At 47.3% G+C, this 461,373-nt stretch carries 415 protein-coding genes, 30 tRNA genes, 6 rRNA genes, 2 other RNA genes, 2 pseudogenes and 4 other annotated features (1 of these 459 running past the window's edge); of the genes and pseudogenes, 79 read left to right on the forward strand and 376 right to left on the reverse strand.

The features are described from left to right. The first annotated feature begins 28 nt into the window (after window positions 1-28). Window positions 29-301: an acylphosphatase gene (locus AB3Y94_RS03390; RefSeq protein WP_367295110.1), complete on the forward strand. Its 273-nt coding sequence runs from the start codon at window positions 29-31 to the stop codon at window positions 299-301. Window positions 302-526: 225 nt separating this feature from the next. Then, entirely contained in the window at window positions 527-1,441 is a 915-nt protein-coding gene (yidC, locus tag AB3Y94_RS03395) for a membrane protein insertase YidC (RefSeq protein ID WP_125683316.1), read from the forward strand. A 459-nt stretch (window positions 1,442-1,900) separates the two neighbouring features. Here yidC and AB3Y94_RS03400 read toward each other — a convergent pair whose 3' ends face one another. Further along, a complete protein-coding gene (locus AB3Y94_RS03400) occupies window positions 1,901-2,305 on the reverse strand; it encodes a YxeA family protein (protein ID WP_125683314.1) in 405 nt (134 codons plus the stop codon). Window positions 2,306-2,507: 202 nt separating this feature from the next. Here AB3Y94_RS03400 and AB3Y94_RS03405 point away from each other — a divergent pair, with 202 nt between their 5' ends. Beyond that, window positions 2,508-2,744, forward strand: coding sequence for a hypothetical protein (locus AB3Y94_RS03405; protein ID WP_125683312.1), 237 nt, complete (start codon window positions 2,508-2,510; stop codon window positions 2,742-2,744). Between the two features lie 324 nt (window positions 2,745-3,068). Next, window positions 3,069-3,815, forward strand: a complete 747-nt coding sequence (locus tag AB3Y94_RS03410) for a hypothetical protein (protein WP_367295111.1) — start codon at window positions 3,069-3,071, stop codon at window positions 3,813-3,815. 112 nt (window positions 3,816-3,927) lie between these two features. Here the strand turns inward: AB3Y94_RS03410 and AB3Y94_RS03415 are convergent, their stop codons facing one another. Then, the gene (locus AB3Y94_RS03415) at window positions 3,928-5,535 is read right to left on the reverse strand and encodes an ATP-binding protein (RefSeq protein ID WP_367295112.1); all 1,608 of its coding nucleotides are present in this window, start codon (window positions 5,533-5,535) and stop codon (window positions 3,928-3,930) included. Between the two features lie 23 nt (window positions 5,536-5,558). Beyond that, a complete protein-coding gene (locus AB3Y94_RS03420; RefSeq protein WP_125683306.1) occupies window positions 5,559-6,245 on the reverse strand; it encodes a response regulator transcription factor in 687 nt (228 codons plus the stop codon). Between the two features lie 417 nt (window positions 6,246-6,662). Here AB3Y94_RS03420 and adhP point away from each other — a divergent pair, with 417 nt between their 5' ends. Then, a complete protein-coding gene (adhP, locus tag AB3Y94_RS03425) occupies window positions 6,663-7,679 on the forward strand; it encodes an alcohol dehydrogenase AdhP (RefSeq protein ID WP_125683304.1) in 1,017 nt (338 codons plus the stop codon). Between the two features lie 43 nt (window positions 7,680-7,722). On the opposite strand, the gene AB3Y94_RS03430 is transcribed toward adhP, so the two are convergent. Together AB3Y94_RS03430 and AB3Y94_RS03435 are read right to left on the reverse strand one after the other, a co-directional pair. Then, on the reverse strand, window positions 7,723-8,394 hold the full coding sequence (locus AB3Y94_RS03430; RefSeq protein ID WP_125683302.1) for a matrixin family metalloprotease: 672 nt from the start codon (window positions 8,392-8,394) through the stop codon (window positions 7,723-7,725). A gap of 192 nt (window positions 8,395-8,586) precedes the next feature. Continuing rightward, a complete protein-coding gene (locus AB3Y94_RS03435) occupies window positions 8,587-9,405 on the reverse strand; it encodes a Cof-type HAD-IIB family hydrolase (RefSeq protein ID WP_125683300.1) in 819 nt (272 codons plus the stop codon). A 206-nt stretch (window positions 9,406-9,611) separates the two neighbouring features. Between AB3Y94_RS03435 and AB3Y94_RS03440 the strand changes: the two genes are divergently transcribed. Beyond that, window positions 9,612-10,391 (forward strand): hypothetical protein, encoded by a 780-nt coding sequence (locus AB3Y94_RS03440; RefSeq protein ID WP_125683298.1) that lies wholly within the window; start codon window positions 9,612-9,614, stop codon window positions 10,389-10,391. Between the two features lie 343 nt (window positions 10,392-10,734). On the opposite strand, the gene rpmF is transcribed toward AB3Y94_RS03440, so the two are convergent. The 26 genes from rpmF to AB3Y94_RS03570 all read right to left on the reverse strand — a co-directional run bounded on the left by rpmF (window position 10,735) and on the right by AB3Y94_RS03570 (window position 36,111). After that, window positions 10,735-10,923: a 50S ribosomal protein L32 gene (gene rpmF, locus AB3Y94_RS03445; RefSeq protein WP_048731903.1), complete on the reverse strand. Its 189-nt coding sequence runs from the start codon at window positions 10,921-10,923 to the stop codon at window positions 10,735-10,737. A 66-nt stretch (window positions 10,924-10,989) separates the two neighbouring features. Continuing rightward, window positions 10,990-11,541 carry a DUF177 domain-containing protein gene (locus AB3Y94_RS03450; RefSeq protein WP_125683296.1) on the reverse strand — a complete coding sequence of 184 codons (552 nt, stop codon included), beginning with the start codon at window positions 11,539-11,541 and terminating at the stop codon, window positions 10,990-10,992. A gap of 52 nt (window positions 11,542-11,593) precedes the next feature. Further along, window positions 11,594-12,760: a nucleotidyltransferase gene (locus tag AB3Y94_RS03455; RefSeq protein WP_125683294.1), complete on the reverse strand. Its 1,167-nt coding sequence runs from the start codon at window positions 12,758-12,760 to the stop codon at window positions 11,594-11,596. 1 nt (window position 12,761) lies between these two features. Continuing rightward, window positions 12,762-13,505: a class I SAM-dependent methyltransferase gene (locus AB3Y94_RS03460; RefSeq protein ID WP_125683292.1), complete on the reverse strand. Its 744-nt coding sequence runs from the start codon at window positions 13,503-13,505 to the stop codon at window positions 12,762-12,764. Further along, complete coding sequence (rsfS, locus tag AB3Y94_RS03465; RefSeq protein ID WP_125683290.1) at window positions 13,502-13,858, reverse strand: ribosome silencing factor; 357 nt, start codon at window positions 13,856-13,858, stop codon at window positions 13,502-13,504. Before rsfS ends, AB3Y94_RS03460 begins: the two co-directional genes overlap by 4 nt. A 13-nt stretch (window positions 13,859-13,871) precedes the next feature. Further along, the gene (gene yqeK, locus AB3Y94_RS03470) at window positions 13,872-14,480 is read right to left on the reverse strand and encodes a bis(5'-nucleosyl)-tetraphosphatase (symmetrical) YqeK (RefSeq protein WP_125683288.1); all 609 of its coding nucleotides are present in this window, start codon (window positions 14,478-14,480) and stop codon (window positions 13,872-13,874) included. Continuing rightward, window positions 14,470-15,102: a nicotinate-nucleotide adenylyltransferase gene (locus tag AB3Y94_RS03475; protein ID WP_125683286.1), complete on the reverse strand. Its 633-nt coding sequence runs from the start codon at window positions 15,100-15,102 to the stop codon at window positions 14,470-14,472. The genes yqeK and AB3Y94_RS03475 overlap by 11 nt, the downstream gene beginning before the upstream one ends. 15 nt (window positions 15,103-15,117) lie before the next feature. Then, entirely contained in the window at window positions 15,118-15,441 is a 324-nt protein-coding gene (gene yhbY / locus AB3Y94_RS03480; RefSeq protein ID WP_125683284.1) for a ribosome assembly RNA-binding protein YhbY, read from the reverse strand. A gap of 2 nt (window positions 15,442-15,443) precedes the next feature. After that, on the reverse strand, window positions 15,444-16,586 hold the full coding sequence (gene yqeH, locus AB3Y94_RS03485; RefSeq protein ID WP_125683282.1) for a ribosome biogenesis GTPase YqeH: 1,143 nt from the start codon (window positions 16,584-16,586) through the stop codon (window positions 15,444-15,446). Continuing rightward, on the reverse strand, window positions 16,567-17,109 hold the full coding sequence (locus AB3Y94_RS03490) for a YqeG family HAD IIIA-type phosphatase (RefSeq protein ID WP_125683280.1): 543 nt from the start codon (window positions 17,107-17,109) through the stop codon (window positions 16,567-16,569). The genes yqeH and AB3Y94_RS03490 overlap by 20 nt, the downstream gene beginning before the upstream one ends. A 191-nt stretch (window positions 17,110-17,300) precedes the next feature. Continuing rightward, entirely contained in the window at window positions 17,301-17,660 is a 360-nt protein-coding gene (gene rplT, locus AB3Y94_RS03495; RefSeq protein ID WP_125575242.1) for a 50S ribosomal protein L20, read from the reverse strand. Window positions 17,661-17,729: 69 nt separating this feature from the next. After that, window positions 17,730-17,924: a 50S ribosomal protein L35 gene (gene rpmI, locus AB3Y94_RS03500; RefSeq protein WP_125683278.1), complete on the reverse strand. Its 195-nt coding sequence runs from the start codon at window positions 17,922-17,924 to the stop codon at window positions 17,730-17,732. Between the two features lie 50 nt (window positions 17,925-17,974). Further along, window positions 17,975-18,478 (reverse strand): translation initiation factor IF-3, encoded by a 504-nt coding sequence (gene infC, locus AB3Y94_RS03505; RefSeq protein WP_125683392.1) that lies wholly within the window; start codon window positions 18,476-18,478, stop codon window positions 17,975-17,977. Between the two features lie 58 nt (window positions 18,479-18,536). Next, window positions 18,537-18,678 (reverse strand) — a sequence feature (ribosomal protein L20 leader region). 440 nt (window positions 18,679-19,118) lie between these two features. Then, window positions 19,119-21,098, reverse strand: a complete 1,980-nt coding sequence (thrS, locus tag AB3Y94_RS03510; RefSeq protein WP_367295113.1) for a threonine--tRNA ligase — start codon at window positions 21,096-21,098, stop codon at window positions 19,119-19,121. A gap of 431 nt (window positions 21,099-21,529) precedes the next feature. Further along, the gene (gene dnaI, locus AB3Y94_RS03515; RefSeq protein WP_125683274.1) at window positions 21,530-22,456 is read right to left on the reverse strand and encodes a primosomal protein DnaI; all 927 of its coding nucleotides are present in this window, start codon (window positions 22,454-22,456) and stop codon (window positions 21,530-21,532) included. A gap of 3 nt (window positions 22,457-22,459) precedes the next feature. Beyond that, entirely contained in the window at window positions 22,460-23,839 is a 1,380-nt protein-coding gene (locus AB3Y94_RS03520) for a replication initiation and membrane attachment family protein (RefSeq protein WP_125683272.1), read from the reverse strand. 3 nt (window positions 23,840-23,842) lie between these two features. Continuing rightward, complete coding sequence (gene nrdR / locus AB3Y94_RS03525; RefSeq protein ID WP_125683270.1) at window positions 23,843-24,364, reverse strand: transcriptional regulator NrdR; 522 nt, start codon at window positions 24,362-24,364, stop codon at window positions 23,843-23,845. Beyond that, window positions 24,364-24,993, reverse strand: coding sequence for a dephospho-CoA kinase (gene coaE / locus AB3Y94_RS03530; RefSeq protein ID WP_125683268.1), 630 nt, complete (start codon window positions 24,991-24,993; stop codon window positions 24,364-24,366). Before coaE ends, nrdR begins: the two co-directional genes overlap by 1 nt. Then, the gene (gene mutM / locus AB3Y94_RS03535) at window positions 24,986-25,846 is read right to left on the reverse strand and encodes a bifunctional DNA-formamidopyrimidine glycosylase/DNA-(apurinic or apyrimidinic site) lyase (protein WP_125683266.1); all 861 of its coding nucleotides are present in this window, start codon (window positions 25,844-25,846) and stop codon (window positions 24,986-24,988) included. The genes coaE and mutM overlap by 8 nt, the downstream gene beginning before the upstream one ends. A 21-nt stretch (window positions 25,847-25,867) precedes the next feature. Next, on the reverse strand, window positions 25,868-28,534 hold the full coding sequence (polA, locus tag AB3Y94_RS03540; protein WP_125683263.1) for a DNA polymerase I: 2,667 nt from the start codon (window positions 28,532-28,534) through the stop codon (window positions 25,868-25,870). A gap of 360 nt (window positions 28,535-28,894) precedes the next feature. After that, the gene (locus AB3Y94_RS03545) at window positions 28,895-29,599 is read right to left on the reverse strand and encodes a Bax inhibitor-1/YccA family protein (RefSeq protein ID WP_125683261.1); all 705 of its coding nucleotides are present in this window, start codon (window positions 29,597-29,599) and stop codon (window positions 28,895-28,897) included. Between the two features lie 165 nt (window positions 29,600-29,764). Further along, on the reverse strand, window positions 29,765-30,490 hold the full coding sequence (gene pnuC, locus AB3Y94_RS03550; protein WP_125683259.1) for a nicotinamide riboside transporter PnuC: 726 nt from the start codon (window positions 30,488-30,490) through the stop codon (window positions 29,765-29,767). A 142-nt stretch (window positions 30,491-30,632) separates the two neighbouring features. Further along, window positions 30,633-31,964 (reverse strand): UDP-N-acetylmuramate--L-alanine ligase, encoded by a 1,332-nt coding sequence (gene murC, locus AB3Y94_RS03555; RefSeq protein ID WP_125683390.1) that lies wholly within the window; start codon window positions 31,962-31,964, stop codon window positions 30,633-30,635. A gap of 140 nt (window positions 31,965-32,104) precedes the next feature. After that, window positions 32,105-34,891, reverse strand: coding sequence for a DNA translocase FtsK (locus AB3Y94_RS03560; RefSeq protein WP_367295114.1), 2,787 nt, complete (start codon window positions 34,889-34,891; stop codon window positions 32,105-32,107). 225 nt (window positions 34,892-35,116) lie between these two features. Continuing rightward, window positions 35,117-35,755 carry a YtpR family tRNA-binding protein gene (gene ytpR / locus AB3Y94_RS03565; RefSeq protein ID WP_125683255.1) on the reverse strand — a complete coding sequence of 213 codons (639 nt, stop codon included), beginning with the start codon at window positions 35,753-35,755 and terminating at the stop codon, window positions 35,117-35,119. Between the two features lie 26 nt (window positions 35,756-35,781). Continuing rightward, window positions 35,782-36,111 (reverse strand): thioredoxin family protein, encoded by a 330-nt coding sequence (locus AB3Y94_RS03570; protein WP_125683253.1) that lies wholly within the window; start codon window positions 36,109-36,111, stop codon window positions 35,782-35,784. Between the two features lie 177 nt (window positions 36,112-36,288). Here AB3Y94_RS03570 and AB3Y94_RS03575 point away from each other — a divergent pair, with 177 nt between their 5' ends. Then, window positions 36,289-36,615, forward strand: a complete 327-nt coding sequence (locus AB3Y94_RS03575) for a hypothetical protein (RefSeq protein ID WP_125683251.1) — start codon at window positions 36,289-36,291, stop codon at window positions 36,613-36,615. A 737-nt stretch (window positions 36,616-37,352) separates the two neighbouring features. Here the strand turns inward: AB3Y94_RS03575 and AB3Y94_RS03580 are convergent. Both AB3Y94_RS03580 and pepV read right to left on the reverse strand, forming a co-directional pair. Then, on the reverse strand, window positions 37,353-37,859 hold the full coding sequence (locus AB3Y94_RS03580; RefSeq protein ID WP_125683249.1) for a universal stress protein: 507 nt from the start codon (window positions 37,857-37,859) through the stop codon (window positions 37,353-37,355). 33 nt (window positions 37,860-37,892) lie between these two features. Further along, window positions 37,893-39,293, reverse strand: a complete 1,401-nt coding sequence (gene pepV / locus AB3Y94_RS03585) for a dipeptidase PepV (RefSeq protein ID WP_367295115.1) — start codon at window positions 39,291-39,293, stop codon at window positions 37,893-37,895. Between the two features lie 140 nt (window positions 39,294-39,433). Between pepV and AB3Y94_RS03590 the strand changes: the two genes are divergently transcribed. Continuing rightward, the gene (locus tag AB3Y94_RS03590) at window positions 39,434-40,267 is read left to right on the forward strand and encodes an NAD(P)H-hydrate dehydratase (RefSeq protein ID WP_125683245.1); all 834 of its coding nucleotides are present in this window, start codon (window positions 39,434-39,436) and stop codon (window positions 40,265-40,267) included. Between the two features lie 78 nt (window positions 40,268-40,345). On the opposite strand, the gene AB3Y94_RS03595 is transcribed toward AB3Y94_RS03590, so the two are convergent. Next, window positions 40,346-41,026 carry a 16S rRNA pseudouridylate synthase gene (locus tag AB3Y94_RS03595; RefSeq protein ID WP_125683243.1) on the reverse strand — a complete coding sequence of 227 codons (681 nt, stop codon included), beginning with the start codon at window positions 41,024-41,026 and terminating at the stop codon, window positions 40,346-40,348. Between the two features lie 10 nt (window positions 41,027-41,036). Continuing rightward, window positions 41,037-42,677, reverse strand: coding sequence for a polysaccharide biosynthesis protein (locus AB3Y94_RS03600; RefSeq protein WP_125683241.1), 1,641 nt, complete (start codon window positions 42,675-42,677; stop codon window positions 41,037-41,039). 333 nt (window positions 42,678-43,010) lie between these two features. Between AB3Y94_RS03600 and AB3Y94_RS03605 the strand changes: the two genes are divergently transcribed. Together AB3Y94_RS03605 and AB3Y94_RS03610 are read left to right on the forward strand one after the other, a co-directional pair. After that, window positions 43,011-43,331 carry a hypothetical protein gene (locus AB3Y94_RS03605; RefSeq protein ID WP_125683239.1) on the forward strand — a complete coding sequence of 107 codons (321 nt, stop codon included), beginning with the start codon at window positions 43,011-43,013 and terminating at the stop codon, window positions 43,329-43,331. Between the two features lie 123 nt (window positions 43,332-43,454). Continuing rightward, entirely contained in the window at window positions 43,455-44,219 is a 765-nt protein-coding gene (locus AB3Y94_RS03610) for a flavodoxin family protein (RefSeq protein WP_125683388.1), read from the forward strand. Window positions 44,220-44,313: 94 nt separating this feature from the next. On the opposite strand, the gene AB3Y94_RS03615 is transcribed toward AB3Y94_RS03610, so the two are convergent. From AB3Y94_RS03615 to leuS, 3 genes are all read right to left on the reverse strand, one after another. Further along, a complete protein-coding gene (locus AB3Y94_RS03615) occupies window positions 44,314-44,985 on the reverse strand; it encodes an AAA family ATPase (protein WP_125683237.1) in 672 nt (223 codons plus the stop codon). A gap of 13 nt (window positions 44,986-44,998) precedes the next feature. Continuing rightward, the gene (locus AB3Y94_RS03620) at window positions 44,999-45,757 is read right to left on the reverse strand and encodes a hypothetical protein (protein ID WP_125683235.1); all 759 of its coding nucleotides are present in this window, start codon (window positions 45,755-45,757) and stop codon (window positions 44,999-45,001) included. Between the two features lie 493 nt (window positions 45,758-46,250). Continuing rightward, entirely contained in the window at window positions 46,251-48,680 is a 2,430-nt protein-coding gene (gene leuS, locus AB3Y94_RS03625) for a leucine--tRNA ligase (protein WP_367295116.1), read from the reverse strand. Between the two features lie 393 nt (window positions 48,681-49,073). On the opposite strand from leuS, the gene AB3Y94_RS03630 reads away from it, so the two are divergent. Genes AB3Y94_RS03630 through AB3Y94_RS03640 form a run of 3 tightly spaced genes read left to right on the forward strand, consistent with a single transcriptional unit; the run spans window position 49,074 to window position 50,646 of the window. Continuing rightward, the gene (locus AB3Y94_RS03630) at window positions 49,074-49,712 is read left to right on the forward strand and encodes a phosphatase PAP2 family protein (RefSeq protein ID WP_125683231.1); all 639 of its coding nucleotides are present in this window, start codon (window positions 49,074-49,076) and stop codon (window positions 49,710-49,712) included. Then, the gene (locus AB3Y94_RS03635) at window positions 49,713-50,279 is read left to right on the forward strand and encodes a class I SAM-dependent methyltransferase (RefSeq protein WP_125683229.1); all 567 of its coding nucleotides are present in this window, start codon (window positions 49,713-49,715) and stop codon (window positions 50,277-50,279) included. A 28-nt stretch (window positions 50,280-50,307) separates the two neighbouring features. Then, entirely contained in the window at window positions 50,308-50,646 is a 339-nt protein-coding gene (locus AB3Y94_RS03640; RefSeq protein ID WP_125683227.1) for a hypothetical protein, read from the forward strand. A 56-nt stretch (window positions 50,647-50,702) separates the two neighbouring features. Here AB3Y94_RS03640 and AB3Y94_RS03645 read toward each other — a convergent pair whose 3' ends face one another. From AB3Y94_RS03645 to AB3Y94_RS03655, 3 genes are all read right to left on the reverse strand, one after another. Further along, on the reverse strand, window positions 50,703-51,422 hold the full coding sequence (locus tag AB3Y94_RS03645) for an adaptor protein MecA (RefSeq protein ID WP_367295117.1): 720 nt from the start codon (window positions 51,420-51,422) through the stop codon (window positions 50,703-50,705). A 199-nt stretch (window positions 51,423-51,621) separates the two neighbouring features. Beyond that, window positions 51,622-52,029, reverse strand: coding sequence for a transcriptional regulator SpxA (gene spxA / locus AB3Y94_RS03650; protein WP_125683223.1), 408 nt, complete (start codon window positions 52,027-52,029; stop codon window positions 51,622-51,624). 207 nt (window positions 52,030-52,236) lie between these two features. After that, on the reverse strand, window positions 52,237-52,977 hold the full coding sequence (locus tag AB3Y94_RS03655) for an MBL fold metallo-hydrolase (protein WP_125683221.1): 741 nt from the start codon (window positions 52,975-52,977) through the stop codon (window positions 52,237-52,239). A gap of 126 nt (window positions 52,978-53,103) precedes the next feature. Here AB3Y94_RS03655 and AB3Y94_RS03660 point away from each other — a divergent pair, with 126 nt between their 5' ends. Both AB3Y94_RS03660 and AB3Y94_RS03665 read left to right on the forward strand, forming a co-directional pair. Continuing rightward, the gene (locus AB3Y94_RS03660) at window positions 53,104-53,616 is read left to right on the forward strand and encodes an antibiotic biosynthesis monooxygenase family protein (RefSeq protein WP_125683219.1); all 513 of its coding nucleotides are present in this window, start codon (window positions 53,104-53,106) and stop codon (window positions 53,614-53,616) included. 140 nt (window positions 53,617-53,756) lie between these two features. Then, window positions 53,757-54,974, forward strand: a complete 1,218-nt coding sequence (locus AB3Y94_RS03665) for a DUF2075 domain-containing protein (RefSeq protein WP_125683216.1) — start codon at window positions 53,757-53,759, stop codon at window positions 54,972-54,974. A 159-nt stretch (window positions 54,975-55,133) separates the two neighbouring features. Here AB3Y94_RS03665 and AB3Y94_RS03670 read toward each other — a convergent pair. The 23 genes from AB3Y94_RS03670 to AB3Y94_RS03780 form a co-directional block, all read right to left on the reverse strand. Then, window positions 55,134-55,207, reverse strand: a tRNA-Asp gene (locus tag AB3Y94_RS03670). A gap of 2 nt (window positions 55,208-55,209) precedes the next feature. Further along, a tRNA-Met gene (locus AB3Y94_RS03675) sits at window positions 55,210-55,283 on the reverse strand. Window positions 55,284-55,308: 25 nt separating this feature from the next. Then, window positions 55,309-55,381, reverse strand: a tRNA-Glu gene (locus AB3Y94_RS03680). A gap of 9 nt (window positions 55,382-55,390) precedes the next feature. Continuing rightward, a tRNA-Ser gene (locus AB3Y94_RS03685) sits at window positions 55,391-55,478 on the reverse strand. A gap of 4 nt (window positions 55,479-55,482) precedes the next feature. Beyond that, window positions 55,483-55,557: transfer RNA gene (locus AB3Y94_RS03690), tRNA-Ile, on the reverse strand. A 6-nt stretch (window positions 55,558-55,563) separates the two neighbouring features. After that, window positions 55,564-55,634: transfer RNA gene (locus AB3Y94_RS03695), tRNA-Gly, on the reverse strand. A gap of 19 nt (window positions 55,635-55,653) precedes the next feature. Beyond that, a tRNA-Phe gene (locus AB3Y94_RS03700) sits at window positions 55,654-55,726 on the reverse strand. 53 nt (window positions 55,727-55,779) lie between these two features. After that, window positions 55,780-55,853, reverse strand: a tRNA-Asp gene (locus tag AB3Y94_RS03705). A gap of 2 nt (window positions 55,854-55,855) precedes the next feature. Further along, window positions 55,856-55,929 (reverse strand) — tRNA-Met (locus AB3Y94_RS03710). Between the two features lie 9 nt (window positions 55,930-55,938). Next, window positions 55,939-56,028, reverse strand: a tRNA-Ser gene (locus AB3Y94_RS03715). A gap of 33 nt (window positions 56,029-56,061) precedes the next feature. Beyond that, window positions 56,062-56,135 (reverse strand) — tRNA-Ile (locus AB3Y94_RS03720). 14 nt (window positions 56,136-56,149) lie between these two features. Continuing rightward, window positions 56,150-56,223, reverse strand: a tRNA-Met gene (locus AB3Y94_RS03725). 27 nt (window positions 56,224-56,250) lie between these two features. After that, window positions 56,251-56,324 (reverse strand) — tRNA-Pro (locus AB3Y94_RS03730). Window positions 56,325-56,330: 6 nt separating this feature from the next. Then, window positions 56,331-56,404: transfer RNA gene (locus tag AB3Y94_RS03735), tRNA-Arg, on the reverse strand. Window positions 56,405-56,442: 38 nt separating this feature from the next. Next, window positions 56,443-56,514, reverse strand: a tRNA-Gly gene (locus tag AB3Y94_RS03740). A 4-nt stretch (window positions 56,515-56,518) separates the two neighbouring features. Then, window positions 56,519-56,591: transfer RNA gene (locus AB3Y94_RS03745), tRNA-Thr, on the reverse strand. A gap of 51 nt (window positions 56,592-56,642) precedes the next feature. Beyond that, window positions 56,643-56,715 (reverse strand) — tRNA-Lys (locus AB3Y94_RS03750). Window positions 56,716-56,718: 3 nt separating this feature from the next. Next, window positions 56,719-56,791: transfer RNA gene (locus tag AB3Y94_RS03755), tRNA-Val, on the reverse strand. A gap of 8 nt (window positions 56,792-56,799) precedes the next feature. After that, window positions 56,800-56,916: ribosomal RNA gene (rrf, locus tag AB3Y94_RS03760) — 5S ribosomal RNA — on the reverse strand. 69 nt (window positions 56,917-56,985) lie between these two features. Further along, window positions 56,986-59,904, reverse strand: a 23S ribosomal RNA gene (locus AB3Y94_RS03765). 224 nt (window positions 59,905-60,128) lie between these two features. Next, window positions 60,129-61,694, reverse strand: a 16S ribosomal RNA gene (locus AB3Y94_RS03770). The 16S, 23S and 5S rRNA genes sit together here with 18 tRNA genes alongside, the layout of an rRNA operon. Before the next feature lie 474 nt (window positions 61,695-62,168). Further along, the gene (locus AB3Y94_RS03775) at window positions 62,169-62,555 is read right to left on the reverse strand and encodes a CvfD/Ygs/GSP13 family RNA-binding post-transcriptional regulator (protein ID WP_125681708.1); all 387 of its coding nucleotides are present in this window, start codon (window positions 62,553-62,555) and stop codon (window positions 62,169-62,171) included. A gap of 23 nt (window positions 62,556-62,578) precedes the next feature. After that, on the reverse strand, window positions 62,579-63,166 hold the full coding sequence (locus AB3Y94_RS03780) for a peptidylprolyl isomerase (RefSeq protein WP_125681710.1): 588 nt from the start codon (window positions 63,164-63,166) through the stop codon (window positions 62,579-62,581). Between the two features lie 132 nt (window positions 63,167-63,298). Between AB3Y94_RS03780 and AB3Y94_RS03785 the strand changes: the two genes are divergently transcribed. Continuing rightward, window positions 63,299-63,808, forward strand: a complete 510-nt coding sequence (locus AB3Y94_RS03785) for a phosphatidylglycerophosphatase A (protein ID WP_125681712.1) — start codon at window positions 63,299-63,301, stop codon at window positions 63,806-63,808. Between the two features lie 107 nt (window positions 63,809-63,915). Further along, the gene (locus tag AB3Y94_RS03790; RefSeq protein WP_125681714.1) at window positions 63,916-64,590 is read left to right on the forward strand and encodes a VTT domain-containing protein; all 675 of its coding nucleotides are present in this window, start codon (window positions 63,916-63,918) and stop codon (window positions 64,588-64,590) included. Between the two features lie 64 nt (window positions 64,591-64,654). Here AB3Y94_RS03790 and AB3Y94_RS03795 read toward each other — a convergent pair whose 3' ends face one another. From AB3Y94_RS03795 to AB3Y94_RS03880, 18 genes are all read right to left on the reverse strand, one after another. Further along, complete coding sequence (locus AB3Y94_RS03795; protein ID WP_367295118.1) at window positions 64,655-65,284, reverse strand: TIGR01906 family membrane protein; 630 nt, start codon at window positions 65,282-65,284, stop codon at window positions 64,655-64,657. Beyond that, complete coding sequence (locus AB3Y94_RS03800) at window positions 65,277-66,071, reverse strand: TIGR01457 family HAD-type hydrolase (RefSeq protein ID WP_125681718.1); 795 nt, start codon at window positions 66,069-66,071, stop codon at window positions 65,277-65,279. The genes AB3Y94_RS03795 and AB3Y94_RS03800 overlap by 8 nt, the downstream gene beginning before the upstream one ends. Before the next feature lie 12 nt (window positions 66,072-66,083). Continuing rightward, window positions 66,084-66,797 (reverse strand): YutD family protein, encoded by a 714-nt coding sequence (locus tag AB3Y94_RS03805; RefSeq protein ID WP_125681720.1) that lies wholly within the window; start codon window positions 66,795-66,797, stop codon window positions 66,084-66,086. Next, window positions 66,794-68,185 (reverse strand): bifunctional UDP-sugar hydrolase/5'-nucleotidase, encoded by a 1,392-nt coding sequence (locus tag AB3Y94_RS03810; RefSeq protein ID WP_367295119.1) that lies wholly within the window; start codon window positions 68,183-68,185, stop codon window positions 66,794-66,796. Before AB3Y94_RS03810 ends, AB3Y94_RS03805 begins: the two co-directional genes overlap by 4 nt. 62 nt (window positions 68,186-68,247) lie before the next feature. Then, window positions 68,248-68,856, reverse strand: coding sequence for a metallophosphoesterase family protein (locus AB3Y94_RS03815; protein ID WP_125681724.1), 609 nt, complete (start codon window positions 68,854-68,856; stop codon window positions 68,248-68,250). An 11-nt stretch (window positions 68,857-68,867) separates the two neighbouring features. Further along, on the reverse strand, window positions 68,868-69,716 hold the full coding sequence (locus AB3Y94_RS03820; RefSeq protein ID WP_125681726.1) for an aldo/keto reductase: 849 nt from the start codon (window positions 69,714-69,716) through the stop codon (window positions 68,868-68,870). A 194-nt stretch (window positions 69,717-69,910) separates the two neighbouring features. Next, on the reverse strand, window positions 69,911-71,317 hold the full coding sequence (locus tag AB3Y94_RS03825) for an amino acid permease (protein ID WP_125681728.1): 1,407 nt from the start codon (window positions 71,315-71,317) through the stop codon (window positions 69,911-69,913). A 209-nt stretch (window positions 71,318-71,526) separates the two neighbouring features. Next, on the reverse strand, window positions 71,527-72,717 hold the full coding sequence (locus tag AB3Y94_RS03830; protein WP_125681730.1) for an acetate/propionate family kinase: 1,191 nt from the start codon (window positions 72,715-72,717) through the stop codon (window positions 71,527-71,529). 18 nt (window positions 72,718-72,735) lie between these two features. After that, on the reverse strand, window positions 72,736-73,758 hold the full coding sequence (locus AB3Y94_RS03835) for a class I SAM-dependent methyltransferase (protein ID WP_125681732.1): 1,023 nt from the start codon (window positions 73,756-73,758) through the stop codon (window positions 72,736-72,738). 96 nt (window positions 73,759-73,854) lie between these two features. Continuing rightward, window positions 73,855-74,094, reverse strand: coding sequence for a hypothetical protein (locus AB3Y94_RS03840; RefSeq protein WP_125681734.1), 240 nt, complete (start codon window positions 74,092-74,094; stop codon window positions 73,855-73,857). Continuing rightward, entirely contained in the window at window positions 74,049-74,489 is a 441-nt protein-coding gene (locus AB3Y94_RS03845) for a competence protein ComGF (protein WP_125681736.1), read from the reverse strand. The genes AB3Y94_RS03840 and AB3Y94_RS03845 overlap by 46 nt, the downstream gene beginning before the upstream one ends. Continuing rightward, window positions 74,486-74,689 (reverse strand): hypothetical protein, encoded by a 204-nt coding sequence (locus AB3Y94_RS03850; RefSeq protein WP_125681738.1) that lies wholly within the window; start codon window positions 74,687-74,689, stop codon window positions 74,486-74,488. The genes AB3Y94_RS03845 and AB3Y94_RS03850 overlap by 4 nt, the downstream gene beginning before the upstream one ends. Further along, entirely contained in the window at window positions 74,640-75,107 is a 468-nt protein-coding gene (locus tag AB3Y94_RS03855; protein WP_367295120.1) for a Tfp pilus assembly protein FimT/FimU, read from the reverse strand. The genes AB3Y94_RS03850 and AB3Y94_RS03855 overlap by 50 nt, the downstream gene beginning before the upstream one ends. Continuing rightward, window positions 75,100-75,384, reverse strand: a complete 285-nt coding sequence (locus tag AB3Y94_RS03860) for a prepilin-type N-terminal cleavage/methylation domain-containing protein (protein ID WP_191988556.1) — start codon at window positions 75,382-75,384, stop codon at window positions 75,100-75,102. Before AB3Y94_RS03860 ends, AB3Y94_RS03855 begins: the two co-directional genes overlap by 8 nt. Beyond that, window positions 75,384-76,433 carry a type II secretion system F family protein gene (locus tag AB3Y94_RS03865; protein ID WP_125681740.1) on the reverse strand — a complete coding sequence of 350 codons (1,050 nt, stop codon included), beginning with the start codon at window positions 76,431-76,433 and terminating at the stop codon, window positions 75,384-75,386. Before AB3Y94_RS03865 ends, AB3Y94_RS03860 begins: the two co-directional genes overlap by 1 nt. Continuing rightward, window positions 76,369-77,340, reverse strand: coding sequence for a competence type IV pilus ATPase ComGA (comGA, locus tag AB3Y94_RS03870; RefSeq protein ID WP_125681742.1), 972 nt, complete (start codon window positions 77,338-77,340; stop codon window positions 76,369-76,371). The genes AB3Y94_RS03865 and comGA overlap by 65 nt, the downstream gene beginning before the upstream one ends. Before the next feature lie 107 nt (window positions 77,341-77,447). Next, window positions 77,448-80,744: a YhgE/Pip family protein gene (locus AB3Y94_RS03875; protein WP_164506422.1), complete on the reverse strand. Its 3,297-nt coding sequence runs from the start codon at window positions 80,742-80,744 to the stop codon at window positions 77,448-77,450. 261 nt (window positions 80,745-81,005) lie between these two features. Next, complete coding sequence (locus tag AB3Y94_RS03880) at window positions 81,006-81,743, reverse strand: YebC/PmpR family DNA-binding transcriptional regulator (RefSeq protein WP_125681746.1); 738 nt, start codon at window positions 81,741-81,743, stop codon at window positions 81,006-81,008. Between the two features lie 276 nt (window positions 81,744-82,019). Here AB3Y94_RS03880 and AB3Y94_RS03885 point away from each other — a divergent pair, with 276 nt between their 5' ends. Together AB3Y94_RS03885 and AB3Y94_RS03890 are read left to right on the forward strand one after the other, a co-directional pair. Next, window positions 82,020-83,498, forward strand: coding sequence for an ABC transporter substrate-binding protein/permease (locus AB3Y94_RS03885; RefSeq protein ID WP_125681748.1), 1,479 nt, complete (start codon window positions 82,020-82,022; stop codon window positions 83,496-83,498). Continuing rightward, window positions 83,491-84,231 (forward strand): amino acid ABC transporter ATP-binding protein, encoded by a 741-nt coding sequence (locus tag AB3Y94_RS03890; protein WP_125681750.1) that lies wholly within the window; start codon window positions 83,491-83,493, stop codon window positions 84,229-84,231. Before AB3Y94_RS03885 ends, AB3Y94_RS03890 begins: the two co-directional genes overlap by 8 nt. Window positions 84,232-84,573: 342 nt before the next feature. On the opposite strand, the gene AB3Y94_RS03895 is transcribed toward AB3Y94_RS03890, so the two are convergent. The 5 genes from AB3Y94_RS03895 to ccpA all read right to left on the reverse strand — a co-directional run bounded on the left by AB3Y94_RS03895 (window position 84,574) and on the right by ccpA (window position 95,707). Then, entirely contained in the window at window positions 84,574-86,421 is a 1,848-nt protein-coding gene (locus tag AB3Y94_RS03895) for a DUF5776 domain-containing protein (protein ID WP_125681752.1), read from the reverse strand. 282 nt (window positions 86,422-86,703) lie between these two features. Then, window positions 86,704-88,557, reverse strand: a complete 1,854-nt coding sequence (locus AB3Y94_RS03900; protein ID WP_125681754.1) for a DUF5776 domain-containing protein — start codon at window positions 88,555-88,557, stop codon at window positions 86,704-86,706. A gap of 384 nt (window positions 88,558-88,941) precedes the next feature. Continuing rightward, entirely contained in the window at window positions 88,942-93,345 is a 4,404-nt protein-coding gene (locus AB3Y94_RS03905) for a leucine-rich repeat protein (RefSeq protein ID WP_367295121.1), read from the reverse strand. Between the two features lie 350 nt (window positions 93,346-93,695). Further along, the gene (locus AB3Y94_RS03910; protein ID WP_367295122.1) at window positions 93,696-94,559 is read right to left on the reverse strand and encodes a hypothetical protein; all 864 of its coding nucleotides are present in this window, start codon (window positions 94,557-94,559) and stop codon (window positions 93,696-93,698) included. A gap of 146 nt (window positions 94,560-94,705) precedes the next feature. Next, the gene (gene ccpA, locus AB3Y94_RS03915; RefSeq protein WP_125681759.1) at window positions 94,706-95,707 is read right to left on the reverse strand and encodes a catabolite control protein A; all 1,002 of its coding nucleotides are present in this window, start codon (window positions 95,705-95,707) and stop codon (window positions 94,706-94,708) included. A 194-nt stretch (window positions 95,708-95,901) separates the two neighbouring features. Here ccpA and AB3Y94_RS03920 point away from each other — a divergent pair, with 194 nt between their 5' ends. Further along, window positions 95,902-96,999: an aminopeptidase P family protein gene (locus AB3Y94_RS03920; RefSeq protein ID WP_125681762.1), complete on the forward strand. Its 1,098-nt coding sequence runs from the start codon at window positions 95,902-95,904 to the stop codon at window positions 96,997-96,999. A gap of 303 nt (window positions 97,000-97,302) precedes the next feature. Here AB3Y94_RS03920 and AB3Y94_RS03925 read toward each other — a convergent pair whose 3' ends face one another. The 4 genes from AB3Y94_RS03925 to AB3Y94_RS03940 form a co-directional block, all read right to left on the reverse strand. Continuing rightward, the gene (locus tag AB3Y94_RS03925) at window positions 97,303-98,598 is read right to left on the reverse strand and encodes an arsenic transporter (protein ID WP_125681763.1); all 1,296 of its coding nucleotides are present in this window, start codon (window positions 98,596-98,598) and stop codon (window positions 97,303-97,305) included. 78 nt (window positions 98,599-98,676) lie between these two features. Further along, on the reverse strand, window positions 98,677-98,997 hold the full coding sequence (locus AB3Y94_RS03930) for a helix-turn-helix transcriptional regulator (RefSeq protein WP_125681765.1): 321 nt from the start codon (window positions 98,995-98,997) through the stop codon (window positions 98,677-98,679). Between the two features lie 234 nt (window positions 98,998-99,231). Further along, a complete protein-coding gene (locus AB3Y94_RS03935; RefSeq protein ID WP_125681767.1) occupies window positions 99,232-99,630 on the reverse strand; it encodes a hypothetical protein in 399 nt (132 codons plus the stop codon). Window positions 99,631-99,652: 22 nt separating this feature from the next. Continuing rightward, window positions 99,653-100,057 (reverse strand): DUF948 domain-containing protein, encoded by a 405-nt coding sequence (locus AB3Y94_RS03940; RefSeq protein ID WP_125681769.1) that lies wholly within the window; start codon window positions 100,055-100,057, stop codon window positions 99,653-99,655. A gap of 164 nt (window positions 100,058-100,221) precedes the next feature. Here AB3Y94_RS03940 and AB3Y94_RS03945 point away from each other — a divergent pair, with 164 nt between their 5' ends. Next, window positions 100,222-101,091, forward strand: a complete 870-nt coding sequence (locus AB3Y94_RS03945) for a mechanosensitive ion channel family protein (RefSeq protein ID WP_367295123.1) — start codon at window positions 100,222-100,224, stop codon at window positions 101,089-101,091. Between the two features lie 174 nt (window positions 101,092-101,265). On the opposite strand, the gene cbpB is transcribed toward AB3Y94_RS03945, so the two are convergent. Genes cbpB through murI form a run of 4 tightly spaced genes read right to left on the reverse strand, consistent with a single transcriptional unit; the run spans window position 101,266 to window position 103,728 of the window. Beyond that, window positions 101,266-101,754, reverse strand: coding sequence for a cyclic-di-AMP-binding protein CbpB (gene cbpB, locus AB3Y94_RS03950; protein WP_125681773.1), 489 nt, complete (start codon window positions 101,752-101,754; stop codon window positions 101,266-101,268). A gap of 22 nt (window positions 101,755-101,776) precedes the next feature. Continuing rightward, window positions 101,777-102,295: a YfcE family phosphodiesterase gene (locus tag AB3Y94_RS03955; RefSeq protein ID WP_125681775.1), complete on the reverse strand. Its 519-nt coding sequence runs from the start codon at window positions 102,293-102,295 to the stop codon at window positions 101,777-101,779. Window positions 102,296-102,298: 3 nt separating this feature from the next. Beyond that, a complete protein-coding gene (locus tag AB3Y94_RS03960; protein ID WP_125681777.1) occupies window positions 102,299-102,898 on the reverse strand; it encodes an XTP/dITP diphosphatase in 600 nt (199 codons plus the stop codon). Window positions 102,899-102,900: 2 nt separating this feature from the next. After that, a complete protein-coding gene (gene murI / locus AB3Y94_RS03965; RefSeq protein ID WP_125681779.1) occupies window positions 102,901-103,728 on the reverse strand; it encodes a glutamate racemase in 828 nt (275 codons plus the stop codon). 188 nt (window positions 103,729-103,916) lie between these two features. Between murI and AB3Y94_RS03970 the strand changes: the two genes are divergently transcribed. Beyond that, window positions 103,917-104,426: a YslB family protein gene (locus tag AB3Y94_RS03970; RefSeq protein ID WP_191988557.1), complete on the forward strand. Its 510-nt coding sequence runs from the start codon at window positions 103,917-103,919 to the stop codon at window positions 104,424-104,426. Between the two features lie 158 nt (window positions 104,427-104,584). Here the strand turns inward: AB3Y94_RS03970 and trxA are convergent, their stop codons facing one another. From trxA to ezrA, 39 genes are all read right to left on the reverse strand, one after another. Beyond that, window positions 104,585-104,899, reverse strand: a complete 315-nt coding sequence (trxA, locus tag AB3Y94_RS03975) for a thioredoxin (RefSeq protein WP_125681784.1) — start codon at window positions 104,897-104,899, stop codon at window positions 104,585-104,587. A gap of 281 nt (window positions 104,900-105,180) precedes the next feature. Beyond that, window positions 105,181-107,544, reverse strand: a complete 2,364-nt coding sequence (locus AB3Y94_RS03980) for an endonuclease MutS2 (RefSeq protein ID WP_367295124.1) — start codon at window positions 107,542-107,544, stop codon at window positions 105,181-105,183. A 26-nt stretch (window positions 107,545-107,570) separates the two neighbouring features. Beyond that, window positions 107,571-108,107 (reverse strand): CvpA family protein, encoded by a 537-nt coding sequence (locus tag AB3Y94_RS03985; RefSeq protein WP_125681788.1) that lies wholly within the window; start codon window positions 108,105-108,107, stop codon window positions 107,571-107,573. A 1-nt stretch (window position 108,108) separates the two neighbouring features. Next, window positions 108,109-108,372 carry a cell division protein ZapA gene (locus AB3Y94_RS03990; protein WP_125681790.1) on the reverse strand — a complete coding sequence of 88 codons (264 nt, stop codon included), beginning with the start codon at window positions 108,370-108,372 and terminating at the stop codon, window positions 108,109-108,111. 138 nt (window positions 108,373-108,510) lie between these two features. Next, a complete protein-coding gene (locus AB3Y94_RS03995) occupies window positions 108,511-108,822 on the reverse strand; it encodes a DUF1292 domain-containing protein (protein WP_125681792.1) in 312 nt (103 codons plus the stop codon). 8 nt (window positions 108,823-108,830) lie between these two features. Next, entirely contained in the window at window positions 108,831-109,268 is a 438-nt protein-coding gene (gene ruvX / locus AB3Y94_RS04000; protein WP_125681794.1) for a Holliday junction resolvase RuvX, read from the reverse strand. Continuing rightward, window positions 109,265-109,537: an IreB family regulatory phosphoprotein gene (locus tag AB3Y94_RS04005; protein WP_125681796.1), complete on the reverse strand. Its 273-nt coding sequence runs from the start codon at window positions 109,535-109,537 to the stop codon at window positions 109,265-109,267. The genes ruvX and AB3Y94_RS04005 overlap by 4 nt, the downstream gene beginning before the upstream one ends. A 192-nt stretch (window positions 109,538-109,729) precedes the next feature. Next, window positions 109,730-112,372, reverse strand: coding sequence for an alanine--tRNA ligase (gene alaS / locus AB3Y94_RS04010; protein ID WP_367295125.1), 2,643 nt, complete (start codon window positions 112,370-112,372; stop codon window positions 109,730-109,732). Between the two features lie 302 nt (window positions 112,373-112,674). Continuing rightward, entirely contained in the window at window positions 112,675-114,033 is a 1,359-nt protein-coding gene (locus AB3Y94_RS04015; RefSeq protein ID WP_125681800.1) for a DEAD/DEAH box helicase, read from the reverse strand. Continuing rightward, window positions 114,030-114,995: a bifunctional oligoribonuclease/PAP phosphatase NrnA gene (locus tag AB3Y94_RS04020; protein WP_367295126.1), complete on the reverse strand. Its 966-nt coding sequence runs from the start codon at window positions 114,993-114,995 to the stop codon at window positions 114,030-114,032. The genes AB3Y94_RS04015 and AB3Y94_RS04020 overlap by 4 nt, the downstream gene beginning before the upstream one ends. Before the next feature lie 97 nt (window positions 114,996-115,092). After that, the gene (dinB, locus tag AB3Y94_RS04025; RefSeq protein WP_367295127.1) at window positions 115,093-116,205 is read right to left on the reverse strand and encodes a DNA polymerase IV; all 1,113 of its coding nucleotides are present in this window, start codon (window positions 116,203-116,205) and stop codon (window positions 115,093-115,095) included. Window positions 116,206-116,495: 290 nt separating this feature from the next. Next, window positions 116,496-116,927: a preprotein translocase subunit YajC gene (gene yajC / locus AB3Y94_RS04030; RefSeq protein ID WP_367295128.1), complete on the reverse strand. Its 432-nt coding sequence runs from the start codon at window positions 116,925-116,927 to the stop codon at window positions 116,496-116,498. Window positions 116,928-117,071: 144 nt separating this feature from the next. Further along, on the reverse strand, window positions 117,072-118,094 hold the full coding sequence (gene ruvB / locus AB3Y94_RS04035) for a Holliday junction branch migration DNA helicase RuvB (RefSeq protein WP_367295129.1): 1,023 nt from the start codon (window positions 118,092-118,094) through the stop codon (window positions 117,072-117,074). A 21-nt stretch (window positions 118,095-118,115) separates the two neighbouring features. Then, the gene (gene ruvA, locus AB3Y94_RS04040) at window positions 118,116-118,721 is read right to left on the reverse strand and encodes a Holliday junction branch migration protein RuvA (protein ID WP_367295130.1); all 606 of its coding nucleotides are present in this window, start codon (window positions 118,719-118,721) and stop codon (window positions 118,116-118,118) included. A gap of 79 nt (window positions 118,722-118,800) precedes the next feature. Then, complete coding sequence (gene mutL / locus AB3Y94_RS04045) at window positions 118,801-120,816, reverse strand: DNA mismatch repair endonuclease MutL (RefSeq protein ID WP_367295131.1); 2,016 nt, start codon at window positions 120,814-120,816, stop codon at window positions 118,801-118,803. A gap of 90 nt (window positions 120,817-120,906) precedes the next feature. Next, window positions 120,907-123,588, reverse strand: a complete 2,682-nt coding sequence (gene mutS, locus AB3Y94_RS04050; protein WP_367295132.1) for a DNA mismatch repair protein MutS — start codon at window positions 123,586-123,588, stop codon at window positions 120,907-120,909. Between the two features lie 28 nt (window positions 123,589-123,616). Next, entirely contained in the window at window positions 123,617-124,411 is a 795-nt protein-coding gene (locus AB3Y94_RS04055) for a TIGR00282 family metallophosphoesterase (protein ID WP_367295133.1), read from the reverse strand. Window positions 124,412-124,626: 215 nt separating this feature from the next. Further along, window positions 124,627-126,186 carry a ribonuclease Y gene (gene rny / locus AB3Y94_RS04060; RefSeq protein ID WP_367295134.1) on the reverse strand — a complete coding sequence of 520 codons (1,560 nt, stop codon included), beginning with the start codon at window positions 126,184-126,186 and terminating at the stop codon, window positions 124,627-124,629. Window positions 126,187-126,425: 239 nt separating this feature from the next. Further along, window positions 126,426-127,547 carry a recombinase RecA gene (gene recA / locus AB3Y94_RS04065; RefSeq protein ID WP_367295135.1) on the reverse strand — a complete coding sequence of 374 codons (1,122 nt, stop codon included), beginning with the start codon at window positions 127,545-127,547 and terminating at the stop codon, window positions 126,426-126,428. Window positions 127,548-127,638: 91 nt separating this feature from the next. Further along, complete coding sequence (locus tag AB3Y94_RS04070; protein ID WP_367295136.1) at window positions 127,639-128,889, reverse strand: competence/damage-inducible protein A; 1,251 nt, start codon at window positions 128,887-128,889, stop codon at window positions 127,639-127,641. A 71-nt stretch (window positions 128,890-128,960) separates the two neighbouring features. Further along, window positions 128,961-129,548, reverse strand: coding sequence for a CDP-diacylglycerol--glycerol-3-phosphate 3-phosphatidyltransferase (gene pgsA / locus AB3Y94_RS04075; RefSeq protein ID WP_367295137.1), 588 nt, complete (start codon window positions 129,546-129,548; stop codon window positions 128,961-128,963). Between the two features lie 72 nt (window positions 129,549-129,620). Next, window positions 129,621-130,565, reverse strand: coding sequence for a helix-turn-helix domain-containing protein (locus tag AB3Y94_RS04080; RefSeq protein ID WP_367295138.1), 945 nt, complete (start codon window positions 130,563-130,565; stop codon window positions 129,621-129,623). Window positions 130,566-130,680: 115 nt separating this feature from the next. Further along, complete coding sequence (locus AB3Y94_RS04085) at window positions 130,681-131,970, reverse strand: EF-P 5-aminopentanol modification-associated protein YfmH (RefSeq protein ID WP_367295139.1); 1,290 nt, start codon at window positions 131,968-131,970, stop codon at window positions 130,681-130,683. Continuing rightward, a complete protein-coding gene (locus tag AB3Y94_RS04090; protein ID WP_367295140.1) occupies window positions 131,960-133,237 on the reverse strand; it encodes an EF-P 5-aminopentanol modification-associated protein YfmF in 1,278 nt (425 codons plus the stop codon). The genes AB3Y94_RS04085 and AB3Y94_RS04090 overlap by 11 nt, the downstream gene beginning before the upstream one ends. Window positions 133,238-133,582: 345 nt before the next feature. Further along, window positions 133,583-134,431, reverse strand: coding sequence for an amino acid ABC transporter substrate-binding protein (locus AB3Y94_RS04095; RefSeq protein ID WP_367295141.1), 849 nt, complete (start codon window positions 134,429-134,431; stop codon window positions 133,583-133,585). A gap of 14 nt (window positions 134,432-134,445) precedes the next feature. After that, window positions 134,446-135,081 carry an amino acid ABC transporter ATP-binding protein gene (locus AB3Y94_RS04100; RefSeq protein ID WP_367295142.1) on the reverse strand — a complete coding sequence of 212 codons (636 nt, stop codon included), beginning with the start codon at window positions 135,079-135,081 and terminating at the stop codon, window positions 134,446-134,448. Between the two features lie 18 nt (window positions 135,082-135,099). Next, window positions 135,100-135,741, reverse strand: a complete 642-nt coding sequence (locus AB3Y94_RS04105; RefSeq protein ID WP_367295143.1) for an amino acid ABC transporter permease — start codon at window positions 135,739-135,741, stop codon at window positions 135,100-135,102. 175 nt (window positions 135,742-135,916) lie between these two features. Next, window positions 135,917-136,143: a binding site (T-box leader), on the reverse strand. A 52-nt stretch (window positions 136,144-136,195) separates the two neighbouring features. Next, window positions 136,196-137,002: a septum site-determining protein MinD gene (gene minD, locus AB3Y94_RS04110; RefSeq protein ID WP_125681836.1), complete on the reverse strand. Its 807-nt coding sequence runs from the start codon at window positions 137,000-137,002 to the stop codon at window positions 136,196-136,198. Between the two features lie 2 nt (window positions 137,003-137,004). Further along, entirely contained in the window at window positions 137,005-137,676 is a 672-nt protein-coding gene (locus AB3Y94_RS04115; RefSeq protein WP_367295144.1) for a septum site-determining protein MinC, read from the reverse strand. A gap of 20 nt (window positions 137,677-137,696) precedes the next feature. Continuing rightward, window positions 137,697-138,227, reverse strand: coding sequence for a rod shape-determining protein MreD (mreD, locus tag AB3Y94_RS04120; RefSeq protein WP_367295145.1), 531 nt, complete (start codon window positions 138,225-138,227; stop codon window positions 137,697-137,699). A gap of 13 nt (window positions 138,228-138,240) precedes the next feature. Beyond that, entirely contained in the window at window positions 138,241-139,092 is an 852-nt protein-coding gene (gene mreC / locus AB3Y94_RS04125; RefSeq protein ID WP_367295146.1) for a rod shape-determining protein MreC, read from the reverse strand. Between the two features lie 83 nt (window positions 139,093-139,175). Next, window positions 139,176-140,180, reverse strand: coding sequence for a rod shape-determining protein (locus tag AB3Y94_RS04130; protein ID WP_125681843.1), 1,005 nt, complete (start codon window positions 140,178-140,180; stop codon window positions 139,176-139,178). A gap of 153 nt (window positions 140,181-140,333) precedes the next feature. Continuing rightward, window positions 140,334-140,999 (reverse strand): JAB domain-containing protein, encoded by a 666-nt coding sequence (locus tag AB3Y94_RS04135; protein WP_367295147.1) that lies wholly within the window; start codon window positions 140,997-140,999, stop codon window positions 140,334-140,336. Between the two features lie 42 nt (window positions 141,000-141,041). Then, on the reverse strand, window positions 141,042-142,361 hold the full coding sequence (locus AB3Y94_RS04140; protein ID WP_367295148.1) for a folylpolyglutamate synthase/dihydrofolate synthase family protein: 1,320 nt from the start codon (window positions 142,359-142,361) through the stop codon (window positions 141,042-141,044). Between the two features lie 337 nt (window positions 142,362-142,698). Further along, window positions 142,699-145,344: a valine--tRNA ligase gene (locus tag AB3Y94_RS04145; protein WP_367296478.1), complete on the reverse strand. Its 2,646-nt coding sequence runs from the start codon at window positions 145,342-145,344 to the stop codon at window positions 142,699-142,701. 84 nt (window positions 145,345-145,428) lie between these two features. After that, window positions 145,429-145,641: a binding site (T-box leader), on the reverse strand. Window positions 145,642-145,664: 23 nt separating this feature from the next. Next, window positions 145,665-146,174 (reverse strand): peroxiredoxin, encoded by a 510-nt coding sequence (locus AB3Y94_RS04150; RefSeq protein WP_367295149.1) that lies wholly within the window; start codon window positions 146,172-146,174, stop codon window positions 145,665-145,667. Between the two features lie 275 nt (window positions 146,175-146,449). Further along, a complete protein-coding gene (gene thiI, locus AB3Y94_RS04155; protein WP_367295150.1) occupies window positions 146,450-147,667 on the reverse strand; it encodes a tRNA uracil 4-sulfurtransferase ThiI in 1,218 nt (405 codons plus the stop codon). A gap of 20 nt (window positions 147,668-147,687) precedes the next feature. Further along, window positions 147,688-148,833 (reverse strand): cysteine desulfurase family protein, encoded by a 1,146-nt coding sequence (locus AB3Y94_RS04160; protein WP_367295151.1) that lies wholly within the window; start codon window positions 148,831-148,833, stop codon window positions 147,688-147,690. Between the two features lie 148 nt (window positions 148,834-148,981). Beyond that, window positions 148,982-150,715 (reverse strand): septation ring formation regulator EzrA, encoded by a 1,734-nt coding sequence (gene ezrA, locus AB3Y94_RS04165; RefSeq protein WP_367295152.1) that lies wholly within the window; start codon window positions 150,713-150,715, stop codon window positions 148,982-148,984. Window positions 150,716-150,905: 190 nt separating this feature from the next. Between ezrA and AB3Y94_RS04170 the strand changes: the two genes are divergently transcribed. The 3 genes from AB3Y94_RS04170 (at window position 150,906) to AB3Y94_RS04180 (ending at window position 153,108) form a co-directional block, all read left to right on the forward strand. Then, entirely contained in the window at window positions 150,906-151,376 is a 471-nt protein-coding gene (locus AB3Y94_RS04170) for a GAF domain-containing protein (RefSeq protein ID WP_367295153.1), read from the forward strand. A 198-nt stretch (window positions 151,377-151,574) separates the two neighbouring features. Then, window positions 151,575-152,180: a 30S ribosomal protein S4 gene (gene rpsD / locus AB3Y94_RS04175; protein WP_367295154.1), complete on the forward strand. Its 606-nt coding sequence runs from the start codon at window positions 151,575-151,577 to the stop codon at window positions 152,178-152,180. Window positions 152,181-152,706: 526 nt separating this feature from the next. Next, window positions 152,707-153,108 (forward strand): Ltp family lipoprotein, encoded by a 402-nt coding sequence (locus AB3Y94_RS04180; RefSeq protein WP_367295155.1) that lies wholly within the window; start codon window positions 152,707-152,709, stop codon window positions 153,106-153,108. Window positions 153,109-153,173: 65 nt separating this feature from the next. On the opposite strand, the gene AB3Y94_RS04185 is transcribed toward AB3Y94_RS04180, so the two are convergent. Both AB3Y94_RS04185 and AB3Y94_RS04190 read right to left on the reverse strand, forming a co-directional pair. Further along, window positions 153,174-154,214, reverse strand: a complete 1,041-nt coding sequence (locus AB3Y94_RS04185) for an AI-2E family transporter (RefSeq protein ID WP_367295156.1) — start codon at window positions 154,212-154,214, stop codon at window positions 153,174-153,176. Window positions 154,215-154,280: 66 nt separating this feature from the next. Beyond that, window positions 154,281-154,880, reverse strand: coding sequence for a DUF1054 family protein (locus tag AB3Y94_RS04190; RefSeq protein ID WP_367295157.1), 600 nt, complete (start codon window positions 154,878-154,880; stop codon window positions 154,281-154,283). 75 nt (window positions 154,881-154,955) lie between these two features. Between AB3Y94_RS04190 and AB3Y94_RS04195 the strand changes: the two genes are divergently transcribed. The 4 genes from AB3Y94_RS04195 (at window position 154,956) to AB3Y94_RS04210 (ending at window position 158,059) form a co-directional block, all read left to right on the forward strand. After that, window positions 154,956-155,420 (forward strand): YueI family protein, encoded by a 465-nt coding sequence (locus AB3Y94_RS04195; protein ID WP_367295158.1) that lies wholly within the window; start codon window positions 154,956-154,958, stop codon window positions 155,418-155,420. Window positions 155,421-155,470: 50 nt separating this feature from the next. Next, entirely contained in the window at window positions 155,471-156,724 is a 1,254-nt protein-coding gene (locus tag AB3Y94_RS04200; RefSeq protein ID WP_367296479.1) for a replication-associated recombination protein A, read from the forward strand. Window positions 156,725-157,196: 472 nt separating this feature from the next. Continuing rightward, window positions 157,197-157,484: a hypothetical protein gene (locus AB3Y94_RS04205; protein WP_367295159.1), complete on the forward strand. Its 288-nt coding sequence runs from the start codon at window positions 157,197-157,199 to the stop codon at window positions 157,482-157,484. A gap of 95 nt (window positions 157,485-157,579) precedes the next feature. After that, the gene (locus tag AB3Y94_RS04210) at window positions 157,580-158,059 is read left to right on the forward strand and encodes a universal stress protein (protein WP_125681874.1); all 480 of its coding nucleotides are present in this window, start codon (window positions 157,580-157,582) and stop codon (window positions 158,057-158,059) included. Window positions 158,060-158,406: 347 nt separating this feature from the next. On the opposite strand, the gene AB3Y94_RS04215 is transcribed toward AB3Y94_RS04210, so the two are convergent. From AB3Y94_RS04215 to AB3Y94_RS04340, 26 genes are all read right to left on the reverse strand, one after another. Beyond that, window positions 158,407-159,264: a helix-turn-helix domain-containing protein gene (locus tag AB3Y94_RS04215; RefSeq protein WP_367295160.1), complete on the reverse strand. Its 858-nt coding sequence runs from the start codon at window positions 159,262-159,264 to the stop codon at window positions 158,407-158,409. A gap of 354 nt (window positions 159,265-159,618) precedes the next feature. Beyond that, complete coding sequence (locus tag AB3Y94_RS04220; RefSeq protein ID WP_367295161.1) at window positions 159,619-161,229, reverse strand: glycerophosphodiester phosphodiesterase; 1,611 nt, start codon at window positions 161,227-161,229, stop codon at window positions 159,619-159,621. Window positions 161,230-161,304: 75 nt separating this feature from the next. Then, window positions 161,305-162,447 (reverse strand): D-alanine--D-alanine ligase family protein, encoded by a 1,143-nt coding sequence (locus AB3Y94_RS04225; RefSeq protein WP_367295162.1) that lies wholly within the window; start codon window positions 162,445-162,447, stop codon window positions 161,305-161,307. Window positions 162,448-162,521: 74 nt separating this feature from the next. Beyond that, window positions 162,522-163,490, reverse strand: coding sequence for a DUF2785 domain-containing protein (locus AB3Y94_RS04230; protein WP_367295163.1), 969 nt, complete (start codon window positions 163,488-163,490; stop codon window positions 162,522-162,524). Between the two features lie 24 nt (window positions 163,491-163,514). Then, window positions 163,515-164,366 carry an SPFH domain-containing protein gene (locus tag AB3Y94_RS04235; protein ID WP_367295164.1) on the reverse strand — a complete coding sequence of 284 codons (852 nt, stop codon included), beginning with the start codon at window positions 164,364-164,366 and terminating at the stop codon, window positions 163,515-163,517. Window positions 164,367-164,707: 341 nt separating this feature from the next. After that, a complete protein-coding gene (locus tag AB3Y94_RS04240) occupies window positions 164,708-165,010 on the reverse strand; it encodes a glycine cleavage system protein H (protein ID WP_367295165.1) in 303 nt (100 codons plus the stop codon). Between the two features lie 17 nt (window positions 165,011-165,027). After that, window positions 165,028-166,233, reverse strand: coding sequence for an FtsW/RodA/SpoVE family cell cycle protein (locus tag AB3Y94_RS04245; RefSeq protein ID WP_367295166.1), 1,206 nt, complete (start codon window positions 166,231-166,233; stop codon window positions 165,028-165,030). A 95-nt stretch (window positions 166,234-166,328) separates the two neighbouring features. After that, on the reverse strand, window positions 166,329-166,553 hold the full coding sequence (locus AB3Y94_RS04250; RefSeq protein WP_367295167.1) for a DUF2969 domain-containing protein: 225 nt from the start codon (window positions 166,551-166,553) through the stop codon (window positions 166,329-166,331). Between the two features lie 13 nt (window positions 166,554-166,566). Beyond that, complete coding sequence (gene yidD, locus AB3Y94_RS04255; RefSeq protein ID WP_367295168.1) at window positions 166,567-166,857, reverse strand: membrane protein insertion efficiency factor YidD; 291 nt, start codon at window positions 166,855-166,857, stop codon at window positions 166,567-166,569. Between the two features lie 22 nt (window positions 166,858-166,879). Beyond that, complete coding sequence (locus AB3Y94_RS04260; protein ID WP_367295169.1) at window positions 166,880-167,884, reverse strand: rod shape-determining protein; 1,005 nt, start codon at window positions 167,882-167,884, stop codon at window positions 166,880-166,882. Window positions 167,885-168,325: 441 nt separating this feature from the next. Then, window positions 168,326-169,633, reverse strand: a complete 1,308-nt coding sequence (gene murA / locus AB3Y94_RS04265) for a UDP-N-acetylglucosamine 1-carboxyvinyltransferase (RefSeq protein WP_367295170.1) — start codon at window positions 169,631-169,633, stop codon at window positions 168,326-168,328. Window positions 169,634-169,660: 27 nt separating this feature from the next. Continuing rightward, the gene (locus tag AB3Y94_RS04270; RefSeq protein WP_125681897.1) at window positions 169,661-169,891 is read right to left on the reverse strand and encodes a DUF1146 family protein; all 231 of its coding nucleotides are present in this window, start codon (window positions 169,889-169,891) and stop codon (window positions 169,661-169,663) included. Between the two features lie 384 nt (window positions 169,892-170,275). After that, entirely contained in the window at window positions 170,276-170,695 is a 420-nt protein-coding gene (locus AB3Y94_RS04275; protein WP_367295171.1) for a F0F1 ATP synthase subunit epsilon, read from the reverse strand. Window positions 170,696-170,708: 13 nt separating this feature from the next. After that, window positions 170,709-172,124 carry a F0F1 ATP synthase subunit beta gene (gene atpD / locus AB3Y94_RS04280; protein WP_125681902.1) on the reverse strand — a complete coding sequence of 472 codons (1,416 nt, stop codon included), beginning with the start codon at window positions 172,122-172,124 and terminating at the stop codon, window positions 170,709-170,711. A 22-nt stretch (window positions 172,125-172,146) separates the two neighbouring features. Further along, window positions 172,147-173,046 (reverse strand): F0F1 ATP synthase subunit gamma, encoded by a 900-nt coding sequence (locus tag AB3Y94_RS04285; RefSeq protein WP_367295172.1) that lies wholly within the window; start codon window positions 173,044-173,046, stop codon window positions 172,147-172,149. 29 nt (window positions 173,047-173,075) lie between these two features. Next, window positions 173,076-174,617, reverse strand: coding sequence for a F0F1 ATP synthase subunit alpha (gene atpA, locus AB3Y94_RS04290; protein WP_367295173.1), 1,542 nt, complete (start codon window positions 174,615-174,617; stop codon window positions 173,076-173,078). 30 nt (window positions 174,618-174,647) lie between these two features. Next, window positions 174,648-175,190 (reverse strand): ATP synthase F1 subunit delta, encoded by a 543-nt coding sequence (atpH, locus tag AB3Y94_RS04295; protein ID WP_367295174.1) that lies wholly within the window; start codon window positions 175,188-175,190, stop codon window positions 174,648-174,650. Beyond that, window positions 175,180-175,695 carry a F0F1 ATP synthase subunit B gene (gene atpF / locus AB3Y94_RS04300; protein WP_367295175.1) on the reverse strand — a complete coding sequence of 172 codons (516 nt, stop codon included), beginning with the start codon at window positions 175,693-175,695 and terminating at the stop codon, window positions 175,180-175,182. The genes atpH and atpF overlap by 11 nt, the downstream gene beginning before the upstream one ends. A gap of 55 nt (window positions 175,696-175,750) precedes the next feature. After that, entirely contained in the window at window positions 175,751-175,963 is a 213-nt protein-coding gene (gene atpE / locus AB3Y94_RS04305) for a F0F1 ATP synthase subunit C (RefSeq protein ID WP_367295176.1), read from the reverse strand. A 37-nt stretch (window positions 175,964-176,000) separates the two neighbouring features. After that, a complete protein-coding gene (gene atpB / locus AB3Y94_RS04310) occupies window positions 176,001-176,720 on the reverse strand; it encodes a F0F1 ATP synthase subunit A (protein WP_367295177.1) in 720 nt (239 codons plus the stop codon). Window positions 176,721-177,060: 340 nt separating this feature from the next. After that, complete coding sequence (gene upp, locus AB3Y94_RS04315; protein ID WP_367295178.1) at window positions 177,061-177,696, reverse strand: uracil phosphoribosyltransferase; 636 nt, start codon at window positions 177,694-177,696, stop codon at window positions 177,061-177,063. A 94-nt stretch (window positions 177,697-177,790) separates the two neighbouring features. Then, window positions 177,791-179,032: a serine hydroxymethyltransferase gene (glyA, locus tag AB3Y94_RS04320; protein ID WP_367295179.1), complete on the reverse strand. Its 1,242-nt coding sequence runs from the start codon at window positions 179,030-179,032 to the stop codon at window positions 177,791-177,793. Window positions 179,033-179,109: 77 nt separating this feature from the next. Then, complete coding sequence (locus tag AB3Y94_RS04325) at window positions 179,110-180,129, reverse strand: L-threonylcarbamoyladenylate synthase (protein WP_367295180.1); 1,020 nt, start codon at window positions 180,127-180,129, stop codon at window positions 179,110-179,112. A gap of 29 nt (window positions 180,130-180,158) precedes the next feature. Beyond that, entirely contained in the window at window positions 180,159-180,995 is an 837-nt protein-coding gene (gene prmC / locus AB3Y94_RS04330) for a peptide chain release factor N(5)-glutamine methyltransferase (protein ID WP_367295181.1), read from the reverse strand. Continuing rightward, complete coding sequence (gene prfA / locus AB3Y94_RS04335; protein ID WP_367295182.1) at window positions 180,988-182,073, reverse strand: peptide chain release factor 1; 1,086 nt, start codon at window positions 182,071-182,073, stop codon at window positions 180,988-180,990. Before prfA ends, prmC begins: the two co-directional genes overlap by 8 nt. Window positions 182,074-182,219: 146 nt before the next feature. Then, entirely contained in the window at window positions 182,220-182,804 is a 585-nt protein-coding gene (locus AB3Y94_RS04340) for a thymidine kinase (protein ID WP_367295183.1), read from the reverse strand. Window positions 182,805-183,011: 207 nt separating this feature from the next. Between AB3Y94_RS04340 and AB3Y94_RS04345 the strand changes: the two genes are divergently transcribed. Both AB3Y94_RS04345 and AB3Y94_RS04350 read left to right on the forward strand, forming a co-directional pair. Continuing rightward, the gene (locus AB3Y94_RS04345; RefSeq protein ID WP_367295184.1) at window positions 183,012-184,361 is read left to right on the forward strand and encodes a MurT ligase domain-containing protein; all 1,350 of its coding nucleotides are present in this window, start codon (window positions 183,012-183,014) and stop codon (window positions 184,359-184,361) included. Further along, window positions 184,358-185,062 (forward strand): type 1 glutamine amidotransferase, encoded by a 705-nt coding sequence (locus AB3Y94_RS04350; protein WP_367295185.1) that lies wholly within the window; start codon window positions 184,358-184,360, stop codon window positions 185,060-185,062. The genes AB3Y94_RS04345 and AB3Y94_RS04350 overlap by 4 nt, the downstream gene beginning before the upstream one ends. 81 nt (window positions 185,063-185,143) lie before the next feature. Here AB3Y94_RS04350 and AB3Y94_RS04355 read toward each other — a convergent pair whose 3' ends face one another. The 4 genes from AB3Y94_RS04355 to AB3Y94_RS04370 all read right to left on the reverse strand — a co-directional run bounded on the left by AB3Y94_RS04355 (window position 185,144) and on the right by AB3Y94_RS04370 (window position 191,427). After that, window positions 185,144-186,283 carry a zinc-ribbon domain-containing protein gene (locus AB3Y94_RS04355; protein WP_367295186.1) on the reverse strand — a complete coding sequence of 380 codons (1,140 nt, stop codon included), beginning with the start codon at window positions 186,281-186,283 and terminating at the stop codon, window positions 185,144-185,146. Window positions 186,284-186,515: 232 nt separating this feature from the next. Beyond that, window positions 186,516-187,526 carry a serine hydrolase domain-containing protein gene (locus tag AB3Y94_RS04360; protein ID WP_367295187.1) on the reverse strand — a complete coding sequence of 337 codons (1,011 nt, stop codon included), beginning with the start codon at window positions 187,524-187,526 and terminating at the stop codon, window positions 186,516-186,518. Window positions 187,527-187,859: 333 nt separating this feature from the next. Further along, on the reverse strand, window positions 187,860-189,701 hold the full coding sequence (locus AB3Y94_RS04365; protein ID WP_367295188.1) for an ABC transporter ATP-binding protein: 1,842 nt from the start codon (window positions 189,699-189,701) through the stop codon (window positions 187,860-187,862). After that, the gene (locus AB3Y94_RS04370; protein ID WP_367295189.1) at window positions 189,694-191,427 is read right to left on the reverse strand and encodes an ABC transporter ATP-binding protein; all 1,734 of its coding nucleotides are present in this window, start codon (window positions 191,425-191,427) and stop codon (window positions 189,694-189,696) included. Before AB3Y94_RS04370 ends, AB3Y94_RS04365 begins: the two co-directional genes overlap by 8 nt. Window positions 191,428-191,599: 172 nt before the next feature. Here AB3Y94_RS04370 and AB3Y94_RS04375 point away from each other — a divergent pair, with 172 nt between their 5' ends. Next, window positions 191,600-191,929 carry a hypothetical protein gene (locus tag AB3Y94_RS04375; RefSeq protein WP_367295190.1) on the forward strand — a complete coding sequence of 110 codons (330 nt, stop codon included), beginning with the start codon at window positions 191,600-191,602 and terminating at the stop codon, window positions 191,927-191,929. A gap of 200 nt (window positions 191,930-192,129) precedes the next feature. Here AB3Y94_RS04375 and AB3Y94_RS04380 read toward each other — a convergent pair whose 3' ends face one another. Together AB3Y94_RS04380 and AB3Y94_RS04385 are read right to left on the reverse strand one after the other, a co-directional pair. Continuing rightward, the gene (locus AB3Y94_RS04380) at window positions 192,130-192,336 is read right to left on the reverse strand and encodes a hypothetical protein (protein ID WP_367295191.1); all 207 of its coding nucleotides are present in this window, start codon (window positions 192,334-192,336) and stop codon (window positions 192,130-192,132) included. Between the two features lie 101 nt (window positions 192,337-192,437). Further along, window positions 192,438-193,562, reverse strand: a complete 1,125-nt coding sequence (locus AB3Y94_RS04385) for a GGDEF domain-containing protein (RefSeq protein ID WP_367295192.1) — start codon at window positions 193,560-193,562, stop codon at window positions 192,438-192,440. A 278-nt stretch (window positions 193,563-193,840) separates the two neighbouring features. Here AB3Y94_RS04385 and AB3Y94_RS04390 point away from each other — a divergent pair. Both AB3Y94_RS04390 and AB3Y94_RS04395 read left to right on the forward strand, forming a co-directional pair. Continuing rightward, window positions 193,841-194,512, forward strand: a pseudogene (locus tag AB3Y94_RS04390) (EAL domain-containing protein); the annotation flags it as partial. A 409-nt stretch (window positions 194,513-194,921) separates the two neighbouring features. Beyond that, entirely contained in the window at window positions 194,922-196,688 is a 1,767-nt protein-coding gene (locus AB3Y94_RS04395; RefSeq protein ID WP_367295193.1) for a SpaA isopeptide-forming pilin-related protein, read from the forward strand. Between the two features lie 295 nt (window positions 196,689-196,983). Here AB3Y94_RS04395 and tnpA read toward each other — a convergent pair whose 3' ends face one another. Both tnpA and AB3Y94_RS04405 read right to left on the reverse strand, forming a co-directional pair. Continuing rightward, complete coding sequence (gene tnpA, locus AB3Y94_RS04400) at window positions 196,984-197,448, reverse strand: IS200/IS605 family transposase (protein WP_367295194.1); 465 nt, start codon at window positions 197,446-197,448, stop codon at window positions 196,984-196,986. Window positions 197,449-197,654: 206 nt separating this feature from the next. Further along, window positions 197,655-197,728: transfer RNA gene (locus AB3Y94_RS04405), tRNA-Glu, on the reverse strand. 283 nt (window positions 197,729-198,011) lie between these two features. Between AB3Y94_RS04405 and AB3Y94_RS04410 the strand changes: the two genes are divergently transcribed. Next, window positions 198,012-198,290, forward strand: coding sequence for a hypothetical protein (locus AB3Y94_RS04410; protein WP_367295195.1), 279 nt, complete (start codon window positions 198,012-198,014; stop codon window positions 198,288-198,290). 229 nt (window positions 198,291-198,519) lie between these two features. On the opposite strand, the gene AB3Y94_RS04415 is transcribed toward AB3Y94_RS04410, so the two are convergent. The 10 genes from AB3Y94_RS04415 to AB3Y94_RS04460 form a co-directional block, all read right to left on the reverse strand. Beyond that, entirely contained in the window at window positions 198,520-199,098 is a 579-nt protein-coding gene (locus AB3Y94_RS04415; RefSeq protein ID WP_367295196.1) for a hypothetical protein, read from the reverse strand. A 50-nt stretch (window positions 199,099-199,148) separates the two neighbouring features. Next, window positions 199,149-199,859: a hypothetical protein gene (locus AB3Y94_RS04420; RefSeq protein WP_367295197.1), complete on the reverse strand. Its 711-nt coding sequence runs from the start codon at window positions 199,857-199,859 to the stop codon at window positions 199,149-199,151. Window positions 199,860-199,905: 46 nt separating this feature from the next. After that, complete coding sequence (locus AB3Y94_RS04425) at window positions 199,906-200,439, reverse strand: hypothetical protein (RefSeq protein ID WP_367295198.1); 534 nt, start codon at window positions 200,437-200,439, stop codon at window positions 199,906-199,908. Between the two features lie 298 nt (window positions 200,440-200,737). Beyond that, window positions 200,738-200,810 (reverse strand) — tRNA-Gln (locus AB3Y94_RS04430). Window positions 200,811-201,008: 198 nt separating this feature from the next. After that, on the reverse strand, window positions 201,009-204,029 hold the full coding sequence (locus tag AB3Y94_RS04435; RefSeq protein ID WP_367295199.1) for a YfhO family protein: 3,021 nt from the start codon (window positions 204,027-204,029) through the stop codon (window positions 201,009-201,011). A 295-nt stretch (window positions 204,030-204,324) separates the two neighbouring features. Next, window positions 204,325-205,671 carry a glucose-6-phosphate isomerase gene (locus AB3Y94_RS04440; RefSeq protein WP_367295200.1) on the reverse strand — a complete coding sequence of 449 codons (1,347 nt, stop codon included), beginning with the start codon at window positions 205,669-205,671 and terminating at the stop codon, window positions 204,325-204,327. 238 nt (window positions 205,672-205,909) lie between these two features. Then, window positions 205,910-206,776 carry a GRP family sugar transporter gene (locus AB3Y94_RS04445; protein ID WP_367295201.1) on the reverse strand — a complete coding sequence of 289 codons (867 nt, stop codon included), beginning with the start codon at window positions 206,774-206,776 and terminating at the stop codon, window positions 205,910-205,912. A 185-nt stretch (window positions 206,777-206,961) separates the two neighbouring features. Beyond that, entirely contained in the window at window positions 206,962-208,110 is a 1,149-nt protein-coding gene (locus AB3Y94_RS04450; protein WP_367295202.1) for a class I SAM-dependent methyltransferase, read from the reverse strand. A 98-nt stretch (window positions 208,111-208,208) separates the two neighbouring features. Then, a complete protein-coding gene (locus tag AB3Y94_RS04455; protein ID WP_367295203.1) occupies window positions 208,209-209,681 on the reverse strand; it encodes an ATP-binding protein in 1,473 nt (490 codons plus the stop codon). Beyond that, window positions 209,678-210,412 (reverse strand): response regulator transcription factor, encoded by a 735-nt coding sequence (locus AB3Y94_RS04460; protein WP_367296480.1) that lies wholly within the window; start codon window positions 210,410-210,412, stop codon window positions 209,678-209,680. The genes AB3Y94_RS04455 and AB3Y94_RS04460 overlap by 4 nt, the downstream gene beginning before the upstream one ends. A gap of 275 nt (window positions 210,413-210,687) precedes the next feature. On the opposite strand from AB3Y94_RS04460, the gene ssrA reads away from it, so the two are divergent. Beyond that, window positions 210,688-211,058, forward strand: a transfer-messenger RNA (tmRNA) gene (ssrA, locus tag AB3Y94_RS04465). 230 nt (window positions 211,059-211,288) lie between these two features. Here the strand turns inward: ssrA and AB3Y94_RS04470 are convergent. From AB3Y94_RS04470 to AB3Y94_RS04490, 5 genes are all read right to left on the reverse strand, one after another. Beyond that, window positions 211,289-212,653, reverse strand: a complete 1,365-nt coding sequence (locus AB3Y94_RS04470; protein ID WP_367295204.1) for a M20/M25/M40 family metallo-hydrolase — start codon at window positions 212,651-212,653, stop codon at window positions 211,289-211,291. A 179-nt stretch (window positions 212,654-212,832) separates the two neighbouring features. After that, entirely contained in the window at window positions 212,833-213,765 is a 933-nt protein-coding gene (locus AB3Y94_RS04475) for a sigma factor regulator N-terminal domain-containing protein (protein WP_367295205.1), read from the reverse strand. Continuing rightward, complete coding sequence (locus tag AB3Y94_RS04480) at window positions 213,762-214,241, reverse strand: RNA polymerase sigma factor (RefSeq protein ID WP_367295206.1); 480 nt, start codon at window positions 214,239-214,241, stop codon at window positions 213,762-213,764. The genes AB3Y94_RS04475 and AB3Y94_RS04480 overlap by 4 nt, the downstream gene beginning before the upstream one ends. A gap of 638 nt (window positions 214,242-214,879) precedes the next feature. Next, on the reverse strand, window positions 214,880-216,268 hold the full coding sequence (locus AB3Y94_RS04485; protein WP_367295207.1) for a class II fumarate hydratase: 1,389 nt from the start codon (window positions 216,266-216,268) through the stop codon (window positions 214,880-214,882). Window positions 216,269-216,404: 136 nt separating this feature from the next. Then, a complete protein-coding gene (locus AB3Y94_RS04490) occupies window positions 216,405-216,899 on the reverse strand; it encodes an alcohol dehydrogenase (protein ID WP_125681973.1) in 495 nt (164 codons plus the stop codon). A 215-nt stretch (window positions 216,900-217,114) separates the two neighbouring features. Here AB3Y94_RS04490 and AB3Y94_RS04495 point away from each other — a divergent pair, with 215 nt between their 5' ends. Then, the gene (locus tag AB3Y94_RS04495) at window positions 217,115-217,486 is read left to right on the forward strand and encodes a DUF1304 domain-containing protein (RefSeq protein ID WP_367295208.1); all 372 of its coding nucleotides are present in this window, start codon (window positions 217,115-217,117) and stop codon (window positions 217,484-217,486) included. Window positions 217,487-217,976: 490 nt separating this feature from the next. Here AB3Y94_RS04495 and AB3Y94_RS04500 read toward each other — a convergent pair whose 3' ends face one another. Then, a complete protein-coding gene (locus tag AB3Y94_RS04500; protein WP_125691531.1) occupies window positions 217,977-218,156 on the reverse strand; it encodes a hypothetical protein in 180 nt (59 codons plus the stop codon). Between the two features lie 390 nt (window positions 218,157-218,546). On the opposite strand from AB3Y94_RS04500, the gene AB3Y94_RS04505 reads away from it, so the two are divergent. Then, on the forward strand, window positions 218,547-218,996 hold the full coding sequence (locus tag AB3Y94_RS04505) for an OsmC family protein (RefSeq protein WP_367295209.1): 450 nt from the start codon (window positions 218,547-218,549) through the stop codon (window positions 218,994-218,996). A 63-nt stretch (window positions 218,997-219,059) separates the two neighbouring features. On the opposite strand, the gene AB3Y94_RS04510 is transcribed toward AB3Y94_RS04505, so the two are convergent. Continuing rightward, the gene (locus AB3Y94_RS04510) at window positions 219,060-219,233 is read right to left on the reverse strand and encodes a hypothetical protein (RefSeq protein WP_367295210.1); all 174 of its coding nucleotides are present in this window, start codon (window positions 219,231-219,233) and stop codon (window positions 219,060-219,062) included. Between the two features lie 63 nt (window positions 219,234-219,296). Beyond that, window positions 219,297-219,740: a MarR family winged helix-turn-helix transcriptional regulator gene (locus AB3Y94_RS04515; RefSeq protein ID WP_125681981.1), complete on the reverse strand. Its 444-nt coding sequence runs from the start codon at window positions 219,738-219,740 to the stop codon at window positions 219,297-219,299. A gap of 142 nt (window positions 219,741-219,882) precedes the next feature. On the opposite strand from AB3Y94_RS04515, the gene AB3Y94_RS04520 reads away from it, so the two are divergent. The 5 genes from AB3Y94_RS04520 (at window position 219,883) to ppx (ending at window position 226,267) form a co-directional block, all read left to right on the forward strand. Then, window positions 219,883-220,473 carry a DUF5067 domain-containing protein gene (locus AB3Y94_RS04520; RefSeq protein ID WP_367295211.1) on the forward strand — a complete coding sequence of 197 codons (591 nt, stop codon included), beginning with the start codon at window positions 219,883-219,885 and terminating at the stop codon, window positions 220,471-220,473. A gap of 317 nt (window positions 220,474-220,790) precedes the next feature. Further along, window positions 220,791-221,612 carry a phosphorylcholine transferase LicD gene (locus AB3Y94_RS04525; RefSeq protein ID WP_367295212.1) on the forward strand — a complete coding sequence of 274 codons (822 nt, stop codon included), beginning with the start codon at window positions 220,791-220,793 and terminating at the stop codon, window positions 221,610-221,612. A 27-nt stretch (window positions 221,613-221,639) separates the two neighbouring features. Continuing rightward, a complete protein-coding gene (locus AB3Y94_RS04530) occupies window positions 221,640-223,169 on the forward strand; it encodes an exopolyphosphatase (RefSeq protein WP_367295213.1) in 1,530 nt (509 codons plus the stop codon). Window positions 223,170-223,171: 2 nt separating this feature from the next. Continuing rightward, window positions 223,172-225,331 carry an RNA degradosome polyphosphate kinase gene (locus AB3Y94_RS04535; RefSeq protein WP_367296481.1) on the forward strand — a complete coding sequence of 720 codons (2,160 nt, stop codon included), beginning with the start codon at window positions 223,172-223,174 and terminating at the stop codon, window positions 225,329-225,331. Beyond that, the gene (gene ppx / locus AB3Y94_RS04540) at window positions 225,332-226,267 is read left to right on the forward strand and encodes an exopolyphosphatase (RefSeq protein ID WP_367295214.1); all 936 of its coding nucleotides are present in this window, start codon (window positions 225,332-225,334) and stop codon (window positions 226,265-226,267) included. Window positions 226,268-226,661: 394 nt separating this feature from the next. Here ppx and AB3Y94_RS04545 read toward each other — a convergent pair whose 3' ends face one another. The 16 genes from AB3Y94_RS04545 to cdaA form a co-directional block, all read right to left on the reverse strand. Beyond that, window positions 226,662-227,420: an ABC transporter ATP-binding protein gene (locus AB3Y94_RS04545; RefSeq protein ID WP_367295215.1), complete on the reverse strand. Its 759-nt coding sequence runs from the start codon at window positions 227,418-227,420 to the stop codon at window positions 226,662-226,664. After that, a complete protein-coding gene (locus tag AB3Y94_RS04550) occupies window positions 227,401-228,369 on the reverse strand; it encodes an iron ABC transporter permease (RefSeq protein ID WP_367295216.1) in 969 nt (322 codons plus the stop codon). Before AB3Y94_RS04550 ends, AB3Y94_RS04545 begins: the two co-directional genes overlap by 20 nt. Then, the gene (isdE, locus tag AB3Y94_RS04555; protein WP_367295217.1) at window positions 228,366-229,259 is read right to left on the reverse strand and encodes a heme ABC transporter substrate-binding protein IsdE; all 894 of its coding nucleotides are present in this window, start codon (window positions 229,257-229,259) and stop codon (window positions 228,366-228,368) included. Before isdE ends, AB3Y94_RS04550 begins: the two co-directional genes overlap by 4 nt. A 14-nt stretch (window positions 229,260-229,273) precedes the next feature. Beyond that, window positions 229,274-230,026 (reverse strand): NEAT domain-containing protein, encoded by a 753-nt coding sequence (locus AB3Y94_RS04560; protein ID WP_367295218.1) that lies wholly within the window; start codon window positions 230,024-230,026, stop codon window positions 229,274-229,276. Next, window positions 230,019-231,194, reverse strand: a complete 1,176-nt coding sequence (locus AB3Y94_RS04565; RefSeq protein WP_367295219.1) for an NEAT domain-containing protein — start codon at window positions 231,192-231,194, stop codon at window positions 230,019-230,021. Before AB3Y94_RS04565 ends, AB3Y94_RS04560 begins: the two co-directional genes overlap by 8 nt. A gap of 68 nt (window positions 231,195-231,262) precedes the next feature. Next, window positions 231,263-231,979: an NEAT domain-containing protein gene (locus AB3Y94_RS04570; protein WP_367295220.1), complete on the reverse strand. Its 717-nt coding sequence runs from the start codon at window positions 231,977-231,979 to the stop codon at window positions 231,263-231,265. Window positions 231,980-232,194: 215 nt separating this feature from the next. Next, window positions 232,195-232,266, reverse strand: a tRNA-Asn gene (locus AB3Y94_RS04575). Window positions 232,267-232,342: 76 nt separating this feature from the next. Beyond that, a complete protein-coding gene (locus AB3Y94_RS04580) occupies window positions 232,343-232,651 on the reverse strand; it encodes a hypothetical protein (protein WP_367295221.1) in 309 nt (102 codons plus the stop codon). A gap of 460 nt (window positions 232,652-233,111) precedes the next feature. Next, on the reverse strand, window positions 233,112-234,197 hold the full coding sequence (locus AB3Y94_RS04585; RefSeq protein WP_367295222.1) for an ABC transporter ATP-binding protein: 1,086 nt from the start codon (window positions 234,195-234,197) through the stop codon (window positions 233,112-233,114). Window positions 234,198-234,519: 322 nt separating this feature from the next. After that, window positions 234,520-235,941 carry a glycoside hydrolase family 73 protein gene (locus AB3Y94_RS04590; protein WP_367295223.1) on the reverse strand — a complete coding sequence of 474 codons (1,422 nt, stop codon included), beginning with the start codon at window positions 235,939-235,941 and terminating at the stop codon, window positions 234,520-234,522. Window positions 235,942-236,044: 103 nt separating this feature from the next. After that, window positions 236,045-236,749: a glucosamine-6-phosphate deaminase gene (locus AB3Y94_RS04595; protein ID WP_367296482.1), complete on the reverse strand. Its 705-nt coding sequence runs from the start codon at window positions 236,747-236,749 to the stop codon at window positions 236,045-236,047. A gap of 244 nt (window positions 236,750-236,993) precedes the next feature. Continuing rightward, the gene (locus tag AB3Y94_RS04600) at window positions 236,994-237,116 is read right to left on the reverse strand and encodes a hypothetical protein (RefSeq protein ID WP_263853481.1); all 123 of its coding nucleotides are present in this window, start codon (window positions 237,114-237,116) and stop codon (window positions 236,994-236,996) included. A 181-nt stretch (window positions 237,117-237,297) separates the two neighbouring features. After that, a complete protein-coding gene (gene glmS, locus AB3Y94_RS04605) occupies window positions 237,298-239,115 on the reverse strand; it encodes a glutamine--fructose-6-phosphate transaminase (isomerizing) (protein ID WP_367295224.1) in 1,818 nt (605 codons plus the stop codon). A 245-nt stretch (window positions 239,116-239,360) separates the two neighbouring features. Next, window positions 239,361-240,716: a phosphoglucosamine mutase gene (glmM, locus tag AB3Y94_RS04610; RefSeq protein ID WP_367295225.1), complete on the reverse strand. Its 1,356-nt coding sequence runs from the start codon at window positions 240,714-240,716 to the stop codon at window positions 239,361-239,363. Between the two features lie 29 nt (window positions 240,717-240,745). Then, entirely contained in the window at window positions 240,746-241,714 is a 969-nt protein-coding gene (locus AB3Y94_RS04615) for a YbbR-like domain-containing protein (protein ID WP_367295226.1), read from the reverse strand. Continuing rightward, entirely contained in the window at window positions 241,714-242,562 is an 849-nt protein-coding gene (cdaA, locus tag AB3Y94_RS04620) for a diadenylate cyclase CdaA (RefSeq protein WP_125684801.1), read from the reverse strand. The genes AB3Y94_RS04615 and cdaA overlap by 1 nt, the downstream gene beginning before the upstream one ends. Window positions 242,563-242,807: 245 nt before the next feature. Here cdaA and AB3Y94_RS04625 point away from each other — a divergent pair, with 245 nt between their 5' ends. Beyond that, window positions 242,808-243,461 carry a DUF1361 domain-containing protein gene (locus AB3Y94_RS04625; RefSeq protein ID WP_367295227.1) on the forward strand — a complete coding sequence of 218 codons (654 nt, stop codon included), beginning with the start codon at window positions 242,808-242,810 and terminating at the stop codon, window positions 243,459-243,461. 68 nt (window positions 243,462-243,529) lie between these two features. Here AB3Y94_RS04625 and AB3Y94_RS04630 read toward each other — a convergent pair whose 3' ends face one another. The 3 genes from AB3Y94_RS04630 to AB3Y94_RS04640 are packed head-to-tail and all read right to left on the reverse strand — an operon-like array spanning window position 243,530 to window position 246,768. Next, window positions 243,530-245,659, reverse strand: a complete 2,130-nt coding sequence (locus tag AB3Y94_RS04630) for a cation:proton antiporter (protein WP_367295228.1) — start codon at window positions 245,657-245,659, stop codon at window positions 243,530-243,532. A gap of 18 nt (window positions 245,660-245,677) precedes the next feature. Next, window positions 245,678-246,589: a UDP-N-acetylmuramate dehydrogenase gene (murB, locus tag AB3Y94_RS04635; protein ID WP_367295229.1), complete on the reverse strand. Its 912-nt coding sequence runs from the start codon at window positions 246,587-246,589 to the stop codon at window positions 245,678-245,680. Then, a complete protein-coding gene (locus AB3Y94_RS04640) occupies window positions 246,589-246,768 on the reverse strand; it encodes a hypothetical protein (RefSeq protein WP_367295230.1) in 180 nt (59 codons plus the stop codon). The genes murB and AB3Y94_RS04640 overlap by 1 nt, the downstream gene beginning before the upstream one ends. Between AB3Y94_RS04640 and AB3Y94_RS04645 the strand changes: the two genes are divergently transcribed. Then, complete coding sequence (locus tag AB3Y94_RS04645; RefSeq protein ID WP_367295231.1) at window positions 246,767-247,537, forward strand: exodeoxyribonuclease III; 771 nt, start codon at window positions 246,767-246,769, stop codon at window positions 247,535-247,537. The genes AB3Y94_RS04640 and AB3Y94_RS04645 overlap by 2 nt on opposite strands. Window positions 247,538-247,559: 22 nt before the next feature. Beyond that, window positions 247,560-248,096 (forward strand): 3'-5' exonuclease, encoded by a 537-nt coding sequence (locus AB3Y94_RS04650; protein WP_367295232.1) that lies wholly within the window; start codon window positions 247,560-247,562, stop codon window positions 248,094-248,096. A 200-nt stretch (window positions 248,097-248,296) separates the two neighbouring features. Here the strand turns inward: AB3Y94_RS04650 and AB3Y94_RS04655 are convergent, their stop codons facing one another. The 5 genes from AB3Y94_RS04655 to AB3Y94_RS04675 form a co-directional block, all read right to left on the reverse strand. Continuing rightward, window positions 248,297-249,310, reverse strand: coding sequence for an aldo/keto reductase (locus AB3Y94_RS04655; protein WP_367295233.1), 1,014 nt, complete (start codon window positions 249,308-249,310; stop codon window positions 248,297-248,299). Between the two features lie 180 nt (window positions 249,311-249,490). Then, window positions 249,491-250,012: a GNAT family N-acetyltransferase gene (locus AB3Y94_RS04660; protein WP_367295234.1), complete on the reverse strand. Its 522-nt coding sequence runs from the start codon at window positions 250,010-250,012 to the stop codon at window positions 249,491-249,493. Continuing rightward, on the reverse strand, window positions 250,009-250,482 hold the full coding sequence (tsaE, locus tag AB3Y94_RS04665; RefSeq protein ID WP_125684787.1) for a tRNA (adenosine(37)-N6)-threonylcarbamoyltransferase complex ATPase subunit type 1 TsaE: 474 nt from the start codon (window positions 250,480-250,482) through the stop codon (window positions 250,009-250,011). The genes AB3Y94_RS04660 and tsaE overlap by 4 nt, the downstream gene beginning before the upstream one ends. A 187-nt stretch (window positions 250,483-250,669) precedes the next feature. Further along, window positions 250,670-251,647 carry a phosphate acetyltransferase gene (gene pta / locus AB3Y94_RS04670; RefSeq protein WP_125683536.1) on the reverse strand — a complete coding sequence of 326 codons (978 nt, stop codon included), beginning with the start codon at window positions 251,645-251,647 and terminating at the stop codon, window positions 250,670-250,672. Between the two features lie 45 nt (window positions 251,648-251,692). After that, window positions 251,693-252,412: a uracil-DNA glycosylase gene (locus AB3Y94_RS04675; protein WP_367295235.1), complete on the reverse strand. Its 720-nt coding sequence runs from the start codon at window positions 252,410-252,412 to the stop codon at window positions 251,693-251,695. 123 nt (window positions 252,413-252,535) lie between these two features. On the opposite strand from AB3Y94_RS04675, the gene AB3Y94_RS04680 reads away from it, so the two are divergent. After that, window positions 252,536-253,105, forward strand: coding sequence for an LURP-one-related/scramblase family protein (locus AB3Y94_RS04680; protein WP_367295236.1), 570 nt, complete (start codon window positions 252,536-252,538; stop codon window positions 253,103-253,105). Window positions 253,106-253,228: 123 nt separating this feature from the next. Here the strand turns inward: AB3Y94_RS04680 and AB3Y94_RS04685 are convergent, their stop codons facing one another. After that, the gene (locus tag AB3Y94_RS04685; RefSeq protein ID WP_367295237.1) at window positions 253,229-254,998 is read right to left on the reverse strand and encodes a DUF5776 domain-containing protein; all 1,770 of its coding nucleotides are present in this window, start codon (window positions 254,996-254,998) and stop codon (window positions 253,229-253,231) included. A 311-nt stretch (window positions 254,999-255,309) separates the two neighbouring features. On the opposite strand from AB3Y94_RS04685, the pseudogene AB3Y94_RS04690 reads away from it, so the two are divergent. Beyond that, window positions 255,310-256,326 (forward strand): annotated as a pseudogene (locus AB3Y94_RS04690) (ISL3 family transposase); the annotation flags it as partial. Between the two features lie 109 nt (window positions 256,327-256,435). Here AB3Y94_RS04690 and smpB read toward each other — a convergent pair. From smpB to AB3Y94_RS04750, 12 genes are all read right to left on the reverse strand, one after another. Next, a complete protein-coding gene (smpB, locus tag AB3Y94_RS04695; protein WP_367295238.1) occupies window positions 256,436-256,909 on the reverse strand; it encodes an SsrA-binding protein SmpB in 474 nt (157 codons plus the stop codon). Window positions 256,910-256,924: 15 nt separating this feature from the next. Then, window positions 256,925-259,339, reverse strand: coding sequence for a ribonuclease R (gene rnr / locus AB3Y94_RS04700; protein WP_367295239.1), 2,415 nt, complete (start codon window positions 259,337-259,339; stop codon window positions 256,925-256,927). An 18-nt stretch (window positions 259,340-259,357) separates the two neighbouring features. Further along, entirely contained in the window at window positions 259,358-260,101 is a 744-nt protein-coding gene (locus AB3Y94_RS04705) for an alpha/beta hydrolase (RefSeq protein ID WP_367295240.1), read from the reverse strand. Window positions 260,102-260,179: 78 nt separating this feature from the next. Continuing rightward, complete coding sequence (secG, locus tag AB3Y94_RS04710) at window positions 260,180-260,416, reverse strand: preprotein translocase subunit SecG (protein ID WP_367295241.1); 237 nt, start codon at window positions 260,414-260,416, stop codon at window positions 260,180-260,182. A gap of 95 nt (window positions 260,417-260,511) precedes the next feature. After that, entirely contained in the window at window positions 260,512-262,068 is a 1,557-nt protein-coding gene (locus AB3Y94_RS04715) for a chloride channel protein (RefSeq protein WP_367295242.1), read from the reverse strand. A 44-nt stretch (window positions 262,069-262,112) separates the two neighbouring features. Continuing rightward, window positions 262,113-263,162, reverse strand: coding sequence for a hypothetical protein (locus AB3Y94_RS04720; protein ID WP_367295243.1), 1,050 nt, complete (start codon window positions 263,160-263,162; stop codon window positions 262,113-262,115). Between the two features lie 111 nt (window positions 263,163-263,273). Then, a complete protein-coding gene (gene eno, locus AB3Y94_RS04725; RefSeq protein WP_125683521.1) occupies window positions 263,274-264,593 on the reverse strand; it encodes a phosphopyruvate hydratase in 1,320 nt (439 codons plus the stop codon). Between the two features lie 109 nt (window positions 264,594-264,702). Continuing rightward, a complete protein-coding gene (gene tpiA / locus AB3Y94_RS04730) occupies window positions 264,703-265,461 on the reverse strand; it encodes a triose-phosphate isomerase (RefSeq protein WP_125693139.1) in 759 nt (252 codons plus the stop codon). Window positions 265,462-265,604: 143 nt separating this feature from the next. Then, window positions 265,605-266,807: a phosphoglycerate kinase gene (gene pgk, locus AB3Y94_RS04735; RefSeq protein WP_125683517.1), complete on the reverse strand. Its 1,203-nt coding sequence runs from the start codon at window positions 266,805-266,807 to the stop codon at window positions 265,605-265,607. Between the two features lie 181 nt (window positions 266,808-266,988). Continuing rightward, window positions 266,989-267,999: a type I glyceraldehyde-3-phosphate dehydrogenase gene (gene gap, locus AB3Y94_RS04740; RefSeq protein WP_367295244.1), complete on the reverse strand. Its 1,011-nt coding sequence runs from the start codon at window positions 267,997-267,999 to the stop codon at window positions 266,989-266,991. 69 nt (window positions 268,000-268,068) lie between these two features. Further along, complete coding sequence (locus tag AB3Y94_RS04745) at window positions 268,069-269,097, reverse strand: sugar-binding transcriptional regulator (RefSeq protein ID WP_367295245.1); 1,029 nt, start codon at window positions 269,095-269,097, stop codon at window positions 268,069-268,071. A gap of 224 nt (window positions 269,098-269,321) precedes the next feature. Beyond that, a tRNA-Arg gene (locus tag AB3Y94_RS04750) sits at window positions 269,322-269,393 on the reverse strand. Window positions 269,394-269,521: 128 nt separating this feature from the next. On the opposite strand from AB3Y94_RS04750, the gene AB3Y94_RS04755 reads away from it, so the two are divergent. Beyond that, entirely contained in the window at window positions 269,522-270,121 is a 600-nt protein-coding gene (locus tag AB3Y94_RS04755; protein WP_367295246.1) for an ECF transporter S component, read from the forward strand. A 77-nt stretch (window positions 270,122-270,198) separates the two neighbouring features. Here AB3Y94_RS04755 and AB3Y94_RS04760 read toward each other — a convergent pair. From AB3Y94_RS04760 to AB3Y94_RS04770, 3 genes are all read right to left on the reverse strand, one after another. Then, a tRNA-Arg gene (locus AB3Y94_RS04760) sits at window positions 270,199-270,270 on the reverse strand. A gap of 88 nt (window positions 270,271-270,358) precedes the next feature. Further along, entirely contained in the window at window positions 270,359-271,081 is a 723-nt protein-coding gene (locus AB3Y94_RS04765) for a LiaF transmembrane domain-containing protein (protein ID WP_367295247.1), read from the reverse strand. 7 nt (window positions 271,082-271,088) lie between these two features. Further along, a complete protein-coding gene (locus AB3Y94_RS04770) occupies window positions 271,089-271,532 on the reverse strand; it encodes a LytTR family DNA-binding domain-containing protein (protein ID WP_367295248.1) in 444 nt (147 codons plus the stop codon). A 272-nt stretch (window positions 271,533-271,804) separates the two neighbouring features. Here AB3Y94_RS04770 and clpP point away from each other — a divergent pair, with 272 nt between their 5' ends. Further along, window positions 271,805-272,401, forward strand: a complete 597-nt coding sequence (gene clpP, locus AB3Y94_RS04775; RefSeq protein WP_048732353.1) for an ATP-dependent Clp endopeptidase proteolytic subunit ClpP — start codon at window positions 271,805-271,807, stop codon at window positions 272,399-272,401. Window positions 272,402-272,638: 237 nt separating this feature from the next. Here the strand turns inward: clpP and whiA are convergent, their stop codons facing one another. The 29 genes from whiA to AB3Y94_RS04920 form a co-directional block, all read right to left on the reverse strand. After that, window positions 272,639-273,577: a DNA-binding protein WhiA gene (gene whiA / locus AB3Y94_RS04780; RefSeq protein WP_367295249.1), complete on the reverse strand. Its 939-nt coding sequence runs from the start codon at window positions 273,575-273,577 to the stop codon at window positions 272,639-272,641. A gap of 2 nt (window positions 273,578-273,579) precedes the next feature. Then, window positions 273,580-274,593, reverse strand: coding sequence for a uridine diphosphate-N-acetylglucosamine-binding protein YvcK (gene yvcK / locus AB3Y94_RS04785; RefSeq protein ID WP_367295250.1), 1,014 nt, complete (start codon window positions 274,591-274,593; stop codon window positions 273,580-273,582). Beyond that, window positions 274,590-275,474: an RNase adapter RapZ gene (rapZ, locus tag AB3Y94_RS04790; RefSeq protein WP_125683501.1), complete on the reverse strand. Its 885-nt coding sequence runs from the start codon at window positions 275,472-275,474 to the stop codon at window positions 274,590-274,592. The genes yvcK and rapZ overlap by 4 nt, the downstream gene beginning before the upstream one ends. A gap of 183 nt (window positions 275,475-275,657) precedes the next feature. After that, window positions 275,658-276,656, reverse strand: a complete 999-nt coding sequence (locus tag AB3Y94_RS04795) for an IS30 family transposase (protein ID WP_367294841.1) — start codon at window positions 276,654-276,656, stop codon at window positions 275,658-275,660. 186 nt (window positions 276,657-276,842) lie between these two features. After that, window positions 276,843-277,388, reverse strand: coding sequence for an HdeD family acid-resistance protein (locus AB3Y94_RS04800; RefSeq protein WP_367295251.1), 546 nt, complete (start codon window positions 277,386-277,388; stop codon window positions 276,843-276,845). Between the two features lie 333 nt (window positions 277,389-277,721). Next, complete coding sequence (uvrA, locus tag AB3Y94_RS04805; RefSeq protein ID WP_367295252.1) at window positions 277,722-280,592, reverse strand: excinuclease ABC subunit UvrA; 2,871 nt, start codon at window positions 280,590-280,592, stop codon at window positions 277,722-277,724. Between the two features lie 20 nt (window positions 280,593-280,612). Further along, a complete protein-coding gene (gene uvrB / locus AB3Y94_RS04810; protein ID WP_367295253.1) occupies window positions 280,613-282,619 on the reverse strand; it encodes an excinuclease ABC subunit UvrB in 2,007 nt (668 codons plus the stop codon). Window positions 282,620-282,784: 165 nt separating this feature from the next. After that, window positions 282,785-283,312: an acetyltransferase gene (locus AB3Y94_RS04815; protein WP_367295254.1), complete on the reverse strand. Its 528-nt coding sequence runs from the start codon at window positions 283,310-283,312 to the stop codon at window positions 282,785-282,787. After that, a complete protein-coding gene (locus AB3Y94_RS04820) occupies window positions 283,313-283,951 on the reverse strand; it encodes an HD domain-containing protein (RefSeq protein WP_367295255.1) in 639 nt (212 codons plus the stop codon). It lies immediately after the preceding gene. Window positions 283,952-284,079: 128 nt separating this feature from the next. Continuing rightward, entirely contained in the window at window positions 284,080-285,021 is a 942-nt protein-coding gene (trxB, locus tag AB3Y94_RS04825) for a thioredoxin-disulfide reductase (protein WP_367295256.1), read from the reverse strand. 65 nt (window positions 285,022-285,086) lie between these two features. Further along, window positions 285,087-285,992 (reverse strand): UTP--glucose-1-phosphate uridylyltransferase GalU, encoded by a 906-nt coding sequence (galU, locus tag AB3Y94_RS04830; RefSeq protein WP_367295257.1) that lies wholly within the window; start codon window positions 285,990-285,992, stop codon window positions 285,087-285,089. 31 nt (window positions 285,993-286,023) lie between these two features. After that, entirely contained in the window at window positions 286,024-287,037 is a 1,014-nt protein-coding gene (locus AB3Y94_RS04835; protein ID WP_367295258.1) for an NAD(P)H-dependent glycerol-3-phosphate dehydrogenase, read from the reverse strand. 15 nt (window positions 287,038-287,052) lie between these two features. Beyond that, the gene (lgt, locus tag AB3Y94_RS04840; protein ID WP_367295259.1) at window positions 287,053-287,916 is read right to left on the reverse strand and encodes a prolipoprotein diacylglyceryl transferase; all 864 of its coding nucleotides are present in this window, start codon (window positions 287,914-287,916) and stop codon (window positions 287,053-287,055) included. A 5-nt stretch (window positions 287,917-287,921) separates the two neighbouring features. Then, on the reverse strand, window positions 287,922-288,857 hold the full coding sequence (gene hprK / locus AB3Y94_RS04845) for an HPr(Ser) kinase/phosphatase (RefSeq protein WP_125683480.1): 936 nt from the start codon (window positions 288,855-288,857) through the stop codon (window positions 287,922-287,924). A gap of 90 nt (window positions 288,858-288,947) precedes the next feature. Next, the gene (locus AB3Y94_RS04850; RefSeq protein WP_367295260.1) at window positions 288,948-289,319 is read right to left on the reverse strand and encodes a phage holin family protein; all 372 of its coding nucleotides are present in this window, start codon (window positions 289,317-289,319) and stop codon (window positions 288,948-288,950) included. Window position 289,320: 1 nt separating this feature from the next. Continuing rightward, the gene (locus AB3Y94_RS04855) at window positions 289,321-289,656 is read right to left on the reverse strand and encodes a PspC domain-containing protein (protein WP_367295261.1); all 336 of its coding nucleotides are present in this window, start codon (window positions 289,654-289,656) and stop codon (window positions 289,321-289,323) included. Between the two features lie 116 nt (window positions 289,657-289,772). Beyond that, window positions 289,773-290,450, reverse strand: a complete 678-nt coding sequence (gene phoU / locus AB3Y94_RS04860; protein WP_125693106.1) for a phosphate signaling complex protein PhoU — start codon at window positions 290,448-290,450, stop codon at window positions 289,773-289,775. 11 nt (window positions 290,451-290,461) lie between these two features. Then, entirely contained in the window at window positions 290,462-291,220 is a 759-nt protein-coding gene (gene pstB / locus AB3Y94_RS04865) for a phosphate ABC transporter ATP-binding protein PstB (protein WP_367295262.1), read from the reverse strand. A 15-nt stretch (window positions 291,221-291,235) separates the two neighbouring features. Continuing rightward, window positions 291,236-292,024 carry a phosphate ABC transporter ATP-binding protein PstB gene (gene pstB / locus AB3Y94_RS04870; protein ID WP_125693145.1) on the reverse strand — a complete coding sequence of 263 codons (789 nt, stop codon included), beginning with the start codon at window positions 292,022-292,024 and terminating at the stop codon, window positions 291,236-291,238. 49 nt (window positions 292,025-292,073) lie between these two features. Next, the gene (gene pstA / locus AB3Y94_RS04875; protein ID WP_367295263.1) at window positions 292,074-292,958 is read right to left on the reverse strand and encodes a phosphate ABC transporter permease PstA; all 885 of its coding nucleotides are present in this window, start codon (window positions 292,956-292,958) and stop codon (window positions 292,074-292,076) included. Beyond that, complete coding sequence (gene pstC / locus AB3Y94_RS04880; protein WP_367295264.1) at window positions 292,958-293,887, reverse strand: phosphate ABC transporter permease subunit PstC; 930 nt, start codon at window positions 293,885-293,887, stop codon at window positions 292,958-292,960. The genes pstA and pstC overlap by 1 nt, the downstream gene beginning before the upstream one ends. Continuing rightward, window positions 293,887-294,771 (reverse strand): phosphate ABC transporter substrate-binding protein, encoded by an 885-nt coding sequence (locus AB3Y94_RS04885; protein WP_367295265.1) that lies wholly within the window; start codon window positions 294,769-294,771, stop codon window positions 293,887-293,889. Before AB3Y94_RS04885 ends, pstC begins: the two co-directional genes overlap by 1 nt. Before the next feature lie 183 nt (window positions 294,772-294,954). Further along, the gene (locus AB3Y94_RS04890; protein ID WP_367295266.1) at window positions 294,955-296,298 is read right to left on the reverse strand and encodes a sensor histidine kinase; all 1,344 of its coding nucleotides are present in this window, start codon (window positions 296,296-296,298) and stop codon (window positions 294,955-294,957) included. Beyond that, on the reverse strand, window positions 296,295-297,002 hold the full coding sequence (locus AB3Y94_RS04895) for a response regulator (protein ID WP_367295267.1): 708 nt from the start codon (window positions 297,000-297,002) through the stop codon (window positions 296,295-296,297). The genes AB3Y94_RS04890 and AB3Y94_RS04895 overlap by 4 nt, the downstream gene beginning before the upstream one ends. Window positions 297,003-297,006: 4 nt before the next feature. Next, window positions 297,007-298,161 carry a PDZ domain-containing protein gene (locus AB3Y94_RS04900; protein ID WP_367295268.1) on the reverse strand — a complete coding sequence of 385 codons (1,155 nt, stop codon included), beginning with the start codon at window positions 298,159-298,161 and terminating at the stop codon, window positions 297,007-297,009. A gap of 121 nt (window positions 298,162-298,282) precedes the next feature. Further along, window positions 298,283-299,399, reverse strand: a protein-coding gene (prfB, locus tag AB3Y94_RS04905; RefSeq protein ID WP_367295269.1) for a peptide chain release factor 2 whose coding sequence is annotated in 2 segments (ribosomal slippage) — window positions 298,283-299,326 and window positions 299,328-299,399 — 1,116 coding nt in all. Because the reading frame shifts where the segments join, the coding sequence is not laid out codon by codon here. Between the two features lie 148 nt (window positions 299,400-299,547). Continuing rightward, a complete protein-coding gene (gene secA, locus AB3Y94_RS04910) occupies window positions 299,548-301,911 on the reverse strand; it encodes a preprotein translocase subunit SecA (protein WP_367295270.1) in 2,364 nt (787 codons plus the stop codon). A 199-nt stretch (window positions 301,912-302,110) separates the two neighbouring features. After that, window positions 302,111-302,665 (reverse strand): ribosome hibernation-promoting factor, HPF/YfiA family, encoded by a 555-nt coding sequence (raiA, locus tag AB3Y94_RS04915; RefSeq protein WP_367295271.1) that lies wholly within the window; start codon window positions 302,663-302,665, stop codon window positions 302,111-302,113. A 138-nt stretch (window positions 302,666-302,803) separates the two neighbouring features. After that, the gene (locus tag AB3Y94_RS04920; protein ID WP_367295272.1) at window positions 302,804-303,271 is read right to left on the reverse strand and encodes a ComF family protein; all 468 of its coding nucleotides are present in this window, start codon (window positions 303,269-303,271) and stop codon (window positions 302,804-302,806) included. 24 nt (window positions 303,272-303,295) lie between these two features. On the opposite strand from AB3Y94_RS04920, the gene AB3Y94_RS04925 reads away from it, so the two are divergent. Beyond that, on the forward strand, window positions 303,296-303,475 hold the full coding sequence (locus AB3Y94_RS04925) for a hypothetical protein (protein WP_367295273.1): 180 nt from the start codon (window positions 303,296-303,298) through the stop codon (window positions 303,473-303,475). A gap of 5 nt (window positions 303,476-303,480) precedes the next feature. On the opposite strand, the gene AB3Y94_RS04930 is transcribed toward AB3Y94_RS04925, so the two are convergent. Beyond that, window positions 303,481-304,794: a DEAD/DEAH box helicase gene (locus AB3Y94_RS04930; RefSeq protein WP_367295274.1), complete on the reverse strand. Its 1,314-nt coding sequence runs from the start codon at window positions 304,792-304,794 to the stop codon at window positions 303,481-303,483. A gap of 97 nt (window positions 304,795-304,891) precedes the next feature. On the opposite strand from AB3Y94_RS04930, the gene AB3Y94_RS04935 reads away from it, so the two are divergent. After that, entirely contained in the window at window positions 304,892-305,554 is a 663-nt protein-coding gene (locus tag AB3Y94_RS04935) for a YigZ family protein (protein ID WP_367295275.1), read from the forward strand. A gap of 227 nt (window positions 305,555-305,781) precedes the next feature. On the opposite strand, the gene AB3Y94_RS04940 is transcribed toward AB3Y94_RS04935, so the two are convergent. Beyond that, on the reverse strand, window positions 305,782-306,879 hold the full coding sequence (locus tag AB3Y94_RS04940; protein WP_125683448.1) for a glycosyltransferase family 4 protein: 1,098 nt from the start codon (window positions 306,877-306,879) through the stop codon (window positions 305,782-305,784). A gap of 342 nt (window positions 306,880-307,221) precedes the next feature. On the opposite strand from AB3Y94_RS04940, the gene AB3Y94_RS04945 reads away from it, so the two are divergent. Both AB3Y94_RS04945 and AB3Y94_RS04950 read left to right on the forward strand, forming a co-directional pair. Beyond that, window positions 307,222-307,662, forward strand: coding sequence for a CidA/LrgA family protein (locus tag AB3Y94_RS04945; protein WP_125683446.1), 441 nt, complete (start codon window positions 307,222-307,224; stop codon window positions 307,660-307,662). Between the two features lie 45 nt (window positions 307,663-307,707). Continuing rightward, on the forward strand, window positions 307,708-308,514 hold the full coding sequence (locus AB3Y94_RS04950; protein ID WP_367295276.1) for an LrgB family protein: 807 nt from the start codon (window positions 307,708-307,710) through the stop codon (window positions 308,512-308,514). 191 nt (window positions 308,515-308,705) lie between these two features. On the opposite strand, the gene AB3Y94_RS04955 is transcribed toward AB3Y94_RS04950, so the two are convergent. The 4 genes from AB3Y94_RS04955 to AB3Y94_RS04970 form a co-directional block, all read right to left on the reverse strand. Continuing rightward, window positions 308,706-310,541: an APC family permease gene (locus AB3Y94_RS04955; RefSeq protein ID WP_367295277.1), complete on the reverse strand. Its 1,836-nt coding sequence runs from the start codon at window positions 310,539-310,541 to the stop codon at window positions 308,706-308,708. A gap of 428 nt (window positions 310,542-310,969) precedes the next feature. Then, entirely contained in the window at window positions 310,970-312,595 is a 1,626-nt protein-coding gene (groL, locus tag AB3Y94_RS04960) for a chaperonin GroEL (protein WP_367295278.1), read from the reverse strand. Window positions 312,596-312,652: 57 nt separating this feature from the next. Beyond that, window positions 312,653-312,937 carry a co-chaperone GroES gene (groES, locus tag AB3Y94_RS04965; RefSeq protein WP_367295279.1) on the reverse strand — a complete coding sequence of 95 codons (285 nt, stop codon included), beginning with the start codon at window positions 312,935-312,937 and terminating at the stop codon, window positions 312,653-312,655. 490 nt (window positions 312,938-313,427) lie between these two features. Next, window positions 313,428-314,066, reverse strand: a complete 639-nt coding sequence (locus tag AB3Y94_RS04970) for a redox-sensing transcriptional repressor Rex (RefSeq protein ID WP_125683436.1) — start codon at window positions 314,064-314,066, stop codon at window positions 313,428-313,430. 470 nt (window positions 314,067-314,536) lie between these two features. Between AB3Y94_RS04970 and AB3Y94_RS04975 the strand changes: the two genes are divergently transcribed. Both AB3Y94_RS04975 and AB3Y94_RS04980 read left to right on the forward strand, forming a co-directional pair. After that, entirely contained in the window at window positions 314,537-316,489 is a 1,953-nt protein-coding gene (locus tag AB3Y94_RS04975; protein ID WP_367295280.1) for an ABC-F family ATP-binding cassette domain-containing protein, read from the forward strand. A 222-nt stretch (window positions 316,490-316,711) separates the two neighbouring features. Further along, a complete protein-coding gene (locus AB3Y94_RS04980) occupies window positions 316,712-317,542 on the forward strand; it encodes a hypothetical protein (protein WP_367295281.1) in 831 nt (276 codons plus the stop codon). A 399-nt stretch (window positions 317,543-317,941) separates the two neighbouring features. Here the strand turns inward: AB3Y94_RS04980 and tsaD are convergent, their stop codons facing one another. The 16 genes from tsaD to AB3Y94_RS05060 form a co-directional block, all read right to left on the reverse strand. Next, window positions 317,942-318,985 carry a tRNA (adenosine(37)-N6)-threonylcarbamoyltransferase complex transferase subunit TsaD gene (gene tsaD / locus AB3Y94_RS04985; protein ID WP_367295282.1) on the reverse strand — a complete coding sequence of 348 codons (1,044 nt, stop codon included), beginning with the start codon at window positions 318,983-318,985 and terminating at the stop codon, window positions 317,942-317,944. Between the two features lie 62 nt (window positions 318,986-319,047). Further along, the gene (gene rimI / locus AB3Y94_RS04990; protein ID WP_367295283.1) at window positions 319,048-319,632 is read right to left on the reverse strand and encodes a ribosomal protein S18-alanine N-acetyltransferase; all 585 of its coding nucleotides are present in this window, start codon (window positions 319,630-319,632) and stop codon (window positions 319,048-319,050) included. Beyond that, window positions 319,616-320,338: a tRNA (adenosine(37)-N6)-threonylcarbamoyltransferase complex dimerization subunit type 1 TsaB gene (gene tsaB / locus AB3Y94_RS04995; RefSeq protein WP_367295284.1), complete on the reverse strand. Its 723-nt coding sequence runs from the start codon at window positions 320,336-320,338 to the stop codon at window positions 319,616-319,618. The genes rimI and tsaB overlap by 17 nt, the downstream gene beginning before the upstream one ends. Before the next feature lie 174 nt (window positions 320,339-320,512). Continuing rightward, window positions 320,513-321,253, reverse strand: a complete 741-nt coding sequence (locus tag AB3Y94_RS05000; protein WP_367295285.1) for an acyl-[acyl-carrier-protein] thioesterase — start codon at window positions 321,251-321,253, stop codon at window positions 320,513-320,515. A 5-nt stretch (window positions 321,254-321,258) separates the two neighbouring features. After that, the gene (gene rsmI, locus AB3Y94_RS05005) at window positions 321,259-322,140 is read right to left on the reverse strand and encodes a 16S rRNA (cytidine(1402)-2'-O)-methyltransferase (RefSeq protein WP_367295286.1); all 882 of its coding nucleotides are present in this window, start codon (window positions 322,138-322,140) and stop codon (window positions 321,259-321,261) included. Window positions 322,141-322,149: 9 nt separating this feature from the next. Next, window positions 322,150-322,488, reverse strand: coding sequence for a DNA replication initiation control protein YabA (locus tag AB3Y94_RS05010; RefSeq protein ID WP_125683422.1), 339 nt, complete (start codon window positions 322,486-322,488; stop codon window positions 322,150-322,152). Between the two features lie 28 nt (window positions 322,489-322,516). Beyond that, window positions 322,517-323,530, reverse strand: a complete 1,014-nt coding sequence (gene holB, locus AB3Y94_RS05015) for a DNA polymerase III subunit delta' (protein WP_367295287.1) — start codon at window positions 323,528-323,530, stop codon at window positions 322,517-322,519. 9 nt (window positions 323,531-323,539) lie between these two features. Continuing rightward, window positions 323,540-323,869 carry a cyclic-di-AMP receptor gene (locus AB3Y94_RS05020; RefSeq protein WP_125683418.1) on the reverse strand — a complete coding sequence of 110 codons (330 nt, stop codon included), beginning with the start codon at window positions 323,867-323,869 and terminating at the stop codon, window positions 323,540-323,542. Between the two features lie 25 nt (window positions 323,870-323,894). Then, window positions 323,895-324,536 carry a dTMP kinase gene (gene tmk / locus AB3Y94_RS05025; RefSeq protein ID WP_367295288.1) on the reverse strand — a complete coding sequence of 214 codons (642 nt, stop codon included), beginning with the start codon at window positions 324,534-324,536 and terminating at the stop codon, window positions 323,895-323,897. A 356-nt stretch (window positions 324,537-324,892) separates the two neighbouring features. Continuing rightward, the gene (locus AB3Y94_RS05030) at window positions 324,893-325,144 is read right to left on the reverse strand and encodes a YaaL family protein (RefSeq protein ID WP_125683414.1); all 252 of its coding nucleotides are present in this window, start codon (window positions 325,142-325,144) and stop codon (window positions 324,893-324,895) included. Between the two features lie 11 nt (window positions 325,145-325,155). Beyond that, window positions 325,156-325,755, reverse strand: coding sequence for a recombination mediator RecR (gene recR, locus AB3Y94_RS05035; RefSeq protein ID WP_367295289.1), 600 nt, complete (start codon window positions 325,753-325,755; stop codon window positions 325,156-325,158). Between the two features lie 22 nt (window positions 325,756-325,777). Beyond that, window positions 325,778-326,095: a YbaB/EbfC family nucleoid-associated protein gene (locus tag AB3Y94_RS05040; RefSeq protein ID WP_367295290.1), complete on the reverse strand. Its 318-nt coding sequence runs from the start codon at window positions 326,093-326,095 to the stop codon at window positions 325,778-325,780. 20 nt (window positions 326,096-326,115) lie between these two features. Continuing rightward, on the reverse strand, window positions 326,116-327,885 hold the full coding sequence (gene dnaX, locus AB3Y94_RS05045) for a DNA polymerase III subunit gamma/tau (RefSeq protein ID WP_367295291.1): 1,770 nt from the start codon (window positions 327,883-327,885) through the stop codon (window positions 326,116-326,118). A 292-nt stretch (window positions 327,886-328,177) separates the two neighbouring features. Continuing rightward, window positions 328,178-328,264: signal recognition particle sRNA small type (ffs, locus tag AB3Y94_RS05050), an RNA gene on the reverse strand. 179 nt (window positions 328,265-328,443) lie between these two features. After that, window positions 328,444-328,935: a nucleoside deaminase gene (locus tag AB3Y94_RS05055; RefSeq protein ID WP_367296483.1), complete on the reverse strand. Its 492-nt coding sequence runs from the start codon at window positions 328,933-328,935 to the stop codon at window positions 328,444-328,446. Window positions 328,936-329,002: 67 nt separating this feature from the next. Then, a complete protein-coding gene (locus AB3Y94_RS05060) occupies window positions 329,003-329,605 on the reverse strand; it encodes a class I SAM-dependent methyltransferase (protein ID WP_367295292.1) in 603 nt (200 codons plus the stop codon). 199 nt (window positions 329,606-329,804) lie between these two features. Here AB3Y94_RS05060 and nrdH point away from each other — a divergent pair, with 199 nt between their 5' ends. The 3 genes from nrdH (at window position 329,805) to nrdF (ending at window position 333,344) form a co-directional block, all read left to right on the forward strand. After that, window positions 329,805-330,032 (forward strand): glutaredoxin-like protein NrdH, encoded by a 228-nt coding sequence (gene nrdH / locus AB3Y94_RS05065; protein WP_125583309.1) that lies wholly within the window; start codon window positions 329,805-329,807, stop codon window positions 330,030-330,032. A gap of 105 nt (window positions 330,033-330,137) precedes the next feature. Continuing rightward, window positions 330,138-332,303 (forward strand): class 1b ribonucleoside-diphosphate reductase subunit alpha, encoded by a 2,166-nt coding sequence (gene nrdE / locus AB3Y94_RS05070; RefSeq protein WP_367295293.1) that lies wholly within the window; start codon window positions 330,138-330,140, stop codon window positions 332,301-332,303. Between the two features lie 45 nt (window positions 332,304-332,348). Continuing rightward, window positions 332,349-333,344, forward strand: a complete 996-nt coding sequence (gene nrdF / locus AB3Y94_RS05075; protein ID WP_125683400.1) for a class 1b ribonucleoside-diphosphate reductase subunit beta — start codon at window positions 332,349-332,351, stop codon at window positions 333,342-333,344. Between the two features lie 216 nt (window positions 333,345-333,560). On the opposite strand, the gene AB3Y94_RS05080 is transcribed toward nrdF, so the two are convergent. The 4 genes from AB3Y94_RS05080 to AB3Y94_RS05095 form a co-directional block, all read right to left on the reverse strand. After that, window positions 333,561-334,442 carry an IS3 family transposase gene (locus AB3Y94_RS05080; protein WP_289670704.1) on the reverse strand — a complete coding sequence of 294 codons (882 nt, stop codon included), beginning with the start codon at window positions 334,440-334,442 and terminating at the stop codon, window positions 333,561-333,563. Continuing rightward, the gene (locus AB3Y94_RS05085; protein ID WP_260338565.1) at window positions 334,442-334,972 is read right to left on the reverse strand and encodes a helix-turn-helix domain-containing protein; all 531 of its coding nucleotides are present in this window, start codon (window positions 334,970-334,972) and stop codon (window positions 334,442-334,444) included. Before AB3Y94_RS05085 ends, AB3Y94_RS05080 begins: the two co-directional genes overlap by 1 nt. A gap of 52 nt (window positions 334,973-335,024) precedes the next feature. Continuing rightward, window positions 335,025-337,586: a MucBP domain-containing protein gene (locus AB3Y94_RS05090; RefSeq protein WP_367295294.1), complete on the reverse strand. Its 2,562-nt coding sequence runs from the start codon at window positions 337,584-337,586 to the stop codon at window positions 335,025-335,027. Window positions 337,587-338,317: 731 nt separating this feature from the next. Then, the gene (locus AB3Y94_RS05095; RefSeq protein ID WP_367295295.1) at window positions 338,318-339,214 is read right to left on the reverse strand and encodes a 3-hydroxyacyl-CoA dehydrogenase; all 897 of its coding nucleotides are present in this window, start codon (window positions 339,212-339,214) and stop codon (window positions 338,318-338,320) included. A gap of 193 nt (window positions 339,215-339,407) precedes the next feature. Between AB3Y94_RS05095 and AB3Y94_RS05100 the strand changes: the two genes are divergently transcribed. Next, window positions 339,408-339,986, forward strand: coding sequence for a TIGR00730 family Rossman fold protein (locus AB3Y94_RS05100; RefSeq protein ID WP_367295296.1), 579 nt, complete (start codon window positions 339,408-339,410; stop codon window positions 339,984-339,986). Window positions 339,987-340,110: 124 nt separating this feature from the next. Here AB3Y94_RS05100 and mprF read toward each other — a convergent pair whose 3' ends face one another. From mprF to AB3Y94_RS05200, 20 genes are all read right to left on the reverse strand, one after another. Next, window positions 340,111-342,720, reverse strand: coding sequence for a bifunctional lysylphosphatidylglycerol flippase/synthetase MprF (gene mprF / locus AB3Y94_RS05105; protein ID WP_367295297.1), 2,610 nt, complete (start codon window positions 342,718-342,720; stop codon window positions 340,111-340,113). 745 nt (window positions 342,721-343,465) lie between these two features. Next, the gene (locus AB3Y94_RS05110; RefSeq protein WP_367295298.1) at window positions 343,466-344,854 is read right to left on the reverse strand and encodes a sensor histidine kinase; all 1,389 of its coding nucleotides are present in this window, start codon (window positions 344,852-344,854) and stop codon (window positions 343,466-343,468) included. Window positions 344,855-344,860: 6 nt separating this feature from the next. Further along, window positions 344,861-345,556: a response regulator transcription factor gene (locus AB3Y94_RS05115; RefSeq protein WP_367295299.1), complete on the reverse strand. Its 696-nt coding sequence runs from the start codon at window positions 345,554-345,556 to the stop codon at window positions 344,861-344,863. A 175-nt stretch (window positions 345,557-345,731) separates the two neighbouring features. Next, on the reverse strand, window positions 345,732-346,322 hold the full coding sequence (locus AB3Y94_RS05120; protein ID WP_367295300.1) for an NADPH-dependent FMN reductase: 591 nt from the start codon (window positions 346,320-346,322) through the stop codon (window positions 345,732-345,734). 202 nt (window positions 346,323-346,524) lie between these two features. Beyond that, entirely contained in the window at window positions 346,525-346,890 is a 366-nt protein-coding gene (gene rplL, locus AB3Y94_RS05125) for a 50S ribosomal protein L7/L12 (protein ID WP_125765686.1), read from the reverse strand. A 58-nt stretch (window positions 346,891-346,948) separates the two neighbouring features. Then, window positions 346,949-347,455 (reverse strand): 50S ribosomal protein L10, encoded by a 507-nt coding sequence (gene rplJ, locus AB3Y94_RS05130; RefSeq protein ID WP_125683849.1) that lies wholly within the window; start codon window positions 347,453-347,455, stop codon window positions 346,949-346,951. Between the two features lie 24 nt (window positions 347,456-347,479). After that, window positions 347,480-347,604 (reverse strand) — a sequence feature (ribosomal protein L10 leader region). A 72-nt stretch (window positions 347,605-347,676) separates the two neighbouring features. Further along, on the reverse strand, window positions 347,677-348,375 hold the full coding sequence (gene rplA, locus AB3Y94_RS05135; protein ID WP_125683848.1) for a 50S ribosomal protein L1: 699 nt from the start codon (window positions 348,373-348,375) through the stop codon (window positions 347,677-347,679). A gap of 98 nt (window positions 348,376-348,473) precedes the next feature. Further along, window positions 348,474-348,899 carry a 50S ribosomal protein L11 gene (gene rplK / locus AB3Y94_RS05140; protein ID WP_125683847.1) on the reverse strand — a complete coding sequence of 142 codons (426 nt, stop codon included), beginning with the start codon at window positions 348,897-348,899 and terminating at the stop codon, window positions 348,474-348,476. A gap of 260 nt (window positions 348,900-349,159) precedes the next feature. Next, window positions 349,160-349,711 (reverse strand): transcription termination/antitermination protein NusG, encoded by a 552-nt coding sequence (gene nusG, locus AB3Y94_RS05145; RefSeq protein WP_057732911.1) that lies wholly within the window; start codon window positions 349,709-349,711, stop codon window positions 349,160-349,162. Between the two features lie 123 nt (window positions 349,712-349,834). Next, window positions 349,835-350,011 carry a preprotein translocase subunit SecE gene (secE, locus tag AB3Y94_RS05150; RefSeq protein ID WP_125693035.1) on the reverse strand — a complete coding sequence of 59 codons (177 nt, stop codon included), beginning with the start codon at window positions 350,009-350,011 and terminating at the stop codon, window positions 349,835-349,837. Window positions 350,012-350,058: 47 nt separating this feature from the next. Continuing rightward, window positions 350,059-350,208, reverse strand: coding sequence for a 50S ribosomal protein L33 (gene rpmG, locus AB3Y94_RS05155; RefSeq protein WP_082153174.1), 150 nt, complete (start codon window positions 350,206-350,208; stop codon window positions 350,059-350,061). 74 nt (window positions 350,209-350,282) lie between these two features. Further along, entirely contained in the window at window positions 350,283-350,852 is a 570-nt protein-coding gene (locus AB3Y94_RS05160) for a sigma factor (RefSeq protein ID WP_367295301.1), read from the reverse strand. A 72-nt stretch (window positions 350,853-350,924) separates the two neighbouring features. Next, window positions 350,925-351,470, reverse strand: a complete 546-nt coding sequence (locus AB3Y94_RS05165) for an NYN domain-containing protein (protein WP_367295302.1) — start codon at window positions 351,468-351,470, stop codon at window positions 350,925-350,927. 29 nt (window positions 351,471-351,499) lie between these two features. After that, window positions 351,500-352,279, reverse strand: a complete 780-nt coding sequence (gene rlmB, locus AB3Y94_RS05170) for a 23S rRNA (guanosine(2251)-2'-O)-methyltransferase RlmB (RefSeq protein ID WP_367295303.1) — start codon at window positions 352,277-352,279, stop codon at window positions 351,500-351,502. Further along, window positions 352,279-352,686 (reverse strand): Mini-ribonuclease 3, encoded by a 408-nt coding sequence (locus AB3Y94_RS05175; protein WP_367295304.1) that lies wholly within the window; start codon window positions 352,684-352,686, stop codon window positions 352,279-352,281. Before AB3Y94_RS05175 ends, rlmB begins: the two co-directional genes overlap by 1 nt. Before the next feature lie 3 nt (window positions 352,687-352,689). Continuing rightward, window positions 352,690-354,099, reverse strand: coding sequence for a cysteine--tRNA ligase (gene cysS / locus AB3Y94_RS05180; protein ID WP_367295305.1), 1,410 nt, complete (start codon window positions 354,097-354,099; stop codon window positions 352,690-352,692). 294 nt (window positions 354,100-354,393) lie between these two features. Then, window positions 354,394-355,884: a glutamate--tRNA ligase gene (gltX, locus tag AB3Y94_RS05185; protein WP_367295306.1), complete on the reverse strand. Its 1,491-nt coding sequence runs from the start codon at window positions 355,882-355,884 to the stop codon at window positions 354,394-354,396. A gap of 152 nt (window positions 355,885-356,036) precedes the next feature. Further along, a complete protein-coding gene (locus tag AB3Y94_RS05190) occupies window positions 356,037-357,218 on the reverse strand; it encodes a PIN/TRAM domain-containing protein (protein ID WP_367295307.1) in 1,182 nt (393 codons plus the stop codon). A 37-nt stretch (window positions 357,219-357,255) separates the two neighbouring features. After that, window positions 357,256-358,638, reverse strand: coding sequence for a DNA repair protein RadA (gene radA / locus AB3Y94_RS05195; protein ID WP_367295308.1), 1,383 nt, complete (start codon window positions 358,636-358,638; stop codon window positions 357,256-357,258). Window positions 358,639-358,728: 90 nt separating this feature from the next. Then, entirely contained in the window at window positions 358,729-359,268 is a 540-nt protein-coding gene (locus AB3Y94_RS05200) for a dUTP diphosphatase (protein ID WP_367295309.1), read from the reverse strand. A gap of 174 nt (window positions 359,269-359,442) precedes the next feature. Between AB3Y94_RS05200 and AB3Y94_RS05205 the strand changes: the two genes are divergently transcribed. The 4 genes from AB3Y94_RS05205 to AB3Y94_RS05220 all read left to right on the forward strand — a co-directional run bounded on the left by AB3Y94_RS05205 (window position 359,443) and on the right by AB3Y94_RS05220 (window position 363,280). Next, window positions 359,443-359,763 carry an N-acetyltransferase gene (locus AB3Y94_RS05205; protein ID WP_367295310.1) on the forward strand — a complete coding sequence of 107 codons (321 nt, stop codon included), beginning with the start codon at window positions 359,443-359,445 and terminating at the stop codon, window positions 359,761-359,763. Between the two features lie 25 nt (window positions 359,764-359,788). Next, the gene (gene rpiA / locus AB3Y94_RS05210; RefSeq protein ID WP_125693017.1) at window positions 359,789-360,475 is read left to right on the forward strand and encodes a ribose-5-phosphate isomerase RpiA; all 687 of its coding nucleotides are present in this window, start codon (window positions 359,789-359,791) and stop codon (window positions 360,473-360,475) included. 237 nt (window positions 360,476-360,712) lie between these two features. Then, window positions 360,713-361,519 carry an aldo/keto reductase gene (locus AB3Y94_RS05215; protein WP_367295311.1) on the forward strand — a complete coding sequence of 269 codons (807 nt, stop codon included), beginning with the start codon at window positions 360,713-360,715 and terminating at the stop codon, window positions 361,517-361,519. A gap of 426 nt (window positions 361,520-361,945) precedes the next feature. After that, window positions 361,946-363,280, forward strand: coding sequence for a C1 family peptidase (locus AB3Y94_RS05220; protein ID WP_367295312.1), 1,335 nt, complete (start codon window positions 361,946-361,948; stop codon window positions 363,278-363,280). Window positions 363,281-363,457: 177 nt separating this feature from the next. Here AB3Y94_RS05220 and AB3Y94_RS05225 read toward each other — a convergent pair whose 3' ends face one another. The 6 genes from AB3Y94_RS05225 to AB3Y94_RS05250 form a co-directional block, all read right to left on the reverse strand. Further along, window positions 363,458-364,588: a glycerate kinase gene (locus AB3Y94_RS05225; RefSeq protein ID WP_367295313.1), complete on the reverse strand. Its 1,131-nt coding sequence runs from the start codon at window positions 364,586-364,588 to the stop codon at window positions 363,458-363,460. A 24-nt stretch (window positions 364,589-364,612) separates the two neighbouring features. Beyond that, the gene (locus tag AB3Y94_RS05230; RefSeq protein WP_367295314.1) at window positions 364,613-365,917 is read right to left on the reverse strand and encodes a GntP family permease; all 1,305 of its coding nucleotides are present in this window, start codon (window positions 365,915-365,917) and stop codon (window positions 364,613-364,615) included. Window positions 365,918-366,281: 364 nt separating this feature from the next. Then, window positions 366,282-367,514 (reverse strand): serine hydrolase domain-containing protein, encoded by a 1,233-nt coding sequence (locus tag AB3Y94_RS05235; protein ID WP_367295315.1) that lies wholly within the window; start codon window positions 367,512-367,514, stop codon window positions 366,282-366,284. A gap of 124 nt (window positions 367,515-367,638) precedes the next feature. Beyond that, the gene (locus tag AB3Y94_RS05240; RefSeq protein ID WP_367295316.1) at window positions 367,639-368,310 is read right to left on the reverse strand and encodes a 2,3-diphosphoglycerate-dependent phosphoglycerate mutase; all 672 of its coding nucleotides are present in this window, start codon (window positions 368,308-368,310) and stop codon (window positions 367,639-367,641) included. Between the two features lie 189 nt (window positions 368,311-368,499). Further along, window positions 368,500-369,558, reverse strand: coding sequence for a DMT family transporter (locus tag AB3Y94_RS05245; protein ID WP_367295317.1), 1,059 nt, complete (start codon window positions 369,556-369,558; stop codon window positions 368,500-368,502). A 40-nt stretch (window positions 369,559-369,598) separates the two neighbouring features. Continuing rightward, a complete protein-coding gene (locus AB3Y94_RS05250) occupies window positions 369,599-370,546 on the reverse strand; it encodes an AEC family transporter (protein WP_367295318.1) in 948 nt (315 codons plus the stop codon). 367 nt (window positions 370,547-370,913) lie between these two features. Between AB3Y94_RS05250 and AB3Y94_RS05255 the strand changes: the two genes are divergently transcribed. From AB3Y94_RS05255 to AB3Y94_RS05275, 5 genes are all read left to right on the forward strand, one after another. Then, window positions 370,914-372,059 carry an LCP family protein gene (locus AB3Y94_RS05255; RefSeq protein ID WP_367295319.1) on the forward strand — a complete coding sequence of 382 codons (1,146 nt, stop codon included), beginning with the start codon at window positions 370,914-370,916 and terminating at the stop codon, window positions 372,057-372,059. Between the two features lie 142 nt (window positions 372,060-372,201). After that, on the forward strand, window positions 372,202-373,101 hold the full coding sequence (locus tag AB3Y94_RS05260; RefSeq protein ID WP_367295320.1) for a metal ABC transporter solute-binding protein: 900 nt from the start codon (window positions 372,202-372,204) through the stop codon (window positions 373,099-373,101). A gap of 321 nt (window positions 373,102-373,422) precedes the next feature. Next, window positions 373,423-374,070: an EAL domain-containing protein gene (locus AB3Y94_RS05265; RefSeq protein ID WP_125692993.1), complete on the forward strand. Its 648-nt coding sequence runs from the start codon at window positions 373,423-373,425 to the stop codon at window positions 374,068-374,070. Window positions 374,071-374,480: 410 nt separating this feature from the next. Next, complete coding sequence (locus AB3Y94_RS05270) at window positions 374,481-375,590, forward strand: GGDEF domain-containing protein (protein WP_367295321.1); 1,110 nt, start codon at window positions 374,481-374,483, stop codon at window positions 375,588-375,590. 159 nt (window positions 375,591-375,749) lie between these two features. Beyond that, window positions 375,750-376,991 (forward strand): RNA-guided endonuclease InsQ/TnpB family protein, encoded by a 1,242-nt coding sequence (locus AB3Y94_RS05275; RefSeq protein ID WP_367295322.1) that lies wholly within the window; start codon window positions 375,750-375,752, stop codon window positions 376,989-376,991. 160 nt (window positions 376,992-377,151) lie between these two features. On the opposite strand, the gene AB3Y94_RS05280 is transcribed toward AB3Y94_RS05275, so the two are convergent. From AB3Y94_RS05280 to AB3Y94_RS05290, 3 genes are all read right to left on the reverse strand, one after another. Continuing rightward, entirely contained in the window at window positions 377,152-377,574 is a 423-nt protein-coding gene (locus AB3Y94_RS05280; protein WP_367295323.1) for a PTS sugar transporter subunit IIA, read from the reverse strand. A gap of 35 nt (window positions 377,575-377,609) precedes the next feature. After that, window positions 377,610-378,221, reverse strand: a complete 612-nt coding sequence (locus AB3Y94_RS05285) for an HAD family hydrolase (RefSeq protein WP_367295324.1) — start codon at window positions 378,219-378,221, stop codon at window positions 377,610-377,612. Window positions 378,222-378,318: 97 nt separating this feature from the next. Next, the gene (locus AB3Y94_RS05290) at window positions 378,319-379,743 is read right to left on the reverse strand and encodes an MATE family efflux transporter (RefSeq protein ID WP_367295325.1); all 1,425 of its coding nucleotides are present in this window, start codon (window positions 379,741-379,743) and stop codon (window positions 378,319-378,321) included. A 468-nt stretch (window positions 379,744-380,211) separates the two neighbouring features. Here AB3Y94_RS05290 and AB3Y94_RS05295 point away from each other — a divergent pair, with 468 nt between their 5' ends. Next, window positions 380,212-381,150, forward strand: coding sequence for a hypothetical protein (locus AB3Y94_RS05295; protein ID WP_367295326.1), 939 nt, complete (start codon window positions 380,212-380,214; stop codon window positions 381,148-381,150). Window positions 381,151-381,339: 189 nt separating this feature from the next. Here the strand turns inward: AB3Y94_RS05295 and AB3Y94_RS05300 are convergent. From AB3Y94_RS05300 to AB3Y94_RS05330, 7 genes are all read right to left on the reverse strand, one after another. Then, window positions 381,340-381,424 (reverse strand) — tRNA-Leu (locus AB3Y94_RS05300). 79 nt (window positions 381,425-381,503) lie between these two features. Next, complete coding sequence (gene thrB / locus AB3Y94_RS05305; protein ID WP_367295327.1) at window positions 381,504-382,385, reverse strand: homoserine kinase; 882 nt, start codon at window positions 382,383-382,385, stop codon at window positions 381,504-381,506. Between the two features lie 19 nt (window positions 382,386-382,404). Further along, window positions 382,405-382,884 carry a SprT family protein gene (locus AB3Y94_RS05310; protein ID WP_367295328.1) on the reverse strand — a complete coding sequence of 160 codons (480 nt, stop codon included), beginning with the start codon at window positions 382,882-382,884 and terminating at the stop codon, window positions 382,405-382,407. Further along, on the reverse strand, window positions 382,877-385,069 hold the full coding sequence (locus AB3Y94_RS05315) for a Tex family protein (RefSeq protein ID WP_367295329.1): 2,193 nt from the start codon (window positions 385,067-385,069) through the stop codon (window positions 382,877-382,879). The genes AB3Y94_RS05310 and AB3Y94_RS05315 overlap by 8 nt, the downstream gene beginning before the upstream one ends. A 151-nt stretch (window positions 385,070-385,220) precedes the next feature. Beyond that, the gene (locus tag AB3Y94_RS05320; RefSeq protein WP_367295330.1) at window positions 385,221-385,655 is read right to left on the reverse strand and encodes a hypothetical protein; all 435 of its coding nucleotides are present in this window, start codon (window positions 385,653-385,655) and stop codon (window positions 385,221-385,223) included. A gap of 21 nt (window positions 385,656-385,676) precedes the next feature. Beyond that, a complete protein-coding gene (nadE, locus tag AB3Y94_RS05325) occupies window positions 385,677-386,507 on the reverse strand; it encodes an ammonia-dependent NAD(+) synthetase (protein WP_367295331.1) in 831 nt (276 codons plus the stop codon). A 29-nt stretch (window positions 386,508-386,536) separates the two neighbouring features. After that, a complete protein-coding gene (locus AB3Y94_RS05330) occupies window positions 386,537-388,003 on the reverse strand; it encodes a nicotinate phosphoribosyltransferase (RefSeq protein WP_367295332.1) in 1,467 nt (488 codons plus the stop codon). 160 nt (window positions 388,004-388,163) lie between these two features. Here AB3Y94_RS05330 and AB3Y94_RS05335 point away from each other — a divergent pair, with 160 nt between their 5' ends. Beyond that, the gene (locus tag AB3Y94_RS05335; RefSeq protein ID WP_367295333.1) at window positions 388,164-388,898 is read left to right on the forward strand and encodes a WecB/TagA/CpsF family glycosyltransferase; all 735 of its coding nucleotides are present in this window, start codon (window positions 388,164-388,166) and stop codon (window positions 388,896-388,898) included. Window positions 388,899-389,048: 150 nt separating this feature from the next. Here AB3Y94_RS05335 and AB3Y94_RS05340 read toward each other — a convergent pair whose 3' ends face one another. The 28 genes from AB3Y94_RS05340 to pth form a co-directional block, all read right to left on the reverse strand. Then, window positions 389,049-389,750, reverse strand: a complete 702-nt coding sequence (locus tag AB3Y94_RS05340) for a GntR family transcriptional regulator (protein WP_125683778.1) — start codon at window positions 389,748-389,750, stop codon at window positions 389,049-389,051. 35 nt (window positions 389,751-389,785) lie between these two features. Then, on the reverse strand, window positions 389,786-390,928 hold the full coding sequence (gene nagA, locus AB3Y94_RS05345; protein WP_367295334.1) for an N-acetylglucosamine-6-phosphate deacetylase: 1,143 nt from the start codon (window positions 390,926-390,928) through the stop codon (window positions 389,786-389,788). 116 nt (window positions 390,929-391,044) lie between these two features. Further along, window positions 391,045-391,848, reverse strand: coding sequence for a pyrroline-5-carboxylate reductase (gene proC / locus AB3Y94_RS05350; RefSeq protein ID WP_367295335.1), 804 nt, complete (start codon window positions 391,846-391,848; stop codon window positions 391,045-391,047). Between the two features lie 2 nt (window positions 391,849-391,850). Continuing rightward, window positions 391,851-393,812 carry an alpha/beta fold hydrolase gene (locus AB3Y94_RS05355; protein WP_367295336.1) on the reverse strand — a complete coding sequence of 654 codons (1,962 nt, stop codon included), beginning with the start codon at window positions 393,810-393,812 and terminating at the stop codon, window positions 391,851-391,853. A gap of 208 nt (window positions 393,813-394,020) precedes the next feature. Next, on the reverse strand, window positions 394,021-397,128 hold the full coding sequence (locus AB3Y94_RS05360; RefSeq protein ID WP_367295337.1) for a leucine-rich repeat domain-containing protein: 3,108 nt from the start codon (window positions 397,126-397,128) through the stop codon (window positions 394,021-394,023). Between the two features lie 310 nt (window positions 397,129-397,438). Next, a tRNA-Gln gene (locus tag AB3Y94_RS05365) sits at window positions 397,439-397,510 on the reverse strand. 10 nt (window positions 397,511-397,520) lie between these two features. Next, window positions 397,521-397,603, reverse strand: a tRNA-Tyr gene (locus AB3Y94_RS05370). A gap of 82 nt (window positions 397,604-397,685) precedes the next feature. Continuing rightward, on the reverse strand, window positions 397,686-398,486 hold the full coding sequence (locus AB3Y94_RS05375; RefSeq protein WP_367296484.1) for a metallophosphoesterase: 801 nt from the start codon (window positions 398,484-398,486) through the stop codon (window positions 397,686-397,688). 86 nt (window positions 398,487-398,572) lie between these two features. Next, a complete protein-coding gene (locus AB3Y94_RS05380; RefSeq protein ID WP_367295338.1) occupies window positions 398,573-400,054 on the reverse strand; it encodes a peptide MFS transporter in 1,482 nt (493 codons plus the stop codon). 342 nt (window positions 400,055-400,396) lie between these two features. Further along, window positions 400,397-400,714, reverse strand: a complete 318-nt coding sequence (locus AB3Y94_RS05385) for a cellobiose PTS IIC subunit (RefSeq protein ID WP_367295339.1) — start codon at window positions 400,712-400,714, stop codon at window positions 400,397-400,399. Between the two features lie 288 nt (window positions 400,715-401,002). Continuing rightward, window positions 401,003-401,075, reverse strand: a tRNA-Thr gene (locus AB3Y94_RS05390). 28 nt (window positions 401,076-401,103) lie between these two features. Beyond that, window positions 401,104-401,176 (reverse strand) — tRNA-Asn (locus tag AB3Y94_RS05395). Window positions 401,177-401,182: 6 nt separating this feature from the next. Continuing rightward, window positions 401,183-401,299 (reverse strand): 5S ribosomal RNA (gene rrf / locus AB3Y94_RS05400). A gap of 69 nt (window positions 401,300-401,368) precedes the next feature. After that, window positions 401,369-404,287, reverse strand: a 23S ribosomal RNA gene (locus tag AB3Y94_RS05405). 175 nt (window positions 404,288-404,462) lie between these two features. Continuing rightward, window positions 404,463-404,535 (reverse strand) — tRNA-Ala (locus AB3Y94_RS05410). Window positions 404,536-404,557: 22 nt separating this feature from the next. Beyond that, a tRNA-Ile gene (locus AB3Y94_RS05415) sits at window positions 404,558-404,632 on the reverse strand. 82 nt (window positions 404,633-404,714) lie between these two features. Beyond that, a 16S ribosomal RNA gene (locus AB3Y94_RS05420) occupies window positions 404,715-406,280 on the reverse strand. A 394-nt stretch (window positions 406,281-406,674) separates the two neighbouring features. Continuing rightward, window positions 406,675-407,691, reverse strand: coding sequence for a tRNA dihydrouridine synthase DusB (dusB, locus tag AB3Y94_RS05425; RefSeq protein ID WP_367295340.1), 1,017 nt, complete (start codon window positions 407,689-407,691; stop codon window positions 406,675-406,677). A 12-nt stretch (window positions 407,692-407,703) separates the two neighbouring features. Continuing rightward, window positions 407,704-408,591: an Hsp33 family molecular chaperone HslO gene (gene hslO / locus AB3Y94_RS05430; RefSeq protein WP_367295341.1), complete on the reverse strand. Its 888-nt coding sequence runs from the start codon at window positions 408,589-408,591 to the stop codon at window positions 407,704-407,706. A 129-nt stretch (window positions 408,592-408,720) separates the two neighbouring features. After that, the gene (gene ftsH, locus AB3Y94_RS05435; protein WP_367295342.1) at window positions 408,721-410,829 is read right to left on the reverse strand and encodes an ATP-dependent zinc metalloprotease FtsH; all 2,109 of its coding nucleotides are present in this window, start codon (window positions 410,827-410,829) and stop codon (window positions 408,721-408,723) included. A gap of 108 nt (window positions 410,830-410,937) precedes the next feature. Then, complete coding sequence (gene hpt, locus AB3Y94_RS05440; protein ID WP_125684161.1) at window positions 410,938-411,480, reverse strand: hypoxanthine phosphoribosyltransferase; 543 nt, start codon at window positions 411,478-411,480, stop codon at window positions 410,938-410,940. A 16-nt stretch (window positions 411,481-411,496) separates the two neighbouring features. Further along, window positions 411,497-412,858 carry a tRNA lysidine(34) synthetase TilS gene (gene tilS / locus AB3Y94_RS05445; RefSeq protein ID WP_367295343.1) on the reverse strand — a complete coding sequence of 454 codons (1,362 nt, stop codon included), beginning with the start codon at window positions 412,856-412,858 and terminating at the stop codon, window positions 411,497-411,499. A 66-nt stretch (window positions 412,859-412,924) separates the two neighbouring features. Then, window positions 412,925-413,488: a S1 domain-containing RNA-binding protein gene (locus tag AB3Y94_RS05450; RefSeq protein ID WP_367295344.1), complete on the reverse strand. Its 564-nt coding sequence runs from the start codon at window positions 413,486-413,488 to the stop codon at window positions 412,925-412,927. Window positions 413,489-413,834: 346 nt separating this feature from the next. After that, window positions 413,835-414,245, reverse strand: a complete 411-nt coding sequence (locus AB3Y94_RS05455; protein ID WP_367295345.1) for a septum formation initiator family protein — start codon at window positions 414,243-414,245, stop codon at window positions 413,835-413,837. Between the two features lie 112 nt (window positions 414,246-414,357). Continuing rightward, complete coding sequence (locus tag AB3Y94_RS05460; protein ID WP_367295346.1) at window positions 414,358-414,630, reverse strand: RNA-binding S4 domain-containing protein; 273 nt, start codon at window positions 414,628-414,630, stop codon at window positions 414,358-414,360. 1 nt (window position 414,631) lies between these two features. Then, entirely contained in the window at window positions 414,632-416,212 is a 1,581-nt protein-coding gene (locus tag AB3Y94_RS05465) for a polysaccharide biosynthesis protein (RefSeq protein WP_367295347.1), read from the reverse strand. A gap of 11 nt (window positions 416,213-416,223) precedes the next feature. Then, a complete protein-coding gene (gene mfd, locus AB3Y94_RS05470; protein WP_367296485.1) occupies window positions 416,224-419,754 on the reverse strand; it encodes a transcription-repair coupling factor in 3,531 nt (1,176 codons plus the stop codon). Window positions 419,755-419,788: 34 nt separating this feature from the next. Continuing rightward, window positions 419,789-420,346: an aminoacyl-tRNA hydrolase gene (pth, locus tag AB3Y94_RS05475; RefSeq protein ID WP_367295348.1), complete on the reverse strand. Its 558-nt coding sequence runs from the start codon at window positions 420,344-420,346 to the stop codon at window positions 419,789-419,791. A 298-nt stretch (window positions 420,347-420,644) separates the two neighbouring features. On the opposite strand from pth, the gene AB3Y94_RS05480 reads away from it, so the two are divergent. The 3 genes from AB3Y94_RS05480 (at window position 420,645) to cbpA (ending at window position 424,265) form a co-directional block, all read left to right on the forward strand. Continuing rightward, window positions 420,645-421,604 carry an L-lactate dehydrogenase gene (locus AB3Y94_RS05480; protein ID WP_367296486.1) on the forward strand — a complete coding sequence of 320 codons (960 nt, stop codon included), beginning with the start codon at window positions 420,645-420,647 and terminating at the stop codon, window positions 421,602-421,604. 322 nt (window positions 421,605-421,926) lie between these two features. After that, window positions 421,927-423,315, forward strand: a complete 1,389-nt coding sequence (locus AB3Y94_RS05485) for a L,D-transpeptidase family protein (RefSeq protein ID WP_367295349.1) — start codon at window positions 421,927-421,929, stop codon at window positions 423,313-423,315. Between the two features lie 308 nt (window positions 423,316-423,623). Then, window positions 423,624-424,265, forward strand: a complete 642-nt coding sequence (cbpA, locus tag AB3Y94_RS05490; RefSeq protein WP_011667295.1) for a cyclic di-AMP binding protein CbpA — start codon at window positions 423,624-423,626, stop codon at window positions 424,263-424,265. Between the two features lie 85 nt (window positions 424,266-424,350). On the opposite strand, the gene AB3Y94_RS05495 is transcribed toward cbpA, so the two are convergent. The 10 genes from AB3Y94_RS05495 to AB3Y94_RS05540 form a co-directional block, all read right to left on the reverse strand. Further along, on the reverse strand, window positions 424,351-424,734 hold the full coding sequence (locus AB3Y94_RS05495; protein ID WP_125684141.1) for a type II toxin-antitoxin system PemK/MazF family toxin: 384 nt from the start codon (window positions 424,732-424,734) through the stop codon (window positions 424,351-424,353). 30 nt (window positions 424,735-424,764) lie between these two features. After that, window positions 424,765-424,992 carry a hypothetical protein gene (locus tag AB3Y94_RS05500; protein ID WP_367295350.1) on the reverse strand — a complete coding sequence of 76 codons (228 nt, stop codon included), beginning with the start codon at window positions 424,990-424,992 and terminating at the stop codon, window positions 424,765-424,767. A gap of 81 nt (window positions 424,993-425,073) precedes the next feature. Then, complete coding sequence (gene alr, locus AB3Y94_RS05505; RefSeq protein ID WP_367295351.1) at window positions 425,074-426,201, reverse strand: alanine racemase; 1,128 nt, start codon at window positions 426,199-426,201, stop codon at window positions 425,074-425,076. 5 nt (window positions 426,202-426,206) lie between these two features. After that, on the reverse strand, window positions 426,207-426,563 hold the full coding sequence (gene acpS, locus AB3Y94_RS05510; protein ID WP_367295352.1) for a holo-ACP synthase: 357 nt from the start codon (window positions 426,561-426,563) through the stop codon (window positions 426,207-426,209). Between the two features lie 196 nt (window positions 426,564-426,759). After that, on the reverse strand, window positions 426,760-427,902 hold the full coding sequence (locus tag AB3Y94_RS05515) for a hypothetical protein (RefSeq protein ID WP_367295353.1): 1,143 nt from the start codon (window positions 427,900-427,902) through the stop codon (window positions 426,760-426,762). 253 nt (window positions 427,903-428,155) lie between these two features. Further along, window positions 428,156-429,751, reverse strand: a complete 1,596-nt coding sequence (locus tag AB3Y94_RS05520; protein ID WP_367295354.1) for a DEAD/DEAH box helicase — start codon at window positions 429,749-429,751, stop codon at window positions 428,156-428,158. Between the two features lie 191 nt (window positions 429,752-429,942). Further along, entirely contained in the window at window positions 429,943-431,328 is a 1,386-nt protein-coding gene (gene murF, locus AB3Y94_RS05525) for a UDP-N-acetylmuramoyl-tripeptide--D-alanyl-D-alanine ligase (protein ID WP_367295355.1), read from the reverse strand. Between the two features lie 195 nt (window positions 431,329-431,523). Beyond that, on the reverse strand, window positions 431,524-432,309 hold the full coding sequence (locus AB3Y94_RS05530; RefSeq protein ID WP_367295356.1) for a hypothetical protein: 786 nt from the start codon (window positions 432,307-432,309) through the stop codon (window positions 431,524-431,526). Window positions 432,310-432,384: 75 nt separating this feature from the next. Continuing rightward, a complete protein-coding gene (gene htpX, locus AB3Y94_RS05535) occupies window positions 432,385-433,275 on the reverse strand; it encodes a zinc metalloprotease HtpX (RefSeq protein ID WP_367295357.1) in 891 nt (296 codons plus the stop codon). 8 nt (window positions 433,276-433,283) lie between these two features. After that, the gene (locus AB3Y94_RS05540) at window positions 433,284-433,859 is read right to left on the reverse strand and encodes a LemA family protein (RefSeq protein ID WP_367295358.1); all 576 of its coding nucleotides are present in this window, start codon (window positions 433,857-433,859) and stop codon (window positions 433,284-433,286) included. A 106-nt stretch (window positions 433,860-433,965) separates the two neighbouring features. Here AB3Y94_RS05540 and AB3Y94_RS05545 point away from each other — a divergent pair, with 106 nt between their 5' ends. Continuing rightward, window positions 433,966-434,427, forward strand: a complete 462-nt coding sequence (locus AB3Y94_RS05545; RefSeq protein WP_367295359.1) for a low molecular weight protein-tyrosine-phosphatase — start codon at window positions 433,966-433,968, stop codon at window positions 434,425-434,427. Window positions 434,428-434,797: 370 nt separating this feature from the next. On the opposite strand, the gene AB3Y94_RS05550 is transcribed toward AB3Y94_RS05545, so the two are convergent. The 12 genes from AB3Y94_RS05550 to AB3Y94_RS05605 form a co-directional block, all read right to left on the reverse strand. Then, the gene (locus AB3Y94_RS05550; protein WP_367295360.1) at window positions 434,798-435,544 is read right to left on the reverse strand and encodes an HAD-IIB family hydrolase; all 747 of its coding nucleotides are present in this window, start codon (window positions 435,542-435,544) and stop codon (window positions 434,798-434,800) included. 372 nt (window positions 435,545-435,916) lie between these two features. Further along, a complete protein-coding gene (locus tag AB3Y94_RS05555) occupies window positions 435,917-438,130 on the reverse strand; it encodes a lectin-like domain-containing protein (protein WP_367295361.1) in 2,214 nt (737 codons plus the stop codon). 299 nt (window positions 438,131-438,429) lie between these two features. Then, the gene (locus tag AB3Y94_RS05560) at window positions 438,430-440,676 is read right to left on the reverse strand and encodes a lectin-like domain-containing protein (RefSeq protein ID WP_367295362.1); all 2,247 of its coding nucleotides are present in this window, start codon (window positions 440,674-440,676) and stop codon (window positions 438,430-438,432) included. 539 nt (window positions 440,677-441,215) lie between these two features. Further along, window positions 441,216-442,265 carry a DUF916 and DUF3324 domain-containing protein gene (locus AB3Y94_RS05565; protein ID WP_367295363.1) on the reverse strand — a complete coding sequence of 350 codons (1,050 nt, stop codon included), beginning with the start codon at window positions 442,263-442,265 and terminating at the stop codon, window positions 441,216-441,218. Window positions 442,266-442,361: 96 nt separating this feature from the next. Next, window positions 442,362-443,063 carry a WxL domain-containing protein gene (locus tag AB3Y94_RS05570; RefSeq protein ID WP_367295364.1) on the reverse strand — a complete coding sequence of 234 codons (702 nt, stop codon included), beginning with the start codon at window positions 443,061-443,063 and terminating at the stop codon, window positions 442,362-442,364. A 41-nt stretch (window positions 443,064-443,104) separates the two neighbouring features. Further along, window positions 443,105-443,893, reverse strand: a complete 789-nt coding sequence (locus tag AB3Y94_RS05575; protein WP_367295365.1) for a WxL domain-containing protein — start codon at window positions 443,891-443,893, stop codon at window positions 443,105-443,107. Between the two features lie 17 nt (window positions 443,894-443,910). Further along, complete coding sequence (locus AB3Y94_RS05580) at window positions 443,911-444,360, reverse strand: LPXTG cell wall anchor domain-containing protein (RefSeq protein ID WP_367295366.1); 450 nt, start codon at window positions 444,358-444,360, stop codon at window positions 443,911-443,913. Window positions 444,361-444,862: 502 nt separating this feature from the next. Next, window positions 444,863-445,585 carry a class A sortase gene (locus tag AB3Y94_RS05585; RefSeq protein WP_125684101.1) on the reverse strand — a complete coding sequence of 241 codons (723 nt, stop codon included), beginning with the start codon at window positions 445,583-445,585 and terminating at the stop codon, window positions 444,863-444,865. A gap of 201 nt (window positions 445,586-445,786) precedes the next feature. Beyond that, a complete protein-coding gene (locus AB3Y94_RS05590; RefSeq protein ID WP_367295367.1) occupies window positions 445,787-446,167 on the reverse strand; it encodes a hypothetical protein in 381 nt (126 codons plus the stop codon). A 116-nt stretch (window positions 446,168-446,283) separates the two neighbouring features. Next, entirely contained in the window at window positions 446,284-446,535 is a 252-nt protein-coding gene (locus AB3Y94_RS05595; RefSeq protein WP_125684097.1) for a type B 50S ribosomal protein L31, read from the reverse strand. Between the two features lie 100 nt (window positions 446,536-446,635). Then, a complete protein-coding gene (locus tag AB3Y94_RS05600) occupies window positions 446,636-447,922 on the reverse strand; it encodes a UDP-N-acetylglucosamine 1-carboxyvinyltransferase (RefSeq protein WP_367295368.1) in 1,287 nt (428 codons plus the stop codon). 126 nt (window positions 447,923-448,048) lie between these two features. Continuing rightward, the gene (locus AB3Y94_RS05605; RefSeq protein ID WP_367295369.1) at window positions 448,049-448,585 is read right to left on the reverse strand and encodes a TetR/AcrR family transcriptional regulator; all 537 of its coding nucleotides are present in this window, start codon (window positions 448,583-448,585) and stop codon (window positions 448,049-448,051) included. 288 nt (window positions 448,586-448,873) lie between these two features. Between AB3Y94_RS05605 and AB3Y94_RS05610 the strand changes: the two genes are divergently transcribed. Further along, window positions 448,874-451,207: an ATP-binding cassette domain-containing protein gene (locus AB3Y94_RS05610; RefSeq protein ID WP_367295370.1), complete on the forward strand. Its 2,334-nt coding sequence runs from the start codon at window positions 448,874-448,876 to the stop codon at window positions 451,205-451,207. A gap of 115 nt (window positions 451,208-451,322) precedes the next feature. On the opposite strand, the gene AB3Y94_RS05615 is transcribed toward AB3Y94_RS05610, so the two are convergent. The 4 genes from AB3Y94_RS05615 to AB3Y94_RS05630 form a co-directional block, all read right to left on the reverse strand. Next, a complete protein-coding gene (locus AB3Y94_RS05615) occupies window positions 451,323-452,579 on the reverse strand; it encodes a hypothetical protein (protein WP_367295371.1) in 1,257 nt (418 codons plus the stop codon). A gap of 248 nt (window positions 452,580-452,827) precedes the next feature. Further along, on the reverse strand, window positions 452,828-453,538 hold the full coding sequence (budA, locus tag AB3Y94_RS05620; protein ID WP_367295372.1) for an acetolactate decarboxylase: 711 nt from the start codon (window positions 453,536-453,538) through the stop codon (window positions 452,828-452,830). 13 nt (window positions 453,539-453,551) lie between these two features. After that, on the reverse strand, window positions 453,552-455,228 hold the full coding sequence (gene alsS, locus AB3Y94_RS05625; protein ID WP_367295373.1) for an acetolactate synthase AlsS: 1,677 nt from the start codon (window positions 455,226-455,228) through the stop codon (window positions 453,552-453,554). A gap of 56 nt (window positions 455,229-455,284) precedes the next feature. Then, window positions 455,285-456,060 (reverse strand): IS5-like element ISLpl3 family transposase gene (locus AB3Y94_RS05630; RefSeq protein ID WP_367295374.1). Its coding sequence is split into 2 segments (ribosomal slippage): window positions 455,285-455,736 and window positions 455,736-456,060, totalling 777 coding nucleotides; the frame shifts between segments, so codons are not numbered across the junction. A 162-nt stretch (window positions 456,061-456,222) separates the two neighbouring features. On the opposite strand from AB3Y94_RS05630, the gene AB3Y94_RS05635 reads away from it, so the two are divergent. Beyond that, complete coding sequence (locus AB3Y94_RS05635; RefSeq protein ID WP_125694056.1) at window positions 456,223-456,642, forward strand: MarR family winged helix-turn-helix transcriptional regulator; 420 nt, start codon at window positions 456,223-456,225, stop codon at window positions 456,640-456,642. A 436-nt stretch (window positions 456,643-457,078) separates the two neighbouring features. Here AB3Y94_RS05635 and AB3Y94_RS05640 read toward each other — a convergent pair whose 3' ends face one another. The 3 genes from AB3Y94_RS05640 to AB3Y94_RS05650 form a co-directional block, all read right to left on the reverse strand. Continuing rightward, window positions 457,079-458,686 carry a CTP synthase gene (locus AB3Y94_RS05640; protein WP_367295375.1) on the reverse strand — a complete coding sequence of 536 codons (1,608 nt, stop codon included), beginning with the start codon at window positions 458,684-458,686 and terminating at the stop codon, window positions 457,079-457,081. Window positions 458,687-458,857: 171 nt separating this feature from the next. Then, complete coding sequence (gene rpoE / locus AB3Y94_RS05645; protein WP_367295376.1) at window positions 458,858-459,520, reverse strand: DNA-directed RNA polymerase subunit delta; 663 nt, start codon at window positions 459,518-459,520, stop codon at window positions 458,858-458,860. A gap of 44 nt (window positions 459,521-459,564) precedes the next feature. After that, window positions 459,565-460,005 (reverse strand): DUF1934 domain-containing protein, encoded by a 441-nt coding sequence (locus AB3Y94_RS05650; protein WP_367295377.1) that lies wholly within the window; start codon window positions 460,003-460,005, stop codon window positions 459,565-459,567. 326 nt (window positions 460,006-460,331) lie between these two features. Between AB3Y94_RS05650 and AB3Y94_RS05655 the strand changes: the two genes are divergently transcribed. Together AB3Y94_RS05655 and AB3Y94_RS05660 are read left to right on the forward strand one after the other, a co-directional pair. Further along, window positions 460,332-461,162: a lipoate--protein ligase family protein gene (locus AB3Y94_RS05655; protein ID WP_367295378.1), complete on the forward strand. Its 831-nt coding sequence runs from the start codon at window positions 460,332-460,334 to the stop codon at window positions 461,160-461,162. Between the two features lie 20 nt (window positions 461,163-461,182). Beyond that, window positions 461,183-461,373 carry the beginning of an HD domain-containing protein gene (locus AB3Y94_RS05660; protein ID WP_367295379.1) on the forward strand. 1,174 nt of this gene lie beyond the right edge of the window, so 191 of the gene's 1,365 nt are visible here — the first part of the coding sequence; the start codon lies at window positions 461,183-461,185; its stop codon lies off the right edge, out of view.

Genomic DNA, 461,373 nt, shown 5'->3' on the forward strand with positions numbered 1-461,373 from the left:
TCACGCTTAGAAGGAGGCAATCAACACTGTGCAAACCCAAAAACTCATTATTAGTGGTCTGGTTCAGGGCGTCGGTTTTCGGTGGTCAACAGCCAAGGTAGCCCAGCAACTAGGTGTCACCGGCACCGTCAGAAATTGTAGCAACGGTCAGGTCGAAGTATTGGCCACCGGCGACTCACACCAACTCGTTGACTTTCAAACCCAGCTCAATCATGGCCTAGCTCCCTGGATTTCCGTTCAAGCCATCGACGTAACGGACCTCCCCCTACACCACTTTAACGGTTTTCAGATCATTGCTTAGCCGATGCTAAATAACGTTATCTGCACCAATGAGTCCAATTTCATGGACTGATTCAACTATATGCTTAAGAGCACTCACCACCGTGAATATTATTTTATGGATAACTTTTGGTTATTATTTGAAAAAGGCCTCTAAATCAAGTAAGATGTTTGATGTTGACGGCGTTTTCGTCGTCGGGAGCGTTCACGCTCTACACAGCAATTATAAAGGGGTTCAAAACATAAAATGAAAATATCCAAGAAAGTCACAGCGCTCGGTTCGCTGGCCGGACTCGCACTTCTGCTAAGCGGCTGTGTGCAGACCAAAAACGGTAAACCTTACGGGTTCGTGTACGATTATTTAGCCGTTCCTGGACAACACGTCATGAACTGGTTTGCCAACATCTTCGGCGGTAGTTATGGTTGGGCCATTATCGCCCTAACCGTTATCGTACGGATGGTGCTCTTGCCAATCATGGTCAAGCAAATGCGTGGCGCCACGGTTCAACAGGAAAAGATTTCCATGGTTCGACCGCAAATGACGGCCTTGCAAAAACAACAGAAGGCTGCAAAGACACCCGAAGAACAACAGGCTGCCAGTCAAGCCATGATGGCTCTCTACCGGAATAACGGTATCAGTATGACCGGTGGAATCGGCTGTTTGCCATTGTTGATTCAAATGCCGATCTTTGCTGCACTGTACGCCGCCATTCGGTACTCACCAGAGTTATCGAGTTCCGTCTTCATGAACATCCCCTTAGGGAAGTCAAGTTGGATTCTGGCAATTCTCTCCTTCGCCTCTTACCTGTTACAAGGGTACCTATCCATGTTGGGGATGCCTGACGATCAGAAAAAACAAATGCGTATGACCTTGTTGCTCTCACCCGTGATGATTCTGTTCTTCACGATGAGTTCACCGGCCGGGTTAGGCTTATACTTCTTCGTCGGTGGGTTATTTGCCTGCATCCAAACGTTGATCATCAACTTCTACCGACCACGGATTCGTAAAGAAATCCAAGCCAAGATGAAGGAAAATCCCGCACCAGTAGTTGAACCCGTTGTTGCTAAGCCAGCTGAGCCCGAAAAGAAGGCCCTCGCTGCCAAACAAACGAGTACCAAGAATCGCAATCGGAATGCTGGCAAACAACAGCATCACCATTAAGCAATTCTGACTAACGCAGCTTAAAACCGCCATTCCAGATTAGTCCTGGGATGGCGGTTTTTGTGTAACCTTTTTAAAAAGAAGCGTGATTGGCTGGCCAATTGGCAAACCGCATTACTTGGCTTATTGATTAATACAAGCATCAACTTAACAGCTAAGAATCGACGACCATCGACGACCGCAGTCTGCCGAACTACCGCCAAATTTGCCAAAATGGTTAGTCATCGTGAAATCAGGACAATATTCATTATGATTGCCTATTACAAGAGGCTTACTTTCACCCTTCAGCTATCCATCTAGACCTCTTCTGGAAATTCAGATAGTTGTCAATCAATTGCTACCCTAGCGTAATCGTCACAAGTCATGTCAACACTTGACCATATTACAAAACGCTCCGATGTTGTTAGATACAGAAAGTGTAAATTAGGTATTTAGTCACCCCATCTAAGGGGAACTTGCTTACGACATCATCAAATTCTGCCGAACTCCGCTGGGGACTGACTCTTTTTTCGCTTCAGACCAAGACTCCACATTTTGTCCCTTTGTTTCAATTTTCAAAAAGCGCTGTGGTTTCAACCGCCACTGAGAATCAAAGGTCAACGTCCGCGATTTTCCTTGCTGATTGTAAGTTACCAGCTGGTACGTATATTCCTTCTCACCACCCCCACCAATAAACTGGCGTACCGGCTTAGCAGATGTCGACGCATAAACCGTTTCATTCTTCACTAACGGGTTCACATTATCGATAGCCATTGCCAATTCCGAATGTCTATTTTTGGTCAAGGCTGGCAATAAAATTGCGCCTACCCCAGCAACGGCCGCGAGTCCAATGATAAATAAACCAAATTTCCCCCAAATTTTCATAATATCCTCCTGCATTGGTTAATTACTATAGTAATTAAGTAGTTACCACAGAATAGCGAAATTTATAGAGGCTGTCAACCCCGCTTTTGAAAAAATCCTACTGCAATTCAGGTTTAAATATGGGGGTCTTCGGAACCGTGGTTAGGAAATGAAGATAGCCGGAGTTAATCTTAGCATAGTTCCGTTTTAGGAAACGTTAGTTTTGGAACAACCTGATGTTATTGGTATTGATGTCTCAATGGGAAAAGCAGTTGGGCTATCTACCACCAAAAGAAGCATCTTTATAATTTCACCTTTGCCCATACGATTACCGGTTTTAAAGCCTTGCAATCTAACGACTAATCCAGTTGTTTATTTTGAATCTACTGTTATTTACCCAAGACCGTTTGAGACTTTCTTTAAAAATAATCGTTTAAACGACGTTGAAAGGAAAGTGTGAAATCAAGTTCCCTACCGAAAAAACAATCCACCTTAAAAGTGGTGAGAAGACCGCTATCTTGGATATGAATCCTAGAATTTTACCGCCTAATCCCTTGATATAGCCTATTTTACGGAACTGAACGGCCTGTCTTAGCCATCGAGCATTGTTTTAATCCATCTCCAATTCATGGTAGACTCAAGTAAGAGGAGTGAATGCTATGAAATTAAGAAATGGACTAGGTATTGTTTTGGCGTAACACTTGGCATTGCATTATGTCTCATATCTTCCCCATCGGCTCAAGCTGCAACAAAGTACACAGTAGTTTCAGAGAAGTGGTACAACGTGCCAGCAACTTCTTATCGGGCAAAGCACCCCAATAAACGGGTTGCTCTTTGGAATAAGAAGCACACTAAACGATACGGATATTTGACCGATCGTCCCAACACGACGTTCACACTTAATTCAATTGCGGTTCTTAAACATGGAAATACAAAAGCCGTCTATTATTATGTCGATGCTGGTGGCACCAAAAAGCATCCTAAAGGAACGCTTGGCTATGTTTGGCGTGGATATTTGACCAAAGGATTAGCAATGGATCGGCTCAAAAGCCGTTATGTTCGACTAGCAAAGTTTTCTAACAACGCAGACTATGCCAATTACATTAAATACTCTAAATCACAAAAAATTACTAAGGCTTTAGTCAAAGCATTACCAAATATGAAGTTAAACTTAGATTTAACTAATATTGCTGCTTATAAATTCGCGGAAACCATGTCCGATGAAGATTCGTCTCTTCCCGATGTTAAATTTAGCTCTCTAAAGACCAAAAACTATAAGCATATTACATATTTCCCTAAGGTTACTGCCTATTTAAAGCAGAGCAATAATGTCGCAACTGCTACCCGAGTTAAGAAAGTTAAGCGTATTCTAGCAAAAGACTACGGATTAACAACTGCAAAGCTAAAACGTTTGAAGAACTATCAAATTGGGCTAAATATTGCCGAAAATACAACTGGCAATAAGGCTAAAGATAATACTCCTCTTACCGTTAAGTTCTATGCTTTTGCTATTGCCCAGAGAGTGAAGTAATTACCCAATGGTTATAGCCAGAGAATAATTAATTCATCAAAAAATGGGAGATGGACCCGTATGGCCTATCTCCCATTTTTAATTATATTAATTTTCTAGCAACTAACGAAGGCTAAAGATCTGATTTAGATGAATCGTCTGACGGTTTAGGCGAATCCACCGGTGCATCCTCCAATAATTGTGACTGGATACCCGGAATATCATTGGCTGCTTGAATCTGCTCCTTCTTCGCATTTAAGACCTGGGCATCTGCATCCGACAAAATCGGTAGCGAGATCCGGAAAACGGAGCCGTGACCCAAGGCACTTTCGATGGTGATTCGGCCATGGTAAGCCTCAATCAACCGTTTGGCGATCGATAGTCCCAAGCCATTGCCCCCCTTGGTTCGAGAACGAGCCTTATCCACCCGGTAGAAACGGTTGAAGACTCGGTCGCGGTTCTCCTGAGAGATACCTTCCCCGAAGTCTTGAACGGCAATTTCGAGGTTTCGACGATCACTTTCGTACGTCAGATGAACCTCTTTACGTTTTTGAGAATACTTGACCGCATTATCTAACAAAATAATCAGAATCTGTTCCAAGTGATTCCGGTAGATCTGCGCCTGTAAGGTGTGACGGACATCGTCATCTAAGATGAAGACGTAGTCCGGATGGATCATCTTGAAGTTGTCAAAGACTTGTAGAACCACTTCACTGACATCAGTGACTTCGTTCGGGTAATTGACCTCAATCTGTTCCGCCCGCTGGAGATCCAACATTTCTTGAACCAGACTCTGCATCCGTTTCGTTTCCTGTAAGGAAGCTTTGATGGACTCATCCAGCACCTCTGGGTCGTCCTTGCCCCACCGATTAAGCATCTCCATGTGTCCTTGAATAATGGCCACTGGCGTTCTTAACTCATGGGAAACGTCCTCCACAAATTGCTGTTGCTGGTCCATATAGCGCTGGGTCGTGTCTAACATGTCGTTAAACAGTGCTCCCAGGTCGCTCAGCTCATCTTGATGGTGCATCTCGGGTACACGGACATCCGTCTGCGGATCCTCCCTAACGGCATGAATAGCATCCCTAATGGCCTCGACCGGTCGTAACAGGAAGGTTGCCAAGCTATAGCTCAGAACCGCCGCTGCTAACGCTGCCATCAACCCGAGCACAATTTCAACCTGCAACAGGGTCACTTGAGTGCTGTGATAATCCCGGAGATTATCAGTGACCTGCACGTAACCCAGCAGGAGATTTCCCTGCTTAGCCTTGATAGGCATGCGGCCCACCAAGTGTTTACGGTGGTTAATCGTCTGAGTCACAATTCGCTGACTGCGGGTTTGTTTGAAAGCTGTTTTACTTTGGCCCGTGGCAAACAGTTCCCTGCCCTGTGCATCGAAAACAGTTACCGTTTGACTATCACGCGCTAAACTCGTAATTACAGCATTATTATAAGAAGCACCCGGTTGTTTGGTCGTTCCGAGCACTGCTCGTGGCCGCAACTGGCGGTTCACCCCCGCACTAGTCAACGGTGTTTGCTGGCTATTCAACCGTTCAACCACTACGTTCATTGAATCCGCAACATGGGTCTTTTCCTGCCGCATCAATACCGTCATAAAGCTGTTAAAAATAAGAAAAACGATGACCCCAAAAATGACTAATACGCCAAAAACGGTGGACAGCGCCCATTCCCACTTCAGTGAAAAACGGAAGCCCTTAGATTTCTTTGGCTCATCATTCAAAGATTCATCGACTTGTGGCGATCTCACGAACGCATCACGTACCCTGTACCCCGGACAGTCTGGATATAACTCTTCTGACCGGCGACATCAATTTTGTTCCGAAGGTAACGCACGTATACGTCCACCACGTTAGTTTCAACTTCGGATTCGTAACCCCAAACCTTCGTCAGTAACACATCTCTGGCCAACACCACATTGATGTTTTCCATTAAGGCTAACAGTAACTCATATTCCCGCTTCGTCAGGTTAATCACTTCATCACCACGACGAACGATTCGGTTTTCTTTTTCAATCGTCAGGTCCTTGAACTTAACCGTCGTCTGCTTGGTGTTCTTCTGTTCACCTTCCAGATGAATCCGCCGAAGAAGTGCCCGCACCCGGGCCAATAATTCTTCAATAGCAAATGGCTTAACAATGTAGTCATCCGCACCATGATCCAAGCCGGAAACTCGGTCGATCACTGAATCACGGGCTGTCATCATAATGATTGGCGTGCTTTTTTCTTCACGAACCCGCCGGGCGACTTCAATCCCATTTAATTCTGGCAACATCAAATCAAGTAAAATAACGTCGAAATCCTGTGATAATGCTGCTTCTAGCCCCGTCCGGCCATTGAATTGCACGTTGGTTTCATACCCTTCGTGTTTGAGTTCCAATTCCACGAAACGGGCAAGGTTTTTTTCATCTTCAATAATTAAAATTCGACTCATTGCGCTTTAACTCCTCTAGGATAATTAACCGCGCTCGCCCTTCAAGTGTCCCAACGAATGAGCGAACGTCCGATATTCATTCAACATTTAATTTTATCATATTTTCTCATAATTGTATGCGAAAACCCCTGCGCCGTTCACAGAAAACTTGTGAATTTAATCATCTATAGACTTTTTTAACCTTTTCTGAAAACGTGCAACCGATTGTCCCGAAAATTTATTGTTGCCTATGAAAGCTCGCTAGTTTCACTATTCACATCCGTTTATTGAGCAAACTAATCAGGCCAAGTCAGTGCTACTGCGAATGGTTTAAATACTTTCACAAAAAAAGATGGTATATGTTAAAAAATTCACTTGAAACTATTTGGACTTGCTGTATACTGAGCATGTAGACAAAAAAGAAAAGGGGATTTTTTCATGAAAGCTGCTGTTATTCGCGATTCAGTCGACGGTTACGTTGATATTAAAGATGTTACTTTACGTCCCATTACCCATGGTGAAGCCTTAGTTAAGATGGAGTATTGTGGTCTTTGCCACACCGACTTGCACGTTGCCGCTGGTGACTTTGGCAAGCAACCAGGCCGGATCATTGGCCATGAAGGTGTTGGTAAAGTTATCCAAGTTGCCGACGATGTTGATAATTTGAAGATTGGTGACCGGGTTTCCGTTGCTTGGTTCTTCAAGGGCTGTGGCCACTGTGAATACTGCTTAACCGGTCGTGAAACTCTTTGCCGTAACGTTCAAAACTCCGGTTTTACCGTTGATGGTGCCATGGCTGAAGAATGCATCGTTGATGCTAACTACGCCGTTAAGGTCCCAGAAGGCTTGGACCCAGTAGAAGCAACTTCCCTGACTTGTGCCGGTGTTACGATGTACAAAGCTTTGAAGACTGGTGAAACGAAGCCAGGCCAATGGGTTGAAGTTGTTGGTGCCGGTGGTTTAGGTAACCTGGCTATCCAATACGCACACAATGTCTTCGGTGCTCACGTTGTTGCCGTTGATGGTAACCCTGACAAGTTAGCTGCTGCTAAGAAAGACGGTGCCGAAATCCTGATCAACCGTCATGATGACAACGTTGCTGAACAAATTCAGGAAAAAGTTGGTGGTGTTGATAACGCCCAAGTTACGGCCGTTACGAAAGACGCCTTCACCCAATCCGTTAACGCTTTGAAGCCAGATGGCAAGTTAGTTGCCGTTGCTTTACCACAAGGTGATATGGAATTGAACATTGCTAAGACCGTTCTGGATGGTATCTCAGTTCGTGGTTCCTTAGTTGGTACCCGTCAAGACTTAGCTGAAGCTTTCCAATTCGGTGCTGAAGGTAAGGTTCACCCTATCGTTAAGACACGTCGTTTGGACGAAGTTAACGACATCATTGACGAAATGAAGAGCAACTCAATCGTTGGTCGGATGGTCGTTGATTTCACGAAGTAATCTCCTCTAAAAACATCAAAAGTAGCGTTTCCCGTGAGGAACGCTACTTTTTTTGTCCTTTTTTCGGATACAGATACTGCAGAGCTAGGAGATCCCCCGTCGACAATCGTAGATGTCCCTGATCAATCGCATACATTACCGATCCTCGGTTCTGACTGTGATCTAGCCCCAGCACATGTCCAATCTCATGAATAGCCACGGACTCCTGGAGACCCCTGTCAGGATAGTGTGCATTCAATCCCGCGCGACCGCGATTAACCGTTAGCAGATTGATACCACTAATCGTTTGAATCTCTGGACCACCCTTTCCCAACTCCAAGTACCCCGGTTGGTTTGATAGATCCTTGTGATACGTATATAAGCTTATGCCATTTTGCCCGAGTCCCGGTCGGCCTGCTACCAAATTAACGATGCCCGTAGCGTTGTAGACGGCAATTGCCCGTTCAAATAGCGCCTGAGTCTTTGGGGGCGTCCGCGGTTCGAAATGATAATAATAGGTCGGCTTAAGCTGCCCGGGTTTAACAATTTTCTCAACGGGCGTCGCTCCGGCAGTCTCCTTGCGCCCAACCAATGGCAACTTAATGCCTAGCCGGCTTGCCGCTTTAGCGACCGTCACCTGGGAAGAACGCACGACCTGCGGCAAATCATGCCGCACATACAACACACTCAGACCACTCACGACCAGTAAGATTAGCACTAACCAACGTTTCCGCATTCAGATTCTCCTTATTCACTCGGTAACTGAACTAACTTAAGCCAGTGTACCCAGGAAACTAGCAGAAACCAAGTAAAATTCAAATTTCTTTCACTTAACGATGACCATCCATCGGAATTTGACAATTCGATGATTTCCTCCATTAAATTTATAATTATAACAATCGCCACCGGCTAGTATTCGCTCGGCGAGCTAAGCAAGCTTGGCAATCACCTGTTGAATAGTTTTCAAGACCCCATCCTCTTGATTCGACCATTCGGAAATCAGGTTACCAGTACGCTGAATTTCTACAGGCGCATTCTTCATGGCCACACCCTGACCAGCAAACTGTAACAATGGTACATCATTCGCACCATCACCAAACGCCATGATCTCTTCAGCCTGAATGTGCCAGTGCCGGGCCAACCACTGAACCGCTGGAAGCTTACCTACGTTAGTCGTCACCAGGTCAACGACCCCATAGCCGCTATCATGCGCGACCAATCGACCAGCTAATGCTGTATTTAGCGACTGGACCAATTGTGCCGCCTGCCCTGGTAGCACCGAGACACTAATTTTCTTGATCTTATCCGTCACGGCCTGCAAACTCGTGACCTGGTGGAGATTGTCGTAGAACTTTTCCGCAGCGTCAATCAGTTGCTGCGGCACCCCAATTTCCGTGTATGAACCCTTGGCCCCCGTCAGAATGATGTAGGCCCCTTTGAGACACGGTAAAAAACGATCAGTTTCAACAAACGTCTGCAACTGACTGGCCGTCAAGCTACCATCAAAGACCAACTGGTTGTCGTGGTAGATCGACGCTCCATTCTCAGCGATGATACCCAACTCTGGTGTGAGTACGTCAGCAAATAACTCCCGGAGATGGGCAAATTGGTTGCCAGAAGACAGAACCAATTTTACATTGTGCTTCGTTAATTCTGCTAAAGTTTCCGTGAACATCGCCTGGTTAAAGCTCTGGTCATCGTGCAACAGCGTTCCATTCAAGTCCGTTGCAATAAGTTTAATTGCCACAATCTCACTCCTCAATTTTCTTCGTGTGGTTCATTATACGCGAAATGTCAGGTCGGTCCCAAGTTCTTTTACGAAAAAATTCCCACAAATAAGTCGCAGACAGTCAAATTTCACCATCGCTGCAACCATTTTTGCTTCCAACTCCTGAGTTGCACCTCAATTTGCTACACTGGCAGTGCACGTCCAACTTCAAGGAGGAGAATATTGTGAAAAAGTTAGGCTGGTTCCTACTAGCGCTTACTGGGCCATTACTTGGACTGTCCGTCACCGCCCAGGCTAAACCCACCACTAAGCCCCAATACACCTGGGTCAGTTCTAAGAAGGTTCGCCCTTACCCGACCTATTTCAAGCTCGGGCAACCGAAACCCATGTGGAATCGGGCACATACCAAAAAAATTCATAATCTACAGAATTATCCCAGAACCACTTGGATCGTCCAACGCAAGGTTATCCTACAATCACCATCAAAGGGCCGCGATACCTACTATGAGGTCCGTAGCGCCAACAAAAGGGTTCACGGTTACGTGTGGCACGGCAATCTCAGTAAAGGGCTGAATCCCAACCGTGTCACCGCTGGTACATTGGCTGGTCCCCCCGGATATGCCGTGGACAAACGACTAATCGACGCGCACCTTAATCAACAGCTCACCAGCCTCTTTCCTGGCACCGTAGCCGATAAAAAACTCCAGGTATCAGCTAATCTGTTGATTCCGTCACTGACCATGAGTGACGGCGTGATGAACTGTTTGGTTTATTACTTTGGAGAGGCCTCTGAAGACATTTTATCATTTTCAGCCAACACTAAAATTGCCAAATCTACGAACTTTCTAACAGCGCAACGACGCCAATTAGGTCGTGCACTCAACCAAGCCGGTCTGACTTTCAATAGTTTTAACCGTTATCGAATCGGTGCCTACGCTTATCCGAAGAACCACGCTAAGTATGGTGAATCAGTCATCTATCTACTGGCACCAGCCGCCCGGTAACCTTGCCAGATCCATTCGATGATTATAACAACAATATTAGCAAGTAAATTAAGTGCCCTAGTGTTCCGTTGCCAAGTAAGCTATCCATAAAATATGTTACAGGTCATCCTTAAAAGGGCTGCGCAAACAACGCCTTTAGAAACAGACCTTCGTTCGTGGCTTCAAACCAAAGGTAAAGCCGCCTTTTGCTTGACACTTTGATCTCCGGTGTACATGATAGTAATATTGATACTTGCCAATGCTGGACGAAAGCAGCTGACTTACCCTTCATAGTTACGATTTGAATCCACAAAAAAACTCCCAGAAGCCGCGGACTTCATGGGAGTTTTTTAAACTAATAAAATTAGTTGTTTGCGTTCTTAACCGCAACGACCTGACGGCCATCGTAGAAACCACAACTTGGGCAAACCATGTGTGACTTACGTAATTCACCACAGTTAGGGCAAGCAGTTAAATTAGGCATAGTCAACTTGATGTGACCACGACGCATAGCCTTTTTCGTCTTAGACGTTTTCCGCTTAGGTACAGCCAAAGAAAACACCTCCTTCAAATAAAATTATATCCACTAGTGAAAAAATTTTAAGGCTTACAAAGAGGATTATTGATCATCCTGATCAGGGAAGAAATCCTTTAACTTTGCAAGACGTGGATCAACTGATTGATTTTCCTTCTCAACCTTTTCAAGGTCCTCTTCCGCGACAACTTCCCAGTCTTGACCAGTCGGCATCTCGGCACCTTGTTGTTCGGCCTTTGAAAGAATGTGCATCGGAATCTGTAAAAGAATGTTATCCCCGATAGCCTTATCAAAATCGATTTGGTCATCCTTAACTACCATCACAACGTCGGTTTTTTCAAACCGTTGGGTTGCGGCGGGGTCGGAAACATAAAATTCCGTCATCTTGAAATCTACAGGCAAGTCCACCGGCGTTAATGACCGGCTGGATGGAACCGTTAAGTCCGCCTGAACCTGCGCATCGACAACGACGTCACCATCCACGACAGAAGCAATACCCTTCACGTGGACGGGGCTTAAATCAAGCACATCGTCGCCATAGCGTTCCATTAAGTCCGCCTTTAAATCAAGTGTTTCTTCAAAAGAAAGCGGCTCGTTTCGGTAATTCTTGCGGAGCTCGGTCAACGACCATTTCATCGCAATCCCTCCAATGCAACGAGATAAATTATACCTGTCAAAAAATGTGATGTCAAGGTAATTTCCTTGATAGTCTGTCTGAATCCGCTATTTTTACGGGAATTCGGCCATAATCTTGTGGAATTCCCGTTAGCATGGTTCGTAGCGTGCCCAGCCGGTCATCAAATTCACCCGGTCCCTTTTGCCAATCACGGTCAGCTCGACTGATCAACGGCAAAGTGACCTGCTTCTTAATTTGATGTAGGTAGGACCGGCCTGCTGCCGAATACCCTAACACCCGCAAATACGTCGGTTCTGGATTCATTTCGGCCGGCCGTGCCTGAACTAATAGGTACGCCGCTTGCCGCTGCAAGCGCGTGTAAGTGTAGCGTTTGGTCTTCACTGTGTGCATGAATGCTTCGAAACTATCACTGGTCAACGCCGCCCGTTTCAAGCGGTACTCGACCCCCTCTGTAATCTGGTAATTGCGCCGCAAATCAGCCACGTGCCCGCTAAGCAGCAAGTAGCGTAAAGCTGGCCAATAGTGCTCCCAGGTCACCAACGGGCCCTGCTGAACCAATGCCAGTGTCCGGGGGGGCACCACAGATTGGACCTCTGCCCAATCCTGATGCAACACTGCTCGCCTAACTGCCGTAGCACTCGCATACGCGCCATCTGTGGCAATCTTGGTATCGGCATGCTGACTACCCTTTCGTGCCAGAGGAAGCAATTCTAGGGGGTCTCCTAGTCGCTGGTTCGCCAAGGCGTAGAAGAATCCTAGAATATCATTCCCTAGATTCAAAGTAATCCCCGTTTGTTCCCGGAGATACCCCTGAAACAGGGACGCATAGGTCTGGTCAAATTGCTTAAAGGTCGTCGGATCATCTGGTAAGTGGGCCATCAGCCGCCGGTAATCCATATTCGGATGTTCCGTCCCAAAGGCTAACCAGTGACACTGCATTGCCGTTAGCAAGGCGACGCCACCCTGTGCAAACAGGTGAGCAGGCTGTAACGCCGCGGCCCCCGGTAATTCAATCACCAGATCAACACCACCAGCCACCGCTGCTTCCGCTCGCTGCCACTTGTCCAGTAGGGCGGGTTCGCCCCGCTGGACCCAGTTACCGCTCATTGCCGCAACAACCACGTCAGCACCCGTCTGGCGTTTGGCCGTGGCTACCTGATAGGCGTGCCCATTATGAAATGGATTATATTCCGCAATGATTCCCACAGCCTGTAGCATTCTATGCCTCCCGTGTGACCTCGAAGAACCACCGGGTGGTATCTGCGGCCACTTCATGTTCACCAAAATCAGCACTGACTCGTTGTAACGTTAACCCTGCATCCGCTAAGGCCGTCTGATAATCCGCTAGCTCATAGGTCCGCTCATGGTGCAGTTCCGTCACCTTACGATACTGTCCAGTCTCTTGGTCCAGCGTAAAGAAAGCCAGTTCATGTTCGGCAGCGTGATCCTCGTCTTCAATCCCGTAACTGGTCCAGACAAAGGCCCGCGTGTCATCGACGTAGTTGTACATGTATCCTGGGTACACGTCGTCCGTTTGATGTGGCGTAATCACATCAAATAAAAACTTTCCACCAACGGCCAGGTGACCATGAACCTCGCGAAAGGCCTTAGTCACGGCTGGTAAGTCGGGCAAATAGCAAAATGAGTCCGCAAAACATGTAATCGTTTGATACGTCTCAATTTCACTCAAGTCTAACATGTTCCCCGCCATCAACGGCATGGTCACATTGGCCTCTTCCGCGTGTTCAGCAGCAAGGGCCAGCATTTCCTCTGAGAGGTCCAGGCCACTTACATCATAGCCTTGTTCAGCCAATAAGACGCCTAAGCGGCCACTTCCACACGCGAGATCTAATACACTCCCACTCTGCGGCTGCACACGCTTAGCGACAAAATCCAGCCACTGATCATACATGGCTGGATCGAAAAGTTCGTCGTAAAGCTCAGCAAAGGATTGATAAATCATGCTTCAACCCATTCGCCCAGATCCATGGTTGGCGCATCGGACCAAAGCTTTTCCAAGTTGTAATGGCTCCGTTGATCCTTCTGGAAGACGTGAACAACCACGTCACCCAAGTCAATCAGGATCCAGCTAGCGGCATCCTTACCTTCAACGTCACGAACCTCAACGTTGTTAGCAGCCATTTGGTCCGTAATTTCATCTGCAATGGCTTGGACTTGCCGCGTCGAATTTGCTTCCATGATTAAAAAGTAATCGGCTAACAAGCTAACTTTGGTCATATCTAAGGCAGTTAATTCCTCTGCCCGTTTGTTCTCTGCGGCTTTAACCGCAATTTCTAAAATTTGTTTACTTTCCATGCCTTTTCTCCTCTCAAACGTTTGGATATTGGGGTACCCACGCATTGTAGGTATCTAGAGATTTTGGATAAATTGGTTGATTATTGTCAATCAGGTAAGCCAGTGTATGTTTGGCCTGATAAGCCACACCCATGGCCAATTCTTTGTCCGTTAACCGTCGCGCATCATCAACACCGGGAAAATCCCGGGCCGGCTCAATAAAGTCCGCCATGTAGACGACTTGCTCCAGTGGCGACATGTACGCCGCACCAGTGGTATGGTGTCGAACGGCATTGAGAATGTCTTCGTCATAAATACCCAGCTCATGCTTAATCAGCTCAGCACCAACCACGCCATGCCAGATTGCGTTCCCGTAGTTCAATAATTCCGGCGCAAGCTGATAGTCTTTGATTGCCTGAATAAAGTCTTCAGCTGGTCGTTGCTTAGCGTAATCGTGCGTCAAACCTGCGATACTAGCTTTTTCCAGATCAACACCATTCGCTTTTGCCAATCGCAGCGCCGTTTGTTCCACACGTTGGACGTGCTTAAAACGCTTGGGTTTCAACTGTTTTTCAATTTTTGCTAATAGTTCATCCCGAGTCCCAGGAAAAATGTTTGCGTGATAGGTCAATTCAGTCACGATATAAGAGATGCTCCTTTATATAGAGATCAACCATGGTCGGCACTAAATAACGGACCGACTGGCCGCGCCGAACCTGATCCCGAACCATTGTGGAACTAATACCAATTTGTGGCACGTCCACCCATAGTACCGGATACGGTGATTGATGCGAAAATCCTTGGCGACAGACACCTACAAATTGAACTAATTTTAGGAGTTCATCAATGCGATACCACTTGGGCAAGTAAGCCACCATGTCGCCACCAATAATAAAGTAATATTGGTTCTCCGGATGAGCCCGCGTCAGCTGAAACATTGTGTCATAGGTATAACTACGTCCCCCCCGTTCAACTTCCGTTAACTCTAAATCAAACCGAGGATTGTCCGCAATTGCACCCCTAACCATGGCCACGCGGTCCTTCGCAGGAATCGTCAATTTGCGGTCAACGTGAGGCGGCTCAGCATCCGGCATGAAAAGGACCCGATCCAGCCCCAATTGGGTAGCAACCTGGTCAGCAATGACTAGATGTCCCAGATGCGGCGGATTAAACGTTCCTCCCAAAATTCCGATGCGCCGTTTCTTAGCGGTCGCTGTCATTTCAGTCACGACCTGCGTACTCGTTCGCTCTTGAATTTTTACCACGACTGCAAGACCTCCCTACATGTTTTCCACGATTGGTGAAATCTTTTGATTTTCTTGGTCCGTCGCAACCCGGTACAAGACTAGCACCCGGCCGATTGTTTGAACCACTTGAATGTCCGTATTATCTTCAATAAATGCTTTTGTCTCATCAACGGAGACTTCTGCACTCTGCTGTAAATTAACCTTGATCAGTTCCCGGTTTTCCAAGGCACCAGTCAATTGATCCAGCCAAGCACTCGTTAAACCATTTTTCCCAATAGAAAATAATGGTCGCATATTGTGGGCATGGGCCCGTAAGTAACGCTTCTGTTTCCCTCGTAACAAGTTGTCGTCCTCCATTTTTAAATCATTGCGCGACGTAGTAATACGCCAACACCGGCTGGTGCCCAGCCCGTCACATGTGCGTCGGCTGGAACGGTGATCCAACCCAATCCTTCAAAAACCAAATCACTCTTCATGGTGGTCTTGAATTCATGTGGCACTAACGGTGGGAAATCATCCATATTTTCGGCCCGTGGTGGTGTTAATAACTGTCCCAGTTGCCGTTCATAGAAATCATCCGCATTTTCCAATTTAGTCCGGTGAAGGTACAAATTATTTTCGAAGTACGCCGTAAATCCCGTCTTAGGACCCTTGGTGTAATCAAACCGCGCAACACCACCTAAGAACAAGGTTTGTTGTTCATTTAATTGGTAATTTTTAGGTTTGACAGGCTTCTGTGGCGTGACAATCTTCAGATCTTTACCATCAATGAAGTGCGCCATTTGTTGATTTTGAATAATCCCAGGAGTATCGACCAAGACGTGATCGTCATCCAAAGGTAATTCAATCTTGTCCAACGTGGTCCCGGGGAACCGGGAAGTCGTGATCAAATCCTTAACCCCAGTGTTTTGCCGGATAATTTGATTAATCAACGTTGACTTCCCAACATTAGTGACCCCAACCACGTACACATCACGGTCGCCCCGGTACTTATTGATCAACTGAAGCAGGCCATCAACGGACTGATTAGTCTTAGCACTCAACAGCGTCACATCAATTGGGCGTAACCCCTGTTCATTAGCCCGTTGACGCAGCCAATCCTGTAACTTACTGCGTTTTAAGGAGCGGGGTAGCAGGTCTTCCTTGTTCCCCACCAGTAAGATAGGATTGCTCCCAACGAACCGATGTAGACCAGGAATGACACTCCCATTGAAATCAAAGATGTCCACGACGTAAACAATCAGGGCGTTGGCGTCCTGAATCTGGGTCAATAGGTTCAAAAAGTCATCATCCGTTAAGCCAACGGGGACGATTTCGTTATAGTGACGCAACCGGAAGCACCGCTGACAATAGACCTCTTCCTTTTCCAATCCCTTATCTAATGCAGATTGCGGCGTGTAACCCGGTGCCGTCTTATCCGTCGTTTGAATCTCTGCACCACACCCAATACAGTGTAGTGGCTCACCGTCAATTAAGACGGGTTCAATGTCTTTGTCGTTCATCAAGATCCTCCTGCCAAGTTAATTCGGGATAGTCATGCCGTAAACGCCACATAACCACCTTTTCTAATAATCGATTACCTTTTGTGATCCACGCATCTGACTTTAAAATGGGCTTCACTAAAACGCTCCGGACACCACTATGGTGTGCTGCCCAGACGTCAGTCAACAGCTGATCACCCACCATGACCACCTCATCACGGCGTAGATGCCAACGATGAAGTGCGCGATTCAACCCCCATGGTAGTGGTTTTAACGCGCGATGAATGTAGGGCAACTCAAAAGGTGCCACGGCCCGATCGACCCGAGCACGACTGTTATTTGACACGACAATGACCTGAATATCAGCCATTTCGAGTAGTGTCAACCAGTGACGCAGTTCTGGTGTCCCATCCGGATTATTCCAGGCAATCAAGGTATTATCCAGGTCGGTCAACACCGCTCGGACCCCGTTTGCTTTTAGTTGCCCCGGTGTCAAATCGTATATGTTCGTAACCATCCACGTGGGTTTGAATCCAGAAACCATGCGGGTGACTGCCCCCCTTCGTCCTATTACCGTTACCGGCATGTCTAGCTTTTTATTATACGCAATCTAGGTCTATTTTACCACCAGGAACGGTTAGGTTTGCATGTCTAACTGAAATTGATCTTTGATTAAACCATTTCCTAGAATCTAAAAAAGACTCCGCATACGCGAAGTCTTTTCCAATCGACTGATTAAGCAGCCAAAGCTTCCTTAGCTTGGTCAGCTAAAGCCTTGAATGCAGCAGCATCGTTCACTGCTAAGTCGGCTAACATCTTACGGTTTACGTCGATGTTGGCTAACTTCAAACCGTGCATCAACTTGCTGTAGCTCAGACCGTTCATCCGGGCTGCGGCGTTGATCCGGGCAATCCAGAGCTTCCGGAAGTTACGCTTAGTGGCTTTACGGTCACGGAAGGCGTATTGACGACCCTTCATGACTTGGTCCTTAGCAACCTTGAATAAACGGTGCTTTGAACCACGGTAACCCTTAGCTAACTTTAAAACTTTCTTACGACGTGCGCGTGTAACAGTACCGCCTTTAACTCGTGGCATAATCTTTTCCTCCTAAATCAATTCAAACATTATGTCGACTCTTCGTCGACCCGAAAATTGGTGACCCGCTTACTTTTGTAACAGAGAACGGTAAGTCTTGATGGTCGTTTCGTTCATCATCCGGGTACCACGAAGGTTCCGGCGTTGCTTCTTGGTCTTACCGTGGAAACGGTGAGACGTGTAAGCGTTGGCACTCTTGATACCGCCCTTGGCAGTTACTCTGAAACGCTTAGCTGCGGCGCGGTTAGTCTTCATCTTTGGCATAATACGAAATATCCTCCTTAAATCGGTAGCCGAAGCTACCACAATCAACTCTACTTATTCTCAGCGATGGGCGAAAGCATCAAGAACATGCTCCGACCGTCCATCTTTGGTCGTTGTTCAACGGTAGCGACATCAGAAGTTTCCTGAGCCATTCGGTTGAGCACCTCACGACCAATGTCTTTATGAGTGATGGCCCGACCCTTAAACCGAATCGATACACGAACCTTTTCACCCTTAGCCAAGAACTTTTTAGCGTTCTTTAACTTGGTATTAAAGTCGTTGGTATCAATCGTAGGACTTAACCGTACTTCTTTGACACTGATCACTTTTTGCTTCTTACGAGCTTCGCGTTGCTTCTTTTGCAACTCAAAGCGGTATTTCCCGTAGTCCATAATCCGGGCTACTGGTGGCTTAGCTTTCGGTGCAACCAAAACTAAATCGAGGTTTGCTTCTTCAGCAATTTTTAAAGCTTCGCTTTTAGACTTGATCCCCAATTGTTCACCGTCGCCGGCAATCAATCGAACCTCACGTGCGCGAATCCCCTCGTTGACAATCGTGTCGTTTGCTATGGTAATCCACCTCCAAAAAATTCTCGAGAACTGCAGAAATCTCACTCACAAAAAAATGCGGGAACCTCTGATCAACAATCAAACGGCTCCCGCATGAAATCCAACTAAAATAGTCGAACTAACGTGCATATCCAGCCCAGCAGCGTTAGCCACAGGGCGAGAAGCGGAAGCCTCTGCTTAATTTCTCAACTTATTTATCATACCAGCTAACTGGTTACCTGTCAACGGGCATTTCCAAATACTTACAGAAAGACCCGTTAAATTTCACCAGGACCCTCTATCAGGTGTCCAACCAGGCTACTGCTCGGATTTAACACCAAGTATCTCATTACGGTGATCGAAGCGATTGATCACAATAACCAAGACCACGATCACAAATTCAATCGCATAACAGAGTAAAGCGTAACACAGATTGTTTAATCGCTCTAGTCCCCTTTAAAGACTAACAAACCGGGATTGCCATGGTCGACAACCCCGTTTGGAATATATCATCGATTTAACCTTGGAATCTACCTAAACAAAACCAGCCACCTCGAACGCAATCGAAGGTGGCTGGAAGAAATCTATTTACTTGTTTATATAATAGGAAGGAAGTAGTTTTTACATGTAGTTAGTTAGCAAGTAATTAGTTTTCCAATTTTTGTTCAACGGCGCTTTCTTCGGCGTCAGCATCACGACTGTAAGAAGCAATGTCAGCTAAGACTTGCTTAACGAAAGCATCGCTACTTTCGGAAACAGAGTCTTCTTCACCGTACTTACGTACAGAAACACTACCGTTATTCATTTCGTCGTCACCAACAACCAACGTGTATGGAATCTTGTGCGTTTGAGCATCCCGAATCAGGTAGCCCATCTTTTCACCACGCTTGTCGACGTTGACCCGAACATCAGCAGCCTTCAATTCAGCAGCCAGCTTGTCAGCGTATGCCCCGTTCTTTTGTTCAGAGACTGGGATAATCGTAACTTGCTTAGGAGCTAACCAGGTTGGGAAGGCACCCTTGTAGATTTCCGTCAGGTAGGCAACGAAACGTTCCATCGTTGAAACTAACCCACGGTGAATCATAACTGGACGGTGTTCTTCACCATCGGCACCAACATAGTGTAAGTCGAAGCGTTCTGGCATCATGAAGTCTAATTGGATAGTTGATAACGTTTCTTCGTTACCCAAGGCAGTCTTCGTTTGTACATCCAACTTAGGACCGTAGAATGCGGCTTCACCTTCAGCTTCAACATAGTCAAAGCCTAATTCGTCCATGGCACCCTTCAACATAGCTTGTGCCTTGTTCCACATTTCATCGTCATCGAAGTACTTTTCAGTGTTCTTAGGGTCACGGTAGCTCAGACGGAAAGTGTAGTCCTTGATGTCAAAGTCATCGTAAACCTTAACCATCAACCGTAAGATACTCTTGAATTCTTCTTGAATTTGATCAGGAGCAACGAACGTGTGACCATCGTTCAACGTCATTTCACGAACACGTTGCAAACCACTCAGAGCACCAGACTTTTCGTAACGGTGCATCATCCCTAATTCAGCGATCCGCATTGGTAATTCACGGTAAGAACGGATGTGGTGGTTGTAAATTTGAATATGGCTAGGGCAGTTCATTGGCCGTAATTCAAGTTCTTCGCCATCACCCATATCCATTGGTGGGAACATGTCTTCACGGTAGTGAGCCCAGTGACCTGATTGCTTGTAAAGATCAAGGTTAGCTAAGACTGGCGTGTAAACGTGTTGGTAACCGTTAGCAACTTCTTTGTCAATGATGTAACGTTCAATCACACGACGGATAGTTGCACCGTTTGGCATCCAGTATGGTAAGCCGGCACCAACTTTAGGATCAACGAAGAACAGATCCAATTGGTTCCCGATAACCCGGTGGTCACGTTCACGTGCTTCTTGGCGCTTCTTCAAATCTTCATCTAAATCAGCTTGGTTGTAGAAAGCAGTCCCGTAAATCCGTTGTAACATTGGGTTTGAAGACTTGCCTTGCCAATAGGCACCAGCAACTGAGAGGAACTTGAAGTGCTTAACGTCGCCAGTGTTTACTAATTGGGCACCGTCACTAAGTACTTGGTATTCACCGATTTGGAGGAAGGAAACTTCGTCGCCATCGATGGCTTTAATTAATTCTGAACTGTATTGGTCGCCCTTTACTGAAGCTAAGGCGTCATCCTTGCTTAAGGAGATCCGCTTGATGTCTAACTTGTCAGACACCAGCTTTTCAACGATAACGGCTAAGGAGTCTAATTCATCAACACTAACTTGTTGTTCGTCCTTGTCGGTATCAACGTAGAACCCATCTTCGTCGGCACTAACTTCACCTAAACGAATAGCTGGGAATGCTTTCTTTAACGCGATCCGTAATAAGGCAGCGGTTGTGTTCCGTAAAACAGCTAAGCCTTCAGCATCCTTCTTGGTGACGATTTCGATGCTCCCATCATCAGAAAGTGGTGCTAAGTAATCAACCAGCTTGCCGTTAAATTTAGCGGCAACAGCTTCTTTTGCTAAACTGATGGAAATTGACTTTGCGACATCTGCTGCGGATGAGCCAGCTGGGAATGCCTTTACTTTACCATCAGGGAACTTAATAGAAATATCTGCCATAATACATGATCTCCTTCTTGTTATGATTTTGGGGGAAAGAACGAAAAAGTCCCCAGTATCATCATAGATACTGGGGACGTCGTAACGTGGTTCCACCCGATTTTTCCACAGAACTAAGTTCCATGGACTCAACTCGTTAATAACGGAACGACCCGACCGGAAATTTCCTCCCGATAGCTAGAGAATGGTAATAATCATCAGCACACGAGCCGGCTTCCAAGCAAGACCAACTCTTCCTGTGAGTGCTAAGTGGTTATTGTGTTTCTCATCACCGCTTCAATACATACAGTAAACACCATTCTAGAATTATTGTCAAGGACAATATTAAAATAAATTGTGAAAATTTTTAATTAACCATTCGTTCACAATGGCAAACCATTACGGCACCATGGTTTTAGCACAAGGTAAGTTCATCCCCGATATAACGGAATTTATTGTGGTCGGCGGTTAACTCCCACCATTGTGATTTCTCGTGCTAAGAACCGAATTCGCTGCATCAAACGCTGCGCTTTCAAGGGTTCATCGTCCCCTCGCGTCGAAATTCTTAGATGCTCTTTCTCTAACTGAGCCATCGAAAAATTCGAGCTGAAAAAGGTTGGCAGCTCCTCCTGCATCCGATATTCCAGGATAACGCCTAAGACATCATCGCGAACCCAGGCCGACATAGCGTCCGCCCCAATATCATCAACCATCAAGATAGGGGCCCGCTTCAAAGCATCTAGCTTGTCTGCTACCCCATTCTGGGCGATGGCATTCTTCATCTCCACCGCAAAGCTAGGGAAATGAACTAACGTGGTGGAAAATCCATCAGCCGCTAATTGATTGGCAACGGCGGCCAGCAAATACGTCTTTCCAACGCCAAAACTACCAGCTAAATAAAGTGCCTGGTGTCGCCGTTTCGGACTGGCTTCATAGGCATCCACAAAATCTAATGCGGCCATTAAAGCCTCCGCGCGATCAGAATCCTGGTCAAAATTATCTAGACTTGCCTCACGAATACTCTTAGGCATGGCAATCGACTTCACTCGCTGACGAAGCTGTTGCTGGGCTTGCTTTTCTTGTGTCGCCGCCGTTGGAACATAGGCCACATCGATCAAATGATTGGAGACAATTAACTGCGGTTCATAACCAGTTGCAAAAGTGGTCCCACCCTTAGCCAATTTTTCACGTTCCGAAACGAATTCATAGAGTTTAGCAGCGGACCGGGTCAGAACGTCCTCAGTTAATTCTTCCTTGTGGGCCTGATAAAAGGCTGTCACCTTAGGGTCGTCGTAGACCTTAGCCATCAATTGCCGATAGTTGTCGTTCAAATGACGAGAATTCATCAATTGTTGCATGGTTTTACTGAGATCCTCCATCGCTTATTCCTCCTTCCCTTGTGCGTTACGATCTTTGAGTTTTGCGATTCGTGCCTGTAATTGGGTTTGCTGTTCCGGCGTCAGCTTCGCCGTTGCCGTCTCTTCATTTGCGGCGGGTTTCTTAGCCCAATCCGGCAAAGTCTCCTTAACGGTTGACTGCCGGGGCCGGGATTGGCGTGGCTTACGTGCGGCCTGCTGTCGTTCACGAATCTTCTGAATCGCCAACTGCGGCGTCGTAATCTTAGACCGACTCCAATCATTCGCAATCGTATCCAGTAGATTCTTGTTCAGGGTTGGCCGGTCCTCGTCTACCAAGACGTGGTAAATCATTAAATTCAAGACGGCTTCTGGGAACAACTGTCGGCTGACTAAATCACGAACGATCCGTTGTTCCCCATCCGTGACATACCCCCCGTTCTTTTGCTTGATGGCCTGCAAAAAGACTGCGGGTGCTGTCTTGCTAGCAACCTGGAGTAAAGCCTGTTCGGCAGAGTTTGCCCGGGATACCTGACTCGCTGGCTGAGCTGCCGGCGTGGCCTGAGTGCCCATAGCAGCTGCCGTCACCCCTCGATGCTGCTGCCCAAAGTGCTGAGCAATAATCCGTTTAAACTGTTCGGCATTAAATTGATTGGTAGCCAGATCCGTTGCCTCTCCGACGTAACGGGCCATTGTAACCTCGTCCAGGCCATAGGTGGCATGCTCAGTCAAAAGTAACTGACGTTGTCCGCGCAATGCCTGGGTTTCGATGAATGAATGTTCTAGAATTTCACCTAAGAGTTTGAAATCAAAATCCTCATCCTGCGTGGGTAAAATTGCCGGAGCCGCACTGCTCGTCGGTAGTGTTTCTCGAGTAGCCGTAATTGCAGCCGGCAAGCGACTGAGTTCCTGTCCGTCGACATGAAAAACATCCAAAAAGTTTTTGGTGATGTCTTGCTCATCATTAGCTGGCAGCGGTTTAGACGTCGTATTGGTAACGAGCGTGCGATACAACTCTTCACCCACAACCCCTAAAAGCTGCACACTGAGAAGATCATCCTTGAAAAAGTCCACTGGTAACAAGGGCGCGTGCAACTCGTAGGTAAAACTCGTCAGTTCATCACGCGTCTTGTAAGTTGTCACCAAGAGTCCGGTCGCTTCCAACCGCAATCGTGCCTGATAAAAATTTGCCAGGTCCATCCCGAGTAAGCCTAAAATCGTGGCATGTCGCTTATAATTAGACCGTTCAGGGAGCCAAAAAAGGGCCGAGTAGAGCCCCGCGGCACTCGGTCCAATAATCGGCTGGTAAAGCTGCGTCAAAGTTTGCCAACTTTGATCGGTCAACCGGTCTGCCAACCGAACCAAAAAGCCGGTCTTTGGTTGCAACTGGTGCCAGGAATCCTCCATGCCTTATTTCGCCTCACTTTGGTGGTTCGTTCGTTTTTTACTTGAATCCTTTTCTTTAGTCGCTTTAATCTTATCCTTGTCTAGCATGTCCTTTAATTCATTAAAGAAGACACCAGTATCCTTGAATTGCCGATAGACACTAGCAAATCGGATATAGGCAATCTCATCGACATCCACTAACCGGTTCATCACATATTCCCCGATTAACTGACTTGAAATTTCGTTGACGCCCAGCGCCCGAATCTTGTTTTCAACCTCATCGACAACGTTCGTCATAACGTCCATGCCGACTGGTCGCTTTTCTGCTGAACGAATAATCCCTCGCAAAATCTTTTCGCGGTTGAACTCTTCACGAGTCCCATTCTTCTTGATCACCAACAACGGCGTCACTTCGACCCGTTCAAACGTCGTGAAACGAAAGCCGCAGCTCTCACACTCCCGGCGCCGGCGAATAACTCGTCCGTCGTCTGTGGGCCGGCTATCGACGACCCGCGATCCATTATGATGACAGTGCGGACACTGCATTATTGGTCACCTCGTTTAATTTGTTGACTTTTTCCAAAATTGTTCGTGTCAAGCCATTTTACCACTTGTTGTAACGTTTGGGCAATCGTTCCCCCGTTATCAATAACAACGGTAGCGCGGGCAATCTTTTCCTCAATGGGCCATTGTCGCGCCATACGGGCCTGAGCATCCACTGCAGAGAGGTGATTCCTAGCCATTAACCGTTGCTGTTGTGTGACTGAGTCCGTAGCTACCACTAGAATATGGTCGACGAGGTCTACCAAGTAACCCACCTCAAAAAGGGTCGGGGCATCAATCACGACAACAGGCGCCTTAGCCGCACGATAGACAGCCAATTGGCGTTGAATCTCAGCTTGAATCCGTGGCGTCGTGATGCTTTCTAGTTGGTGCAGTTGTTCGGGATCATGAAAGACAAGTTGGCCCAATTTCTGCCGGTCCAACGCACCATCGTGAATAAATTCAGCACCAAAAGCCTGTTCAATTCGACTAAGTCCTGGCGTCCCAGGTGCCACCACTTGGCGGGCAATCACATCCGCATCAATAATCGGCAGTCCTGCCTCACGTAACCAGGTACTGACCGTCGATTTACCCGTCGCAATGCCACCGGTCAGCCCCCAGATTTCACTCATCGGTTACCGCCTCTAAAGCTTCAGGTGGCAGTGGCTGGCAATGTGGACAGTAGTGCGTACCACGTTGAGCCACCTTGATTTTAACCAGTTCAGTTCCACAACGTTCGCAGGCTTCGCCCTCTCGGCCATAAACATGAAGCTGATTTTGAAACTGACCGGCCTCACCAAAAGCGGTCGAAAATGAATGCACGGTTGTTCCGTGTCCCTGAATTGCCATGGCCAATTCTTGAATGATGTTTTCCCGTAAGGTTTCCAATTGTGCATTCGTCAATTCATCGACTGGCGTCAATGGATTAATTTTGGATAACCAGAGGACTTCATCCGCATAAATATTGCCCAAACCAGCAATTTTCGTTTGATCCAGCAAAAATGGTTTCACAATTTTGTGAGACTTACCAAAAATCGTCTGCATGTAAGCCAGCGTTAACGAGTCCTCAGTCGGTTCTGGCCCTAACTTGCCTAACGATGGCAGAGCCGTTTCCTCAGTACCAGTCGGCACTAGGCGCATCCGACCAAACTTCCGGGTATCGGTATAGCGAAGCTCACGATTGTCCGTCAAATGAAAAACCACGTGGGTGTGCTTCAAAACCGGGCTACCCTCCGGCTGGACATCATACTTTCCTTCCATCCGCAGGTGTGAAACCAGTGTTAGGTCACCACTAAATCGAAAGAGGAGATACTTTCCCCGTCGATCAATTCGCTCAATCTTTCTGCCAATTAACTCCACGGTAAACACCTCGGCTTCAGGTGTCACCATCTTACGATAAAAAACCTCAACGTGATCAATCGTGGCCCCCTCAACTAGGCGGGTCAACCCCCGTCGAACTGTTTCAACTTCAGGTAATTCTGGCATACTGACCTCTCCTTTTACCGACTATTTAGCGTCATACCAGGTTGGTCCGTAATGACTTTCCACCTTCAACGGAATTTCTAAGTCAATGGCAGAGTCCATCACACTGGGCACCAATTTGGCCAGCGTTTCAATTTCTTCAGCTGGTGCTTCAAAAATCAACTCATCATGAACCTGTAGCAACATGGTAGCTTGTAGCTTCTTTTCCTTTAAGGCCGCTTCCATCCGGATCATAGCAATCTTAATAATATCAGCTGCACTCCCCTGAATTGGCGTGTTCATCGCCGTCCGTTCAGCAAAAGAACGCTGATTAAAGTTGCGGGAATTGATGTCCGGTAAATACCGCCGCCGGTGCGCAATCGTTTCTACATACCCAAGTTCGTGGGCTTGTTGGACCATTCGCTCCGTGTACGCCTTAACCCCAGGGTACTCCTCAAAGTAGGTGTCAATAAAGTTCTTGGCCTGTTTACGTGAAATACCAATATTTTGTGACAATCCAAAGTCGCTGATACCATAGACAATTCCAAAATTCACGGCCTTGGCCTGCCGCCGAATATTCGGTGTAACTTCTTCGTCCGGCCCCATCTTGAAGATTCGACGCGCAGTAGCGGCATGAATATCTTGACCCTCGCGGAAGGCCTCCTGCATATTGGCGTCGTGACTCATATGAGCTAGCACCCGCAATTCAATTTGCGAGTAGTCAGAAGAAAAGATTTCCCAATCAGGGTGCCGGGGGACAAACGCCTTACGAATGGCTCGCCCCTCTTCATTGCGCACTGGAATGTTTTGCAGATTAGGATCAACGGATGATAGCCGCCCCGTCTGCGTCAACGTTTGAAGGTACCGCGTGTGAACCTTATGGTCATCCGGATGAATCACCTTCAACAATCCTTCAACGTAGGTGGACTGAATCTTCGCAATCTTCCGGTAGCGTAAAATATTTTCAGCGATAGGTGCCTCAGCTGCTAGTTTTTCCAGAACACCAACGGCCGTAGAATAACCTGTCTTGGTCTTCTTGATAACGGGTAACCCCATCTTCTCGAACAAGATGTGCCCCAGTTGCTTAGGTGAGCCAATATTAAACTCTTCGCCCGCTTCGTTGTAAATGGTCTGTTCAATTTCAGCCAACTGTTCCGTGAATTTGCTACCCATGGCCTCCAGTTCTGAGGCTTGAACCGTAATGCCGGCAACTTCCATTCGTGCCAAGACAAAGGCCATTGGCAATTCAATCTCACGGTAAAGTTTCGTCTGTTCATTTTCCTCTAGCCCTTTAAATAATTGCGGCCGCAACTGCTCAATGGCTCGGGTCTTCCGTGCTAGGTGCTTGAAGAAGACATCATCGTCATCGGGAATAGCCTCCTTAGCACCCTTCCCATAGACATCTTCGTCCGTAGCAACTTGGTGATAGCCATGTTCCATCGCAACTCGGCCCAAATCATTGCTATTGTCATAGGTGTTCAAAAGGTATGAACTCAGGAGTAGGTCAAAATCAACCCCTGCTAGAGTAATGCCTAAGCGTTGTAAAGCCACGTATGTCCGCTTGGCGTCAAAGACTTGTTTAGCAACCTTAGACGACTCTAAAAGCGTCTTTAAGGGTGCCTGCTGTAAGAGGCTGACATCTCGACTGACCCACCAATGATCTTCATTACCGATCGCGAATCCAGCCAAGTCCGCTAAATGATAATTATCGGCTAACATTTCTAAATAAAATTCACAACCACTCTCAAATGCTGGCAATTTCTGTAAATTGTCCGCCGTTAAGACCGTGTAAGTAATTTCTTCCAAACCTGGCGTTGCCGTTGGTGCCTCACCGTCAATGCTCATTTTGCTTAAAAATTGATTGAAGTTCATCCGTTGATAGAAGGCCACCAAACTGTCCGTATCATCTCCGGTGTAAACCAAGTCCTCAACGCGCTTGGCTACGGGCGCATCCCGTTTAATTGTGGCTAATTGTTTGGCTAGAAGTGCCTGGTCGTGGTCCTCAAGCAGATGTTCCTTTAGCTTCTTAGCGGTAATCTCATCAATATGATCATAGATGTTCTCGATGCTACCGTATTTGCCAACCAAATCAACGGCACGCTTAGGGCCAACACCAGCGACCCCTGGATAATTGTCAGAGTTATCCCCCTGTAACCCCTTGATGTCAATGATTTGCTCTGGCGTCACACCCATCTTTTCTTTCACGTAAGCGGGCGTGTAGTGTTCAATCTCACTAACACCTTTTTTGGAAATTGAAACTGTTGTATGTTCGTCAGCCAATTGCGTCAAGTCCCGGTCACCGGTCACGATGGTCGTGGTAAACCCATCTTCCTCAGCTTGACGAGCCAAGGTCCCGATGATGTCATCAGCTTCAAAGTCGGGCAATTCGTAGGTTTGGATGCCTCGTGCAGCCAAGAGTTCCTTAACGTAAGGGAACTGTTCCGAGAGTTCTGGTGCCGTCTTGGCCCGGCCACCCTTATAGTTGTCGTACATTTTTGTCCGAAACGTTGTCTTCCCCGCATCAAAAGCTACTAATGCGTGTGTGGGCTTGACCACATCTAACATCGTTTCCAGCATCGTATTGAAGCCGTAAATGGCGTTGGTATGGAGGCCCTCACTGTTGGTGAACTTCCCCAGTGCCGTGTATAGCGCGAAAAAAGCCTTAAAAGTGACACTGTTACCATCAATCAATAATAAACGTTTTTCCGCCATGTTCCGCTCCTTTCGAGTCATGCTAACCATGCTCGAGTATTCTAAGTCTATTTTACCAAAAAACTGTCCAAACCCGAAACAATAACGGGTAATCCGTTGGAAATTATGGTAGTGGGATAGCGTTTTTCACTCCTCCATTACCAAAAACTGATCACCTGAGATGCCGAATAATGCCGTTACCATCTATTAGCCAATGCCGATATGTTACCTAGCGTAGCCTAAATCCAGTCGTCACACCTGCCATTTCAGACACATTTAATCGTCATTTTCCGCCCCCACCTAACCAGCAGTATTGAGGGCGGTGAGAAAAAGAAAAAAGGAGCCGAGACAAGTGTCTCGACCCCTTAAGTTACCGGACGGTTAATCGTTGTTGCCGCCGAATATACCAAAGATTTGTAAGAGTTGTAAGAACAGGTTGACGAAGTCCAAATACAGTTGCAAGGCCCCGTTAACAGCTAAACCAGTGACAGAAACCTGATCGCCATACTTGAGGTACATCTGTTGCATCCGTTGCGTATCAAACGCCGTCAGAACGGAGAAGATAATCACAGCGACGAATGAAAAAATCAACGTTAAGAAACTGTTCTGTAAGAACATGTTGATGACCATCGCCACGATTAGTCCGATTAAAGCCGCTGTGGCCTGAGTCCCAAATTTACTGAGATCACGCTTCGTGAAGAGACCGATACCGGCCATGGTCACAAAGATAGCTGCCGCTGAGACAAACGCACTGGTCATGGCTTCCTTCGTAAAAATCAAGGAATACGTGGACACGACAGCCCCCGTCACGGCCGCATAAACGAAAAGCCCTACTAAAGCCACGGTTGGCCGTTTCATGGACTGTCCACTAATTACGAACGGTAGGATAAACCAAACAATGATTGGAATCCACAGGCTGCCACCGTGTAAGCTCTGCAAGAGAGTTACCTGCGTGGACATGTAAAACGCCGTCACAGCGGAGACCAACACGGCCGCACCCATCCAACCAAACATCTTGGTTAAAAAGCTATTAAGGCCGACCTCGGTGTTGACCGTCGTACGGGGTTGCTGATCAAAGTTGTTCATTGAAACGCTCCTTCTTTCAATCAATTCCCGACTTGGTCGCCACTAAAATCACAACCAGTTTCGGGGTTATTAGAGTATATTTTAACAAAACTAACCGTAAACACAAGTAATCAGTCGTCCTATCGTTAACTTTACCCTAATACCTTAGATTAACAGAAGCTAACCCTACTTACCGGCACCACCTTCATTATCAGCTTCCCCACTAGCCCAGACTTTGTTCGCATAGACAGCGTTAAATAGCAGGGCCAGTTGTAAGGCTACCTGAGAAAGACTGGCCCCCAATGTGCCAACTTGAGCAGTTCCCATCAGGGCCTGAGTGGTCAGAGCCCCCCAGTAGATGACGTTGGCAATATTGACGACGATCCACAGCGACCAGTTTTCCTTGAACTTCAGAATGTACAATAATTGCGCAATCAAGCTAACCACAAAATTAATGGAATCAAAGTATGGTAATTGGCCATGCAATAACGATAGGACGACCCAACCCACTAGCCAAGCAGCAAAGGCACCGGCGAAGATCCAGCGTTTTGTGGTTGGTTTAAACGACCGGGTTGCTTCGTCTTGCCCCCACATAACCCACCCAATGGGTTGTGAAATTACGTAAATGATGTCCATAGCAAAGGACCCATATGCGTGACTGATCCAGGCGATGTAAGTCATAGCGAGGCACTGGACTAACCCGAAAATAAAGGAAATCTTGCGGCCCTTCATCCCGTACACCAGACACAATACCCCAGCAACGCCTGAAATCATTCCAATAATGCTATCCGGTGCAATGAAATACACCACAATCTGTAAGAGAATCAGAACAATTACATAACTAATCTCAAACTTCTTCCAATTCGTAAACAGTTGGTTTTTTAACCAACTACCTTCTGTCTTTGTTTCCAAACGTAAACGCCCCCAAATATGTAATAAGCCCAAGCATACAACTCCGCAAAAAAAAGGCAATTCTTATCATACTAATTGAATCAGGACGTTCAATACAAAAACGCCGAACAACTAATTCGACTAGTTGTCCGACGTTCTAAATTTAGTTATCTTTTAAAGATAAGTGACTCAGTAGTTCTTCATAGGACCGTTCGTACTTTTGTACGTCTCCGGCACCCATGAAAACTACGACAGCATCATGGAAGTCCAACAATGGTGACATATTATCCACCGTCAGAATCTCGCCACCCTTGGCGATCTTTTGCGCAAGGTTCTTGCTTGAAACAGCCCCTTGTGTTTCACGAGCTGAACTGAAGATGTTGGTCAAAAAGACCTTGTCCGCCAGATTCAGGCTCTTAGCAAAATCATCCATCAACGCAATCGTCCGACTGAAAGTATGTGGCTGGAAGACTGCAATGATCTCTTTATCCGGATACTTTTGCCGAGCAGCGTCCAATGTGGCTTTGATTTCTGAAGGATGGTGCGCATAGTCATCAATGATGGTCATGTCAGCCACTTTCCGTTCAGTAAACCGACGCTTGACCCCCTTGAAGTCCAGGAGTTCGCGCTTGATTTCATTCATGTCGACCTTTTCAAAATAGGCAACAGCGATAACAGCCAAACTGTTCAACACATTGTGTTCACCGTACAAATGAATTTCAAAGTTACCTAAGGATTCATCCCCGTGCATTACATCAAATGACGAGCCAGTCGTTGAACGCTTGATATTAACAGCTTGGAAGTCGTCTCGTTCGCTAGTCCCATAGTAATAAACGGGGACATCCGTCTTGATCTTTCGTAACTCAGGATCATCTCCCCAAGCGAAGATACCCTTTTTAACCTGCTTAGACCACGTTTCAAATGCGTTAAAGACATCATCGATTCCGGTGTAGTAATCGGGATGATCAAAGTCAATGTTAGTCATAATTGCGTAGTCCGGCTTGGTGGCTAAGAAGTGACGCCGGTATTCATCCGCTTCGTAGACGAAGAAGCGGGCGTTAGGGGTTCCCTTACCACTCCCATCCCCAATCAAATAAGAGGTCGGCGCAATTCCACCCAACACATGAGCTAATAAACCGGTAGTGCTGGTCTTTCCATGAGCACCAGCGACACCAATACTGGTATAGCCTTCGATCAAATGGCCTAAGAATTCATGATACCGGTAGACGGGTAGACCCATCTCCCGGGCCTTCTTAATTTCAGGATGATCATCCGTAAAGGAGTTCCCCGCAATGACGGTGAGCCCTTCGTGAATATTGGCTTCATCGAACGCCATTACGTCGATGCCGGCCTGTTCCAAGCCACGTTGTGTAAACGTGTACTGGGTGATATCGGAGCCTTGTACTTTAAAACCCTTATCATGCAAAATCAGAGCGAGCGCACTCATCCCTGATCCCTTAATTCCTACGAAGTGGTAAACCGTTGCGTTGTCCATTAAATGATCCTCTTTTCTACTCAAGTAAAACCGAGGCGCAGTTTCCTCAGCCAGTCGAGTGATTACAATTCTTATTTTAGCATATCCCCTATCCCCGGAAAAGGATTCCTCAAGGATTGAGCCCGTGGCTTAACAATGACTTAATGGGTGCCCCCCGCATGAGGTTCAGGCAAATCCTTATCCAAATCTTCAGGTGTTAAATAAACTTCTCGAGGTTTTGACCCGTGTTGTGGGGACACATAGTGGTGTTGCTCCAAATCATCAATCAGGTTAGCCGCTCGATTATAGCCAATGGAAAAGACCCGTTGTAATTTCGAAGTTGAAACGGATTTTTCTGCCGCAATATAGGTTAAGACCTTTGGCAATAACTCATCTTGATTCTCTTCCGCCGTCTCTCGTTGCAACAGCCCTTTAGGCTCAAACGCGTAATGGGGTTGACCCTGGGTTCTGACGTAGTCGGTAATGGCATCCACTTCGGACTCTACAAATGCTCCTTGTAGACGCATCGGTTGACTGGCGCCGTTACCCAGATACAGCATATCTCCACGACCCAGCAGGTTTTCAGCCCCAGCCGTGTCCAAGATAGTCCGTGAATCAATCTGGCTTGAAACCATGAAGGCAATTCGTGTAGGAATGTTGTTCTTAATCGTTCCAGTCACGATATCAACACTTGGCCGTTGCGTGGCTACCAGTAAATGAATACCAGCTGCCCGCGCTTTCTGTGTGATTCGCACGATGTAATCCTGAACCTCGCTGGCTGCCATCATCATCAAGTCAGCTAATTCATCGATAATGATTACAATGTATGGCATCTTCAGCGCCGGCTCATCATTGGCATCCGCCCGGTCATTGAACTGTTCAATATTCCGAACTCCCGCTGCAGCAAGCTTTTCGTAGCGTTGATCCATTTCAGTCACGACCCATTTCAAAGCTGCCGCAGCCGCCTTGGGATCAGAAATAACTGGTGACAGTAAGTGTGGCAAGCCATCGTATGGCGCCATTTCAACGGCCTTAGGATCGATCAAGAGTAACTTGACCTGCGCCGGCGTGGCTTTATACAGAATCGACAATAGCAGTGAATTGATAAAGACACTCTTCCCGGACCCAGTGGCCCCGGCAATCAACCCATGCGGCATCTTTCGTAGATCCGTGACCTGTGGTTTACCAAAGAGGTCGACTCCTAACGCTACGGTCAACGGTGACTCACTATTCTTGAAGGCTGTGGAATTCAAAATTTCAGACAACATGACTGGTCGCGACTTCAGGTTAGGAATTTCAATGCCGACCGTGGTCTTCCCAGGAATCGGTGCTTCAATTCGAATATCCTTCGCTGCCAGGGCCAGCTTCAAATCATCATTCAAATTGGTGATTTTATTGACTTTAACTCCCAGTGCCAAACTAATTTGGAACTGCGTTACGGTTGGTCCAACCGTCCAATCGGTCACGTGTGCGTCCACGTGGAAGGCACTTAACGTGGCGTCTAGGACCTCAGCTTGGTGTTCGATCCATTCGTCTAAAGCCGCTTCGTCAGGTACTACGGGCTTAGGCAGGAGGTCAACATCAGGGAAATGGTAGCCCCGCGTCGTATCCAGCGGTTCTTCTTCAGATGTGGCGGCAACTTCTGGGCGATCAAAGAGTGCCAAACTCCGTTGATCATTGCCTTCCTCTTGCATGATATCGCCTAGTGAGTGGCCCAGTCCGCGGGCAGGTTTAGCCTTAGCCGCCTTGGGTGCTGGCTTTACAGATTCAGGCCGCGTATCCGCAGGCAAATCAACTTGCTCGGACGCATCCTTCGAAGCCACAGAGTCAGACGTATCGGTTTGATCATCCATAGCGCGGTTCAGCAATTCTTTGACCTCTTCCGGTTGAGCCGATGCATCTTCAGCCGATTTGTGGTCGGCATTGGTGGCCCCTTCGACATCAACTTCAGCATTGTCCTCATCATGAACTACCGGTTCAGCGTCTACTAAGTCAGAACTCTGATCATCAGCTGGGGCTTCTGGGGCTTCTGAGTCACTCATTTCGGTCTCTGAATCCGTTTCAGAGCTCTCCCCTACCCTAGTTTGCTTGTCGTCCACTGACGTTCCCACAGGCAAATAAGCGGCCTGCCGAGGGTCAACCGTCTCGTTCTTAGTCGCTGTTGATTCAGCCTTCAATGGGTGCTCATCCTGAGCTGAATCTTCCTCAGATAGCACCTCTTCAACGTCTCCAATGGTGGGACCCTCTGGCACTGACGGCTGACTCACAGTATCTGACGTGACTGCTTGATCAGCAGTGGCCGATACGTCGTCACTTGCGTCATCTGCCTGAACGGGTTCCTTAGCTGCGTGTTGTGGATAGAACACGACAGTTGGGGCAACCGGTGTCGCAACCTGATTCTCTTCCGGCACAGTTTCCGGCTGGTCAGCTACCGTTGCTGGCGCTGACTGGGTATCCGTCACCGTCAAGGTTCCCGGCGTGGTCACGGCCATCTCTCCTGGCTGACCAATCAGAAAGAAACTGTCAGCGGGTTTTTGAAGCTGCGCCACTAAATGCTGGTAACGTTGACGGGTCTTCGAAACCGACCGCTGCCGGTGCAGTTGCTTAGGAATCGGGGTAATTTGAAATGGCCGGTAGCTGGCACTGCCAGCTACTGGTTCCTTTTGGGCTTCTACGGGTTCAGCTGGCTTGCTAACGGTCGTTCGACTGGGACGTTGGTCACGAACTTCTGATTGTCCCTTAGTGACTGATTGCTTAGGTGTCGCGACCGGCTGGGTTGCCGCTTGTCGCTTCAGTTCCCGTTCCTTTCTGATGCGCAAGCGTTCGTTGCGTTGCTCGCGTTGTTTGACCTGCCGTTCTGCACGCTGGTCCATTGTATCTTCTAACTGTTCCGGGGTCGGTTCTACCGGAAACTTCCGGAAAAAGGCCGGTCCGTCATAGTGCTCCATGTGTTTCTTCCTCCTTGACGAGCGTACTCGTCGATTTTCATGGTGTGGGAGGAGACGCCGCCGTTTGACGGCCACTTTACTCATTCCCCAAGTGTTTTTAAGCCTAGCCACAGGGGCTAGTTTATATTTTAAATTATTGGCTATTAATCCCTTGATAGTCAGTCTAGTCTATTGTACACAAAAAAGCGGGCTGACGACAAGGTCAGACCCGCTTTGTAATATTTCTTAACCATTAAAGATGGATTGACCACGTTCAAAGTCGAACGCGTCACCGACTTCATAATCATCGGGCAAAATCAAGGCACCTGGGCGTTGTGGTGCATTTGCTAGGCCTAATTCACGGCCTGAACAAATCATCCCATCACTCTTGACCCCGCGTAATTCACCGGGCCAAATAATGAGACCACTAGGCATCATTGCCCCAACTTTTGCAACAACGACCTTAATATCGGCCTGCATGTTAGGCGAACCACTAACGATTTGGACGGATTGATCATTATCAACCACCGTCTCCGTCACCAACAGATGGTCAGAGTCTGGATGTGGCGTTGCCGTCTTGACATACCCAACGACGAACCGAGAACGCGTTTCAGCTTCCAATTCACCGGCAAAACCGGCATCCTCGAGAGCGGTGTTTAAAGCCGCTACGTCGTCTTCCGTCAGGTGTACCTGACCGGCACCCGTAATATCCGGCAAAATGCTGGAGACGGCCAGGAAATTGTATCCTAACGTCTTCTCCGTGTCCGGGTCGTAAATTCGTGCGATATTGTCGCGAACGGTGTGCGCCTGCTTGGGGGTATCTTGGGCAACAATAATAATCAATGCATCCCCTAATTCTTGGGGATTGTAACTAGCAATTAACATGTCTGAATCCTTTCCAACGGGTTATATTAAGCGTTGGTCGCTAAAGAATTGATAAATCCTTCAACCTCTGCTTTGGTTTTACGATCTTTGTTTACTAACCGACCGATTTCTTGACCATCGGCGTAAGCAATGAAACTTGGAATGCCGAATACATTAAGTTCAGCGGCTAAATCGATGTTTTCGTCACGATCGACAGCAATAAACTTAAAGTCGGAGAAATCCGCTTCAATCTCAGGCATAGCTGGTTTGATGAACGTGCAATCTGGGCACCAGGTTGCGGAGAAGAAAAGCATCGTTTTGCCATCCTTCACGACATCTTTCAGTTCAGCGGCTGACATCTTGGGTAATTGTTCCATGGTTAGCACTCCTTTATTAAAGAATAAAATTTTGACAAAGTCCATTATAGCATGGATGAAAGAATTTACACGATTTTTGCCTTTTTACGGGAACTTCCCCCCAATCATTGGTATACTGGGGGCAGAAGTGATGGGGTTGATGCCCAACAGGACCAACTTGCTTAGGAGGCGGTAATTATGGCTGCAAAAAATGGACAATTGTATCAACTAAGTCTCACCGGCGTACTCGGTGGGTTAATGGGCATTTTCATCACGCGATTCTTCGGTAGTGCGTCTCGCCTAGATCCAGATATTATTCTGAATCAGGTCAAGCACCAATTCCGGCAAGAATCACCGATTGAGGGTGCCTGGATAGAAAAACGGGCGGTTCCCTTCCAGAAATATGCAGTCAAAGCGCGGGTCTACTACGGTGGTATCACGCGCTACGAAGACGACCAATTGGTTCAGTACCAGTTCATCGCCGACGCTGCCACTGGAAGTGTCCTGGATATTCACCGGCTTTAATCGTGCATTCGCAATCATATAAAATTAGGAACACCAGTTGTGGCTGGTGTTCCTTTTTGTGTCGTCAAGTTCAGCTTCGCAATCCAACACAAAGGTTGAAAGTTCGAAAACTGTTATCAAAGCAAAGCCTTACCCAGCCACCTGCGTCGGTCAGAGATTCCGCCTGCTGTGGGGAACGCCTACGGCCTGAAAAGCGGTCCTTCGGCTCGGTTTGAAGCCTGGACAAACCACTAGTCTTCAAACACGTCTCACGCTGTAAGCCGAAAATCGGCTAACACCGTCGACACGGCTGGCTCCACCTCTGACCGCCTCCAGTTAAATGCGTTCTCAGAAAATAAGTAGCTTAAATGCCTGAATAACGGTACTTACTCAATATTATTGACCCTCCACTAGGTAACCGAGAATGAGCCAAATTTGGACTCAGCCGTGGGATTTTCAAGTGATTTTCTTGAAAATGGCGACTTAAAAACATGCTTTGCGGCTTCAAGCGAGGGGTAAGACTGCCTTTGGGCTTGTCCCGTCCTTCCCACCGCGTTCCGGTCCAAATTTGGCGAACGGTAAGGCGGCAATTTCCCACTTTGTCTGACTAAGCCTCAACACACGATTCTCGTTACATCAGGCATAGTGGGTATTTCAGTGTTTTCAACCTTTAGATCCAACACAAAAAAAATGAAGCCAGGCTAACCACGTTAACCCAGCAACATCTTTTACAAGGCATTTATGACAGTTAAACCTAACTAGGCCGTCGGTAAATGCTTCAAGCTCGACGCATGGTTCTCTAAGTCAGTCCGAACAATCAGCACATCACAGACAGCGTTCGCAACGACGTAGCTCGCTGTGGATCCCATCAACATGCGCTCCACAACATTGACCCCAGTTGCCCCGATCATAATCAGATCCGCGTGATATTCCTTGGGCAAGGTCCGCGCCAAGTCGACCTTCGCGTGACCGTAGTACACGGAAGTCACCACCTGCTTGACGCCCGCCTTTTGGGCCCGTTGCCGGTATTCGTCGACGGTCTTTTCTTGAATTTGCCGCTCTTCATCCATCACCTGTTGATCGACATAGCCAAAGCCAACACGCGTATTGTTTCCGAGCCCCACGTAATCGCCACCACTCATGATGGTGATAATGATCAGTTCGGCATCATTTCTGACCGCCACTGCAATGGCTTTGTCCAATGCCCGTCGTGCCTGCTTAGAACCATCTACACCAACGAGAATGTGTTGATATCTTTCTGTCATCCCTACCACTCCTTTGACCAATTTTTAAGTGAACTACTTGGTCAATTCGTAGATGGCTTGACCGTAAATGGCCATGGCCTTCAACAAATCAGCTTCTGGTTGGAATTCATCAGCTTGATGCATCGTATCCTGAGTTCCGGGGAACAGTGCACCGAAGGCCACGCCCCGTTTCATCAACCGACCGTAAGTTCCGCCACCCACAACTTCTGGTTGGGCGGTCAAGTCGCCAGTCTGTTGCCGATAAACGTCCATCAAAGTTGCCACGATTGGATCTGCCGGATCAACGTAGTGCGGCACCATCTCCCGCCCTTGTTTCAACGTCACGGCCATCTCAACTTCGGCTTTTTCCAAACCAGCCTTAATATCAGCAGCACCAGTCCCAGTTGGGTACCGGAAGTTGGTGTTGATCAGACCACCTTCATCAGCCTTAAAGGTCATCACCCCGACGTTCATGGTGAGGTCGCCCATCACCTTGTCCGTGTACGCAATCCCCAGCTTAGTTGCTCGGGAGTCGTCATGGAGACTATTTGCTAACAGACTGAGAAAATCAGCCGCATTCCCACCAAAATCGTACTGGTTCAGGAACGTTGCTAAGAAAGTCCCGGCATTGATACCATTCTTGGGTTCCATGCCGTGCGCCGCTTTACCAATTACTTGTAAGTGAACGCCACCGGCTACCTGTTCAGCTTCACCGGTTACGGGAACCTTCGTCAGGAAGGTCGTAAAGTCAGCAATAACTTTTTTAGCATCACTCACTGCAACCGTTGCTTCAGCATCTCGCGGAACCATGTTCTCTCGTAGACCAGCCTCAAAGTCGCGTAAACTTACGGTGCCCCCATTACCACCGGCAAAGCGGGAAGTGAACGTGACGTTACCCTTTTCACCGTTGATCAGCGGAAATTCGGCGTCAGGTGAGAAGCCCAACGTTGGTGCGGGTTCTAGGTCGAGGTAATGGTTCATCCCCGTCCAGTCGCTCTCTTCGTCGGTACCAATGATGAACCGAATCTTCATTTGGGGGATAATTCCTTCGTCCTTCAACATCTTCAAGCCGTAGTAGGCTGCCAGGGCTGGCCCCTTGTCGTCAGACGTGCCACGACCGTATAGCTTGCCATCCTTCTTAGTCAACGTAAAGGGATCCGTGTGCCACCCCTTACCTCCGGGCATCGTGTCGGCATGGCCCAGAATAGCAAGCGTGTCATCACCTTCACCGTATTCTACGTACCCTACTAAATTATCTAAATTCGTCGTCTTAAAACCGTCACGCTTGGCCAAGTCTAAAAATGCGAGCAAGGCCTTGGCGGGACCAGGTCCCAATGGATAATCATCGGTAGCCTTGGAATCATCTCGTGAACTATCAATGCCGACCAACGTGGTTAGGTCTGCAACGTAGTCCTGGTGATACTTTTCTGCTAGCTTTTGCCAATCAATTGCCATGATTGGACCTCCTTCATTTTATTCGGACCAAACGTCCAGGTTAACTGTCTCCAATTTTAGCATACCCCCCGCCAAATGTAAGCCGATTTCATGCCGGAACATGCTATACTAGAAAAGATACATAAGAGGAGGCTAATCGCATGCAAGAAGCACAACCTTTAACTGAAAATATTCTAGCGGCAACGATCCAACAACGCGCCGCCGATAGCTACAAGGGAACCTACGGCCGGGTGACCTTGATTGGCGGTAATCGTAATTTTGGAGGCGCTATCATTATGGCTAGTGAAGCCGCCGTCTATTCTGGTGCCGGTCTAGTAACGACCATCACCGACGCCAGTAACCAAGACGCCCTTCACGCCCGGTTGCCAGAAGCGATGTTTGCCGACATCACTGACTTTGACCAATCCCGTGAACTCATCAAGGGATCTGACGTCGTGGTCGTAGGCCCCGGTCTCGGAACAGATGATGACGCCGCAGCCGTTTTGGCAGACGTCTTCAACGTCATTCAACCCAATCAAATTTTGATCATTGACGGTTCCGCAATCACCCTAGTTGCCGAACGTCACCTACCTTTACCAAAGACTCATCTCATCATGACGCCGCACCAAATGGAGTGGCAGCGGTTGAGTGGCATTGCCATTGACAAACAAACGGTAGACTGGAACTTAGCTATCATCGATCAACTGGACGCGACCATCGTCCTGAAGTCCCACCGCACACAAGTTTATACGAGTAACGGAGTCTACGAAAATACCATTGGCACCCCTGCTCAAGCGACTGGTGGTATGGGTGATACGTTGGCCGGCATGGTCGGTGGCTTCACCGCTCAGTTCAAGGATACGGACCAAGCGGTCTTAGCAGCGGTCTACAGCCATAGTGCCATTGCTGAGGAACTAGCAAAAACACAATACGTGGTCCTGCCCCACCAAATCGTGGCACAATTGCCACAATTTATGAAGGCACACGAAGGTTAAAGCCTACCAGTTAACGTGTGATGCAAAAGCTGTGCAAACCAACTTACGGTCTGCACAGCTTTTTATTAACGCTTAAATTTACTTTGCGGGAATGCCTTCACCCAACAAACTGTCAATCTCAATGGCAGTCAGTCCGCGATAGGTCCCAATAGCTAAGTCAACGGGACAACCCAATGGCCCCAGTGCCGTCCGTTCAACCGGACCGGTCACACCGGGCAGTTGACTCAAGGTCGCTACCGCAGCTGCTAAATCAGTTGTTTCCAGACTGACAGTCGTGGTTTGACTGGCCTGATCAACTTGGGTCGTTAGCTTTTGAAAAGCTGTATTGGCAGTTATTTCAGGAGCGACGACCCCCGTTAACTGTACCCGACAGGTACTGGACCAATTCTGGGCAACCACGTCCGTCAAAAACTGCACGTCATCACTAGCAATCACAGCGCCCACGGCTTCCCGCGGCAAATCGGCTAGCGATTCCAACTGCCACTGCTGATCAAAGCCATTTAGCAGGCTGCCCAAGCTCCGCGGTACCGTTGGGTCCATGCTTAGCTGAAAACCCATGGGCTTATTAAAGACGTAGTACTGCGGCTGGCGGCCAGCAACGGCCAGATTGTCAACGCGGACGTCATCCTGAGTCATCACCGGTCTACGAGGAGAATCAACCACGACATCATTGACCGTAACTCGGCCTTGTCGTAGCAGTCGGAAAATTTGGCCGGGTGTTCCCTGGCGGTGTTCCGTTAAGTAACGTTCAATGTTCATGTTTGACCTCCTAACGAATGTGTAGACGCCGGCGTAACCCAGCAACGCGCGAACCAAGAATTGCATCGGCCAACCGTGATTTCAACACGGAGTATACGTAGAAGTATCCCCCAATAACCGCGGCAACTGCCACAATCATAAAGTTGATGCTCCGACCCTGACTACCCAGCAAACCACCCAGCAGAGCAACACCACGGGCTAATACGAAAGTTCCTAAAGCTGACAGCAGAATACCGTTGGTCTTTTTGGCAATACTTGCGTAGTTAATGCCAAATTGGTTGTTTAGCCAATGGACAATCAAGTAACAAGCCACCAGGAAGCCACAACCAGTCGCGATCAATGGCCCAAAAGCACCAAAGAAGTAAACCAGTGGCCACTGAATGATAAATTTCACAATGGTTCCGACCAAAAAGTAACGAACGGCTCGTTTATTTTGAGAAATCCCTTGCATCAACGCTGCAACGACCGTATAGAGGCCCAACAGAATTGACAGGTAGGACGAGAAAGCCAGTAGCGAAGCAGCCAAAGCCTCGTGCGTTGTCCCATAGAACACCAGGTTCAGTGGACGGGCAATTGCAGCCATCCCCAGCGCACTGGGAATCATGATGAATTCAAACATCATGAACGCATTCGTCAATTGTGCCGAAATATCCTTTTTATTGCCCTGCGTGTAACTTTGAGAGAGTAGTGGTACAACGGTTACGGCCAGTGCTGAAGACAGGGAGATAGTAATCATGATTAACTTATTAGCATTAACTCCGAACAACGCGAATAAGTCATTCAGGTGCGCGGCCGTATAGGTACCAGCCATGTGCATAATTGGTGCAAAGGTGTACTGGTCAATCAGTTGAAAAATCGTGATCCCAGCACCCAGAACAATGAATGGCACAGCTTGCGCAATAATTTCTTGATACAGTTGTTTGGCCGGTACGACCATTTCATTATTACTATTAGCCACCAGCGAGCGGAATTCATGACGCCGACGCCAGTAGTAGACGCCGAGAATCATCAATCCCCCAAAGGCCCCAACTGCGGCTGCAAAAGTTGACTGTGAAACCGCAGTAATCCAGTTGCCCTTCAGGACCCGCATGATGATAAAAGCGGCGCCCAACATGTAAACGACCCGAACCAATTGCTCCACAAACTGTGAAATAGCAGACGGGGCCATTTGCTGAAAGCCCTGGAAGTAACCCCGAGTCAGACTCATGGTTGGGATGATCAAGATTGCCCACGCTAACGAGTGAAGGACGGGAACTAGGTTTGCGTCACCCCCGGTAAAGAGTGGCGCCCCAAAATACATCAACGAGGCAATGACAACACCTGTTAAAATAGCTATTTCTAAACCTCGCTTATAGAGGCGAACACTGATACCGTACTCGTTTAAAGCGTTATAGTGGGCCACCTGCTTAGCAATTGCTGAGGGAACCCCTGCAATCGCCGCAATCAGGAAAAAACTATAGATGTTGTACCCTTTTCCATATAACGCGTTTCCTTGCAAATAAAAGGCTCCAAACCAAATATTCCAAGGGATAATGTAAACCGCTCCGAGAATCCGCGAGAGAATACTTCCCGCCGTCATCCACGCTGAACCCGCAACCATCTGGTCCTGCGTACTGGCTTGGTTTCCAGAATTTTCTGAACTTGCCGCCATTTGACACCCTACTTTCAATTTGTAAAATTCAACGTAATCCGGGCTTGGATAATTCCAAGCTAATCAAACAAACATTATACCATAGCTTTTCTCTCGCAAAAGTCAGAATTCCGTTAAGATTTTTATATTGGCCGTAAGTTCTACAGTGGCCGCCAGAGAATTAAGACCGAGTCCATTTAGCGGGTCCTAACCACAAAGTTACTCATTTCGTCAAAATAACGAGATTCTTCTCTCAAATCAATCGAAATGCTAGCAGATTTCTTACCGAAGGTCTGGAACAGTGGTATGCTGGAAGTAGGCAAAGACACAATATATTCAAGGAGGAATGCCAATATGACGCAGGCAACAGCTGGTTCCACCGCAGCACCAAAGATGCAGATGTCACCAGAACGGGCAAAACAAGTCGTGAAGATGACCAAAAGCATCCGGGGAAATTTCCCAGAGTTAGCGGCGATTTCTGATGCGCAATTAATTTATTCGACCTGGCGCAGTTTCAAGCGGATCGACCAAACCAACGATAGTGATTACACCACGATGGCTGACGTCTTCTTCCACGAATTTGACCGACACGTTTTAAACTATCAATTCTCTAAGACGGGGCAAACGGAAACCATTCGTCACCGTTTTTTCGCCGTCTTAACTGAATTACTCTAACCTAAATCAACTGGACCCGTCGACTATCCGCGGGTCTTTTTGTTTGCCCGTCTTCTTTTTGTCCAACTAAATTAGATGCGGTATACTGAAGAGGTAATTAGTTTAGAGAGTGAGGCGATTCATTTGCGTTATTTAGCGTTACTTGGCAGTCATGAGCGTCACGGCATCACTGCTGGTTACATGGATGCTGTGACCGCGGCCCTTCCCAATTCAGCAAACGTGGAGACGGTTTTTCTACGCGACTACGATATTTATCCTGATACCAAAGAGAAGACCTGTCCGGCATTGGACGAAATTGAAGCAAAAATGGCCGCCAGTGATTTTTGGATTATCTGTGCCCCGACTTATTGGGGTGGCATGCCTGGCGTCATGAAACAATTCTTTGATTGTATGCGGTTTCGTCTGGTCCGAATGAACTCTGTGGCGGACACCCTACCTGGCAAATACAAAGATAAACACTACTTGAGCATGACGAGCTGCTTCATCAGCTCCACTGAAAATTTGGCGACTGGCATTACCGACCAAACCTTTGTAACCATCGACCGAGTGCTGACCGGCGCCGGTCTAATCAAAGTCGGTGAATTCGTGGGAACTGGTACCTGGGGAACGAAGGCACCACGACCCGAAAAGCTCGCTGAGTGCACGCGTTGGGGCAAAAAGATTGCCAACCGGCCACGAAAGGATGATAACACTTTGAAACGATATATCTTATTATTCATCATGATTGCCGTCATGGCTCTGATTACGATGGGGCTCCAGGCATGGTGGTTTGGCGTCTTTGCTGCTGGAAAATTCTGGCTGACCTACGCCACATTTGTCGTTATCTTCTACGTTTTACTCGCCAGCATTTTACATTTCTTCACTTTTGTCAGACATCGTCGTCGGTAATTCAGTCATTTTACATACCAGGGTTTGGAACAAACGTTCCAGGCTCTTTTTTGCGCCCTAAACGTATATAGCTAACTGTCTGCTGGCCCCTGCTTCACCCGTTCTCTTTGAGATAAGCAGCCTCTAAACTCTCGGTCTGGGTCTCCGCCATAAACGCGGCTGGTGTTCCTGCAAACGCAATGCACTGGCCAGCTAGGACCAATACCCGAGCAGTCCCCTCTGGCAAAGTACGCAACTGATGGGTCGTCATAATGACCGTTCGTCCGGACGAAGCCAAACAGCTAATCTGTGCCATGACCCGTTTAACCGCCCGGAGGTCCAGACCATTTTCTGGTTCATCGAACAAGTAAAGTTCACGCTGCAACTGGCAAACGCCAGTGAACAAGACTAATCGTCGTTGTCCACCAGAAAGATCCCGGAAACGGGTATGCGCTATTGGCTGTAACTCTACCGGCAGGTCCGCCTCTGCGAGAGTTGCCGAAGGGACATCTAGCACTCGCATCATTTGTAAGGCTTCCAGCACGGTGACATTTCCTGTAAAGGGTGCCCCTTGCATCTCATAGCCAATGTGGTCCATAGTGGGAAAACCCACCAGATGTGACCGATCACCAACGCTCACTCCGGCAATTAAATCGAGTAGGGTCGTCTTGCCCACACCGTTGGCACCTAATAAAATATTAACCTTACCCGGCACGAATTCCGCGGTAAGCCGATTAAAGAGTTGTCGCCCATCTGGCAACACCAGTGAGTAATCCTGAATTTGCATAACCCATCCCCCCTTAGTATCGACTAGTCAGTGACTGTAATCGCATGTGACGGACCGGATAGTAGCCCACCATAAGATAGAAGAGGCCCACTACCACTAACAACGTGCCGTTAAAACTAGTCGTTGCGTGTGCCAGATTGAGAAATGCCGCGTAAAACAACACAACGTAAGAACACGGATTAAGACTGGTTAATAAAATGTTCAGGGCCCATTCATTCGGGAGGCTGACGTTGATCAACAACATGCCCACCATAATATAACCCATCACAATCAGCGAAATAGCATTCCCCTTAATGGGCATCAACAAGAAAAAGTTGGTGAACCCAGCAATGATTGGAACTAACAAAAAGTTTAACAGTAGAGCGGCCGCCATGTCTGGTAGATACTGAACTGCTGTCGGATCAAGGGCAATGACCACGACGTCGAAGCATACCATTTCAACCTGAATAAATAACGTTTGAATTGCCAAGTTACTATAAAAAATCAGTCGCCGATCACCAGCAATCACCGTAAACATTTTCAGAAAATTGGTCTCTCGCAAGTTGATCAAGCCAAATTCAAAGCCGTTTAACACACCCACCAAAACGATGTAGGCCCAGTAACCGGTAAGCTGTATTAACGCGTTACCAGTCCCCAACGGATGACCATTTGTGTTCAACGCCGCCACCACAAAATAAATCGTAGGTGCAATGAGTGTAAAGAATAGGATGGACTTGTCTGCCCAGGTCATCTGCCACTCAAACTTACTTAACGTCCGCAGTTTTCGCCACATACGCGACCCCTCCCCCTTAATAAGTCTCATTATGATCACTGCCAGGCGAATTGCACGACTAAAACCTTCATTAGTTTAGCCACCAACGCTATTAGCGTGCAAATAAGTAGCCGAGTGTGATTTGGCGATCTCTCGGCTCACAGAGTATTCTGTTGCTAACTAATGTGTTATCAGTTAGTCATCATGAATACGCGTAACATCTTTTACTGTGATTTGGCTAAACAACAATCACCACGTCTGAATCCTCTGGCCTCTGACGTGCAACCAATTTATAGACACTGGGTAGTAACAATGCCTGCTAATACGGGAGGGAAGCAAATAATTTATTTTCAGCCTTCTGTTACCCAATTTTAAAACTATCAAAATATGGGACATGAGCCACAGTATCTTGCCTTTTGCACCCGTAAAACTGGCGCCAAAAAGGGTCCAAGACTTTTGTCTCGGACCCTTAAAATATATTTAAACTAAACTTTTCAGCAACAAAGGCTTGTGCTTAATTAGCCACAATGTTAACCAATTTACCTGGAATCACAATGACCTTGCGAATCGTCTTGCCATCGGTATGGGTCTTGACCACATCGTCAGCCAGAGCAGCCGTCTCGATATCATCCTTAGCTGCATCCTTTGCAACCTTGAGGTGCGCCCGGACCTTACCGTTCACTTGAACGACCATTTCGACCACGTCTTCAACCAATTGCTTTTCGTCATAAGTTGGCCACTTAGCGTAGGCAATCGTCTCATCATGGCCCATCAATGACCAGAGTTCTTCGGCGATATGTGGCACGATTGGTGAAATCAACTTGACGAAGCCTTCCATGTAGATCAATGGCAGACTGTCTGCCTTGTAAGCTTCATTAACGAAGACCATCAATTGCGAAATGGCCACGTTGAAACGCATGGCTTCAAGGTCTTCGCTCACCGTCTTAACCGTCTGGTTGTAGATCTTGTCCAACGCACCATCGTTGATCATCGTCACCCGATCACGCAAGTGGTTGTTGTCATCGATCAACAGACGCCAAACCCGATCAAGCCAGCGACGGGAACCGTTGATACCCTCGGTACTCCAAGGCTTTGAGGCTTCGATTGGGCCCATGAACATTTCGTAAAGACGCAGCGTATCGGCTCCATCCTTTTCGACAATTTCATCGGGATTGATAACGTTCCCCTTAGACTTGGACATCTTTTCGTGGTTGGTCCCCAGGATCATCCCCTGGTTAACCAACTTCTGGAAAGGTTCCTTGGTTGGTACTACCCCGAGATCGTACAGGAACTTGTGCCAGAAGCGAGCGTACAGCAAATGGAGAACGGCATGTTCAGCCCCACCAATGTAAAGGTCGACTGGCATCCAATACTTGAGTTTGTCTGGATCGGCAATGGCTTCGTTGTTTTTAGGATCAACGTAACGTAAGAAGTACCATGAACTCCCCGCCCATTGTGGCATGGTGTTCGTTTCACGTTTCCCTTTACGCCCATTCTCATCCACGACATTAACCCAGTCATCCAAGTTTGCCAGTGGACTCTCACCGGTTCCAGAAGGTTCCAGTTGCTTGGCAGCTGGTAACTTGAGTGGTAACTCGTCTTCCGGAACCAGCGTGGTTTCGCCATCTTCCCAATGGATAACGGGAATTGGTTCACCCCAGTAGCGTTGGCGGGAGAAAATCCAATCGCGTAACCGGAAGTTGACCTGTTTGTGACCAGCGTGGTTCTCCTCCAACCAATCAATGGCCTTAGAAATGGCCGTCTGCTTATCCAACCCATCCAAGAAGCCGGAGTTGACGTGCGCACCATCACCGGTGTAAGCGGCCGCTTGCACGTCGGTATCATCATTACCAGCAATCACTTGAACGATTGGTAAGTTGAATTTCGTAGCAAAATCGTGGTCCCGGTCATCATGAGCCGGCACGGCCATGATAGCCCCAGTTCCGTATGATGCCAACACGTAGTCCCCAATCCAGATTGGTACCTTGGCACCGCTCAATGGGTTAACGCCATAGGCACCGGTGAAGACCCCGGTCTTATCCTTGTTCAAGTCAGTCCGTTCCAGGTCTGACTTACTTTCAATGGCTTCTTTATAAGCCTTAACAGCTTCAGCCTGTTCCGGTGTCGTGATCTGATCAACCAGGGCATGTTCTGGTGCTAAGACCATGTAAGTAGCCCCAAATAGCGTATCAGGACGAGTCGTGTAGACCTCAACCTTGGTATCTTCTTGCCCAGCAACTGGGAAGAAGACACTGGCCCCTTCGGAACGACCAATCCAGTTCCGTTGCATTTCCTTGATACTCTCTGGCCAATCCAGATCATCCAAGTCATCCAACAACCGGTCAGCGTACGCCGTGATTTTTAAAACCCATTGACGCATTGGCACGCGGTAGACGGGGTAACCGCCCCGTTCCGTCTTGCCGTCAACGACTTCTTCGTTGGCCACAACGGTCCCACCCATAAAGTCAGGCGCCCAGTTGACCATGATTTTGTCTTCATAGGCTAAACCCTTCTTATACATTTGTTCGAAGATCCATTGCGTCCACTTGTAGTATGATTCGTCAGTGGTGTTAACTTCTCGACTCCAGTCGTAAGAAAAACCTAATGACCGAATTTGGCGTTTAAAGTTTTTGATGTTGTGAGCAGTGAAGTCTTTAGGATTGTGTCCCGTCTTCAAAGCATACTGTTCAGCGGGCAGACCAAAAGCATCCCAGCCCATTGGGTGCAGGACGTTGAACCCTTGCATCCGCTTTAAACGAGCCATGATATCGGTTGCCGTGTACCCTTCTGGATGACCCACGTGCAACCCTTGGCCTGAAGGGTAAGGGAACATGTCTAAGACGTAGTATTTCGGTTTATTCTGATTGTCAGCAGTCTTGAAAGTTTCATTGACGCGCCAGTAGTGTTGCCATTTGCGTTCGATAATTTGGTGTTTGTATGCCAAAAGTCTTCGCTCCCTTTATAAGTTACGTTGTGCCACAAAAAAAGCCCCCAGAAGCCCAAAATGGGCCTCTGCAGGGCGTTTTAGCGCGGTACCACCTACATTTCCCCAACCATCCGTTGGGGCTCATTCCGGCTGATAACGTCGCCAAACGCCCACCTTGCGGCAGAGAAAAACTCGGAGACAAGTTCGTCTGGCACGGTAACGGATTCACATCACCCATCCGCTTGCTGGATACCCCGCCTGACTACTACTTCTCGTCAACGTTTTGCATAATCAAATTGTTTTCATCTTAGCAAAAGCCTCCATGAAAAGCAAGGGGAACACGGGTAAAACCCATTTACGAACGGGGGTGTGCTATACTAAATTCATTAAAAAGCTTAAGGAGGTCCACCATTGACGACCATTTCTAAATTACGCTGGCGTTGCACCTGGGGCGCTGGCATTCTCTTTTTACTGGACCTTTTTGGCGTGGCCATGCAGCAAAACTGGATTAAGGTCATTGATCAGACAATTATTCACCTAGTTCGTCACCCATTGCCTCAATCATTGACCAAACTGATTATTGCCATTACCAATTCGGGCAATCCTCGTCCAGTGACCTGGGTCACCTTACTCTTGGTTGCTGTCCTGGCAATCTTGCGGCGCTACCGAGGGGCCCTATTCTTGACGGTCAACGTGCTGATTTGGGCAGGCATTGGCAATAGTTTGATTAAACACATGGTCCAGCGGCCTCGGCCCACCGTCGATCGACTGGTTGCTGCCAGCTCATATAGTTTTCCCAGCGGACATTCAATTACGGCGATGCTCCTGTGGGGTTCAGTTATTGTGTTACTGGGTTGGTCGCTCCAGCGGCATCGTAATTGGCGCTGGGGAGTCACCTTGCTATTGAGTTGCTGGATTGTTGTTATTGGCCTATCACGAATCTACGTCGGCGTACATTACCCAACGGACGTGATTGCGGGTTGGTCATTGGGCTTTGTCCTGCTGACTTTGAGCCAATGGTTCCTAACGCGCTATGGAGATGGATTATAAATGAATTTACCAAATGCTTTAACGTATAGTCACACGTTGCTGACCGAATGCGTGGGATCCGGTGCCACCGTAGTTGACGCTACAGTGGGTCAGGGCCACGACACCATTTTTCTGGCAAATCTAGTCGGACCAACCGGTCACGTCATTGGTTTTGATATTCAACAAGCTGCTCTGGATGCCACGCAACAGCAGTTGACGTTGACAGGACTGGGACAACAGGTCGACCTGCATACAACCGGCCACGAAAATGTGGCAACGTACCTGGCCCCCGAAGCCCAGGTCAGCGCTGCTATTTTTAACCTAGGATATTTACCGGGTGGCGATAAGTCCGTCATCACAAAACCCAATACCACTTTAACGGCAATCAAAGCTTTGCTGCCACATCTTCCCCGCGGTGGTCGCATTATCTTAGTCGTTTACTACGGTCATCCTGGCGGGCAAACGGAACGGGCCGCGGTGGTCGATTTTTGTGAGCAGCTACCACAAAAGACTTACCAGGTTCTGCAGTACGGATTTATTAACCAAATTCACCAGCCGCCCTTTTTATTGGCAATCGAACGCCGGTAACCTAATTTTAGATAGAGGATAACCAAACATGAAAAAGATTCTATTGCTATTACTTGCGGTAACCCCGATTGGGATTATCACTGCCCTACCTGCACCAGCACAAGCGGCCACCTGGCATTCAACTGCCATCCCGCACAAGCTCCGCGGCCACTGGGTTGCCCGTGACAACCACGGTCAGGGCGTTCACATTTACAAACATAAGATTCATTACACTGGCGAGAAAGCCGTCAAGGTTAAATGGCGATACGCCGGGAACCGCAAATATCATTTTAAATACGCCCATTCACAAGGATTTACAATCAACCTGCATTATTATGGCCGGCATAAGATAACTATGAACTCCTATTGGCACAACTACTACCGTTAATAAATCGAACCACAAAAAAATGCTGAAGCAAAATTTGCTTCAGCATTTTTTAATTACTAATCACTTAAAAAATGAAACCGAGTCAGTTCTAACGCACTGTTTTCCATGATTAATTGACCATGTTCAGCTAGGACGTCAGGCGCTACCTTGGTTTTATTCCCATATTCGTACGCAACGGCGAGTTCATCCTTGATGGATTCGCGGGAGGATTCATTCACAAAGAAGACCAGTTCTAAGTAAAAGTCATCGTTGTACCGGTATAAATTGGAGGCTGCGTTTTCTAAACGCAACACCCGGGCAAGGTTAATCATGTCTTCAAACGAGTGGAGTTTAACCACCTGTTTAGTGGTCGGTTGACCACTGTCACTTAAATAATCTTCAATATCGTTTGAGTCGCTAGTAGCTGATTTAAACGTGGAGAAGAGATCCTTTTGGCCATCTTTTTCCAATAAATGCTCCTTAATTTGATCCGATACTTGATCGGGGTGATCACTATCGACGCTGGCATCGGCATCTGCCTCTTCCGCAGCGTCTTCGTCCGCATTCTTACTGATAAACAATTCTAGACCATTACGGTTAGGCAGCACCTGGAAGGTAACTGCCTCATTATCTTGAAATTGATGATCGACGTCGACTTCTTCCAAAATACTATAGAAAAAGCCCTCAATTTGCTTGTGGTTACCCAACAAGTCTAAGACGGTGATACCGCGTTCGCTCAGGTCATCGTTACCGATAACCACCCGAATCGTATTCTCATTGATTCGTTCCATCTCCATGAATAACACCCCTTTCTCGTGGGTTTTGGGTATTGTCCTTGATACTCATTCTAGTCATTTAAACTTACTTGTAAAGTCATCATACCAAAAAAACCGGACTGCAAGTAATATTTTCTCACAAATCCGATTAGATGCAACTAATTAAGCTTACAGATGAGGTTTCCATAAGTTTTTTATTGAATTCCCCAATATTTGCCATTTATCTGGACCCATTAACCAGCCGCTGTGCCCGTTCCAATTCTAATGCGCGAACCTTACGGGGCAGGAAACGCCGAATCTCTTCTTCATTGAAACCAACCTGGAGTCGCTTATCATCTACCATAATCGGTCGACGCAAGATTCCTGGATTCTTTTGAATGAGATCATATAATTCTCGTAAAGGTAAGTCGTCTAGATCCACAGTTAATTCTTGATAAGCCTTAGACCGAGTTGAAACAATTTCTTCGGTTCCATCTTCAGTCAACCGTAAAATCGACTTAATTTGATCAATTGTCAAGGGTTCGGAGAAGATGTTTTGTTCACGATACGCGATACCGTGTTCTTCAAACCAAAGACGTGCCTTGCGGCAAGAGGTACAACTGGGTGATGTGTAAAGTGTGACTGTCATAATCTTTTCCTCCCTCTCGAGCTCTTTGTATAAATCATTTAATAGCTCTATTATACAGAGTTTTCTGAGAATTGGAAGGGCTTTTTAGAAATAAATTAATAAACAATATCACCCAATATGACTATTTCTACCCATCATCATTACATAATCATCATTTATTGTTAATCAGACGGTTTCGGCCAATTTACTTTTAACGAATGGGAACGATTAGATTTCGTACGTTTTTCCTGGCTGAACGACTGCGACTGGAATCTTTGTTCCCGCCGCTGCCTGGGCTTCCACCTGCAATTGATGTAAGCTACCGGTCTGTGGCAAATGTGTCAATAGCAAATGCTTAACCGCCGCATCACATGCTAACCGGCCCGCTTGTGTCGATGTAAGGTGCCAAGCCGTCCCCTGATGATCAGCGTAGAAATTGGTATCGGCAAGCAACACATCCACATTCTGAGCCCATGGGATCAGCCCCTCAAAGGCAGCCGTATCCGCCGTAAAGGCCATAGTTGCGCCCGTTTGGACCTCAGTAATTCGTGGTGCATAAGCTGGAACTGGGTGATGCGTCTCTAGAAAATCAATCTTGAATGGTCCTAAGTTCAACGTCTGCCTAGGATCATAAGCTTCGCCAACTGTAGCACCGGGCCAAGTCAGCGCGCCAAAGTTCAATGGGTCGGCTGTATGCCCATAGATTGGTAGGACCGGTTCAGCCTTTGTTCCTGCCGCCAATTGCCAAAGATACTGGAGCACGCCAACATCGGCCGTATGATCGTGGTGATAGTGAGTCAGTAAGACAGAGTTCAGCTGGAGCGGATTTAGAACTTTTTCCAGTGCTAGTAGGGCCCCACTACCACAGTCTAAGAGTAGATGGTAATCACCACTGGTTAAGAGATAACTACTCGTTCCTACCCCATTGTGGGGGTAACCACCGTAACAGCCTAAAATTGTGAGTTGCATAATGTCATCCTTTCTGGTTCTTCTAATTGTCACTAGTGTAGCGCGTCGGCTTCGGAGTGTAAACGTTTCGCTTTTCGTTGGAAGTCTCTTATACTATAGTTAACAAAGTTGTTAGGAGGGATGGGTATGCTTCATGAATTATCGTTTTCGTTTGGAAGTCCTGCTGTACTGAAAAAAATTGTCGCTGAGAATCCGGATCGTCAGTTTAAATTACTCGCCAATTCGGGTGGTAACGCAGAAGAATCCTTACAGCTATTAGACGTTTCTGGTCAGCCAAGTCAGTTTACTACCGAACTTGACTATAATGTCCAACTGCACGCGGGTGTATCAACTTGGGACGGCTTTTATAGCTATAATTACTTCACGTTCGATGCAGATGCCGCCAAAGTATTTGATGCCAAAGCAAACTTACTAGCAATCAACGACCTACCAATGGGACTACGTGCCATGTACGTTTTAACCAAGAAAAAGAATCCCGGAGACTACGTCCTGTTAACTCTTTGGGAAAGCAGTCAAGCCTTCTCACTTTGGCGAAATTCTGATGCATTTAAACCCTTCAATCTTTATGCAACTAGCGCAAATCACCACCATTCAGCCACTTACCAGCCTACCCGTTTTCCTAAAGAAGACGAAGAATAGTTTGCTATCATTTGTGAATATAATCATTTGGCAGCCGGCCAGACTCGGTTGCCTTTTTTATCGGATTTCTACCCAAATTTTTGATTTCAGCAAAGTTCGCGGTACAATGGGGCTATTCTGTTTAGAAAGATGGCGACAATTTGACCAGTCAGTTTTCCAACGCAGCGACAGACAAAATCTCACCGAATCTGCCCCTCACTGCTGAACAAGCGCGGCTTGTAAAACACATCATATCCTTTACCGAGCAGGAGATTGTTAACCCAGGACCGGCTATCTTCACCATTTACGGGGACGCCGGTACCGGTAAGAGCGTCGTTTTATCTCACCTCTTTGCTCAAATTCAGACCGCCGCCCGGACAGACGCAACGACACCATTGGCTGGCACTGAAAACTACTTCCTCGTTAATCATCCAGAAATTCTCAAGGTCTACAAGGAAATTGCGGGTCCTCAGCCACACTTGTTTAAGAAAGATTTTCAACGGCCAACATCTTTAATCAATCAAATTGCTCAGGGTAAGAAACAGGCCGACGTTCTGGTCATTGACGAAGCACACCTTCTATTATCACAAGCCGACCACTACAATAACTTTTACGGATCGAATCAATTGGTCTCCCTGTTGCAATCAGCCAAAGTGATTATCCTCGTCTTCGATGAGGCCCAGGTATTACGGATGAAAAGCTTTTGGACAGAGTCCCGGTTAGAGAAATTACTGGTACCTTATCGACACGAGACCTATCGTCTGACTCACCAATTCCGAATGCAAGCCAGTGATGAACTAGTTGCATGGATTAATGCGTTCAGTCATGGTCAGTTGCAACCACTCCCACACAGCGTTGGTCCAGCGTATGACCTCAGGGTCTTCACTGATGCAGAGAAAATGCGCCAAGCTATCGTCGCTCGTAACACAGCAGTTGGCCTATCACGCGTCGTTTCAACATCAGGATATCCATCAACCCTAGACGGCGGTAAACATTATATCCAAGAAGGACCCTTTCGAATGCCTTGGGATCAGTATAATTATACAAAGACTCCCTGGGCGGAACTCCCACAGACTATTGATGAGGTTGGGTCGATCTACACTTGTCAGGGGTTTGATCTCAACTATGTCGGTCTAATTTTAGGACCACCAATAAGTCTAAATGAACACAATCACCTTCAGGTTAACCTAGACCGTTATACAGATGTCGAAGCCTTTAAGCACCGAGCTGATTTGACTGACCCCGAAGAATTAATTACGATAAAAAAGCAATTAATCCTTAATTCAATCAATGTTCTAATGAAGCGTGGCGTTCACGGTCTCTACCTTTTTGCACATGATAAACGCTTAAGTCATTATCTAGCGCAATTGGAACATTAGTCCAAACGGCGTCACAACCAATTCTCCTACAAGAATGGTTGTGACGCCGTTTTTATTTTTTATTCCTAGTATGCCATCTGTCAGTCAACGCTTGAATTGTTCATCAAATACCAACCAAAGATACAAAAAAAGCCTTCCTCACAGGAAGACTTTCACTGACGGTCCGTACGAGACTCGAACTCGTGATCTCCTCCGTGACAGGGAGGCGTCCTAACCAACTAGACCAACGAACCAATTGCGGGAGCAGGGTTTGAACCTGCGACCTTCGGGTTATGAGCCCGACGAGCTACCAGACTGCTCCATCCCGCGATAATATTAAATTAAGCTATGACAATGACCCGTACGGGATTCGAACCCATGTTACCGCCGTGAAAGGGCGGTGTCTTAAACCACTTGACCAACGGGTCATAACTAAACGGAGAAGGAGAGATTCGAACTCTCGCGCCGCTTCCGCGACCTATACCCTTAGCAGGGGCACCTCTTCAGCCACTTGAGTACTTCTCCATAATGGGCCTAAATGGACTCGAACCATCGACCTCACGCTTATCAGGCGTGCGCTCTAAACCAGCTGAGCTATAGGCCCAAATAAAGCGGGTAACGAGAATCGAACTCGCGACAACAGCTTGGAAGGCTGTGGTTTTACCACTAAACTATACCCGCATCATTTGAGTAAATTTAATGGCGCGGGACGGAATCGAACCGCCGACACATGGAGCTTCAATCCATTGCTCTACCGACTGAGCTACCGAGCCATTTGCCATTTAGATATATATGGTTACAATACTTGGGCGAACAAGCACTGCAACGGTCCGTACGAGACTCGAACTCGTGATCTCCTCCGTGACAGGGAGGCGTCCTAACCAACTAGACCAACGAACCAATTGCGGGAGCAGGGTTTGAACCTGCGACCTTCGGGTTATGAGCCCGACGAGCTACCAGACTGCTCCATCCCGCGATAATATAAAGGAGGATGAGAGATTCGAACTCTCGCGTGATTTTACTCACCTGACGGTTTTCAAGACCGTTCCCTTCAGCCAGACTTGGGTAATCCTCCATAATAAAACAAATACAAGTGCCCTTCTGGTAATGGACCTTGTAGGACTCGAACCTACGACCGAACGGTTATGAGCCGTTTGCTCTAACCAACTGAGCTAAAGGTCCAGTCCAAGTCCAAATCGCGGCGGGGGGGATCGAACCCTCGACCTCTCGGGTATGAACCGAACGCTCTAGCCAGCTGAGCTACACCGCGAAGTGTTAAATAAAGTTATTTATTTAATCGGGAAGACAGGATTCGAACCTGCGACCCCCTGGTCCCAAACCAGGTGCTCTACCAAGCTGAGCTACTTCCCGTTAAAATGCACCCAGTAGGAGTCGAACCTACAACCTTCTGATTCGTAGTCAGACACTCTATCCAATTGCGCTATGGGTGCAAAATATGAAATTAATTGCTTAACACCTCTCGGTGCTAAGCGGAAGACGGGATTCGAACCCGCGACCCCCACCATGGCAAGGTGATGTTCTACCACTGAACTACTTCCGCAAAATGCCGACTAGAAGATTCGAACTTCCGACCCCCTGTTTACAAGACAGGTGCTCTGCCAACTGAGCTAAGTCGGCATAGCCAGTATTGACGTTCTTTATCTAAATGTCACTCACCTAAACGGTGAATGAGCCGTGACAGGCTCGAACTGTCGACCCTCTGATTAAAAGTCAGATGCTCTACCAACTGAGCTAACGGCTCATATGGAGGATACAGGGCTCGAACCTGTGACCCTCTGCTTGTAAGGCAGACGCTCTCCCAACTGAGCTAATCCTCCAAAAATTCGCGTAGCGACGTCCTATCCTCGCAGGGGGCGATCCCCCAACTACTATCAGCGTGCTGAAGCTTAACTTCCGTGTTCGGCATGGGAACGGGTGTATCCTTCAGGCTATCGCCACTACACTATGAAAGAACTTCTTCTCTCAAAACTAGATATTATTCAATTATTTCCTTTGAGAACACCAACTCTACTTGGTTAAGTCCTCGACCGATTAGTACTGGTCCGCTCCACGCCTCACGGCGCTGCTACTTCCAGCCTATCTACCTGATCATCTCTCAGGGGTCTTACTTCCATATAGGAATGGGAAATCTCATCTTGAGGCGAGTTTCACACTTAGATGCTTTCAGCGTTTATCTCATCCATACATAGCTACCCAGCGATGCGCCTGGCGGCACAACTGGTACACCAGAGGTATGTCCATCCCGGTCCTCTCGTACTAAGGACAGCTCCTCTCAAATTTCCTACGCCCGCGACGGATAGGGACCGAACTGTCTCACGACGTTCTGAACCCAGCTCGCGTACCGCTTTAATGGGCGAACAGCCCAACCCTTGGGACCGACTACAGCCCCAGGATGCGATGAGCCGACATCGAGGTGCCAAACCTCCCCGTCGATGTGGACTCTTGGGGGAGATAAGCCTGTTATCCCCAGGGTAGCTTTTATCCGTTGAGCGATGGCCCTTCCATACGGTACCACCGGATCACTAAGCCCGACTTTCGTCCCTGCTCGACCTGTCTGTCTCGCAGTCAAGCTCTCTTCTGCCTTTACACTCAGCGAATGATTTCCAACCATTCTGAGAGAACCTTTGGGCGCCTCCGTTACTTTTTAGGAGGCGACCGCCCCAGTCAAACTGCCTACCTGACACTGTCTCCCACCACGATTAGTGGTGCGGGTTAGAGTGTTCACACAGCGAGGGTCGTATCCCACCAGCGCCTCACTCGAAACTAGCGTTCCGAGTTCTACGGCTCCGACCTATCCTGTACAAGCTGTGTCAACACCCAATATCAAGCTACAGTAAAGCTCCATGGGGTCTTTCCGTCCTGTCGCGGGTAACCTGCATCTTCACAGGTAATATAATTTCACCGAGTCTCTCGTTGAGACAGTGCCCAGATCGTTACGCCTTTCGTGCGGGTCGGAACTTACCCGACAAGGAATTTCGCTACCTTAGGACCGTTATAGTTACGGCCGCCGTTTACTGGGGCTTCATTTCTGGGCTTCGCCGAAGCTAACTCATCCACTTAACCTTCCAGCACCGGGCAGGCGTCAGCCCCTATACGTCATCTTACGATTTTGCAGAAACCTGTGTTTTTGATAAACAGTCGCCTGGGCCTTTTCACTGCGGCTACACTTGCGTGTAGCACCCCTTCTCCCGAAGTTACGGGGTCATTTTGCCGAGTTCCTTAACGAGAGTTCACTCGCTCACCTTAGGATACTCTCCTCGACTACCTGTGTCGGTTTGCGGTACGGGTAATTAATCACTAACTAGAAGCTTTTCTCGGCAGTGTGACATCTGGTACTTCCCTACTAAAATTCGGTCCTCGTCACGCCTTGTCCTTAGCGATAAGCATTTAACTCATCGCCAGACTTGACGCTTGAACGCACATTTCCAATCGTGCGCATACCGTAGCCTACTGCGTCCCTCCATCGTTCAAACATGATTAACTAGTACAGGAATATCAACCTGTTATCCATCGCCTACGCTTCTCAGCCTCGGCTTAGGTCCCGACTAACCCTGGGAGGACGAGCCTTCCCCAGGAAACCTTAGTCATTCGGTGGATCAGATTCTCACTGATCTTTCGCTACTCATACCGGCATTCTCACTTCTAAGCGCTCCACTAGTCCTTGCGGTCTAGCTTCGTTGCCCTTAGAACGCTCTCCTATCACGCGACCTATTGGTCGCATCCATAATTTCGGTAACATGCTTAGCCCCGGTAAATTTTCGGCGCAGGATCACTCGGCTAGTGAGCTATTACGCACTCTTTAAATGGTGGCTGCTTCTGAGCCAACATCCTAGCTGTCTGTGCAACTCCACATCCTTTTCCACTCAGCATGTATTTAGGGACCTTAATTGATGGTCTGGGCTGTTCCCCTTTCGACGGTGGATCTTATCACTCATCGTCTGACTCCCGGATATAAATCAGTGGCATTCGGAGTTTATCTGAATTCAGTAACCCATGACGGGCCCCTAGTCCAAACAGTGGCTCTACCTCCACGATTCTTAACTCCGAGGCTAACCCTAAAGCTATTTCGGAGAGAACCAGCTATCTCCAAGTTCGTTTGGAATTTCACCGCTATCCACACCTCATCCCAGCATTTTTCAACATACACGGGTTCGGTCCTCCAGTGCGCTTTACCGCACCTTCAACCTGGACATGGATAGGTCACCTGGTTTCGGGTCTACGTCAACTTACTGCAACGCCCATTTCAGACTCGCTTTCGCTACGGCTCCGATCTTTACATCTTAACCTTGCAAATTAACGTAACTCGCCGGTTCATTCTACAAAAGGCACGCTATCACCCATTAACGGGCTCTAACTAATTGTAGGCACATGGTTTCAGGAACTATTTCACTCCGCTTCCGCGGTGCTTTTCACCTTTCCCTCACGGTACTGGTTCACTATCGGTCACTAGGGAGTATTTAGCCTTGGGAGATGGTCCTCCCGGATTCCGACCACGTTTCACGTGTGTGGCCGTACTCAGGATCCTGAACTGAGAGTCAACGATTTCATCTACGGGGGTATCACCCTCTATGCCGTGCCTTCCCAGACACTTCGATTATCATTGACTTTGGTAACTCAAATGTTCAGTCCTACAACCCCAACGAGCAAGCTCGTTGGTTTGGGCTGTTCCCCGTTCGCTCGCCGCTACTTAGGGAATCGATTTTTCTTTCTCTTCCTGTGGGTACTTAGATGTTTCAGTTCCCCACGTCTGCCTCAACTTAAGTATGTATTCCCTAAGTTGTAATAGTTGGTTAAAACTACTGGGTTTCCCCATTCGGAAATCTCCGGATCAAAGCTTACGTACAGCTCCCCGAAGCATATCGGTGTTAGTCCCGTCCTTCATCGGCTCCTAGTACCAAGGCATCCACCATGCGCCCTTCATAACTTAACCTAACGCTTACTTCGTAATCGCTGATTAATTGAGTATTAGCGATATAAACTAATTAAAAGAACTCAAAATTACGCGGTGTTCTCGGTTTAATTATCTTTAATAAAAATAATTAATAAGAAAATAATTGATAATATCTAGTTTTCAAAGAACAAGTTAAAGAGGTAAGCCCCTCAAAACTGAACATTGTTTCGCCAAAGTATGTGTAGCCTCCGTATATTCCTTAGAAAGGAGGTGATCCAGCCGCAGGTTCTCCTACGGCTACCTTGTTACGACTTCACCCTAATCATCTGTCCCACCTTAGACGGCTGACTCCCGAAGGTTATCTCACCGGCTTTGGGTGTTACAAACTCTCATGGTGTGACGGGCGGTGTGTACAAGGCCCGGGAACGTATTCACCGCGGCATGCTGATCCGCGATTACTAGCGATTCCAACTTCATGTAGGCGAGTTGCAGCCTACAATCCGAACTGAGAACGGCTTTAAGAGATTAGCTTAGCCTCACGACTTCGCAACTCGTTGTACCGTCCATTGTAGCACGTGTGTAGCCCAGGTCATAAGGGGCATGATGATTTGACGTCATCCCCACCTTCCTCCGGTTTGTCACCGGCAGTCTCACCAGAGTGCCCAACTTAATGCTGGCAACTGATAATAAGGGTTGCGCTCGTTGCGGGACTTAACCCAACATCTCACGACACGAGCTGACGACAACCATGCACCACCTGTATCCATGTCCCCGAAGGGAACGTCTTATCTCTAAGATTTGCATAGTATGTCAAGACCTGGTAAGGTTCTTCGCGTAGCTTCGAATTAAACCACATGCTCCACCGCTTGTGCGGGCCCCCGTCAATTCCTTTGAGTTTCAACCTTGCGGTCGTACTCCCCAGGCGGAGTGCTTAATGCGTTAGCTGCGGCACTGAAGGGCGGAAACCCTCCAACACCTAGCACTCATCGTTTACGGCATGGACTACCAGGGTATCTAATCCTGTTCGCTACCCATGCTTTCGAGCCTCAGCGTCAGTTACAGACTAGACAGCCGCCTTCGCCACTGGTGTTCTTCCATATATCTACGCATTCCACCGCTACACATGGAGTTCCACTGTCCTCTTCTGCACTCAAGTCTCCCAGTTTCCGATGCACTTCTCCGGTTAAGCCGAAGGCTTTCACATCAGACTTAAAAGACCGCCTGCGCTCGCTTTACGCCCAATAAATCCGGACAACGCTTGCCACCTACGTATTACCGCGGCTGCTGGCACGTAGTTAGCCGTGGCTTTCTGGTTAAATACCGTCAACTTCTGAACAGTTACTCTCAGAAGTGTTCTTCTTTAACAACAGAGTTTTACGAGCCGAAACCCTTCTTCACTCACGCGGCATTGCTCCATCAGACTTTCGTCCATTGTGGAAGATTCCCTACTGCTGCCTCCCGTAGGAGTTTGGGCCGTGTCTCAGTCCCAATGTGGCCGATTACCCTCTCAGGTCGGCTACGTATCATTGTCTTGGTGGGCCTTTACCTCACCAACTAACTAATACGCCGCGGGATCATCCAGAAGTGATAGCCGAAACCATCTTTCAAACAAAAACCATGCGGTTTTTGTTGTTATACGGTATTAGCACCTGTTTCCAAGTGTTATCCCCTGCTTCTGGGCAGATTTCCCACGTGTTACTCACCAGTTCGCCACTCGCTTCAATGTTGAAATCAGTGCAAGCACGTCAATCAACGGAAGCTCGTTCGACTTGCATGTATTAGGCATGCCGCCAGCGTTCGTCCTGAGCCAGGATCAAACTCTCATCTTATAGATGATGTGCTTGAATAGCTCATCGATTGTTGTTACATTTTTAAAAGCGAATTGACTTCGCAAATATTGTTTGGGTTTGATACCAAGTATCAAACCGCCCTACACATATTTGGTTTGTCGAAACAATGTTCAGTTTTCAAAGGTCTACCAGTTATTAACGAAACGATTAACGCTCCGTGACAACTTTTAAAGTATATCATGTTGTCAAAATCATGTCAACATCTTTTTGAAATTAATGAATATATATTCAAGATTTCAAATCGCCATGAAAACGATATGTTTTGCCTTTTGACAACATAAATCATTCTAGCAGTTGCTGTTTAACTCGTCAAGCACAAATTTTAATTTGTATGGCTATTCATCAATTTAATTTTTATGCAATTAACTGCGAATAACAGCAACAGGTAATATCTTATCAATCATCCCCCTTCAGGTCAAGACTAAATTCAAAAAAAACAGGAAACATCCCAAATTAGGACGTTTCCTGTTCATCGAGGTGCTTTAATGCTTCCTTTTTCCACCCTACCAAGCGGTCACCAATCGGCTTGAAGCCAATATTAATCCGATGATTCGTCCAATAATGACGGTGTTGGTGATCTAAAACCTCTGCACTGGTATCAAGGTGCTCTAGACAACGCAACGATAAGCTAATCTTACCCGTAAACTCATCGATGTCTAAAATAACGACCTCAACTTCTTCATTAACCTTCAAATAATCATGAATGTCCTTTACATAGCCGCAATGACATTCGGAAATATGAATCAGACCTTGCCGATGGCCTCCCAAGCTGACGAATGCGCCATATGGTTGTATCCCGGTAATCTGACCCGTGACGCGTTGGCCAATTTTAAATGCCATGCTTGTCACCTCTTCCATAACGCTTACTCGCTGACCGTAACCTTATCCATCGTCACTGGTGTTGCTGGCTGGTCACTGGAGTCTGTCTTAACTTGGGCAATGGCGTCAACCACGTCCATCCCTTCAATCACCTGACCAAAGACCGTGTGTCGGAAGTCCAACCAAGGCGTTCCCCCATTTTTATAAGCATCAACGATTTCTTCAGGGAAGCCAGCATCATGCATCTGGTTCTGCATCTGATCAGTCATATCCTTATCTTGAACGATGAAAAATTGACTACCGTTAGTGTTAGGACCAGCATTGGCCATTGAGAGCGCCCCACGCAAGTTATATAACTCCTTAGAGAATTCATCTTCAAATGGTTGGCCCCAGATACTTTCGCCACCCATTCCCGTACCAGTAGGATCCCCACCTTGGATCATAAAATTAGGAATCACCCGGTGGAACGTCAAGCCGTCGTAGTAACCAGCTTTGGCGTGGGTTACAAAGTTTTCAACTGTCTTTGGTGCTTGTTCGGGGAAGAGCTGCAGCTGAATGTTTCCCATCGATGTTTCAATAGTTACTTGCGGACCCCTGGCGTTAGCCAAATCAATTTGTGGAAACTTTGTCATAATTATCCTCCATATCGTTTAAACACTTTCTATTTATCTATTATATTATCACCGCCTACCACGAAAAATGCAACTCAGGGGTTCGGTGCTATACTAGAAGCACGACATTTTTCTCAAAAAGGAGACTTTTTCATGGCTAAACCAGCAACTGCATTAAAGAAACGAACAATTGATTTACTAAATGAACGCGGTGTTGAGCTGACAGACATTGCCCAACTTGTCCTCTTCCTGCAAAAGGATTATATCAAGGACCTGACTACGGAAACCGCCCTCCATAGCGTAACCACCGTCCTTAGCAAACGGGAAGTTCAGAATGCCATCATTACCGGTATCCAACTTGACATTGCCGCCGAACACCACGACCTCTTAGAACCTCTGCAAACAATTGTCGAACGCGACGAGGGACTCTATGGGGTTGATGAAACCATGGCTCTTTCAATCGTCGACATCTACGGCTCCATCGGTTTCACGAACTACGGTTACATTGACCGCACTAAGCCAGGCATCTTAGCCAAGCTCAACGCGCACGAACCAGGTATCATTCACACTTTTTTAGATGATCTAGTAGGCGCGATTGCCGCAGCGGCAGCGGCACGATTAGCTCATGACGACGTTAATGAAGAGGACACCCCCTTTCAATAGAAATATCATAATTTGTTTAAGCTTCGCTGATTCTGCTGACTGCTGGGTCAAAAGCCACTACAATGTGAATGAAAACAAATTAATGCATAAGGAGCAACTATATTAAAATGGGATACTTAATCGATTTTGTGCTTCACATCGACAGCCATTTGGCCAACATCGTCACCACGTTTGGCGGCTCAACCTATCTGATACTCTTTGCCATCGTCTTCGTTGAAACTGGTGCCGTGATTCTCCCATTTCTACCTGGTGATTCGCTTCTGTTTGCAGCAGCAGCATTAGCGGCTAATCCAGCCTATGGCTTAAACATCTGGCTCTTCGTTGCCATCTTCCTAGTGGCAGCGATTGGCGGCGACTCTCTAAATTTCTTTCTCGGTGGTAAAGCCGGGGCAGCCTTGTCCAACCACTCCTGGTTTGGTCGTTTGATCAATAAAGACAAGCTAGCGCAATCCGAGAAATTCTTCCGCAAACATGGTCCATTGGCCATCTTCTTGGGCCGGTTTATGCCCATCATTCGGACCTTCGTCCCCTTCACGGCTGCCGGCTCACGTTTTCCCTACCAACGCTTCTTAAAATACAACGTTAGTGCCGCAATTACCTGGGTCCTGATTTGCTGCGGTGGCGGTTACTTCTTCGGTAACATTCCGTTCGTTAAAGCTCACTTTTCAGCCGTTGTGTTGGGTATCATCGTGATTTCTTTGATTCCAGCCGTTGTTGGTTGGTTAAAGGGTCGTCACACAGCCAGTAACGCCGCACCGAGTAACCTCCCAGAAGAAGAATAAATATTGATCCAACGATAAAAAGCCTGACTGACGTCAGGCTTTTTTGTTTACACTAAATCTTTAATTAAGCACGCTTGATTGCCACGCGTCCCCGCCAATACAAGATGCCGAGCCCTAGTTCAAACAAAACAAAGGCCAAGGCAAAGCAGTGCAAGAAAAACGTGTCCGGCAGTGCCGTAATGATTGGGTCCAGGGAGGGATCGAACAACCAATCATTATTCCGGAAGAGCACCTTGTGAAAAGCAACGAAAAAAACATTAAAGTTGACTGCCATCAACGCACCTAAAAGCAACGGTACAACTGCTGCTACTTGAACCGGCCACAGTAATCGCCACTGTTCTGCATGCCGGTGCAATTGTCTTAAAAAGAATCCCGCCGGCACAATGGTCACCAACAACACAATGTTGTTTAATAGAAATAAATTTTTCACATCATGAAAGTGAATCATCCCCGTATAGGACGTCGGAAAGTCACTCATGTTGAGATCTGTGACCCAAGGCAGTTCCAGGTAACCCACCATCTGATAGTAATTATGCATGAGCTTATGTGGGGTCATCCCCACCGTCTGAGAAATCCCCAGCCAGTGAATATCCAACCGGTACAACCAAAAAGCATTGATGGTCAGAGCAATGACCAGACTGATCAATGCTAAAAATAGCACGGTCAGTCCCGCCCAGCGATTCAATCTACGCAATAGGTCCCACCTCGAGATCCCAATGGTCCAGTGAAGGTACAGTATAGGTCGGTTGAATGGCTTGTTGTGCCACCAGTTCCGGCGTGGAAACCCCCGTATAGGTTAAGAGTGTGTCCACCCCCGCATGAATACCAGCCAAAATATCCGTCAGATAGTTGTCTCCAACCATCAAAGCATCTTCCGGCGCGATTCCCATTTGTTGCAACGAATTATTTAAAATAATCGGTTCAGGTTTGCCCACAAAAATAGGATCAGTCTGGACTGCGTACCGGACCAGGTCAACTAGCGCCCCCGCACCAGGCATCAATCCTCTAGATTTAGGAATATTGGAATCGGAATTGGTTCCAATAAAGACTGAACCACTACGGATAGCCAAAACGGCCTTCGCAAATTTTTCGTAGGTCACGTCGCTATCTAGACCGACGACAACATACTTGGGGTGCTCTTCATCCACGGTGAAGCCCTTGGCAGTCAATGCTTGGCGCAAACCGATCTCACCAACGACGTAGACGGTTCGCTCACCAGTACTTCCTGCCAATTGATCCAGATAGTCAGCAGTTGCTAAACCCGCCGTGTAGACGTTGTCCGTCGTCACGTGAATATCATGATTGTCTGCTAAATTACGCACGACATCAACCGGCAACTTGGTGGTGTTGTTGGTAACAAATTTAAATGGCGTACCGGCCGCCTGCAATCGTTCCACAAATTGGCGAGCCTTAGGGTAACGCTTGGAACCCGCGTAAATGGTGCCATCCAAGTCAATTAAATAAGCTTGATACTTTTTCACCGCAAACTCTCCCTAATCTTCTTTTTTCTGTCTAATGGTAAAGTGGCGACGACCGTGACCGCCAGAGCCAACTGTGACTGTTTTGGCTTTGTCAGTAGTTGGTTGTTTAGTCGTTGTTCGACGTTCCTCAGTGTATGGGTGCGCCGTGTTCTTTCGCCGTGAGTGACGTGACCGCCGCCGATGGGCATTACCATTACCGTTGGTGGAATGATTCCCATTACTGGTTGTGGCTTTCTTTTCAGCATGGGGCTTGGCCGTCTCACGTGGCTTCACACTCTGCTGCAAAGTTTCCTTCGTCCCAGTCGCTGCTGGTTTGTTCCGGCGCCGCGAGCGACTCCGCCGGGGCTTAGGTGCCGACTTCACATCTAAGTTGTGTAAAATAAAGTAAGCACAGCCAAAGTTGCAGGACTCATAAAGGTAATCCTGGACTGCTTCAATCTGATTCTGTTTAGCACCGGCACGGTCCTCAGCGTAAAAGCCCTTCAACCGTAGTTGTTCAAAGCCCCAGTCACCCACGATATAATCAAACTTACTCAAAATCGTGCTGAACCGGCGGGCAAACTCGGTGAAATCAAATCCGTCACGAACATCCGTCACCAATTCGTATGGGTGACCATTGATCGTTAAATGCGTCTCATCCACCCGCGTTACTTCGGCGGCTGGCTCACGACTCTCTCGTTGTTCGGCGACTAACGCCTCTAAATCTTTTCGATCCACCGTCGTCATCCTCTCTCGTCAATGGGATAGTGCTTAGCCAAATACTTGGCAAACACTTCCCGCAATAAATCTTCGTATAAAATCTGGTTTTTCCCCACGATATGAATTGTTGGGAAAAATGGAATAAACAGGTAATGGTCTAGCACAGCAATCTTATACTGGCGGTGGGCAGATAAAGCCTCGCCCCGCCAGGTGACAGCATGGGATTGTGAGTCATACGCGATTCCCAGGTAATTAAGTTCCCCGAAAATCTTCCCACGAAAGCCCATCCCCTTCTGAGGGAATCGCCGTAAAAATAACCGCGCAATTTCAAATTCTTGAACTAGGCGCCACAAGTCATACCCATTCAAGGTGACCGTCATGACGTGCATATTATGTGGTAGCAACTGATGCAACTGATTTGCATTCACAATTCCGCTAGGCAGATCTTGTAAAAACAAACCAGCGTTTAAGATAGCGGCCTGGGTGCCTGCATACTCAGCAATGGCGTGCAAGCCTTCACGAACCAGGCGTGGTTGTCCCACCGGATCAGCCTCCATGGCAACTGGCAAATCAGCCACCCGTTGCTCGGAGAGAATTGACGCACCAAGGTTCTCCAGACCAGAAATTTCTGCCTGGTCGCCGGGTTCTACCGGCAAAGTAGATGTCTCCACGACACTGGCCGACGCAACTGTCACCGCGTGGTGGTCGTCTAGGGTCAGTTCAATTTTACCCACGTATCGCCCAAACTTGCCAGCCGCCGCAAGTAGACTCTGTTGATCATGCTCACCGTGCGGTAACAAATGATGCGTGTGACTACCAATGATGACGGTCACCTGAGGAAAGCGCTTGGCAATCTGACGGTCTACGTCCAATCCCAAATGAGAAAGAAGCACACAGACATCAAATTGATCGGCATAGGTTGCCAATAATTCCTGTAATGCCTTCATGGCTGCAATGGGTTTCCAGCCAGCCAACGGGTACGTCAATTGATAGGGCGCCGTCAGCCCCAAAACAAGGACTCGGGTCCCCGCTTCCGTCGTCAAGAGGCGATGGTCGACCGCCCAGCTGGGCCGTTCATGGGTGTCTGCCGTCAGCAGATTGCCCAAAATTACTGGAAAATTTGCATGATCGTAGAGATGGTCCAACTGAGACCGCATGAAACCTAGTCCCTCGTTATTGCCAATAGTGACCGCATCATAACCAATCTGATTCATCAGCTGAACGTTCTGTTGCCCATTCGTGGCCTCACTAACGGGATGAACCCGATCCACATGGTCACCCAAGTCAAAGGTGTACACCGTATGCCCAGCAGCAACGGCTTCTTGCCGTGCTGTAGCCAGGTAACGACGAATCCGGGGCCAATTCTCAAAATGAGAATGTAGGTCATTCGTGTGCAAAATGGTCAGTTGTTCCATGCTCTCAATCTCCTCTTAACACTGGTTTTAATCCTACGGCATCGCGAGGAAACGGTCAAGCGCTATTGCTTGTCGCGAAACTCTGCTGCCTTACCCGTCACCATCTGCTCAATTTCACTCGTGGAAAACGGGGTGCCAAACGGTAATTTTTGATCAAGGTACCGTTGTTCTGGCGTATCAACACCGACATTGATATTTTCCTTCACGGGAACTGCGTAGTGATGAATGTGCCCATGTAAGTTGATAATTTGCTTAACAATCCCCAACATCATTGGGTAATGCGTCATATAGTACTGCCGGTGATCATACTTGATCAGTGCGCCAACATCGTGAAAGGTAAATTTATCCTTGCCGTGATCAACATAATTATTTGCAGCCAAGTGCTTGAATAAAGCACGACTGTCATGGTTTCCCTTAATTAATTCCAAATTCCCGTTTAACTGGCTCAACACCTCAAACACCGCTTCATCCGACTTACTAGCCGGCCGCGTGAAATACAAGGCAATGTCTCCTAAGTGGTAGACCGTATCACCTGGTGCCACGCGTGCGTTCCAGTTATCAATAATGGTTTGATTCATTTCGTCAACGTTGGCAAATAGCCGCGGTGCAAAATCATTGTCTCCTAAAAGATCTTTATGAAAAAAATGCGTATCTGACGTAAAAAATTGCATGCTGTTCCTCCTTACAGAACATCTAATGATTCTTTATGCGTTGGACGGGGAAATTGCTCATCTAATGCCGTGAGCTCGGTTGCAGTCAGCGTTAAATCAGCCGCTGCCACGTTCTGTTCCATGTGCAGGACGGAGCTCGTTTGGGGAATGGCCAGAACTTGCGAATTCCGAATGACCCAGGCTAACAAGATTTGATAGACCCCAACACCGTGAGTTGCCGCAAGCTCTTTGACCACCGCGTTGGTGGTTAATTGGTGTCCCCAAGCATCCCCTTGGGCAATTGGTGAATACGCAATCAATGGCAGCTGATGTTCCCGTTGCCAAGGTAGTACTGCGAAATCCAACCCGCGGCTTCCCAAATGATAGAGATCCTCATTAGCTACGGCTCGATTCCCTTGTGGAAGTGCCCACAGTTCATCAAGGTCAGCCACATCAAAGTTAGAAACGCCCCAAGCATGAATTTTTCCCGTCGTTTGCAAACGCTGGAGCTCGGCCACCGTTTCAGCTAGAGGAACGTTCCCCCGCCAATGATACAGATAAAGATCCAGGTAATCCGTTCGAAGACGGCGTAGACTGGCATCTAGGCTAGTTTCCATCCGTTGCTTAGAGGCATTTTCAGGCAGCACCTTCGATATTAAGAAGAGGTCATCCCGCTTACTGCCAGCCAAAGCCTCACCGACGAGCGTCTCCGACCGGCCTGACCCATACATTTCCGCCGTATCGACGACCCGCGCACCCGCAGCGAGTCCCGCCTGAATTGCAGCAATTTCGTTTTCTCGTTGATCTGCCCGATCTCCCATGTGCCAAGTCCCGATTCCGATGGCCGGGACAGTCTTACCGGCAATTTTAACTGTTTCCATTAATGGACCCTCCGTTTTGAATAGATAGTCTTATCGTAGCACTTCCCTGTGAATTTCGCTGACATCGGTGGTTACTGTTTGTGAAAACTTTCGATCAAAAAAACCGAGGAATCACCTTCCCCGGCCAACTTTACTTACAATGTCTATTTGGTTAACTTGCCGGCAAATCACCGGCCCGCTGTCATTTTAAAAAACTACTCATGATTATCGTCCGATTCGGTTGCTGTAACCGCAGCTCGCCGATCCTTCACCGTTTTTACCAGCATCAGGATTCCTAACCAAACCACCGACCCAATCAAGGCAATCAACGTATCCGTCTTAAAGAACAGCACTACCGCCACCATCGCCAGAAAGGCCAGGATAAAGTAATCACTGTAGGGGAAGAATGGCAGATGGAACTTCGCCGCTTGAATTCCCTGTTCACGCTGCTGCTTCTTAAACTTCATATGGGCCAGAACAATCACACACCAGATGAAGAGAAAACAGGTCGTTGCCACACTGGTGACCAAGGCGAAAACATGTCCAGGCATAATGAAGTTGAGAAATACCGATACTGCAATCACCACCGTCGAAAAACGCAGGGCAGGTACAGGAACTTGCGATTTCGATAACGTGCTCATCTTCTTGGAAAATCGTCCCTCACCATCATACGTGAGCGAAAACAGCATCCGACCAGTCGTGAAGAGTGAGCTATTGCAAGCAGAAGCCGCTGCGGTCAACACCACAAAGTTAATGACGGCTGCCGCCGATTGAATCCCGACACTCTTAAAGACTTGTACAAACGGACTGCTGTCTGGCGAGATAGCGTGCCATGGATAAATACACATCAATGCCAGCAAGGAACCCACGTAGAATAGAATAATTCGCACGGGAATATCATTAATAGCCTTGGGAATAACCTTGGTTGGATTAGCCGTCTCAGAAGCAGTCATCCCCACCATTTCAATTCCCACAAAACTAAAGAGCACCATTTGAAATGATAGGAAGAATCCTTTGGCACCATGAGAAAAGAACCCACTAGAGACTAAGTTATTCACGCTTGCGTGGCCGGCTGGTGTGGGAAAACGTACGGCTACCATGTAGGCACCCGCTAAGATCAAACCAATAATGGCCACGATTTTAATGATGGCAAACCAAAACTCGGTTTCACCAAATGCGCCCACTGCCACGGAATTCAGCGTCAGTAGAATTCCCAACAAGACCAGTGCCGTCAACCATTGTGGTAGCCGGGGAAACCAAAATTGCATGTATTGGCCGGCGGCAGTAACTTCCGCCATGGCTAAAGCAATCCAGCAGACCCAGTAGGTCCAACCAGCCACAAAACTCATTTTATCACCCAAGTAGCGGTGAATAAAGTCAATATAAGAATGCACGTTTAAGTCGGAAAGCAATAGCTCGCCTAGGGCCCGCATGAGTAGAAAACACATCACACCCGTCGCTAAGTAAGCTAACAATATGGATGGTCCTGCCAAATGGATAGCTTGGCCAGAACCCAAGAAGAGTCCCGTCCCGATTGTCCCCCCAAGGGCAATCAGTTGGACGTGGCGACTCTGCAGGCCACGTGAAAACTCTTGATCCTGATTCTGTTGACTATCTTTCATCTTAATCGCCCCTTTGTTGAAATATATTATACACTGACGTATGAACAATGCTACCAGCAGTAACGGTTGGTTCGTTAAGCTAAGTAGCGAGCAATCCCGGTATAGAGTCATACATTTCAACTTAATTCATTTTAGATGAAATTCATTCATCTTTCAGTGAACAAAAAAGCCCCCCAGGGCAAACAGTCCTGGAAAGCCTCTGCTAAAGCTTATTTACGTAGACGCTCGATGTCTCGAACAATCATTAATTCTTCATCGGTTGGAATCAAGAGCGTCTTAATCTTTGAGCCTGCCTTACTAAGGTCACGTTCAACGCCCCGGATATCGTTCTTTTCAGGATCAACCCCGATACCGAAGTAAGCCAACTTGTCGGCTACTTCTTGGCGAATCATGATGTCGTTTTCACCAACACCGGCAGTGAAGACGATGGCATCAGCACCACCCAATTCTGCCAAGTATGAACCAACGTAACGAACGATCCGGTTGATGAACATATCACGAGCTAACTTAGCCCGTGGGTTCTTAGCTTGGACCTTTTCCAAATCACGCATGTCGGCTGAAACACCGGAAACCCCAACCAAGCCAGACTTCTTGTTCAAGATGTTAATCATATCGTTAGGCTTGTCAATGTTGAGCTTTTCCATCAGGTAGGCTACCAAGGAAGCATCAATGTCCCCTGACCGCGTTGCCATTTCAATCCCGGCCAGTGGCGTGAAGCCCATGGATGTGTCGAATGACTTACCATCTTTGATGGCAGTGATTGACCCACCAGCACCCAAGTGCATCGTAATCAATTTTAAGTCCTTCAATGGCTTACCCAACATAGCAGCGGCACGGTGAGCAACGTAACGGTGACTCGTTCCATGGGCCCCATACTTCCGAGCACCAAACTTTTCGTAGTATTCGTAAGGAATAGCGTACATGTAGTTTTCTTGTGGCATGGATGTGTGGAAAGATGTATCGAAGACAGCCACACTCAAAACGTTGGGCAGAATCTTCTTGAATGCCTTAATACCCATAGCAGCGGCTGGGTTGTGTAGTGGTGCATATTCAGACAAGTCTTCAATCTTTTGTAAGACGTCGTCGTCAATGATAGCAGAATCCTTGAATTCTTGACCACCAGCAACAACCCGGTGACCAACACCGGTGATCTCATTGAAGTCCGTGATGATCTTCAACTCAGTCAATTGGTCCAACATTAATTGAATGGCGGCGTTATGGTCGTTAACGTCTTCATGAGTTTCGTACTTTTGACCATCACCGTACTTAATTTCAACTAATGAGTTTCCTAAGCTGATTCGGTCAATCGCACCTTCGGCAATAACTTTTTCTTCAGGCATTTGGAACAGCTTGAACTTTAAGGTTGAGCTTCCGGCGTTAATAGCTAATGATTTTCCCATGTGGTGTTTTTCTCCTTTTTATGCACGATCCGTCAGTAGGTTCTGTTCTTCCCACTGAACAATCTCTGCGACAAACTTTTGAAATGCTGATTGATTCTTAAATGAGGGGAATTCACCCAACATTACTTGTTCAACTTGCTTGGCACCTGCGCCCGGCTTCTGGAGAATCAGAATCGCCTTCTGCGCGTTGGCATTGGCAAAGAGCTCGCTTGGTAGGTTCAATAAGCCCTGTAGGTAGGCGTGACCCGGCAACCACTTCAACATGCCGTGGGCCTCATCCGTCTGGAATAGCTGTGAAGGTACCAAGAAGACCCCGATACCCCCCTCAGTTAACTGATTTACCGCCTGTTCAAGCAACAGATGGTGAACAAATGAATGACCACTCGTCGCGCGTGTTTGGTAATTAGCTGCATTCTCATCAATTGGATAATAGCCAATTGGCAAGTCGGCAACAATCAAATCGCTAGCTGGAACCAACAACTGCTCCAACGCGTCCTGGTGGATCAATTCCACTGGTAAACGTTGAAGATCACTCGACGTCTGTGCAATGGCCAACATGGTATCATCGTTGTCCACCCCATAAGCATCGATCTTTCCAGCTACGACCGCCTTCAGTTGTGAAAACACTGCCGTTAACAGATTACCCGTACCCACCGTCAAATCAAGCAACGTTAAATGTTGTTTGTTCTTTTCCAGTCGGGTAACCAAGTATCCCATAATGTAAGCAATTGTATCAGGGGTCAATTGATGATTGGCTTGGATGTCATCGACGCGAATCGCCTTCAACATTGCCAATTGAACTGCCCGTCGAACCGTTTCGGCGTCATACGTCTGCCAATCGGCTTGTTGATACAAGTCGGTCAGCTGTTGAACGACCTTGGCCTCTGGCCGGCCGTCTTCAACTTGAACTTGTCCATTGAGGAGATTGTCTCCCGTTTCAATGAACGCATCTAAATAAGATGTGCTTAACGCAGATTGTAAAGTCATCGTTGATTCATCGAGGACCTTAAATAGCGTTTCGGTCTGTTCTTGTGACAGCACGCTTCGCCTCCTTGTGAAGTTTCCGTGACACGTTGTATCCGCTATCTATAGTACCGATTTTTGCGAACTTATTCAAGCAATCTTTGCGGCTAATCCTTATTTAGCGCGATTACGGGCGGACTTATCTGTGGTTTTTTTCACATGATAAGTATTCTGGCGCCGAATGGTTTCAGTCGCCTGATCGTAACGCGCAATCAAGGCATTAGTCGCTTGTCGTTGTGCAGCTGTGGCAACTATCACCACGGTCAATAGCAGGCTGACCCCGGTTAAAAGGAACAGAGCCCACAAGGTTAAGAATCCCTGCTGCCGCGTAAATCGAGGATGGTGCTGTGCCATGGTAATCCCTCCTGTTTGAGAGTCAACCGAACTAGCCCGCGCCGATCAACCTCAGTCCACTTAACCTCCGTCACCCGTTTCAACAGTGGATCATACCCCTGTTTCTGTTCATTAGTTAACCGTAAGATATTATGATTGTCTCGCCAGATTGAGATTGCTTTGTTGCTCGGCGTACTTTGGGTATCCCACAGCTGCAGTTCAGTGGGTAACACTCGCCGAATCCGGTACCGGTGTGGTTGTTCCAACACCGTAACTGCTTGAAACCAAGCCAATGAATCCTGTCGAACAGGCCTTAAAAGAATGCGATCAATTCCATTAGCCACGACGAACATTCCTGCAGCAATTGCCAAGGCCAAAATTGCTTCAAATAGGCTAAAACCTTGATGACACTTCATTCTTGCGCCCATTTTAGTAACGCCTGATCATGCCGAAGACGAGCTCGAAGCAAACGTTCTTCACGTGCGTGCGTTTGCCGCTGCACGACCAGAACGGTTTGTGTAACCAGTCCCACCGTCAAGGCGACGACGGCTAACGCGATTAAGGCGTCAGGCAGGAGAAAGCCCTGATGATCGTCGTTGCTGTGCTGATTCCACATGAATGAGGTTTCCTCCCAACTGTACTGTTTGATACCACCAGCAACGATACGTGGTGCTGTACCACTCCACCAATCGCGGTGCGGTGCCATGGTGCGGCAACAGTTGCCAACTAGACTCCCCGCCACGCCATTTCAACGTCGTCGGGGGCCGCAATCGGTTCAGCACTCTTCCAGAACGACTCTCTCGCAGCGTCGTAGTCCCAGTCTTCTGTTCAATTGACAAACGCAACGGCTGCTTTAGTTGAATAGCCTGTTGACGGCCAGCTTGCCAAATTCGTTGCCACGCTGGCCAAAAGGCTTGTTCAGCAGCCATGTTGGTTCGCCGATTACTCTGGAAACCCACTAGGGTAGTCAAACTGGTGACGACTGCCAATACCAGCAACATTTCATATAGCGTGAACCCCCGGCGCTCAACCACGTGGCGGAATCTTTTCTTGTTCCGCTTGTTTGACTTGAGCCGGCGTCAGGTAGTGGTCCCGTTCCAAATCAGCATAGCTCACGCTGACTGCCCCAGCATGGTCGTCTAGATAGGCCGTGACTTGTCCTTGAACCACCGTCTCCATCGCACTTTTATGAATTCGTTGCGCTCGATGTCGCTGACCACTTAGATTTGGCAGGATAATCAAAATCAGTAGCGAAATAATGAATAGCACAATTGTCATTTCAACCAAGGTAAATCCCCTTCTCCTCTGCACTACATAACCCCCTGCAAATTTGTATACATGGGAAGCAACAAGCTCAAATACGCCCCGACAATCATTAATGCAACCACCGTTAATAAGATTGGTTGCACGAGAGCCAACGTCTGCTCACTGGCTTGAACCAGCTCTCGATAACGTAAATCACTGTAGAGCTGAAGTTCCCTAGCCAACTGATCATTGGTGCTCCCCTTCTGGAGCAAAATAACGAGTTGGTTCGGCACGTAAGCCTGTTGCCGCAACCAACCAACTGGCGACTGACCGGCACCTAATTGACTAGACAAAGTCACAGCCAGCTGATGCAACAACGCTTGCTCTGGTAACTGAATGAGGACAGTAATCATTTGCTTAACGCTCAGGCCGCTGTTCACTAACTGACTCAAACTAGCCGCCAAATAATACGCATAGTACGCCCGACAAAGTCGTCCTATCAAGGGTAACCGCAGATACCAGCTAGCCAAAGTCAATCGGGATTGTTGACGCCACCAACGATAACTCGTCACTCCAAAGCACACGAAACCGATGACGCTCATCAATATCAGGTACTGACCCGCAGCAAAGGTTGTCGTCCGCTGTGGGGCAATCTCTTGCTGGAGCTGTGGTAGAATTCCCACCTGAAGCGTGACAAATAATCCCAACATCCCCAGCAGAAGTGCAAACGGGTAGAAAAGCAATTGGTGCAGGCGTTTCTTCTGAGTAGCCATCAACCTTAGGAGCGTAGCCGCCTGATTTAGTGCCGGACCAAGCTCACCATACGTCGCGGTTAACCGTAGCTGATAGAACACGTTAGGCTGTAAATACGGCGCTAAACTGGCCACAAAATTAGTCCCTTCCGCCAGTTCAGTGGCTACTTGAGCCACACTTTCAGGTAGGTCAGCCTTTACCTCTCGACTGAAAGCGATCGCCTGGCGCAGAGAAAACCCACTCGCCAATTGATCAGCTAGTAACTGGCAAAATTGCAGCTGACTAGCTAATGGCCACTTAACCGTAGCGGAGTTGCCGAGCCACTTCTTGTGAAACTTCGCCGTTAATCCGCGCCATCTCAAGAGCTTCCCACCACCTTTCAGAAAATTCTAACCGCTGCTTTTTTTGCAGTTCTCGTCCGGTGACAATGTCTAATAAGACTGCTGGCCCGCCAGTTATTCTGGGAACTAGCCGCTGATAGCTCGTCATCGTCAAGACTTGCTGTAACTGATTCAGTGACACACCAAGTTCTGCCAGCCGAGTCAGCACGCCACCAGCGCTGCGCGCGTGTACTGTACTAAGCACTAAGTGGCCACTCAACGCCGCGCGCACCGCTGTCTGAGCCGTCTCTGCATCTCGAATCTCACCAATAATAAACACGTCCGGTCGATGGCGTAATCCCACTTTTAAAAGTTCGGGGTAGGTCATCCCTGCAGCAACGTTAACCTGTAGCTGAACAAAACTAGTCTCCCGAATCTCCACCGGATCTTCAATGGTCAATATCATAGCAGTCTGCTCTAGTTCGCGGGCTGTCAAATACATCGTGGTCGTCTTACCGGAACCAGTTGGCCCAGCAAAAACCATCAATCCCCGTTGCTGTGCTAATTGGATCAACCTGGTTGGCTGACGGGCATCCAGAAAAGCCATGTTCCCAGAAAAATAGGGGTAGATTATCCGTATCACCAACGACTCACGGGCCGCATAGTCCCCCACCGTTGAAAATCTTAGTTCCAAGTCCCCACCTTTTCCCGTCCAATTCAGGGCACCCACCTGAGGTCGCCGTTGGTCACTAATTGCCATATTGGCCTGAAACTTGAGATAAGAAATAAGTTGTTCTCCAATCGTTCGACTAACCTCACGCCACAACTGAACCGTTTGTGCATAGCGCAATCGTATCAAATACCCTGTTGCTTGCGGTAACACATATATATCGGAGGCTCGCACCGCAACTGCCGCTGCTAGCATTTCATCAATCACCCGTTTTATCACACGCTCACTCTCCTGCCCCTTTTAAGTTAACTCCGTAAAAGCCAGCCATTTATTTTTAATTTCAGCAAAAAAGGTTCAGAAATTTCTGAACCTCTTCGTCACTACTACTAATTATCTAATGTTTCTGATTGCTGCTTATCAAACTGACGCACAAATCGTAGGCTAATTGCGCCCACACTCAGAACTAAGATCACACATGCTGCACTTAGCCCCATTGTTAAAACGGTCGTGCTGATTCCCATTCCACTCAGTGCTTGCGACAGGCCGAGGTTCGCGTAAGTTACTGGCAAGAATTTAGCCAGTGGTGCATATAATGTTCTCACCGTTTGACTAGGAAAGATGCCATTGGCCACACAAAGCTGCAGGAAGAAGAGTCCACCGACCACGAACACTGCTAACCGTCCGAGGTACACCCGCAACGCTAATTCAACACTCAACACCGTCACGGCAAAGAGCGTCGTCCAACCCATGAAAGCAAGCGGATGAACAGCATGAAGCATCACTCCGAGCAGACCACTGGTCAACAGACCTTGGAGGACGACCCAGCCAGTCAGGTTCAAGAGTTGTCTTGGCGTGCGTAACCGTTGGCAAATATCAAAGAATACTACTAACACGGTCAGTCCTAAGAACGTCATCATCGCTACCACAAAGGGCGCAATTGCATGACCAAAGTTCGGCACATAACTAAAACGCTGATGATCCAAGTCCGAAGGTGCTGCAAACATTTCTGCCATTCGACTTGTCAGTGGCTGAGCACTGATTTTATCGGCACCCCCTTGTAATGATTGGGCCAAAGTTCCATTGCCATCAGAGACTTTCTTCGCCCCGGCAACCAATTTATCTGAATTCTGATCCAGCTTTTGCGAACCAGTAGCCAGTCGACCAATCCCTTTGACCAGAGCAGGCGTCTGACCATTCAAGGTGGTCAGTCCATTACTAAGCTGATGACCACCTGCAGTTAATTGCGAGACACCAGCGACCAGCAGAGGAACTTGACCGTTTAACCGATCCAGGCCGCCTTGCAATTGACCCGCACCATTGACAACACTACCGGCTCCCGTAGTAAGTCGTTGCAACCCATTGGTCAGTGCTGGCAACTGGGCATTTAACGTGGTTAAGCCATCGGCCACTTGTAACGAACCATTCGCCAAGCTCGTTATGCCACCTTGGAGGACGGGCATTTGACCATTTACCTGCTGGAGGCCCGTTGTCAGCTGTTGTGAGCCATTTAGTAATTTCCCAACACCAGTCGTGAGGGTCGGCATCCCTTGAGCCATTTCAGCCGTTCCTGCCACCAATTTAGAAGTGCCCGCTGTCAATGCTAGACTTTTATCTTTCAGCTGACGACTCCCCTGCGCAAGTTGGCCAACACCAGCCGTTAGATCCGGCGTCTGTTGTTTAACCTGATCTAACCCAGCAGCCAATTTTTGGGAGCCACTAATTAAAGCCGCATATTGACTCGCCAGACTCTTATCAGATGTATTCACCTTCGTATTTAACCCACTCAGCGCGGCACTCTGTAACGCTAGCGCTTGTCCCAATTCGCTGAATCCACCCTGTATCGTTTGTACATCCGCCTTTAACTTCTTCAAAGCAATCGTAGCCGCTGAAGAATTGGCGGACGAGTCATCAAGCGCTACTAGCTGACTTTGAAGCTTAGCCATGGCTCGCTGAGTCATTACAGTTGGTGCAGTTGACCGTTGATCACTAGCAGCCACCAACTTTTGAGCAGCCACAGTCACTGCCTGTTTGGCCGACGAGTCAGTGCTACTTCGCGACGTACCAGCATTTGCCAGTGCTGACTTCATCGCCGCCTGCTGTTCTGCGGTCATTTTAGTCTTAGCCGCAACAGCCGTCACCTTAGCATCAATCTGGCTCTGCGACAGTCCAGCATCACTTGCATGCGAATCGTCCAAATTAGCCACTGCCTGCGTCAGGTTTGCCGCTGCCTGGGAGGTGGCATTGCCAGTTCCCGTTGAATCAGTACCACCCGCCTGACGTCGTAACTGAGCAACGTTGTTCTGGACGGCTTGTAAAGAATCGCTTGCAGTCGTGCTGTCAGAAGTAATTGCTTGTTCCAGGGCTGCCAGGTCCTGCGTCAATACGGACGTCGCGTTGGCAGTCACAGCAATAAACTTCTGCTGGCCAGTTGCTGAACCGCTAGCTAAAGCTTGAACACCCTTAGACAGATCTGTTATACCTTTTTGTCCGCCCTGAACGCTCTTATTCAAATCATCAGAACCCACAGCTAACCGCTCAATTGCTTGGGTTAAAGTTTGAGATTTGGTATTCAACGCCTGAAGACCAGTATTCAACTGGTAAACCCCATTCGTATACTTAACTGTACTCATGGCTAAGAGCTGACTACCATCTTGTAGCTGCACGACGCCGGACGCAAGAGCACCACTCTTGGCATTTAGTTGCTGCAATCCGGTTGTTACTTGTTGGGAACCGTTATCCAGTCGTGAAATACCTGGTGCCAAGGGACTTACCTTCGTTTCTAGTTGGTGCATCCCATTATTCACTCGGCGTGCTCCCACAGCTAGCTGCCGAACACCAGGTGCCAAACGCCCTGTCTTCGTGGTCAGTTGCTCTGCACCATCAGCAACCTTAGCAGCACCCGTTGTCAAACGCTTAGACCCGGTATCCAGTCGTAAAACACCAGTTGCTAACGGTTGCGTCTTCGCGTGGAGCTGGTCCAACCCAGTCGTCAATTTCCCAGCCCCAGTTGTGAGACGCTGTACACCAACCGGCAGCGTCTGAACTTTTGTTGACAGCTGAAGCACCCCTTTGTTCAAGTTGTGAACCCCAGTGGTATAAGCATTTAAGCCATCAGATAACGTCACGGTCCCATTCTTTAACTGCGTAGCCCCCGTTGCTGCCCGTTGAAAGCCCTGACCACTGTGCTTGATCTGCTGAAACATGCTCAATGCGTACGCCTTCGTCACAGCTTGGCGTACGGCCTGGTTCAATTGAGTAGCACCAGTTTGACTGATAATGCCACCAATATAGTTCAGCGAATCATTCGTCGCATACGACAGCTTCATGGGCTGGGGCTGTGCATCCGTCACCGTCTTGGCATGTTGGGAAAAGTTCTTAGGAATCGTTATGACCGTGTAGTATCGGTTCCGTTTCATTCCCGCCGCCGCTTCACTCGCAGATAGAAAACGCCAGCCCAGTTCATGATTTTGCTTTAACTGGCTCACGACATTGTCCCCCACAGCCAGTCGTTTTCCCTGATAATTAACTGGCTGATCCAAATTAACCACGGCCACTGGCAGCTTGGCAGTTTGCCCAAATGGGTCCCAGAAGGACCGAATGAGTAGACTCGCACAGATAACTGGCAGCACCAGGCTGGCGGCTAACACCCACCCAGCAACTCCGTTCTTCCTTAATTTTTTCAAATTCATAACACCCCTCAAAAGTATATGGCATGTTGTATTAGACTGCATGGCACCCAACGTTTTTCAGAAAATATAATAAATTAGTATATGGCATGTTGCTTTTAATCAAAAAAAACGCGGGGCCACAAAGCCCTACCATAGCTTTGCAGTTTACGCCTTCCATTTTTAGATTGCAAGGCTCATTTTCGCTGGAGATATAACAAAACCCGTTACCAGGTCAATCCTAGTAACGGGTTTGCTAACGAAAAGTTTTCGATAAACCTATTCCACACCGTCAGGTAAAACGGCAGCTTCGTAGACATCAGAAACGTCATCGTTGTCTTCCAATTCTTCAATTAAACCTTGGTATTGAGAAGCCTTGGCTTCTGGAACTTCAGTCGTGTTTTGTGGGAACATCCGAACTTCAGCGGTGTCCAGTGAATACCCTTTTTCTTGAAGGGCATCACGAACAGCGATTTCACTCGAAGGATCCGTGTAGATCTTGAACTCATCATCCGTGGTTTCCATGTCATCCGCCCCGGCGTCCAAAGCATCCATCAACATCGTATCTTCATCCGTATCCAAGCCGTCACGTAAGATAACAATGTAACCCTTACGGTCGAACATGTATGAAACGGAACCTGCTGCACCGAGTGCGCCACCGTGGTGCGTGAAGGCAGAACGAACAGCCGCAGCCGTCCGGTTCTTGTTATCCGTTAAGGCAGCAACCATGATTGCTGTCCCGGCTGGACCGTAGCCTTCGTAGGTGATTTCTTCGAACTTGGCGCCACCAACACCAGAAGCTTTGTCTAAAGCCCGCTTGATGTTTTCCTTAGGCATGTTAGCTGCCCGCGCCTTGTCCATTTCCAAACGAAGTTGAGGGTTACCGTCGGGATCAGGACCACCTGCTTTTGCAGCTTGGTACAAATCACGTGAGATTTTTTGGAAGATTTTTCCACGTTTTGCATCCTGAGCATTTTTCCGGCCCTGGATGTTATGCCATTTTGAATGTCCTGACATCGTAACTCCTCTTTTCTAAAATTTTTTAGATATCCGTATAAAACAGACACTGTTTATGTTAGCACTTACTTTCAATTCATTCAATTAAATAACTCGGCTTTTTGAAATTCACTTCAAAATGTATAAGTTTTATGACATTCGCTCTAGAATCAGGCATTTACCCATGTTTATTCGGATATCTTATGTATAAAAACTAATTATTTAAAATAAATCTTGCATAAATACACGAAAGCCACTATACTCAATACATCAACAAATGAAGAGGAGCAATTATATATGAAAAAGAAACTAATCTTATTGCTCGCCCTCGTCTTAACAATCGTGACTGGCTTCACCACGCTGTCTTCAACGACAGCCAATGCCGCCACGGATAACTCGCTGACGAAGGTCGAGAAAAAGGGGACGTTGGTCATGGGAACTTCCCCTGACTACCCACCGTATGAATTCCAAGCTACCGTTCACGGCAAGTCGAAAATCGTCGGCATGGACGTAGCCGTTGGGAAGAAAATTGCCAAGGATATGGGCGTGAAGCTCGTGGTTAAATCCATGTCCTTTGACTCCCTCCTGGTTGCCTTGCAAACCGGTAAGGTTGACATGGTCATCTCCGGAATGAACCCAACTCCCGCTCGGAAGAAGAATGTTGATTTTACCCACACCTACTACCAAGGTGGCTACAGCATTGTCATCAATAAATCCGACAAAGGTATCTATAAAGACAAGGATTCCTTCGTCGGTAAGACTATTGGTGCTCAAACCGGTTCGACTATGTATAATGAATCCAAGAAGCAAACGTCAGGTACGACTGTCAAAGGCATGACCTCCGTTTCCGACTTGATTCTGGCTTTGCAAAGCCACAAGATTCAAGGGGTAGCCATGGAAAAGCCTTCAGCTCAAGCCTACGTGGCTAACAACAAGGAACTGGCCGCTATTCCAAGTAAATTTGATTTAAGTGCTTCCGATACTAGTGCTTCCGTTGCCTTTGCTAAGGGATCTGACGCTCTGGTTGCCAAGGCTAACAAGTCCGTTGACCAGATTAAGAACCAGAACCTGGTTAACAAGAATTACCTCCCCGCTGCTGGGAAGTACTTGAAGACCAACACCGTCAACACCAGCATGCTCCACTACTGGAAGGCCTTCCTGACTGGGATTGAATACACCTTGATCATCACGGTCTGCTCCGTCTTCTTTGGATTTATCCTTGGGGTCATCTTAGCCCTAGCACGGATGGGTCAGGGCGGCGTTGTTCGGACGGGTCTCCGTTGGTTAGCAACAGCTTACGTTGAATTCATCCGGGGGACACCTATGATGGTTCAAGTCATGTTCGTCTACTTCGGCTTAGGCCTCATTGTAAACTTACCGGCCTTGACATCCGGGATCATTGCCATTTCACTAAACTCTGGTGCTTACGTGGCTGAATACATTCGTGGTGGGATCAACTCCGTAGATGATGGTCAAACAGAAGCCGCACGGAGCCTAGGGATGTCCAGTGGTGCTACTATGCGTTTCGTAGTCTTACCACAAGCCTTGAAGAACATCTGGCCTTCATTAGGAAACGAATTTATTACCTTGATCAAGGATAGTTCCATCGTTTCCATCATCGGGGTCTCCGAATTGATTTTCCAAAGCAACATTGTCCGGTCTGACACTTACCGGGGGGTTGCTCCAATCGCCGTCATCATGGTCCTCTACTTTGTTCTGACGTTCACGGCGTCCCGGATCTTAAACTACTTCGAAAGGAGAATGCAGCATGACTAAACCAATTATTGAGGTTAAGAACCTCGCCAAAAGCTTTGGCAAAAATGACGTGTTGAAAGACATTACGGAACAAGTAAATCCTGGCCAAGTCATCGTTGTCATTGGTCCTTCCGGTGGTGGGAAGTCAACCTTCCTTCGCTGCCTCAACCTGTTAGAAACGCCCAACAGTGGTGAAGTTGATTTCGATGGCCAGAATTTGACCACCCTCGATACCAAAAAAGTCAATGAATTACGGGAACAAATGGGAATGGTCTTCCAAGGATTCAACCTCTTCCCTAACATGACTGTCTTAGAAAACATCAAGCTGGCACCCATGAAAGTCAAAGGCATGGACGATGCAGCGGCCACCAAACGGGCCCACGAACTGCTCGACCAAGTTAACCTGGATGATCACGCCGACGCCTTCCCTAGCAGCTTATCTGGTGGGCAAGCACAACGGGTTGCCATTGCCCGGGCACTAGCAATGGACCCAAAGGTGATGCTGTTTGACGAACCCACTTCTGCCTTGGACCCTGAAATGGTCGGCGAAGTGTTGAACGTTATGCAAGAATTAGCCAACCAGGGCATGACGATGGTTGTGGTTACCCACGAAATGGGCTTTGCCAAATCCGTGGCCGACCGCGTCTGGTTCATGGCCGATGGCTACATTCAAGAAAACAACACTCCAGACGAATTCTTCAGCAATCCCCAAACGGATCGGGCTAAAGACTTCCTCTCTAAGATTCTGATGTAAACCTACACCGAAGCGCTACGCAACTGATTAGAATCAGTTGCGTAGCGCTTTTGGTGTCCAGCTAACGGTTAAACACCCACTATGCCTGACACAACAAGGATTGGCTATTTGGTGTTTAGTCAGACATAGTGGGAAATTGCCGTCTTACCATGCGCCAAATTTGGACCGGAACGCGGTGGGTAGGACCAATTTCAAGTCGATAACACCCTACTATTCTTGGCTTGACAACGATTTTCAAACTTTCCCCGTCATCCCCAGCCTATCAAAAAGGACCAGCCAATCACGTTCACTTTAGTATAGAACGTTTACTGACTTGGTCCCTATTTTCATGTCTTAAGTTACTCACCGAATGCTGCGAACGTAGGTGCCATTCGCCGTCACGTAACCGCCGCTAACCTGGTAACGAAGCGTATCGCCCTTGCTAAAGTTATTGGCATTGGAATACATCCAACCCTTAACCTTCAGAACCGTGCCACGTCGGTAGTGCCCATTTTTCTTAGTGAAATTAGCCGTTTGATACCGGTTGATTCCCCGCCGAACACGAACGCTCTTTGCTCGCTGTTGCTTCCCTGACTGAACCAATTGCTTGTTCGCAGTAATGTAGCGGCCATTGCTGAGGACAAATCGGTTTGTCAGGTTATGGGAAACAATCCGCTTGACCTTCAGCACCTGACCTTGCTTGTAGTGGGCCCGCTTACCTGTTAACGTCTTCTTACTGTAAGCGTTGATACCCTTGGGATTGATCACCGTAACTGTCTGGTGCTTGCTTGCGTAGTAGACGGGCACCGTGTAGGTCGCGTTAGCCGTCACGTAACCGGTCTTTCCAGCAGTCTTGCTGTGATGGTTGACATCCTTCACCCGGTATCGCTTAACCCCGTTTTTAGACTTCGCGTAACCCGTCACCACAAACATCGGCCGATTTGTCCGCGACTTTTGGTGATACCACTGCTTGCGCGCTTTATTGGTAAAAGTGGCTTGTTTGTAGAGACCAATCTTCTTAGTAGCGTAAATAACGGTCCCCTTTGGCACAGCAGTGGCCCCCGCCGAGCCCGTCTGAATCACAGCATCATAAGTATAAGTCACTGACTGAGCTGAACTGGTAAATTTACCAGTCGCATTTGCTGGTGCCTTGGTCAGCTTATAGCCCGAAATTGTTTGCGCCTCAGACTTGTATTCAGCTCCGAGCTCACCCGTCAAAATCTTATCAGCCGCAATTGACTTACCATCAGTGTCAACGTAATGGACGGTAACGGGCTGACTCTTAGCTGGTGTTGGTTTCTCAGTTGTCGGTGGCGTGACTACCTCTTCAAACCAGGAACTGTACGTAGCAAAGTTTGTGAAGAATCCCCCATCAAGTTGATACGTTCCATCCGCTTGCTTCTTTAAGAAATCCGTCATTGGTTGCTTTGCCCGAGCAAGCGTTTGCCGTTCGGTGGCGGCTGGATCGATTTTTAACACGTCTGCTTCAGGTACATCGTTCAAGTAAGCATTGGTCCGGCCACCTTGGTAAAAGGCCTTAAACATCGCATCAAATGCCGAATCCTGCGAGCTATCCAAAGCGAATATTCTGTCAAAGGTGACAATTTGTTCGTCACCACCCGGCAGCTTGGCTAAACGTGGTCTAAGATTGTCCTCATAACTTTGTTGTAGCTCCTCCCGCGTAATTTGTTTTGTCGTGTATTTGCCAGATTCACTGAGCAACCATGCAGTTACATAGGCAGCGTTTCCCATCGATTCAAGATAGCTTTCCTTGCTCATACCATCGGGAATATCACCAGATTCCTCCGCCTGTCTAAACTCAAAATCGATCAACGATTCCCCTGACAGTAGGTTGATATCTTGAAGAGCTTGTCGATAGCTATTAAGAACATCTTCAAGGCCAGGTGTATCTGGATACAGAGCGGCCAACTCGTGTAAATACGTTTGATTTTCAAGCTGGTCAGCATTCAAGGTCGTTGGTAGCTTGGGGAACCAATAAACTTTGACGTTCCCCGTCTTACTCCCCATCAACGTGTACGGCATCTCCATTGATCCCACCGAATACGTCTGCCCTGTGCGGATCGTCGTTCCCTGTGTAACTGGCAAGCCCGAGTTAGTCGTCTCGGCATTGGCAGTCACTGGGCTAACGAGCCCCCCTAATAACAACAACGTTAATCCTGAAACTGTTAGTCGTTTGGTTGTGCGGTTCATTTAGCTCACCCCGTTTACTTTTATCATCTTCATCTAGTAGCAGTATATCATATAATGAACAAAATTTGGTAATCGTTTTCATTATTAAATACTGGTATAGAGCGATTCTTGCACTATTATTCGTTTGGAAATCCGACTAACTATTACCACCACACGTCAGCAGTGTTGTCGTAATCAGGTGATAACCGGATTAGTCTTTGTCATGCATAACCTAACACCCATCGGTCTATTCAAAATTGGTTATAAAAAAAAGATTCAGCCACAGCTGAATCTTCTAAACGATTATTTAGTTGACCGAACAAAGCGCTGATTGGCCGTAATATATCCCCCACTAACTTGGTAGCGTAGACTATCGCCCTTGCTGAAGTTATTGGCGTTGGAATCCGTCCAGCCCTTAACCTTCAGGACCGTTCCAGCACTATAGTGATGATTGCGCTTGGTGAGGTTCGCCGTCTGATAGCGGTTGATGCCGCGCTTGACCGTAACTCGCTTAGGCATCGTCCGCTTACCAGCCTGAACCAGCTGTTTGTTAGCCGTAATGTAACGCCCATTGCTCAGGACAAAGCGGGTCGTCAGGTTATGCGACACAATCTTCTTGACCTTCAAAACCTGTCCTTGCCGGTAGTGTGTCTGCTTACCGGTCAACGTCTTCTTACTATAAGCATTGATGCCCTTAGGATTAATGACCGTGATCTGATTGTGCTTAGTTGCGTAGTAGACCGGTACCGTGTACTTGGCGTTAGCCGTGACATAACCCGTCTTGCCGACCGTCTTACTGTGGTGGTTAACGTCTCTGACCTTGTAACGCTTAACGCCGTTCTTAGACTTGGCGTAACCCGTCACAACAAACATTGGTCGGTTCATCCGTGATTTCCGCTGGTACCATTGCTGGCGGGCCTGCTTAGTAAACGTTGCTTGCTTGTACAAACCGATTTTCTTCGTCGCGTAGATTACCGTTCCCTTAGGGGCAATCGTTGCTCCCGCAGAACCGCTCTGAACAACGGCATCATAAGTGTACGTCACTGACTGAGCGGAACCGGTAAACTTGCCAGTTGCGTTCGCTGGCATCTTACTTAACTTATACCCGGAAACATCCTGGGCTTCGGCATGATAAGAATCGCCAAGCTTTCCAGTTAAGGTCTTGTCTGCCGCAATCTGATGACCATCAACATCAACGAAATGGACGGTAACGGGTTGACTCTTGGCTGGCGTTGGGTCGGTCGGTGTCGTAGTTTCCTGATCTACCCCTTCAACAAAAATTGCAATACCCGCTCCACCAATTTGTGTAACAGACTGACCTAAGACGTATGTCCCATCTGCCTGTTTCAAAAAAGCCGTACTCATCGGTGCATTATACGCCGCCAGCATAGCCTTGTAAGTCCCATCGGCATTAATTTTTGCAAGGCGGTCACGAGAAACCTGAGGCCCAAACAAGCTTTCGACTGCTATGTCAGTCGCCTGCGTCATTTTTGTGGCAAAATCATCGGCACTCTTCACATTAACCAGATCCTGATAATTTTCAAACTGTGCTTTTAAGCGATCATTCGAATCAATTTTTAGGCTGGCTTCAACCAAAGGTGTCACTTCTGCTTTAAAGCTTTTCTGAACATCGGACTGGGTAAGTTTTCCATCCTCAAACTTAGTTCCTGCACCAATAATCCAAGCCATCATTGCACTGTTCGCAGCCACTAATTCTGCATGAACCTTAGTACCACTAATTTCTGACATATAGTCGATGATACTTTGGCTTGAATTCTGTTTTCCCGCGAATCTTTCAGCAGCGGCATCTTCAATCTGGCCACCACTGTTAGCAATTCCAGCAAGGTCTTTGTCATTCGGGTATTGTGCGATAACCCACTCACGATAATCAGCCTGCTGCAGCTTCTGCACCGATAAAGTAGCTGGTAACTTGGGATACCGATAAACTCGTGTTTCTTTGCCATTACTAGCTCGCAGACTGACGTAAGGCATTTCAAAGCCACTCACTTTAAGATCCGCGCTGGTAGCATCCTTCGTGCTGGTGGTTGTAGGCGCCGAGCTAGTCGTATCGGCACTGGCAACACTGGGAGTCACGATACCACCTAGTAATAGTAACGTTAACCCAGAAACTGTCACTTGTTTCAAAATTCGATTCATTTAGCACACCCCGTTTACTTTTCTCTTATTTATTAACTGCTACTATAGCATATTCGCAGGTGAAATAACAGGACAAATCAAGCAATAGCAATATCCTGGGGACTTTAAATGAAAATTCAATGAATAAATAGCACCTCTTTAGCGGATTGCACACCTCGTACAAATTGGACCGGATTGAGAAGTTATTTGGGGTAATTTGTTTATCCTGAAAACGTTTTTTTGCTAATCTTTTCGCCTAAATCCTAATTTTCTTCGTTTTCATCGCCCTTACATTCTCAGCCATCATTTACCCAACTCAAAAAGGACTCGTCCATAACCAAAACATGGCTGAGTCCTTTCGTGACTTCTTAAGATTTTAATGAGCAATTGATTTTAACCATCAATTTAGTTGTGCCGACGTTTCCGCCAACCAGCAAGGCTCAAGCTCCCCAACGCTAATCCGAGAACGGACCACCAAGGCGTCCGTTCTTCATTCGTCTGCGGTAAGGTTGTCGTCGCCTGATTGTCAGCAGTTGGTTGGGACTGAGCCGTTGCGAACCCACCCGCTTTAACAGTAACGGTAGCACCTGCGCCGCCGGTCATGATACCACCGGTGGTACCAGTAGCAGGATTGGCGTTACTGGTACCTCGCGTAATCATAGCTGCTGAGCCACCATCGTGAACCTGCAAGTACTGGTCAATCGACTTTTGTACTTTTTGGGTTGGCTTAATCGCTGAACTAGGGTACCGCACGTCCTGATCACTAACGACGTGTTCTTTATCCTTGTCGTCCGGCTTAATTGGGTCCACTGGGTCAGTGGGATCTACGGGATCAGTGGGATCAACTGTCCCCGAACCATTGTCGCCGGAACCCCCATTACCATTCCCGTTACCACCGGTTGAAGCTGGCTTAACGGTCAGGTTTACGGTAATCGTTTGCCCCCCAAAGCTTAACTTGACGGGATAGGTCCCAGGAACGGTCAAATCTGCTCCCTGCAAGTCCACCGCAATCTGATTAGCTGATACGGCCAGCGCGTTCTCATCAGTAGCGGTCGCCCCAAAGACACTGGCCGTTGGTGTGGCATCGCCCACTGTGATCGTGCCGTCCTTCCCAGTCAAGGTCACTTCAGCTGGCGTAATTGTCAGACTAGCCGGCACGTAGGTGACGTTGTAATTAGCACTGGCAGGAACTGACAACGTGTAAGCATACGTCCCGACCTTTTCACCAGCCACCCGTGTATATGACACGGTCAACGGGAAGTCGGCCAATGGCGTTCCGGTCGCATCGCTGTCGTCGGTGATCGTAAAGGTTGGCACAGGGTCAGCAGTTCCGGCCACCTTGGTCGCTCCGTCATCATTCATAGTTACCGTAAAGTTGGCTGGAACAATACTCAGTGTTGCATTTGAATCTTTCTCCGTCCAATCAAAGAGGTCGGCCGCATCTGCTTCACTTTGAACCCGCGCAATGGCGTCTGGGTCGAGCACTACTTGATAGATGCCAACGTTAGGGACGCTACTCATTGCCGTTGCCCCTACGGAATCCAGAAGATTATTGGCATTCGTATCATTCGTTGGCACTAACTCTAAGTCGCCATCCTTCAAGGTGTAGACAAATCCGTCGGACATGGTAATTTGATAATTGCTAGCCTTCAACGTTGGTGTCTCACCATTGTAGATCACCTCTTGATTCCCAGTTAAGGTATACGTTCCCTTACGCTTGGAAACCGTCAATGTAATCGTCTGGGCATTCTTCGTGTCACCCTGATACATGTAGGTAACCTGGTAAACACCTGGTGCTTGCGTAACTAGGTCGGCATCAATAGGCTCACCAGCAGCGGTCTTGACCGTGACCGTTAAATCACTGTACTTCAAACTAGTACCATCTTGCAATTCTGCGCTCACAAAGTTTGATTCCGGTGTCCAGTTATCCTTGTACCAAGCCTGACCATCCACCACTTTAATTTTCGGATCGTTCAGAACGACTTGGTAGGCCCCGGCGTAAGTCACACCCAGATCATCCGTTAAGGACCAGTCGAACCGGAAATTAGCCGTTTGATCTGGAATATTAAATGTCCCGAGAGCGGGATTATACGTGACACCGTTAGTCAATGACGTCACCACCAAGTCCTTGTTCGTCAAACGACCCACCTGGGTGTCGAACAAGGTGTCGATCGTCACGCTACTCGAATTGCCGAAATAAGCGGCGTACTGGTTCATTGCCAGCGAACTATCACCCACACCCGTGTGCAATTGCGTGATTCGGTTGTAGCTGAAAGCATCCGTTCCAACCGTGGCGCCAGCGGGGACCGTTACGCCGTTGAGTTGGTTCCCATAGAAGGCCTTGGCGTCAACTGAGGTGACCGTACTTGGAAGGTCCAAGCTGCCACTCAATTCATTATAGGTAAAGGCTCCCTCGCCAATTGATGTTAAGCCCTTGTTTAACACAACGTTCTCTAGGTGGCTCCCGGCAAAGGCATAGTTGCCAATGGACGTAACACCATCAGGCAGAACAAAGAGCGGATTACCATCTGCGTCCGTTTGACCAGAGCTTTCGACCCCAGAATATTCAAACGCCCCGTTGCCAATCGTCGTCAGATTCGCGGCTTTGCTGGTATCAACCGTTGTGAGTGCATCATCGTAGGTGAAGGCATTGGCCCCAATGCTCTGAAGACTGGCCGGCAAGACAAAGCTTGTCAATGCCGAATTAGCTAAGAAGGCTTGGTTACCAATCGTTGTGACCGTATCCGGCAATGTAATGTCGTTTAGAACGGAATCATAAATAAAGGCATTGTTGCTCACAGTGGTCAACCGGCTGCCCTCAGCAAATGTCACAGTCGTCAGGCCACCAACCGTGTTCCCATCGGCATCCTTCAAGTTATCGGCAGTGAAGGCACCACTGCCGATAACCAGCAGATTCGCTGGCAAATTCAACGTAATGAGATGGCCGTCATAGGCAAAGGCATTTGCACCGATCGTCAAATCAGCGTCAGCCTCGCCCCCCGCAAAGATTACGTCGGCCAAGCTGAGGTTAGACTCAAAAGCCCCATCACCAATTGATGTCAGATTAGCTGGAAGCTGAACAGCCGTTAAGCCGGACGCATAAAATCCATTATTCCCGATTGTCGTCAAATGGCTATCACTAGGAATGGTCAGCGAAGCCAAAGCGGCCGCACCAGCAAAAGTACTATCGCCAATGGAAGTCACGTTACTCCCCAGTGTAACTGTCGTTAAGGCTGTGTCATTACCCACCACGTAGGAACCGTCGGGAGCAGTGTATCCGGAGAAGGCCGAGTCACCAATAGATTGGACACCATTTCCGAAGGTCACCGTCGTTAAGGCTTGATTCCCGGCGAACGCCCCAGCACCAATTACCGCAGCACTGGGCAACGTTAAGGTCGTCAAATTAGCACCAGCGAATGCCCCAACTCCAATCGTATCCAATTGCGTTGCCGCTGAGAAATCTACGGTCGTTAATTTTTCGTCCTTGGCGAAGGCACTCGCCCCAATTGAGGTGAGATTGGCAGGCAATTTAACGTTGGTTAGGTTGTTGTTATACTCAAACGCCTGATCCCCAATACTTGTCACGCTGTCGGGGAGCGTCAAGCCAGTCAGTTGACTGCTAAAGAAAGCCTGTTTACCAATGCTTTGAAGATTGGTTGCGGCACTTAAGTCTAATGTTGTCAACGGAACGTACATGAATGCACCTTCACCAATACTGGTTAAGCTGGCAGGCAATGTCAGACTAGCAATTTTAGTACCTAGAAATGCATTGCCACCAATACTTGTGACAGTGGCCGGCAATGTAAGTGCTGTTAGCCCCGTGTCAACAAAGGCTTGAAAGCCAATCGTTTCCAACGAATGATTTTCGCTTAAGTCCACCACTTGAAGATCCTGATTGTATGCAAAAGCGTTGTCACCAATGGTCTTAATGCCGTCACCAATCACGATTTTGGTGACGTTAGCCATTTTTCCACCGCCAGCCGCAAAGGCTCCACTACCAATTGCCGTTACAGCATAGTTGGTCGTCACGTTATTCTCAGTACGACTAACAGTCGTGGGAACCACCAATGTGGCTGAATCATTGACATTCACAAGGCTGGTCAGTGTGGCGGTACCATCATCATTGATGGTGAATTGAAAATTGTTGTCCGTATAGTCGGTCGGCATAATGGCCGCCTTGACGGCCATTACTTTCGTCAAAGCCGCCTCGCCAGGTACATCATTGATCTGTGCACCGTCTCCGGTTCGCTTATCATCAGTCCCCGCACCATTTCCTGTATCTACTCCGGTGATGCCATCATTAGCAGACGTTCCAGTGTGTCCGGTTGATGACTGGTCTAAAGCGGCATTATCCGACGTTTCAGCATCAGAACCGTTAGTTACACCGTTACCGGAACCTGTCCCATCAGTGAGCTGATTATCACCAGTTACTGACTCACCGTTAGCCCCAGTACCAACACTATTAGCCTGTTCCCCAGACGCCTCTGTCTTCGACTGATCATGGGTATCTGAACTAACCTGAGTCCCATTGTCGGTGCTAGTCTCACCGGTAACTTTAGAATCAGATTGATCCTGATCACTAGTTGCTGACTCGGACGCTATTGTGGTTTTTAATGTTTGTTGTTGACTATCATTTTCTGAAGACTCAGCTGTTGTTTGACCACTAGTTGCACCAGCCGATGTCGTGTCGGCATGAGCTAAGGCATCCTGCCCGGCAAGTGTCCCTAAGCCAATTGTTGCCACTGTGATAGCTGCAAAGACCCAGTGCTTGCCATCCTTGTACATTTTAAAGTGCCGTTTCTCTTGCATCGTTGATTTGCTCCTCTCAAAAGCGGGCTAGCCAGTCCCCTAAACATTTCCTAATTTCGGATCAACGGTTTATGTTCCTCAACTTGGCATTTTAATACCTTAATCCCCGAGTGCAACTAAATGTCATTTGTGCAACCAAGTTAGTCTCTAAACATTACCAAATAGCCGACTAAATCTATCAAATTTACGTTTACTCATTAAACCCTTGATTCATATAATATTACCAGCGAGCGCGAGGGTCAATCAATAAATACCAAAAATATTCGTAAACACAAAAAAATTCACCCCTTAACTAACTGCTCAAGGGGTGAACTTTTTAACGGTTATTTCCTATTATATGTGCAACCTAACTATTCACGTCGGAATGTGCGATGCCCCAGCATGACTAATAGGCCTAAAACGACCTCAGTAACGCCAATGAAAATGACCACGCTAAGACCACTACGAGCGACCGTCGTCATGAGGGTTGTAGCTAAGCCACTGGTCGAGGTAATCGCAAACGGAGCAAAGAAGAAGCCACCGATACTGACCACCCCTGCCAGAAAACCACCCAGGGTCAATCCAGGACCCAAACTCCCAAGAAAATGATGCATGCCAACTGCGTAGATCAACGTCACAACCGCCAGCAATGCGCTCGCTAACATTAACCAGTAGTTCACACGCCGAGCTAACTGGACTTTGGTCATCGCAGCCATCATCGCGCTAGCATTTAAGGTCGATTTGGTTTGCTTTTGGGCATCTTGACTGACCCGATTAATAAACTTATCGCTCGCCGTGACACCAGTCTGAGCAGCCTGCGTTTTAATGGCTGTCGCCAGGTCAGTGGTATCAATTGCGGTCACGGCTTGACCGTATAGGCGTTCAACCCCTTGAGCAATGAAGGGCTCTGCAACACTCGTCGTCACTGGACTGCCACTCACCCCGTAACTATCTAAATTATCGTTTAAGCGATTAATAATTTTCTCACCAACTGAAGACCGGGAAACAACTCCCGCCGTGTACGTAGCGTTAAAAGCGGTAAACCGTAGTCCCAATGTAATCGTTAGGATAGCAAATAATAGTGCCAGCCACCGAGCCAGCCCTGGCCTTCGCTGATAGCTTTCGGTGGGCGCTGATTGCTGAGGCGCCTCTGGTTCCTCATCGGAATGGTAACGAGACATTCGACTCTGTGTTTCCAAACTCAGCACCTCCCTCTTCATAAATTGATTATCCATTATTTTATCATACTCGCCCGCCATTAAGTTTAAGCACGCCTTAATCACATGAAAATTTATACTTTTTCAACTGACTTTCATGTCAAACTATTGGGTCATTTAAAAAAACGCTGTCGCTTTCACGACAACGTTTTTCATAAATTCAGCTACTTCGTTGAACTCCGCTTCATTAACCCATAAGGTAAAATAACGGTGTTTTCTTCAACCGCTTCACTGTTCATAAGTTTCGTTAACAGACGCATGGCTACGGCACCAATATCATACAATGGTTGCGTAATGGAACTCATCTTAGGCCGCACTAATTCCGTCAGCTTCGTGTCATTGCTTGTGATGACTTCAAATTCTTCTGGAACTTTTACCCCAGCGTCGGTTAACCCGTTCATCACACCCGCAGCTAATTCGTCGTCACCGACAAACGCTGCCGTAGCGCCAGCAGCGGATAAGGCTGGTTCCAAAGATTGGCCCGCCTTATACGTGTAATCAGTCTCAAAGACCAACTTGTCATCGTAGGCAATACCAGCATCCTTCAGCGCCTTCTTATACCCCTTCAACCGATAGTCGTGGTTGATGGCCTGATCCATAGAACCAGAAACAAAGGCCACTTTTTGATTCCCGTGGTCGATCAAGTTTTTAACAGCTTCAGCTACCGCAGCAACGTAATCGATGTTCACGCTAGGTTGTACCTTTTCCTCATCCACGGAACCAGCTAACACAACTGGGGCCTTTGAACGACGGAATTCTTCCCGCAATTCATCGGTCACTTGGTTCCCCATAAAGATGATACCATCCACCTGCTTGGCCATTAAGGTGTTCAAGACTTGAACCTCTTTACCCCCGTTTTCATCGGAGTTAGTCAAGATAATATTATATTTATACATCATGGCGATGTCATCAATTCCTCGTGCGAGTGAGGAGAAGTAAGCGTTTGTCACGTCGGGAATGATTACCCCAACCGTGGTCGTCTTCTTTGAAGCCAGCCCCCGTGCAACGGCGTTTGGTCGGTAGTCCAACCGATCAATAACTTCCAAAACTTTCTTCCGCGTCGCCGGCTTAACGTTGGGATTTCCATTGACAACTCGCGAAACCGTGGCCATTGAGACCGCTGCTTCACGCGCTACATCATAAATTGTTACAGTTTGTTTTTCCATAGCGATAGCCCTTTCTTCCTTGTTTTAATATGTTTTCATTCGTTTTCAAGCAACTTGACCAGTATACAGAAAGCTGGACTTTCACGCAACAACTGAAAACGCTTTCATATCAAAGAATACCTTAATTTCACGTAATTTTCAAGGCTGACCATCTCATATGCTATAATTAACTCATAATTTTAAGGGGTGATTGAATGACAAAACTCGAACAGATTCAGCAATGGACAGCAGAACACCACGCTAGCTTTACCTATCTCAGCAATCCCAAGACCATCCAGTACCTCACTGGATTTGGGAGTGACCCGATTGAACGGGTCCTGGCACTCGTCATCTTCCCGGATCAAGAACCATTTATCTTTGCACCAGCCCTAGAAGTTGAAGTCATTAAACAGACCGGTTGGGCCTTCCCCGTTATCGGTTACTTAGACCATGAAGATCCTTGGGCCATGATTGCGGACCAGATTAAGGCTCGCCACGTGAATCCCGACCACATCGCCCTCGAAAAGGGCCAACTGCAAGTTGCCCGGATGGAAGCCCTGGCCGCTCAATTCACGAACCCACAATTTGACCTCGATATCACCAGCTTCATTGACCACACGCGGTTAATCAAATCGGCCGATGAAATCAAGAAGTTGGAAATTGCCGGTAAATGGGACGACTTTGCTTTTGAACACGGTTTTGCAGCCGTTAAAGCTGGCAAGACGGAACAATCCGCCGTTGCTGAACTCCAATATGCTCTAATGAAGGAAGGCATCATGGAAATGTCCTTCGGGAGTTTGGTCCAAGCCGGTGCCCACGCCGCTGAACCCCACGGGGCAACCAACGATACGAAATTTGAGAACAACGAACTCATTTTGTTTGACTTGGGAACCGTCTACGATGGTTACATCTCCGATGCCTCCCGGACGGTAGCCCTAGGTACACCAACGGCCAAGGAAAAAGAAATCTACGCCGTTTGCTTGGAAGCCCAAGTCACCGCTCAAGCAGCGGTAAAACCCGGGATGACCGCCGCAGACGTTGACAAAATTGCCCGTGATATCATCACCAAAGCTGGTTACGGTGAATACTTCATTCATCGGACTGGTCACGGTATGGGAATGAGTGATCACGAATTCCCATCCATCATGGCTGGAAACGACTTGGTACTGGAACCCGGTATGTGCTTTTCAATTGAACCTGGTATCTACATTCCTGGTGTCGCCGGTGTCCGGATTGAAGATTGCATTCACGTAACAGCAGACGGTAGCTTGCCGTTCACCCACACATCTAAAGAATTAACTTACGTTGGCTAACCACTGACACCGTGACTTCCTCTACATCTTTCTGTAGAGGAAGTTTTTTTGAGTCCATCTCCGAATTGTTTCAGCAATATAAGTTCGAAGATGCTAAAAAGGGCCTGGCGTTTTATCCCAGACCCGATTTTTCTTTAGCTCAGTAACAGATCAAATATAACAGTTCGTGAGTTTTAAGACCCAGTGCCAGGTTCTCACTGTTCTAGCCCCTATTTGATGGCCAAATTCTTGCCCGCCTAATTCTTTACCAATATCGTTGCTATGTCAGGTTTGGCTAACCTTTGAGACTTTCAATCTTAAAATCTAGTGGAAAATAGACAATGAGAGATATAGGCCTAACAACGTAACCAGCAGAACCGGTAACGTCACCGTGATTCCAATCTTAAAATAAGTTCCCCATTTAATTTTTATTCCCTTCTGATCCAACACGTGTAGCCAAACTAACGTTGCCAACGACCCAATCGGTGTAATCTTGGGTCCTAAATCAGAGCCCACCACGTTAGCCAGAACTAAACTCTTATGCAAGAGACCGACTGTATTACTGTCTTGAATCGATAACGCATTAATCATAACTGTTGGCATATTATTCATTACGGACGAAAGGAAGGCCGCCAAGTATCCCATCCCTAACGTAGCGCCTAACCTTCCCCAGTGAGCCATCTGTTGGATAGCACTTGCTAAGATACTGGTTAACCCGGCGTTCTGAAGACCATATACCACGACGTACATTCCGATAGAAAATACCACAATATTCCAAGGGGCGCCCTTAACGGCAGCCTTGGCATCAATCTGAGGACTTCGTTGCGCCAAGACTAAGAAAATTGCAGCAATTGGTAACGCAATCAACGACACTGGCGTTTTCAGAAAACTACTTAGAAAGTAGCCAACTAGCAAGGTAGCCAACACAACCCATGACAAATGGAACAACCGTAAATCCTTAATCACGCTTTGTGGCTCTGGCAAGTGCCGCCCTTCAAACTCCTTTGGGATTGCCTTTCGGAAATACAAATATAAGATCAGAATACTTGCCCCTAAAGAAAAAAGATCAGGTAACCACATTCGCAGTGCATACTCAGAGAATGATAGTCCAAAAAAGTCTGCCGATACAATATTCACTAGGTTACTTACCACCAGCGGCAAAGATGTTGCATCCGCAATAAATCCACTCGCGATGATAAACGGGAAAATTTTTCGATCATCAAATTTCAAAGCCCGAACCATCGATAGAACAATTGGCGTTAAAATCAAAGCTGCACCGTCGTTAGCAAACAGTGCGGCCACCACAGCCCCCAAAACAGCAATCAGAATAAACATCGTTACCCCTTTGCCGTGCGCCAAACGCGCCATATGTAAAGCAGCCCACTCAAAGAAACCAATCTGATCTAAAATTAATGAAATCAAAATGATTGCAACGAAAGACAATGTGGCATTCCAGACAATCCCAGTAACCGTTCCAACGTCCTTGAATGAAACAACCCCAAACAATAGTGCTAAAACAGCACCACCCGTGGCAGACCACCCGATTGATAATCCCCGCGGTTGCCAAATAACCAATATTAGTGTCACAACAAAAATCAAGCTTGACCAAATAACTAGCACAAAACGCCACCTACAACCTTCAAATTATACTTTGAATCCATTCCATCAAAACTAGATAAATTAGGTAATCTAATTTGTCTAGTCAGGCCTAGAACAACTCGAATCACTGTGACACACACACTCATGACTGTCCCGCAACAACTGCTTGATAAACTCAGAAAACTCAGTTGTAAATTCCGGCAGCAGTGTATAGTACTGCCAACGCCCTTTCTTAACAGCGCTGACAATTCCGGCAGTCTGGAGAACTTTCATATGATGAGAAAGTGTTGGCTGCGTAAAGTCAAAATTTTTTAAAATCTCACAGGCACACATTGTCCCACAAGATAATAAATCAATAATTTTAAGTCGGTTTTCATCAGCCATTGCCTTAATGACTTGAGCATACGCTGCATAGTTCAACATTTCCCCTCCTCAATATATAGATACTTATCTATGTATCAAAGTATAGATAAGTATCTATATAAATTCAAGAGCAATTTGATAGCTGTTTAGCGATATTCTCTTTTGGTAAATTTACCACTGATTTAAATTGTCTAGTTTGGTGCTTACGCAGGAACGCTAGCTGCTGTGGGAAGAACGGTGATTAAACAACAAAAAGCCGCGATTCTCATCGCGGCAATTAACAACATTTACTTAAACAGGTTGGTCACTGGCTGAATCGTCGCTAGCAGCCGCTGGCTGGTCAGCTTCGCTACTAGCTGAATCGGCTGCCTCCTCATCTGGTAAGTCAGCAACTTCATTGCTACTTAAAACGATATCGTCATCGGCATCGTTACTCGTTTCATCCGCTGCAGCGCTTTGCCAAGCCGGTGCGTCGTCCTTGCCAGCCAAATGGTCATCAATGGTTTCCTTGAAATCATCGACAGCATCGGCGGCATAGAAGGCGTAATCTACGGCCCGATCCTTTAAGGTGTTGTACCGGTCACGAGCGGCATCCTTTAAGGCTTCACGTTGTTCCAAATCCATGGCGTGATATGCTGCATAAGCAACCCCACCCAATAATAATCCTGCTAAGAGCTTGTGTTTTGCCATTCTCATGACTCCCTTTCCGTGATTAATCTTTATTCTTATGATTCTTGTATAAATCAAACGCGGTCTTACCAACTCGCGCAGCCAAGGACGTTTTGGCCGTCGTCTTCGCAGTGTCACTCACGCGTTCAGTCAGGTTACGGGTTGCAGTGTTTAAGTCGGACACACTCTCGCCCAAATCGGCAGCAGCTTGGAAGACCGGATCAATGGTTGCAACCTTCTTGTTAACATCCTCCAACAACTCGTTGGCATTCGCCATAATGTCTTCGGCTTGATGACTAATTACGTCAACGTCCGATGTCATCGTTTTCATTGAGCGGTTAACCTCACTCAACGTTTTATTCATTTTTACTAAGAACATGCCAATGAAGAGAACCAAGATTAGAAACGCAATTGCTGCAATCAGGCCCGCTACTTGTCCACCGGTCATGACAACCCCTCCTTGTACTCGTTACTTACCAATAGAATAGCATTCTCACGGACGACACGCAATTAAAACCCTTAATTCACGTGTGTTTTCTCCCTGAGCTGTGGGCACTCCCGCTAAAATCTGCTAAACTGGGAACATAATCTTTTTCAAAGGAGGCTCGTCCCTTGACGGCCCTAGTTACTTCCACTGCCACCTCGTCTAAGTGGCTTCAAAACTACATCAATTCGTTTGACTGGGAAAAATTTCTGCACCTGATTACAAGTCGGTTTCTCTCACTGCTCTTTTTAACCCTGCTATTCCTAGTGATCAACATTGTGGGTAAATGGATTCTGAACCGCAGTTTCAAGCGCTACCTGGTCCCGAAATCCGGCCCCAGCAATCGCCTACAAACCATTAGTATGCTTTCGATGAACATCTTTCACTACACGGTTTTGTTCTTCTGGATCTACGCACTTCTTTCCACTTTGGGCGTACCTGTTGGCACGTTAATTGCCGGTGCCGGAATCTTCAGTTTAGCTTTAGGTCTCGGCGCTCAAGGCTTTGTGAGCGATCTAGTGACAGGAATTTCTATCTTATTTGAACAGCAACTCGACGTAGGTGATACTGTTCAGATTGGTACGATTGAAGGCACCGTTACCGCCATGGGCCTACGAACCACGCAGGTTACCAGCGCTGATGGCACTGTGAACTTCATTCCTAACCGCAACATTACCATCATCTCCAACCGCTCCCGTAATGACATGCGGGCGACCGTCAACATTCCCATTGCGTCTACCACTCCAGTCGAACAATTGCCTGGTATCATTCGTGACGTAAACGATCATCTCAAGCCTGACCACCCTAACATCATCGGCGATCCAGCCTTGATTGGCGTTGTTACCCTCCCTACTGGGGAACTGGTCTACCAAGTGATTGTCGTCGCTAAGAGTGGTAGCCAGTACGCTCTACAAGCCACCTTCCTGACCGCGTATCTAAAAGCGATTCGGACGGCTGGCATTCAATTGCCCACGCACACTGCCACTCCCAGCAAGTAATCTTTCAATCGGCAACCATAGATACCAAATAAAACACCTGAGACGTTGGTCGGAACCGGCCATTGCCTCAGGTGTTTTTGGTGATTAGTTGTTCAGAATTTCAGAATTTAACTTACTCGCTTTTCCTTCAGTAATCTAAGAATTTCAAAACCATAAAACTCTGACCTACCAACTTCACTTGTTTTCCTCCACCACTGTTTTTCGTGGTGTAACTTCATAATAGTTTGCTAAGTTATGTGCTAAGTAGTTAATCCGCTTTAAAATTTCACGCCGTGTGATGATTCCCTGGAAGACTTTATGCTCATCTACCAGTGGAATAAACGGTTCGTTAATCATATAGTTTAAGATAGTTTCGAGTTTGGTCGGATCATCAACCCAGTGCTCTACCGGCAGCATAACATCAGCGACTGTATAATTGCTCAACTGATCAACCGCGGCGCCCGGAACGTGCAAGAGCTTATCCGTAATCACCGCCAAGGAGATCATCCCCTGCAGGTGGTCGTCCGCATCCAACACGGGAATCCGGCTGTAGCCCACTTTCGACAGGACCATAAAGGCGTGTTCCAACGTATTTGTCGCAGTCACATTCGCAACAATGTCGGCGGAAATCACATAGCTCTTCGGATCATTACGTAGCATGCGCGCAACAGCAGGGTCAATCATGGGAGTCTCATCCTTTCTACAACTAAGCGTGGTTAAAAGTAAACGTTAAATCTGAAACGGGTTGAGCTTTGCGATTATAGTATTGAATCGTCCAAGTTGTAGCGGTTAACGTAATCAAAGCACACGTCCCACCGAGGCGTTCATACTCCCCACGTGGCTGACTAATACTACCAGGATTGACGAAAATGTGGCCACCCACCTGGTCAACGGCTAACTGATGCGTGTGGCCGTAAAATACAAAAGCCGCTTCCTCTTGATCCGCCCGTAATTTTAACTTGGTTAGGTCCCAATTCACGTCATCATGATGACCATGCGTCAGAAGTACCCGCCAACCATCAACTAACGGTGTTTCCACCATCGGTAACGTGCTACCAAAATCCATGTTTCCTTGAACCGCATAGACGTCCTTAAACCAAGAATCATCCGCCGCCATTTCAGAATCACCACAGTGAAAAATCGTATCTGGTTGTAACGCTGTTTTCAGACGCACCAGAACATCTCGATCACCATGATTATCACTGACCACTAACCATTTCGTCATCACTTAGGCCTCCCACCAGGCATCAAACTGAGGCAACATTGCTGCGGTCGCCTTAGCCCGGTGACTGTGTTGATTCTTCTTTGCCAAACTCATCTCAGCGAAGGTCTGTCCCTCAGCGGGGACGTAGAACAAGGGATCGTAACCAAAACCATCCGTGCCACGTGGAGCCGTGAGAATCTGACCGCGGACTTCCCCGGTGCTCACCAATTGCTGACCATTGGGCTTAACCAACACCAATGAGGTGTGAAAGGCCGCCGTCCGCTTTTCAGCAGGGACATCAGCTAGATTAGCTAATAGTTTCTCATTATTTTTCGTATCATCATGATCACCAGCGTATCTGGCCGAATAAATGCCGGGTTCGCCGTTTAGCGCATCCACCATTAAACCAGAATCATCAGCCAACACCGGTAACTGCGTCGCGTGAGCCACCGCCGTTGCCTTCAACCTTGCATTTTCAGTAAAAGTCGTTCCAGTCTCTTGAACCTGAACAAGATTCGGAAAGTCTGCCAATGTCTTGACCGTCAGACCCTTGGGCTCAAAAATGGCACGAAATTCTCGCGCTTTTCCAGCATTATTGGTGGCAATCACGATTGTATTTTCCATGGTTAGTTCTCCTCCGTTAAGCGCGCTAACTCTGCAACTGGTAAGTGTTGAGCGTGCACTGCCATACCCAACCAATCGGTAGCTAACTCGTCAAACTGCTGGGCATTGCCAGTGGTCCAGTAAGCCGCCGCTACGGCATCATGGTCCGTATTAGTCAGATGTTGCTCGGCCAAAATCTGTTGCGCTCGCTGGGCGGTCGCCATTCCGGGATCAACCAACGTCACGCCGGCCCCGATTGCTTGCTGAATCACCCCCGCTAATAATGGGTAATGCGTGCAACCCATCACCAGCGTATCCAACCGCTGGCCGCGTAACGAAGCTAAACTCTCACTGACCACTTTTAGTGCGTGCGACGAGGTTAAATCATTCTGTTCAGCTAGCGTTACCATTGCCGGGCAAGCAGCACTCTTCACGACTGCCTGCGCATCCGTGTTTAAAATATCTTGGCGATACTGATCACTCTTGACCGTCCCTTCAGTGGCAATCACGCCAATTCGATGGTTCTTAGTGGTCGTAACCGCCGCCTGTGCACCGGGAGCAATGACACCCACCACCGGAAAAGAAAATTCCTGTTGTATCTGCGGTAACGCCGCTGCGGTTGCAGTATTGCAGGCGATGATCAACATTTTAATATTTGCCCGTTGTTTTAAGTAGCTGGCAATTTGCCGGGTAAAGGTCGTGACTTCCGCCACCGGCCGTGGCCCATATGGCAATCGTGCTTGGTCCCCTAGAAATACCGTATTCTCGTTCGGCATGAGTCGCTGAACTTCCTTTAAAACCGTTAAGCCGCCGACTCCTGAATCCATCAGTCCAATTGGATCTTTTTGCATGAATCAACGCTCCTTCTCGAATTACTTGAAACTACATTATCGCCTTTTTAGGCATCGTTTTCAAGTTTCGAGTCAGCCAAAACACCTCTGACAACTAAAAAATAGTTAAATTTTCTGACAGTCCAACTTCCCTAAAAATATACGGTATAATATAATTAGAATCTATTCGGATGAAGGAGCCAACCATCGTGAAAAATTTATATCAAACCGTTATGGGTGAAACCAACGGCGCTGCCTATTTACCACAAATGCTACTGCGGGACACCCTCTTACCCGAATTGTTGGGTGACGCCCAGGGTGATATCAACTATTGGGCTGGTAAAGCCCTTGCCCGTCATTTTCCACTTAGCAACCCTAAAGACGCAGCACTTTTCTTCAACCAAGCAGGCTTTGGCGAACTAACTTTGGTCAAACAAACTGTGCAGATGACCCGCTGGCAACTGGCCGGAGAACCTGTCAAGCTTAGAAAACAAGTGGCTGGTGAAACCGACTTTACTTTGGAGGCTGGTTTTCTGGCCGAAATGATGGCGCAACAACTCGGCGTTGCGACGGAAGCCGAATTAGTCGATAGCCCCCGCAAACTTCAAGCAACGGCGGTCACCTTTGAAGTATACACTGATCCAGATGACGTCATTCCAGACTATGACGCTCCAGAACCCCTGAAGTTAGTTCGGCCAGCTGATTCTGAGAACGAATAGGTAACCCACTTGAGGCTTCATTAAAAATTCAAAATTGCTGACGACTGGTCCTTGACCAGTTTTTTTGTGGTTTAGAATTTACAAAATGGTTCAAAAAAGGAGCTGAGACACCATCTCAACTCCGTTTTCACGTCAACACGTGCGCCACAGGTTAGTGCTTAAGCTTCAACGTATTGGTTTAAAATCTTCTTCAATTGATCTTTTGAGTGATAACCCACGATGGAGTCAACCACTTGGCCATCTTTCTTAACGAGTAAGGTTGGGATACTCATAATGCCAAAAGATTGTGGCGTGTTAGGATTAGCATCAACATCCATCTTGTTAAAGGTCACGTTGTCCATATCTTCAGCTAATTGTTCAACAACGGGTGATTGCATCCGACAAGGACCACACCAAGTTGCCCAAAAGTCAGTCAGGGTAACACCAGTAGCGGTATCCTGTTCAAAGGTTTTATCAGTTGTCTCAGAAACCATTGTATTGCCTCCCTCTTAAAATTCATCATTACTATAGCTTCCAGTCTACCAGAATATTCTGAAATCACAACTAAGTTGCTTACAATTTATTAGTGCTGACTAACTTTCGTATCCTTGAAATGTGCTAGCCTCTGATAGACATCTCAACCTATCAGTTCAGAACCAGCCGAATGATCTGCGATTAGCCCCTGTAATTAAAGTTCCTAAATAAAAAAAGGCCGCAACAGCGGCCTTTTTTATCTCATCATTTTAAAACTAGTTCTAAACCATTAAATCTATCCTTACTTAAACCGCACAACGGTTGAACCGTCGCCCCCAGCATTAGCTGGTGAAAAGCCAAAACTTTTAATACGATTGTTCCGCTTCAAATAATTGGTGACCCCGGTTCGTAAAGCCCCAGTCCCCTTACCGTGAATAATTGTCACAGATGGGTACCCAGCCAGCAAGGCGGAATCAATGTACCGGTCGACTTCAGCCATGGCTTCCTCGTAACGGTGACCACGCAGGTCAAGGGTTGGCGACATACCGCTAGACCCACTCCGTTTGATACTTGCTCGTGGTTGCTTGGCCGACTTAGCTGGATCCTTGGCCTTTTCCAAGTCATTGTTGGCAATCTTCATCTTCAAGATACCCAATTGTACTTCCCAGTGGCCCTCATCAAGCTGCTCCATCAGCACCCCAATTTGACCGTACGACTTAACCAGAACACTGTCGCCCTTGTGGAAGTCCAGCTTGGCCTTTTCCCGACGCAAGACCTTATTCTTCTTGAGCTTAGTGTCCTGCTGGAGGGCGTTTAAGGCTCCCTGAGCCGCAATTAACTCATCTTCCTTAACAACACTCTTACCGGCAGCTAAGTGCTTCTTACGGAGGTCTGAGATGATTTGGTTGGCCCGCTTACGGGACTCATCAACCAGTCGGTTGGCATCACGCTTAGCATCCGTCATCAACTGATCCTTTTGATGTTGATAGGCGTCAAACTGCTTCCGCAAGTCATCGTGTAACTCTTCTGCTTCAGTCAGTTGGGTCTGAAGATTCTCAGCATCTGCGTCAACCCGCCGTTTCTGTTCCGTCAAATCTGAGATCATGGCGTTTAAATCTTGACTATCCTGATCCGTCAGCCCGCGGGCTGCATCGATCACCTGTGAAGGCATCCCCAGTCGCGCCGCAATGTCTAACGCGTTACTGCGCCCAGGAATCCCAATCAACAGGTGATAGGTCGGCCGTAGCGTTTCGCCGTTAAATTCCATGCTGGCGTTGATGGTATCTGGTCGGTTATATCCATACGCCTTCAATTCTGGATAGTGGGTCGACGCCATCACGTAGCTACCCAACGTCCCGATTTCATCCAAGATAGCGATGGCCAAGGCCGCCCCTTCTTGTGGATCGGTTCCGGCACCCAGTTCATCGACCACGATGAGACTGTGGTCGTCGGCTTGTTGAAGAATAGCGACGATGTTTTCCATGTGCCCCGAGAACGTACTCAGACTCTGTTCAATGGATTGTTCATCCCCAATATCCGCAAAGATATCATTGAACACACCGATAACACTGTTCTCGTTAGCCGGAATGAAGAGACCAGATTGCCCCATTAGCTGCACTAAAGCCAGCGTTTTCAAGGTAATAGTCTTCCCACCAGTGTTGGGTCCAGTCACAATGATTGCCTTGTAGTCTTTTCCAATCGCAATATCGTTAGCTACGACCTTCTTCTGGTCGATCAACGGGTGACGCGCCTGACGCAGACTCACTTGATTTTCCACTGACAACTTAGGTTCCGTGGCCTTTAACTGATGCGCATACTTGGCCTTAGCGTTAATGAAGTCAAAGTGACCTAACAACTCAGCGTTGCGGAGGATTTCTTCCTGGTAAGGGTCTAATAATGCCGTCAATTCGGCTAAAATCCGTTGCTCTTCGTGTCGCTCATCAATCTGATTCTGCCGTAATCGGTTGTTTAACCCAACCACTGCCTGCGGTTCTATAAACAACGTTTGTCCACTGGCACTTTGGTCATGGACGATGCCTCCGAACCGCTGCTTGTATTCAGAACGCACGGGAATGACGTACCGATCATCTCGAATCGTCACAATGGTTTCACTCAAATACTTGGCATCTTTGCCGCGTGTGTATTGATCCATCGTCCGTCGAATCTCAGCTTCCGTCGACGTAATGTGCTGCCGAATCTGCCGCAGGGCCGGTGACGCCTCATCGGTAACGTGACCGTCATCTTCCAGGGATGTCCGCAACCGGCGCGTCACATCTGGCAGGGTCACTAACTCTTTGACGACACGATTGAGCCGGCGTAAATCAACTTCCTTTTCAGCTAAGTCGTGGAAAAACTTCACCACGGATCCTGTCGTCCAAAGCACCCGGCTAATTTGTGCCAATTCTAGACCGTTTAATGCCGCTTCCATCTCTAAGCGATGAAGGTGCGGCCGAATATCATCGAGTTTAGGGAGTGGAATGCCACTCTCTAGTCGGTAAATATCCGCACCATCACGCGTTTCGTCTAACCAAATCTGTAGCTGCTTGGCATCGGCCGTTGGCGCTAATTGTGCCAGTTCATGCTGACCCGCAGCGGAGACTAGGTAGCCCCGTAACGCTTGTTTGATACGATCGTATTCCATAATTTTTAATGTTTTTTGATTCATCGGGCTCTCCTCTCTACCGATTGTTGTTAAGCCGCCTGCTCAGTTAACCACCAGCTATACACCTGTTTTGATAAAACCGGCGTTTGCTTCACGATAAACTGGGCCACTGGCGAGGCTTGATAACTTTTTTGTAATCCCGTACTTGGTAACAGGATAATTAAATTTAGAATTAAAAAAATCACGACGTAGCGGATGACTAAATTAATTAGACCGCCCGCTAACGAGTTTACTTGATGAATAACTGGTAGCCACGTCACCTTGTTCAACGTGTAGGCAACGCGATGGGTGATAAAGAAACCCACCGTTAGAATAGCAGAAAAGGCAATCCCATTTAGGAAAAAAGAACTACTCTGGCTGGCCGTCACCGCACTCACCGAACTGTTAAGCGACAGATTTCCCACAAATTGGCCAATTCCTGCCGCCAATGGCTTGGCCCCAAACCGGGCTGCTAGCCACACGATAATGTAACCAATGGTGTTCAGTATTTGGAGCACTAGTCCCCGCCGATAGCCCCGGCGAAAACCAAAGTAGAGAACTGCTAAAATAATTAAACTGAGTACCAAACTAGTCCCCCGTTTCCGCGTTATCCTTTTTGGGAGCTGATTGGTCACTGGCCGCCGCCATTTTCAACTGATCAGAAATAGCATTAAATGCCATCAGAATCGCAGCGTCTTCCTTACTGATTTTGGGTGACAACTCTTTTAGCTGTTTGTATTGATCATTGAGCAATTCCGTTACTGCCCGCATATGCTCGTCAGTTGCTTGGCCCACAATCGTGTAACTCTTGCCCGCAATGACAGCTTTGAAGCGGTGTGTTTCTTCGGTCATTTTAATTTCCCCCTGTTTTGCACAATGCCCTATTTTACCATTAATAGGGGGCTGGACGCACGTTTTGACGTCTTAATATTCCGTAAACTCACGCCAAACAAAAAAGGACGGAATACTCCGTCCTTTCCTCATCACTGACTAGTCTTTCTTGCCAGCGTTAGGGTCAATCGTTCCGTCTGCCAAGAAGGTGTTCAGAACTGATTCAACCATGTCCCATTCTTCATCGGACTCGATTAATTGCAAGTCACCACCGGATGGGTTAGCTGGGTCATCATCGGCTGGTAAAGCGTAGGCTTGGATATCTACTTCTTCGTCTTCGCTCTTGCCGGATGGGTAAATCAAAATGTATGACTTACCAAAATCATCAGATTCAAAGGTAAATAAAACATCGTATAATTCTTCATTACCGTTTTCATCAACTAATGTGATTTGTTCTTGGTCTTCGTTCATGGGAAACCTCACTTTTCTCGGGTTAATTTTCCTCGCCGATCTAAATAGTTCTGCAAGATCAACCCGGCTGCTAATTTATCAATAACTTTTTTACGCTTGCGGCGAGACGTATCCGCCTGTTCAACTAACATACGCTCCGCCTCAACCGTTGTCAACCGCTCGTCCTCAAAGTCAACGGGCATATGGAAACGTTCGGTCAACATCTCACCGTACCGCTTGGAAGCAGCGGCCCGTGGACCTAACGAATTATTCATGTTCTTAGGAAGACCTACCACGAAGCCTTGAACTTCGTGAGCTTTAACCAATTCGGCCACACGGTCGATCCCGAAAACTTCTTCCTCTTCGTTGATCCGGATGATTTCAACACCCTGTGCTGTCCAACCTAGCGCATCACTGATGGCAATTCCCACGGTACGGGAACCAACATCCAATCCCATTAACTTCATTTAGGCTTCACCGGTCCATTCTGATTCAAGTAAACCCGCACCAGTTCCTCGATGATTTCATCGCGTTCGTGCTTACGGATCAAGTTCCGCGCATCATTAATACGTGGAATATATGCAGGATCGCCCGATAGTAGGTAGCCGACAATCTGATTAATTGGGTTATAACCCTTTTCCTCTAGTGCCTGATAGACCGTTACCAGCGTATCGTGAACATCCTTTGGCTGGTTAGCCCCAAAGTCAAAATACATCGTTTTGTCTAATGAACTCACTATAAACACCCCCGCACTTCTCACTTAGCCTCAATTTTACTCGATTGCCGACAAAACTACAATGAACGATTCTCAATGTAACCTATTCGTAATACTGCCGGTAGCAAGAGCCCGGGAGAAATTTTCCCAGGCTCTGGCGTTTAACAATCTCATTCAGCAAACCGCGATCCAATGACCATCGTCTGCTCAAGTCTAGTCTTGTTCGCTCAGCCAATCAACTGCGGCTGTCATAGCATCTGGCAACCCAGCGGGATTCTTCCCACCGGCTTGCGCCAGGTTAGGACGACCACCACCACCACCGTTGATCTTAGGGGCAATGGCTTTGATTAGATCACCGGCCTTGACCTGTTTTTGTTTGTCCGCAGACACTGCAACAATCAGGTTAGCCTTCCCGTTTACCTCGGCTCCCAATACTAACACATCGGACAGGGCTTGGTCACGCCAAGTGTCTGCTAACGCCCGCAATTGGTCCATCTTGGACACTTGTACGGTCCCACTGATCAGTTGGTAATTCCCAGCAGTCGTAATCTTATCGAACACGGCACTGGCCTCTTGACTAGCCAACTTGCCTTCTAAGGCTGTTTGTTGCTGTTCTAAGCTCTTCACTTGTGCTTGTAGGGCGCTAACCTTCTGAGTCACTTCAGTAACCTGAGTGACCTTTAGAGCGTTCCCTACGGCATGTAAAATGTCATCATGATCGTGCAAGTACTTGTAAGCGGCAGCTGAAGTCACAGCTTCAATCCGCCGGACACCGGCACCAACCCCGGATTCTGAGGTAATCTTGAACAAGCCAATTTCATTGGTATTCTTAACGTGGTTCCCCCCACAAAATTCAGTTACAAAATCACCAGCACTGACGACCCGAACGGTCTTTCCGTACTTTTCACTAAACAGCGCAATGGCACCCATCTTCTTGGCGGATTCAATGTCGGTCACAACCGTCTTAACGGGCATTTCGGCAAAGATCTTTTCGTTAACGATGGCTTCAGCCTTGGCTAAGTCAGCAGGATCAACCGCACCAAAGTGAGTAAAGTCAAACCGCAAGTAGTCGCCTTCAACCAGTGACCCAGCTTGTTGCGTATGTTCACCGAACACTTCACGTAAAGCCTTGTCCAATAAGTGGGTTGCCGTATGGTTCTTTTCAACTTTGCTATGGAACTTCCGGTCAACCTTCAGTTCATAACGCGTGCCCTTCTTCATTGGCGCAACGAGGCGCAACGTGTGAAGATTTTGACCGTTAGGCGCGTGTTGCACGTCAGTCACGTGGGCAACGACAGTACCGTCACTGGCCAAGATATCCCCTTTGTCAGCAACTTGACCACCCATTTCTGCGTAAAACGGCGTGGTGTCAAACATTGCTTCAACAGTCGCACCAGCTGGCGCTTCATCGGCCAATTGATCATCAACCACTAACTCGGTCAACGTACTGGTCGTCTCGAGGTCCGTGTACCCGACGTACTCACTAGGCGTCTTAACGTTGATCAACAGGTCATGTTGCAACCCCATCGCTGTTTGCTTGCCCCGCGCGTTACGAGCACGGTCCTTTTGCTTTTGCATTTCAGCCTTAAAGCCATCTTGGTCGACCGTAATGCCCTGGTCATCCGCGTATTCTTCAGTCAATTCAACGGGGAAACCGTAGGTATCATACAACTTGAAAGCGTCGGCACCGTCAATCTGCGTACCGCCCTGTTCTTTCAAATCAGCAATCACACTATTCAACAGGTTCAGCCCATCGTTTAACGTTTCGCCAAACCGGTCTTCTTCAGAACGAACGATCTTAGCGATATAGTCCGCCTGCTTCAAGACATCTGGGTAGTAGGACTGCATGATTTCGCCAACCACTGGGACAAGTTGATCCAAGAAAGCCCCACTGATTCCCAGCTTCTGGCCGTTAACGATTGCCCGCCGAATCAGCCGCCGGATAACGTAACCCCGACCTTCATTGCTAGGCAAGGCCCCGTCACCAATGGCAAACGTAATAGCCCGGGCATGGTCAGCAATCACCTTGAAGGCCACGTCGTCTTCGTGATTGTCACCATACTTCTTGCCGTCACTTAATTCAGCCGTTTTATGAATAATTGGCAGGAACAAGTCGGTTTCAAAGTTCGTCCGAGCATTTTGGAAAATGGAAACGACCCGTTCTAAGCCCATCCCCGTATCAATGTTTTTACGAGGTAAGGGCTTGTAGCTACCATCCGGTTCATGGTTAAACTGGGAGAACACGATGTTCCAAACTTCCAAGTAGCGTTCATTTTCGCCACCAGGGTAATTCTCTGGATCGTCGGCAGCCAAGTTATTAAAGGCTTCGCCCCGGTCGTAGAAGACTTCGGAGTCAGGGCCCGAAGGACCTTCACCAATATCCCAAAAGTTATCTTCAACGGCAATAATGTGGTCAGGAGCAACGCCCACCGCTTCCCAAGCATCCTTGGCGTCCGTATCCTTAGGGTAAACCGTCATATACAGTTTATCAGCGTCCCAGCCAAACCAGTCTGGTGACGTCAACAGTTCCCAAGCAAATCCAATGGCTTCTTTCTTGAAGTAGTCACCCACAGAAAAATTCCCAAGCATTTCGAACAGCGTGTGGTGGCGCGCCGTCTTCCCAACGTTTTCAATATCGTTGGTCCGGATACTCTTTTGAGAACTCGTCATCCGGGGATTCTCTGGCACAACCTGGCCGGAGAAATACTTCTTCATCGTGGCCACCCCGGAGTTGATCCACAATAATGAGGGATCATCTTGGGGAACCAGTGACGAACTTGGTTCCACTGCGTGCCCCTTCGACTTAAAGAAGTCGAGGTACATCTGGCGAATTTCGCTACTTGATAACTCTTTCATCTCTTAAAAACCTCCAAAAAATGTCAAAAACACCGTTGCCCGTAAAGACGCCGAAGCGCGGTACCACTTTACTTGCAACGATGTTTTAATCGTTTACCTCTTGAACTCATAACGCTGAGTCGCGATGTTACTGAGGGAGCGCCACCCCGTTACCGACTCGTTTTTCACAGCATCCAAAACGTTTCTGAAAATCCGTAACCGGGGGTATGTCCTCGAGATATATTTAATTGTCCATTCAAAATTATAGGTGGCTGAGCTGACCTTGTCAATTCTGAAGTGCCGGCTCACCGACGAATCTCAGATTATTGGTAACGGTCTGATTCGCGCTTCCGCCGTTTCCGCTCATTACGCGCACTCTGACGTGCCGCAATCCGCTTCTCTTGGTCCTTCTTGGCGTGAATGATCTGCTTGATTTGGTGCTTATAGCCAGGCTTGATCTTCTTTTTCTTCTTCTTGACCATCCCAATCAGGGTTGGATCCAACTTAGCGGTACTCTTAGCCCGCTTAGTCCGGCGGTTCCGGTCATAGGAATCAACGATTTCACCATTGCTGATGCGCTTAGGTTGGAACTTGATCCCCAACGCTTCAATCTGGCTGATCTTAACTTCCTCATCTGGTGAGTACAGGGTGATGGCCGTTCCTGGCATCCCCTGACGGCCCGTCCGACCGACCCGGTGAATAAAGAAGTCCAAATCTTCAGGGATATCATCGTTGATCACGTGAGAAACCCCTTCAATATCAATTCCCCGGGCAGCCAAGTCGGTTGCCACCACAAACTGATACTGCAAGTTCTTAACTTCACGCATGACCCGCTTCCGTTCACGAGGCTTGATGCCCCCGTGAATCATGGCAACCTTGAGGCCTTGATTCTTCAAGAAGTCGTGAATTTGTTCAACTCGCGTCTTGGTATTCGCAAAGATTAAGACCAGGTAAGGTTCTCCCATCGTAATCAGGGAATAGATCAGTTGGTTTCTGTTCTGACCTTTGGTTGAAATCAACCAATTGTCGATGGTGTCTGAAATAATGGTATCAGTTGGAATCTCTTCAACAACTGGATGGTTCATGTACTTACGTAAGAATGGGTTCAACCGTTGGGGAATCGTCGCTGAAAAGACCATCATTTGCAGGTTCTTAGGCATCCGGCCAGCAATCTTATCAACTTGGTCTAAGAAACCTAAGTCCAAAGTCATGTCAGCTTCATCGACGACAAACTGCCGTGTGGTATGCACATCCAGTGCTTGTGAGTCAATTAAATCCTTGACCCGACCAGGCGTCCCAATAATCAATTGGGGTTGATAATGATGCAGCTTTTCAATCTGCCGCTTCTTATCAGTCCCCCCAACGTAATTACCAATCCGAATTTCAAAAGGTGCCTCAGCTGCTAGTTGTTCTGCCGCTGTGTGAATTTGGTAAGCGAGTTCCCGGCTAGGGGTCGTGATCACTGCCTGAACCTGGTTCTCTTCAGTCAGTTGATTAAAAATCGGTAACAGGAACGTATGGGTCTTCCCACTCCCGGTCTGTGATTGGCCGACAACGTCCTTGCCCGAAGCGATGATGGGAATTAATTTTTCCTGAACCGCTGTGGGCTTTACGAAGCCAATCTTGTGCAAGGCCGTCATCAAATACGGCTGCAGGTTAAATTCTTTAAAATCCTTGCTCATTCATTTTCTCCTTTATCGTTAGCCACTAACTCATCGAGCTCGTGGATAACTTGGTCAATCTCTGCTTGATCGTGGGCAGTGGCACCACTGGCCAGAGCGTGACCGCCCCCACCGTGATTCTTCGCTAATTCATTGATGGAAGGCCCCTTCGACCGCAACCGAATGCGGAACGTCTGGTCCTTAGATTCAACGAAAATGGCCCAAGCAACGACCGACGTAATCTTGCCGGGTAATGGCACCACAGCAGACGTTGAATCCTTGGCAGCTAGTCCAAAGGACTCAACGATTTCATCAGTCAACTTAAGGTACGCTGCCCCACTAGGCAGAATTTCGAGGTTCTGGTAAACGTACGCGGACAACTTGGCCATAGCCGGCGAAATTTCATCTTCCGCCTGGTTGACGGCGGTCATGGAAAAGTTGTAGGTCAGAAGCTTACTAGCTACCGCAAATGTGTTGGCAGAGGTAGCTGGGTACATGAACCGACCCGTATCACCAATGATGCCGGCATACAGTAGTCGTGCCGCATCGTCAGGCATAGTCAGCTCAGCAGAGTTCACATCGTACCAGTCATAAATGATTTCAGACGTACTAGACGCTTGGTCCAATACCCACTGAAGATCACCAAAGGCATCGTCGTTGGGATGGTGATCAATTTTAATGACCGCCTTCCCCGACTGCCACCGTTCGTCATCGACCCGTGGCTGGTTAGCCGTGTCGACCACGATGACTAAGGCATCCTGAAAGACCTCATCGGCCACGTCCTGGTCGGCCTGACCCATCCAGTCAAAGCCAGGATAATGTTTTCCAACGGCCAAGACTTTTTTATCAGGGAAACTAGCTTTTAAAATATCCCGTAAAGCCAATTGAGCCCCGATACAATCAGGATCTGGGCGTTGATGACGGTGAATAATAATCGTTTCATACTTTTTAATTTCTTCTAAAATGGCAGTTTCAATGGCCAATATAGTTCACCCGTTTTCTATCCGTTTTTTCGACCAAGACGCGTCGATACCGCGTTTCAGTATACAAGTTTTACGGGGTAATATCAAAGAAAGTCTGCTATTTCTCACGATTAGGACCAAATAACGGTAATTTTAAATTTTCAAACGTCTGGGCTGCCAAACCAGTGATCGTAATTCCTAGCAGGCGAACGGGGTCCTCATCTTTAGCCACACTGTGGTATAAGTCCAGCGCCAGTTCATAATACACCTGAGCGTCGTTATCGATGAAGTCATCCTGGGTAATCCGTTTCGTAATAGTGTTAAATTCACTGTCCCGGAACTTCAATACCAGGGTTTTACCGTGACGTTGCTTTTGTTTAACCGTTGCGGCGACCATTTCCGCTAAGCGCTGCAGCTGGTTCTCCACTTCACCCAACGAGGTCAGGGGTGGGCCGTACGTCCGTTCCTTGCCAATCGATTTACGTTCTCGTAGATACTCCACTGGTCGCTCATCAATCCCACGAACGCGTTGATACAGCACATAGCCAAACTTGCCAAAATCGTGAATCAACTCCAGCTGTGATCGTTGAAAAAGGTCCGCTCCGCTCATGATTCCCAGCTCGTGCATCTTAGGCACCGTCTTCTTGCCCACCCCCCGATACCGCTCAATTGGCAATGCCATGAGAAAATCGTGGGCGTCTTCCGGCAAAATCACACTGACTCCGACCGGCTTCCGAAAGTCAGAGGCTTCCTTGGCCAAGAACTTACTGTATGAGATTCCCGTTGAACACGTTAAGTGAGTCTTTTCAAAAATTTCTACCTGAATAGCGTGGGCAACCTGAACTGCCGAATGCATGTGGTGCTTATTTTCCGTCACATCAAGATAGGCTTCATCAAAAGCAACGGTTTCAATTTTGTCCGTATATTCATGAAAAATGGCGTGAATTTGATCCGAAATTTCTCGGTAATGGGGGAAATCCGGGTCCTTAAACGTGGCATTGGGTGAGAGTTTTAACGCCTCATTAGCATTCATAGCAGAATGAACCCCAGCCTGTCGTGCTACATAATTAGCGGTGGTCACAACACCACGACCACCCGTACGACGAGGGTCTCGAGCAATAATCAAAGGATGCCCCTTAAACTCTGGGTGGTCCCGCTCCTCAATCGACGCGTAGAACGCATCCATATCAACATGAATAATCTTTCGTTGCGTGTATTTTGCGGGTACCACCGTGGTCACCTCCCAGCTTAGCAAATTTCTATCCCCATTGTACCCAAACGTCCGTTTGCCTTCAACGGTTTTGATTAAAAAACTAATGGGCACGCAACCGTTTGTTGATAACACCCGCTCTGGTGGTCAGGGCAGGCGCCTGCTGTGGGGACGCTTCAGCCCGAGAGCGGGCTTCTCGCTCAATTTAAAGCCACGACTTTAAATGCGCCCATGACCACCCCCGCTAACGTTGTTTATCCCTAAAAATCAGCGAAAAAAAAACGGTCTCCGAGAGACCGAACTTTTTGACCTTATTTAGCTGATTCGTCGTCAGTTTTTTCAGCAGCTTCGTCACTGGCAGTATCGTCAGTGCTGTTTTCTGCTGACTTATCTTCGGTAGCAGCTTCACTAGTTGCTTCTTCAGCAGCTGGGGCAGTTACTGCTTGTGGTGCTTGGGAAGTTACTTGCGCAATGGCCCGGAGGTCAAAGACCAAGTAGATCCCGTCGCAATCCAAGGTAGCCGTCTGGTCGGCTTGGTTGATTTCATCAATCACACCGTGTAACCGGCCAATCGTAATGACGTGGTCGCCCTTTTTAAGCTCGCTCATCATGTCCTTGTGCTTCTTTTGTTGCTTTTGTTGTGGCCGTAACATTAAGAAGTACATCAAACCTAAGAAGACCACCAAAATGAGCAGCGTTGAGTAACCACCAGTTGCTGCGGCAACGTTAAAACTATCTAACACGTTCGTTCACCCCTTTATAATCTATCTATTGGACAACTTTACCAGAATACCGGGAATCCGTCCAATTATTTCTAGAAATTCTTAAGTAGTTCGAGTTAGTAACTAAAATCATCGAGACTGTTGATTGGCTATCACTCGTGCCGTTTACGAATTAGCTGTCGGCGGAAGCTCACGTCCTAGGTGGGCGTACCCAGCGGCGGTCACAACCCGCCCCCGAGCGGTTCGTTTCAGGTAGCCACGTTGCAACAGGTAAGGTTCATACATTGCAGCCACCGTTTCCGTCTCTTCCCCAACGTTGGCTGCCAGCGTGTTCAGACCGACTGGTCCCCCATTATAGTAATCGATCATCGTTTCTAACAATTTGATATCCGTGGAATCCAAGCCCGCTGAATCCACACGCAATAACTTTAAGGCGTGATTAACGATAGCCAGATCAATCGTTGAATGATCTGGTGAAACCTCCGCAAAATCACGAATTCGTTTCAACAAACGGTTGGCAATCCGCGGCGTTCCCCGTGAACGCAGCGCCACTTCATGGGCGCCTTCAGTTGCAATCGTCGTGTTAAAAATGTCCGCTGAGCGCGTCACGATTTCTTGCAGGTCAGCTGTCTCATAGTATGCCATGTGTTCAACGATTCCGAAGCGGTCCCGCAACGGCGAAGACAGTAGGCCGGCCCGTGTGGTGGCCCCAATCAAGGTAAACGGTGGAAGGGGAAAATGAACGGGATGCGCCGTTGGCCCCTGTCCAACCACAATGTCGATGTAAAAGTCTTCCATTGCTGAATACAACATTTCTTCAACGATTTTAGGTAAGCGATGAATTTCATCAATGAAGAGAATGTCGCCTGGTTGTAGTTCGTTTAGGAGTGCCACTAAGTCACCCGGCTTTTCAATGGCCGGACCACTGGTTGTCCGAATCTGCACACCCATCTCATTGGCAATCACCATGGCCAGGGTTGTTTTCCCCAGACCAGGTGGCCCGTATAGCAGTACGTGGTCGAGCGATTCCTCACGCTGTTTAGCCGCCTGAATATAAACCGACAGTTCATGCTTGATGGGTGCCTGCCCAATGTACTGCGCCAACGTTTGGGGACGCAAAGACTTTTCAATGGAATCTTCGTTCTGATTTTCAGGTTCTGGTGAAACGATTCGTTCGTCATCCGCCATAACTGCCCCTCCTTTCCCTCATTACTTGGTTAATAACCGCAAACCTTCGCTCAGATAATCGTTCGTGGACTCGCCAGCAAATTTCATGAGTTTTGGTTTAATTTTGTTAACTGCAGTCGCCCGGTAACCCAGTGCAGTCAACGCTGCAATGGCATCAGCCAACTGGGGATTCTCGCCATCGGTTGTTGCCACTTCTGGTGTGAACAGCGTGCCATCATCTGCTGGTGCCAGATCATCCAACTTGTTTTGCAAATCCAACACAATCTGACCAGCCGTTTTTTTACCGACACCAGGAAACTTCGTGAGGAAGCCAGTATCATTGGTCTTAATAGCCAGCATCAAGCCCTGATGGTCCGGATTTGCTAGAATAGCCAAGGCACTCTTGGGGCCAATACCATTCACGTTGATCAACTTCAAAAAGAGTTGCTTTTCCGCAAAATCTGCGAAGCCGTACAACGTTTGTGCACTGTCACTAACGGCTTGGTACACGTAAATCGTAGTGGCTTCACTGCCCACCTGATAGCGGTAGGGATTGGCCGTATTTACCAGATACCCCACGCCGTTAACATCAATAACAACGTGGTCTGGGTAAACGGCCGTAATGGTCCCGTGGAGGTATTCATACATGGTCCGTCTAATCTCCTTTAAGAAAACATATGTTTGCTCTACAAATTGTACCACACTGACTAACGAAACTGGAAAGATTCTATTCTCCCCAGTCGTCACCGCTGTGGTGCGGATCTTGAATCCGTTTGAAGAGTTTTTCCAAGTCTTGATCAGTAAAGTGAACCAGAACCGGGCGCCCATGGGGACAATTGAACGGATTTTCAGCCGTTGCTAATTTCTTTAACAATGCCCGAGCCTGTTGGTCGTCCAAGTGATGATTGGCTTTGATGGCCCGCTTACAGCTCATCATGATGGCCGCTTTTTCCCGAAAAGCGGCCACGGAAATTTTACCGTCTTTCAACACCCAATCCACCATTTCCTTAACCGTATCCGTTTCCTGACCGGCCTTAAACCAAGTGGGATGTTCATGAACGATAAAACTGTTGGGGCCAAAGGATTCCAGGTGAACGCCTACACTGCCCAACGTTTCCAAATGGTTGGTAAGCTCCAAGACATCCGTGGTTGGGTAGTCCAAGACAATCGGGACCAACAATTTCTGTTCATCATCGCTGACCTCACCAATCGCTTGGCGGTAAAATTCATAGTTGACCCGTTCCTGAGCAGCATGCTGGTCAACCAGGTAGAGACCATCATCCGCCTCTGCCAACAGATACGTCCCATGAACCTGGCCCAAATAACGGAGTTGCGGAAAACGCTGAATAGGCGGCTCTGCGGTCATATGGTTGGTCGTCTCCAGCTTGGTAGCAGCTGCCTTTTTAACCGGTGCTTGGGAGCTTCCCAGCGGCGCAGCCACCGTCTCGGTTTGATATTTCTCATCGAATTGCTTAATCGCTGGCTGAGCAAAGTCAGCCCGGTCGTGAACGACAACGGGCGCCACCGGTACCTCTTCGGGTGTCTGTAGTGGTTGCGGACCAGCTGCGGGCGCCACCGGTTCTTCAGCCGGATGCATCGGCTGAATGGGTTGGGCGACCTGAGGTTCGGGTGTTTGAAAGCGGGCCTGGGTCGGCATTTCATACTTGGCTGAGACATCGTTCAACGCCATGGTTAGCTGATCTGTATTGCGTTCCTCCCGTTTGGTGGGAGCCCCTTCACTGAGCGCATCCGGAATCAAATTCTCTTGCGATAACCGCTTAAAGACCGTGTCTTGAATCAGTTGCATCAGTTCTGGTTCCTCACTAATGCGAACCTCCTGCTTGGTTGGGTGAACGTTTACGTCAACTAGCAGCGGATCCATTGTGATGTCCAACACCGCCAACGGATAGCGTCCGACCATCAATTTGGAGCCATATCCAGCAATCAACGCTTTACTCAACTGAAAATTATGAATAAACCGACCGTTGAGTAAGAGGAAAATATACTGGCGACTGGCTCGGGTCAGTTCCGGCAGACTCACGTAACCGTGAATCTTGAAGTCCGGATTCTCACCCTGAATGGCGACCATTTTACGGGCACTCTGAACCCCATAAATACCAGCAATCACTTGTTGTAGGTCCCCCCGCCCCGTCGTCCGGGTTAGCTCACGGCCGTTGTGGACCAGAGAAAAAGCTATCTTGGGATAGCTCAGAGCTAGGCGATTGACAATGTCAGTGATTCGAGCCAACTCGGTCGCAGGTGACTTCAAATACTTCAAGCGTGCTGGCACGTTGCCGAAAAGATCCTTCACCGTCACCGTGGTCCCTTTACGAGCCGCGGCTGCAGTGTGCTCTTGAATAATACCGCCAACGTTGTGAATCAGCGTGCCAACACCACCCGTGGATGTGGATAACGTGACATCAGCCACAGACGCGATACTTGGCAACGCTTCACCCCGGAAGCCCAGTGACTTGATTCGAAACAAGTCGCGACGTTCCGTGATCTTACTGGTAGCATGTCGTTTAAAGGCCATTTCGGTATCTTCATCCGCAATGCCATCCCCATCATCAACGACGGTAATTCGCTTTAAACCAGCCTCTTCAACCGTAATGTCGATCTGCTGGCTGTGAGCATCCACCGCGTTTTCAACTAGTTCTTTAACCACTGAGGCGGGCCGCTCAACCACTTCACCCGCTGCGATTTGATCGGCCAGCACCGACGCTAACTCATGAATCTTGGCCATAACGACCCTTCCCTTCTTAAAATGATTTCATCATACTTTATTTTTTAATACTTCCGGTTGGGTGCATTGTGTTGTTCGAAGTACCTCACATTATTTCTTACTTAATTTCTGTTGCCATTGATAGACCTGATTCATGACGGCCATGGGGGTCATCCCCATTAGATTCAACTCAGACAGCTGTCCGAGCACCTTACTCTGCGCTGGACTCAACTCCGGTGCATCTGAGAACAGGGATAACTGTTGACCCTGATCAGAAGCTGCACTTTCCGGTTGGGCTGGCGCAACCGACGTCTGTCCAGCTGCCTGCTCTGGTTCAGCCAACACCGCAACCTGCGATTCAGGCGTCGCAACCGGCGTACTCGTCGACTCAACTGCCACAGCCGGCTGTTCAGCGGCCTCCTCTTCCAAGTGTTGCAAAATGACTTCAGCCCGTTGTAATAGGTTATCTGGCATCCCCGCCAGTTTTGCCACGTGAATCCCGTAAGACTTGTCGGCCGGACCTGGCTGCATTTGATGCAGGAAGACCAGGTCACCGTCCCGTTCAACCGCACCAACGTGCACGTTACGTAGCTGTTTGAGCGACTGGTCCAGTGACGTTAATTCATGGTAGTGCGTGGAGAACAACGTCTTAGCGTGCACCCGATTGTGCACAAACTCAATGATGGCTTGTGCTAACGCCATCCCATCATAGGTGGCCGTTCCCCGCCCAATTTCATCAAATAAGATCAAACTGTTGGCCGTTGCCTGACTCAAGGCGTGATTGGCTTCCTGCATTTCAACCATAAACGTACTCTGACCAGAAATCAGGTCGTCTGCTGCACCAATTCGCGTGAAAATTTGATCGAAGATCGGCATTTCAGCAGCCTCGGCGGGCACAAAACATCCCATCTGCGCCATGATCACAGTGAGTGCTAGTTGCCGCATGTAAGTACTCTTCCCAGACATATTGGGACCCGTGATCAGTAATATATTGGTATCTTGATCCATCGTCACATCATTTGGCACGTATGACTGCCGACCTAGAACTTTTTCAACCACCGGATGCCGGCCCTGCGTAATTTTCAGCGTGTGACCTGCCACTAGCGTCGGTTTAACAAAGTGGTAGTCCTCACTAACAACAGCAAAGCTTTGAAGAACGTCCAAGCTGGCAATCGTCGCTGCTAACTTTTGCAGGCGGGTAATGGCCTTCTTAACCTCTTCACGCAGATTGACAAACAGTTGGTATTCTAGAGACTTGGACTTCTCCTGAGCCTCCAAAATGAGCTGCTCCTTTTCCTTCAATTCTGGGGTTGAGAACCGTTCCGCATTTGCCAAGGTTTGTTTGCGTTCGTAACGATCAGCCGGTAGTTTATCGAGGTTAACCTTCGTCACCTCAATGTAATAGCCGAAGACGTGGTTGTAGCCAATTTTTAGGTTGTTGATACCCGTGACCTCACGCTCGTGAGCCTCCATCTCAGCCAACCAGGTCTTCCCGTTACGCATAGCATCGCGGTACTCATCCAATTGATCATTAAACCCGTCACGAATGACCCCACCATCAGCTACTGACAGTGGCGGTTCGGGTACGATGGTTTCTCGAATGGTATCCGCTACGTCCGCCACGGGATCCAGGTTATCGAGCATTGGATCAAAAATCGTTTCGCCTAATTCCTCGATGGTGTGTTGAATCTGTGGAACCTGTTCCAATGACGTTTGTAACTGAATCAAGTCCCGACCATTGACACTCCCAAAGGCCACCCGTCCAGCTAACCGTTCCAAGTCATAGACCTTGACCAATTCGGCCTGCAGGTTGTTTCGTTCAAAGTAGTGGTCTAGCAAAGCGCCGACCTTTGCCTGTCGGTCTTCAATCTGCTGACGATTAATCAAAGGCCGGTCAAGCCATTGCTTGAGGAGTCGTCCCCCCATGGCCGTCTTGGTTTCATCCAACAGCCACAGCAAAGTCCCAGACTTTTTCTTAGTCCGCAGATTTTGCGTAATCTCCAAGTTGGTCTGAGAGGAATGATCCATCTTCAAAAAAGCAGTCGGTTGATAAGCCACTGCCCGCTGTAGATGGGCCAAGCTACGCTTCTGGGTAACCGTGACGTAGGTCACTAACACACCCACCACGCTCCGCAACCGTTCTGTGGCCAGATCCTGTTCGACGTAACTCAATTCAGAACTAGTCTGGACATCCGTTTGCGTAGAAATCAAAATTCCTAATTGCTTGAGCCGGCCGCGCAACTCGGTTGTCACCGTGTCATCCACAACAACTTCCTTTGTTTGTAAGCTCATCAACTCGTTCATCACAGCATCGACACTGCTCAACTCAGCAGCTTTCAGCTCACCAGTTGACAAATCGGTGTAGGCTAAGCCAAAAGCATCCTTGGCTGGCATAACCAGCGCAGTCAGGTAGTTGTTGCGCTTCGCACCGGCTGCACCGGTATCGGTCTGAGTCCCAGGCGTCACCAATTGGATAACTTCCCGCTTAACCATCCCCTTAGCAAGCTTCGGGTCTTCCATCTGCTCACAAATAGCGACCTTGTAACCCTGATCGACCAGAATGTCGATATAGCTCTGCACAGCCTTGTGCGGTACTCCACACATGGGAATGGGATTCTTTGCGCTGTGACTTCGTGTCGTCAACGTTAATTCTAAGAGTTGAGAGCCTTTGACAGCATCTTCATTAAACATTTCATAGAAGTCCCCGAGCCGGTAAAATAAAAAGGCATCCGGATACTGGTCTTTAATTTTTTGGTACTGCACCATCATTGGCGTCGTGTTCGCTTTCGTCATGAAAAATGGTTCATCCTTCCGTTGTCGTTTAGCTCTGATATGGGTGTTGCGGACTAATCAAGATTGAATGAATCCGCGTTGCGTGCCCCGTTTTATCGTTAATATCAATGACACAGCCTGAGAGTAACCCCGGGCCTTTTTCCTGAACAGTGTAGCGAGTTGGCCGTTGATTTTCAAAACGTTCGATCACGCTATCGGCTTGCATACCCAGCACACTGTTAGCGGGACCAGTCATCCCAGCTTCGGTCAAGAAAGCTGTCCCGTGAGGTAATACTTGTGCGTCACTGGTTTGAACGTGCGTGTGGGTCCCCACAACTGCAGAAAGCTGACCGTCGTAACGCGTTGCAAAAGCCCGCTTCTCACTGGTCGTCTCCGCATGGAAATCTACGAAGACAAAGTCCGTGTCTAACTTAGGCAATAAGTCCTTCATCATCGCAAACGGATCATCCATGGGATTCATGAATACTCGCCCTTGCATATTGACTACGGCCAACACCTGCTGGTTGACCTTGACCTTAGTCCACCCTTGTCCTGGCGTATCACCAGGGAAATTCAAAGGCCGTACCAGCCGGTTCGCATCGCCGATAAAATCATACAATTCAGCGTTGTCCCAGGTATGGTTTCCCATGGTGACAACGTCCGCACCATCTTTCAAGAGTTGCTTGTAAATATTTTGGCTGATTCCACGACCAACCGGGGTCGAATTCTCCCCGTTAACTATGGTGACCTGTGGCTTCAAATCGCGTTTCAATTGTGGGAGGTACTCGTGAATCATTTCCATACCTAAATTTCCTACAACGTCACCGACAAACAGAATTCGCATCTTCGTTCCCCTATCTTAGACCTCACCAGGTCTAGCTGGTTTTCCAGTATTATTAAATAACCTCTATTTTACCATGGTTCCAAAGATTCTGCGTGAGTTAAATCCGTTGAACCACTCAACTGAGACTCTGCTTCCCCTTATGATTTCGACAATCACCGTCAGCTGAACGACACAACGTAAAAAAGCTAGAACCACAATGGCCTAGCTTCTCTGACTTATTTCGCATATTCAACTGACCGGACTTCCCGGATGACGGAAACTTTGACGTGACCTGGATAATCCAAGTCCCCTTCAATTTGTTTCTTGATGTCTCGTGCCAAGACAACGGCATCCGTATCAGAAATCTTCTCTGGCCGCACAATCACTCGAACTTCTCGGCCCGCCTGAATGGCAAAACTGTGGTCAACACCATCAAAAGCATTTGCAACAGTTTCTAACTTATCCAAACGATGAATGTAACTTTCCAAGGAATCTGAGCGTGCGCCTGGCCGCGTCGCTGAGATAATGTCAGCGGTCCCGACCAGTTCCGCAATCACGGATTGCGGCGCCGTTTGATCTGCCTGAGCAGCAATAGCGTTGACCACAACAGAACTCTCGCGGTACTTCTTAGCAAGTTCCGTTCCCGTTGTGATGTAAGAACTATCGTCTTCATGCTCAGCAGCACGGCCAATATCATGTAGTAATCCTGCACGTTTTGCTAACGCAACATCCTCACCTAATTCAGCAGCCAACACCCCAGTGATTTTGGCAACTTCAATTGAGTGGGCCAAGGCATTTTGCCCATGAGAAATACGGAAGTTCAAGCGACCAACCAGCTTGACCAATTCGGGATGCATAGAATGAATCCCCAGATCAAACGTTGCTTGCTCGCCAAGTTCCCGGACATGTTCGTCCAGTTCTTTTTTGGCTTTCGCAACCATTTCTTCAATCCGAGCTGGATGAATCCGCCCGTCTTGAATCAACTTCTCCAAAGCAATCTTGGCAACTTCTCGCCGTAATGGGTCAAAGCCACTCAACACAACAGCTTCCGGTGTATCGTCGATGATCAGGTCAATCCCGGTCAACGTCTCTAACGTCCGAATATTCCGCCCCTCACGGCCAATGATTCGGCCCTTCATGTCGTCATTAGGTAACGTGACTACGGTAATCGTCGTCTCGGTGACCATATCAGCGGCACTCCGTTGAATGGCAGACACAATCAAGTCCTTGGCGTTCGCCTGGGCTGTCTTGCGTGCTGTTTCTTCGCTTTCCTTAATCATTTTTGCGCGTTCCCCTGCCAGAGCCGTCTTGGCCTCCGAAATGATCAGGTCACGTGCATCGTCCTGGGATAACGCAGCGACTTCTTCAACCGCTGCTTGGCGTTTCTCAATCAGTGAGTCTGCTTGTTGCTGTTTCTTCGCTAAACTTTGCTCTTCCGCACTTAGCTTTTTGTCCCGACGATTCAACGAATTTTCGCGCTTTTCCAGAGAATTATCTTTCCGGTCTAACGTCTCTTCCCGTTGAATCAAGCGATCTTCTTGCTTCTGAACTTCGGCACGACGTTCTTTCAGCTCTTGTTCGACCTCCGCACGGTACTTATGACTGTCCTCTTTGGCTTCTAACAAAGCCTCTTTGGTTGCAGTCTCAGCTTGCTTCTTAGCCTCTACTAACACACCTTCTGCAGTGTACTTAGCAGCATCTAACTTCCGTTCGTGGACGGATTTACGTAAATAATACCCGGCCACAACACCAACAACGATAGCGATGATTGCGAGGATTATGCTTGGAACACTCATGATTCCACCTCCGCATCATCAAAAATGACTAATTTAAAAATCAGACTTTTCAAGATGTTGATTTCATAACTGACGCAACTTCAATTTTAATGGTTGCCACTAACCCTGTCAACTAAACTCCATCGATTCTCATTACCAAGTTTACCGACATCGTCATTCCGGCCAAAAAGTCAGCACTTAATTCATTTACCAAATAAAAAAGTCTTCCCACGTCTCTGCATGGAAAGGCTTTTAACGAGTTACTTGCCAGGTTTTCCCGGAGTCAACTCAATCTGTTCAGGTTTACCCTTGTCATCCTTGGATGACTTTGTGTTTTTACTCTTATCTTCAGTAGCAGACTTGCCATCCGCATCCTTGGCATCATCAGCTGTGTCACCAACACCGTATGCGGCACGCACACGCTGGTTAACTTCAGCCATCATGTCCGGATGGTCAGCCATGTACTGCTTGGCATTTTCACGACCTTGACCAATTCGGTCTTCACCGTAAGAGTACCAAGAACCACTCTTGTCGATGATATCCTTTTCGACGGCCATATCAATCAATTCACCAGTTTGTGAGATTCCGTGTCCATACATAATATCAACTTCAGCACGCTTAAATGGCGAAGCCACCTTGTTCTTAACAACTTTGATTCGTGTCCGGTTACCAATGACATTGGTACCGTCCTTGATTTGTTCAGCACGGCGGACTTCAAGTCGAACCGTTGCATAGAACTTCAAGGCCCGACCACCGGGGGTCGTTTCAGGGTTACCGAACATAACCCCAACTTTTTCACGAATTTGGTTAATAAATAAAGCAATCGTCTTCGTCTTGTTGATAGACCCAGACAATTTTCGCAAGGCTTGTGACATCAGGCGGGCTTGTAACCCAACGTGAGCGTCACCCATTTCGCCTTCAATTTCAGCTCGAGGAACCAGAGCGGCAACGGAATCGACAACCAAGATATCAACGGCACCACTGGAAATCAAAGCATCTGCAATTTGCAGACCTTGTTCACCAGTATCTGGTTGTGATAACAAGAGATCATCGATGTTAACCCCTAATGCAGTTGCATAGGCAGGATCCAAAGCGTTTTCGGCATCAATGTAAGCTGCCGTCCCGCCTTGCTTCTGTACCTCAGCAACGGCGTGAAGTGCAACCGTCGTCTTACCTGATGATTCTGGACCGTAGATTTCTACGATTCGACCGCGGGGGTATCCCCCAACGCCCAGAGCCACATCAAGGGCTAACGAGCCGGATGGCACGGTTTCAACCTCCATGTTCGCATTGTCACCTAGCCGCATGATGGAGCCCTTACCAAAGTCTTTTTCAATTTTTTTCAGCGCCTTATCCAACGCTGCTTGTCGTTCGTCAGCCATTCAAATCCTCCTCAAATGCATCAATATTCAAGTATCACTATACGGGTTTTGTTCGTAAAATGCAAGTAAAAACAGAACAATAGTTCCCCTTTTATTTCAAGTCACGCAAAACGCGGCGTAACCAATCGAAACCAGTCAAGACGGACCGCTCCCGAATTTTGGCGCGATTTCCAGTGAAATGAACCAGCTTGGCCATTGGGGCCTTACCTCGTTGCGCTAACCCCAGCCAAACCGTCCCTGCCGGCTGATTTTCTAACGAATCGGGACCCGCAACTCCGGTGAAACTGAGCGCAAAGTCGGTATCTAATTTTGTTCGGGACCGTTCAGCCATTTCCTTAGCAGTCGCTTCACTGACCACGCCTTGCGCATCGATGACCGCTTGGGGAATCTCCAAGAGGTCGCGTTTGGCGTCATTAGCATAAGTTACGAAGCCACCAGGGAAAACGGCTGAGACACCTGGCACATCCCCCAACGTACTCTGGAACTTACCAGCAGTGAGACTCTCAGCCGCTGTAATAGTCAGCTTACGGTCAATCAGCTCGTTGACGACAACTTGTGCCAAACTGTTGTCGTCACCAAAGCCATAAAAATAATCACCGACCCGCGTCATAATTGTTGCCGTCATGTCACGCAGGAGCTGCTCGCCAACCGCCCGTTCAGTTGCTCGTGCGGTAATTCGCAATGTAACTTCATTGACCTTAGCATACGGTGCGATGGTTGGATTTGTCTGGTGGTCAATTAGATCACTCAGTTCCGTAACCAGTTTACTTTCACCGATTCCAAAGAACCGCAGCACCTTTGAGACCAGGAACTCATGACGATGATAAGCCGCAATAATCTGCGGTAGAGCTTGATGTTCAAACATTGGTTCAGCTTCGCTCGGAGGACCTGGCAGCAGCATAATGTCAGCGGCATTGGGATCACGATAGAAAGCCCCCACAGCCATCCCCGTCTCATTCTTAAGTGGGAGACTCCCAGCTGGATAAAGGGCCTGCAGCCGGTTGTTAGGCGTCATTTCTCGGCCTGTAATCTCAAAGTGCCGGTGAATTTTATCCATCGCAGCAGTGTCTTCAACTAGTTTCACGCCTAAGAGATGAGCCACCGTTTGCTTTGTCAGGTCATCCTTCGTTGGACCTAAACCACCACTGATTACGACTAGATCACTGCGCGAACGGGCCTGATTGACCACTGTCGTCAGCCGGTCAGCGTTATCGCCCACTAAAGAATGGTAATAGACTTCAATGCCAGCGTCTGCTAGCCCCCGGGCAATAAATGCTGAGTTTGTATCCACGATTTGCCCGAGTAAGATTTCCGTTCCAACCGCAATAACTTCTGCTTGCATGCTACCCCTCCTGATATGACATAGATTAACTCCGTAAAAACCGGCGTTGTTTTTTTATTTTTTAAAACTTTCTATTCAGCTGAAGATTCTGCAAATACTTGCCGGTTTTGAACGAAGTAATCGATCCCAGAATAAATAGTGAAAAACAGACAAACGTAGAAGAAAATCAGTGCCATTGGAAGGTTGATCGCACCAAAACCAACGTTGTTCAGCAGAAGTAAAATGATCCCGACCATTTGTGTGGTCGTCTTGATCTTACCCGGCCAAGCGGCAGCCAAAACTTGACCACCCGTTTCAACTACAATCAGCCGTAATCCCGTCACAGCCAGTTCCCGACAAACAATGATGGCCACACCCCATGCTGGAACAGCCTTCATGGCAACCAGCAGAATAAAGGCCGTCATCACGATCATCTTATCCGCTAATGGATCAGCAAACTTGCCAAAGTTTGTGACTAGGTGTTGGCGTCGGGCAATCTGTCCGTCCAAAAAGTCAGTAATTGATGCGACTGCAAAGACAATTGCCCCCCAAATTTGGGTAACCGGAATAGCCGTTCCTAACCAGGTGACTTCCCCCCAGTTTAAAGGCAACACCAATAACAATAGAAAGACTGGAATCAAGATGATACGAACAATGGTTAAGCGATTTGGTAGATTCACGAAATTTTCCTCCTTAAACATATCTCAACGTAAAAAGGCGGGTCGGCCGCAACGGACCGACCCGCCTTGAGTCTACTTGAACTCTAAAGTCACGGTTTGTACCTGAGAAGTCGTACTACTACTGGTCGTGGTCGCGCCAGTCGTTGAATCAGATGTCGTGGCCGTACTGGAGCTAGAAGCGGCACTAGTGCTGGTAGCTGTCGTGAAGTCAAACTTCTTACCGTCCACCTTTACAGAAGTGGCCGGTGCGTTACCGAAGTTAAACGTCACACTAGTGGTCCCACTTGGTAGCGTCAAAGAGTGGTCCGTAGAGCTAGACAAAGTTCCTTGCCAAGTAGTCGTGCCACCAACCTTAACGGCCATCCAAGCACTGCCAGTGGCAGACAAGCTGATCTTAGGCTTTGAGGAAGCGTTCTTCATTTCCCAAGTTGAGCCAGACGTCGTGGAACTAATCTTCTTAAAGCTAGCCGTGGAAGTCTTCTTAGAAGACGATTTTTTCGATGAGCTCTTCTTAGAACTGCTCTTGGTACTTGAGCTGCTGCCAGAAACGCTAACCGAACTACTATCAACATTGTTGTTAGTTGAGGAACTACTATTACGAGAAGCGGCAATCCAGATACCAACTAAAACTGCTAAGACAACGATGACAATCCCCACAATGGGAACCGTGCGGCGTAGCTTAACGTAGCGTTCGTCGACCTGACGTTGTTGTGAACGGGTCTCCGGATTGTTTTCATTGACCTTATCCACGTACTCCTGCGTCTGCGTACTTGGCAACGTGCTGTCAAATTGCTTCAACAACTCAGCACCATCCAAGTCCACCATATCAGCGTATTGTTTAATAAATGCCCGTACATAAAAATCGCCAGGTAATTCATCGAAGTTTTGATCCTCGATGGCAATCAGATAACGTTTCTGAATCTTCGTCGTCTGTTGCAGATCATCCAGCGTGTACCCCTTCGCGATTCGTGCATCGCGGAGCGTTTTTCCCAATGTTATTTTGCTGTTATCACTCATTTTAAATTCTCCACCTGTTCAAAATTTCTCTACAATGCAGTATAGCATAGGCACCGCCACATTTTTAGCGACAGCACCCAGTTTTCGGGATTTAACGGTTTCTTAACTTCCCCATTTAGGGCAGAATCGTATAAACCGTTTGGCGACCCTGTCCCAAGAATGCCTCAGCCGCTGGCAAGATGTCAGCGAACGTCAGGTCTTCGAGCGTGGCCAGTTCGTCAAAAATTGTCGCTCCATTAAATAACGGCCCATCATACTGATTAGCAATGGCTTCGACGGAGTTAATGGCACCAACGATGCGACCAATGGCTTCGCGCTTCACGAGTTCAAATTGGTCCTGCGCAGCTTGCAATTGCGCCGGCGCATCATTCAGAATCGTCGTCAGTTCCTTAACAAACTGTTCTGGTTGGTCCGTGTCACCCGCAAGTTGGGCAAAGTGCGCCCCCCGCTGAACCTGGAAATCATAACCAAAACTATCATCAATAATATTTGCATCATACAAGCGTAAGTAATGATCACTGGTATCGTTAAATAACAGATCCATCGCAAGCGACACGGCTACACTATATTTTAACCCCGCCCGACCAGTTGGAACTTGATCAAATCCACGGAGACCGATACTAATTTTAGGCCGCGTAACGGTCAGGTGACGCGTCGTAGTCGGAATAATTTCCGCCGGTTCAGCCTGTGGTGAAGGTACCCGTCGAATCGGTTCGTTCGGCGCAAACGTCTTTTGATCCTGGTTGGCCATGATCCACGACAACGTTTCTTCGGGATTCAACTGTCCTACGACTACCAGGCTCATATTACCAGGATGGTAGAACGTCTGGTATGCTGCATACAAATCATCGGCGGTAATCTTATCAATTGAATCAACCGTACCAGCAATGTCAATGTGCAGCGGTTCCTTAGGATACAACCGGCCAATCATACCAAAGTAACTCTGCCAGCCTGGATCATCATCGTACATCTGAATTTCCTGTCCGATGATCCCCTTTTCTTTATTCACCGTCGCCGGCGTAAAGTACGGATCCTGCACAAAATCGAGTAAAATATCTAAATTTTCACGAAGTTTGCTAGTCGTCGCAAACAGGTAGCTTGTCTGGGTAAAGCTCGTAAAGGCATTAGCGCTAGCCCCATACTGACCAAACAGGTCAAAAGCATCATGGTCTTTTTTCTCAAATAATTTGTGTTCTAAAAAGTGGGCAATTCCGTCGGGGAACCGGACCGGCTGGCTGCCTCCCCGGGGCACGAATTCATTATCCATGGAACCATAATCGGTGGTCATAACCGCAAAAGTCTTATGAAAATCTGGTTTAGGAACCAAAATGACTGTCAGTCCATTGGCCAATGTCGTCTGGTAAACGGCTTCCCCTAATCTGGTATACGCTTGTTTATTCAGCATTTTGGTCACCTCCATGTAAGCAATACGTGGCTTGAAGCGTGACTTTTTGAGCAACTCGCTGAACGTCCGCCACCGTAATTGCGTCTAACTTAGCTTGCCAGCTCTTAAGCGGTTCCGTCATATGTGTGAGCTGCGTGTTCAGCAGGCCAGTCAATCGTCGTTGTGGGCTATCTAATCCCGCCAGACGGGCATTGAGCAAACTGGCCTTAACCTCATGCAAGAGTTCTGCAGAGAGCTTCCCAGCCTGTAAATCAGCGAGCTGTTCACCAATGATGGCAACGACCCGTTCCTGATTCTGTGCCTGAATGCCTGATTGCACACCCATAATTCCCGTGAATGGATTATAACTGCTGCTAGCATAGTAAGCCAGACTGGCCTTCTCTCTCACGTTAGTAAAGAGCAGCGATAAGGGGGTGCCCCCAAAGGCCGCATTAAAGACCACGGCAGCCAGAAAGTCCGGATCGTCACGATAAATGGGAAGATGGTAGACCAGATTCAATTTTGCTTGAACCACATCTGCTTGGTCATCCCCCTGAGTCACTGTCGGACGCGCATCCCAACGATAGTAAGGTGAAACGTCTACCACGGTACGGTCCGTCAGTGGCCAAGTAGCAAGGGCCGACTGAACCCGATTGGCATCCACATCCCCTACCACTGCCACGTGAACGGCATCATTGGCCAACATTTCATGATACGTTTGTAAGATATCGGTCGCCGTCAACTGACCTAGTTTTTTAGTATCCCCTAAGGCACTCATGGCCTGGGCGGGTTCGGTAAAGACTAATTCCTGTACTCGGCGGTTGGCCAAGTACTGTTTGTCATCATCCAAAGACTTGATGGCGGCCAACAGGTTTTGCCGTTGTTGCGTAAAAGTTGGTGCATCAAAATTCCCAGCTGGTAAGAGCGGTTCAAAGATGACCGCCTTCAGCAGGTCCATTGCTTGCTCAAATAAGGGTTGTGCTTCGGCAAATTGATCGAGATACTGTTCGTTAACCACTGAACAGGTCAACCGAATCACGTGCTTGGTCCCGAGTTTTAAGACACTGATCCCAAAGACCGCACCATACATTCGGGAAAGTTGCCGCGCTAAAGCGGTTTGAGTCGGGTAGGCGGCCGTACTTGTCTCTAAGACCTGAGCTAGTAACGCCCGCGCCGTAATGGCGTCGACACTTAAGGGCGCAACAAAGTCCACCTTAATCCCAATAGTTTTAAATTGTTTGGAGGGTAACATGTCTAAAGTTACCCCATCTCGAATGCGAAAATGCACGCGTTATTGCCTCCTCTGACAAAATACTAATCGATGTTTAATTCTAAGGGAACTGCCACCTAAATACAAGCGAGCCGACCAAATTCATCCAGATTGGTCAATCCATTATCAAGGGAAAAGTACCTGATAACACCTAAACAGTCTGTAGAGTTCCACCGACAACGGCTAACTGAGAACAGTCACCGAAAGGACACACTAGATTGCCAAATTTACACGCCACTATCATTAGCATAACTAGCTTAGCTGGCATTTAAAAACGTTCGTTCTTCAAACCAATGTAAAAGAGACCGCGACGTATTCCGTCCGGTCTCTTCACTTGTGTCACATGTCTAGACGACATGGACTTTATTTTTTCAAGAGTGGTGTATCAACATTGCTGCCGAACCACTTTTCATTAATCTTTTTTAATTGGCCGTTAGCGGCTAACCGCTTCAAGCCGGCATTGATTTTCCGACGCATCGTCACATCGCCCTTTCGCGTTCCCACGGCAAATTTTTCCTTAGGGAAGGACCCAACAGTCACCCGATAATCCTCGGGGTGTGCTTGGTGTTTGATGTAATAATTCGCATAGGTACTGTCAATCAACAGGCCCTTAATTCGTCCAACGTTCAGGTCAATAAACGCATTGGTAAAGGAATCATACGTCACCGCCTCATGATTCTTGATCCGATCCTTCAACAGTTGGGGATAAGTATCGATATCATTGGCTCCCGATGAACCAGTTTGTGCACCCAACACCTTATCCTGCATACCCGCATAGGATGTAATGTTGTCCTTCTTCAGGGTAACCAACACCTGGTCATTGTTCAAGTAGGTATCTGAGAAGGCAACTTGCTTTTCTCGTTGTGGTGTAATGGAAAAGCCATTCCAAATCAAATCAATCGTTCCATTGTGTAATTCAGTGACATTCATGTTCCAATCGATACTTTGGAAGTCAGCCTTCACCCCGTAAAGCTTAAAGACGGCGCGTGCTAAGTCGATATCGTATCCCACCAGCTTCCCACTCTTCTGCCGAAAACCCATGGGAACAAAACTATCATCCAACCCAATTATCACTTTTTTATTCTTTTTGATGGCCGACCAGGTATCCGCTGTATCTGCCCGTTGCGTGACTGTTGCACAACCGGCTAAGATACCCGCCAGTCCAACCACGAGTCCTAATAGGGCCCAAATTCGAATTGCTTTAAATTTCATTCAATTGGTCCCTCCTAGCTCTTGGGTTCGACCCGCAACATCTGATCAGCAATTGATTCGGCAAATGGCATGTCATGAGTGACCACGATTTGCGTCATTCCTTCTTGCTTCAGGTCTAAAATAATCTGTTCAACTTCCCGCCGAAGATCAGGATCTAACGCGGAAGTTGGTTCGTCATAGCACAATAATTTGGGATGCATTGCAAGTGCCCGAACAATGGCAACTCGTTGTTTTTGACCACCAGACAGTTCGTACGGGAATAAGTCCGCTTTCCCTTCCAAGTTCAACTGATTGAGCAACTGCCGGGCTTCCTTTTCTGCCTCAGCCGCGGACTTTTTCAGGACCATGGTTGGTGCTAACGTGACGTTCTGCAAAACCGTTAAATTCGGAAACAGCTGAAAATCTTGGAATACAACCCCAATAACGGCATCGTTGTTTCGATTAGTGGCTGGATCAAACGCTTCACCGTCTAAGAAAAACGTCCCAGCGTCCACCGTGGCTAGACCGCTGATACACCGGAGTAAGGTCGTTTTACCGGCCCCAGACGGTCCAACAATCGTCAAGATCTGACCATTTTCAACGGTTAGGTTCACGTCGTCAAGGATAGTCTTACCACCAAATTTTTTCGTAATTCCTTTAAGTTCTAACATGTTTGACCCATCCTTTCCTTAACGCCAATAACTATAGTGCTTTTCCAACCGCTTCAAGACTAACGTGCAAACCGCCGTCAGAAGCAAGTAGATAACCCCGACCAACAGCATTGGCAACAACGTTACGTCGCGCGCCATGGCCACGTTTCCGGCGCGTAATAAATCACCTAACCCGATTACGTACACCAAAGACGAATCCTTAACCAGGTTGATAACTTCATTCCCAATCGATGGCAACACAATTTTGACCACTTGTGGAATCACGATTCGCCGTAACGTTTGCCAGTTCGTTAGCCGCAAAACCCGAGCACTTTCGTACTGACCAACCGGAATAGCTTGTAACCCACCCCGGAAGATTTCGGCGAAATACGCCGTGTAGTTCAGAATGAAGGCGAAGAGTGCTGCATCGTAACGTTGAAAAACAATCCCCACGATGGGCAGACCATAAAAGACAAAAATTAATTGCAGTAGCAATGGCGTCCCCCGCATCAGCCAAACGTAAACGTTGATCAGCCAGGTTAAAGGTTTAAATTTGGTCGTCATTCCTAGACCTACCAGAATTCCTAATGGAATTGAGATAATAATCGTCCAGAAGAAGATCGACAACGTCATTCCGGTCCCGGAAATCAGTGATGGTAAAATTTGTTCAACATAGTGCATAACAATTCTCCTCCTTTTGCCACAAAAAAAGCCCCTTGAGAAGATTTCTCAAGAGGGCGTGTGTACGCTGTGCCACCTCATGTTCTCGACGAGACTCACGCCACGCCGACTCAACGAGTTGCCAGCACCGCTGAAGAAGAGAGGGATAAAAAAAGTCCCCTTAGGTCCAAAGACCTAAGAGGACGATAACATCGTGGTTCCACCTCTGTTTGTCGTTCTATCACTAAAACGACCTCAGCGAGTTGCAAGCAACTCCAGCGATAACGGGCTACCCCGAACCATCCTACTTGTTTCAGACGGTCAACTCACAGATGTGGTTCGACCAGCTAAGACCACCCGTTTCCATCTACCGGGCTTTCTGTCGTCTCTTAATCAGTCTACTCTTCCGTTCAAAGTTTTTTATTTCATTGCCAATATAGTACGAGTTTTTTTGCTCACCGTCAACCCCTAATTTCTAGCCGCGGTGAAACCAACTGCTGACCCGGTGCCAAAAACCAGTAGATTCCTGATCCTCAATCTTCATCAGAGGTACGGTTTGACCCTCCAACCGACGGGCCACGTTACGGTAGCCTTGGGAAGCTGGATTGTCAGTCTGCATCACGATTGGTTCACCCTTGTTAGACGTGGTGATCACCGCGTCATCATCAAAGATAATCCCCAACAACTCGATGCCCAAGTGATGGGTAATCTCATCAATATCCATCATCGATCCGTCCTGCATCATATTCCGGCGAATCCGATTGATCAGCAGGCGTGGAGCTTCAGTCAGGGGATGTTGTTCTAACAGACCCACAACTCGGTCGGCATCCCGCACAGCCGAAATTTCTGGCGTCGTCACAACAATGGCAGCGTCAGCACCCGCTACGGCGTTCATGAACCCCTGCTCGATTCCCGCTGGACAGTCAATTAAAACATAATCATATTCAGGTTTTAACTCGTCAACGATTTCTTTGACTTGTTCAGGATCTAGGGCAGTCTTGTCCGTATTTTGAGCAGCTGGCAACAAGTATAGCTTGTCGTCAAAACGCTTGTCTTTAACCAGTGCTTGTGGCAACTTTGCCCGACCTTCAGCAACGTCCACAATATCATAAATAATGCGGTTATCGAGGCCTAAGACCACGTCCAAGTTCCGGAGCCCGATATCCAAATCCATCAGGCAGACCCGCTTGCCCATTAAGGCTAAGGCTGTTCCGATGTTGGCACTCGTGGTTGTTTTCCCAACACCACCCTTACCAGAGGTGATAACAATTGCTTTTCCCATATTTAAATTCCTCCAATCTGGTTATATAACTTCGGATTAATCTTCTTAAGTTGGCCCAATTTACCATATGACAAGACGTGTAAGTCGTTGACATATGCAATAGTCTGACCAGAATCAGTCAACTGATCTGGTTCAATAATATCAAATTGTTCTGCGATTCGAACCTGTTGGGCCGATTGAAGATTCCCCATAATCAGCTTGGATTCGTCATCGGGGTACCCTGCTTGGAGAATACCCATAACGTCCCCCATTGAAAAGATGTTGCCCGTTGTAACCAGCTTGCCGCCCTCATGAATGGTCCCTAAGAACAGGATATCCCCCTTCATGTTGACCTCTTGCCCATTACGAATAATCTTACTCAATAAATGAACATTGTCCCGTTCCTTCAATTGCAATGCGTCGTCAACCGTCATAACATTCGCCGAAATCTTGTGGATCTCAAAGCGTGGATAGTTGGCCACGAGCTGCTCGATACGGGTTCGCTCATCGGCGGTCAGAATTCGATCCTCAGTCAGCACGTCCAAAGAGACTTTGGACGACGCCAACGCTTGTGGATCAACCTTCAGGTTTTCTAATAATACTTTTAAGTCAACCAGGATTTGGTCTAGACTCGCTGATTGCTTGAGCACCAAATCATAGCCGTTTTGTGTTCCACGTAATACGGCAGCTTGCATAGCTTTCGTTCCCTCCACACCTATTTTAGCCAATTATACACCCAACGGATTGGAAAATATAAAAGGACAAACATTGCTAAGTTAAAGGCCAACGTTGGCCCTAACGTGTTCACCAAAAAAGTACTTCCCGCCATATCATTCAGATGAATGGCACGACTGGCCACGTAACCTAGCGCTTCTACAACGGTAATATCAATAAAGTAAATCAATAAACCGCTTAAGAAATTAGGCCGAATGTAAGCCACCATCAACCGGGTCAGGTAAATGACTAAAGGAAAAATGAAGATATAGATTCCAAAGATTCCCGTATAATACAAATCAAAAATCACTCCGGCAACGGCCGCCCACCGAGCCAACGGCATCTCAAATGCCGATGAATCAGCCTCAAAAATAGCACCACACACTAGCCACAAAACCACCAAGTGGCTGACCATAGCTGTTGGCGCTCGAAACATGTGAACACTAAACACTTGGCTAATTGCCCCATCGATCAACAGTAAGAAAAATAAACCTACGGGAAAGCCAAAGCGCAACTTAGATAATCGATACACGATTGGTTCCCCCCTACTGCTTTGTGACGGCAACCGTCACAATGTTCAGGTCGCTCAGATCAGTAGCGGGCGTGATGTACAACTTAGTAGACAGACCATAGTCATCGCCACTAGCCTTCGCCACTTTACCAACATACAAACCCTTTGGCGTGACGCCACCGAGTCCGCTGGTAACGACCTTATCGCCCTTATTAATTTTGGCCTTTGTGGTGATATTGTTCATCGTAATCTGACCGGTTGTTGACTTATAGCCACTCAGCACACCGTTAACGGTGGAACCGGACTTAGTCGTAATCTGAACGGCAAATCGGTTGGCTGTATCATTATTGTCCGTAATCAATTCCACTTTAGAATTCGTCTTGTTGACTTCGGCAACTCGACCAATTAAACCAGATCCGGACATAACCGGCATATTCTTCACAATCCCTGCGGAAGACCCTTTATTGATCACCACTTGGTTTTGCCAAGAAGACGGCGTCCGGGTAATTACTGACGCTGTAACGGCTGAATAGTCCGTCAATGAACTATTCAATGAAATTTCTTTTTTGAGTTGTTTGTTTTCTTTAGCTAACGTCTGATCACGCACCTTGGTCTGGGCGAGCTCACTGACTTGTTTCTTCAATTGCTGGTTTTCTTGGTACGTATTCAGTAACTCTGACAGTGAACTGACAGAACCACTGAGACCGTTAGTTGGGATGGCGACAACGCGGTCCACAAAGCCAACAATATCGTTACCGAATTGTTGCACCAAAGGTGGCGTGGACTTCTTATTCCGAATAGTTACGGATATCGTCATCAAAGCAAAGCTAACAATCACGCAGACAATGATGATGACCAGTCGCCGATTGAAAGAAAATTTCTGCATGTTTGACCTCCATCTGATTCGGCATGTTGGTAATTAGCATACCGTCACAATAAAGAAGCGGGAAGCTGCCTTCCCGCTAGTCCCTATTTTTTCTTCATGACATCGATGCTCTTTAATGATTCACCAGTACCAGCCGCAACACAATCCAGTGGATCGGTAGCAATGGATACCGGAACCTTTGTGGCATCAGCAATTACTTCGGATAAGTTCTTCAGTAAAGCGCCCCCACCAGTTAAGACGATCCCATGATCGATGACGTCAGCAGCAATTTCTGGCGACGTTTCTTCCAAGGTTTCCTTGATAGCGGTAATGACATCCTGAACGGGTTCTTGGATGGCCTTAGCCACATCAACGGCAGATACTTCAACACCCTTAGGTAAGCCGGTAATCAAGTCACGACCTCGAATCGTCGTTCCTTCAATGTTTTCAGCATCTTCAACTGAGGCAGAACCAATGTCCATCTTCAGCTTTTCTGCGGTCCGTTCACCAATTAACAGATTGAAGTTGGCCCGAACGTACGTCGCGATGGCGTCGTCCAGTTTATCACCAGCAACTCGAATTGAACGACTGGAAACAATTCCGCCTAGGGAAATCGTTGCCACGTCGGTCGTTCCACCACCCATGTCGACAACCATGCTCCCGGTTGGGTCCATGACGGGCAAGCCGGCACCAATAGCTGCAGCAAATGGTTCTTCGATGACGTAAGCGTCACGAGCACCAGCAACACGGGTTGCGTCAATGACGGCCCGCTTTTCTACTTCCGTTACACCACTCGGTACGCAGACCATGACGTAAGGCTTACCACTGGATTTACCAACTGTCTTTTCGATGAAGTACTTCATCATGGCAACAGTCGTATCATAATCAGCAATAACCCCATCTTTCATGGGCCGAATGGCAACAATACTAGCCGGCGTACGGCCGATCATTGCGCGAGCGTCTTCACCAACGGACACAATTTCCCCAGACTTTGTGTTCTTGGCGACAACAGAAGGTTCGCGAAGAACGATTCCTTTACCGTCAACATACACAATTGTATTGGCGGTACCTAGATCGATCCCAATATTTTTCGTTCCTAATCCGAACACTGTGTTTCATCCCTTCATTGTCAACAAAATTATTAATGGATTTTTGTCTTATTCATTGATAGACGTATTATAACATACCTATCTACGTGAGAACACGTCGTCAAGGTTAAGAATACCGAACTTTTAACGAGAAAGAAATACCTAAAAGTGATTTTAATCAGTTTTTAAAGGTTCTGAGATACTTTGGTCCATTTCGATGGGTAATTGGCCGTTTTCGCGGAGGCTAAAATAGCTACTCAGGCCCACAACAAAGCCATCCAATAGTGGTACACCCATCAGTTGGCCGCACTTAGCCAACCGATTCATAAACAACAGGTCGTTTCTCGACGGCGTCGTGTCACCGCTAGGATGATTGTGTGCAACCACCACAGCAGCTGCACCAGTCACCAGGGCGACCCGAAAAATTTCGCGAGGATGCACGGGACAACTATCTAGTGTTCCTCGAAAAACCGTTTGCCGGTCAATGATTTGATGCTTGGCATCCAACGCCAGAACCTCCAGTTGTTCCTGTGGTAAGAACCGCAAATCATCCATCAGAGCCTGGCCGATCTGACTACTGGCTTGGACTACTCCCAGAATCTCACGGGGAGCCCGCTGTGACCAACGCCCCAGGGCCAATGCCTGTAAAAAGGCTTGACGCCGGGGCTGTCCCGCAACATACGCTCGACACTGTCGTTGACTGGCATAACGTAGGCGGGCGACTGTTTGAAAGTAGTGGAAAAATCGGTCACACTCCTGAACATCGGCCAAGCCTAAGGTGGCTAGTACCCGACTCACTAGTTGTCGTTCATTCTTAACTGTTACCTGACACCGTTGCATTCTCTCATCCCCTTACAGATTAGCTCCGTAAGAAAGGACGCTTTACACGTCGGTCCCCTTAAAATACTGCCGTACTTCTGAAATAAAATAGAGCGACCCGGTCAGTAAGAGTAAATCTTCTGCTGACATCGTATTCAGAGCCAATTTCAAGCCTGCCGCCCAGTCCGGAACAACCGTCACCCGGTCATGATCTGCAACCGCCCCTTCCAACTCGAGTGACGTGGCTGCTTGCCGTTTACCGGGGCCTTGGAACTGTGTCAAAATCAAGTGAACGTTTGGCACATCTAAGAGCGTCTGCACCATTTGTTGATACTGTTTGTCGGCTAACACGGCCAATACAATATACACGTCGTTAGCCGCAAAGTGTTGCCGTAAGAGCTGCGCCATTTCGATCATCGCTGGTTCGTTGTGTGCCCCATCGATGGCAATCAAGGGTTGTTCATTCAGTCGTTCGAAGCGGCCTGGCCAAGCCGTGTGTTGCAGTCCCTGACGAACCGTAGCAGTAGTGACCGGCAACTGCCGCAACGTGTGGTAGGTCAAGTAAGCGGTTAGTGCCGTCGCAGCGTTATCGATTTGATACTGCCCCAAGAGATCAACCTGTAAATGTTGCCAACGGGTCGTGCCAAACACATAAGCGAATCGCTCGCCCCACGCCGACTCCGGTTGATTCTGGATTGTAAAATCCCGTCCCAAAGCCGTCACCTGAGTTTTCTGACGTTGGGCGGTCTCATCCATAACAGCCAAAGCATCGGCCGTTAAGCGGCCACAAACCACTGGGACGTGTGCCTTGATGATTCCCGCTTTTTGAGCCGCAATCTTAGGGATAGTGTCCCCCAAAATTTTCATATGATCCAAGCCAATTGTGGTGATGACTGACACAACGGGCGTAATAATGTTCGTGGAATCATAGAGACCACCTAATCCCACTTCGACCACAACCAAATCGACTGGGTGCTGGGCAAAATAGCAAAACATCAACGCCGTATCAATTTCGAATTCCGTGGGCCCCTGGTCACCTAATTCTGCATCCAGCTTCGTAACCACCGGTTCAATCTGGTTGACCATCGCCAATAGATCTAAATCACTGATGGGTACGCCGTTCGTGCTGATTCGTTCATTGAACCGAGTAATGAATGGTGACGTAAACGTGCCTACCGTTTGCCCGTCTGCCATAAACAGGTCCCGTAAAAAGGCCACCGTGGACCCCTTGCCATTCGTTCCGGCGACGTGGATCATTTCTAACTTATCTTGTGGGTCACCCAGCAATCGCATGAACTCACGCATCCTTGTCAGCGTCGGCTTCTTTTTAAACCGATCACGACCATGAATAAACTGTAAAGCTTCGGTGTACGTCTTCACCAAATTTAAAACCTCCCGATTTGTCACTGCCCTCCAGTTTAGCAGATTCCATTTGAAAAAGAACGCTAGAATACTGTTAATCTTTGGCAAAAAATTATTGGACCCATAATTCCTACCAACGGTCCTTTGACAACCAGACATCGGTGATTATCAGATAATTAAGTCACCTCACTAATCAGCGGTTACTTACGAAATTTAGCTAAACTGGTTGACAAATTCTTCACTAATTTCGTTAGTTTAGGTAGACGGACCTGACTACACAAAAAACGATGCGGTTCCCCATCAGAGAAACCGCATCGTCATCAAGCCCACTCACCGATCAAAATCGATTCAAGGTATTTTAAAGTTGTGCTTTAATATCAGCCAAACGTTGTTGCGTTGCAGCTAATTTCTTTTCATTATCAGCTTGCTTTTCACGTTCGGCGTTCACGACATCTTCTGGTGCGTTGGCCACAAAGCGTTCGTTGCCTAACTTCTTAGTAGCCCGGTCAACTTCGGCCGTGAACTTGGCAACTTCTTTATCCAACCGAGCAGCTTCATCGTTTAAATCGACCAATTCGGCTAACGGTACGGAAACTTCAGCATCGGTAATCACGGAAGTCATTGACAACTTAGGAGCAACTAAGTCAGCACCAATCGCAAAGTCCTTAGGATGAACGAACCGATCAATGTAATCACGGTTATTCTCAAAGACGCTTTGCAGTTGCGCATTCTGCGTCTTAATTTGCAGGTCAATTGGTGTAGACATTGGCGCGTTGGCTTCAGCCCGAATATTCCGTACAGCCTTGATCAGATCAATTAAGCTGGTCATATCAGCTTCCGCCGTCGGATTGTCAAACTCTGGATGGTCGACTGGGTAAGCCGCCGTTACCAGTGAATGACCTGCGTGGGGCATTGCTTGCCAAATAGCTTCAGTCACAAATGGCATGATTGGCTGCAACAGACGCAAGGTCTGATCCAATACGTAAGCCAACAGGTCCTGCTTAGGGCCCTTAGCGGCTTCGTCATCGCCAGTCAAGACTTCCTTACTCATTTCGATATACCAGTCACAGAAATCGTTCCAGATGAAGTTATAGAGGGCCCGACCAGCTTCACCGAACTCGAACTTATCGAACATTTCAGTGACGTGCTTAACGGTGTCATTCAACCGACTCAGAATCCATTTGTCAGTTAAATCCCATTGGCTAGCATCCGGGACAACTGGCTGCGTGTTCTCACCTAAGTTCATGATAACGTAACGACTGGCATTCCAAATCTTGTTGATGAAGTTCCAAGAAGCATCCATCTTCTTGTAACTAAACCGAACATCTTGACCCGCAGTCGACCCAGTGGATAGGAACCACCGTAAGGCATCGGCCCCATACTTGTCGATGACGTCCATTGGATCAATTCCGTTACCCAAGGACTTACTCATCTTGCGACCTTCTTCATCCCGAATCAAGCCGTGTAACAAGACGTGTTTGAACGGCTTCTTACCCGTAAATTCAAGACTTTGGAAGATCATCCGGGAAACCCAGAAAAAGATGATATCGTAACCGGTAACCAACGTGTCCGTTGGGAAGTAGCGCTTAAAGTCTGCACTATTTTCATCTGGCCAACCCATCGTAGAAAATGGCCACAGGGCACTAGAGAACCAAGTATCCAAAACATCGGGATCTTGTTCCCAGTTTTCAGGATCCTTAGGCGCCTGTTCGTCGACGTAGACTTCACCAGTCTTCTTGTTGTACCAAGCTGGAATCCGGTGACCCCACCAGAGTTGCCGTGAGATAACCCAATCGTGGACGTTTTCCATCCATTGCGTAAAGGTATGTTCGAATCGTTCTGGTACAAAATCTACGGCGTTGTCGCCTTCTTGGTTCTTGATGGCAGCTTCAGCCAATGGCTTCATCTTCACGAACCACTGTGTAGAAAGCCGTGCTTCAACTTGAACACCAGTCCGTTCTGAGTGACCAACGGAATGGACGATTGGGTCAACTTTGATTAAGACTCCCTCTTCGTCCAAATCAGCGACCATGGCCTTCCGCGCTTCAAACCGGTCCATGCCTTCATACTTGCCGGCACGAGCGTTCATCGTTGCGTCTTCGTTCATGGTATTGATTCGTTCCAAGTTATGCCGGTTTCCAACTAAGAAGTCATTAGGGTCGTGGGCTGGCGTAATTTTAACCATCCCAGTTCCAAAGTCGATGTCAACGTATTGGTCGGCAATGATTGGAATATTCCGGTGAGCCAGTGGTAAGACAACTTCTTTACCAACCAATTCTTTGTACCGATCATCATCGGGGTTCACAGCAACAGCCGTATCACCCATCATTGTTTCAGGACGCGTCGTCGCAATTTCAATGTAGTGCTTGCCGTTAAAGGTAAAGTCAGGATCAGCAAATGGGTACTTCACGTGGTAGAACGCACCCTTGTCATCCTTGTGAATAACTTCAATGTCAGATAACGCGGTCCGTGCTTGGGGATCCCAGTTAATGATGTATTCCCCACGGTAGATCAAGCCTTTCTTGTAAAGGGTGACAAAGACCTTCTTAACGGCATCTGAAAGACCATCGTCCAGCGTAAACCGTTCACGAGAGTAGTCCATGGAGAGGCCCATCTTGGCCCATTGCTTGTGGATGGTAGCGGCGTATTCGTCCTTCCATTCCCAAACCTTGTCCACAAATTTTTCTCGACCCAAGTCGTACCGCGTAATGCCTTGTTCACGTAACCGAGCTTCCACCTTGGCTTGCGTGGCGATACCAGCATGGTCCATCCCTGGAATCCAGAGCGTATCAAAGCCCTGCATCCGCTTCTGTCGGATGATCATATCTTGTAACGTGGTGTCCCAAGCGTGCCCCAAATGGAGCTTCCCAGTCACGTTAGGTGGTGGGAGAACGATTGAGTAAGGTTTTGCCTTCTTGTCGCCGCTAGGCTTGAAGACGTCTTCGTCTAACCAAGACTGGTAACGACCAGCTTCAACGGCTGTTGGGTCGTACTTGGTTGGCATATCGATTTGCTTGTCTGCCAATGAAATCAATTCCTTTCTGATTTGACGTTAGTGGATGGACGCAAAAAAATCTCCGTCCTAAAAAATTAGGACGAAGATTCTTCGCGGTACCACCTAAATTGGGCGTTCATGCCCCACTTAACATCGTTGTTAACGGAGAGTGCTCCGGAACGAACCTACTTCATTTCAGTTCGTCAGCTCACAAGCTACGTTCACGTGAACCAAGCGACCGGTTTCCAGCACCCCCGGCTCTCTAGACAACTTCGTTCTCGCTACTGACTTGTTCTTAGCTATTCTTAGATAGTCTACTCAACTTTTCCCTAAACGTCAACTCGGGGAACTAATTTTTCGAGGGCATCGATAGCTTCCAGGTAGTCTGGTTCGTCACTTTGTTCAGTGACCACTTGCCGGTAAACGATCTTACCCGTGTCATCAATGATCCAGATGGACCGTGCTAAATTCCCCAGGTTAGGAACGTACAAACCCATTTCGTAACCGAATGATAACTCTTCATCGGATAACAGGTCGACGTTTTCTACACCTTGAGCAGCACACCAGCCGGTTTGCTCTGCGATTGAATTATTTGAAATCGTGCAGAACCGGGCCGCTGGATAATGGTCCGCCTGTTGGGTAAACTTCCGCGTTTGTAGCGTGCAAACTGGCGTGTCGAGGTCGGGAACAACACTGATCAAAGTAACTTTACCAATTAAGTTGGCCGTTTTTACTTTCTTGTTTTCCTGATCAAATACTTTAAATTTAGGTAACTGATCCCCCACCTCTGGTAACGTGCCAGAGAGAGAAAATGTATCGCCGAGTCGTGTAACTTCCACGCAGATCAACCCCTTCAAGTTGTTTATCGGCTCTATGCCGATTGATTGCTTCAATTATCACGCAACATAGGGGGTCCTGACAAGCGTTTTGATACAAAATCACGAAAAACTCAAGTTTGTTCACTTACGCGGACTGAATTAACGATTCCAAACCTACTGAAAGGATTAACTAAAGGCTAACAGACCGCCGTTTGTCGCATATTTCAACTGTCCACGTTCGGTGTACAAAAAAGGATTTGAGACTTTGTCCCAAACCCTTCTGTCACACGCTAATCTTAAAGTAATTCTGCAAAGACGTCTTCATTTTGATTCAGGTAATTGTCTCCTGGGCGAATCTCCGTAACGGTGATGCCATCCAGTGCTTCCTTCATCAAGCCTTCCACGTCAATGTATCCTTCGTACTTCCGAGACTTTTCCAAGTCGGGATGCGTCTTAGGTGCCGGTGGCGTGAAGATGGTACAGCAGTCTTCATATGGCAAGATAGATAAATCATAGGTGTCAATATCCTTGGCAACTTTGATAATTTCCGTCTTATCCATGGACAGTAGTGGCCGCAGAATTGGCATCGAAGTCACATCATTGATGGCTGCCATGCTTTCCAACGTTTGAGAGGCCACTTGCCCCAGAGACTCTCCATTGAAGATCCCCTTAGCGTGACGCTTTTCAGCAATTGCCGCTGTCAGCCGGAGCATTAAGCGCCGTTGAACCGTCATCAGGTAGCCTTCAGGAACTTGTTCTTTAATAGTTTCTTGAATCTTGGTGAACGGTACCTGGATAAATTGAATACCACCAGAATACCCCGCTAACCGTGCCGTCAATTCCTTGGCCTTAGCCAAAGCTTGTTCCGACGTGTAAGGCGGGCTAAAGAAGTGAACCATATCGATTTTGACCCCACGACGCAATGCGTAGTAGGAAGCCACTGGTGAGTCGATCCCACCAGACAACATCATCACCGCTTTGCCACCGGTACCCACTGGCAAGCCACCGGCACCTTGAATCGTTTGACCAGATAGGAAGACCCCGTTTAACCGAACTTCAACTCGGAGTTCCAGGTCAGGATGCTTCATCTTGACCGTCAGCCCAGGCACAGCCTCGAGCAACGTACTTCCCATAATCTCGTTCATTTGATAGGTGTCGTACTGAAATTCTTTGTCTTGACGGCGGGTGTTGATCTTAAAGGTCATCCCCGGCTTAAAGACTTCTTTGACCATGGCTACCGCAGCAGCCTTAATCGCATCGATATCCTTATCAACCTTCACGGAAGGCGAAAAGTTTTCAATCCCAAAGACCCCTTTTAAACGGTCCATAACGGCAGCAGAGTCTGCCCCGTTCAAGGTCACATGTAGTCGGTCGTGTTGTGCTCTGACTTCTAAGTCGTCAAACTTACTCAGAGCTTTGCGAACGTTTTGGCCAAGTTGTTTGATGAAGTCTTTTTTGTTCTTACCCTTCGTCGACAACTCGCCGTAACGAACCATAATCTCGCTGTATTCCATGGCGCGACCCCTTTCGTTAATTAGCGTAATTTTGCAAACTGCGTGTAAAGCTCATCAAAGACTTGATTGAACTCTTCGGCTTCAGCCATCGTGTTGTGTTCATCCAGAGAAATCCGGACAGCACTCGTGGCAATATCGTCGTCGATCTTCATGGCTTTCAGCGTGCTGGATTCCATGTGCTTCTTCGATGAACAAGCACTCGTCGTAGAAATATAGATTTCATGCTGTTCAAACTCATGCACGATGGTTTCTCCTCGAACCCCAGCAATAGCAAAGCACAGAATGTGCGGAGCAAATAGTGGTGAATCTTTCGAGAAAATCGTCACGTTCGAGAATTTTTCGACATGATGCAGAATGGCCAACCGAATTTCACGTTGACGCTTAACCTTCTCATTCTCATCATCCAGCAAGAGCCGTAAAGCCTTTGCCATGGCGACGATCGCCGGTAGATTTTCAGTTCCGGAACGCAAATCCCGTTCCTGACCCCCACCAGTCATGAGTGGTGCAATCTTGCGCCCCTGACGTTTGTACATAAAACCAATCCCACGTGGCGCATGGAATTTATGCCCAGAAAAGGTCACAAAATCAACCCGATCGTTGAAAATATGGTCCATAATGCCCTTACCGATCCCCTGAACAGCATCAATGTGCCAATGAATCCGGGGGAAATCACGCATCACAGCAGCAATTTCATCCAATGGTTGGATGGCCCCAATTTCATTGTTCACGGCCATTGTGGACACCAGAATCGTCGATGGTCGAATGGCGGCCCGCAAGTCATCAGCGGAGACACGACCATTCTCATCAACCGGCAAGTAAGTGACATCAAAGCCCAGCGTCTCCAACTGTGCCATAGTGTTGTAAACAGCTGGATGTTCAACCTCGGTCGTAATCAAGTGGTTACCAAATTCGCGTTTAGCGATGGCTGTCCCTTTGATGACCCAGTTGTCACCCTCGGTTCCTCCACTGGTGAATAGAATCTCACTCAGTTTGGCACCAACGAGGTCTGCAATCTGTTGTCGCGACTGTTCAAGCAGATTGAAGGCCTGTTCACCAACGTTGTGTAGGCTTGATGGGTTACCCCAGAAACGTTCACTGACCTTGGCATAAGTATCAACAACTTCAGGCGCGGCCTTAGTCGTTGCACTGTTATCAAAATAAATCATACTGAACCCTCTTATCTTTTTCTATTGGTTCGACTCCGATAGAAATTCTTTTTCATTATAAACACAAATACCACCAACCACAAGCCTTTCACGCTAGACAGCAAAATGAAAAGGCTTACCCATATTTCAGTTTGGGTAAGCCTCCTCGTTAATCTTCTTCAGTTCGGCGCTTAGGCTTAGCCGTCCCTTTACGGGCATAGTAGGCATCCTCTAAGCGTTTGTACGAACCCGGTTCCACTTCATCAAGCACAGTTGCAATCGTCTCCAGTGCTTGGGCGTACTGGAAGTCGTGTTCAAACAATTGCGCCGCCTTTTCACTCGCCTCCGCCACATTGTCATGACTGGTTTGATAACGGTTAGCGTACTGCAACAATTGTTCAGCTAATTGTGAGCTGTCGATTAAATCTTCCGTCTTTTCACGAAGGGTATCTAAATCGGTTTGAATGATCAACAGTTGTTTGGTGATCCGTTCCATATTGATTTGTGGTTGATCCATGTCAGTAGCTAATTGAGCCACTTCGTCCCGCACCACAAAGAAGTAGTCTAGGTACTCCTGAGGAATGCCCGGAAGGTTCAGGTTTTCGACCTGACGACGTAAGCTATGTAGATCAAAATCAAATTGTTGTAAAGTGTCTCTGGCTTGCCGTTCTTCATCAGCCAACCCAGCCACACTCTTTAAGATGTCAGCCTGTTGCTCTTCAATCTGTTGCAAGTCCTTCTCCTGTTGTTGCTGGTGTTCCAAAATTACGGAGTACGTCGCCGTTTGCCCCGTCAGGTCCTGTACATCTCGTTGATACGTGCCATCAATGTTACGTAACTGCTCGTTGAGTTCACGCGCCGTTTCCAACTCTTGGTGATCCAACGTATAATTCTGGCTCAACCGGTCTAGCTCATTCAATAAAGCATGGCTCTGATTCTGGGCGTGACCAATAAACTTGGCAACGTTATCCAGATTTTGTTCAACCGGCGTCTTAGCATCGATCTCTGTCTGCATTAAATCATAGATTTGATCGATTTGTTTGGCGATGCGATCATTTACGACCTTGGCGTCGTCCGGCCGCAAATCACCTAACGTTGCCAAGTTTTCAGTTACATGACTGTTAATATCTGTCACCATCTGTGGCACATCCTGTTCACCAAAGTGGAAGTGCTGAGTGGTCAGTTGATCGTAACCCGATTTTAATTCTTTCAGTTGATCTGGGTAAACGACCGTTAAATCCTTATACAATGGTGGAATGGCTTTAATCAAGTCTTCGAGTTCATCGGTATCATTATCTAGTTGACTCAAGACATCAGCCGCTCGCTCGTGGTCCCCTTCTTGCGTTAACCGCGTAAAGGTATCGAAGTTGTCCTCCAATTGACTGAGCCGTTCTTCCAAGCCATCAATGCTGGGCCCAAACGCAAAATTCTTAGCCAGCAAGGTCTTGCGCAGCCCTTGATACTTTTGTTCCAAATCGTGCACGGCTTGGCGATGTTGTTTGTCCACCTCTTGCAAGCTAGCCAGTTTAGCTTGAACCGATTGCACGAGTTCATCAGTTTGGCTAACTAACAGGGTCACCTTGTTCAAGTCCTGCCGGAGTTGTACTAAATTGATTCCCCGTGAATCAGCAGTCAACTTAGTGAGTGCTTCATCGATGCGCGTAAATCGGTTCTCGGTAATGTCGGTGAAGTCATCTTCAAGTTGTTGATACTGCTCTAGGGACTGGCCAGTAAGGCTTAATTGCCCAACCAGTTCCAGCTCATCCGTTAAGGGAATAGCCACCATGGTTTCTTTTTTTGCGGTTAACGTCGCGACCTGCCGCCGTACCCGTTGCTGGTAGGCTAGCACGCCCACGTAGGCAACGATGGCAAGTATGACGATTCCGATTAACACACCTATCATATTGACCCCATCCTTCATCCACATTTCAACGTTTCATTCATGGGTTGCAAAACAGCCCAGTTAACTTTACAATTTAATCTAATTTCGATTATAGCATAAGTAACACTTGGGCTTCACTAGGTTTTCGTGATTCTCTGGCTGTTTTTACGATAATCGAATAATTTATGTACTAAACTTTGGAGGCCTTTCTATGAGTGACCCAATTAATCCTATAATTACGGAACAACTCGATGCACTGCTATATGAAGAAAAGAACTTAGTGGCGAATCTGTCTAACGCCTCAGCTCTGTTAATGCAAACGCTAGATGACGTCAACTGGACTGGCTTCTACCTATACCAACCAGAAAATGACGATCTGATCTTAGGCCCTTTTCAAGGAAACGTTGCCTGTGTCCACATTGAAAATAATCGTGGCGTCTGCGGAACCGCACTAGCGACTCAAGAAACGCAGCGGGTCGCAGACGTTCATCAGTTTAAGGGCCATATTGCCTGTGACTCTGCTAGCAACGCTGAAGTCGTGGTACCGCTAACCTTAAAAGATGGTACTAAGCTTGGTGTCATGGACATCGACTCCCCCACCAAGGACCGGTTCAGCGCCGCAGATCAAGCTATCCTCGAAGAGTTTGCCCAGGTTCTGTTGAAACACGTTGACAAGGACTAGGGTTTCTGGTTATACTGGTCGTTGTGTAAAATAATGCAGCGATAAGTGGTAAGCTCGTCAACAGATTGTTGCCGTTCCATTGGTTCAAGAAGTAACCTGCGGCTGCATACGGTGAAACTTGCAAAGCAATCTGCACGAATACTAAACTTATAAACAGCTTATTTTACTCCAAATAATATTTTATTGGAGGAACTATCTATGTCTCGTTACACTGGCCCAAGCTGGCGTATTTCCCGTCGTTTAGGGGTATCCCTTTCCGGCACTGGTAAAGAATTAAACCGTCGTCCTTACGCACCTGGTGATCATGGTCAAGGTCGTCGTCAAAAGTTATCTGAATACGGTACGCAATTGCGTGAAAAGCAAAAGCTCCGGTTCACTTACGGTATGACTGAACGTCAATTCTACAACTTGTTCAAGCGTGCTGGCAAGATTTCTGAAGGTACCCATGGTACTAACTTCATGATCTTACTCGAACGTCGTCTGGACAACGTGGTTTACCGTTTAGGTTTGGCAACGACTCGTCGTCAAGCTCGTCAATTGGTTAACCATGGTCACATCACTGTTGATGGCAAGCGTGTTGACATCCCTTCATACGAAGTCGAAGTTGGCCAAGTCATCTCCGTACGTGAAAAGTCCAAGGACATGGCTATCATCAAGGGCGCTGTTGAAGCCGTTGTTGGTCGTCCACAATACGTTGAATTCGACGCTGACAAGTTGGAAGGTTCCCTTACCCGCTTCCCTCAACGTGAAGAACTCGATGCAGAACTCGACGATTCTCTTATCGTTGAATACTACAACCGTTAAGATTTCGATTTTAATTGGTTTGAAGAAATCCTCGCCATTTGGCGGGGATTTTTTTATGCTGGGACAAGCGATATTCTTGGCATTGATTAAAATGACCTAATCTCTGTGATTGCTGGCCTTATCTGATTTCTATCTTCAGCGTAAATATCGTTCTAAGGGTTTTAAAAGCTTTACTTCGTGTATAATGAATCATGTACATTGGAGGTAGGCCTAAGCTGCGTTCTAAAAAAAATTACAATCTTACTTTATCCTGTCATTGCATTAACAGTCTATCACTCCTAATCAGCCTCTTTAATCTAATTTCAAGCTTCAGGTAACCAAGCCACACAATAGATTTCCTATTCCACTGTGAAGTCATAATAATTAGAACACATACATGTATCAAATCTTACATCGAATGTATTTCTTTTGTCCAAACACTGAAGACGTTAAAAGCTGTGAATACATACCCCCAATGAGGAGGCACCATTTTGAAAAGAATTGTCACTATCTCCATCACATTACTGACCACCCTGTCACTTGCAGCATGCTCATCCAGCAGCGAACCGCTGACTCTTCTTCATCCGAAACGTCTGAAACTACAGAAACTGTATCTTCTACTTCTAAAAAGAAAAATTCAGTTCCTGCAGAGTATGAAGCCGCATTAAGCAAAGCTGAATCCTATGCTGACTCCATGGACATGTCTAAAGAAGGCATCTATGAGCAACTAACCTCGGACGCTGGTGAACAGTTCTCTGATAAAGCTGCAACGTATGCGATGAACCATCTGACCGATGTCGATTGGAATGCAAATGCCCTAGCTAAGGCCAAGTCCTATCAAAAGGACATGCATATGTCTTCTAGCGCCATTCGCGATCAACTGACTTCAAGTTCTGGTGAGCAATTCACGGATGCTCAGGCCGACTACGCGGTATCCCATCTGAACTAACAAGTGCTTCAACCGACTAAAAATCCCCGCCAGCTGGCAGGGATTTTTATTTGTTACTTTGAAAACTACGCACCTTTGGACTCTGCCGACACGTGTTTGGGTTTCAACTGGACATCGAACACGTCCAACAAGAAAGCCACCAGTGGTACACCAACTAGTAATCCCCAAGCACCAAAGATCTGTTCACTCACAATTAACGTAATAAACGTCACAAAAATTGGCAAATTGGTGGCATTGGCCATCAACCGTGGATGCAGGAAATAGGATTCAAACAAGTGAATCAGCACAATGAGAACTAGGACCGCAATGACCCGGATAAGCCCTCCCGTGACAAAAGCTACAATGGTTAACGGAATCAAAGAAATCAAAACACCGGCCACCGGAATCAATCCCAAGAAGAAGACCATGATCCCTAAGATCAAGAGACTGGGCATGCCAATGATCCACAGGCCTAGAACCATCAGAATCGTATTGATTGTACAAATCAGGAGTTGTGTTTCAATCACTGTACCAAAGATTTGAACAAACTTCATAATCAATTGGCCCATGGGCACAAACAATCCTGCAAAACGACTCTTGGTGAAGGCATGGGCAAATACCTGTAGTTGCCCCTTCGTTAAATTAAAGATAAAACCGAAGAAGAAGGCCAACAGAATCGTCTCAACTCCCGAACTAAACCGCGAGATTTGGCCCAGCCCACTGGTAAATAGAGTCTTACCATTACTGATGACTGACGCATTTTGGGAAAGATTTTTCACCATTTTCGTAAACATTGTTTGCAACTGCGGATACGTTACGATGATTTTATCGATGGTATGGGGTAAGTGGGCCGCCTCCGATACCAGTGGTGGAATAATCTGGGAAAAGGCTGCCACCAGAACTGCCAGAAATAACAGATAGACCAGTAGCGTCGCCCACAAATGGTGCAGATGTAAGGACCCCTCTATTCTAGTAATAGCGGCATTCCCCAGATAAATAAAAATGATTGTGAATAACGCCAACGACAGAAACGCCCGCGCTTCCCAAGCAATCAAAATTAATAACACTAATGCTATGTAGAACGCAGTCAATGGATTACGCCACAACCGCTTCATCAATTCAACCACACAAACTCCCCCTCAAATTTTCTAAGTCATGATTGCTGTCACAAACTTATACGTATCATCCGCAATTCACACTTGAATCAACTGATCATACACTGGCAACAACGCCAGCACAGTGGCTTGAATCACGTGAACCTGTTCCGCTGGCGAAACCGTGAAGAAGTCACTCCCTCGCAGGAAATTCCGACCAACCTGCCACTCAGCATGCCGATTGGTTTGGGTCGCCATCAACGCTTGATAGTTTTCCCGATTCAACGGCACCCCACTATTTTTATCCGTGTGATCACCGCCACACGCAAAACCTGCTGGTAACTGTAACACGAGTTCTTCTTTTAACCCACTCAGCAAAGCCTGCCGATTCTTAGCCTCCTGCAACACTGCTAGCCAAACAAAGAACCGGTCATCCCAGAACCCAATTTCAAGGTGTGGTAACATCTTATACCCCCGTTTAGAAGTGCTGAAGGCCACCCACGTATCAGTCGGTGGATTTTTGGTTCGCCGCCGATGCTGTGAAACGTGGTCATAGATGGGCACCGCCAACTGGGCGAAGGTTTCTTGTAAGTCCGCCACTGTGTCTAGAAACTTAGGATCAATCTGAGCTTGAATCTTTCCCAACCGTCCTGGTAACGTCGGGTCGTCAAAAATGTGAAAATCTTGATCCAGGTACATGCCAAAGCCTCCTCGCTGAACGTGACTCTAATTCCATGTTATACTGGTAAGACTAATTTGAAAAGAGGGAACTGTATGGCTGAGAAGAGTCAAATGGAACAACATTTACAAAATTCTGTCTACGGCACACCGAAAATCAACCCAGATGAGCAGCGACATTACCTTGGAACTTTCCGGGAACGCGTCTCGCTGGCGATGACCATTGCCGAGGTAACTGACCGCAAAAATTTAGACGCTTTCATCACTGAGATTTCCGCTCATCCAGACTTTCAGGTTATTTTAAACGGCCACATTAACCAGACTGATTTGGGTCCGTACATGAAACTGGCGAGCCAACACAACTTAAAATTCACCATCAAACAAGACGAAATTTATGGTGTCAACGACACTGATTTGGGATTAGTCGTTGCCAGTGACCATGCCATCAACGAGAATCCCATTTTGCTGCCTAAAAAATACCCTGTAAACCGGAGCCTGACCACTACCAAATCTAAAACACCTGCCAAGACCTCCTGGCTCGATAAATTATTACATCACTGAAAATTGAGAAAGGAGTCCCATTTGTGGCTCAACACCCATTAGCCTACCGCATGCGACCTCGAAAACTTGAAGAAGTCGTCGGCCAACAAGCATTGGTCGGTCCGGGTAAAATTATTGCTCGGATGGTTGCGGCCAAGTTACTATCATCCATGATTCTTTACGGACCACCTGGCACTGGTAAAACCAGTATCGCCAGTGCCATTGCTGGTTCAACTAAATATGCCTTTCGTAAGTTGAATGCTGCCACGGATACCAAAAAAGATCTCCAGGTCGTTGCAGAAGAAGCCAAGATGAGTGGCACCGTAATCCTCTTGTTAGATGAAATCCATCGACTGGACAAAACTAAGCAAGACTTTCTGCTCCCCCACCTGGAGAGTGGGCGGATTATTCTAATCGGGGCGACGACGGAGAATCCTTATATCAACATCAACCCCGCTATTCGGAGTCGAACCCAGATTTTTGAGGTTCACCCACTGGCACTAACCGACATTCAAACCGCTCTCCAGCGCGCCATCGACGACGAAGAACGGGGGCTGGGTAAATTACCTCTCGCAGTGGATAACGATGCACTGGCCTTCATGGCTGGCGCTACCAATGGTGACCTTCGTAGCGCCTTAAACGGTCTGGAACTTGCGGCCCAATCCACCCCACCCGATGAGAACACCGGTAAAATTCACGTGACCCTCGCGGTGGCTGAAGCCTGTTTCCAACGTAAGGCACTGATTGGTGATAAGAACGGAGACGCTCACTATGACGTTATTTCAGCGTTTCAGAAGTCCATCCGCGGGAGCGACACTGACGCCGCCCTACACTACTTGGCTCAATTGGTTGCGGCTGGAGACCTCCCCGCCATCTGTCGCCGACTAATGGTTATCGCTTATGAGGACATTGGCTTAGCCAATTTACCGGCCGCCGCTCGAACGGTCCAAGCAGTCCAAGCAGCGCAACAACTAGGGTTGCCCGAAGGTCGGATCCCCCTGTCCGACGCCGTTATCGAATTGTGCCTCTCGCCCAAGTCTAACTCGGGGATTGCTGCGGTCGATGCTGCTCTAGCTGACGTTCTAAACGGCCACAACGGCGCGGTTCCAGATCATCTAAAAGATGCCCATTATAGTGGGGCCAAACAACTGGGTCATGGTAACAACTATCAATTCCCGCATGACTTTCCAGGTGATTGGGTCAAGCAACAATACCTCCCTGACACCTTGAAGCATGCTGAGTACTACCACCCCAAAACCAATGGTCGGTTTGAGAGTCAATTAGCCGAGCAGTATCGCAAACTCCGAGCTGCTAATCAAAATTGATAAATTGATATTTAATCTTTTGTATGCTAGTATACAAGTAGTTCTAAGGTGTACGCGTTGTCTCACTACAAGTTGCCGAACAAGTAATTCTTAAACGGGATCGCAAGATGCTTGAGAACATGACATGCCTTTTCACTTGGAAGTCAGACGCTCTTGCTAGCTTTCCCCCCTGCATTGTCATCGCGGGTCAACATGACTGGACAATTAACGGCACCACTTAGATCAACCAAAGCTTTGCTTTGAGGGCCATTCCATTGAATGGTCCTTTTCTTTTGGAAAAATTTTACGGCGCTGTGCTGACTGTTCACGAATTCACACTTTGTCGCCCCAAACATCTAAAATTCATGTATACTTAAACCTACTTACGTGAGCGACTGGTCGGTATTTCACTAATTGCCATCAAATTTGCAACCGGTCTCCCCACGTTACCTCAACTTTACCTAACGCAAAATATTTAAGGAGGATCCATCTCTTGGCTATTACAATTTTAATGATTTGTTACACCCTCTTGGCCTTTGGTATCGGCTGGTACCTGTTCAGCCACCGTGCACGCCCCTTCCTGGTCTTCCACCCAGAAACGACTCCCGCCCTCAGCCGGGTCGTTACAGCTGGCGGGCTTATTCTGATGCTACTAGGGGTTGTGGCAGCCGCCGCCACCATCATCAATAACAGTATCTTCTTAGCCAGCACCTTACTGGTAGGTGTTGTCATTATTATCGTCCTACAACTAATCCTGCTACATTGGTTCCCCAAGGGGTAACCGTTTACAAATTTGTCACCTTTTTTGTCATTTCGCTGTTTTTTTCATGATAAATAACGTATGATAAGAGTATAAAGTAATGAGAGGTGAACAATATGTTACAACAATACAAGCACATTTTAGTTCCAGTTGACGGTTCTTACGAAGCAGAATTAGCCTTCAAGAAAGCAGTCGCTGTTGCTAAGCGTAACGATGCTGATTTACATCTCGTTCACGTTGTTGATACGCGGGCCTTCCAAAACATTTCTAGCTTCGATACCAGCATGGTTGAACAAGTCACGGAAACTGCTAAGAAGACGCTCGACAAGTACGTGGCTGATGCTAAGGCTGATGGCTTAAAGAGCATTGACTACGCTATCGAATATGGGGCTCCTAAGACTATTATCGCTCGCGATGTTCCGCGGGATAACGACACTGACCTGATTATGATCGGTGCTACTGGTTTGAATGCCGTTGAACGGCTCCTGATTGGTTCCGTGACCGAATACGTTACTCGGACCGCTGTCTGCGACGTTATCGTTGTTCGGACTGACTTGGACAACCAACCCGCTAAGGTTTCTCGTCCAGAAGCCTAAGTTAATTTTGATAAATCCAACACCGTTGCTCTGGCAGCGGTGTTTTTTTGTCGTTGTCACGCATCAAATTGCCGCCTGCGGGTACGTCCTCATACCGCGGAATTCATCAGTTCCCAAATCGGCCCCATGACGTAAACTGTCACACCTCAACAGCTAACGTCATTGACACTGCAGTCCGTTGCCCCAGCACCCAGCGGCCGGATTAATCCATGATAGTTTTATCTAATCAACTAAACCCGTCCATTTAGATTTTCCGCTTCAATAACTACCCGCAAATAGTTAACAACTACAAAAACAGCTCGCGGAACGCGATCCACGAGCTGAGTGATTTCAAATTAATTAAGGCGTTACTCCAACAGGGTTGAGCCCACTGCTGGAGCCAAACGTTCCTGTAAGGCCACATTGTGCGTCACTAAAGCCAAGGTCTTCGCAATCATCAAACTCCGCTTAGCGGCTGCTTTAGACATCAAAGCTTGTTCTGCCTGTCCTTTTACTTCATACAAGACATCGATCAGGTAAAGTGAAGCCTGATGCTTAACCGCGGACAAGGCTGCTTCCACACTTTCAATAACTAATTGTGGCAGTTGCAATTCCAAGTACATCTTAGCAATTTGATAACGAGCCCACACTAAGCGCTTAAAGGTGGCTTCATCATGCCACTCAAAATCATCCAGGTAGGTTACGGCTTCGTTCAAATAATAGCGGGCCTTATCCAATTCTTGTCGAGACAAGTAAGCACTCGCCATCCCTACGTTCCCCACAATGGCATACAGATCCCAAGGCATCTTGAATGTTTTGTGCAATAACAGGTTAAAGTGGAAAATCGCTTCATCTGGCCGATGATGGGCCCCCAGCTCAACGAACCCCCGGTAGTAGTGGTAACGTTCCCGGTCAAATGAGTTCTGAACGTTAGTCATTTCCAGCTTCCCCAAGAGGCTAGCAGCCACTAAGTAATCCTCCCGCCGGATTGCCACGGAAATGGCTTCGAACTGTTCATCCATCCCACTTCCGAGACCAGATAAAACGTCGCTTAATGAAATGTTCAAACGCCGACAAATCTGCAGGATAATTTTGATACTAGGAACCTTGTTTTTCTTTTCCATCAGGCTAACTGTGGCCTGTGTACAGATACCATCGGCTAGTTCCTGCTGGGATAAATTCTTTTGCTTACGATATTGTTTCACTTTACTTCCTAATAATCGCATGTGCTCCTCCTCGCGTATGGTAACGTTGGCAGTGGCTGTTTTTTCTGATAAAGCCGAACATTACTCAAATTACGAGCGGCAATTATTTTTAAGTATAAGACGTAATAATCGCTAAATCCCTACCCCGGAATATAAATGGCCTAGTCCGGTTGCCTTTATCATTAAGTCTAATAATAAGGGATTTCTAAGGGATTACAAGCAATATACTAGATTATGAAAGAACTCTAATCTGTCTAGGCCGTTTCTTCATTTCACTACAAATAAATTTATAATCAGTCACTATTAGTCCGAATTTATTCAAAATACTAATTGTCTAAGTTCGTATATTGCCCATTCAATTGATTATCCATCAATCTATGCATAGCTAAAAATGAAGTTTTGTAAAACTGCCCAATTAGCACGCCACGGTTCATCCGCCAAGACTCGCTGAAGTCGACTCACTTCATTGGTAATTTGACCGTCGGCCCCCAACGCCCAGCTCCGGGTCATCGCTGAAACCGAGTCCGGCGTCCATAAGTATGCCGATGCCCCCATACGATGGGCTGCCCGAATAAATTGATGACTAACCGAAATCTGCTGAAAAGAATAGAAATCGGCGGAGACCGAACGTGGTGCCACCCAGTTAAAAGGCGTAATATATCTTACCCGTAACTGAGGCACCCGTTGCCGTAATTGACGAACAACGCGATAATCCAGTGAATGGACAGCATCGTGATCCGAAATCAACCGGGAACCGTACTCGCGTGCAAAACGGGCCACCATCCCCGGTGAATCCTGCGGAGTCGTCTTAATTTCAATCAATAACCTTTGGTGAAGCCGCTCGGCTGTTTGCAAATAGGTGGACCAGCCCACCAAATGGTCCTGATAGCCATTCTCGTGCACTACTAGCCGTTCTAGCTGTGCTTGTGTCAATTGATGTGGTCTGACATTTCGCTTGGCTAAGACCTGTAAATTCTCATCATGGAGCACAATCCAATGATGGTCTCGCGTTTCATGAAGGTCCATTTCGACGTAATCCGGATGATTCCGCTGAACGTGGCGAAGCGCTCCCAACGAATTCTGGACACCAACCCCCTGGTCGACGCCACGGTGACTGATGGTCAGTGTCCGAGCAAACTGTGGTTGTTGCTGAACTGTTTGCCAAACCACACCACCGACAGCGACCCCCACCAGCAGAAGTAGGCCCGCCTGCGACCACGGTCTGGTCGTTGACTTCACCTGGGCGGAAACGGCCGGTTGACCACACCAGCACCATACCAGGGTCACCGTCAGTAAGCCGACTCCAACCAAATATCCCAGCAGGACCACAGCAAGGGACCCATTCAATAACCAATAAGCAATCTCCCGACTAACTGCTAAGGCTCGATTGATCACAACCAACCCTTCTGCTCCTATGAACCAGAAGCTGCTGAGGATCACACAGACGCTGAGACCCGCCGCCATCTGCTTAACCGTTCCTGGCTGAGAGCCAGGTGGCAGGGCACGCCAAAAATGTACCGGGCCCCGTAATAGAAAGTAGCCCGCCAAACCACAATAAATCAGCGCAACAATTGTCAAAACTGGGCGACGATTTAAGCCGACAAAGTTAATCCACTCGGCGGGTAAGGCAATTTCTACAAGGAACCGGCTACCCAAGCCCCACATGCCAAATGGTAACGCCAACACCGCCAGCGCGAGTAAGCCACTGACCCACCTTACCCAATACTTGGCAACCAAGCTGCCAGTTAGCCGCCAACTTGGTACTCGACTCGTCACCAATCCCAACGCAAGTCGAGTCAGCTGACCAGCCGCTAGTACCCCCGTCAAAATAACCATGACAATTGTCAACCAGCCGGCGTTAGGTAGCTGCCCCATCAATCGCAGACTTAACCCACCCAAGACTAAGCCTAGCCAACCTGATAGCAACCTCGGATTCACAAGACCAAACCGCCAGCTCCGGCACAATTCTTGCCACCATTCACGCACGTTTCACACCTCCCCTTTCAATCGTTCAAAAAAGCCGGCAGGAACGTCTCCGTTCGCTACCGACTAACTGGTGATCTAGTTCTTAGGCTTATAAGTAGAAGCCGCTGAGTTGTCGTCCAATGGAATGAAATCATAAGCCAATTCATCTTGATAATTGAATTCGTTCATGGCGTATGAGATCAACCGATCGATCAAGTCCTCGTAGCTAATACCCGTTGCTTGCCACAATTGTGGGTACAGACTGATGTTCGTGAACCCAGGTAAAGTATTGACCTCACCGACGTAAGGCACACCATCCTTGGAAACCAAGTAGTCGATTCGCGCCATTCCCTTAAGCCCTAAAGCAGCATAAGTTTGCAGACCCATTTGCGTAATTTCCTTAGTCAGGTTTTCAGGCAACGTTACGGGAACTTCGAAGGTCACACCACTGGCATCAACGAACTTGTTGTTGTAGTCGTAGAAAACGTCCGACTTGGGTACCCGAATTGCACCGAGCTTAGAAGCCAGAGGCTTTTCGTTCCCCAAAATGGAAATTTCAACTTCTTCAGGACCGTCAATGGTTTGTTCCACTAGGACCTTAAAGTCATACCGGAAAGCATCTTCGATACCGTCTTCAAATTCTTGTTCGTTACCAGCCTTATGGATTCCCACGGAAGAACCCTGGTTGGCTGGCTTGATGAATACGTTATCACCCAATTTAGCTTGGACGGTTTTGTAGTCAAAGTCCGCGCGATTCTCAGGGGTCAACACCAAGTATTTCGTGTTCCGGATACCGTGCGCCGTTAAAACTTGCTTGGTCATATCCTTATCAAAGGATACAGCTGATGCCAAGACGCCACTCCCGACAAAGGGCTTTTTCAACAGACGGAAAAGTCCTTGGATCGTGCCATCTTCACCCAAGTTACCATGAATGATTGGGAAAAAGACATCAATATTCTTTGCTTGGGATAAATTCCAAATGGGTGCCAATGGGTTTGCAGCGTCTACCTTCGTCTGTTCCTCAGCCGCAACTTCTAATTCATCCTCGCCATCAAATACGCGCCGGGATGCTTCGTCACTCAGAACGAACCCATCACGCGTCAACAAGAATAAACTAACGTCGTAGCGGTCCTTATCCATTGCATCATAGATGTTATGAGCCGAACGCTTCGAAACATCATGTTCAGAGGAATTTCCACCGAATAATAGACCTACGTGTAGCTTTGATTTTGTATCCATTTTGTCACTCATCCTATCTCGTATATTTCGGTTAGCCTTCAGTATACCATTTCTCAAAATAATTTAGAATGAAATTATCCTAAAAAATCAATGGATGAATTCAAATAATCGCGAATACTCTTGGGGAGGTCGCCATGAAGCCGTAGCGCGTCCAGGAGCCGTTTCCGGTTAAAGAACCGATTCCAGCCAGCAATGGTGTCTGGACGGCGGTGCATCGCCACTCGCTGCCGCCACTGCTTTAGGGACAAGAGAAATGCCTCCTCGTAAAGTGGATGACGGTTCACTAATTCAACAAAGTACGTCGCCATCCGGTCGTTTTCCCCATAGATCAATGGCGTATTCAGTCGCTTAACACGTTCCAATAAGGTCATCATCAGGAATAGCTTGTCAGCTCGCGGTAACGATTCATTGCCAGCTAGCACCGCCAGTAGGTCCGTCGCAGCGGAGAAGGCGTGCGCCCACCCCTGTTGGTTCACAAACCCTCGCGTATCTATCTCTAGACAAATGTAAGTGGCCGCTAGTAGAACTGTGTGACGGAGTTCCTGTTCCCCATAGCTATCAGCTGGCACAAAATGGAGAATTGCCGCCAGCATTGCCACCCGGGCGGCTCGACCAAAGACCCCCACATTAGCGGGCTCTAGGATGTGGCTAAACAGCCCATCTGGATTCTGCAGGCTCTCCAACAAAACATGCATCTGGTTGGAATCAAACGCATCCTGTTGTAACGCGTCGTAGACAGTGAAGTTGATGCCTTCATAACGCACCTTAGGATCGGTGGAAGATAGGTGTGCTAATAACAGATCCAGCTTTTCTCCCGTCAGGGTCACCGGAACATTTTCTTCCAGTTGATGCCGCATCCCTGTCAAAATGACAGCAACACCATCATCGTCATCCGGCAACGTGACCGCCGTTCGCCGGTGGCGGTGAACATCATCCATCAGTTTACCCAATCGTGTGCTGAGAGATTGGTAGACATCTCCAACTCTGACTTGATCATTGAGTGCGGTAAGTTCCTGCATTAACGTTCCTATCTGTTCATCCATCGAGCATCCTCCATTAATTTATGCTTACTCGGCAACCTTACCCGTATTGATCACCGGTTGTGAGCCACGTTCATTGATAATTGAAACCATCATGTTATTGATCAGTTGAATTTTTTGATTGTCCGTTAAGTTCAGGCTTGTTTCCGCCGAAAGCCGTTCAATGGCACCTTCCGTAATGGAAACGGCCCCTTCCACAATAATTTTTCTAGCAGATAAAATAGCTTGCGACTGTTGTCGTTGCAACATGGCGGACGCAATTTCAGTGGCATAAGCCAAGTGTGTCAACCGCGTTTCCATGATTTGAACACCTGCAACGTCTAACCGCTCTTGCAATTCTTCGGTCAAATGATTGGAAACTTCCGTTGGGTTGCTCCGCAACGTTAACGCTTCCCCATCCCCAAAGTTATCGTATGCGTATTCAGAAGCCACGTGCCGAATAGCTGATTCGCTTTGAATCTCAACGAATTGTTCGTAGTCCTCTACAGCAAACAGGGCCTTACTGGTATCCACCACCTTAAACACAATCACAGCGGCAATTTCAACGGGATTACCTTGGAGATCATTGACCTTCAAAATGGCACTGTTGAAGTTCCGGACCCGTAAAGACACCGTCACTTTGTTCGTCAACGGAACGGTTAAATAGAGTCCAGCCTCCCGAATCGTCCCAATATACCGACCGAAGAAGGTTAACACCTTCGACTGATTGGGGCTAATAATCGTCAGACTGCTAGCAGCTAAAATTGCGACAAAAATCAGAATGACTGCCAAGACAACCAGCTGGGCCGTTGCAAGCAGGTATCCTCCAACAACCAGCAACGCTAAAACTATAATGAGGCCTAAATACCCATTAATATGAAACACATTCTTTTCTGCCATATGATTCACCCCATTCACTTAATTTTGATTCTGCTAACTTACATGTCTCTAAGAACGTGGGACAAACGGCGGTTAGTCAATGCACATTAAACCCTGGCCTTGAATTGTTTGTTTATCGAGGTTAAACCGAGCTGACTGCCCGTTGTCGCACGTTTCGCCCATTTACGTTCGGAGCACACCGCGGGTTTGAGACTTTTATCCCAAACTCAACTGGCCACCTTCATTATACCCGACTCAGGTCGAATCCCCTAAGAAGGTTACATATTTTAGAAAATCCGCGGAACAAAAAAGGCCGGCCGGGCTCCCCAATGGGGGGCCGGCCGGCCTTTTAATCGATGACCCTAGTTTTCTTGAACGTCAACAAACCAAGCTGCATCGATATCGCTACCGTTTAAGGCATCGAAATCGCTTGCTAAGGCAGCATTAACGGCAGTTACTTTACCAGAAACTGGGCTAGGAATGTCAGAAACCGCTTTGTCAGCTTCAACGCTTAACAGGTTTTCACCCTTCTTCACGTCGTCCCCCACTTCGGGCAACTTCGCAAACTTAACCGTCCCTAATTCGTCTTGGCCTTCAGAGGTCAAACCAATTCTCGTACCATCGTTAACAGCCTTGGTCCAGAAATACTTTACCATTTCACTCATGTGTAAACATTCTCCTTCTACTTAAACGATTCATTACGACTAAACATGTAACTCTTATAATGATACCGCATTGACATGATTAAGCCAATCCCAATCAGGTTCCCAATCAACGCGGATCCCCCTTGACTGACGAATGGTAACGGAATACCAGTCAATGGTAGGAGCCCAATACTCATCCCAATGTTTTCAAACACGTGGAAGAGAATCATCATAATGACCCCAGTTGAAATGTAAGCATAGAATACATTCTTAGTATCAAACGTGACCCGAATCATTTGATAAATCAAGAGGAAGTACAGGAAAATCAAAGCACAGCCGCCGATAAAACCGAAATTTTCACCAATCACGGAAAAAATCATATCGGACTCACGAACTGGCACGTACACGTGTGAGACGTTGAATCCCGTTCCGAAGATTCCCCCGGAACCCACGGCCTTCATGCTCTGCCAGAGCTGGTAGCCTTCATTAGATGTATCTTGAGCAGGATGTAACCAGGTGTCGACTCGAGAGAATTGATAGGCCTGGAACCCAAATTTCTCCAGGATCTGACGCCCACCGTCCGTGGTGACTAAAGCTAACGCCCCACCACCGACTACGGCAATGGCACTAAACGCTGGTGCGATAATCTTCCAAGTGATGCCAGAAACCAAGATGACCCCACCAACGATGGCGAAGAACACTAACATGGTCCCAAAGTCATTTTGAAGTTTCAATAGCACCGCTACCGGTAACGTCCAGAGAATCAATTTCCCAATCAGTAACCAATCAGACCGCACTTCATGTGTTGGAAATTGATTATTATGTTCGGTAACCACTCGCGCCAGCATTAAGATAAAAGCTGGTTTCATGACTTCAGATGGCTGAAAGGTTAGTGAACCAATCGCAAACCAACTCCGCGCACCGGTATTCGCAAAATACGCACGACTGTAGAAGACCAGCACCGCAATGAGCAGAAAGATTCCTAGTCCATATAGAACTGGCGCCACCTTCCAAAGTTGCTCTGAATCAAATTGCATAATAATAATGATGGCGACGGTTCCAATCACGTACCAAGCTAACTGGGATACCACGGCGGAAGTAATACTGGTTGCACTACTGTCGTGGGTCGCCGCCACGTAGATGGAGGCTAACCCAATCAACGCCAACATCAGGATACAAAAGATAATCCCCCAGTCGATGCGTGACTCGCTGTCGCCCCGCTTTTCTGTCGCATTCTTTGCCACAATGATTGCTCCTTAATCAAAACTAAGATTTGTCTTAATTATAAAGGCCGAAGTGAAATTCAACGTTTCGCTCCGGCCAACTTTACTAAAATTTATTAACCGCGATGCAGGTGGTAGTCCCGCAACAGGAGCTCAACACCTTCGTCGACGGACTTGACCCGGTAGACGTCCCCATCGTTCAATTGGGCCTCAAACCGATCTTCATCCGGTGTAACGGTCCCAATGGTTTCGGTCCCGATTTTTAAGACGGACATACTGCCACCATCTGGTAGCTTCTGTTCATCGATTGTGACTTCGACTGATTTTTCTCGTTTACTCATGCCAACTCTCCTTTTATTTTACGGGGGGTTCATCCAACTTCATTGCCTCACGGTAAGCACGTTCGGCTGCAACGTTACGTTTCAAAGTGAAATGATCCGGTACTGGATCAATCCCACCTCGTACTAATGGCTGGCAACGTAAAATTCGCGCAATTCCCATTAAGCTTCCCTTAAATGCCCCGTGCTTCTCTAGCGCCTGCAACATATAGTTTGAACACGTCGGATAATACCGACAGGTCGGTGGAAACAGCGGTGAAATGAACCGTTGATAGCCCCGAACCAGAAAGCGTAATAGGTGACGCATTGCCAGCCCCCCTTTTCACAAATTAGTTATTTTCTTTAGCTGTCTTGGTATCCATGTGTTCCAAAAGGACTCCCGCACCTTTGGCCACGTTGTCCAATGGATCTTCGGAAATGATGACGGGAACCGTCAAACGTTCTGAGAACAACTTGTCGATGCCATCTAGCAAGGCACCCCCACCGGTTAACATAATTCCCCGATCAATGATGTCCGCAGCTAATTCAGGTGGTGTCGTTTCCAAGACCGCCTTGGCTGCCGCAACGATTTGTTCTACCGTATCGTGGATAGCAACTTCCACTTCGGCTGCCGTAATGGTGGTCTCGGTTGGCATCCCGCTCACGGAGTCGCGACCACGAACTTCCATCGTCTTCTTTTCATTCTCAGGTTCTGGATAGGCCGTCCCAATCTTAATTTTAACCGTTTCGGCCGTCCGTTCCCCAATAATCAAATTGTGGTTGTGCTTCATGTAGTTCACAATTTCAGAATTCATCCGATCACCGGCAATTCGAATTGAGCGGCTGGACACAATGTCCCCCAGAGAAAGAATGGCAATGTCACTCGTTCCCCCACCCATGTCGATCACCATGTTACCACTTGGCTTAAAGATGTCCATCCCGGCACCCAACGCAGCAACCTTAGGTTCTTCTTCCAAATAGACCTTGGCGCCACCGGATTTCTCGGCAGCCTGAACAATGGCCTTCCGTTCAATCTCAGTAATGTTCGTTGGTGCACAGATCATGATGTTGGGCTTAGATAAGAAACCTTTGACACTTAATTTATTGATAAAGTAGGAGAGCATAGCCTCGGTAATATCGAAATCAGAAATGACCCCATCCTTTAACGGACGAATTGCCCGAATGTTACCAGGAGTCCGGCCAACCATCCGGTAAGCCTCTGAACCCACTGCCAAAACCTTGTCAGTCTTCGTGTCAATTGCAACGACGGATGGTTCATTTAATACAATACCTTTGCCGACCACGAAGATTAAAACGTTCGCAGTACCCAGATCAATTCCAATATCTTTCGCCATACTTATGTGTCCTCCTGATTTTTCTGCCAATTTTCAACATTTCATTATACCATAAACGGCCCGAACTCTAAATGGTTTCTCACAGAGATACAGTCAATTTACGGAGGTATTATTGTTGGGAATCTTTTCCAAAATGGCGTTTGCGTGTAAATGCCAGTCCAACTGATTTTAACTTCAATTCTAGCGCAAAAGCGTGACACCCTACCGTTACCGGCCGCCAGTTATGGGCTTACACCGTAATCCTTTGCTAACTATCAGCAAAACTTCATCAGATTGTCGCGTTATACCACAATCAGAGCCAAAAGCGGTCAGAGCTGCAGCCAGCGTGCGACCAATTTCCATGAATTTAGTACTATCGGTGGATTGAAGCAAACCGCTCACCCTGCAACCTTTAGTCGCCAAAATAAAAAGGCGGCTGATTACGCCACCTCTAAATGATTGCTAGTTATTTACGTGGGAGTTCTTTAAAACTACCGCGTCGTTATCCGGTACGGAGACCCGCTTGATCTCAGCACCGAGGGCCGCTAACTTCTTGTGGAAGTCATAGTAACCACGGTCTAAGTACTTCAAATTGGTAACCTGAGTATACCCATCAGCGACTAATCCAGCCAAAACGAGAGCCGCAGCTGCTCGTAAATCAGTAGCCGCCACCTCAGCACCATTAAAGTCGGTTGGGCCGTGCATAACGACCGTCCGTCCATTAACTTGGTACTGGGCATTCATCCGCCGAAGTTCTTCCAAATGCATGAACCGGTTTTCAAACACCGTTTCCGTCATGGTACTGGTTCCACCAGCAGCTAATTGTAGAACGGTCATTTGCGGTTGCATATCAGTTGGGAAGCCGGGATAAGGCAACGTTTTGACGTCTGTTGCTTCTAAGTGTTCTGGGCCGATAACCCGAATTCCACCGGGTTCTTCGGTAACCTGAACACCCATCTCCTGCATTTTAGAAATTAAAGGCTTGTTATGTTCAACGATACCATCCTTGATCAACACGTTGCCGTGGGTCACGGCAGCACCGACCATAAAGGTCCCTGCTTCAATCCGATCCTGAACCACACTGTGTTCAGCGCCGTGCATCTTAGCAACCCCATCGATCCGCAGGGTTTCAGTCCCAGCACCGCGGACATTAGCACCCATTTTGTTCAGGATGTTAGCTAAATCAACAATTTCAGGTTCACGGGCAACGTTATCGATAACAGTCGTCCCCTCAGCGAGACAGGCAGCCATCATGATGTTTTGAGTCGCACCAACACTTGGGAAGTCCAAGTAGATGTGTGTCCCCTGCAGACGGTCAGCAAAAGCTTCAATATAGCCATCATGCTGTTCAATTCGAGCACCCAGGGCTTCTAAGCCCTTCAAGTGTAAATCAATTGGTCGCGTACCAATGGCACAGCCACCTGGCAACGCAACCCGGGCATGACCCAACCGAGCCAACAATGGCCCCATGACAACGATTGAAGCGCGCATCTTCGAGACATACTCGAATGGTGCTTCACTAGATACTTGCTTAGTAGCATCAATGGTGACTTCACGCTTACCTTCGTTAAAATCAACTTTTAAATTCAGGAAGCGTAAGACCTTGTTCATCGTATAAACATCTGACAAAACCGGAACATTTGCTAAGTGAGTGATGCCATCTGAGGCAAGAATAGACGCAGCTAAAATAGGCAAAACGGCATTCTTGGCCCCTTCAATATGGACCACACCAGTTAAGCGGTTCCCACCATGAACGATAATTTTTTCCATGGGATACCTCCAAAGATTATTAAGGGTCTACCGTAACAGGTAGCCCAGGTTACGAACATTATCGATGAAGTCCAAGAAGAACGAGCTACACCCAAATCCGATGGCAACCGCTAACATCACGATCAACACGCGAGATTGACGAGGGTAAAAAGTCATTAACCGCTCAATATGGAGTGCTGATATTGCCCAAAAAGCCAGAGCAATAAACGATAAATGACTGACAATTGTTAAGATACCCTGTAGCCCGATGAGTCTCATTACCTCAATCCTTCCTAAACATTCCCACTAACTATAGCATAAATTCTTACCCTTGTCCTTGAGATTCCCATAAAATCAGCGTTTGTAATATTACATTTAGCCTGGTTAAGCTTATTAATTAACATATCCCTTGGACTAACCTAAAAATGCCTTAAGATTTTGGGAAATTAAGTCGTTATCCACCGAGCCATGCTTCCATTCACATTGGCTCGGCCAAAATACGCGTTAAAGTCTACCAGACCAACGGACTCTGCTTACTTCACCAAATTGAATCTAAACGGACTTAGGCAGGAAGACCCTAACCTAGTGCAAACCAACAACTAAAAAAGCGGCCTCCCAACTGGGAAAACCGCTTGCTAACATTTTAAAAAAATATCAACTCTTTTAGTGCTTGGCAACGTTGATCCGGTTAACAGCTCGCCGCAACGCAACCTCTGCCCGTGCAAGGGTGTCGGTATCGTGAGCTTCCTGAGCCTTCTTGATCGTTGCTTCAGCCCGCTTCCGAGCATCTTCCGCCCGGTTAACGTCAATATCGTCTTGACGTTCTGCACTGTCTGCAACAATGGTCGCCACGTTATCAGAGAACTCGATAAAACCGCCGTTAACGGCAATTTCATCTTCACTATCTCCGTGCTTAACCCGTGCCTCATCGACAACGAGTGACGCAATCAAGGGAACGTGATTAGGTAAAATACCTAATTCACCAATGGTCGTCTTAACAACGAGCATATCACCGTTCTCTTCATACACCTGGCCATCAGGGGTAACGATACTAACAGATAACACTGATTGATTATCAGCCAATTAGAATCCCTCCCTAGTTGTTGGCAACGGCGTCATTCATCTGCTTAGCTTTAGCAATGGCGTCTTCAATGGCACCACAGTTCCGGAAAGCATCTTCTGGTAAGTCATCGTACTTACCATCAAGAATATCCTTGAAACTCCGAATCGTATCTTCCAACTTGACGTACTTCCCGTCCATACCCGTAAATTGAGAAGCCACGGAGAATGGTTGTGACAGGAAGAATTGAATCCGCCGAGCACGGTTAACGATTGTTTGTTCTTCATCGGATAATTCATCCATCCCTAAGATCGAGATGATATCTTGCAATTCATGGTACCGTTGCAAAACGTGTTGCACTTCGGTAGCAACTTCATAGTGTTCTTGACCGATGATTTCAGGGGCCAAGGCAGTAGAAGTAGAAGCCAATGGGTCAACGGCTGGGTAGATCCCTTGTTGCGTCAAAGAACGTTCCAAGTTAGTCGTTGCGTCCAAATGGGCGAAGGTCGTAGCAGGAGCTGGGTCGGTGTAGTCATCGGCAGGCACATAAACGGCCTGGATAGAAGTGATTGACCCCTTCTTGGTTGACGTAATCCGTTCCTGCAATTGACCCATTTCAGTAGCCAACGTTGGTTGGTAACCAACGGCTGAAGGAATCCGACCCAACAGGGCAGAAACTTCAGAGCCGGCTTGCGTGAACCGGAAAATGTTGTCGATGAACAACAGCACGTCTTGACCCTTAACATCACGGAAGTATTCCGCAATCGTTAAACCAGTCAAGGCAACCCGCATCCGAGCACCAGGAGGTTCGTTCATTTGACCATAAACCATGGCCGTTTGCTTCAAAACTCCAGAGCCTTTCATTTCCCAGTACATGTCGTTACCTTCACGAGTCCGTTCACCAACACCGGTGAAGACGGAAATCCCGTTATGGCCTTGGGCAATGTTATGAATTAATTCTTGAATTAAAACGGTCTTACCAACACCGGCACCACCGAACAACCCAATCTTCCCACCACGAACGTAAGGTTCGAGTAAGTCAATAACCTTGATCCCAGTTTCCAGGATTTCAGTTGTAGGGTTTAATTCGTCATACTTTGGTGCGTCACGGTGAATTGGCATCCGTTCTGCGTCTGGTCCAAATTCGGCACCGCCGTCAATTGGATCCCCGAGAACGTTGAACACCCGACCTAAAGTATCGTCACCAACAGGAACAGAAATAGAAGCACCAGTGTTTTCTACTTCCAATCCCCGGCGAAGACCATCAGTACCGTCCATGGCAATCGTCCGCATAACCCCGTCACCTAATTCCAAGGCAACTTCAGTTACAAGGATACTACCATCATCTTTTTTGATGTTTAGGGCGGTGTTGATGTCAGGTAATTCATCGTTCAACGGGAATTCAACGTCGACAACAGGTCCGATAACTTGAACAATTTTACCAGCACTCATTATTCGTTAATTCCTCCCGTCATTAGTTATTTAAGGCTTCCTGACCACCAGTAATTTCAGTGATTTCGGTCGTGATCTGTGCTTGACGTGCACGATTATAGTGCAGTTGCAGAGTTCCAATCAAATCATCAGCATTATCAGTGGCAGACTGCATCGCATTGGTACTTGATGCATGTTCAGCCGTCTTTGCGTCCAAGATAGCACCATAAACTAAGCTTTCAGCGTATTGTGGTAACACAACTTGAAGCACAGCTTCTTCAGAAGGCTCCGTATCGTATTCAGCAGTTAGTGGTGACACTTGCGTATCGTTTGCCGCATCAGTCGTCATAGTTTCCTTGTCGACTGGTAACATCTTTTCAGCCCGAAAACGGGATGAAATCCGGTTAACGAAATGGTTGTAACAAACAAAGAGTTCATCAAACACTTCGTTGTTGAACATCGTGGTAACGGTCTTAACAATCTCCCGAACTTCATTGAATTCAGGAACGTCACTGACTCCACGGTATTCATAGGCAACGTTGACCCCCCGGTGTTTGTAGAAATCTGCACCGGTTCCCCCAACAGCTAACACCATGTAGTCGCTTGGGTTGGGCGTCCGTTCTTTGATAAACACATTTGCGTCCCGAAGAACGCTACTGTTGTAGCTTCCCACCATTCCTCGATCGGAAGTGATGACCAAATATGCGGTTTTCTTTACTGGACGGTTCGACTGTAGGCTACTTGAGGAATTATCCAACAGATGAGACTGCGAAAGATGCATGACGACAGCCTTAACTTTAGAAACATAGTCTTGGTAGCCGACTGCTTGTTTCTGAATCTTGTTTAACTTCGCGGTCGAGACCATGTGCATCGCCGCCGTAATTTGACGGGTCGCTTTCGTGGAATTAATTCGACGTTGAACGTCATGAATTGATTCAGCCATTATTTCTCACCATCCTTCCTTCAAGTATCCTAATCAGCCGCATTAGCCGCCGTATCGTCGGCCTTGGCAGTTGCTTGGAAAGTCGTATCGAATTCGGCAATGGCCTTTTCCAGGGAGTCGCCTTCTGGCAGATTCCCGGTCTTAACGATACCGTCTTCGAGATCTTGATGGCTGGCGTCCATGTAATCAAACAGCTCGTTTTGGTAACGTAAAACGTCGCCAACTTCAAGCTTGTCCAAATGACCATGGGTCAAAGCAAACAAGATAATAACTTCCTTAGCAACGGGAACGGATTCATGCAAGCCTTGTTTCAAGACTTCCACAGTCCGCGCACCACGTGCCAAACGAGCTTGCGTGGCAGCATCCAAGTCAGAGCCAAATTGGGCGAAGGATTCCAGTTCACGGTAGGCAGATAAGTCCAACCGTAACGTCCCGGCAACCTTCTTCATGGCCTTGATTTGAGCGTCCCCACCAACTCGGGAAACAGAAGTCCCAGCATCCATGGCTGGCCGAACACCTGAATAGAAGGAATCACTGTTCAGGAAGATTTGACCATCGGTGATGGAAATAACGTTGGTTGGGATATAGGCTGAAACGTCACCGGCTTTGGTTTCAATGATTGGCAAAGCAGTCATTGACCCACCACCAAGTTTATCATTCAACTTAGCTGCCCGTTCAAGTAAACGAGAGTGGGTGTAGAAAATATCACCAGGATAAGCTTCACGACCTGGCGCACGCCGTAAAATCAGAGAAAGTTCACGATAAGCATCGGCTTGCTTGGTTAAATCATCATAGACGATCAACACGTGTTGGCCGTTGTGCATGAACTCTTCACCCATAGCTGCACCGGCATAAGGAGCCACGTACAGTAATGGCGCTGGTTCAGAAGGACTAGCAGTAACCACGATGGTGTAGTCCATAGCGCCGAATTTTTCCAACGTTTGAACTTGGGCACGCACCGTAGATGCCTTCTGGCCAATTGCAACGTAGATACAAATCATGTTTTGATCTTTTTGGTTAATAATCGTGTCAATCGCGATTGAAGACTTACCCGTCTTCCGGTCACCAATAATCAATTCACGTTGACCACGACCAATTGGAACTAGGGCATCAATAGCCTTGATCCCGGTTTGTAGAGGTTCACTAACCCCTTGCCGGTCCATAACCCCTGGTGCTTTATGTTCAATTGGACGCGTCTTGTCCGTGGAAATGTCCCCTTTACCGTCGATTGGTTGACCCAATGGGTTAACAACCCGGCCAATCAGTTGATCGCCAACGGGAACTTCCATGATTCGGCCAGTCCGTTTAACGGTATCGCCTTCAGTGATTCCAGTGAAATCACCCAAGATAACAATACCAACGTCACTGGCTTCGAGGTTTTGGACCATTCCATAAACCCCGTTATCAAATAACAGCAACTCACCTTGCAAAGCGTTGTTCAGACCGTGGGCCCGAGCGACACCATCACCAACGTAAGTAACCGTACCAGTTTCTTCAACTGAGATTTCATCTTTGTAGTTTTCTAATTGTTGTTTAATTAGAGCACTGATTTCCTCAGCTTTAATGCTCATGAAAGTTTCACCTCTTTATCACCGAATTCGTTATGCTAGCAGTTGCTGCCGTAAACGATTAATTTTAGTCCGTAAGCTACCATCAAGAACCGTATCAGCGGCCTTAACAATGACTCCGCCGATCACATCAGGATCGACTTTACTGTTCAAAACAACTTTTTGGGCACCTACCCGTGCAGCATAAGCGGCTTCAATCTTGGCCAATTGGTCATCAGAAAGCGCCACCGCAGTTGTCACTTCGGCATACACCGTATTGTGTGCCTCATCATACAGAGCTTGGAACTGGTCGATAATGTCGACCAGGTTTTCCATGCGACCGTAATCATAAGTCATTTGAATCAGATTTTTGATGTGGGGCGACGCCTGCTTCAACAAAGGTTCAAGCAGTGCGGCTCGTTCATCGGCCTTCAGGCTAGCATCTGAGAGAACTGTGCTCAACTGTGGGTTGTCCTGGAAGACACGCCGAAGTTCCTTTAATTCTGAAAAGCCTGACTCCAGTTCGTCTTGCTCGGACAACACATCAAATAATGCTCGTGAGTAGCGACTTGCTACCGTTGCCCTATTAAGACTCATGTTGCTTCCCCAACCCTTCAATATAAGAATCAATCAATGCCTTTTGATCGTCAGCCTTTAATTCCCGTTGAATGATCTTGGAAGCAATCTCAATAGATAAGTCTGCCACATCGTTGCGAGCATCTGACAAAGCATCTTGTCGTTCTTGTTCAATGTCCTTTTGGGCATTTTGCTTCAACGTTTGGACGTCTGCTTGTGCCTGCGTCACGATTTGTTCACGTTGTTGTTGACCATTGGTCTTCGCAGTGTTCACAATCGTTTGTGCTTCGGAACGTGAGTTAGCCAAAGCGGCTTCCCGCTTCTGAACTAAACCAGCAGCATCATTCCGTGACTTTTCGGCAGAATCAATATCGTTACTGATTTTGTCGGCACGTTCTTGCATCATTTTAGTAACAGGACCCCAAGCAAGGACCTTAATAATCCACATTAACAGAACAAATGAAATAACGTAGAAAACTGTATCTCCATAGTAAAGCGTCTGACCAATCACTAAATGTGAGAGCATCTATTGACACCTCCTTTTGCTATCAGATATTTACAACCAAACTGATTCATTGTTACTACTTGTTCATAACCATCAAAGCAACAACGAAGGAGATGATAGGCATGGCTTCAACCAGCCCAACCCCGATAAACATGTTCGTCCGTAATTGGCCTGATAATTCAGGTTGACGAACCATACCTTCAAGCATCTTTGCGATGACGATACCATCACCGATACCCCCACCAATGGCGGCACCAAACATAGCAATACCAGCTGCAATAGCTCCCATAATCTGTGTTTCCTCCTTAAATTAAATAAACCTTTTTCTATCCCTCAACTTCTAATTTCTGAGAAATATAAACTGATGACAACGTAACAAAAACGAAGGCTTGAATTGCTCCCAAGAATGCGGAGAACCCTTGCCAAGCCATTTCAATCGGTAACGCAACAATCATCGTCACGATACCGTGTGAAATTGCCAAATCCCAGATTACTCCCAACAGCATTTCGCCAGAGAAAATAACCCCGAAGATACGAAGACCCAACGTCAAAAAGTTCGTGAATTCCTCAAAGATACTAATCGGAAGCCAGAACACGAAGGGCTTCAAGTAGTTGGTAAAGTGAGCCTTGTACCCCAACTTCATCACACCAGCGAATTGAGCTAACATCATCGTCATTAACGAGAACGTTAACGTTACGATGGGATCAGAAGTAGGACTACGCATAATCGTCGCTCCACTTCGGGTCGCCACCTGAACAAATAACCCAATTTCGTTAGATAGGAAGAGAAAGAGGAACAAAGTAAAGCCCCACAGACCAAACTTACTAACATCGCCAGCGGGAATAGATCCCTTCAGGATGCCGTTGGTAAAATCGATCAGCCATTCCAAGAAGTTTTGCCCCTTGGTTGGCTTCATGGCCAATTTTCTAGAAGTGAAAAAAATGACTGCTACAACCAGTAGAAAAACGACCGAACCGGCAACAATGTTAGCAGTACTAAATGTCAGCCCCAAAAATTGGAAGGTTGAAACTGGTTCACCATTCACCGAATATCACCTCTTTTCCACACTATATGAACGCAACTCCCAAGTAGTTCCCGATAACTCTAGGCATTTCCTTAAGAGATGCGGAATAGTGAACGAAGCGAGCGCTCCATTCAAATACACTGGAAATCATACCACCAATTCTACAAAAAGACAAAACAATTTTTCACCCTATAAGCAATTTCGAAAGCTTGTATAAAGTCAGTGACCATACCGTCTGTCAAGCGGTTACAACAAATATTTGCGCGCGCACTTACGGGCAAATTTATTTGGTGGACTTTTTCAAATCCAAATTCATCAAATAAATAAGAGACTCGGCAAAATTGCCGAATCTCTTTAGAGTTTATTTCGTTCCAAACAGACGGTCACCGGCATCACCGAGACCAGGTACAATGTAGCCATCTTCGTTCAAGTGGTCGTCTAAAGCGGCCGTGAAGATATCCACGTCCGGATGAGCAGCCCGTAATGCTTTGACCCCTTCTGGTGCGGAAACTAAGCAAACGAACTTCATGTTCTTTTCACTAGCACCACGCTTCTTCAAGGCATCAATTGCCATGATGGCAGAACCACCAGTAGCCAGCATTGGGTCCACAATGAAAATTTGCCGTTGATCAATGTCAGATGGCATTTTTACGAAGTATTCATGGGGTTGGAGTGTTTTTTCGTCACGATACATCCCTATATGACCGACCTTAGCGGCAGGAATCAACTCTAAGATACCGTCGACCATCCCGATTCCAGCTCGTAGAATTGGAACAATGGCGACCTTCTTACCAGAGAGTTCCTTAGCAGTCATCTTAGACACTGGCGTCTCGATTACCTTATCTTGCAATGGCATATCACGTGAGACTTCGTATGCCATCAAAGTCGAGATTTCGTTGACAACCTCGCGGAAACTGCGGGTCCCACAGTTCTTACTACGAATGATTGTCAGCTTGTGTTGAATCAACGGGTGGTCGAGTACTTGAAACTTACCCATGAATAAACGCTCCTTTATGATTTCTTTCAATTGTACCATGTATCGTCAACGACAGAACAGACAATTTGAAATGAAACCGTTTTTTCTAAAAAAGTTATGGCAACGCGGTTAGTGGGTGAGCACTAGTCAAGGCTTGAACCCGTTCACGGACTTGGTTTAACACGGCCTCATCTTCAGAATTTTCAATGGTCTGCATAATTAAACGAGCGACCTCACGACATTCGTCAGCGTTAAACCCACGGGTCGTGATTGCTGGTGTCCCCAAACGAATTCCAGACGTCTTAAATGGACTCAGTGGTTCGTTCGGAATAGACTCTTTATTAGTCGTAATCATGACACTATCCAGTAATTCTTGGGCTTGTTTTCCATTCAATGGTGTCTTCGTTAAGTCAATCGTCATCAAATGGTTGTCCGTCCCACCAGAAATGACCCGCACGTCGTCCATCTTGTTGAATTCGTCGGCCATCGCATGTGCATTGTCAATAATCTGTTGTGAATATTGTGTAAACTCTGGTTGCAGGTCTTCGTGTAAGGCAACCGCCTTGGCTGCAATTACGTGTTCCAGTGGCCCACCCTGTGTTCCAGGAAATACGGCTGAATTGATTTTCTTAGCATTCTCAGCCTGAGAAAGAATCAAACCACCCCGTGGTCCCCGTAGAGTCTTGTGAGTCGTCGTTGTGACAACATCAGCAATTCCCACTGGACTAGGGTGCAAGCCTGAGGCTACTAACCCAGCAATATGCGCCATATCCACCATCAGATAGGCACCCACTTCATCGGCGATGTCACGGAATGCTTGCCAATCAATGATACGTGAATAAGCTGAAGCCCCCGCCACAATCATCTGTGGTTTGACCTTTTTAGCAATATCCCGAATCATATCGTAATCCAATAATTCCGTCTCAGGATTTAACCCGTAACCATAATCCTTATAAATCTTTCCAGAGAAGTTAACACTGGCTCCGTGCGTTAAATGCCCCCCAGCATCTAAGCTCATCCCTAGAATGATGTCTCCAGGCTTCAAGAATGCCGCGTAGGCTGCCTGGTTTGCCTGAGAACCGGAGTGAGGTTGCACATTGGCATATTCAGCGCCAAAGAGCTTCTTAGCACGGTCAATGGCCAGTTGCTCAACCACGTCAATGTACTGAGCACCACCGTAATACCGTTTACCAGGATACCCTTCAGCATATTTGTTGGTCAAAACGGAACCCTGTGCTTCACGGACCGCGTGACTCACAATATTTTCGGACGCAATCAGTTCAATTGTGTTTTCCTGACGGTCTTCTTCCTTCGCAATGGCATTCCACAGTTCTGGATCTTGGTCTTTAAAATTCATGTTAACCCCTCCTAAGCAGTGATTAGATTAATTCTACCAGAAAGATTCATTTCAGCTGCACGACTTGGCTTACAAATTTAATTATTAGTAAAGTGAGTCTGCCCAGCCGATTTATTCAAGCGATTCATGTAGGCGGCTCCCAGGCCGTGATCATCAAATCCTTGTGCCAAAATACTTTTGACTGGTGACTCCAAGTCAAAGTGACGAAGTCCAGCAAACAACTGGTGACTCGCCGTCTGCATATCAGCCCCCAGCGTGAAGAACTCCGCGTTAGCTGGTAATTGGTCATTAGCAATCGTAGCGTCTAACGCCATAACGCCTACCTGACCATCCTGTTGGCCGGCCCAAGTTAGAGCAACTGGCCAGTCTTCCTCATGGTCGACAATGTAGACCTGCGCGTTTGGCGCATAATGTTTGTACTTCATGCCTGGTGCCTTAGGAACTTCGCCTGCACCAACGTGATGATGGTTAGACCGAACCGTACCAATCACTTTTTCAAGCTGCTCCTCAGTCACCCCACCTGGACGCAAAATGGTGGGCACGTCCGTAGACATGTCTAAAACAGTTGATTCCACCCCAACTCTAGTGGGACCATCATCCAAAATACCGGCAATCTTGCCATTTAAGTCATGATAAACGTGTTCCGCCAGCGTTGGGCTAGGCTTCCCCGACGTATTCGCCGAAGGACCAACCAGTGGCACGCCAGATTCACGAATCAAATCCAGCGTAGGCTGGTTGTCCGGATTCCGGAAAGCAGCGGTAGTCAAGCCACCGGTTACGGACTTAGAAAGTGCCCCTGGTTGAAGTTCAAAAATTAATGTCAGGGGGCCGGGCCAGAAAGCCTTAATCAGCTTTTCAGCAGCGGCTGGGAGTGGTTGCGCATACTTTCTCACCTGGTCCACCCCAGTCACGTGGACAATCAATGGGTTATCGCTTGGCCGACCCTTAGCTTGATACACTTGCTTAACAGCGGCTTCATTGGTGGCATCGGCACCTAAACCATAAACAGTCTCCGTGGGAAAAGCGACCAACTCACCAGCCTTAATCGCTGCAGCTGCTTGATCAATCTGATTTGGTTTAAAAATTTTCGTTTCCATATGCATCCATACACTCCCATCTAACAAACTTAAAGTTGCACACACACCATCCGGTCGTGGCCATTAATATCCTGACGAATCGTGACCGTCGCTTGGGGGAAGGCATGTTCAAAGATTTCTTGAACGGCACTGCCCTGACGATAACCGATTTCAGCAAAGAACCGACCGTGCTGATTCAAAACGGTCGGTAGCTCAGCCGCAAAACGCCGATAAAAATCTAAACCGTGGTCATCTGCGAAGAGGGCCTGTTGGGGTTCATATTTTTTCACGGACTCATCCATGACAGCTAGTTCTTCTCGATCAATGTAAGGTGGGTTTGACACGACAACATCAAACCGCTCACCAGCCACTGGCGCAAATAAATCACCTGTCACAAAGGTCACGGGAGCTTTCAGAGCTTGTGCATTCATACGAGCGACCTGCACAGCAGCAGTTGAAATGTCACTAGCAGTTACTCGCCACCGTGGGCGTTCAGCCTTTAAGGTCACAGCAATGGCTCCACTCCCAGTACCCACGTCCAAAAGACTGAGCGTCGGTGTCGGGACGGTTAGGACCCAGGCCACCAACTCTTCAGTCTCTTGTCGAGGAATCAAAGTTGCAGGCGTTACGTGAAATTCCCGGCCATAAAATGGGGCGTGCCCCAGAACGTACTGTGCCGGTTCACCCGCACACACACGCTCTAACGCCTCCTGATACTGCTGCTGCATAGCGACTGGGACCATTTCTCTGTAATGCTGCACCAGTTCAGTATACCGCCAACCCTGGCTCTCAAGGAGCAAGTATTCGGCTGCGCTCTCGTCACAATCAGCCGACTGCAATTGTTCCTGTGCCTTTTTCAGCAACTGAAAATAAGTCACCCTATCCATTATTCTTCAGATCTTCAAGCTTAGCGGCTTGGTCAGACAAAATCAGTGCATCGATGATATCGTCCATTTCACCGTTCATGACCCGGTCAAGTTTATTCAATGTTAACCCAATCCGGTGATCAGTCACCCGGTTTTGTGGATAATTATAAGTCCGAATCCGTTCGGAACGGTCCCCAGTCCCCACAGCAGACTTTCGTTCCGCGTTGTAGGCGTCCTCTTCTTGTTGCTTGTAGTAATCATAGACCCGCGCTCGTAAAATAGTCATGGCCTTGGCCCGGTTTTGCTGTTGTGATCGTTCGTCTTGCATGGCCACCACGATACCAGTTGGCAAGTGAGTCATCCGTACAGCTGAAGAGGTCTTGTTAATATGTTGACCACCGGCACCGGATGAACGATAAACGTCAGTCCGAATATCCTTTGGATCGATATCGATATCAACGTCTTCTTCTTCAGGCATGACACCGACAGTGGCCGTACTGGTATGAACCCGACCGGCTGATTCGGTGGCTGGTACCCGTTGAACCCGGTGCGCACCGTTTTCATACTTCAGCTTGGAATAAACCTTGTCACCCGTAATCATCAAAACGATTTCCTTGAACCCACCAACTTCAGTGGCGTTCTCATCAACCACTTCAATCGACCAACCTTGGCGTTCGGCGTACTTGGAGTACATGCTAAAGAGATCAGCGGCAAATAAGCTAGCTTCATCCCCACCGGCAGCCCCATGAATTTCCATGATGATGTTCTTATCATCGTTAGGGTCTTTCGGCAAGAGTAAGACTTTGATATCGTCTTCCAGCTTTGCCTTTTGATCGTTTAAATCTTTCAGCTCTTCCTTGACCATGGCGTCCATATCATCGTCAAGTTTTTCGCGGAGCATTTCATCATCGTCGGCAATTTGTTGCGTGACGCTTTGGTATTGGTGATACTTGTCCACCGTTTCCCGCAACTCTCCTTCTTCTTTGGAGAGTTTCATAAATTTTTGCGTATCAGCAATCACTTCAGGATCACTGATTAATTCATTCAGCTCGTCATAGCGGTCGGCTACGGCTTGGAGCTTGTCAAACATTTCATCCATTCGATTTAACCTCTTTCGTATCTGGTAAGTGTCATCTAAATAGTCTCTGCAATGACGTTTTCTGCATTAAATAGTGAATCCATATTTCTAACGAATGTTCGCTAACACCGTCGTTACATAAGCCAATGAATACAATTCTTTTGGCGTTACTTGCCAAATTGATCCATCGGTGGGTTGAAATAGTGACGCCGGCAAACTGGATAATAGGTTTCATTGCCGCCAATTTGTACTTGTTCACCTTCATAAACGGGAGCATTGTCGTGGAAGCGTAGATTCATGATGGCTTTCTTCGTACAGAACCAGCAAATCGTCTTCATTTCTTCGAGTTTATCTGCGTACAGCATCAGGTACTTAGAACCTTCGAACAACTCATTACGGAAATCATTTTTCAAACCAAACGTCATCACAGGAATGTGCAACTCATCAACGACTTTGGCCAGCTGCAACACGTGCGCCTTGGTTAAGAACTGCGCCTCATCGATCAAAATACAATTAGCTTTCGCGTCAATTCGTTCAATTTCCTCGTACAGGTTCGTATCCTTAAAAATTGGATGGGCCGGTCGTTTTAAACCAATGCGACTGGTGATGTAACCCACCCCATCGCGCGTATCCAGCCCACTGGTCATAATAATGACTCGCTTGTCTTGTTCCTCATAGTTATGGGCGACCTTGAGAATTTCAATAGTCTTCCCACTATTCATTGCACCGTACCGAAAAAACAGCTGCGCCACGTTACTCCCACCTTTTTGACAGTTTCTATCTATTATAGCTGATTAGTCCTTAAAATTCGACCGTCGTTCCCGCAAACTTTCCTTGCGTTTTCGCAAAATTAAGGCAGGTTTCTCCCCTAAACGTTGAAAAAATGCTAGAATTAAGGCTTGGATATTCAATAGTACGATTTTAAAAAAATCTTGTCGTGATTAAGGAGCGAAATGTTCATGTCATTCAGAAGCGGCTTTGCCACCTTCGCCGGGAAATCCTCTTACTGGTTTCTCCACACATTTCTACACGGAGGGAGTTCCCTCCCTGGAAAAATTACGTTAAAGCTTGATCCCAACATTCTAAAAAGTTTGGGCGCCAAGTACGACGTTATTGTTATTACAGGAACTAACGGAAAAACGCTGACCACCGCACTGACGGTCTCCGTCCTCCACGAAAAGTATCCCACTATTCTGACGAACCCGACCGGTTCTAACATGGAGCAAGGAATCGTTACGACTTTCCTGAATGCTAAAAACCCCAAGACTGGGCGACCATTGGCCGTGTTAGAAGTTGACGAGGCTAACGTCATCAAAGTCACGCAATACATTGCGCCCAAGGCCTTTGTCTTCACAAATATTTTCCGGGATCAGATGGACCGTTATGGCGAAATCTACACCACCTACCAGAAGATTTTGGACGGGGTCGCTCTGGCACCCAACGCCACAATTATTGCCAATGGTGATTCTCCCATTTTTCATTCTAAGGAATTGCCTAATCCTATTCAGTATTATGGCTTCGACAACAATTCAGATGGTGACTTCAAAGCTAAACCCAACACGGATGGTGTACTCTGTCCCAACTGTGAACATATTTTGCACTACCATTCGCTAACTTACAGTAATCAGGGTAAATACTTTTGCCCTAATTGTGGTTTCTCCCGGCCAGAACTCACCTACCGACTGACCAAATTAGGTGAACAAACACCAACGTCTTCAGAATTTGACGTCGATAATCATCCCTTCAAAATTCAGGTCGGTGGAACTTATAACACCTACAACGCACTTGCAGCATACTCAGTGGGTCGCTTCATGGGGGTTGATCCCGACTTGATTGCCAAGGCGTTTGATACAAACGAACAAGTCTTCGGGCGGCAAGAAGTCATCGACGTTGATGGCAAGCACGTGACCATCATTCTGGTCAAAAACCCCGTTGGCTTAGACCAAGTCTTGCAGATGATTGGTACGGACACGCACCCCTTCTCACTGGTTGGCCTGCTCAATGCCAACTATGCGGACGGCATCGATACCAGCTGGATCTGGGATGGTGACTTTGAACAGCTGACCAGCCGTGAAATTCCAACTGTCATCACTGGTGGCGAACGCTATAAAGACATCACGTTCCGCTTGAAGGTTGCCGGGATTCCAGACGAGAATCATATCGTGGAACCCGACTTAGAAAAAGTGGTCGACCAGATCAAACAGGTTTCCACTGATCACGTATACGTTCTGGCCACTTACACGGCAATGCTCCAGCTACGAAAGATTTTGGCCTCAAAGGGCTACATCAAGGAGGGACTCGGCGTATGACCTACGAATTAAACGTCGCTCATCTCTATGGCGACCTCATGAATACTTACGGGGATGTTGGTAATATTTTGGCACTTAACTACTACGCCAAACAAATGGACGTCCAACTGAACGTTAACATTGTCAGCTTGGAAGAAGACTTCAAAGCTGCCGATTACGATCTCGCTTTCTTTGGCGGTGGTCAAGACTTTGAACAGACTATCGTGTCTCAAGACATTCAGACCAAAAAGGCTGAACTGACTAAGTTTATTGAGTCAGATGGTCCCCTATTGGCCATCTGTGGGGGCTTTCAGCTACTGGGGCACTACTATATCGGGGCTGACGGAGAAAAGCTGCCCGGTATCGGGGCCCTTGACCACTATACCGACAAACAAGACAATCACCGGTTCATTGGGGACATTGTCATCAAAAATCAAGAAACTGGCGAAACCTATCACGGCTTTGAAAACCACCAGGGAATCACCTTCCTGGGTAAAGGTGAACGTCCTCTCGGCAACGTGGTATCTGGTAAGGGGAACAACGGTGAAGATGGTACAGAAGGCGCCATTTACAAAAACGTCTACTGCTCCTACTTCCATGGCCCTATTCTGACCCGCAACGGTGATATTGCCAAGCACCTCTTGGTCGCCGCTCTCAAACGTAAGTATCCGGACGTCGATTTCTCTCAGCAAGAAGCTTTATCAATTCCAGCAACGTTTTAATTCAAAAACCACTTCAGCAGATTGTAAATAACTGCTGAAGTGGTTTTTTGGTTGCTATAACTTGTCTAAACGATAATTCGTTTACTGACGCTTCTTAAAGACTGAAATAAAAGCAAATACCGTGGTAACAATGCAGCCAATAATCGTGACCCAAGCGCTAATACCATAACCAGCACTAAAGAACGAATTGGAAACACCGCTACCCATCACACTGTATAGCGTTGCAAACATCACAATGTACACAATATCACTGATGATAGCCATCACAATGTTGATAATCCGAGCCGTCCGACTAGGCAAAATCCCCAGTACTAACGTCACAATCGGCAACACCGTCAAAACAACTAACAGAACCATGGCATTCTGACTAAAGTAATTTCCCAGTTGTAGGGTCTTCGCCAAGCTCACACCTGCCGAATTACCGAAGAAACTTTCAGACGCTTGGAAATAAGGACCGACATAGATGGAACCCAGGATGGCCAAGGAACCCAAGACGACCATGATCTCGGTCAGCCCCATGGACAGGCTACCCTGACTAGCCGGAGCTGCCATACCGGCCTGTCCGTTACCGGGCTGCGTCCCCGCACTAGTCGTTGCGCTAGCCGTTGTCTGTTTGAAAGTCGACGCCGTCTTCGCCTGAAGGTTCTGGTTGAATCGCGTCCGATACTCTGGATCTTGATAATAGCGATTAACCCTCTGTTCGAACCTAGTAGCCCCTGTGCCATAGATTCCAGCCACGAGGTATAAAATAACAATCAACAAGAGAATCAGCCACCATACGATGTGGGCTGCCGTAAATGTAAATAATAGAAATAATACCAAGACACCTAAACCGGCAGTCACCAGGTTGTTGTGAATCCACACACCTATGTGGCCTAAATTAGTCAAATTTAACATCAGTTCTTGGTTTCCGGCATGGGTCACTTGTTCACCCATGCCTTGCGTATTGCCAGTAGCCTGAGACGTTGACTCCCGAGTAGCTTGTGATTGTTCAGGCTGCTCGGTAGCTTGGGTCCTCGTAGGTTGAGGTTGCCCAGCAGTACTCTGGGCCGTCGTTACTTGCGGCTGCGATTGCTGGGGTTGCTCTGTTGATGCCTGTGGTTGCGGCGTCGATTGGTTCTCACGAACTAAGCTGTGTCCACACTGTGGACAAAACTTGCCGTGTTCGACGTTTTCCCGACCACACTGTGAACAGAACCGCAGCAAGGTTTGATTATCCATCTAATATCTGCCCCTTTTATACATTTTATTTTTTGAAGTACCTCCTAAGTATAAAACACCTGGACATCGTTTAGCTACAGTTTTATTCACATTCCTTAACCATTTCGACTGTAAGCGATTTCCGTTTCAAGTAAAATGGAAATCGGTATTAATGTTAACTGTCGCAAGAATCCCGGTCCAAGCTAGCCACAGAGAGGACGGACTACCCGTTGTCGCACGTTTCAACTATTTATTACTTTTCAGCTAAATAGGTCCCGATGACCGCATTCCGTTGATCAAGATAAAACTCATTCGGCGCATCCGGATGAATCCGATTCGATAGAAATACCATTGCCTGTTGCCGCTGGGGGTCCAATACCAAATAGGTGCCAGTAAAACCTGAATGCCAGATAACTCGATGGGGCCACGGCCACTGCGTCCCAGCCAACGCCCAACCAAGCGACCGGCCTGCGGTCCCCGTGGGCGTCCAGTCAGTGGTCAATCGATGAATCCAGTCTGGTGGTAAAACACTGGCAAATTGCTCAGGATTCAGATAGGCGTGGCAAAAGGCCGCCAGGTCCCCGGCCGTACTGAACAGTCCAGCCGACCCACATCGTCGCTGTAAGACGTAGCCCTTAGGGTCGTGCACAACACCCCGGACTAGCCCGCGGTCAGCCGTCAGCTCCGTCGGCACACACGCCAGCGGATCCGCGGGCGTGAACGTACTGTGCATCATTCCCAGTGGGGTCAGTACCCGCTTCTGCGCAGCCACCTGAACCGGCTCACCCAATATTTTCTCAACGATCCAGCCGAGAAAAATATAGTTAACGTCAGCGTAAACCATCTTCTGATTAAAATTGGGACCCACGTGGAGCTGTAGCAACCCCGCCGTTAGGTCCGCTGCCCCCAATTGATTACGATTAGGGATGTAGCCCACGATGCCAGACGTGTGGGTCAGCAAATGCCGCACCGTCACCCGTCGGTCCCGCCATTCTGGTAACCAATCCGACAATCGATCTGTGAGTTGTAACCGCCCTTGCGCTAATAACTGAAGAACCACTGTCAGCGTCCCCACGACTTTTGTTAACGATGCCACGTCAAAAATCATCCCCGCACGTAAAGGTTCCGAACGTGGAACCACAGCTGCCTGCCCCATCTCTCCGGTTTCAATATCGTCGTGGTCAATGAAAGCGTAACTGACCCCCGGAACCACCTGATCCGTGAGTAATCGTCGTAATGCCGCCTTTGTCTGTGGATAAGTCATACCCGCACCTCTTTCTCTTGCCCCATTGTACCCACTGCTCATTCACCCACGCAACCAAAGTTTTCCTCAGTATTGGCTATTTTCATGTGGCCTTCCGTCTTACCAATGGACTGGAGCGGTATAGACATAACCTGAGACCTCAAAATTGCCGATTTAGTAAGCTTGTTCGTTCTAGTTAGTCAGAACTGCAGAGTTGGCTGTCCTTTGTCACACGTTTCGTCTATTTATGCTCGGCGTACAAAAAAGGGGCTGAGACTTTTGTCTCAACCCCCTTCAATGTTGTCAATTCAGTCAGTAGCTTCAGCCATCAGGGTGGTCGGAGCTACCAGATCATTAAGCTAAATTATTACCAGCAAATTGACTGTTGTACAAGTCAGCGTAAAACCCATCAGCAGCTAACAGACTATCATGATTCCCCGTTTCAACGATGTGGCCGTGATTCATTACCACAATGTTTTCGGCACTTTGAATCGTTGATAATCGGTGTGCTACCACAAAACTCGTCCGTCCAGCCAACAGCCGTTTCATCGCATGTTGAATTAGCATTTCCGTCCGCGTATCCACAGAACTGGTTGCTTCATCTAAAATCAAAACATCTGGATCGGCCACGAAGGCACGAGCAATTGTCAGCAACTGTCGTTGGCCTTGAGAAATATTCGTGGCTGCTTCATTCAACACGGTATCATACCCGTCAGGGAGCTGGCGAATAAAGGTATCCGCGTGAGCGGCCTTAGCGGCAGCGTATACGTCGTCTTCTGTAGCATCCTCACGACCATACTTGATGTTATCGAAAATAGATCCGGTAAAGAGCCAAGTATCCTGGAGCACCATAGCAAAATGACGACGTAAGTCTTTACGGTCAACGTCCAGGGTATTTTGACCCCGATACTTAATCTGACCTGAGCCAACGTCATAAAACCGTTCCAACAGGTTAATGATGGTCGTCTTACCGGCCCCAGTTGGCCCAACAATCGCAACCATTTCACCTGGCTTGACCTTCAAATTAAAGTCAGCAATCAACGGATTACTTTCCACGTATTGGAAGGCCACGTCATCAAATTCAATAACGTTGTCGGCCGGTGCGGTATGTTCTGGCAACGTAGCCGTCGCCGCGTCAGTCATATCTTTTTCATCCAACACGTCAAAGATCCGCTCAGCAGATGCAATCGTCGCCTGAATCGTGTTCGTCAGGTTGGCCATCTGCGTAATTGGTTGTGAGAATTGATTGGTATATTGCAGGAAAGCTTGGACGTTCCCCAAAGTGACAGTTCCGTTTGCCACTTGAATACCCCCAATAACTGCAACAGCCAGGTAATCCAAGTTCTTCACGAAGTTCATCAATGGGAAGATCAGACTGGAAACAAATTGCGCTTTCCAAGCCGATTGATAGTACTTTTGGTTATGCTCTTCAAATTCTTCTTGAGAAGCCTGTTCCCGATTGAACGTCTTAACCACAGTATGGCCAGCGTACGTTTCTTCAACCGTGTTGTTCAGTAGTCCTAAATTCTTTTGTTGACTAGCAAAGAACCGTTGTGACTTAGGCGCAACCACCATCACGACTAATAAACTCAGTGGCACGGAGATCAACGCAACCAGCGTCAACCACCCACTAATGGTAAGCATCATATAAAGCACCCCAAAGAAGGTCAACACACTGGTTACCATTTGTGAGAGGGTCTGTTGTAACGTCCCACCAATGTTATCCATATCGTTAGCCATCCGGGACATCAGATCCCCGTTACTGTGGGTATCGTAGTAACTGATTGGCAGCCGTTGCATCTTTTCCTTGAGATCTCGCCGTAACCGATAAACAACTTTTTGGGAGATCCAACTCATAATCAGCTGTTGCACGACCCCGAAGATGGCCGCACCAGCATACATAATCCCAACAACTAACAGAATATGACCAATCTTACCGAAGTCTACGGGCAAACTGTGAATGCCAATGCCGGCTTTCAATTCAGCTTGACCCTTCATAACCCCTTTAAAGAGTTCTGTTGTGGCTTCCCCTAAAATTTTGGGCGTCTTGATTTGGAGGATCACTGAGGCGACAGCAAAGACTAAGACTACCAGAAGACTAGGAATCCAAGCCTTCATGTATTTAAAAAGTCGTACCGTCGTTCCCCAAAAATTTTGTGGCCGCTGTTTCGTTGCGGACCCGCGTCCATTACGCATCGACCTCATCCCCCTTTCGGAGTTGTGATTCTAGAATTTCTTGATAAGTCTTATTGGTAGCTTTTAATTCATCGTGAGTTCCTTGGCCAACAATCTGACCACCATCAATGACCAAAATCAAATCAGCATCAGCAACCGTCGAGACCCGTTGCGCCACGATAACGGTGACGGCGGCTTGGACTTGATCGTCCTTCCGCAAGTCTTGCCGTAGCAAGGAGTCCGTCTTGAAGTCTAACGCTGAGAACGAATCATCAAAAATATAGACACTCGCCCGCTTCAGAATCGTCCGGGCAATCACCAGCCGTTGCCGTTGTCCACCGGAGAAATTCGCACCATCCTGTTCAACGACACCGTCAAGGCCGCCTTCTTCCTTAATGAAACCACTGGCCTGAGCAACGTCTAGGGCATGCCAAATCTGTGAGTCGCTGGCATCCTTCATTCCGTAGACCATGTTGCTTCTGACGGTCCCAGAGAATAGTACGGCCTTTTGCTGCGTGATGGAAATCGCATCGTGCAGCGCTGCTTGACTGGCAGCGGTCAGTGCTACCCCGTTCAATTTAATCTGACCACTTTCGGGATCAAATAGTCGTGGAATCAGATTAACCAACGTGGATTTCCCAGAACCGGTTCCCCCAATAATCGCGACGGTCTGACCAGCTGTAGCTGAAAAGTTCACGTCAGCCAATGCTAGCTTCTCGGCACCTGTGTACCGGAAGTTGACGTGGTCAAAAGTTAAGCTTGCTGGACCAGCTGGTAAGTCAACGGGCTGGTCAGCATCGTTGATCTTAGACTTGAGGTCCATCACTTCGTTGATTCGTGCAGCGGAGGCTTGCGCCCGTGGCACGAAAACAAAAACCATTGATACCATCATGAAGCTGATCAGTAGCTGCGTGGCATAAGTCATGAACGCTACCAAATTTCCAACCTCCATGGCTTGCGAGCCAATCAATTGGCCCCCGTACCAAACAATACCAATGTTCGTCCCACTCACAATTAATGTAATAATTGGGAACATCAACGAAACAATCATGAAAACTTTAATCCCAGTATTCGTGTAATCTTGGTTAGCACCTTCAAATCGGTCTTGTTCAAACTGGTCTTGGTTAAAGGCCCGAATAACTCGAACGCCAGTTAAACCTTCACGAAAGACCAAGTTGATGCGATCAATCTTCTTTTGCAAGCTCTTGAAGAGCGGTACCGCAAAAAACATGATGGCAAAGGTAAATAGGGCTAAGACTGGCAGTGCCACCAAGAAGACCACTGTCAACCGGGGGCTCTTAATGTAAGCTAGAACGCCAGCACCCACCAACATAATTGGTGCCATCAACATCATCCGTAACATCTGAACCATCACGTTTTGAATTTGTACCACATCGTTGGTTGTCCGCGTAATTAATGAAGCATTACCAACCGTTTCAAACTCTTCAGTCGAAGAGAACGTGACCTTTTTAAAGATACCCGATCGAATACGTTGGCCCATCTTCTGCGACTGTGTTGACGCAAAATAAACGTTACCAGCGGCACCAAGGACCCCAATGAAACTTAAGAGGAGCATTTGACCACCAGTACGCCAGATATAACCAATGTCATTGTTCGCAATCCCTTTATCGATAATATTCGAGGTTAACGTTGGCAACGACAGGTCACAGGCAACTTGAATAATCATGAATCCTACAGCAAGGACTACTGCCCACCAGTCCAAGTGTTTTCGGGCAAGTCGCATCATTGCAATTTGGCCTTCTTTCTTTTTGGTATACTCTATAAATGTCTAAAACAGCATATGCGATAATTATACACGCCTGAAAGCTGTTTGCAATAACGATGTACCGGAGAAATGAAGCACTGGTAAACCCCCAGATATTTGTTACAATGTAGACACCGAAGGGAGAAAGAAAACTGTGGCGAGTAACTCAGATTCAATCTATAACGTTTTGACGTACATTCACCGCCACCAACACGATGTGTCCTTCATCCAGCAACGCAATAGTAACGTTGTTTCGATTGGTGTGCCTGACACTGTCAAGGTGGCCAACCCAGATATCTACTTTCCAACTGACCGACTACTAGTCAATCGGATGGATGAAGACTTCCTGGCTAAAAATGGCGACCTGTTAAATGATTTCTTTGACCGAACCAATAGTTCAAAACTGGACTACTCAGAGGTCTGGATCACAACAGGTTACATCCAAGCCGAGCACACCTACTTGGTGGAAATTTCATTTGAATAGTAACCTACACATTAAAAAAGGGTTTGGGACAGAAGTCCCAGACCCTTTTTGCGCTCCGAACATACCTGGTCGAAACGTGCGCCAAAAGGCAGTCAACTCCACTTACCCCTGATAGACAAACAATCCGATACCAGGATTGTTTGTCTATCAACGTTAATGTTCATTGACGAACCACCTTTTGGCTCGCTCTTTTTGGCTTTCTAATTGAATAATGCTCGTGAGGCCCAGAGGCCACCCCCAATGACTAACACAGCCACTAAGAAGAAGCGGAACAGCGCGGCAAAGACAACTAGCACAATGACACCAATAATCAACGTGCCCACTAGTCCCAGTAACCAACCGGCCATGCCGAAGACCAACCGCAAAATTGGAAATAATAAGAGTAATAGTAGAAGACTTAATATCACGATGATCGCTCCATTCTGTCCGGGAATCCCTGACTAGCCATTATTCTACACCAATCAGACCGGGCAAACACCTATCCTATATTTACAATTTTATAAAGAAACTAACCGACCGTAATCTGTCGTCGGCCATGTTGCTTCGAATGGTACAGATTGGCATCGACTCGTTTATAAAAGTCCAACGGATTATGATCCGCTGCGCTCAATCCAGAAGCTCCCACTGAAATAGTGACGTGCAAGAGCGCTTCATTGTACGGAATCTCCAAATCATCGACCACATCGAAAACAGTTTTGGCAACGGTGCGGGCCTGCTCTAAATCACAGCGGGGGAGAATAATGTTGAATTCTTCCCCACCGGTTCGGTACAACACCATCCCGGCATCGATAACCTTCAGTGCATCCGTCACAGACCGCGACACTGCTTTTAATACCTCATCCCCCGCCAAATGGCCGTAAGTATCGTTCACTTGCTTGAAGTGATCAATATCAAACATCACCATCGACAGATTTTCGTCACGCACAGAGCTACTTTGAAAGTGGTAATTGATAGCACGATCGTAGGCCGCAAAGTTTTGGACATGGGTCAGCGCATCCCAATTAGCTGATTGGAACAGCCGATCCTTGATCCGCCGGTCCTTATCTTGGATCTTGAAGTAACCGTACATCAGACTAGCAAGAACGGCGTAATCTGCAATTTCAATCCAGTAGGTTACCATCTCTAAGTGAAACCGTACGGCAACTAGCCCCCAGAGGACCAGGGCAAATGCTAATGCAATCGCCATGTAACGCGTAAACGGCCACCTCCAGAGATGCGTACTCTGTTGGTAGGAAACGACGTAGAATAACACGAAAATAATGGTGTAGACCCATGATAATGGTGCTGTTACGTTACCATTGATTAACATAAAGCCCACTCCAGAAATAAAGATTAGCCAGTGTGGAATTTTAAGTTGTAAAAAGTACGCCACAAATATCAGTAAGAGCAACTGAAAATTGGTGAATGTCCACGAAAGATGACTGTCGCGAACTAAGAACTGCAAGGCAAAAATAGAAACTACCGCGCAGGCCAAGCCAATAGCAATTTGAACTTTTTTGATGTCAATCGGCTTATTTTGCGATTCGACTTTTGCCGTTACCCAATTAAAAATGGACCAGTAAAGCGTGATAACACCTAACACAAAAAAAATACTGGTAATAATTGGGGGAACGAGCCACATCGTCCATGACATAGAACCATTCTCCTTGTAAATTAAATATTTTAACTAACGGTTTTTACGCTGGTGGTGGTGAACCCCATCACCCACCAATAATTACACTGCGTTAATCAAACGAATACATCTACTATAAACCTTTTCATATGACGACGCCATTTAAAGTTATCTAAACGCTAATATCAACACCAAGATTCTTAGCGTTCGCTCCACACTTACTGGCTTTCTCTGTCGTTCCCCCTATTTAAAACGCTAAAAATACAGTATGATAGTACCAGACACTTCAAAAGGAGGCACGCCACACGATGTACCGTTACTTTCTCCAGCCGCAACTAAACGTTCTCAACAATTCATTAATTGGCTATGAGATGCTCATTCGGCAACGAGTTGCTGACCACTGGGCCCTCCCCCGCGAATTTGAAACTATCCCCATTGACGTTCAAGCTGACTTGATTCGCCAGACCGCACAGAAATTGCTCCTCAAAGTTGGCTCAGTTTCTTACAACGTCAATCAAACTCAGTTTGTGGACCCCACCATCGCTAAAACCATTGTGGCTGCTCAACAGGCCATCTACCCCATTACCCTAGTGCTAGAGGTCACCGAAGAGCTCACCGACGCCACCATTACTGATGAGCAAGTCATCGACCAAGTCCATTACTTTGACGGGAAAGGTATTCAGCTTAGCCTCGACGACATCGGTACTGGCATCAATACATATGAACACATTGAACCGATTTTATCGTACGCTAGCGAAATCAAATTTGCCATGCAGAACTTTCGGGAAGCTGGCCGGGAAGATGAAATTCCCGATGCCCTCAAATTCTGGAAGAAGATTTCTCAGCAGTATCGACTACGATTAATCCTAGAAGGCGTGGAAAACGCCGAGGAGGATCAGCTCGCTAATCAGCTTGAGATTCCCCTTCGTCAGGGCTGGTACTACGGTAAACCTCGCTTAGTTGCCTTATAATGGTCGCTATTAGTGCGACCTAGGCTAACGAAATCGTCACATTCAAACTATCTACTCAGTTGAATAAAGCCGTCTACACTTTCTGGTAGGCGGCTTTTAATTCACCCTTAGCAACCTCTAATCCACCAATCAAAATAGCCATTAAATGGCTTTATACCAACGTTAGTGGCAAGACTTTTTCGCTAACTTCAATGGAATTGCAACATTAATTACCAGCTAAGTTGCCCTATTTTTCAACTCCCCCTTTTTTTTCTCACAGATTCCCTACTCCAACCAATTGTCATTATAGTAAATACAGAGCAGTGAATGAAACATCTTAGACAAAGTATTTCTGACACAAGCAGTTGTTCCGATTGATGATTGGTCAATCTGTAGGCTGCGAGCACTCAAAGATTGGAGGAGGATTACGATGCGAAGAAAGAAAGCCAATATTATTATTGGCATCTTAATAGCTGTTTTTGTTTTCTTGATCGGCGGTATCGGTATGACTTCAGTCACTGCTCAAGCCAAGAACATTCAGGTCGCTGGTTTAGGTGAAAATGATGCAGTAATTACGGACACTAATGGCAAAACCATTCCTAACGGCAGTGATCTCAGTAAATGGGACACCTATTTGGTTGACTACAAATGGGGCATTCCTGACGGTGTAACCATTCAAGCTGGCGACACAGCAACCGTCACTTTTCCTCAATCAGCTGTTGGTCGTCGGGATGTAACATTCCCACTGTACGATGACAGTGGCCGCGAAATTGGGACATTTTCCATCAAGGAGGGTGAAAATACCGGGGTCATCACCTTTAACGACACCCTATCCAGCACATCGACGAACCGTGCCGGAGACCTACATTTCTACGTCAAAGGAACCGAAGAGAATGCCAACATTGGACTTGATTGGGGTATCAACAAAATTGGTTGGGTAGCAGAGCGTAACCCAGACGGTTCACCCGCATTACTCACCTGGAACATTGCGTTCAACCCTAACAGCACCCACCTAGGTCAAGCCGTCATCACTGATAACCTCGGGCCCGGACAAAGTTATGTCCCAGGTAGTGTCCACGCCCAAACTGGAAAGTTCGATGACACCGGTAGCTTTGTTAGCGACGGCGGATCTGTGACCCCTAGCGTTGATGCAGGCAATAGTACCGTCATCTTTTCTTTCGAGAACATCAACACCGCGGTCAACATGACCTATCACACGAAACCAGACGTTTCTGGTACCGGTGGCGCTTGGAAAAATAGTGCGACACTGAATGGCCAAACCGTTAATTCTCAAATCGTCTGGGGCGGCGGCGGTACTGGTAATGGCGATAATGGTAATGGTAGTGAAGAAGGCGATTCCGGTCTAGTCAAACTGACGAAGACGGATAAAGCCTCCGGTAAAGCTTTAGCTGGTGCTGTCTACGAACTTCAAGATTCAACCGGCCAAGTCATTAAGGCCGATTTAACCACTGATACTGCCGGAATAATTACCTATGGTGGATTAGCCGCTGGCAAGTATCAATTCGTTGAAACCAAGGCACCTGAAGGCTACGAATTGGACAAGACGCCAATTCCATTTGAAATTGAAGCTGGTTCATCCGCTGAAGTCAGTGTGACTGCTGAAGATACGAAGGCACCTGACACCTCAGGACCCGAAAATCCTGGCACAACGACACCACCAACCAATCCGGAGAATCCGGGGACGACAACGCCACCAACGACGCCAACTAACCCGGAAGAACCTGGCACAACAACACCACCTACTACGACGCCAACCAATCCTGAAAATCCTGGCACAACAACGCCTTCCGTCAAGCCACCAAAGCCAACGAAACCGGTCAAGCCTACTAAGCCAGTTAGACCGGTGAAGCCTGTAAAGCCAAACAAACCTGCAAAGCCAAATAAGCCAGTCACCTCCCCAGGTAGTGGCCAAGCCAGTGGTAACGTGACAACCGGTGGGGCCGGTAGCAATATTTCCGGTGGGACTGGTTCTGGATCCGCTGGCTACGGAGCTGGTAGCGGTAATGCCACCTCAACTTCCGGTAGCGGATCGTCAACTGGTAGTGGCAGTTACGTTGGTTCTACCCTGCCACAAACGGGCGAGCACAAGACCAGTAGCTTCCTGCTGACAATTGCTGGATTTGCTCTGTTAATTACGACTAGTGGCCTCTGGATTCATCAGAAGCGGCATGAATAAAAATAGTAATTAACGGGATTCTCGTTGATCACTATTTAGGTTATAAAACTGCCTCAAGCTAATCTTGAGGCAGTTTTTATTGTGTCACCAGACCCAAAACTGGCCTAGTCCACAGAATATTCGCCCCTTTTGGCTGGCAGAATTTTGGCACAAAATAAAAACCACCCGTTGAACGGGTGGTTTTCTCGAGGGCTATAAGCCCTGGATACTGGCCAGCGTCTCAAGGCGCTGGCTTTTGTGTGTCAAAGCCAAATTGCGTTTGCCACTTTTGCTGCCGCTTTAAGCGGCGTTTGTATTACTTACCCTGACCCTTGAAAGGGTCTTCATACTCCCGAACGCTGAGTCTATCCACCGCCTGATCACTTTTTTCTTGATCACGAATATATTTTTTGATGGTGGCTTCGTTCAAGCCCACCGTGCTCACGTAGTATCCGATTGACCAGAAATGTCGATTTCCAAATTTATATTTCAAATTTGCATGCTGGTCAAACATCATCAACGCACTTTTTCCCTTTAAATATCCCATAAAGCTCGACACACTGAGCTTGGGTGGGATACTTACCAGGAGATGAACATGATCTGGCATCATATGACCTTCCAAAATCTTGACCCCTTTATACTGGCATAAAAGTCGAATATCCTCCTGTAAGTCACGTCGATATTGATTATAAATCATCTTTCTCCTATACTTTGGAGTGAATACGATATGGTACTTGCATAACCACTTTGTGTGCGCAAGACTGTTGAGTTTATTCGCCATTTAAAAAGTCCCCTTTCGATTTAGCAATGTTGGCTTCGACACCTACATTCTAATTCTTATGGAGGGCTTTTTGGTACAACCGATCTATTATCCGCCCGCATAGCGGGTGGGTTTTTGTTTCGCACGCTTTAGCGTGCTCAACTGGGCCTAAAGGCACTACGAAAAAGCCCACAAACATTGTTTTACCAACGTTTGTGGACTAATTATCACCCGCACGGGGCTCGAACCCGTAACTCCGCCTTGAGAGGGCGACGTCTTAAACCAGTTTGACCAGCGGGCAATGTCATTTACTAGCAATATCTAATTTACGCTATTCGCCAAAAAAAGTCAATCCTTCTCTGCATGAAATTACATTAAAATGAGACTTCATGCAGTTGTTTAAATTTTAGGCTTGACTTAGTTATCATTAATTTAGTCAGTATCACCCGGTCAGTCCAGATGCCACTGGTTCGTTCCCAGTATACCCAATTACTTCACTCTGCCAGCAGCACAAACGGCCAACGTTAGACGGTCCTTTTTAAGCCAAGACAACACACTTGCATTATCGAACATTTGTTCGTATAATGCTATTTGAGGTGATGATCATGGAGCAACGCGCATTCAACGGAAAATTATTAGCAGAGCCGAAAGTACTCAAACTCAGTCCCCTGCTCATCTTCGCTAAAATTGCCGATGAGACTGGCGATATACACAATTGTCTAATTCATCAGCACGGTCTAAACTTTCCCTACCAGGCAACTGCCGGGGCGCACGTCGCACTATATGGTCACATGAACCAACGCAAACAATTTATCGTGACCCACTTTACTGTGGTGGCCAGTTCGACTTCGGTGGCCTCCTAACTTTACTTATGCAACCAAAAACACGTCTGAAGACTTGCCCCAAATGGACGAAGCTTCAGACGCATTTTCTTTGGACGAAACCGAGCTTGCTAAATCAATAGCTATTAAGAACATCGATTGGTTTTACTCAATTCCAATCACATCCCCGTTAGCCATTAATTCATCGTTTCATCCTTAGCATTGTATTGCCTCTCCCTGACGGCAGAAGAGGCAATAGTTAGTGAGTATCTTATTTTTTGGGACCGTAAAGGGTCTCGTAGTTGTACCCCTTAGGATTGGTTATTTTAGCCAAGTGCTTACTGGTGTAATAGTAAGGAGTATCCACGGGCAGTGACCGCAGATTTTTAGCATGAAGTACTTTAACCTTTTTACCATTCACGTTAGCAGTAACAACCTTGTAGCTAGTTTGCATGAACCTATGTGTCATAGCCGACTTAGAGTCTCTCCAGTAGCCTACCTCGGTTGACTTACCAACCTTGTTGGCAAATATCCAGCTGTCTTTCCCCGTTTGGAGTTTCTTAGCTGGATCGTATTGATGTAAGACATATTTATAGGTGCTGGCTTTAGTGTTTCCCCAGCCATTCCAGGTATCCTTAATTTTTTTTGAAGAAATGGTCAACTTACTATATCTGAATTTACCTTTATCATTTTTTTCGTAGTGATACCAGGTACGCCGTAAGGACTTGGGAAGAGTCTTCAAAGACTTCTTAGATTTAGCATCTGCCGTAACTCCTGGCGTCGCTACTACCACTGCGGCTCCCGTGGTTGTGGCAACCATCACTGCACTCACAATTTTCAATAATTTCATAATTTTTCCTCTTAACTATAGATATTCTTAAACTCAAAAACTATCAAGTTTTAACTCAAATCCTCTACCGCTGTGCTTAAAGCCTTGGAAAAGGTATCCATACTTGAAATAATAGCGTCAACGTTATCAGTGTATGGTTCTTGCTGGTCTAGTTTCTTAGCCATTGCATCCAAACTCGACCGTTGGGCTCCAGAAAATCGGTTTTTAAAGACGCCATAAACATTCAGTAGCGCGTCCTTATCTTTTCTGACAACGTTAACATCGCCGTCCTCACCATAATTGCCATCCCAGGTATATATAATTGAACTAGCCATTTCACTATAACTGCGTTCATAAGGGGTAGATTTATCACCACCGTTAACTGGCATCAAAGTATTTAAGTAGGCCGTATATGTTTCCTTTAACCGCTTCTGCTTGTTGAATGGTGCCTTACCAGTACGCAAATACTTCTTGTAGATCCAGCCAGACTTATTTTCAGACTTGATGTAGGCCAGTGTCCCCTTCTTACCATGATTCTTAATCACAGCCTTCTTGGTGGCGGTCCAGGTCGTGTAACGATACTTACTCATCTTGTACTTGCGATGAGTTAACTTGGCACTACTATAAATATTTCCAGTACTTCCATGATAGGTCTTGCTAGCAACATTTTTGCTTGAAAGCACCTTGACCTTACTCTTGGCGCTCGCTGGTGTCGTCAAACTTGGTGCCACCAACACAATACTCAGGACTGCTAACAGTCCCGTCTTCATAAACTTGTTCATGCTACACACACTTTTTAGAGAAATTCGTTCTCACTTTAATTTAGGATTACTTGTAGGCTCTGACCTTAAATTGCTTATTAGCGGATAAAACCACAAATGACTTGTGGCCCTTAATCTTTTCAGTATAACCTGCCCGTAATTTAAGCTTCTTGGCCTTGGTCTTCACCACCTGACTAAAGGTTAACTTCTTCGTTAACTTAGCCAATTTGGTAGTCTTACCCATCCTAATTTGAACGTTCTTTGCGGGTGTGAAAACACTGGTCGTAATGTTGGTGACCTTTAGCTTCCCAGTAACCTTCACTGATTTACCAGACTTGGTACGCTTGGCCTTCACGTTTGTGACCTGGTAGGCCCAGCGATTTTCCTTGGCGTTAACAGTTTTGTCGACGATAAGTCCCAGCCTAACCGCCTGTTCTGCGGTATATTCTTTACCGTTATACGTCACGGTCTGCTTACCACCATCGTCTTTAATCGTAACATCCACAGACTTGGCTTGGGCCGTGGTAGATGCGGTAATCAGACCGCCGCCTAAGCTCAACATGACCAGCAAACTAGTGAGTCCGCTTTTCATCAATCCCATATGTAGTTCCTCCTTCAACTGGCAACTGGTCGCCCTGATTGCCTTTATCCCTGTCGTAGTGTTAACTAACTAGACACTCGTAATCATACATGATGGGTATGTCACATTATGTCGTTTAACCTAGTATGTCGAATAAAAGTATAAATTTTTCAACTTTAGCTGACTATTTCAAAGACATCGACTTGGTATACCGACCGCCACTGGCAAATTACCAGTGACTAGTTAAAATCCATTGGACAAAAAAGCCGCCAGATCAACCTCTGTGAGGTCAACCTGACGACTAATATGAACCATATGATTGGGTATACTGGACTCGAACCAGTAAATTACGGATTCAGAGTCCGCCGCCTTACCAATTTGGCTAATACCCAATAAGCCTGTTTCCAATGTCGAAACAACTATTTAATAGTAACCTGTTCAGCGTTTGGTGTCAATAAATTTTCAGATTTTTTCGGCCAGATTGTATGAATTCACAGAAAATGTAATTTTATACAGGGTAAAGACGGTCCCCTTTTTTACGCAAAAAAAGAAACCACCAAATTGGTAGTTTCCTCTAACATGTATTTAACTTATCTTCGCCGGCGCCAAACACTCGCGACACCCGTAGCGATAATCACTAACACACCCAGCAGAGTGGCCAGTTCTCCGGCTTTCAGGCCAGGTGTTTGATACGTCAACCGAATGCGATGCTTACCAGCTGGCAGTTGTGCACCAACAAAGCCTACATTGACCTTCTTAGTCGCTTGCTGCTTCCCATCGACCGTCAAGTGCCACCCCTTAGAGTAAGGAATGGACGTGGTCAGGACACTAGTCTGAGCTGACTGAGAGGTCCCCGTAACACTATTCTGCTTCACGGAGAGTCCTTGTAAGCCCTGTTTCCTTAAGTTCTGCATCCGTTGGTCATACTGCTTACCGAATGGCACAGCGACCAATTTAACGGACTTAAACTTCAAGCTCTTCACACCCTTGAAGGCCAGCTGAATATTCCGGCGATCCTTGTGTGAATAACCCAAGTTCAGCACGACCCGTTGCTTGTTCTGATAGTCGGATAAATTACTCCGACCGAGTTGGCTAAACGTGTTGATATTTTCTGGCGTTGTCGCAGTCGCCGTGTAGGCACCGTCACTCTGTTGCCAGATGGCACTTCGCAGCTTATTGATCCGCGAAATACCGGTATATGCGTTATTTTTAAAGATACTATTGTTCCGATCACCATTGTACTTGTCGTCGACACTAAAGTTCTCCGCCTTAATACCATCAATTTCCAAGTACAGCTCTGTATTCCGCGTTCTCAGGGGATCGTTGACCTTTAAATTGTAAGTAATCGGATCATTTTGGTTGTCTGATGTCATTTCCTTTAAGCCATGTGCGTTGACTTGCTGTGTCCGTTTGAACGTTCGAGCGTTTTGTTCGGTCAGCTTCGTCACTCGCTGCACGTCATTATCAATGTTTACAGAACGGTCGCGGTTGTTTTTCCGTAACGATGGCTGGAATGGCTTCATCTCCAACTCAGCTTCGGTCTTGTTCCCGGACTTCCGGTAGTCAACCACTTTGCTGAGACTGTCCAAGACTGACCGATCATCGGCCAATGCTTGGTAACTAATTTGACGAGTCCGACTGTGATACGTTTTCGTTTTAACACGCTTTGCGCCACCATCAACCACTGCCCCCGTTGTCAAGGCCTGTTCACGGTCTGGCCCACTGAGCTGATTAAACTGACGCTGACTAAGCTGTTGCGTTTGCAGATAAGCCAGTGGCAAAGCGTTCTTTGATTTAAGCACCGTTGTCGGATAATTATTCCCCAAGTCATGCACCAATTGATCCTGGTAAGTCACGGCCTGCCCGTTCTTACGTTTGGCTGGCGTGTATCCATACGGAAAGGCCTGCATACCCAACTGATTTGTCCGGGCAAAAACATACTTAACACCTAATAAGTTGTTCATTGTCGTCCGGCTATCAGCCTGATTAATGGGTTTATTCATCTTAAATTGCGCGTTATCCATGGACTGACTAAAGTCCCCCACGGAGCCGTTCTCAATCGAGAAGTAAGTCATAATATCGTGCGTACCTAGGTTAATGCCCATGTTTGTTTTAGCTTCATTGGCATAGTAATAAAACTTACTCGTGGCGGATCGGTGAAAGCCCTTCTGTTTGTTCGTGTATTTTTCAGCACCATCGTAATAGTTCTTTTGATACTTCGTCGCGATGCCTTGTGGAACCAACTGAGCACTAGCACCACCAGAGTTAGGACTGAAATAGCCGTAGCCATTAGCAATGATGTTCAAACTCAAGAGCCCCAACAAGGTCCAGATCGTTCGTGACTGAGACCATTGGAAGAAGTGACTACTCAAAATGGCGCCCAGTGTCAACAGCAGCAGGCCATACATTACAAAATCGTGTGGATGGTTACTGTAGATAAATCCGTTAGCGGCCCAAACAATGGCCAACAACCCCAATGTACTGACAATCATCACTGAGAAATCGTTGCGTGTCAGATTTTTCAGCTCGTCCATGAAGGTCATGACGGCAATACTAAATGCTAAACAGCCCAGTAATAACCACCGCTGTGAGGGAGTCGTCATCCCATTCATCACGGCCGCAATTGCCGGTACCAGTGAACCAACCACTAGCAATAAGAGACTAATATTGAGCCACAAATAACGTTTAAAATGCCGCAGCACAAAGACCAAACTTAAGAAGGTCAGACCGGCCAAGCCCAAGTTCACCCAGAAACGCATGGGATTCCCCGTCGTCACCAACATATTGGGTAAGCGTAAGTAATAGTTAAATGGGTATAGCAAATAACCGTTGGCAAAAGAAGACGTTGCCCGCGTTGAGCTGGTCACCCCTAGGAGCGATGGCAATAACAGTGTCCCAGATAGTAGGAACCCCGTTGCCCCAGCACCAACCAAACGACCAATTAATGGCCAAACTTTAAAATGAGTCGTTTCACGTAGCTTAAAGTAACGTAGCACTGCGTACACAAAACTACCGATGGCCAATATGTAGGCAAAATAAAAGTTACTGATTAACGCAAGTCCCGTGAAAAAGGCCAGCGGTAACCACGATTTCTGACGATAGACGTGATCAATTCCGTAAGCCAAAAGTGGGAACAGAATCATTGGTAGCAGGAAGAATGGGTGCCGAATACTAACGTACAAAGAATACCCCGTAAACGTATACGTTAACGTTCCCAGCAACCGACTACTAGGCTTGAATGACCGTTGGCGAGCAAACAACATAAATGCCAGCCCACTCACGTACAACCGCAATAAAATCAATAAGTTGTAGCCCAATTCAATACTGTGTTTGGGAAATAAACCGATTAAATAACTAAATGGGTCACCTAACACATAGTACGAAAAAGTGGTCAACTTGTCGGCCCCTAACCCTAAGTCCCAAGACCAGCCAGTCAGACTGCCTTGATGGAGCCACGTATAAAACTTTTCTAAAATTGGATAGTGTTGGGCAAGCCCATCACCTTCCCAAATAAAGGACTTTCCTGTCAGCAGAAAAATGCCGTACAGGAAAATCGCCAACACCACAAAAATAACGGTGTAGTCCAAATAGCTCCGCTTTGACGCCTTCACGTTAAAATCTCCCCTTATTTCAAATCTAAAGTTGGACAGGTCAGCCCCTACCCCGGAGCCTAACCTATTCAACTATAGTCTGTCTATCCATATGTCACAAGGATTCTGGCCAATTAGCACCAAAACTTTAATCCTCGTTACATCACTGTTACCAAAAAATAATATTAGAAATTTATTTTAACATAATTAACCCGTAACAGTTGAAACTTTTCAACCGGTTGTCCTCTAAATTTTAAGGATCAAAAAAGGGCCGAAACAAGTACGTTTTGAGCCCCCCTAAATATATCTATTCTAATTAAAGGCGTGCGTTTAATTCTTTACCTAACTTTTCAAAGCCTGGCTTACCCAGCAAAGCGAACATATTCGTCTTGTAAGCCTCTACACCTGGTTGGTTGAATGGGTTGATACCGTTCAAGTAACCAGAGATACCAACAGCCACTTCGAAGAAGTAAATCAGGTAACCCAATGTATATGGCGTTTGGTCTGGAATGTGAACGCCCATGTTTGGTACACCACCATCGGTATGTGCCAGGACGACCCCTTCGTAAGCCTTCTTGTTCACAAAGCTCATTGGCTTCCCTTGCAAGTACTTCAAACCATCCAAATCATCGTCGGCACTAGGCACATCGACATCATTCTGTGGTTGATCCACGGTAATCACCGTTTCCATCAAGTTCCGGCGACCTTCCTGGATGTATTGACCCAAGGAGTGTAAGTCGGTACTGAAGTTTGCGGATGATGGGTAGATACCCTTTTGATCTTTTCCTTCGGATTCACCCATCAATTGCTTCCACCATTCTGCGAAGTACTGCAGACGTGGTTCGTAGTTTTCAAGCAATTCAGTGGTGTACCCCTTCCGGTACAAGATATTCCGTAAGGCAGCGTATTGGTAGGCTTCATTCTTAGTCAAATCAGGGTTAGTGTATGCATCTTGGGCATCAGCAGCCCCCTTCATCAAATCATCAATGTTGGCACCAGAAGCAGCGATTGGCAACAAACCAACAGCGGTCAGGACGGAGTAACGACCACCAACGCCATCAGGAATAACAAAGGTTTCATAACCAGCAGCGTCGGCTTCAGTCTTCAAAGCCCCACGTTTCTTGTCAGTCGTAGCGTAGATACGAGACTTGGCCCCATCTTCGCCATACTTTTTAATTAATTTATCCTTGAAGATTCGGAACGCAATTGAAGGCTCCGTTGTCGTCCCAGACTTCGAGATCACGTTAACGGAAAAGTCGCGGTCACCAATCAGGTTAATCAAGTCGTGAACGTAGTCAGGACTGATGGAGTTCCCAGCGAAGAACACTTGTGGTCCTTGACGCTTCTCAGCAGGTAAGTAGTTAAAGAATGTGTCGTGTAAGAAATCGACAGCCATCTTGGCCCCTAAGTAGGACCCCCCAATACCAATAACTACTAGGACTTCAGAATCAGATTGAATTTTCTTTGCAGCCGCTTTAATACGGGCAAATTCCTCTTTATCGTATTCTTTTGGCAATGCCAACCAATCACGGAAATCACTCCCCGCACCGGTTCCCTGACGTAACTCAGCGTCAGCAGCGTTGACCAGCGCCTGCATTTCCCCCAGTTCATTGTCATGAATAAACGGATCAAGTTTGGAACGATCAAAGGCGATATGTGCCATATTCAGATAACCTCACTTTTATTGATTTGACTGCTTCATTATACCGCAAACTTAGTCGCTCGTAAATGGTCTAGTCCAAAATTGGCTGAAAGTTTTTTAGGCGCTTTCAATCCACTTATAACGCGATCGAGCTGTCGCCACCAGCAAACAATCGACTGTCTCAATTCACTTTTACTAAATTTTTACGGATAAAAAAAGAACCTGGACATTTACCCAGGTTCACCTTCAATTAATCAAATTAGTGTTTCATCAAACCCAGTGTCACCCCACCAACGACCACTAACAATGAGCCGATGGTGATGTAGACCATTTCGCGACCAGTCTTCTTTTCACCCAATAACCAAATGCTCCCAAATGTAGAGATAACGATCCCACATTGTGCTAAGGAGTAGCTAATGGCTAAGCCAACCGTTGGAATGGACATGAACATGAAGAAGTTCCCAATGCCCCAAACCAATCCAGTCATGATGTTCTTGGCAGTGGCCTTATGCCAAACCTTCTGTCGGGAAAACATCACAAAAATCAAGGCTCCCAGAATCATCCCTAAGGATTGTGGAAAGAGAATGGTCTTAGAATCCAGACCCGAAGCAGTCACGATAACCGTGTAAAGCACGTACCCAATTGTTGAAATCGCAATGGCAATGGTCCCCTTACCAGCTTCAACTGGTTGACTAGCACCAGCCGTGGCACGCTTATCACGCAGCGACGTCATCGCTGCCCCAACAATCAAGACAATCACGGCAATGGTTCCCATGGTGACCATCTTAGTGGTCTTCCATTCATGGAACAATAGAACCCCGGCCAATGCGGTCCCAACTAACTGGAGACCAGTTGAAATTGGCACGGTCCGTGAAATACCGATAAACTTCATAGACTGAAATTGTTCAAACTGACCAACTGACCAGCAGAGTCCTGACGCAACCCCTACCAGCATGGACATTCCCGTAATTGGACTGTGGAAATAAATCAATGAAAACAGTCCAAACAATACGGCCCCAGCGGTCATTCCCAATGTTTGTTGGTAGGAAGTCCCACCCAAACGTCCACTAATTAAACCAATACTCCCCCAACAAACTGTGGGGATTAAAGCTAATAATATACCCATTTTGCAAGCCTCAACTCTCTCGTTTCATTCTGTAGACTATTCTCTGTAAGCGCTTTTTGATTTGCAATAGCTAGTTTAATGGTTTCAGTTTTAAAAGTAAACAAATTTTATTTAAAAAAAGGCCGAACGACAAGTGGTCTATCTTACCATTCGGTCTTCGTGTTGATAGTTTTCATGAATTTTCATTAATCAACTAACAACAATAAACCCTTAATTGATTCGCTATGTCGGTCCGAAACGTTGGTCAAAAAGTCGTTTGGTGAAGTGAATTCTTTGGAAACACTTACATGACCGGTATAATTTTGAATTGCATCGTTAATCGTTAACTTCAGTCGTTTCATAGAATACGTTGGTGCGGTCGTCGTGACCAGGACGTTCGACCCACTCTGCGCAAGCTGCAACGCCTGTTCTACTAGCGGCTGAAGATCTTGTTCCAAAGTGAACGCCCGCTTCTTGCCCCGAATAAAGGCCGGTGGATTGATCACAATCGTATCGAAGGTCAACTCATGCTTAATCGCATAGTCGAGGTAATTTTCAACGTCCATCGTCCGCATTTCAACAGCTGCTTGGTCCAAGTTATTAGCTGCCAACTGTGCTTGGACGGTCGTCGTTGCCCGGTTAGTTGGATCAACGGTCACAGCCTCAACGGCGCCACCTAACATTGCGGCTGAAACGGCACCCGTTTCTGCACTAAAGAGGTTCAGAATTCGTTTCTGTTGGCTCGTTTGCTTAAGCCAGTCACGAATATCACGGAACTCCAGGGCCAGCTGTTGTCGCGTTGACTTCAAGTCAACTGGGAAGGACATGTCATTTTCCATCACATTCATTGGTTGATCAACTGGCTTACCACTGATAATCTGTGTCTTATCTTGGCCAGGCGCAGCAGCTAAAACCACGTGTTCCTTGCCCATTACACGTTCAAATCCGGCGTAGATCAGCCGTGATTGTTGTTTCAACGCATTGTTTTGCCAACGAAAGACATACTGTCCGTTGTAGACATCGATGACTAACCCACCTAGGTTGTCACCCGTACCGTTGAAAAAGCGGTACGCTGCGGTGTCCGCAAAAGCAGACCGCTTGGCAGCGGCCGCTCTAAACTTACTAGCAAAGAAGCGTTCGTCGATTGGTTCATTTTCCCGTAAGCTCAGGACGTACCCGATGCCACGGTGTTGTTTAGCAAAATAAGCCATCGCAACGAAATGTTCGTGGTTTTCCAATTGGACCCACGCACCATCCTCAAAGTCGCGACGATTTTCTAAGTCAGTAATAGATACGATAGGATAGCCGTCCTCAAACTTACGGACGGACTTCCCGGTAATTTGTACTCGTTTCAAAAGTTTCCTCCTTAATGGTCTCCTCATTGTAACATGGCTAGTCGTGAAACACAGCCGTTAGTTTTCAGCGACAAGTCGTGGGCCTCACCTGCGCAGCTTTAGCTTTCATCCGTTCGTACGCGTTCTGAGTTTGTCTGATGTTGATCGGGAAAGATTACTGTGAACGTGGTCCCAATATTTTCTTTACTCGTCACACTGATTTTTCCGTGATGCAGTTGAACCAGCTGGTGGACGATTGACAAGCCCAAACCAGACTCGCCATACTTGGTATTTTTTCGGGATGGATCTGCCTTATAGTAGCGTTCCCAGATATTCTGCAATTGTTCTTCAGACATCCCCATCCCATCATCGGCTACCTTCACAATGGTCTCTTCATATCCCCGCTGAGCAGAAATGGTAACGTGCCCATGCTGGGTAAATTGAATGGCATTTTGGGTGATGTTAAACATAATTTGCACAAACCGGTCATAATCGGCGTAAACTTCAATTTCCTTGGGTGCCTGTAACTCCAGGTAATCCCCGCTATCTTCAGCCTTTTGCTTCAGTTGTTCTACGATATTATGCAAAGCATCCACCGCATTGAACTCATGCAGATTTAACGTAATCTGGTTAGAACGAATTTTCTCGTAATCCAAGTTCTCATTGACGAGTCGAATCAGACGGCTAGTCTCGCTTCGCATCAATGCAATGCTTTCTTCCTTACTCTCTTCCGGAATCGCATCGTATGCCATTCCCTCAAGCAAACCATTGATGGTGGTCAACGGTGTCCGCATTTCATGAGAAGCGTTGGCCATGAACTCACGTCGGCGCTCTTCTTGTCGTTGGATTTCCTCTTGAGAATCCTTCAGCGAATGGGCCATCCCGTTAAAATCATTGATCAAGTCATCAATTTCATCTCGATTACGACTAGCCATTTGAACATCATAGTTCCCCTTGGCAACCTGATTGGTCGCTTTCCGCAACCGATTGATCCGGGAGGTGTAGTACCGTGCCAAAATGTAACTGGCCACGATGGCCACCAAACAAGAAACCAACAAGGAACGAATCAAATTTCGATTAATCTGATTCACGTTGGTATTGATGTCGGAGACGAACGCTCCCATGACTACTACGGCTACCAACTTGTGATTGTAGAAATAGGGCTTCATGACCTCCGTCATGGCCGGACTGACCCGCCCATTCTTATTGCGGACCTGGCGATCAACCACTTTGTGGATAATCTGATTATTTTTGAGTTTCTTCCAATCAGACTTATTGATGGGTTGTTGATAAACGTTGGCCGGAAAAACAATTTTGTTCGTGGCGCTGTAGATAGTCGTACTAATGGCCTGGTTTTGCAGGAGTTGCTCGCTATTTTCTAACGCTGTTGTATCAAAGTTGACCGTCCGAGGATCCTGTGAACTAATCCGCAACGACTGTTCAATCAAGCTGTTCGAATACTTTTCCAGTGAATTCCACGTGTTACTGTACACCATGTGCCGCGTCATCTGGGAATATGAAACCCCCATTAGGACTAGGATAATGGTGATGGCTGCAAAGAATCCTAACATTTGTTGGTACATTAACTTCATTGCTGATCTGCTCCACTATCATCAAATTTGTAACCGACACCCCAAACGGTTTGAATAACTTGGGGGCCAACCTTTTCAATCTTTTGTCGTAATTTCTTAATGTGGGCATCAACTGTCCGCTCGTCACCATAGTACTCGTAGTCCCAAACTAGCTGGAGCAACTGCTCTCGAGAAAAAACCTGACGCGGCTTTTGGGCCAACGTCTTGAGCAAATCAAACTCCTTGGGCGTCAGCTCCTGAATCTGACGGCCGTTCAGGTACGCTTCACGCGTCTTTGTATTGAGCTTAAAGTTCTCGGTGACGACATCAAAGGCTTCCGTATCGTTCAACGGTGCCCTGGCTGCTGTCTTTGTTGTAGGGCCCAACTCGGCACGCCGGTGAAGGGCCTTAATTCTGGCAATCAGGGTAATCGGGCTAAATGGCTTAGTGACATAGTCATCAGCCCCCATCTCCAACCCCAACACTTGATCACTTTCGGAATCCCGGGCAGTGAGCATGATGATTGGTACCGTCGGCGATAGCTTACGAATCTCTGTGCTGACCTGCATTCCGTCCATACCGGGCAAGTTCAGGTCCAGGGTGACCATGTCCCAATCATTAGGAGCGGCCGCGAACATTTCAACAGCTTCATTGCCATCATAGGCAAATTGCACGTCCCACTGCTCCTTCTTAAAAAACATCGACATCATTTGTGATACTGAGTGGTTGTCTTCAATCATTAATAACTTCATTGCATCCTCCAAAGATTCTCGTGTCATGTCATCGGAGCCGGCAAAAGTTCGTGAACATGGGTACTCTGAAACTAACAGGTTCATCAGAAGTCGCCATGATGGAACCATGAAGTTTCTGTAACTTTTGACCGGTTACTTGGTTTAATGGCTATGAGGCTTTCTCAACTACCTATTATACTATACTGCTCAAGGCATTAATGCCTTAATTTAAGCCCAAATAGGCGAAATTCTTTGCAGGTCGTCATAGGTATGGTAAACTTAGTTAGTATCGTCATGGGGCCGTTCTGGATTCGACTGGTATAGGTTGAACCTTGACTGCGCGTCGTAGCGGCATCTACGTTAAAAGGTCCAGTTTATTATAACTGCAAAAAATAATAACAATTCTTACGCTTTAGCTGCTTAATAGGCGCTTAACGTAGATCCTCCTAGGCTTGCCCGCGGTCTAGATCTGGGTCCTAAATTTAACGGGCTTACGCTAACGGCTCCCACCTGAAGTACGTTAGAAGAGATGAATCAGGTTAGCTGAGTATGTGGGCCCTGACAGGCGGCAAGTTATTCAGTGAAACGATAAGTAGTCTGCCTATGCGTGTAGACGTTAAGGTGGCAATATGCTAGGACGCGGGTTCGATCCCCGCCGGCTCCATCTAAACGCCAGAAATGACTTAACCTATGACGAGAAAAGCCACGTTCCCTCGGGAGCGTGGCTTTTTTGTGTTTTTTTGGTCGAACGAGCCCTGACTTAATGCGGTTTGTTCAGCCAAAAGTAGCTGATTAACATCTAAACTAAAAATCTTTTCTTCCATTAGACATGTGATTTGCTGAACGATGAATCGTTGTTAGTCATTAGTCCACGCCTTGATGGTCATTTACAACTCCCTAGCCTTCACCAAATGCCCGAATGAATCTGGCGGTGTATTCCCCCGCCTGTAAATAATCAGCCACTCGGATGTTTTCATTTGGCGCGTGGGCCCCAGAGCCGGACCAGGTAGATCCAAACGCCACGATTGGTGTTTTAATCACCTCATCAAATGGTGCTTGCGGTCCAGTTCCGGCAGAGTTTGGAACTAATTTCACAGAATTACCATAAACTTCATGAGCAGTTGCCACCGCCGTCTGAACCAGGTCATCCGTTAAGTCAGAGCGAAATGGTTTCTCACCCAATAAGTAGTTAACCTTGACATCGGAAAAACCGTTGGCCGTTAATTGCTGTTGAATCAATTCTGCTAGCTTATGTGGATCCTGATTTGGTACTAGTCGACAGTCTAGCTTGGCCTTCGCAAACTTAGGCAAAACGGTCTTTACCCCATCGCCCTCGTAGCCGCTGGTCAACCCATTAATGGTCATGGTCGTTGCATTGATCAGTGCCGTGGTTGGTTCATCGGTCACTAATGGTGCTGTCAGCCCGAACGTCTTCCGCGTTTGCTCTTCGTTAAAGTTCATCTCATCTACAGCAGTCTGCTCAACCGGTGTCAGTGACCGAACATCATCGTAGAAACCATCTACTAACACTTCATTCTTCGGACCACGTAAGGAAGCTAACGCTCGGGTCAGCCGCCAAGCAGCGTTGTCAGCGTAGGCCGCCAGTGAAGAATGTAAATCCACCGCAGCCGTCTGAACGGTAAGTTCAAAACTCATGATGCCCTTCACGCCACAGGTGATGGCAAAATTCTCGTCGGCATCCTTACCACCAGTTTCCCAGACGAGGCCATCAGCAGCCAAGTCAGTAGCGTGTTTGACGGTCATCTGGGGAATATGGCGACTACCGATCTCTTCTTCCCCCTCAACGACAAACTTGAGGTTGCATGGTAACCCACCGCTGCGTTGCAAAGCTTTCACGGCAGACAAGCGTAGCATGAGTTCGCCTTTATCATCTGAGACGCCGCGGGCAATGTATTTACCACCCACTTCGGTTAATTTAAACGGTTCAGTTTGCCACTCATCTAACGGTTCCGGCGGCTGAACGTCATAATGGTTATAGAAGAGTAACGTCTTATCAGCGTTCCCCTGTGGCCCTGCTGGTAGCGTAGCAAAAACAAACGGATTACTGCCAGGTACGTCCCGCCACACCGTGACTCCGGCACCCAACTCCTGAAACGCTGACTCTAGAAAGGCAACTGTCTCCTCAATACCTTTATTTTGTGCGGATACCGTTTCGATCTTTAGATAGTCCGCTAAACGTTGATGATCCTCTTCTAAAGCCGCTGTCACGGCCGCTTTCAATTTGTCCGTACTTTCTGACATACGCCACACTCCTTTTTACGTCAAAAGCACCCTCAGTCAAATTTTCCGACCGAAGGCGCCATTTAGGTTACCCACCGTTTATCCAGGAAATATCCTGACATAAACCTATTCTTGAAAACTAACTTGTCATTCACATTAATCTTTGATGAGTAAAAAGTCAAGAAATTCTCATTGAATACTCATTTTACTGGTTTACGGGTCTGATAGATGCCAACTGAACTGTTGGCGATCCAAGTCGCTTTTAGCAACGGCTTAAAAGCTTCGCTATTTCCCGTAACGATGAGGCCAGCAAACTTGGCCGTCCGTAATTTAGGATGTTGTTTAGCGTACTGACCAGCAAACTTGAAAATATTAACGTCATCATAGCTCAAACCCAGGTCATGCTGATGGGCATAAACTAAGCCTTGATGAAAACCCCGATAATCATCCTCATTCAGTGTCCCGGCTGCGTTTTGAACATTCAAGCCAAACAAATTATTATCCATAAAGGTTGGGTCGGCCTTCTTCTCCACCCCAATCCAATACCAGGCGGGGTGGACGCCTTTTGGCAGCCGTTGTTGAATGGCAGCGTAACTCAGTGGTTCCTTGAAGGTAACCCCCATTTCAACCACAGCATGTCGCTGATTCGCAATTTTTTGTAGGTCGTGAGCTGGCTTTTCCGCCGCTTTTTTTAAACGTGGATTGTAAAACACGGGTACTTTTTGCTGGGTCTCCTGATCATAGACGGCACCACTAGTGCCATTGGACTCAACAGCGTTGATATTCCCCGAGATATGTGAACCGTACAACCAGGAATACGTTGCCGTAAGCGATGACCAGGGAACGTGAACGCCTTCGACATCCTTGAATCGTCGGTTAAAAACCTGTCCCCCAAGCAGGGAAGTATCCTTCAACCGCAACTCACTAGTTTGGATATTAGGCGCCATAATTTGTGAAACCATTTCTAGGTAGTTCATCTGTTCATTAGACTCATTGGCTGCCTTCATTTGCGTTAATTTATAACTACCGAGGGCCACCAACATCAGCACAACTAGGACAATCATAACCGTACCGATCCATCGAAAGATTTTTACCCGTAGTGCCAATCGCCGAAACTTTTTTCCTTCGTTCAATCCCCGTCACTCCTCATTACTTTTTCTAGTTTGCGATGAACACGATGTAACCGCATCTTAACCGTCCCTGGTCGCACACCCAACCGCGCGGCCACTTCCGCTACGGATAAAGCCTCTTCATAGCGGAGCAACAATAAGGAAATCTCCCGCGAGGACAGTCGTGTCAAAGCTAATGCCAAACCAGTCTCAATCGGTATATTACCAACAGTTTCCAGCATTGGTCGTAAGTAATTTTGAACAATATCGGCGTAACGCTGGCGCCGACGATACCCGTCCAGATACGTTGACCAGGCCACCCGATACATATACGGTCGTAATTTATCGGGTGGTAAAATTAACTGCATTTCCAATAATTTAACAAATACATCCTGCACCACGTCAGCCGCAATCTCTCGATCAGCGCCCCGGTTGATCAGGTAACCCCGAATTTCAACTGCTAGTTCACCGACCAGCTGTTCATAAGCCTGTAAGCGCATGTCTGCCCCCTTTCACTAGTGATAACGAACGAGTTGGCAAAAGGTCACACCTATTTTCAAAAAAACAAGTAATCGCAGTATACCTGAAAATAACGGCAAAAAAATAGTGACCCGCAATCAGGTCACTATCCGTTGTAAATCCAATTAAATTTGACTCTCCTACTTAAAATTAGCCTCACCCAGCCACCTGCGGTACTCAGATATTCCGCCCGCTGTGGGGAACGCCTACGGCCTGAGAAGCGGTCCTTCGGCTCGGTTTGAAGCCTGGAAAACCACCAGTCTCCAAATACGTCCCACGCTGTAAGCCGAAAATCGGCTAACACCGTCGACACAGCAGGCTCCACCTCTGACCACCTTAGGTTAAACGGGTTCTTGAAAACTAAGCTAGCTTAAATGCCTGAATGACAGCACTTACGCAATATTATTGGCGCGCCACTGGGTAGCCGGGAGTGAACCAAATTTGGACTCAGCCGTGGGATTTTCAAGTGATTTTCTTGAAAATGGCGACTTGAAGACGTACTTTGCGGCTTCAAGCGAGGGACAAGACCGTCCTTTGGCTTGTCCCGTCCTTCCCACCACGTTCCAGTCCAAATTTGGCGAACGGTAAGGCACAAGAACCCACTAGATTGCCTAAACGATCAGCTTCTAGTTCGATCGTTATTCGTCATTGCTAAGGGATCGACCCATTCGTCAAACTGAGTCGCAGTCACTTTCCCAGACTGGATAGCAGCAGCTCGTAACGTGGACCCCTCTCGTTCGGCCTGCTGAGCAATTTCAGCGCTAGCGTGATACCCAATATGGGGGGACAGCGCTGTCACCGTCATCAAGGACTGATCAACCAGTTCCGTCATCCGATCCGCATTGACAGTGAGTCCATGAATCAATTTGGTGGTAAAGCTGGCAATTGTTCCATTCAACAGGTCCGTCGACTCCAAGAAAGTGGCAATAATTACCGGTTTATAAACGTTCAGTTCAAAGTTTCCTTGGGAAGCCGCCATGGAAATCGTTACATCGTTGCCCATCACCCGGGTCGCCGCCATGGTCAGTGCTTCTGCTTGAGTGGGATTGACCTTGCCAGGCATGATTGAAGATCCCGGCTCGTTGGCGGGAATGTTTAATTCATTGTAGCCAGCCCGCGGGCCACTGGCCAAGAACCGAATGTCGTTGGCAATTTTCAATAGGTCTCCGGCTAGCGTTCGAATAGCCCCGTGAACGACGGTTAAGCCGGAATGAGCGGCTAATCCAAAAAATTTATTGGTATCCGCAGTAAACGTCTGCTGATAGGCTTGGCTCAGCTCGGCGGCTACTGCGGCGGCAAATCCGGGAGCCGCATTTAATCCCGTCCCAACAGCCGTCCCACCGATTGGTAATTCCCCCAGCGTCGGTGCTAACGAGGTTAGGTAATCACGATCATGTTGCAAAGTGCTGACCCACCCACTGATTTCCTGACCAAAGGTTAACGGCGTGGCATCCTGCAAATGTGTCCGCCCAATCTTGACTACTTGCCAATATTCCTGTTGCTTCGTCTGTAATTCCGTTATCAACGTATCCAACTGTGTAACTAGTTTAGTAACGGCCACGGTTGACGTCACGGCCATCGCGGTTGGAAAAGTATCATTAGAGCTCTGACCGCGATTCACATCATCATTGGGTAAAACCCCACTCGTCGGATCATACGTCATGGTTTGATGGGCAATCACTTCATTGACGTTCATATTCGTCTGCGTGCCGGACCCCGTCTGATAGACCCGCAGTGGAAAGTCCTGCTGCAGTTGACTATCAGACAAATTTAACAGGTCCTCCGTGGCCCGAATAATCAGTTGGGCCTTGGCCGTTTGAATCTCTCCCAAGTCCCGGTTGGCAATAGCCGCTGCCCGCTTAAGCTGTAACAACGCCCGAATCAGGACCATTGGCATCAACGGTCCTGTCGTAAAGTTGTGACGACTACGCTCCGTCTGAGGACCCCACAGAGCCTTGGCTGGGACCTTAACTGTTCCCAAAGTATCCGCTTCTTCACGATAATCCATCTTTCCTCTTCCTCTCTAGAACCTGATTACGTTCAATATACCGGGTGGTCCCGGCAACGTCAATCAATCCACCAAAAAAGCCGACCCCGCAGGATCGACCACTTGGCTTCTATTGTTTGCTGGTTAATCTGCTGAATTAGCCTTCAGCGGAGGCTTTCATTTGAACATCGTCGTTCTTAGCCAGTTGTTGTTCCGCTTGTTTACGTGCCGCAACGGCATCGTAGAAATCGGTAAAGGTCTGGTTTAAGATGTAACGCCCGTGGTAAAATAAACGCGCGGCCCATTTACCAGAACGCTTATCAAAACTCACACCAATGACACCAGAAATATTTCGGGAACTAATCTTAGTCAAAGCAGCAACGTTGGAGCCATTCACCAATGGGAGGTTCATGGCATTGCCGATTTGCTTACGAGTCCGGGGATCCTTGGTTAACCGTTCCTTACTAATATCGCGACGATAACAACCGCAGCTAACGGTGATACCATGGCGTAAGCGGTAGCTGTCCACCGCCACTAAGTTACCGCAAGAACACTTACACAACCAGGTTGCGTTGCCGTTCTTAGCGGTACCGTCACGACGAATAACCGTTAGTCTGCCGAATTGTTCGCCTGTTAAGTCTAGGAGTCTCATGGGTAATTCCTCCATTCAAAATTTCAAAAAGTCTGTTGTTGTGCCGTTCTCCCCGTGAATGAACCGAGTTCCCCTGAGAAAAACATCCTCACTTAGTTATTCTACACGCCAAACTAAAAGTTAGCTTAAAGTTTTAAACATTTCGTCATTCAAAGAGTAATGACCCACACCGTTGAGTTATACTATAACTAATCGCTAGAAAGAAGGCAATAATTATGATTTTAATCAGTACAATCTTAATTAATTTAATCGGTCTCGAGCACATATTCATCATGTGCCTAGAGATTTGGGGAAAACCCGAAACTCAGGCCAAGGTATTTGGCATGCCCCTCAGCTTCGTTAAACAGGCCCCTGCAAAGGCCGCTTTAGGTAATATGGGAATTTACAACGGGATGCTGGGTTTCTTGATTTTAGCCAGTCAACGTGTCTTGACCACCGAACCCCGCTTGATCATTAGCTCACTTTTAATGATTTTTGTCGTCATCGTGGCCCTCTTTGGTGCCTTCACCGTTAAAAAGGAGATATTTTGGCTACAAGGAATGCCGGCATTACTGACGTTTCTCGTTTTACTAACTTTAATCTTTTAAAAGAATCTTGTGTTTTACGGTTTACAGGTCTTGCTCACCACGTTATAATGTAGGTACATATTCAGGTGAGAGCCTGCCATGGAACTTCAATCGTTGGAGGAGTTAATTGACATTTTGCCATTATTAACACCATTGAAGCCGTACACATACTTCTATTCTGCTGGTTGCGTCTATTCGTAACTAGCTTTTTTTTAAACCAAGAATCCCATCACCTGCCGCATGCCGGGTGATGGGATTGTTTAAGTTATTTATGCTTGGATTCCCCAAAAATGAGAATCACGTCTCTACATTTGACTGGCAACCAACCACAGATGAATCATGTGATAAATAACCAGCGCCATTGTTCCGACAAATAAACATCCGCCAAAATAATATAGATAGTACATCACTGGATGTTTCATCCTATTGCCCCCTCATCGACCTTGGTTGCCCCAAGCCTACCATGAGCGCGTTCTGTGACTGTACTCTGAACCTCAGTATCTGTACTGGACTAACTAACCGATGAAACTTCACGACGTTGAGCAGCAGCGATAATGGCCTCCTGTTCGGCAATTGTTGCCGTAAACCGGGTCATCATCTCACGTTCGACTACCTGGGCACCGTGTTGCTGTGCTCGCCAACTGATCATCTGAAACTTCTTACGTTCGTTTGACAACTCTTCCGTTAACATTTGGCTTCCCCCAAACTCTAATCGCCAGTGTTCTCTTACTTGTCCCCTATATTATAACAAAATATTTTAGCCGGTCTACCCTAAATGAATAAAAAATACAAAAAATTTACATAAACCCATTTACTTGCATCGCCTGCCACGACGCTATTATCAATAGCTTGTAAATCCATTTACGGGTGATTTGTTGACAGTTCATTATATAATTGGTATAGGTAACTAGTGCAACCGGTTGGTCCCTAGCCATTCCTTAACTTTGCGCAACAGTTTAATCAGTCAACAGTCAGTGGTTTAGCTCCATAGAAAGCCCTTACATTTATACAGCGAATTCGTTGTCTTTTGTTCAAAAGCAGCGTAATCTAAAGGTAAATACCAGAAAGGAAGTTGATCTATTTGGCCATTGACCGTAAAAAGTTTCCACCGCTATATCGAACCGTTGCTGTCAATGATGACGGCCTCGAAAGTCACTCCTTCATTCCAGGTGGACTGGACGTGCTGACCAGTACCCCGCTCAATGACCAACCAGGAGCAAATCCTGAACAATTCATTGGTTTGGCGCTTAGCACCTGCCTAAATGCCACGCTGGAAGCAATTGAAAAACGCCGCGACTTGCCCCACACTTCCCAAGTCCACACAATTGTTGAAATGGCTCGAGATCAGCGCGGTTTTCAATTTTACGTAACCGCTCAGATTCGCTTACCCGGTGTTGACCAGGAAACCGCTGAAGCAATGGTTGATTTGGCTGAGCGGCGATGTCCAGTTGCCAAACTCTTGGGGGGTAGCGAAAACGTTCACGTTGAACTCGTTAAGGAGTTCTCACCGGTTCCTGCAGTGACTGAATAATTAGTCCGAAAAAAATGGGCCACACTCCCTAACTCAGTTAGGATCGTGTGGTCCATTTTTTTGTTAGCGTCGGCTGAAACGTTCTCTTAGTCGTTCCCACCACGAGCGTTGTGTAGATTCTCCATACACAAAGGGCCGTGGACGCCGTGACGCCCGCTTGTCATCGTGGCCATCATCCATGAAGACAATCTTGCGCCAGCGCTTTGCTTCCTCATTACTCATGCGCTTTTTGCTCATTGACTCCAATCTCCTTCTTACCACCACGCTTAGCCCGTGGCACTTACTCTCTTAAACCGTTCACTACTTTTTCATCCGTGTCACTTGACTAAAGTCTTGAATAAACTGCAAGATTTGCCGAGCGCGGTCGTTGCCATACACGTCGACCCATCCCTGAAAGCGTTTATTAATTCGCTGCCGGATAACCCGTTCAGCCTTGGCTCCCTCGGGCGTCGTTAACAAATACAGCCGCCGCCGGTCATTTTCATCCGGTCGCTGCTGTAAATATCCCTGTTTTAACAATACCTTGATCTGCCGTGAGATGGCACTACGGGTCACCTGCCGTTTGCTGGCAATATCCATCAGTGTCACGTGCTCATTACGGGTAACATCCCGCAGAATCAGGTATTGCTCAAACGACAAGTGAAACTCTTTAGCCGGCTCTGAAACAAACTCGTCTAAATACTTGAGTGAATTCATGTAGACGTCGATAAAAGCGTCCAACAGAGGTTGTTCTTGCTCAACCATAATTACCCACCTACATTTCTCAAAATACGATTTTTATCTTAGCATTTACGCCCACTAAATACCAGCATTTTCGCGCTAGATAACCGGTGGTCTGGACCAACCTATGCTAAAATATAGGTAAGCTAACAGAGGGGGAAAATGCATGATGTCACATGTAAAATTTATCACAGTAATCGGTAGTCTATTGCTCCTAGCCGGTTGCGGTACGGTCAACAAATCTGGAGCAACTAAACCATCCAGTCAACAGGAACCCGCTACCAGCAAGCGTAGCGGCCAATCACATAAAGCTAATAATCACAGCAGTAGCGCAACCAGTTCGCACACGCAAGCCAAGACGGCAATCTTTGCCAATCAAACTTTCACGATTAAAGACGTGGCCTTCAAGCTGACTGCCAACAAGATTACTGCTAGCGCCACCGCCAACCGGAACCTGTTTGTTCTCTATTATACCGTAACCAACAACGGAACGCGCGATGTCGTACCTAGTGACCTATGGCAATCAGCGGTCAGTGCCACCCAGAATGGAAAAAAGTTGGGGACAGGGAACCTAGCATTTACGACTAGTCAAACTCAGGATAACAACAAACTCAATCGCACCGTCATGCCGGTAAAGCCCGGTCAGACGGTCACTGGCCTGGCTACCTTTGAGCCTAAAGGTAATCAGACAATTACGGTAATCTTCAGGGATACCCACAACCAGACCGTTCACCAAAGCACTTATCCTTTAAACTAACTTAACAATTCCGTGGGCTGGTAGTAGCTTCCAGTAGACGGAGTGGCAATCTGCTGCGAGGGACGGTGAGCTGTGTATGAACCACATGACTCCAAACTTGCCTCCGATGTAACCTGGCTCAAGAACCGCCAAATAATATCGTTGACACTGCTGACCACCACCCCGTCTACCTCCCATAACCATTACGACTACTCTATCAAGGCAACATCTTAAAATTTCATCAAAAATGACCCAATCGAAAATAATTTTATAAGTTTGATCCACATCACACCATCAAGAGCCCGTATCACTAATTTTGTACCCGAAAGGACACTTCTATGCCGCAATTGATTGATCGAATTCATCAAGTTGAGCTGGGTAACCTGGAACAGTTTATTCACCTCTGTGACGATCTGCACTTACCCTACTTTTTAATGGGCGGCTCGCTCCTAGGTGCGATTCGACACCAGGGGTTCATCCCCTGGGATGACGACGTTGACGTTGGTCTGCTTCGCGCTGACTACGACCAATTCCTAGCAGCCGCCCCCACTGCCTTGGCTGGTACGCACTATTTTCTCCAAACACCTGCAAGCGACGAAAATTACGCACTCAGCTACGCTAAATTGTTGGATCGTAACACTTACATTGAAGAAAAAAATAATGTCAACAACGCACGCAAAGGTATCTTCATCGACATTTTCCCTTTGGACCGCATTCCAGACGATCTCACCGCGCAACGTGAACAGCTCACTAAATTTCAGATTCTAAATACGCGTTTGCTCTTCCAGTTGCGCTATCATCTGGTCGATAACCCTTTACGAAAATTACAAAATCCACTGAACGTGGATCAATTAGCCGAGGCGCATTCTCTTAAAGCTGAACGCCAGGCAGTCATGACGCAGTATCAGTCACAGTCACAACTGACACAGGTTAAGAATTTGGCCTCACAGTACAGCTACACCAAAGAGGTACTGACCGTTGCGGAGGTCACCAACCTAACCACCGTTCCGTTTGAGCATCTGACGGTTCAAGTACCAGCGGACTATGCTAACATTTTGACACGTATGTACGGGAACTACCTGCAACTTCCTCCGGAAAACCAACGAACCGAAAAACATTTGGAACGGGTCATCATGGACAATCAGGTGTTCACCGATTAAAAACTAACTCAGAAAGTAGATGATTTTATGGCTGACGATTATTTTGGCGCAATGCTTGTAAATGTTTCCAGTCTCGAACTGTCGATTGTGAACTTAAAGACCGGCACCCAAACGGAACGGGTCAAGTCGACTGTCGCTATTGGGGAAAATATTTACAACCATGAAGAAATCAACTTTAAAAATGTGGCAGATGCCGCCGAAGCTTTACGAGGTTTCATGCAAGTCATTAAGGACTATGGCGTCACCCATTACGAATTATGGGGGTCACAAGCACTCTCTTCGGCACCTAATGCTGAGTTCATTCGTGATCAACTCTTCGTTCGGACCGGCCTCCACATCAAGTGGCTGTCACTCGGACAGGAATCCTTTGTTCGTAATGAAGCGATTGCCCTACACTTTGATCAATATCACGACCTGGTTAAAGACCACGCCGCCATTATTGGGATGAACTCTGGCAGTACCACACTATCCTTCTTTGCTCACGATGCACTGGTCGCTTCCCACAACATGAAGCTGGGGCCGGTCCGTATCAAAGAGGTGCTCCAAACTTTACGAGCCACTGCACCCAATCCTGTCGATGTCTTGGACGACTACATTAATAGCAAGGTCGATGACTTTTACCGTTTCTTGCCAGACAGCCTGCAAACGACGCCCAACGAGGTCATTTTAATTGGCGCCTCACCACTCAACACCTACTTTATCCCCCGTGGTCAAGTCAGTTACACCTTGACGCTCAAGGATTTTTCTAAATTTGCTCACGAGGTGGCCGGGGCCTCCAACCAATTTTTAATGGAACGCCTCCACCTTAGTGAAGAAAACGTCGAAATTATTCTCCCGGTGGTTCTACTGATTAAAAAACTTCTGACAGTGGTCCACGCTAAGGAGCTCCACCTAGTCAATCTTAATGTACTAGAGGGCCTAACCACTGACCGCGCAATTGCGGCCGGCTACCACAAATATCACTTTGAAAACCAAATTTTGGCAGCCGCTGACGATCTTGCCCGGCGTTATCGGGTCGAACCCCAACACATGGAACTTGTTCGCCGCTTTGCCCTACACCTCTTCGATCAACTGCGACCTCTGCACCACCTCACTAGTCGAGACCGACTTCTGCTTCAGGTCGCCAGCATCGTCCACGATATCGGCGGATTCATTGACACGCATGAGCACTATTTTCATTCAGACTACGTCCTTAAACAATCCGAAATGCTCGGACTCTCCGCTGAAGAAATTCAGATTATCGCAGCAGTGTCCCGGTACCACAGCACCCGCACGCCTGGTGAAGACCTTGCCCACTTCCGCTTATTGAGTCCCGAAAAACGACTGACCGTGGCCAAGCTTTCCGCCATGTTACGGTTGGCCGACGCGCTAGATGATGCGCACCAACAAACCATTCAGAAGATTTCAGTTTCCCTGCGAACCAACAAAGTGATCATCACCGTCTACAGCGATGACGAACTTTCCCTCATCCGATGGGCCTTTAATTTTAAGGCCGAATTCTTCACGGATGTCTTTGGCTTACAGCCCGTCTTAAAACAAAGGAGGTTACACAAATGACGTTGGATTTTACAAAGCCCAAGTACTATACCAATCGAGAACTCAGTTGGCTCGACTTTAACGATCGGGTTCTTGAAGAAGCTCGTGACAAAGCAAACCCACTACTCGAACGGGTCCGGTTTTTAGGAATTACGCAAAGTAACGTTGACGAATTTTTCATGGTCCGCGTCGCCTCACTGTCTAAACTGGCAGCTGTTAACTACCCTAAACCTGATGCGTCCGGGATGACTGCCGAGGATCAATTACTAGCAGTCAACGCGAAGGCCCATGACCAGGTGATCAAACAATACTCGACCCTCAATCGGATGTTGTTACCGGCGCTAGCGAACCTGAACGTCCACTTATTAACACCAGCTAATTTATCTGCCCAGCAGGCCCGGTTTATTGAGAAATACTTCAACGATGAAATTTCACCGGCACTGACTCCCATGGCAGTCGACAGCTCCCGGCCCTTCCCGTTCATTGGCAATAACACCCTAAACATTGCCATGCGGCTCTTCAAAAATGGTGATAAAAAAGACCGGCGCTTTGCCACAGTCCAAGTACCTGAAATCTTCCCTCGAACCGTCAGACTTCCTGGTGCTGACAACGATTTCATCCTGTTGGAAGATATTATCAAAACCTTCATCGGAAACCTCTTCATTGGCTATCAAGTCAAGGAAGCTGCCAATTATCGGGTCATCCGGGATATGGACTTGGATGTGGCCGAAGAAGATACGTCTGACCTGTTAAAAGAAGTGGAACACCAACTCAAAAAACGGGAACATGGAAGTGCCGTCCGTTTGGAAGTAGAATCTGGCATCAGCCAGTCCTTGCGGAAACGTTTGACGGCCGCTATCAAGATTGACGACTATGCCGTCTACGAAATCGGTGGCCCCATCGACTTGACCTTTCTCAGCAAGCTTACCAAGCAAATTAGCGGGCACGCCGAGGAAAGCTACCCCGCCTTTAAATCAGCCGAGGTTCCTGGCCTCCAGCACGATGACGACATTTTCAAGACCATTCGGCAACACGACGTACTAGTCCATCACCCATTTGATTCCTTCTCAGCAGTAACTGAACTGATCCGCCAAGCCGCCTGCGACGATGGTGTTCTGGCCATCAAGATGACTCTATACCGGGTCTCGGCTAATTCACCCATTATTAAATACCTCGGAAGCGCCGCTCAAAACGGTAAACAGGTCACCGTTCTGGTCGAAGTCAAAGCCCGTTTTGATGAAGAAAATAACGTCCACTGGGCCCAACAACTGGAAAAGATGGGCTGTCACGTTATTTACGGTCTAATCGGTTTGAAAACCCACTGTAAGCTAGCCTTAATCGTTCGGCGGGAACCCGATGGTATCCGGCGCTACATGCACATGGGCACTGGAAACTACAACGACGTCACCGCCCACTTCTACACTGACTTGGGCCTCATGACGACTAACACTGACATGGGAATCGATGCCTCAAACATCTTCAATATGTTATCCGGTTACTCAGAACCCCCATACTTTCATCAACTTCACATGTCTCCCGATGGAATTCGCGACTTCATCGTGTCCAAAATTGATCAGGAAATTGCGAACGCCAAGAGTGGTCAACCAGCCTGGATCGAGATGAAAATGAACTCCCTCTCGGATTCCGCCATGATTGCTAAGCTTTACGAAGCTTCCCATGCGGGCGTCCAAATCAAACTCATCGTCCGGGGCATCTGCTGTCTAAACGTCGGCATCCCCGAGTTAAGCGAACATATTGAGGTCCATTCCATCGTCGGTCGCTTTCTAGAACACAGTCGGGTTTACGGCTTCGCCAACGCTGGCGATCCACAAGTTTACTTGTCCAGTGCCGACCTCATGACACGAAACCTCAACCGGCGGGTGGAGCTGCTCTTCCCAATCTTGAAGGACGACCTCCGACAACGAGTTTTTGACATTTTCTCAACGCTCTGGCATGATAACGTCAAGACGCGTGTCCTAATGCCTGACCGGACGTTCACCCGAGTGGACCGGCGGGGGCTAGAACCACTGGATGCGCAGGAAGAATTCATGCAGCAAGCTGAGCAAAAAACCGCTGCGAATACAGCCCGACCGACCAAGGAAACAAATGCGCCGCGCCAATTCAAACCGATGCTCAGTCCCAAGAACCAACCCAAATCCCCCATTGATCGGAGTATTGAATAAATGGAAAATTTAGTCGTTATTGACTTAGGCTCCAACTCGGTTCGTATGACCATTAGTGAAATTGACGAGGCTGGCACCCCCAATACAGTCAACCAGGTCAAACGCTACGTTCGTCTCTCGGAAAATATGGGAGCCGAACAGGTCTTACAACCTGAAGCTATCGACCGCACGCTGGAAGCCCTGCGAGAATTCAAAAAAATCTACGCTGAATTAGACGCTCCGCGAATCAAGGCGGTGGCTACGGCTGCTGTTCGCCAGGCTAGCAACCAAAAACAATTTTTAAAGTTGGTCAAGGATGAACTTGGTCTTACTTTCGACGTCATCTCTGGAACTACCGAGGCCCGATACGACTACCTGGGGGTCGTGCACACGCTGCCGATCATCAACGGTTTGCTAGTCGACACTGGTGGCGCTTCTTCTGAACTCATTCTGGTTCAAAACAGACAAATGAAACACGTTGTCTCAATTCCGCTAGGTTCAGTGACCCTGTCACAGGCCTATTTGGAAAGTGATAAGGTTCAGGCCGACTCACTCTTCTCAGCGATGACTTTTGTGAACAACGTCTTCAACGACGTCTGGTGGTTAAACGAGGCTAAGAACCTCCCCGTCATCGGATTAGGCGGTGCCAACCGAACGTTAGCCAAGATCAACCGGCGGAACAAGAACTTCTTGAATTTTGAAGACGTCCATGGCTACAAGCTGGGGGCGGACGACGTGTACGCCACCCTTACCCAGTTGCTTGGTCTCAACTTGGCCGAACGAAAAAAGGTTCCTGGACTCTCCAAGGACCGGGCCGACATCATCATTGGTGGCTTGATTCCCGTGGCTCTACTAATGCGTTTGTTAGACTCACAACAAATCACCTTTTCTAACGCTGGTCTGCGTGACGGTATTTTATTTGAACGTATTGAACAGATAAAATCAGCGATTGATTAACTGTTCATTAAATGCAGGCAGTCTCCGCCTTACCGGCCGCTAGATATGGCTCACCCCCCAGTCAGGGACTGGATTTTATGCCACTTGGTTAACCGGTATTGATCACGGGACTTTTCAGAGGTTCAATTCACTTTCGAATTGGACCTCTTTTTTTATTCTAATTTTGCACGCAATTTGAATTCGACTACTGACGTTTAGCCAACTTCGATAGCCCTAAATCATGCGCTTTATTTATGTCGATTACCGCGCTCACGTTCGCCTTGATTTCTAATCAGTCCCGACAAATGCTTTTCTAGCAAAAAAAGATGATGAGCACAAATACTCACCACCCTCTAAATTATCATCTAAAATGGTTTGCTAAATAACTGCTATTTCAAGTTCATCAGCTCACCGGTCACTTTGGTAGCTGCACAATATAGGGGCCTAACTTCGGTACCTCAACAATCTCTACTGCTGTCTTAAACGTTTGCGCCAACAACGGCGCTGTCCTTAATTCAGCTGGCGTCCCGCTTTTAATCAACTTACCGTCCTGCAATAACCACAGCCAATCACTGATTCGAAAAGCCTGGTTAATGTCGTGAAGTACTTGAACCACCGTCATCCCCTGCGCTGCCAAATCCCGGAGTTGCCCCATTAATGTTTGTTGATAGTGCACATCCAAGTAAGTCGTCGGCTCATCCAAAAGAAGTACCCGCGGCTCCTGGGCTAACGCTGCAGCTAACCAAACCCGTTGCTGCTGGCCCCCCGATAGGTTTTGAATCAAATCATCCGCCAGGTCGTTGAGCCCATTAGCTTTGAGGTACGGAGCCACTTCCGCAGCGGGGACCTGGGATAGTAACCCGTGGTAAGGTAATCGGCCGGTCGCCACCACTTCACGGACCGTCAATTCATCAAATAACTCATGCTGCTGAGCCACTAGTGCCACTTGCTGAGCAAACTGGCGATCAGATAAGGTGTGGCTATCTTTGCCAGCCACCAACACTGTGCCCTGCTGTGGTTGCAACCGCCGACCCAAAATGTTGAGTAATGTCGATTTTCCTGCACCGTTGGGACCAATGATCGTTGTGACCTGACCTTTAGGAAAATGGCCAGATAGGTCCACTAAGCCCGTTGATTGCTGGGGGTATTGGTAACTAATGTGTTGACATTCCATGTAGAACTCGCCCCCGTTGTAAGAGAATTATAACGAACGGCCCACCAATGATAGCCATCATTGTCGCCGCTGAAATTTCACTGGGCACAATGACCGTCCGCCCCAGCGTATCTGCAGCCAACATCAACCAAGCACCTGCCAGCATTGAAAATGGCAGGAGTGTTTGGTAATCGTGCCCCACGATATGCCGCGCAATGTTAGGCACTACGATTCCGACAAAGGGAATAGCCCCCACAATGGCTGTAACACTTGTAGCTAAGTAGGTCGCTAAAAGCAACAAACTCCACCGAAGAACGCTAACGGGAATACCAACGTTTCTAAGAGCATCATCGGGTAGTTTAAGGTAATTAGCCCAGGGTGCTAGTATCAGTGCTACAAAGAGCCCTAAGCCCCCTAGAATGAGCAGAATCGTCGTATCTGTCCACGTCATGGCATTGAAGGTACTCTGGCTAACCTGAGTGGCCCCACTACTCAACAATCGTTGTAACCCGACAAACGTAGCATCTAACGCCACCCCGACAATGATCAGGCGATACGGATTGCTGAGGGCTTTACCGCTAGTTAAAATCACTAGCGCTACCAAGCCACCCAGAATGGCCATCACCCAGGAACGTCCAGGTAACCAAGGAATCAGCATCGCCCCACCTAATTTGAAGAAGTCAGCTGCCGAGCTGATACCTAAGATACTGGGGTCAGCAATGGGGTTGCGAAAGACTGCTTGAAAAAGAGCACCGGCAACTGCCAGACTCCCTCCACAAATCAAACTACTTAAAATCCGAGGAACCCGTAAGGAAAAGACCGTCGTAAAATCACGACTGGCCGGCGCCCCCGCAATTCTTCCCAGCTGGCTCAAACTAATCCAGGTGGTGCCCACCATTAAAGCCACCAAGATGGTGATGCACAACAGGGTCAGGACCCCACTATACCACCAGCCTGCGTACTTTTTCATGCGGTCGCCCCCTTCGGATACAACCACTGGCTAACCTGATTCAAGGCCGCCACCACGTTCATATTCGCTGTGGCATCAAAGGTCGGCTCATGCAAGTCATAGACGCGATGTTGCTTAACCGCCGCGGTCTTGGCCCACATACCATTTTGCTTGAACTCCTGCTTGAATTGTTGGGTAACCATTGTCGGCATGGCGTGTTCCAACCGTAAGATCACCTGTGGATTTGCCTTTTGAATAGCCTCTTCATTCGGTTGTAAGTATTCCTGCTTTGGCTGTGCAAACACATTTTTACCGCCAGCCAATTGCACCAAATCACCCACGTAAGAGTGATTTGTCGCTACCATATAATTGGCACCAGGCAACCCCATCAAAACGAGCACCCGTGGCGTTTGCCGGTTCTCAGCCCGCCGTTGGGCTCGTTGTTTAGCCCGCTTGATCAGCTGCACCTGCTTAGCAGCAGCTGATTGTCGATTATAGGTTTTTCCCAACTGAGTTAGCGTCTTTTCAAGACTAGCAACACTAGCTAGGTTGAGAAAATGTGGCGCCACATGTTGTTCCTTAAAGGCTTTCCCAAACTGATCATCCAGTGTCGTCACCGAGTACACCGCCGTTGGTTTTAACGACGTGATTTTTTCAACACTCGGATTCATGGGATTCCCCACTTTAGTTACGTGTTGGTACTGCTTCGGTAATTTATTTTGCGTCGTCGGTACCCCGACCAACGGTAAATTCAGTTTATCCGCAATCTGAACAATCGCGTAGGTGGTTGCAACGATTCGTGGCTGTGCTTGCTTTTGTCGTTGCTGCTGCCAAGCAACTCCGCCACCAACGATGCCCAAAACAATCAAAACAGCTAGCGTGATCAGTCCAATTTTTCGTGGATTTTGCATTTAAGACCGACCTCCTAATGACGTCCGAAGTACCACCAACTACCACCGCCAACCAGAACTACGATTGCTACAATTCCCCCAATCAAGCCACCCCAATGGGTCTTTTGCGCAGGAACCTTAGCGGCACTATCCGCCTCCTGAGACTTAGCTGTGGAAGAAGTGCTAGATTGGTGACTACCGTTCGAGATGGAACTAGTAGTGGGCTTAGAACTCGTCGCGGACGGCTTAGTGCTACTAGCCGAACTAGCTGACGTCTTTTCTGATGCAGATGCTGAACCCGCTTTATTGGTTACCGGAGCTGTCGTCGTTTTTTTAGCGGTCGACGTGTTAAGTTCCGGCAGACCCTTGGTTTGAAATTTAAACGAAATATTGTGCTTAGCCTTGTAAACTTTGGGCACATTTATCGACAACTTCGCATTGATTCGTGACTTCAAACTCGTGGTCGTAAATGAATAGTAAAGATGTGAGTTCCCAGCAGCGTCCTTTTTTTTATGAACATTCTGCGGAGATTGGCCGTTCACTGAAGTCACTGTAACCGGCCAACTGGTCAACTTTTTGGCCGTCTTAATGTCCATAGTTACCACGTACGCATGGTTTTTAACAACCACCTTAGCTGGGCGAACAAAATACCCGCTTGCCATTGACGTTTGATTGGTGCCGTACTTCAGCGCCGAATAGCTGACATCCTGGGCAAGCGCTGGCTTAGCCCAATAAACACCCACAGCAACCGTACAGAGGAGCAGGAGTAAGCTTAACATTTTACGCATGACGCTTACCTCCCCAGATAATTAGTGTCCCTAAAAGAACACTTCCCACTACAGTTGCCGCAAGATTGCGCTGGTGACCAGTCTCGGGCAGTTTAGCGGCGCTTGTTGCACGGCTAGCAGCCGGTGCCGCACCAGGCTTCGCAACCGTCTTCTTAGGTAACGCGCTCACGTTAGCCGCCGATGCTAGGTTGGCGGCACCACTCGCCGCAAATCGAAAGCGCACTGGAAATGTTTGACTAATATTTAGGGCAGGCACTGTCACGTGAATCTTACCAGGAATCAGGCGCTTGGTTAGATCTCGTAAGCTTGAAATCGTAAAAGTATAGGACATTGTATAATTACTCCCACTCTGGCCATAGCTGACGTTCTGCGGTGACTGGCCGTTGATGGCCTCTGGTACAACTGCCTTAGGGCCCAATTTTAACGACTTCGCATACTTCACGTTTAAGGTAACTTGATACCCAGTTTTGGTTGGAACTACCTTAGCAACATCCGTATAGTACTGATCAGCATCAGATTTCTTCATTTTGTTGCCTTGAATCACCTGATATTTCCAGTATTCTGCTGACTTAGTTGCCGGCTTAGAAATAGAAGAAGTAGCCGTCGTACTCTTGGTCGTTGTTGCTTTCGGCTCACTAACTGCCGAATGACTACTCGAGTTAACCGTGGTTTTCGCCAACTTTTCCGCCTGACTCAACAAGTTAGCCGCCGTGGCGTCCGATGAAACCGCCTTGGCCTGGTCCCAGGCAAGCGTCATTCGAGCTGATTCCTTCATTGCCCCCATTGGCGTTGTCAAATTGAAGGAAGTCGCCAACGGACTAACTGGCTTAGCCAAACTAAATTGATAAATTGCTTGACTATCGACCGTTTTCGCCAAGGTCAGAGTTGCCCCAGCGACTTTCATTGATTTGATATACTGCTCACCATTCGACGTAATCATCACAGTATACTGGCCATTCTTTGTTCGAACCACAGCTGTATCACCAAAAAATGCGTTGGCCGAAGAGGTGGACCCTGAGTCCGCCTTAATAATTTTCATGGGCACCCGATAGATGCCATCGTCTAGAGTCGTTGCGGCATGCACAGCTTGCGTTTGGTTGAAGCTCACCGCAACGATGCCCAGCATCAGCAATCCCACGACTTGTAAAAATCGTCTAAATTGTTGCATTATTGCTCCCCCATTTCTTTATTTGAATACGCAAAAAATCACCACCGACTTGGCAGTGATTTTTCCACTTACTTAACGGTAACGGTCTTCGTTACGGTCTTGTACCCAGCCTTAGAAGCGGTAACCTTTAACTTCCAGCTCTTCTTAACGGCCTTCTTCAATTTGACCGTATAAGCCTTCTTTTTACTTGTCACTTTACCTAAAGTCTTAGTCCCATGCTTAACGGTGACTTTAGCACCTTTAGTCGTGGTCCCAGCAACCTTCTTGGCCTTAGCCTTGATTTTCTTCGTACTCAACTTCACCTTAGATGTTGCAGCTAACGAACTCGTCTTAAATTTAAGCGTGGCGGATTCTTTCATGATTTGTGGCATATTGGGAATGTTCAAAGCAAAACTAATGGTCTGACTCTTTTTCAAGTTAACGTGACTAAACGTATAAACGTTCCCAGTAGTAGACTTGGTCACCTTCGCCTGCTTGCCACCCAAAGTAATTGATTGAATCATCTGGTTAGCTGCTGCAGTAGTTTTCAAAGCCACTGACGTCTTCTTGTTTTTGGCAACCACATTTGCCTTCAAACTAAAGTAAGCCGCCGCATCAGAAGGTGTACTGGTGCCTGTCTTGAGAATACTGTAAGCAATCCGGTACTTACCATTTGCGAGCTTAGCAGCATTCAGACTCGCGGCTTGGGCAGTCGGTGTTGGCGCAATTACCTGACTCAGAGGAATACCAGCACCCGCACCTGACAACATTAACAACGCACTTAAAACGGTTAAAGATTTTTTCATAAGTATAACTCCCTCCAAAAAAAGTTAAAATATGTAGACATGTGAATCCGTTTTCATAGTAGCACGATTATTAGTTGAGTACCACACTTTTGCGTCCCAATCATTAAAAAAAGTACGGGTTGAGATAACTTTTGACTTATCGACCGTTAAATGAATTTACCTGCCGATTGTACGAAAAAAGGTTCAGAACTATTCATTCTGAACCCTCTTGACGACTGCTCCGGCTGGGATCGAACCAGCGACCTCTTGATTAACAGTCAATTATTCTACCGCTGAACTACGGAGCAAGAATTGCTATGAGTTAGTTATAACATGCATTCAGGGGTAAAACAAGTGAATTATGAAATTTTTATGAGATTTTTTCTAACCAATATGATTTTCGTGCAGAATGGCTTGGACTTCCTCCTGAACTTCTGCCGGCTTATCCCACTCCTGAAAAGTTTTAAAATCCTCATCAGGCATGGTGTAATGCTCATTAACATAGTCTTCATAGGCTTGAACGTGAGGCGTGTGGGCAATGTTCAACTGTAGAATCCGAACTTGTTTAATCAATCCCCGTTCTACGGCTAACTCCGCCCGACCATTTTGAACCATATTGCTGACTTCCATATACTTACTACCATCTAATCGGGTAATTTCCTCAATTAGTGTAAATACTTCGTGACTTTTCATCACTACTCACCTCCGCACAATTTTCTATTATACCGTGATTTTAGACAAAACAAAACCACTACCAGGGAATGGCAGTGGTCGGCATAAGAGAGAAAGAGAATTGATTAGAAGGTAATTATTAATACCTTACGTATATAATATACCGACATTTGTAAGCGCTGTCAACCGCTTTCTGAAAATAATTATAGATTTTACCAATTTTTTTATTGAAAGGTGGGCTGTGCTAACATTTACGACGGTTGAAAAGAATTAAATTTTCTTAGCGGTTACCTAAAAATCTAAAATTGCACAAAAAAGGCCGGGCACACGATCCCGACCTTGCCATTTAGTTCTTCACCAAATGAGAGATAAACCTCTATTCGATTCATTGGGAAATCTAATAAAGGGGTAAATAAATGGTAACTTAAAGATAACACGATAAATGATAAAAATCTATCTGTTTTCTTATTATTTTCTAATTCTACTTAACGGCTGACGTCTTGTTGGCATCATGTAAAACCGTCTCTGGATGCACAATGCTGCCTGGGTTCTGCAAAACATCCCCCAGCGAATGACCTGAAACGTTGACCAAACACGTCAAAACGAACAGTACCCCCACAGCTAACGTCAGAATACGATTGCCCCAGCTCATCTTTTCACTGATAACGGATCCGTAGAAACTCTTCTTCACCTCGGCAGCAACGTTGCTGTCGTTAGGCTTCGCCTGTTGCCGTTCTTCGGTAACTTGTTGCTGATAAGCATCAATATCGAAGGTCTTCTGGTTGGCCTTCATTTGACGTTGGAAGTGCTTCTTCTCAGCTTTAGTCTGACCCTTGAACCACTTCGTAAACTCACGGTAGTGCTTCACAACATCTTTTGTGGCTCCAAGTTCCTTCAACGTTCCATAATGGATCCAGGCAACCCGGTCACATAAGATTTCAATCTGCTTCAAAGAGTGACTGACAAAGACAATAGTCTTCCCTTCATCCTTAAATTCAGCAATCTTATCCACACATTTTTGGTAGAAGGTATCGTCCCCTACGGACAAAGCTTCATCAATAATTAAAATGTCCGGATTAACGTGCACAGCAATGGAGAAACCTAGCCGCGACTTCATCCCTGAAGAATAGCTTTTAACGGGCTGATACAAGAAATCACCAATATCCGCAAACGAAACGATATCATCCATCAGGGCATCGATTTCCGGGTTTGTAAGTCCTTGCATCAAGGCCTTCAAACGAATATTTTCCAGTCCTGTTAAATTACCACGAAGTCCAGCACCAATAGCAATGATTGAGGTATCACCCCGAACTTCAACTCCCCCAGTTGTTTGGGGAATAATCCCAGAAATAATGTTCGAGAGCGTCGACTTACCGGAACCATTAACCCCGATTAAACCTAACGTTTCACCGGACTTCACTTCAAGTGAGATTCCCATCAGTGACCAGAAATGAGGCACTGTCGAATTCCGTAAGGAGAAAAACGCCCGTAACTTTTCGGCCTGACTCTTATAAAGGTCGTATTCCTTGGTGACGTTTTGAACTTTGATTTTGTAAGAATTATCCATGAATTAAACTTCCTAACTCAGTTTTTACGTTACCTGTGCCACCCGTCAATAGAACCGGGCTTAGTCTGTTGTATTATACCAAATATTTGAGATTCATGGGAACTTTCTATTCAGCCTTAGACTTTTCTTTAGACCAAAAAGGGAAGTGAGACGGCGGGCAATTAGCTAGTCAGCATTAACCTCCGACGTCGATAGATCCTGGTTTTGAACATTTGACCGCTTGAGATTAAGCAGCGTTAACTGCCTTCTAAGGCTCTTTCAACAGCGTAAAATTTTATAAGAAGAGGTCTGAGACTTTTGTCCCAGACCTCCTAAATCTAATTTATGCGAGGGCTCGTGAATCCACCCAGTAATTCGTTTTGTTGCCATTGAAGCGGACGCGGTACCAGGTCGTCTTATAGGCAGTTTTAACGCCCTTATAATTAACGGTGACCTTCGTTCCCTTCTTCACACCCTTAGGCCAATCAAAACTTTTTTGATTAAAATGGGTTTTCTTAACGTGATTGTACAAATGGTATTTGCTATATTTAGCACTTAGTTTTTTAGTTCCAGTAGCGCTGGCGTATATCACATAATCATACTGAGCACTGGCTGCTGTCTCCGTGGAGGCAATCCAATATTGCTTGCCAGCCACTTTAATCCGATACCAGGTCGTCTTCACGCCGTCTTGCGTCTTAACTGCTTGACTATCCGCCTTGTAAGATTTCCCTTTTAACTTGCTAAGAGAGCCCTTAGACTTCGCCAGGTAGGGAGAATTAAAAACGTGATCGTAGTAACTGCCGCTAACCCCATTGTTAATTTTTACAGTAGCGGAGCCGCTGGTGTACTTGATAGTCGGTAATGTCAGTGCACTGGTGTAAACCCAGTACTTCTTAGCTGAGGTGCTCTTGCTGTAACGAATCCGATACCACGTGGTCTTCTTCCTGGTAGTGGGATCCTTCTTAACTGCCCGCATATCCAAATAAACCAGTCGCCCTTTGTATGCGCCCACCTTACTCCAAGCTGTTTTGGTCACACCAGCCCGCGTATTCTTGACGTGGTTGTACATTCGATAACTACTATACTTACCACTCAAGCGGGCCGTCTGTGTCCCGCTAGCACCATTATAGGTGGCCGTTGCGTACTGTACCTTATCCGCTTCACTAGTTGTATTATTATTTGAGGAAGATGTGGTATTCCCATCTAAGAGCGTGTTTAAACTATATTGCTTAATAAGTTTAATCAGACTAGCGCCATAGGTCGGCGCCGTGGCATAGGTCCCCGTCAGCGCATTAGCAGCAGACGTATAGGAACTGGCATTTTCACGCCAAGTACCACTGTAAATATTCGGATTATAACTCGTCCCATTACGTAACAACGTAGCATTATCCGTCATGGAAGCCTTAGCGCTGGGATACTTCTTAAAAGCTGCATTCGTGTAGTACAGCTGGCCATTAGAGTCATATTCAGAAGTTTGCATGGTCACAGAGGCCCCGTTGTAACTCCCTTTAATACCAAAGTAATTATTGGCGGTCGTAGTCAGCGCACTGGTCCCCCAGCCGCTCTCTAATGCTGCTTGTGCCATCATAACAGAAGGATACAGTTTATATTGATTAGCCACCGACTTCACGGGGCTCTTAAGACTCGAAATAAACGAGTCCGGAGTCGAAGTCGCCGCATGACCTGCCCCTTGGTTTAAATTAAAGCCACCAACTCCAGCACCAACAATCAGTGCTGCAAGTAGCCATCGTTTTGTTCGCTTCATTTTACCGGTTTCCCCCTTAAAATCGCTTTCAGGTCAAGAATACCATAACTTGGCTTCTTGCTGAAAGAAAATTTTATAGAGAACCACTGGTTGCCCAAAATGATTAATCTAACTGACTAGCTGCAGCTTCATCCAAAATTACCGTTACATTCGGATGAGTCTGCAAATAACTGGCTGGAACATCTGGTGTAATTGGGCCTTGAATCATGGCTGAAACAGCCGCAGCCTTAGCCTCACCATACGCTGCAATCAGGATTTGTTTAGACTTCAGAATCGATCCAATCCCCATTGAGTAGGCATAACGGGGAACGTCATTAGCGTTATCAAAGAATCGTGCATTAGCGGCAATAGTTGATTCGGTCAATGCCACTTTATGGGTGGTTGATTCCGGGTCAGTACCAGGTTCGTTGAAACCGATGTGGCCGTTTTGACCCAAACCCAAAAGTTGCAAGTCAATTGGGTGAGCAGCAATAATTTGATCATAGTCGTGCGTAGCGGACTCAGCATCCAAGTTAGACCCGTCTGGAACAAATGATTGTGCGAATGGTTTTTGGTTAAATAAGTGTTGTTGCATGAAATAGTGGTAACTTTGTGGGTGATTAGCATCTAACCCCACGTACTCGTCCAGGTTAACCGATGTTAATTGACTGAAATCCAAGTCACTAGCACCTAATTCATCGTAAATACTAATTGGCGTACTTCCCGTAGCGAGTCCTAAAACCTGGGCCCCGTTATCCAAAGCGCGTTTAAAAATCTCAAATCCAACGTACCCGCCGGTCTTCTTATCATTTACAATTTGTAGATCCATGTTCGTTACTTGTTTCATATCATTCAGTCTCCCTCTCTTAATGGTATAGTCCGATTATAAGTGCTCTAGACCAATTTTGCAAGGATTTTGCTCATTTTTCTCATGATTTTGGGCAAAGAACCGTTAGTTTTCAGAAAAATTGTACCATTCACTAATCAAATTTCCACTTAAGTAGATAACTCGACAATTAATTCAGATACTAGCGAATAAAAAAAGGACGACCTACTGTTGTCCAGTAATCATCCTACTTACGCCGAATTCCCCGACGATTAGCACTTAACTCATTTTGCTGTTTCCGAAATTTTTCGAATGTGGCGTCCTTTTGTTTCTGGTTTTTATGGGCGTCAACGCGCTTTGTATACTTCATCGTTTTCACCACCGTTTTCATTCATATTTAAAGATACTATACAATGAAATGGCATTTTCCGCAAGTGAAAAGCTTGTCGAAACCAGCGTCGAAAGCGCCATCATTCCTAATCTGAAGAGCTTTTCACAAAATAAAAATGCGAACGCCCCTTCACAAGGAAAGGTGTTCGCATCTACATTACTTATTCAACAGTTACACTCTTAGCTAAGTTCCGTGGCTTATCAACATCCAGCCCTTTATTCAAACTGGTGTAGTAGGCTAACAACTGAGCAGGAACCACACTCAACAACGGCATCAACATTTCATCAACGTCAGGCAAGACTAAGTCATCACCTTTAATGGCTAAGCTTTCCCGAACAATCGTAAAGGTCTTAGCACCTCGCGCCATCGTTTCTTGCAAGTTGCTCCGAGTCAAGCCGGCCGTCTTCGCTTGGGTAATAAATCCAATCACTGGCGTCCCCTCTTCAATCAAGGCGATAGTTCCGTGTTTCAATTCACCGGAAGCAAAACCTTCACATTGAATGTACGAAATTTCCTTCAGCTTCAACGCTGCTTCCAAAGAAACGGCGTGATCGAGGCCTCGGCCGATGTAGAAGGCTCGGTTGGTCTGCAACAGGTAGTCACTAGAAATCTTCTCCAACTTGTCCTTTTCATCAACAATGGCTTGCATTCCCGTAGCAACCAAACCAAGTTGCTGGCGAATGTTAAAGTTTTGGGCAATGATCTGACCCGTCATCTGACCTAAAGCTTTAGCCAGGATAGCCTCCAATGCAATTTGGGCGGTGTAGGCTTTCGTAGAAGCAACGGCAATTTCTGGACCAGCATGGAGTAGCAACGTGTAAGTGGCTTCACGGGATAACGTGGAGTTTTGGACGTTGGTAATTGTCAAGCTTGGGTAGCCAGCATCATTGACGTTAACCAAGACCTCACGACTATCAGCCGTTTCACCGGACTGTGTCAGGAAGATAAAGAATGGCTTTTCAGACAACATCGGTTGCTCGTAGGCAAACTCGGAAGAGACGTGCACTTCCGTTGGAATGTGGGCCAAATTTTCAAAGAGCCGCTTTCCAACTAACCCGGCGTGGTAACTGGTACCAGCACCAACGATGTATAACCGATCAGCATCCTTCATAGCTTTCAACAACGTATTATCAATTTGGGGTTCGCCATGTTCTGACAAGTAAGTCTGAGCCAACTTGCGCATCACGTTAGGTTGTTCATCGACTTCTTTTAACATGTAGAATGGGTAAGTTCCCTTATCAGCTTCGTCAGCGTTCATATCAACATGGAATGGCTTCCGTTCTACGGCATTACCTTCAGCATCTTGAATAGCCACCTTGTCAGGCGTGATGGTCACAACTTCACCATCCATTAATTCTAAGAAGTCATGGGTTTCTCGTAACATTGCCAAAGCATCAGAACAAACGACGTTAAAGCCTTCGCCCACACCAATCAACAGTGGACTCTTATTCTTTGCAACAAATAATGTGTCAGGTTGTTCCCGATCCATCATTAAGAAGGCATATGAAGACCCCTTTAACAAGCTCAACGTCTTTAAGAAGGCTTGCTTAGCATCTAACTTATCTTCAACAGCAAATTTGTCGATCAATTGAACAACCACTTCAGTATCCGTTTGGCTCCGGAAAGGAACGTCACTCAAGTACTTCGCTTTTAATTCTTGGAAGTTGTCGATGACACCGTTGTGGACCAGGTAGAACCGGTCATCGTTAGAGAAATGAGGATGCGCATTATCAACGCTAACTACCCCATGGGTTGCCCAACGTGTATGACCAATCCCGGTTGATCCGTGAACATCTGGCGTAATTTTTTCACGTAAATCAGCGATTCGCCCCTTGGTCTTGACCAAGTAGTCTTCGCCCTTTTGATCATTTACGTAAATACCAGCTGAATCATAGCCCCGGTATTCCAACTTCTGGAGGCCCTCAACTAAAATCTTGACTGCGTTGTCGTTCCCCGTAACACCAACAATTCCACACATAATTTTTCTTCCTTTGCTTGACGCCATACCCGGTTCGACCGGACGGGTCAGTTTTTTATGAATTTAAGAAATGTATCCCTTTTCTAATTAATTGGTATAGACTGAAACACTTTGAAAAACATTCCTGAATGACTATACTTTACAGCCTTCTTAGGGGGTTGTCAATTAGAAAGTTCAAAAATGGTCTATCATTGTATTTTCAAAAAAAGGATGCCCACTCTCACAAGTAGTCACCCTCTAATTGCTTATTCCACGCCAACCTCAGCACGAACAACTGCGACGATTCGATCAACGTAAGCCGAAACCGTCTCTTTGGTTGGTGCTTCCGCCATGACCCGTAAAAGGGGTTCTGTTCCAGAAGGACGCACTAACACACGACCGTCACCGTTCATTTCCTTTTCAACCGTCGCAATCATTGCCTTGACCTTAGGATTTTCTTGCGCAGCCTGCTTATCAGCAACCTTCACGTTAACCAATTTCTGTGGGTAAGTCGTGACGTCAGCAGCCAGTTCAGAAAGCTTCTTCCCGGTTGCCTTTAAAATGTGCAGTAATTGCAGACTCGTTAGTAAGCCATCTCCGGTAGTGTTGAAGTCCAAGAAGACAATATGTCCGGACTGTTCGCCACCCAAGTTGTAGCCAGACTTCAACATTTCTTCAACCACATATCGGTCCCCAACTTTGGTCTTCACTGACTTCAAGTCGTGAGCTTCCATGGCTTTATACATCCCTAGGTTACTCATCACAGTGGTCACAATGGTATCTTTCTTCAGACGCCCATGTTCAGCCATGTACTTACCGCAAATGTACATAATCTTGTCACCATCTACGATATTCCCGTTTTCATCGACCGCAATACACCGATCACCGTCACCATCAAAGGCCAACCCAATCGCTGCGCCTTTTTCAACCACGAACTTCTGTAGTTGTTCAGGATGCGTAGAACCCACTTGGTCGTTAATGTTCAACCCATTAGGCGTCGTCGCAATGGTATCGAAGTCCAAATCAAAGTCCGCATACAGTCGCGAAACTAAGCCGCTCGTTGACCCATTAGCGGCATCAACCGCGATGTGCAAGCCATCCAAGTCATCCGCAATCGTTTGTTCCAGGAACTGAATGTACTTTTGACTACCTTCGGAATAATCTTCAACCGTCCCGAGACCATCGGTCGTTGGCCGTGGTAATTCGTCGTTTTCTCCGTCTAATAGGGCTTCAATTTCTTCTTCCATTTCATCAGACAGCTTATAACCGTCGTTCCCGAAATACTTGATGCCGTTATATTCAGCAGGATTGTGGGAAGCCGTGATCATGACCCCAGCGGCAGCTCCCTGCGTCCGCACTAAGTAAGCAACGGCAGGCGTCGTGATAACCCCCAACCGCAGAACTTCAATCCCTACGGATAAGAGACCAGCCACCAAGGCGTTTTCCAACAATTGTCCAGAAATTCGGGTATCCCGGGCTACTAAGACTTGTGGATGAGCATTTTCACTATCCGCATGTTGGGTCAGTACGTAACCGCCAAACCGACCAACCTTGAACGCTAACTCGGGAGTCAGCTCTTGGTTAGCGACCCCCCGGACACCATCAGTTCCAAAATACTTCATGTTAAATTTCCTCATTTCTCCAACTAGTGTTATTTTGTCGTTGCTTTAACCGTGACCTTGATCGTCGTAGGATCAAATGCCGTCACGTTATTATCGCTCGTATCCAGCGTAACCGTCTTGGTCGACTGGTCCTTGACGTCACTAACATCTACATCAACGTCAACGTTAGACAATTTCTTTAATTGCGACGAGCTCCCATACGCAGTAACTTTTGACACGTTACTGGTTAGTTTATACGTCGTTCCGGACGACCCGTTCTTAGCATTTAAATTGATTCCAACTTTCTTTCCTTGACCATCAGACGTAATCGGCAAATTAACTGTCGTCGTCGATGGTGTGAGAATTACGTTGACCGTCTTGCCACTGCTGTCGAGAGCTTCAATAACAGCCTGACTATTGAGGGTCTTCTTGGAATTCTGAGGTACCGTCAGTTGGGCAATAACTTCCTTGATTCGGGAAATTTCGTTTGCTGCACCGGTTGCCTTGACCGTCGTCGTATCGGAAGTGGCCTTCCCGGCTGAATACCCCGCGGCAATATTTTGACTATTGTACTTCACCTTAACTGGAAACGAAACGGTTCGTCGTGGCTCGATATCCACGGTGATCTTCGCCGGAGCGATAGTTGATTGAATCTCATGATTCAACCCTTCTTGATGCAAAGTAACCTTATGTTTACCGGTTCCTAAATCACTTAAGGCCGCATAAACTTTAAAGTTTTGCGTATTCGCTGTTGTGGTTACTAGAGCTAATGGACCCTTTAAAGTCACCTTGACCTTCGACGGATACCCGGTCACAAAATACTTATTACTGTTCACGTTAAGTTGTAAAGGGACCGACACGGTCATCGTTTTAGTGGCCGTCAGAGACGTATTATTATCCGAGTTAGTTGATTGGTTGTTACTGGACGACTTCGTACTGTTCACGTAGAAGAATAGTAGAATAGCGAGGATCAACGCCAGAATGCGATACAACCACGTTGTGTAACGCTCATTTTTCATTAGCGCCGCCCCCCTCTGAACCGTTGATCGAACCAGTCAAACAGTTTCACAAAGAAGTTCCCATCATCAGTTGCCTCTTCGTTTACCAGTTCGTTACGCAGGAACTTTAGATAATCAGATTGAGTCAGGCCACGAAGTAACTCGTTATTTTTCGTAATGGAGACTTCACCTGTTTCTTCAGAGATGACGATGGTCAACGCATCCGTCACTTCTGAGATACCTACGGCTGCCCGGTGACGCGTTCCCAATTCCTTAGGAATCAGATTGCTTTCGGACAGTGGTAAGTAGGCCGCTGCCACGGCAATCCGGTTATCACGAATGATAACCGCACCATCGTGGAGTGGCGTGTTCGGAATAAAGATATTGATCAATAACTCACCAGTCAACTCGGCATCCAAGTCGATTCCCGTTTCGATATAGTCTTCCAGACCCGTATCTCGCTGAATCGTCATCAAGGCACCGATCCGACGCTTGGACATGTACTGAATGGCCTTATCCAACCCTTCAATCATGTGATTAGCGGCTTCATTTTCGTGACGAACCCGTACAAATAGCGAGCCTCGTCCAAGGTGCTCCAACCCCCGTCTAATTTCAGGTTGAAAGACGATAATAATCGCAATAACACCCCAATTAATAACTTGATCAACCAACCACGACACGGTATTTAGGCCTAGGTAGGCGCTGACGAATCGTACGATCAGAATCAAGATGACCCCACGGAACAACTGAATGGCTTTCGTTCCCCGTAACATCACGATCAATTCATAAATGACGAACCACACTACCAGAATGTCGAGGAGGTTGACTAAATTTCCTATAGTAAGGAGATTTCCCCAATCCAGGTTCATGACTTTCCCTCCAAATTGAATTCAGATTTTATTATAGCACGGCACCGCACACATTTCGCCCTGAAAGGGAACAATGACCGTCTGGACGTCGAAATTTATCGGAAAACTTACGGATTCTTTAAACTCAAATATTCCGGTTATTTTAATGAAAATAATCTGTTAACATAGAAGTCATATTGTGCCAATTCCCGGCCTTCTCGCTGTAGAATAGGGGTACAGACTTACGAAAGGATCGGTGACGGCTTATGAATCGGCGTGCTCGGTGGGAAATTCGCGTCTTCTTTATGGCGTGGCTTATTTTCTTGTTTTTCCGTGCTAAGGACCCCTTCTCATTCCTGGTACTCAACACCTTCTTGGGAGCCATCCCCATTGAACTAAGCTTTCATATTGGTCGTCAACACCCTAAGAGCGGTTGGCTTTTTTGGCCCTTGGTACTCCTGTGGCTGCTCTTCTATCCTAACGCCCCTTATCTCTTAACGGACCTATTCCATTTATCCTTGCTCCAGCCATACGCCCTGAGTGGCCTGCTAAGAGTCACACCACATCTCTGGATATACTTTACCTATATGATTGTCAGTGCCATTAGCTGTACATTTTTGGGCTTCTGGAGCCTTAACCACGTCAGTGATGCGATTACACAACGATTAGCCAAAGGCAACCGGTGGGCGCGACTACTCATCGTCTGTGTGCTGACCTTTCTAACGGCGGTGGGGCTCTATATCGGCCGCTTCCTGCGGATTCACACGGTCTACCTCTTTTTAAATCCGGAACAATTTATTCGACCATTACTCGACATGTGGAATCCTAACATGTGGATCTTTGTTATCCTGATGACCTTCATTCAGTTGTTCTGTTACTGGATTCTCTACTTGATCATGAGCGCTCAACACGAAGACTAATTCATTATACATAAAGAGACCTGGAAGCAATTTCCAGGTCTCTTTTGATCATTCTAATCTTTTTAAGCCTACTCATCGTTATTCAACGACATAACTAACACATTTTCTGAGTAGTTCACGTACTGCCGAAGGTGTGAAGCCATGTTCCAGGTAATGTTCCCGGCCTCAAGCAACGTTTGAATACCAGAACGCTCTGCTCCCAACGCCCTGACCCGCATCGTGTTGATCTGATGTTGGTACTCTTCCTCATGAGTCGGGGCAGATTCAGCTTTAGCGCGCTCAATCCGGTTACGGTACTGTACCAACAAATGGTACACAGCTTGATTATCAAACTGGGTTTCATCGACGTCGGAACTTGCCAGATACTGTGACAGAGACTTGATAGCGGCCTTGGCCGTCTCACGCTCAATCAAATTATTCTCAGCATGTAGCCGGTCCGTATCTTCGGAATGCAACCAATAGGCAGCGTTACGAATCATGTGCTTAAAGAAAACCCGCCAGTAACGCAGAACACTTGGCATAGTGTGCCCAGCCACCTGTGTTAACCGATTTTCTAGGTTTTCAATTCGGCGTAGTGCCCCCACGTAACTCGTTTGGGTAATTTTTTCGCCCTTTCGCAATTCTTTAAGGGAGGCTCGTTCACCGGCCAAAGTGACTTCTCGAAGTTTGATTTCATCCTCCAAAACCTTCTGCATAGCGGTGTCCGCGCGATAATTCATTTCTAATCGACGAATGACAAATTGATAATCTAAAATTAGGTCATACGCCGCTCGCTGGTTGTTGGGGCGACGCAATTCTTCAATTTTTGAAATTGCCAGCCGCATGATATACGCCCGAGCTTCATCCTCACTAATCTTTCGGACGGGATCAGCTGGGATTTCTTCACCATCGGCATCCAAGTCAATGTCGTTGGCCCCTTCATCACTGGCGCTAGCCCGCGTTTGTAACGGTTGGCCTGACGTTGAGATCAGCGGTAACGTAATCGTCGCGGCCACCAGACTGATGATAATCACGCCGGACGCCACAAACAGCATCAACGAACGCGTTGGAAAACCAGCACCAGAAGCAATGGTCATTGGAACTGACAAGACACCGGCCATGGTCACAGCTCCCCGCACGCCAGACAATCCTGAAAGAATTGACATCCGCAAACCTGGCCGATTTTGGGGTGCCTTATGCGTTATTCGTTCATAAAGCACATATCCGTACGTCCAAACCGTTCGGATCACTACGATGATAACCCAGGTCACAAACGCAAAGAACAAGGCTTCCCAGGTATTAAACTGGCCACCCTTGATAACTTGCGACGTTGCCACGGGTAGCTCGATTCCCAAAATCACAAACACGATTCCGTTTAGCGAGTAGATAATGATATCCCAAACCTTTTCAGTAACCAGTTTTAATTCTGGCGAATCCTCCACGATTCGGTTTTCCCGGGCGTGATACAGCACCCCAGCAGTCACCACTGCGATAACTCCAGAGGCGTGCGTAATTTCTTCCGTCACCAAGTATACGACAAAGGGCGTCGCAATCTGCAAAACAGTGTTAAAAATCACGTCATCGATTCCTTGCCGACGCAAGATATCCATCAATAATTGAATAGCTGTCATAAAAATTAAACCGGATAGGAACCCGACGATACTGATGTAAAAGAAATCACCCACGGCTGTCCCCATTGAGAAAGCGCCAGTCACCGTAGCAGCAATTGCGTATTTAAACGCAATCAGGCCACTTGCGTCATTAATTAAACTTTCACCACTCACCAAATGCATCAAACTGTCTGGGAGCTTAGCTTGTTTTGAAATGGACTGCACGGCCACTGGGTCGGTTGGTGATAAAATCGCGGCCAACGCGAAAGCCACCGTCAGTGGCATCTTAGGAATCAATTCATAAATCAAGAACCCACCCAAAATCGTGGTCAGAAAGACCAACCAGATGGCGTTTGCAAAAATTGGTCCCCGCAGCCGCCAAAGTTCCCGTCGGGGAAAACGCCGGCCATCGTTATACAGTAACGGGGCAATAAATAGTAGCAAAAACCAGTCAGTTTCAAGTGGTACTTCAAATTTCCAAATTAAAGCCACCAAAAGCCCTAGGGCAATTTGAATCAAACTAACTGGAATAAACGTGAGGTAGTGACTGATAATATTAGAAAACAGGACTAACACAATCAACAGGATCACTGCTTCAACAATTGGCACATAAGGTCCCCCCTCTTTTTATTTTGTATGTGGTTCATCACCAATGATGCGGACTTCAGTTTCCAAGTGCACATCGTCTTCTTTTAAAATGACCGCCTGAATGTGATGAATTAAGTCCAAGTAGTCCGTTGCCGTAGCATGATCAATGTTCACAATAAAGCCGGCATGCTTCATGGAAACCTGCGCGCCACCCATCTGATAGCCTTGTAGACCGGCTGCTTGAATCAGTTGGCCAGTGTAATGACCCTCTGGCCGCTTGAAAACACTCCCACAAGAAGGTAGTTCCAGTGGCTGTTTTGCAGCCCGACGAGCATTTAAATCATCCATTTTAGCCTGAATTTCCGCCTTATCGCCGACTTGGAGAGCAAACGTCGCCGTCAACACGATATCGTTATAATCCTGAATCGAACTGTGCCGGTATCCAAAGTCAAGCTCAGTCTGGGTCAAGGTCCGAATCTCTCCCGCAGGAGTCAAAACCTCAGCAGCAACTGCGACTTCTTTGATTTCACCGCCGTAAGCTCCAGCATTCATAAAAATGGCCCCACCGACGCTACCAGGAATTCCAGCAGCAAACTCTAACCCGGTCAGTCCATGCGCCTGTGCCACCTGCGTGGTCTTGATCAGAGCGGCTCCAGCCTCTGCCGTCACCGTCTGACCATCCGTTGTAATAGCGTTCATCTTCGTTAAAATCATGACCAGGCCACGAATACCGCCGTCTCGAACAATCAAGTTGCTAGCGTTACCCACTACCGTAATGGGAAGGCCAATTTGGTTCGCATAAGCCAGCAATGATTTTGTTTCCTGAATATTCGTTGGAAATGCTAAATAGTCAGCAGGTCCACCGGTCTTCGTATGCGTATAGTGAGCCAGAGGCTCGTTACGTAAAATTTCAATCGTTGGAAATGCCGTCGCTATGTCTTCCATCATCATTATTTTCCCTTCGTTCCGCAAATGTTTGGCCCTGTTTTGCCGTTCATCGGCCAAACAAGATTGACAGTCAATAAATCTATTTTACCATGAAAACAAGCATCATCGGGAGCGAACGCATCAATCAAAGCAAAATCTAACATTTCTGGTATACTAAACACAGTTAGTGGAGGTGCAGTCATGAAATTTATTTCTTGGAATGTAAACGGCCTGCGGGCAATTGTAAAAAAAGGGTTTGTGGACACCTTTCAGGACCTAGATGCCGATTTCTTTGGTGTCCAGGAAACGAAGCTTCAAGCTGGTCAGATTGACTTAGACCTACCTGGATACTATCAATACTGGAATTATGCTGAACGTAAAGGTTACTCAGGAACGGCCCTATTTACGAAACACAAACCGTTGAATGTCATCTATGGTATCGATGCCCCTGACTTTGACCACGAGGGCCGGACCATTACCCTAGAATATCCAGATTTCTACGTACTGACCTGTTACACTCCTAACTCAGGTAGCGGACTCAAACGGTTGGACTTCCGCATGGGCTGGGAGAAGGCCTTCCTGAAATTTGTGAACCAACTAAACGCTAAGAAACCCATCATTTTCTGTGGCGACCTCAACGTTGCGCACACCGAAATTGATTTAAAGAATCCCAAAACGAATCATAAGAATGCTGGCTTTACCGATGATGAACGTGAAAAGTTCACCGACTTACTGGGAGCCGGTTACACAGATACCTTCCGTTACTTCAATCCCGATGCAACTGAACGTTACTCATGGTGGAGCTATCGGTTCCACGCTCGTGACAACAATGCTGGCTGGCGCATCGACTACTTCATTACTAGCAACCGGTTACAGCCACAATTAACTAGTGTGCAGATTTTAGACCAAGTCATGGGTTCTGACCACTGCCCAGTTGAACTCAACGTCGACGGTCTCACTGTCGAAGCATAAAACTGAAAGGAAGGATTCATTCGTGAACTTCGTTGCCATGGATTTTGAAACGGCCAACGGCCAACGTTACAGTGCCTGCTCATTAGCACTGACCATTGTACGTAATAGCCAGGTCGTTGACGAATTTTACTCATTGATCAAACCCGATACCGATTTTTTCTGGCGAAACGTTCAAATCCACGGGATCCACGAAAAAGACGTCGCCAATGCTCCCACTTTCCCTGAAGTTTGGGACCACGTGGCCCCCTTCTTTCAACGTGATCGTCTTGTCATTGCGCATAACGCCCCCTTTGACAACGGCGTCCTGCGGAGTAGTCTGGAACATTACAACTTACCGACGGCCCGTTACCTAACGCTAGACACGGTCAAGACTAGTCGGAAGTTCTTCCCAGAATTTCCCAATCACAAATTGAATACGGTCTGTGACGAACTAAACATCGACCTGCACCATCACCACAATGCGTTGGATGACAGTTTGGCCTGTGCCAATATTTTATTGTACGAAGCCAACCACTTTGGAACCCAACCGTTGAAGCCATTTGTAACGATCAACGCGTAAAATTAAACGTGAATTTCAATTCTTAAATATACTAAAAGCAGGACTGTAAAACCAAATCGATTTTGCAGTCCTGCTTTTAGTATATTTTGCCTTTCACAACTCAGTCTGCCGAAACGTGCGTCAGGAAGCAGTGAACACTTACCTCTGAGCGCAAATGTTCATTAGCTAGATATCTTGCCTGACCACGCCATTATTTCCGTTTAGGCTTTCCAGGTAATTGGGGCTTGCTGTGCCAAAATCTGATCGATTCGTTCTAGCTCGGCAGCAGTAAATGTTAAATGATCTAACGCCTGAACATTGGCGACAACCTGTTCAGGCCGACTAGCACCAATCAAGACGCTCGCAATGGCTGGTTGCCGTAAATTCCAGGCCAGTGCCATTTGCGCCAAGCTTTGATGGCGACTCGCTGCAACTTCATTCAACCGTTTGACAGTCGTAAGTGTCTGTTCGACTTGGGCTGGCTCCAAGAAAGGAATCGTCCCCTTGTTAGCTCGCGAGTTGGCTGGAATACCATGTAAGTATTTGTCCGTTAATAGTCCCTGACACAACGAACTGAAACTAACTGCGGCCTTATTTTCAGCTGTTAAAATCGGTAAGACATCGTCTTCAACCTGACGATTCAACATGTTATAGCGGGGTTGATGAATAATAAACGGTGTCTTGAGGTCCCGGAAAATATCGACCATGACCTTCGTCTGTGCACCATTATAATTGGAAATACCAACGTAGAGGGTCTTCCCGTCGCGCACCAACTGGTCCAGCGTTAAAGCCGTCTCCTCAGGGTCAGTAGCAGGATCTGGCCGATGACTGTAGAAAATATCAAAATAATCTAGACCGGTCCGCTTCAAGCTCTGATTAGCACTCGCAATGATACTTTTGCGGGACCCCCAATTACCGTAAGGTCCAGGCCACATCACGTAGCCTGCCTTGCTGGCAATCACCATTTCATCCCGATATGGTTTCATATCGCTGGCCATGATCCGACCAAAATTTTCCTCGGCGCTCCCAGGAACTGGTCCATAATTATTAGCTAAATCAAAGTACGTAATCCCCAAATCAAACGCTTGATGAACAATTGCGCGCTGCGTGTCAAAGGGGTCAACACTCCCAAAATTATTCCATAGTCCCAGCCCAATTGCTGATAGTTTGAGACCACTAATTCCTAATCGATTATAAACCATATTATCGTAACGTTGTTCATTCGCCTGATACATCCAAACACCCTCCTCAAGTTCCATACACTTTAAGGATACCGCTTTCATCCCCATTTGGGGAGTGACTTATCAGTGGTTTCAGTCTAATCCTCCAACTAAATTAAATGAGCAACAACTGTCTAGGATCTTGGTCCTGGACACCGGTTGCCCTTTTTACCTGGCTTAAATGTGCATTAGAGATCAGTCGGGATCCACCGGCAACCGATAGACCATTTCAATGGCTGAAACTTGTTCACCATCGGCCGTGGTCACGGTCTCAATTGGCATCTCTGTGCGGGTAAAGCCTAATTTTTCGTAGAGTTTTACAGCAGCAACGTTTCGTGTCTGAACGGTCAGACCAATGGCCACCAACGAACTAGCCGCTTCAGCCCAGTAGAGGGCTTCGTCAACCAGCGCTGTACCAATTCCCTGGTGCCAGTACGACTTTTCCACAGCAATTCCTAATTCACCGACGTTTCCCTGTGGCGTGGGAACGATTGAACAAACGCCTAGAAGTTCATCCCCCAAGCTGGCAACAAGAACCAGGTGCCGTGAGCTCTGTTGGATTTGATCCAATTGATCTGCTTCTTGTGCGGCACTAATCGTTTCATCGGCGTTGGCTAAACAAAACGTATCGCTCTCCGTTTGTAAACGTGCCAACAACGCTAGCAAGTTCGCAGCATCTGCTGGCTCTGGTAGGCGGATTGCAACTTCTTCACTCATTTTTGGGTGGCCTCCAGTTGCTGAACAAGTTGGGTAAACCGGTCGCCGACAGGTTCAAACCGCAAAGTCCGCTGGCTTTCACCTGCATCGTCGTCACGTTTGAACACGATTCGCAGATAATTTTCAGGCAGCTCATCCTCAATAAACTTGGACCATTCAACCACGTTCACGCCATCTCCGTTAAAGTATTCATCGAGGCCCAACTCGTCCCCGCTACCATCTTCCAGACGATAAACGTCCATATGATACAGGGGTAACCGGCCGCCCTGGTACTCACGAATGATGGTAAAGGTGGGACTTTTCACGTTGCGCTTGATGCCTAATCCAGCCGCCAATCCCTTGGTGAACGTCGTCTTCCCAGCACCTAAGTCACCGTCCAACAAAATCACATCTTGTGCAGCTAATCCAGGTGCCAACTGCTGCCCCAAAGCCATCGTTTCTTCCGGACTAGTAACCGTTATTTCAAACATTCTTGGTAACCCCTTTTTAAACAGATTATTATTTTTAGATTAACATTATCAACGCGGAAGTGAAAGCCATGTCCCCCCATTGCTGACAGCCACTTCTAGCACTCCCACTCTAGTAATCCTAACAAATAGTACCCGAACCGCTAACGAATAGCAATTCGGGTACTAGATCAATTCAAGATAAATTCAATTAGTTTAAAGACTGGGCCGCCGTGATAATGGCAACCTTGTAAACATCTTCTTCATTGCAACCACGAGACAAGTCAGAAACTGGTTTGTTCAAGCCTTGCAAGATTGGTCCAATCGCTTCGAATCCACCGAAGCGTTGTGCAATCTTGTAACCAATGTTCCCGGATTGTAGTTCTGGGAAGACAAAGACGTTGGCATGACCAGCAACTTTAGAGTCTGGCGCCTTTTGAGCGGCAACACTTGGGACAAAGGAAGCATCAAATTGTAATTCCCCATCAACGGCCAAATCTGGTGCCGTTTCATGAGCAATCTTGGTAGCTTCTTGAACCTTAGTGACCATTTCACCCTTAGCAGAACCCTTCGTGGAGAAGCTAAGCAAAGCAACCTTAGGGTCAATATCGAAGACTTTAGCCGTATGAGCACTTTCAACGGCAACTTCAGCCATCCCAGCAGCATCTAATTCAATGTTGATGGCACAATCAGCGAAGACGTAACGTTCATCACCTTTTTGCATGATGAAGGCCCCACTGATTCGCTTGACGCCTTCCTTAGTCTTGATAATTTGTAAGGCAGGACGAACAGTATCACCAGTTGGATGAATGGCACCGGAGACCATCCCATCAGCTTGGTCCATGTAAACCATCATGGTCCCAATATAGTTAGGGTCTTCCAGCATCTTTTCAGCCTGTTCAACAGTGTTCTTACCATGACGCCGTTCAACTAAAGCATCCAGCATCGCTTGGTGCTTGTCAGCTGGCATCGTAGCAGGGTCCAAAATCTCTAATGGACTTAGGTCGATGGCGTTATCAGTGGCTGTCTTTTCGATTTCGCTTTGCTTGCCCAAGACGATGGCCTTGATCAGCCCGTCGGCGGCTAAACGGCTAGCGGCGCCTAATACTCGTACATCTTCCCCTTCAGGAAATACAATGGTTTTGTTTTGTCCGTTGATCTTTTGTTTAAGACTATCAAAAAGTTCCATAAATGGTGACCTCCATAAAATATCCCACGAATCAATTCTCTTATGCTATGCCTGGTTGGATGCCGTGTTTGGCCCCTCGTCGACGTTGGCATGCTCTGGGAGCTGCCAATCGATGGGACTTTCACCTAATGATGTCAACGCGATGTTGGTTTTGGAAAAAGGCTTGGAACCAAAGAATCCTCGGTTAGCGGATAACGGACTCGGGTGCGCTGACTGAAGAACGATGTTAGTCTGCGTATCGATCAACTTGATCTTTGAGCGCGCTGCATTACCCCACAGGATAAAAACAACGGGTTCCGGCCTTGCCGATAGCTTAGCAATCGCCGCATCGGTCAGTCGTTCCCAGCCATGCCCCTTATGTGAAAAGGCTTTGCCGTAACGAACCGTTAACACAGAGTTGAGAAGCAACACGCCTTGCTTGGCCCACTTTTCAAGGTAACCATGCGAGACCGGTTGAATTCCCAAATCACTCTCTAATTCCTTGTAAATATTCACTAACGACGGTGGAATTTTTGTGCCGGGTAACACCGAAAAACTACACCCGTGAGCCTGTCCCGGATTATGGTACGGGTCCTGTCCCAGAATGACGACCTTTACCTGGCTAAATGGCGTCCATTCGAACGCGGTAAAGATGTGATACATGTCTGGATAAATTTGATAATGCTGATACTCCTCGACTAAGAACTCACGTAATTGTTGATAGTAAGCTTGTTCAAACTCGGGTTCAAGTACCGGCCACCAATCATTATGAATAAACGGTTTCATTCCCAACACCTCGCCTTTTATTCTATCATAAAGCGACCGCAAATGATATTATCCACCGACATCAGGTCAAACATGATAGAATGTAGGTGACGTAAATCTAAATAAGCTGCAAAGGAGGTCCCCATGCGTAAACTTTATCTAAATGAAGCCGCCCTTTCCGCCAAAGCGACGACCGTGATTCACGACGAGCAGAACCAATCTTGCTACTTATTAGTCGGAAAATGGGGGCTCCGAGCTGACGTTCTTTCCGTTTACACCATTGCGGGAGAATTGGAAGCCGAAGTTAAACAGGACTCATTAGGTCTCTTACCGAAGTTTCGGTTAGTCTATCACCGCCAGGTCGTGGGCCGCGTCAGTAAAACTTTCGGTGTGATTCGTGAGGTGCTCTTTGTTCGTGGCTTGAACTGGGTCATCATGGGGAGTTTAGCCAGCGGACGGTTCCGGATTTATCATGGCCGCGACCAGGTCGCTACGATTGCAGTTATCGATCACTCTGGTGGCGGCACCGTTGAACTAACCGTTGATCAACCAGATCATGAAGCATTAATCGTTTGCCTAGCTGCTATCCTTAACCGCTGGGCTCGCCATCAGCAAAAGTTACCCGAGTTACTGCACAACCACGCTTGGGTCCCGCATCCAGCACAATCTGGGAGTGTGGCTCCGACCATTGACCATCGCAAAGATTCTGACTGAAATTTTTAACCATTAATTTATCAACCGTTGAATCGACCCTACTTGCACTGAAAAAGCTACGACGCAATCGTCTTTGCGTCGTAGCCTTTTTGATGACTATTTTAAATTTCACTATTTCTCGACTTATGGCTTCACCATGACTAACTTCTTATTTGCAGTCACATACTTGCCATTTGTTAGCTGGAAACGCGTCGTCTTGTTATAAGTGACAATCTTCTTGACCTTTAAAATTTGCCCCTTACGATAGTGGCCATGCTTGGTCGTTAACGACTTTTGCTGATAACGGTTAACACCTTTGGCATTAATTACACGAACCTGCTTTTGCTTTGTCTGATAGTAGACGGAGCTGACGAAGGACTTTTTAGCTGTAATATAGCCGGTTTTTCCCGCTGTCTTCGAATGATGATTGACGTCTTTAACCTCGTAACGCAGATTACCGTTCTTGGACGTAGCCATTCCCTTCACCACGAACATTGGCCGGTTAACCCGCTCTTGCTTCCCATACCAATGCTTAAGTGTCTTTTTAGAAAAATTTTTACTCCTGTATAAGCCAATTTTCTTCGTGGCGTATACAACGCTCGAAATTGGTGCCACTGACGCTCCGTCCCCACCCGTTGCAAGGTCAGGCACGTAGTGGAAGGTTACCGTTTGAGCTTGAGTGGTGTAAGCACCAGTTGCTGGTCCAGTTACTTTAGCCAGTTTATACCCGTTAAAGACCAACTGGTTGGCTGAATAGCTAGCACCTAGCTCACCCGTCAACACCTGATTGTCAGAGAGTTTACGTTGATTCTGGTCCAAATACTGAACGGTAACTGGTTGAGCCTGCTCTATTGGTGGAACGATTGGTGGCGTCGTTGGTTCAATGACCCGATTGACTGGCTCCCAGACATACGTTTCTAAACTGGTTGGCCGGTCAGCAGTCGTATACTGAGCTATGATTGCTTTACCCGTATCGAAATGGTCGCCTAGCGGGTTCTTGACGGTCCCTGAACCAACCGCCTGCCACTTACCAGTGTAGTCATCAGAATCGATTGGTGCGTCATCCAAGCCCGTGTTGGCCTTGTCAATAAAAGCTGTCTGTGGCCCAAAGGTAATTTGCTGGATGGTTGACGCACCATAGAACATGTAGTAACCAGAAAAATTAGCCGGAGGCGCAAACTTTGGCAGACTAACCTTTTCCACACCCGAGCTGGTCAGCATATAACTAGAACTCGTGAGTTTCGTAAAAGTCCCATTCGCAAAGTTTAATTCCTTGATGTTATTGGTTCCCCAGAACGCAGATGTCGCCGTTACCAAAGAACTTGTATCAAAGTTCCGAACATCCAGGGCTGTGACCCGCCCCTGCCCTTGAAACATGAAATTCATGTCCGTGACCTTACTAGTATCAAAGTGAGAGACATCAATCGTCGTCGTAACAGATTTCAAAGTCGTATCACAGAACATCCGACTCATGATCGTCGTATCAGACGTATTCAGTTTATCCAGGTTAACGTAGTCCGTGACATTTCGCAGCTGACCAAATAACCCGGTCGCATCTTTAGGTGCCTTGATGGGGCCATCGAAAACAACTTTCGTGACCTGATCAGCCACCGTCTGTGCTTGATTAGTTGTCGGGGCCGAATTGCCTTCAGCTGCAGCAATTACTCGCGCAAACTGGCCAACTGCAACATTCGTTAAATCTGCTTCTGGTAACGATCCTGCTCCCAAGTGAAGCTCACCACTCGGCGTTAAATACCAAGTAACATCCCCATAGGTGCCTGTGAGATTATCTGCCTTAACTGCAGCCGCCTGCGCAGTCACTGCAGTTGGTTGATGACCCATAACTAAACCACTTATTGGCTGTGCTACTCCCAGCGTTAAGCTGAGCAGAAGCAAAGTTGCTTTTCGGTTCATGATAATCCCTCCTCGTAAGTCGCCCCGATTTAATTTCTTGAAGCAATTTATACGCTCAAAATTCAGTCATTGTATTCACTAGTTATATATTAACATGTATTCACTTTGTTGAAAGATAATTTGACTTGCAATCTTTATCACATGATAAGGACTAAGTATCACCTGTCATCATAGGCTTTTTACTTAGTTTCCTCCGAAACCAGCTACGCTAGTTATACACTTTATGCGTAATTCTGTCCTTCATACCGGACAGCTTTATTTGGTTCTATGATATTTGGTGTTGATAGAGAAATCTATCAACACCAATTTTTTGTAAGTCATGTGGACACACTCAGATTGCCCAAACACCAATCGTTGCGAAACAACATCAGATTTCTCAAAACGTTCAACACGGCATCATTCAACAGTTAACTTCTGACCGAACGATGGCCAGCATCGCCGTTCAATACAATGTTTCAACTAACACAGTCAGTCGACAGCTAGTCTCGCTAGGACAACAAACTAAGCCAGCATATGATGGTTTGCCAGGCTCATTGTGCATCGACGAATTCCGTTCCACAAGTAATCAAATGAGTTTTATCGCAATTGACGCCGAGAAACATGACCTGGTTACCATCTTGCCGGGACGAAGAAATAAAGACATCAAAGAATTCTTTTTAAACCATTATTCCTTAACCAACCGCAGCAACGTCACTCGTGTCGTAATGGACTTTAATTCTCAGTATCAGTTAATTATTCACCAAATTTTTCCCAACGCCATTATTGTCGCCGATAATTTTCATTTAGTCCAGATGGTTCTTCGTTCTCTAAATCAAACTCGAGTCCAATTAATGAGGCGGTTCCCCAAGGAATCCCGAGAGTATCGCGTTCTTAAGCACTATTGGCGGCTCTATTTGGAGAGTTATAAAGACCTGGAGAAGAATAAACCACAGTGGTATTCACACCTCAAAGATCATCTCACACAAGAGCAACTCGTTCTCGAGGGCTTGGACCTCAGCGAAGAATTTACGAACACCTATTACTCAGCACATTCCTTAGTAGAATCCATTCGAAAGCGTGACTTTTCAGCATTCATTGAAGCTTTAGGTGAAGTTGAGAACGTAAGTCCTCAACTTCTAACGACCATCAAAACGTTCATCCAGAAAAAGCAGTTCATTCAAAACATGACGAACTGTTCAATTTCCAACGGTCCAATAGAAGGCGTCAATCGTAAGATCAAGCAAATAAAGCGCACCGCTTACGGTTATCGAAATTGGATAAACTTCAGTTACCGAATCCAAATCGAATTCAAAATCAGAATACAAAAAAGAGGTCCAATTCGAAAGTGAATTGAACCTCTGAAAATCCCTTCATCAACACCGGTTGACAAAGAGCCCTTTATTTAATGGAGCCATGAAAAAAGGGATCGAACGGTGTGCCGTTCAATCCCTTTTCTGATTAATAACGTTTCATGACCCGCGCAATTTGCCGGTCCTGTTCACGTCGTTTAATTGTTTCACGTTTATCGTATTCACGCTTACCAGTTGCCACGCCAATCAGAACCTTCGCAAATCCGTGTTTAAGGTACATCTTCAAGGGAACCAGGGTTACCCCCTTATCCATCGTTGCCTGTCCCAACCGCCGAATCTCCTTCTTATGCAGAAGTAGCTTACGGTTACGTAACGGATCATGATTGAACCGATTGCCTTGAATGTATTCACTGATATGAACATTCATCAACCAGGCCTCGTTGTTGCGAACTTGAGCAAACCCATCCTGTAAGTTGACCCGCCGTTCACGTAGCGATTTGATTTCAGTCCCAGTCAGAACCAAACCAGCCTCGACCGTTTCAGAGACCGAATAATCGTGACGAGCTTTACGGTTCTGTGCTAAGACATTATCTGGCGTTTTCTTGGACTTTCTCTTTGCCAAGTTCTGTCACCTCGCTTAGTGTCGACCACCTTGTGAGTTGTTACTGCGGTTTTGACCACCACTATGATTGTTGTTTCGGTGTTGGCCACCATTGCCGCCACGTTGGTTCGATGGTCGTTGATTACCATTACGATGGTTGCCATTACCATTACTACCAGAATGGTTGCCACCGCTGTGGTTGTTGCCGTTGCTGTGATTATTCCGACCGTGGAAGCCACCGCCACGAGAGCGATGTTCCCGATGTGGCAGTAAGTCACTCGTTGGTGCCTTTTCAGGGTCAAGTAGTTCAAAGTCGATTTCACTTTGTTCCTTGTCAACGTGAATAACCTTCACCCGAATTGGTTGGCCAATCCGGTACGTCCGCCGAGTATTCCGACCAACTAAGGCCAAGTACTTTTCGACGTATTCGTAATAGTCATCCTGCATCCGGCTGATATGAATCAGGCCTTCAATGGTGTTTGGCAATTCGACAAACATCCCAAACTTCATGACGGAACTAACCACGGCGTCAAATTCTTCACCAACGTGGTCAGCCATGTATTCAGCCATCTTCATGTCATTCGTATCCCGTTCAGCATCGATTGAGCGACGTTCCATTTCGGAAGTGTGGACCCCAATCTCTTCCAGAATCGGTGCAAATTTTTCTTTAGAAGCAGTACCAGTACCGTGGTCTTCGTAATAGTGAATCATGCGGTGCACCATGGTGTCAGGGTAACGCCGAATTGGTGACGTAAAGTGGGTGTAGAACTCTGCGCCCAACCCAAAGTGACCCAAGGATTGGTCAGCGTAACGAGCTTGCTTTAAGCTCCGCAACATCATGACAGACACCATGGCCTCTTCAGGCTTGCCAGCAACTTGCTTCAGAACCCCTTGCAACATCTTTGGCCGTAAGTGGTTAGGATCACCCTTAACGTTGATACCAAAGGCTGTCAAGAATTCAAAGAAGCTCCGGACACGATCACCATCTGGCGTTTCGTGGACCCGGTAGAGGAACGGAACCTTAGCACGGAAGTAATGTTCCGCAACGGTTTCATTGGCTGCTAACATGAAGGATTCAATCATCCGTTCTGAAATACCACGCGTCCGTAACTTAACGTCAATGGCGTGTCCCTTGTCATCCACAATAATTTCAGCTTCGCGGTCATCAAAATCAATAGCCCCACGTTGCTTCCGTTGCTTTAACAAGATTCGGTGCAGTTCGCCCATTTCTTCAAACATTGGAACTAATTCCTTGTAACGATCCATCGTCACGGGATCGTGGGCTTCCAAAATTTGGTTAACGGCGGTATAGGTCATCCGTGCTTTTGAACGCATAACAGACGGATGAATCCGGTGCTTAACCACGTGACCTTCGGGATTGATTTCCATGTCACAACTCATGCATAAACGCAATTCGCCCTCATTCAGAGAACAAATCCCATTAGACAAACGCCGTGGTAACATTGGGATAACCCGATCAGTCAGGTAGGTACTGGTCCCACGTTTGTAAGCTTCCTTATCTAAAATGGAATCTTCCTTAACGTAGTGAGAAACGTCCGCAATGTGGACCCCTAAATGATAGTTGCCATTTGGTAATTTCCAAACAGTTACGGCATCATCTAAGTCTTTTGAAGATTCCCCATCAATCGTCACCAGATCCTGATTCGTGATATCCTCACGACCAGTCATTTCTTCTGGCAGCACGTGATCGGGAATCTCATCAGCAGCCTGCATCACTTCTTCTGGAAATTCAGAAGGAATATTGTGTTGGTACACGATTTGTAAAATATCGATTCCTGGATCATCAACACTCCCGATGACCTGCTTCGCAATCCCAACCATAGCGTCAGGATGATCAGCGTTAGGGTACTCAGTAATTTCAGCCGTGACCACTTCACCCGGCGTTGGGTTCAAACCAACGTTGGTGACGTAAAACTTGTACTTCATGATCTTCTTATCGGTTAGCCGAACTTGACCAACGTAACCAGCATCGTCATCGGTCTTGAAGAACTCACCAACGACTTGTTCGTAGTGGTGTTCAACAATTTCCGTAACTTTACCTTCGGGACCTTTACCGCTCCGTGGATCGCCAGCCCGGACAATTTCAATTTTGACCGTATCACCGTTTAAAGCACGTAACGTATTGTTAGGAGCAATATAGGCGTCCGGTTCAACCTTGTTTTCATCATAGGCGACAAAGCCGAAGCCCTTATCATTCCCGTGAAAAATCCCGGTCAGTGTTCGTTGACTTGGGTCCAACTGAAAATGGCCATGGTCCGTCACTTGGACAAGACCATCGCGTTCTAATTGCGCTAACTCTTGCACGATCAGTTTGAAAGCAGCTGAGCCGTGGTAATGTAGCGCATCTGAAATGTCTTCTACTGTGTAACTTTGATCCGCATGTGCGCGGAAGAAAGCTGTTAAGTCAGTTTTTAATGTATTATCTTGCACTATCGATTCCTCGTTATTTTAAAAGATTGTGTGTAAAAAAGCCAAAATATCTGTTTCCAATTCATGATGCGCTGAGTTGACCGTTAAGACGTGGCCAGCACCGGCATATTCATGATAATCAATTTGATTCGATGGGTAAGCATCCGCGAGCCACTTGCCAGAACGAGGATCGATCATCTGATCTTCCTCCCCCTGTGCAATAAACACAGGCTGCTTAATCCAATCTAAGTGGGTCGCGGTCGTGTCGGCAAATGCCTGAATTGCTGTTAGTTGTGTCTGTAAATGTGCTTGCAACCACGCAACGCGCTTTACTTGGTCCTCACCAGTAATGTTCTCTTGCCGATAAGTTGCCTTAGCCATTTCAATAAATGATCCAGGCACGTTCGTTTGTCCGCGAAAAATCACGGGCGAAGCAATCGTTCCACCACCGGCCAGTGCGTGATCCGTCTGTAGAGCGCGTGTCGCAAATAAGCCACCCAGTGATAGACCAAAGATAGCAATTTGCTGATAGCCTCGCTGTCGCAGGAAAGCAATTGCATCTTGCGTATCTTGCCACCACGCTTTAGGCGAACCTTGTCGCAAAATATCCGCAGGGTCCCCGGTCGCGTGGCCCGTAAAAATGGGAGCAAGTACCGTATAATTCTCAGACTCCAAACGACGCCCAAGAATCCGCATGTCGTTAGAGCTACCGGAATAGGCGTGGAGCAGAATAACTGCTTTTGGCCCCTGCTCGAAGAAGAGCGGGGTTGGTTTTTGAATCATGTAAAACCACCACTTTCCGCTGAAGTTATTGGTAAAAAAGCCTCCTGTAACGAATAAACAGGAGGCCTCATTTCTACTCTAGTGTGATGATAAATAAACTAAAGCCAGTGCCAGCCCAAAGAAAAGTGCTCCCAAGATAACGGTCACCTTTTGCATGAAAGCTTCGAAACCACGAGGCTTGGACTTTGCAAACAGGTCATCCGCGCCACCAGATAAAGCGGACAATGCGTCATTGGTCTTAGCGGGTTGCATCATTACTGCAATGATAATCAAAACAGAAACGATTAAGATACAGGTCATTAAAAAGTTATACACGAATTTGCCTCCTACCTATCGAATAGGTCTAATAGGTCTAACTATACTTATCTAATCTATCATAGTCAGCCACTTTTTACCAGCCCCAGGCTCGCTTAATCAGTCAAATGAGGGTGAGAATCGTTTAAGTGGGCTAGTTGTTGTCGGACGAAAGCACGATTGGCTCGATACGTGAATACGACCAACGTATCACCCGCTCGGAGAATGGTGTCGCCTTTAGGAATCACCGCCCGTTCTCCACGTTTAACACTGACCAGCAGTGCCCCTTTCGGCCACGGAATATCCCGGACCTGACGACCCACCAGTTCTGAGCCCTCACCAACAGCTACCTCGACTCGATCAGTTGGACCACTAGCTTCAGCCGTAGCAGGAGTCACCATATTTTCTAACATGGCTTCATATATTGGTTCACCGCCCAACACGTCAACCGTGATGTAAGCCACGATGGCTACGACCGCCAGTGGCATCAAGTGCTGGAGTGACCCTACCATTTCAGTAATCAACAATATAGCTGTAAAGGGTGCCTTAGAAATCCCAGCAAAGTAACCCGCCATAGCATAAATCACAAAGTTAGCAATAAACACGGCTGGCAACCAGCCCAAAGCTACAAAGCCACGAGCACCGATGGCCCCCAATAATGCACCTAACGTCAGAATCGGTAGGAAAATCCCACCTGGCAGTCCAGAACTATAGCTAATTGTTGAGAAAACGAAACGCAAAATAAAGTAACCGATGAGTGGGATTAATAAAGGCGTTTGACGAGCAAACTGAACGATCATTTGGTTCCCGCCACCCAACGTAATTGGCCACAATAACCCAATGGGAATGACCAAGAGAAATGGCACAATGCTGTTTAAATGTTCTGGCAACCAGGTCAATCGGGCATACCAACTAGCACCACGCAACGTGACCCACTGATACAGGTAACCCAATAGTCCCAGGCCCACACCAACGATTAATAGGAGCCAATAGTACTTTAAGGGTAGAGCTTGTTCATACTGAATATGTAAGACCGGTGTCAGACCAAAGACCACGTTCGAGACAAAATTAGCAACTACGGCACTAGTTAATGCAGTCAACCAGACCAAAGTTGAGAAATTATGATATACCTCTTCAAGAATAAATAAAGTTGAGGCAATCGGCGCGTTAAACGCCGCCGACAAACCAGCAGCAGCTCCACCAGCAATTAATAGACGACGCTTACTCCCCGTTAAGTGAACGCTTTCCGCAAAACCTTGCGCAATGGTCCCACCCAACTGAATGGAAGGCCCTTCACGCCCCAAAAACAAGCCAGCACCAATTCCAAGAATTCCGCCTAAAAACTTTTTCCAAAGAACGGGCCACCATTTATAATCCATTTCACCGGCCAGCTGACCTTCAACCTGAGGAATCCCCGACCCTTTAATCATTGGTGTCTGTTTCCCCCAATGACCAATTAGAATGGCCGCTAGAACCAATAAAACAGCCCAAGGAATCAACCAAAGTGGATGTTGGCCTAACCACCCATAGATTCCTTGAACCGTCGTAAGGAGGTGTTCAATCGCTAATCGGAAAGTACTAACGACTACTCCAGCCAGAAGACCCACAATACTCCCGAAGAAAATTGCGTTGAGTCGGGTCAAGTCATGTTTGATTGGGTACTTTCTGGTCATTTGCGATTCCTCCACTGTCATTTAAAAGTCTATTTACTAGTCTATCACAGTTTCTTTGACTTTAAACGGAAAATTCGGTGGTAACGATACCCACCTAATAGACCAATCAGGAGGCCCCAGCCTAACACGTACCACCCACTCCGAGTCTCTCCCGTGTGAGGTAAGTGATCAGTTGATGATTTAGACGTCCGCTTCATTCTTGATTGTTGCTTTTTCTGGGACTTTTTTACCGCCGCACTACTATCATAATAATGCCGTTTCGTATCTGACAAGCTCGCCATCCCCGCCTCTTCATCTTCAAGATTATCTCCGTTATTCGTCTCAGCAATCGACGTCGGGGTACTTTCAGTTTTACGATGCGGATCTATTTCTAAGCCTTCCTGATTATCATCTCCCTCCGCTGATGAATTCATATCGGTTAACGGCAGCGAAACCTTGTCTGGTAGGCTTGGCTTAGGAAGTGGTGTTGGTGTTGGTGTTGGTGTTGGTGTTGGTGTTGGTGTTGGTGTTGGCTCTGGCTTTGGCGCCGGCTCTGGCTTTGGCGCCGGCTCTGGCTTTGGCGCCGGCTCTGGTTTAACCGGTTGTACTAACACACGAACGACCTCTGACGGGGTCAAAACCACATGACTGGTTTTCTGGTCAGCCCGTAGCTGATACCCGGTGGGCGCAACTAAGAAGACCCGTCCTCCCAATCTTAATCCGACATGAGACGCCCGGGACCCAACCACGCGGCCAACTGCATCCACATAAGTGATTGTCGCTCCCACCTTATTTCCTGCCAAATAAGTAACAATCGTTGGTTGATGATAATCTTTTAATGGGACTGGCTTGGGCAATTTCACTTTTAAAAGGCTCCCAATCTCTGGAAGTAGTGCTACATTGCTACCACGGGTGGTCACATCCGATACCTGTGAGGTCTCTCGATAGAGGGTCGTTCGGGAAATGCCGTCCTCATCACCACCCTCAATCTGAAACCGAACAACGTAACTAAATGCCGGTGTTGATTCTGCTCCACTAGCAGTCACACCATTAAAACCAGCTGCTAGCACAACGACACTTAAACCCACTAAACCCATCATCTTTCGAAATCTCATATAAATTCCCCCTCGTTACTAGTTAACTCCGCAGAAATTCATCGAGTTTTTTTAATTTCAAAAAAAAAAGCAAGTCCATCTCTGGACTTGCTTTCATCATTCACGATTTAATTACTTGTTAACGATGGCCATCCGTGCGTCTTCGCTCAAGTTGTAGAAGGAGTGAATTCCCTTGTAGTTGGAAGTCTTACCTAATTGGTCTTCAATCCGCATTAATTGGTTGTACTTAGCGATCCGTTCGCCACGGCTCATTGAACCAGTCTTGATTTGGCCGGCGTTCAACGCAACAACCAAGTCAGAGATAGTCGTGTCTTCAGTTTCACCAGAACGGTGAGAGATAACGGCCGTGTAACCAGCTTGCTTAGCCATTTCAACGGCTTCAACAGTTTCAGTCAAAGTCCCGATTTGGTTTAACTTGATTAAGATAGAGTTGGCAACGCCCATCTTGATACCCTTAGCCAAGTAGTCCGTGTTCGTAACGAATAAGTCGTCACCAACGATTTGAACTTTCTTGCCCAAACGTTCAGTAGCCATTTGCCAGTCTTCCCATTCGTTTTCATCCAAAGGATCTTCGATGGAAACAACTGGGTACTTGTCAACGATGCTTTCCAGCAAGCTAACAAATTCTTCAGCAGTGTATTCCTTGCCGTCACCCTTAAGTTCGTACTTCTTGGTGTCAGCGTTGTAGAATTCTGATGAGGCACAGTCAAAGGCAATAGCAACGTCCTTACCAGGTACGTAGCCGGCGTTCTTGATTGCTTCAACTAAGATTTCGAAAGGTTCTTCGTTGTTCTTCAAGTCAGGAGCAAACCCACCTTCATCACCAACGGCCGTTGAGTAACCCTTTTCGTTCAAAAGGTTCTTCAAGTTATGGAAAGTTTCGGAACCCATCCGAATAGCTTCCTTAACAGTCTTGGCACCAACCGGCATGATCATGAATTCTTGGAAATCAACCTTGTTGTTGGCGTGCTTCCCACCGTTGATAACGTTCATCATAGGTGTAGGAAGGACGTGACCATTGAACCCGCCTAAGTAGTTGTACAGAGGTTGGCCTAATTCGTCAGCAGCAGCACGGGCAGCAGCTAAGGAAACACCTAAGATAGCATTAGCACCTAACTTACCTTTGTTCGGCGTACCGTCAAGGTCGATCATAGCTTGGTCGATGGCCCGTTGGTCGGTAACATCGTAGCCCACGATCTCCTTGGCAATCAGGTTGTTGACGTTGTCGACAGCCTTAGTAACACCCTTACCCATGAAACGACTCTTGTCGCCATCACGAAGTTCAACGGCTTCGTGTTCACCGGTTGAGGCACCTGAAGGAACGATTCCCCGGCCCATTGCACCGGCTTCAGTGTAAAGTTCAACTTCAACAGTTGGGTTACCACGAGAATCTAAGACTTCGCGTGCGTAAATATCAGAAATAATAGACATTTTTTGTATTCTCTCCTTAACGAATGTTTGGCTTCACGGGAACAAGACAACAATCCCATGCTTTATTCTATAAGTTTAACTTTGAACTTTCAATCACATTTTGATTGTTTTACAAATTTTGGTAGTTTGCAAGCTGAACAAATGACTCTTCGTTCAGGCTGGAACCGCCGGCTAGCACACCATCCACGTTATCTTTGGCCATTAAGCCAGCAATGTTATCTGGCTTAACACTCCCACCATAAAGAACCCGAATGCCGTTAGCTAATTCATCTGAATAAATGTCAGCCAGCGTTTGGCGAATCAAGTAGCATCCTTCTTCGGCCTGATCAGTCGAAGCTGAAGTACCACTTCCAATCGCCCAGCTAGGTTCGTAAGCAACGACGATTTTAGCAGCGTCTTCCGCGCTAACACCCTTCAGTGCCGCGGAAACCTGGTTGACGACCCAATGGATTTTCTCACCAGACTCGCGCCGCCCCATGGTTTCATCACAACAAACGATTGGCGTCATGCCATTTCGAAAGACCGCTTGGACCTTTCGATTGATGACATCATCCGTCTCGTTGAAGTAACGCCGCCGTTCGGAATGACCCACGATGGTATATGGAATCCCCATTTCGTGGAGCGCCTTTGGGCTAGTTTCACCAGTATAGGCACCTTCGTCTTCGTAGTAACAAGCCTCTGCAGCAATCCGCAGGACATCTTCAGAATTGGCATCTAACATGGTCTGTAAATCTAAAGCTGGTGCTGCAATCGCCGTTTCCACGACGTCTGAAGCAGGCAACTTTCCTTGCACAGCCTCAATAAAAGTCCGTGCTTCGGTGACCGTTTTGTTCATTTTCCAGTTACCGGCAATGAGTGGTATCCGCAACCTAATCCACCCTTTCTAAAAATAAATTGACTACGATTCTCATCTTACCGAATTCCCACTGGATTAGCCAGCGAAGACCCTTCACGATGAGCAACCATCACAACAAAAAGCCGTGATGACAACCACCACAGCTTTTTATTAATCTACTTGTCAGAAATTGCGGCAATTCCTGGTAAGGTCTTACCTTCAAGGTATTCGAGGGAAGCACCACCACCAGTAGAAATGTGGGAGAGCTTGTCAGCAACACCAAGTTGTTGAACGGCAGCAGTAGAGTCCCCACCACCGACGATCGTCTTAGCTTCGGACAAAGTTCCAAGGAACTTACCAATTTCCAAAGTACCTTCAGCGTAGTTACTCATTTCGAAGACACCCATTGGTCCATTCCAAACAACTGTCTTAGCGTCCTTCAAAACGTCTTCAAATTCTGCAACGGACTTAGGTCCAATATCTAAGGCCATGTAGCCATCAGGAATTTCACCATCAACCGTCTTGTGAGCGGCATCGTTATCAAACTTTTCAGCAACAATGGAATCAACTGGCAGGACTAACTTGTCGCCAGCCTTGTCCAAGATTTCCTTGGCAAGGTCGATCTTGTCAGTTTCAACCAATGAGTTTCCAATCTTCATACCCTTAGCAGCGTAGAAAGTGTAAGTCATCCCACCACCGATAAGAATCTTGTCAGCCTTAGCCAACAAATTGTCGATAACACCGATCTTGTCGGAAACCTTAGCACCACCCAAGATAGCAACGAATGGATGTTCTGGGTTGTCAACAGCACCACCGATGAACTTGATTTCTTTTTCCATCAAGAAGCCGGCAGCAGTCTGGCCCATGTTGGCAGCAATCCCTGCGTTAGAAGCATGTGAACGGTGAGCCGTCCCAAATGCATCGTTAACAAAGACGTCACCCAATGAAGCCCAGTACTTGCCCAATTCAGGGTCGTTACCGGATTCACGCTTAACGTTTTCGCCGTTCTTAACGTCTTCGTAACGGGTGTTTTCCATAACCAAAACATCCCCGTCGTTCAAACCGTCAATGGCGTCTTCAAGCTGCTTACCTTCAGTCGTTGGGACAAAGGTAACTGGCTTGTTCAATAAGTTAGACAGACGTTCAGCAACTGGCCGCATGGACAGGCCTGGCTTGTCTTCTTCCTTCTTAATCCGACCTAAGTGGGACAATAGGATTGCCTTACCACCGTTTTCGATAACGTACTTGATGGTTGGCAAAGCTGCTACGATCCGGTTATCGTTACCAATGACACCATCTTTGATTGGGACGTTGAAGTCGACACGCATGAGGACCTTTTTGCCCTTAACATCTAAATCAGAAACTGTTAATTTAGCCAATTTAGAAAAACCTCCTTGAATGGATATTATCTTTTAAGATTACTTTCACAATATACAGCACTTATTCTCGAAATTCAAAGAACTTGTGTGGAACTCACCCAACAAAAAACGCGACGGAGAAATCCCTCCCCCCGCCGCGTCTTATCGAGCCTATTTTACGACTTACGCCGCAACATTGGGATTAGAGCGTTGCAAAGTGCAATAACGTCCGTACCATGTTGCAAGTGAAGCCCCATTCGTTGTCGTACCAAGCAACAGTCTTAACTAATTGGGTGTCACCGGCAGTCGTAACTTCCGTTTGGGTTGGGTCAAAGACAGAACCGTGGTCATCATCGATGATGTCAGTTGACACAATTTCGTCACCGTTGTAGCCAAAGGCATCGTTGCCCTCAGTGTGCTTCTTGATTGCATCATTGATTTCGTCAGCAGTAACCTTTTTGTCAAGGACAGCTACTAATTCAGTCAAAGAACCATCAACAACACCAACACGTTGTGCATGTCCTTGTAACTTACCCTTCAATTCAGGGATAACCAAACCGATAGCCTTAGCAGCACCAGTTGAGTGAGGAATGGTGTTGATGCTTGCAGTACGGTTGTTACGCATCTTCTTGCCACGAGGTCCATCCAAAATCATTTGGGTAGAAGTAAAGGCATGAATAGTCGTCATCGTACCAGCCTTGATACCAAATTCCTTGTTCAGGAAGTAAGCCATTGGGGCCAAGCAGTTGGTCGTGCAAGAACCAGCAGAAACGATAACGTCATCCTTCGTCAATTGATCCAAGTTAACGCCTGGAACAACCGTCGTGATAGGACCGGCTGGAGCAGATACTAATACCCGCTTAACACCAGCTTCGATGTGGGCGTGAGCCTTTTCTTCAGAAGTGTAGAAACCGGTACATTCGAGAACGAAATCAACACCGTCATTCTTGACCCAAGGAATATTTTGCGCCTTTGGTTCAGCGTAAACAGGGTATTCCTTACCGTCAACCACGATACCCTTATCCGTAGCGGAAACTTCGCCAGGGAAACGGCCATGAGTTGAGTCATACTTCAACAAGTAAGCTAACATTGAAGGTGTCGTCAAATCGTTGATGGCAACAACTTCGATGTCACTTGAGTGGAGTTCGTGAATCCGCTTGAAAGCCAAACGGCCGATACGTCCGAAACCATTAATACCAATCTTTACAGTCATACTGTGATTTCCTCCTTCAGGAAGCAAATAAAGAATAATTTTTTTAAAAAGCAATACAGATTCAGTGTATCACTTTTTTAAAACAAAGTCAGCAGCACCTTCATCAGTTATTAACCAAGTCTGTGCTGGCGCTAAGTGCATATATGCTGCAATGGCGGCACCCTTCTCGGCACCCCCGGCAACAGCAACGACTAATTGCTTAGCGGCTAAATCACCAATTTCCAGGCCGATTCGCGGAAATTTGCTAACGACGTGACCCGCATCATCAAAGAAATAACCAAAGGCCTCACCCACCGCATGGGCAGCTGTCAAGTCATCGATAACGTGTGGCGTCATTTTTCGTCGTTTGGCCATGACCAGTGCCTGGCCAATCCCGTGAACCACCACATTACTGTGGGCAATCAATTGGAGAACTTCATGAATCGATGGCTCCGCAAACAGCGGCTTATACGTCGCACTGGTCAACTGCTCAGGAACATAGAGTTGTCGAAAATCACCATTGGTGAGCTGAGCCATACGGGCAGCCACTGCGTTTGCTTGAATGGCGGGAGATTCACCCACGCCACCTCGAGCTGGCACAAACAGTAGCTGTCGATTGGTTGTTAACGCTGGTGTCAAGATATCTGCCACGGTCGCCATTGTATGACCACCCATGACCGCCAGTGTATTCTGACCGGCTGGCAGGTGCTCGCCAAGAATTTGGCCGGTTGCTTGTGCCATGCCAACCAACGATCCAGTTGCTGCAGTACTGTCTCCTGCAACGATTGTGACGTGAGCAATCCCTAGCTTCTTAGCCAGATCTTGTTCTCGCTGTTGCCTACCAGCCAAATCATTCATGACTGGGACTAAACCACGCAACACTCGCTGTCCAGTGGCAGTGACCTGCATCCCTTTCACAGACATTTGAATGAACCCCAGGTCTGCCAGGGAATCCGTCGTTGTACGAACTGCTCGTTCTGAACAATTCAGGTTTAACGCCAGGGTGCGCCGCCCAACCGGCTGGAGATTGGCAACACCCTGTAGCATGCGGAAGCGGTTGGTCAGCTTTTCAACCATTTGGGGCATAATTGCTTCTACCCACTGCCAATCATCCTGCATCCTGCTTACCTCCTAGTGGGACAGTGACCGGCCAGCGGTGGCTAAATAGCGCCCACCCTGACCAAAAAATTGAAGGCCAACTCAAGCTAACCTTACAGTTAAGCATTATATGCTCTAGCAACTACTTTAGCAAGCACTTACACCGCTTATTTTGTGAAAGCCTTTACAAATTAGGTAATAAAAAAACGAGCCCAAGGAAACCTCAGACTCGACCGCTTTGCGAATGCGCCCGGAGGGAATCGAACCCCCATTTCAAGAACCGGAATCTTACGTGCGATCCATTACACTACGGGCGCATACTCTGTGCTAAACAACACATTGATTACTATAACTGATATTGGATAAAAATACAAGCCGATTTCTCTTTTTGTTCCGAAAAACATGCTATAATAACGGCATTAACTTTTCGTGGAGGTTTCAACAGATGACGCGACATAAGACCTTTCGCTTGGTAGTGGATGCGCTACTAATGGCGATTGTTTTGCTCCAAAATATTTTACCCTTCCTAGGCTATATTCCACTGGGACCCTTTAGCATGACTTTGATTGGCTTAACGGTCATTGTTGCTGGAACTGCACTAGGACCTAAGGATGGTATGGCCATTGGCTTATTCTGGGGACTCCTCACTTTCATTCGGGCCTTCACCTGGCCTTCAAGTCCCGTTGCGCCCCTGATCTTTACGAATCCATTAATTTCGGTACTTCCCCGGCTCCTAATGGGCCTGGCTGCGGGTGGCCTCTTTCTATGGGCACGCCACCAACAGTGGTCTGATCGTCACGCTATGCAGTTAGGGGCGGGGTGCGCTGCCCTAGTCAATAGTCTCCTGGTTCTAGGCTTAGTATACTTATTCTATCAAACACCTGAAGTGGCCTCGGCTTTCGGCGCCAAGGGAAATCAAACGTTAGGTTACGTCCTAATGATCTCCTTAGTCACCAACGCTGTGCCTGAATTTATCCTCGACGTGCTCATCGCCCCATTAATTGCGGGTCCTTTGCGCAAACGTTGGGATCAGCTGAATGTTTAACATTCTACGTGGTGGGGAATCCCTACCACTTTTTTTGACAAAAAAACCGCAACGTTAGACAACGTTGCGGCAAATGATGCGCCCGGAGGGAATCGAACCCCCATTTCAAGAACCGGAATCTTACGTGCGATCCATTACACTACGGGCGCAAGTCAGCATCAGCTTTTTGAGCACCTAACTACTATACCTGATGCTGAATATAAATTCAAGGGGTCGGGTAAATATTTTCTATTGAGATTAAACGTAAATTAATGAGACACTGCCGAATGAAACACTGCCTTGAATTCGTACCACCGGGCCATTACCCGTTTCTTGAATCCCTTTTTCTCCAACGGCGCCAAAGCTCGTATCAACATCCGTCTCGATGTTCCAAGTTCGGGGTAAGTATAGCTCAACCCCTCCAAACGAGGCATCTACAAGGATGGTCGCCCCGTCTTCACTCAGGGCAACGTTATCTAGATAAACTTTTGCGTTTCCCATGTTGACACGAATGGCTGCGTGCTGAAAATTCGTTGACTGCAAGTAGCGAATACTACTACTCATATTCACATTCACCACGGCATCATCTTCCGTCAGGCTTGCGATATCTTCCTCTTGCCAATGGTGATTATCACCATGATGCCAAGACTTTTCATCAAACCAAGCCTGTCGCCAACGCCACCGTGGTTTAATAATCATGGACAACCCAACTGTCAATAACAGTGCCGCACCTAAAATCGTCCAGGGTGCTAGCGCTGCAATCCCCAATGGCTTGGCAAAAATAATTGCCAGAAAGGCCAACGAAAACACCGTTCCTGACACAGCAAAATGAATCAAACTTTCCACTAATGCCGCTACTAAAAACATGGCAACTAATAACGTCCAAAATCCAATGTGATACGTCAGAATGCCCAACTGACTAACGACCAAAATACCGGCCGCGAGAACCAGGAAGACACCCCAAAACCAATTTCGATGCATAATTAACCTACCCCTTTCGCTCTAACGCTACCTGCAATGCCTTGTAGAACCGGCGCGAGACGTAGAGCTGCTTGTGTGATTTCTGAAAGCGAACCAAGTTGCCCGTTACCGACTTGGTGAGTGATAAAACTTGGTCACGGTTGAGGATGGCAGACTTGGAGACTCGTTGAAAGTTAGCCGGCAAATCACTCGCTAATTCCGTCAGTGGTTGCCGCGTACTGTACATCTCCGACGCAGTATGCACGGTCACCTGATGATCAGCCACTTCGAAGAATAAGACCTCCGCCAGATTTACTTGGTAATGACTCCCCCGTTGACTCAGGGTGATAGTCAGTGGAGGGTGAACCGCCGTTAGTGCCGCGCACAACTGGTCAGCTAATGCCGCCGTTGGTGCTTTGATCACCACTTCCGATTCAGTCAGCTCACTATCAACTTCAACGTGGATCTTCAAATCTTCACCCCCTTTTCGTTAATTCAAGTAAACCACACCTCTTCCAGAAAGAAAACGACTGTAACGTGAGTGGTCGTTCAATTGACGCAAGCGGTCAAAAAATGTGACAGAATACGTGACGTTTAAGTAAACTCTGTTATGATAGTTTTAGTCAAAAGGTTGGGGGAATTAACAGAGTCTAATTGTTTGACCTACCCTGACCTTAGCGGTAAACTAGCACCATGTTAGCAAACTGCTAGCCATTTAAAAGCAAAAAGGGAGGCTATCTTGTCATGAATTTAGTACCAACAGTTATTGAACAATCATCCCGTGGCGAACGGGCTTATGATATCTATTCACGACTATTAAAGGACCGGATCATCATGTTGTCAGGTCCCATCGAAGATGACATGGCCAACGCCATCATTGCACAGTTGCTCTTCTTGGACGCCCAAGACTCCACCAAGGACATTTCACTTTACATCAACTCACCTGGTGGTGTGGTTTCTTCCGGCTTAGCCATTTACGATACCATGAACTTCATCCAATCCGACGTTCAAACAATTACGTTGGGGATGGCAGCTTCCATGGCCAGTGTCTTGGCTTCATCTGGGACTAAGGGCAAGCGGTTTGCATTGCCTCACGCCCAAGTGATGATTCACCAACCATCCGGTGGTGCCCAAGGGCAACAGACTGAAATTGAAATCGCTGCTCGTGAAATCTTGAAGACTCGGCAATTGATCAACCAAATCTTGGCTGACAATTCTGGTCAACCCGTTGAACGTCTGAACCAAGACACTGAACGGGATAACTACTTGAGTGCTCAAGAAGCCGTCGATTATGGTTTAATCGACCACATCATGACCAACAGTAGTGAACAAAAGAAGTAATTTCTTCAAAAACATCATTGGCTGCGGCTGATGATGTTTTTTTATGTTTCCATGGTAGTATCTCTATCTGAAAATCAGCGTCCTTTCACCCAGGACATTTGGTCCACCAATTAGTTGCCTATATAATGGTAGCGTTTTCATTAATTAGCTACTTCTCGGAACCATTCAGGCCCCAGCACAAAGGCGTCACCGTCATTTCAGCAAACTAATTTGCCGAGATGTCAGTGACGCCTTTATTTAGGCCGAAGCCTCTTCTCTTAATTGCTTTGCATAATCATTGATTTTACGTAATCGATGGTTGATACCAGACTTTGAGATTGGTCCGCCCGGCACCAGGTCGCCTAACTCTTTCAAGCTAACTTCCGTATGTGCTAGCCGTGTCTCGGCCACTTCCCGTAGTTTAGTGGGCAACTGTCCTAACCCCACGGTAGCCTCGATAAACTGGATATTATCAATTTGGCGAGTCGACGCGTTAGCTACCTTATCCAAGTTGGCATTCTCGCAGTTCACCAACCGGTTGACAGAATTCCGCATGTCCCGCATAATCCGAACATCTTCAAAACGAAGCATCGCTGTCGTCGCCCCGATCAGTGAAAGAAAGTCTGCAATCTTCTCGGCGCCCTTCAAGTACGTGATGTACCCACTGCGGCGAACAATTGTCCTTGCATTTAAATTATAACGGTTCATCATTTCGGCAATCATTTGGTTATGTTCCTCATACAAAGAGTAAATTTCCAAATGGTAGCGACTGGTCTCCGGATTGTTCACGGACCCACCGGCCAAAAAGGCCCCACGGAGATAGGAACGTACCCGCATATCATCATCAAAAATTTCCTTGGGAACTGACTCCAAGAGTTGCATGCCATCAAAAATCCCCAAGTCAGATAAAACCTCTGTCGCGCCGGTTTTAACCCGAACAATATACAGATTATTCTTCTTTAATTTCATTTTACGACGAACTAATAGTTCACTTTCTAGGTCGTAAAACTGTTTGAGCAGCTGATACATCCGGCGAGCAATCGCTGGGTTCTCCGTCTGCACGTTCAAGACGAAGCGGTGATTAGCAAGACCTAATGCCCCGTTCATCCGAATCAACGCGACCAGCTCGGCCTTTGCGTTCTCCCGATGAACCTCCAGGGTGGTTAATTCTTTTTTGACTTCACTGGCATATGACACCGTTAAGGCCTCCGTTTCATTCGATAACGTGGCTGTCCAATCAAATTCAAGAGTTCGTGAACGACCTCTTGACCATTATGGAACGCCCCATTGTCGCGTAGTTGTAAAAAATCGGTTGAAATGACCCGGCACCCCTGATCACGGAGTCCCTGAAAATCATGACGGACCGGTTGAGACATTTCGTCCCAACGTTGGTAATCAATGTACTGGTCAGGCACCTTCCGTGTATTGACCAATACAGTATCAATAAAGTTTGTCTTTAAATGTTTATTCAAAACCCGAACATGGTCGGCATCCGTGAAGTTTTCCGTTTCACCCTTCTGCGTCATGATATTGCAGATGTAAACAACTTCGGCGGAGCTCTCCTTAACGGCTTGACCAACACTATCAATCATTAAATTAGGTAGGATACTGGTAAACAAACTACCTGGCCCAAGCACAATCTGATCAGCGTTCATAATCGCATCAATCACCGGTTGAACCGCGTGCGGCTGCTGATGATGGTCACTCGTCTCGACCCACACTCGCTTAATCAATTTGTGTGCAGCCGTTATTTCGGACTCCCCACTGAGGGTACTTCCATCATCAAACTGAGCATGTAACTCCAGTGGCTCGTTGGCAGCCGGATAGATGTGCCCGTTGACCCGCATTAACTGAGACAGCTCCTGAACGGCGTCGAAAATCCCGCCACGCATTTCGGACAGAGCCGCAATGATTAAATTACCAATCGCGTGCCCGGCAAAGAAATCGTCGGTCGTTTCAAACCGATATTGGAACAATTCCTTATAAATTGAAGGGAGCTCAGCTAATGCCACCATCACGTTTCGAATATCTCCAGGCGGCACCACGTTAACGTAGTGTCGAATGATACCGGACGATCCCCCATCATCAGCAACGGTGACTACTGCCGTGATATCCACATCCTGGTCGCGTAAATTACGCAGAATGACGGGCAGTCCCGTTCCTCCGCCAATGACCACAATTTTTGGTCGGCGGCTGTTCATTACCTCTCTCATGATCGATTAGCGGACTCCTTTCGCTTCTCAATATCGCGATGGGTCACGTGAACGGGATAAGCATCCCCTAAGGCCTTGCCAATTCGTTCCGTAATCGCAACGGACCGATGTTGGCCACCCGTACACCCAATAGCAATGGTAAGACTAGATTTTCCTTCTTTTTTGTAGCCCGGGACAATCGTTGTCAACAGGCCTAAAAATTGTTGATAAAATTCTTCAGTTTGAGGCTGACTCATTACATAGTCGTATACTGGTTTGTCCAATCCGGTCTGTTCTCGCAACTCTGGCAAGTAGTACGGATTTGGCAAAAACCGAACATCCATGACAATATCAGCATCAATCGGCAACCCGTATTTAAAGCCAAACGACATCATCTCAATGTGAAAGGCTTGGGTGGTTTCCGTCTCATAATTGTGGAAAATTTCTTCACGAAGCTTACGAGGACTCAACTTGGTCGTATCAATGACCAGCTGGGCTGCCTGACGAATAGGCTCTAGCAGTTTTCGTTCCCGCTGAATTCCCTCCATCACACGACCATTTCGTGCCAACGGATGGGAGCGTCGCGTCTCTTTGTACCGCGAAACCAATTCCTCATCCGAAGCATCCAAAAACAATACCTGGGCGTTCATGGTCCCATGCACCGCAACATCATTCAGCATGCGCACAATTTCGTCGTAAAATGCCCGTGAACGTAAATCAATCACTAAAGCAATCTTCGACAGCTTACCAGACTCACGAACTAAATCCCAAAATTTTGGTAGCAACGAAGGGGGCATGTTATCAATACAAAAATAGCCTAAATCTTCAAAACTTTGCATGGCAACCGTCTTACCGGCTCCGCTCATCCCGGTAATGATTACCAAATGGATTTCTTCAGTCATGGCTCTCCTCCTGCTCCTAAATTGAAACAATCTTTTAGCAGTATAACACACCGGGTGTGTCTTTTCCTAATGATTCCTGTAAATTAACCCTAAAAACGTCAAAAAATACCGAACATTCTTAAAAACTTGCAGGCTCTCATCAAGTCGATCTCCTCGGCCAACAATCCGAACGACGACGAATTGTCAAATCAAGTGTAACTTTGTCCCAAAGAAAACTTCAGATGGACTCTTCCAGCCTAAAATCTTGCGTGGTCGGTTATTTAGCACTTCAACGAACTGATAAATATCTTGGTCAGTGAGCTGATCTAAATCGGTTCCCTTGGGGAAGTACTCACGAATAAGGCCATTGGTATTCTCATTGGTTCCCCGTTGCTGGGGCGCATGTGGATCTGGGAAATAGACTGGAATACCAAGTTCTTGACTAACTTCGCGGTATCCTGCGAATTCAGTTCCACGATCCGGCGTAAGCGTACGAACTCGTTTGGGCGTCACAGTATGCAGTAGGTCAATCATAGCTTGCGTGACGTTCTTGGCGTTTACTTTGGAAACTCGTTGAGACAATAAGTACCGTGATTTACGGTCCACCAATGTAACCAAAGCTGAACGCCCAGTTTTACCCCGAACGGTGTCGCCTTCCCAATGGCCGAACCAGCTCCGTTTATTACACGAAACTGGTCGTTCATGAACTGAAAGAACTTCGTTAAACCGACCACGTCGTTCGTTAACCGTTCCTTTGACCTTACGGGTTTTGCCACGGTGGCGCAACTTTCGGGCAAAACCACGAGCACCGTGACTCTTGCGTTTAATCCCTAAATTATCGAGTTTAATTCCGCGATAAATAGTATTGTAACTGATTTGCCATTCGCTATTTTCGTGAACTAAACGGCCTGAGATTTGTTCCGGAGACCATTGGCATTGAACGATGCGGTGAAGGACAAAATCTCGTAGTTTCAAGTCAGCTAAGATCCTAGGACGTCGGCTTTTCAGTCGCCGTCTCTGATAGTTCTCTTGTGCTTTGACAGCTGAATATGCATCACGGCCACCGTTGCGCTTAATTTCGCGTGATACGGTGGCTTTTGAGCAGCCAATTTTCTCCGCAATACCTTGATAAGTATCGTTTAAAGTGACTCCTAACAGTATGCATTCTCGGTCTTTTAAGGTAAGATGATTGTACGGACTCATAGCCTAAGATCTCCTTTAAGTGATTGTTGTGGTGACTTCATTTTACAGGACTCAGGCTATGAGTTCTTTTTTATTTTCTTCTTACTTGTTGCACTTCAATTGTAAATTCGTCACATCAAAAAAGCCAGCGTGGACTCCTCACCATGGATGACCTCACACTAGCTTTAATTGACGATATTAGCAGCTTTAAGACCGACTACGAGCAAACGCAATCCAGATAGCATTCACACCGAAAACTACGAAGAAGAAGGCTAACAGGGCGTTCAGAGAGAATGCTGCGATTACCGGGTGAATGAATAACATGATTCCCACCAATAATGTGACGATATCTAAAACGATTGATAGCCAGTAGAATCCGCCACCAAAACGACGCAAATGGCTAGCCACAACTAATCGTTCAACGGAATCAAAAATAAACCACAAAGCAAACAGGTAGCCCAATGAAACGATGGCACTATCCATATCAAAGAAGAACACGACCGCAATTAAGATATCTAAGATACCAAATGCCAGAGCAAAGTTTGCCCGCACACCAGTTACATCACGTAGCTTCTTGTATCCAGCAATTGTGGTCAATCCACTCAACAACGCCATGAAGGCAAAGATAATAGCTAATCCGGTAAGACCAATTTTAGGCGAGCGGAAGAGACCAAAGGCGGCAACTAAAAATAGAATACCGAGAATAAACTCGCTCCAGTCAAATCCCCAGCGGGACCGATTCATATCAAACATATTTGCATCTCCTCACAAATTCAGTCATTTGACGACTGGTTTCAACCATTGTACTGGTTTTCACCGCTTCTCACAAGTTGTGGGCCGAAAAAATCATCCCTATACATCACATTTAGATGACATGAATCAAGGTGATGAGCTAGCAAGCCTTAGAATCGTTACCAGCCCTGGACTTGGATGGTTTGACGTTCGGGGTTAAGCGAAACTAGCCGTCTTTTAGCACATGCCTTCAGTTAAGCAAACCTGGAAACAAAAAAAAGCCTGAGACTTTTGCCTCAGGCTCTTCAATCATTTCATAATCAATCGTAATTACTTCCACAAACCAGTTCTTAACTACTTTTTAGCTTTAGCTGGTTTTTGATCAGCCAACGTCCGGGCCTTGTCCCGTTCTAAGACGGGCTTTAAGTACTTTCCAGTATAACTATTCGTTACTTCGGCAAGTTCTTCTGGTGTCCCGGTAGCAACGACGTTACCGCCAGCTTCCCCACCTTCAGGACCCAAGTCAATCAAATGGTCGGCCGTCTTGATCACATCCAGATTGTGCTCAATCACTAGGACGGTATTGCCCTTGTTTACTAATCGGTGCAAAACAACCAATAACCGTTTAATATCGTCGGTATGCAACCCCGTCGTCGGTTCATCAAGAATGTAGAAATTCTTCCCATTCTGCTGTTTATGCAGTTCAGAAGCCAACTTCATCCGTTGTGCTTCACCACCAGATAGCGTCGTGGCAGGTTGGCCCAACTTCACGTAGCCTAAACCAACGTCCTGAATCGTCTGCAACTTCCGAGTTATCTTAGGAATAGCTTCAAAGAACTTCAAAGCCTCACTGACCGTCATGTTCAAAACGTCCGAAATGTTCTTCCCTTTGTATTCAACTTCCAGGGTTTCAGAATTATAGCGCGTTCCATGACAGACTTCACAAGGAACGTAAACGTCTGGCAAAAAGTTCATTTCAATCTTCAAGATACCGTCACCATGGCAGGCTTCACAACGCCCTCCCTTGGTATTGAAACTGAAACGCCCCTTCTGATAACCACGAAGCTTGGCATCATTTGTCTGAGCAAAAAGCGCCCGCACGTCATCAAACACACCTGTGTAGGTGGCTGGATTACTTCGAGGAGTCCGGCCAATTGGGCTCTGGTCAATATCGACAAGCCGTTCAATATTCTTCACACCTGCGATACTCTGGTACTTCCCAGGTTTTTCTGAATTATTATTCAGCTTTTGCGCCAACGCTCGTTTCAAAATTGTATTCACTAAGGTTGACTTACCGGAACCGGAAACTCCAGTCACGACCACAAATTCGCCCAGTGGAAAATCAACCGTAATATCCTTCAAGTTATTTTCAGCAGCACCAGTCACCCGGATTTCCTTACCGTTACCTTCACGGCGTTCCAAGGGGACTGGGATATACTGCTTACCTGACAAGTATTGTCCTGTCAAGGATTTACGGGACCGCATCACCTGTTTGGGCGTGCCGGCAGCCATCACGTGGCCCCCATTCTCACCAGCACCCGGCCCAATATCAACAATATAATCCGCAGCCCGCATCGTATCCTCATCATGTTCGACGACAATCAAAGTGTTACCGAGATCCCGCATTTGCTTCAGCGAGGCAATTAACCGATCGTTATCGCGTTGGTGAAGTCCAATTGATGGTTCGTCCAAGATGTACAATACACCGGAAAGGTTGGAACCAATCTGAGTAGCTAGCCGAATCCGCTGCGCTTCCCCACCGGACAATGTCCGGGCAGAACGACTCAGCGTCAAGTAATCCAATCCTACGTTCCGCAAGAACGTCAGCCGATCCCGAATTTCCTTTAAAATGGGTTGGGCAATCACCTGATTCTGTTCACCGAAGGAAAGGTCCTTGAAGAACGAAAGTTCCTGATCCACGGGTAAATTAGAAACCTCACCAATGTGTTGATGGTTAATTTGAACACTCAGGGCTTGGCGATTCAACCGATAACCGTGACAAGTCTGGCAAGTCAATTCCGTCATGTATTTACGCATAACATCCCGTGTGAATTCACTGTTCGTTTCATGGTAGCGCCGGTTAACATTAGGAATGACCCCTTCAAAAGCCACATCAATGTCCCGCACCCCACCAAAATCATTTTCATAGTGGAAGTGGAACTCCTTGCCTTGAGAACCATACAAAACCATAGCCCGGTCCGTCTTGGATAAATCCTTAAATGGCGTATCCATGTCAACGTCAAAGGCATCACATGCTTGTTCTAGTAAAGCGGGATAGTACTGCGAACTAATAGGATTCCAGGGTTCCAGAGCCCCTTCACGTAGCGTCTTCGTCTGATCCGGTACGACTAAATCCAAGTCAACTTCCAACTTAACCCCTAGACCATCACAGTCCGGGCAAGCACCAAATGGCGCGTTAAAAGAGAACAGGCGGGGTTCCAATTCACCCACCGTGAACCCACAGACTGGACAAGCATAGTGTTCGGAAAAAACCATGGGCTCGCCATCAATCAGATCAGCCACCGCATAACCACCACTTAGCCGCAGAGCCGCTTCAAACGAATCGAACAAGCGGGACCGGATACCAGACTTAACCACGATTCGATCAATCACAATCGCAATATCATGATTTTGATTCTTATTTAATTCAGGCACGTCATCCAAATCCATGGTCGCACCATCAACCCGGACCCGCACAAATCCTTCACGCTGAATCTTTTCAAAAATCTTTTTGTGTTGCCCCTTCTTCCCCCGCACAATGGGTGAAAGAATCTGGAGCTTGGTCCGTTCGGGCAGATCCAAAATTTGGTCAACCATTTGTTCAACACTTTGACTCGTGATTTTCGTGCCATCGTTAGGACAGATAGGTGTTCCCACCCGAGCCCAGAGCAACCGCAAGTAATCATTGATTTCGGTAACCGTTCCCACGGTGGACCGAGGGTTCTTGGACGTGGTCTTTTGGTCAATAGAGATAGCCGGGCTTAGCCCATCAATAGAGTCGACATCTGGTTTATCCATTTGTCCCAAGAACTGTCGTGCATACGACGACAAACTTTCCACGTAACGTCGTTGACCTTCAGCGTAAAGGGTATCAAAGGCAAGGGAACTCTTCCCAGAACCCGATAACCCACTGATAACGACCAACTTATTCTTCGGAATCGTGACGTCGATATCCTTTAAATTATGGGCTCGTGCCCCGTGAATCACAATTTTATCATTTGCCAATTGCCTGTCTCCTCACCGACCTAATCACCAATTTCGGTCTTCATATCCATAACTGTGTCCCGTAACGAAGCGGCCTGTTCAAAGTCCAGCTTCTTGGCAGCTGCACGCATTTCGTCTTCTAAACGGGCAATCAATTTCTCTTGATCTTCCTTGGTCATATCCTCAAAGTCACTGGCAACGAAATCATCTTTCTCATCTCCGTTGTCATTTTTCTTAGTGACTGCAATCAAATCACGAATTGGTTTGATAATCGTCGTTGGCGTAATGCCGTGCTCCTTGTTGTAAGCAATCTGAATCTGTCGCCGCCGAGCCGTTTCATCAATGGCTGCCTGCATAGATTCCGTCGTAGAGTCCGCATACATGATTACCGCCCCATGGGAGTTCCGGGCCGCCCGACCAATAGTTTGAATCAGTGACCGTTCGTTCCGTAAGAAGCCTTCCTTATCGGCGTCCAAAATCGCTACCAAGGAAACTTCAGGAATATCGATTCCTTCCCGCAATAAGTTAATTCCTACCAAAACATCGTACTTACCTAGCCGAAGATCTCGCATAATCTCCGTCCGTTCCAACGTCTTAATGTCAGAGTGCAAGTAGGCCACCTTGATACCCAAGTCCTTTAAATAATCCGTCAAGTCTTCCGACATCTTCTTAGTCAACGTCGTGACGAAAGTCCGTTCATTCTTTTCGACCCGCGCATTAATTTCACCGACTAAGTCATCCATCTGGCCCATAATTGGCCGAACCTCGATGGTTGGATCTAGTAAGCCAGTTGGTCGAATAATTTGTTGCACGACGTGGTCCGTCTGTTCATGCTCATATGGTCCCGGCGTGGCAGACATGTAAACAACCTGATTGATATGCTGCTCAACCTCGTTCAATTTCAGTGGTCGGTTGTCCAAAGCACTTGGCAACCGAAACCCATAATCAACCAATTGTTGCTTCCGAGCTCGGTCACCATTGTACATCCCCCGGACTTGCGGCATCGTCACGTGAGATTCATCGACGACCAACAAAAAGTCCTTCGGGAAGAAATCCAATAAAGTGTATGGTGGTTCACCAGGCTTGCGACCATCCATCCAGCGAGAATAGTTTTCAATCCCACTCGTGTAGCCCATTTCTCGCATCATTTCAACATCATACGTGGTCCGCTGCTTCAACCGTTGGGCTTCCAGCAACTTACCATCACCTTCAAGTTCGGCGACCCGGTCCTTCAATTCTCCCTCGATACCATTCGTAGCCTGAGCCATAATGTCATCGTTAGTCATAAAGTGGGTTGCCGGGAAAATGGCCACGTGTTCACGATCACCAACGATCTCGCCGGTCAGGGAATCTACTTCACGAATTCGATCAATTTCATCACCAAAGAATTCAACCCGAAGCGCCCGGTCATCCCGTGATGCTGGAAAAATTTCGACCACGTCACCGTGGACCCGGAACCGACCCCGTTGAAAATCGTAATCATTGCGTTCGAATTGAATATTCACCAATTTACGCAGGAGTGCATCCCGCTCGATCTCCTGACCAACTCGCAAGGAAACCACGTGATTCTTGTACTCGGTAGGATCCCCTAAACCAAAAATAGAAGAAACTGAGGCCACCACAATGACGTCATTTCTTTCCAACAACGAACTCGTCGCCGAGTGTCGTAACTTATCGATTTCATCGTTGATGGATGAATCCTTTTCAATGTAAGTATCACTCGAAGGCACGTACGCTTCCGGTTGATAATAATCATAATAACTCACAAAATATTCAACCGCATTGTTAGGAAAGAACTGCTTGAACTCCCCGTATAGCTGGCCCGCTAACGTCTTATTATGGGACAGCACTAGCGTGGGTTTGTTAACGTTCTTAATGACGTTAGAAATCGTAAAAGTCTTCCCAGTCCCGGTAGCTCCCAAAAGGATCTGCGCCTTTTCACCGTCCTCAATGCCTTCGGTCAATTGACGAATTGCCTCCGGTTGATCCCCCGTTGGCTGATACTTTGACACCAGATCAAACTTTTTATCCGTTTGCCGGTCAATCATAGATGGTAACCTCCCTACCTTAAATTATTAATGAGCTGTGGCCGCTGACAAACAGCTAATCCCCAGCCGTTTATTTGATTTCATCAGAAAAAATGGGAAACGGAGCGCTTCCCATCACGTTCAAATATTTTACCATACCGAACATACTTTCGCCACTCAGGCGCCCTATCGAGAGAATTTATCCTGATAGATGGTAATGTTAGCGGTGCGGTCTTCTTTAACAACGCTGGTCGTCTGAACAGCTGTTAGCTGTAAGTCCTCCCAGAATTGTTTCATTTGCCGGTCACCCATGAAAACACTGAGTTGAAGTTGGACGGCCCCAGCTTCGTGGAGTACCGCCACTAGACTGCGGTAATAGGCGGCTGACTCCGCTGTCGTCAAAGTCTTAGCCGGCAGCCACATCCCCAACCACACCAAACTAGGTAGTGGGTAATCAATAATCAGGTCAACCAAGACCACTAGTTGCCCACCCTGAAAGATTCCCAGGTAGGCCTTCTGCTCTGGCAAAGCGTTCAAAGGAATGTCTGTGACATCCTGAATAGCTTCCTGACGTGTCACTGGATGGTCCTGAAAATGGGAAAAATAGTCCGGATGCGCCGCTTGAAACGCATAGATCAGGTCGTCATCCGCATGCGTTAATGGTCGCACCGTAGCTCCCTTTAAACTCTGACTCCAAACTTCAGCAAGTTTCATTTAATCATTATCCTCCAATAAGTGGTCCGTCAATTGTGCTAGCTTTTGCCGGTCACTAAAGTCAGCGGCCAACATCTCCGGCAACACATCTGATAAGAAATAACGGACACACGGCATTTGTTTGAACTTTAAAATAGTCGACAAACTTTCACGGTATATTTCTGTGAAGACGGGTTCTGGATTACCCTTTTGGATCTCCCCAAAGGATTCGTACAACAAATCTACTTTATCCGCCACCGAAAGGATTTGACCTTCCAGCGTATCGTCCTTTCCCTCACCCAAACGCCGGGTGTAAGCCGCCTGAAACTGTTTAGGAATTTCATTTTGAATAAAGTTGGCAGTCAAGGAAGTCTCGACATCAGCCAACATTGTACGTAACTCGGGCGTCGCATACTTCACAGGCGTTTTAATATCACCGATAAAGCGTTCGGTGTAGTCGTGATTTAACGCCTTTTCATACAGCAAACGCCAGTCCACCTGGTGACCGGCCTGCTCCTCAACGTCACCTAAGAACTGGGCAACTTCGGCAACCTTGAAAGAATGAGCAGCCACGGAATGTTGCTCAAATTTAAAGTACCCTGGCGCCCGGTCAATTGTTTCCAAGTCACTTAAACTCTGTAAAAACTGATTCATTCCCACGTTTGCTCAGCTCCCTTAAAATTGATTCTCCTCGTCACTAGCGTCCGCTTGACGGTAGTACTCAACAATTCTGCCAACAAAAAAGCGGAAACCACCCCGATGAGGTCGTCTCCGCTAAGTTTAACATGTTATTGGGCGGAAGCCGCCTTTGATTTTAAAGTCTCCAAATAACTGAAGGCTTCTTGCCCAGCGATACCACCGTCACCAACGGCCGTGGTAATCTGCCGCAGGTCTTTTTGCCGAACATCACCAATAGCAAAGATCCCAGGAACGGCAGTTGCCATGTGGTCATCAGTCTTGATCCAGCCAGCTTCGTCCAAAATACCTAAGCCCTTGAAGGCGTCAGTCATTGGTAACGTCCCCACGTAAATGAAGACACCACTAGCTGATAATTCACCGGTTTCACCGGTTTGATTATTCTTAGTTGCAACACCCGTAACCTTCATCTCGTCACCCAAGATAGCCGTTACGTTCGTGTTCCAGATAAATTCAATCTTTTCGTTGGCAAAAGCCCGGTCTTGGATGATTTTTTGTGCCCGGAGTTGATCCCGCCGAACCACAATGGTCACCTTGGAAGCTAAACCAGCTAAGTAGATTCCTTCTTCAATTGCGGAATCTCCCCCACCAACAACAATGACTTCACGATTCTTAAAAAACGCACCGTCACAGACCGCGCAGTAGGAAACGCCTCGGCCACCAAATTCATCTTCACCGGGGACGCCAAGTTTCTTGTACTCGGAGCCCGTTGCCACGATGACTGCCTTGGCTGAGTAATCGCCATCATCAGTCTTCACAACCTTATGGTCGCCGTGGTCTTCAATAGATTCAACACTGCCGTACGCAAATTCAGCGCCAAACTGGGTTGACCCATCATACATATCCTTAGCCAGGTCTGGTCCGAGGACCGACTTGAACCCAGGATAATTTTCAATCGCAGCGGTGTTGTTCATTTGCCCACCGTAAATTCCCCGGTCGAGCATCAGGACTGACAAGTTAGCCCGTGACGCATATAGCGCCCCAGTCATACCGCCAGGACCCGCACCGATGACAATGACATCATAATTTTTCACGTGTAACGCTCCCTTCTGCTCTTTAGCCTAAATGATACTTTACTATTAAAAAGTAAGTTTGTCACCTATTTCGACTTGGCAGCCTTTTCGTCGGCCGCGGTCAGTTTCGTTCCCAGTTCCTTGATGTAGGCCCGGAGTTGATCTTTGGTTTCAGGGTGTTGTAGACCATATTCAATGTTCGTTTGAATCCAGCCAAACTTGTTACCAACATCAAACCGCTTGCCCGTATATTCATGGGCGAAGACCCGTTGTGTCTGGTTGAGTCGATCGATGGCATCCGTCAATTGTAATTCGTTGCCTAAACCAACAGGAGTGTTCTCCAACGCTTCAAAAATCTCTGGCGTAAATAGGTACCGACCAATAATTGCCAAATCACTTGGCGCTTCATCTGGCTGTGGCTTCTCAACAAAGTTCGTGACGTTGTACAACCCTGGTTCAGTTTCTTCCGAAGGATTAATCACACCATACTTGGCGGTGTCCTGATGAGGCACCCGCATTACGGCCAACGTGGAAGCACCCGTTTCGTTGTAACGGTCAATCAATTGTTTAGTCAGAGGTACTTTGCTATCAGTCATGTCATCACCCAGCATAACGATAAACGGTTCATCACCAATAAAAGCCTTCGCCGTTAAGACGGCATCACCTAAACCACGTGGATAGGGCTGACGAATGAAGTAAAGATTCATGCCAGTCGTTTCCTGAACCTGACGCAAAAGTTCATCCTTATGCTTAGCTTCCAGATTAGCTTCCAATTCAGGGTTGGAATCAAAGTGATCTTCAATCGACCGCTTTGACTTGCCATCAACGATTACAATGTCTTCAATTCCTGACTTACGGGCTTCTTCAACGATAAATTGAATCGTTGGTTTGTCCACAATTGGTAACATTTCCTTAGCTAATGCCTTTGTAGCTGGTAAGAAACGGGTCCCCAGACCCGCCGCTGGAATCACTGCTTTTCTAACTTTTCTCATAGTTCAAAATCCTTCCTCGTATCCCCTGCAATTAAAATTCAGAACGGCCTTCACGTTGCATCAAATCTGAAATAGCCTGCCGAATGTCTTTACCTTCATAAATAACTTGGTAAATAGCTTCTGTGATTGGCATCGAAACGCCACGTTCCTTTGACAACTCATAAGCTGCCTTAGTTGTTGCCAAGCCTTCAATTACCATTCCCATGTGGTTGATGACATCATCTAACGCTTCACCGCGGCCCAATTCGTCTCCAGCCCGCCAGTTTCGTGAATTAGAACTGGTAGCAGTCACGATGATATCACCGACACCGGATAAACCGATGAAGGTCATTGGGTCAGCTCCAAATGACGTCCCCAACCGAGAAATTTCGGCCAGGCCACGGGTCATTAAGGCAGCCTTAGCATTATCCCCATAACCTAAGCCATGTAAGGCACCGGCTCCTAAAGCAATGATGTTCTTCAGAGCGGCCCCGATTTCAACACCGATAACGTCAGAGTTTGTGTAAACCCGGAAGTATGGTGTCATAAATAATTTCTGAACAAATTTAGCTGATTCTGGGTTGGCACTAGCTGCCGTAACCAGAGTGATGTCCTTACGAGCAACGTCTTCAGCATGACTGGGTCCGGACAATACCGTGACCCCTTTGCGGTTACCTTCAGGGATTTCTTCTTCCAATACTTGTGAGAGCCGCTTGTACGTCTTCTGCTCAATTCCCTTACTAGCGTGGATCAGTTGCGGCTGCAGGTTCTTTTCCTTCAGAATCGTTGCAACGTTTCCAGCAACGGAACGGATGGCCTTGGTTGGTACCACGAATAAGATGGCATCAACATCATCCAGAGCGCTGGCTAGATCAGAGTAAGCTACTAATGAAGGTGAGAACGTGTAATCCTTGATGTAGTGTGCGTTGGTGTGCTGCGTATTCAGTTCCTCAACCTGCTTGGGATTGTACGACCATAACCGAACATCATGCCCATTTTCATCCAGGACACTCGCTAAAATTGACCCCCATGAACCGGCACCGAGTACTGCAATTTTCTCTGACATAGTAATGGATTCTCCTTATTTAGAAAGTTTAGTTTTTTCTCGAAACGGATTCCCGTCAAGGTAGGCTACCGGTGGATTAGCTTCCCGCCGCCGGTAGATCCAAATAATCAGGGCTCCCACGAACAACACAACTGATAAGGCTTGTGAGATGCGTAGCAGATGGAACAGCCACAGACTATCCGTCCGCATACCCTCGATGAAGAACCGACCAAATGAATACCACATCACATAAGCAAGGAACACCTCACCCTGGCGAAATAACCCAGGGTAGTGACGCAAGCTCATTAGAACGACAAACCCCATGAGACTCCAGGTGGATTCATAGAGGAACGTTGGCTGGCGGTACATCCCGTTGACTAACATTTGACCAATGATCCAGTTGGGTAGGTGTAACCCCTGCAAGAACGCCAGACTAGTCACCCGACCATAGGCTTCTTGATTCATGAAGTTTCCCCACCGACCAATGGCCTGACCTAAAATCACGGTCGGTGCAGCCACATCCAACATCAGCCAGGTTGGAATAAACCGTGACCGACAGAAGATCACCACGACGATTCCAGCCCCAATCAGGGACCCATAGATGGCAATTCCACCATCCCAAATCGCAATGATTTCACTGGCATGCTTAGCATAGTAGTTCCAATTAAAGACGACGTAATACAGCCGCGCAGCAATCAACGCTGCGGGTAACGCCCACAAAATCATGTCATAAATGTCATCAGGATCAATTCCTCGTCGTCGCCCTTCACGGACCGCTAACGTAACTGCGAGGACAACCCCCGCAGCAATGATGACCCCGTACCAGTGAACGGCAATGGGGCCTAAATGAATGGCGATGGGGTTAAGCGCCGCCACGATTGGTGAAAAGATAACGCCCATCTCCCTTATGAGTTATTTCCGTTCTTTTTAATTAAGCGCTTTAAGTTCTCGTCAAAAACCTTCGTTGCATCGTAGCCCATGGAACGAGCCCGGAAGTTCATGGCAGCCGCTTCAATAATAATTGCCAAGTTACGCCCCGTCTTAACTGGAATCGTAATCTTGGGAACAACAACGTCAAAGAATCGTTGTGATTCACTATTATTACCTAAGCGATCAAAGTGGTTATCATCGTGCCAAGCTTCCAGGTGCACAATCAGATCAATGTCCGTTTCAGAGCGCACCGCGCCAGCACCAAAGAGGTTCATGACGTCGATGATCCCGATTCCACGGATTTCCAACAGATGGCTAAGAATAGCTGGCGCAGCCCCTACCAAGGTCTGTTCATCTTGTTGATAAACTTCAACTCGGTCATCAGCAATCAGCCGGTGACCCCGTTTAACCAGTTCCAACGCGGTTTCACTCTTACCAACCCCGGAGTCACCAGTAATCATGACCCCAACACCGTAAATGTCGACCAAAACACCATGGACCGACTGACGTTCCGCCAATTTGCCTTCTAGGAAGTTAGTCATGTTACTGAGGACCCGTGAAGTTGTCAGTTTCGTTCCTAAGATGGGGATTCCCGCTTCCTTAGCGGATTCTTTCAACTCCTCAGGCGGATCTAATTGCGTAGAAATCACGAATGCGGGGGTTTCAGGTTGACACATTTTCCGCATGACGTCCAACAATTTCTCGTGACTCATGCCTTTAGCAAATGACGTTTCAGTAATTCCAAGTAACTGCACTCGTCGAGCTGGATAATAATTAAAGTAACCGGTCAGTTCCAGACCGGGACGTGAAATATCACTGGTGGTAATTGGCCGGTCCAAGTCATCTTCACCGGAATAAATATCCAACCGGTTCACCTTGACGAGGTCGGCCACTGTGACACTCTCTGTCATGGGCGCTCCTCCTTACTGCATAGTAAACTACTTTAATTTTAGCACTTTACTGGGTCGACTCCTACCAAATTAATTCGTTTGCGAGTCAACTTAGTCGCGAGCGTAATGATCACTGATGATTGCGTTAAAAAGGGCCATAACAATCGCGATGATCATGGTCGTGCCAAACGAAGTAAAGGCAAAGCTATTTCCCACCAACGCTGAGGTCAACTCCAACATGGCCGCATTAATGACAATGCTAAACAGGCCTAAGGTCAAAATAGTGATTGGTAGTGACAACACAAATAGAATGGGCCGGACGACCGCATTCAACAATGCAAGCACCAGACTCGCCAGAATGGCAACCCACACACTAGATACTACAAAGGAGTTTTGGAGGCTCCCTGCCCAGGAACTCTGGAAGAACCCTGCTAGGGCCAAAAAAATTAATGCATTAAAGAATATTCGGCGCCAAAAGCCCACACTACTCACCATCCTTGTGGTGATTTTTTACATCCTGTTCGGTCACATCGTGAATCACTTTACGTCCAGAATCCCGTGATTCAGCCGTTCCACCCCGAAAAAGGTCGCGTAAACTTGGTCCCCCAGTAGGTCGGGAATCATCAAGCGGCATGAAGGTCATGATTACCACGTAAACTAACAATCCCAGGACCCCGTGAGTCGGAAGGGCGAGAGAAACCAACACGTAAATTAATCGTAAGAGGTTGGCATTCCAATTAAAGTATTCGGCGATTCCACCCAACACCCCACCAACCAACCGGTTCGTACGGGAACGGACAAAACGTTTTTTTGCTGCCATCGGCGGACACTTCCTTTTGTAAAATTGATTTCCTATTACGGCAAGAATAACGAAAGCGACCACTGAAAGCAAGTTTCCAGTGGTCGTTCATCTAAATCTTCAATTTTGGTTAACGTTTAGTCCGTTGAATCCTGGTTGGCCGGATTCAATTCAATGATTTGACCGGACTTCAAGTAGACGATCCACTCACACACGTTCGTCACATAATCCCCAATACGACTCAAATCCTGAGCCACATTCAGATAAATTGAAGCACCCGTTTCAAAGACCGGATCCTGTCGCATTTGCTGATAACTATCTGCTCTAACCTGGTGATTCAGTTGGTCCAGCTTACGGTCAATGTCCGCTAGTTTACGGGCTTCGTGCTCATCCTTGTTCACGTAAGCCGCTAAGACATCTTTGATCATCTGCGTTCCCAACTGGCCCATTTGATCGATCAGTTCTTCCAACACTGGAATCTTTTGCTTGGAGCCAAATTTAATGGTAGCATGCGCAATATTTCTCGCGTGGTCCCCCGCTCGTTCCAATTCGGAAACGGCCTTTAAAATCGTGACAATTTCTCTTAAGTCGGTCGTCACCGGTTGGTATAGGGCAATCATCTCAAACGTTTTCTTTTCCAACGCAATTTCACGCTGATTAATCTCATGATCAGTATCAATAATATGCTGGGCAGCCACCGCATCCCGATTCGTAAAAGAATCTACCGACTGCTGAATGACCTCACTGACCAACATTCCCATTTCCGTAAAGTCAGCATCTAAATCCGCTAACTCGTCATCAAATAGTCTTCGCATAAGTTACCTCCTTAGCCAAATCGCCCACTAATGTAGTCTTCCGTCTGTTTCTGGGCAGGATTCATAAAAATGTTCTTGGTTTGATCTACCTCAATCAGCTCACCATTCATGAAGAACGCTGTTCGATCAGCGATTCGTGAAGCTTGCTGGAGATTATGGGTTACGATAATAATCGTATAATCATTCCGTAAATTCAAGAGAGTTGCTTCAATTTGACTGCTGGACACTGGATCCAACGCGCTGGTCGGTTCATCCAACAAAATGATTTCTGGTGAAACGGCCAGCACCCGGGCAATGCAGACCCGTTGTTGTTGACCACCGGAGAGGGCCAACGCACTCTCATGTAAGTGATCCTTCACTTCATCCCAAACCGCTGCTTGCCGCAAGGATTTTTCAACCACAGCATCTAGCTTCTCTTTATCCTTCTCACCGGCAATTCGCAAGCCGTAAATGACATTGTCATAGATTGAAAATGGGAAGGGGTTCGGCTGCTGGAAGACCATGCCAATTTCCTTTCGAATCTCAACCGTATCCGCACTAGGTGAATATAAATTTTGGTCTTTGAATTTAATGGTCCCCGTGATGGTCACGTTCGGAATCAAGTCATTCATCCGGTTCAGTGTCCGCAGGTACGTGGACTTCCCACAGCCAGATGGTCCAATCAACGCGGTAATCCCCTTCTCTTCAAAGTTCAGGTTGATGCCCTTCAAAGCTTCCTTATCCCCGTAATACAAATGTAGATCCTGCGTCGTCAAAATTTCCTTACTCATGTTCTTCTCCTCCTCTTAGCCGAAGTTCCCCGAAACATAATCACTCGTGACCTGAACCTGTGGATTCGTAAATATTTGGCTCGTGGTATCGTATTCCAACACCCGCCCCTGATTAAAAAATGCCGTGTATTCACTGATTCGGGCTGCTTGTTGCATGTTGTGCGTCACGATGATAATGGTGTAATTCTCCTTCAATTCCAACAGCGTGTCTTCCAGCTGACCGGTTGACACGGGATCCAAGGCGCTTGCCGGCTCATCCAACAACAAAATGTCGGGTTTGACGGCAATCGCCCGGGCAATACATAATCGCTGGGCTTGTCCTCCAGACAGAGCCAAGGCACTCTTGTTCAAATCATCCTTGACCTGTTCCCAAAGTGCTGCCTGTTTGAGAGACGTCTCCACAATTTCATCCAATTCATGTTTGCCAGTCACCCCGCGCAGACGCAAGGCAAACGCAATGTTATCGTAGATTGATTTGGCAAATGGATTGGGCCGTTGGAACACCATCCCCACCCGCCGCCGCATCTCATAAACGTCCACAGCCGGTTGGTTAATGTCCACGCCACGGTACATAATACGTCCAGTCACCGTCGCAATTCGATCATTCATTCGATTCAGAGACCGCAGGAACGTGGATTTACCAGAACCTGAAGGCCCAATCAACGCGGTAATTTGGTTACTAGCAAATTGCAGGTCACCTTCAAACAGGGCTTCCTTCTTGCCATAATACACGTGCAAGTCCTCAGTCGATAGAATAATGGGGTGACCCGCCTCACTTGGTTGGGTGACGTGTCGTTCTAACATTTCTTCAGACTTTCTGACATCGTTATTAACAAACATGGCGTGCCCTCCTTTACGCAGACGTTAGCCGCTTGTACAGTCGCTTACCTAAGTAACGAGCGGCAAAGTTAAATAGCAAGATTGCCAGGACCAAAACAGCGGACGACCCAGACGAAATGGCTTGCGCGTCCGGCATAATCCCCTCGGAATTGATTTTCCAAATATGAACCGCTAACGTTTCGGCTGGTCGCATCGGGTTCAACGGGCTAGAGATATTAAATGGATTCCAGTCAGCGAAATTCAGAGCTGGGGCACTCTGGCCCGCCGTATAGATTAAGGCAGCAGCCTCACCGAAGACCCGGCCAGCACTTAAAATGACGCCAGTCAAAATACTGGGGACGGCTGCTGGTAAGATGACTCGCGTCACGGTTTCCCAACGTGATAAGCCCAGTGCCAAGCCACCTTCCCGCTGAACATCACTAATTGTTCGGAGTGAATCTTCAATGCTCCGCGTCAACAGCGGCAGGTTAAAGAAGGTTAACGCAAACGCCCCAGAAAGAATAGAGAAGCCTAGCCGCAACTTCACTACGAAGAATAGAAAACCAAACAGACCAACCACCACCGATGGCAATGAGCTCAAAATTTCAATAGCCGTTCGAATGGTCGCAGTCACCCAATTATCCTTCGCGTATTCATAGAGGTAAATTGCCGCCCCCAAGGCAATGGGAAAGGAGATCGCCATCGCTAGAATCAAAAGGTAAAAGGAATTGAACAGTTGGATTCCCACCCCACCACCAGATAAAAATGCCTTGGCTGGAGAAGTTAGGAAGTGCCAGCTCAACTTAGGCATCCCACTCACTAAGATGTAGCCCAGTAACGCAAGCAGAATCAAGACAACCACCCCGGCTATTCCATAAAGAGCACCAATGGCTAGCTGATTTTGTTTTTTAGAAGTCATTATTGCAAGCGCCCCTTTCGGCCAATCAAGCGAATAATTAAGTTAAAGATTAAGGACATCAGTAAGAGTACCAGGGCCAGTGACCAGAGCGCGTTGTTCTGTAAAGAACCCATCACGGTGTTCCCAATTCCTGTCGTCAAGACAGAAGTCAGCGTCGATGATGGTGACACCAGACTATTGGGCATCAATGCCGCGTTACCGATAACCATTTGTACGGCCAAAGCCTCACCGAACGCGCGCGCCATTCCGAAGACAACCGCCGTCATTAGTCCCGGAGTTGCCGCCCGAAGGACCACCTTATAAATGGTCTGCCATTGCGTTGCCCCCAAGGCTAATGAGGCTTCACGGTAATAGCGGGGGACCGACTTCAAAGCATCGGCACTCATGGACGTTACCGTGGGTAAAATCATCACGAAGAGTACACAGGTTCCCGAAAAAATGCCGAAACCACTGCCACCGAAAATGGCTCGCGTCACGGGGACCACGACGGATAACCCAATGAATCCATAAACTACTGAAGGAATTCCCACCAGCAATTCCGTAACGGGTTGTAAAATTTTGGCTCCCCTATTAGGTGAGATCTCATTCATAAAGACTGCCGTTCCAATCGCAAACGGCGTAGCCACTAGAGCCGATAAGATGGTAATTAAGAACGACCCCACAATCATGGGTAACGCACCGACCTCGGGCTTACCATTGGCATCCGTAATATTAGGATTCCACTGCTTACCCGTTAGAAAGTCCCAGAGATTGACGTGATTGCTAGTAAACGTGGCAATGCCCTTGGAGGCAACAAACCCAATGATGGCAACCACGACTGCCACAATCAAGAGCAGGGCCGAGAAACTAACGATCCGCCCCCAGATTTCCAATTTGGCAGCCTTAGAACGTCGCTTTAACTGTTGTTCCAACTGTTGCGTTGCTTTCATCAGTTCGTGCCTCCCAACTGCTTAATGTGCCCCTGTGCATTGCGATCAACTTGCATCTGATCAGGCGACAAATAGCCTAGCTGACGGACCAACGTTTTTTGAACCGCTGGCGACTGAACATACGCAATGAAGTTCTTGGTCAACCCAACTGGCTGTCCCTTGGTGTACAAGTGTTCATACGACCAGATTCGCCATTTGTTTGTAGTCACGTTAACCTCCGTTGGGGCAACGTGATTCAGGTCCAACTCTTGAACCGTCTTATCCACGTAAGAAAACGCCACATAACTGATTGCACCTGGGGTGGTAGCCACAATTGACCGCACCATCCCCGAAGAATCTTGTTCCTGCGCCGTCTTTGAACGGCTCTGGTTCAAACCAAATTGCTCAAACGTTGCCCGCGTTCCACTTCCCTGGGCGCGGTTAATTAGAACAACAGGAAGGTTAGCACCGCCCACCTGTTGCCAGTTGGTAATCTTACCAGTAAACACGCCAATTAATTCTTTAGTCGATAAGTTTTTGACGCCGACCTTTTTATTGACGATTGGTGTAATGCCGACCACAGCTACCCGGTGGTCAACCAGTTCAGTCGAACGAATGCCCTTCTGCTCAGCAGCAAACAGATCAGAATTACCAATCTGCACGGCGCCCTCTTGAATTTGGCTCAGACCAGTTCCAGTACCCCCACCCTGAACGTTGACAAACGTTCCTAAGTGTTCCCCTGTATACTGTTCCCCTGCCGCCTCCACTAAGGGTTGCAGAGCTGTCGAACCAACCGCGGTGATAGATTCCCCCGCGTGGCTGACCTGACGCGTCTGATAAGCAAAGACTCCGAAGCCTAGTAAGACCACCAGAACGAGTCCCTGTACCCAGCGTTTTTTAGACATACCGCTTGACCTCCTATCGGTTGAGCGTCGCGGCTCAACCATTTCAAAAGTAAGTATAGCGAACGAATGTAAATGTCTGGTAGACGTATTGTAAAGGTTGTGTAAATGTAACCCATTATTAGGAATTATTATGCAAATTAAAAAACGGGATTCACCACTTTGGCGAATCCCGTTGGGGCAACGCTAATCGACAGGGAAAGTCATTGTGACCGTCGTTCCCTCGCCAACAGCGCTTTGTAAATCAATTTTACCATTCAATGACTCTACTAGTTCTCGGACAATCGCCAGGCCAAGACCACTCCCACTGACCAACTGATTTGAGTGAGAAACGTCGGCTCGGTAAAAGCGCTCGAAAACTCTTAGCTGGTCCTGAGGAGAAATCCCCACCCCCGTGTCGGCAATAATTAACGCCCACGACCGGCCTGATTTAGTCGTTGAAATCGTAATTGATCCCTGTGGCCGATTGTATTTGATGGCATTACCTAGGACATTCTTCAGAATTTGATCAAATTTTCTACGATCAGTCGTTTCAATCAAATCAGTCGACACCCGATTGACCAGTGTCACTTGGTTAACGCCTGCTAATGGCGCCAATAGCTGAACTTGATTGGCCACCATCTGACCAACGGGAACCGCCGTTGCCTCGACAGCGTTCCCAGATTCAATGTGAGAAATTGTCAGCACATCATTAATCAGCTCAACTAAGCGCTCACTTTGTTCGTCGATAATTTTTAAGAATTCAACGGATTTCTCTGGATCGTCTTTGGCTCCCGCTAGCAATGTCTTAGCAAACCCCGAAATGGCCGTAACTGGTGTCTTCAACTCATGGGAAGCGTTCGACACAAAGTCCATCTGCATCTGTTCAACGGCATAAACCTCCGTCACATCGTACAGTAAAACTAACACTTGAAAATAATCTTGAGAAGTTGCCGTATAAACCGCCCGCACGTCGACGGTTCGGTCAGCGGTAACACCTGGAAGCTTTAACGTCTTGTGCTGTGTTTTTCGTTCACTTAGAGCAGAGTTGATGAGACTGGCCAGCTCGAATTGGCGAACATCCTGGGTAAACAGGTGCCGGCGCGGAGAAATTCGCTGCTGTAGAAACTGTTCCATCGCTGGATTAGCTAACTCCACCTTGCGATACCGGTCAATTACCATGACACCAATGGGCAAGTAATCCAATAACGTGGCGAACTCCTGATTTTGTCCAGCCATTTGACGTTGGACCTTGCGTTGCTGCGTCTGTAGATAATTGATCTGTAGCGCCAATTGATAGAACGGGTCATGTGGTGATAGGAGCACATGGGCCGGCGCCTCTTCATGGCGAATTCCCTGAACCTTATTCGTGAGAATTGAAATTCGCTGATTCCCCCACCTGATCAGATAACCAATAGCAACTGTTTCCAAAATTGCTAAGGACCAAGCAACCAGCAATGCTAAACCTAAGTGTGGCGAATCCACTAGCCATACCAACAAGCTGTTCAAGCTTCCCGTGATCAACAATGCTATCATTAAACGGCGAATCATGGCTGCGCCTCAAACGTGTAGCCAAACCCCCGTACGGTCTTCAAAAGGACCGGGTGCTTCGGATCGCGTTCAATTTTTTCACGCAGGTGAGACACGTGAATATCCACCATCCGGGTTTGCCCACTATAGTCAAATCCCCAAACGCCTTCCAGCAACTGTTCACGACTCCAAACCTTACCCGGACGTTTCGCAAAGAAGAGCAAAAGTTCAAACTCCTTGGGCGTCAAGTCAATGGGAGTCGCTCCCCGCTTAACTTGGAACTTGTCCTGATCAATCGTCAAATCGGCGACTTGCAAACGGTGATCAACTTTCGTCGGAGTCGTCGCCTGCGGTTCGTCATCGTGGTACCGCCGCATGACCGCCTTCATTCGGGCAATCACCTCTCGGGGACTAAACGGCTTTGTGATGTAGTCATCAGCTCCTAATTCCAGCCCAAAAACGGTATCAAATTCACTAGTCTTAGCCGTAATCATAATGATGGGTGTACTAATCTTTTCCTGGCGCAAGCGTTTCGTCACTTCCACGCCATCCATCTTGGGTAACATTAAATCTAACAAAATGACATCAAACTTCTCATGTAACGCTAGGTTTAAGGCCTGCTCACCGTCAATCGCCGTCACAACTTGATAATCTGCTTGTTCCAGGTTGTACTGTAACAACGTCACGATGGCTGGCTCGTCATCGACGACTAAGACTCTACTCATAGGTTTACCCCTCCTGATCTCTGAATAGGACGATGCCAATCTCATGTGGTGCACCTGAATAAATGGCCGTTTCGGTCACCTTCAGCTCCCCCTGAACATCACGCACCCGCAAGTGACAATACGTTGGATTAGCTAGTAAGGCTTCATAAAAACTCGTTTCACTATTAATAGCTTGGTGATTACACTCTAAAATGATGTCCCCCGCCTCTAAATCCATTTTGACTGCGGGAGTTCGGGGACGAATGGCCAAAACACGAACACCATCATCGACTTGAGAATACCAGAATTGTTGCCGTTCATCATAACGTTTAGCTTGCCATAGGACTAGTCCGTAACCAACTAACAGGACGATTAATCCGACTGGCAAATCTTGTGGCCGCCAAGCCGTCCAGCCCAAGCAGATCAAACTCAACACGGCGAGCCATACCATTTTGCGGGCCAATCGACGATAGACCACGCGAGGGACTTGCCGAAAGATCGTAAACCGCAACCCCAACAACAAAGGTACTACCAGAACGGCATACGTTTGACCATGAATATTCAGTACTGGCCAAAAGCTCAGCTGACTGGTAAACCAATCGCCCGGCACTAGCGTCACCATTGGGAGCACCAACAACTCACGCCACGGATAGCCAGCAATTCGCTTGCCCCGCTGCTTAGCGTAAATCTTGGGACTCACGAAGCGGCCACCATAGTTCGCCAACCAGTGTCCCAAAATCATGAAGAAAATAACCAACAACCATAAGTAATTGAGGTGTGCCACACCATGCCAGCTCAACCCAACAGTTGCTAAATCAGGCTTATCCGTTATGTAAGGTCCCGCCAGAACCGTCAGCAGGGTGGTGATCACAATTAAGGTCACTGGTAAAACAGTGGTTGGCAATAGCAGTAGCGTTAAGAATCCTAAGGCCTCGTAGAGGATGATCCACAGCAGTGGCAAACTGAAACCCAATAAAAAGTTTAGTAGCGAGAGACCGGCCCCCAGAAACAGGCCCTGAGTCAGCATATGCCGCAGCTCATAATGATCACTGTACACCGCACTTCCAAAACTGCGACGTTCAGTTTTAATCCGTGACTTGCTGGTCAACCAGACCCGAATAATGGCAAGCCACAACAGCGGCTGGAGTAAATAACTCCCCAGCGCAATTAATGTCCGCATGAAATCGACATCCTTCCTGAAAAAATAGCTGTCCCCAGTATAGCATGAAACAAAAACGGGCAACACGACATTCGTGTTACCCGTGCAACCAATATATTAATAATTGGATTCTATTAAATCATTAATTTGGGTTCTTTTGACTCAACTGCCACTGCAAGAAAGCATCAATGAATGGATCCAGGTCCCCGTCCATGACGGCCTGCCCATTACCCGTTTCATAGTTGGTGCGGTGATCCTTGACCATGGTATACGGGTGGAAAACGTACGACCGAATCTGGGAGCCCCAACCAATATCCATTTGGTCACCTTCTAGTTTGGCTTTCTCCTCGGCCTTCTTTTCTTGTTCCCGTTCGTAAAGCTTAGCTCGCAGCATCCCCATTGCCGTTTGGCGGTTTTGAAGCTGTGACCGTTGCGCCTGACTTTGGGTCACGATTCCCGTAGGTAAGTGGGTGATTCGGACCGCAGAGGACGTCTTGTTAACGTGTTGCCCGCCGGCACCAGATGCTCGGTAAACGTCGACTTTCAAATCAGCCGGATTGATTTCCACATCCACGGAATCATCCAGTTCTGGTAGGACATCCACGGAAGCAAACGACGTGTGTCGCCGCCCGGCCGAATCAAATGGTGAGATGCGAACTAATCGATGGACCCCTTTTTCAGAACGCAGGTAACCGTAAGCATTGTGACCAGCAATCAGCAAGGTTGCACTGCTTAGTCCAGCCACGTCGCCTGGTTGATAGTCTAATACCGTGACCTTAAAGTCATGCTGCTCCGCCCAGCGCGTATACATCCGCATGAGCATGTCACCCCAGTCTTGAGATTCCGTCCCCCCGGCCCCAGGATGAATTTCCAGGATAGCATTGTTACGATCATATTTCTGGTTCAGTAACATGTTGAGACTATATTGCTGAAGGGCCTTTTGGGCCGTCGCAAAGTCCTGCTCAAATTCCGTTTGCATATCTGCATCTGGTTCCTCTTGAAGGAGCTCCAGAGCCACCTCGAGATCATCAATTTGGTTGGCCAGGTTCTGATATTCGTCAACCTTTTTTTTCATCTCATTGGTCTCATCGATCAATCGTTGCGCCGCCTGCGCATCGTCCCAAAAGTTAGGCTCAGCCATTTGGGACTCATTGACACTAATGCTTTCATTTAAAGCATCAAAGTCAAAGCGACCCCCTAAAGCCGGTTAACTGACTGCGCATGGTTGCAATTTCGCGCTTTGCATCGCTTAATTCCATTGTACATTGGCTCCTTTTAAATTATTTTCGGTTAGTTTAGTAACTTGCCTAGGCAAAACAGTCTAATAACTCTCTTCATCCCATAGTCGATCCCGGCAATTAAGACAAAACGAGGCTGGAATTACTTCCCGCCTCGTCACGTTCCCGTTTACCGGGTAATATTTTGTCGAATTTCAGACTTCATGAACAACCGGGTAGTATCGTAATCAATGTTTGAAATCATTTCTTCAAACATCCGGAACCCATCTTGTTGGTATTCAACCAATGGGTTCAACTGCCCGTATCCACGTAAACCAATTGATTGACGTAATTGATCCATGGCATCAATATGGTCGGTCCAGTGAGAATCTACGACCCGTAACAACACAACCTTTTCAAATTCCAACATTTGCGCTGGATCGTAAAGTTGCTTTTGCTTTTCGGTGTAGACATCGTTGGCCAAGCCCATAAAGAATTCCTTGATCTCATCAGCGGTCTTGTTCTTCAGTGCGTCTAAGCTGATTTTTTCAGGCGTAACCATTGCGGAGATTCCAAAGTCCAGTAACGTATCCAAGTCCCAATCTGCTTGATCGCCTTGTGTATGCAAGTCAACCACGCGATCAACGGTCCGCTTGATCATTGGCATCAGAACCCACTTAAGGGATTCTTCTTGGTTAATGATCTGGTTCCGTTCGCCGTAGATAACGTTCCGTTGCTGACGCATCACGTCATCGTACTGTAGCACGTTCTTCCGGGAATCGTAGTTATTCCCTTCAACCCGCTTTTGGGCGGATTCAACTTGCTTCGTAATCATCCGGCTCCGGATAACGGCATCTTCGCCATCAACGTTCATCCGTTCCAAGAAACTCTTGACCCGATCTGAACCGAACCGACGCATCAAGTCATCTTCCAGCGACAGGTAGAACTGTGTCATACCAGGGTCCCCTTGACGACCTGAACGGCCACGAAGTTGGTTATCGATCCGTCGTGATTCATGCCGTTCAGTCCCAATAACGGCTAATCCACCAATTTCGACCACGCCGGGTCCCAATTTAATATCGGTTCCCCGCCCAGCCATGTTGGTAGCAATCGTAACGGCACCACGTTGACCAGCATTTTGGATGATATCGGCTTCTTTTGCATGGTTCTTCGCGTTCAAGACCACATGAGGAATCTTTTCCTGATCCAACCGTTCAGACAAATATTCGGATGTTTCAACGGCCACGGTACCAATCAACATTGGTTGACCCTTTTCATGCAAGTCCTTGATCTCCCGAATAACGGCATCGAATTTAGATTCCAAAGTTGGGTATAGCAAGTCAGGTTGGTCAACTCGGACAACTGGTTTGTTGGTTGGCACAGAAACGACTTCCATGTTGTAGATTTCTCGGAATTCTTCGGCTTCGGTCTTCGCCGTACCAGTCATCCCGGAAAGCTTCTTGTACATCCGGAACAAGTTTTGGTAGGTAATATTGGCCATCGTCTTAGTTTCTTCCTGAATCTCAACGCCTTCTTTGGCTTCAATGGCTTGGTGCAACCCGTCTGAGTAACGACGACCGTCCATAACCCGTCCAGTGAAGGAATCAACAATCAGAACTTCACCGTCTTGAACCACGTAATCCTTATCACGTAACATGATAAAGTTAGCCCGTAACGCCTGATCCAAATGGTGGGTCAAGGCCGTGTTATCCGTATCATACAGGTTCTTCAAATTAAAGTATTTTTCGGCTTTTTCAATTCCTTGATCGGTTAAGGCAACCGTCTTGGATTCCAAATCAATCTTAAAGTCATCTTTTTCGTGTAACGTCTTAGCAAAACGATCCACCCGTTGGTAAAGAGCACTCGTTCCCTCGGATTGGCCAGAAATAATCAATGGCGTCCGCGCTTCATCGATCAGGATGGAGTCAACTTCATCGACAATCGCGAAATTCAGTGGACGCTGTACCATGTCTTCTTTGTAGACGACCATGTTATCACGCAGGTAATCGAACCCGATTTCCCCGTTGGTTGAATAAGTGATATCGGCATTGTAGGCTTCTCGCTTCTCTTCTGGTGACTTTTCAGCGGAGTTTAAGCCAACCGTTAAGCCCATCCAAGAATACAATTCACCCATTTCGGTAGCATCACGAGCAGATAAGTATTCGTTAACCGTAACAACGTGAACCCCTTTGCCAGCAATAGCATTTAGGTAGACAGGCATCGTGGCAGTCAAGGTCTTCCCTTCACCGGTCTTCATTTCGGAGATATTTCCTTCGTGAAGCACAATTCCCCCCATGATTTGCACGTGGAATGGATAGAGACCGAGGACCCGCCGTGCGCCCTCACGAATTGCAGCAAAGGCTTCAGGCAGTAAGTCGTCTAAAGTTTCGCCGTCTTGGTAGCGCTGCTTGAACTCTGGCGTTTTCGCCTTCAGATCATCGTCTGAAAGTTGTTCATATTCATCAGCGTAAGAACCAACTTGGTCCGCTAATTTACTGAGGCGTCGTAAAGTCCGGCGATCACTTTCGACCCATCGTTTCAAAATATTTGGCATGTGAGAATTCCCTTCAGTACATTTAATAAGTCTATTTAAAGTTACCCATTTATTTACAATAAATCAACCTACATTTTACCACTAACCAACCCAAGATGAAACTTTAAGACGTGGTCAACGCAATGGTAACCGCTTTCTTCTTCGAATTATAACTAAAAAAGCACTGCAGGGTAGCAGTGCTTCGTTAGTTGATTTAACATTACTCGTCGTCGGCTTCAATCAAACCATACCGACCGTCATTCCGGCGGTAGACGATGCTGATACCATTGGTTTCAGCATCTTCGTAGATAAAGAAGTCGTGGCCTAACATGTCCATTTGCAGAACGGCCTCTTCATTATCCATTGGCTTCAAAGAAACCCGCTTGGTCCGGACAACTTCTAACTCACCTTTGTCGTCGGAATCGGCGTCAGGCGTTTCAGCTGAGAAGTCGAGGTTTTTGTAACCTTTTTCCCGGGACTTACGGTTTACCTTAGTCTTGTACTTGCGGATCTGACGTTCCAGCTTGTCCGTAACCAGGTCAACACTTGCATATAAGTCCGGAGAGGTTTCCTCTGCCCGTAATGTCAAGTATGGGAGTGGGATTGTTACTTCAACCTTCGCTGTCTTGTTTTGGTAGACCTTCAGGTTGATATGCGCAATTGCCTCAACGTTGTTGTCGAAATATTTCTCCAACTTGCTGATACGCTTTTCAACGTAATCCCGTATTGCGTCAGTAACTTCGATGTTTTCACCACGAATATTAAATGTGAGCATAAAACTTCTCTCCCTTCAGCCAAGAGATACTTGGCTTGCTTAGCATTAGAAGGACCACTCTTCTAATATGCTTTGCTTACATTTATTATAATAGAAAGCCCTCTCATAAACAATTAATCTAAGTAAAATAATCACAATTTAACGCGCTAAAGTCAAGCTAGTAACCGCTTTCGCACCGCTCAAATTAATTTGATCAATGGCATGCCGAATTGTCCGCCCCGTCGTGTAGACATCATCCAAGAGTAAAACACGTTGGTCCCGAAGCAGCTTGCCCGCGTTCGGAGCTAACGAAAATGGCTGGGGCGTGACCAATCGCTCTGCCCGCGTTTTGGCAGATTGGGGACGTTCCTTGTGCTCAGCAACCACCTCTAGAGCTTGGAAAAATGGTTGATCAGTCAGCCACCCCGTCACCTGATTAAAACCGCGGGTCTGCCAGGTCGCTAAATCCACCGGAATGGGAACTAACACATCGTACACAGCTCGTCGCAAAGACTGGGCCAACGCTGCTTGCAACACAATACGTAACGCATAGTCTCCCTGAAACTTGTACTGTTGCATGTACGCCTTAAAACCCGCATCGTACTGAAACAGTGCCCGATTAACCACGCTATCATCCCAGCGCTCACAATCATGGCAAATAGTGCTATCGTGCTGCTGACGACCACACCGTGGACAACAACAACTACCAGTGATCCGTGTGAGTCGCCCCCGACAAGCCTGACAGACTTCTTGGACCGGAAATGGTCCCCAACTGAGTATTTGGGTCAGAGTTACCGTCTGGGGAATATCACCATTACACCACACACATAGGGCCATCATCGGCCCCCCTGCTGGCGTCCTTGCCGATTTAAGTGGCTGATCATGGCACGTGCTCGCTGAATTGTCCGCGACTGGCTCTGACAATAACACGTCACTTCGCCCCGGGGATGGGCGGCATGGCGTCCCGCTCGACCTGCAATCTGGACTAAGGCCGCTGTTGAAAAGACCGCATCATCCCCGCCCAGAATCACCACGGCTACGTTGGAAAACGTCACTCCTCGTTCAAGGATAGTGGTCGTCACTAAAAACTGACAACGCTCATCACGCATCGCCTGAACTTTTTCGGTTCTCTCTGAATCAGCAGCGTGGACTGTCGCCCCACCAACAATTCTGGCCCGAGCCAAGGCTGCCACAACTGGTGCTAAGTCTGCCACATGGGGAACAAATAGGAGAAAACGTTGCCCCATGCGCTGATACCCCCGTAATTGACGAACGAGCTGACCCGGGAGCCGCCCCTTCAGCAAGTGTTGCCGCCATTGCCAGCTCAGATGAACCATCATCTGTGGGAGCAGGTAACCGTGATATCGTAAGGGCACATAAGTCACACTAATCTTTCGTTGTGCCACTAACCTTTGCAAATGAGAATCTGGGGTTGCCGTCAAAAAAATGTGACTTCCACTAGCTTTCTGAGCCTGTTTCACGGCTCGCTGTAACATTGGACTCGTGGTGAGTGGAAAAGCATCGACCTCATCCACAATTAACCAGTCAAACGCCGCATGAAAACGCAGAAGTTGGTGCGTGGTACAAATTGTCAGCTGCCGATAAGTATAGGGACGTTCCTGTTTCCCATGCAAAACCGCCTGAGACACACCGGCAAAGGCCCGGGCTAGCCGTGGCGCCAATTCCAAGCAAACGTCCACCCGTGGCGATGCCCAGGCGACGCGCCAGCCTTGCTGCAGTGCCCAGGCTAGTGCCGGATACAGGATTTCCGTCTTGCCAGCACCAGTGACCGCCCACAACAATTGGTTCCGCCGGGCCGCCGCCAATTCACGCACAGCCGTTGCTGCCACCATCTGCTGTGGTTTAAGCGTTCCTGGCCAGGTCAATGGCGATTCTGTCATCAGTGAAAACCGATTAGGTTCCGGAATAGTGTATAATTTATGGTGCGTGGTCAAACGCCCCAACTGTAGGCATTGCCGACAGTACAGTGCCCCGTTCGGTAACTGATCAGTTACCGGTAGCCAATTACCACAGCGGGTACATCGTGCTGAACCACGGCTCTGCTCAATTGCCTCACAGTTGGTCATCGGTCCCAGTGGTAACCTCATAGACGGGACCCACCGACCAAAGAATTGCTCATCATTATCCAAGAAAAATTCTCCCCTTCCGGCCTTTACTGTTTAACTACGCGAAGGGCGTCCCTAATTTTTTTAAAACTAACTTTATTTAGAAGAAAGGTGTCTGCTAATGGAAACTGACTACTTAACCATTCAAGCAAGCGGTAATCACGAACTTGAAATTAAAAAATCACGGTTCATTGCCGACCTCGGTCGTGTATCCAGCGAAGATGAAGCTAAGGCCTTCATTGCCGCAATAACCGCGCGTGAACCGAAAGCAACCCATCATTGTTGGGCCTATATGGTCGGTGAACACGACGAGATCCAACGAGAAAGCGACAACGGCGAGCCTTCTGGTACCGCCGGAGTTCCCATCCTCACGGTGCTCCAACGTAACCATCTGCACAACGTCATTGGCGTGGTCACCCGTTACTTTGGCGGTATTAAGCTGGGCGCTGGTGGCCTGATTCGGGCATATAGTAATGCTACCTCCACTGGAATCGAGGCGGTCGGCGTGGTTAAACTCGTCCGGCAGCAAGCCATGACAATTACCGTGGACTATCCCAACTACGACCGTCTCAATCACTACCTCACTGAAAATCAGATCAGTATCACGGACACCACGTACACGGCGGCAGTTTCAATCACCATTTCCGTTGATTTGGACGCCGTGACCACCATACAAACAGCCATCACCAACCTGCTGAGTGACCGGCTAACCGTGGACCTGGGCGACATTGCCTACAACGAGGTCCCAGTCGAAATCAACGCCAGCAGCCGATCGAATGACTAACCTTACTTGAACACTTGGGCTATTGCGATGTGATTCCACGTAAAAAGGAGCCTCGGGGATTTTCCCCCTGGCTCCTCTTTTGGCTGATGAATTTTATGTGGCGAAAACGTGCGCCATGAGGCAGCTAGCTCCGCTTAACCCCGAGCGCCAAACAATCCAGGATTAGGACTATTCGGTGCACGACGTTAGTACCCACTAGCTAATCGCCTCATATCACACTCTTACCCCTATCTTTCCGAATTCTTCGACGTTAACTTCTTAACGACCCGGTTGATCCAGTGTAAGAGTGGCTGCCGGTCTGACCCTACTAATCCGATGGCCTCAACGAACAGCTCCAAACCAATCAGAATCGCAATGGTCAACAACACGGACCCCCAAATCGTGGACAACGGATACAGCAGTGAAATAAACGAGAAAATTAACGCAATCCCGTAAATTACTAGAACCGTCTGTCTGTGCGTCAATCCCAATTGCATCAAGCGATGATGCAAATGGTGCTTATCTGCGTGAGAAATAGGCTGCCGATTCAAAATTCGACGAATCATAGCATACACCGTATCCGTGATAGGTACCCCCAAAATAATAACCGGAATAATCACAGAAATGAAGGTCACATTCTTCAAACCATACAGGGAGAAACAGGCAATCATAAATCCAATGAATTGCGCCCCAGTATCTCCCAGGTAAATTCGGGCTGGGAAAAAGTTGTACGGCAGGAAACCTACCATGGCAGCAACTAACGCAAAAATCATGATAGCCACCCAGGTATTGGCCACGTTCAAGAAGAACAGCCCGGTAATTCCAGTCGTCGTTAATGCAATGATCGAGACCCCCGTCGCCAATCCGTCTAACCCATCAATCAGGTTGATAGCGTTCACGATGGCAACGATCCACAACAACGTAATGGGTAACGATAACCAGCCAAAGTGCCAGGCACCCACAAAGGGTAACGTTAAATATCGCATTCGGATACCCGCCACGAAGTAAACTTCAATGGCTGCTAACAGCTGAAACATCACCTTTTGCCGTGGCTTTAGCTCGAAGACATCGTCGATCATCCCACCGGCAACGATGATACACTCACCACCGAACAGCCCCCACAACTGTTGCGTCGGCATTTGATCTCGCAACAAAAACATCGTTGAAAACGTAAATGCAATAAAGATAGCTAAGCCGCCCAACGTCGGCATGGGAACCTTGTTGACCCGGCGTTGATTTGGTTTATCCACCGCACCAATTTGAAACGCAAAGCGGCGTACAAACGGGGTTAGGACCGCGGAGATAATCATGGTAGCAAACAAGCTAACAATAATCTCAAATTTCATAAAGTGTCCTCATTCTTTCCTAATGGTTCTTTTGCTAATTATACAAATCTCGTAAATTAAACACAACCACCATTTAGTTTGTAAAAAAAGTTTTTTGTGAAAAATGCCGCAACTTTGGTCTCCCCATCACCACTGGGCGCCAGTCTACAATAACGACATTTGTGATTTATCACACGGATAATAATTAATACTTATAAACGTATAGTGAATACGATATTTACGCTTGTTTTAAGCGCTTACACCCCATATAATACAATTATGCATTCAATTCAGAACAGGTTTGCCCTCTAAATTTTGGGGATTGTCGTGCAACCAGGTCATCAATTGAAAGGAGAGTTTTCAATGGCTGCTAATAAAAAAGTTTCATCAGCAGAAGCTCCTGAAAAGGAACAAGCTTCTCCCATCTTGATTCAAATGGGTATCTTCGCTGCTATTCTGTTCGTTTCCAGCCTTATTTCCCCTCTGTTTCCTGCTAGTTTTCCGGTGCCTACGCCAGTGGTCGGACTGATTCTCCTCTACGTCCTACTAGCCACCCACATCGTAAAGCTCCGGAATGTTGAGAAGTTTGGGGACTTCTTAATCAGTTTAATTGCCTTTCTGTTCGTTCCCTCAGGAATTCAGCTGGCTGCCAGTCTAAAGGTACTGCAAGCTGAAGGCGTTAAGATCATCATCGTGGTCATCATTGCCACAATTGTGATGCTGGTCGTCATTGCCTACACCACGGCCGGATTTATTTGGATTCGGAAGCACGTCTTCCACGGAAATACCGATATCGACCAATAATTTGCCTGACAACGATTAACACTCAACAGAAAAGGATGGAGAATTATGATCAGCTTAAATGTTGCCGCCGAGATGGCGGTTTGGGGCAAGTGGCTAGGCGATGGCCTAAGTAAAACGGCCACGGGTGCCTCTGCGGGTAACGCTGTTTTTGGGATTTTTCTCACGTTGGTCGTCTTCTTAATCGGCCAATGGCTTTTCAAGATTAGTAAGGGATTCTTTATCTTCCAACCCCTATTTGTGGGAATGGTATTAGGAATCTTTATTCTCTTCCTCCTGGCCAAAGCATTTGGCACGGACACTGCCACCTTTTACAAATCGGCCTACCTTCCTGGAGGAAATATCATCTTCTGGTTCTTAAACCCAGCAACCATCGCCTTTGCCATTCCTCTGTACCGACGGAATGACATCGTTAAGCGTTTCTGGTTAGAAATTGTCCTCTCACTGGTCGTTGGACTGATCATCTCGTTATTCATCATCTACGAGGCTGGTAAGCTCTTTGGACTGTCTAAGGGGACGTTGGCTTCATTACTACCTACCGGGGCCACCACGGCCATTGCAATGCCAATTGCGGCAGCTATCGGTGGGAACCCAGCCATTACTGCCATGGTTTGTATCCTAAACGCCGTTATCATCTACGCGTTAGGTGACTGGCTGGTAAAAGTCTTCCGGATCAACAACGACCCCATCGGTGCCGGGTTAGGATTAGGGACCGCTGGGAAGACGGTGGGTTCAGCCAAAGCCTTACAACTGGGATCTATTCAAGGGTCCATGGCCTCCATCGCCGTCGTCGTTATCTCAATCGTCGTCGACCTGGTGGTTCCACAGTTTGCTTCACTGGTTGGCCTACGCTAAAGATCAGCAACTTCTCAAGGTTCTCCCAAGCCGGGAGGACCTTTTTTTATTTATCTTATGAGGAATGTGTCCAGTCATTTTCCAAATAAGGCCACCTCAATTTCCAACAACAAAAAAAGACATCGAGACGAGGTCCCAATGTCTTTTTATCAGTGTCGATTGACTGGTTAATTAGCAGCTCAGTTCGACAACTACTCTTTCAAATGATAATTATACGTCGAGACAATGATATTTTCCCGCGAGTTCAAAATCGTCCGTAGTCGTAACGCCGTTTGGTTATGCAAAACGTTTTGCCAAGGATGCCGAGGAACGAATTGGGGAACCAGGACCGTAGTCGTAAAGTTCCGCTCCGCCGCCCGCTTCGCAATCACATCACAGAACCGCAACGTTGGCGTCGCAATCGACCGGTAGGAGGAATGGATATCCACAAACCGTATGTCTGGGAACTCCTCTTTGAATTCTTGAGCCGTCTTATGCTCCTTCTCAGGGTTTTCATCGAAAGACACGTGCATCGCAATGACGTAGTCCCCAATGGACTGTGCATAATTAATGGCACCAGACGTTACCCGCGTGATGTTGCTGACCAGGACAATGACCGTTGCCCCATCGTATTGATGGATGTCCGCCTTTTCCTTAGCAGCAACCCGCAATTGCTTAGCCACATTGTGATAATGCTGATTGATTCGGTAGAACAACAGCAGGATCAATGGCATGATGATCAAATATGGCCAAACATTACCGAAGTGCAAGAACAGTAAGAAGATCACGAGGACCAGAGAAATGAGAGCCCCAATTAAGTTGATAAAGGCCTTACCCAGCCAGAATCCCTCACGTGTTCTAAACCAGTGAATAATCATTCCTGATTGTGACAACGTGAATGGTACGAAAACCCCAACCGCATACAGTGGAATCAGTAAGGTCGTTTGCCCATGGAAAATAAAGATCAGAACGATAGCCCCAACGGCCAAAGAAATAATTCCGTTAGAGTAACCCAACCGATCCCCTCTGTCCAGGTAGGCGTGGGGTAAGAACTTATCCTTAGCCAGGTTGTAAGCCAAGATTGGAAAGGCTGAGAACCCGGTGTTGGCTGCCACTGCCAAGATCATCGCAGTGGACAACTGAAGGATGTAATAGAAGACCCCGTGCCCGAAGACCCCGGTCCCAATTTGAGACAAGACGGTTTGGTTACTTTGTGGGCGAATTCCCATATAGTAACTCAAGAACGTAATCCCAGCGAAGAAGATGGCCAAGATACCCGCCATAATGGCTAAGGTCGCCGCAGCATTGTGCCGCTTCGGTTCCTTGAAGTTGGGCACAGCGTTACTGATGGCTTCCACCCCCGTCAGGGAAGAAGACCCAGACGAGAAGGCTCGGAAGAACAGCAACAGCGTCATGCCTTGGACGGGACCGTTAAACGAGGCCGCCGCGTGATACGTGATATTACCCGTCACAATGTTGTAGAACCCAACCCCAATCATCACAATGATCATCAGAATGAAGAGGTAAACGGGAACCGTTAGAAACGCTGCCGATTCACGCATCCCCCGTAAGTTCAACAACATAATACCAATCACAATTAAGACTGATACCCATACAGAATACGGATATAGCGCCGGAATTGCCGACGTAATCGCTTCAGTCCCAGAAGTCGTGGAAACCGCCACGGTCAACATGTAGTCAACGAGCAGCGAACCACCGGCAATCAATCCCGCCGATTGTCCCCAGTTCGTACTAGCTACAACGTAGGCGCCCCCACCAGATGGGTAGGCATGAATAATTTGCTGGTAAGAAAGCGTAATCGCAAATAACAGAACTAAGACCAGTGCAGCAACCCACAATTGGTACATCAATGCAGCCGCTGACAAGGTAATTAGGACTGTGGTGATTTGCTCAGTACCATAAGCCACGGAAGATAACGCATCAGACGACAAGAGAGCCAGTGCTTTAAACTTGGTTAGTGCCTGACCGCCTTCGTCCATGGTCTTGAGGGGTTTTCCAATTAAAACCCGCTTTAAATAACGCCACATGACTATTTACTCCTTATCTCCATAAATAATGAAAACGGGCATTCACCCGCCGTATAATTGCTTGATTTAATTCAAGTTCGAATGCAGACGTAATTCTACTACAACTAGCTAAACATTACCACAAATCTCTGACTTCGCAACCGAATATTTGGCAACCGAACTTTTCCATTATCCGGCAAAGCGTGAGAGAAATAAAGGGTTGTTTTTTACTTTGATTTATTGCTGCCCCTAAAGATTGATTTAACAGCACTTTATCCACTCACTTCCTCACGAAAGTTCACCACACGTATCGTGACGTTACCAGATAAAGACGCTCCCCTGCCATGTCGCTGAAAGAGGTGGCTACCAAACGCATCATCGGTACGCCAATACAAAAAACGCCGACCCACAACGGATCGACGCCTTCATTATCAATAAATTGATGAAGCTTACATCATGCCGCCCATACCTGGGTTAGCAGCTGGTGCAGCTGGTGCTGGATGGTCTTCTGGCTTTTCAGCAACCACAGCTTCAGTCGTCAACAACAATGCGGAAACGGAGGCAGCGTTTTGCAGAGCAGAACGGGTAACCTTGGTTGGGTCGGTAATACCAGCCTTAACCATGTCTTCGTACTTGTTATCAGCAGCGTTGTACCCAACGCCTGGCTTTTCGCCCTTCAAATGTTCAACCACAACGGAGCCTTCGACCCCAGCGTTTTGAGCGATTTGACGAACTGGTTCTTCCAAGGCACGCAGAACAATGTTAACACCAGTTAACTCGTCACCTTCGGCTTCAACCTTCGCAACGTCTCCAATAACATTGATCAAGGCAGTACCACCACCAGCAACAAAGCCTTCTTCAACGGCGGCACGGGTAGCGTTCAAAGCATCTTCAATCCGGTACTTCCGTTCCTTCAATTCCGTTTCAGTTGCGGCACCAACACGAACAACAGCAACCCCGCCGGCTAACTTAGCCAAACGTTCCTTGAGCTTGTCCTTGTCAAAGTCAGAAGAGGTTTCATCGATCTGACCCTTGATTTCAGCAACTCGTTCAGCGATTTGATCCTTAGAACCAGCACCTTCAACGATAGTCGTTGAGTCCTTGGTAACGTTAACCTTTTGAGCTTGACCTAATTGGTCAATGGTTGTGTCCTTCAAGTTAAGACCCAGGTCATCGGTGATGACAGTCCCACCAGTCAGGATAGCGATATCTTGCAAGGTTGCCTTACGACGGTCACCAAAGCCAGGAGCCTTAGCAGCAACGACGTTGAACGTTCCCCGCATCTTGTTCAGAACCAACGTAGGCAAAGCTTCACCAGTGATGTCATCGGCGATGATCAAGAGTGAACGACTTTGTTCAACAACGGCTTGTAAAACAGGCAAGATATCTTGAATGTTGGCAATCTTCTTGTCAGTAATCAAGATGTATGGGTTGTCGAGGTTAGCTTCCATCTTATCGTTGTCGGTAACCATGTATTGTGACATGTACCCACGATCAAACTGCATCCCTTCAACAACGTCTAAGCTGGTATCAACACCACGGGATTCTTCAATCGTAATAACCCCATCGTTCCCAACCTTTTCCATAGCGTCAGCAATTAAGGAACCAGTTTCCTTGCTTGCTGAAGAAATAGAAGCGATTTGGGCGATATCTTCCTTCGTTTTAACGTCGATAGACATCTTGTGCAGAGATTCAACGGCAGCGTTTGTTGCCTTTTCAATCCCACGACGGATACCAACAGGGTTGGCACCAGCAGTGACGTTCTTCATACCTTCGTTAACGATGGCTTGCGTCAAAACAGTCGCAGTCGTAGTCCCATCACCAGCGATATCGTTGGTCTTGGAAGCAACTTCGGAAACCAATTTGGCACCCATGTTTTCGAAATGGTCGTCTAATTCAATGGACTTAGCAATCGTCACACCATCGTTAGTGATGGTTGGGTTACCGTAGCTTTGTTCCAAAACAACGTTACGACCCTTAGGTCCTAAGGTGGTCTTAACGGTGTTCGCCAACTTATCTACACCAGCAAGCATCTTGCTACGTGCGTCTTCAGAGAACTTTAATTCTTTAGCCATTATTCTAATTCACCTCATACTAAATTTTTTAATTACGCTCTGTATCAGTGGGAAAGGTTAGTCAACAACTGCAACTAAGTCCTTTTCGTGTAAAACAAGGTACGTCGAGTCTTGGTACTTAACTTCCGTGCCGGCATACTTGTCGAACAATACCTTGTCGCCAACTTTAACAGTTGGGGCTACCTTATCGCCATTGTCTAACACACGGCCATCACCAACAGCAACAACGTTTGCCGTTGAAGGCTTTTCCTGCGCATTACTTGCCAAAACAATGCCACCAACCGTGGTTTCTTCTTCTTGTGGTTGATCCAAAATGACGCGGTCTCCTAATGGTTTTAACACTTGAATCCCTCCAATAAACTTACTTTTTAGCACTGTTAGCACTTGACTAACATAAGTGCTAATCACAATATCTAATATATGGTTTTTTTCGCTAAAAATCAAGGAATTTGACAAACTATTTTGCAACCGTTTCCGGAAATGCCTTAGCACCCATGAAAGCTCGCGAAAAATTAAATATTTGATAGCCGTTGACCTTTGTTTGGGGCTGAAGGCTGAAAAATAAACTACTGGTGTCAGCCCAGCATTAGCAACATTGCTACGACCAAATCTCTTCGCACTACGACGATCAGAGATTCCGCCTGTTATGGGGCCTATGCCACCATAGCTGATTAAATGACCCACTCCGTTTCCTAATTTAGGTGCTAGCACGATTGCTACAGCAGGTTTGACTAGCCTTCAAAGCTTTCAATTCTTCGTCAACGCAAAAAAAGAAGCCATGATTTTATCACGGCTTCCCCTCACCTAAGTGACGCATTGCAATACGCGTTGCTTAGTTTTTATCGTTATAATGTTCCAAGAAATAGATCAACGTTTGCAACTCGTTGGTCAAATCAACGTTTTGTACCCGAATGTTTTTTGGCACCGTGATCCGCAGTGGTGTGAAGTTCAAGATACCCTTGATACCACCAGCAATGGCGTTGTTCGTTACCTCTTGTGCAACGGGTGATGGCACGGTCAAAATTGCCACTTCAATCTGTTGTTCTTCCAGCTGCGTTCGTAAATCAGTCATAGGATAGATCGGTACCCCACTCTGAATGGTGTTTGCGATGTCTTCATTCACGTCAAAAGCTGCACTGATCCGAACATTACTGTCTTGGTGAAAGTTGAAATTCAACAACGCGTGACCCAAGTTACCAACACCGATCAAGGCAACGTTGGTCAAGCGATCTTGGTTCAAGATCTTCTTGAAAAACTTCAATAAACTTTCGACATCATATCCGTAACCTCGTTTACCTAGGGCACCGAAGTAGGAAAAATCACGCCGAATAGTTGCAGAATCAACTTTAACGGCCTCTGATAGCTCGGTCGATGAAACACGTGTCTTGTCCGCGTCCAGCAAAATATTCAGGTAACGGTAGTAAATTGGTAACCGTTTAGCTGTTGCGCGGGGAATCTTTTGGTCTGTCAAATGAGGGCCCTCCTAATCAATAGCACTCGTTGTCACTCCGTAAATGACAACATACACTTTAAATACAATCCGATTGTGAAATTAACTTTCTTAAAGATTATAGCATAACCACTCGTCTTGTGAAACAAATTGCAAATATTTTTCACAATTTTTTACAAATTTCGGTCTAGAGTCAGAATATGATAAAATAGATTGTATTGGTAACCATTGTGCTTAGCCCCCACGGCTGGTAGCGTCCCATCGCGGTTTACTCGCTGATTACGGTTCGCAATTACTCACCAAAAAGCGCTTGATCAAGTCTCAACTTGTCACATCTAAATTCTTCACTAACTTTAATAAACTTGCCATAACTAATTAAGGGACTCAAGTCTTCAGCCGTCATTAAATTTACCAGCAGTGGTAATTCCCCGCTGGCATCCCTTCCAAAAAAATTAAAATTGAATTTTCGAACATAAGGAGGTTGGTTCAACGTGATTCTATTACAAGTGCAACAAGTGACGCGTCGGTTTGGTGCCACCGTTTTATTTGAGAATGTCAGTATGGATGTCCCTGAACACGGTCGAGTCGCTCTCGTTGGCCGTAACGGCGCGGGTAAGTCGACTCTGCTCAAGATGATTGCCGGAGAAACCCGGCCTGACGTTGGCCAGATCACCACCAAGCGTGGCCTGACAATGGGCTATCAAGCACAAAATGCTGGCCTGGCCTCCACCAAAACCGTTTGGAACGAAATGCTGAGCGTCTTCGCAAAACTCCGTGCCATGGAAAATCGGATTCACGAATTAGAAGTCGATATGAGTGACCCCACCGTCATTGCGGACGAAGAACGCTTTCAACAGGTCAGTGCCACTTATGATCAATTACAACAAGACTTCAGCGACCAAAATGGTTACGGCTATCAGGCCGAAATTCGCGGCGTATTGCATGGATTTGAATTTGGTGAGGAATACTATGACAAACCCATCAATGAACTATCCGGTGGTCAGCGAACTCAGCTTGCCCTGGCGAAACTCCTATTGGAACGCCCCGACCTCTTAATCCTCGATGAACCCACCAACCACTTGGACGTTGAAACCTTAACCTGGTTGGAAGGCTACCTGCAGGGGTATCCGGGCGCTATCCTGGTTGTTTCTCATGACCGGTACTTCCTGGACCACGTAGTCAACGACGTCTACGATATGGCACACGGGGGCTTGGTTCACTACCCTGGTAACTACTCCCATTACATTTCATCAAAGGCCGAACGGCTCCGCCAGGAATGGAAGGAATACGACAAGCAACAAGCTGAAATCGGCAAACTTGAGGACTTTGTGAATAAAAATATCGTTCGCGCTTCCACAACCAAACGAGCCCAGGCTCGCCGGAAACAGTTGGAAAAAATGGACAAGATGGATAAGCCTGAGGGTGACGAAAAAGTTGCCCGGTTCACCTTTAAGCCCCACCGACAGAGTGGTAACGTGGTCCTGGACGTCGTTAATGGTGCAGTTGGATACGATGATCAGATTCTCTGTCAGCCCGTTAACCTAGATATTAAGAAACATCAGGCTGTTGCCATTGTTGGTCCCAACGGGATTGGAAAATCAACTCTCTTGAAAACGATTCTCGGTCGAATCCCGGCTATTCAGGGCCAAATCATCTTTGGTACCGGTGTGGATGCCGGCTACTACGACCAAGATCAAGCGACACTCCACGATAAGAAAACCGTTTTGCATGAGCTTTGGGACGATCATCCCACTACACCGGAGGGCGATATTCGTTCGATTCTAGGCAGCTTTCTCTTTACTGGAAGTGACGTCGACAAATCTGTCCACAGCCTTAGTGGTGGGGAACGGGCCCGGCTCCTTTTAACGAAACTGGCCCTGCGCCACGACAACTTCTTAATGTTGGACGAACCAACGAACCATTTAGACATCGATAGTCGTGAAGTGTTAGAAACCGCCCTGAACGAGTTTGACGGCACCATTCTTTTCGTTTCCCACGACCGGTACTTCATCAACCAAGTAGCCACGCAAGTCGTTGAGCTAGCACCGACGGGCACTACGCGTTACTTGGGTGACTACGATTACTACGTATCTAAGAAGGCTGAGCAAGATGCCTATGCTGCCAAAGAAGCAGCTGAAGCAGAGGCTGCTCACCCAACGGTCACAGCTCCCAAGCAAACGCAGGTCGACTATCAACAACAGAAGGAACAGCAAAAAGCCAAACGGAAATTAAGCCGGCAAGTAGACGCGCTTGAAGAAAGACTCGGCGATTTAGAAAAGCAAAAGACCGCAGTTGAAACCGAAATGAGTGCACCGGAAAACTTTAACGACGCCGGCAAACTCGGTGATCTTCAAGCTGATTTGACCCGAATTACGACAGAACTCGACAATACCGAGACTGACTGGACTGAAAAAAGCCTGGCGTTAGAGGAATTTGAGAATTAACGCGATTTAGTTTAAACCAGATAGCATTAGGGCCTGAGACAACCATCTCGGGTCCTTTTTTAATTTCCAATTCTACCGGAGCCGGCGAGTGGTTAACCCCTTCTTGTTTCCTCCCCATTTTTTATCTAATAATAGCTGACAATTTTAGAAACCGCCTTCTTAAACATGATATAATTCATTGAACATCGATTCCGGGGAACTAAAAATTAGGGGGACAATACCATGAAAAAGTTGCTAATAGCTGGACTCATTGCCATTATCGCAATATTTGGTCTATCACAATCTGGATCAGCTAAGACTAAATATTCGATTCAAAAACAATCATTTTGGCAAAAAACAACCATTAATCGTGCTAAATATCCAAAGAAGTCGATTGCAGTCTGGAATGCTAAACATACCAAGGTAAAGTTTTATTTGAAAGACTACCCCAACAACTCTTGGTATGGCCGTGGTAGCGAAATACTAAAGCACGGCAAGACCACCGCTAAGTACACTTACGTCACTGGGCACAACAAAAAGCATAATGACCTAGTCTCGGGATACGTTTGGCATGGTAACTTAGAATTAGGATTCGGCAAGGAGGAGCTTAGATCAAATTATGTGCTCTTAGACTTCTTTGTAAACAATGGTGACTACCTTAGTTATCTCAAAAAATCGCCATCTCAAAAAATAACTCGTGAAATCATCAAGCTGTTTCCGAATAACAAAGTAACGCTTAACATGACAAACATTGCTGCAGTAACTAATGCGAGTTACTTCCCCGACATTGCTCCGTCACCATATTCTGTCAAACCTGATTTGACCAAGTATACCGTCGTTAAATTCCCAAAAATAATTGCTTACCTGAATGCCAGTAAAAATACACCCGTAAAGACACGCATCAAGAAAGTAAAAGCAATTTTAGCTTCCTACGGGTACACGACCAACAAGTTAAAACACCTCTCAAAAAACTACCAAATTGGCCTTAACATCGTTGATAGTACGTATCGGACTACCTATAGTGGCTCAAATATGGATAGTGGGTATGCCTTCATTATCGGTAAGCACAACTAATCCTAACAATAACGCACAGCAAAAAGGACGGTCGCATTAAATGTGACCGTCCTTTTCTGATACCATTGTATTCTTTTAACTAGGCGTTGAAAGATAAATCATCTGCCCTAATCCAGTATTAGCGAGCACTGATACCGTCAAGTTCATGTAATCGCACCCCGCAGGCTAGCGATTCCGCCGTCTCTGATTGCAATTTATCCTAATAAACAGCAGAAGGTCTTGCGAATACCATTCTTTACGAGCTACTTGATAGTAAATTCACAATTTTTAGTTGGCAAAGGAAATCTGTGCGAGCTGGTGGCCGGTAAGGTGGAAAGACACACTGAATTGCCTGGCTTACCGGGTAATATTAGCGTTATATCTGGCTTAACCGCAACACAAAGACTTTCAATCTTTAAACTATTTAACGGGATCAGCCACCCAGTCGAATTCCAAACTAGGATCAGCATTCAACGTTGCGTCAGTAAAGACGCCGTGCTTAAACGCCACGTAGGCAAACGCCCCAATCATGGCAGCATTATCGCCACACAACTTGAGGGGAGCTTTAACTAGATGAGTCGTAGGATTGCTGGATAAATCACGTTCCAAACGTTCACGCAGCCCCTGATTGGCAGCCACACCACCAGCCAAGATCAATTGCTTAACGGGATAATCAGCCAGTGCCCGCTGGGTCTTCTCAGCTAAAACATCAACGACCGCCTGTTGGAAACTAGCGGACAAATCCTGCTTATTCAGGGTTTCGCCAATCTGATCAGCATGGTGCGTGGTGTTGATGAAAGCACTCTTCAACCCACTAAAACTAAAGTCGAAGTTGTCGTCCTTTTCCATTGCCCGGGGAAACTTGAACGTATCGTGGCCTTGGTGGGCCCACTCATCAACCGTCTTACCAGCTGGGTAGTTAACCCCCATGACCCGGCCGACTTTGTCATAAGCTTCACCGGCAGCGTCATCCCGCGTTTCACCGATGATTTCAAATTCATTTTCAGCTGGCATGTAAACCAGCTCGGTATGCCCTCCTGAAACTAACAGCGCCATAGCTGGAAATTCAATTGGTTCCACGTAACGGGCCGCATAGATGTGTCCCGCCATATGATTAACCGGGATCAAGGGTAAATTGTGGGCAAAAGCCACCGTCTTAGCCGCCGTCACACCAATCAACAAAGCCCCAACCAAACCAGGACCATAAGTCACAGCCACGGCGTCCAAATCATCATAGCCGACCTGGGCTTCGTTCAAAGCATCAGCGATGCATAACGTTACTTCTTCAATGTGATGCCGACTGGCAACCTCGGGCACAACGCCGCCAAACCGTTGGTGGCTCTTAATCTGAGTTGCCACAATGTTGGACAAGATTTTACGTCCGTCTTCAATCACCGCCACACTCGTTTCGTCACAACTCGACTCAAATGCTAAAATTAAATTTCGCTTATCCGTTGGACTCACTCCCTTTTTTAAACTCCCAAACATTCTCACAAAAAAAACGAGCGGCCAAGCGCCAACTCGCCTTAGTCTGAATCAGATTCATCATTTAAATACAACGTCATATCAGCAGCGTCTTCATGATCACCGAAGTAATACCCCCGCTTAATGCCAGATTGTTCAAAGTTCAACTCACGGTACAGCTTTTGAGCATTTTGATTTGAAACTCGAACCTCTAAACTCACGGACTTATAGCCCATCTGACGCGCCTTCTTGATCATGACACCTAATAGGAAACGGCCCAAGCCCCGACTTTGAAATTCTGGTAAGACGGCAATGTTGGTAATGTGAGCATCACGAGTCCGATCATCAAACGTGCTGCCAATGAAAGCCAACAGCCGGTCATCCTTCCGTACCACTAAGTACAACCGGTCTTTCTCGCGCCGTAATTCATTGGCAAACGCCGTTGAATCCCACGGTGCCTTACCCGCGTAGACCGCCTTTTCAATCTCAATCATTTCTGGAATGTCGGTAAACAATGCCTTGGCCACGAAGTAAGTGACATCACGAATCTCTACCCGGTGGTTCTTCACGTCCATAGCTTCCTCACGGGCAAGCTCATTTCGACTTCCAAATATATTTTTATACCAGACTTTAAATTTTTTCAACATATGATTCGACGTCCTCTTTCGGATTCTTAGCGCGCCATTCGGCTTCAGCCTGCGTCAAACGAAGATAGTTGGGCACGAAGCGGTCGACGTCCTTCACAGGCGTCATTTGCTGTCCTAATAAGCCAATTGTCGCCACTTGTGGCAAGTTCAACCAAGAACTAATTCGTGGTGTGGCAGCTGACACAGTGGTGTTAATCAGATCAGTGAAGTGATCAGCATCTCCCAAGAACCAGACAGGTTCTGCATATTCCTTAACGGCTTCCAAAAAAGTTGTAATACTCGTATGGCCATCTGCAATGACTGCCGTTGGTTGACCGTCTTTAATCCGATATAAACCAGCGAATACATTCTGATTACGAGCATCAAATAGTGGGGCCACCAAGGCCCCTTCAACTGGCACATTAGCAGCCAATGTAGCCAAGCTTGATACGGCTACCAGTTCGATATTCAACGTTGTAGCCAGTGTCTTAGCCGTTGTCACGGCAATCCGAATTCCGGTATAAGAGCCCGGACCAGCTGCCACAACGATACGGTCCAGGTCTGTTGGCTCTAACCCAGCCATACTCATCAAACGTTCAATTTCGGGTAACAAGTACTCTGCATGTTTTTGGTGAACGGTTACCGTGATGGCAGCTAACACCGTGCTGTCATCTAAGACGGCAACACTCAGCGGTCGATTTGATGTATCAATTGCTAAAATCTTCATAATTGCTTACGTTCCCCTTCACTGTGTTTCGCCATAACTTTTAAAATTCCGGAAACGCTAAAAGCGGTGTCACCGCTCAACGTCCGGCTGATTTTTCCGTTGACTGTCTTTATCAGTTTACTATACTACCACAAAGCCGTCGTGGCTACACCTTACCTGCCTGATTTTTCAGCTTTAGGCTTTTTTCCAAGTAACCGTGGCTTCCACCGCCGTGGTCGTTCCCAGCTTAACGGTATGTTGGGTGGTTGTAGGTGTCGAACGACGAACCTCACTGATCACTTGATGCCCATACTGGACTTCATTTTCAAACCGAATCTTGACGTCCGTTGGTTGCTGTTGCCGAAGAAAATCAGCTGGCAACGCATCCAGCATCCACTCAAAGTAATGCGCATTGTTCACGTGACCATTATTATCAATATCAAAATACCGCACCGCGTAAGGTTTAAAGACTCCCGTCAACGTTGCGTCAGCCCGATCCGGTCGTGGCAACCGTGGCAAGCGGGTCTGTTGCTCACTGGCATATGGTGCCATGACTGCGTCAGGGATTGTCGCAATCTTCCGGGTCTCATAACTCATCGTTACCCAGATACCTTCTCCATAGGCCAGTTGTTGACCAGTGGCATCGAATAGCCAGTACTCTCGGTAAGCAAAATACCGGTTGTATGAGGTGGCACGGGTCTTGACAGTCACCACATCCCCAGTCTGTGGCAGGCGGTTGATTTGGATATGGTACTGGGTAACCACCCAGCCCACACCCTGACTCTTAATAAAATCGGTAGTCAGGTTCAAGGCAGTATTCTGGTCCTCGGAGACCAACACAAATAAGTTGATCAACATGGCGAGGGTCAAGTGGGCCGTATCATCTACCTCGTAATAAACGACACGGTGTGTTTCTGAAAACTCATTTGCGGCCACCTAGGTCACTCCTTGTCTAAATGGTGATATTGTCGATAAATTTCTTGCTTCTTAACCCCTCTAAGGTTTGCTACTTCTTTGATGGCAGCGTTAGGCTTATCACCAGCCGCAATTAGCCGGTCAACCTGTACTTCAACGGGTTCACTCAGGTCGACGGCCGTAGTGGCAGTCGTAGTAGGCGCTGGATTACCGCCAACTAAGACAACAAATTCGCCCCGTACCGTATCATTGGTGGCCCAATCGGCCAATTCTGCTAAGGAGCCACGTAAAAATTCTTCGTAGCGCTTAGTTAACTCCCGACACAAAACGGCCGGCCGATCATCACCAAAACCAGCAGCTAAATTCTGTAGCGTCTTTTTTAACCGATGTGGTGCCTCGTAAAAAATCAACGTTTCTGGCCGTTGAGCTAAACTGTCAATTTCCGCCCGTTGATCCTTGGGCTTCCGGTCTAAAAAACCGTAGAAGTAAAATGGTTGTGGGGCTAAACCTGAGGCAATGAGCGCCGTTAAACCAGCGTTAGCACCCGGCAAAGGTACCACCGGAATGTGTTCTTCAATGCAGGCATTCACCAATTCGTGGCCCGGATCAGAGATGGAAGGCATCCCCGCATCACTGACCTGAGCAATGTCCATCCCCGCTTGCAGCTTTGTAATAAGCTGAGGAATTCGTTCCTGCGTGTTGTGTTCGTGAAAACTGATTTGCTTTGTCTCAATCTCAAAGTGATTGAGGAGCTTCTGCGTATTACGCGTGTCCTCTGCCGCAATCAGATCCGCATTTTGTAACGTCTTAACCGCCCGAAACGTCATGTCATCCAAATTACCGATTGGCGTGGGAACCAGGTATAGGTGCCCTTCCTCGTCACGCTGAAAACTTCGTCGTCGTTCCATTATTGCCTCCTACTGATCACGATAAATAACTTCTAAGCAAAAGGCACATTCCTCGTCTTGCTTACGCCGTGTCCCGTAAAATTCTCGACACACGTGAAACCCTTCCTCATACAATTTTTCCAGAATCTGTCGGGACTTCGATAATCCCTGGGGTGTCTCGGGGTCTTCCGGCAAGGTGCGCTGGAGTTCTCTGACCAGATCCCGCAGATGTTGATTTTCAATTTCTAATTCCGCATTCTGCTCAAAAACCTTAGTCATCTCTGCTTGTAAGTCAGAGAACTGGGCCGACATTTGGTCCAACTGCGCTTCAAGACTCTTAAATTGATCGTATACTTCCTGTTTATCCAAACTGCCACCCTCCAGTGCTAACCTGATTTTAACGCGTTACCTGCGCTAGGATTTGTAAAGTTAAGGCTTCTAAAATTGTTTGAAAATTCATGTTCCCCGCTAATTGACTGCGGGTGGCCAAAGTCAGTGTCACAATCGTGACTAACTGATCAATGGTCAACTGCCGTGCGACCTGTTGGCTGACCTGGGCCACTTGTGGAAATGCTAATTGGTCGCCCGCTTCACCAGCCTGTTGCCGCAATGCATCGTGCCAAACCTGCACAAGCATATCTAGGAGAACTCCCTGGCGATCACGATTCAACGCCAAGGGTAACAGTTCAGATTGCACGCGAACAAATGCGCGCTCATCGCCCTGACAGCAAGCTGTAAACCACTGGCCAACTTTGGTCTGGGCGTCCTTCAGCCAATCGTCGGTCGTTAGCTCCTGCGCTGCCTGCACACTTTCCGTCAACGTGGCTAATAGGTAGCGCTGGCTGGGCGCAATTCCAGCATCGGCTAAGGCACTGGCCAGTGCCTGTGGTGCCACCCGCAAGAAATCAACCACCTGCGTTCGCGATAGAATCGTAGGTAAAATCAAATTTTTGTTAGCTGTCAGCAACAAGGCCACCGTGTTGCCCACGGGTTCCTCAATAAACTTCAGCAAACTATTGGCTGCACTCGTGGTCATCCGGTCGACCTGATCCACAATAAAAATCTTCTGATTACCCTCAACCGCACTCTTGGTGAACTCGGCCTTGAGGTACCGAACCTGGTCCACTTTGATCCGTTGACCATCAGGAATCACCGTAACCACGTCGGGATGGTCACCAGCTAAAATCCGCCGACACTCGGAACATTGCCCACAAGGCAGCCCTTCAGCCGTAACATTTTGACAAAACAAACGCATGGCAATTGTTCGCGCCACCACCTGCCGACCCGTTCCGTCAGCCCCGTTGAAAAGATAAGCGTGGGATAGGTGTTGTTGCTGAATTAGGCGCATAAAGTGGCTTACCAATTGTGGTTGAAGCCGTTGGGCCGCAGCCACTACGGATTCTTCAGTCATCTCGGCCCCCTAAAAACGGTGAAATTGGTCAACTGGCATGACAAATACCGTCGCACCACCAACCTGAACTTCAACCGGGTACGCCGACGTACTGTCTAATTGCGCATCCAAGTTAACCGGTGGCGTCATGAACTGCTGCCGCGTGTGACTGGCTGCTTTGATCATGTCCAGCACTTCATCCACCCGTTCGTCCTCTAGCCCAATCATAAAGGTTGTGTTGCCAGACTTTAAGAAGCCACCAGTGGTGGACAGCCGAGTTGCCCGGATATCATGATCAATAAACTCATTGCTCAGCCGATTAGCGTCCTTATCTTGGACGATAGCGATTAGTAATTTCATTGTGAATTTCCTCCCTCAATGCCGGTTAAAAATACCTGCGGGCTATTTGCTTAATCAGTGCTAACGATTCCTGAACCACTTGGTCCGGGGATTGCGTCGCATCAATCAGCTTGATTCGGTCTGGATGGGCTACTTGCAAACGCAGGTAGGCCGCCCGCACCCGGTCATGAAAGGCCGCTTGTTCAACGTCGAGTCGATCAACTTTGTCAGGTTGTCGGTGCGCCTGAATACGCTGTAACCCCACCTCAGCAGGAACGTCAAAATAAATTGTCAGTTCAGGCAGTAAGCCATCGGTCGCGAATCTGTTCATCTCTTCGACTGCTTGCTCACCAATTTGCCGGCCCGCGCCTTGATAGGCAACGGAACTATCAACGTACCGGTCGCAAAGCACCAGTTGATTGGCCGCCAAAGCTGGTAGAATCGTTTCAGCTAAATGTTGTCGCCGTGCCGCTGCATAGAGCAGAGCTTCGGTTCGATAGTCCATGGCCGTATTTTTTCGATCCAAAATCACCGCGCGAATGCTCTCGGAAATGGGATTGCCCCCTGGTTCCCGGGTAATCGTCAACCGGTCGCCCAATAGCGGTGTAATCTGCGCCGTTATTGCCTTCAGTGCACTCGTTTTTCCCGCACCATCTGGTCCTTCAAAGCTAATAAACGTTCCTGACAAAATACTCGACCCCATTTTTGATTGATAGTTATATTGTACTTGAATTCAGAATTGATGTCTATTTGCATCCATTGCTTATCATGGGTTTAGTTATTAAATTAGGCGTTATTTTAGCTAACCCACACCAACGACTAAATTATACGTCCCATACTATCTAATTTAAGTGAATTTTGTCTTCTCAGCACCAAATTATTAAAACTTCAGCCAAGTAGCTGCTTTATCACCCTAAGGACGACCTCAAAGAGCTATTCAAATCCCCACCACAATAAGTTTTACTTAACTTCATCCTTAGATGCCAAGAGGCCGAGACTACTTGTCTCGACCTCCGTTTGGTTAATCTTCATCTGTTTACCCTGTTAATCGCGGAAAATAGCAGCTGAAATGTGCTTCCCACGGACTTTACGCCGCCGGGCTTCCCGGTACAAGAACAGGTACGTTTGCCGAGCTAACGCCGTGTTGGCAGTCATTTGATTGTCCGCATCGGCGATGGCTTCTTCTGTTTGCTTTGCATGATCCCAGCGGTCCTTCGCGGCATCGATGGTTGCCAAAAGCTGATCATCGTAAGCCGCCTTGAGCCGGGGAAGTTGGCGTTTCTTTCTACCGAACATCGGGAGACCTCCTACATTTCCGTTCGGCCTTCTACGGCCTTGAACAACGTCATTTCATCAGCATACTCGATGTCACTCCCCACGGATAATCCGTGAGCCAACCGTGTAACTTTAATCCCGGCTGGTTTAATCAAACGTGACAGGTACATCGCCGTTGCTTCACCCTCAGGTGTTGCGTTGGTGGCAATAATCACTTCTTTAATCGTCGGATTCTGTTGTAATCGGTTGATCAGACTAGAAATGTTCAAGTCCTCAGGTCCTTTGCCCTCAATTGGCGACATTACACCATGAAGGACGTGATACAAGCCGTGATATTCCTTCATCTTTTCCATGACCATGATATCCTTTGCTTGTTCAACCACCAAGACGTGGGACTGATCTCGCGTCTTGTCAGCACAAATTACACACGGATCACTCTCAGTAATATTGCCACAGATCGAACAAAAATGGAGATCCTTTTTGGCTGCAACCAGTGCCTTTGAAAAGGCAGTCACGTCGTCTTCCTGCATATCAATCGTGAAAAAGGCAAGTCGTGTGGCGGACTTTTGGCCAATTCCCGGCAACTTCATGTAACTGTCGATCAGTTGTGCAATTGGTTCTGGGTACTGCATGCCTCACAACGTCCTTTCTTAATTACATACCAGGGATGTTCATACCTTGTGTGTACTTCCCCATAGTTTGCTTTGTCGTCTCGTCAACCTTGCCTAATGCATCATTAACAGCTGCTAACACTAAATCAGCCAACATGTCAGGGTCATCCGGATCAATGGCTTCTGGCTTGATTGTCAAATCTGTCATCTTCCGTTCGCCAGTAAAAGTTGCTTGAACCAGGTCATCTGGTGATGTCCCAGTAAAACTTTGGGCGTTCAAATTAGCCTGGTCCTCTTCCATTTTCTTTTGCATTTGGCGCATTTGTTTCATCATGCTACCCATATTTCCCATGTTCCGCATCTTAATCATCCTTCCAGGTTTTAATCTTTTTTTACATCAACAATTTCTTTACCAAATAATTCTTCTGCCTTGGTGACAACTGGATTAGCTGCGGGTGTCGCCGGTTCTTCCGGCTCACCCTCTGCGTTATTTTGCAGCTCAGCCTTATGTGCCGTCAAGTAATTCTTTCGAATAACTGGCCACTCATCCTTCGGCACAAAGACGACCGGTAACGCGGCACCAATCATGCGGTCCAACCCGTTTTCCAAGGCATCCGTCAGCTCATTGTCAGTTGTTGCCCGCTGGTACAAGAACGAGTAGTCAAAGGCTACAATGACCCCTGAGTCCGCAGCCGCAACAGGCTGAGAAACCTTCATAACAGCCCGCTGGGTGACCGACAAACTATTCAATAAGTCTGGCCAAGCCTCCTGTAACTGGTTCAGCTTTTCTCGCGTAGCACTCCCTAAGACGGGATAAATTTTGGCTAAGTTAACTTCCTTAGCCGGTGCAGACTTGTTGACCCGGGGGTTAGCCGGAGCGGCCACCTTAGTCGGTACTGGTGCTTGCTCGAGATGCTTGACCGCAGAACGCAACTGATCAATTTCATGTTGTAGCTCTGCCACTGCTGGCGTTTCTCGCGCCTCGGTGGTTGCGGGCGTCGGTGTGTCAGGCGCGGCCGCATTGGGCATCACAACGGTCGATGTTGCAACCGGCGTCCCCGGTTGCCGACCAATTTCAGCCAGCTTAATCGTCAAAATTTCTAAATAAACATCTGGATGGGTCGTAAACCGCATCTGTTGTTGAATCGCGTTCAGCTCATTGATCATGGCGTACATGGTCTGGGCCGGCGTCTTTTCCGCTAACGCTTTAAAGTCATCGCTAACGCTACCCATCTCTGCTTCTTCGACCAATTGTGGTGCCTGCTGGTACAGCAGTAAGTCACGGGCGTAGCCAATCACGTCTTCCGTAAAGCGCTCAGCATCTTTGCCCGCTTCCAGCACAGACTGTAAGGTTGCTAACCCTGCTTTTGTATCCCCGGCAAGCACCTGTTGGACGTAGGTAGCCAAGAGCTCATGGGTGACACTTCCCGTGACGAGGAGGGCATTATCCAGTGTGATCTCGTTGTCACCAAAGGACAAAGCTTGATCCAGGATACTCAAGGCATCCCGCATACCACCTTCAGCCGCTTTTGCAATAACCTTAACTGCCTGGTCGTCGTAAGTCACATCCTTTTGTTTCAGGATGTAGATCATTCGGTCGTAACTATCGCTCGCCGCAATTCGCTTGAAATCAAACCGTTGTGTTCGAGAAATAATCGTCGCCGGAATCTTGTGTGGCTCCGTCGTCGCCAAAATAAAGATGACGTTAGCCGGTGGCTCTTCCAAAGTCTTCAGTAAGGCATTGAACGCACCAGTCGACAACATGTGGACTTCATCGATAATGTATACCTTGTAGTCCGCCACCGTTGGCGCATATTTCACTTTATCCCGAATGTCACGAATTTCTTCAACCCCATTGTTAGACGCCGCATCGATCTCAATGACGTCGTTTAGAGTCCCTTCGGTAATTGCCCGACACGTCTCACATTCGTTACAAGGTTCACCATCAGTTTGGTGGTGACAGTTGATGGCTTTGGCAAAAATTTTAGCCGCTGAAGTCTTCCCAGTCCCACGAGGACCGGCAAAGAGGTAGGCGTGACTGATCTGATTTGTGGTAATCGCGTTCTTAAGCGTTCGGGTAATCACTTCTTGCCCAATCATGTCGTCAAATCTTTGGGGCCGCCAGACCCGATAAAGTGCTTGATAAGCCATGCAATCCGTTCCCTTCCGTGAGGTTAAAATCATTTATTTAAGAGGCACATTTTTCAAAATTCACTGTTAACAATTATAGCCTTTTTCGTGGGTCCTCGCCACGGATTGACCGCAAGTATTTTGGGAATCTCCCGCACTTCCGGGCCAACCACTGCTGGAGCTCAAACCGTATCCGCTACCACAATAAAATATTTTTTCTTCCATATAAGTAGTTTCACTGGTAAATAGCTGAGTACCCAAAATTAGACACAAAAAAACTCCCAGTCCACGGACTAGGAGTTGGAATTAGCTCATAAACTTGAAGCACAAAGCGAAACGAACTTAGTGCTGCTTCCTTCCGGACCTGACACGATTCGTAAGCCCACCCTTGCTCCAAGGCCTTAACGGCAAATACTAGTGTATCATGATTTGGGGGGAGTGTCTAGGATGTTATTAAAGAGTGGTCGGTGAGACGCTTAGCTGATGAGCATTAACATCGTAAAAATGAGAATCCCGAACTTGGATTCGTATTTTTACGGGGTTGCCGCACCAACCACGTTTCGGCCGCCGCAGTCCACCTTACTTTTCAACTTGCTGGGACCGCTGCGCCGCCTTCCGAGCCTTTTTAGCCGCCTTTTGTCGCCTACGCGCTGCCTGGAAGAAATTTACCATGCGCTCGCCAGCACTCTTAGCCATCAAGCCTTCGTACACCGTCACCCGGTGATTCAGCCGGCTGTCTGTCAGCGTTTCGTAAAGGCTGTCGACCGCCCCCGCCTTAGGGTCTCTAGCGCCATAGTAGACCACTGGAATTCGTGAATTAATGATGGCCCCACTACACATGAGACACGGTTCAATCGTCACGTATAATTGGCAATCCTCCAATCGCCAACTGTGCAACGTGGCACAGGCCTCCTCAATCGCGCGGACTTCCGCGTGCAAGGTCGCATCGTTCCCATGTTCCCTAAGATTATGGCCGCGTCCCACAATTTGATCACCGTGAACAATGACCGCACCGATAGGAACTTCACCAATCAGGCCAGCCTGGTCAGCTTCAAACAACGCTTCCTCCATGTAGTGACGTTCCGTTGGGCTGTAACTGACTTGTCGCACGCGGACCATCTCCTTTCATTGCCGCCAGTTAATTCATTGTGCTTTCTAAGATGTAATAGCCTTTATCTTTCTTGATGATGGCACAATTACCAAACGTCTCCTTCATCGTCTTCTCAGCTGATGGTGCCCCCTGCTTCTTTTGAAGAACAACGGTCAACGTCCCCCCTGGCAGCAGGTGCTCCTTGGCTCCCGTCAGCATCGCTGTAACCACCTTTTTCCCAGCCCGGACCGGTGGGTTAGTAAGGATAGCTGCGTAACGCTCCGTGACGTCCGCATAGATATCTGACGTCTTGATTTCAACATTTTCGATTTGGTTAGCCACCGCATTTTGACGAGCCAGTGCTAATGCCAACTCATTCACATCGACCATTGTCACCTGTCGTTCAGGCCACTTCTTAGCCAATGCTAGACCGATAGGACCGTATCCTGTCCCCAAGTCAAGCCAGGGGCCAGCCGGCGTCTGGTCGGCATTGAAGGCCGCTAATAACGCCCGTGAGCCGTAGTCCACACGATTTTTTGAGAAGACACCGTTGTCGGTGGTAAACAACAATTCGTTGCCTAAGAGGGTAAACGGCCAATGATGTTCTTCGTGTAAAACGTCTGGATTTTGTGTATAATAATGATTAGTCAATATTTCCGCCACCTTTTAGACCTATTTTACCGTAGAAAACGGGTCGAGGCCAAACAAAATAAATTTAGCAGCTCAGACACCACATTTAGTAGTTATTGTATGTTCCAACTACCAAATATGGTGTCTTTTTTGATTGTATTTTTCCATATCTGGTGTACACTGAACACATTGATAATGAAATTTAGAGGATGTGGCAACAATGAAAGTAACGATTTACTCAAAGAACAATTGCATGCAGTGCAAGATGACAAAGCGTTTTCTCAGCGAACACAACGTGGAATTCGAAGAACGCAATATTAACCAGAATCCAGAATATGTGACTTATCTAAAAGAAAAAGGTTTCCAGGCGGTTCCCGTAATTGAAGCACCCGGTCACCCAGCCTTTTATGGCTTCCGACCTGATCAATTAACCCAAATCGCGGGCTAATTTAAGTTCGGCACTAACCCGTCTTGGCGACGTCGTGTCTGTTCACGGTGGCGCTTTTTTGTTTGATTTTTCGCACCTTATTGAGAGAAAGAAGAGTTGATTAGCATGAGCCTAAAGGACTTAAAGAACGTCACGTATTATGATTTAAACAACGAGATCAACATCCCCGTCAACGGCCAGATTCCGTTAAACAAGGATCAGGAAGCACTCCAGGCCTTCATTGAAGAAAACGTCGAACCCAATACTAAAAAGTTTGCATCATTGAGCGACCGCTTCGACTACTTAATTAGCAACAATTACGTCGAAAAGCACGTCATTGATCAGTATGACTTCAGTTTTATTGAAGACCTGTACGCCTTTCTGCGTGGTCAAAACTTTCACTTTAAATCCTTTATGGCGGCGTACAAGTTCTATGCCCAGTACGCACTGAAGACCGACGACAACGACTTTTACTTAGAGAACTTTATCGATCGGGTTGCCATGAACGCCTTAGACTTCGCCGATGGTGACGAACAATTGGCGCACGACCTGGCCGACGAAATCATTCATCAGCGGTACCAACCCGCTACCCCCAGCTTTTTGAACGCGGGCCGTTCACGTCGAGGTGAATTAGTCTCCTGTTTCTTGATCCAATCGACTGACGATATGAATACCATTGGCCGGACCATCAATTCCGCCCTACAACTTTCCCGTATCGGTGGTGGGGTCGGCATCAGTCTCTCCAACTTACGGGGCGCCGGTGACCCAATCAAACACATTGAGGGGGCTGCCTCCGGGGTCGTGCCAGTCATGAAGCTGCTTGAAGACAGCTTTTCTTACTCCAATCAATTGGGACAACGGCAAGGTGCTGGGGTGGTTTACCTGAGCGTCTTCCACCCAGATATTGTAGCCTTTTTGAGTGCCAAGAAAGAAAATGCCGACGAAAAGATTCGGCTCAAAACACTGTCACTGGGTGTCACTGTGCCCGACAAATTTTATGAACTTTGTGAACAGGACGCGGACATGTACCTCTTCAGTCCTTATGACGTAGAACGAATCTATGGCAAGCCTTTCTCCTACGTGGACATCTCAACTGAGTACGACAACATGGTTGCCAATCCTGACATTCACAAGAAAAAGATGAAAGCCCGGGATTTGGAAACCGATATTGGAAAGCTCCAACAGGAATCCGGTTACCCTTACATCGTCAACATTGACACGGCTAACCGTGAAAACCCCATTGATGGGCGTATCGTCATGAGCAACCTGTGTTCCGAAATTATGCAAGTTCAGACACCTTCCACCGTCAACAACCAGCAGGAATACGTCAAGCTTGGTACCGACATCTCTTGCAACCTGGGGTCGACCAACATTGTCAACCTGATGACGTCACCGAATTTCGGTCACTCCGTGGAAACTATGGTGCGGGCGCTGACGTTTGTGACGGATCATTCGGATATCGACGTCGTGCCATCCATCCAAAAGGGTAACCACCTCGCCCACACGATTGGGCTAGGAGCAATGGGCCTGCATAGCTACTTTGCCAAGAACCACATGATGTACGGTTCTAAGGATAGTGTGGCCTTTACCAGCACCTACTTCATGCTCCTAAACTACTGGACGTTAAAAGCCTCTAACCAGATTGCTAAGGAAAAACACGAAACATTCCACAACTTTGACAAGAGTGCTTACGCTTCCGGGTCCTACTTTGACCGTTACACGGAAAAAGATTGGCGACCAACCAACGATAAGGTCCAAGACCTCTTCGCTGACGTTTGGTTACCCTCGCCTGAAGACTGGGCTGACCTCAAGGTTGCCGTCATGCGCGACGGTCTCTATCATCAGAATCGAATGGCCGTTGCACCTAACGGATCGATCTCCTATATCAACGATACGACTGCCAGTCTGCACCCCATCATCAACCGGATCGAAGAACGCCAGGAAAAGACGATCGGTAAGATCTACTACCCAGCACCTTACCTGGACAATGACACCATGCCTTACTACAAGTCTGCTTACGACACCGACATGCGCCGGGTCATCGACGTTTACGCCGCTGCCCAAAAGCACGTGGACCAAGGAATGAGTCTGACATTGTTCATGCGTTCAACGATTCCAGCCGGCCTGTACGAGTGGAAAAACGGCCGCACTGATAAGATGACGACGCGGGATCTCAGCATTTTGCGCAACTATGCCTATCGCAAGGGTATCAAATCCATCTACTACGTACGGACATTTACCGATGATAACAACGAAGTCGGCGCCAACCAGTGTGAGAGTTGTGTGATTTAACAACTTCCCCTACCTGTAAAACAGACCGCAAAAAGGAGTGGCATCATGGCAAGAACTGAAAATTATAATGCAATCAACTGGAACCAAGTTTCCGATGAAATCGACAAAGCCACCTGGGAAAAACTCACGGAGCAATTTTGGCTGGATACCCGGATTCCCGTTTCCAACGATTTAGATGACTGGCGTACGCTAGATACTGACCATAAGTGGGTCGTAGGTCACGTCTTTGGGGGCTTGACCCTGCTAGACACGCTTCAGTCTCAAGATGGGATGGCCGCCCTGCGACGGGACGTCCGAACGCCACACGAAACGGCCGTGCTGAACAACATCCAATTCATGGAATCCGTTCACGCTAAGAGTTATTCCACCATTTTTTCCACGCTGAACACGCCGGATGAAATTGACGAAATCTTCCAATGGAGTGATTCTGAAGAATTTCTCCAAAATAAGACCAAGCGCATCTATGATCTCTATCACGATGATGAACATCCATTGAAGAAAAAAATCTCAAGTGTGTTCTTGGAAACCTTCCTGTTCTATTCCGGTTTCTTTACGCCCCTCTACTACCTGGGACACAACAAGCTCAACAACGTCGCTGAAATCATTAAATTGATTTTGCGCGATGAATCCGTCCATGGGACCTACATTGGTTACAAGTTCCAGCTTGGCATGAAGGAACTGACGGACAACGAACAACAACAGATGAAGGACTGGATGTACGACTTTCTTTACAAGCTCTACGCTAATGAGGAACAATACACCCACACCCTGTACGACCAAATTGGCTGGTCGGACAAGGTTCTAACGTTCATCCGCTATAACGCAAACAAAGCCTTGATGAACCTGGGCCAAGATCCCTTGTTCCCCGACACTGCTGAAGACGTCGATCCCGTGGTCATGAACGGTATTTCCACATCAACGGCCAACCACGACTTCTTCTCACAAGTTGGGAACGGTTATCTCTTAGGTAACGTTGAAGCCATGAATGACGATGATTACAATATCGGTGAGCCAGCTGATCCGCAAGATCCAAGTAAATAAGCGCTAAATAAAATGCCGCAAACGATTGGGAAATTGCCAACCGCTTGCGGCATTTTTATTCATTTAATCAAAGTTCGAAAACCGTTATCAAACCAAAACTAGTAAGGCGTTATTCGTCTCACCCAGCCACCTGCTGTGGGGAACGCCTCCGGCCTGAAAAACAGTCCTGCGGTTCACTTCAGTTTTGAAGTGAACCCTTAAAGTTGGACACAGAATTTACGCTGCCTTCTGGATGGCGAGTTCCCGGTATTTTTCCGGGGACTTGCCATCCAGTTTTGTTTTGATCCGACGTTTATTGTAAAAGTTAATCCAGTCAGTCATAGCTTGAGTCAAGTCTTCCTTGTTCTCAAAATGCTCATCCATAACTTCGACCTTCATGATGTGGAAGAATGATTCAACTGCCGCATTATCTAGACAAGTTGCTTTGCGTGACATGCTTTGAAATACGCGATGTTCTTTGAGTGTTTCTCGCCAGAATTTATGTTGATACTGGAATCCCTGATCCGTGTGGACTGTTGTTCGATAACCTAACTTTGGCAGTCCTTCCAATGCTTCTCTAAGCGGCTTTAGGGCAAATTCTACTGTTGGATGGTCACTGATGTTGAAGGCTAAGACTTCGCCTGAGAAGAGGTCAATCACTGGTTCTAAATAGACCCGTTCACTTTGGCTCATACCACCGTATCGAAATTCACTGACATCTGTAACGAGTTTTTGATAGGGTCGGTCCGTTTTGAATCGTCGGTTCAACCGATTAGGCGCAATTTTACCAACGGATCCTTTGTATGAATTATATTTACGTTTTTGCCGATTGTACGCTAAACAAAGCCAATCATGCTCATGCATTAGACGCAAGACTCGTTTATGATTCACCGTGAATCCATGCTCCTGTAAAGCTTTAGTTAGTCGCCGGTAACCATACTTCTTGGTGTACTTAGAATCTTCCTGCCGGATCTCATCGATTGCCTGAATGATTGGAGAATCATCCAGCTTTTCACGCTGACGATGTGAGCGTGCGTAATAATACGTACTTCTTGGTACTTTGACGACCTTGAGTAGGAGCTTGATGGGCACTTGAAAGACCTGCCTTAACTCGGTCACTACTTGCGAGATTTCTTGTCTGCTGACTTCTTCTGAGCTAAGGCATCGAGTTTTTTTAGGTATTCATTCTCAATCTTTAACATCAAGTTTTCTTGTTTTAATTGCTTCAATTCATCGGCGGTACTGGAGTTATTGCGACTCTTTGAAGGCTTCGTTTGCTTATGTTTAGCCATGATTTTAGGCTTTCCTCGCTTCCGTTCAAGGCCAGCGATTCCTTGCTCCTCAAAGCGCTTCTCCCATTGCCAGATGGTGCTTGGCGAAGATAGATTGAAGTGCAGAGCCGTTACCGGAAGCGAGGCCTGATGTTGTTTTCTCCAGTTTAATACATCAACCTTGAACTGACTAGAATATTCTGGCTTCTGATCCTTCAGCTTCAATCCAGCTATACCGTATTTCCGGAAGCGACTAACCCAAAGAAGGATAGTTTCTTCCTTGCTGATACCATGTTTTCTGGCCAATGAGGTTGATCCAACTCCACTCAAATATTCAGTGACGACCTTAATTCTAAAATCTAAATCAAACTTAACCATAGTAAAACCCCCAAGGTTGGACTTTCTGTCCAACCTTGGGGGTTCACTTCATTTATTCATCTTTTTCTCGCCCTTTTTTTATTTTTCCTAACCCAAGCAAACTTGCCAACAAACCAATGAACTCCCAAATACTATGGCTTCTCCACTTGGCATCGTTAGTCTGTGGCAGCAAAGAGTTGTTATTTTGTTCTCTGGAAAACGCAGCCCACTGATTATGCTTAGTATCTGTCATAAAGACCACTTTTTTTTGACTTACGACCGAAGCTTTTCGATTTTCTTCTTCCATCCCATCACTAAAATGCGTGCCATCGCTTATATTTTTAACGTATTTTTCCTCACTTCTTTTTTTCGAAATGGTATTCACACTGATCGGAACCAGTTTTATAAAAGAATGGTTTAATCTCGTACCCTTTGTGTCAATGCGATCATTGACTTTTCCATGATCATATTCATATGTTAAACCTATACTGCCATCCGACAATAATTTAATCCAATGTATTGAACCATCACGGTCTTCGACAGTATACGTATCACCCACAGCTAATGTTACCATTTTAGTTGAGTACCCATTTGGACTAAGTGTATGAACATTTACCTGATTAGTTTTCGTGATTGTCACTGAAACTTTAGCCCCATTAGGATAATAAATATTAAGATCCATTAATTTTTTATTACCGTTAACAACCGTGTTCACTTGCGTCTGATCCGTATATGACTTCCAAGAATCTATTGGAGCTACATAATAATAATCCACATACGTCATCGCATCAGAAAACACACCTCGGGCGTTTTTAGGCCATCTTATCTGATCCACAGTATACCCAGACTCATACTTTGGTTTTTTAACCGATGTAACATAAGATTCGCCTAAATTTCCGGTTAAGGTAATTGTCTTTTTTAAAATTCCTTTGGACGAAAAATACCTTACAATAACAGGTGCGGCCTTAACCGTTGGCACTGACACAACAGGTGCCACGTAAACTGTGCTAACACCATTACTGGCCTTACTCCCATTATCAATCGTCACTTGTGCCGAGGCTGGTCCAACTTCACCGTTGACTACCCCATTATTCACAGTAGTTCCAATCTTTATCTGATAAGTTTGACCATCTAAATCCATCGTATTTTGCAGATAATCTTCTGGTAAAGTCACGGTCAGTTGATGCGTTTTAGCATTCCAAGTAAACGTTGCTGCTGGAATCACGACACCAGTGCTGTCCAGCAAACTGGCTTGTTGGTAGTTCACTTCAGTTGGCAACGTCACCACTTCACTCCAGCTTTGGTAACGTAACATGGTGTCCTCACCCAGCACATTAACTTGCTGGTCTAACGTATAATTTACGGTATCCCCCGCCTTGGCCGAAGATTTATCGACTGTTAGAACGGGTGCCGGAATGACCGCTGGTGCCACCGTAGCTGAACTAAACGTCGTCAAAGTGTATGACCAATGGTGATTCGCATTCTTTAGGGTATACCGCGTCGTTCCACTCAAGAATGTGAATGTATTCCCTGAAAGTTGGAAAGTCACTGCCCCATTCTCAGATGTTGGTGCACCTAATACATCTTTAAAATTATTCGTTACCCCAACATACGCATTTCCACTGCCAGTCAACGGATTTGTTTGATATTTCACAACTGAGTCTTCAGCGACATACGTTGAAGTACTTCCATTGCCGTAATTAATATATTCGTTACCAGCTGTACTTGTGCTAGGTCCGTTCAAACTCCCAACAGTGATGTACCCGTCACCGTTGACAGCAACTTGATTGCCAGCCTCATCGAAGAATTTAATCGTGACTTCGTCCTGGCCCACGTTGTAGGTTTTGATGCCACCTTCAAAATAAGGCATGAACGCTAGCTGAATCTGATCTGCGGTCAAGCTACTGTTGGGCACCGGATGCTCATCGGTATGTTTGAGAATATTGGCAATCGTTACCTGCGCCGAAATAGCCTTCCCCTGATAGGTTCCAACATTTTTATACTCTGCCGTGACGGCATCACTCGCTGTTGGATTGGCAATCGTGGCCGTTTGGGTACCCTCATCGTATGTAAAGTTATCTGAATTAGTCGCCGTCACCTTGCCCAGCGTTGGTGTCTGGGCTACAGTTAGCTTTAACTTGTTATCCAATTGAACTGAGCTATCACCGTTCTTAATGATAACTAAGTTGCTTGGCGTTGGATCATCAGGCATCACACCAGCGCTCGATACCGGTGCATCTGCCTTGATTAAATTGTTTCTCTGCAAAGTTTTGGTATTAGAAACTGGTAATTTAGGCTTCGGTACGTTACCCGTATCGATGTTCACTTCGCTATTATTGCTTTGAACATTTTCGGTACTACTGCCTGGAGTCACATTTGACCCATTACCTGAACCATTTGAAGTGTCTTTCAAATTTGATTGTGATGTTGATTCCCCATTTGATACATTTTCGCTTGCCGGCTTACTACTTTGGCTCGATGAATCCGCAATTACTTCAGTCTGTTCACCTGTAGAATCCGCATGTGCATTAACAGGCTTTAACTGGCTCAATGACAGAGAGAAAAACGAAATTCCTAATAACCCTAAATACTGATAATTCCTTTTATTTATAAATTTCCCATGCTTACTTGTCATTTTTCTTGACTGTCTATTCATTTCGACGCTCCTCCCACTTTTACCTATTCAAGCACAATACACTATCCACTCGAGGCAATGTGTGGTACTTCCTTTTATAATTTATTCTTAATGTTTTCTTTAGTCAATAGTGATTTAGGTGAACTTTAATTCACAACGCTAGTTCGCTCGCTTAATGATGCAACCAATCATAGTTCAAATCCGTTTAAACTCAGTTAACCTATAAATAAGGCCTACACTTCTTCACTAACTCAAAAAAAATAAAAAGGCGCTCACCTGAATTGGTGAACGTCTCTTGAGATTCCAGTTGTACTAAGCTACTTTCTTTCGTTTCAATTCCGCGATTCCAACAAGACGGTACCCGTACTAGATCCAATGCTAGTTCCAGAACCCGAACTTCCAGAATCATCGGAATCTATTTTCCCACTATTGTCTTATCATAGTCTGCTTTTCCAGTCGCATACCCAGAATCATAACCTTGATTATAAGCCTCGGACTGATTAGCTTTAGGATTTGCCCCTTTACCGCCTTCGCCATCAGCATTTCCATCGGTTTGGCCAGCCTTATAATCATTAGCGTTTTTCGTCGCCTCATCGTCATAAGCCTTGGTATACGCATCACCACCATTAGGGTCCTTAGAAGCTAACGCAAATGCGGGCTTTTTGCATACTATTTGATTTGATTCAGAATTCTATCCAATAAATATTACATGACTAACACTACGCGTTAATTTATATTAAAAAATCAGCCTGCTCATACGCCGGATGCGGATACCGGTAAAAGCCGTGGTTACTTTCCAAGCCTAGTCGATGCTGATCTAACAACGCCATTTTTAATTTATGGGCCACCTCGACTAACCCACCCTTTCCTGGCTGAGCACTAGCCGCTAGCAGACCGTTGTAAACGCGTTTCAACCCAATCTGGTCGAGAATCCCAAACGGTCCCTTTGGCGCATTGGTGGCAATCATCCAAGCTCGGTCGATGGTAGCTGGCTCCGCGATACCGTTGGCCCACAACGTCAGTGCAGCCTCTAAAAACGGCGTCGTTAGCGTATTGATCACATACCCTGGTTGTTCACGGCGCAACAAAATCGGCACCATCCCAATGTCCTTGGCAAACTGGACGACCTCCTGATAAACAGCCGGATCTGTTTCGGGTTGCCCCATGATTTCAGCCGCGTGGTCAGTCCAAACGGGACTAGTGAAGTGTAGAGCCAGGAACCGGTCAGGTCGACCCGTCATCACCGCAAATTGACTAGGGATAAACGTGGCCGAGTTAGTCGTAAAAATCGTCCGCGCCGGGGCCACCTTCGCCAGAGTGGCGTAGAATTCCCGCTTCACACCGGCTGCTTCGGGGATGGCTTCAATCACCAAGTCGGCGTCCTCAACCGCTGTCTCCAAGTCTGTGGCATACCGAATTCGCTCATTGGTATCGTGTAGTACGGCAGGGGTAGCGGCCAACTCCCGGGCATAAATGGTATCCCAAGTGGCTACCCGCCGCTTGCTGGCAGCCACCTTAGCTGCATTAACCTCACAAATAGTGAGTCTAAATCCACTATAAGCGGCCTGGTAGGCAATCTGACTCCCCAGTGTGCCACCGCCCGCTACAACGACCCTTTCAATAGCCATGACCTCTCATCCTTTCCGTTAGCAAACCCTTTCTGTGCTCAGCTTAGGAGGATCACTGCTAAAGGTCAATCAAAGCACCCACCTTGATTCTAACGACTTACTAAAATGAAAGTCAGCTTGCAAAAACGTTCTCCCCCCAACACTTGTTTGCGGTATAATAGTGCCAAAATAAGTTTACTTGGGGGTCAGTTTCATGCAAAAAATTAAAAATGTTTGTGTCTTCTGTGGATCCAATCACGGCTATAATCCAAAGTTCCTAAGCGAGACAAACAATCTCGGCCAATACCTAGCTAAGCACCAACACCCTGTTGTTTACGGTGGGGGTAAGGAAGGCTTGATGGGCGCCATTGCCACGTCAACCATGGAAGCTGGCGGTAAGGTCATCGGCATCATCCCCACCTTCTTACGTGAGATGGGGCTAGCTAGGGAAGACGTCACCACCTTCATCGAAACGGCCACCATGGACGAACGTAAGGATGAGATGTTGCGCCAAGCCGACGCGTTTATCGTGCTACCTGGTGGGTTTGGGACCTTTGAGGAGTTCACGACCATGCTGTCGTGGAGTCAGATCAACGTTCATCAAAAACCCATCGCCCTCTTCAACATTGACCACTACTTCGACCCACTGGTTGCGATGATGCAAAAATGTTGCGACGAAGGTTTTGCCCCACAAGAAAACCTGCAACTCTTCATCGATGCCGCCACGATCGACGAGATCTTCTCGGGCTTTGAAAACTTTCATCACCAATTACCTTACAAGTACACCAACTAAAGAGGTTAAAATAGTGGTCCAAAAGATAAATTTATAGATAAAAGAGGTCTGAGAAAAAGCTCAGGCCTTTTTTACGCTCCAAACATCTATAGTCAAAACGTGCGACGAAAGCCAGTCAAAAAATTTACTCACGGTTTGGCCATGTCGCCATGTTGCTCAGCCAACCGCCTAACCACTTGGGAGCTGCCTTTTCCTTAGCGGTTGGACGATTGATCGTCAAGATAAGCTGTAACATGCTAAAGATCAACGACTGACGGCGACGATATGCCAGGTACTTTGGTTGCCAAGTCGTCACGTATTTTTCCTTATAGGCCCGTAATCCCTGGAAGCTGTAGAAGTTATAGCCATATTCGTAGATCAAATGGGCTGCCCGCTCCTCAATGAAACTAAACTCGGACACCCCAACGTTAGCGAGTGGTGCCATCCCCAAATTAAAGCTCTGATAGCCCTCTTCACGGCAAGTTTCAAACAAGTACACGAACAAGCCGTCCATAATCCCTGACGGTGCGTCCCGACTGGCCCGCATTAAATCAATCGACGTCATGCGTTGGTCGCCAGTTGGCATAAGATTAGCAAACGCCACCACTTTTCCCGCTGCATCCTGCATAACGGCAATCGGTGCTTCATTTAAATAATCCCGATCAAAGAACCCCATTGAGAACCCCTTCTCAGTCTCGTCACCTAACCAAGACGTTGATATTGTCTCAAGCTCGACCAACTGTGCCGTACTAAATGGCGGCTGAAGGAGGGCAAACTGATACCCTTCCCGCTTAAATTTATTGATCAAGGCTCGTTCACCACGGTGGGCCTTGCCAGCGAGAGTAAAGTCGTGCAGGTCAACGTGGCCCTCTTCACCAACCTTCAAAAAGTCGAAACCCATCTCGTGTAACCGAATCGTTAGGGACTCGCTGATCTCATAAAAGACGGGCCGGAATCCAGCCTGGTCGGCATCGTGCATAAAGGCCTGTAACGCGGCGGGAACGGCTGTTTGATTCCCAATGGGTTCCCCCATGACTAATAGTTTATCGGCTCGTTGCCGATAGAGTAAGAAGAGCTGATCGACCCCGCCTTCCTGGTAAAAGTACACCTGTTTGTCCCGCAGAAAGGCAAGATGACTGACTTCATTCCCACCAAATTGACGAATCACCCGCCGCACCCGGTCTGCATCGAAGGGCTCTCGAAGCCAAGCCACGGGCCGACCAGTTAAATAGCGGTTAATCAGCACCAAAATCAACAAGGCTAGCAGTAGTCCGCCTAGACCATTCAGCCAAACCTGCATGGAAGGCAGCAGCCACGAATCTGGTAACAGTGGCCAGTGACGATGGCCTTCATTTAAGGTAAAGAGTCCCAGTACGGTATAGCTCAAGAAGGTCACTACGAAGATGCTACCGTCCACCAGCAAGCCGCCCCAGGAATAGTGGAAACCAGCTCGGTACAGCTCAGGTCGAGCCAATAGTAGACAGACGAAGACCACGCCCAACAGTACCGCCAAACCAGCCGGAAAGTTCTCCTGCCACAATGTATTACCAATGGCAATGACCAGTACCACCAGCGTCGGCCAAAAGGCCCGTTGGACCCGGGCCCCCACGCCGCGAGCCAATCCGATCAATAGAAAGGCCATCACGATATTGGTGAGCTGATTTAAGAAATAAAACATGTAGGGTACCAACCGTAAATAGAAGTGGTTAGCCAGGACCACGTCTGGAATCGTGGCAAATAACAACATCATGACGCCAGAGAAGTACATGAAGGTCGTCACGAATAACTGGGCAGCTCGACGGATGGCCGCCACTGGGAGGCCGTTTAAGAAGCGATTCAGACGATGTCCAATGTCATGAATGAAGAAGCCCACCCCTACACCAAACGGCAGGAGGTAGTAAAACAAACGGTATAGGAGCAGCCAGCCGGTAGCGTCCGCCCGACTCACACCTAGCAGGCCCAGTCCAATAATCATAAAGACATCAAAGGCCCCTAATCCACCGGGAATCATGGAAACGACCCCCGCCACTGAGGCCACAACGAACATGGGCAGCACTGCCAGTAAGGGAATTGGGAGGCCTAACGCCCAGCCAATCAACAGAAAGAAGAGCGCACAGCTCCCCCACTCCAAGCTGGACCCAACGATTAGACTAAGCTCTCGCCGCCAGGTCAGGTCCGCAAAAAACTCCCCGTCACTGATCCGGGTGAAGATAAATACGCCCGGAAAGTACAGCCCCCCGCCGAGTAGCCAAAACCAATAGACTCGGTACGGTGCACCAATATCCAGCCCAAAGAGCAGAATCAAGGCGACCCAGCAAAGAAGTGACAGACCAGCCAGCAGAAACAGGGCAATCTTCGAAATCGCGTAAAGCACCTGCTTCTTACTGGCTGATTTGGCGTAAAAGTTGGCCCGGAGACTTGCCCCCAGCAAACCGCCCATTCCTGCTAGGTTGGTAAAAGTATTGGTGACCCAACCGCTGCGGACAATGTAGCCCGTAGAAAAATGACCGGGTAAAAATTTTACAATGGTGAAATCATAGACCAACATCGGCAGAACAGCCACAAACCCACCAACTAGGAGCAACAAAAACATGCCCGTTCCCAGGCCAGCCAGCTCCACCCTGATCTGTTCACCATTCACTTCGCGGGCAATGTGGCCCACCTCACGAATGATGAAGATTAATACAGAAAATATAAAAATACCCTTAATCAATGTTAGATGCTTTTGAATTCCATTCCAGAGTTGCTTCCCCATCAGCTCCACCTCCCCCATAGTCTTTCATTATGCCAACCACCAACTTAAATCACAATCAGAGCGCCGGTTCATTAGCCAGTTACGTTAATGAACTAATCTTGCCAGCCCACGCTATGTAAAAAGACCGAGAAATTTCTCCCGGCCTTTTTGGGTGTCTTGATTCCCCAATCAATGGCACCTATACACTATTTCATCACTTTTTTATTTCCCCACTAAGCAAGTGGCATAAGCCCGGAACCTAGCCCAGTCTTGACTTAATTATTTAAATTTCCCTTACTCTCATGACCACAGTCACTTTACTGACGATTTCCCTAAACTGCTACGTTGGCTACCTCAAGCTAGCGGCCAACGTCGTTAATACGACGGTTACCAGCGTCCCTCAACACTGACAACTACCACGAATCAATCCCCCAACTGATTCGTACTGGTCAATGTCTGGTTCTCATTGACTAAACCTATAATAGTTAATCTGACTGACTTTAAAAACTGGTTGGAAAAGAGATTTATCTGAGAAATTTTCAGAATTGAACTCACAAATCGTCACAAACGCAAAGATCGTGCTGCCAAAGTTGGCTAGTCAATGAGCGTTAACGTCGACAAGCGAACACGCCTGCTCTTGAATTGTCTGTCTATCGGGGTTAAGTATCGTCGACGGCCTTGTTCGACTATATCCGTTCAGAATGCAAAAAAGGGGTGAGACTTTTGTCTCGCCCCCTTTTTGACCAAATCTAGCTAAGAAGAGCAACTACTTTAAAGCTGTCTCAACATCGCTAGTGATCAGTGGAAAAGTCATGATAAACTGGCTGCCTTGTGGGTGATTATCCATCACTTTAATGTCCGACCGATTTATTTTTACTAACTGGGCTACAATTGCTAGTCCCAGACCGGTACCCCCAATTTCACGTGTTCGTGCAGAGTCCACCCGGTAAAACCGATCAAAAATGCGGGCCTTATTCTCAGCGGTGATGCCAATCCCCAGGTCGGCAATCGTCAATTCCACCCGCTCGGTGTCAGCAGTCAGCTCCACCGTAATTGGTTGGTCTGCTGGAGAATACTTCCCTGCATTCTCCATGATTGCTGCTAGGATCTGCTGGACACTCTCAGCATTGCCAAAGACCTGTACGCCAGTTGCCACCTTCACACTAAGGGGTTGCTGTAAAACGGCACGTTCTTCCTCAATCGTCTCATGGACAATCGCAGTTAAATCAAAAGATGCTAACTTCAACGTCCCCCGGTCTGCTCGAGAGAGTGTTAATAGGCTGTCTACCAGCTTTTGCATGCGCAGAGATTCCTCGCCAATGAAGTGAATTGAACGCGGGACAATCTCTGGATGATCTGCCGAGCGGCGTTCTAGCAGTTGGACGTGATTCCGAATCGCAGCAATGGGCGTCCGCAGTTCGTGAGCCGCGTTAGACGTAAACTCTCGCTCCTGTTCAGCATTTTGATTGATGGCTGTGAGCAGCTCGTTAAAGCTGGCCGCCAATTGACTGACCTCTTGCGGTTTGATTGGCACTGGTAAAGTTGCCTTAACAGTCTTAATGCGTGCCTGCCCTTGAGCAGCAATGTTCAAGCTTGCAAGTGGTTGCGTAATCTTGTTCGCAGTGCGTCGAACGTAGATCCAACCGATACCAATCATCAAAATCGCTACCAGAACGGTTACCAGTAACACTGAATATAGAATCGTCATGACTGGCGTTAAACTCATCCAAATTTCAGAGTAAAACCCTTCACGATGACCGGAATGGTAGTAGGTAATCCCATACCCCGGCGTATAATCTAGCGCCGGAAAAATTGGCACGGGGTAGTGACGTTGTTGGATAAAACGACGGGCTCGTGCCGAATAAAAGGTACTAGTTGGTTTACTATCATGATCCTTATAAACCCGTACAAATGTATTTCGAGTATCTAGCGGACTCGTTCGTTGCCAGTAATTCCAATCCGGACGGTCATCAATGAAGGACCGCCTCAGACTACGAATAAGTTGCTGCGAAGAGTGCTCACTCTGTTTAACGAGTTGGTAGCCTACGGTACTAAAAACAGCCGCCCCCATAATAAGCGTCATCAACACTAACATCGTTAAAAAACGGCGCTGAATTTCTTGCGCAGTTGTCCGAGAGACTTGTCGCTTCTTCATTGGCAATCACCCATTGTACTCTGTGGAAAGAACGTAACCCACACCACGTACCGTATGAATCAGTGGCGCCAATTGTTCTTCACTCAATTTATGTCGGAGATAACGGACGTAAACATCCACAATATTCGGTTGCCCTTCAAAATCGACACCCCATACGGCATTGAGTAGGTCATCTCGCGTCATCGTCTGGCCCGCATTCTTCATGAGGCACAGCAACAACTCATACTCACGTTGAGTCAGCTGAATCAATTGCCCGTTGCGCAGGACCTGGCGCGACTTCGTATCCAACGTCAAATCGCCCACATGGAGTTGACTTACCGCTATTTGGTGATGTGTTTGATGTCGCAAAATCACGCGAATTCTCGCCAGTAATTCTTCGATATCAAACGGTTTGGTAATATAATCATCAGCTCCCGTATCTAAACCAGCCACCTTATCACCGACGTAGTCTCGAGCCGTCATCATGATAACCGGTAAGTCATCGTGCTTACGAATCCGCCGAAGAACGCCCAATCCATCCAACTCAGGAAGCATCCAATCCAATAGAATCAAGTCCAGCTGTCCCCGATTACTTTCGTAAATACTTAGCGCTGCCTTACCATCTTGTGCGTTCAAGACTGTGTAATCCTCAAATTGAAGCTCTGTGGTCAACGAATCAAGTAACGCTGCGTCGTCCTCCACAATTAAGATTGTTCCCACCATGCTGAAGCCTCCCGTAAGTTTTACTTATCCTTAGCATAGCGATGTTGCCACTGAATTACTATCTGCTTCACTCAAACTTAAAATTTAAAATGTTAACTATCAAAAGCGCTATCCTTAATGGAATTTGGTATTCAAAAAAAACCGGACTACCCATCCGGTCTCAATAATTCTTTACTTATTTCGTTAGCGGGTGTTCTTTCATAATTAATGCATAATGTGCCAATTCTTCAAAGGCAACTTGCAACCGCTCAGCAAAATGCTCGCTATTAGGCGCATCCAGTGACAACCCACCATCTTTTAAAAAGTTGGGTTCGGCATTCCACAACAAAACTGGCGTTGGTAACACCATCATCTTGAGCATCTGTAAAATACCGACAAAGGAGGCAGCAGCCAGCATACCACCATCACTATACTTGGAGTAGGTCACAATTTGCACGGGTTTATTAGCAGTCTCTGGTCCCACAAAATCCAGCGCATTTTTGAGACTCCCGGCAATGGCATGATCATATTCCGGACTTAAGAAAATATAACCATCCTGAGCTTTCAAAACATTCAACCAATTTGCTTCCCCACTGCTTAGATTTTGAATTGGCTCTGACAACGGGGTTTCTTCATGATCATACAAGGGCAATGGATAATCCTTCAAATCAATCCAAGTGTATGTCACATCTACTGCTGCCATTGAACGCTGGAGATACTTAAATATTCTGTCACCTAAAGAATTTGTCCGCGTTGACCCTAAAATCACACCAATTTTCACCGTCATTTGATGACCTCCTTATTAGACTACGAAAGTAACCATATCATAGGTATTAACTAGTTACAATAACAACTGGTTAATCATTTGATAACTAAAAGTAAGTAAAAGCCCTAAAGATCAGCTCGCATCACCCGATTCATCCACGATAAACTGCACAAAAAAACCACTACCCATAGGCAGTGGTTTATCATTTCGTAAGTGAAGATGATTACTTAAGCGTAACCACACCACCAACGGCTTCAAGCTTTTCCTTGATGTCGTTAGCTTCGTCTTCAGTAGCGCCTTCCTTGATGACAGATGGTACGTTGTCAACGAGGCCCTTAGCGTCCTTCAAACCTAAACCAGTGATTTCACGGACAGCCTTGATGGCCTTAACCTTGGCGTCACCAGATTCAGTTAATTCAACGTCGAATGAATCCTTGGCAGCAGCGTCGCCACCAGCAGCACCGGCTGCAGCAACTGGTGCAGCAGCGGATACGCCGAATTCGTCTTCGATACCCTTAACTAAGTCGTTAAGGTCAGTAATGGATGCTTCTTTAAGAGAAGCGATGATAGCATCTTTATCAAAAGCCATGTTATTTTCCTCCAATAATTGGGTTTTATATTTTATGTTTCAAATTTGAATCAGGGACTTAGGCTGCGTCGCCTTCGTCACCCTTTTCAGCAATCGCCTTAACAGCGTAAGCCACGTTCCGTACTGGTGCTTGTAAGACATTAGCCAGCATAGAGAGCAGGTCTTCACGACTAGGCAAGGTAGCGTAGGTGTTGATTTCGTCGATAGACATGATCTTGTCTTCGATGTAACCACCCTTGATTTCAAGGGCGTCAACACTATCCGCAAACTTCTTCAAGACCTTAGCTGGTGCGATTGGATCCTCGTCAGAGAAAGCAACGGCAGTAGGACCAGCAAAAAGATCGTTAAGACCTTCGTAACCAGCTTTTTCTGCAGCACGTACCAAAACTTTGTTCTTGATGACGTTCATTTGGACGCCAGCTTCACGTAATTGCTTACGTAAGTCAGTAGCTTGTTCAACTGTTAACCCACGGTAATCAACGACGATAGCACTAACGGCGTTGTTGAATTTCTCAACAACCTCATCAACCTTTTTTGCTTTGATTGCAATAGCTTGTTCACTCAAATTGTTCACCTCCCGGAGTAGTTTGGTGGGATAAAAAAATCCCTATGCCACCAAGACATAAGGAGTCCAAAGTTTAAGTAAACTTCTTCCTCGGCAGGAAATTAAGACCATTAGGTCACCTGAGTCTTAGGTAGATCTATTAAATACAACTTCAATAGCATACAATACTTCGACATTACTGTCAATGCACTGATAGGGATTTTTTTAATTCACGTTTTAACTTAGGCTAATAAAGAAGCCAAGTCAACGTCGACGCTAGGGCCGAACGTTGAAGAAATTGAAACGTGTTGTACGTAAGTACCACGTACAGCAGCTGGACGAATACGAACAATCGTTTCAGCAATGGTCTTCAAGTTGCCGGCAAGCTTGTCAGCATCAAAGGAAACCTTACCAAATGGAACAGCAACGTTACCATCCCGGTCAGTCCGGTAAGTAACTTGCCCGTTCTTGGCATCGGAAACGGCTTTTTCGACGTTCATCGTAACCGTACCCGTCTTAGGGTTAGGCATTAAGCCCTTAGGTCCTAAGACACGACCTAAACGACCAACTTGGGCCATCATATCTGGCGTTGCAATAGCAACGTCAAAGTCCAACCAGCCGTCTTGGATACGTTCTACTAAGTCTTGTTCGCCAACAACATCAGCACCAGCTGCTTCAGCAGCCTTAGCTTGGTCACCCTTAGCGAATACGATTACCGTAGTATCTTTACCGGTACCATTAGGTAATACCAATGCGCCACGGAGTTGTTGGTCCGCTTGCTTCGTGTCAACGTTAAGCTTGAAGGCAACTTCAACAGTTGCGTCAAACTTAGCGAAATCCATCTTCTTTACTAAATCAACGGCGTCGCCCATGGTGTAGACCTTGTCGGCCTCGACCAGTTTGGCAGCGTCTTGATACTTTTTACCTCGTTTGTGAGCCATTTTTGTGTATTCCTCCTTGCAAATGTGGTTGTAACGGATAAACCTCCCACTTGACACATTTCATTTTCGTGAAGTGTCCGACTATCCGAAAACTGAGCTTAACCTTCGACCGTGAAGCCCATGCTCCGGGCAGTACCTTCAATCATGCGCATAGCTGCTTCAACGTCAGCTGCGTTTAGATCTTGCATTTTAGTTTCAGCGATTTGCTTAACTTGATCCTTGGTTACCGTAGCAACCTTTTTCGTGTTAGGTTCGCCAGAACCACTTTCAACACCAGCGGCCTTCTTCAACAGAACAGCTGCTGGAGGGGTCTTGGTGATGAAATCAAAGGAACGATCTTCATAGACACTGATCACAACAGGAATCAGCATACCAGCTTGGTCAGCTGTACGTGCGTTGAATTCCTTAGTGAAGCCCATGATGTTGATACCTGCTTGACCTAAAGCTGGTCCAACTGGGGGAGCTGGGGTTGCTTTACCCGCAGGAATCTGTAATTTGACGACATTAGCTACTTTTTTAGCCACGAGACAATACCTCCTTGAGTCCGTGTGTGGTAAGTGGAGCTGTTAGTTTGCTCCTCCCACGTTAACTGTACACTCTAACGCATACTTGAGAATCATACCACACTTTACTAACTACAACAAGTTCTTTTCAACCGAATGCCGACTGACAGTACTGAATGAACCAACAGTGAGGAGGCGTTTCCCCATCCTGAAACCGCAGCGACCTCACAGTCCTGTTGCTGCCGGCTGTAAGTCCGCTACCAGCAGGCACCTAAAAGAACTTAACCTAAGATTGGGTCAACTTGATCGAAGTTCAGTTCAGTACTTGTTTCTCGACCGAACATATCGATATTAACCTTCAACTTCATCTTTTCGTTGTCAACTTCCGTAATCTTCCCAACTAAGCCACTGAAAGCACCATCGACAATGGTAACTGAATCCCCAACGGCAACGTCCAGATCGGCGTGACGTGCGGAAATCCCGACCCGACGTAAGATGCGTTCAACTTCGTCTGGCAAAAGTGGCGTTGGCTTACTACCTTGTCCATGGGAACCCAGGAACCCAGTAACACCAGGTGTGTTCCGCACAATGTACCAAGCTTGGTCACTCATGACCATTTCAACTAAAACGTAGCCCGGGAAGGTCTTTTCCATGGTGACCTTATCCTTACCGTTCTTAACTTCGTGTTCCTCTTCTTCGGGGACAACGACTCGGAAGATGTTATCTTGCATCCCCATTGATTCGGCCCGCGACTCCAAGTTCGCCATAACTTTGTTCTCGTACCCTGCATAGGTGTGAAGAACGTACCATTGCTTTTCAGCTGACTCAACCATGTTTGGTGCACTCCTTTAGTATTCTTTGACTTTTCGAGCAAAATAAAAAAACTTCGCGTACACGAAGTTCTCTGTTACCAACTAATATAGCATATTTAATCGCCTTTGACTACCGACAATCCACTAGGAGACGAACTTTAAGCCGTACTGAACGACCCAGTCGACGACCGCAAAGAAGATTGCGAACAAGACGGAAATCCCAACGACGGTGCCAGTATCGTGCCGCGTTTGCTTAACCCCCGGCCAAGAAACTTGTTTCATTTCTGCTCCAACGGACTTAAAGAAACGGAATAAACGCATGGTGTTGCCTCCCTAAAATTAGTGTTTGTTGTTATTTGCTGTGCGCATTAGCGGGTTTCACGGTGTAATGTGTGTTTCCCACAGTACTTACAAAACTTCATAACCTCTAGTCGCTTAGTGCGGGTCGCACTTGCTGTGATGGTGTAATTCCGTGACCCGCAAACTGAACAGGCCAGGGCAATTTTCCTTTGAGCCATCTTGCCACCACCTTTAATTAAATCCTATTCAACTCATACTGCAATAGCTTACCATCGTTTGTCCCCGCCGTCAATCATTCAGCGAGGAGTCGTCGAAGCTTGACTTGACTACGGTGAGAGGCCGCCGTGACCTGACGGTAAGGTAACCGTTTTCGTTGACTGATCACTAAAAGCGTCTCACCTCGCAGTAACCCATTAAAAACGGTGTGCTCAACCCCAGATAGACTCTCTTGCACGCGCTGAACCGCATCCTGAACTTCTAACTGCTCCCGCACAGCCCAGCGACTATCTTCTAAGGTATCCGCAAAATAGTCACTGTTGGCTTCCAGTGAGATGACCTTACGGCTCTGTTGCCGCTTTAAAGCCTTACTTCGGCGAATCAGATCAAATACCCGATGACGTAGATTAAGCCGGTAAAAGGCCCCAAAATTGGGAGCCTTAGTGGCATCGAAACGCTTGATGGACCGACAAAAGACTACCCGAGCCTCCTGATCCCAATCATCCTGATCAAACCCCACAATAAAATAGCGCTGCTGTAGTTTTTTCAGTACGGGTCGGTAACGCTCAAAAAGAATATGTAAGGCGGGTGAATCCAATTGATCCTGTAGACACACTAATAAGGTTGCATTGCTCATCTCATTCATCAAAAAAGCCTCCCCTTCAACTGGTTACCCCAGTTTACAGGAAGGCACAGCACCCTTCTTACGAACGGGTGTTTATTTCTTATTATTTTTATGCGGCTTAGCCATCATTTGGTCCCGCAACTTTTCAAGCTTATAAAGTTGCTGATCATTCCACGGTGATTTACGCACAATACCGCGGTCCGCAAATTCTCTAGCCGTTTGCTTGACCTCATTTTGAGCCCGTTCAATGTCCGTTAACAATTCTCCGGCCGGAATCCGTAAAGCACCCTCAGAGAAAATCGTCCACTGTTCCGCCTGATCACTCGTTGCCACTGTAACCTGTGTAAACCTTGTCTGACGTTCCTTGGCCAGCTTCTCGATATAACTATCAGCCGTCTCGTCACGATTGGTCCACACAACCTCTAAGTCAAATTGATTGTAGCTCTTCGAAATACCAGGAACGTACATCGCATCAAAGACTACCGTAATACTGGCATCGCGCAATTTCTTGTAGTTTGCCAACATGTTCAGTAACTCGTCGCGGGCCTCAGGTAACCGATCCTGCAACTTTAACCGGTTGAGTTTGGGCCAGTTGCCGATCATGTTATAGGCATCGACAATTAAAATGTCTTCTTTCATTGACCTCTCCCTCGCTCATTTTCCTTAAATTAGTGTTGAACCGGGTGCCGAGAACTAAAGCCTTGATACATCAACAGTCCAGCGGCAACGCTGGCATTCAAGCTTTGGACCTCACCGACCATTGGAATCGTCAACATTTGATCAACCGTCTCCTTCAGTAAACGTGAAATACCTTTACCTTCGTTACCGATGATCAGTGCTGTGGCCCCCTTGGCATCCCAGTCACGGTAATCCGTTCCGGCCATGTCAGTCCCAAAGACCCACACGCCCCGGTCCTTTAACTCGTGGACGGTGTTGACCAGGTTAGTGACCCGGGCAACGGGAACGCGTTCAATGGCACCAGTAGAAGTCTTGGCAACTGTCGACGTCAGGCCAACCGCTCGCCGCTTCGGAATAATCACACCATGCACACCACTGGCATCGGCCGTCCGTAAAATTGAGCCTAAGTTATGGGGATCTTCCACACCGTCTAAAATCAGGAAGAATGGCGCTTCACCAGCAGCTTCCGCTTTAGCAAAGAGGTCGTCGATAGTGGCGTAAGCAAAGGCTGCAACACCTAAAGCTACTCCTTGGTGATTCTGATGTTCGGTCAGTAGATCAAGTTTTTGCTTAGGGACTTCTGAAATGACCAAGTGTCGCTTCTTAGCTAATTGGCGAATCTCGTCTAGCGCTTCCGCCTTCAAACCGCTTTGCAGAAAAACTTTGTTGATTGTCTGTTGGCTACGTAAGGCCGCAACGGCTGGATGCCGGCCAATCACAAAATCACTGCTGATATCTTTGTCTTCGTTCGTCGATTGATCTGGTCTCATTATTCAGTTCGCCCCGCTTCTACTTGTTCAATGCACCACTGACCGAGTTCATCGACTCGGTCCTGTTGTCCACTCAACGCAAGGTAACCCATCAAGGCTTCAAACCCGGTTGAGATTCGGTAAGTCACCACGTCCGTATTCTTAGCGTGGGTGTAGCTCTTAGCATTCCGCCCCCGCTTGAACATGGTCCATTCATCTTCACTCAAAATTTCATCCTGTTCCATCAGGTCGATCAAAGCTGCCTGAGCCTTGGCGGAAACGTAGTGCGTCGCCTTCTTTTGCAGATGATTTGGCTTAGCCAAGCCTTCTGCAATCAAGTGTTTCCGGATGATAACTTCGTAAGAAGCATCCCCCATGTAGGCCAGTGCGACCCCGTTCAGTTGCCGATAATCTACTTCAGTTGTCATTAATTAACCCTTTCTCCAACGCGTCCCTTGGGGCGTGTCTTCCAAAATAATTCCTTGATTCTTCAATTGTTCACGAATCTCATCGCTGCGTTCAAAGTTTCGGTTCTTTCGCGCGGCTAATCGCTCATCGATCAATGCCTGAATCCCGTCGTCATCCAAAGAATCAGCTTCACTGAATGTGACCCCAAAGACACCGACTAAGTCAGCCAATGTTTTGCGAATAAAATTCAGCGTGCCAGCAAAGACCACTGGCCGTTCTGCGTAAACATTGCCTAATCGGGCTAAGTCGTGGACACCCGCCACACCGTTTTGGACGTTAAAATCATCATCCATTGCATCAATGTAGTCCGCAACGATTTGTCGGGTTTCTTGTTCTACCTTAGGATCATTACCCGATTCGGCATCTTTCAAACGGTAGCCCATGTTGTTGTACGCCGTCTGCAATCGTTCTAGATTGCGTTCAGCAGTATCTAAATTTCGCTGGCTATACTGAATGGGCCGGCGATACTGGGTTGTTGCCATAAAGAATCGCAACGTTTGTGGATCCACGGTCTTCAAAATATCGTGCACCGTGACAAAGTTACCCAACGACTTACTCATCTTCTCGTCATCATCCCCAACGGTCACAAAACCATTATGGAGCCAATAATTCACGAACTTTTTGCCCGTCTTAGCCTCACTCTGGGCAATTTCATTTTGATGATGAGGAAAGACCAGGTCCTCACCCCCACCGTGAATGTCAAAGGTATCCCCAAGGTAGTGAATCGACATGACGGAGCATTCGATGTGCCAGCCAGGACGACCTGCTCCCCAAGGCGATGGCCAGGAAATTTCACCCGGCTTAGCACCCTTCCAGAGGGCAAAGTCTACGGGATCTTCCTTACGAATCGTTTCCTCATCGTTGGTATGCTGAGAGGCACCCTCTTCTAAGTCATCGATGTTCATATGGGCTAACTCACCGTAATGGTCAAACTTCCGGGCCCGGTAATACACGTCGCCGGCAACCGGATAAGCGTAATCCTTTTTGATTAAGTCCTGAACAAATTCAATAATTTCATTGATGTGTTCCGTGGCCCGTGGATTAGCCGTAGCAGGTTCAATATTCAACGCCGCCGTGTCTTCCTTGAAGGCCTTGATAAAGCGGTCACCTAATTCAGGAACCGTGATGCCCTCTTTCTTAGCCTCGTTGATCATCTTATCGTCAACGTCGGTAAAGTTCGAGACATACTTGACCTGGTATCCGCGGTATTCAAAATACCGGCGAATGGTATCAAAGGCAATGGCACTACGCGCATTACCTATGTGAATATAATTGTAAACGGTGGGGCCACACACGTACATGTTGACCACTCCGGGGGTAATCGGTTCAAATGTTTCCTTTTGACGAGTCATGGTGTTAAATACTTTGAGCATCCCGAAGCTCCTTTCACGTCTCATAATTTTAATTGATTATCTGGTTAATGCCACCCGACCAAAATCATGCTGAATAAGGCGCTGATTCCTTAAACGTCGCCACATCCGCGGTGGAGCTTAGCTGAAAAGATCCAGTTGTTTGGTTCAACAACTCACGGTTGGCACCGGTCGAACAGTGCGGCAGCTTACTTCATCGAAATAAACTGAGGTAGCTCCATTGTAGCATAACCAGGGGATAACAAAGAAGCCGAATGAAGTGCCAATTGGCCTTCACTCGGCTTCTTTACAAAATCATTAACCTTCTAATTGCGCTAAGGTTTGTTTGATGTGGGTCAAAGCAGTTTCCCGCCCGACTAATTCAATGGATTCTGGTAGTTCTGGCCCGTGCATTTCGTGGGTCACAGCAATTCGAATCGGCATCCAAAGTTGCCGACCTTTGATACCAGTCTCAGCTTGAACTGATTTGATGACCTTAAAGATTTCCGGCGCATCAAATAAATCCAACTTTTCAATCTGAGCAGCGAACGCCTTCAAAACAACTGGCGCCGTCTCGTTGTTGATTTCGTCAAAGGCTTCACCAGTAACTTGGTCAGGTTCTTCAAAGAAGACTGAGGCCATGTCATTGATTTGGGCCATGTAACTCATCTGACGCTTGTACAGATTGATCAATTGCCGCGCCCATTCAATCTTTTGATTGTCTGGGTTAGCTGGGATATTACCTGCCTTGATCAGTTGCTTCAAAGCAAGGTCCATAATCGTACTGTCATCGGCATCCTTCACGTAGCGGTTATTCAACCATTCCAGCTTGTCACTATCAAACGTGGCAGGTGATGAACTCAACCGGGTTTCATCGTACATCTTGATGAATTGCTTACGGTTAAAGATTTCATCTTCACCCACTGGCGACCAGCCCAACAACAGAATGAAGTTGAACATAGCCTCTGGCAAATAGCCCAGGTCACGGTATTGTTCGATGAATTGCAGAACAGATTCATCACGCTTAGACAGTTTCTTACCAGTGTCCTTACTGATGATCAAGCTCATATGACCGAACTTAGGTGCTTCCCAACCAAAAGCTTGGTAGATCATTAATTGCTTAGGCGTGTTGGCAACGTGGTCATCACCACGGAAAACGTGGCTAATAGCCATTTTGTGGTCGTCAACCACCACGGCAAAGTTGTAAGTTGGCATACCGTCACGCTTAGCAATGACGAAGTCCCCACCAATGGTGTCAGAGTTAAAGGAAACGTTCCCCTTAACCATGTCATCCCAGGCAAAGATTTCGTCCTTAGGTACGCGGAAACGAATAACTGGCTTCAAGCCCTTAGCCTTAGCGGCATCGATAGCAGCTTGCTTTTCTTCCTCGTCCATTCCAGCGTATTCATATTCGTAATGAGGCATTTCTTTGCGGGCTTTTTGAGCTTCCCGGTCGGCTTGAAGTTCATCTTCCGTCCGGTAAGATTCGTAAGCCTTGCCTTCATCTAACAGTTGTTGGATGAGTGGCGTGTAAATGTCGCGTCGTTCGGATTGACGGTAAGGACCGTAGTCACCACCGACGTCAGGACCTTCATCCCAGTCCAAACCAAGCCACTTTAAGTTTTCCAACTGGCTCCGTTCACCGTCTGCGATGTTCCGTTTCGTATCCGTATCCTCGATTCGGATGATGAACTTACCCTTGTTGTGACGGGCAAATAAATAGTTAAAAATGGCCGTCCGGGCATTACCAATGTGCAAATGACCGGTTGGGCTCGGTGCGTACCGAACCCGAATTGAATTTTTCGCCAAAACGTTTGCGCCTCTTTCTAAATTTTATTCACGTTTAATTGCTGACACTTCGTCATAATTTTATGACGCAATGCTTTAAGTTTACAATGCTCGCCGAGAAAAATAAAGGCGTGACCCTTAATCCTTCTCAGAATTCCGCCAATTTAGGTAAACTAACGGGAACGCTTGGTACTTTTAGACCCCTTGGCTGCCGATTTTTCACTTTCAGCTTGCTCCTCGATATTCTTACTAGAGTGAGCTGGCTTAGCAAAAATCATCCGTCCGGCATCCGTTTGAATGGCACTCGTAACCGTTACATCCAACTGCTTATTGATAAAGTAACGTCCGTCTTCCACCACAACCATCGTCCCGTCATCCAGGTAAGCAACCCCTTGTTGTCGTTCAGTCCCATTCTTGACGACCATCACGTGGATGTCCTCACCAGGAATGACTCGCGGCTTCAAAGCATTAGCTAGAGAATTGATATTTAATACCTGAACATTTTGGAACTGGATGACCTTGTTCAAGTTGTAGTCGTTGGTAACGATCACCCCACCATTTTGTTTAGCCAGGGCAATCAACTTGCTATCAACTTCTGGAATATCTTCGAAATCACCCTCGTACATTTCAATCGGCATGATGTGTTCATTCTGCAGCTTGTTCAAAATGTCCAAACCACGACGACCCCGCACCCGTTTGATTGAATCACTGGAGTCCGCAATGTACTGAAGTTCATACAACACGAAGTTGGGCACTAACAGAGTGCCTTCCAGAAAGCCCGTCTTCGCCAGATCATAGATCCGACCGTCAATTAAGATATTAGTATCTAGAATCTTGTAATGATGAAAATTAGGCTCTACCTCTTTGTCTAAGACAGCTTTTTCCGCCTTCTCCTCGGTACTCTTCTTGTTTCGTGGTTGGAACAGCTTCCGCCATTCCTCCGGCCGCATTTTACTCAACCGCACACCGATTCGAAATCCAAAGTAACCAAAGAGTAGCATCAAAATTCCGGGAATGACGGTTCCAAACAGAACGTTGGGAATCTTAAACAGAAACGACGAAATTAACAACGCTAGAACTAACCCAACGATGGTCATCAACGCACCCAGAATCATGGTCACCGGATTCTGCTGATTCAAATAAGCTTCAATTTGATTGATTAGTTTCAACAACAGGCCCGCAAAGAGCACTCCCAAAATCAGGAAAATAATAGCACCAAGCAAAATATTAACGAGCATGTTGTCGACTAACGGACTTGTGACCCCCATCAGTAACCAGATGTGAGGCAGATAAGCAACTCCTAGAATGGCACCAATGACGGCGAAGACAATCAAAATCACTGTTTTCTTACGCATGTTTTATTCACCTCCCTTCACTGGCAGTGAACGTCTGTTAAACGCCCAGTGCCAACTTCAACGTCTGCCGCAACGTGGAAACCCCCACAACGTCGATTCCAGTCGGTGGGTTCCACCCTTGGAGATTATTCTTAGGAACGTAGATCCGTTTGAAACCAAGCTTTTTAGCCTCAGCAACCCGCTGTTCAACCCGGTTGACCCGACGAATTTCACCAGTCAGCCCGACTTCACCCACAAAACAATCGGTTGGGGCGGTTGCTGTATCCCGATAACTGGAAGCAATCGACATTGCAATTGCCAAATCAATAGCGGGTTCGTCAAGTTTGACCCCACCAGCAGCTTTCAGAAAAGCGTCTTGGTTTTGTAGCATCAGGTTCGCTCTTTTTTCCAAGACCGCCATCAGTAAGGAGACCCGATTACGGTCCAACCCGCTCGAGGTGCGTTGCGCATTGCCAAAGACTGACGGTGTAATTAATGCCTGGACTTCTACCAAAATTGGCCGAGTCCCTTCCATTGAGACTACAATGGCCGAACCAGTAGCATCCTTCAGGCGTTCCTCTAAGAAAATCTCTGAGGGATTGGCCACCTCATAGAGCCCGCCTTCCCGCATTTCAAAGATTCCCAGTTCGTTGGTGGACCCAAACCGGTTTTTAACTGCCCGTAAGATCCGGTAGGTATGGTGCAGATCACCTTCAAAGTACAACACGGTATCCACCATGTGTTCCAAGATCTTAGGGCCCGCAATGGCGCCCCCCTTAGTCACATGACCCACGACAAAGATCGTAATACCGTTAGTCTTGGCAATTTGCATAAGTTCACCAGTCACAGCCCGAATCTGAGAAACCGACCCAATGGCCGATTCAATTCCTGGCGCCTGCATGGTTTGGACAGAATCGATCACGACGTAATCTGGCTGCATTTGTTCAATGTTAGCCCGGATACTGGCCATATCCGTTTCTGGATAAAGATACAGGTTATCACTGTTAACCACTAGCCGGTCTGCCCGCATCTTAATCTGCGAAGCACTTTCTTCCCCAGACACATACAACACCTTACCTCCGGTCTGACTAAGTTGCCCAGACACCTGTAGCAGTAAGGTGGACTTGCCAATACCAGGGTCCCCACCAATTAAGATGAGGGAGCCTGGTACGATACCACCACCCAAAACCCGATTCAATTCTTCCATTTGAGTCTTGACTCGGGTTTCAGTAGAATGCTTAATTTCACTCATAAGCTGTGGGTGGGATTGTTTCCCGCCAACAGCTGTTCGCGTAGATTGTGGCTTGGGCTTGTCAGCAGCCGGGGTCACAACCTCTTCCACCATCGTATTCCACTCACCACAATTGGGACAGCGGCCCAGATAGCGCGGTGAACTATAATCACAGTTCTGACAAACATAAGTTGTTCTTGGTTTAGCCACGGAGATCCCCCTGTTTTCTTGATTGATTTAGCTTTATTTTAGCATACCTAATCGGTGTTCCCCACTAGTCCGTTGTGCTATTTTTCTGACCTAATTTTTGTCCGAAGACCCAAAACCACCCGTCCGTTGCTGGCGTGGAATCTGCTCCCCATCAGCGAGTAAAAATGGCATAAAAATCCCCTGCGCAATCCGTTGGCCCTTCTCGATAGTGAGGTCAGTTAGACCCACGTTGACCAGTTGAACAAAAATTTCGCCTTCGTTTTTATCATTATTATAGTAATCAGCGTCAATCACGCCCACCCCGTTTGGCAGAATCAAGCTATGCTTCAATGGATTGCTGGACCGGTTAGCCAGCATCAACACCTCACCTGGCTGCATAAACGCCTTGATCCCCGTCGGAACCAACCAAGGCTTCAAATCACTTTGCCCGGCCATTAACTCAGTCGCCGTTAAGGGTTCGCGGTGCTTAAGACGTTTAAAGGCGTGTAATAAATCATGGCGCCAAATAGAAGGTAACGTAAAGTCCTCGGCGCACTCAAAGTCGTAGCCCGCCGCCTGCTGCGTAGTTCTATAAGGAAGTTTTAACCCCTGATCGGCATACTTACTGACAATTTCAAATCCCCGTTGCATAAAAATCGACACTCCCTCATTTTTAGATGAACGCTAATCTTTCACTCTGTTACTAGAATAAGCATCCTCAGACCAGATTACCAGCAAAAGCACGTTCTCTCGAAAATTAGTTGACAACCCTTGCCTGATAGACCAAAATCGAAGTGAGACTGGTTTGAGAAAGGAGTTTTTGGCATGGTGTTGACGGAAGAACCTGGTCGCTTGACCCTGACGGTCGACGACCAGTTACAAGCAAGCTTACACTACGTTTGCTTAAGTGGCTCAAGCTGGGTACTCGAACAGATTTTTGTTCGGCCATCACAGCCCGCTACTGAATTAGCTGCTCAACTGATCACCCGGTTCATCGAGCTAGCAATGGCGGCACACGTAACCGTCAAATTGCTGGACCCGTACGCCAAACGCTACTTTGCTCAGCATCCCGCACCCACGTTACTGGCAGAGCATCAATTGCCAATCAGTGGAGCTGCAGCGATACAACCAGTATCTTTAAACTAGAACATTCAGAAGAGGAGACATTTAGATGGATCAGAATGCATTAAAGGCCCTCGTTGGCCAAGAAGCTGTAAAGTACGTCAAAGATGGCATGATTTTAGGTATCGGTACCGGCTCAACCGTCCGTTACATGATTGATGCCCTTGGCAAGCGCGTTAAGGAAGAAGGCCTCAGCATCGTGGGGGTCGCCACTTCAGACCGTTCCGCTAAGCAAGCTGAATCATTGGGTATCACCATTAAGCAATTGGACGAAGTTGACCACCTCGACCTCACCATTGACGGTGCTGACGAAATTGACGACAACTTCCAAGGAATCAAGGGTGGCGGTGCTGCTCACCTCTGGGAAAAAATCGTAGCGATTAACTCGACCAAAAACATGTGGATCGTGGATGAAAGCAAGATGGTCCACCACTTAGGCCAATTCCCGCTTCCACTGGAAGTCATCCCATTCGGTTCCACCCATGTGTTGGAAAAGCTGGATAAGATGGGCTTACACCCTGAGTTCCGGATGCAAGAAGACGGCAGCCACGTGCTGACCGACTCCAAGAACTACATCATTGACCTGCACCTGGGCCGAATCGACCATCCCCATGAATTGGCCGATACATTAAACGGCATCGTGGGTGTCGTTGAACATGGTCTCTTCTTAGACACGGTCAACACGGTGATTGTCGGTCGCCAAGACGGACCAGAAGTCTTGAACGCACGGGACTAGTTTTCACTTAACTCTAAATTTTAAACTGACTCATTTAATTCGATTGTGGAATTAAATGGGTCAGTTTTTTTGATGGCCTTTATAAGACTCTTTTTGGTTCAAGCTCCCATTGTTCATGGGGTCTAAACTAATAGCTTCCCGGTGATAAGGTGCCATCCGTGAAACTATTAGTCCGGTAGTGTATCATTAATACATGTTTAATATTGCTTTAAAATATTTGTAGAGTGAGGTAATTACATGGAAACGACACAGTTAAGCAACGGCGTTACCATCCCCATGTTAGGATTCGGAACTTACTTAATTGACAGTAAGGACGTCCCAGCAGCTATCAAGACAGCCCTAGATGCTGGCTATCGGCATCTCGATTGCGCCCACATTTACGGCAACGAACCGGCTGTTGGTACGGCCATCAAGGCATCTGGCATTGACCGTTCTGACCTGTTCATCACGTCCAAAGTTTGGAACGCCGACCAGGGTTACGATAAGACTCTGGCCGCCTTTGACCAGACGTTAAGTGACTTACAGTTAGACTATTTGGATTTATATTTGATTCACTGGCCAAACGAAGAAAACTTCGACCTCACCTTAGACACTTGGCGCGCCTTAGAAACCCTCTACCAACAAAAGAAGGTTCGCGCCATTGGGGTTTCCAACTTCTCCGAAGACCAACTGAACCAGGTCTTTGCTATGGCTAAAGTTAAACCAATGGTCAACCAAATCGAACGCCACCCTTACAAAGTACAAGCCGAATTAGGTAAGTTCGACACGGACAACGGTCTGCTTAACGAAGGGTACTCACCAATTGGCCACGGTCACCTGATTCTCGAAGACCCCGTCATCACTAAGCTGGCTGACAAGTACGGTAAGTCACCGGCACAAATTGTTTTGCGGTGGCAAGTCGATACTGGCTTTGTGGTCTTCCCTAAGTCCTCAAAACCAGCCCGGGTACGGGAAAACTTTGAAATTTCCGGCTTTCATTTAACGGCCGAGGAAATTGCAGAAATCAACGGCTTAGATCAAGACAAGCATTTAAATTACGACTAACCCAGCGTTCTACATTAGAAATACCGGTCATTCAAAGCTGACCAGCGTCTGGGAGAAATGAAGTGCCCCATAATTGTTAGATTGGTAATTCTAACGATTATGGGGCACTTCAAGTTAGTGAGTTTCCTTTTAATTTCTCAGTTACCTATTTACGCTTAAGCAGGTGGCTAATCAACCAAAAGGGTGTGCGCCAAGGGCGGTTAGTCAACCAACATTAACGTCGATAGACGCATAATTCCGGGCTTAGATTGTTTGTCTGTCGGGGTTAAACGGAGCTGACTGCCGTTGTCGCACGCTTCGACTATATTTGTTCGGAACGCAAAAGGACCTGAGACTTTTGTCCCTGACCTCACGAATTTTAACCAGACCTATACAAAAATGAGAAGATTGGGGTACAATGAGAGAATAGTTAGGAGAGTGACGTCATTGAGTAAAGAAATCACGGCGGATCAAACCGCCCGTTATCAACAAGCTTTAGCTGCTGACCCCACTGCAAAGGTCTTAGAACGGGCCGTCAGTCATCAAGGAATTTTAGCAACCTCTGCCGATTACGCATCAGAAACCGACATGACTCCCGTCTTCTCCATTGATTTGGACACTGGAAAAGTTGCCAACCAAAAGCAAAGTGGCCGCTGCTGGATGTTTGCCGCATTGAACACGATGCGTCATCATTTAGCCGACCTCTTCAACTTAAGCGATTTTGAATTATCTCAAAATTACGCCAACTTCTGGGATAAGTTCGAAAAAGCCAACTACTTTTACGAAAACGTCTTGGCCACTGCTGACCAACCAACGTCTAGTCGAAAGGTTGCCTTCTTAATGGCCACCCCACAACAAGACGGTGGGCAATGGGACATGCTGTGTGCCATCATTGAAAAGTACGGCATCGTGCCTAAGTCCGTCATGCCTGAAACTTACAACAGTTCCAAGTCCAGCGAACTCAACAGCACGTTGAACTTAAAGCTACGTAAAGATGCCGTTATTCTACGTAAATTAGTTGCCGACAAAGCTAGTGATGCTGACATTGCCGCTGCTAAGGACAAGATGTTAGGCGAAGTTTACCGTTTACTGAGCTTCTCACTCGGTGAACCCGTTAGCGAATTTGATTTCGAATACCGCGATGATGACAAAAACTACCACATCGACAAGGGCTTGACCCCTAAGTCCTTCTTCGACAAGTACGTCAACTGGGACTTAAGTGACTACGTTTCCATCATCAACGCCCCAACCGACGATAAGCCATACAACCACACCTACACCGTTGAAATGTTAGGTAACGTGGTCAACGGCCGCCAAGTCAAGCATTTAAACGTTACGATGCAAGACTTCAAGCAACTGGCCATCAAGCAATTGCAAGCTGGCCAATCCGTTTGGTTCGGTTGTGACGTTGGTCAATCCTCAGAACGTCAAAAGGGAATCATGGACACCAAGTTCTACGACAAGGATGCCCTTTTCAACATCGACTTCTCCACGACCAAGGCAGAACGCCTCGATTATGGTGAAAGTATGATGACCCACGCTATGGTCTTAACTGGTGTCGACTTAGTCGATGGCCAGCCAACCAAGTGGAAAGTTGAAAACTCCTGGGGTGAAAAGGTCGGCACGAAGGGTTACTTCGTGATGAGCGACGCTTGGATGGATGAATATTGCTACCAAGTTGTTGTCAACAAACAATTCTTACCTGAAGATTTGAAAAAAACTCAGGAAACCGAAGAACCAACTGTTTTGGCGCCATGGGACCCAATGGGTGCTTTAGCTTAAGCAGCAGTTATTTCCTAATAAAGTTCAAAAGTCCGCGAAATCTTCAATGATTTCACGGACTTTTTGGTTTGTTAGACTGACGCTTTTAGCGTTTCAAAAAGATTTATTGTGGCTTCAAACGCCGTACCAGAGCCCTGTTAAACCTCCAGTAGTTCCTTGGCAATCATACCCACCAGGCTACTTGATCACACGAGCAATATTTTCCGCAGTCCGGGCCAAATTGGCCTGTCCCGTTTGAATGGCAGTTGGCAAATCAACGACTCCCGGTAGGATGCCAAAGATGGCATCGATTCCCAAGTCATAGAGTTGGTCAATCCCCTCACCCACGTTGCCAGCCAGACCAATCACCTTAGCATGTGGACTGACCGCTTTCACAGCCTGAGCCGTTCCCATTGGCGTCTTCCCATACTGCGTCTGAAAATCAATAGCTCCTTCACCAGTAAAAGCCAGGTCAGCACCGACTGCTCGCTCTTTCAGGTGCGTTTCACGAACCACAATTTCGACACCCTGCTCCATTTGTGACTGGGTAAACGCTAATAGACCCGCTCCCAATCCGCCAGCAGCACCAGCACCAGGATAATCTGCCAAGTCTTTTCCCAAAGCTTGTTTAATAATTGTTGCATAATGGGCCAAGTTTTCATCAAGAACGGAAACCATCTCTGGTGTCGCTCCCTTCTGCGGACCAAAGACGGCTGCCGAGCCTTTTGGCCCCACCAACGGATTCGTCACGTCAGACGCGATGCGAACCTTGGTTTGGGCCACCAGCGGATCAACTCCAGAAACGTCGATACTGGCTAACTCGGCCAAGCCACCACCACCCCGCTTGATGGACTCACCGGCAGCGTTAAGGAACTTGACACCCAACGCCTCGGCCATCCCTTGTCCGCCATCTGTAGTAGCACTACCGCCAATACCAATAACGATTTCCCGAGCACCGTGATGCATTGCATCCAGCATCAGTTGACCGGTCCCGTAGGTCGTTGTAATCAAGGGATTCTTAGTCTCATTATTAACAAACTGAATCCCACTAGCCGCGGCCATTTCAATGACGGCAGTTCGTTGATCACCCAACAACCCGTATTCAGCAGAGACGGTCTCACCTAAGGGGTTCAGCACATCGGCGTGTTTAAAAGTCCCCTGTGTGGCATCAACCAGGGACTGCACCGTCCCCTCGCCACCATCAGCCATTGGCACAATTTCATAGTCTGCATCCGGGAATACCCGTTGTAAACCGGTGTGAATAGCCTCGGCTGCTTGTTTCGCAGTCAGGCTTCCTTTAAATGAATCTGGGGCGACCACAATTTTCATAAGTAAACCATCCCTTCTCTTAATCTAGAACAAGGTAAACATGATGACTCCCACAATCGTCATCGTCAACCCCACAGCCGTTTCATAGGGGACCGACTGCATCCGTTCTTTTAAAGTCATATTCATCGCATTCGCCGTCACGTGGAAGTAATTTCCTTGAGGTAGGTGATCAATCACCGTAGCACCCGTATGAACCATCACAGCTGCCGCTAATGGCGCCGTACCAAAGGCCAAGATAGCTTTACCGAATGACCCGGTGGCTAAAATAACACCGGTCGATGTCGATGCCGTAGCTGCAGCCATCAGGATACCAGCAATTGGGGCCAAGAAAGTGCCAGAAATACCGGAAATCTTGATCAGATGTACAATAGCTGCGGGAAGCGTTGAGGTCGTAATCAGACCGCCAATCGCTCCGGCTCCAATCAAAATCAAGACGACGTCCGTCATCCGTGCCATACCAGCCTTGGTATAGGCCAAAACTTGCTTGCCCTGGTGCATGGCTAGCATCCCAACTAACCCCGCCAATGGTAAAATATACATGGCGTCCACTTCAAATTTTTCTAATAACTCAATATGTAAAATACTCCCAACGGGATTCAGAAGGAGCAAAATAACTGCCAATACGGGTGCAACAATAGCGGACCGCAGTGAAGGCAGTTCTACCGGTTCATCGGACGTACTCTGGTCTTGATTGGCCTGCACGTCGGCCATCGTGGCAATGGCACCCCGATGGCGCAACAACGTAGCAATTAATACCGTCATGATTAGCCCAAAGACAGCGGGAATAAAATCGGCCACCATTAATTGACTCAATTCAATATTAAAGCCATGTGCAGCAGCAATGGTGTTAGGATTTGGCGAGATAATGTTCCCCGCCTTCCCCCCACCAGACAAGGCAACCAGCAATGCCAGCTTAGAAATTTTCATCCGGCTTCCTACTTCCAGCGCAATTGGCGCCACAATCAGGACAGCTACGGGAATGAAGACCCCTACGGCGGTAATGATCATGGTTGCCAGCGCCAACGAGAAAATAGCGAGGCTTTCACCAAACTTTGTGACGATTCCCCGTGCAATGGCGTTCGCCGCACCGGACTCCATCATGACACCAGCAAAGACACCAGCAGCCAAGACCCGGACAACGGTTCCCATCACGCTCTGAGAGCCCGTCACCACAATGTTAACGGTTTGTGTAAGATTAGCACCACCAATAAGTGCGCCCACAATAGTTCCCAGGAGTAATGAGTAAACGGGATTTAATTTACGAAGAATTAAAATAATTGCAAGAGCCAACCCGATTAAGGCTCCAATCCAGCTAACAGAAACTGACACGTGTAGTCCACTCCCATCTTAGTCATTGTTCTCCAGTAGATTTCACAAAGGACTCTTGCAGTATAGCGCAATGCAGTTTCTTATGAAAGCGCTATATTTATCCGGACTAATTATTGCCGCACCCGTGAATTCACGTTCTAACTGCAGGTATACCGGTTTAATATAATCGGTTAAATCCAAGTAAAATTCGTTTTGGCCCACAATCAATTTCCAGACTAATCTGAATATTGGCTAATTAACATTTAAAGTCGCCAGGCGAATTTCACAAATAACTTGGTACCTAAAAAGGGGGGCCCGGATTAAATCCCGGCCCCCTTTACGTTAAATTGGCTGACACTACTACCCGCAGGCAGCCAACGCCAGGCTATTTAAGACTTTTTGTCGTTAGCACATGTTTAAAGGTGGTCTTCGCTAGCTCCTCGGTCGACCAGTCTGGCCACATAGTCTTCTTGTAGAAATTGTTTGAGAGAAAAATCACCCCGGTCCGCCCATTCTTACTCATGACGAACGTCCCTTCGTAGAATTCTCCTAACCCATGACCATAGTAACCAAGCTTCTCAAAGTGGTACATCCCACCGGCATAGTCTGCGTCCGCCAAATTAGCTTCATGGAGCACGTTGGCTCCACTAGGCGTTGCCAACAGAGTCCCCTGAATGATGGCCCGCTCTGCTCTGAACAGGTCACCAGCACTCATTGTCGCATTACCAGTGGCCACCTGAGCCTCCATATCTCGCATGGACGTTGAGACCGGCGTGGTGTAATCACCCGGAATATTGCCTTTATACCCCATCGTCATCCCCTTCGTTGTGGACCGAATCTGGGCAAAGGAAGTATGGTTCAAGTCCAGTGGCGTCACCATGTGTTCATAGAAGTTTTGATAGTAGGATAATCCGGTCACCCGGTTGACAATGGCCGCCAACAGAACAAAACTGATTGGCTGATAGTTAAACTTATTGACTGACTGCTTATCTACCCGGGCCAGTTGGCTAGCGTACTGGTACACGCCTTTCTCAGACAACGTCGTACTAGGATCAACCTCTCCCACCAGACCAGCCTTCATATCGAGCATCTGCCGTAATATCACCCGCTTACTACCAGCAATTTTCGGGTAATATTTACTTAATTTATCCGTCAGCGAAATTTTACCGGCTTGAACGGCCCGCATGACCAACATTCCCGTCATCGATTTCTGAATGGAGTTCACAACAAACTGAGAGGTCGCCTTGTTCTGCTGTTTTTTCTCCGCATTGGCCATCCCAAATGACCGCTGATAAACCACGCGGTCGTTCTTCACAACTAAGGCCGTCCCACTGAACTTCTTATCCTGCAATGCCGTAGTCAGTTTGCCCGTAAAAATCGGCGTTCGTTTCCCCAAATTACGTCGATCAAATGCAGTCACTTGATGTGTACGCTGTCGGCTACTGTCGCGGGCATCCGAACGAATATCCCGTTTAATTTTCTTGGCCGACTTACGATTAGACGTCGCGATTTCTTTTTTGTCCTGTGTATCGATCTGATGCATCCCAAAGACCAGGCCACTTATCCCCAAGATAATGACCAGTAACACACCCCAATGGATCAAATTTCGCTTATTCACTTTTCCCCAATCCCCCATCTATTGATACTACTAGCTTGATTATACGAAAAAGTTGGCCAAAAACAATGATTTATGAACATTGCTTCCGCCAACTTAATTATCTTATTCTTTTGTTAATTTTCACCTACAGAATGGTCTTTCGTAACACATTCAACCGATTATCAAAATCATAGCGAATCGGTTCACCGTTCGCAACTTCAACCTGACTGATATCTGCATCAGCAACATGATCGAGATACTTAATCAATGCCCGCAGCGTACTCCCATGCGCGACCACTAACTGATTGTCACCAGCCAACAACCGAGGGGCAATTTCATCCTCCCAATAAGGCATCAATCGATGATAGGCCATTTCCAGACTCTCACCCAACGGCTCCACGTGGGACCCAAATTGATCATAGCGCCGGTCCTGGGTCACGTGATCCAGCAACGGTGGCACCGTTTCAAAGCTCCGCCGCCAAATCTTCACCTGGGCAGTCCCTACGGCCTCCTGAACAGCCGCCTTATTCTTACCACGAAGCGCCCCATAATGCCGCTCGTTCAGTCGCCATGACTTATACTCTGGCAAATAAAGTTGATCAATGGCTTCCAAAATGATGTGAGACGTCACAATTGCCCGCTGAAGCATGGACGTGTGCAATGCCGCAAACTGGATACCGGTCTCAGCAACCAACTCACCAGCACTCCAGGCTTGATTCCTGCCCTTAGCTGTCAGTGGCACGTCACTCCACCCCGTGAAAATATTATCCCGGTTAGCGACACTCTCTCCATGCCGTAAAATAACTAGCGTTGCCATCGCCATACTCCCTTTCTCTCAGTCATTTCAATCAATTCCCACCAACCATGATACCATAGCTCCCACAGCGTTTCGTCTAATTCGTGTAACTTTTCACGAGAATAATTGGGTCACCTGCTGAAACATATCCGCTACTAAAAAAATGCCACCGTCCTCCATTTAAAAGGACGTGTGACATTGGTTTAATGATTAATCGGTTGAGGACTCTTCAGTGTGTCGTTCTAATTTGGCTAAAGCAGCTTTAGCAATTGCCGACTGTTCAGCCATAGCTGGCGTTTGAAAATCGCTGACATCCTCTTCTTCCAAATCGGATTCGCGTGCCTTGACCCGGTTTCCCATGAAAGTAATGACTGACCCGATCAGAATGATGACAATCCCAACAATGGTATTCGTCAGAATTTTTTCGTGAATCAGAACAGCCGCCATGATTGGCGCTAATCCTGGCTTGATAAAGAAGACCAGTGAAGCGGTGGAGACATCGGAACGTTCCATTGCCAAGAAGTAAAAGGCAAACCCACCACCGGTCACACAAACCCCGATGAAAAACAGAATCCAGAAGTAGTGGAAGCTAACATTTTGTAAAATTGGCATCGCAGCAAATTGGCGTAGCCACCCCACCTGACGCATGTTGCCAGCAATCGCTGGCACGTGGGTAATGGCCATGATGATAAACAGTTCTAATGAGCCAGCCAAGAAAGTAAAACAGGTCATCACAATTCCGTTGAATTCGTGCCGGACAGAACCCCACCGAGAAACAATACTGTACAAGCCAAAGGTCAATGCCGAGGCGATGGCTAAGGTCAGCCCCACGGGATTCGTTAAATGTGCGGGATTAACGATAACTACCAGACCAATGATGGAAACAATGACAGCAATTAAGTTAGCTCGCCCCATTCGTTCATGCAGGATCAAATACGAGAAAATCAAAGCAAAAACTGGGTTACAACTGAACAACACGGCGACGGTGGAAGCTTCATCCACCGTAATTGCCAATTGATACAGCGTCATACTGATGATGACACAGACCAAACCGGTCAGGAAGAACAACGCCCAATCACTTCGATTTAAGCGATGTTGTTGTTTATGTAAGGCACGTAATGCGATGGGCAGCAAGACAATGCCCCCAATGAAGAACCGGATAAGGTTCAACTGAATGGGGTTGAACGCCCCACCGGCTGACTTCAAAGCGATTTCCATTGAACTAAACATTAAAGTTGAAAATGCGATGTACAACATTGTTTTTCTCAAAACGAAAAATTGTTCCTCCTTATGTGAACCGACTCAACAATTAGGCAACGTGCTGGACGATCACCATCAGAATCGGAATCACCACTAAACTTAGGAGGGTCGTTTCGGTTACCATGATGGCCGCGTAATCGGCGTCTGCTCGATAGAGCTTGGCGACTACTGGTGCATTCGTCATGACGGGCATCGCTGCTTGCAAAATAAAAACCTGTTTCATTAAAATTGGTAAAGGTAACGGTAATACTAGGCACGCCATTAGGGTCGGTGCCACAATAAACCGTCCAAACAGAATGCCCCAACTATCTCGGTTGAACCGGATGTTCTGCAATCCTGCCCCGGCAATGGCAGTCCCGATAAAAATCATCGACAATGGAATCGTCAGACCACCGATATACTGGAAATCCTTCATAATCCAATCTGGTAATTGGATATTTAAGAGGACCAAGAGAACGCCCACGATGAACCCCAGTAATGGCGGTGAAAAAATCTTCTGAAGGGTATCTTTGAGGTTGAATATAGCCTTGCCTTGACCATCACGCTGAATGAGATAAACCCCTAAAGTCCAAAAGAAAGTCGTGTTTGCCATGTAATAGACTAACACGAACGGTAAACTCTTCGGCCCAAACAACGCTTCATTCACGGGCAAGCCCACAAAGACCGTGTTTGAATTCAAAAACATTGATTCAAACAGTCCTCGGTGTTGCGGGTGAATCCGAAATAGGTGGAAGGCAATCATCGAAAGGCCAAACATGATCAGCATTGAAATAATCGGAAACCGGAGATCCGGCAACGTTCGTTTCAACGTGACCGCGGAAAACTTCGCGGTAATGGTGCTGATCATATAGGCCGGCAACGCAATCTGCGTCACCAACCTGGCGATTAGCTTCGGCGCTTGATCGTCAAACCAGCCTCGGCGGGAAAGCACGTACCCCAGGCTGATCATGACCAAAATGATCAAGACCCCTGAGACACTTCGAATAAAGACGGCCATTGGCTAACCTCCCCGCTAATCGTTACGAAAAATTAGAGTTTCTTAAGCAACGCGTCTTATTATAGCATAGGTCCGCGCAAACACGTCTGCGGAACCGTTTACAACCAGTGTTCTTATCCGGTTTATCCTACCTTGACAGCTTGTGAATTCTCCAAAATTGCGGTAAACTTTCCCTCATTATCTGGGAGTTGACGGGACCCACACATTTACGAACGTCGAAATTTATGGTCTAATGGATTAATTGAGTCTACAGATAGGATTCCAGGGGAATTTTAAAATCTGGTAAAGTTGGTTTTCACCCTTTTAACTGGTGGTAAATCTGACTTATAATGGTCTAAAGATTTTGATGAGGATGAGGAAAATAAATATGCCAAACGATAATGAACCACGGCGGCACCACTCCCCCGAAGACTTTGAACAAGTCTACGACCGGCGTGCCGACCGAAACTCACACTACAAACAACCACAAGTTCACCCACATCGACCAGTCATGTGGACACTTGTCATCGCCCTACTCGTTCTGCTAAGTGGGGGCTTAGCATACGGCTATCAGGCGTGGAATTCGGCCAAGAAGACCTTCAGTCAAACTTACGAGGCCTCAAACGCCGCAAAAAGTCGAAACGTGTCAGCCGTCTTGCGGTCAAACAAACCTTTCTCAATTCTCCTAATGGGAACTGACACCGGTGCCTTAGGCCGTTCAGATGTTGGCCGAACCGATACCATGATGGTTGCCACCATTAATCCACAGAAGGAAACGGCCTACTTAACGAGTATTCCGCGGGATACCCGGGTCACAGTCGGTTCCGGTCAGAACACTTCTATTCAGAAAATTAACGCGGCCTACACCATTGGTGGTGCCAAAACTGCCGTTAAAACCACGGAAGACCTCTTGGATATTCCAATCGACTTCTATGCCATTGTCAACATGGGTGGGTTGGAAAAGATGGTCAACGCCGTTGGTGGTGTGGATGTTAAGCCTACACTAACTTTCCAATATGGCGCTGCTAATGTGGTCAAGGGTAAAAAGACCCATCTCAATGGAAAACAGGCTCTAGATTACTCCCGGATGCGTCACGAAGATCCGCTGGGTGACTACGGTCGGCAAAAGCGACAACGAGAAGTCTTACAAAAACTGTTTGTGAAGGCAGCTGGGCTCTCATCAATTACCCGCTACCAAACCATCCTTAAGTCCTTGAATGGTAATTTAAAGACTGACTTGACTTTCGACGATCTGATGCAGATTCGAGCTAAGTACGGTGATGCCTCTCACCACATCAATTCTGAAACCTTACAAGGACAAGATGCAATGATTGACGGTCTTTCCTATCAAGTTCCTACCACGACCGAGCTTAAAAAGATTTCTAATCATATTCGGAAGACTTTAGGCCTGGCCAATACGACGAAGTTTACGACTGACGCTGATGCGTCTACCGATGGGACCACTGGTACTGGTTATGACAATACTGGATACAATGCCACCGGCGCTGCGACCAATACTGGTTACGGTTACTAATAGATGAATGATCAAGGTTTGAGATGAACATCTCGAACCTTTTTTTATGCCGTCGTATAAATTTAACTTGTCACGTAAATTAAAGTCCTGTAATATCTAAATAGTAATTATTACTATCTAGATATTAAGGAGTGTTTTTTAAATGTCAGTTTTTTTAAAGAAATTTTCAGTTATTGGGGTGCTACTGCTAGCTCTATTCACGTTGACTGCTTGTCGTCATCAGTCGCAGTCAACGACCACTCGGACCAAACCAATCCACGTTGTCGCTAGTCTAGACTTTTACGGTGAGGTCGCTCGAGCCGTTCTAGGGGACCACGGAACCGTCACCACGATTATTAAAAGCGCAAGCGTTGACCCCCATGACTTTGAACCCACTCCCCAGGACGCAGCTGCGGTCTCTCATGCCACTATCGCTTTAGCTAACGGACTTGGCTATGATGCCTGGATGCAAAAGTTGATCAAAAGTAGTGGCAATGATCATCTTAAGGGTATCCAGGTCGGTGAAGATGTCATGGCCAAGAAAATGGGAGCTAACGAACATATCTGGTATGATCCCGAAACAATGACACGTCTGGCAACGTACTTAGCCACCCAATTTGGCAAGACTGCTCCCAAATATCGGTCCATTTACCAAAAAAATGCAAACAGGTACATCCAACAGCTAGCCCCATTGCAGCGTCAAATAAAAAAGTTAAAACAAGGAAGTGACCACCGTGCTGTCGATGTTAGCGAACCAGTCTTTGACTATGCGCTCAACGCGCTGGGCTACCGACGACTTAATCAGCAATTTGAAATAGCTGTCGAGAACGGTACTGACCCTACTCCTAAAACCATTCGAAACATGCAGAATGACATTAAGCAACGCAAAATTGCTTTCTTTGTTAACAATAGTCAGACTAGCGATAAAACCGTCAAATCATTGGTTAAACTGGCCAATACCCATCACGTGCCTGTTCTTAATGTGACAGAAACGTTGCCGCAGGGGAAGACCTATCGTTCGTGGATGACCAGCCAGTATACCCAATTAGAACGAATTCAATAATTGGATACGCTGATGCAACCAAGACGTCCACTATTTTTGCTGGTCAACAGTTTACCAGAATTCTCCATCTGGTTAAATCCATGGTTCAATCACGATAGCTTATAATACCTTAACTACGGCAAGGACTGATCAGATCGGTCCTAACGCCTCACGCACAAATGGACTGCAATCCCAATAATCATTGGAGTAAGTGAGTCATACTATTCCGAAGTTACCACACTAAAAGATATATGTCGTTGTGCTTTTTGAATATTGCGTTAAAATAGATTTAAACTTATCAGAACGAACGGCCCTTTAAAGCGTCCAAAGGAGAGGATCGGCATGTATCGATTTTTCGTACAGCCTCAAATAAATCAAGATGATAACCGAGTCTTTGGTTACGAAGTTTTACTCCGCAAGCAGGAAAACGATACCTGGGTTTTGCCTAAACACTTTACGGATATTTCCGTAACCGATCAGGCGAAACTCCTAGAAGAAGCAGCAGCATCCCTACACACCGCTGTTAATAACCAAGTCTTGGCTTTTAATCTTAACAATCAACAACTACGGGATCCCCTGACTTTAGGGACAATTATTGCGCTGAAGAAGCGTATTGCCCCCGCAGCTCTCACGATTGAATTAACGGAAGCCCCCACCCTCGATGAGATGAAACTCTTCAGTATGTCCGTCCATCAGTATGGCATTGGTTTAGTATTGGATGACGTAGGTACTGGTAGTAACACCTACGAAAATATTCGTTTTCTCTTACCCTTCGTGGATGAAATCAAGTTTGCCATGCAGAATTTGCGGATGAGTGGCGAAGGTGATTTAATTCCAGCTAGCTTAGCTTTCTGGGCACAAACCGCCCGCGACTTCCGCCTCCGGCTCGTTCTGGAAGGTGTTGAGAATGAACAGGATCAGGAACTTGCCAAACAATTTGGCATAACGCTTCATCAAGGGTATCTATATGGAAAACCTAGTTTAGTTTAAAAAACTTATTTTAAGCGCAAAGAGGGTCTGAGACAAAAATCTCAGACCTTTTTTTACGCCTCAAACGTATACGGTTGAAACGTATACGGTTGAAACGTGCGACAAAAGGCAGTCCGTTCCACTTAGCCGCGATAGACAAGCAATCCAAGATCGAGAATTATTCGTCTACTAGCGTTATCGCTCATTAACTAACCTGTTTAATCTCGCCCTATTTTTAGGGACACCCTTTTAAATCCGTTACCAAATTGGGTGAGTCAGTACTGTTTTCTCTGTCCACTTTTAAAAAACTGTTTCGTTATCATGGAAAAAGCACTGGTAACACGTTAATATGTGATAATGAAATTAATTGATACTAAAACCTATTTATTCGGATTGGATGGTGACTCGCATTGACTTGGTCCCACTGGTTCGTGACACCGGCCGTCACTAGTCTCTTCTTTCTTCTGGGTGTCCTAACCCTATACTGGTTTCTCACAAACGGGATTATTCGTTTTCTTAAAAATCATGGCAAGCACCCTAACCCTGATCAGGTGCGGACTCACGTCGGAGTCATTTACATTACCCTATTGATTGTTGGTATGCAGTTAGCAGTTAACGGTACCTCTAACAGTTGGGTCTTCGCTAACTTTCAAATATTTGCAATTGTTTTCGTCAGCTACTTTTTACTGCTAGATATTCACTTTTGGCAGCTAGTCAGTGTCATTTTAATCTTCATGGCCGTCAATGGGACTATGTTCGTTGGCTTATCTTGGATTTTTGGTACCTTCTACATCGGCTTGTTCTATGCAATGAAATTAGTAAAGAAACATCGTCACCATCACTGGCTAGACTTTGTGGATTATACGATAGCCAGTCTCACATTCTCAGCGGTTCTCTGGGGGCTAATCGGCATACGCTTTGAGTTGCCCCATACAACGTTGATTTGGGAACTGATTTTCAGTTTCTTTCTGCTTACCATTATGTACATTTACTTGGGGACGTTAATTTCCAGTGCTTCAACACTAGCCCAACTGACCTACACAACTAACTTTGATGAATTGACGAAGGTCAAAAACTACTTTGCCTTCAAAAATGATTTTGAGCGTGGATTTGGTCAGAGTAAACTTGCCAATCAACCACTGACCTTGATGTTATTTGATATTGACCACTTCAAAAATGTTAATGATACGTATGGTCATCTAGCCGGTGATTATGTGCTTAATAGAACGGCTAACCTAATCACCACTCAGTTACAAACTATTGATCCAGAATTATCGCTATACCGAACCGGAGGAGAAGAATTCACGATTCTCTTCACTAATTACTCGATGCAACAAGCCCGGACCCACATTGATGCTATTGCGCAGTCCATTCGCGAAACCAAATTCGAACAGGCTGGTAATCAAATTACCGTTCGCCTTTCAGTTGGTGTGACCCAGGTCCGTCGAGCAGACGTCGAACAACTGGACGTTTATAAGCGAGCTGATCAAAACCTTTATTACTCTAAACGTCATGGCCGAGATCAAGTCACAGTTGGTTAAAAGTAGCGTTGCTTCTTTCCAAATTGGAAATAGAAGCAACGCTTTTTTTACGACTTTTTTGGTATTTCATATGAAAAAGGTTATAAGGTGAACGGGGTGAATAATCAACGTAGACATGTTATGGTAAAGCTACCAAAAATTCAGATTGGTGGTGGCTTCATGAGAGACCTTGGACAACTCTCCTATCATTTCGGCATCAAAGTAAGAATCTACCCTTCCGATCAGCAAAAACAATTAATTAAACGTAACGCTGATGCGTACCGCTTCGTTTACAATGAGCATCACGCCATTCGACAGCGCTTGGAACATCTTCATCAAATTAAACACCCACCTACCAAAGTCCACGCATTCATCCAACACCTCACCAAAAGCTTAGACTATCAGCGTATGGCCCTTAATCATCCTTTCCTAGCAGATCCTCGAATTGACGCCCACGTCCGGCTACAGGCTGTCATTGACTATCGTACCCGGCAAGCAGCTTACCTGACCGGAAGTGCTAAACGTCCCCACTTTCTACGGAAGAGTTATACATGGCGGTACCAATTAGCTTGCCAGTATCACCATCGGAGCCACGGTTCCCTCCGTAATGGATCGATTGCATTCACCGATGAACACCACGTCACGCTGCCCATCATTGGGCGGTTGCGGGTGGGTGGTTCTCAATCCCGACTACTGACTCGGGATACCCCTATTCAAATTTGCTTGGCAACTTTGACTAAAGACGCCACTAACCACTACTACCTTTCTCTGCAGCTAACTAGTCCAGTCCCCTTCGTTCACCCTTTAAGCGCCCAAACACAGCCTATAGGTATCGACCTAAATACTGCCAATTTTTTGACCACTTCAACGGGCCATACTGTGGTCAATCCCCACTTCAATCGACGACTCAGTTCTCGCTTTAGAAAAGCTATGCGCCGATTAAGTTTGCAACGACGTTTGGCCCAAAAAGAAAGGCGACCCCTAAGGACCGCCAAAAATTACCAAAAACAACGCCAATGTGTGGCAAAACTACTCATTAAGTTACACCAGCAACGGGAAAACTTTCTACAACAATTGAGTACCCAAATTTTTCGCCAACACAATCTCGTGGTTGCAGAAGAGCTTCGTGGCCAGGACACAGCCCGTAACTACGCCATGTCTTGGCGCTTTCGCGACCCCGGTTGGATCTCATTGCTAACCATGCTACGCTATAAAGCCCAGCTGTACGGGCGAACATTTATCACGGTTAATCCCGTCTCAACCACCCAAACCTGTAGCCACTGCGGTTACATCTTACACGGTCAGCAGAAACTAACTTGCCGTGAACGAACTTGGTGGTGTCCACACTGTCTAGCATTTCATCTCCGTGATCAGAACGCCGCCCAAAATATCTTAAATCGTGGACGGCTCCATCTAGCATAATAACTCCCCCGTTCGGCAACTTGCGGGTTTGGCGTGATGAACAATACTTAACCTAGGAAAATCACGCAAATTGCGGTTCCTTGGCTGCTAACCAAGGCTCGCAAGCGTCAATGACGCAGTTGACTACCAACCGTGGAACCATTGTGTCCACGTAACTAACCTAAAAATCTTCTTCGTCAACCGCCGGATCATCAGGATCTTCTACGTGACGAATTCCTGCTCTAGCTGCTGTTTCAATTCGTGGAATCACTTCCGCCAACGGTTGATTTTGACTCGACAATGCTTCAATTAACATTGGCAGGTTTAGCCCTGAAACGAGACCATATTTATCTGCATGTTGTGCAACAATTTGCTTAGCGGCATTATAGGGCGACCCACCCCACAAATCCACTAAGAACAATAACTCATCAACCGGTTGCATTGCCTGAACCGCAGCCTGATAATGATTGGCCAGGTCTTCAACGCTCTCCTTAGCGCCCAGAGTAACTGCCGTAACTTTGGGTGCTTTGCCAAAGATCATCTCGGCACTCTGTAAAATACCACGGGTAAACTCGCCGTGGCCAGTGACGATTATGGCTAACATGTTGCCATCCCTTTCCTCTTATATTTAAGGAACAATTACATCAAGTCCAACATGGCTTGCGGCGTTATAAAGCGTACGTCAGGCGTGAAATTCCGCGGCTGACGGCCGTTCCAAGCGGCAAAACCAAAGGTCACACCGGCTGCCTTGGATGCCTCTGCATCATAAGCCGTATCACCAACGTATACTGTTTCGGCGGGAGTGGCCCCCAAACGCTGCATGGCTAACAAAATACCATCGGGTTCCGGCTTACCGTGGGCAACGTCTTCCGCAACGACGGCAATACTCATCTCTGTGTCTAGGCCTTCAGCCTTCACGTCGCGCTCGTACTCAAATTGCTGTTTTGACGTCATAATTCCCAAGTGGGCGCCAGCTTCTCTTAATGCTTTCAACGCAGGTTTGACGCCTGCATACACTTTAACTGATTCACGATATTGAGCCGTTCTCGGTCCCCAGGCAGCTAGCACGCCATCAACATCGGCGATTCCTAGTCGTACTAACGCTTCACGACTGGGAATTCCAAAAGTCGTGACCAATTCTGCGTACTCACGGTCAATTCCCCTTTCGTGAAGAACGGCTTGCAAGGACTTCATGTACATCGCCTCCGTGTCTAACAACGTACCATCAATGTCAAAAATAAAATTTTTCATTTAAATAACTTCTCCTCAATCACAGGTTGGTTGACCCTCAGTGTATCAAAAAAGGATGCAGTCATACCGACTACATCCTAGTTTATCACGCTTTAGGTTAGGACTCTAATTTGGGAGATGCTGCCATCATCTTTGGGGCAGCCAAGTTTTTTTTCGTATTTTCGTTTTTCCCTTCAACCACATCAACTGAACGCTGCAAATTCCGCAATTGCTTAACTGCCCGAATCCAAGATGGAACTAAAATTGCACATGATCCCAGCCAAGCTAATGGTTCCGCAGAAACTGCACCGGCATAGCCAAAGGCCTTAACCATGAATAAGGCAGCAAACACCCGCATGGTTAATTCCCCAACACCGGCCAGAGTGGGTAAAACACGCCGCCCTAATCCCTGAAGCGTGTTCCGGATAATGAATAGCACACTCAGTAACAGGTACGTGCTACCAATAATATTGAAATACGTCTGTGACAAGTGAATGACGTTCTCGTCAGCAGTACCAATAATCAAAGTTACAATTGGCTTACCGAGGAAGATAACCAAACCACCTGCGAAAACAGCAAAGCTTCCAGACAACCACAGCGTTTTCTTGACCCCTTCTAGAATTCGACCAAACTTACCTGCACCAAAGTTTTGTGCGGCAAATGTCGCCATTGTAACACCAAATGAAGACATTGGTAACGAACAAAGTTGGTCAACTTTAGATGCTGCGGTCGAAGCAGCAACGGAATCGGTCCCTAATGAATTCAGTGCCGCCTGCATGACCATCGTCCCAATTGCAATGATTGAGAGTTGGAAACCCATTGGCATCCCAGTGGAGAAATGTTGCCATAATTCATTTAAATCAAACTTGAAGTCTTCTTTTGAAATGTGTAATAACGGAATTGACCGAACGATGTAACCAACACACAGTAGTGACGCGATTACTTGAGAAATAACGGTCGCCCAACCAGCCCCGGCAACCCCCATATGAAAGACTAAAATGAACAATAATTCCAGGATCACGTTAACCACGGTCCCAATCATCAAGAAAATCAGGGGTGTCCGCGAATCACCTAATGCTCGAATAATGTTAGACAACAGGTTAAACGCCATGGATGCAAAGATACCAGCAAAAATAATACTGATAAAAGTTCGTGCATTGTCAAAAATTGAAGCCGGTGTTTGCATCAATTTCAAAATAGGATCAACAAATGCCAGCGCTAAAACCGTTAAAACAACCGTCATCAAAATCGAAATGATAATGCTCGCAGCAAACGACCGCCGCACACCACGATAGTCACGTGCACCAAATCGTGTTGCTGTAATAATGGCCAAGCCGGCAGTTAAGCCCTGGGCAAAGCCAATAATCAGAAAGTTAATGGAACCGGTAGCTCCAACAGCGGCGAGCGCCTTGACACCAAGGGTTTGTCCCACAACAACGGTATCGGAGACGTTGTACAATTGCTGAAATAAGTTACCAATCAACAATGGAATCGTGAAAAAGAAAATAAGTTTCAGGGAATTGCCCTTGGTTAAGTCGCTCATACGCCGACCTCCTTCTAATATTTGTCTTACTAAACACACAGGAAGACTACTATAACGCGAAACACCCGGATTGTCAGTAAACTTGCTCACTTATTTTTCAATCGACTTTTTCGCTGTAATAAAGCATTCTACGCCCTTTTAAGTCGTATTTGAACCCCCATTTCTACTGAAAACGATTTCCTCTGAAAATTGTTATCTGTTTGTCATTTTTCAGTGACATCTTAGTATTATTTTCAGAAAACAGCTTCGATTATTTAATAGACTGGATGATTCATCAATGGCTCCCCTACTTCCCATTCATTAATGAGCTGATTTTCATGCGTGACAAAAAGCGTTACACTAATTATTGAAGTAGGACATTCATTCTAGGGGGTAATTAAATTGTTAAAGTTTAGAAAAACGAATGCTATACTGCTCATGCTGCTAGGCGCCACGGTTGGCAGCTTGGTTGTCACAAATGCATCTGCCATGAGTAAAAGCAAATTAGCTCAGTTGAACAACTACGCCAGGCTTGATAAAAAGGTCACGAAGACCACCAAGAAGGTCGACAATGAATTCGATAAGGTTGGTATGCGAAATCTAACCCGGCTGACTCGAATTAATATGAGTAGTTCCGTCGTTAAAGATTTTCAACCGGACGTCTTCACGATTGGTCAACCACTCGTAATTGGCAATGAAAATCGAACTCACGGGGTCACTCTAGGGAAACACTCTGTCGTCGTTGGTAACGTTAGCACCTGGGGAATAGCCAACGTTGACACGACTGTTCTTTCCAAAAAGAACCAAAAGAAGGTTTTCAAAGTCATTGGGAAGAAATGGCCATATGCTGTATCCATGAAAAAGTTAAGTAAATCTGCACAAACAGCATTTCTAACGGAACACAAAGCAAAGACGGCTTTTGCTTACGGTGCCTACTCTAATCTCCCCAGACTCTATCAGAAAAACTTGCAATCCTATTTTGACAATGACAAAGCCAATAATGGATTCGTGACGGTCACTGCTGATAATTACTTGAATTACTATAATAATTACACCCCCAAATCAGGGAATGCCAATTACACCAAAATTGCGCAATCCATTAAGATAAAAAAGTTCATCCGTGGTAAATCTACGTACACCTACTACCTAGCTAAACCAATGACTGGCTTTGGGACCAAGAAGGTAAAAGTCGCTGGTAAAACACTCTACAAGTTAAAAATGTCACTCGGTCACGTCTTCCAAGCTTATGATAGTTACAATGGTGACGCCGGAACCTTCCGAATTACGGTCAATGTTGGTAGTCAAAAATTCTATGCCAACCTGCAAAATATTGCTGAGTCGTACGCTTACTACTTACAAGGTAGCCCTAACGGTGAATCATCCTTTAGTGAACAAAAAGCGAAAGCCTACATTCAAAGTTTACAGTAAACCGGTAGCGACATCCGGATCTAAAAAGCAGACAGGGAATTCTCTTTTTTGAGAATATCCTGTCTATTTTTTAATCTCCGTTAACGCACCGGTAGCTTCCCCACTTACTAACCGCTAGAAAACGGTCGATTGTCGCTAAATAAAAAAACAGCAATCAGAAATCTGATTGCTGCCTCCGTAATTATGCTATGCGGCCAAGAAGATTCGAACTTCCACCCGGATTACCCGGACAAGATCCTTAATCTTGCGCGTCTGCCAATTCCGCCATGGCCGCATTAACTCACAAGAAATAGTATAACAAATGATTTCGCACCTGACAATATTTTTTGCAAGTTAATTCAAAAAAATTTTATTTATGCATCGGTTAAGACCGTTGCGCCATCCTGATCCAGCTCGATAATTCGCAGACTACCGGGTAAATCTTGATCCGCTAATTTCCCCCGTAACAGGGTCAATTGTGCAGATGTTCCAAACGTGACGACCGTAGGCCCAGCCCCACTTAAGTACGTTCCCATGATATCCAAGTCATGGGCGGCATTCCGAATCGTATTTAGTTCGGGTACGAGTTGTGACCGCGCTTGTTCGTGAAATTCATCGCGTTCAATCATCTTCGCTGCAAGTTCCCAATCTTTTTTCAATAATGCAGCGACCAAGACGTTAGCCGCACTGCTGGCATGCACTGCCTTGTTCAAAGGCAACGTCTTAGGCAATGCCTCACGACTCTTTTCCGCCATCAACTTCTGACCGGGAATAAAGACCAGCACCTGCAAGTCTGGTAACGGCAACTTAATTGCATCGGCGTGAACGCCTTCCACGGTGGCAACAGCGGCTTGGCCCATCAGTGCTGGGGCAACGTTATCCAATGCTCCGCCCAACTTGATGGCCCAGTCTAACTGTTCCGGAATCGTCAAATCCAAATCACCAAGCTCATTAGCAATCTTAATTCCCGCAATGATGGCACTCGTCGAACTCCCTAATCCCCGTGACACTGGAATATCAGACATTACGGTTAACTGATGAGGCGCCAAATCTGGCTTAATTTTCAAAGCCGTTTGCACCATCAAATTATTTTCGTCCCGTGGAATATCGGTTCCCAATGCGTGGTTGACCCGCCATTTCTCAGTCTTTTCTTCAATAATCACCGTTAAGTACAGATGTAATGCTGCCCCAATCGAATCGATTCCGGGGCCCAGGTTCGCCGACGTTGCGGGAACCCGAATAATCGTTTTTCCCATAAGTTCTTGCCTCCTAAGCCTAATGCGGACGGGTGGGTGCTAAAACAATTTTTTGCCAGGCCAAGCGACCATGACACCGACCACACACCATCTTTTTAACATCAATCTTTCTTGCCCGGTAATACTTCTGCTGGCAATTTGTACAGATGTATAGATACCAGCGTCTAGTCCGGGGCTTTGGATTTACGGGTGCTGGGGCATATCGCAAGCCCCCCACCTGTTTCAATAAATTCTTAAATGCAACCGTCCGGTGTTGACCGGATTGACCACCCAAATGTAAATGGTAATGGCACAACTCATGCTTGATCACCCCAACTAGGGTATCCTCGTCGTGCTCAGTTAACATCCGCGGATTAATTTCAATATTGTGGTCCTGTAACCGGTAGCGTCCCCCTGTCGTCCTTAACCGCGGATTGAACATCGCCCGGTGACGAAACTCTTTGCCAAAGTACTCACGGGAGATTCGCTTCACCAGCCGCTGTAGCTCTTCATCAGTCATGATGATCAGCTCGCATCGTCAACTGAATGCGCTGCCGGTTTTCATCAACTGTGAGCACCCAAACGGTCACCACATCACCAATTGTTACCACGGTACTGGGATCTCCAACGTAATGGTCCGCCAACTGGGAAATGTGAACCAGTCCATCCTGCTTCACACCAATATCCACAAAGGCTCCAAAATCAACAACGTTGCGGACAGTCCCCTGGAGCTCCATCCCTGGCTTCAAATCAGCCATGGTCAGCACATCCTGGCGCAATAACGGTGCAGGCATCGTATCCCGCAGGTCTCGGCCTGGCTTACTCAACCCGTCAATAATATCTGTCAAAGTTGCCGTTCCAACATCCAACTGGGTTGACCACTGTTGCCGATTTAATTGCGCCAACTTCTGTTGCAACTTAGCCGTTCCCACATCGCTCAGTGTCGCCGTCACACCGTTCAATAATTTTCTAGCCACCGTGTAACTTTCGGGATGAATATCCGTGTTGTCCAATGGATCAGTTCCATCAATAATACGGAGGAACCCCACCGCCTGCTGATAAGCCTTGGGCCCCAACCGTGGGACCTTTTTCAAAGCTTGCCGTGATGTGAAAGCACCATTCTCATTGCGGTAAGCCACCACATTTTTCGCCGTGGTAGCCGTCAGTCCAGAAATATGGGTCAATAGCTCCGGACTAGCCGTGTTCACGTTGACACCAACTTGATTCACAGCCGTTTCCACAACGCGGTCTAACTGTTCATCCAACGCCTTTTCTGGCACATCGTGTTGGTACTGACCAACCCCCACAGCTTTGGGATCAATTTTGATTAGTTCAGCTAAGGGATCCTGCAATCGCCGGCCAATGCTGACGGCTGACCGTTCTTCTACGTGGAAATCCGCAAACTCAGCTCGAGCATTTGCACTAGCTGAGTAGACAGACGCCCCCGCTTCGTTGACTAATACATAATACACGGGATGGTCTAGCGTTTTGAGAATTTCACTAACAAATTCCTCAGATTCTCGACTCGCCGTTCCGTTACCAATGGCAATCATTTCTACATGGTAGGTCTCCAATAACCGTTTGAACTCTGGACCTGCTGCCGTCCGCTGCTTACCACTTGCCGGCTTATGTGGGTAAATGACCTGCTTAGCCAAGAAGCGGCCGTTAGCGTCCATTATGGCCAGTTTGCAGCCGGTCCGGTACGCAGGATCAAACCCCATCACTACTTTGCCCTTCAACGGGGCCTGCATTAACAGGTGGTAAAGGTTATTGCCAAATACCTGAATTGCGTGGTCATCGGCCTTCTCGGTCAATTGCCGCCGGAGTTCCCGCTCGATGGCGGGCCCCAGGAACCGCTTGTAGGCATCCGCAAAAGCAGCTGCCACTTTCGCCACAGCTGGGCCCTGATGTTGTCCAATCAACCGAAAGTGACCGTACTGCAGAATTGAGGCCGAATCCACGTTAACACTCACTGAAAGGACCTTTTCCCGTTCAGCCCGGTTAATAGCCAGCACCCGATAAGGCGGCAGTTGCTTCAGTGGTTGGCTAAAATCGTAATACGTAGCATACACCTGTTGTTCATCGGTTGCGCCCCGTTTTAGCTTGCTGGTCAGCTCGCCGTGTTGCCAAGTATAACGTCGAATCCACTCTCGAAAGGCAGCTTGTTCACTGAACGTTTCCGCCAAAATCTCATGAACGCCGGCCCACACCGACGCCACATCGGGCAATTCCTTCCGTGGATCAACGTAGCCTTGAGCTTTGGCAGCTAGTCCGCTGGCGGGAAAGTGCAGTAACCACTCCGCCAGTGGGGCTAGCCCATTCTCCCGCGCAATCGTTCCCTTGGTCCGCCGCTTTTGTTTATACGGCAAGTAAAGGTCTTCCACCTGCTGAAGAACAGTGGCATGTACCAATGACTGTCGCAGCTGTGGGGTCAATTTTCCCTGTTCAGCAATTAATTTTAAAACATCCTGCCGACGCTGATTTAACTTCATCAATCGGTGGGCTTCGTCTTCAATGTCACGAATAGCGACTTCATCTAACGAACCCGTGCGTTCTTTCCGGTACCGTGCAATAAATGGGACCGTATTACCTTCATCCAGAAGGGTCAGCACGGCCTGTATTTGGGTCACTTTATACTGACTGAGCTGGGCATGAACCGGTTGCGCCAATTCACGTAAAACATTCTCATTCTTCTGTGTTGCCATGCAACCCCTCCGTTATGTTTCGTCATACTTGCATTATACCATGAGACGACCGCACACCGTCCATAACTCGACTAACCTGAATGACCAAAAAAATACGCAAGAGTTTCCGCCAATACCGGAATCCTTGCGTATTTTTACGGGCATCCGCACCCTACATTGGACTACTCATAATCCGTTGAATTGCAGCGGTCACTTTACCCATGGCATTCTCTTGCGTCTTTTCAGCTTCATCAAATGCCGCCTGATCGACTGTTTGGTGTTCCACGTCTAAACTATCAGTCATTGACTGGCAAGCATCGGTGTAGACTCGGTAAGCCGCCACCAGAGACTTGTGCTTGCCCAATACTCGGACTGGAGCACTAGCCTGTTCTAACTGATTCAGCTTGTCTTCATAACCATCGGTACCGCGTTGAAAATTATCTGCAATTTTTTGCAAGTCAACTTGGGATAAGTCCCCAACGGCCCCGTTGTCGATAGCCTGACGCATCGTTTCAAAGTCCGCATTCATTTCACCAGCGGCATCTTCCGTTCCTTGCAGAACTTTCGATAAGACGTTGATGTACCCGTTCATATTATTTTTTCGCATTCCGTTAGCCTCCGTCTTGGTTTATTTCTGCCAGAACGTATCATAAACGTTGACTGGCAAATGCCGCTTGTGCGCGGTCTTTTGATACCAATTCTCGATTTTTTCTGCCGCTTGTTCATCAACGTCGTGCCCTTCCAGGTAGGCATCGATATCAGCGTAGTGGACACCTAAGGCCACCTCATCGGGAAGCGCTGGCCGGTCTTCTTCCAAATCAGCCGTTGGGACCTTCTTATAGAGATGCTCTGGGGCACCCAAGTAGTCCAGCATAGCTGCACCCTGGCGCTTATCCAACCGCCAAATTGGACAGATGTCTGACGCACCATCACCAAATTTCGTGTAGAACCCGGTAATAGCCTCCGCGGCGTGGTCCGTTCCCACAACGGCCCCAGAGCGCGCACCAGCAATGGCATATTGAGCAATCATCCGCTGCCGGGCTTTGATATTGCCCTTGTTGAAGTCACTCACCGTTTCCTTATTAGCCGTTACAGCGGTCACCATGGCATCCGTGGCCGGTTGAATATTGACGCGTTCAACCTCGTCAGCTCCCATGAAGTCGATGGCCATCATGGCATCGTCCTCGTCCGCCTGTTCACCGTAGGGTAAGCGAACCGCAATAAATCGATAGTCACTATCGTTCGTTTCTTGACGCAACTCCGTCACAGCCCGTTCACACAGAATTCCAGTCAATGTAGAATCCTGCCCACCAGAGATTCCTAAGACTAAGGTCTTCATGAAATCGTAACGCTTTAAATAATCCTTCAAAAAGTCCACACTCCGGCGAACCTCCGTAGCAGGATCAATGGTCGGTTGTACCTTTAAAGCTTCAATGATCGTCTTTTGCATAGCACGCATGCTACTTGCCCCCTAGTTTTTGCTCGATTCTATTCGGGCATCTCTTGAACGTAATTATGAATTCCTTTGATAATTTCCATTTTCTGATTGTAGCAATCCTCGGACAAATCAACCGGGTACTTCTGAGGATTCAGATCCCGCTTGTATTCTGGCCACAGGTTTGCTAAAGCACCACGACAACGGTCCCGCGCCGCTTCCAAAGTTGGCAGTTCGTAGACCAATTGACCGCTTTCAAAAATCGGCTGTAAAATTGGCCGAGCGTTGAAGTCATTGATGGTTTTATTGATATAAGTGTAATTGGGATTAAACATGAAAATAGACTCTTCACGCCGAGGGTCCTCATCAATCAGGGTAATGTAGTCCCCTTCCGTCTTACCATCAGCTTTCTTGGTGATCCGCCAAACCTGCTTCTTACCAGGCGTCGTCACCTTTTCAGCGTTATTGGACAGCTTGATTGTCCCATGCATGTTCCCTTCTTCATCGGCAATGGACACCATTTTGTAAACGGCTCCCAAAGCAGGTTGGTCGAACGCCGTAATCAGCTTCGTGCCAATGCCCCAGACATCAATTTTAGCCCCTTGCATCTTCAAACTTTGAATCGTCTTTTCATCCAAATCATTAGACGCATAAATTTTAGCATTCGGATAACCAGCTTCATCCAGCTCCTGCCGCACGCGTTTGGAAATGTAGGCCATGTCCCCAGAATCAATCCGCACGCCTTGGAAGTTAATCTTATCGCCCATTTCCTTGGCCACACGAATGGCGTTAGGTAAACCACTCCGCAACGTGTCATACGTATCGATCAGAAAAACGCAATCATGGTGGGTCTTAGCGTAAGCCATGAACCCGTCGTAGTCGTTCCCATAAGTCTGAATCAAAGCGTGAGCGTGCGTTCCACTAATGGGGATCCCAAAAATTTTGCCAGCACGCACGTTAGAAGTCGCATCGAATCCACCAATGTAAGCGGCTCGGGTCCCCCAGATAGCAGCGTCAAACTCTTGTGCCCGGCGCGTTCCAAATTCCATCAGAGCGTCATCCCCGGCCACGGAACGAATCCGAGCGGCCTTCGTGGCAATCAACGTTTGATAGTTCACGATGTTTAAAATAGCTGTTTCCACCAATTGACAATCTGCCAAGGGACCCTCAACTTGAAGTAAGGGTTCGTGAGCGTAGACTAATTCACCTTCAACTGCTGAACGAATTGATCCTCTGAATTTAAAATTGGCTAAGTAATTTAAAAAGTCTTCTGAATAATCTTCAGCTTCTCGTAAGTAATCAATATCTGTTTGGGAAAAATGAAGATTTTCGATATAATGAACAATGTGTTCCAAACCGGCAAAGACGCCATATCCGTTTCTAAACGGCATCTTACGGAAGAAAACTTCAAAGACGGCGTGCTTATCTGCAATGCCTTCTTCGTAATACGTCTGAATCATGTTGATTTGATACGCATCCGTGTGCAGGGTCTGACTGTCGTCAGGATACAAATTCGTCATAATGAGCTACTCCCTTGGCTATCTTTCAAGCCAGACTATTTGTGTTTGTTTTTAAATCCAATAGGTACATTTTAGCATGAATCAAATTAAGCGTCATACAATTTAGTATGGCCACAGAAGCTTTATTCATTTCCATGACAATCTCGAAAGGAGCACCGCCATGCAAGCTACATTTCCGACCGTCACGGTCCTTGATATTCCGTTCGTTAAGACGACCGCAGACGAGTTGCTCAAAGTTCTTAAACAACGCATCACTGAACAACAAAACACCTTTGTGGTGACAGCTAATCCAGAAATCGTGATGTACGCCCACAACCATCCAGAATATCGTGATCTAATACATACCGCCGACTTCGTCACACCAGATGGCGTCGGTATTCTAGACGGAGCTAAAATTCTGAAACAGCCCTTGCCAGAACGCATTACCGGCTTTGACACGCTGGAGGCATTACTGAACTGGGCCAGTGATAACCACCGTTCCGCCTATTTCGTGGGCGCTAAGCCAATCGTCATTGCCCAGTTAAAGCGGGTGTTAAACGTCCAATTCCCCGGCCTCATTATCGCGGGTATGCACGACGGCTATTTTGAAGACGACAGCGAAATCGTCGCTGATATTGCTGACAAACAGCCTGACATGGTTTTCGCTGCGCTAGGCTTTCCAAAACAGGAACGGTTCATTAACGCCCACCGGCACACCACTAAGGGCCTATGGATGGGGGTTGGTGGCAGTTTCGACGTACTAGCTGGCGTCGTAGTCCGTGCACCAGAATTCTGGCAAAAGCACCACCTAGAATGGCTGTACCGCACGGTCAAGGAACCTAAGCGGCTCAAGCGGATTGCGGTCATCCCCCACTACTTGCACCTAGTTCGGCGTCAAGCTAAACAATTGAGATAGTTAGCAGATATCCGCCTCCGGCTGTCAGGGCTGGTCCCCACCCACAGTCGCCCCTAACGACTGGAGGTGGCAGTTCACCACCATTTAGTTACAGCAAATGCCTCACAATCTCGTTAGCTAGACTAACCCTTTGTGAGGCATTTTTGCTGACTATTTTTCCAAGTAGAACTCGAAGCGTTCACCCACGTACTGCGTGCGAACGTATTCGAACGGTGTTCCATCTTGTAAGTAGGTTACTTGCCGCAACCGTAAGATAGCATCCCCACGTTTAATCTTGAGGTATTCCGCAATCCGTTCGGAAGCAGACATAGCGGAAACTGTCTGTTGCGCCTTGCCTGGATTCAAACTCTTCTTGTCTTCCAGTGCCCGGTACAGTGAGCTCGTAACTTCCTTTTTATTTAAGCCATCGACTAATTTTTCCGGAACGGTGGCTACTTCAAAACAGATGGGAACATCATCGCCGTAACGAATCCGCTCCATCCGTAAGACTTGATCATCTTCCTTAAGCTTCAGTTTTTCAGCCTCACTCAGGGAAGGGTTCATGACGTGGTAAGAAATGGTCTTACTCGTTGGTTGTTTACCTTGTGTCAGCATGAGGTCCGTAAAACTCGTGACCCCAGACATCTTTTCTTGCACTTTTTGATTGGCCACATAGGTTCCTGAACCTACTTGGCGCTCTAAAATCCCTTCATCGACCAGAGTTTGAATCGCTTGGCGCAGAGTCATCCGACTCACATCAAAATCTCGAGACAACTCTCGTTCCGATGGAATCCGGTCGCCAACCGCCCACTTTCCCGCTTCGATTGCTCGTTTGATATCATTATGAATTTGAATATAAATCGGTGAACTCACAGCACCCAACGTCCCTTCTCGAATCACTACAAATTTTAGTCTGTTGCGGCCTGAATATGACGACCTAAGCTATAGGTCGTTTCTACTTGCAGGTCTGAAGTTAACAAGTTTAAATCGGCATCGCGGCCCACTAAGAGCTTACCCTTTTGCGTCAGGCCAAATTCTTCCGCCTGATTAACCGAGCTCATCTGTACGGCTGCATCCACGTCACATCCGGTAAAGGCAATCACATTTCTGAATGCTTCATCGAAACGTAAGACGGAACCGGCTAAGTTACCACTCTCTAATCGTGCTTGCCGATCCTTCACAATAACCTTCTGGCCACCCAGTTCACTGACACCTTCAGGCATGCCCTTAGCACGCATCGAATCAGTCACCAACTCCAAACGGTGTTGGCCCTTTTGTTCGTACGCAAGCTTAATCATATCAGGCACGATATGGAACCCATCACAAATCAATTCGCAGTACAGATTGTCTTCCAACATTGCGTGACCCGTTACCCCAGGCTCCCGGTGTCGCAACCCACGTTGAGCATTATACAAATGCGTTACATGAGTGGCCCGACTGGTCAGGAGTTGTTCCCGGGTAGCGTTGGAATGGCCGACGGAAGGTACAATGTTATTTGCCAAACAGTAGGCTTCAAAATCCTGGGCCCCAGCATCTTCTGGCGCGTAGGTTATCAGCTTGACCCGACCACCGGATAATTGGTTCCAGTGGTCTAGCAGGTTGACATCTGGATCCTTAATATACTTTTCTGGCTGGGCGCCCTTAAAAATCGCCGCGATAAATGGCCCTTCCAAATGAACCCCTTGGATAATAGGGTTCCGTTCAGCAGCAATCGCGATTCCGCGCATAGCATGGTCAATGGCCTCGTTAGACTGCGTCATGGTAGTTGGAAAGATCGACGTAATTCCTTCTTGTGCCATCAGGTTAACCATCTTATCGATCTGGTCTGGTTCCCCATCCATACTATCATATCCATAGCCACCATGGCTATGCACATCGATGAATCCGGGGACAATGGTCCGGCCCGTCACAACCTGAATCTCATCAGCGGGAAGTGGCCGAAAATCTGCCACGGGGCCCACTGCTTCAATTCGTTGATCGAACCGAATATAGCCATCATTGATAACCTCGTCACCGGTATAAATCTTCGCGTGCTTTAAAACAATGCTCATGAGTCTCCTCCTCATCAAATGTCACATTTAGTCAACACTGATATTATAATCGGTATAGACCAAAAAGGCAACTGACACTCATCATAAATTCAGTTGTATCTGGTAGCCACTGATTGTTAAGCAGGACCCCCAGCATCCCGTTTGATGGTGGCATCAATCCCTTTCACAACCGCTGTCATCAGACCAGCTTCCTCCATCGCCAGTAATCCCGCGATAGTGCTACCACCTGGTGAGGCTACTTGGTCGATCAGAGCGAATGGAATCTTATCACTCTGCAAAACCATCTTAGCCGAACCTAGCGTGGCCTGGGCAGCAATTTGCGTAGCCTGGACTTTGCTCAGTCCGTGCTTGACCCCGGCCCGACTCAAACTATCGATGAAGAAATCAATGTAGGCGGGTGAACTCCCAGCCAGGGCACTGAAGACACCGAACTGATCTTCTGCTAACGTGGTTGTAGAACCGATAGTATTAAAGACTCGGAGCGCTCCAGCCAATCGATCACCGGTCAGTTGCTCATTCGCTGCAACCGCCGTCATCCCCGCACCGACCTCAACGTTGACGTTGGGTAACGTTCGTAAGATTGGTAGATCAGCGCCCACAACCTGACGCATCTCCGCCAAAGACAGACCTGCAACGATAGAAATCAGCGTTTTATCGTCCGCAACCAGCTGCGGCGCAATTTCTCGTAGAACCTCAACCGCCACGTTAGGCGTCACGGCCAGCACCACCAGATCACTATCTCGCGCCACAGCAACGTTGCTATCAGTCGCAACTAGCCCATGTTTTTGCGCATACGGCCCGTAGCTTTCTTGCCGGTGGCTATGCACCAAAATGTCCGCTGGCGCAAATGTCTGCGCGTTTAATAAGCCACCAATAATGGCCTTGGCCATGCCGCCGACACCAATAAATCCAATTTTCATCGTTAACTTTCCTCCTCGTGTAGTAAGTGGTCCTGGAACCACTGCTGAATCCGTTTCAATCGGTCGACCCGCAAATTAGGCAACCCCGACCGGGACAATTCATGAGTCGATTCAGGATAGAGAACTAATTGGGTCTCCACCCCGGCCTCCTTGAGACCCACGTAAAACTCCTTACCCTGCGTTGCCGGACAACGTAGGTCATCTGTTCCGTGAAGCACCAACAGAGGCGTAGTGGCCTGTTTAACGTAAGCCAACGGGGAAAAACGCCAGAGAGCTGAAATATCTGACATATCCTGTTGTAGCTCCCAAGGCGTAAAGTAGTAGCCAATATCGCTGGTCCCGTAAAAACTGATCCAATTTGAAATTGACCGCTGCGTTACCGCCGCAGCAAACCGACTGCTATGTGTTTCAATCCAGTTCGTCATGAACCCGCCGTACGAGCCGCCGGTCACACAAAGCTGTCGCTCATCAATGGTCGAATCCAATGCCAGCGCCGCATCGACGCCCAGCATAAGGTCTTCAAAGTCCCCCTCACCGTAATGACCGATGACGGCCGTCTCAAAGTCCTGCCCGTAGCTGTTACCGCCTCGCGGATTGATGGTAATGACGCCATATCCTTGGCCGGCTAAATACTGCAGCTCGTGGTAGAAACCGTAGCCGAAGTCCACCTGCGGCCCACCGTGGACGTAGAGTACCGCTGGATGTGTTGGTGTTTCCTGAACTGGTGGAAAATACCACCCTTCGATTGGCCAATCCTCGGCACCAGCAAACGTGAAACGTTGTCCGTCAACCAACGCGTGTTTCGCCTCGTAAGTTGCGTTCGGATTGATTAGCTGTCGTTCAACACCTGTTGCTGCGTTCAACACCCCTAACCGACTCACATGGGTCATGGTCGTTTCGGTAAAGACAATCGTCTGGGCATCCACAACGCTAAAGTCCGTAATCGCCCGGTCGCCGCCCAACAATACTCGCGTGGATGCTGGATCCTGGTCTGATTGAACAACCAGTTGAACGCGGCCGTGCACATTCTCCAGAGTCAGTATCCGAGTTGGTGTTAACCACGCCACAAATTGGTTACTTAGCCGCTGTTGGCTATCAATTGCCAGCATGTTGCCAACTTCAACGTCTCGGGGCGTCGTCACATCAGTTAGTGCCGTCCCATCTAGCTTGACTGTCCAGACGTGACATTGGGACACGTTGGGTACGTGGTTATCCTGGCCCCACATCACGACGCGGTCGCCTGCAGCCGTCAGTTGTCCCTGACCAAAACTGCCCGCAGCCAGTTCCTGATTGAGCAGAACATCACCCGAGCCAGAAAATGGATGCCAATAGACGCCAGTACTAAAGTCATGTTCATCCAACGGTAATCGTTTTGTATCGTAAACCAGGCCCTGATCACTGGCTGCCGTCACGTTAAATGTTGCTGACCGTTCTAAGACTACTGATTGGTCACGATTAGCACAATTATAACGGATACACTGATACGTTAAACCTTGCGGTAATAAGCCACGACCATTTTCTTGATAACGTAAGAGGTCAACCACGTGGGCTTCTGGCCAGGTCGGCTGCTCGGTGGCACCAGTGGTCGTTTGAAAATACAACACATCTGCGTGGGCTTCCCACACCGGTTGCTGAACGTCAACATCCCCTCGCGTGACCTGTTCGGGGGCACCACCATCTAACGGTACCATGAAGAGCTGGGTATGTTCCCCCACTTTTCCAGTGAACGCCAAGTAGCGGTGACTGGGACTCAACGCCAGTTGCACGACCTGCACATCGACCGGACTCCAACGACGACGGTCACTCCCATCATTCAGGTCAACACTAAACACCGCTGCCCTGGACTTATTTTGTAGCTGGTCTAGTTGACTTTCAACAAAGTAGACTCGTTGCCCATCACTCACCAGCTGAGCCAGCGGGCGCAAGGCAAACAGGTCCTCTGGTTGCACGGCTAACGCCATCATAAGACCCCACTTTCCTCATTTTAAAGTACAAATGGTCTGGAGCAATTATTAATTTGACTTTAGCGAAGTTCCCGGTGATTGTCAATTCTTTAGAGTGAGGTACCTTGGGGGTAACCCGTCCTCAAAAATTTGACAATAAAAAAGGAACTGGAGAGTTCTCCAATCCCTTTATCAAACAAATTCATTCTTCTGTAGTAACCGCCAATGATTACGACTCGTGCTTCCGTTTAGCTAAACCCAGCCAGCCTAAGATGCTAAGCAACGTGACACCTAACGCTTGCCACCAGCCAATTTGCTCACTGGTCTGCGGTAACGTGACCTGTTTGCTAGTACTTGCCGCCTGCCGAGTGGAAGACACGGTCGTCGAAACGGTTCCCGTAGGCACCGATGCCACCATTGGCTTGACCGCTGCAACACCATTTTTTGGGTAGCGCCCAGTCGGCTTGACACTTGCTCGCCATTGCTGTGGTACCCGTTGCCCCAACCATTCAGTATCAATTGGCCGTCCCTTTTGATGATGCTGCCAGTCAGGAACGTAGAGCACTGGCGTAATCTTAGCAGCCTTGTGGTCGTCGATCACGATGGGTACCTGAACGGTTGGTTCATCAGTTATGTCACCCGCATTTGGTGTCCCGCTTGGGTCTACCGGTGTCGTGCCAGTATCTCCAGTCTGATCACCATCAATCGGTGTCGTTGGGGTCCCGGAATGATCCCCAGTATGACCAGTATCCCCACCAGGTGGTGTGGTTGGCTCGCCCTTAGTATCATCCTTCGACGTGTAGATGACACCTTCATTCGGCGTAATGGTCCCATCCGGATTGACCGTTGCCTCAATTGTCGACTTGTTGACCGTCCACCCGTCAATCACAGGTACCGTGACCTGGACGATTTTACCCACGAAGCCAGCAGCCTTAACCTTATCGGCGTGAATCTCGACCAACCACTCACCCATGCCTTCATCCTTCAAATTACTTGGAATATCAACATCAGCAATAACGTAACGGTTTAAAACCAAAGTCAGATTCTTCACACCGTACCGGCCGGTATCAGTACTATCGGTACTTAGACTGACGGTAAACGTGCCATCAATGAACCCAGCGGGCAAGGTCAGCGTATCCGTCGCCGCATCGTAGTTCAGCATCTGTTGCGTATCAGTGTCCGTAAAATTTAACCCAGCCAAGTCGAGATTGCTCAGGCCTAACCGTTTCATAATCGCTTCACGAACATGATAGACCGCTGTATTGGTTTGACCGTTGTTGGTCACCAGTGCGTACACCTTAACATCATCTAGGTCTCGTTGCCCGGCAAACGCGTAGTCTCCAATCGTATTGATCTTACCACTAGCATTGATTTCCTTGAGATTATTATAAGCAAACGAGTAATCCGCCAGACTGTTGACCGCGTCACCCAAGTCCAGCTTCGTTAGGTCGTTGTACGCAAAAGCATATTCCCCGACATCATGGAGCGTATCCGCCAACGTCAACGTTCCCTGCAACTGGTTGTTAGCAAACGCCTGATCATTGATTGTATCCAAACTGGCCCCGCCGGTTAAACCGGTCAATTGATTGTTGGCAAAGGCCGATTTCCCAATGCTCTTCAAAACATTGGAAAGGTTCAAGACACCACTTAACTCATTATTTACGAACGCATTGACTTCAATGGTCATCAGACCCGCCCCACCCAAGATTTGAGTCAAGTGGTTGTTGGCAAAGGCTGATTCCCCAATACTCGTCAACTGGTCCGAAAGGGTAAACGACCCGGTCAGATTGTTGTCCAAAAAAGCTTCCTTTTCAATCGTTCGTAGACTAACGCCACCCGTTAAACCAGTCAACTGATTGTTGGCGAACGCCTGCGTCCCAATATTTAAAATATTGGCCGGTAGATTGAGTGTACCTTTCAGTTGATTATCGGCAAAAGTTTTGCTGCCAATCCCGGTCAACTGATCATTCAAGGTGACCTCCGTTAATCGGTTGTCCCAAAAGGCTTCATCGCCGAGGTTAATCAGCTTGCTTGGTAAGGTAAGTGACTTTTCGATAAGGTTATGGGCAAACGCTGCCGTCCCAATTGAGGTCAGGTTATCGTTTAGCTGAACATCCGTCAACTGGTTATTGGTAAACGCCTGGTCACCAACGCTGGTGATGGTCGCTGGCAAGACCAACGTTCCTGTCAATTGGTTATTGGCGAAAACGCCGGTGTTCAGCATCGTTAAGCCGCTATCCAAGGTAACGCCCGTCAGCTGATTATTTTCAAAGGCCTGGACACCTAACAGCGTCAACGCATCTGGTAGCACCAGTTGTCCTTGAATTTGATTATTCTGAAAGGCACCACTACCGATTGAGACGACCTTCTGATTGAGAGCCAACTTCGTAATGGCATTGTTCTGAAAAGCATAATCCGCGATTCCCGTTACATTTTCGGGAATCGTCAAACTTGTAATGGCGTTATCGCTAAAAGCGTACGCATTGATGGCGCTCACTTGATTTAGATCAACTGTTGTCAGTTGATTATGAGCAAACGCACTTTCACCAACCGACCAAACACCATCTGGTAGTTTAATTGATTTCAACAGATTATTTTCAAAGGCGCCGGCTTCAATCCATTGCAGATTTTTGCCGAACGTTACAGCAGTCAGTCCCGCTCCGTTGAAAGCGTTAGTCCCAACTACCGTCACGGGCTTCCCTTGATAAAAGTCTGGAATCACTAAGCTGGCAGCGGTAGAGGCCGCCGCAGTCGCTGCGTCCTTATACCCCGTCAAAATGTACCCCGAACCAGCGTCGTTTAACTGATAAGCTAATTCAGATTGTGTCGTTGGTGTCGTTGGCGTGACTGCTGGTGCGGCTGTAACTGCCGTATCCAAGGGTGCTTCCTTAGTTGCTTCGGGAGCCGCCATCCGTGACCGGAAGTTCGAAGACGGTAACTTGCCAGACTGGTTTTCTGGTTGCACCGGATTAGTAGGCTGGTCCGTTTCTTTAGAAAGGTCTGAGCCTTTAGACAGACTCGAATCCTTATCTGGGACCTCGCCATTAACTGGCTGGTCCGTGTTATTCTCACCACTCTGTTGATTACCGGCTCCCGCCTGCTTATTTTCTGAAGAGCTAGCTGGCGTCGCTGGGGTGGCACTTGCTGCTTGATTGGCTGATGTAACTTGGGTTTGTGGCGTCGACTCTGAATCACCAGGTGCAGCGCTGTTAGCACTGGCAACAATTCCTGTCAGCATCATACCGGCACTTAGACCCACCATGGTTGCGCCGGCATATAACCATTTGCAACTTGAATAGCTGAAATGTTTTGTTGACCGCCATTTTTGTTCGTACATGTCTTTGCCACCTCTTCACAATAAACTCATTTTCTCATAACTTAATTTATCCCGTACTAACCACATATACATGTTAACACCTTGGGCCAGAAGCTCAATTGACCATGGGGGTAACGATTATGGCTATAATTAGCTAGTGCCCTTTTGCATCTAGACACGGCTGGAGACAGAAGAACGCTTACTGCAAGCCTGACACCTACAGTTAGAGGTCGAGTACTTACTTTTAGGGACAAAGATCCCCAATTGTCACAAAAAAAGTTTTTTTAATTTAGACACAAAAAAACCAGCCACACACAGTGACTGGTCTAAGTTGGGCTAGCTGGGTTCGAACCAGCGCATCACGGGATCAAAACCCGTTGCCTTACCACTTGGCTATAGCCCAATAATAAAAATGGTGGGGAGTGGATTCGAACCACCGAACCCGAAGGAGCGGATTTACAGTCCGCCGCGTTTAGCCAGACTTCGCTACCCCACCAAAAAATGAATCGTCGTAACGAATCAACTTCACTATCATACAAAATTCTGGATAAACCGTCAAGACTTTTCTGCATATTTTTTCATTTTAAGTCTAAAATTCTTAATCGTTGCTGCCACTCAGTCATGTAATCTGGCTGGGACCATTCATTAAACCGCTTGTTCCGATAGCCGACCGCTTGATCGTAATAAGTTGTTCCAGCAAGATGGCGCGGAGCAAAATGCCGATGGACGTGGCCAAATTGTGTGATTGCCACGTGATACTTGGTCAATAAGTCTCCTAACCGAGGACTGCCCAACAGCGCGTTGGCCATGTTCCAGAAACGATCATCATCGGTAATTTTGATGTAGTCACGGCGCGGAACAAAATGTGTTATGAATAATACCCGTTTGCCTGCTTGCTGTGCCGCCCATAACTGCTCTTCAACCTGAGCCAACACTTCATCCATTCGTTCGGGATCCGTCATCGGTTGAGTAATGGCAGCATCGACCCAGAACGCCCGTTTCCAGGTTAAAAAGTTCCTGTCAGTCAGATTGTCGGCAAATAGATAGTCATACCAGCCGTTATTACCAATTATCCGCCAGTTTGTCCCTGGTACGTCTAAATACCCACGATGAAGGTAAGTTGGCCCCTGAGGCGATTCTAAGCCCGCATACGAGATGTCATGGACCATATCATGATTGCCTGCAACAAATTTCACACGAGCCGGTGCTAATTGTCTCTGTAAGTCCTGAGTAAACGCTAACGACCGAGAAAAATGATTGGTGATATCACCTGCAATCAGATAAACGCCAACCTGTTGCTGCTGCAGATAAACTGCCTGCTGCCGAGCCACGGTATGCGCGTCTTGATGGTTGCTGTCTAAATGCAAGTCACTGATCATTGCTACGTGAACCACGGGAACTCACCTCTTTCCATAAAAAAAGTGCTACTCCGTATAAGAGTAGCACTTTCTGCTTTAAATAATGACTATTTAATCCCAGCCATCAAATTCTTAATTGGTTTAACCAAGGCAAACATAATTAATCCGGCAACGATGGCTACAATCGCCACGCCCAAGAAGTAGTTTCCTTCATTACCTGGCGTGTAAAACTTAACGATTTGTGAGTTCACAGCTTGCCCAGCGGCATCAGCCAAGAACCACATACTCATCATTTGAGATTGGAAAGCCTTAGGTGCTAACTTGGTCGTCACGGACAACCCAATTGGTGAAATCAGCAATTCAGCAATTTCAACAACTGCCCAGCTACCAACCAACCAGAGTGGGCTGATTCGAGCACCAGTCCCGAACATCGTGACTGGAATCACCATGATTAAGTAAGATGCCCCGGCAAATAACATACCAGTTGCAAACTTAGCTGGAGAACTTGGCTGCTTCTTACCCCAACGGTTCCACAAAGCAGCAAAGAATGGCGTGTAAATCAAGATAAACAGTGGGTTTAACATCTGATACCAAGCTGGCAAGATATGAATCCCCATAAAGTGGTTATTCGTTTGGTTCGCTGCGAACAGTGCCAACACGGATGACCCCTGTTCTTCAATTGCCCAGAAAATCATCGCGGCGATAAACAGGCCCAAGTAAGCCCAAACGTGCTTCCGTTCAGTCGGTGTAACTTTTTTACTAGTTAAGAAGATGACAAAGTAAACAACTGGTGCAGCAAGCGCGATAATCGACAACAGCAGCACAAAGTTATTTAAGTTCAATGAACCCAATAAGTACATCAGAACAACGATTAAGGCAAAAGCAACTAATCCGACGGAGCCCCGAACAGTCAGCTTCTTCATATCACCTGGTTCCAATGGGTCACTTGGGTACAAGCTATCCTTACTCAGATACTTGTTACCACCAAGCCAGTATTGAACCAGTCCAAGGAACATCCCGATAGCAGCTAATGAGAACCCAAGGTGGAAGTTGTACTTCAACCCGAGCCAACCAACTAACATTGGTGCCACTAACGACCCTAAATTGATCCCGAAGACAAAGATGGTAAAACCGGCGTCTCGACGGGTATCCCCTGCATCGTACAGCCCCCCAACCATTTCAGAAACGTTTGGCTTCAACAGCCCAGTCCCTAAGACAATCAATAGGATTGAAATAAACAAGGCAATGCTCCCAGCAGGAACGGACAACGCGATGTGCCCAAACATGATGAGAACCCCACCAATGAACACAGTCCGCCGACTACCCCAAACACGATCACTAAGGTACCCACCCAACACTGAGGATAAGTAAACCATTGACCCGTAAATGGACATCACTGAAGCAGCGGTCGTCTTGTCAAAGCCTAAACCACCTTTAGTAACAGAGTAATACATGTAGTAAATAAGGATGGCACGCATCCCATAGTAACTGAACCGTTCCCACATTTCTGTGAAGAACAAGGTTGATAACCCGCGAGGTTGGCCGAAGAATGTTCGGTCCTGGCTGGTTGATTCCGGTTTGTTATTCAAAACTATAATACCTCCATAGCATCTGCAAAAATGAATAATTTTATCATCCGTAACGCCAATCCAAAATCCCTTGACGGCGGTGTCTCATAGACCTCTAATAAAACATAGTAGTAATTATACTGCATGAAGTACCGTTACGCAACGACTTTCGCAACGGTACCCCCGCTAATTAGCGGCATGGCGCGAAAAAACAATGATGAAATTATTAGCCATCTCATGCAATCCTCTTATTTTTTATTCATCCTCCTTATCACATGATTATCAATTTAGTTATGAATAAACTTCCGCAAATAAAAAACGTGCGTTGGGTTTTAACCAACACACGTTTCTTCCATATAAATGTTAAGCAGGCATTGAAGCTAGGTCTAATTGCTTGCAAGCGAATTTAACCAGGGCCTGGCCATTCAACCAACCATAGATATCATTGGGAATCAAAGCCGTCGGTACTTGAGTATGGAGTGCTGCAGTTTCAACAAAATCAGCAGCTTGTGGGGCCAGCAAAACCAAGTCCTGTTCCGCCAGCATGTCAGCTGTCAAATCATCAACAGTGCTGGCCGTGAAGGCCAAAGACAAGTGACGGGTCTCGGCAACCCGTTTAGCTTCACCTAAAAACAGTCGACTTGAATTTTCTTTACCGGATAATAATAGAACATTCTTCATAATTAGTTCTCCCCTTCACGTTCTTCTTCATGAATTAAGAATAGCACTTTACTACCTATACCACAATAGAATAATAGGAAAATCAATATTTGTTTAGTCCACCTTATTTACCGGTGCTTCAAGGATTCCGTGCTCTATACCAATTAATTCAAATTGGATATACCAATTATAAGTGCTAACGCATTTACTTTCTTCCTAACACAGCCAAGTTAGGTGTCTAAACTGAGGATCAATAGCCGAATTTTAGCCACAAAAAAATCACCAGTCCTATGACTGATGATTATCTGATGCCGGCTGAGGAATTCGAATCCCCGACCCTCGGTTTACGATACCGATGCTCTACCAACTGAGCTAAGCCGGCATAACTCTGGCTAACTGGGTTAACCCGACTCCGGCAGGCGGGCTCGAACCGTCGACAACCTGATTAACAGTCAGGTGCTCTACCAACTGAGCTATGCCGGAATAATTGCGTAGCGACGTCCTATCCTCGCAGGGGGCGATCCCCCAACTACTATCAGCGTGCTGAAGCTTAACTTCCGTGTTCGGCATGGGAACGGGTGTATCCTTCAGGCTATCGCCACTACACTATGAAAGAACTTCTTCTCTCAAAACTAGATATTATTCAATTATTTCCTTTGAGAACACCAACTCTACTTGGTTAAGTCCTCGACCGATTAGTACTGGTCCGCTCCACGCCTCACGGCGCTGCTACTTCCAGCCTATCTACCTGATCATCTCTCAGGGGTCTTACTTCCATATAGGAATGGGAAATCTCATCTTGAGGCGAGTTTCACACTTAGATGCTTTCAGCGTTTATCTCATCCATACATAGCTACCCAGCGATGCGCCTGGCGGCACAACTGGTACACCAGAGGTATGTCCATCCCGGTCCTCTCGTACTAAGGACAGCTCCTCTCAAATTTCCTACGCCCGCGACGGATAGGGACCGAACTGTCTCACGACGTTCTGAACCCAGCTCGCGTACCGCTTTAATGGGCGAACAGCCCAACCCTTGGGACCGACTACAGCCCCAGGATGCGATGAGCCGACATCGAGGTGCCAAACCTCCCCGTCGATGTGGACTCTTGGGGGAGATAAGCCTGTTATCCCCAGGGTAGCTTTTATCCGTTGAGCGATGGCCCTTCCATACGGTACCACCGGATCACTAAGCCCGACTTTCGTCCCTGCTCGACCTGTCTGTCTCGCAGTCAAGCTCTCTTCTGCCTTTACACTCAGCGAATGATTTCCAACCATTCTGAGAGAACCTTTGGGCGCCTCCGTTACTTTTTAGGAGGCGACCGCCCCAGTCAAACTGCCTACCTGACACTGTCTCCCACCACGATTAGTGGTGCGGGTTAGAGTGTTCACACAGCGAGGGTCGTATCCCACCAGCGCCTCACTCGAAACTAGCGTTCCGAGTTCTACGGCTCCGACCTATCCTGTACAAGCTGTGTCAACACCCAATATCAAGCTACAGTAAAGCTCCATGGGGTCTTTCCGTCCTGTCGCGGGTAACCTGCATCTTCACAGGTAATATAATTTCACCGAGTCTCTCGTTGAGACAGTGCCCAGATCGTTACGCCTTTCGTGCGGGTCGGAACTTACCCGACAAGGAATTTCGCTACCTTAGGACCGTTATAGTTACGGCCGCCGTTTACTGGGGCTTCATTTCTGGGCTTCGCCGAAGCTAACTCATCCACTTAACCTTCCAGCACCGGGCAGGCGTCAGCCCCTATACGTCATCTTACGATTTTGCAGAAACCTGTGTTTTTGATAAACAGTCGCCTGGGCCTTTTCACTGCGGCTGCACTTGCGTGCAGCACCCCTTCTCCCGAAGTTACGGGGTCATTTTGCCGAGTTCCTTAACGAGAGTTCACTCGCTCACCTTAGGATACTCTCCTCGACTACCTGTGTCGGTTTGCGGTACGGGTAATTAATCACTAACTAGAAGCTTTTCTCGGCAGTGTGACATCTGGCACTTCCCTACTAAAATTCGGTCCTCGTCACGCCTTGTCCTTAGCGATAAGCATTTGACTCATCACCAGACTTGACGCTTGAACGCACATTTCCAATCGTGCGCATACCGTAGCCTACTGCGTCCCTCCATCGTTCAAACATGATTAACTAGTACAGGAATATCAACCTGTTATCCATCGCCTACGCTTCTCAGCCTCGGCTTAGGTCCCGACTAACCCTGGGAGGACGAGCCTTCCCCAGGAAACCTTAGTCATTCGGTGGATCAGATTCTCACTGATCTTTCGCTACTCATACCGGCATTCTCACTTCTAAGCGCTCCACTAGTCCTTGCGGTCTAGCTTCGTTGCCCTTAGAACGCTCTCCTATCACGCGACCTATTGGTCGCATCCATAATTTCGGTAACATGCTTAGCCCCGGTAAATTTTCGGCGCAGGATCACTCGGCTAGTGAGCTATTACGCACTCTTTAAATGGTGGCTGCTTCTGAGCCAACATCCTAGCTGTCTGTGCAACTCCACATCCTTTTCCACTCAGCATGTATTTAGGGACCTTAATTGATGGTCTGGGCTGTTCCCCTTTCGACGGTGGATCTTATCACTCATCGTCTGACTCCCGGATATAAATCAGTGGCATTCGGAGTTTATCTGAATTCAGTAACCCATGACGGGCCCCTAGTCCAAACAGTGGCTCTACCTCCACGATTCTTAACTCCGAGGCTAACCCTAAAGCTATTTCGGAGAGAACCAGCTATCTCCAAGTTCGTTTGGAATTTCACCGCTATCCACACCTCATCCCAGCATTTTTCAACATACACGGGTTCGGTCCTCCAGTGCGCTTTACCGCACCTTCAACCTGGACATGGATAGGTCACCTGGTTTCGGGTCTACGTCAACTTACTGCAACGCCCATTTCAGACTCGCTTTCGCTACGGCTCCGATCTTTACATCTTAACCTTGCAAATTAACGTAACTCGCCGGTTCATTCTACAAAAGGCACGCTATCACCCATTAACGGGCTCTAACTAATTGTAGGCACATGGTTTCAGGAACTATTTCACTCCGCTTCCGCGGTGCTTTTCACCTTTCCCTCACGGTACTGGTTCACTATCGGTCACTAGGGAGTATTTAGCCTTGGGAGATGGTCCTCCCGGATTCCGACCACGTTTCACGTGTGTGGCCGTACTCAGGATCCTGAACTGAGGGTCAACGATTTCATCTACGGGGGTATCACCCTCTATGCCGTGCCTTCCCAGACACTTCGATTATCATTGACTTTGGTAACTCAAATGTTCAGTCCTACAACCCCAACGAGCAAGCTCGTTGGTTTGGGCTGTTCCCCGTTCGCTCGCCGCTACTTAGGGAATCGATTTTTCTTTCTCTTCCTGTGGGTACTTAGATGTTTCAGTTCCCCACGTCTGCCTCAACTTAAGTATGTATTCCCTAAGTTGTAATAGTTGGTTAAAACTACTGGGTTTCCCCATTCGGAAATCTCCGGATCAAAGCTTACGTACAGCTCCCCGAAGCATATCGGTGTTAGTCCCGTCCTTCATCGGCTCCTAGTACCAAGGCATCCACCATGCGCCCTTCATAACTTAACCTAACGATTACTTCGTAATCGCTGATTAATTGAGTATTAGCGATATAAACTAATTAAAAGAACTCAAAATTACGCGGTGTTCTCGGTTTAATTATCTTTAATAAAAATAATTAATAAGAAAATAATTGATAATATCTAGTTTTCAAAGAACAAATTCCTTGATGCTTACGCATCAATGGAGAATAGCGGGATCGAACCGCTGACCCCCTGCTTGCAAAGCAGGTGCTCTCCCATCTGAGCTAATTCCCCAAAATGATGACCTCACGGTCAATGGGCATAAATGGACTCGAACCATCGACCTCACGCTTATCAGGCGTGCGCTCTAAACCAGCTGAGCTATACGCCCAAAATCATTTAGTTGAGAGGTAGGCCTCTCAAAACTGAACATTGTTTCGCCAAAGTATGTGTAGCCTCCGTATATTCCTTAGAAAGGAGGTGATCCAGCCGCAGGTTCTCCTACGGCTACCTTGTTACGACTTCACCCTAATCATCTGTCCCACCTTAGACGGCTGACTCCCGAAGGTTATCTCACCGGCTTTGGGTGTTACAAACTCTCATGGTGTGACGGGCGGTGTGTACAAGGCCCGGGAACGTATTCACCGCGGCATGCTGATCCGCGATTACTAGCGATTCCAACTTCATGTAGGCGAGTTGCAGCCTACAATCCGAACTGAGAACGGCTTTAAGAGATTAGCTTAGCCTCACGACTTCGCAACTCGTTGTACCGTCCATTGTAGCACGTGTGTAGCCCAGGTCATAAGGGGCATGATGATTTGACGTCATCCCCACCTTCCTCCGGTTTGTCACCGGCAGTCTCACCAGAGTGCCCAACTTAATGCTGGCAACTGATAATAAGGGTTGCGCTCGTTGCGGGACTTAACCCAACATCTCACGACACGAGCTGACGACAACCATGCACCACCTGTATCCATGTCCCCGAAGGGAACGTCTTATCTCTAAGATTTGCATAGTATGTCAAGACCTGGTAAGGTTCTTCGCGTAGCTTCGAATTAAACCACATGCTCCACCGCTTGTGCGGGCCCCCGTCAATTCCTTTGAGTTTCAACCTTGCGGTCGTACTCCCCAGGCGGAGTGCTTAATGCGTTAGCTGCGGCACTGAAGGGCGGAAACCCTCCAACACCTAGCACTCATCGTTTACGGCATGGACTACCAGGGTATCTAATCCTGTTCGCTACCCATGCTTTCGAGCCTCAGCGTCAGTTACAGACTAGACAGCCGCCTTCGCCACTGGTGTTCTTCCATATATCTACGCATTCCACCGCTACACATGGAGTTCCACTGTCCTCTTCTGCACTCAAGTCTCCCAGTTTCCGATGCACTTCTCCGGTTAAGCCGAAGGCTTTCACATCAGACTTAAAAGACCGCCTGCGCTCGCTTTACGCCCAATAAATCCGGACAACGCTTGCCACCTACGTATTACCGCGGCTGCTGGCACGTAGTTAGCCGTGGCTTTCTGGTTAAATACCGTCAACTTCTGAACAGTTACTCTCAGAAGTGTTCTTCTTTAACAACAGAGTTTTACGAGCCGAAACCCTTCTTCACTCACGCGGCATTGCTCCATCAGACTTTCGTCCATTGTGGAAGATTCCCTACTGCTGCCTCCCGTAGGAGTTTGGGCCGTGTCTCAGTCCCAATGTGGCCGATTACCCTCTCAGGTCGGCTACGTATCATTGTCTTGGTGGGCCTTTACCTCACCAACTAACTAATACGCCGCGGGATCATCCAGAAGTGATAGCCGAAACCATCTTTCAAACAAAAACCATGCGGTTTTTGTTGTTATACGGTATTAGCACCTGTTTCCAAGTGTTATCCCCTGCTTCTGGGCAGATTTCCCACGTGTTACTCACCAGTTCGCCACTCGCTTCAATGTTGAAATCAGTGCAAGCACGTCAATCAACGGAAGCTCGTTCGACTTGCATGTATTAGGCATGCCGCCAGCGTTCGTCCTGAGCCAGGATCAAACTCTCATCTTATAGATGATGTGCTTGAATAGCTCATCGATTGTTGTTACATTTTTAAAAGCGAATTGACTTCGCAAATATTGTTTGGGTTTGATACCAAGTATCAAACCGCCCTACACATATTTGGTTTGTCGAAACAATGTTCAGTTTTCAAAGGTCTACCTTGTTATCAAAGGAACAAGCGCTCCGTGACAACGTTTATAAGAATAACATATCTTATCAATTGCCGTCAAGAACTTTTTGAATTTCTTTTTTATCAGTAACACAACTCTCTGTGTCGCCGTGACAACGTTTATAACTATACCAACGATTCTACCGCTGGTCAAGGCCTTTTTGCATAAAATTTCAATTAATTGATAAATAACCAAAAAAGGTGGGAACTAAGACGCGTTCCCACCTTTAATATTCACTCATCCGTATACCTAGTAACCGGTGTCCGTTGACGCCGCGCTGCCATTTTGTCTAAAAAACCATCTAACAGTGTGACCATGACCTCTTCGTCCGTCGCATCCGTCAACGCAACCTTAGTCCTAGCTGCGTGGGGAATTCCCTTAAGATAATAGGCCACCTGATTCCGAAAGTCACGAGGCCCCTCTTCAGAACCCTTAGCTCGACACAGCCGGTGCAAATGTTCCTTAGCAATGGCAATCTTTTCTTCAGGAGTCGCCTCTGGTAACAATTCGCCCGTATCCAAATAGTGGTTAACCCGTCTCAACAGCCAAGGGTTCCCCATGACTGCACGACCAATCATAACTGCATCAGCCCCAACCTCAGTTAACATGCGTTTAGCATCCTCTGGCGTACGAACATCCCCATTACCCATAAATGGAATGGTTAAATGCTTCGCTACATCTGCCAGCACATCCCAGTCAGCCTGACCCTGATACATTTGCTTACGTGTTCGACCATGCATAGCAACTGCACTCGCCCCGGCACTCTCAGCAGCCAAGGCATTTTCCACCGCGTAAACGTGGCGATCATCCCAGCCAGTTCGCATTTTCACTGTTACTGGTTTATCAACCGCAGCGACGACCGCCGCAACCATGTCATGAACCTTATCCGGATCCAGGAGCCACTTAGCACCAGCATCCGTGTTCACGACCTTATTCACCGGACACCCCATATTAATGTCAATAATATCAGCTGGCGTCTGCTTATCCACAAATTGAGCTGCTTGTACCAAAGTTTCCTGAGTTCCCCCAAAGATTTGAATACTCATTGGGTGTTCTCGCTCATCAACCGCCATCATATGGAGGGTACGCTGATTATGGTAGTGAATCCCCTGGCCAGAAATCATTTCGCATTCAACCAAGCCAGCACCAAATTCCTTGCAAATTAGTCGAAACGCCACGTTGGTGACTCCAGCCATAGGAGCAACTACTACCCGATTAGGAATTGTAACGTCTCCAATTTTCCATGCCATCACGTTTGCCTCCTAGTCAGCCTGTGCCTTAACCAGGATATCCTTCAAGTCATCTTCGGAAAATTCATACTTTGTCCCACAAAAGTGACAAACCGCTTCGGCACCGTGATCTTCATCAATCATTTCCCGAATAGCCTTGGGCTGAATTGAAGCTAACGCCTTGGCAAACCGCTCCTTAGAGCAATCACACTTGAAGCTAACTGGCATTTTCTGTAAAATCTTGATTTTCTCATCCTTGAACAGTAATTGCAAAATGTCCTCTGGCGTCTGACCATCTAGTAACAATTCAGAAACCATAGGCACTTCCTTCAAGCGTTCCTCCAACCGCGCAATTGCCTCATCGCTTGCGCCCGGCATCACTTGAATCATGAATCCACCGGCAACCTTAACCGTATTGTTGGGTTGTACGAAAACAGACACCCCCACGGAGCTAGGAATCTGTTCAGACTTAGCCAGGTAGTAAGTAAAGTCTTCCCCTAACTCACCAGAAACCAAGGGGACCTGTCCTGTGTATGGTTGACTGAGGCCTAAATCCTTCGTCACCGTCAGCATCCCGTTTACGCCAACCGCCTTACGCACGTCAATCTTGTGCTTCTCATTCAATGCCAAGCTCGTATGCGGATATTGCAGGTAGCCCTTAACTTCACCATTGGCATTACCATCCACCACGATAGCACCCACTGGTCCATGACCGTCGACCTTCACCGTCAGCTTCTCATCACCCTTCATAAGCGACGTTGCTAACAAAGTTGTACCAATCATGGTCCGCCCTAGAGCCGCCGTTGCTGCACTCCAAGTATCATGCCGTTGCTGAGCCTCAGCTACCATGTCCGTTGCATCGACTACGTAAGCCCGAAACATCCCGTCATCAATTAAACTTTTTACTAAATAATCTGTCATTTGTGTACTGTCGTCCTTTCACATTTCATCATGCCTAACCTTACCAGAAACCCGAAAATTTGCAAAGACTAACCCCGCTGAGTCACAAAAAGGAAGTGAGGAGAATCCCCCACTTCCTTCGCATTTCGATTATTCAGAGTCGTCCGGCTTTTGATCATCCGCTGCAGAACTCGTTGCTTCACTGGCCTGACTGCTATCAGATTCAGTGGTAGCGGCAGATTCAGCTAACTTAGCTTCCGTAGAGGCCTGTCGTTCAGCTTCACGGCGTTCTAGTTCTCGCTTAGATTCTTCAAAAGTTGCGGCCTTTTCACTTGGAAATTCGCTACTGCCATCCTTCTCAGGCATTTCCCCAGTATTAAACAGACTGAGAATTTGCTTTTCGTCCAGCGTTTCGTACTTCAGCAAGGCATCCGCAATAATCTTGTGTTCTGCTTTATGTTCTTCCAAAATCTTCCGGGCAGTCGTATGGGCTTCTCCGATGATTCGGCGAACTTCACTATCAATTAAGCTAGCAGTGTGTTCAGAGTAACTAGGTTGGCCAGGGTAACCTGCACCAGCAAATGGCTGACCGCCAGCACTTTCCAATGCAACGGTACCCAACTCATCACTCATCCCATATTGGGTAACCATGGACCGGGCAATTTGCGTTGCCTGTTCAAAGTCATTGGATGCACCAGATGATTCAGAATGGAAGATTAACTCTTCAGCAGTCCGACCACCCATGAGTCCAGCGATTTGTTCCATGGCATCCTTTTTAGACATCAACATCTGATCTTCACGTGGGAGCATGATGGCATATCCACCCGCACGCCCACGAGGAACGATAGTAACCTTGTGGACCACACGCGCGTCATTTAACACTAAGCCGACAATTGTATGTCCAGCTTCATGATAAGCAACCGTCTTGCGTTCCTCAGGGCTGATGACCCGATCCTTTTTAGCAGGTCCAGCGATAACCCGGTCTTCCGCTTCATCTAAGTCAGAAGCGTCAATCTGGGTCTTATTCCGCCGAGCTGCCAATAAGGCCGCTTCGTTTAAGAGGTTTTCCAAGTCGGCACCCACGAACCCTGGCGTCTGCTTAGAAATTTCCTTCAAGTCGACGTCGTTGGCTAAAGGCTTGTTCTTAGAATGAACCTTCAGGATAGCTTCCCGACCTTTAACATCTGGTCGACCAACTAAAATCTTCCGGTCAAATCGTCCCGGCCGTAGCAAAGCTGGGTCTAAGACATCAGAACGGTTAGTAGCAGCCATCACAATGACACCTTCACTACCAGTAAACCCATCCATTTCAACCAACAATTGGTTCAAGGTTTGTTCACGTTCATCGTGACCACCGCCCATGCCGGCACCCCGTTGACGACCAACCGCATCAATTTCATCAATAAAGATGATAGAAGGTGCGGCCTTCTTGGCCTGTTCAAACAGATCCCGGACACGGCTAGCCCCGACACCAACGAACATTTCCACGAAATCTGAACCAGAAATCGAGAAGAATGGTACCGCCGCTTCACCAGCAACGGCCTTCGCCAGCAACGTTTTACCAGTACCAGGAGGACCCTCCAATAAGACACCAGATGGTATCCGGGCACCTAATGAAACGAACTTACGCGGATTCTTCAAGAACTCGACAACTTCGACCAGCTCTTGCTTTTCCTCCTCCTCACCAGCAACGTCGGCAAAGCGAACCTTGTTCTCCTTGCTGTCGGCTGGTTTGGCCTTACTCTTCCCAAAGTTCATGACCCGACCATTGCCGCCGCCTTGGCCGGCTTGACCCATCATCATGTAGAAGAAGAAGAAGAAAATAACCAGTGGCGCTACGTAGACTAACAAGTTAATCCAAAAGCCACTTGACTCTTCTGCTTTGGTGTTGACCTTTACATTATGGTTCTTGGCGATCTTATCAATCTCGGAAACCGTCGAGTTGTTCGTTAAGACCTGGGTCGTAAACCCGGTCACCGCGGTACTCTGTGAGCCCCCAAGACTAAAGCCGGTATTAGTAGAACGCTTTTGGGCGTTCCGATATTCACCAGTAATCTTGTAAACTCCCCCGGAAGGTTGAATAGAGAACTTCTTGATCTTGTTCGTACTCAGGTCCTTCTCGAACTGACTCGATTGGATTTCTTGGGATTGTGAGCTGCTGTTATTACCATTAAACAGGTAAACAACACCAATGACCAACAAGAAGATCACAATGTAAAATAGACTATTCCGAAACAGCCCATTTCGTCGATTATTCATGTCGTGCCTCCTTACTCACAGTTCCCAGCATTTAAATTAGGAACAAAATTTAGGGCTTGTGCCCTTTGACTAAATAAGATGTTATCACAATTGACTATCATTGACTAATTATTTATCTGAATAAACGGATGGCTTCAAAACACCCACGTACGGGAGATTCCGATATTTTTCTTCATAGTCCAAACCGTACCCAACTACGAATTCACTCGGAACGTTAAACCCAACATAATCCGCTTTCGCTTCAACCACTCGTCCACTGGGTTTATCCATTAACGTGCAGACCTTAATTGAGTTGGCGTGACGGTCCTTTAACAGGTCTTCCAGGTACTTCAACGTCCGACCAGTATCGATAATATCTTCAACTAACAAGATGTCACGACCAGCAACGTCCGTATCCAGGTCCTTCAGTAAACGAATGGTTCCGGATGATGCGGTTCCTCCGTTGTAGCTGGAGACATCAATAAAGTCAATGGTTGCATAGATGTCCATGTCACGAATAACATCGGTCATAAACAAAATTGCACCCTTTAACACGCAGATGATCAAAGGCGTCTTATCCTTATAATCCTCGGCGAGTTGCGTTCCAAGTCGTTTACAAGCTGCAGCAATGTCTTCCTCACTATAAAGGACCTTCAAAATATCGTTGTTCATGCTGTTCCCCTTTCGCCTATTCGTGTTTCAAGACAATATGATAGTTTTTTGTGTGCGCCCGTGATGGCCAAACCGACCACTTCACGCCAAGTACCGTCAAAACTTCCCCCTGAGCTGTAACCAAGACCAACTGGGCTGCTCGTTCAGAACGAGGAACCTTGGCGTTGATCAACGCCCGCCGCACACTCTGATGGTGGCCGCTAGCTAGTCGCAACTGATCGGTAGCTACCCATTGCCGAACTTGCAAAGGAAACTGCTTCGACTGTAATGCCACCGTCTCATGTGGGGTCTGTATTGACGAACTCTCTGGAAAGAAGCCGAGTAATCGGCCGTTGCCAACGGATCGCCATTGGTTTAAGTCTACCATAAAAGTAAATTGTTCCACGGATTTTTGCTGTAAATTTTTAGGTTGCGTAAACTCAAATCGATCATAGCTCTTACGAAACACCCAGCCACCGCTAAAATCAACGACACCGGACGGTCGCTGCAAATTCCGCAAGAGTTGTAGACACTGGTTGAGATGTGACTCACCGGTGGTCACTGTCGGCGCCGACTGCTTAATCAACCGAGCCAGCAACAACCGCTGTTCAGAGCCTGGACGCGCCAACAACTTTGTGACGTTTCCTTGTCCCGTGCCGGGCTCAACGATGCCAGTCAGCTTGGTATCCAAGGCCTCATCGGCTACAGCCATGACTGCCCGCAATTGACGGGCATAGGCTGTTAAATGGTCAATCACCTGCGGATTTTCACCCCGTAATTGTGGGAGAATCTGGTGACGAACACGATTACGACTGACCACAAGTTCTTGGTTGGTGGCGTCCTCATACCAAGGAATCGCCATTCGTCGAGCAAAAGCCACCAGTTCCGTCTTCTTAAACGGGAGCAACGGGTGAATCACCTTACCCCCTCCTAAGAAACGTTCATTGGCCATCCCTGCCAGCTGAGCCAACTCACCACCACGCAACAATTTCAACAGAATGGTCTCTGCCTGCTCATCGGCTTGGTGAGCTGTCGCCACCCAGTCAGCTGACTGTTGCTGCAATTGCTGCGAAAAAAATTGGTAGCGAAAGTCCCTGGCGGCGGCTTCAACACCGTGGTCTGGGTGTTCAGCCCGCGGCCAATGCTTCGTAACTAATGGTATCCGATGGTCGGCACACCAGGTGGTCAAAAATTTTTCCTCCGTTGTACTCTGTGCCCGTAGTTCGTGATTAACGTGAACAACAGTTAATTGTGGTCGTTGGTCGTGCGGCAATCGACTCAGCAAGGTAAGCAGCACCATTGAATCGACGCCGGTCGACACAGCTACTAACCCACGTCCTCGGGAAGTTGCCCACCCCTGCTGACGCCAATTATTCTGAAAATCCGTCTCTAACGTCACACTACCGACCCTTTCCGTTAATTAAGAAAAAGGGCCGCACGAATGCGGTCCTAATCGAAGACACATTTAACTACGACGGCCACCACGGCCACCGCGCTTACCTTCGGTGTTGCGTTTAATTGTTGCCAGACGGTCCTCACTCTGCTTCATGAACCCTGACATCAAGTCGTCGAAACTCTCTTCATGTTGGGCTGCGTGATGGCCTGAGAAACGACCATTTGCCGAATTATGGTGTGGCCGGGAACCGTTATTTTCAAAGCGGCGACCATGGGCGTTACCATGGCTTTCACCGCCGCGACCACCATTGCCGTGGAAATCGTGATTACCACCGCGATGCTCAGAATGCTCACCGTGGTGTTCACTGCGACTATGCTGTGGCCGTTCTGATGCCGGTTTATCAGTTGCCTTACGAATCGACAGCCCAATTTTCCCGTCATTCCCAACGGTCAATACTTTAACCGTTACTTCATCACCGACAGATAAAACGTCGTGAATATCTTTCACGAACCCATCGGAAATTTCACTAATGTGAACCAACCCGGTCTTGTGGTCACCTAAATCAACAAATGCGCCAAAGTTCGTGATTCCGGAGACCTTTCCGGAAACTTTAGCTCCAACCTCGATTGCCATAAACAAGAAGTTCCTCCTTAAAATAAGTGCTTTCAGTATAACACAACTTCTAACAATCCCAAACGTGAAAAATCAAAAAGAAAAGTCAAATCAACCGTTTTTGAACATCAGTCAAACCGCGTCAGATTAACATTCCAGCGATACCAGTGTTTCTAGCCATTCTCCCATTACTTTGGTGGGTAAACTAATAAAATGTCCAGCCGGTTAGGCCAAGAAATTTAGTCAGTTTGTACTACCAGGGACACCCGCCATTGAATCAAGCAGATTGTTTTGGCCACCCACCTCGCAGCAGCTAAGTTCAACTAAAAAGGAGGCCATGACTCTGCCGTCACAGTCTCCTCGAACACTATTTTGCGGTCACGTCGGTGGCGTGATCACCGGGTAGACTATAGACTGTCTCACCGGACTTGGTGTAATAGTACTTCGACCGAATTAAACGACCCAAGTAATCTTTGTCATTAAGTTGCTTGATCTGTAACTTAAGCTTCTGATTAGTCGCCTTCGTTTTAGTCAGTTGCCGTTCACTAGTAGCAACCTGCTGATTAACCGTATGCAGGCTTGCATTCGTACGGACCCACTGAATACCTAAAATTGTCATGAAGACGGCGAAAACAATGATAATCCGAGTAGCTCGTCGTGCGCGACGTTTGCCCAGCCACCGATGATGATGTTGCTGGGTGGCCTGCTTATCCAACCGCCGGGTATAATCATTTTCTAAACGTTCAATTTTCGCCGGTTGCGGTTTCACGTCAGCCATCCCACTCACTCCTCAAGTTTTCTACCAGATAGTTTAACTTGAGTATAGCAAGTTTCAAATTGGACGTCTAGCTAGTTAAGCATATTGTAAAATATTCGTCACATTAGACCGCTTAATCTTGCCGAAAGTCTTGCTCGTAGTCCTCTTTAACGATGGTATACATCCGCTCAGCATCGTCCTTCTTCGTCGTTTCCAACAATTCATCTACTTGGACCGTTAACGTTTTGTTACCAAACTTAATAACCAGCTCATCTTTAGGCGCAACTTCACTAGAGGACTTGGCCAATTTCCCGTTGATCATGATTCGACCCTTGTCGGCAATTTCCTTGGCGACTGAACGCCGCTTGATAATCCGTGAAACCTTTAAATACTTATCTAATCGCATACTATTTTCCTCCGTGTTGGCTAAGTCTCTGCCATAATTTTAAAATTATTTTTGCGTGTGGAATGGCTAACCACTCCCGTACTGTGAGTAACTGCCAGCTCAGAGCTAGACTAAAGAAGATCCCAACACCCACGGGAATCGTGATGAGAAGTGCCCCACCAGCCGCTAAACGTTCAGTTGTCATTGCTGGCCAGATGTGTTCTAGGAACACTCCGACTGCTTGAACGCCTACCACCATTAGAATGGTGCAACCAATTAATTTGCGGATAAAGCCTTGCGTCCAAATACCTGAGCGTAATTCCTGTGCTGAACCATACCAGATGATTACAAACATCACACCTAAGCTCAGGACCGTCAACCAGCTCGCACCGTTACCACCAAAGTGTGCCACAACCCAATGATTACCGACCGCTTTCACAATTAAACCGCTGATCAAGGCAACAACCGTCAGCCGATAATCATTCTTACTTTGTAAGACACTGTTATACGTCTGAATCAACGTGGCCAAGATAATACTCAGCATATAGACTGCCAACATGTCCGACCCCTGCGTATTCCCAAATAGAAGCCGGTTAATCCACGGCATTAGACTAATCAGTCCAGCCGTAGCAGCCGACGCAATTACCAAGGCAATGTGCATCATAGTCGTTGTCAACTGCTTAAATGCCTGTGGTCGACCACGTTGTTGGGCCTCAGCTAGCGCAGGCAGCAATGATGTCGCAAATGCTACCGCCACCACCAATCCTAACTGAACCAGTGGCTGCGCCCGATCATAGACCCCTTTGAGGCTCTTCGCAGCTAGGTCACTCATCCCCCCAGCCACCAAACCGTTCTTGACGGTAAAGGAATCCACAAGTTGTAGGAGGACCATCATTGCCGTAAGCAGACACAGGGTGCCCCCCTCAACCAGCAGACGACGGCCGACGTGTGGAACCCGGTCCATGATGGCGCCACTGCGTTGCCGCCACCGCGGGAGCACGAGCAATGCTGCAACTGCGGCCACTGTTCCACCACTCAACGCCCAAGTTCCCATCCGGTACACCGACCAATCGTGATGAACCGCCCAACCAGCGGCCACTAGAATCACGATGACCCGAACCAACTGCTCAATGACTTGTGAACGCGCCGTTGGCAACATGTTGAACCGCCCCTGATGGTATCCCCGCCCCACTGAGAGTGCGGGCATAAAAAGAAACATCCATGAAACCATCCGAATTAACGGCGCCAGCTGAACGTCACCCATGCCCCGAGCGATTGCCGAGGCTCCCAGCATCAATCCCCCAAAGAGAACAATCGCTAGGCCCCAGACCCACCGTGTCACCTGGCGGGCAACTTGCTGTTGACTGGGAAGGTCGGGAGCTTCCGCAATCAGCTTGGAAATAAAGACGGGCAACCCACTCAAGGCAAAAGTCATGCCAATGCCATAAAGGGGATACACCTGTTGATACACATAAAATCCCGTGTTGCCGACCATATTTTGAAAGGGGACCCGGTACACAGCACTCAGTAGCTTCGCAATAAACGCCGCTACCGAAAGAATCAGGGCACCCTGCAAGGTCGTATTTACATTGCGGTTGCCCATGGTTGGCCTCCTTAGTCTTCAGCCGCAGACTTGTCATCGTTTTTTGGCTTCGTGGTCACTTCCACGATATCCCGTAACGCAGCCATGAACTGTTGCAACTGCGGCAACCAGTCCGCCGTCTGCATCTTGGGCTGAATCACCAATTTGATGTGTAACCGATCGTCGTTGATGCCTACGGTAGCCTTTAAATCAGTTGCAGCTAAGGCCTTGAAAACATCCTCGCCACCTAAAATATTGGTTCCTCGCTTAGAAATCGTTACAAAGATATCGCCATCCTTACGACGAATCTTATCGACCAAGGCTAAATCAGCAGCTAGCTTCAACTGGCCAATCGTCAATAACTGACTAACGGCATCAGGATACTCACCAAACCGGTCGATGAGGTCTGCCTGAATCTCACCGACTTCATCATCACTTTCCAATTGGCGAATCCGTTTATACATTTCAATCTTTTGTTGTTCGTCTTCAATGTAGTCGCTTGGTAGGTAAGCTTCAACGCCCAGTTCAACAGTTGCATCCGTCTTTGGTTGCGTTTGCTTGCCTCGTTTCTTGGCAACCGCATCGCTTAGCATTTGCGTATACAAGTCATATCCCACGGAATTAATGAACCCATGTTGTTGTTTACCCAACAAGTTTCCAGCACCACGAATAGATAAGTCTCGCATCGCAATCTTAAACCCAGACCCCAACTCAGTGAAGTCTTTAATGGCCTCTAACCGCTTCTCACTAACCTCAGTTAGCACCTTATTGGGCTTATACGTGAAGTACGCATAGGCCACCCGGTTACTTCGCCCGATTCGTCCCCGCAGCTGATACAGCTGGGAGAGACCCATGCGGTCGGCATTCTCAACGAACAACGTATTAGCGTTCGGAATGTCGATCCCAGTTTCAATGATGGTCGTCGTGACCAGAACGTCGTAATCCCCGCGAAGGAAGTCAAACAGCACCCCTTCCAACTGGGCTTCCGTCATCTTACCATGGATGTAGCCGACCCGCGCTTCGGGTACTAGCGCCTGCACTTGACTCACAGTCTTTTCAATGTCCTCCACCCGGTTATGTAGGTAGAAGACTTGACCGCCCCGTTGCATTTCCCGCCGAATACCGTCCTGAATGGCACCCGCATTTTGTTCCATCACATAGGTCTGGATTGGGAATCGGTTAGCCGGTGGCGTTTCAATCACTGATAGGTCCCGTACTCCCAGCATAGACATATGCAATGTCCGGGGAATAGGGGTCGCAGTCAGCGTTAACACGTCCACGTTGGCCTTCAGTTGCTTCAACCGTTCCTTATGTTTGACTCCAAACCGTTGTTCTTCATCGACCAGCACCAGTCCTAAGTTCTTAAACTTCACATCTTGTGATAAAAGACGGTGAGTCCCAACCACGATGTCCAACTGACCAGTCTCTAAATCCTTAATGGACTGATGAATCTGCTTCGTCGTCCGGAACCGAGAAAACATCTCGACATTGATGGGATAGCCCTCAAACCGGTTGACCATCGTGTCATAATGCTGTTGTGCCAAAATGGTCGTGGGCACTAGAAAGGCGACCTGTTTGCCCGCCTCCACAGCCTTAAAAGCTGCTCGTAGCGCTACTTCCGTCTTTCCATATCCAACGTCGCCAACCAACAAGCGGTCCATTGGCCGCCCTTTTTCCATATCATGTTTAACTTCGTCAATCGTCCGCAACTGGTCTGGCGTTTCCGCATACGGAAAATCATTCTCAAAATCCGTCTGCAGACTATCATCCACCGGAAAGGCATAGCCCTTCTCAGCCGCCCGTTTGGCATAGAGGTCGACCAATTCGTCGGCAATATCTTCAATTTTAGCAGCAACTTTACGCTTAGTCTTAGCCCATTCAGATCCGCCCAACTTATTGATTTTAGGTTTCTTATCTTCAGAAGAAACGTATTTTTGAATCAAATTCAACTGAGTAACCGGGATAAACAATTGGGCGTTGTCCTGGTAATCGATGGTCATATAATCCTGATGAACACCGTCTACCGTCAAGGTTTGCACGCCAATAAACTTCCCGATACCGTGATTGACGTGAACAACGTAATCCCCTGGCTTCAGATCGGTATAACTCTTTAACCGTTCTGCGTTCGCCATCGTCTGACGCCGTGGCCGCTTCTTCGTCACCTTCTGGAACATCTCGCCCTCAGTGATGACAACCAGGTTGGCTTCTGGTAATTCAAATCCTGTGCGTAGGCGTTCTGGAATCAATTGCGTCAGTGCTGGCTGAACGTTACTGGACTTGGTCAAAACGGCCTGAATTTCAAAATCATCCAGGGTTTGTTCAATCTTTGCCAATCGTTCCTCATCCTGAACCAATAGCAAAATTGTCTGCTTTTGTTTATGCCACCGGTCAATTTCAGTTTTCATCACTGGCAACTGACCAAAGAATTGTTGCATAGCCCGCGTCGTAATGTTGGTGACCGCGTGGAATCGCATGCTCCCCATGCCCTTCTGGAACAAAGCCAACATAATTTGGGCGTGAGCGTCATTCTTGACGATTGGCCGGAGCTCACCGCCAAAGGTCTGTTGCGCAAAGATTTGGTGATGGGTCAATTTATCTGTCGCCCAGTTAGCCTCATCTTCGAGTAACTGACGTTCAGCATCCTGTAGACGCGAATAATCCCCGAACAAGGCCACCCCATTAGCTGGTAAGTAATTCAGTAACTGGTGATGTTCCGGGAATAAATAGTCCGCAAACTCCATCAATTGCGGATCAACGGACCCTTTTTTCAGGCCATCCACAAGTGGCTGTACCTGATCCGTCAGCGTTGTCGCTGATTCTGCATCCAACTTGGCAGTCTGCACCTTCAGCTCCGCGGTCAACGCTGCAGCGCCGGCCGCACGTTCATCGGCCGTGAGAATGAAATCCGTGGCTGGTAATACTTCTACGGCATCAACATTTTCAATGCTCCGCTGGGTCGCCGGATCAAAGTACCGCAGAGAATCGACTTCCGTGTCAAAAAAGTCCAATCGAACTGGATAATCCGCTGCTAACGGATAGATGTCTACGATGGACCCCCGCACGGCAAAATCCCCGGGCGCAGCAACCAATTTTTGGTGGGCATAGCCCATACCAAACAACCGTTGTTGCAGCTTTTCTAAATCGAAGTCTGCACCGACCTTAACCGTAAACCGCGCCCCGGCAAAATTATCAGGGCCTGGCAAGAAACGTCGCAGCCCGGATAATGCCGTCACAACAACTACTGGCCGATCACTTTGCAAAGCCCGCAGTGCATCGATCCGAGCAGACCGATATTCTGGCGAACTGGTGGCTACTTCTGCTGCTAAAAGTTCCTCAACTGGAAACTCAAACAGCTCATCATCTTCTAGTAGGTTCGCCAGATCATCCATCAATTGACCAGCGTGATACAGCGTATCCGTCACGTAAACGATGGACCGCTGCTGATCATGGAGAAGACTGGCAATGAACAAGGTTTCAGCCGACCCATTGAGCCCGGTAACCAACTGTCGTTGACCAGGAGCTACGGCCTGGCGAATCGCGCCGTACTGCGCGGTCTGCGTCATAAATCCTTCTAAATTCACGTGATAACTTCCTATTCTAGTTGTACTGATTCATCAACTGAGTAAATTCGGTGCCGCTTAACCAATCATCAAGTGCAGCGACAGCCTGATCTGTCGCCTGGTTAAAGAGCAGCGCTTGGTCTTTAGTGAACTTTCCTAAAACGTAGTCCACCACAGAATGTTGTTGGGGGTGTTCAATCCCCACCCGTAACCGTTTGAATTTTTGATCCGAAACGTGAGCAATGATGCTCTTGATGCCGTTATGCCCACCGGCTGACCCGTGATTCCGCAACCGGATTCGACCCACTGGTAGGTCCATGTCATCGTGAACAACCATAATGTCGTCTAAATCAATCTTAAAGTATTGCATCAACGGGTGGACAGCCCGACCGGATTCATTCATGAACGTTGTTGGTTTCACGACCAAGACTTTTTCACCGTTCACGATGCCGGTGCCGTACTTCGCGTCCATTTTGCGGGTCGTCAAGTCAATACCGTGTTCCTTAGCAAACGCATCAACTACCATGAAGCCCGTATTGTGCCGTGTGCCATCGTACTGGGGACCAATGTTTCCTAAACCAACAATCATTTTCATCTTATACTGTTCTCCTCAAAAATTAGGTCATCTGAGCTGGAAGCAAAATAGCTGGACGGACGCTTAGCCCCGTTCAGCAACTCAGTTTATCTACGTATTTCAAATCAACATTATTGAGTATAGCATAGTCGCTTGTGAAGTTCACTCATCCTGACTCTTATAGGAAGCGTTTGCCAGTAACCGTTTTTTTTATTAAATAAAGAGGCTCCCCCGTAGTCGATACAGCGTTCTCATGTTATACTTGTTAGCGGGTAATGAACGTGACCCTTGAAGTGTTAAATACTTATAGGAGATGAATATTTTGACTAATAAGAATCATCAAAAAGTTGTTTTAGTCGGTGACGGTGCCGTTGGTTCCTCATACGCCTACTCAATGATGAACCAAGGTTTAGCCGAAGAATTCGTAATTGTGGATGTTATCAAGGAACGGACCGAAGGGGACGCATTAGACCTTGAAGATGCACAAGTCTTTACCGCACCAAAGAAAGTCTACTCAGGTGACTACTCTGACTGCAGCGACGCTGACGTTGTTGTAATCACTGCCGGTGCTCCACAAAAACCCGGTGAAACTCGTTTGGACCTGGTTAACAAGAACTTGAAGATCTTGTCTTCAATCGTTAAGCCAGTTGTCGACTCAGGTTTCGACGGCATCTTCGTGGTTGCAGCTAACCCAGTTGACGTTTTAACTTACGCTACCTGGAAGTTCTCAGGTTTCCCAAAGGAAAAGGTTATCGGTTCAGGGACTTCTCTGGATACTTCTCGTCTGCGTGTTGCGCTGGCTAAGAAGCTTAACGTTGACCCACGGAACGTGGATGCCTACATCATGGGTGAACATGGTGACTCCGAATTTGCTGCTTACAGTGCAGCCACTGTTGGTTCAAAGCCATTCTTGAAGTTTGCTGAAGAAAAAGGCATTACGCAAGATGACTTGGACAAGATCGAAGATCAAACTCGTAACAAAGCCTACGAAATCATCAACCGTAAGGGCGCAACTTTCTACGGTGTTGCTACCTGCTTGATGCGTATCACGAAGGCAATCTTGCGTGATGAAAACGCTGTCTTGCCTATCGGTGCTGCTTTGAACGGTGAATATGGTCTGGATGATATCTTCATTGGTACACCAGCCGTTATCAACGCTCAAGGTTTAGCTAGCGTGATTGAAGTGCCACTTTCAGACAAGGAATTAGCTGCTATGAAGTCTTCAGCTGAAACTTTGAAGAAAGTTACCAAGGATGGCTTAGCTGCCCTTGAATCTTAATTAAATGATTAAAAGTGTCACGCCGTCATGGCGTGGCATTTTTTTGTGTCGTCATTAAACTAAGATTCTTTAAAATATTTTGACGAGTCCAAAAGGATTTTGCCCAACCTTTTTTCGGTTCCCCCCTACTCGGGCCCGTCAATCCAAGCAAATCAAGCCGGATAGCCAATCAAAACTGATCACAATTTGTTTCGTAAACGTTTTCATTAGCGCATTCACATTGTCTTTTAAGGAACTTTGAAGTAAGCTAGAGTTATGCTAATTGGTGATAGTTAAGCATGACGACTTTTCCTCCATTGGCTATATTAGGAGGTCACACTTTATGAAAAAACGAAAAGCCCTCGTGATTGGCCTGGTTACCGCCTGTGTGGCGGTCGGCGCAATCTACGTTGGACAAGCATTACATTACTCTTCAGCAAACGTCTTTTTTAAGGATACCGAGATCGCCGGCGTCAACGTTGGCGGTAACACGGCCCAACAGGCGGCAACGAAGCTTAAAGCTGCTCTGAAGAATCAACAACTGACGGTAAAGGACGGTAGTCAAACCGTCACCACTTTCAAAACCAACGAAGTTGACTTAAAAGTGACTTCCCCATCAGCGTTGAAGCAATTGATCTCCAAGCAAAATGTTTGGAGTTGGCCCGTTCATTTGACGACCGCTACGGCAGACAGCATTCAGCTGAATGCCAGTACGGAAAATCAAGAAAGCGTTCGAACCCTAGCAAAGTCTATTGCTGCCAAGGCAAACAAGACACGGACCGCTGCCAAGGATGCTTCCTTCACTTACGCAAATGGTGAATTTGCAGTGACTAAGGAACAGGCCGGGAATCAACTCGACACCAATAAATTGGCCACTTCGATTTCGCAGGCCATTGAGAAGGGCGAGACGACCGTCAACGTTTCCGGTGACTACATTAAGCCAGCCGTGACGTCGACTTCCGCGACCTTTAAGGCAGCAAAGTCTAAGGCTCAGACCATTACCAAACAGAATTACGTCTATAAGCTAAGTAATCATAAGGTTACGATTCCTGCTGAAACGTTGGCTAGTTGGTTAACGTTCAAGGCTGGGAAATTATCGACCAATGATACTGCTATCAAAGCTTACCTGACTAAGTTAAGTAAGAAATACGGCACTGTCAACAAGACGCGGACCTTTAAATCTACCAAACGTGGTACAGTCAAGGTTCCTGCAGGTTTATACGGGTGGAGTATTAAAGTTAAGAAGGAAACACCTGCCTTAAGTAAGGTTGTTTTAGCTGCTAAGGGCATGTCCCGGACCCCTGCTATTCAAGGAAGCGGCTATCACAGCAACGGTACCGACATTGGTAACTCCTACGTTGAAGTTGATAAGACCAACCAACACATGTGGGTCTACAAAAACGGAAAAGTCGTCGTTTCGACCGATGTTGTTACTGGTTTACCAACGACCGCACATCACACGCCAGCTGGGGTGTGGGTCGTTTGGAGCAAGCAACGTAACGCCACGTTACGTGGGCAAAACGATAACGGCTCAAGCTACGCCTCACCAGTTAAATACTGGATGCCAGTCGATGACACCGGTGTCGGGATTCACGATTCTCCTTGGCAACCACAGTATGGTGGCACCTGGTACAAATCTCATGGATCACACGGTTGTGTCAACACGCCACCTTCGAAGGTTGGCGAAGTCTTTAACAACGTTAAAGTGGGCACTCCCGTTGTCATCTTCTAATTTAATTTTAAAAAAGTTGTGCGTCCCCGTTTCGGTGACTCACAACTTTTTTCTTGTCCAAAATTGGACCAACGATCAGCAATTAGCGAGTTGTCATTAACACCCCGGCAGTCGGTCAATCCCACTTTTGTGGGGAATTATCAGTTAACCAGTCGTCGACCTGATTTGAATCTTAGGGTGACTACCATCTCCACGGTTTCTGCGAGTTTCCCGCCAAATTCTCTGAAAATAGCTGGTCGGAGTTAGGCCAACTATGGTATTATTAGGAGAGATTATTAGAAGTTTCTAATTTTAGGAGGTCATCTGCTATGCTGCTTAAATCCCTAGTGAAACCGAAAGAACGCTTGGTTACGGTTCGCGAGGACGTCACCCTGGAACAAGCCTTAAAGGTCTTGGAAGACTCGGGCTATCGGTGTGTTCCCATCCTGGATGAAACCGGGCAGATTTTTCGGGGTAACATCTATAAAATGCACATCTATCGCCATAAGTCCCGAGGCGGCGATATGCAGCTCCCGGTGACATCGTTACTGAAGAATGCCACCAAGTTTATTTCCGTTAACGCGGCTTTCTTCAACGTTTTCTTCTCAATCAAGGACTTGCCCTACATTGCCGTTTTAGACGACAAAAATGCCTTCTATGGAATTTTGACACATACCCGGTTGATGGACATGCTGTCTCAATCCTGGAACGTTAACATTGGGAGTTACGTTTTAACCGTAGTTTCCGCCGGTGAACGAGGCGACCTCGCTGGAATGGCGAAGGTCATTACCAAGTACACGTCGATTGCTAGTGTCATCAGTTTGGACGCACAGGAAGGCGAACTGGTTCATCGGACCATGTTCACTCTCCCAGCCGAAGTGGATGAAGAGAAGCTTGATCGAATTGTTAAAGCATTGGAACGTAAAGAATTTCATGTCCCAGAAATTGAAGATTTACGTCACGAGAATTAAATAATTCACCAAAAAAAGTGGTCACGACTCCATTACGAAGTCGTGACCACTTTTTGGTGCCAGTCACCGTGAAACTATGTAGGTGTTACTTTTTACCCTTTCTTTTACGCGCCTTGTCCACCAAGCCAATGCTGGTTGCCAATGCAGCATCGACCGCTGCCATGGTTTTTTCGTCCAAATGAGTCACCTGGTCCCGCAACCGTTGCTTATCGATTGTCCGAATTTGCTCAAGCAAAATGACGGAATCCCGCTCGATTCCGGTCCGGTCAGCGGAAATGCCGACATGCGTCGGCATTTTAGGCTTCTCGATTCGAGCGGTGATTGCCGCCACGATAACGGTTGGACTATAGTGATTTCCCACGTTGTTCTGGATGATCAAAACGGGGCGCATGCCCCCCTGTTCCGAACCAACGACTGGTGATAGGTCGGCGAAGAAAACGTCACCGCGTTTAACTTCAACACGGGCCATGGGCCGCCATCCCCTTATCTGATTAATTTTTTAATACTTTGTTCTACGAAAGTTTGTTAACCGACGCTCTGCTTCCTCTTCACACGGTGTGAAGACGCGAGCAATATCTCGGTTGATCAAAGCCATTGCCTGATACCCAACAATCAAAGCCAGCTTACGTGAAGCTGCTGCCCGCAATGGAATCAGCGCCTGATGACGTTGTCTGCGGGAAATGTGTCCTCGTAACCGTGGTCGTTCTAATTGCTGCGATTGAGCCATGAATTGCCCTCCTCAAGTAAATTCACTTCGTCTCATACAGTTTACCACGAAACACCATCTCTGGACACATAACACGATAAATTAATGACGATAGACCCGCGGTACCCGTGTGGTGAAACCACAGGCAATTTCATAATGAATCGTGTCACAGTAGTCCGCGATGTCTTGCAGTGTAATCCGTTCGTGACCATCTTGGCCGATCAACGTGACCTTAGTTCGCCGAGGATACCGGTGTGGCAGCCGCACCATCAATTGATCCATGCAAACACGACCAACAATTTCACAGCGCTGACCGTCAACTAGGACGTCAAACCCTTGCATCCGTCGTGGGTAGCCATCGGCATACCCAATGGACACCGTTCCGATCCATTCATCCTCCGGTAAAGTGTAAGTTGCCCCATAACTGACTGATGAGCCCGCTGGCACCAACCGGGCTTGCATTAATTCACTGGTCAGGCTCATCGCCGGTTGCAGCGGATACGGTTCAGCAATAGCCGTTCCCGACGGATTCAACCCGTAGCCTGCCGCTCCGAAGCGCACCATGTTGCCATTGCAAGCGTCATGCCACAGGCTCGTTGCCGAGTTGGAGACGTGCACATACCGTGGCTTTTGCGGTAACCAGTCCGTTAAATCGTGCCATTTAGCCACTTGCTTCTGAAAATAATCGTCATTGGGATCATCCGCCGTGGAGAAGTGGGTAAAAATCCCTTCGAAATTGAACTGTGCCGGATGTTGTCGGAGAAAATCAACGACTCCTTCGACCTCGACCTTGGTCTGAAAACCAATTCGACCCATTCCCGTGTCTAACGCTAGATGAACAGACAATGGTTGCACCGTTTCAAATAACGACAGTGACCGCATCGCCAATTCAAGCCATTCCAAATCAGCTACGGCAACGGAGATATTCTGTTCGACCATGACCGGTGCGTCAGCTGGCTCCGTGACCCCCAAAACCAGAATAGGTTCATCAAATCCGGCTGCCCTGAGTTCTAAAGCTTCATCCAATATTGCCACGCAAAATCCCGTGGCACCGGCTTCCTTTGCCGCCTGAGCGACCTGTACGGCCCCATGACCGTAGCCGTTGGCTTTCACGACCATGAATAAGTCACAACCCGTGGCTAAACGATCAACTTCCGTGTGAATATTGGCCCGCAAGGCCTGACGATCAATTACCAGCTGTGTTGGCCGGTGCCCCCCTACTACTACCATGAACCTTACCCTCTTTCTAAAATTACCTCCGTCATGACCATCGTCGCCGTATGTGAGATTGACACAAAGGCGTTGCCCCCGAAGGGATGACGGATTACGCTTGGACGGCCGGTCTGGTCGTCACGAATCTCGATATCTTGAAATCCTACGGTCCTGCCAATACCAGTCCCCAAAGCTTTGCTGTATGACTCTTTGGCCGACCACCGTCCGGCGATGAATTCAACGGCTCGTTGCCCACTTAGCTGACCATAGTCGGTCAACTCATTGGGAGTCAGAACCTTATCTAGGAATCGCGGATGCTTAGCCACAACCGCGTTGACCCGAGCCAAATCAGTGATATCGATGCCAATTCCGTAGATCACTATCATCACCTCTCTTTATTTTGTCCAGACTGTATTTTATCACAGCAAAGCGTGATTACCGCAACAAGTTACCCAGTTAAGCGTAATTGTAAACTAATGTTAAGAAGCGGGTCAGCTTTCAGGTAGTCGTAATCCCACCCAATTTAGTCAAAAAGGGAGAGTGGGCTCGCGATCCGCACTCTCCCTTGTCACTAGATTAATGCATCACAGCCTCGCGGAGCCGGAGTTGTGCAGCTACAGGTTGACTCGTTGGCATCATCTCAGCTGGTAACAGGTGAACCTCACCACCAAGCTGACTAACCAAGAGTGCCAAATCATTGTAGAGATTGTTCTGCCGGCTTAGAGCCGTCACCGTCAGCACTTCACCCTGTTCATTCAAATGGCCCGGTTGAAAGGCATCCGTTCGAATCCAGAGTTGCGTCAGCTGGCCTTGAACGGCCGCCGTGGCTAACCGGCCGAGATCCATGACAATTTGTTCATTTTGCCGGGCCTTAGCAAAGGCATCTTGACGAATCTGGGCGGCCTGTTCATAACGTTGGCGGTTCACACCAACCGTTAAGGCAGCGAGTGTTTGATTAGCAGCCGCCAAGTTTGGCACCTGCGTTACCCGCACAATGGACTCCAGGTAAGCGTTTTGGGAAAGCTTACGGAAATTTCCTTGCTCACTGGCACCAGCCACTAAGATCAGGGGAACCTGAGCAACATTTGAATAATGCTGGGTCACATAAGCATCAACCTGCTGGAAATAGTTTCGCTGGTCGGCGGCTTTAGCAGTGTCCAATGAACCGGTGCCACTGTAATGAGTCCCAACACCAGCCGATCGCTGCCAACGACCCCGGTCACGAACTTCCTCACCTAGTGCTTGCGCCATAGTCGTGGGAGCCTCGATAGGTAAATTAACCAGCTCGGCGCGGCTGTTCCTAACCTGAGCCAGTTCAAAGGCTTCACGACCAAGTAAGAGCAGATCATAATCACTCGCTTGATCTTGTGCCTGTAAAATTGGAAGCACGTTCGGCTGATAAGTTACCGCCAAGGTCGGCATTACCGGACTGTGCACCCAATAATGGTAGCTTGTCGTTGGCCCGGCCATAATTAGAAGACCCATGGCACTCCCGTTGGTTAACGCACCGTGGGTAAACGGAGCAAAGGCCGGTTCATACGCAGACCACACTCTGTCAGGTGCTAACTCGGTTAATTGAGACCGTGCCTGTTTCAGCAAACTATTAAATTGCGTTCGGTCGGTATTCGGAATCCCTGTAATGGGTAAGGTCATTGTCACAAAAGGACCTGGCTTCGTGGCGAGCGTCAGTGCTGCGTGTAAGTCAAAGTGGTTTGCCATAATGATTTATCCTCCATAGTCGATTGCCATAAGATCCTTCGTATCAATTCGATAAGCAAATAATACCATGGCCAGTCACCAAACGCAACTAATATTTTTAACTAATATAGATTTATAGTATAAATCTGTTTGACGATCCGCGATTTACCGGCGTTCCAGACTAGAAAAAATTTTTTCAATAATCTGGCACAAAGAAAAAGCCCCTACCGGTTGCCGCCGGTAGGAGCTCACTTCTAATCAATTTTAGATAAAACTAGTCTTTCTTACGAATGGTGAAGCCGCGGCTGCCACCTTCGTTACGCCGACCACTGTTACCGCCGTTACTCCGACGGTTCCGGTTGTCGCCACCATGATTACGTGAATCATGACTCCGAGAAGAATCATGACCGCCACGTGATCCACCGTGACCGCCGCCACGTGAGTCATTGCTCCGATGGCCACGGTAACCGCCGCCACCATTGCCATTGCGACGATGGTTACCGCCACCGTGATGGTAGCCACCACCGCCATGACGTTTGCCCCCACGCTTAGGCAATGGCCGTTCTGGCGTGATCTTAACGGGTACTTGGTTGCTGTTATCCTTGGTTAGGTCGTTTAAGAGCGCCGCAACCAAGTCTTCAGCATCGTATTCGTTCAAGAGGCTCTCGGCCGTCTTAGCGAACTTTTCGGTATCCGTCTTGCTGACCAATTCGTCAACTGCTTTTTTAGCAGCGCCCAATTGGCTAACCAAGGCTTCTTCATCCGAAGGTGGCTTCAAAGGAAGCATCCGCACCTTCGTCAACTTTTCGATTTCACGCAAGTAGTCCATTTCATTTGGCGTTACGAAAGTCATGGAAACCCCATGCTTCCCGGCACGACCAGTACGGCCAACACGGTGAACGTAACTATCTGGATCTTGTGGAATATCGTAGTTATAAACGTGCGTCACGTCATTGATATCAATCCCACGAGCAGCCACGTCGGTTGCAACTAAGATGTCTAATTGACCATGACGGAATTCGTTCATGATTTGTGTCCGACGCTTCTGCGTCAAGTCCCCATGAATCCCTGCAGCGTTATAGCCACGAGCTTGCAGCCCACTAGAGATTTCATCAACCCGACGCTTCGTCCGTGTGAAGACGATGGTCAAATCTGGTGATTGAACGTCAAAGAACCGCGTCATCACATCAAACTTTTCAAAGTCACGTGAACGAACGTAGAATTGATCGATCAAGTCGGTCGTTAATTCCTTAGCCTTAATCTTCACGTGCTTAGGGTCTTGCATGAACTGAACACCAACCCGCTTAATTTCGGGTGGCATCGTTGCTGAGAAGAGCATCGTTTGACGTTCTTCTGGCAATTGCTTGATGATGTCTTCAATATCATCCAAGAATCCCATGTTTAACATTTCATCAGCTTCATCTAAGACCAACATTTGAACATGGTCCAGCTTCAGCGTGTGTCGGCGAATATGATCCAATAACCGACCCGGGGTCCCAACAACCACTTGCGGGTGGTTCTTTAAGGATTTGATTTGACGACGAATATCTGCCCCACCGTAAACGACTTGGACATTTGCCCGTTCGTTACGGCCTAATTTATAAATTTCTTCTTGGGTTTGGATAGCCAGTTCCCGTGTTGGGGAAACAACCAACGCTTGCACGTTTTCGTTGCTTTTATCAATCTTTTCCAAGATTGGTAAAGCGAAGGCCGCAGTCTTCCCAGTACCAGTCTGAGCTTGGCCGATAACATCTTGACCAGCTAAGACCATTGGGATTGTCTCGGCTTGAATTGGGGTCGCTTCTTCATAACCTGCTGTGGTAACTGCTTTCAGTAGGTCTTCAGAAAGACCTAGTTCGTTAAACTTCAAAAATATTTTCCTCCTAATGGATACGTCGCCCTAGTGCCTCAAAATACTTGGAAAAAATCCGTTTTCCTTGGTGCGGATGATGATTGGCTAGAACGGGGTAATTTCGTTTCTTAAATACAACTAAGCCATCATACAACGCTGAAACAAAATAAGCAACTCCCAACACTCGTGGAAGTTGCTTCATTTTCACTTTAGTTTTCAGTGGAATCCCGCAGTGCGGCCAACACTTGCTCCAAATGAATACCATGGGATGCCTTTAATAAAATCTGATCAGCAGGGGTTAATTTCGCCTGTAAATCAGTTGTAAGCGTTGTCAGCTCATCCGCAGCATAATGGGCTACTGGCAAGCTTGGATAACGATCTGCCAATGCTTTAGCCAGTGACTCCATCAGCGGACCAACCAAGTAGACGCCAGCAATGGCCGCTGGGTCAATTGACGTAGCAAGGCCAGCGTGCATTGCACTAGCCTGATCGCCCAACTCCAACATATCTCCTAACACCACGTAGCGCTTACCGGCAACTGGCGTCTGTGAGAAGGCAGCTAAGACTTCTTTGACAGCCGTTGGATTGGAGTTGTAAACATCACTCAGGATAGCTGTTCCAGTACTACTCTCCAGCCATTCAGCTCGGTTCTCAGTCAGGTTGACCGTGGCTAACGCCTTCTGCGCACTCTCGGGACGAATCCGGTAAACGGAAGCCACTGAAAGCGCTGCAAGGGCGTTGTTCACATTGTAGGCACCAATCATGGGAATCGTAAAGGTCACTTTGGGCCACTGATTGGTCACAAAGCTCGTTGACGTGGACGTCGCTTGAACGTCGGTAGCAAAAAGATCGTCGGTTCCCTCTTGACCAAAAGTTACTTGCCGTTGAACCAAAACCGTTGAACGTTCACGCAGTAATGGTTCATCCCCATCATAGACGAAAATCCCATCGTCACTAAGACTGTGGGTAATCTCCATCTTAGCATCCGCAATCTTGTCCCGCGTCCCAAAGAATTCGATGTGGGCTTCACCAATCATGGTAATCACTGCCAAATCTGGCATGACTAAGTGACTCAGAAAGTCAAGCTGACCCGGCCGGTCCATGCCCATCTCAACCACTAACATTTCGGTATTGGGTTCCATGGACAGAACTGTCATGGGGACACCAATCTCATTATTGAAGTTAGCATGGGTCTTGGTCACATTGAACTGCGTGGCCAGCACTGCAGCAATCATGTCTTTCGTGGTAGTCTTACCGTTACTACCAGTAATGGCAACCACTCGCGGATTGATCTTAGATAAATAATACTGAGCCAGGTCCTGTAAAGCCTTCAGAGAATCCGCCACTTGGAGAACGGGAAAATCAGCGGGAGCACTAGCCATGTCGCGGGCCCATAACGTGGCAACTGCCCCGTGGTCAATGGCTGATTGAATAAATTGATGGCCGTCCTGTTCACCAGTCAATGGGATAAAGAGGCCCCCTGGCTGGAGGTGTCGACTGTCAAAAGCCACGCTGGTCACACTGACACTACGCCATTGTTCGAAATCATTGATTGCTCCAACTGCATGAGCAATTTCAGCAAGCTGCATCTTCATGTTTTCTACTCCTAATTGGCGGAATGGTCACTGGGACCGTCCCGTTGTCAAATTGATTTCTGTTCGGTAAGTCAGCCAAACAGTTCTAATCGCAATAAAATCTGTTTTTCATTATACCATGAATTACGCTCACCTAACTTAAAACGCAAATAAAAACCACTGAGGGCAAGGACCCAACAGTGGTTGACAAACTTTCTAAATGGAATCAGCTACGTCACTAAAGACCTGGTTGTCGTGAATGCTCAACGCCCACTCACCGGTAGTTAAATCGTAACGTAAACTCGCAACTTCTCGTGAATCCGCATAGACCTCTTCTTGAGAATACCAGGTATTCTGTCGCTCTGGATGAGTGATTGCCCGCACCGGAATCACGTAAACCCGGTGACGTTCAACCAATTGATCAAACGCAACAATCATACCATCCATCAGTCCTTGTGTTAGCTGTAACACAATTTCATGAGGCAGGTCGCTAATCGCCAACGGCCGGGCAAACACCCATCGGTTGTTGTGCATCGCGCGTAAATGCCGCTTAATACTAACTTCTAACACATGATCAAAATCCGCTAAATTCCGATAATAGATTTTGTAGAACCCATCCCTTAACGTTAGAAATGCATACGCGTTCTGTAATTTAGCATAAAACGGTGTGCGAATGTGCGTTTCCATATGGGCCAGATAAAGGAGTTCCGCTAATTCACCTGGTAAAAGAAAATCGAGGTCGTCACTATGCGTGTAGTCTAACCATTTCACCGCATGCTCGTGCTTACCTAGTAGGTAACGCCGAACTTGCGCCTGGCCCGTGACCGTCTGTAACCGGGTGTGCGGATTAATTTCCACATCATTACCGGATTCTTCATTCAGCAAAAGCAACTGATTTGGGATGGCCGGAACGCCATTTAAAAAATCAGCTGGTGATATGCCCAACGAATAAATCATATTCGTCACGGGTTCTAGACTTAAATAAATGAAATTTCCGCGCATACGCCAACACTCTTTCCCCTAGTATCAATCATGTTTAATTGTACTACGAAACCGCCTCCAACTGTCCATAAATTTTTACATTTTTTCGAGTCGTTCAATCCGATCGGCCATTGGTGGATGCGTGGCAAATAAATCAGCAAAATTTTTCTTTCCTTTAAAAGGATCACTGATGTAAAGCGCCGCACTATTGGCATCAGCCGCCTTCATAGGTGCACTATCGTCGATTTTCTGTAACGCACTGATTAGACCTTGCGGGTTCCGAGTCAGTTCAACGCTAGAGGCATCAGCTAGGTATTCTCGGTTCCGGGACAAGGCCATCTGAGCAATGCTAGCAGCAAGCGGTGCCAAGATGATCAGCACAATTGAGATGACCAAGCCGATGGCATTGCCACCAGAATCACGATCATCTCGCCGCCGCGCACCACCCCACCAGAGCCAGTTGCTGGCAAAATTAACCAGCAGACCAATAGCTGCCGATAACGCTAAAGCAATCGTTTGTAGGCGGATATCATAGTTACGGACGTGAGAAATTTCGTGGCCAATAACCCCTTCCATCTCTTCACGATTCAACCGTTCTAGAATACCAGTCGTCACCGCAACCGCTGCGTGTTCGGGGTTATTTCCCGTCGCAAAAGCGTTAGGACTGGCGTCATCAATAATGAACACTCGCGGCATGGGTACTTGACCTACCATCGCCATGTCTTCTACCAAGTGCCACAGCTCCGGCGCCTGATTTTCATCAGTAATTTCCTTGGCGTGGTTCATACTCATAATCACGTTAGTCGACTGACTAATCATAATTAGCATGTAAACCCCAGTAACCACAGCTGCCAACAAAATTCCCAACTCCCAGTTCGCCCAAAATAGGTCGCCTAATGCCGCACCAATGGCGAGCACTAATACGCCAAATCCAAACATCACATAGCCGGTCCGGCGCTTATTCATGGCAATTTGATCATACAGCATAGTATCGCCTACTTATCTTGGCCAAAGTCATCAAAATCAACCTTCGGCGTCGTCTTTTCTTCTTCAGGGACTTGCAAGTAGTCGCTCTCTTGGAAATGATGGATCTTGGCGACGATGTTACTTGGAAAGGACTGAATCTTCATGGTCAGATTGGCCACCGAACTGTTATACAACTGCCGTGAGTAGGCAATTTTGTTTTCAGTATTCGTCAATTCTTCCATTAATTTGCTAAATTGTGCGTTGGCCTTTAAGTCCGGATAATTTTCAGACAAGGCAAACAGTGACCGTAACGTCGTAGATAATTGATTAGAAACTTCCATAGTTTGTTGATGATCATCAGCGGGAACTTCAGTCAATTGATTTCGTAGAGCAATCACCTTTTTTAGGGTGGACTGCTCGTAGTTAGCATACCCTTTCGTCGTTGAAACTAAATTAGGAATCAGGTCATTCCGTCGCTTCAGCTGAACGTCAATCTGACTCCAAGATTCTTGAACGTGCGTCCGTGTTCGAATCAACCCGTTGTAGGCACCAATGTACCACGCCACCAGGATGACCAGCACGATAATTAAAATTATTGCAACCATTCTCTATCACTCCTCCAATGGATTCTGGTAAACTCATCATAACAAATGAAAAATTGTGAGGCCAGTAGCTTTGCCTGACTTTAACATTAAATTAGGAGGTTCCCCCATGCAACACGTTCTGTTTGTCTGTCTCGGTAACATCTGCCGTTCGCCAATGGCGGAGGCCATCTTCAACGATCTTTTGGAACAGCGCCACCTCTCCGACCAATTTGAGGTGATATCCGTCGCCACCAGCCCCGAAGAAGAAGGTCATCATCCCCATCCTGGGGCCCTCAAAGCTATGCGCGCTCATGGACTAGATGCTAGTCACCATCGCTCCCGCCCCATTACGGCCACGGACTTTGACTGGGCAGATACCATCATTACGATGGACCACGCCAACGTGACTAATCTCCAACGAATGGCTCCCTCAGCGACCGACGCAGCCAAGGTTCAGCTCTGCCTGGATATTCTCCCCGGTCGCACTGGTGAAGCCATTGACGACCCCTGGTACACCCATAAGTTTGAACTGACTTATCAGGAATTGGCAGCGGCATTACCTGCTTGGCTCGATGAACTGACTAAGTAAGCGACGTTCTGAAGCCATAATTCCTGCTGTTAAGGTTTGGTGGAAGTGTATTTCTGATAGATCTCGTAAGTCTATTCATACCAGCATGCAGGCAATAATAGTGATATCACTGACTTTTAGCTATTGGTAATTTTGACAGAAGCAAATTTATTCTGGCAAACGTTGGTAAACGGGTATCCTATAATGAATTTCTGGATAATCTTTAAATTAAAGTCGGAAATAGTTTTAAAGAGGCCTCGCATTTACGGTTCTTCTTTCTGGTTTAGTCACCTTAGAAGCTACTGCAAATGCGGGCTTTTTGCGGACTATTTGATCTGATTTGAAATTCGCTCTGCTAAATGTTACATGACTAGCACTACGCGTTAAATTACTAAATACATAAGGCTTGAATTACTGATGATACTTGATTTGGTTCTAAAATGTAATCGAAAGTTGACGCTTGTGCTAACAAATCAGGCTTACTTTTAACCCAAAAACTTTTTATAGCACCAGATAGCATTTTTAAATCATTCAGATCATTACCAAAGGCAATGTATTGATTGATACCTAGCAAGCTTAATGTGCTGCTTTTATTGATACCTTTTGAAGTCATGTCCAGATTTCCTTCACCAATATGTTCTACCAGTTCTAAATCGGTATTTAACCTTATCATCTTGGTAATCTGTGACATTTGCTTATTATTCATTCCTAGAAGAATGGCTTTTATAGGAGTTAAAATTTTTTCAATCGGAACATTTTTTGCTAGTCTATCTGGATCAAGTTGCCTAATAATGGCATTTTCAGAAGAAACTTGTGCTGAATAATGCCAATCTCCATCCACCACGTGTTCCAAATCATATTTTTTTATTAGCCGCTTTAAATAGTTAAAATCGTTTTCAGAAATCGGAGACATAACCGTTATAGTATCTGCTACGGAAACTATTGCACCGTTCCCACCAATTAACATATTATGCTGGAATTCTGGAATGATTGGTATTAGATCTCTTATTGGACGTGCCGATGCAAAAATTATTTGATTACCCATTCTTTCTAGCCTTTTTATGCAGGCAATAATATCTGGTTCAATACTGGTTCCATCAAAGCTAAGCGTTCCATCAACATCAAATACATAGTTCACGCGTACTAATCCTCTCTTATTTGTAAGTAGCTTGGTAAATGAGAACTATCCAAATTCAGCGTTATTATCAAAGCTTCTTAAAGTTGATTGATTCATTCCATCCACAACGCTATCCAAAGCTCAAATTGATTTCATCACCATCGATTCACTTAAGCCGGGGTGAGTTTTTCTTTGCCAAACAGCTCCCACCATGGTGGGAGCTGTTTTTGTTCAAATCTTAAGCAACTAGCACCAAGCGTTAAGTAGTCTATTATAAGATGTCAAACTATCTCGTTGTCCTAGGCATAGTAGTTAATCTTCAAATAGTCCCCACAAGATACTTCGGGCCGAGATAATATGTCTCGGCCCCTTTGTCACAAAATCTTTGCAAAATTAGGTGCGCGGTGTGTCCGCAAGCGTCCAGGTAATACTCCCCGAATAAATGCCCTGTTGCGCTCCCGCATTCACTTGCAGAAATAGCCCATACAGTTGTTGCCATTTAGCGGTCACATCGATTACCTGATCACTCCCATCAGTCTCACCGTGCGCAACGATTTGATCTGTGCGCGAGAGCTCCTCACGATTTCCCCAGGTCGTTGCGTAATACAGGTCGCCAAGTAGCGGTTGCTTAGTCACTACATTGGTCAATGGCTGATTCAGTCTAGCTTTTAAATCCCACCCATGACCGGCTGAACGTGAATCTTCAATCTGCAGATCCAGTGTCGAATGATTGGGTAGTGCTTGCCGGTTTCCCGTTAGTTTACCGGAGAAATCAGCTTGGCCAGCTAGGTTGGCAAATCCCAGAGCACCAGTAGCTTGCGGCTCGTTAGTCGCCGTCAAATAAGTTGTGACTGTGTTAGAAAATGCCTCATCCGGGTCAACTGCTGTCAATTTTAGCGAGTTTTGCCCTTTACGTAACGTGTTGGCCGGAATCTTGTAGTTAAAAGCTCCTCGTGCGTCAGAAGCTACTAGTCTTTGCTCCGGTAACTGGACATCGCCGTTCAGCTCTCCTCTGATTTTCACATCGCCACTCTGATATTGCGTCTTGGAGAGATCAACCATCCCTGGCAATGAAATCGACTGGCTGTTATCCACGGTAAGGTTAGCCGTCGACGTTAAATGCAAGATCATACTATTGCTTCCTTGCACGCGAAACTCTGGTGTTGATGTGGACGCAACAGCTTCGTCCCCTTTAAATTCACTGGTGGTTGACGGGACGGGTCCCGTCGAATCCTTCACGACGCCCGTCAACTCAATGGTCGCTTGATTACGGTTATCAGAGAGTGTCTCAATCTTCTGCCGAATCAATGATTGTGTCAGGTCTGTTCCGGTCAGGTCTGTTTCTGTCCCATCAGGATAATGAATCTTCATTGTGTTGAAACGCAGCCGTTGGGGCAAGCGAAGTTGAGCCTCAATATTGTGCCACGAGCGGCTACCATTGAGATATCGTAACTGATAGGATAGACTCACTTTGTTGCCAGTAGCCAAGGTATCCCCCGCCTGCACAGGAATCATCTTACCGGCTGATCCTGCTAATTGCACCCGCAAGTCTGCTTGCGCCTCACTGTCAACCAAATCTGGAATCTCATCAAATACGACTAAGTTGTTTTCTTCCATACTACCCGTTGAACCCGTAAAGCCCCACCAAGCCTGACCCGTATGAGCTGGATCGATGATATTTCGGTCGATGGGAACGGTCGCTGTCATGCCAGATCGAGCTGTTACACCAGTGACCGGATCCCGATCATTGAAAGAATACGTCATACTAGCTTCAGAAGAATCCGGTGTTGTTGGTTCATACGTCAGGGTCAGGTGATGCCACTTAGCGTTAGAAAGAAAGTTAAAGTCATCGCCCGCGAGAACACCATTATGTAAGAGGGCATAGGATTGGGCAAAGCGAACTAAGCTGTAATTGTCTTTAGGAACGTAACTACTGGCTTCCCCCGGATAATTAGAAGCAATATGCGGCGTCTTTAAATTATGACTATCACTGTCGAGATCAAATGCGTCGCCCTTTCCCCCGCTGTTTAAGTCAGCTGTCTTATTCAAAAAGGTATCAAATTCTAACGCCCAACTATGCTGAATAGCTGTCTCAGCAACATCCTTAGCAGAAGAAAAATAATCATTCAAATTATCAATTCCCCACACCCCTAAGGATTCACCAAAGATTTTCCCAGGATACTTAGGTGCCGCCTGAACGCCCCCACCATTTTGCAGAACAAAGGCCATGCCATCCCCGGCAACGTTTCGATCCGCTCGGAAGCTTCCCCCATCACCAAAATACAACCACATCGATACAGTCTGCCGATGGTTTAGATTGAACCGAAAATCCTTTTTAGACCAAATCGCCCCCACTTGCCCCGCATCGTCTGTGAGTTGGACCACCTGAGTTGTTGGCGTTCGCTGATTCTGCGAGTGAACGACAGTGGCATGATTCCAAGGCGATTGGCCAGCTTCGAATACCTTAGGTAAGGTAATTCCTTGCGGCGTCGTCGCTAGCCCGTGTTTTAAATCCAACGGTGTCCGTGCCTGGGCGGTTACAACAAATAGGTAAAAACTAGCAACCAAGAGACTAGTGAAACCTATCATAACTCCTTTAACCATCATTCTGGTGGCTCCTTCCCTATCAGGAGCAATTAACGATTTTTTACACTTTCCGAGTGATTATAACTATTTTTATATAGTTCTACCTATATAATACTAACACCCCTGACCACTTTCATCCAGTATACCACGCTCATCGCTCAAATGTGTCAAAAGTACTGATATAACAGCATTTATAATCGTTTTAACTTTTAAAATTTCTCACAGTTATCTAGCATAAATTCGCTTCATTTCCATCTTAGACAATAAAAAAAGCTACCCAATTACTCGGATAGCTTCACACTGAATATCAATAGCTTTCTTTAACTAGTCGCCATCGTATTTTGCAGCGTCCAGTGAACGGTCGTCTTATACGTACCGATGGTTAACCCAGGATTCGTTTTCAGCAGGAGCCCCTGACTTTTGTTCCAGTCCTGCATAACATCAACCACATCGTTGTCTGACGTCGTCGTATGTTTCATAATCGTCACGGCCCCCGCTAATAGGCTGTTCTGCTGGCCATTCTGATCAACGTACGTTAGGTCACCATTGATTGGATTCCCTTGCAGCTCTGCTACCATCGGATCTGCCGAGGCCGTTAGTGTCCATTGGTCACCCGTCCCCATGGTGTCGTTGACGCTCACGTGAAGATTACTGTCCGGCGCAAAAGTCATCGACTTTCCGGTCAATTTTTGCGGATCATCACCATTGAAAGACGATTCAGTAGGAACGTCAAGCTTAATCGTCCCTTCCTTCACGTTGACCGTATAGACCGTATCATTGGTCGACCGCCCGGACTGATCGCGCGCATACATAATTAGTTGATTACCGTCTTTTAGCCCAGAAATAAGTGAGGCGGCCGGAATCGTATAGCTAAACTGCCCCGCCAGATCACTGTCTTTTAAGGTTACCGGAGTCAGGTCCTCACCATTCAACGTGGGATGTAAGGTGATGTCGCTATTCTTACTGGCGTTCCCACTCACATAGTTGACCTTCCCAGTGACCGTCACGTTCTTAGCACCAGTCATAGTTTCACTACTCGTCGTGCCACCAATACCAACTTGACCACTGGTCAGCACCATACTCATGGCCCCCGCAGCTGGTTGCGTCACGTTAAAGGCGTTCAAGCTGGCATCGGTCAAAGCGTTAGAGCCATCAAAATTACTCAGCGTTGACTTAGATGTCGCCGCGGTCACACCACTTGCGAGCATCCCTTTTCCCTTCAAGGTAACCGTGGCCGTCTGGTTGCTACCCGATAAATTGTGGTCAGTGGCTAACGCAACGTTAACGGTTTGACCAGAAATATTGCTATTATCTAAACCAGTAATCCGTTGCTGATAACCATCCGCGTAATTAATTGTCGCCGTATCATTAAACGCCACGTTGGCTGGTAACCGCAACCTCGCCTGAACATTTTTCCAAGGTTCACGGCCTCCATCATATCTCAAATGGTATTTCACGGATAACCGGTCACCAGCATAAATCTTGTCAGTTGATGTAGAAGTCATCACTTTGTCATCTTGAGAATTATCGGTAATATCAGCCGTCGCACTGGCATTGACCAGCCCAGGAACTTGCTCAAAGACGACCGCATTTTCTTCCGCGTTCTTGGCAATCCCGGTTGAGCCAGTGAAGCCCCACCGAACGTGGCCATCGCTACCAACGCCTAATTTGCTAGGATCAATCGGAACGGTCGCGGTTTGTGCCGTCCCGCCATTGGCAACGGTCGCAATCGGTTCGCCAGTCGACGGATCCTTATCACCAAACGTATAAGTCATGGTCTTAGCATCCTTGTTCCAATTCAAGGTTAAGTGATGCCAAAAACCATCTGAAAGATAACTGTAACTCTTTTTCAAAACCCCTAAGTGATTGAGCTTCGCATAGTATTTACCATTGCTAAGGGTTCCCTGTGCGTAACTGTTCTTGTCCCCAGGATAGTTAGACCCGATATGTGGATACCCGCCTGCGATGTCGGCATCAAAATCGTTATCCGCACTACCACTTCTCAAATCAGATGAAGTCCCGTTCACAAAGGTATCAAATTCTAGCGCCCAGCTCTTTTGAATTGCACTGTCCGCAATTGCCTGCGTATCAACCGTCTTGGTAAAGTCTGTCCGTGCGTCACCACCCCAAACACCTAGGGTCTGACCATTAAGTGGTTGGCCGGCCGCATTAGTTGAACTGGCCCCGGTTTTTCGATCATCATTTTGCATAACAAAAGCAATTCCATCCGCAGCGGAAGAATTTCCATTACCCAAGTAAAGCCACATCGAGGCTTTTTCATTTTCATTCAAATTCATCGCCGCTTCATCGCTGGTCCAAATTGTTCCCAATTCAGTCCCGACCCGCCGATTCGTTAGCTTGACGGCTTGTTTTAACCCATGCCCTGTATCCATCAGTTTGGCAGCATTATTGGCAATCGTTCCGGGCGAGAAATAACTACCGACTGTGATTCCTGCCGGTGCATTCACCGTAACTGAATCCGTATCTGCCTGCGCCGTTAATAAATGGCACCCTAACAGGCTCGCCGTTAAGGCAATCATCCCTAGTAAAATTGCTTTGACTTTCAACTAATTCCTCCCCTTTAGACGTGAAAAGCTCGTCGACAACCTAGTTCTGCCGATGAGCCACACTCTCTACTCGCTACTTACCGTAACACCTAGCGGGCACTTAACTTTACCTTTAGTTGTACAGTCGACTTATCATGGCATCTCTGTACACGCGATTGCGTTCACCACTGCTTGACAATCCTAGTCAAATTGCCAAAAAGCCAACATCCCTGTACTACTTCTCTTATTAATCAGTATAAGTATATGTGGTCTCCTTACAAAATTCAAGCCTTTCACCTTCCACACATTAACCTAAATTCATTAGTAAACAACCGTTTTTTGAATATTTAGTTTTACCATCAATTAACTGCACCATTCCCGTGGTTCCGGGCTTACTTTGGAAGGTTGAGCCGAATACTAGTAATCTCGAATTATCTATTATTGCTAATACTGTTAATTAATATACATTATTTGTGAAAAAATTCATCGATTAATTTTTGATAAATCGCCAAAAAATGCCCGGTATCTTGACTAGATACCGAGCATTACCGTTAATCTTATTAGCCTTTGCTTACCTTATCATCATCGTCATCACGTTTCTTGTTCTTCAACAACAAGTAGATAATGACCAACAATAACAGAATAATGATTGCCCCACCGGCAACGAACCACCAGAAGTAGTTCTTCTTAGGCGCCGGTGTATTAAACTTGTTTTGTAGTTGCCCAATCTTCTTTTGGGTCAGCTTGAAGTCCTTCACGAAGTGCCAGTGATACCCACCTTGCGCATATGCATCCAGCGTTAACGTATAGGTACCAGCCTTCAACTGCTTGTCACCCCATGGAATGGCGTAATTGAAGTTACTATTTGGTGCCATGGCCATGGAAGACTTTTCATTACTTAAAATGGTTTTGCTTTCGCCCTGCTTGGTAATCTTCGTCTTGACCTTCAAATTGCTCATCAGACCTGGACGAGGGTTCTGCAAGTTAGCCTCCACCTGATTGTACTTGTTTGACTGGCCGTTCTCGACTGAAAGCAGCTTCATGTCCGGTGCAACGTCCACATCACTCTCCCGCAATCGCAGACCAATGACGTAGGCAAAGGCGTTCTTGATGCTAACCCCCTTCTTATTGCTGGCAGCTTCATTAGCCGTAAGCTGCTTGACGTAAATACCACCTAAAATCATCCCATCCAGTCGCTTAGCAGGCATCTTGTAAGAAACGTAAACTTTTTGCTTGCTCTTAGCTGGCACGGTGACCCGCTGCGTTTTGTTTCCGAATAAATCCTTGATTCCCACCTTTAAAGAAGAATCCAGCTTGGGACTCGCCATGCTGTAATCAACGACCCCATTACTGTTGGTAACGGCCTGATTGACACCAACCTGGTACGTCTTTTTCTTACTCCCCGTATTACTGATTACAATGGCTAACTTCTGCTTTTGATTGGGTTTAACCCGTAAAGCAAAGTAAGTCACCTTTTTGTCGTCCTGATTTTTTGGTAGCACGGCCCCAACCGTGTACCCGACACTTTCTGCGCGTGCGGATTGCTGAAACCACCCGAACGCTAACAGTAACGCCCCAAATGTTACCAATAACCGTAACCATTTTTTCATGATTAATTCGGCCTCCCATATCCACTCTCTTTTTTGTTTCATTGTAACAAAGAATGCGGTAGCTGTCGCCACCGCATTCTTTAAAACTCGTCATTTTTAAGGTGTGTCTGTTAACTGCCAGGTCAATATTCCCGTGTAAAGTTGCTGTTGGGTTACCTCGCCGGCATTGACGAACAGACGCGCCGGTAAACTTGAATTTGCGTTGATGCGCATCATCCACGTCCCTAACCCGTGGTCCGGTGCGGCATGCGCCACAATTTCCGCCACATTCATCGTCATGTCTTGCTTCGCACCAACAGTTGCGGTTGGTGCCCCGCTGACAGTTCCTGCTGCCTTTGGCTTGAAGGTTGACTGACCCAGAGCTAAGTCGCCGTGAGTCACCTGATGGTGATCATTTTGACCAGTCAGGGACCCCACCGTCAGGTACAGTTTCCAACCGGCGCCATTATAACGCCGGTCACTGACCTGAACAAAGGCTCTGGAATTCTCGGCGGTCGTGTTGATCACTTGACCCGTCACAGAATCTTGCTTGAAAGTTAGGTTCGGAACGTAGTCCAACGTAAGCGAGCCGGTTGAACCAGTTCCCCCGTTACCTGAATCTCCTGGATCGCCGGGAAAGGGTTTCTCCGGTGTTTCCGGATCGACGGGTTTCACCGATCCACTAGTATCTCCGGGCTTCAGGTTCGTTGAAGCAGTTGTTCCATACGTATCGGCTGATGCTGGGCTTTGTAGTAACCCCACGCTAAGGCTGAAGGCCAAAGCAAATGAGGCCACTATTTTAGTTATTTTGTTGGTCACTACGCAGCCCTCCTTTGCTTATAGCAACGGATTAGCGTGTGTTATTTATCAGTTGATGGTTGTCCTGGTTGCGCTGGTTCTGGAGTGGATGGCGTTTGTGTACTTGCACCAGTCGTGTCAGGCGTGTTAGCTAACGTCCAAGTCAATTTAGAAGTATAGTTACCAGCTTTGTTACCTGCAGCAATTACAAATGAGCTGGTTTCCTTGTTGAATTGAGAAATCCAAGTCCCGATACCCTTACCAGCAGAAGCTTGGAAAATTGGCAAGTTACCCGTAGTACCGTCAGAGTTCAAAGTTACCTTGTTACCAAGAGGTGAAGCACTTTGGTTGTTGCTATCCTTAGCACTAACTTTTGAAGCATCTAGTACCAGTTGGGAAGCTGCCAGAACCTTTGAGTCCTTTGTAACATTAACGTCCTTAGCCGCTGGGTTATTGAGATTAAACGCATCGGCGGATACTTGAACGTTCCAACCAGTTTCATAACCTTGGTTTCCAACAACTAAAGTACCATCTGCGGCTTCTTTAGGAGTCTTTGACTGCTCCCCAAATACCACATTAGTGAAAGTTACATCGTTCAGGGTTTGCTGTTCCCCAGTTAAGGTACCGGAGAAGGCAACGCTAGGAGCACTAATCAAGTGAATACCACCAGCAGCGTTACCACCTTCATCGCCACCACCAGTTAAGCTAACACTAGCGTCAGTCTGTGCCTTAACTGAAGTGGCATCTTTTTCAGCTGGGTTCACCGTAGCCGCACTAGCAGTAACAGTGTTAAAGCCTAACCCAGCAAGCAGTGCAGTAGTAGCAAGTAATTGTAAAGTTTTCTTAGTCATCATCATTATAGTCTCCCTCAACTTTTTGTCTTTTTCCGTCTACTCGTCAAAAATCCTATCCAAACCGTAAGCAACAATATGATACCGGCCATCGTACCTAAGCCGAACCACGCCTCAGAAGTCTGAGGTAAGCGGCCCTTCGAAGTCTGGTTGGTTGGGCTGCTGCCCGTCGCCGGACTCGCGGTAGCCCCCTGACCACCCGAAGTACTCGTGTTGACGGGCTTCGAAGTTGTCCCGGGGTTACCATCGTCAGCGCCACCGCCGCTCACTAGATCGCCGTCATGTCCCCCACTAACCGAACCACTAGGTGTCGTGATCGTTGGTGTCGTAGGTGGCGTTAAAGTGACCGAGTAATGCGACTGTTGTACATCCCCTGACGATTGGTCAGCAGCTCGAGCAGTTGTTGGAATTCCCCAACCGACGGTAAGCAGGCTCAGTATCAGCAATCCTAGTTTTTGAAAACGCATCGCTGTTCCCATCCTCACGTCCGTGTCTTTCCAAGCAACTCATTACCATTTCCAATGGACCTGTCTTGCAAGGCGAATCGAATCTCATCTGATTACAGGCCATATACTATCACGACCCAATTAACTTGTCCACAATCTATAATCTGTGGTGAAAACAAGAACTAGCCCCGACCAACCCGCATCGTACCTCAGTTCATGCGTATTTATATTTTTTAGATTAAACACTGTTATATCAGCGTTTTTGCGTACATTTTCGCTATTAAAAACGCAATCAGCCCGCAAAAACTCTTGTGAATATTTTAAAAAGCACCCGGTACATCATAGGGTAATTGGGTTCTTATACAACATGTCTAATGTATATCCTATGTACTATAAACCCTTGGGGCTTATGGCCTTAGACCATGAAAACAATCCCGCTTTTTTTATTCCAAAAAAAGGCAAAAAAATGTAAAAAAAATGACGTTTTCTTAGAATGCTCTAAGAAAACGTCGGTTTTATAAAACTATTTATTGTTAAAGCCGCTATGGAAGCCTTTTTGTACGGAAACTGGTGCATTCTTGTACGCCATCTGCTTGACGTAAGTTCCGCGAATCATCAATCGATTAGCTCCAGTTGCATCACAGGTAATCAGAGTTACTAGCTTCTTCTTAGTCTGATCAACCACTTTCACGTCGGTCGCTGGAATAAATTTCCGCACACTCACCTTGTACACGAAAACCTTCTTAGCGTTCGTTAAGTAGATTGTCTGCCCGACCCGGGTCTTCCAATACAACGGGCTAAACAGAATCGTCTGTGAGCTCATGTGGTGCCCAGCCAGCGGATAATTCCCCTCACCCATCTTTTGGTCCGGCCGCATAGTCCCCGCTGTTAACGCGAGAACCTCGTTGCTAACTCCCCGGGCAATTGGCAAATGAATCTTAGACTGGGGCATCAAGATCTCCCCAACCACGTGAATATCAGCCGTGTTCCACCGTGCGTTAGCCACAGTTGAGAAATCCAGTGACTTGACCTTACTGAAATCAAACGACGCCTTTTTCTTCTCGTTTTTCTTAACGGACTTCTGCGTAATCTTCGGTTGATAGGAAGAAATCAACCAGTTTTTGATCTGCTCATTGAAAATCAAGCCCAGGGACACCACAATCAACAGGACAAAGAGCGTCGACCAGAACCACCGCCACCGACTCTTCTTTTGTTTTTTGGGTGCTTGCTTGTTATTATCTGCCATAATTACATACTCCATTCCCCAAATAATTCGGTCTCTTCGCTTTTGTATTTTACGCCCTTTACTGACTAAAACAAAGCCGAATACACCGAGAACGAGTTTATTCGTTGGAACTTAGCCGGCTACCTGGGGGGGCTACTCCAAGAATACCTAATGTCAAAGAGCCGCCCCTCCTTAATATGGAAGAACGACTCTCCGTCAGCTCTATTTATAAAGGGTGGAGCGATGCCCAAATCGCTTAAAAGTCACATGGTGTTTATTGATAAAGTGCATCGTCACTGTCGATTGATATTTCCCCGCTTCAAATTCATAACCACGGAATTTATACCGGCGATTCCCCATTCTCTTGTATTTCAAGTGAGTGAGGTGCGGATCATTATCGTCTAAAACAAATAGTTTCTTACTGATGTACATGGTCTCACCCATACGGCCCCTCATCACATCCTTGTCGTGCCAATGACCCCGGGCAATCCTAGGTGTCCCCTTGTGCCACCTAGCCGCTTGCGCCTGGGTATTACCACTAACCAGGCCACCCAATCCCAAGCTGCCGACTAATAATAACGCAGCTATCGCTTTACGATACATCTTGCCATCTCCTAAATAATAAATAGACTATCTCTCTAACGTTTAGCAGATTCACCCTACAAAAAAACCGGCAACAGTTGAACTGTCGCCGGCAAGACAAATCATAAATTTTATAATTAGTCGTTGGACAAACCGTACTTCTTGTTGAAACGGTCCACAGCACCATCGGCCGTAGTAAACTTTTGCTTACCAGTGTAGAATGGGTGGGAATCAGAAGTAATTTCGACACGGATCAATGGGTACGTGTTACCGTCTTCCCATTCAACCGTTTCGTCAGAAGTTGCAGTTGAACCAGACAAGAACTGGAAACCAGTACTTGAGTCTTGGAACACAACTTCGTGGTAATCTGGATGAATTCCTTGCTTCATAATGTATTTCGCTCCTTTGCCCTGATCCATCTACTGGACCAGAGATTGATTTAATCGTCAACCGTTGAATTATACCATGAAATTATAATCGCGGCAATGCTTAATCTTGGCCGTTTTCAACCAAGCTATCATCAACGATTTCTACATCGGCGTTTAGCGCCGTTAATTTTTCGACAATTCGATCATAACCGCGCAGAATATTATCCGCCTGACTGATTTCGGTGTCACCTTCAGCCATCAAACCGGCAATTACCAGCGACGCCCCAGCCCGAATCTCGCCAGCCTGAACTTGGCTGCCCACTAATTCGTCGCTCGGATCGATGATGATGGTGCCCTCTTCCGAACGAATGTGGGCCCCCATCTTCCGTAACTCAGCGATATGCTTAATGCGCTTAGGATAGATGGTATCAATAACCACACTACTCCCGTCTGCCTTAAATAACAGCGGCGTCAACGGTTGCTGTAAATCCGTGGCAAAGCCAGGAAATGGCATCGTCTTGACCTGAATGGGCTGCAACTCCTCGGACCGCGGTACATAAATACTGTCTTCGTTGATCTCCAAAGGGACGCCCATTTCAATCATCTTAGCGGTAAAGGCCTCTAAGTGTTCTGGAATCACATTCTTTAACACCACACCATCCCCAACGGCCGCCGCCATGGACAAGTATGTCCCCGCTTCGATTCGGTCGGGAATAATGGTATGAGTGTTCATCGCCCGTAACGTTGGAACGCCTTCGATCCGAATCACGTCAGTACCGGCACCACGAACGTGCGCCCCCATGTTGTTCAGGAAAGTAGCGATATCAATGATTTCCGGTTCCTTCGCGGCGTTTTCAATCACCGTCGTCCCAACTGCTTTAACTGCAGCCAAAATCGAGTTGATCGTTGCACCAACCGAAACCATATCCAAGAAGATCCGCGCACCATGCAGGCCTTCTGGTCCTGTAGTGATACGGACCGTTCCGTCGTGCTCATCAACCTGAGCACCCAAGGCCTTGAACGCCTTGATGTGTTGGTCAATTGGCCGTGGCCCAATGTTGTCGCCGCCAGGAAAACTCAGCGTGGCCCGTTGGAACCGCCCCAACAAGGACCCCATAAAATAATACGACGCACGCAAGCTCTTGATAGCCTTGCTGGGTAACGGTGCTTCGACGATTTCCGTCGGGTCAATGGTGAGGACCCCATCTTCAAAGGTTGATTGCACATTCATTGATTTTAAAATAAGCATTAAGTTATGCACATCGAGGATATCCGGTACCATATCAAAACGCACTGGAGTATCAGCTAGAATCGCTGCCGGAATTAATGCTACTGTGCTATTTTTGGCGCCGCCAATCGTCACTTCTCCAGAAAGGCGCTGGCCGCCATGAATAATCATTTTCTTCATTGTGATGTGTTCCTCACTTAAATTTATCTTCCATATAATTCCATACAGTCAGATACCATGATAAATAATACCAGGCAAAAAGACAACTGTTTCCCAGCATTTCACGCAAAATGTAATATTCAGCGACTACAAGACCTGGTCTCGTAGGTCATCTAGGTCCCTGGCTAGAATGGTGTCAATAATAATTTGGGTCAGTTGCTGGGGTGTCTCAGGCATCCCAGCTTTGACCCATTTTTTTAGGATACTTTGCAAACCGGCGCCAATGTAGGTGCCCTGGTAATCGTCAATCAGTGGCGGTTCCGGGCCATTTTGCCGCATTAGTTCCTGCATCCGCTCCAATAGTTTGGTTTTGCCTTCAACAAATACCAAATTGCTTAACTTTTTGTCTTCATAGAACGCCATTAATAGGTGCTCTAACGCCTGCGTTGGCGTTGCCCCCTCTAGCGGGTTCAATGCCGATACAAAGTCCTTCTCGATGCTCGCAACGCAATCGTAGATGTCCGTATAGTATCGATAGAACGTTGTGCGATTCACATCGGCCTGCGCGCAAACCTCCGTCACCGAGATGGCGTTAATCGGTTTACTTTCCAGTAATGACAGAACCGTTTGCTGAATGATCCCCTGCGTATACTGGGCGCGCCGATTATTTTTCACACCAACCATAGATCTTCACTCCTAATTTTGCCACACACCCGCCCGACCACGAGAGATATTACGTGCTGTCACCACTATTTCTATGGTATGGTAAGGACCGCAAAACCTGGCGTGCGTAAGTATCAAAACAACATGTTCATAAAAACTGTTGCGTTTACAACACTTCCGTCAACATTGACGCTTGTTCTGTCGACCATTTGTTTTTATGATATAAGACACGGTGTTGCAATAATGCTATTTTATCAGAAAAACCGAAGCAACAACAGCCAAAATCAAAAATTGGAAGGATTATTTCAAATGCTGGAACTCAAACATATCAAAAAGTACTACCACGTGGGCGATTCCGTCACGAAGGCTCTAGATGACGTTTCCGTGGCCTTCCGTTCCCAAGAATTTGTGGCCATTCTGGGCCCTAGTGGTTCCGGGAAGACAACCATGCTAAATGGTATTGGTGGCTTAGACATTTATGATTCTGGTGACCTTGCCATCGAAGGTAAGTCTACCAAAGACTTCTCCGCCTCCGATTGGGACGCTTACCGGAACAATTCCGTTGGTTTCATCTTCCAAAGCTATAACATCATCAGTCACTTAAGTATTCTCGACAACGTTGAAATGGGGATGACTCTGAGTGGGGTCTCCAACCAAGAAAAGAAGGAAAAGGCGCTTAAGGCTCTGGACCGCGTTGGCCTAACCGAACACATCAACAAGAAGCCGAACCAACTTTCTGGTGGTCAACTACAACGGGTCGCCATTGCCCGGGCGATTGCCAACGAGCCAGAAATTCTGCTCTGTGACGAACCAACTGGTGCCCTGTATACTGAGACCAGCAACGAAATCATGCAGCTGATCAAGGAACTTTCCGCTGAACGGCTGGTTATCATGGTGACGCATAACCCCGACTTGGCTCGGCAATACGCTGACCGGATCATCGAATTCGCCGATGGTAAGATTCAAAACGACTCGAACCCCTACAGCGAACACGCAGATGCCGAACAGTTTAAGTTGAAGAAAACGCGGATGACCTTCTGGACGGCTTTGAAACTTTCCTTCAATAACATCCGGACCAAGAAGGGGCGAACTGCTTTGACAGCCTTCGCCTCCAGTATCGGCATCATCGGTATTGCCGTCGTCTTGGCCCTGTCCAACGGATTCCAGACGCAGATCAACAAGACTCAGGCCAACACCTTGGCCCAATTCCCGGTCACAATTTCACAGACTGCTACCAGCACCACCGGTACCCAAGCCAACGACAAAGTGAAGACGAACAACGCTAAACGCGTGACGGCTAAAGTTAGCCAACAGGACAAGGCTACTCACACCAACAAGCTTACCAAGGGTTACTTAAACTACGTTAAAAAACTCGATAAGAATTTGAGCAAGAATGTGACGTACACTTACTCGACAGGGATGAACTTGTTGCGTCAAGTGGACGGTAAAGCCAAGACGGTCTCCTTCTCCAACGTCGATAACAGTAACTCTAACGGCCCTAGTGCCATGCAATCAGCCATGGCAGCTAACACTGGTGTCGGTGGTTCCGTCTACCCCAGTGCCAATGATGGTGGCACCAACTTCTTGAAGAAACACTACAAGTTGGTTTCTGGTTCGTATCCTAAGAGTGCCAACGACATTATCTTAATCGTTGACCGCGACGGCTCAACCAACATCAACGCATTAAAGAACCTGGGTTACACTGCCAAAGACAACCAGAAGTTTAGCTACGGTAATATCGTGGGCACTAAGATCAAGGTCGTCAACAACAACGATTACTACCAAAGCCTCCCCACTGGCAACTACGTGCCAAACAAGGCGACAAACACCTTGTACAACAACAATCACAACATGACGTTGAAGGTTGCCGGTATCGTAAAGGTCAAATCTAAGTCCTCTGAAAACGTTCTGGCTGCCGGTATCGCGTACAGCGATAAGTTAACGCAAAACATCATTCAAGCAAATAAAGGTTCCAAGATTGTTAAGGCTCAAAAGAAGGCCAGCGACAACGTCATTACAGGCCAAAGCGTGGATAAGACCACGAAGAAATCGTTGGTCAGCTACTTAGGTGGTTCCACCACACCTGCTAGCATTCTGATCTACCCCAACACCTTTAAGAACAAAGACAAGGTGTTGAAGTACCTCGACAAGTACAACCAAGGTAAGAGCAAATCTGACAAGGTGATTTACACCGATATGGCCGGGACCGTTTCCAGTCTGACTGGTGGGTTGATGGATGCCATCACCTACGTATTGGTCGCCTTTGCCGGCATCTCACTGGTAACCAGTATGATTATGATTGCCATCATCACCTACACGTCCGTGCTTGAACGGACCAAGGAAATTGGGATTCTGAAAGCATTAGGGGCCCGGAAGAAAGACATTACCCGCGTCTTCGATGCTGAAACCTTTATCCTGGGTGTTGGCTCTGGTGCACTGGGTGTCGTCATTGCCTGGTTACTGACGTTCCCAATCAACGTGGTGCTGAAGAGTATCACTGACTTGAGTAACGTGGCCCACCTGAACCCCGTCCACGGTATTATCCTGATTATCATCAGTACCGTCCTGACGATGTTAGGCGGTCACATCCCCGCACGGATGGCGGCCAAGAAGGACGCGGCAACTGCCTTACGTTCTGAATAATTTCTAAATCCACTTAAAACGACCTCCCCGCTTAGTTGGGGAGGTCGTTTTTTTCTGTTTATTAGGCTGGCTGGTAACAACTAGCCTATTGGCCGGTCAGCTTAATCCTTGAAAATTATTCGCCGTATTGCGTTGAAACGACTTTGTATTTCCCTGTAACTATATCTTGTTTCATCAATTCTCCCTTAGCATTAATTTCGTAAGATGCCACTCTGGGAGAGACATCGGGAGATGCACCAGCCTCTTGCATCCGTCTGGTTGAATGGTTTTCATGAACCTCAATATCTAAATTGCCTTTTTTATTCATATCTTGTAAAAATAAATAGTCGCTCTGTGCAAATTTATCTGGATTGCCCTTAAGATCATCCTTTAACATATTCGTCCAAATCCAATCATTCACCTGAGCCGTTGTTAAGTTACTAGTATCCACACTGCCACTCGTAGCGGTGGTGGAGGATCTGGAGTTGTCAGTACCGTTGTCACTAGAGCTACTAGATTCACCGTCCACTACTGGCGTATCCTTGGTTGATTTTCGGGTCATTACCGGAGTATCACCCAACGTATCAATCAATTTCAACCGCTTACCAGTCAGGTTGACTCGATAAACATCTGGGGCTACTTTTCGACCAGTCCAGTATGACTTCAGCAGGTAATCCCCACCAGTCAACTTTTTGTAAGACACATTCGAATTGGCACCCCAACCAGCACCATCACCGACCTTATTCCCTTGCTGATCATAACTATTATTCAAGCCATCGAGAGTCGTCTCGAGAATATAAAAATAGGTCTTTTCTTTAGGCGCCTGTTTATCTACCGAGGAACTGCGACCGTTCAGCTTCCCGCCTAACTTCAATCGCTTGGCATCATAAATACCAGTCTCCCAAGTCCCTTTTAATTCTGAAGGAACGCCCTTCTTCCAGGCCGTTCCATCATCACCAATAATAAAGTTTCGACTTAATTGAGGCGTGCTGCTTTTAAGACTGTAAGATTGCAGCCCACCATCCAGCCACGACAAGGTCAACGCCATCTTCTGACCATTATTCCGCTTAATCGTCAGCCTCTGGTCAGAATCTTTCTTCTGGCTCTTCGTTACGATTCCCTTAACAATCGTCTTGCCCCTGGTAGTCAACGCCCACCGCCAGTGGTTTTGGTGATAGTAAAACCGCGAATAGGTCACTTGGTGATTACTCTGCGTACCGGCATCCTCCGCCGCTTTTTGGCTAGCTGGCTTCAATGCCGTCGTCAACTTGGACGGTTGGGGCTGATCAGCCAGCTTCGTTTCCGACTGGCTAGCATTCTGTTTAGCATGGCAACCGCTCACGACCACCATGGCTAGCAATGCTAACCCCACTAATCTGACCTTGGTTTTCATTGTCATTCTCCTTTATATTTTGGCAAAATAAAAACGGCCTGTCTGCCCCAATAACACGATGAACAAGGTCTATCTACCAACTGTCATTATGTACTGTGCCATTAATCAAAAATAGCCACCGCTTACACTGTAAGCATACACCCACGACTGCAAAAAACGTAGTGCCATTTTATCCTAAAAAAGTGTCGCATTAATGCCCAGTAATCCTGAGAAATAATGCGACACTGTTTGAATTAATGATTATTGGTTTACCCTTCAGCTTGATGGACGTCTTCCTTGATATTATCTTCAGCAAAGTCGTGAGCGCGGTAGTCCGGATCATCAATCGGTAAGTGCTGTTCCAACGTACTGAACGGTTGAACATTGACCTCGCCAGTCACCGTTTCAAAGTCCAGCAAGTGGCCACCAAAGCTCCGATCATCTGCCAGGAAGTGGTGATGAAAACCGCCGACGGCAATGCCATCAAATAACTGCGGTGAATAGTAGCCGATCAAAGTTCCCTGAACGCTATCCCGAGTGAAAACACTCTGGTTCTTAGCAGTTTCTGCCAAGGACTGATAAGGCTGGCTCGACTTTGCCACGGCCCGGGTCTTCACGTTGGTAAAGGTTCCCGTTGCCTTGACCGAGAAGAACGCATTATCCAGCTTGCTTAGCGCTAGGATCTGTTGATTAAACGCGGTTTTGCTGGCATTTTCCACCGTCATTAGGGGTTGGTAGTCGGCAAAGTGACTGTTTGCAAATGGCAATGTAAAGTCGTCACCGACGACCTTCACCTCGCCACGACTATTGACCTGATAGGGTTGACCCTCTAAAATAATCAACTCACCATCCAGGCCTTCACCAGTTCCAATGCCAGTGTCCCCGTGTTGAAGTAATTCCTTCATCGTAAGGGTTCCGGTCAAAAGGCCCGGGACCAACAGGGCTAACGTCCCATGTTGAAATAATTTTGTCGTATCCATTCCGCATGCTCCTTTAGTTTAAAACATCTTTCAAAAGTAAGGACTTCAATTTAAGATTATCACGGTAGTCAACCGGAATCTGAATCACGATTGGTCCGTCAGTGTGCATCGCCTTAGCCAGCGTACCCACTAAATCAGCGGCATGGTCAACGCGCACGCCCTTGGCACCAAAACTCTCAGCGTATTTTACGTAATCAACGGGACCGAAATCAACGCCGGCATCGTGACCGTACTTCGCGATTTCCTGGAACCGCACCATGTCATAGTGTCCATCATCCCAAATGAGTTGTACAATAGGTATCTTCAAGCGAACGGCCGTTTCTAATTCCTGACCAGAAAAGAGGAAGCCACCGTCACCCGCAACGGAGACGACGAGTTGACCCGGTCGTTCAAGCGCGGCCGCAATGGCCCACGGTAACGCCACCCCTAACGTCTGCATACCGTTACTGAAGAGTAAATGCCGGGGTTGATAGCTTCGGAAATATCGGGCCAGCCAAATATAAAAGCTACCGACGTCAGCGGTGACCGTGGTGTCATCATCCACAGCGGCCTGTAATGCCTTGATAATGGCTAACGGATGGATGCCATGGGCGTCGTCTGCTGCTGGTACTTCCGTCTGATCAGTGAATTTTTGCCAAAGTTCGGTCAGTTCAGTCTGAACTTCCGGTGCCAACTTCCAATCACTAGGCAGCTTAGTCGCAATGGCATCGAGGGTCTTGGCAACGTCAGCGTGCACCACCATTTCTGGCTGGTAATCGGTTGTGATCTCTGGCACCACGCTATCCAAACTGATGACTTCACCAGTCCGGTCGGTATTCCAGATCCGCGCTTCATATTCCACGGGATCGTAGCCCACAGTAATCACTAGGTCACTACGTTTCAGCAAGTTGTCTCCCACTTGATTCCGAAATAAACCGACTCGTCCAAAGTAGTTGGCAACCAGATCACGCGACACCACGCCGGCTCCCTGGAACGTCTCAACAACTGGTAAATCTACCCGTCTCAGTAAGTCCCGAATGGCTGCCGTCACATCGTTGGCTGAAGCACGCATCCCAGCCAAGATAACCGGCAACTTTGCGGCCTGAATCTTAGTCACGATACTAGCTACGGTAGCTTCATCAGCAACCCCCTGATTAACCACTGGTACCGCGCCAATTTCTGGACGGGTCACTGCATCATCTAACACGTTTTGCGGGAGTGACACGAAGGTTGCACCCGCCTTTGGGGCAACGGCCGTCTGATAGGCATTGGCAAACGTTTCAGACAGGCTGTCAGCGTTTTGAACTTCCACACTAGACTTCGTGGCCGCATCCATCAATTCCTTGCTGGGAATACTTTGATGAGTCAATCGAGCTAAATCATCTTGCGGCACCTGGCCACCTAGGGCGATAACGGGATCCCCTTCGGCCGTCGCCGTAATCAAACTAGTCGTCAGGTTGGAGACACCCGGACCAGAGGTAGTGGCCACCACACCAGGCTTGCCGGTCAAACGACCAATTCCCGCAGCAATCAGTGCGGCGTTTTGTTCGTGACGGGTGACAACTAGTTTAGGAGTCCGTGGATCTTTGCTATACTGGAGTCCCTCAAACAATTGATCGACCTTCGCACCTGGAATCCCAAAAACGTACTTGATTCCTTGATTGATCATGCTTTGGATTAGGGCTTGCGCGCCCGTCTTCGTGTCTGTCATGAAGATTACCTCACTTTTTTATAATTTCTTCTATTCTACTAGGGTCCGTCTGAAAACTACTTAAGTAAGATGCAAATTGAGGCAATGTAGACCGTAGCCAGATAAACATGAGCGAGCTTATCATAACGCGTTGCAATCCTACGAAAGTTCTTCAACTGATTGAAGAAGTTCTCAATCAAATGGCGCTCACAATAAACGTGGTAATCACAGGTCCACTTGTCTTTGGTATTTTCCTTTGGCGGAATGGTATAGACGCCTGCTTTATCTTCAATATACTGGCGAAGTTTCGCGGTGCCATAGGCTTTATCCGCGATAATATTTGATTGAGAAATATCGAAGCCTTCCAGCAACTCACTGGCAACTTGGCTATCATGTACTTGACCACCTGTTAGGCGAAAACCCAAGGGATTCCCTAATCCGTCAACGAGTGCGTGAATCTTGGTCGTTCGGCCACCTCGACTTAGTCCAATAGCTTGATTTTCGACCATACATTCGGCGTTTTTTTTACCCCAGTGGCCTTTTGATGCGCTCGAACGATCGTTGAATCTAAGCTCAAGTTTTCCATGTCGGGATCTTCAATCAATTCGAGAAAAACCTGTTCGAACAAGCCTGAACTTACCCAGGCTCGGAAGCGGCTATACACCGTTTTCCAAGAGCCATAGCGTTCAGGTAGATCACGCCAAGGAGCCCCGCTGCGCATGAGCCAGAGGATAGCATTGAGGGCGGTACGGTTGTCTAGGCTTGATGGACGGCCAGTCCGGTATGGTGGGAAGTATCCTTTGATTCGGTCCCACTGAGCATCTTCCAGTTCGTATCGTTTAGGTGTTGTCATCGGAATGCCTCGATTCGTTTTTCCTCAGATTATACCTGAATTTTTAGTTTTCAGACAGTCCCTAATTAAATTAAAAATCCGTTCGTGTTGACAAGTCAACATAGAACTATGATAATCAGGTTGTGTTGTTTTGTCAACACATCATTTCGAAAGGAGTTTCACATGAAAGACTTAGGCTACCTGGCTCAGGACATTTCCATCCTGCACCGTAAATATTATAAAGATACACGGGAAGCGTTCGCCGAACTGGGGCTGAACCCAACCGCAGCCTGCGTGTTGCTCACGATTCACGAACAGCCCGGTATTAATCAGAACCAGGTGGCCAAATCACTGGTCATCGACAAGGGATTGACCACTAGAGAGGTCAATAAACTCCAAAACTTAACCTACCTGACTAAGACCGCCGGGGCCGGTAAAGCCCAGTTGCTCTCACTGACCGCCACGGGTGAAACCGTGGTTGACCAGGTACAAACTATTCGTCGGAGCTGGTGGCAGGCCCGGTTCGATGAAACCGGCATCGATGCACAAAGTCCCCTGATTCCCGCCATCGAAGCCGCTGTAGCTAGTATTGTTGAAAAATAACTAGTGTTGGCACTGGCCGCCTGCGGCTGGTGGGGGGGGGCACGCTGTGGGGCAACCCCTGAAGCCTCGAAAAAAGCACGAGTCTTCAGGGCGACTGGGAACCCCACCCAACCCGTGGGTTTCCCAGTGCGGCCCATGTCGTAAGCCGGGAAAATACCCCGACTAACGACATCGACACTGCGTGCCCCCCCACCAGCCTCCGGCTTTAGATTGACGTTTTTCAACCTAGATCATGGTCACAACTATTTTACAAGTCAGCCATCATGGACCACCAAATTCTAAATTAGTATTTCTACTGAGCTTGCCTGATAAAGTAAAGTTTACAAATTTAAATTAATATATCTGAACTACAGACAAAAAGAAGCCCCACCACCAAGCGTTTTATCAACGCTTGGTGGCGGGGCTTCCTCAATTTCATAATTAAGTCATTTAAAACTTAGTCCTTAACTTCCTTGCTAGCAGCGGCAATGAAGTCACGGAACAAGCCTTCTGGCCGCTCTGGCCGTGATAAGAATTCCGGATGGTATTGGGCTGCCACAAAGAACTTCTTTTCTGGTAATTCAATGACTTCAACCAAATGGTCGTCAGGAGAAGTCCCAGAGAAGACCAATCCCTTGGCAATCATTTCGTCGCGGTATTGGTTGTTGAATTCATAACGGTGACGGTGACGTTCTTCCACCATCGCCTGGTTATCGTAAGCTGCAGCGGCCTTGGAACCTGGCTTCAACTTGCAAGGGTATAAGCCCAAACGTTGGGTTCCCCCCATTTCATGGACGTCCGTCTGGTCAGCCATCAGGTCAATGATCTTGTGGCTAGTCTCAGGGTCCATTTCCGTTGAGTTGGCGTCCTTGTAACCCAGAACGTCGCGAGCAAATTCAATGCTGGCCATCTGCATCCCCAAGCAAATTCCCAGATAAGGAATGTCTTGTTCCCGCACGTACTTGATGGCAGTAATCATGCCCTCAATTCCGCGGTCGCCGAAACCACCAGGAACCACGACACCATCAACGTCGCCTAAGATATCAGCGACCGTATCTTTCGTAATCTTTTCAGCGTCAATCATCTGTAAGTCAATGTTGGCGTCAACCGGGTAACCGGCATGTTGTAAAGCTTCCGCCACGGAAATGTACGCATCATGTAAGCCAACGTACTTACCCACTAACGCAATCTTGATGGTCCGTGTCAGGTTTTGCATGTGGTCCACCATTGCCGCCCACTTCGTCATGTCAGCCTTGGGTGCTTCCACCTTGAAGTGATCTAAGACGATTTGGTCTAAACCTTGTTTCTGTAACAATAATGGAATTGAGTAAATTGTTGGGACATCCATCGATTCAATAACCGCTGAAGGTTGTACGTCACAGAACAGGGCAATCTTACGACGCATGTCATCCGTAATATGAGCTTCCGTCCGGACTACCAAAATATTGGGTTGAATTCCGATACTCCGTAGTTCACGCACAGAATGTTGCGTTGGCTTCGTCTTCATTTCGTGTGCGGCGTGCAGGGTTGGTACCAAAGTCGTGTGAATGTAAACCACATTTTCGTCACCAACTTCGGACTTCATCTGACGAATTGCTTCTAGGAACGGCTGTGATTCAATATCACCAACGGTCCCACCAATTTCGGTAATCACAAAGTCTGCGCCCAACGTCTTGCCGGCTCGCATAATCTTTTCTTTAATCATCCCGGTGATATGAGGGATCACTTGCACAGTTGCTCCCAGGTAGTCACCGCGACGTTCCTTCTCCAAAACTTCAGAGTAAATCTTACCAGTCGTCACGTTGGAATATTTGTTCAGATTGTTGTCAATGAAACGTTCGTAATGACCCAAGTCCAAATCCGTTTCGGTCCCATCGTCGGTCACGAAGACTTCCCCATGTTGATAAGGATTCATCGTACCGGGATCCACGTTAATGTACGGATCGAATTTCTGAATGGTTACGTTTAAACCACGGTTCTTTAAAAGCCGTCCTAGGGAAGCGGCAACAATCCCCTTACCTAGTGATGAAACCACGCCGCCAGTCACAAAAATATATTTGGTCATGTGCAAACTCCTTGTAAGATTATTTAGGGTCGGTTGGAAAACCATAAAAAAAGCTCCCTATTCCTAGCGAATAGGGAGCTTACCGTCCAGTTGTCCTCACTAACAAGTAGCAAGGAGCCCAAAAAATATGATACCTGCTTTTGGGGAGGAGGTCAAGCGAACTTAGAAAATTTATTTCTGTTGATCGTCGTCATCTTCATTATCATCATCGGCTTCGTCATCGTCAGCGGAGAAGTCGAGACTTTCGTCGTCATCGTCGTCCGGCGTTTCCATTTGGGAAAGTTGGTCTTCGATACCGTCCGGAATATCTTCCGAACCGTCTTCTTCGTCATCGTCGTCGATACCCAATCCAGTCTGGAGCTTGCCCAGGTCTGGCGTTGAGCCGCTGGTGGTGTCATCATCGTCATCGTCGTCATCAGCATAAGTGCTGTTGTCGTCGTCTTCGGGATCATCATCATCGTAGTCGATCACATCATCGTCATCGGTCGTGTCAGCTAAGAAGGCGTTAACCTTCTTACGCTTCTTACGCTTAGGTTGATCTTCGTCTTCTTCAGCGTGAACCGTTGCCTCATCGATGGATTCAAACGGATACCAAGTTCGCAGTCCCCAAAGGTTATCACCCAGAGAAATGAAACTACCATCGACATTTAAATCCGTATAGAATTGGGACAGCCGGTCACGAATCTCTTCGTCGCTGTCGCCCAAGTATGATTGGACGGCGTTAGCTAAGTCGGCAAACCCCATCACGTCGCCGTGCTGAGACAAAATGGCGTGAGCAACTTCGATCATTGATAATTCCTTTTTATTCTGGCCCTCAAAGACTTTTAATTCCAAACTGGTGCACGTCCTTTCCACAGTCTACGAAATATGATACTCGTTTATGCCGTAAATTGCAATCGAATCTTGTAGTTACCAACCAATTCTTCTCCCGCATACAGGAGGTAATCAATTTTAACGTTACCGCTGAACGGCCGTTCCTTGAAACTCGTCTCCAAAAATGGCGTAACGGTTTCAATCGGCATAATGCCATAAGGTGTGTTGTACCGGGCTGTAACTCGCTTCCCGCTCACAAAGTGGAGTCGTAACTCTGCTTCAGCATTACGGGTCAAATGCACATCACCCTCGGGCGTGAATTTCATGGTGACTGGTGTCTGTTCCCCGGTCTCATTATTTGGTTCCAGGTAGCGCAGGTAGAGGTTAGTCCCCATCTGAACCAGCTGACCATCCACATCCAAGCGGTAGTCGGAAACGTCGTCGTTTTGTTTAATGTGCGTTTCCAAGTGAATCATGACGGGCACCCCCGTTGATAACTGATCCATTTGCACACTTCCTTTCCGTGAATTGTCTGTTCTAATTATAGTTCATTTAACTATGAAAACATACTATTTATGCGTTTCTCAACAGGTATAATTTCCCCTTACCGGGCACTTCTCTGGGAGCTGGAACGTGGTGGGCACAACTTGAAGCCTTGGAAAAACCACCAAATCCTCAAGCTCGACCTTATTCTAAGCTGCGGAGTTTCTGTCAGCCGTGACGGAGCTTGTGATTCCTATGTATTTAGTAAGAATGGTCCAGACCATGACGTAGCAAACGTTTTCTAGTATAATGGGACACTGAAGATATTGTACGAAAGAAGGCGGGTTTGATGGTTCCCTTTAACCTCCCCACAGACAAAATTCAGACCGTGACAACGCCGATCCCGGCCAATCAAAAAAATCAGGCGTTTGGTTACACCAATGCTCTACTGGACCTCGTACCACAGCTTCAGACGCCCATTCTGCACTTCTGGACGATGCAGCCCACCGTAATCATGGGACTGAAGGACAAACGGCTACCCCACCTTAGAGACGCAATTAGAGCTGTTCAGGGGCATGGCTACGATGCGGTTCTGCGGAACTCCGGTGGTCTAGCTGTCGTTAGCGATGGTGGCGTCCTCAACGTTTCCCTATTTGCCCCACTCACTACACCCCCACTCAGTGTGGACGCTGCGTACAGCCAAATGATGGCTCTCGTAGCCGCTGCTTGGCCGGAACTAGCCTTGAAACACTATGAAATCACTAATTCCTACTGTCCGGGTGACTTCGACCTTAGCGTCAATGGCCTTAAAATTGCTGGAATTGCCCAACGACGTAGTCCACATGCGTTAGTGACGATGTTGTATCTGGGCGTAAATGGCAATCAAGCCGCCCGTGGTCACCTGGTAAGGGACTTTTATCAAGCTGGCCTAGCAGGCGAAGAAAATGTATGGGATTTCCCTGACGTGGACCCGGCCGTCATGACCACCACCACTGACCTTTTACACCAGTCTATCAGCTTAGCCGATGCTGAAACGCGATTTATCAAGGCATTAACCAATTCAGGAATCACGGTTGGTCACGAATCGTTGACTGCCGCTATGGCAACTTCTGATTTTGCAAATTCCCTAGAACATGCGACCGTTCAGATGGCCCGCCGGCAACCCCGGTTGACCCCATAAAAAGTTAAGGAGGAATCAGTGTGACATACGCCGAAACGCGGTTGCCCCGTGAGAAAGTTTTCCGGGACCCCGTTCACAATTACATTTACGTGCAACATCAAATTATTCTAGACCTCATCAACACCCGGGAGTTCCAGCGGCTTCGCCGGATCAAGCAACTCGGTACGGCTTCGCTGATTTTCCATGGGGCGGAACATTCCCGCTTCACCCA

This window comes from Levilactobacillus yonginensis (genome assembly GCF_964065165.1).
Classification (GTDB): domain Bacteria; phylum Bacillota; class Bacilli; order Lactobacillales; family Lactobacillaceae; genus Levilactobacillus; species Levilactobacillus yonginensis_A.

What these genes read in the sequence shown, in the direction of transcription:
- dusB (WP_367295340.1), bottom strand. Translation starts at nt 407,691, where the DNA reads ATGGCATGGAAAATTGGAGACGTTACAATTCCTAATCGGGTAGTAGTT.
- pstB (WP_125693145.1), bottom strand. Translation starts at nt 292,024, where the DNA reads ATGTTAGAACGACACGTCACCCAACCAAGTGAGGCGGGTCACCCCATT.
- AB3Y94_RS04235 (WP_367295164.1), bottom strand. Translation starts at nt 164,366, where the DNA reads ATGGCAGAAAAGAATGTGTTTCATATTAATGGGTATTTAGGCCTCATT.
- AB3Y94_RS03455 (WP_125683294.1), bottom strand. Translation starts at nt 12,760, where the DNA reads ATGCTACAGGCTGTGGGAATCATTGCGGAATATAATCCATTTCATAAT.
- AB3Y94_RS05240 (WP_367295316.1), bottom strand. Translation starts at nt 368,310, where the DNA reads ATGGCAACGCTAGTTATTTTACGGCATGGAGAGAGTGTCGCTAACCGG.
- AB3Y94_RS03840 (WP_125681734.1), bottom strand. Translation starts at nt 74,094, where the DNA reads ATGGCACAGCACCATCCTCGATTTACGCGGCAGCAGGGATTCTTAACC.
- pstB (WP_367295262.1), bottom strand. Translation starts at nt 291,220, where the DNA reads ATGAGTAAGGAAATTTTGACGACGCAGGATCTACATTTGTATTACGGG.
- AB3Y94_RS05120 (WP_367295300.1), bottom strand. Translation starts at nt 346,322, where the DNA reads ATGACGGTGAAAATTGGTGTGATTTTAGGGTCAACGCGGACAAATTCT.
- AB3Y94_RS05580 (WP_367295366.1), bottom strand. Translation starts at nt 444,360, where the DNA reads ATGCGTTTTCAAAAACTAGGATTGCTGATACTGAGCCTGCTTACCGTC.
- AB3Y94_RS05165 (WP_367295302.1), bottom strand. Translation starts at nt 351,470, where the DNA reads ATGAAAGAAGACATTTTAATTGTCGATGCCTATAACATGATCGGCAAC.
- trxA (WP_125681784.1), bottom strand. Translation starts at nt 104,899, where the DNA reads ATGGTTTCTGAGACAACTGATAAAACCTTTGAACAGGATACCGCTACT.
- budA (WP_367295372.1), bottom strand. Translation starts at nt 453,538, where the DNA reads ATGGATACGACAAAATTATTTCAACATGGGACGTTAGCCCTGTTGGTC.
- AB3Y94_RS03460 (WP_125683292.1), bottom strand. Translation starts at nt 13,505, where the DNA reads ATGATTTATCAATCCTTTGCTGAGCTTTACGACGAACTTTTCGATCCA.
- AB3Y94_RS05455 (WP_367295345.1), bottom strand. Translation starts at nt 414,245, where the DNA reads ATGGCTGACGTGAAACCGCAACCGGCGAAAATTGAACGTTTAGAAAAT.
- rimI (WP_367295283.1), bottom strand. Translation starts at nt 319,632, where the DNA reads ATGTTGAAAAAATTTAAAGTCTGGTATAAAAATATATTTGGAAGTCGA.
- AB3Y94_RS03620 (WP_125683235.1), bottom strand. Translation starts at nt 45,757, where the DNA reads ATGTGGCGAAAACTGCGGACGTTAAGTAAGTTTGAGTGGCAGATGACC.
- tsaE (WP_125684787.1), bottom strand. Translation starts at nt 250,482, where the DNA reads ATGTTTGAAATAACGGTTACTAGTCCGGAAGAAACGATGGCTTTGGGG.
- AB3Y94_RS03780 (WP_125681710.1), bottom strand. Translation starts at nt 63,166, where the DNA reads ATGACAAAGTTTCCACAAATTGATTTGGCTAACGCCAGGGGTCCGCAA.
- mutL (WP_367295131.1), bottom strand. Translation starts at nt 120,816, where the DNA reads ATGGCCAAGATTCATGAGTTAGCGTCGGTGCTGGCCGATCAAATCGCA.
- AB3Y94_RS05320 (WP_367295330.1), bottom strand. Translation starts at nt 385,655, where the DNA reads ATGCGAAAAAATAATATGAACGGGTACATCAACGTCTTATCGAAAGTT.
- AB3Y94_RS04365 (WP_367295188.1), bottom strand. Translation starts at nt 189,701, where the DNA reads ATGCGTAATGGACGCGGGTCCGCAACGAAACAGCGGCCACAAAATTTT.
- AB3Y94_RS05540 (WP_367295358.1), bottom strand. Translation starts at nt 433,859, where the DNA reads ATGGTTGCAATAATTTTAATTATCGTGCTGGTCATCCTGGTGGCGTGG.
- mfd (WP_367296485.1), bottom strand. Translation starts at nt 419,754, where the DNA reads ATGACGCAGACCGCGCAGTACGGCGCGATTCGCCAGGCCGTAGCTCCT.
- AB3Y94_RS03660 (WP_125683219.1), top strand. Translation starts at nt 53,104, where the DNA reads ATGCTTCATGAATTATCGTTTTCGTTTGGAAGTCCTGCTGTACTGAAA.
- uvrB (WP_367295253.1), bottom strand. Translation starts at nt 282,619, where the DNA reads ATGATTGACCGGCAAACGGATAAAAAGTTTGATCTGGTGTCAAAGTAT.
- AB3Y94_RS05055 (WP_367296483.1), bottom strand. Translation starts at nt 328,935, where the DNA reads ATGGAGGAAGCGTTGTTTGAAGCTGACCAGGCTGGCCTGATTGGTGAA.
- dnaI (WP_125683274.1), bottom strand. Translation starts at nt 22,456, where the DNA reads ATGGAGGATCTCAGTAAAACCATGCAACAATTGATGAATTCTCGTCAT.
- AB3Y94_RS03640 (WP_125683227.1), top strand. Translation starts at nt 50,308, where the DNA reads ATGAAAAAGATTCTATTGCTATTACTTGCGGTAACCCCGATTGGGATT.
- hpt (WP_125684161.1), bottom strand. Translation starts at nt 411,480, where the DNA reads ATGAACAACGATATTTTGAAGGTCCTTTATAGTGAGGAAGACATTGCT.
- AB3Y94_RS04440 (WP_367295200.1), bottom strand. Translation starts at nt 205,671, where the DNA reads ATGGCACATATCGCCTTTGATCGTTCCAAACTTGATCCGTTTATTCAT.
- pth (WP_367295348.1), bottom strand. Translation starts at nt 420,346, where the DNA reads ATGAAAATGATTGTTGGTTTAGGAAACATTGGTCCCCAGTACGATGGC.
- AB3Y94_RS04080 (WP_367295138.1), bottom strand. Translation starts at nt 130,565, where the DNA reads ATGAGTGATAACAGCAAAATAACATTGGGAAAAACGCTCCGCGATGCA.
- AB3Y94_RS04420 (WP_367295197.1), bottom strand. Translation starts at nt 199,859, where the DNA reads ATGAACAAGTTTATGAAGACGGGACTGTTAGCAGTCCTGAGTATTGTG.
- thiI (WP_367295150.1), bottom strand. Translation starts at nt 147,667, where the DNA reads ATGGAATACAGCGAGATTATGGTTCGTTACGGCGAGTTGTCGACGAAG.
- yidC (WP_125683316.1), top strand. Translation starts at nt 527, where the DNA reads ATGAAAATATCCAAGAAAGTCACAGCGCTCGGTTCGCTGGCCGGACTC.
- AB3Y94_RS05115 (WP_367295299.1), bottom strand. Translation starts at nt 345,556, where the DNA reads ATGGTGGGAACAATCTTAATTGTGGAGGACGACGCAGCGTTACTTGAT.
- tsaB (WP_367295284.1), bottom strand. Translation starts at nt 320,338, where the DNA reads ATGAAGATTTTAGCAATTGATACATCAAATCGACCGCTGAGTGTTGCC.
- isdE (WP_367295217.1), bottom strand. Translation starts at nt 229,259, where the DNA reads ATGCAAAATCCACGAAAAATTGGACTGATCACGCTAGCTGTTTTGATT.
- AB3Y94_RS04955 (WP_367295277.1), bottom strand. Translation starts at nt 310,541, where the DNA reads ATGTGGCGTTATTTAAAGCGGGTTTTAATTGGAAAACCCCTCAAGACC.
- AB3Y94_RS04230 (WP_367295163.1), bottom strand. Translation starts at nt 163,490, where the DNA reads ATGGATGAACAGATAGGAACGTTAATGCAGGAACTTACCGCACTCAAT.
- AB3Y94_RS05450 (WP_367295344.1), bottom strand. Translation starts at nt 413,488, where the DNA reads ATGGCAATCGAGGTTGGAGCTAAAGTTTCCGGAAAGGTCTCCGGAATC.
- rsfS (WP_125683290.1), bottom strand. Translation starts at nt 13,858, where the DNA reads ATGGAAAGTAAACAAATTTTAGAAATTGCGGTTAAAGCCGCAGAGAAC.
- AB3Y94_RS04250 (WP_367295167.1), bottom strand. Translation starts at nt 166,553, where the DNA reads ATGAGTAAACGAGAAAAATCAGTCGAAGTCACAATCGATGAACAGAAG.
- AB3Y94_RS03935 (WP_125681767.1), bottom strand. Translation starts at nt 99,630, where the DNA reads ATGGCAAAACACAAGCTCTTAGCAGGATTATTATTGGGTGGGGTTGCT.
- AB3Y94_RS04655 (WP_367295233.1), bottom strand. Translation starts at nt 249,310, where the DNA reads ATGTATCAGGCGAATGAACAACGTTACGATAATATGGTTTATAATCGA.
- AB3Y94_RS04135 (WP_367295147.1), bottom strand. Translation starts at nt 140,999, where the DNA reads ATGCAACGGTGTCAGGTAACAGTTAAGAATGAACGACAACTAGTGAGT.
- AB3Y94_RS03815 (WP_125681724.1), bottom strand. Translation starts at nt 68,856, where the DNA reads ATGCAATTTTTTACGTCAGATACGCATTTTTTTCATAAAGATCTTTTA.
- AB3Y94_RS05485 (WP_367295349.1), top strand. Translation starts at nt 421,927, where the DNA reads ATGAAAAAACGAAAAGCCCTCGTGATTGGCCTGGTTACCGCCTGTGTG.
- adhP (WP_125683304.1), top strand. Translation starts at nt 6,663, where the DNA reads ATGAAAGCTGCTGTTATTCGCGATTCAGTCGACGGTTACGTTGATATT.
- AB3Y94_RS05610 (WP_367295370.1), top strand. Translation starts at nt 448,874, where the DNA reads ATGCTGGAACTCAAACATATCAAAAAGTACTACCACGTGGGCGATTCC.
- AB3Y94_RS04145 (WP_367296478.1), bottom strand. Translation starts at nt 145,344, where the DNA reads ATGCCAACCAAGTACGACCCAACAGCCGTTGAAGCTGGTCGTTACCAG.
- AB3Y94_RS04495 (WP_367295208.1), top strand. Translation starts at nt 217,115, where the DNA reads ATGATTTTAATCAGTACAATCTTAATTAATTTAATCGGTCTCGAGCAC.
- AB3Y94_RS05545 (WP_367295359.1), top strand. Translation starts at nt 433,966, where the DNA reads ATGCAACACGTTCTGTTTGTCTGTCTCGGTAACATCTGCCGTTCGCCA.
- murI (WP_125681779.1), bottom strand. Translation starts at nt 103,728, where the DNA reads ATGCAAAAAGATCCAATTGGACTGATGGATTCAGGAGTCGGCGGCTTA.
- AB3Y94_RS05175 (WP_367295304.1), bottom strand. Translation starts at nt 352,686, where the DNA reads ATGACAACTGAAGTAGATTATCGGCAACTGAACGGGGTCGCACTGGCC.
- AB3Y94_RS04765 (WP_367295247.1), bottom strand. Translation starts at nt 271,081, where the DNA reads ATGCATCGAAATTGGTTTTGGGGTGTCTTCCTGGTTCTCGCGGCCGGT.
- AB3Y94_RS04935 (WP_367295275.1), top strand. Translation starts at nt 304,892, where the DNA reads ATGGAAACTGACTACTTAACCATTCAAGCAAGCGGTAATCACGAACTT.
- AB3Y94_RS04945 (WP_125683446.1), top strand. Translation starts at nt 307,222, where the DNA reads ATGGCTGCTAATAAAAAAGTTTCATCAGCAGAAGCTCCTGAAAAGGAA.
- ftsH (WP_367295342.1), bottom strand. Translation starts at nt 410,829, where the DNA reads ATGAATAATCGACGAAATGGGCTGTTTCGGAATAGTCTATTTTACATT.
- AB3Y94_RS03615 (WP_125683237.1), bottom strand. Translation starts at nt 44,985, where the DNA reads ATGCAAATTCAGGATTACTCACTGGTGTTGCCAGATGGGCGACAACTC.
- ruvA (WP_367295130.1), bottom strand. Translation starts at nt 118,721, where the DNA reads ATGTATGAATACCTCCACGGGACCATTACGGCCGTTTACCCAGACCAC.
- AB3Y94_RS04640 (WP_367295230.1), bottom strand. Translation starts at nt 246,768, where the DNA reads ATGACTGCACCTCCACTAACTGTGTTTAGTATACCAGAAATGTTAGAT.
- galU (WP_367295257.1), bottom strand. Translation starts at nt 285,992, where the DNA reads ATGAGAAAAGTTAGAAAAGCAGTGATTCCAGCGGCGGGTCTGGGGACC.
- AB3Y94_RS05530 (WP_367295356.1), bottom strand. Translation starts at nt 432,309, where the DNA reads ATGCGCGGAAATTTCATTTATTTAAGTCTAGAACCCGTGACGAATATG.
- yidD (WP_367295168.1), bottom strand. Translation starts at nt 166,857, where the DNA reads ATGCGTCACCTATTACGCTTTCTGGTTCGGGGCTATCAACGGTTCATT.
- AB3Y94_RS04355 (WP_367295186.1), bottom strand. Translation starts at nt 186,283, where the DNA reads ATGGATAATCAAACCTTGCTGCGGTTCTGTTCACAGTGTGGTCGGGAA.
- nrdH (WP_125583309.1), top strand. Translation starts at nt 329,805, where the DNA reads ATGAAAGTAACGATTTACTCAAAGAACAATTGCATGCAGTGCAAGATG.
- AB3Y94_RS04415 (WP_367295196.1), bottom strand. Translation starts at nt 199,098, where the DNA reads ATGAAATTATTGAAAATTGTGAGTGCAGTGATGGTTGCCACAACCACG.
- AB3Y94_RS05600 (WP_367295368.1), bottom strand. Translation starts at nt 447,922, where the DNA reads ATGAAGAAAATGATTATTCATGGCGGCCAGCGCCTTTCTGGAGAAGTG.
- minD (WP_125681836.1), bottom strand. Translation starts at nt 137,002, where the DNA reads ATGGGAAAAGCAATTGTTATCACCTCTGGTAAGGGTGGTGTTGGGAAA.
- cdaA (WP_125684801.1), bottom strand. Translation starts at nt 242,562, where the DNA reads ATGAACCTGGATTGGGGAAATCTCCTTACTATAGGAAATTTAGTCAAC.
- AB3Y94_RS05260 (WP_367295320.1), top strand. Translation starts at nt 372,202, where the DNA reads ATGTCAGTTTTTTTAAAGAAATTTTCAGTTATTGGGGTGCTACTGCTA.
- AB3Y94_RS05650 (WP_367295377.1), bottom strand. Translation starts at nt 460,005, where the DNA reads ATGGATCAGTTATCAACGGGGGTGCCCGTCATGATTCACTTGGAAACG.
- AB3Y94_RS04835 (WP_367295258.1), bottom strand. Translation starts at nt 287,037, where the DNA reads ATGTCAGAGAAAATTGCAGTACTCGGTGCCGGTTCATGGGGGTCAATT.
- AB3Y94_RS04345 (WP_367295184.1), top strand. Translation starts at nt 183,012, where the DNA reads ATGTCATTCAGAAGCGGCTTTGCCACCTTCGCCGGGAAATCCTCTTAC.
- AB3Y94_RS05110 (WP_367295298.1), bottom strand. Translation starts at nt 344,854, where the DNA reads ATGAAGAAGCGACAAGTCTCTCGGACAACTGCGCAAGAAATTCAGCGC.
- AB3Y94_RS04215 (WP_367295160.1), bottom strand. Translation starts at nt 159,264, where the DNA reads ATGCGATTATTAGGAAGTAAAGTGAAACAATATCGTAAGCAAAAGAAT.
- coaE (WP_125683268.1), bottom strand. Translation starts at nt 24,993, where the DNA reads ATGAGTGAAATCTGGGGGCTGACCGGTGGCATTGCGACGGGTAAATCG.
- AB3Y94_RS04855 (WP_367295261.1), bottom strand. Translation starts at nt 289,656, where the DNA reads ATGGCAGCAAAAAAACGTTTTGTCCGTTCCCGTACGAACCGGTTGGTT.
- AB3Y94_RS04590 (WP_367295223.1), bottom strand. Translation starts at nt 235,941, where the DNA reads ATGAAGCGAACAAAACGATGGCTACTTGCAGCACTGATTGTTGGTGCT.
- AB3Y94_RS04720 (WP_367295243.1), bottom strand. Translation starts at nt 263,162, where the DNA reads ATGAGATTTCGAAAGATGATGGGTTTAGTGGGTTTAAGTGTCGTTGTG.
- AB3Y94_RS04680 (WP_367295236.1), top strand. Translation starts at nt 252,536, where the DNA reads ATGCGTAAACTTTATCTAAATGAAGCCGCCCTTTCCGCCAAAGCGACG.
- spxA (WP_125683223.1), bottom strand. Translation starts at nt 52,029, where the DNA reads ATGACAGTCACACTTTACACATCACCCAGTTGTACCTCTTGCCGCAAG.
- AB3Y94_RS03520 (WP_125683272.1), bottom strand. Translation starts at nt 23,839, where the DNA reads ATGGAGGATTCCTGGCACCAGTTGCAACCAAAGACCGGCTTTTTGGTT.
- AB3Y94_RS04260 (WP_367295169.1), bottom strand. Translation starts at nt 167,884, where the DNA reads ATGGCGAAAGATATTGGAATTGATCTGGGTACTGCGAACGTTTTAATC.
- AB3Y94_RS05020 (WP_125683418.1), bottom strand. Translation starts at nt 323,869, where the DNA reads ATGAAATTACTAATCGCTATCGTCCAAGATAAGGACGCTAATCGGCTG.
- pepV (WP_367295115.1), bottom strand. Translation starts at nt 39,293, where the DNA reads ATGGCAATTGATTGGCAAAAGCTAGCAGAAAAGTATCACCAGGACTAC.
- pstC (WP_367295264.1), bottom strand. Translation starts at nt 293,887, where the DNA reads ATGAAAGCAACGCAACAGTTGGAACAACAGTTAAAGCGACGTTCTAAG.
- AB3Y94_RS03955 (WP_125681775.1), bottom strand. Translation starts at nt 102,295, where the DNA reads ATGACGAAATGGTTAGTGGTCAGTGATAATCATGGTGATCGAGATGTT.
- alr (WP_367295351.1), bottom strand. Translation starts at nt 426,201, where the DNA reads ATGGTAGTAGTAGGGGGGCACCGGCCAACACAGCTGGTAATTGATCGT.
- AB3Y94_RS05310 (WP_367295328.1), bottom strand. Translation starts at nt 382,884, where the DNA reads ATGACTGATGAAGAGCTACAGCGGCTGGTGAAGCGAATCTCCCGTGAG.
- eno (WP_125683521.1), bottom strand. Translation starts at nt 264,593, where the DNA reads ATGTCTATTATTTCTGATATTTACGCACGCGAAGTCTTAGATTCTCGT.
- AB3Y94_RS05590 (WP_367295367.1), bottom strand. Translation starts at nt 446,167, where the DNA reads ATGTATCGTAAAGCGATAGCTGCGTTATTATTAGTCGGCAGCTTGGGA.
- AB3Y94_RS05465 (WP_367295347.1), bottom strand. Translation starts at nt 416,212, where the DNA reads ATGGGCAACCGCAATGTAAATACGACCTTGCAGGGTGCCCTGATTCTT.
- AB3Y94_RS03940 (WP_125681769.1), bottom strand. Translation starts at nt 100,057, where the DNA reads ATGACCGGTGGACAAGTAGCGGGCCTGATTGCAGCAATTGCGTTTCTA.
- AB3Y94_RS04530 (WP_367295213.1), top strand. Translation starts at nt 221,640, where the DNA reads ATGGCTGACGATTATTTTGGCGCAATGCTTGTAAATGTTTCCAGTCTC.
- murC (WP_125683390.1), bottom strand. Translation starts at nt 31,964, where the DNA reads ATGGACAACGCAACGGTTTACCACTTCGTAGGAATTAAGGGATCAGGG.
- AB3Y94_RS04885 (WP_367295265.1), bottom strand. Translation starts at nt 294,771, where the DNA reads ATGTCTAAAAAACGCTGGGTACAGGGACTCGTTCTGGTGGTCTTACTA.
- AB3Y94_RS04520 (WP_367295211.1), top strand. Translation starts at nt 219,883, where the DNA reads ATGATGTCACATGTAAAATTTATCACAGTAATCGGTAGTCTATTGCTC.
- AB3Y94_RS05335 (WP_367295333.1), top strand. Translation starts at nt 388,164, where the DNA reads ATGCAAGCTACATTTCCGACCGTCACGGTCCTTGATATTCCGTTCGTT.
- AB3Y94_RS03400 (WP_125683314.1), bottom strand. Translation starts at nt 2,305, where the DNA reads ATGAAAATTTGGGGGAAATTTGGTTTATTTATCATTGGACTCGCGGCC.
- AB3Y94_RS04190 (WP_367295157.1), bottom strand. Translation starts at nt 154,880, where the DNA reads ATGTACCTGGATCAAGATTTTCACATTTTTGACGACCCGACGTTACCA.
- AB3Y94_RS04360 (WP_367295187.1), bottom strand. Translation starts at nt 187,526, where the DNA reads ATGACTTATCCACAGACAAAGGCGGCATTACGACGATTACTCACGGAT.
- atpD (WP_125681902.1), bottom strand. Translation starts at nt 172,124, where the DNA reads ATGAGTGCTGGTAAAATTGTTCAAGTTATCGGACCTGTTGTCGACGTT.
- AB3Y94_RS04510 (WP_367295210.1), bottom strand. Translation starts at nt 219,233, where the DNA reads ATGAGCAAAAAGCGCATGAGTAATGAGGAAGCAAAGCGCTGGCGCAAG.
- AB3Y94_RS04195 (WP_367295158.1), top strand. Translation starts at nt 154,956, where the DNA reads ATGGCTGAGAAGAGTCAAATGGAACAACATTTACAAAATTCTGTCTAC.
- AB3Y94_RS04160 (WP_367295151.1), bottom strand. Translation starts at nt 148,833, where the DNA reads ATGATTTATTTTGATAACAGTGCAACGACTAAGGCCGCGCCTGAAGTT.
- AB3Y94_RS04595 (WP_367296482.1), bottom strand. Translation starts at nt 236,749, where the DNA reads ATGGATCTACAAATTGTAAATGATAAGAAGACCGGCGGGTACGTTGGA.
- AB3Y94_RS04585 (WP_367295222.1), bottom strand. Translation starts at nt 234,197, where the DNA reads ATGGATAATTCTTACAAAATCAAAGTTCAAAACGTCACCAAGGAATAC.
- atpE (WP_367295176.1), bottom strand. Translation starts at nt 175,963, where the DNA reads ATGGGAGCTATTGCAGCTGGTATTGCTATGTTTGGTGCCGCCATTGGT.
- AB3Y94_RS04270 (WP_125681897.1), bottom strand. Translation starts at nt 169,891, where the DNA reads ATGAGACTCATCGGGCTACAGGGTATCTTAACAATTGTCAGTCATTTA.
- nrdF (WP_125683400.1), top strand. Translation starts at nt 332,349, where the DNA reads ATGGCAAGAACTGAAAATTATAATGCAATCAACTGGAACCAAGTTTCC.
- AB3Y94_RS04200 (WP_367296479.1), top strand. Translation starts at nt 155,471, where the DNA reads ATGCGACCTCGAAAACTTGAAGAAGTCGTCGGCCAACAAGCATTGGTC.
- AB3Y94_RS04115 (WP_367295144.1), bottom strand. Translation starts at nt 137,676, where the DNA reads ATGCAAGCTGCCGTATTACGTGGAACACAAAACGGCTATGATTTGGTG.
- AB3Y94_RS04600 (WP_263853481.1), bottom strand. Translation starts at nt 237,116, where the DNA reads ATGAAGTATACAAAGCGCGTTGACGCCCATAAAAACCAGAAACAAAAG.
- secE (WP_125693035.1), bottom strand. Translation starts at nt 350,011, where the DNA reads ATGCGTTTATTCCGTTTCTTTAAGTCCGTTGGAGCAGAAATGAAACAA.
- AB3Y94_RS05030 (WP_125683414.1), bottom strand. Translation starts at nt 325,144, where the DNA reads ATGTTCGGTAGAAAGAAACGCCAACTTCCCCGGCTCAAGGCGGCTTAC.
- AB3Y94_RS04480 (WP_367295206.1), bottom strand. Translation starts at nt 214,241, where the DNA reads ATGCGCTTACAGGCTTATGAACAGCTGGTCGGTGAACTAGCAGTTGAA.
- AB3Y94_RS04675 (WP_367295235.1), bottom strand. Translation starts at nt 252,412, where the DNA reads ATGAAACCGTTTATTCATAATGATTGGTGGCCGGTACTTGAACCCGAG.
- AB3Y94_RS04490 (WP_125681973.1), bottom strand. Translation starts at nt 216,899, where the DNA reads ATGAGACTCCTAGACTTAACAGGCGAACAATTCGGCAGACTAACGGTT.
- recA (WP_367295135.1), bottom strand. Translation starts at nt 127,547, where the DNA reads ATGGCTGACGAACGACAAGCAGCGTTGGATAAGGCGCTGAAAAAAATT.
- AB3Y94_RS04660 (WP_367295234.1), bottom strand. Translation starts at nt 250,012, where the DNA reads ATGAGTGAAGAAGTTGCAATCCGCCTACCAGAGCCAGCAGATGCTGCG.
- AB3Y94_RS05515 (WP_367295353.1), bottom strand. Translation starts at nt 427,902, where the DNA reads ATGGCAAACCACTTTGACTTACACGCAGCACTGACGCTCGCCACGAAG.
- AB3Y94_RS03490 (WP_125683280.1), bottom strand. Translation starts at nt 17,109, where the DNA reads ATGGTTTCTGGATTCAAACCCACGTGGATGGTTACGAACATATACGAT.
- AB3Y94_RS03900 (WP_125681754.1), bottom strand. Translation starts at nt 88,557, where the DNA reads ATGAATCGAATTTTGAAACAAGTGACAGTTTCTGGGTTAACGTTACTA.
- htpX (WP_367295357.1), bottom strand. Translation starts at nt 433,275, where the DNA reads ATGCTGTATGATCAAATTGCCATGAATAAGCGCCGGACCGGCTATGTG.
- AB3Y94_RS04525 (WP_367295212.1), top strand. Translation starts at nt 220,791, where the DNA reads ATGCCGCAATTGATTGATCGAATTCATCAAGTTGAGCTGGGTAACCTG.
- AB3Y94_RS05565 (WP_367295363.1), bottom strand. Translation starts at nt 442,265, where the DNA reads ATGAAAAAATGGTTACGGTTATTGGTAACATTTGGGGCGTTACTGTTA.
- AB3Y94_RS03580 (WP_125683249.1), bottom strand. Translation starts at nt 37,859, where the DNA reads ATGACAGAAAGATATCAACACATTCTCGTTGGTGTAGATGGTTCTAAG.
- dnaX (WP_367295291.1), bottom strand. Translation starts at nt 327,885, where the DNA reads ATGGCTTATCAAGCACTTTATCGGGTCTGGCGGCCCCAAAGATTTGAC.
- yvcK (WP_367295250.1), bottom strand. Translation starts at nt 274,593, where the DNA reads ATGAGAGAGGTAATGAACAGCCGCCGACCAAAAATTGTGGTCATTGGC.
- AB3Y94_RS04900 (WP_367295268.1), bottom strand. Translation starts at nt 298,161, where the DNA reads ATGCGGACATTAATTGCGCTGGGGAGTTATTTACTCCAGCCGCTGTTG.
- ccpA (WP_125681759.1), bottom strand. Translation starts at nt 95,707, where the DNA reads ATGGAAAAACAAACTGTAACAATTTATGATGTAGCGCGTGAAGCAGCG.
- AB3Y94_RS03805 (WP_125681720.1), bottom strand. Translation starts at nt 66,797, where the DNA reads ATGACGACGGTGGATCGAAAAGATTTAGAGGCGTTAGTCGCCGAACAA.
- AB3Y94_RS03600 (WP_125683241.1), bottom strand. Translation starts at nt 42,677, where the DNA reads ATGGCGGCAAGTTCAGAAAATTCTGGAAACCAAGCCAGTACGCAGGAC.
- ytpR (WP_125683255.1), bottom strand. Translation starts at nt 35,755, where the DNA reads ATGTTAATTGCTAGTTACAATCCCCAAGAATTAGGGGATGCATTGATT.
- AB3Y94_RS05200 (WP_367295309.1), bottom strand. Translation starts at nt 359,268, where the DNA reads ATGCAACGGGGATTTGAAATTGTCAGTAAGTATGCCGATCAGGGGTTA.
- ppx (WP_367295214.1), top strand. Translation starts at nt 225,332, where the DNA reads ATGGAAAATTTAGTCGTTATTGACTTAGGCTCCAACTCGGTTCGTATG.
- AB3Y94_RS03605 (WP_125683239.1), top strand. Translation starts at nt 43,011, where the DNA reads ATGACGCAGGCAACAGCTGGTTCCACCGCAGCACCAAAGATGCAGATG.
- upp (WP_367295178.1), bottom strand. Translation starts at nt 177,696, where the DNA reads ATGGGTAAGTTTCAAGTACTCGACCACCCGTTGATTCAACACAAGCTG.
- AB3Y94_RS03570 (WP_125683253.1), bottom strand. Translation starts at nt 36,111, where the DNA reads ATGGAACAATTACCCAAGATGTCAGCCGCTGAACTGAAAGATGTCGTG.
- AB3Y94_RS05265 (WP_125692993.1), top strand. Translation starts at nt 373,423, where the DNA reads ATGTATCGATTTTTCGTACAGCCTCAAATAAATCAAGATGATAACCGA.
- AB3Y94_RS04085 (WP_367295139.1), bottom strand. Translation starts at nt 131,970, where the DNA reads ATGCTGAATAAACAAGCGTATACCAGATTAGGGGAAGCCGTTTACCAG.
- AB3Y94_RS04895 (WP_367295267.1), bottom strand. Translation starts at nt 297,002, where the DNA reads ATGAGTAGAGTCTTAGTCGTCGATGACGAGCCAGCCATCGTGACGTTG.
- mutS (WP_367295132.1), bottom strand. Translation starts at nt 123,588, where the DNA reads ATGACGAAAGCGAACACGACGCCAATGATGGTGCAGTACCAAAAAATT.
- AB3Y94_RS05190 (WP_367295307.1), bottom strand. Translation starts at nt 357,218, where the DNA reads ATGCGTAAGAAAACAGTGATTTTGATTGTCTTCGCCGTCATTGGTGCC.
- rpiA (WP_125693017.1), top strand. Translation starts at nt 359,789, where the DNA reads ATGGATCAGAATGCATTAAAGGCCCTCGTTGGCCAAGAAGCTGTAAAG.
- cbpA (WP_011667295.1), top strand. Translation starts at nt 423,624, where the DNA reads ATGCTGCTTAAATCCCTAGTGAAACCGAAAGAACGCTTGGTTACGGTT.
- polA (WP_125683263.1), bottom strand. Translation starts at nt 28,534, where the DNA reads ATGGCGGAAAAACGTTTATTATTGATTGATGGTAACAGTGTCACTTTT.
- AB3Y94_RS03905 (WP_367295121.1), bottom strand. Translation starts at nt 93,345, where the DNA reads ATGCAAGAGAAACGGCACTTTAAAATGTACAAGGATGGCAAGCACTGG.
- AB3Y94_RS05385 (WP_367295339.1), bottom strand. Translation starts at nt 400,714, where the DNA reads ATGAAGAATGTTCTATTATTATCCGGTAAAGAAAATTCAAGTCGACTG.
- mutM (WP_125683266.1), bottom strand. Translation starts at nt 25,846, where the DNA reads ATGCCAGAATTACCTGAAGTTGAAACAGTTCGACGGGGGTTGACCCGC.
- AB3Y94_RS03845 (WP_125681736.1), bottom strand. Translation starts at nt 74,489, where the DNA reads ATGAAGTGTCATCAAGGTTTTAGCCTATTTGAAGCAATTTTGGCCTTG.
- AB3Y94_RS04470 (WP_367295204.1), bottom strand. Translation starts at nt 212,653, where the DNA reads ATGTCAGAAAGTACGGACAAATTGAAAGCGGCCGTGACAGCGGCTTTA.
- rlmB (WP_367295303.1), bottom strand. Translation starts at nt 352,279, where the DNA reads ATGAGACCAGATCAATCGACGAACGAAGACAAAGATATCAGCAGTGAT.
- AB3Y94_RS04325 (WP_367295180.1), bottom strand. Translation starts at nt 180,129, where the DNA reads ATGGAAACGAAAATTTTTAAACCAAATCAGATTGATCAAGCAGCTGCA.
- AB3Y94_RS03895 (WP_125681752.1), bottom strand. Translation starts at nt 86,421, where the DNA reads ATGAACCGCACAACCAAACGACTAACAGTTTCAGGATTAACGTTGTTG.
- AB3Y94_RS03980 (WP_367295124.1), bottom strand. Translation starts at nt 107,544, where the DNA reads ATGAATCAAAAAACATTAAAAATTATGGAATACGATCGTATCAAACAA.
- AB3Y94_RS03850 (WP_125681738.1), bottom strand. Translation starts at nt 74,689, where the DNA reads ATGTGGAATCAGCACAGCAACGACGATCATCAGGGCTTTCTCCTGCCT.
- AB3Y94_RS04565 (WP_367295219.1), bottom strand. Translation starts at nt 231,194, where the DNA reads ATGCAACAATTTAGACGATTTTTACAAGTCGTGGGATTGCTGATGCTG.
- AB3Y94_RS04925 (WP_367295273.1), top strand. Translation starts at nt 303,296, where the DNA reads ATGGCAAATAGTGCTATCGTGCTGCTGACGACCACACCGTGGACAACA.
- AB3Y94_RS05315 (WP_367295329.1), bottom strand. Translation starts at nt 385,069, where the DNA reads ATGGCAACACAGAAGAATGAGAATGTTTTACGTGAATTGGCGCAACCG.
- AB3Y94_RS03825 (WP_125681728.1), bottom strand. Translation starts at nt 71,317, where the DNA reads ATGAAAGATAGTCAACAGAATCAGGATCAAGAGTTTTCACGTGGCCTG.
- nagA (WP_367295334.1), bottom strand. Translation starts at nt 390,928, where the DNA reads ATGAGCATTGTTTTAAAGCACGCGAAGATTTATACCGGTGACGAGGTT.
- cysS (WP_367295305.1), bottom strand. Translation starts at nt 354,099, where the DNA reads ATGCTCAAAGTATTTAACACCATGACTCGTCAAAAGGAAACATTTGAA.
- atpF (WP_367295175.1), bottom strand. Translation starts at nt 175,695, where the DNA reads ATGCTCTCACATTTAGTGATTGGTCAGACGCTTTACTATGGAGATACA.
- AB3Y94_RS05460 (WP_367295346.1), bottom strand. Translation starts at nt 414,630, where the DNA reads ATGCGATTAGATAAGTATTTAAAGGTTTCACGGATTATCAAGCGGCGT.
- murA (WP_367295170.1), bottom strand. Translation starts at nt 169,633, where the DNA reads ATGGAAAAAATTATCGTTCATGGTGGGAACCGCTTAACTGGTGTGGTC.
- pstA (WP_367295263.1), bottom strand. Translation starts at nt 292,958, where the DNA reads ATGACTTCTAAAAAACAAAATCAGCTAGCCATTGGTGCTCTTTATGGA.
- ezrA (WP_367295152.1), bottom strand. Translation starts at nt 150,715, where the DNA reads ATGATAGGTGTGTTAATCGGAATCGTCATACTTGCCATCGTTGCCTAC.
- AB3Y94_RS03990 (WP_125681790.1), bottom strand. Translation starts at nt 108,372, where the DNA reads ATGACCGAAGAAACACACCGCTTCAAAGCTGTCATTGCGGGCAAGAGT.
- recR (WP_367295289.1), bottom strand. Translation starts at nt 325,755, where the DNA reads ATGCAGTACCCAGAACCAATTGCACAACTGATCGACAGTTACATGAAG.
- secA (WP_367295270.1), bottom strand. Translation starts at nt 301,911, where the DNA reads ATGCCAAATATTTTGAAACGATGGGTCGAAAGTGATCGCCGGACTTTA.
- AB3Y94_RS04180 (WP_367295155.1), top strand. Translation starts at nt 152,707, where the DNA reads ATGCTCATCCAGCAGCGAACCGCTGACTCTTCTTCATCCGAAACGTCT.
- AB3Y94_RS05225 (WP_367295313.1), bottom strand. Translation starts at nt 364,588, where the DNA reads ATGAAAATTGTGGTCGCCCCAGATTCATTTAAAGGAAGCCTGACTGCG.
- AB3Y94_RS05500 (WP_367295350.1), bottom strand. Translation starts at nt 424,992, where the DNA reads ATGGCTCAATCGCAGCAATTAGAACGACCACGGTTACGAGGACACATT.
- AB3Y94_RS05040 (WP_367295290.1), bottom strand. Translation starts at nt 326,095, where the DNA reads ATGCGGAACATGGGAAATATGGGTAGCATGATGAAACAAATGCGCCAA.
- AB3Y94_RS04070 (WP_367295136.1), bottom strand. Translation starts at nt 128,889, where the DNA reads ATGCAAGCAGAAGTTATTGCGGTTGGAACGGAAATCTTACTCGGGCAA.
- AB3Y94_RS03920 (WP_125681762.1), top strand. Translation starts at nt 95,902, where the DNA reads ATGACAAAACTCGAACAGATTCAGCAATGGACAGCAGAACACCACGCT.
- AB3Y94_RS03595 (WP_125683243.1), bottom strand. Translation starts at nt 41,026, where the DNA reads ATGAACATTGAACGTTACTTAACGGAACACCGCCAGGGAACACCCGGC.
- prfA (WP_367295182.1), bottom strand. Translation starts at nt 182,073, where the DNA reads ATGGATGAAATGTTTGACAAGCTCCAAGCCGTAGCCGACCGCTATGAC.
- phoU (WP_125693106.1), bottom strand. Translation starts at nt 290,450, where the DNA reads ATGCGAAGACTATTTGATGACGAGTTAGCGGATTTAGATGCTGACTTT.
- rsmI (WP_367295286.1), bottom strand. Translation starts at nt 322,140, where the DNA reads ATGGAACGACGACGAAGTTTTCAGCGTGACGAGGAAGGGCACCTATAC.
- AB3Y94_RS04625 (WP_367295227.1), top strand. Translation starts at nt 242,808, where the DNA reads ATGAATCGGCGTGCTCGGTGGGAAATTCGCGTCTTCTTTATGGCGTGG.
- AB3Y94_RS05295 (WP_367295326.1), top strand. Translation starts at nt 380,212, where the DNA reads ATGAGTAAAAGCAAATTAGCTCAGTTGAACAACTACGCCAGGCTTGAT.
- nusG (WP_057732911.1), bottom strand. Translation starts at nt 349,711, where the DNA reads ATGGTTGAGTCAGCTGAAAAGCAATGGTACGTTCTTCACACCTATGCA.
- mreC (WP_367295146.1), bottom strand. Translation starts at nt 139,092, where the DNA reads ATGCAGAAATTTTCTTTCAATCGGCGACTGGTCATCATCATTGTCTGC.
- AB3Y94_RS04105 (WP_367295143.1), bottom strand. Translation starts at nt 135,741, where the DNA reads ATGCACTATGTTGAACAAATTTTACCATCACTGATTTCCGGGACCGGA.
- hslO (WP_367295341.1), bottom strand. Translation starts at nt 408,591, where the DNA reads ATGACAGATTATTTAGTAAAAAGTTTAATTGATGACGGGATGTTTCGG.
- nrdR (WP_125683270.1), bottom strand. Translation starts at nt 24,364, where the DNA reads ATGCAGTGTCCGCACTGTCATCATAATGGATCGCGGGTCGTCGATAGC.
- nadE (WP_367295331.1), bottom strand. Translation starts at nt 386,507, where the DNA reads ATGCGTGCTATGCAAAAGACGATCATTGAAGCTTTAAAGGTACAACCG.
- AB3Y94_RS04055 (WP_367295133.1), bottom strand. Translation starts at nt 124,411, where the DNA reads ATGCGAATTCTGTTTGTCGGTGACGTTGTAGGAAATTTAGGTATGGAA.
- AB3Y94_RS04940 (WP_125683448.1), bottom strand. Translation starts at nt 306,879, where the DNA reads ATGAAATTTGAGATTATTGTTAGCTTGTTTGCTACCATGATTATCTCC.
- rpmI (WP_125683278.1), bottom strand. Translation starts at nt 17,924, where the DNA reads ATGCCAAAGATGAAGACTAACCGCGCCGCAGCTAAGCGTTTCAGAGTA.
- AB3Y94_RS04385 (WP_367295192.1), bottom strand. Translation starts at nt 193,562, where the DNA reads ATGTCATGGACGATGTGGCTCGTTCCCCCAATTATTACCAGTATTTTT.
- glyA (WP_367295179.1), bottom strand. Translation starts at nt 179,032, where the DNA reads ATGAATTTTAAAGACCAAGATCCAGAACTGTGGAATGCCATTGCGAAG.
- AB3Y94_RS05290 (WP_367295325.1), bottom strand. Translation starts at nt 379,743, where the DNA reads ATGAGCGACTTAACCAAGGGCAATTCCCTGAAACTTATTTTCTTTTTC.
- AB3Y94_RS05605 (WP_367295369.1), bottom strand. Translation starts at nt 448,585, where the DNA reads ATGGTTGGTGTGAAAAATAATCGGCGCGCCCAGTATACGCAGGGGATC.
- AB3Y94_RS03880 (WP_125681746.1), bottom strand. Translation starts at nt 81,743, where the DNA reads ATGTCAGGACATTCAAAATGGCATAACATCCAGGGCCGGAAAAATGCT.
- AB3Y94_RS04615 (WP_367295226.1), bottom strand. Translation starts at nt 241,714, where the DNA reads ATGAAAAATGAGCGTTACACAACGTGGTTGTATCGCATTCTGGCGTTG.
- AB3Y94_RS03645 (WP_367295117.1), bottom strand. Translation starts at nt 51,422, where the DNA reads ATGGAGATGGAACGAATCAATGAGAATACGATTCGGGTGGTTATCGGT.
- AB3Y94_RS05275 (WP_367295322.1), top strand. Translation starts at nt 375,750, where the DNA reads ATGAGAGACCTTGGACAACTCTCCTATCATTTCGGCATCAAAGTAAGA.
- AB3Y94_RS05205 (WP_367295310.1), top strand. Translation starts at nt 359,443, where the DNA reads ATGGTGTTGACGGAAGAACCTGGTCGCTTGACCCTGACGGTCGACGAC.
- AB3Y94_RS05160 (WP_367295301.1), bottom strand. Translation starts at nt 350,852, where the DNA reads ATGAATGAGATGAGCAATGCAACCTTATTAGTGTGTCTACAGGATCAA.
- murF (WP_367295355.1), bottom strand. Translation starts at nt 431,328, where the DNA reads ATGAAGATGCAGCTTGCTGAAATTGCTCATGCAGTTGGAGCAATCAAT.
- AB3Y94_RS03995 (WP_125681792.1), bottom strand. Translation starts at nt 108,822, where the DNA reads ATGAACGAAGACCAAGAACAAATCACATTAGTTGATGAAAACGGTAAT.
- rplA (WP_125683848.1), bottom strand. Translation starts at nt 348,375, where the DNA reads ATGGCTCACAAACGAGGTAAAAAGTATCAAGACGCTGCCAAACTGGTC.
- AB3Y94_RS03575 (WP_125683251.1), top strand. Translation starts at nt 36,289, where the DNA reads ATGGCTGCAAAAAATGGACAATTGTATCAACTAAGTCTCACCGGCGTA.
- tnpA (WP_367295194.1), bottom strand. Translation starts at nt 197,448, where the DNA reads ATGGCGAATAAACTCAACAGTCTTGCGCACACAAAGTGGTTATGCAAG.
- AB3Y94_RS04815 (WP_367295254.1), bottom strand. Translation starts at nt 283,312, where the DNA reads ATGAAACTTGCTGAAGTTTGGAGTCAGAGTTTAAAGGGAGCTACGGTG.
- AB3Y94_RS04580 (WP_367295221.1), bottom strand. Translation starts at nt 232,651, where the DNA reads ATGAAAAGTCACGAAGTATTTACACTAATTGAGGAAATTACCCGATTA.
- AB3Y94_RS05280 (WP_367295323.1), bottom strand. Translation starts at nt 377,574, where the DNA reads ATGTTAGCCATAATCGTCACTGGCCACGGCGAGTTTACCCGTGGTATT.
- prmC (WP_367295181.1), bottom strand. Translation starts at nt 180,995, where the DNA reads ATGGATAGGGTGACTTATTTTCAGTTGCTGAAAAAGGCACAGGAACAA.
- AB3Y94_RS03820 (WP_125681726.1), bottom strand. Translation starts at nt 69,716, where the DNA reads ATGGAAACAGTTAAAATTGCCGGTAAGACTGTCCCGGCCATCGGAATC.
- AB3Y94_RS04100 (WP_367295142.1), bottom strand. Translation starts at nt 135,081, where the DNA reads ATGTTAGAACTTAAAGGAATTACGAAAAAATTTGGTGGTAAGACTATC.
- AB3Y94_RS05595 (WP_125684097.1), bottom strand. Translation starts at nt 446,535, where the DNA reads ATGAAGCAAGGAATTCATCCAGATTACCACGAAGTTGTGTTCCAAGAC.
- AB3Y94_RS05100 (WP_367295296.1), top strand. Translation starts at nt 339,408, where the DNA reads ATGCAAAAAATTAAAAATGTTTGTGTCTTCTGTGGATCCAATCACGGC.
- AB3Y94_RS04225 (WP_367295162.1), bottom strand. Translation starts at nt 162,447, where the DNA reads ATGGATACAAAATCAAAGCTACACGTAGGTCTATTATTCGGTGGAAAT.
- rpmG (WP_082153174.1), bottom strand. Translation starts at nt 350,208, where the DNA reads ATGGCTCAAAGGAAAATTGCCCTGGCCTGTTCAGTTTGCGGGTCACGG.
- AB3Y94_RS05495 (WP_125684141.1), bottom strand. Translation starts at nt 424,734, where the DNA reads ATGGCCCGTGTTGAAGTTAAACGCGGTGACGTTTTCTTCGCCGACCTA.
- AB3Y94_RS04745 (WP_367295245.1), bottom strand. Translation starts at nt 269,097, where the DNA reads ATGCAGGATGATTGGCAGTGGGTAGAAGCAATTATGCCCCAAATGGTT.
- hprK (WP_125683480.1), bottom strand. Translation starts at nt 288,857, where the DNA reads ATGACAGAGAGTGTCACAGTGGCCGACCTCGTCAAGGTGAACCGGTTG.
- AB3Y94_RS03655 (WP_125683221.1), bottom strand. Translation starts at nt 52,977, where the DNA reads ATGCAACTCACAATTTTAGGCTGTTACGGTGGTTACCCCCACAATGGG.
- pta (WP_125683536.1), bottom strand. Translation starts at nt 251,647, where the DNA reads ATGGAACTTTTTGATAGTCTTAAACAAAAGATCAACGGACAAAACAAA.
- atpH (WP_367295174.1), bottom strand. Translation starts at nt 175,190, where the DNA reads ATGAGTCTTAATAGGGCAACGGTAGCAAGTCGCTACTCACGAGCATTA.
- AB3Y94_RS03830 (WP_125681730.1), bottom strand. Translation starts at nt 72,717, where the DNA reads ATGGGAAAATCATTAGCTATTAACGCCGGAAGCTCAACCTTAAAGTTC.
- nrdE (WP_367295293.1), top strand. Translation starts at nt 330,138, where the DNA reads ATGAGCCTAAAGGACTTAAAGAACGTCACGTATTATGATTTAAACAAC.
- yhbY (WP_125683284.1), bottom strand. Translation starts at nt 15,441, where the DNA reads ATGGAGGACGACAACTTGTTACGAGGGAAACAGAAGCGTTACTTACGG.
- AB3Y94_RS05360 (WP_367295337.1), bottom strand. Translation starts at nt 397,128, where the DNA reads ATGTACGAACAAAAATGGCGGTCAACAAAACATTTCAGCTATTCAAGT.
- AB3Y94_RS04285 (WP_367295172.1), bottom strand. Translation starts at nt 173,046, where the DNA reads ATGGCTGAATCAATTCATGACGTTCAACGTCGAATTAATTCCACGAAA.
- AB3Y94_RS04550 (WP_367295216.1), bottom strand. Translation starts at nt 228,369, where the DNA reads ATGAAAAAGTACGCAGGCTGGTGGTATAGTGGGGTCCTGACCCTGTTG.
- AB3Y94_RS05655 (WP_367295378.1), top strand. Translation starts at nt 460,332, where the DNA reads ATGGTTCCCTTTAACCTCCCCACAGACAAAATTCAGACCGTGACAACG.
- AB3Y94_RS03885 (WP_125681748.1), top strand. Translation starts at nt 82,020, where the DNA reads ATGAAAAAGAAACTAATCTTATTGCTCGCCCTCGTCTTAACAATCGTG.
- AB3Y94_RS03560 (WP_367295114.1), bottom strand. Translation starts at nt 34,891, where the DNA reads ATGGAGCACTATGACGGACCGGCCTTTTTCCGGAAGTTTCCGGTAGAA.
- thrB (WP_367295327.1), bottom strand. Translation starts at nt 382,385, where the DNA reads ATGGGAAAAACGATTATTCGGGTTCCCGCAACGTCGGCGAACCTGGGC.
- AB3Y94_RS04095 (WP_367295141.1), bottom strand. Translation starts at nt 134,431, where the DNA reads ATGAAATTTAAAGCAATTCGAATTTGGGCCCTATTAGGACTCGTGGTT.
- groL (WP_367295278.1), bottom strand. Translation starts at nt 312,595, where the DNA reads ATGGCTAAAGAATTAAAGTTCTCTGAAGACGCACGTAGCAAGATGCTT.
- AB3Y94_RS05585 (WP_125684101.1), bottom strand. Translation starts at nt 445,585, where the DNA reads ATGGCAGATAATAACAAGCAAGCACCCAAAAAACAAAAGAAGAGTCGG.
- AB3Y94_RS03790 (WP_125681714.1), top strand. Translation starts at nt 63,916, where the DNA reads ATGGGATACTTAATCGATTTTGTGCTTCACATCGACAGCCATTTGGCC.
- ruvX (WP_125681794.1), bottom strand. Translation starts at nt 109,268, where the DNA reads ATGAAGTTAATGGGATTGGATGTTGGTTCCCGTACCGTGGGAATTGCC.
- atpA (WP_367295173.1), bottom strand. Translation starts at nt 174,617, where the DNA reads ATGAGCATTAAAGCTGAGGAAATCAGTGCTCTAATTAAACAACAATTA.
- AB3Y94_RS04240 (WP_367295165.1), bottom strand. Translation starts at nt 165,010, where the DNA reads ATGAGTGAAATGGTAAAGTATTTCTGGACCAAGGCTGTTAACGATGGT.
- alsS (WP_367295373.1), bottom strand. Translation starts at nt 455,228, where the DNA reads ATGACAGACACGAAGACGGGCGCGCAAGCCCTAATCCAAAGCATGATC.
- AB3Y94_RS04715 (WP_367295242.1), bottom strand. Translation starts at nt 262,068, where the DNA reads ATGACCAGAAAGTACCCAATCAAACATGACTTGACCCGACTCAACGCA.
- AB3Y94_RS05375 (WP_367296484.1), bottom strand. Translation starts at nt 398,486, where the DNA reads ATGATCAGTGACTTGCATTTAGACAGCAACCATCAAGACGCGCATACC.
- AB3Y94_RS05355 (WP_367295336.1), bottom strand. Translation starts at nt 393,812, where the DNA reads ATGATGGCGTTAGCCGTGCAACCAGAGGACCTGTTTGCCTTGCGCCCG.
- glmS (WP_367295224.1), bottom strand. Translation starts at nt 239,115, where the DNA reads ATGTGTGGAATTGTTGGTGTTACGGGGAACGACAACGCAGTCAAGATT.
- AB3Y94_RS04350 (WP_367295185.1), top strand. Translation starts at nt 184,358, where the DNA reads ATGACCTACGAATTAAACGTCGCTCATCTCTATGGCGACCTCATGAAT.
- thrS (WP_367295113.1), bottom strand. Translation starts at nt 21,098, where the DNA reads ATGGCAGATATTTCTATTAAGTTCCCTGATGGTAAAGTAAAGGCATTC.
- AB3Y94_RS04685 (WP_367295237.1), bottom strand. Translation starts at nt 254,998, where the DNA reads ATGAACCGAAAAGCAACTTTGCTTCTGCTCAGCTTAACGCTGGGAGTA.
- holB (WP_367295287.1), bottom strand. Translation starts at nt 323,530, where the DNA reads ATGACTGAAGAATCCGTAGTGGCTGCGGCCCAACGGCTTCAACCACAA.
- AB3Y94_RS04795 (WP_367294841.1), bottom strand. Translation starts at nt 276,656, where the DNA reads ATGAGTCCGTACAATCATCTTACCTTAAAAGACCGAGAATGCATACTG.
- AB3Y94_RS03450 (WP_125683296.1), bottom strand. Translation starts at nt 11,541, where the DNA reads ATGAAATGGTCGTTGACCGAGCTCCGCAAGAATTACCGAAACGAGCCG.
- rplT (WP_125575242.1), bottom strand. Translation starts at nt 17,660, where the DNA reads ATGCCACGAGTTAAAGGCGGTACTGTTACACGCGCACGTCGTAAGAAA.
- AB3Y94_RS03910 (WP_367295122.1), bottom strand. Translation starts at nt 94,559, where the DNA reads ATGGATAATCAATTTATGAAGAGGGAGGTGCTGAGTTTGGAAACACAG.
- AB3Y94_RS04800 (WP_367295251.1), bottom strand. Translation starts at nt 277,388, where the DNA reads ATGTTTGATATGAATCGGTCCCGCTGGGGATTTGACTGGAGCGAGTTT.
- AB3Y94_RS05575 (WP_367295365.1), bottom strand. Translation starts at nt 443,893, where the DNA reads ATGACTAAGAAAACTTTACAATTACTTGCTACTACTGCACTGCTTGCT.
- AB3Y94_RS05085 (WP_260338565.1), bottom strand. Translation starts at nt 334,972, where the DNA reads ATGGTTAAGTTTGATTTAGATTTTAGAATTAAGGTCGTCACTGAATAT.
- AB3Y94_RS05285 (WP_367295324.1), bottom strand. Translation starts at nt 378,221, where the DNA reads ATGAAAAATTTTATTTTTGACATTGATGGTACGTTGTTAGACACGGAG.
- AB3Y94_RS04950 (WP_367295276.1), top strand. Translation starts at nt 307,708, where the DNA reads ATGATCAGCTTAAATGTTGCCGCCGAGATGGCGGTTTGGGGCAAGTGG.
- AB3Y94_RS05215 (WP_367295311.1), top strand. Translation starts at nt 360,713, where the DNA reads ATGGAAACGACACAGTTAAGCAACGGCGTTACCATCCCCATGTTAGGA.
- AB3Y94_RS04015 (WP_125681800.1), bottom strand. Translation starts at nt 114,033, where the DNA reads ATGAGCAAGGATTTTAAAGAATTTAACCTGCAGCCGTATTTGATGACG.
- AB3Y94_RS04570 (WP_367295220.1), bottom strand. Translation starts at nt 231,979, where the DNA reads ATGAAAAAATCTTTAACCGTTTTAAGTGCGTTGTTAATGTTGTCAGGT.
- AB3Y94_RS05250 (WP_367295318.1), bottom strand. Translation starts at nt 370,546, where the DNA reads ATGGCCGTCTTTATTCGAAGTGTCTCAGGGGTCTTGATCATTTTGGTC.
- alaS (WP_367295125.1), bottom strand. Translation starts at nt 112,372, where the DNA reads ATGAAAGAGTTATCAAGTAGCGAAATTCGCCAGATGTACCTCGACTTC.
- AB3Y94_RS03590 (WP_125683245.1), top strand. Translation starts at nt 39,434, where the DNA reads ATGCAAGAAGCACAACCTTTAACTGAAAATATTCTAGCGGCAACGATC.
- rny (WP_367295134.1), bottom strand. Translation starts at nt 126,186, where the DNA reads ATGAGTGTTCCAAGCATAATCCTCGCAATCATCGCTATCGTTGTTGGT.
- AB3Y94_RS04410 (WP_367295195.1), top strand. Translation starts at nt 198,012, where the DNA reads ATGCTATTTGAGGTGATGATCATGGAGCAACGCGCATTCAACGGAAAA.
- AB3Y94_RS04755 (WP_367295246.1), top strand. Translation starts at nt 269,522, where the DNA reads ATGACGCGACATAAGACCTTTCGCTTGGTAGTGGATGCGCTACTAATG.
- clpP (WP_048732353.1), top strand. Translation starts at nt 271,805, where the DNA reads ATGAATTTAGTACCAACAGTTATTGAACAATCATCCCGTGGCGAACGG.
- AB3Y94_RS04460 (WP_367296480.1), bottom strand. Translation starts at nt 210,412, where the DNA reads ATGAAGTTATTAATGATTGAAGACAACCACTCAGTATCACAAATGATG.
- AB3Y94_RS05090 (WP_367295294.1), bottom strand. Translation starts at nt 337,586, where the DNA reads ATGACAAGTAAGCATGGGAAATTTATAAATAAAAGGAATTATCAGTAT.
- lgt (WP_367295259.1), bottom strand. Translation starts at nt 287,916, where the DNA reads ATGGGCGTTATCTTTTCACCAATCGTGGCGGCGCTTAACCCCATCGCC.
- AB3Y94_RS05640 (WP_367295375.1), bottom strand. Translation starts at nt 458,686, where the DNA reads ATGACCAAATATATTTTTGTGACTGGCGGCGTGGTTTCATCACTAGGT.
- mprF (WP_367295297.1), bottom strand. Translation starts at nt 342,720, where the DNA reads ATGGGGAAGCAACTCTGGAATGGAATTCAAAAGCATCTAACATTGATT.
- AB3Y94_RS05095 (WP_367295295.1), bottom strand. Translation starts at nt 339,214, where the DNA reads ATGGCTATTGAAAGGGTCGTTGTAGCGGGCGGTGGCACACTGGGGAGT.
- AB3Y94_RS03960 (WP_125681777.1), bottom strand. Translation starts at nt 102,898, where the DNA reads ATGGAAAATACAATCGTGATTGCCACCAATAATGCTGGAAAAGCGCGA.
- murB (WP_367295229.1), bottom strand. Translation starts at nt 246,589, where the DNA reads ATGATGATGGAAGACATAGCGACGGCATTTCCAACGATTGAAATTTTA.
- AB3Y94_RS04890 (WP_367295266.1), bottom strand. Translation starts at nt 296,298, where the DNA reads ATGATTCGCCGTTTAATGATAGCATTGTTGATCACGGGAAGCTTGAAC.
- AB3Y94_RS03890 (WP_125681750.1), top strand. Translation starts at nt 83,491, where the DNA reads ATGACTAAACCAATTATTGAGGTTAAGAACCTCGCCAAAAGCTTTGGC.
- AB3Y94_RS05255 (WP_367295319.1), top strand. Translation starts at nt 370,914, where the DNA reads ATGCCAAACGATAATGAACCACGGCGGCACCACTCCCCCGAAGACTTT.
- AB3Y94_RS04645 (WP_367295231.1), top strand. Translation starts at nt 246,767, where the DNA reads ATGAAATTTATTTCTTGGAATGTAAACGGCCTGCGGGCAATTGTAAAA.
- AB3Y94_RS05555 (WP_367295361.1), bottom strand. Translation starts at nt 438,130, where the DNA reads ATGATGGTTAAAGGAGTTATGATAGGTTTCACTAGTCTCTTGGTTGCT.
- proC (WP_367295335.1), bottom strand. Translation starts at nt 391,848, where the DNA reads ATGAAAATTGGATTTATTGGTGTCGGCGGCATGGCCAAGGCCATTATT.
- rplL (WP_125765686.1), bottom strand. Translation starts at nt 346,890, where the DNA reads ATGGCTTTTGATAAAGATGCTATCATCGCTTCTCTTAAAGAAGCATCC.
- AB3Y94_RS03430 (WP_125683302.1), bottom strand. Translation starts at nt 8,394, where the DNA reads ATGCGGAAACGTTGGTTAGTGCTAATCTTACTGGTCGTGAGTGGTCTG.
- AB3Y94_RS03785 (WP_125681712.1), top strand. Translation starts at nt 63,299, where the DNA reads ATGGCTAAACCAGCAACTGCATTAAAGAAACGAACAATTGATTTACTA.
- ruvB (WP_367295129.1), bottom strand. Translation starts at nt 118,094, where the DNA reads ATGGCGGATGACGAACGAATCGTTTCACCAGAACCTGAAAATCAGAAC.
- AB3Y94_RS04370 (WP_367295189.1), bottom strand. Translation starts at nt 191,427, where the DNA reads ATGATGCGACTTGCCCGAAAACACTTGGACTGGTGGGCAGTAGTCCTT.
- AB3Y94_RS03420 (WP_125683306.1), bottom strand. Translation starts at nt 6,245, where the DNA reads ATGAGTCGAATTTTAATTATTGAAGATGAAAAAAACCTTGCCCGTTTC.
- AB3Y94_RS04545 (WP_367295215.1), bottom strand. Translation starts at nt 227,420, where the DNA reads ATGGAATGTCAACACATTAGTTACCAATACCCCCAGCAATCAACGGGC.
- AB3Y94_RS04515 (WP_125681981.1), bottom strand. Translation starts at nt 219,740, where the DNA reads ATGGTTGAGCAAGAACAACCTCTGTTGGACGCTTTTATCGACGTCTAC.
- glmM (WP_367295225.1), bottom strand. Translation starts at nt 240,716, where the DNA reads ATGAAGTATTTTGGAACTGATGGTGTCCGGGGGGTCGCTAACCAAGAG.
- AB3Y94_RS04455 (WP_367295203.1), bottom strand. Translation starts at nt 209,681, where the DNA reads ATGAAGTTAATGTACCAACAAATGTTAGGATTCTTTGCAGCCATCACC.
- AB3Y94_RS04445 (WP_367295201.1), bottom strand. Translation starts at nt 206,776, where the DNA reads ATGGGTATATTATTAGCTTTAATCCCCACAGTTTGTTGGGGGAGTATT.
- AB3Y94_RS04485 (WP_367295207.1), bottom strand. Translation starts at nt 216,268, where the DNA reads ATGGATTATCGTGAAGAAGCGGATACTTTGGGAACAGTTAAGGTCCCA.
- AB3Y94_RS04705 (WP_367295240.1), bottom strand. Translation starts at nt 260,101, where the DNA reads ATGATTCAAAAACCAACCCCGCTCTTCTTCGAGCAGGGGCCAAAAGCA.
- rpsD (WP_367295154.1), top strand. Translation starts at nt 151,575, where the DNA reads ATGTCTCGTTACACTGGCCCAAGCTGGCGTATTTCCCGTCGTTTAGGG.
- rapZ (WP_125683501.1), bottom strand. Translation starts at nt 275,474, where the DNA reads ATGACTGAAGAAATCCATTTGGTAATCATTACCGGGATGAGCGGAGCC.
- AB3Y94_RS04395 (WP_367295193.1), top strand. Translation starts at nt 194,922, where the DNA reads ATGCGAAGAAAGAAAGCCAATATTATTATTGGCATCTTAATAGCTGTT.
- gap (WP_367295244.1), bottom strand. Translation starts at nt 267,999, where the DNA reads ATGACTGTAAAGATTGGTATTAATGGTTTCGGACGTATCGGCCGTTTG.
- AB3Y94_RS05330 (WP_367295332.1), bottom strand. Translation starts at nt 388,003, where the DNA reads ATGACGAATTTGTATCCTGACGACAGTCAGACCCTGCACACGGATGCG.
- cbpB (WP_125681773.1), bottom strand. Translation starts at nt 101,754, where the DNA reads ATGATTGACCCTGCTGTTGCGCGCATGCTACGTAATGATCCGAAGAGC.
- AB3Y94_RS04210 (WP_125681874.1), top strand. Translation starts at nt 157,580, where the DNA reads ATGTTACAACAATACAAGCACATTTTAGTTCCAGTTGACGGTTCTTAC.
- yqeH (WP_125683282.1), bottom strand. Translation starts at nt 16,586, where the DNA reads ATGAACGACAAAGACATTGAACCCGTCTTAATTGACGGTGAGCCACTA.
- AB3Y94_RS04980 (WP_367295281.1), top strand. Translation starts at nt 316,712, where the DNA reads ATGAAAAAGTTGCTAATAGCTGGACTCATTGCCATTATCGCAATATTT.
- AB3Y94_RS04170 (WP_367295153.1), top strand. Translation starts at nt 150,906, where the DNA reads ATGAGTGACCCAATTAATCCTATAATTACGGAACAACTCGATGCACTG.
- AB3Y94_RS05615 (WP_367295371.1), bottom strand. Translation starts at nt 452,579, where the DNA reads ATGAAAACCAAGGTCAGATTAGTGGGGTTAGCATTGCTAGCCATGGTG.
- AB3Y94_RS03775 (WP_125681708.1), bottom strand. Translation starts at nt 62,555, where the DNA reads ATGGCATTTAAAATTGGCCAACGCGTCACGGGTCAGATTACCGGGATA.
- AB3Y94_RS04425 (WP_367295198.1), bottom strand. Translation starts at nt 200,439, where the DNA reads ATGGGATTGATGAAAAGCGGACTCACTAGTTTGCTGGTCATGTTGAGC.
- AB3Y94_RS04500 (WP_125691531.1), bottom strand. Translation starts at nt 218,156, where the DNA reads ATGTTAACGGAAGAGTTGTCAAACGAACGTAAGAAGTTTCAGATGATC.
- AB3Y94_RS03545 (WP_125683261.1), bottom strand. Translation starts at nt 29,599, where the DNA reads ATGAACAACTTTGATCAGCAACCCCGTACGACGGTCAACACCGAGGTC.
- AB3Y94_RS05635 (WP_125694056.1), top strand. Translation starts at nt 456,223, where the DNA reads ATGAAAGACTTAGGCTACCTGGCTCAGGACATTTCCATCCTGCACCGT.
- AB3Y94_RS03635 (WP_125683229.1), top strand. Translation starts at nt 49,713, where the DNA reads ATGAATTTACCAAATGCTTTAACGTATAGTCACACGTTGCTGACCGAA.
- AB3Y94_RS04560 (WP_367295218.1), bottom strand. Translation starts at nt 230,026, where the DNA reads ATGCGTAAAATGTTAAGCTTACTCCTGCTCCTCTGTACGGTTGCTGTG.
- AB3Y94_RS03810 (WP_367295119.1), bottom strand. Translation starts at nt 68,185, where the DNA reads ATGGAACAACTGACCATTTTGCACACGAATGACCTACATTCTCATTTT.
- raiA (WP_367295271.1), bottom strand. Translation starts at nt 302,665, where the DNA reads ATGCTCACATTTAATATTCGTGGTGAAAACATCGAAGTTACTGACGCA.